The 461,373-nt window shown below is 46.8% G+C and carries 432 protein-coding genes, 3 tRNA genes, 8 pseudogenes, 1 riboswitch and 3 other annotated features (2 of these 447 running past the window's edge); of the genes and pseudogenes, 80 read left to right on the top strand and 363 right to left on the bottom strand.

The features are described 5' to 3' along the window. From ACQ4MX_RS26990 to ACQ4MX_RS26960, 7 genes are all read left to right on the top strand, one after another. On the top strand, nucleotides 1–566 hold the end of the coding sequence (locus tag ACQ4MX_RS26990; protein WP_431091422.1) for a pyridoxal phosphate-dependent aminotransferase. It extends 616 nt beyond the left edge of the window; only the last 566 of its 1,182 coding nucleotides appear in the window; its start codon lies off the left edge, out of view; it ends in the stop codon at nucleotides 564–566. Between the two features lie 342 nt (nucleotides 567–908). Further along, nucleotides 909–2,009, top strand: a complete 1,101-nt coding sequence (gene proB, locus ACQ4MX_RS26985) for a glutamate 5-kinase (protein ID WP_431088329.1) — start codon at nucleotides 909–911, stop codon at nucleotides 2,007–2,009. 18 nt (nucleotides 2,010–2,027) lie between these two features. Further along, nucleotides 2,028–3,320, top strand: a complete 1,293-nt coding sequence (locus ACQ4MX_RS26980; protein WP_431088327.1) for a glutamate-5-semialdehyde dehydrogenase — start codon at nucleotides 2,028–2,030, stop codon at nucleotides 3,318–3,320. 39 nt (nucleotides 3,321–3,359) lie between these two features. Then, on the top strand, nucleotides 3,360–4,226 hold the full coding sequence (proC, locus tag ACQ4MX_RS26975) for a pyrroline-5-carboxylate reductase (protein ID WP_044647541.1): 867 nt from the start codon (nucleotides 3,360–3,362) through the stop codon (nucleotides 4,224–4,226). After that, the gene (locus ACQ4MX_RS26970; RefSeq protein WP_431088325.1) at nucleotides 4,223–5,434 is read left to right on the top strand and encodes a 2,3-diketo-5-methylthiopentyl-1-phosphate enolase; all 1,212 of its coding nucleotides are present in this window, start codon (nucleotides 4,223–4,225) and stop codon (nucleotides 5,432–5,434) included. The genes proC and ACQ4MX_RS26970 overlap by 4 nt, the downstream gene beginning before the upstream one ends. After that, on the top strand, nucleotides 5,431–6,108 hold the full coding sequence (locus tag ACQ4MX_RS26965; RefSeq protein ID WP_431088323.1) for a 2-hydroxy-3-keto-5-methylthiopentenyl-1-phosphate phosphatase: 678 nt from the start codon (nucleotides 5,431–5,433) through the stop codon (nucleotides 6,106–6,108). The genes ACQ4MX_RS26970 and ACQ4MX_RS26965 overlap by 4 nt, the downstream gene beginning before the upstream one ends. Further along, entirely contained in the window at nucleotides 6,109–6,759 is a 651-nt protein-coding gene (locus tag ACQ4MX_RS26960) for a methylthioribulose 1-phosphate dehydratase (RefSeq protein ID WP_431088321.1), read from the top strand. 359 nt (nucleotides 6,760–7,118) lie between these two features. Here ACQ4MX_RS26960 and thiE read toward each other — a convergent pair whose 3' ends face one another. From thiE to ACQ4MX_RS26805, 31 genes are all read right to left on the bottom strand, one after another. Beyond that, entirely contained in the window at nucleotides 7,119–7,781 is a 663-nt protein-coding gene (gene thiE / locus ACQ4MX_RS26955; protein WP_431088320.1) for a thiamine phosphate synthase, read from the bottom strand. After that, entirely contained in the window at nucleotides 7,768–8,637 is an 870-nt protein-coding gene (gene thiD / locus ACQ4MX_RS26950) for a bifunctional hydroxymethylpyrimidine kinase/phosphomethylpyrimidine kinase (protein ID WP_431088319.1), read from the bottom strand. Before thiD ends, thiE begins: the two co-directional genes overlap by 14 nt. Nucleotides 8,638–9,000: 363 nt before the next feature. Then, nucleotides 9,001–9,612 (bottom strand): flavin reductase family protein, encoded by a 612-nt coding sequence (locus ACQ4MX_RS26945; protein WP_431091421.1) that lies wholly within the window; start codon nucleotides 9,610–9,612, stop codon nucleotides 9,001–9,003. Nucleotides 9,613–9,793: 181 nt separating this feature from the next. Beyond that, entirely contained in the window at nucleotides 9,794–10,576 is a 783-nt protein-coding gene (locus ACQ4MX_RS26940; protein ID WP_431088318.1) for a hypothetical protein, read from the bottom strand. 1 nt (nucleotide 10,577) lies between these two features. Continuing rightward, the gene (locus tag ACQ4MX_RS26935) at nucleotides 10,578–11,843 is read right to left on the bottom strand and encodes a multi-tm2 domain protein (protein ID WP_431088317.1); all 1,266 of its coding nucleotides are present in this window, start codon (nucleotides 11,841–11,843) and stop codon (nucleotides 10,578–10,580) included. A gap of 90 nt (nucleotides 11,844–11,933) precedes the next feature. Then, complete coding sequence (locus tag ACQ4MX_RS26930; protein WP_431088315.1) at nucleotides 11,934–12,404, bottom strand: hypothetical protein; 471 nt, start codon at nucleotides 12,402–12,404, stop codon at nucleotides 11,934–11,936. Continuing rightward, nucleotides 12,401–12,889, bottom strand: coding sequence for an RNA polymerase sigma factor (locus tag ACQ4MX_RS26925; RefSeq protein ID WP_431088314.1), 489 nt, complete (start codon nucleotides 12,887–12,889; stop codon nucleotides 12,401–12,403). The genes ACQ4MX_RS26930 and ACQ4MX_RS26925 overlap by 4 nt, the downstream gene beginning before the upstream one ends. 229 nt (nucleotides 12,890–13,118) lie before the next feature. Continuing rightward, nucleotides 13,119–13,847 (bottom strand): DnaD domain protein, encoded by a 729-nt coding sequence (locus ACQ4MX_RS26920; protein ID WP_431088312.1) that lies wholly within the window; start codon nucleotides 13,845–13,847, stop codon nucleotides 13,119–13,121. Between the two features lie 3 nt (nucleotides 13,848–13,850). After that, the gene (gene asnS / locus ACQ4MX_RS26915) at nucleotides 13,851–15,146 is read right to left on the bottom strand and encodes an asparagine--tRNA ligase (protein ID WP_431088310.1); all 1,296 of its coding nucleotides are present in this window, start codon (nucleotides 15,144–15,146) and stop codon (nucleotides 13,851–13,853) included. A 135-nt stretch (nucleotides 15,147–15,281) separates the two neighbouring features. Then, nucleotides 15,282–16,478, bottom strand: coding sequence for an acetate/propionate family kinase (locus ACQ4MX_RS26910; protein WP_431088308.1), 1,197 nt, complete (start codon nucleotides 16,476–16,478; stop codon nucleotides 15,282–15,284). Then, nucleotides 16,475–17,347, bottom strand: coding sequence for a 3-hydroxyacyl-CoA dehydrogenase family protein (locus ACQ4MX_RS26905; protein ID WP_431088307.1), 873 nt, complete (start codon nucleotides 17,345–17,347; stop codon nucleotides 16,475–16,477). The genes ACQ4MX_RS26910 and ACQ4MX_RS26905 overlap by 4 nt, the downstream gene beginning before the upstream one ends. Before the next feature lie 136 nt (nucleotides 17,348–17,483). Continuing rightward, nucleotides 17,484–18,986, bottom strand: a complete 1,503-nt coding sequence (locus ACQ4MX_RS26900; RefSeq protein WP_431088305.1) for an AAA family ATPase — start codon at nucleotides 18,984–18,986, stop codon at nucleotides 17,484–17,486. After that, nucleotides 18,979–19,512 carry a hypothetical protein gene (locus ACQ4MX_RS26895; protein WP_431088304.1) on the bottom strand — a complete coding sequence of 178 codons (534 nt, stop codon included), beginning with the start codon at nucleotides 19,510–19,512 and terminating at the stop codon, nucleotides 18,979–18,981. The genes ACQ4MX_RS26900 and ACQ4MX_RS26895 overlap by 8 nt, the downstream gene beginning before the upstream one ends. Nucleotides 19,513–20,168: 656 nt before the next feature. After that, nucleotides 20,169–20,951 carry a (S)-acetoin forming diacetyl reductase gene (locus ACQ4MX_RS26890; RefSeq protein ID WP_431088303.1) on the bottom strand — a complete coding sequence of 261 codons (783 nt, stop codon included), beginning with the start codon at nucleotides 20,949–20,951 and terminating at the stop codon, nucleotides 20,169–20,171. 496 nt (nucleotides 20,952–21,447) lie between these two features. Continuing rightward, nucleotides 21,448–21,717, bottom strand: a complete 270-nt coding sequence (locus tag ACQ4MX_RS26885; protein WP_431088302.1) for a hypothetical protein — start codon at nucleotides 21,715–21,717, stop codon at nucleotides 21,448–21,450. Between the two features lie 34 nt (nucleotides 21,718–21,751). Beyond that, on the bottom strand, nucleotides 21,752–22,276 hold the full coding sequence (locus ACQ4MX_RS26880) for a DUF5590 domain-containing protein (RefSeq protein ID WP_431088300.1): 525 nt from the start codon (nucleotides 22,274–22,276) through the stop codon (nucleotides 21,752–21,754). Between the two features lie 37 nt (nucleotides 22,277–22,313). Continuing rightward, nucleotides 22,314–23,615: an amidohydrolase gene (locus ACQ4MX_RS26875; RefSeq protein ID WP_431088299.1), complete on the bottom strand. Its 1,302-nt coding sequence runs from the start codon at nucleotides 23,613–23,615 to the stop codon at nucleotides 22,314–22,316. Further along, entirely contained in the window at nucleotides 23,602–24,255 is a 654-nt protein-coding gene (locus ACQ4MX_RS26870) for a redox-sensing transcriptional repressor Rex (protein WP_134913927.1), read from the bottom strand. The genes ACQ4MX_RS26875 and ACQ4MX_RS26870 overlap by 14 nt, the downstream gene beginning before the upstream one ends. Nucleotides 24,256–24,300: 45 nt before the next feature. After that, nucleotides 24,301–27,168: an ATP-dependent DNA helicase DinG gene (gene dinG / locus ACQ4MX_RS26865; protein ID WP_431088296.1), complete on the bottom strand. Its 2,868-nt coding sequence runs from the start codon at nucleotides 27,166–27,168 to the stop codon at nucleotides 24,301–24,303. Nucleotides 27,169–27,325: 157 nt separating this feature from the next. Then, nucleotides 27,326–27,958: a tetratricopeptide repeat protein gene (locus ACQ4MX_RS26860; protein ID WP_431088294.1), complete on the bottom strand. Its 633-nt coding sequence runs from the start codon at nucleotides 27,956–27,958 to the stop codon at nucleotides 27,326–27,328. A gap of 82 nt (nucleotides 27,959–28,040) precedes the next feature. Continuing rightward, complete coding sequence (panD, locus tag ACQ4MX_RS26855; RefSeq protein WP_134913923.1) at nucleotides 28,041–28,424, bottom strand: aspartate 1-decarboxylase; 384 nt, start codon at nucleotides 28,422–28,424, stop codon at nucleotides 28,041–28,043. Beyond that, on the bottom strand, nucleotides 28,417–29,355 hold the full coding sequence (gene panC, locus ACQ4MX_RS26850; protein WP_431088293.1) for a pantoate--beta-alanine ligase: 939 nt from the start codon (nucleotides 29,353–29,355) through the stop codon (nucleotides 28,417–28,419). Before panC ends, panD begins: the two co-directional genes overlap by 8 nt. Then, a complete protein-coding gene (panB, locus tag ACQ4MX_RS26845; protein ID WP_431088292.1) occupies nucleotides 29,352–30,299 on the bottom strand; it encodes a 3-methyl-2-oxobutanoate hydroxymethyltransferase in 948 nt (315 codons plus the stop codon). The genes panC and panB overlap by 4 nt, the downstream gene beginning before the upstream one ends. Before the next feature lie 338 nt (nucleotides 30,300–30,637). Continuing rightward, nucleotides 30,638–31,618, bottom strand: coding sequence for a biotin--[acetyl-CoA-carboxylase] ligase (locus ACQ4MX_RS26840; RefSeq protein WP_431088291.1), 981 nt, complete (start codon nucleotides 31,616–31,618; stop codon nucleotides 30,638–30,640). Then, entirely contained in the window at nucleotides 31,611–32,933 is a 1,323-nt protein-coding gene (locus tag ACQ4MX_RS26835; protein WP_431088290.1) for a CCA tRNA nucleotidyltransferase, read from the bottom strand. Before ACQ4MX_RS26835 ends, ACQ4MX_RS26840 begins: the two co-directional genes overlap by 8 nt. Before the next feature lie 87 nt (nucleotides 32,934–33,020). Beyond that, the gene (gene bshA / locus ACQ4MX_RS26830) at nucleotides 33,021–34,184 is read right to left on the bottom strand and encodes an N-acetyl-alpha-D-glucosaminyl L-malate synthase BshA (RefSeq protein WP_431088289.1); all 1,164 of its coding nucleotides are present in this window, start codon (nucleotides 34,182–34,184) and stop codon (nucleotides 33,021–33,023) included. Nucleotides 34,185–34,314: 130 nt separating this feature from the next. Continuing rightward, nucleotides 34,315–35,007 (bottom strand): bacillithiol biosynthesis deacetylase BshB1, encoded by a 693-nt coding sequence (gene bshB1 / locus ACQ4MX_RS26825; RefSeq protein ID WP_431088288.1) that lies wholly within the window; start codon nucleotides 35,005–35,007, stop codon nucleotides 34,315–34,317. Next, the gene (mgsA, locus tag ACQ4MX_RS26820) at nucleotides 35,004–35,441 is read right to left on the bottom strand and encodes a methylglyoxal synthase (protein ID WP_134913910.1); all 438 of its coding nucleotides are present in this window, start codon (nucleotides 35,439–35,441) and stop codon (nucleotides 35,004–35,006) included. The genes bshB1 and mgsA overlap by 4 nt, the downstream gene beginning before the upstream one ends. Nucleotides 35,442–35,499: 58 nt before the next feature. After that, on the bottom strand, nucleotides 35,500–36,303 hold the full coding sequence (gene dapB, locus ACQ4MX_RS26815) for a 4-hydroxy-tetrahydrodipicolinate reductase (RefSeq protein WP_431088287.1): 804 nt from the start codon (nucleotides 36,301–36,303) through the stop codon (nucleotides 35,500–35,502). Nucleotides 36,304–36,333: 30 nt separating this feature from the next. Then, nucleotides 36,334–36,852 (bottom strand): tetratricopeptide repeat protein, encoded by a 519-nt coding sequence (locus ACQ4MX_RS26810; protein ID WP_025685879.1) that lies wholly within the window; start codon nucleotides 36,850–36,852, stop codon nucleotides 36,334–36,336. 50 nt (nucleotides 36,853–36,902) lie between these two features. Next, nucleotides 36,903–37,232: a nucleotide pyrophosphohydrolase gene (locus ACQ4MX_RS26805; RefSeq protein WP_431088285.1), complete on the bottom strand. Its 330-nt coding sequence runs from the start codon at nucleotides 37,230–37,232 to the stop codon at nucleotides 36,903–36,905. A 214-nt stretch (nucleotides 37,233–37,446) separates the two neighbouring features. Here ACQ4MX_RS26805 and ACQ4MX_RS26800 point away from each other — a divergent pair, with 214 nt between their 5' ends. Continuing rightward, nucleotides 37,447–38,316 (top strand): YitT family protein, encoded by an 870-nt coding sequence (locus tag ACQ4MX_RS26800; RefSeq protein ID WP_431088283.1) that lies wholly within the window; start codon nucleotides 37,447–37,449, stop codon nucleotides 38,314–38,316. Between the two features lie 77 nt (nucleotides 38,317–38,393). Here the strand turns inward: ACQ4MX_RS26800 and ACQ4MX_RS26795 are convergent, their stop codons facing one another. The 29 genes from ACQ4MX_RS26795 to mtrB form a co-directional block, all read right to left on the bottom strand. Then, nucleotides 38,394–39,239, bottom strand: coding sequence for a sporulation protein YpjB (locus ACQ4MX_RS26795; RefSeq protein WP_431088281.1), 846 nt, complete (start codon nucleotides 39,237–39,239; stop codon nucleotides 38,394–38,396). 56 nt (nucleotides 39,240–39,295) lie between these two features. After that, on the bottom strand, nucleotides 39,296–39,955 hold the full coding sequence (locus ACQ4MX_RS26790) for a DUF1405 domain-containing protein (RefSeq protein WP_431088279.1): 660 nt from the start codon (nucleotides 39,953–39,955) through the stop codon (nucleotides 39,296–39,298). A 171-nt stretch (nucleotides 39,956–40,126) separates the two neighbouring features. Beyond that, nucleotides 40,127–40,306, bottom strand: a complete 180-nt coding sequence (locus ACQ4MX_RS26785; RefSeq protein ID WP_025682222.1) for an IDEAL domain-containing protein — start codon at nucleotides 40,304–40,306, stop codon at nucleotides 40,127–40,129. 22 nt (nucleotides 40,307–40,328) lie between these two features. Continuing rightward, on the bottom strand, nucleotides 40,329–40,835 hold the full coding sequence (locus tag ACQ4MX_RS26780; protein ID WP_431088277.1) for a gamma carbonic anhydrase family protein: 507 nt from the start codon (nucleotides 40,833–40,835) through the stop codon (nucleotides 40,329–40,331). Nucleotides 40,836–40,886: 51 nt separating this feature from the next. After that, nucleotides 40,887–41,996, bottom strand: a complete 1,110-nt coding sequence (locus tag ACQ4MX_RS26775; RefSeq protein ID WP_431088276.1) for a hypothetical protein — start codon at nucleotides 41,994–41,996, stop codon at nucleotides 40,887–40,889. Between the two features lie 165 nt (nucleotides 41,997–42,161). Continuing rightward, the gene (locus tag ACQ4MX_RS26770; protein ID WP_431088275.1) at nucleotides 42,162–42,764 is read right to left on the bottom strand and encodes a histidine phosphatase family protein; all 603 of its coding nucleotides are present in this window, start codon (nucleotides 42,762–42,764) and stop codon (nucleotides 42,162–42,164) included. A gap of 70 nt (nucleotides 42,765–42,834) precedes the next feature. Next, entirely contained in the window at nucleotides 42,835–43,461 is a 627-nt protein-coding gene (locus ACQ4MX_RS26765; protein WP_431088274.1) for an anti-sigma factor, read from the bottom strand. Beyond that, nucleotides 43,458–44,054, bottom strand: a complete 597-nt coding sequence (locus ACQ4MX_RS26760; protein WP_014282079.1) for an RNA polymerase sigma factor — start codon at nucleotides 44,052–44,054, stop codon at nucleotides 43,458–43,460. The genes ACQ4MX_RS26765 and ACQ4MX_RS26760 overlap by 4 nt, the downstream gene beginning before the upstream one ends. Before the next feature lie 936 nt (nucleotides 44,055–44,990). Then, a complete protein-coding gene (locus tag ACQ4MX_RS26755) occupies nucleotides 44,991–46,079 on the bottom strand; it encodes a prephenate dehydrogenase (protein WP_431088272.1) in 1,089 nt (362 codons plus the stop codon). A 26-nt stretch (nucleotides 46,080–46,105) separates the two neighbouring features. Next, complete coding sequence (hisC, locus tag ACQ4MX_RS26750; RefSeq protein ID WP_431088271.1) at nucleotides 46,106–47,209, bottom strand: histidinol-phosphate transaminase; 1,104 nt, start codon at nucleotides 47,207–47,209, stop codon at nucleotides 46,106–46,108. Between the two features lie 60 nt (nucleotides 47,210–47,269). Then, a complete protein-coding gene (gene trpA, locus ACQ4MX_RS26745) occupies nucleotides 47,270–48,076 on the bottom strand; it encodes a tryptophan synthase subunit alpha (RefSeq protein WP_431088270.1) in 807 nt (268 codons plus the stop codon). Beyond that, nucleotides 48,073–49,269 (bottom strand): tryptophan synthase subunit beta, encoded by a 1,197-nt coding sequence (gene trpB, locus ACQ4MX_RS26740; protein ID WP_431088269.1) that lies wholly within the window; start codon nucleotides 49,267–49,269, stop codon nucleotides 48,073–48,075. Before trpB ends, trpA begins: the two co-directional genes overlap by 4 nt. Beyond that, nucleotides 49,266–49,952, bottom strand: coding sequence for a phosphoribosylanthranilate isomerase (locus tag ACQ4MX_RS26735; protein ID WP_431088268.1), 687 nt, complete (start codon nucleotides 49,950–49,952; stop codon nucleotides 49,266–49,268). The genes trpB and ACQ4MX_RS26735 overlap by 4 nt, the downstream gene beginning before the upstream one ends. Continuing rightward, on the bottom strand, nucleotides 49,949–50,743 hold the full coding sequence (gene trpC / locus ACQ4MX_RS26730; protein WP_431088267.1) for an indole-3-glycerol phosphate synthase TrpC: 795 nt from the start codon (nucleotides 50,741–50,743) through the stop codon (nucleotides 49,949–49,951). Before trpC ends, ACQ4MX_RS26735 begins: the two co-directional genes overlap by 4 nt. Continuing rightward, complete coding sequence (gene trpD, locus ACQ4MX_RS26725; RefSeq protein WP_431088266.1) at nucleotides 50,733–51,779, bottom strand: anthranilate phosphoribosyltransferase; 1,047 nt, start codon at nucleotides 51,777–51,779, stop codon at nucleotides 50,733–50,735. The genes trpC and trpD overlap by 11 nt, the downstream gene beginning before the upstream one ends. 34 nt (nucleotides 51,780–51,813) lie before the next feature. After that, a complete protein-coding gene (gene trpE, locus ACQ4MX_RS26720) occupies nucleotides 51,814–53,364 on the bottom strand; it encodes an anthranilate synthase component I (RefSeq protein WP_431088265.1) in 1,551 nt (516 codons plus the stop codon). 373 nt (nucleotides 53,365–53,737) lie between these two features. Next, the gene (gene aroH, locus ACQ4MX_RS26715; protein ID WP_431088264.1) at nucleotides 53,738–54,112 is read right to left on the bottom strand and encodes a chorismate mutase; all 375 of its coding nucleotides are present in this window, start codon (nucleotides 54,110–54,112) and stop codon (nucleotides 53,738–53,740) included. A gap of 2 nt (nucleotides 54,113–54,114) precedes the next feature. Next, nucleotides 54,115–55,209 carry a 3-dehydroquinate synthase gene (aroB, locus tag ACQ4MX_RS26710; RefSeq protein ID WP_431088263.1) on the bottom strand — a complete coding sequence of 365 codons (1,095 nt, stop codon included), beginning with the start codon at nucleotides 55,207–55,209 and terminating at the stop codon, nucleotides 54,115–54,117. A 1-nt stretch (nucleotide 55,210) separates the two neighbouring features. Further along, nucleotides 55,211–56,380 (bottom strand): chorismate synthase, encoded by a 1,170-nt coding sequence (gene aroC / locus ACQ4MX_RS26705; RefSeq protein WP_431088262.1) that lies wholly within the window; start codon nucleotides 56,378–56,380, stop codon nucleotides 55,211–55,213. Between the two features lie 229 nt (nucleotides 56,381–56,609). After that, entirely contained in the window at nucleotides 56,610–57,410 is an 801-nt protein-coding gene (locus tag ACQ4MX_RS26700; RefSeq protein WP_014282091.1) for a CheR family methyltransferase, read from the bottom strand. A gap of 30 nt (nucleotides 57,411–57,440) precedes the next feature. Then, nucleotides 57,441–57,884, bottom strand: coding sequence for a nucleoside-diphosphate kinase (ndk, locus tag ACQ4MX_RS26695; RefSeq protein WP_025682239.1), 444 nt, complete (start codon nucleotides 57,882–57,884; stop codon nucleotides 57,441–57,443). Nucleotides 57,885–57,994: 110 nt separating this feature from the next. Next, complete coding sequence (locus ACQ4MX_RS26690) at nucleotides 57,995–58,969, bottom strand: polyprenyl synthetase family protein (RefSeq protein ID WP_431088261.1); 975 nt, start codon at nucleotides 58,967–58,969, stop codon at nucleotides 57,995–57,997. Next, a complete protein-coding gene (locus tag ACQ4MX_RS26685; RefSeq protein ID WP_431088260.1) occupies nucleotides 58,966–59,832 on the bottom strand; it encodes a menaquinone biosynthetic enzyme MqnA/MqnD family protein in 867 nt (288 codons plus the stop codon). Before ACQ4MX_RS26685 ends, ACQ4MX_RS26690 begins: the two co-directional genes overlap by 4 nt. Further along, nucleotides 59,789–60,451 carry a UbiX family flavin prenyltransferase gene (locus tag ACQ4MX_RS26680; RefSeq protein ID WP_431088259.1) on the bottom strand — a complete coding sequence of 221 codons (663 nt, stop codon included), beginning with the start codon at nucleotides 60,449–60,451 and terminating at the stop codon, nucleotides 59,789–59,791. The genes ACQ4MX_RS26685 and ACQ4MX_RS26680 overlap by 44 nt, the downstream gene beginning before the upstream one ends. Continuing rightward, nucleotides 60,448–61,323, bottom strand: a complete 876-nt coding sequence (locus ACQ4MX_RS26675; RefSeq protein ID WP_431088258.1) for a UbiA-like polyprenyltransferase — start codon at nucleotides 61,321–61,323, stop codon at nucleotides 60,448–60,450. Before ACQ4MX_RS26675 ends, ACQ4MX_RS26680 begins: the two co-directional genes overlap by 4 nt. Continuing rightward, nucleotides 61,316–62,044 (bottom strand): demethylmenaquinone methyltransferase, encoded by a 729-nt coding sequence (locus tag ACQ4MX_RS26670; RefSeq protein ID WP_431091420.1) that lies wholly within the window; start codon nucleotides 62,042–62,044, stop codon nucleotides 61,316–61,318. Before ACQ4MX_RS26670 ends, ACQ4MX_RS26675 begins: the two co-directional genes overlap by 8 nt. Nucleotides 62,045–62,053: 9 nt before the next feature. Next, nucleotides 62,054–62,923 carry a heptaprenyl diphosphate synthase component 1 gene (locus tag ACQ4MX_RS26665; protein ID WP_431088257.1) on the bottom strand — a complete coding sequence of 290 codons (870 nt, stop codon included), beginning with the start codon at nucleotides 62,921–62,923 and terminating at the stop codon, nucleotides 62,054–62,056. Between the two features lie 116 nt (nucleotides 62,924–63,039). Beyond that, nucleotides 63,040–63,591: a hypothetical protein gene (locus tag ACQ4MX_RS26660; protein WP_431088255.1), complete on the bottom strand. Its 552-nt coding sequence runs from the start codon at nucleotides 63,589–63,591 to the stop codon at nucleotides 63,040–63,042. 95 nt (nucleotides 63,592–63,686) lie between these two features. Then, nucleotides 63,687–63,917 (bottom strand): trp RNA-binding attenuation protein MtrB, encoded by a 231-nt coding sequence (gene mtrB / locus ACQ4MX_RS26655; protein ID WP_134913849.1) that lies wholly within the window; start codon nucleotides 63,915–63,917, stop codon nucleotides 63,687–63,689. Between the two features lie 157 nt (nucleotides 63,918–64,074). Between mtrB and ACQ4MX_RS26650 the strand changes: the two genes are divergently transcribed. After that, nucleotides 64,075–64,248, top strand: a complete 174-nt coding sequence (locus ACQ4MX_RS26650) for a hypothetical protein (RefSeq protein WP_431088254.1) — start codon at nucleotides 64,075–64,077, stop codon at nucleotides 64,246–64,248. A 70-nt stretch (nucleotides 64,249–64,318) separates the two neighbouring features. On the opposite strand, the gene ACQ4MX_RS26645 is transcribed toward ACQ4MX_RS26650, so the two are convergent. The 5 genes from ACQ4MX_RS26645 to ACQ4MX_RS26625 form a co-directional block, all read right to left on the bottom strand. Next, nucleotides 64,319–64,591, bottom strand: a complete 273-nt coding sequence (locus ACQ4MX_RS26645; protein ID WP_014282101.1) for an HU family DNA-binding protein — start codon at nucleotides 64,589–64,591, stop codon at nucleotides 64,319–64,321. A gap of 257 nt (nucleotides 64,592–64,848) precedes the next feature. Next, complete coding sequence (locus tag ACQ4MX_RS26640) at nucleotides 64,849–65,835, bottom strand: ABC transporter permease (RefSeq protein WP_149093591.1); 987 nt, start codon at nucleotides 65,833–65,835, stop codon at nucleotides 64,849–64,851. Continuing rightward, nucleotides 65,832–67,349, bottom strand: a complete 1,518-nt coding sequence (locus tag ACQ4MX_RS26635; protein ID WP_431088252.1) for a sugar ABC transporter ATP-binding protein — start codon at nucleotides 67,347–67,349, stop codon at nucleotides 65,832–65,834. The genes ACQ4MX_RS26640 and ACQ4MX_RS26635 overlap by 4 nt, the downstream gene beginning before the upstream one ends. A 67-nt stretch (nucleotides 67,350–67,416) precedes the next feature. Continuing rightward, the gene (locus tag ACQ4MX_RS26630; protein ID WP_431088251.1) at nucleotides 67,417–68,520 is read right to left on the bottom strand and encodes a sugar ABC transporter substrate-binding protein; all 1,104 of its coding nucleotides are present in this window, start codon (nucleotides 68,518–68,520) and stop codon (nucleotides 67,417–67,419) included. 394 nt (nucleotides 68,521–68,914) lie between these two features. Further along, the gene (locus ACQ4MX_RS26625; protein WP_431088250.1) at nucleotides 68,915–69,847 is read right to left on the bottom strand and encodes a zinc-binding dehydrogenase; all 933 of its coding nucleotides are present in this window, start codon (nucleotides 69,845–69,847) and stop codon (nucleotides 68,915–68,917) included. A 135-nt stretch (nucleotides 69,848–69,982) separates the two neighbouring features. On the opposite strand from ACQ4MX_RS26625, the gene ACQ4MX_RS26620 reads away from it, so the two are divergent. Next, nucleotides 69,983–70,894: a hypothetical protein gene (locus ACQ4MX_RS26620; RefSeq protein WP_431088249.1), complete on the top strand. Its 912-nt coding sequence runs from the start codon at nucleotides 69,983–69,985 to the stop codon at nucleotides 70,892–70,894. 327 nt (nucleotides 70,895–71,221) lie between these two features. On the opposite strand, the gene spoIVA is transcribed toward ACQ4MX_RS26620, so the two are convergent. The 16 genes from spoIVA to ACQ4MX_RS26540 form a co-directional block, all read right to left on the bottom strand. Then, nucleotides 71,222–72,700 (bottom strand): stage IV sporulation protein A, encoded by a 1,479-nt coding sequence (gene spoIVA / locus ACQ4MX_RS26615; protein ID WP_431088248.1) that lies wholly within the window; start codon nucleotides 72,698–72,700, stop codon nucleotides 71,222–71,224. A gap of 13 nt (nucleotides 72,701–72,713) precedes the next feature. Further along, on the bottom strand, nucleotides 72,714–72,992 hold the full coding sequence (locus ACQ4MX_RS26610) for a hypothetical protein (protein WP_025682251.1): 279 nt from the start codon (nucleotides 72,990–72,992) through the stop codon (nucleotides 72,714–72,716). Between the two features lie 207 nt (nucleotides 72,993–73,199). Further along, the gene (locus ACQ4MX_RS26605; protein WP_431088247.1) at nucleotides 73,200–73,550 is read right to left on the bottom strand and encodes a 2Fe-2S iron-sulfur cluster-binding protein; all 351 of its coding nucleotides are present in this window, start codon (nucleotides 73,548–73,550) and stop codon (nucleotides 73,200–73,202) included. A gap of 53 nt (nucleotides 73,551–73,603) precedes the next feature. Next, nucleotides 73,604–74,233: a hypothetical protein gene (locus tag ACQ4MX_RS26600; RefSeq protein WP_431088246.1), complete on the bottom strand. Its 630-nt coding sequence runs from the start codon at nucleotides 74,231–74,233 to the stop codon at nucleotides 73,604–73,606. Between the two features lie 183 nt (nucleotides 74,234–74,416). After that, complete coding sequence (locus tag ACQ4MX_RS26595; RefSeq protein ID WP_431088245.1) at nucleotides 74,417–74,692, bottom strand: stage VI sporulation protein F; 276 nt, start codon at nucleotides 74,690–74,692, stop codon at nucleotides 74,417–74,419. Between the two features lie 171 nt (nucleotides 74,693–74,863). Further along, nucleotides 74,864–75,904, bottom strand: a complete 1,041-nt coding sequence (locus ACQ4MX_RS26590) for an NAD(P)H-dependent glycerol-3-phosphate dehydrogenase (protein ID WP_149093585.1) — start codon at nucleotides 75,902–75,904, stop codon at nucleotides 74,864–74,866. Next, nucleotides 75,897–76,505: a glycerol-3-phosphate 1-O-acyltransferase PlsY gene (plsY, locus tag ACQ4MX_RS26585; protein ID WP_431088243.1), complete on the bottom strand. Its 609-nt coding sequence runs from the start codon at nucleotides 76,503–76,505 to the stop codon at nucleotides 75,897–75,899. The genes ACQ4MX_RS26590 and plsY overlap by 8 nt, the downstream gene beginning before the upstream one ends. A gap of 11 nt (nucleotides 76,506–76,516) precedes the next feature. Further along, nucleotides 76,517–77,839 carry a ribosome biogenesis GTPase Der gene (gene der, locus ACQ4MX_RS26580; protein ID WP_025682256.1) on the bottom strand — a complete coding sequence of 441 codons (1,323 nt, stop codon included), beginning with the start codon at nucleotides 77,837–77,839 and terminating at the stop codon, nucleotides 76,517–76,519. A 144-nt stretch (nucleotides 77,840–77,983) separates the two neighbouring features. Beyond that, nucleotides 77,984–79,210 (bottom strand): 30S ribosomal protein S1, encoded by a 1,227-nt coding sequence (rpsA, locus tag ACQ4MX_RS26575; protein ID WP_431088242.1) that lies wholly within the window; start codon nucleotides 79,208–79,210, stop codon nucleotides 77,984–77,986. Nucleotides 79,211–79,330: 120 nt separating this feature from the next. Then, nucleotides 79,331–79,924, bottom strand: a complete 594-nt coding sequence (locus tag ACQ4MX_RS26570; RefSeq protein WP_431088241.1) for a lysophospholipid acyltransferase family protein — start codon at nucleotides 79,922–79,924, stop codon at nucleotides 79,331–79,333. Beyond that, on the bottom strand, nucleotides 79,921–80,628 hold the full coding sequence (cmk, locus tag ACQ4MX_RS26565; protein ID WP_431088240.1) for a (d)CMP kinase: 708 nt from the start codon (nucleotides 80,626–80,628) through the stop codon (nucleotides 79,921–79,923). Before cmk ends, ACQ4MX_RS26570 begins: the two co-directional genes overlap by 4 nt. Nucleotides 80,629–80,760: 132 nt before the next feature. Then, on the bottom strand, nucleotides 80,761–81,417 hold the full coding sequence (locus tag ACQ4MX_RS26560) for a flagellar brake protein (RefSeq protein ID WP_431088238.1): 657 nt from the start codon (nucleotides 81,415–81,417) through the stop codon (nucleotides 80,761–80,763). A 176-nt stretch (nucleotides 81,418–81,593) separates the two neighbouring features. Continuing rightward, entirely contained in the window at nucleotides 81,594–82,976 is a 1,383-nt protein-coding gene (ypeB, locus tag ACQ4MX_RS26555) for a germination protein YpeB (RefSeq protein ID WP_431088237.1), read from the bottom strand. Between the two features lie 264 nt (nucleotides 82,977–83,240). Next, nucleotides 83,241–83,936: a glutamic-type intramembrane protease PrsW gene (gene prsW, locus ACQ4MX_RS26550; RefSeq protein WP_431088236.1), complete on the bottom strand. Its 696-nt coding sequence runs from the start codon at nucleotides 83,934–83,936 to the stop codon at nucleotides 83,241–83,243. A gap of 87 nt (nucleotides 83,937–84,023) precedes the next feature. Beyond that, nucleotides 84,024–84,638: a genetic competence negative regulator gene (locus ACQ4MX_RS26545; protein ID WP_014282120.1), complete on the bottom strand. Its 615-nt coding sequence runs from the start codon at nucleotides 84,636–84,638 to the stop codon at nucleotides 84,024–84,026. Nucleotides 84,639–84,834: 196 nt separating this feature from the next. Beyond that, nucleotides 84,835–85,212 (bottom strand): hypothetical protein, encoded by a 378-nt coding sequence (locus tag ACQ4MX_RS26540; RefSeq protein WP_134913827.1) that lies wholly within the window; start codon nucleotides 85,210–85,212, stop codon nucleotides 84,835–84,837. A gap of 93 nt (nucleotides 85,213–85,305) precedes the next feature. Between ACQ4MX_RS26540 and ACQ4MX_RS26535 the strand changes: the two genes are divergently transcribed. After that, a complete protein-coding gene (locus tag ACQ4MX_RS26535) occupies nucleotides 85,306–86,238 on the top strand; it encodes a polysaccharide deacetylase family protein (protein WP_431088235.1) in 933 nt (310 codons plus the stop codon). Between the two features lie 128 nt (nucleotides 86,239–86,366). Here the strand turns inward: ACQ4MX_RS26535 and ACQ4MX_RS26530 are convergent, their stop codons facing one another. Next, nucleotides 86,367–86,702, bottom strand: coding sequence for a hypothetical protein (locus ACQ4MX_RS26530; RefSeq protein ID WP_134913823.1), 336 nt, complete (start codon nucleotides 86,700–86,702; stop codon nucleotides 86,367–86,369). Further along, nucleotides 86,699–87,286, bottom strand: coding sequence for a CPBP family glutamic-type intramembrane protease (locus ACQ4MX_RS26525; protein WP_431088233.1), 588 nt, complete (start codon nucleotides 87,284–87,286; stop codon nucleotides 86,699–86,701). The genes ACQ4MX_RS26530 and ACQ4MX_RS26525 overlap by 4 nt, the downstream gene beginning before the upstream one ends. 185 nt (nucleotides 87,287–87,471) lie before the next feature. Beyond that, nucleotides 87,472–87,723, top strand: a binding site (T-box leader). 259 nt (nucleotides 87,724–87,982) lie between these two features. Between ACQ4MX_RS26525 and serA the strand changes: the two genes are divergently transcribed. Next, a complete protein-coding gene (serA, locus tag ACQ4MX_RS26520; protein WP_134913819.1) occupies nucleotides 87,983–89,575 on the top strand; it encodes a phosphoglycerate dehydrogenase in 1,593 nt (530 codons plus the stop codon). A 228-nt stretch (nucleotides 89,576–89,803) separates the two neighbouring features. Here the strand turns inward: serA and ACQ4MX_RS26515 are convergent, their stop codons facing one another. The 6 genes from ACQ4MX_RS26515 to ACQ4MX_RS26490 form a co-directional block, all read right to left on the bottom strand. Then, complete coding sequence (locus ACQ4MX_RS26515; RefSeq protein WP_431088232.1) at nucleotides 89,804–91,258, bottom strand: ATP-binding protein; 1,455 nt, start codon at nucleotides 91,256–91,258, stop codon at nucleotides 89,804–89,806. Between the two features lies 1 nt (nucleotide 91,259). Further along, nucleotides 91,260–91,976 (bottom strand): response regulator transcription factor, encoded by a 717-nt coding sequence (locus tag ACQ4MX_RS26510; protein ID WP_025685818.1) that lies wholly within the window; start codon nucleotides 91,974–91,976, stop codon nucleotides 91,260–91,262. A 110-nt stretch (nucleotides 91,977–92,086) separates the two neighbouring features. Beyond that, nucleotides 92,087–92,845: a pseudouridine synthase gene (locus ACQ4MX_RS26505; protein WP_025685819.1), complete on the bottom strand. Its 759-nt coding sequence runs from the start codon at nucleotides 92,843–92,845 to the stop codon at nucleotides 92,087–92,089. 78 nt (nucleotides 92,846–92,923) lie between these two features. Then, nucleotides 92,924–93,454 carry a spore maturation protein gene (locus tag ACQ4MX_RS26500; protein WP_025685820.1) on the bottom strand — a complete coding sequence of 177 codons (531 nt, stop codon included), beginning with the start codon at nucleotides 93,452–93,454 and terminating at the stop codon, nucleotides 92,924–92,926. Nucleotides 93,455–93,461: 7 nt separating this feature from the next. Then, complete coding sequence (locus tag ACQ4MX_RS26495; RefSeq protein WP_431088231.1) at nucleotides 93,462–94,214, bottom strand: nucleoside recognition domain-containing protein; 753 nt, start codon at nucleotides 94,212–94,214, stop codon at nucleotides 93,462–93,464. Nucleotides 94,215–94,254: 40 nt separating this feature from the next. Then, nucleotides 94,255–95,517 carry a D-alanyl-D-alanine carboxypeptidase family protein gene (locus ACQ4MX_RS26490; protein ID WP_431088229.1) on the bottom strand — a complete coding sequence of 421 codons (1,263 nt, stop codon included), beginning with the start codon at nucleotides 95,515–95,517 and terminating at the stop codon, nucleotides 94,255–94,257. A 208-nt stretch (nucleotides 95,518–95,725) separates the two neighbouring features. On the opposite strand from ACQ4MX_RS26490, the gene ACQ4MX_RS26485 reads away from it, so the two are divergent. Further along, nucleotides 95,726–96,442, top strand: coding sequence for a protein-glutamine gamma-glutamyltransferase (locus tag ACQ4MX_RS26485; protein ID WP_431088228.1), 717 nt, complete (start codon nucleotides 95,726–95,728; stop codon nucleotides 96,440–96,442). A gap of 98 nt (nucleotides 96,443–96,540) precedes the next feature. Here ACQ4MX_RS26485 and ytfJ read toward each other — a convergent pair whose 3' ends face one another. From ytfJ to ACQ4MX_RS26345, 28 genes and pseudogenes are all read right to left on the bottom strand, one after another. Continuing rightward, nucleotides 96,541–97,032 carry a GerW family sporulation protein gene (ytfJ, locus tag ACQ4MX_RS26480; RefSeq protein WP_431088227.1) on the bottom strand — a complete coding sequence of 164 codons (492 nt, stop codon included), beginning with the start codon at nucleotides 97,030–97,032 and terminating at the stop codon, nucleotides 96,541–96,543. 106 nt (nucleotides 97,033–97,138) lie between these two features. After that, complete coding sequence (locus ACQ4MX_RS26475; protein ID WP_431088226.1) at nucleotides 97,139–98,332, bottom strand: amidohydrolase; 1,194 nt, start codon at nucleotides 98,330–98,332, stop codon at nucleotides 97,139–97,141. Nucleotides 98,333–98,435: 103 nt separating this feature from the next. Next, nucleotides 98,436–99,257 (bottom strand): ABC transporter permease, encoded by an 822-nt coding sequence (locus ACQ4MX_RS26470; protein ID WP_431091419.1) that lies wholly within the window; start codon nucleotides 99,255–99,257, stop codon nucleotides 98,436–98,438. 37 nt (nucleotides 99,258–99,294) lie between these two features. Further along, on the bottom strand, nucleotides 99,295–100,173 hold the full coding sequence (locus ACQ4MX_RS26465) for an ABC transporter permease (protein ID WP_431088224.1): 879 nt from the start codon (nucleotides 100,171–100,173) through the stop codon (nucleotides 99,295–99,297). Nucleotides 100,174–100,175: 2 nt separating this feature from the next. Continuing rightward, on the bottom strand, nucleotides 100,176–101,282 hold the full coding sequence (locus ACQ4MX_RS26460) for an ABC transporter ATP-binding protein (protein WP_431088223.1): 1,107 nt from the start codon (nucleotides 101,280–101,282) through the stop codon (nucleotides 100,176–100,178). After that, on the bottom strand, nucleotides 101,279–102,397 hold the full coding sequence (locus ACQ4MX_RS26455) for an ABC transporter substrate-binding protein (protein ID WP_431088222.1): 1,119 nt from the start codon (nucleotides 102,395–102,397) through the stop codon (nucleotides 101,279–101,281). Before ACQ4MX_RS26455 ends, ACQ4MX_RS26460 begins: the two co-directional genes overlap by 4 nt. A 36-nt stretch (nucleotides 102,398–102,433) precedes the next feature. Further along, nucleotides 102,434–104,401: a hydantoinase B/oxoprolinase family protein gene (locus ACQ4MX_RS26450; protein ID WP_431088221.1), complete on the bottom strand. Its 1,968-nt coding sequence runs from the start codon at nucleotides 104,399–104,401 to the stop codon at nucleotides 102,434–102,436. Then, entirely contained in the window at nucleotides 104,398–106,452 is a 2,055-nt protein-coding gene (locus tag ACQ4MX_RS26445; RefSeq protein ID WP_431088220.1) for a hydantoinase/oxoprolinase family protein, read from the bottom strand. Before ACQ4MX_RS26445 ends, ACQ4MX_RS26450 begins: the two co-directional genes overlap by 4 nt. Nucleotides 106,453–106,615: 163 nt before the next feature. After that, nucleotides 106,616–107,329, bottom strand: a complete 714-nt coding sequence (locus ACQ4MX_RS26440) for a DUF2953 domain-containing protein (protein WP_431088218.1) — start codon at nucleotides 107,327–107,329, stop codon at nucleotides 106,616–106,618. Nucleotides 107,330–107,515: 186 nt separating this feature from the next. Then, nucleotides 107,516–108,118, bottom strand: coding sequence for an SMC-Scp complex subunit ScpB (scpB, locus tag ACQ4MX_RS26435; protein WP_431088217.1), 603 nt, complete (start codon nucleotides 108,116–108,118; stop codon nucleotides 107,516–107,518). Continuing rightward, nucleotides 108,087–108,881 carry a segregation and condensation protein A gene (locus tag ACQ4MX_RS26430; RefSeq protein WP_025685827.1) on the bottom strand — a complete coding sequence of 265 codons (795 nt, stop codon included), beginning with the start codon at nucleotides 108,879–108,881 and terminating at the stop codon, nucleotides 108,087–108,089. Before ACQ4MX_RS26430 ends, scpB begins: the two co-directional genes overlap by 32 nt. A gap of 173 nt (nucleotides 108,882–109,054) precedes the next feature. After that, nucleotides 109,055–109,519 (bottom strand): 6,7-dimethyl-8-ribityllumazine synthase, encoded by a 465-nt coding sequence (gene ribH / locus ACQ4MX_RS26425; protein ID WP_431088215.1) that lies wholly within the window; start codon nucleotides 109,517–109,519, stop codon nucleotides 109,055–109,057. A 28-nt stretch (nucleotides 109,520–109,547) separates the two neighbouring features. Further along, a complete protein-coding gene (ribB, locus tag ACQ4MX_RS26420; protein ID WP_431088214.1) occupies nucleotides 109,548–110,240 on the bottom strand; it encodes a 3,4-dihydroxy-2-butanone-4-phosphate synthase in 693 nt (230 codons plus the stop codon). A gap of 28 nt (nucleotides 110,241–110,268) precedes the next feature. Beyond that, nucleotides 110,269–110,934 carry a riboflavin synthase gene (gene ribE / locus ACQ4MX_RS26415; protein WP_431088213.1) on the bottom strand — a complete coding sequence of 222 codons (666 nt, stop codon included), beginning with the start codon at nucleotides 110,932–110,934 and terminating at the stop codon, nucleotides 110,269–110,271. A 334-nt stretch (nucleotides 110,935–111,268) separates the two neighbouring features. Further along, a riboswitch (FMN riboswitch) is annotated at nucleotides 111,269–111,442 on the bottom strand. Between the two features lie 67 nt (nucleotides 111,443–111,509). Next, nucleotides 111,510–111,977, bottom strand: coding sequence for an IDEAL domain-containing protein (locus ACQ4MX_RS26410; RefSeq protein WP_134913797.1), 468 nt, complete (start codon nucleotides 111,975–111,977; stop codon nucleotides 111,510–111,512). Nucleotides 111,978–112,197: 220 nt separating this feature from the next. Beyond that, nucleotides 112,198–114,486, bottom strand: coding sequence for a thiamine pyrophosphate-dependent enzyme (locus ACQ4MX_RS26405; protein ID WP_431088212.1), 2,289 nt, complete (start codon nucleotides 114,484–114,486; stop codon nucleotides 112,198–112,200). Next, nucleotides 114,486–115,499 carry a 2-oxoacid:acceptor oxidoreductase family protein gene (locus ACQ4MX_RS26400; RefSeq protein WP_431088211.1) on the bottom strand — a complete coding sequence of 338 codons (1,014 nt, stop codon included), beginning with the start codon at nucleotides 115,497–115,499 and terminating at the stop codon, nucleotides 114,486–114,488. The genes ACQ4MX_RS26405 and ACQ4MX_RS26400 overlap by 1 nt, the downstream gene beginning before the upstream one ends. A 251-nt stretch (nucleotides 115,500–115,750) precedes the next feature. Next, complete coding sequence (locus ACQ4MX_RS26395; protein ID WP_431088210.1) at nucleotides 115,751–116,185, bottom strand: peptidylprolyl isomerase; 435 nt, start codon at nucleotides 116,183–116,185, stop codon at nucleotides 115,751–115,753. A gap of 161 nt (nucleotides 116,186–116,346) precedes the next feature. After that, nucleotides 116,347–117,714, bottom strand: a complete 1,368-nt coding sequence (lysA, locus tag ACQ4MX_RS26390) for a diaminopimelate decarboxylase (RefSeq protein ID WP_431088209.1) — start codon at nucleotides 117,712–117,714, stop codon at nucleotides 116,347–116,349. 110 nt (nucleotides 117,715–117,824) lie between these two features. Next, nucleotides 117,825–119,510, bottom strand: coding sequence for a spore germination protein (locus ACQ4MX_RS26385; protein ID WP_431088208.1), 1,686 nt, complete (start codon nucleotides 119,508–119,510; stop codon nucleotides 117,825–117,827). A 26-nt stretch (nucleotides 119,511–119,536) separates the two neighbouring features. Further along, nucleotides 119,537–119,959, bottom strand: a complete 423-nt coding sequence (locus ACQ4MX_RS26380; RefSeq protein WP_431091418.1) for a stage V sporulation protein AB — start codon at nucleotides 119,957–119,959, stop codon at nucleotides 119,537–119,539. Next, nucleotides 119,959–120,612: a stage V sporulation protein AA gene (locus ACQ4MX_RS26375; RefSeq protein WP_431088206.1), complete on the bottom strand. Its 654-nt coding sequence runs from the start codon at nucleotides 120,610–120,612 to the stop codon at nucleotides 119,959–119,961. The genes ACQ4MX_RS26380 and ACQ4MX_RS26375 overlap by 1 nt, the downstream gene beginning before the upstream one ends. Before the next feature lie 175 nt (nucleotides 120,613–120,787). Continuing rightward, nucleotides 120,788–121,543 (bottom strand): RNA polymerase sporulation sigma factor SigF, encoded by a 756-nt coding sequence (gene sigF / locus ACQ4MX_RS26370; RefSeq protein ID WP_134913785.1) that lies wholly within the window; start codon nucleotides 121,541–121,543, stop codon nucleotides 120,788–120,790. Nucleotides 121,544–121,554: 11 nt separating this feature from the next. Then, the gene (gene spoIIAB, locus ACQ4MX_RS26365) at nucleotides 121,555–122,010 is read right to left on the bottom strand and encodes an anti-sigma F factor (protein WP_014282156.1); all 456 of its coding nucleotides are present in this window, start codon (nucleotides 122,008–122,010) and stop codon (nucleotides 121,555–121,557) included. Next, a complete protein-coding gene (spoIIAA, locus tag ACQ4MX_RS26360) occupies nucleotides 122,007–122,360 on the bottom strand; it encodes an anti-sigma F factor antagonist (protein ID WP_014282157.1) in 354 nt (117 codons plus the stop codon). The genes spoIIAB and spoIIAA overlap by 4 nt, the downstream gene beginning before the upstream one ends. Nucleotides 122,361–122,456: 96 nt before the next feature. Further along, a complete protein-coding gene (locus ACQ4MX_RS26355; RefSeq protein WP_025685838.1) occupies nucleotides 122,457–123,650 on the bottom strand; it encodes a D-alanyl-D-alanine carboxypeptidase family protein in 1,194 nt (397 codons plus the stop codon). 256 nt (nucleotides 123,651–123,906) lie between these two features. Then, nucleotides 123,907–124,182: pseudogene (locus ACQ4MX_RS26350) on the bottom strand (SDR family oxidoreductase); the annotation flags it as partial. Nucleotides 124,183–124,475: 293 nt separating this feature from the next. Continuing rightward, on the bottom strand, nucleotides 124,476–125,861 hold the full coding sequence (locus ACQ4MX_RS26345) for an MFS transporter (RefSeq protein WP_431088203.1): 1,386 nt from the start codon (nucleotides 125,859–125,861) through the stop codon (nucleotides 124,476–124,478). Nucleotides 125,862–125,972: 111 nt separating this feature from the next. Between ACQ4MX_RS26345 and ACQ4MX_RS26340 the strand changes: the two genes are divergently transcribed. Continuing rightward, on the top strand, nucleotides 125,973–126,863 hold the full coding sequence (locus ACQ4MX_RS26340; protein ID WP_431088202.1) for a LysR family transcriptional regulator: 891 nt from the start codon (nucleotides 125,973–125,975) through the stop codon (nucleotides 126,861–126,863). Nucleotides 126,864–126,932: 69 nt separating this feature from the next. On the opposite strand, the pseudogene ACQ4MX_RS26335 reads toward ACQ4MX_RS26340, so the two are convergent. Together ACQ4MX_RS26335 and ACQ4MX_RS26330 are read right to left on the bottom strand one after the other, a co-directional pair. Beyond that, nucleotides 126,933–127,154, bottom strand: a pseudogene (locus ACQ4MX_RS26335) (DUF1801 domain-containing protein); the annotation flags it as partial. 128 nt (nucleotides 127,155–127,282) lie between these two features. After that, entirely contained in the window at nucleotides 127,283–128,971 is a 1,689-nt protein-coding gene (locus ACQ4MX_RS26330) for a glycosyl hydrolase family 28-related protein (RefSeq protein WP_431088200.1), read from the bottom strand. A gap of 141 nt (nucleotides 128,972–129,112) precedes the next feature. On the opposite strand from ACQ4MX_RS26330, the gene ACQ4MX_RS26325 reads away from it, so the two are divergent. Continuing rightward, nucleotides 129,113–130,324: an O-antigen ligase family protein gene (locus ACQ4MX_RS26325; RefSeq protein ID WP_431088198.1), complete on the top strand. Its 1,212-nt coding sequence runs from the start codon at nucleotides 129,113–129,115 to the stop codon at nucleotides 130,322–130,324. 92 nt (nucleotides 130,325–130,416) lie between these two features. On the opposite strand, the gene ACQ4MX_RS26320 is transcribed toward ACQ4MX_RS26325, so the two are convergent. The 7 genes from ACQ4MX_RS26320 to ACQ4MX_RS26290 all read right to left on the bottom strand — a co-directional run bounded on the left by ACQ4MX_RS26320 (nucleotide 130,417) and on the right by ACQ4MX_RS26290 (nucleotide 136,045). Then, nucleotides 130,417–131,241, bottom strand: a complete 825-nt coding sequence (locus tag ACQ4MX_RS26320) for a purine-nucleoside phosphorylase (RefSeq protein WP_431088197.1) — start codon at nucleotides 131,239–131,241, stop codon at nucleotides 130,417–130,419. A 109-nt stretch (nucleotides 131,242–131,350) separates the two neighbouring features. Further along, on the bottom strand, nucleotides 131,351–132,295 hold the full coding sequence (gene xerD / locus ACQ4MX_RS26315; RefSeq protein WP_431088195.1) for a site-specific tyrosine recombinase XerD: 945 nt from the start codon (nucleotides 132,293–132,295) through the stop codon (nucleotides 131,351–131,353). 67 nt (nucleotides 132,296–132,362) lie between these two features. Next, entirely contained in the window at nucleotides 132,363–132,605 is a 243-nt protein-coding gene (locus ACQ4MX_RS26310; protein WP_134913777.1) for a YqzK family protein, read from the bottom strand. 182 nt (nucleotides 132,606–132,787) lie between these two features. Continuing rightward, nucleotides 132,788–133,288 carry a Fur family transcriptional regulator gene (locus tag ACQ4MX_RS26305; protein WP_134913775.1) on the bottom strand — a complete coding sequence of 167 codons (501 nt, stop codon included), beginning with the start codon at nucleotides 133,286–133,288 and terminating at the stop codon, nucleotides 132,788–132,790. A gap of 102 nt (nucleotides 133,289–133,390) precedes the next feature. Then, a complete protein-coding gene (gene spoIIM / locus ACQ4MX_RS26300) occupies nucleotides 133,391–134,044 on the bottom strand; it encodes a stage II sporulation protein M (protein ID WP_134913773.1) in 654 nt (217 codons plus the stop codon). Nucleotides 134,045–134,231: 187 nt separating this feature from the next. After that, the gene (locus ACQ4MX_RS26295; protein WP_431088194.1) at nucleotides 134,232–135,428 is read right to left on the bottom strand and encodes an endonuclease Q family protein; all 1,197 of its coding nucleotides are present in this window, start codon (nucleotides 135,426–135,428) and stop codon (nucleotides 134,232–134,234) included. Between the two features lie 5 nt (nucleotides 135,429–135,433). Beyond that, on the bottom strand, nucleotides 135,434–136,045 hold the full coding sequence (locus ACQ4MX_RS26290; RefSeq protein WP_431088193.1) for an NUDIX domain-containing protein: 612 nt from the start codon (nucleotides 136,043–136,045) through the stop codon (nucleotides 135,434–135,436). Between the two features lie 122 nt (nucleotides 136,046–136,167). Between ACQ4MX_RS26290 and mciZ the strand changes: the two genes are divergently transcribed. Beyond that, on the top strand, nucleotides 136,168–136,311 hold the full coding sequence (mciZ, locus tag ACQ4MX_RS26285; protein ID WP_014282169.1) for a Z-ring formation inhibitor MciZ: 144 nt from the start codon (nucleotides 136,168–136,170) through the stop codon (nucleotides 136,309–136,311). Nucleotides 136,312–136,368: 57 nt separating this feature from the next. Here mciZ and ACQ4MX_RS26280 read toward each other — a convergent pair whose 3' ends face one another. Beyond that, nucleotides 136,369–137,502 (bottom strand): tripeptidase T, encoded by a 1,134-nt coding sequence (locus tag ACQ4MX_RS26280; protein ID WP_431088191.1) that lies wholly within the window; start codon nucleotides 137,500–137,502, stop codon nucleotides 136,369–136,371. 85 nt (nucleotides 137,503–137,587) lie between these two features. Between ACQ4MX_RS26280 and prli42 the strand changes: the two genes are divergently transcribed. Further along, nucleotides 137,588–137,692, top strand: a complete 105-nt coding sequence (gene prli42, locus ACQ4MX_RS26275; RefSeq protein ID WP_014282171.1) for a stressosome-associated protein Prli42 — start codon at nucleotides 137,588–137,590, stop codon at nucleotides 137,690–137,692. 121 nt (nucleotides 137,693–137,813) lie between these two features. Here prli42 and lipB read toward each other — a convergent pair whose 3' ends face one another. The 6 genes from lipB to ACQ4MX_RS26245 all read right to left on the bottom strand — a co-directional run bounded on the left by lipB (nucleotide 137,814) and on the right by ACQ4MX_RS26245 (nucleotide 143,957). Further along, nucleotides 137,814–138,512: a lipoyl(octanoyl) transferase LipB gene (lipB, locus tag ACQ4MX_RS26270; RefSeq protein WP_431088190.1), complete on the bottom strand. Its 699-nt coding sequence runs from the start codon at nucleotides 138,510–138,512 to the stop codon at nucleotides 137,814–137,816. A 45-nt stretch (nucleotides 138,513–138,557) separates the two neighbouring features. Then, complete coding sequence (locus tag ACQ4MX_RS26265) at nucleotides 138,558–139,949, bottom strand: dihydrolipoamide acetyltransferase family protein (RefSeq protein ID WP_431088188.1); 1,392 nt, start codon at nucleotides 139,947–139,949, stop codon at nucleotides 138,558–138,560. Nucleotides 139,950–140,037: 88 nt separating this feature from the next. Beyond that, nucleotides 140,038–141,024: an alpha-ketoacid dehydrogenase subunit beta gene (locus ACQ4MX_RS26260; RefSeq protein WP_134913761.1), complete on the bottom strand. Its 987-nt coding sequence runs from the start codon at nucleotides 141,022–141,024 to the stop codon at nucleotides 140,038–140,040. A gap of 2 nt (nucleotides 141,025–141,026) precedes the next feature. Next, nucleotides 141,027–142,055: a thiamine pyrophosphate-dependent dehydrogenase E1 component subunit alpha gene (locus ACQ4MX_RS26255; RefSeq protein WP_431088187.1), complete on the bottom strand. Its 1,029-nt coding sequence runs from the start codon at nucleotides 142,053–142,055 to the stop codon at nucleotides 141,027–141,029. A 140-nt stretch (nucleotides 142,056–142,195) separates the two neighbouring features. Then, nucleotides 142,196–143,617, bottom strand: coding sequence for a dihydrolipoyl dehydrogenase (gene lpdA / locus ACQ4MX_RS26250; protein WP_431088186.1), 1,422 nt, complete (start codon nucleotides 143,615–143,617; stop codon nucleotides 142,196–142,198). A gap of 127 nt (nucleotides 143,618–143,744) precedes the next feature. Beyond that, nucleotides 143,745–143,957, bottom strand: coding sequence for a hypothetical protein (locus tag ACQ4MX_RS26245; RefSeq protein WP_192510866.1), 213 nt, complete (start codon nucleotides 143,955–143,957; stop codon nucleotides 143,745–143,747). Nucleotides 143,958–144,187: 230 nt separating this feature from the next. Between ACQ4MX_RS26245 and ACQ4MX_RS26240 the strand changes: the two genes are divergently transcribed. Together ACQ4MX_RS26240 and ACQ4MX_RS26235 are read left to right on the top strand one after the other, a co-directional pair. Further along, complete coding sequence (locus ACQ4MX_RS26240) at nucleotides 144,188–144,784, top strand: thymidine kinase (protein ID WP_134913757.1); 597 nt, start codon at nucleotides 144,188–144,190, stop codon at nucleotides 144,782–144,784. A gap of 171 nt (nucleotides 144,785–144,955) precedes the next feature. Continuing rightward, the gene (locus ACQ4MX_RS26235; RefSeq protein WP_431088185.1) at nucleotides 144,956–145,732 is read left to right on the top strand and encodes a sporulation protein; all 777 of its coding nucleotides are present in this window, start codon (nucleotides 144,956–144,958) and stop codon (nucleotides 145,730–145,732) included. A 99-nt stretch (nucleotides 145,733–145,831) separates the two neighbouring features. Here ACQ4MX_RS26235 and ACQ4MX_RS26230 read toward each other — a convergent pair whose 3' ends face one another. The 4 genes from ACQ4MX_RS26230 to ACQ4MX_RS26215 all read right to left on the bottom strand — a co-directional run bounded on the left by ACQ4MX_RS26230 (nucleotide 145,832) and on the right by ACQ4MX_RS26215 (nucleotide 147,280). Then, nucleotides 145,832–146,236, bottom strand: coding sequence for a hypothetical protein (locus tag ACQ4MX_RS26230; RefSeq protein WP_431088184.1), 405 nt, complete (start codon nucleotides 146,234–146,236; stop codon nucleotides 145,832–145,834). A gap of 66 nt (nucleotides 146,237–146,302) precedes the next feature. Continuing rightward, nucleotides 146,303–146,479 carry a signal peptidase I gene (gene lepB, locus ACQ4MX_RS26225; RefSeq protein ID WP_431088182.1) on the bottom strand — a complete coding sequence of 59 codons (177 nt, stop codon included), beginning with the start codon at nucleotides 146,477–146,479 and terminating at the stop codon, nucleotides 146,303–146,305. A 1-nt stretch (nucleotide 146,480) separates the two neighbouring features. Next, nucleotides 146,481–146,705: a S26 family signal peptidase gene (locus ACQ4MX_RS26220; protein ID WP_431088181.1), complete on the bottom strand. Its 225-nt coding sequence runs from the start codon at nucleotides 146,703–146,705 to the stop codon at nucleotides 146,481–146,483. A 365-nt stretch (nucleotides 146,706–147,070) separates the two neighbouring features. Further along, complete coding sequence (locus tag ACQ4MX_RS26215) at nucleotides 147,071–147,280, bottom strand: XRE family transcriptional regulator (RefSeq protein WP_149093542.1); 210 nt, start codon at nucleotides 147,278–147,280, stop codon at nucleotides 147,071–147,073. A 240-nt stretch (nucleotides 147,281–147,520) separates the two neighbouring features. On the opposite strand from ACQ4MX_RS26215, the gene ACQ4MX_RS26210 reads away from it, so the two are divergent. Next, nucleotides 147,521–148,921 (top strand): helix-turn-helix domain-containing protein, encoded by a 1,401-nt coding sequence (locus tag ACQ4MX_RS26210; protein WP_431088178.1) that lies wholly within the window; start codon nucleotides 147,521–147,523, stop codon nucleotides 148,919–148,921. Nucleotides 148,922–149,229: 308 nt separating this feature from the next. On the opposite strand, the gene ACQ4MX_RS26205 is transcribed toward ACQ4MX_RS26210, so the two are convergent. The 15 genes and pseudogenes from ACQ4MX_RS26205 to ACQ4MX_RS26135 form a co-directional block, all read right to left on the bottom strand. Then, nucleotides 149,230–149,397 (bottom strand): hypothetical protein, encoded by a 168-nt coding sequence (locus ACQ4MX_RS26205; protein WP_431088177.1) that lies wholly within the window; start codon nucleotides 149,395–149,397, stop codon nucleotides 149,230–149,232. A gap of 105 nt (nucleotides 149,398–149,502) precedes the next feature. Continuing rightward, nucleotides 149,503–151,203, bottom strand: a complete 1,701-nt coding sequence (locus tag ACQ4MX_RS26200) for a methyl-accepting chemotaxis protein (RefSeq protein WP_431088175.1) — start codon at nucleotides 151,201–151,203, stop codon at nucleotides 149,503–149,505. A 600-nt stretch (nucleotides 151,204–151,803) separates the two neighbouring features. After that, a pseudogene (locus tag ACQ4MX_RS26195) lies at nucleotides 151,804–151,929 on the bottom strand (sporulation initiation factor Spo0A C-terminal domain-containing protein); the annotation flags it as partial. A 243-nt stretch (nucleotides 151,930–152,172) separates the two neighbouring features. After that, nucleotides 152,173–152,655: a hypothetical protein gene (locus ACQ4MX_RS26190; protein WP_431088173.1), complete on the bottom strand. Its 483-nt coding sequence runs from the start codon at nucleotides 152,653–152,655 to the stop codon at nucleotides 152,173–152,175. A 1,233-nt stretch (nucleotides 152,656–153,888) separates the two neighbouring features. Then, nucleotides 153,889–154,422, bottom strand: a complete 534-nt coding sequence (locus tag ACQ4MX_RS26185; protein ID WP_431088172.1) for a hypothetical protein — start codon at nucleotides 154,420–154,422, stop codon at nucleotides 153,889–153,891. 189 nt (nucleotides 154,423–154,611) lie between these two features. Then, nucleotides 154,612–155,253, bottom strand: coding sequence for a hypothetical protein (locus tag ACQ4MX_RS26180; protein ID WP_431088170.1), 642 nt, complete (start codon nucleotides 155,251–155,253; stop codon nucleotides 154,612–154,614). Nucleotides 155,254–155,785: 532 nt separating this feature from the next. Next, entirely contained in the window at nucleotides 155,786–155,908 is a 123-nt protein-coding gene (locus ACQ4MX_RS26175; RefSeq protein ID WP_431088169.1) for a hypothetical protein, read from the bottom strand. 56 nt (nucleotides 155,909–155,964) lie between these two features. After that, complete coding sequence (locus tag ACQ4MX_RS26170; RefSeq protein WP_431088167.1) at nucleotides 155,965–156,297, bottom strand: hypothetical protein; 333 nt, start codon at nucleotides 156,295–156,297, stop codon at nucleotides 155,965–155,967. Nucleotides 156,298–156,573: 276 nt separating this feature from the next. Continuing rightward, on the bottom strand, nucleotides 156,574–158,481 hold the full coding sequence (locus ACQ4MX_RS26165; protein WP_431088166.1) for a CHC2 zinc finger domain-containing protein: 1,908 nt from the start codon (nucleotides 158,479–158,481) through the stop codon (nucleotides 156,574–156,576). A gap of 783 nt (nucleotides 158,482–159,264) precedes the next feature. After that, entirely contained in the window at nucleotides 159,265–159,753 is a 489-nt protein-coding gene (locus ACQ4MX_RS26160; RefSeq protein ID WP_431088164.1) for a hypothetical protein, read from the bottom strand. Next, the gene (locus ACQ4MX_RS26155) at nucleotides 159,753–161,102 is read right to left on the bottom strand and encodes a WXG100 family type VII secretion target (RefSeq protein WP_431088163.1); all 1,350 of its coding nucleotides are present in this window, start codon (nucleotides 161,100–161,102) and stop codon (nucleotides 159,753–159,755) included. Before ACQ4MX_RS26155 ends, ACQ4MX_RS26160 begins: the two co-directional genes overlap by 1 nt. Nucleotides 161,103–161,676: 574 nt before the next feature. Further along, nucleotides 161,677–163,095: a helix-turn-helix domain-containing protein gene (locus ACQ4MX_RS26150; protein WP_431088162.1), complete on the bottom strand. Its 1,419-nt coding sequence runs from the start codon at nucleotides 163,093–163,095 to the stop codon at nucleotides 161,677–161,679. Nucleotides 163,096–163,848: 753 nt separating this feature from the next. Continuing rightward, nucleotides 163,849–164,703, bottom strand: coding sequence for a tyrosine-type recombinase/integrase (locus ACQ4MX_RS26145; RefSeq protein WP_431088161.1), 855 nt, complete (start codon nucleotides 164,701–164,703; stop codon nucleotides 163,849–163,851). A gap of 791 nt (nucleotides 164,704–165,494) precedes the next feature. Then, on the bottom strand, nucleotides 165,495–165,857 hold the full coding sequence (locus tag ACQ4MX_RS26140) for a DUF3102 domain-containing protein (RefSeq protein WP_431091417.1): 363 nt from the start codon (nucleotides 165,855–165,857) through the stop codon (nucleotides 165,495–165,497). A 535-nt stretch (nucleotides 165,858–166,392) separates the two neighbouring features. Next, on the bottom strand, nucleotides 166,393–166,866 hold the full coding sequence (locus ACQ4MX_RS26135) for a hypothetical protein (RefSeq protein ID WP_431088159.1): 474 nt from the start codon (nucleotides 166,864–166,866) through the stop codon (nucleotides 166,393–166,395). 303 nt (nucleotides 166,867–167,169) lie between these two features. On the opposite strand from ACQ4MX_RS26135, the gene ACQ4MX_RS26130 reads away from it, so the two are divergent. Continuing rightward, the gene (locus ACQ4MX_RS26130; protein ID WP_431088158.1) at nucleotides 167,170–167,907 is read left to right on the top strand and encodes a hypothetical protein; all 738 of its coding nucleotides are present in this window, start codon (nucleotides 167,170–167,172) and stop codon (nucleotides 167,905–167,907) included. A 76-nt stretch (nucleotides 167,908–167,983) separates the two neighbouring features. Here the strand turns inward: ACQ4MX_RS26130 and ACQ4MX_RS26125 are convergent, their stop codons facing one another. The 3 genes from ACQ4MX_RS26125 to ACQ4MX_RS26115 all read right to left on the bottom strand — a co-directional run bounded on the left by ACQ4MX_RS26125 (nucleotide 167,984) and on the right by ACQ4MX_RS26115 (nucleotide 169,969). Further along, the gene (locus tag ACQ4MX_RS26125; RefSeq protein WP_431088156.1) at nucleotides 167,984–168,208 is read right to left on the bottom strand and encodes a hypothetical protein; all 225 of its coding nucleotides are present in this window, start codon (nucleotides 168,206–168,208) and stop codon (nucleotides 167,984–167,986) included. 624 nt (nucleotides 168,209–168,832) lie between these two features. After that, nucleotides 168,833–169,279: a hypothetical protein gene (locus ACQ4MX_RS26120; protein WP_431088154.1), complete on the bottom strand. Its 447-nt coding sequence runs from the start codon at nucleotides 169,277–169,279 to the stop codon at nucleotides 168,833–168,835. 42 nt (nucleotides 169,280–169,321) lie between these two features. Continuing rightward, nucleotides 169,322–169,969 carry a hypothetical protein gene (locus ACQ4MX_RS26115; protein ID WP_431088153.1) on the bottom strand — a complete coding sequence of 216 codons (648 nt, stop codon included), beginning with the start codon at nucleotides 169,967–169,969 and terminating at the stop codon, nucleotides 169,322–169,324. Nucleotides 169,970–170,178: 209 nt separating this feature from the next. Here ACQ4MX_RS26115 and ACQ4MX_RS26110 point away from each other — a divergent pair, with 209 nt between their 5' ends. Next, the gene (locus ACQ4MX_RS26110; protein WP_431088151.1) at nucleotides 170,179–170,610 is read left to right on the top strand and encodes a helix-turn-helix domain-containing protein; all 432 of its coding nucleotides are present in this window, start codon (nucleotides 170,179–170,181) and stop codon (nucleotides 170,608–170,610) included. A 258-nt stretch (nucleotides 170,611–170,868) separates the two neighbouring features. Here the strand turns inward: ACQ4MX_RS26110 and ACQ4MX_RS26105 are convergent, their stop codons facing one another. The 33 genes and pseudogenes from ACQ4MX_RS26105 to ACQ4MX_RS25945 all read right to left on the bottom strand — a co-directional run bounded on the left by ACQ4MX_RS26105 (nucleotide 170,869) and on the right by ACQ4MX_RS25945 (nucleotide 200,499). Next, complete coding sequence (locus tag ACQ4MX_RS26105) at nucleotides 170,869–171,423, bottom strand: class I SAM-dependent methyltransferase (RefSeq protein ID WP_431088149.1); 555 nt, start codon at nucleotides 171,421–171,423, stop codon at nucleotides 170,869–170,871. Between the two features lie 475 nt (nucleotides 171,424–171,898). Continuing rightward, nucleotides 171,899–172,960: a PIN domain-containing protein gene (locus ACQ4MX_RS26100; RefSeq protein WP_431088148.1), complete on the bottom strand. Its 1,062-nt coding sequence runs from the start codon at nucleotides 172,958–172,960 to the stop codon at nucleotides 171,899–171,901. A gap of 690 nt (nucleotides 172,961–173,650) precedes the next feature. After that, nucleotides 173,651–173,850, bottom strand: a pseudogene (locus ACQ4MX_RS26095) (magnesium chelatase domain-containing protein); the annotation flags it as partial. Between the two features lie 137 nt (nucleotides 173,851–173,987). Then, a complete protein-coding gene (locus tag ACQ4MX_RS26090; protein WP_431088146.1) occupies nucleotides 173,988–174,965 on the bottom strand; it encodes a tyrosine-type recombinase/integrase in 978 nt (325 codons plus the stop codon). A 161-nt stretch (nucleotides 174,966–175,126) separates the two neighbouring features. Beyond that, a complete protein-coding gene (spo0A, locus tag ACQ4MX_RS26085) occupies nucleotides 175,127–175,930 on the bottom strand; it encodes a sporulation transcription factor Spo0A (protein ID WP_431088145.1) in 804 nt (267 codons plus the stop codon). Between the two features lie 216 nt (nucleotides 175,931–176,146). Then, the gene (gene spoIVB / locus ACQ4MX_RS26080; RefSeq protein ID WP_431088144.1) at nucleotides 176,147–177,307 is read right to left on the bottom strand and encodes a SpoIVB peptidase; all 1,161 of its coding nucleotides are present in this window, start codon (nucleotides 177,305–177,307) and stop codon (nucleotides 176,147–176,149) included. A 123-nt stretch (nucleotides 177,308–177,430) separates the two neighbouring features. Further along, entirely contained in the window at nucleotides 177,431–179,149 is a 1,719-nt protein-coding gene (gene recN / locus ACQ4MX_RS26075) for a DNA repair protein RecN (protein WP_431088142.1), read from the bottom strand. A 59-nt stretch (nucleotides 179,150–179,208) separates the two neighbouring features. Beyond that, a complete protein-coding gene (gene ahrC / locus ACQ4MX_RS26070) occupies nucleotides 179,209–179,658 on the bottom strand; it encodes a transcriptional regulator AhrC/ArgR (RefSeq protein WP_014282217.1) in 450 nt (149 codons plus the stop codon). A gap of 16 nt (nucleotides 179,659–179,674) precedes the next feature. After that, the gene (locus ACQ4MX_RS26065; RefSeq protein WP_431088140.1) at nucleotides 179,675–180,151 is read right to left on the bottom strand and encodes a hypothetical protein; all 477 of its coding nucleotides are present in this window, start codon (nucleotides 180,149–180,151) and stop codon (nucleotides 179,675–179,677) included. Nucleotides 180,152–180,305: 154 nt separating this feature from the next. Beyond that, a complete protein-coding gene (locus tag ACQ4MX_RS26060; RefSeq protein WP_431088138.1) occupies nucleotides 180,306–181,157 on the bottom strand; it encodes a TlyA family RNA methyltransferase in 852 nt (283 codons plus the stop codon). Between the two features lie 77 nt (nucleotides 181,158–181,234). Continuing rightward, a complete protein-coding gene (dxs, locus tag ACQ4MX_RS26055) occupies nucleotides 181,235–183,133 on the bottom strand; it encodes a 1-deoxy-D-xylulose-5-phosphate synthase (protein ID WP_431088137.1) in 1,899 nt (632 codons plus the stop codon). 107 nt (nucleotides 183,134–183,240) lie between these two features. After that, nucleotides 183,241–184,164: a polyprenyl synthetase family protein gene (locus ACQ4MX_RS26050; RefSeq protein WP_431088136.1), complete on the bottom strand. Its 924-nt coding sequence runs from the start codon at nucleotides 184,162–184,164 to the stop codon at nucleotides 183,241–183,243. Continuing rightward, on the bottom strand, nucleotides 184,136–184,396 hold the full coding sequence (gene xseB, locus ACQ4MX_RS26045) for an exodeoxyribonuclease VII small subunit (RefSeq protein ID WP_007430920.1): 261 nt from the start codon (nucleotides 184,394–184,396) through the stop codon (nucleotides 184,136–184,138). The genes ACQ4MX_RS26050 and xseB overlap by 29 nt, the downstream gene beginning before the upstream one ends. Further along, nucleotides 184,386–185,750: an exodeoxyribonuclease VII large subunit gene (gene xseA / locus ACQ4MX_RS26040; RefSeq protein ID WP_431088133.1), complete on the bottom strand. Its 1,365-nt coding sequence runs from the start codon at nucleotides 185,748–185,750 to the stop codon at nucleotides 184,386–184,388. Before xseA ends, xseB begins: the two co-directional genes overlap by 11 nt. Before the next feature lie 12 nt (nucleotides 185,751–185,762). After that, a complete protein-coding gene (gene folD, locus ACQ4MX_RS26035; protein ID WP_431088131.1) occupies nucleotides 185,763–186,620 on the bottom strand; it encodes a bifunctional methylenetetrahydrofolate dehydrogenase/methenyltetrahydrofolate cyclohydrolase FolD in 858 nt (285 codons plus the stop codon). A gap of 38 nt (nucleotides 186,621–186,658) precedes the next feature. Further along, nucleotides 186,659–187,108: a transcription antitermination factor NusB gene (gene nusB, locus ACQ4MX_RS26030; protein ID WP_025683328.1), complete on the bottom strand. Its 450-nt coding sequence runs from the start codon at nucleotides 187,106–187,108 to the stop codon at nucleotides 186,659–186,661. Nucleotides 187,109–187,243: 135 nt separating this feature from the next. Further along, entirely contained in the window at nucleotides 187,244–187,477 is a 234-nt protein-coding gene (locus tag ACQ4MX_RS26025) for a DUF2273 domain-containing protein (protein WP_431088130.1), read from the bottom strand. Nucleotides 187,478–187,492: 15 nt separating this feature from the next. After that, nucleotides 187,493–188,032, bottom strand: a complete 540-nt coding sequence (gene amaP, locus ACQ4MX_RS26020) for an alkaline shock response membrane anchor protein AmaP (protein WP_431088128.1) — start codon at nucleotides 188,030–188,032, stop codon at nucleotides 187,493–187,495. Nucleotides 188,033–188,105: 73 nt separating this feature from the next. Next, nucleotides 188,106–188,519, bottom strand: a complete 414-nt coding sequence (locus ACQ4MX_RS26015) for an Asp23/Gls24 family envelope stress response protein (protein WP_134913729.1) — start codon at nucleotides 188,517–188,519, stop codon at nucleotides 188,106–188,108. Between the two features lie 124 nt (nucleotides 188,520–188,643). Continuing rightward, nucleotides 188,644–189,987 (bottom strand): acetyl-CoA carboxylase biotin carboxylase subunit, encoded by a 1,344-nt coding sequence (accC, locus tag ACQ4MX_RS26010; protein ID WP_431088127.1) that lies wholly within the window; start codon nucleotides 189,985–189,987, stop codon nucleotides 188,644–188,646. Nucleotides 189,988–190,048: 61 nt separating this feature from the next. Next, nucleotides 190,049–190,540, bottom strand: a complete 492-nt coding sequence (gene accB, locus ACQ4MX_RS26005) for an acetyl-CoA carboxylase biotin carboxyl carrier protein (RefSeq protein WP_431088124.1) — start codon at nucleotides 190,538–190,540, stop codon at nucleotides 190,049–190,051. Between the two features lie 138 nt (nucleotides 190,541–190,678). Further along, nucleotides 190,679–191,506 carry a SpoIIIAH-like family protein gene (locus tag ACQ4MX_RS26000; protein WP_431088122.1) on the bottom strand — a complete coding sequence of 276 codons (828 nt, stop codon included), beginning with the start codon at nucleotides 191,504–191,506 and terminating at the stop codon, nucleotides 190,679–190,681. A 59-nt stretch (nucleotides 191,507–191,565) separates the two neighbouring features. Further along, nucleotides 191,566–192,207: a stage III sporulation protein AG gene (spoIIIAG, locus tag ACQ4MX_RS25995; RefSeq protein WP_431088121.1), complete on the bottom strand. Its 642-nt coding sequence runs from the start codon at nucleotides 192,205–192,207 to the stop codon at nucleotides 191,566–191,568. 16 nt (nucleotides 192,208–192,223) lie between these two features. After that, nucleotides 192,224–192,994 carry a stage III sporulation protein AF gene (spoIIIAF, locus tag ACQ4MX_RS25990; protein WP_431088120.1) on the bottom strand — a complete coding sequence of 257 codons (771 nt, stop codon included), beginning with the start codon at nucleotides 192,992–192,994 and terminating at the stop codon, nucleotides 192,224–192,226. A 38-nt stretch (nucleotides 192,995–193,032) separates the two neighbouring features. Continuing rightward, complete coding sequence (gene spoIIIAE / locus ACQ4MX_RS25985; protein ID WP_431088119.1) at nucleotides 193,033–194,223, bottom strand: stage III sporulation protein AE; 1,191 nt, start codon at nucleotides 194,221–194,223, stop codon at nucleotides 193,033–193,035. 12 nt (nucleotides 194,224–194,235) lie between these two features. Then, nucleotides 194,236–194,625, bottom strand: a complete 390-nt coding sequence (gene spoIIIAD, locus ACQ4MX_RS25980) for a stage III sporulation protein AD (protein WP_025683336.1) — start codon at nucleotides 194,623–194,625, stop codon at nucleotides 194,236–194,238. Between the two features lie 8 nt (nucleotides 194,626–194,633). Beyond that, nucleotides 194,634–194,837, bottom strand: a complete 204-nt coding sequence (gene spoIIIAC, locus ACQ4MX_RS25975; RefSeq protein WP_010345636.1) for a stage III sporulation protein AC — start codon at nucleotides 194,835–194,837, stop codon at nucleotides 194,634–194,636. 12 nt (nucleotides 194,838–194,849) lie between these two features. Beyond that, nucleotides 194,850–195,368 carry a stage III sporulation protein SpoIIIAB gene (gene spoIIIAB, locus ACQ4MX_RS25970; RefSeq protein ID WP_149093527.1) on the bottom strand — a complete coding sequence of 173 codons (519 nt, stop codon included), beginning with the start codon at nucleotides 195,366–195,368 and terminating at the stop codon, nucleotides 194,850–194,852. Continuing rightward, nucleotides 195,361–196,356: a stage III sporulation protein AA gene (gene spoIIIAA, locus ACQ4MX_RS25965; RefSeq protein WP_134913717.1), complete on the bottom strand. Its 996-nt coding sequence runs from the start codon at nucleotides 196,354–196,356 to the stop codon at nucleotides 195,361–195,363. Before spoIIIAA ends, spoIIIAB begins: the two co-directional genes overlap by 8 nt. 354 nt (nucleotides 196,357–196,710) lie before the next feature. Continuing rightward, nucleotides 196,711–197,964, bottom strand: coding sequence for an aspartate kinase (locus tag ACQ4MX_RS25960; RefSeq protein ID WP_431088118.1), 1,254 nt, complete (start codon nucleotides 197,962–197,964; stop codon nucleotides 196,711–196,713). A gap of 201 nt (nucleotides 197,965–198,165) precedes the next feature. After that, nucleotides 198,166–198,723 carry an elongation factor P gene (efp, locus tag ACQ4MX_RS25955; protein WP_044647663.1) on the bottom strand — a complete coding sequence of 186 codons (558 nt, stop codon included), beginning with the start codon at nucleotides 198,721–198,723 and terminating at the stop codon, nucleotides 198,166–198,168. Nucleotides 198,724–198,756: 33 nt separating this feature from the next. Further along, nucleotides 198,757–199,830 carry a M24 family metallopeptidase gene (locus ACQ4MX_RS25950; RefSeq protein ID WP_431088116.1) on the bottom strand — a complete coding sequence of 358 codons (1,074 nt, stop codon included), beginning with the start codon at nucleotides 199,828–199,830 and terminating at the stop codon, nucleotides 198,757–198,759. Nucleotides 199,831–199,911: 81 nt separating this feature from the next. After that, nucleotides 199,912–200,499: a YqhR family membrane protein gene (locus ACQ4MX_RS25945; protein ID WP_431088114.1), complete on the bottom strand. Its 588-nt coding sequence runs from the start codon at nucleotides 200,497–200,499 to the stop codon at nucleotides 199,912–199,914. A gap of 857 nt (nucleotides 200,500–201,356) precedes the next feature. Here ACQ4MX_RS25945 and ACQ4MX_RS25940 point away from each other — a divergent pair. Together ACQ4MX_RS25940 and ACQ4MX_RS25935 are read left to right on the top strand one after the other, a co-directional pair. Then, the gene (locus ACQ4MX_RS25940; protein ID WP_431088112.1) at nucleotides 201,357–202,349 is read left to right on the top strand and encodes a DUF1385 domain-containing protein; all 993 of its coding nucleotides are present in this window, start codon (nucleotides 201,357–201,359) and stop codon (nucleotides 202,347–202,349) included. A gap of 7 nt (nucleotides 202,350–202,356) precedes the next feature. Next, a complete protein-coding gene (locus ACQ4MX_RS25935; RefSeq protein ID WP_431088109.1) occupies nucleotides 202,357–202,677 on the top strand; it encodes a hypothetical protein in 321 nt (106 codons plus the stop codon). Between the two features lie 111 nt (nucleotides 202,678–202,788). On the opposite strand, the gene ACQ4MX_RS25930 is transcribed toward ACQ4MX_RS25935, so the two are convergent. The 3 genes from ACQ4MX_RS25930 to mntR form a co-directional block, all read right to left on the bottom strand. After that, nucleotides 202,789–203,778 carry a patatin-like phospholipase family protein gene (locus ACQ4MX_RS25930; protein WP_134913709.1) on the bottom strand — a complete coding sequence of 330 codons (990 nt, stop codon included), beginning with the start codon at nucleotides 203,776–203,778 and terminating at the stop codon, nucleotides 202,789–202,791. A 98-nt stretch (nucleotides 203,779–203,876) separates the two neighbouring features. Continuing rightward, nucleotides 203,877–205,613, bottom strand: coding sequence for a family 10 glycosylhydrolase (locus tag ACQ4MX_RS25925; RefSeq protein WP_431088107.1), 1,737 nt, complete (start codon nucleotides 205,611–205,613; stop codon nucleotides 203,877–203,879). Between the two features lie 138 nt (nucleotides 205,614–205,751). Next, complete coding sequence (gene mntR / locus ACQ4MX_RS25920) at nucleotides 205,752–206,177, bottom strand: transcriptional regulator MntR (RefSeq protein WP_007430946.1); 426 nt, start codon at nucleotides 206,175–206,177, stop codon at nucleotides 205,752–205,754. Between the two features lie 250 nt (nucleotides 206,178–206,427). Between mntR and splB the strand changes: the two genes are divergently transcribed. Further along, nucleotides 206,428–207,492, top strand: coding sequence for a spore photoproduct lyase (gene splB / locus ACQ4MX_RS25915; protein WP_431088104.1), 1,065 nt, complete (start codon nucleotides 206,428–206,430; stop codon nucleotides 207,490–207,492). On the opposite strand, the gene ACQ4MX_RS25910 is transcribed toward splB, so the two are convergent. The 8 genes from ACQ4MX_RS25910 to adhE form a co-directional block, all read right to left on the bottom strand. Then, entirely contained in the window at nucleotides 207,485–208,201 is a 717-nt protein-coding gene (locus tag ACQ4MX_RS25910) for a cytochrome c biogenesis CcdA family protein (RefSeq protein WP_431091416.1), read from the bottom strand. The genes splB and ACQ4MX_RS25910 overlap by 8 nt on opposite strands. A gap of 150 nt (nucleotides 208,202–208,351) precedes the next feature. Continuing rightward, nucleotides 208,352–210,370, bottom strand: coding sequence for a methionine--tRNA ligase (gene metG / locus ACQ4MX_RS25905; RefSeq protein ID WP_431088102.1), 2,019 nt, complete (start codon nucleotides 210,368–210,370; stop codon nucleotides 208,352–208,354). A gap of 419 nt (nucleotides 210,371–210,789) precedes the next feature. Continuing rightward, entirely contained in the window at nucleotides 210,790–211,071 is a 282-nt protein-coding gene (gene yidD / locus ACQ4MX_RS25900; RefSeq protein WP_431088100.1) for a membrane protein insertion efficiency factor YidD, read from the bottom strand. Nucleotide 211,072: 1 nt separating this feature from the next. Further along, complete coding sequence (locus ACQ4MX_RS25895) at nucleotides 211,073–211,564, bottom strand: Fur family transcriptional regulator (RefSeq protein ID WP_431088098.1); 492 nt, start codon at nucleotides 211,562–211,564, stop codon at nucleotides 211,073–211,075. Nucleotides 211,565–211,815: 251 nt separating this feature from the next. After that, nucleotides 211,816–214,035, bottom strand: a complete 2,220-nt coding sequence (locus ACQ4MX_RS25890) for a stalk domain-containing protein (protein WP_431088096.1) — start codon at nucleotides 214,033–214,035, stop codon at nucleotides 211,816–211,818. Between the two features lie 220 nt (nucleotides 214,036–214,255). Beyond that, complete coding sequence (gene pflA, locus ACQ4MX_RS25885; protein ID WP_431088095.1) at nucleotides 214,256–215,014, bottom strand: pyruvate formate-lyase-activating protein; 759 nt, start codon at nucleotides 215,012–215,014, stop codon at nucleotides 214,256–214,258. 65 nt (nucleotides 215,015–215,079) lie between these two features. Beyond that, entirely contained in the window at nucleotides 215,080–217,341 is a 2,262-nt protein-coding gene (gene pflB, locus ACQ4MX_RS25880; RefSeq protein ID WP_431088093.1) for a formate C-acetyltransferase, read from the bottom strand. A 330-nt stretch (nucleotides 217,342–217,671) separates the two neighbouring features. After that, nucleotides 217,672–220,284, bottom strand: a complete 2,613-nt coding sequence (gene adhE / locus ACQ4MX_RS25875) for a bifunctional acetaldehyde-CoA/alcohol dehydrogenase (RefSeq protein ID WP_431088091.1) — start codon at nucleotides 220,282–220,284, stop codon at nucleotides 217,672–217,674. Between the two features lie 258 nt (nucleotides 220,285–220,542). Here adhE and ACQ4MX_RS25870 point away from each other — a divergent pair, with 258 nt between their 5' ends. Continuing rightward, nucleotides 220,543–221,259: a Crp/Fnr family transcriptional regulator gene (locus ACQ4MX_RS25870; protein ID WP_134913695.1), complete on the top strand. Its 717-nt coding sequence runs from the start codon at nucleotides 220,543–220,545 to the stop codon at nucleotides 221,257–221,259. Nucleotides 221,260–221,531: 272 nt separating this feature from the next. Here ACQ4MX_RS25870 and ACQ4MX_RS25865 read toward each other — a convergent pair whose 3' ends face one another. After that, on the bottom strand, nucleotides 221,532–222,299 hold the full coding sequence (locus tag ACQ4MX_RS25865; RefSeq protein ID WP_431088089.1) for a DODA-type extradiol aromatic ring-opening family dioxygenase: 768 nt from the start codon (nucleotides 222,297–222,299) through the stop codon (nucleotides 221,532–221,534). A gap of 341 nt (nucleotides 222,300–222,640) precedes the next feature. On the opposite strand from ACQ4MX_RS25865, the gene ACQ4MX_RS25860 reads away from it, so the two are divergent. Further along, nucleotides 222,641–222,919 (top strand): hypothetical protein, encoded by a 279-nt coding sequence (locus tag ACQ4MX_RS25860; protein WP_431088088.1) that lies wholly within the window; start codon nucleotides 222,641–222,643, stop codon nucleotides 222,917–222,919. A gap of 78 nt (nucleotides 222,920–222,997) precedes the next feature. On the opposite strand, the gene ACQ4MX_RS25855 is transcribed toward ACQ4MX_RS25860, so the two are convergent. The 6 genes from ACQ4MX_RS25855 to ACQ4MX_RS25830 all read right to left on the bottom strand — a co-directional run bounded on the left by ACQ4MX_RS25855 (nucleotide 222,998) and on the right by ACQ4MX_RS25830 (nucleotide 228,360). Further along, nucleotides 222,998–223,321, bottom strand: coding sequence for a winged helix-turn-helix transcriptional regulator (locus tag ACQ4MX_RS25855; protein WP_134913689.1), 324 nt, complete (start codon nucleotides 223,319–223,321; stop codon nucleotides 222,998–223,000). Between the two features lie 268 nt (nucleotides 223,322–223,589). Next, nucleotides 223,590–224,321: a ThuA domain-containing protein gene (locus ACQ4MX_RS25850; protein ID WP_431088085.1), complete on the bottom strand. Its 732-nt coding sequence runs from the start codon at nucleotides 224,319–224,321 to the stop codon at nucleotides 223,590–223,592. Nucleotides 224,322–224,341: 20 nt separating this feature from the next. Then, nucleotides 224,342–225,310, bottom strand: a complete 969-nt coding sequence (locus ACQ4MX_RS25845) for a sugar phosphate isomerase/epimerase family protein (protein WP_431088084.1) — start codon at nucleotides 225,308–225,310, stop codon at nucleotides 224,342–224,344. An 82-nt stretch (nucleotides 225,311–225,392) separates the two neighbouring features. Further along, nucleotides 225,393–226,475: a Gfo/Idh/MocA family protein gene (locus ACQ4MX_RS25840; RefSeq protein WP_431088082.1), complete on the bottom strand. Its 1,083-nt coding sequence runs from the start codon at nucleotides 226,473–226,475 to the stop codon at nucleotides 225,393–225,395. Then, a complete protein-coding gene (locus ACQ4MX_RS25835) occupies nucleotides 226,468–227,235 on the bottom strand; it encodes a sugar phosphate isomerase/epimerase family protein (RefSeq protein WP_431088080.1) in 768 nt (255 codons plus the stop codon). The genes ACQ4MX_RS25840 and ACQ4MX_RS25835 overlap by 8 nt, the downstream gene beginning before the upstream one ends. Nucleotides 227,236–227,253: 18 nt before the next feature. After that, entirely contained in the window at nucleotides 227,254–228,360 is a 1,107-nt protein-coding gene (locus tag ACQ4MX_RS25830; protein WP_431088078.1) for a Gfo/Idh/MocA family protein, read from the bottom strand. Nucleotides 228,361–228,523: 163 nt separating this feature from the next. Here ACQ4MX_RS25830 and ACQ4MX_RS25825 point away from each other — a divergent pair, with 163 nt between their 5' ends. Then, complete coding sequence (locus ACQ4MX_RS25825; protein WP_431088076.1) at nucleotides 228,524–229,342, top strand: AraC family transcriptional regulator; 819 nt, start codon at nucleotides 228,524–228,526, stop codon at nucleotides 229,340–229,342. Nucleotides 229,343–229,445: 103 nt separating this feature from the next. On the opposite strand, the pseudogene ACQ4MX_RS25820 reads toward ACQ4MX_RS25825, so the two are convergent. The 5 genes and pseudogenes from ACQ4MX_RS25820 to ACQ4MX_RS25800 all read right to left on the bottom strand — a co-directional run bounded on the left by ACQ4MX_RS25820 (nucleotide 229,446) and on the right by ACQ4MX_RS25800 (nucleotide 233,866). After that, nucleotides 229,446–230,930: pseudogene (locus tag ACQ4MX_RS25820) on the bottom strand (alpha-N-arabinofuranosidase). Between the two features lie 410 nt (nucleotides 230,931–231,340). After that, nucleotides 231,341–231,625, bottom strand: a complete 285-nt coding sequence (locus ACQ4MX_RS25815) for a DUF6171 family protein (protein ID WP_431091415.1) — start codon at nucleotides 231,623–231,625, stop codon at nucleotides 231,341–231,343. Between the two features lie 55 nt (nucleotides 231,626–231,680). Continuing rightward, on the bottom strand, nucleotides 231,681–232,001 hold the full coding sequence (locus ACQ4MX_RS25810; RefSeq protein ID WP_431088074.1) for a hypothetical protein: 321 nt from the start codon (nucleotides 231,999–232,001) through the stop codon (nucleotides 231,681–231,683). 68 nt (nucleotides 232,002–232,069) lie between these two features. Further along, on the bottom strand, nucleotides 232,070–233,014 hold the full coding sequence (locus tag ACQ4MX_RS25805) for a Gfo/Idh/MocA family protein (RefSeq protein ID WP_431088072.1): 945 nt from the start codon (nucleotides 233,012–233,014) through the stop codon (nucleotides 232,070–232,072). A gap of 162 nt (nucleotides 233,015–233,176) precedes the next feature. After that, nucleotides 233,177–233,866, bottom strand: coding sequence for a TerC family protein (locus ACQ4MX_RS25800; protein ID WP_431088071.1), 690 nt, complete (start codon nucleotides 233,864–233,866; stop codon nucleotides 233,177–233,179). A 352-nt stretch (nucleotides 233,867–234,218) separates the two neighbouring features. Here ACQ4MX_RS25800 and ACQ4MX_RS25795 point away from each other — a divergent pair, with 352 nt between their 5' ends. Together ACQ4MX_RS25795 and msrA are read left to right on the top strand one after the other, a co-directional pair. Then, nucleotides 234,219–234,836, top strand: a complete 618-nt coding sequence (locus tag ACQ4MX_RS25795; RefSeq protein ID WP_431088069.1) for a TVP38/TMEM64 family protein — start codon at nucleotides 234,219–234,221, stop codon at nucleotides 234,834–234,836. A gap of 185 nt (nucleotides 234,837–235,021) precedes the next feature. Then, nucleotides 235,022–235,993: a peptide-methionine (S)-S-oxide reductase MsrA gene (gene msrA / locus ACQ4MX_RS25790; protein ID WP_431088067.1), complete on the top strand. Its 972-nt coding sequence runs from the start codon at nucleotides 235,022–235,024 to the stop codon at nucleotides 235,991–235,993. Nucleotides 235,994–236,089: 96 nt separating this feature from the next. Here the strand turns inward: msrA and ACQ4MX_RS25785 are convergent. Next, nucleotides 236,090–236,894, bottom strand: a pseudogene (locus tag ACQ4MX_RS25785) (lipid II flippase Amj family protein). Between the two features lie 149 nt (nucleotides 236,895–237,043). Here ACQ4MX_RS25785 and ACQ4MX_RS25780 point away from each other — a divergent pair. After that, a complete protein-coding gene (locus tag ACQ4MX_RS25780) occupies nucleotides 237,044–237,496 on the top strand; it encodes a DUF2188 domain-containing protein (RefSeq protein ID WP_431088064.1) in 453 nt (150 codons plus the stop codon). A gap of 63 nt (nucleotides 237,497–237,559) precedes the next feature. Here the strand turns inward: ACQ4MX_RS25780 and ACQ4MX_RS25775 are convergent, their stop codons facing one another. Both ACQ4MX_RS25775 and ACQ4MX_RS25770 read right to left on the bottom strand, forming a co-directional pair. Further along, on the bottom strand, nucleotides 237,560–238,264 hold the full coding sequence (locus tag ACQ4MX_RS25775) for a YitT family protein (RefSeq protein ID WP_014282274.1): 705 nt from the start codon (nucleotides 238,262–238,264) through the stop codon (nucleotides 237,560–237,562). Between the two features lie 461 nt (nucleotides 238,265–238,725). Next, a complete protein-coding gene (locus ACQ4MX_RS25770; RefSeq protein WP_149093503.1) occupies nucleotides 238,726–239,616 on the bottom strand; it encodes a DMT family transporter in 891 nt (296 codons plus the stop codon). Nucleotides 239,617–239,749: 133 nt separating this feature from the next. Here ACQ4MX_RS25770 and ACQ4MX_RS25765 point away from each other — a divergent pair, with 133 nt between their 5' ends. Then, on the top strand, nucleotides 239,750–240,157 hold the full coding sequence (locus tag ACQ4MX_RS25765; protein WP_431088063.1) for a hypothetical protein: 408 nt from the start codon (nucleotides 239,750–239,752) through the stop codon (nucleotides 240,155–240,157). Here ACQ4MX_RS25765 and ACQ4MX_RS25760 read toward each other — a convergent pair. After that, entirely contained in the window at nucleotides 240,066–241,052 is a 987-nt protein-coding gene (locus tag ACQ4MX_RS25760; protein WP_431091414.1) for a MerR family transcriptional regulator, read from the bottom strand. The two genes, ACQ4MX_RS25765 and ACQ4MX_RS25760, sit on opposite strands and share 92 nt — an antisense overlap. 134 nt (nucleotides 241,053–241,186) lie before the next feature. On the opposite strand from ACQ4MX_RS25760, the gene ACQ4MX_RS25755 reads away from it, so the two are divergent. Genes ACQ4MX_RS25755 through ACQ4MX_RS25745 form a run of 3 tightly spaced genes read left to right on the top strand, consistent with a single transcriptional unit; the run spans nucleotide 241,187 to nucleotide 244,879 of the window. Then, nucleotides 241,187–242,677 carry a spore germination protein gene (locus ACQ4MX_RS25755; protein WP_431091413.1) on the top strand — a complete coding sequence of 497 codons (1,491 nt, stop codon included), beginning with the start codon at nucleotides 241,187–241,189 and terminating at the stop codon, nucleotides 242,675–242,677. Continuing rightward, nucleotides 242,670–243,761 carry a GerAB/ArcD/ProY family transporter gene (locus ACQ4MX_RS25750; RefSeq protein WP_431088061.1) on the top strand — a complete coding sequence of 364 codons (1,092 nt, stop codon included), beginning with the start codon at nucleotides 242,670–242,672 and terminating at the stop codon, nucleotides 243,759–243,761. The genes ACQ4MX_RS25755 and ACQ4MX_RS25750 overlap by 8 nt, the downstream gene beginning before the upstream one ends. Then, a complete protein-coding gene (locus ACQ4MX_RS25745; RefSeq protein ID WP_431088059.1) occupies nucleotides 243,758–244,879 on the top strand; it encodes a Ger(x)C family spore germination protein in 1,122 nt (373 codons plus the stop codon). The genes ACQ4MX_RS25750 and ACQ4MX_RS25745 overlap by 4 nt, the downstream gene beginning before the upstream one ends. Nucleotides 244,880–244,894: 15 nt before the next feature. Here the strand turns inward: ACQ4MX_RS25745 and ACQ4MX_RS25740 are convergent, their stop codons facing one another. Then, nucleotides 244,895–247,411 carry a transglycosylase domain-containing protein gene (locus ACQ4MX_RS25740; protein ID WP_431088057.1) on the bottom strand — a complete coding sequence of 839 codons (2,517 nt, stop codon included), beginning with the start codon at nucleotides 247,409–247,411 and terminating at the stop codon, nucleotides 244,895–244,897. 216 nt (nucleotides 247,412–247,627) lie between these two features. Between ACQ4MX_RS25740 and ACQ4MX_RS25735 the strand changes: the two genes are divergently transcribed. Continuing rightward, a complete protein-coding gene (locus tag ACQ4MX_RS25735) occupies nucleotides 247,628–248,896 on the top strand; it encodes a DNA polymerase IV (RefSeq protein WP_431088055.1) in 1,269 nt (422 codons plus the stop codon). Nucleotides 248,897–249,097: 201 nt separating this feature from the next. Here the strand turns inward: ACQ4MX_RS25735 and ACQ4MX_RS25730 are convergent, their stop codons facing one another. The 4 genes from ACQ4MX_RS25730 to ACQ4MX_RS25715 form a co-directional block, all read right to left on the bottom strand. Continuing rightward, nucleotides 249,098–249,385, bottom strand: coding sequence for a stage VI sporulation protein F (locus ACQ4MX_RS25730; protein ID WP_014282284.1), 288 nt, complete (start codon nucleotides 249,383–249,385; stop codon nucleotides 249,098–249,100). A 111-nt stretch (nucleotides 249,386–249,496) separates the two neighbouring features. Further along, nucleotides 249,497–251,545 carry an ATP-dependent DNA helicase RecG gene (gene recG / locus ACQ4MX_RS25725; protein ID WP_431088053.1) on the bottom strand — a complete coding sequence of 683 codons (2,049 nt, stop codon included), beginning with the start codon at nucleotides 251,543–251,545 and terminating at the stop codon, nucleotides 249,497–249,499. Nucleotide 251,546: 1 nt separating this feature from the next. After that, nucleotides 251,547–252,416: a DegV family protein gene (locus ACQ4MX_RS25720; protein WP_431088052.1), complete on the bottom strand. Its 870-nt coding sequence runs from the start codon at nucleotides 252,414–252,416 to the stop codon at nucleotides 251,547–251,549. A 49-nt stretch (nucleotides 252,417–252,465) separates the two neighbouring features. After that, entirely contained in the window at nucleotides 252,466–254,250 is a 1,785-nt protein-coding gene (locus tag ACQ4MX_RS25715) for a DAK2 domain-containing protein (RefSeq protein WP_431088049.1), read from the bottom strand. 511 nt (nucleotides 254,251–254,761) lie between these two features. Here ACQ4MX_RS25715 and rpmB point away from each other — a divergent pair. Continuing rightward, the gene (gene rpmB, locus ACQ4MX_RS25710) at nucleotides 254,762–254,950 is read left to right on the top strand and encodes a 50S ribosomal protein L28 (protein ID WP_014282288.1); all 189 of its coding nucleotides are present in this window, start codon (nucleotides 254,762–254,764) and stop codon (nucleotides 254,948–254,950) included. 226 nt (nucleotides 254,951–255,176) lie between these two features. Here the strand turns inward: rpmB and spoVM are convergent, their stop codons facing one another. From spoVM to ACQ4MX_RS25615, 19 genes are all read right to left on the bottom strand, one after another. Further along, on the bottom strand, nucleotides 255,177–255,257 hold the full coding sequence (gene spoVM, locus ACQ4MX_RS25705) for a stage V sporulation protein SpoVM (RefSeq protein WP_014282289.1): 81 nt from the start codon (nucleotides 255,255–255,257) through the stop codon (nucleotides 255,177–255,179). Nucleotides 255,258–255,647: 390 nt separating this feature from the next. Further along, nucleotides 255,648–256,316 carry a ribulose-phosphate 3-epimerase gene (gene rpe / locus ACQ4MX_RS25700; protein WP_431088046.1) on the bottom strand — a complete coding sequence of 223 codons (669 nt, stop codon included), beginning with the start codon at nucleotides 256,314–256,316 and terminating at the stop codon, nucleotides 255,648–255,650. 4 nt (nucleotides 256,317–256,320) lie between these two features. Continuing rightward, nucleotides 256,321–257,238, bottom strand: coding sequence for a ribosome small subunit-dependent GTPase A (gene rsgA / locus ACQ4MX_RS25695; RefSeq protein WP_431088043.1), 918 nt, complete (start codon nucleotides 257,236–257,238; stop codon nucleotides 256,321–256,323). Between the two features lie 75 nt (nucleotides 257,239–257,313). Beyond that, entirely contained in the window at nucleotides 257,314–259,596 is a 2,283-nt protein-coding gene (gene pknB / locus ACQ4MX_RS25690; protein WP_431088041.1) for a Stk1 family PASTA domain-containing Ser/Thr kinase, read from the bottom strand. Further along, nucleotides 259,593–260,369, bottom strand: coding sequence for a Stp1/IreP family PP2C-type Ser/Thr phosphatase (locus ACQ4MX_RS25685; protein WP_431088039.1), 777 nt, complete (start codon nucleotides 260,367–260,369; stop codon nucleotides 259,593–259,595). The genes pknB and ACQ4MX_RS25685 overlap by 4 nt, the downstream gene beginning before the upstream one ends. 6 nt (nucleotides 260,370–260,375) lie before the next feature. Further along, complete coding sequence (rlmN, locus tag ACQ4MX_RS25680) at nucleotides 260,376–261,416, bottom strand: 23S rRNA (adenine(2503)-C(2))-methyltransferase RlmN (protein ID WP_025684218.1); 1,041 nt, start codon at nucleotides 261,414–261,416, stop codon at nucleotides 260,376–260,378. A 189-nt stretch (nucleotides 261,417–261,605) separates the two neighbouring features. Next, complete coding sequence (rsmB, locus tag ACQ4MX_RS25675) at nucleotides 261,606–263,021, bottom strand: 16S rRNA (cytosine(967)-C(5))-methyltransferase RsmB (protein ID WP_431091412.1); 1,416 nt, start codon at nucleotides 263,019–263,021, stop codon at nucleotides 261,606–261,608. Then, nucleotides 263,018–263,977, bottom strand: a complete 960-nt coding sequence (fmt, locus tag ACQ4MX_RS25670) for a methionyl-tRNA formyltransferase (RefSeq protein WP_431088036.1) — start codon at nucleotides 263,975–263,977, stop codon at nucleotides 263,018–263,020. The genes rsmB and fmt overlap by 4 nt, the downstream gene beginning before the upstream one ends. Nucleotides 263,978–263,983: 6 nt before the next feature. Continuing rightward, a complete protein-coding gene (gene def / locus ACQ4MX_RS25665) occupies nucleotides 263,984–264,481 on the bottom strand; it encodes a peptide deformylase (RefSeq protein ID WP_134913636.1) in 498 nt (165 codons plus the stop codon). Between the two features lie 130 nt (nucleotides 264,482–264,611). Next, complete coding sequence (priA, locus tag ACQ4MX_RS25660) at nucleotides 264,612–267,233, bottom strand: primosomal protein N' (protein ID WP_431088034.1); 2,622 nt, start codon at nucleotides 267,231–267,233, stop codon at nucleotides 264,612–264,614. Beyond that, nucleotides 267,233–268,546: a bifunctional phosphopantothenoylcysteine decarboxylase/phosphopantothenate--cysteine ligase CoaBC gene (gene coaBC, locus ACQ4MX_RS25655; RefSeq protein WP_431088032.1), complete on the bottom strand. Its 1,314-nt coding sequence runs from the start codon at nucleotides 268,544–268,546 to the stop codon at nucleotides 267,233–267,235. Before coaBC ends, priA begins: the two co-directional genes overlap by 1 nt. Before the next feature lie 90 nt (nucleotides 268,547–268,636). Then, entirely contained in the window at nucleotides 268,637–268,840 is a 204-nt protein-coding gene (rpoZ, locus tag ACQ4MX_RS25650) for a DNA-directed RNA polymerase subunit omega (RefSeq protein ID WP_013310893.1), read from the bottom strand. A gap of 121 nt (nucleotides 268,841–268,961) precedes the next feature. Further along, nucleotides 268,962–269,534 carry a guanylate kinase gene (gene gmk / locus ACQ4MX_RS25645; RefSeq protein ID WP_044649102.1) on the bottom strand — a complete coding sequence of 191 codons (573 nt, stop codon included), beginning with the start codon at nucleotides 269,532–269,534 and terminating at the stop codon, nucleotides 268,962–268,964. Between the two features lie 14 nt (nucleotides 269,535–269,548). Then, nucleotides 269,549–269,809, bottom strand: a complete 261-nt coding sequence (gene remA, locus ACQ4MX_RS25640) for an extracellular matrix/biofilm regulator RemA (RefSeq protein ID WP_005548256.1) — start codon at nucleotides 269,807–269,809, stop codon at nucleotides 269,549–269,551. 56 nt (nucleotides 269,810–269,865) lie between these two features. Further along, nucleotides 269,866–270,753: a YicC/YloC family endoribonuclease gene (locus tag ACQ4MX_RS25635; protein WP_431088029.1), complete on the bottom strand. Its 888-nt coding sequence runs from the start codon at nucleotides 270,751–270,753 to the stop codon at nucleotides 269,866–269,868. Nucleotides 270,754–270,788: 35 nt separating this feature from the next. Continuing rightward, on the bottom strand, nucleotides 270,789–272,681 hold the full coding sequence (locus ACQ4MX_RS25630; protein WP_431088027.1) for a bifunctional homocysteine S-methyltransferase/methylenetetrahydrofolate reductase: 1,893 nt from the start codon (nucleotides 272,679–272,681) through the stop codon (nucleotides 270,789–270,791). Nucleotides 272,682–272,834: 153 nt separating this feature from the next. Beyond that, nucleotides 272,835–273,863 carry a hypothetical protein gene (locus ACQ4MX_RS25625; protein WP_431091411.1) on the bottom strand — a complete coding sequence of 343 codons (1,029 nt, stop codon included), beginning with the start codon at nucleotides 273,861–273,863 and terminating at the stop codon, nucleotides 272,835–272,837. A gap of 158 nt (nucleotides 273,864–274,021) precedes the next feature. Next, a complete protein-coding gene (gene dapF / locus ACQ4MX_RS25620) occupies nucleotides 274,022–274,855 on the bottom strand; it encodes a diaminopimelate epimerase (protein WP_431088025.1) in 834 nt (277 codons plus the stop codon). A gap of 123 nt (nucleotides 274,856–274,978) precedes the next feature. Continuing rightward, nucleotides 274,979–277,777, bottom strand: coding sequence for a calcium-translocating P-type ATPase, SERCA-type (locus tag ACQ4MX_RS25615; RefSeq protein WP_431088023.1), 2,799 nt, complete (start codon nucleotides 277,775–277,777; stop codon nucleotides 274,979–274,981). Between the two features lie 228 nt (nucleotides 277,778–278,005). Here ACQ4MX_RS25615 and ACQ4MX_RS25610 point away from each other — a divergent pair, with 228 nt between their 5' ends. After that, nucleotides 278,006–279,751 carry an Rqc2 family fibronectin-binding protein gene (locus ACQ4MX_RS25610; RefSeq protein WP_431088021.1) on the top strand — a complete coding sequence of 582 codons (1,746 nt, stop codon included), beginning with the start codon at nucleotides 278,006–278,008 and terminating at the stop codon, nucleotides 279,749–279,751. A 173-nt stretch (nucleotides 279,752–279,924) separates the two neighbouring features. On the opposite strand, the gene ACQ4MX_RS25605 is transcribed toward ACQ4MX_RS25610, so the two are convergent. The 9 genes from ACQ4MX_RS25605 to ACQ4MX_RS25565 form a co-directional block, all read right to left on the bottom strand. Next, nucleotides 279,925–280,794 carry a PHP domain-containing protein gene (locus ACQ4MX_RS25605; protein ID WP_431088018.1) on the bottom strand — a complete coding sequence of 290 codons (870 nt, stop codon included), beginning with the start codon at nucleotides 280,792–280,794 and terminating at the stop codon, nucleotides 279,925–279,927. Continuing rightward, a complete protein-coding gene (locus tag ACQ4MX_RS25600) occupies nucleotides 280,794–281,750 on the bottom strand; it encodes a selenium metabolism-associated LysR family transcriptional regulator (RefSeq protein WP_431088017.1) in 957 nt (318 codons plus the stop codon). Before ACQ4MX_RS25600 ends, ACQ4MX_RS25605 begins: the two co-directional genes overlap by 1 nt. A 193-nt stretch (nucleotides 281,751–281,943) precedes the next feature. Beyond that, a complete protein-coding gene (locus ACQ4MX_RS25595) occupies nucleotides 281,944–282,381 on the bottom strand; it encodes a hypothetical protein (RefSeq protein ID WP_431088016.1) in 438 nt (145 codons plus the stop codon). A 230-nt stretch (nucleotides 282,382–282,611) separates the two neighbouring features. Then, entirely contained in the window at nucleotides 282,612–282,872 is a 261-nt protein-coding gene (locus tag ACQ4MX_RS25590) for a YlbG family protein (RefSeq protein WP_014282311.1), read from the bottom strand. 39 nt (nucleotides 282,873–282,911) lie between these two features. After that, the gene (locus ACQ4MX_RS25585; RefSeq protein WP_044648891.1) at nucleotides 282,912–283,352 is read right to left on the bottom strand and encodes a YlbF family regulator; all 441 of its coding nucleotides are present in this window, start codon (nucleotides 283,350–283,352) and stop codon (nucleotides 282,912–282,914) included. Between the two features lie 106 nt (nucleotides 283,353–283,458). Beyond that, complete coding sequence (locus ACQ4MX_RS25580; RefSeq protein WP_431088013.1) at nucleotides 283,459–285,537, bottom strand: helicase-associated domain-containing protein; 2,079 nt, start codon at nucleotides 285,535–285,537, stop codon at nucleotides 283,459–283,461. Between the two features lie 7 nt (nucleotides 285,538–285,544). Further along, nucleotides 285,545–287,368 carry a DNA repair helicase XPB gene (locus ACQ4MX_RS25575; protein WP_431088011.1) on the bottom strand — a complete coding sequence of 608 codons (1,824 nt, stop codon included), beginning with the start codon at nucleotides 287,366–287,368 and terminating at the stop codon, nucleotides 285,545–285,547. A gap of 151 nt (nucleotides 287,369–287,519) precedes the next feature. Further along, nucleotides 287,520–287,948: a CBS domain-containing protein gene (locus ACQ4MX_RS25570; RefSeq protein WP_025684238.1), complete on the bottom strand. Its 429-nt coding sequence runs from the start codon at nucleotides 287,946–287,948 to the stop codon at nucleotides 287,520–287,522. Nucleotides 287,949–288,038: 90 nt separating this feature from the next. Then, nucleotides 288,039–289,244 carry a M20 metallopeptidase family protein gene (locus tag ACQ4MX_RS25565; protein ID WP_431088008.1) on the bottom strand — a complete coding sequence of 402 codons (1,206 nt, stop codon included), beginning with the start codon at nucleotides 289,242–289,244 and terminating at the stop codon, nucleotides 288,039–288,041. Nucleotides 289,245–289,497: 253 nt separating this feature from the next. Here ACQ4MX_RS25565 and ftsW point away from each other — a divergent pair, with 253 nt between their 5' ends. Beyond that, nucleotides 289,498–290,757 (top strand): putative lipid II flippase FtsW, encoded by a 1,260-nt coding sequence (gene ftsW, locus ACQ4MX_RS25560; protein ID WP_431088007.1) that lies wholly within the window; start codon nucleotides 289,498–289,500, stop codon nucleotides 290,755–290,757. Between the two features lie 221 nt (nucleotides 290,758–290,978). Here the strand turns inward: ftsW and ACQ4MX_RS25555 are convergent, their stop codons facing one another. Beyond that, nucleotides 290,979–291,344 carry an Asp23/Gls24 family envelope stress response protein gene (locus ACQ4MX_RS25555; RefSeq protein WP_013310912.1) on the bottom strand — a complete coding sequence of 122 codons (366 nt, stop codon included), beginning with the start codon at nucleotides 291,342–291,344 and terminating at the stop codon, nucleotides 290,979–290,981. 192 nt (nucleotides 291,345–291,536) lie between these two features. On the opposite strand from ACQ4MX_RS25555, the gene cax reads away from it, so the two are divergent. Continuing rightward, on the top strand, nucleotides 291,537–292,607 hold the full coding sequence (cax, locus tag ACQ4MX_RS25550; RefSeq protein WP_044649320.1) for a calcium/proton exchanger: 1,071 nt from the start codon (nucleotides 291,537–291,539) through the stop codon (nucleotides 292,605–292,607). Between the two features lie 101 nt (nucleotides 292,608–292,708). Here cax and ACQ4MX_RS25545 read toward each other — a convergent pair whose 3' ends face one another. The 5 genes from ACQ4MX_RS25545 to ACQ4MX_RS25525 all read right to left on the bottom strand — a co-directional run bounded on the left by ACQ4MX_RS25545 (nucleotide 292,709) and on the right by ACQ4MX_RS25525 (nucleotide 297,658). Further along, nucleotides 292,709–292,999, bottom strand: coding sequence for a YlaN family protein (locus ACQ4MX_RS25545; RefSeq protein ID WP_134913606.1), 291 nt, complete (start codon nucleotides 292,997–292,999; stop codon nucleotides 292,709–292,711). Nucleotides 293,000–293,140: 141 nt separating this feature from the next. Beyond that, complete coding sequence (locus ACQ4MX_RS25540) at nucleotides 293,141–293,383, bottom strand: HPr family phosphocarrier protein (RefSeq protein ID WP_134913604.1); 243 nt, start codon at nucleotides 293,381–293,383, stop codon at nucleotides 293,141–293,143. Between the two features lie 89 nt (nucleotides 293,384–293,472). Then, nucleotides 293,473–294,588: an aminopeptidase gene (locus ACQ4MX_RS25535; protein ID WP_431088004.1), complete on the bottom strand. Its 1,116-nt coding sequence runs from the start codon at nucleotides 294,586–294,588 to the stop codon at nucleotides 293,473–293,475. Nucleotides 294,589–294,664: 76 nt separating this feature from the next. After that, nucleotides 294,665–295,516: a hypothetical protein gene (locus tag ACQ4MX_RS25530; protein WP_431088003.1), complete on the bottom strand. Its 852-nt coding sequence runs from the start codon at nucleotides 295,514–295,516 to the stop codon at nucleotides 294,665–294,667. A 156-nt stretch (nucleotides 295,517–295,672) separates the two neighbouring features. Then, nucleotides 295,673–297,658, bottom strand: a complete 1,986-nt coding sequence (locus tag ACQ4MX_RS25525) for a sensor domain-containing diguanylate cyclase (protein WP_431088001.1) — start codon at nucleotides 297,656–297,658, stop codon at nucleotides 295,673–295,675. Nucleotides 297,659–298,094: 436 nt separating this feature from the next. On the opposite strand from ACQ4MX_RS25525, the gene rpsD reads away from it, so the two are divergent. Next, on the top strand, nucleotides 298,095–298,694 hold the full coding sequence (rpsD, locus tag ACQ4MX_RS25520; protein ID WP_431087999.1) for a 30S ribosomal protein S4: 600 nt from the start codon (nucleotides 298,095–298,097) through the stop codon (nucleotides 298,692–298,694). Nucleotides 298,695–298,775: 81 nt separating this feature from the next. Here the strand turns inward: rpsD and ACQ4MX_RS25515 are convergent, their stop codons facing one another. Together ACQ4MX_RS25515 and tyrS are read right to left on the bottom strand one after the other, a co-directional pair. Then, nucleotides 298,776–299,642, bottom strand: coding sequence for an AraC family transcriptional regulator (locus ACQ4MX_RS25515; RefSeq protein ID WP_134913594.1), 867 nt, complete (start codon nucleotides 299,640–299,642; stop codon nucleotides 298,776–298,778). Between the two features lie 312 nt (nucleotides 299,643–299,954). Then, a complete protein-coding gene (gene tyrS, locus ACQ4MX_RS25510) occupies nucleotides 299,955–301,208 on the bottom strand; it encodes a tyrosine--tRNA ligase (RefSeq protein ID WP_431087996.1) in 1,254 nt (417 codons plus the stop codon). A 65-nt stretch (nucleotides 301,209–301,273) separates the two neighbouring features. Beyond that, nucleotides 301,274–301,542 (bottom strand) — a binding site (T-box leader). A 135-nt stretch (nucleotides 301,543–301,677) separates the two neighbouring features. Between tyrS and ACQ4MX_RS25505 the strand changes: the two genes are divergently transcribed. Then, complete coding sequence (locus tag ACQ4MX_RS25505; RefSeq protein ID WP_431087995.1) at nucleotides 301,678–304,701, top strand: transglycosylase domain-containing protein; 3,024 nt, start codon at nucleotides 301,678–301,680, stop codon at nucleotides 304,699–304,701. 127 nt (nucleotides 304,702–304,828) lie between these two features. Here ACQ4MX_RS25505 and acsA read toward each other — a convergent pair whose 3' ends face one another. Further along, nucleotides 304,829–306,544: an acetate--CoA ligase gene (acsA, locus tag ACQ4MX_RS25500; protein WP_431087993.1), complete on the bottom strand. Its 1,716-nt coding sequence runs from the start codon at nucleotides 306,542–306,544 to the stop codon at nucleotides 304,829–304,831. Between the two features lie 242 nt (nucleotides 306,545–306,786). On the opposite strand from acsA, the gene ACQ4MX_RS25495 reads away from it, so the two are divergent. After that, nucleotides 306,787–307,419: a GNAT family N-acetyltransferase gene (locus ACQ4MX_RS25495; protein WP_431087992.1), complete on the top strand. Its 633-nt coding sequence runs from the start codon at nucleotides 306,787–306,789 to the stop codon at nucleotides 307,417–307,419. Between the two features lie 20 nt (nucleotides 307,420–307,439). Here ACQ4MX_RS25495 and ACQ4MX_RS25490 read toward each other — a convergent pair whose 3' ends face one another. From ACQ4MX_RS25490 to ACQ4MX_RS25475, 4 genes are all read right to left on the bottom strand, one after another. Next, entirely contained in the window at nucleotides 307,440–308,138 is a 699-nt protein-coding gene (locus tag ACQ4MX_RS25490; protein ID WP_431087990.1) for a 5'-methylthioadenosine/adenosylhomocysteine nucleosidase, read from the bottom strand. A gap of 111 nt (nucleotides 308,139–308,249) precedes the next feature. Beyond that, nucleotides 308,250–309,257: a catabolite control protein A gene (gene ccpA / locus ACQ4MX_RS25485; RefSeq protein WP_044648625.1), complete on the bottom strand. Its 1,008-nt coding sequence runs from the start codon at nucleotides 309,255–309,257 to the stop codon at nucleotides 308,250–308,252. A gap of 107 nt (nucleotides 309,258–309,364) precedes the next feature. Next, nucleotides 309,365–309,706 carry a bacillithiol system redox-active protein YtxJ gene (gene ytxJ / locus ACQ4MX_RS25480; RefSeq protein WP_431087988.1) on the bottom strand — a complete coding sequence of 114 codons (342 nt, stop codon included), beginning with the start codon at nucleotides 309,704–309,706 and terminating at the stop codon, nucleotides 309,365–309,367. Nucleotides 309,707–309,807: 101 nt separating this feature from the next. Beyond that, nucleotides 309,808–310,254, bottom strand: a complete 447-nt coding sequence (locus ACQ4MX_RS25475; RefSeq protein ID WP_431087987.1) for a hypothetical protein — start codon at nucleotides 310,252–310,254, stop codon at nucleotides 309,808–309,810. Between the two features lie 337 nt (nucleotides 310,255–310,591). Between ACQ4MX_RS25475 and ACQ4MX_RS25470 the strand changes: the two genes are divergently transcribed. Next, the gene (locus ACQ4MX_RS25470; RefSeq protein WP_025684257.1) at nucleotides 310,592–311,128 is read left to right on the top strand and encodes a type 1 glutamine amidotransferase domain-containing protein; all 537 of its coding nucleotides are present in this window, start codon (nucleotides 310,592–310,594) and stop codon (nucleotides 311,126–311,128) included. A gap of 103 nt (nucleotides 311,129–311,231) precedes the next feature. On the opposite strand, the gene ptsP is transcribed toward ACQ4MX_RS25470, so the two are convergent. The 4 genes from ptsP to aroA all read right to left on the bottom strand — a co-directional run bounded on the left by ptsP (nucleotide 311,232) and on the right by aroA (nucleotide 317,043). Further along, nucleotides 311,232–312,977, bottom strand: a complete 1,746-nt coding sequence (gene ptsP / locus ACQ4MX_RS25465) for a phosphoenolpyruvate--protein phosphotransferase (RefSeq protein ID WP_431087985.1) — start codon at nucleotides 312,975–312,977, stop codon at nucleotides 311,232–311,234. Next, entirely contained in the window at nucleotides 312,974–314,857 is a 1,884-nt protein-coding gene (locus ACQ4MX_RS25460) for a glucose PTS transporter subunit IIA (protein WP_431087982.1), read from the bottom strand. Before ACQ4MX_RS25460 ends, ptsP begins: the two co-directional genes overlap by 4 nt. Nucleotides 314,858–315,281: 424 nt before the next feature. After that, complete coding sequence (locus tag ACQ4MX_RS25455) at nucleotides 315,282–315,716, bottom strand: CoA-binding protein (RefSeq protein ID WP_431087981.1); 435 nt, start codon at nucleotides 315,714–315,716, stop codon at nucleotides 315,282–315,284. Between the two features lie 34 nt (nucleotides 315,717–315,750). After that, nucleotides 315,751–317,043: a 3-phosphoshikimate 1-carboxyvinyltransferase gene (gene aroA / locus ACQ4MX_RS25450; protein ID WP_431087980.1), complete on the bottom strand. Its 1,293-nt coding sequence runs from the start codon at nucleotides 317,041–317,043 to the stop codon at nucleotides 315,751–315,753. Nucleotides 317,044–317,315: 272 nt separating this feature from the next. Here aroA and ACQ4MX_RS25445 point away from each other — a divergent pair, with 272 nt between their 5' ends. Next, nucleotides 317,316–317,621, top strand: a complete 306-nt coding sequence (locus tag ACQ4MX_RS25445; protein ID WP_014282339.1) for a rhodanese-like domain-containing protein — start codon at nucleotides 317,316–317,318, stop codon at nucleotides 317,619–317,621. A gap of 217 nt (nucleotides 317,622–317,838) precedes the next feature. Here the strand turns inward: ACQ4MX_RS25445 and gndA are convergent, their stop codons facing one another. Continuing rightward, nucleotides 317,839–319,245, bottom strand: a complete 1,407-nt coding sequence (gndA, locus tag ACQ4MX_RS25440; RefSeq protein WP_431087978.1) for an NADP-dependent phosphogluconate dehydrogenase — start codon at nucleotides 319,243–319,245, stop codon at nucleotides 317,839–317,841. A gap of 285 nt (nucleotides 319,246–319,530) precedes the next feature. Then, entirely contained in the window at nucleotides 319,531–320,130 is a 600-nt protein-coding gene (locus ACQ4MX_RS25435; RefSeq protein ID WP_431087976.1) for a hypothetical protein, read from the bottom strand. A gap of 279 nt (nucleotides 320,131–320,409) precedes the next feature. On the opposite strand from ACQ4MX_RS25435, the gene ACQ4MX_RS25430 reads away from it, so the two are divergent. Next, nucleotides 320,410–321,042 (top strand): YktB family protein, encoded by a 633-nt coding sequence (locus tag ACQ4MX_RS25430; protein WP_431087974.1) that lies wholly within the window; start codon nucleotides 320,410–320,412, stop codon nucleotides 321,040–321,042. Nucleotides 321,043–321,068: 26 nt separating this feature from the next. Here the strand turns inward: ACQ4MX_RS25430 and ACQ4MX_RS25425 are convergent, their stop codons facing one another. After that, nucleotides 321,069–322,352, bottom strand: coding sequence for an MFS transporter (locus tag ACQ4MX_RS25425; protein ID WP_431087972.1), 1,284 nt, complete (start codon nucleotides 322,350–322,352; stop codon nucleotides 321,069–321,071). 186 nt (nucleotides 322,353–322,538) lie between these two features. On the opposite strand from ACQ4MX_RS25425, the gene ACQ4MX_RS25420 reads away from it, so the two are divergent. Continuing rightward, entirely contained in the window at nucleotides 322,539–324,014 is a 1,476-nt protein-coding gene (locus ACQ4MX_RS25420) for an aminotransferase class I/II-fold pyridoxal phosphate-dependent enzyme (protein WP_044648638.1), read from the top strand. A gap of 125 nt (nucleotides 324,015–324,139) precedes the next feature. Here ACQ4MX_RS25420 and ACQ4MX_RS25415 read toward each other — a convergent pair whose 3' ends face one another. Continuing rightward, nucleotides 324,140–324,445 (bottom strand): DUF1292 domain-containing protein, encoded by a 306-nt coding sequence (locus ACQ4MX_RS25415; RefSeq protein ID WP_025684269.1) that lies wholly within the window; start codon nucleotides 324,443–324,445, stop codon nucleotides 324,140–324,142. Nucleotides 324,446–324,524: 79 nt separating this feature from the next. Then, the gene (locus ACQ4MX_RS25410; RefSeq protein WP_044648639.1) at nucleotides 324,525–325,082 is read right to left on the bottom strand and encodes a hypothetical protein; all 558 of its coding nucleotides are present in this window, start codon (nucleotides 325,080–325,082) and stop codon (nucleotides 324,525–324,527) included. Between the two features lie 202 nt (nucleotides 325,083–325,284). Here ACQ4MX_RS25410 and ACQ4MX_RS25405 point away from each other — a divergent pair, with 202 nt between their 5' ends. Then, the gene (locus ACQ4MX_RS25405; RefSeq protein ID WP_431087969.1) at nucleotides 325,285–326,049 is read left to right on the top strand and encodes an MBL fold metallo-hydrolase; all 765 of its coding nucleotides are present in this window, start codon (nucleotides 325,285–325,287) and stop codon (nucleotides 326,047–326,049) included. A gap of 121 nt (nucleotides 326,050–326,170) precedes the next feature. Here the strand turns inward: ACQ4MX_RS25405 and ACQ4MX_RS25400 are convergent, their stop codons facing one another. Together ACQ4MX_RS25400 and ACQ4MX_RS25395 are read right to left on the bottom strand one after the other, a co-directional pair. Beyond that, on the bottom strand, nucleotides 326,171–326,407 hold the full coding sequence (locus tag ACQ4MX_RS25400; RefSeq protein ID WP_431087968.1) for a DUF3892 domain-containing protein: 237 nt from the start codon (nucleotides 326,405–326,407) through the stop codon (nucleotides 326,171–326,173). Between the two features lie 88 nt (nucleotides 326,408–326,495). Next, nucleotides 326,496–326,939 carry a GNAT family N-acetyltransferase gene (locus ACQ4MX_RS25395; RefSeq protein WP_431091410.1) on the bottom strand — a complete coding sequence of 148 codons (444 nt, stop codon included), beginning with the start codon at nucleotides 326,937–326,939 and terminating at the stop codon, nucleotides 326,496–326,498. Between the two features lie 141 nt (nucleotides 326,940–327,080). On the opposite strand from ACQ4MX_RS25395, the gene ACQ4MX_RS25390 reads away from it, so the two are divergent. Then, a tRNA-Val gene (locus ACQ4MX_RS25390) sits at nucleotides 327,081–327,152 on the top strand. Nucleotides 327,153–327,352: 200 nt separating this feature from the next. Here the strand turns inward: ACQ4MX_RS25390 and nirD are convergent. Both nirD and nirB (ACQ4MX_RS25380) read right to left on the bottom strand, forming a co-directional pair. Further along, the gene (gene nirD, locus ACQ4MX_RS25385; RefSeq protein ID WP_431087966.1) at nucleotides 327,353–327,682 is read right to left on the bottom strand and encodes a nitrite reductase small subunit NirD; all 330 of its coding nucleotides are present in this window, start codon (nucleotides 327,680–327,682) and stop codon (nucleotides 327,353–327,355) included. Between the two features lie 13 nt (nucleotides 327,683–327,695). Further along, nucleotides 327,696–330,128, bottom strand: a complete 2,433-nt coding sequence (nirB, locus tag ACQ4MX_RS25380) for a nitrite reductase large subunit NirB (RefSeq protein WP_431087963.1) — start codon at nucleotides 330,126–330,128, stop codon at nucleotides 327,696–327,698. A gap of 452 nt (nucleotides 330,129–330,580) precedes the next feature. On the opposite strand from nirB (ACQ4MX_RS25380), the gene ACQ4MX_RS25375 reads away from it, so the two are divergent. After that, the gene (locus ACQ4MX_RS25375; protein WP_134913564.1) at nucleotides 330,581–331,183 is read left to right on the top strand and encodes an ANTAR domain-containing response regulator; all 603 of its coding nucleotides are present in this window, start codon (nucleotides 330,581–330,583) and stop codon (nucleotides 331,181–331,183) included. 19 nt (nucleotides 331,184–331,202) lie between these two features. Next, nucleotides 331,203–332,276: an anthranilate phosphoribosyltransferase gene (locus ACQ4MX_RS25370; protein WP_431087961.1), complete on the top strand. Its 1,074-nt coding sequence runs from the start codon at nucleotides 331,203–331,205 to the stop codon at nucleotides 332,274–332,276. A 117-nt stretch (nucleotides 332,277–332,393) separates the two neighbouring features. On the opposite strand, the gene nasC is transcribed toward ACQ4MX_RS25370, so the two are convergent. Beyond that, nucleotides 332,394–334,568 carry an assimilatory nitrate reductase catalytic subunit NasC gene (gene nasC, locus ACQ4MX_RS25365; protein ID WP_431087959.1) on the bottom strand — a complete coding sequence of 725 codons (2,175 nt, stop codon included), beginning with the start codon at nucleotides 334,566–334,568 and terminating at the stop codon, nucleotides 332,394–332,396. Nucleotides 334,569–334,635: 67 nt separating this feature from the next. Next, entirely contained in the window at nucleotides 334,636–336,822 is a 2,187-nt protein-coding gene (gene nirB / locus ACQ4MX_RS25360; protein WP_431087957.1) for a nitrite reductase large subunit NirB, read from the bottom strand. A gap of 408 nt (nucleotides 336,823–337,230) precedes the next feature. On the opposite strand from nirB (ACQ4MX_RS25360), the gene ACQ4MX_RS25355 reads away from it, so the two are divergent. The 4 genes from ACQ4MX_RS25355 (at nucleotide 337,231) to ACQ4MX_RS25340 (ending at nucleotide 343,803) form a co-directional block, all read left to right on the top strand. Further along, nucleotides 337,231–338,472 (top strand): nitrate/nitrite transporter, encoded by a 1,242-nt coding sequence (locus tag ACQ4MX_RS25355; protein WP_431087956.1) that lies wholly within the window; start codon nucleotides 337,231–337,233, stop codon nucleotides 338,470–338,472. A 395-nt stretch (nucleotides 338,473–338,867) separates the two neighbouring features. Continuing rightward, nucleotides 338,868–340,586, top strand: a complete 1,719-nt coding sequence (locus ACQ4MX_RS25350; protein ID WP_431087955.1) for an NAD-dependent malic enzyme — start codon at nucleotides 338,868–338,870, stop codon at nucleotides 340,584–340,586. 104 nt (nucleotides 340,587–340,690) lie between these two features. Beyond that, a complete protein-coding gene (locus tag ACQ4MX_RS25345; protein WP_431087952.1) occupies nucleotides 340,691–341,647 on the top strand; it encodes an AEC family transporter in 957 nt (318 codons plus the stop codon). A gap of 392 nt (nucleotides 341,648–342,039) precedes the next feature. Next, nucleotides 342,040–343,803 carry a methyl-accepting chemotaxis protein gene (locus tag ACQ4MX_RS25340; protein ID WP_431087950.1) on the top strand — a complete coding sequence of 588 codons (1,764 nt, stop codon included), beginning with the start codon at nucleotides 342,040–342,042 and terminating at the stop codon, nucleotides 343,801–343,803. Nucleotides 343,804–343,893: 90 nt separating this feature from the next. Here ACQ4MX_RS25340 and ACQ4MX_RS25335 read toward each other — a convergent pair whose 3' ends face one another. The 7 genes from ACQ4MX_RS25335 to ACQ4MX_RS25305 all read right to left on the bottom strand — a co-directional run bounded on the left by ACQ4MX_RS25335 (nucleotide 343,894) and on the right by ACQ4MX_RS25305 (nucleotide 354,508). Next, nucleotides 343,894–344,946 (bottom strand): glycoside hydrolase family 53 protein, encoded by a 1,053-nt coding sequence (locus tag ACQ4MX_RS25335; RefSeq protein WP_431087947.1) that lies wholly within the window; start codon nucleotides 344,944–344,946, stop codon nucleotides 343,894–343,896. Nucleotides 344,947–345,035: 89 nt separating this feature from the next. Next, nucleotides 345,036–347,081, bottom strand: coding sequence for a beta-galactosidase (locus ACQ4MX_RS25330; RefSeq protein ID WP_431091409.1), 2,046 nt, complete (start codon nucleotides 347,079–347,081; stop codon nucleotides 345,036–345,038). An 84-nt stretch (nucleotides 347,082–347,165) separates the two neighbouring features. Further along, a complete protein-coding gene (locus tag ACQ4MX_RS25325; RefSeq protein WP_431087945.1) occupies nucleotides 347,166–348,044 on the bottom strand; it encodes a carbohydrate ABC transporter permease in 879 nt (292 codons plus the stop codon). A 27-nt stretch (nucleotides 348,045–348,071) separates the two neighbouring features. Continuing rightward, nucleotides 348,072–348,962 carry an ABC transporter permease gene (locus ACQ4MX_RS25320; protein ID WP_431087944.1) on the bottom strand — a complete coding sequence of 297 codons (891 nt, stop codon included), beginning with the start codon at nucleotides 348,960–348,962 and terminating at the stop codon, nucleotides 348,072–348,074. A 238-nt stretch (nucleotides 348,963–349,200) separates the two neighbouring features. Continuing rightward, the gene (locus tag ACQ4MX_RS25315) at nucleotides 349,201–350,883 is read right to left on the bottom strand and encodes a sugar ABC transporter (protein ID WP_431087941.1); all 1,683 of its coding nucleotides are present in this window, start codon (nucleotides 350,881–350,883) and stop codon (nucleotides 349,201–349,203) included. A gap of 132 nt (nucleotides 350,884–351,015) precedes the next feature. Continuing rightward, a complete protein-coding gene (locus ACQ4MX_RS25310) occupies nucleotides 351,016–352,713 on the bottom strand; it encodes a response regulator transcription factor (RefSeq protein WP_431087940.1) in 1,698 nt (565 codons plus the stop codon). After that, nucleotides 352,688–354,508, bottom strand: coding sequence for a sensor histidine kinase (locus tag ACQ4MX_RS25305; RefSeq protein ID WP_431087938.1), 1,821 nt, complete (start codon nucleotides 354,506–354,508; stop codon nucleotides 352,688–352,690). Before ACQ4MX_RS25305 ends, ACQ4MX_RS25310 begins: the two co-directional genes overlap by 26 nt. 114 nt (nucleotides 354,509–354,622) lie before the next feature. Here ACQ4MX_RS25305 and ACQ4MX_RS25300 point away from each other — a divergent pair, with 114 nt between their 5' ends. After that, on the top strand, nucleotides 354,623–354,823 hold the full coding sequence (locus ACQ4MX_RS25300) for a hypothetical protein (protein ID WP_431087937.1): 201 nt from the start codon (nucleotides 354,623–354,625) through the stop codon (nucleotides 354,821–354,823). A 20-nt stretch (nucleotides 354,824–354,843) separates the two neighbouring features. On the opposite strand, the gene ACQ4MX_RS25295 is transcribed toward ACQ4MX_RS25300, so the two are convergent. Beyond that, nucleotides 354,844–355,281, bottom strand: coding sequence for a NucA/NucB deoxyribonuclease domain-containing protein (locus ACQ4MX_RS25295; RefSeq protein ID WP_431087936.1), 438 nt, complete (start codon nucleotides 355,279–355,281; stop codon nucleotides 354,844–354,846). Between the two features lie 457 nt (nucleotides 355,282–355,738). Between ACQ4MX_RS25295 and ACQ4MX_RS25290 the strand changes: the two genes are divergently transcribed. Further along, nucleotides 355,739–356,041 (top strand): hypothetical protein, encoded by a 303-nt coding sequence (locus tag ACQ4MX_RS25290; RefSeq protein ID WP_025683436.1) that lies wholly within the window; start codon nucleotides 355,739–355,741, stop codon nucleotides 356,039–356,041. A gap of 70 nt (nucleotides 356,042–356,111) precedes the next feature. Here ACQ4MX_RS25290 and ACQ4MX_RS25285 read toward each other — a convergent pair whose 3' ends face one another. From ACQ4MX_RS25285 to ACQ4MX_RS25235, 11 genes are all read right to left on the bottom strand, one after another. After that, nucleotides 356,112–357,989 carry an Ig-like domain-containing protein gene (locus ACQ4MX_RS25285; RefSeq protein ID WP_431087934.1) on the bottom strand — a complete coding sequence of 626 codons (1,878 nt, stop codon included), beginning with the start codon at nucleotides 357,987–357,989 and terminating at the stop codon, nucleotides 356,112–356,114. Between the two features lie 119 nt (nucleotides 357,990–358,108). Beyond that, the gene (locus ACQ4MX_RS25280; protein WP_431087933.1) at nucleotides 358,109–358,531 is read right to left on the bottom strand and encodes a hypothetical protein; all 423 of its coding nucleotides are present in this window, start codon (nucleotides 358,529–358,531) and stop codon (nucleotides 358,109–358,111) included. Between the two features lie 16 nt (nucleotides 358,532–358,547). Beyond that, nucleotides 358,548–359,216, bottom strand: a complete 669-nt coding sequence (locus ACQ4MX_RS25275; protein ID WP_431087932.1) for a uracil-DNA glycosylase — start codon at nucleotides 359,214–359,216, stop codon at nucleotides 358,548–358,550. A gap of 275 nt (nucleotides 359,217–359,491) precedes the next feature. Beyond that, entirely contained in the window at nucleotides 359,492–360,151 is a 660-nt protein-coding gene (locus ACQ4MX_RS25270) for an S-layer homology domain-containing protein (protein WP_431087930.1), read from the bottom strand. A 119-nt stretch (nucleotides 360,152–360,270) separates the two neighbouring features. Then, nucleotides 360,271–361,557 (bottom strand): DUF4038 domain-containing protein, encoded by a 1,287-nt coding sequence (locus ACQ4MX_RS25265; protein ID WP_134913543.1) that lies wholly within the window; start codon nucleotides 361,555–361,557, stop codon nucleotides 360,271–360,273. 71 nt (nucleotides 361,558–361,628) lie between these two features. Beyond that, nucleotides 361,629–362,933 (bottom strand): PTS sugar transporter subunit IIC, encoded by a 1,305-nt coding sequence (locus ACQ4MX_RS25260; protein ID WP_431087929.1) that lies wholly within the window; start codon nucleotides 362,931–362,933, stop codon nucleotides 361,629–361,631. Nucleotides 362,934–362,978: 45 nt separating this feature from the next. Continuing rightward, nucleotides 362,979–364,388: a glycoside hydrolase family 1 protein gene (locus tag ACQ4MX_RS25255; RefSeq protein WP_431087927.1), complete on the bottom strand. Its 1,410-nt coding sequence runs from the start codon at nucleotides 364,386–364,388 to the stop codon at nucleotides 362,979–362,981. Between the two features lie 46 nt (nucleotides 364,389–364,434). Further along, complete coding sequence (locus ACQ4MX_RS25250) at nucleotides 364,435–364,734, bottom strand: PTS sugar transporter subunit IIB (RefSeq protein WP_023989371.1); 300 nt, start codon at nucleotides 364,732–364,734, stop codon at nucleotides 364,435–364,437. Next, nucleotides 364,731–365,090: a PTS lactose/cellobiose transporter subunit IIA gene (locus ACQ4MX_RS25245; RefSeq protein WP_134913540.1), complete on the bottom strand. Its 360-nt coding sequence runs from the start codon at nucleotides 365,088–365,090 to the stop codon at nucleotides 364,731–364,733. Before ACQ4MX_RS25245 ends, ACQ4MX_RS25250 begins: the two co-directional genes overlap by 4 nt. A 177-nt stretch (nucleotides 365,091–365,267) precedes the next feature. Continuing rightward, entirely contained in the window at nucleotides 365,268–367,217 is a 1,950-nt protein-coding gene (locus tag ACQ4MX_RS25240) for a BglG family transcription antiterminator (protein WP_431087925.1), read from the bottom strand. A 42-nt stretch (nucleotides 367,218–367,259) separates the two neighbouring features. After that, the gene (locus ACQ4MX_RS25235) at nucleotides 367,260–368,330 is read right to left on the bottom strand and encodes a LacI family DNA-binding transcriptional regulator (protein ID WP_044648221.1); all 1,071 of its coding nucleotides are present in this window, start codon (nucleotides 368,328–368,330) and stop codon (nucleotides 367,260–367,262) included. Between the two features lie 311 nt (nucleotides 368,331–368,641). Between ACQ4MX_RS25235 and ACQ4MX_RS25230 the strand changes: the two genes are divergently transcribed. Genes ACQ4MX_RS25230 through glpK form a run of 4 tightly spaced genes read left to right on the top strand, consistent with a single transcriptional unit; the run spans nucleotide 368,642 to nucleotide 373,473 of the window. After that, entirely contained in the window at nucleotides 368,642–370,105 is a 1,464-nt protein-coding gene (locus ACQ4MX_RS25230) for an L-fucose/L-arabinose isomerase family protein (protein WP_431087924.1), read from the top strand. Nucleotides 370,106–370,159: 54 nt separating this feature from the next. Beyond that, a complete protein-coding gene (locus ACQ4MX_RS25225; protein ID WP_023989376.1) occupies nucleotides 370,160–371,005 on the top strand; it encodes a transketolase in 846 nt (281 codons plus the stop codon). Nucleotides 371,006–371,007: 2 nt separating this feature from the next. After that, nucleotides 371,008–371,943, top strand: a complete 936-nt coding sequence (locus ACQ4MX_RS25220) for a transketolase family protein (protein WP_076264801.1) — start codon at nucleotides 371,008–371,010, stop codon at nucleotides 371,941–371,943. 12 nt (nucleotides 371,944–371,955) lie between these two features. After that, nucleotides 371,956–373,473 carry a glycerol kinase GlpK gene (glpK, locus tag ACQ4MX_RS25215; protein WP_431087922.1) on the top strand — a complete coding sequence of 506 codons (1,518 nt, stop codon included), beginning with the start codon at nucleotides 371,956–371,958 and terminating at the stop codon, nucleotides 373,471–373,473. A gap of 83 nt (nucleotides 373,474–373,556) precedes the next feature. Here glpK and ACQ4MX_RS25210 read toward each other — a convergent pair whose 3' ends face one another. Continuing rightward, nucleotides 373,557–374,435: a LysR family transcriptional regulator gene (locus tag ACQ4MX_RS25210; protein ID WP_431087921.1), complete on the bottom strand. Its 879-nt coding sequence runs from the start codon at nucleotides 374,433–374,435 to the stop codon at nucleotides 373,557–373,559. Between the two features lie 136 nt (nucleotides 374,436–374,571). Here ACQ4MX_RS25210 and ACQ4MX_RS25205 point away from each other — a divergent pair, with 136 nt between their 5' ends. Next, the gene (locus ACQ4MX_RS25205) at nucleotides 374,572–375,783 is read left to right on the top strand and encodes an MFS transporter (protein WP_431087920.1); all 1,212 of its coding nucleotides are present in this window, start codon (nucleotides 374,572–374,574) and stop codon (nucleotides 375,781–375,783) included. Between the two features lie 179 nt (nucleotides 375,784–375,962). On the opposite strand, the gene ACQ4MX_RS25200 is transcribed toward ACQ4MX_RS25205, so the two are convergent. Continuing rightward, the gene (locus ACQ4MX_RS25200) at nucleotides 375,963–378,023 is read right to left on the bottom strand and encodes a glycosyl hydrolase 115 family protein (protein ID WP_431087917.1); all 2,061 of its coding nucleotides are present in this window, start codon (nucleotides 378,021–378,023) and stop codon (nucleotides 375,963–375,965) included. A 256-nt stretch (nucleotides 378,024–378,279) separates the two neighbouring features. Between ACQ4MX_RS25200 and ACQ4MX_RS25195 the strand changes: the two genes are divergently transcribed. Next, a complete protein-coding gene (locus tag ACQ4MX_RS25195) occupies nucleotides 378,280–378,987 on the top strand; it encodes a GntR family transcriptional regulator (RefSeq protein ID WP_134913533.1) in 708 nt (235 codons plus the stop codon). Nucleotides 378,988–379,052: 65 nt separating this feature from the next. Here ACQ4MX_RS25195 and ACQ4MX_RS25190 read toward each other — a convergent pair whose 3' ends face one another. After that, the gene (locus ACQ4MX_RS25190) at nucleotides 379,053–380,252 is read right to left on the bottom strand and encodes an enolase C-terminal domain-like protein (RefSeq protein WP_431087915.1); all 1,200 of its coding nucleotides are present in this window, start codon (nucleotides 380,250–380,252) and stop codon (nucleotides 379,053–379,055) included. Between the two features lie 259 nt (nucleotides 380,253–380,511). Here ACQ4MX_RS25190 and ACQ4MX_RS25185 point away from each other — a divergent pair, with 259 nt between their 5' ends. Next, the gene (locus ACQ4MX_RS25185; protein ID WP_431087913.1) at nucleotides 380,512–381,897 is read left to right on the top strand and encodes a PTS transporter subunit EIIC; all 1,386 of its coding nucleotides are present in this window, start codon (nucleotides 380,512–380,514) and stop codon (nucleotides 381,895–381,897) included. Nucleotides 381,898–382,467: 570 nt separating this feature from the next. Here ACQ4MX_RS25185 and ACQ4MX_RS25180 read toward each other — a convergent pair. From ACQ4MX_RS25180 to ACQ4MX_RS25160, 5 genes are all read right to left on the bottom strand, one after another. Next, complete coding sequence (locus ACQ4MX_RS25180; protein ID WP_431087911.1) at nucleotides 382,468–385,578, bottom strand: efflux RND transporter permease subunit; 3,111 nt, start codon at nucleotides 385,576–385,578, stop codon at nucleotides 382,468–382,470. Next, nucleotides 385,575–386,999, bottom strand: a complete 1,425-nt coding sequence (locus tag ACQ4MX_RS25175; protein WP_431087909.1) for an efflux RND transporter periplasmic adaptor subunit — start codon at nucleotides 386,997–386,999, stop codon at nucleotides 385,575–385,577. The genes ACQ4MX_RS25180 and ACQ4MX_RS25175 overlap by 4 nt, the downstream gene beginning before the upstream one ends. Before the next feature lie 162 nt (nucleotides 387,000–387,161). Beyond that, nucleotides 387,162–387,812 (bottom strand): response regulator, encoded by a 651-nt coding sequence (locus tag ACQ4MX_RS25170; protein ID WP_431087907.1) that lies wholly within the window; start codon nucleotides 387,810–387,812, stop codon nucleotides 387,162–387,164. Beyond that, nucleotides 387,809–389,038, bottom strand: a complete 1,230-nt coding sequence (locus ACQ4MX_RS25165) for a sensor histidine kinase (protein ID WP_431087905.1) — start codon at nucleotides 389,036–389,038, stop codon at nucleotides 387,809–387,811. Before ACQ4MX_RS25165 ends, ACQ4MX_RS25170 begins: the two co-directional genes overlap by 4 nt. 272 nt (nucleotides 389,039–389,310) lie before the next feature. Next, complete coding sequence (locus tag ACQ4MX_RS25160; RefSeq protein WP_431087903.1) at nucleotides 389,311–389,589, bottom strand: hypothetical protein; 279 nt, start codon at nucleotides 389,587–389,589, stop codon at nucleotides 389,311–389,313. Between the two features lie 1,103 nt (nucleotides 389,590–390,692). Between ACQ4MX_RS25160 and cysK the strand changes: the two genes are divergently transcribed. Next, entirely contained in the window at nucleotides 390,693–391,631 is a 939-nt protein-coding gene (gene cysK / locus ACQ4MX_RS25155) for a cysteine synthase A (protein ID WP_431087901.1), read from the top strand. Nucleotides 391,632–392,222: 591 nt separating this feature from the next. On the opposite strand, the gene ACQ4MX_RS25150 is transcribed toward cysK, so the two are convergent. The 3 genes and pseudogenes from ACQ4MX_RS25150 to ACQ4MX_RS25140 form a co-directional block, all read right to left on the bottom strand. Beyond that, nucleotides 392,223–392,609, bottom strand: coding sequence for a hypothetical protein (locus ACQ4MX_RS25150; protein ID WP_431087899.1), 387 nt, complete (start codon nucleotides 392,607–392,609; stop codon nucleotides 392,223–392,225). A 14-nt stretch (nucleotides 392,610–392,623) separates the two neighbouring features. Beyond that, the gene (locus tag ACQ4MX_RS25145) at nucleotides 392,624–393,358 is read right to left on the bottom strand and encodes a hypothetical protein (protein WP_431087897.1); all 735 of its coding nucleotides are present in this window, start codon (nucleotides 393,356–393,358) and stop codon (nucleotides 392,624–392,626) included. Nucleotides 393,359–393,921: 563 nt separating this feature from the next. Then, nucleotides 393,922–394,256 (bottom strand): annotated as a pseudogene (locus tag ACQ4MX_RS25140) (YolD-like family protein). A gap of 816 nt (nucleotides 394,257–395,072) precedes the next feature. Here ACQ4MX_RS25140 and ACQ4MX_RS25135 point away from each other — a divergent pair. Then, the gene (locus tag ACQ4MX_RS25135; protein ID WP_431087895.1) at nucleotides 395,073–395,399 is read left to right on the top strand and encodes a hypothetical protein; all 327 of its coding nucleotides are present in this window, start codon (nucleotides 395,073–395,075) and stop codon (nucleotides 395,397–395,399) included. 57 nt (nucleotides 395,400–395,456) lie between these two features. On the opposite strand, the gene ACQ4MX_RS25130 is transcribed toward ACQ4MX_RS25135, so the two are convergent. The 4 genes from ACQ4MX_RS25130 to ACQ4MX_RS25115 form a co-directional block, all read right to left on the bottom strand. Beyond that, nucleotides 395,457–396,257 carry a discoidin domain-containing protein gene (locus ACQ4MX_RS25130; RefSeq protein WP_431087893.1) on the bottom strand — a complete coding sequence of 267 codons (801 nt, stop codon included), beginning with the start codon at nucleotides 396,255–396,257 and terminating at the stop codon, nucleotides 395,457–395,459. A gap of 157 nt (nucleotides 396,258–396,414) precedes the next feature. Further along, entirely contained in the window at nucleotides 396,415–396,549 is a 135-nt protein-coding gene (locus tag ACQ4MX_RS25125; RefSeq protein ID WP_431091408.1) for a hypothetical protein, read from the bottom strand. Nucleotides 396,550–396,671: 122 nt separating this feature from the next. Then, nucleotides 396,672–396,989, bottom strand: a complete 318-nt coding sequence (locus ACQ4MX_RS25120; RefSeq protein ID WP_431087892.1) for a group II intron reverse transcriptase/maturase — start codon at nucleotides 396,987–396,989, stop codon at nucleotides 396,672–396,674. A gap of 162 nt (nucleotides 396,990–397,151) precedes the next feature. Continuing rightward, nucleotides 397,152–397,237 (bottom strand) — tRNA-Leu (locus tag ACQ4MX_RS25115). Between the two features lie 247 nt (nucleotides 397,238–397,484). On the opposite strand from ACQ4MX_RS25115, the gene ACQ4MX_RS25110 reads away from it, so the two are divergent. Together ACQ4MX_RS25110 and ACQ4MX_RS25105 are read left to right on the top strand one after the other, a co-directional pair. Then, nucleotides 397,485–397,643, top strand: coding sequence for a hypothetical protein (locus tag ACQ4MX_RS25110; protein WP_013371953.1), 159 nt, complete (start codon nucleotides 397,485–397,487; stop codon nucleotides 397,641–397,643). Nucleotides 397,644–397,767: 124 nt separating this feature from the next. Beyond that, on the top strand, nucleotides 397,768–397,959 hold the full coding sequence (locus ACQ4MX_RS25105; RefSeq protein WP_134913529.1) for a hypothetical protein: 192 nt from the start codon (nucleotides 397,768–397,770) through the stop codon (nucleotides 397,957–397,959). 77 nt (nucleotides 397,960–398,036) lie between these two features. Here the strand turns inward: ACQ4MX_RS25105 and ACQ4MX_RS25100 are convergent, their stop codons facing one another. From ACQ4MX_RS25100 to ACQ4MX_RS25090, 3 genes are all read right to left on the bottom strand, one after another. Continuing rightward, nucleotides 398,037–398,189: a hypothetical protein gene (locus tag ACQ4MX_RS25100; RefSeq protein ID WP_431087889.1), complete on the bottom strand. Its 153-nt coding sequence runs from the start codon at nucleotides 398,187–398,189 to the stop codon at nucleotides 398,037–398,039. Between the two features lie 98 nt (nucleotides 398,190–398,287). Beyond that, nucleotides 398,288–398,614 carry a YnfA family protein gene (locus ACQ4MX_RS25095; RefSeq protein ID WP_431091407.1) on the bottom strand — a complete coding sequence of 109 codons (327 nt, stop codon included), beginning with the start codon at nucleotides 398,612–398,614 and terminating at the stop codon, nucleotides 398,288–398,290. Between the two features lie 56 nt (nucleotides 398,615–398,670). Further along, on the bottom strand, nucleotides 398,671–398,853 hold the full coding sequence (locus ACQ4MX_RS25090; protein WP_431087888.1) for a hypothetical protein: 183 nt from the start codon (nucleotides 398,851–398,853) through the stop codon (nucleotides 398,671–398,673). Between the two features lie 352 nt (nucleotides 398,854–399,205). On the opposite strand from ACQ4MX_RS25090, the gene ACQ4MX_RS25085 reads away from it, so the two are divergent. Together ACQ4MX_RS25085 and ACQ4MX_RS25080 are read left to right on the top strand one after the other, a co-directional pair. After that, nucleotides 399,206–399,484 carry a hypothetical protein gene (locus tag ACQ4MX_RS25085; RefSeq protein WP_431087887.1) on the top strand — a complete coding sequence of 93 codons (279 nt, stop codon included), beginning with the start codon at nucleotides 399,206–399,208 and terminating at the stop codon, nucleotides 399,482–399,484. Between the two features lie 32 nt (nucleotides 399,485–399,516). Then, nucleotides 399,517–400,548 (top strand): glycosyl hydrolase, encoded by a 1,032-nt coding sequence (locus ACQ4MX_RS25080; RefSeq protein WP_431087886.1) that lies wholly within the window; start codon nucleotides 399,517–399,519, stop codon nucleotides 400,546–400,548. Nucleotides 400,549–400,623: 75 nt separating this feature from the next. Here the strand turns inward: ACQ4MX_RS25080 and ACQ4MX_RS25075 are convergent, their stop codons facing one another. The 6 genes from ACQ4MX_RS25075 to ACQ4MX_RS25050 form a co-directional block, all read right to left on the bottom strand. Then, nucleotides 400,624–400,839 (bottom strand): hypothetical protein, encoded by a 216-nt coding sequence (locus ACQ4MX_RS25075; RefSeq protein WP_025685324.1) that lies wholly within the window; start codon nucleotides 400,837–400,839, stop codon nucleotides 400,624–400,626. 158 nt (nucleotides 400,840–400,997) lie between these two features. Next, nucleotides 400,998–402,101 (bottom strand): glycerol dehydrogenase, encoded by a 1,104-nt coding sequence (locus ACQ4MX_RS25070; protein ID WP_431087885.1) that lies wholly within the window; start codon nucleotides 402,099–402,101, stop codon nucleotides 400,998–401,000. 133 nt (nucleotides 402,102–402,234) lie between these two features. After that, a complete protein-coding gene (locus ACQ4MX_RS25065; RefSeq protein WP_431087884.1) occupies nucleotides 402,235–402,783 on the bottom strand; it encodes a GNAT family N-acetyltransferase in 549 nt (182 codons plus the stop codon). 233 nt (nucleotides 402,784–403,016) lie between these two features. Then, complete coding sequence (locus ACQ4MX_RS25060; protein WP_431087882.1) at nucleotides 403,017–404,003, bottom strand: ketoacyl-ACP synthase III; 987 nt, start codon at nucleotides 404,001–404,003, stop codon at nucleotides 403,017–403,019. A 53-nt stretch (nucleotides 404,004–404,056) separates the two neighbouring features. Next, complete coding sequence (locus ACQ4MX_RS25055; protein WP_134913523.1) at nucleotides 404,057–404,407, bottom strand: hypothetical protein; 351 nt, start codon at nucleotides 404,405–404,407, stop codon at nucleotides 404,057–404,059. Nucleotides 404,408–404,597: 190 nt separating this feature from the next. Continuing rightward, nucleotides 404,598–405,251, bottom strand: coding sequence for a cell wall hydrolase (locus ACQ4MX_RS25050; protein ID WP_025685330.1), 654 nt, complete (start codon nucleotides 405,249–405,251; stop codon nucleotides 404,598–404,600). A 348-nt stretch (nucleotides 405,252–405,599) separates the two neighbouring features. Between ACQ4MX_RS25050 and ACQ4MX_RS25045 the strand changes: the two genes are divergently transcribed. Both ACQ4MX_RS25045 and ACQ4MX_RS25040 read left to right on the top strand, forming a co-directional pair. After that, nucleotides 405,600–406,271: a cupin domain-containing protein gene (locus ACQ4MX_RS25045; protein ID WP_431087881.1), complete on the top strand. Its 672-nt coding sequence runs from the start codon at nucleotides 405,600–405,602 to the stop codon at nucleotides 406,269–406,271. Between the two features lie 106 nt (nucleotides 406,272–406,377). Further along, complete coding sequence (locus tag ACQ4MX_RS25040; RefSeq protein WP_431087880.1) at nucleotides 406,378–406,614, top strand: hypothetical protein; 237 nt, start codon at nucleotides 406,378–406,380, stop codon at nucleotides 406,612–406,614. 198 nt (nucleotides 406,615–406,812) lie between these two features. Here the strand turns inward: ACQ4MX_RS25040 and ACQ4MX_RS25035 are convergent, their stop codons facing one another. Then, a complete protein-coding gene (locus ACQ4MX_RS25035; RefSeq protein WP_014282395.1) occupies nucleotides 406,813–406,935 on the bottom strand; it encodes a hypothetical protein in 123 nt (40 codons plus the stop codon). Between the two features lie 170 nt (nucleotides 406,936–407,105). On the opposite strand from ACQ4MX_RS25035, the gene ACQ4MX_RS25030 reads away from it, so the two are divergent. After that, complete coding sequence (locus tag ACQ4MX_RS25030; RefSeq protein ID WP_014282396.1) at nucleotides 407,106–407,375, top strand: YuzF family protein; 270 nt, start codon at nucleotides 407,106–407,108, stop codon at nucleotides 407,373–407,375. 73 nt (nucleotides 407,376–407,448) lie between these two features. Here ACQ4MX_RS25030 and ACQ4MX_RS25025 read toward each other — a convergent pair whose 3' ends face one another. Continuing rightward, nucleotides 407,449–409,035 carry a GH25 family lysozyme gene (locus ACQ4MX_RS25025; protein ID WP_431087879.1) on the bottom strand — a complete coding sequence of 529 codons (1,587 nt, stop codon included), beginning with the start codon at nucleotides 409,033–409,035 and terminating at the stop codon, nucleotides 407,449–407,451. A 196-nt stretch (nucleotides 409,036–409,231) separates the two neighbouring features. Next, nucleotides 409,232–410,293, bottom strand: coding sequence for a YeiH family protein (locus ACQ4MX_RS25020; RefSeq protein ID WP_431087877.1), 1,062 nt, complete (start codon nucleotides 410,291–410,293; stop codon nucleotides 409,232–409,234). 118 nt (nucleotides 410,294–410,411) lie between these two features. Here ACQ4MX_RS25020 and ACQ4MX_RS25015 point away from each other — a divergent pair, with 118 nt between their 5' ends. Next, entirely contained in the window at nucleotides 410,412–411,299 is an 888-nt protein-coding gene (locus ACQ4MX_RS25015; RefSeq protein WP_431087876.1) for a LysR family transcriptional regulator, read from the top strand. Between the two features lie 195 nt (nucleotides 411,300–411,494). Here ACQ4MX_RS25015 and ACQ4MX_RS25010 read toward each other — a convergent pair whose 3' ends face one another. From ACQ4MX_RS25010 to ACQ4MX_RS24975, 8 genes are all read right to left on the bottom strand, one after another. Beyond that, complete coding sequence (locus ACQ4MX_RS25010; RefSeq protein WP_431087875.1) at nucleotides 411,495–411,842, bottom strand: HDIG domain-containing metalloprotein; 348 nt, start codon at nucleotides 411,840–411,842, stop codon at nucleotides 411,495–411,497. 340 nt (nucleotides 411,843–412,182) lie between these two features. Beyond that, entirely contained in the window at nucleotides 412,183–413,760 is a 1,578-nt protein-coding gene (locus ACQ4MX_RS25005; RefSeq protein ID WP_431087873.1) for a glycoside hydrolase family 43 protein, read from the bottom strand. Continuing rightward, the gene (locus ACQ4MX_RS25000) at nucleotides 413,726–414,730 is read right to left on the bottom strand and encodes a pectinesterase family protein (protein ID WP_431087872.1); all 1,005 of its coding nucleotides are present in this window, start codon (nucleotides 414,728–414,730) and stop codon (nucleotides 413,726–413,728) included. Before ACQ4MX_RS25000 ends, ACQ4MX_RS25005 begins: the two co-directional genes overlap by 35 nt. Before the next feature lie 25 nt (nucleotides 414,731–414,755). Next, nucleotides 414,756–415,640, bottom strand: a complete 885-nt coding sequence (locus tag ACQ4MX_RS24995; RefSeq protein WP_431087870.1) for a dienelactone hydrolase family protein — start codon at nucleotides 415,638–415,640, stop codon at nucleotides 414,756–414,758. A 49-nt stretch (nucleotides 415,641–415,689) separates the two neighbouring features. Beyond that, a complete protein-coding gene (locus tag ACQ4MX_RS24990; protein WP_431087869.1) occupies nucleotides 415,690–417,051 on the bottom strand; it encodes a glycoside hydrolase family 28 protein in 1,362 nt (453 codons plus the stop codon). Nucleotides 417,052–417,230: 179 nt separating this feature from the next. Then, nucleotides 417,231–418,751 (bottom strand): extracellular solute-binding protein, encoded by a 1,521-nt coding sequence (locus ACQ4MX_RS24985; RefSeq protein WP_431087867.1) that lies wholly within the window; start codon nucleotides 418,749–418,751, stop codon nucleotides 417,231–417,233. 28 nt (nucleotides 418,752–418,779) lie between these two features. After that, a complete protein-coding gene (locus ACQ4MX_RS24980) occupies nucleotides 418,780–419,403 on the bottom strand; it encodes a YesL family protein (RefSeq protein ID WP_431087866.1) in 624 nt (207 codons plus the stop codon). Nucleotides 419,404–419,424: 21 nt separating this feature from the next. Next, nucleotides 419,425–420,396 (bottom strand): ABC transporter permease, encoded by a 972-nt coding sequence (locus tag ACQ4MX_RS24975; RefSeq protein ID WP_134913510.1) that lies wholly within the window; start codon nucleotides 420,394–420,396, stop codon nucleotides 419,425–419,427. 268 nt (nucleotides 420,397–420,664) lie between these two features. Between ACQ4MX_RS24975 and ACQ4MX_RS24970 the strand changes: the two genes are divergently transcribed. Continuing rightward, nucleotides 420,665–421,549 (top strand): carbohydrate ABC transporter permease, encoded by an 885-nt coding sequence (locus ACQ4MX_RS24970; protein WP_025684616.1) that lies wholly within the window; start codon nucleotides 420,665–420,667, stop codon nucleotides 421,547–421,549. Between the two features lie 30 nt (nucleotides 421,550–421,579). On the opposite strand, the gene ACQ4MX_RS24965 is transcribed toward ACQ4MX_RS24970, so the two are convergent. Then, nucleotides 421,580–423,841: an AraC family transcriptional regulator gene (locus ACQ4MX_RS24965; protein WP_431087865.1), complete on the bottom strand. Its 2,262-nt coding sequence runs from the start codon at nucleotides 423,839–423,841 to the stop codon at nucleotides 421,580–421,582. A gap of 220 nt (nucleotides 423,842–424,061) precedes the next feature. Here ACQ4MX_RS24965 and ACQ4MX_RS24960 point away from each other — a divergent pair, with 220 nt between their 5' ends. Continuing rightward, nucleotides 424,062–425,558, top strand: a complete 1,497-nt coding sequence (locus ACQ4MX_RS24960) for a GDSL-type esterase/lipase family protein (RefSeq protein ID WP_431087864.1) — start codon at nucleotides 424,062–424,064, stop codon at nucleotides 425,556–425,558. Nucleotides 425,559–425,850: 292 nt separating this feature from the next. Continuing rightward, nucleotides 425,851–426,183, top strand: a complete 333-nt coding sequence (locus ACQ4MX_RS24955; protein WP_044648417.1) for a hypothetical protein — start codon at nucleotides 425,851–425,853, stop codon at nucleotides 426,181–426,183. 448 nt (nucleotides 426,184–426,631) lie between these two features. On the opposite strand, the pseudogene ACQ4MX_RS24950 reads toward ACQ4MX_RS24955, so the two are convergent. Then, a pseudogene (locus ACQ4MX_RS24950) lies at nucleotides 426,632–426,866 on the bottom strand (YolD-like family protein); the annotation flags it as partial. A 120-nt stretch (nucleotides 426,867–426,986) separates the two neighbouring features. Between ACQ4MX_RS24950 and ACQ4MX_RS24945 the strand changes: the two are divergent. Beyond that, on the top strand, nucleotides 426,987–427,544 hold the full coding sequence (locus ACQ4MX_RS24945) for a hypothetical protein (protein WP_431087863.1): 558 nt from the start codon (nucleotides 426,987–426,989) through the stop codon (nucleotides 427,542–427,544). Between the two features lie 259 nt (nucleotides 427,545–427,803). Then, nucleotides 427,804–428,415: a uridine kinase family protein gene (locus ACQ4MX_RS24940; protein ID WP_431087861.1), complete on the top strand. Its 612-nt coding sequence runs from the start codon at nucleotides 427,804–427,806 to the stop codon at nucleotides 428,413–428,415. 292 nt (nucleotides 428,416–428,707) lie between these two features. On the opposite strand, the gene ACQ4MX_RS24935 is transcribed toward ACQ4MX_RS24940, so the two are convergent. The 11 genes from ACQ4MX_RS24935 to lspA form a co-directional block, all read right to left on the bottom strand. Beyond that, nucleotides 428,708–428,781: transfer RNA gene (locus tag ACQ4MX_RS24935), tRNA-Ile, on the bottom strand. Nucleotides 428,782–428,907: 126 nt separating this feature from the next. Then, the gene (locus ACQ4MX_RS24930; protein ID WP_014282411.1) at nucleotides 428,908–429,072 is read right to left on the bottom strand and encodes a hypothetical protein; all 165 of its coding nucleotides are present in this window, start codon (nucleotides 429,070–429,072) and stop codon (nucleotides 428,908–428,910) included. A 149-nt stretch (nucleotides 429,073–429,221) separates the two neighbouring features. After that, complete coding sequence (gene pyrE, locus ACQ4MX_RS24925) at nucleotides 429,222–429,863, bottom strand: orotate phosphoribosyltransferase (RefSeq protein ID WP_431087859.1); 642 nt, start codon at nucleotides 429,861–429,863, stop codon at nucleotides 429,222–429,224. Beyond that, nucleotides 429,860–430,597 (bottom strand): orotidine-5'-phosphate decarboxylase, encoded by a 738-nt coding sequence (gene pyrF, locus ACQ4MX_RS24920; protein ID WP_431087857.1) that lies wholly within the window; start codon nucleotides 430,595–430,597, stop codon nucleotides 429,860–429,862. The genes pyrE and pyrF overlap by 4 nt, the downstream gene beginning before the upstream one ends. Before the next feature lie 123 nt (nucleotides 430,598–430,720). Then, on the bottom strand, nucleotides 430,721–433,939 hold the full coding sequence (gene carB / locus ACQ4MX_RS24915; RefSeq protein WP_431087855.1) for a carbamoyl-phosphate synthase large subunit: 3,219 nt from the start codon (nucleotides 433,937–433,939) through the stop codon (nucleotides 430,721–430,723). A 1-nt stretch (nucleotide 433,940) separates the two neighbouring features. Beyond that, entirely contained in the window at nucleotides 433,941–435,077 is a 1,137-nt protein-coding gene (locus tag ACQ4MX_RS24910) for a carbamoyl phosphate synthase small subunit (RefSeq protein ID WP_044648411.1), read from the bottom strand. Between the two features lie 61 nt (nucleotides 435,078–435,138). Next, a complete protein-coding gene (locus tag ACQ4MX_RS24905) occupies nucleotides 435,139–436,461 on the bottom strand; it encodes a dihydroorotase (protein ID WP_431087853.1) in 1,323 nt (440 codons plus the stop codon). A 103-nt stretch (nucleotides 436,462–436,564) separates the two neighbouring features. Continuing rightward, complete coding sequence (locus tag ACQ4MX_RS24900) at nucleotides 436,565–437,479, bottom strand: aspartate carbamoyltransferase catalytic subunit (RefSeq protein ID WP_025684627.1); 915 nt, start codon at nucleotides 437,477–437,479, stop codon at nucleotides 436,565–436,567. Continuing rightward, nucleotides 437,476–438,042 (bottom strand): bifunctional pyr operon transcriptional regulator/uracil phosphoribosyltransferase PyrR, encoded by a 567-nt coding sequence (pyrR, locus tag ACQ4MX_RS24895; RefSeq protein WP_431087851.1) that lies wholly within the window; start codon nucleotides 438,040–438,042, stop codon nucleotides 437,476–437,478. Before pyrR ends, ACQ4MX_RS24900 begins: the two co-directional genes overlap by 4 nt. A 503-nt stretch (nucleotides 438,043–438,545) precedes the next feature. After that, entirely contained in the window at nucleotides 438,546–439,517 is a 972-nt protein-coding gene (locus tag ACQ4MX_RS24890; RefSeq protein WP_431087849.1) for an RluA family pseudouridine synthase, read from the bottom strand. A gap of 1 nt (nucleotide 439,518) precedes the next feature. Next, nucleotides 439,519–440,010 (bottom strand): signal peptidase II, encoded by a 492-nt coding sequence (lspA, locus tag ACQ4MX_RS24885; protein ID WP_149093331.1) that lies wholly within the window; start codon nucleotides 440,008–440,010, stop codon nucleotides 439,519–439,521. Between the two features lie 237 nt (nucleotides 440,011–440,247). On the opposite strand from lspA, the gene ACQ4MX_RS24880 reads away from it, so the two are divergent. Beyond that, nucleotides 440,248–440,979: a TraR/DksA C4-type zinc finger protein gene (locus ACQ4MX_RS24880; protein ID WP_137063760.1), complete on the top strand. Its 732-nt coding sequence runs from the start codon at nucleotides 440,248–440,250 to the stop codon at nucleotides 440,977–440,979. A gap of 30 nt (nucleotides 440,980–441,009) precedes the next feature. On the opposite strand, the gene ACQ4MX_RS24875 is transcribed toward ACQ4MX_RS24880, so the two are convergent. From ACQ4MX_RS24875 to murD, 20 genes are all read right to left on the bottom strand, one after another. Beyond that, nucleotides 441,010–441,405, bottom strand: a complete 396-nt coding sequence (locus ACQ4MX_RS24875; protein WP_431087848.1) for a DUF5665 domain-containing protein — start codon at nucleotides 441,403–441,405, stop codon at nucleotides 441,010–441,012. A gap of 141 nt (nucleotides 441,406–441,546) precedes the next feature. Beyond that, nucleotides 441,547–444,636, bottom strand: a complete 3,090-nt coding sequence (gene ileS / locus ACQ4MX_RS24870) for an isoleucine--tRNA ligase (RefSeq protein ID WP_431087847.1) — start codon at nucleotides 444,634–444,636, stop codon at nucleotides 441,547–441,549. Nucleotides 444,637–444,714: 78 nt separating this feature from the next. After that, nucleotides 444,715–445,001, bottom strand: a binding site (T-box leader). 165 nt (nucleotides 445,002–445,166) lie between these two features. Continuing rightward, complete coding sequence (locus ACQ4MX_RS24865; protein ID WP_014282424.1) at nucleotides 445,167–445,676, bottom strand: DivIVA domain-containing protein; 510 nt, start codon at nucleotides 445,674–445,676, stop codon at nucleotides 445,167–445,169. Between the two features lie 171 nt (nucleotides 445,677–445,847). Then, a complete protein-coding gene (locus tag ACQ4MX_RS24860) occupies nucleotides 445,848–446,630 on the bottom strand; it encodes an RNA-binding protein (protein ID WP_431087846.1) in 783 nt (260 codons plus the stop codon). An 8-nt stretch (nucleotides 446,631–446,638) separates the two neighbouring features. After that, nucleotides 446,639–446,896 carry a YggT family protein gene (locus ACQ4MX_RS24855; RefSeq protein ID WP_014282426.1) on the bottom strand — a complete coding sequence of 86 codons (258 nt, stop codon included), beginning with the start codon at nucleotides 446,894–446,896 and terminating at the stop codon, nucleotides 446,639–446,641. 7 nt (nucleotides 446,897–446,903) lie between these two features. Then, on the bottom strand, nucleotides 446,904–447,356 hold the full coding sequence (locus ACQ4MX_RS24850; protein WP_431087845.1) for a cell division protein SepF: 453 nt from the start codon (nucleotides 447,354–447,356) through the stop codon (nucleotides 446,904–446,906). After that, a complete protein-coding gene (locus ACQ4MX_RS24845; RefSeq protein ID WP_431087844.1) occupies nucleotides 447,347–448,048 on the bottom strand; it encodes a YggS family pyridoxal phosphate-dependent enzyme in 702 nt (233 codons plus the stop codon). The genes ACQ4MX_RS24850 and ACQ4MX_RS24845 overlap by 10 nt, the downstream gene beginning before the upstream one ends. Before the next feature lie 8 nt (nucleotides 448,049–448,056). Further along, nucleotides 448,057–448,941 (bottom strand): peptidoglycan editing factor PgeF, encoded by an 885-nt coding sequence (gene pgeF, locus ACQ4MX_RS24840; RefSeq protein ID WP_431087843.1) that lies wholly within the window; start codon nucleotides 448,939–448,941, stop codon nucleotides 448,057–448,059. Nucleotides 448,942–449,038: 97 nt separating this feature from the next. Then, nucleotides 449,039–449,377, bottom strand: a complete 339-nt coding sequence (locus ACQ4MX_RS24835; protein WP_431087842.1) for a YlmC/YmxH family sporulation protein — start codon at nucleotides 449,375–449,377, stop codon at nucleotides 449,039–449,041. Between the two features lie 125 nt (nucleotides 449,378–449,502). Next, nucleotides 449,503–450,285: an RNA polymerase sporulation sigma factor SigG gene (gene sigG / locus ACQ4MX_RS24830; protein ID WP_025684639.1), complete on the bottom strand. Its 783-nt coding sequence runs from the start codon at nucleotides 450,283–450,285 to the stop codon at nucleotides 449,503–449,505. 96 nt (nucleotides 450,286–450,381) lie between these two features. After that, on the bottom strand, nucleotides 450,382–451,122 hold the full coding sequence (gene sigE, locus ACQ4MX_RS24825) for an RNA polymerase sporulation sigma factor SigE (protein WP_014282431.1): 741 nt from the start codon (nucleotides 451,120–451,122) through the stop codon (nucleotides 450,382–450,384). Between the two features lies 1 nt (nucleotide 451,123). After that, nucleotides 451,124–452,200, bottom strand: a complete 1,077-nt coding sequence (gene spoIIGA, locus ACQ4MX_RS24820) for a sigma-E processing peptidase SpoIIGA (protein ID WP_431087840.1) — start codon at nucleotides 452,198–452,200, stop codon at nucleotides 451,124–451,126. Between the two features lie 233 nt (nucleotides 452,201–452,433). Continuing rightward, on the bottom strand, nucleotides 452,434–453,558 hold the full coding sequence (ftsZ, locus tag ACQ4MX_RS24815) for a cell division protein FtsZ (RefSeq protein WP_044649277.1): 1,125 nt from the start codon (nucleotides 453,556–453,558) through the stop codon (nucleotides 452,434–452,436). Between the two features lie 67 nt (nucleotides 453,559–453,625). Next, nucleotides 453,626–454,897 (bottom strand): cell division protein FtsA, encoded by a 1,272-nt coding sequence (ftsA, locus tag ACQ4MX_RS24810; RefSeq protein WP_134913489.1) that lies wholly within the window; start codon nucleotides 454,895–454,897, stop codon nucleotides 453,626–453,628. A gap of 199 nt (nucleotides 454,898–455,096) precedes the next feature. Then, entirely contained in the window at nucleotides 455,097–455,861 is a 765-nt protein-coding gene (locus ACQ4MX_RS24805; protein ID WP_431087839.1) for a cell division protein FtsQ/DivIB, read from the bottom strand. 56 nt (nucleotides 455,862–455,917) lie between these two features. After that, the gene (murA, locus tag ACQ4MX_RS24800; protein WP_187644771.1) at nucleotides 455,918–457,228 is read right to left on the bottom strand and encodes a UDP-N-acetylglucosamine 1-carboxyvinyltransferase; all 1,311 of its coding nucleotides are present in this window, start codon (nucleotides 457,226–457,228) and stop codon (nucleotides 455,918–455,920) included. Beyond that, nucleotides 457,218–458,123 (bottom strand): UDP-N-acetylmuramate dehydrogenase, encoded by a 906-nt coding sequence (murB, locus tag ACQ4MX_RS24795; RefSeq protein WP_431087838.1) that lies wholly within the window; start codon nucleotides 458,121–458,123, stop codon nucleotides 457,218–457,220. Before murB ends, murA begins: the two co-directional genes overlap by 11 nt. Before the next feature lie 146 nt (nucleotides 458,124–458,269). After that, entirely contained in the window at nucleotides 458,270–459,379 is a 1,110-nt protein-coding gene (gene murG, locus ACQ4MX_RS24790) for an undecaprenyldiphospho-muramoylpentapeptide beta-N-acetylglucosaminyltransferase (protein ID WP_149093325.1), read from the bottom strand. 6 nt (nucleotides 459,380–459,385) lie between these two features. Beyond that, nucleotides 459,386–460,483 carry a stage V sporulation protein E gene (gene spoVE / locus ACQ4MX_RS24785; protein WP_431087836.1) on the bottom strand — a complete coding sequence of 366 codons (1,098 nt, stop codon included), beginning with the start codon at nucleotides 460,481–460,483 and terminating at the stop codon, nucleotides 459,386–459,388. Between the two features lie 49 nt (nucleotides 460,484–460,532). Then, on the bottom strand, nucleotides 460,533–461,373 hold the 3' portion of the coding sequence (gene murD / locus ACQ4MX_RS24780; protein WP_431087835.1) for a UDP-N-acetylmuramoyl-L-alanine--D-glutamate ligase. It continues 581 nt past the right edge of the window; 841 of the gene's 1,422 nt are visible here — the last part of the coding sequence; the start codon falls outside the window, past its right edge — the gene reads right to left on this strand; the stop codon is at nucleotides 460,533–460,535.

The raw sequence follows: 461,373 nt of genomic DNA, 5'->3' as shown, positions 1-461,373 counted from the left end.
TGGCCAGTGATTTTGCCTATGGCGCTATAGGTTTTGACGGCGAACGTCCGGTAAGCTTCCTTCAGGCCGAGGGGGCCAAGGACGTAGGGATTGAGTTTTATACCCTGTCCAAAACGTACAATATGGCGGGCTGGCGCGTCGGTTTCGCGCTCGGCAATGCCGAAATTATCTCGATGATTAATCTGCTACAGGATCATATTTATGTAAGCCTGTTTGGCGGCATTCAGGCAGCGGCAGCAACCGCTCTGACATCCTCGCAGGACTGCGTGGGCGAGCTGGTTGCACGCTATGAATCGCGCCGCAACGCTTTTTATGATGCACTTGGGCAAATAGGCTGGAAGGCGACGCGTCCGAGCGGTTCCTTTTTTAGCTGGTTGCCCGTGCCGCAGGGTTATACCTCAGCTTCCTTTGCCGATCTGCTGCTGCGGGAAGCCAAGGTGGCTGTTGCTCCAGGGATCGGCTTCGGTAACGGCGGCGAAGGATATGTGCGGGCGGGGTTGCTAAGCTCGGAAGCTCGACTGACCGAGGCGGTTGAACGAATTGGCAAGCTGAGCCTGTTTGGTTAAGCCGTATTTTCCAGCTACAACTTCTTTGCCAAACCCGGCCTTTTCATGGTATTCTGTTACCAATATCATTTAGCGTGTTGAAGGGACTATTAAGAGAGACCCGTCCTGTTCAGAGAGTAAATTCCGATAGGCTGCAAGAATTTACCTGGACCCTCTCCCAACTCCTATCCCCGAGCGTCCTGCGCAGTCAGGCGGTTCCTGCCGTTAACAGGTTTCAAGTGGGATGATCATGAATCATCAATGAAGGTGGTACCGCGGAAGCACAAACTTTCGTCCTTTGCATACAAAGGATGAAAGTTTTTTTGTATATTAAAAAGAGTACAAATTAAGGAAGTGGACGTCTTGTCAACACGAATCGTCATTAAAATCGGAAGCAGCTCCTTAACCGGAGTCGAGGGGGGCTTGAATCGGGAAGCCATTGCTTATTTTGCCCGCGAAATCGCCGGACTTCGTTCGAAGGGCCATGAAGTGCTGCTGGTTACATCAGGGGCAGTCGCCGCCGGGTTTCGGGAGATCGGGTACCCGTTTCGCCCCAAACTGCTGCATGAGAAACAAGCGGCGGCAGCCGTAGGTCAGGCGTTGCTTATGCAAGCCTATCAGCAGGCTTTTAGAGATTATGATCTGGTGAGCGCACAAATCCTGCTGACACGCAGTGACTTTTTGAGCCGAAAACGGATGAACAATGCTGGAATGACTGTGGAAGAACTGCTGCGCCAGCAAGTCATTCCGGTCTTTAACGAAAATGATACTGTATCGATTGACGAATTGAAATTCGGTGATAACGATATGCTGTCTGCGCTGGTCGCCAATCTGGTCAAGGCACAGCATTTGATCATTATCACAGATACCGATGGCGTATATACGGCAGATCCGCGCAAGCATCCGAACGCCGTACGTTTTGAACGCATCGACGAGATTACCGAGGAAATTTATGCATTGGCTGGAGGTTCCGGGTCAGCCGTAGGGACTGGCGGTATGCGATCCAAGATCGAAGCTGCCAAAGTCGCCACACGCGGCGGTGTACCTGTGTTTGTGGGACGCGTCAACGCAGACGGCGATCTGGATGCCGCCGTGGAGGGACACGGGCCGGGGACTTATTTTGACACCCACCTCTCTTCCCTCCCGATGAAAAAACAATGGCTTGGCTTCATGTCGACGCCGCTCGGTACGGTGCATGTAGACCAGGGAGCCGAGGAAGCACTGGTGAATGGCGGTCATAGCTTGCTTCCCGTTGGCGTACGGCGCGTGGAAGGCAGCTTTCATGCCGGAGATGTCGTTGAGGTGCTGGGGCCGGAAAATAAGGTATTGGGGCGCGGCATCGTCAATTATGACGATGGGCAGCTTCGAATCGTACAAGGATTACCAAGCGGCGAGGTTGTGGGCAAGATCGGCCCCATTCACCGGCTTGAGGTGATTCACAGGGATGAATGGATTACATTATAAATGCGGGGAGGCCGTAACATGAGTGAATTAACGACGAACACAGCCACAACAGATGAAAGCCAGTTCAGTGAAGTACGCGCCAAAGCGACTCTGGCCAAAAAAAGCGCCGGGGTCATGAACCGACTGACGACAGCACAAAAAAACGAAGCGCTGCTCGCCATGGCTGAAGCACTGGTACATCATACGGAAGAGCTGATTGCAGCGAACAAAAACGACTTAGAGCGTGGACGGGAACTAGGAACGTCGGAATCGCTGCTCGACCGCCTCAAGCTGACCGAGGACCGAATCGGGTCCATCGCCGAAGGCTTACGCCAAATTGTGGAGTTGCCTGATCCGGTTGGTGACACGCTGGAGCATATCGAACGTCCAAACGGCCTTCGTATTGAAAAAATACGCGTGCCGCTGGGTGTCATCGGCATCATCTATGAAGCGCGTCCGAATGTGACGGTGGATGCTGCAGGCCTATGTCTGAAAACAGGAAATCCGGTTGTGCTGCGCGGTGGCTCGGCTGCTCTATTTTCCAACCGCAAAATCATTGAAGTCCTTCAACAGGCATTGGATACAACTGCTGTACCGCGCGATGCGCTTCAGCTCATTGAAGATTCAGACCGCGCCTCTGTCAATGAAATGCTCACGCTGAACGGCTTGCTGGATGTGATCATTCCACGCGGCGGGCGCTCGCTTATTCAAAATGTTGTTCAGAATTCTACTGTGCCTGTCATTGAAACCGGAGCTGGTGTGTGCCACACCTATTTGGACGCTACGGCAGATACACAAATGGCTGAGGCGATTACGCTGAACGCCAAGGTGCAAAGACCGTCCGTATGTAACTCCATGGAAACCCTGCTCGTTCACTCGGATTATGCACAGGCACATCTGACGAGTTTGGCAGAAAGCTTCCGTGAGGCCGGGGTCGAGCTACGCGGCTGCGCACGGACACGGGAACTGGCTCCCTGGGCTGTTCCAGCCACGGAAGAGGATTATGGCACCGAGTATAATGATTACATTATGAACATCAAGGTCGTAGACCATTTGGACGAAGTGCTGGAGCATATTGCCCGGTACGGTACGATGCACTCGGAGTGTATTGTGACCGCAGATGAAGCCCATGCCGAACGTTTTCTGCAAGAAGTGGACGCAGCAGCCGTGTATCACAATGCCTCCACCCGCTTCACGGATGGCTTTGAGTTCGGATTTGGTGCCGAGATCGGGATCAGTACGCAAAAATTACATGCCCGCGGTCCAATGGGACTGCCTGCGCTGACTTCAACCAAATATCGTGTGTACGGTACTGGACAAATCAGGGAATAATATCATTTATCAATCCGTATCCTTGGAGGTTATGAAACCATGTGTGAATCACAAACAAAGGCTTTAATTCAAGAGCAAATTACGTTTTTCGGAGCAGGCTCGATGGCAGAGGCTATTATCCGCGGGATGATGGCCCGTTCCGTTGTCAAACGTGGCGGTATTACGGTCATCAACCGCAGCAATCAGGCACGCCTGGAGGAACTTCAACAGCAATATGGGGTGTTGTTCCAAACCGAGGATGCCGCCAAAATCGAGCTACTGCGCCGTTCTCCCGTGATTGTGCTTGCTATGAAGCCCAAGGATGCTGCACAAGCCCTTGGACAGCTCGGTCCGCTCCTGTCAGATGGGCAGTTGATCATTTCGGTGATCGCCGGACTATCCATTCGTACGATGCAGACGTTGCTTGGCCGCAAGCAGCCCATCGCCCGGACGATGCCGAACACATCCAGTTCGATTGGACTGGGAGCCACAGGCATCAGCTTTTCCAAGGAGATTAGTGAAGAACAGCGTAAAAACGTACTTACGATATTCGAATCTGTGGGTACGGTGACGGTTATAGAAGAAGAGAAAATGGATGTATTGACCGGAATTTCCGGAAGCGGCCCTGCCTATGTCTACTACTTGATGGAAGCCATGATTGCCGGGGGAATCCGTGGTGGCTTGACTCCTGAGCAAGCGCACGAACTGACAGTGCAAACGGCACTTGGAGCGGCACGCATGGTACAACAAACCGGGGAGGAGCCTTCTGCCCTGCGCCACAAAATCATGTCGCCCAACGGCTCGACGGTAGCCGCGTTGGAAAGGCTGGACAAAGGCGATTTCTACGAAACGGTCATTGCGGCGGTACAACGTTGTGCTGAACGATCCCGTGAAATGGGAGCTGTACTAAAGGAGGGAATTGAATGAGCTATTGCTTGGCGACCTACCGGGTATACGATGACAAAGCCGATTTTAACAAAAAGGCCCAATCCATTGCCATCGGTATGACTGTGGGCAGCTGGACTGAGCTGCCGCAAGCCAAGCGGGACGCGATGCAAAAGCATCTCGGCTCGGTTCAATCTGTGGATGTTCACGATGGAGGGCCCGGTGAACGATATGCCGACCTGACCATTGCTTACCCGGATGTGAATTTCAGCCGGGACATTCCCGCACTGCTGGTGACGGTCTTCGGCAAAATTTCGATGGACGGCCGTATCAAGCTGACGAAGCTGAGCTTCTCGGAAGCATTCCGTTCCGCTTTTCCGGGGCCGAAATTTGGCATCAGCGGCTTGCGTGAGCAGCTCGGCGTATATGACCGTCCACTGCTAATGAGCATTTTCAAGTCAGTGATTGGTCTTAATCTGGACGAGCTGAGCGAGCAGTTTACCCGACAAGCCCTGGGCGGCGTCGATCTGATCAAGGACGACGAGATTTTGTTTGAAAATGCGCTGACGCCGATTGAAAAACGCGTCGAAGCCTGCATCAAAGCCGCCGAAGCGGCTGAGCATGAAACCGGTAAAAAGCTGCTGTACGCCGCTAATTTAACTGGACCAACCTCACAGCTCAAAGCGCAAGCCCTCAAGGCCATCGACGCAGGCGCAAATGCCCTGCTGTTCAACGTGCTGGCCTATGGCTACGATGTGCTGCATGAACTAAGCAGCGATCCCGCTATCTCGGTGCCGATTGCAGCCCACCCTTCGTTGGCGGGTGCTTCTTATCCTTCGCCGCATTATGGTATTTCGGCATCGGTGCTGCTCGGTCAGCTCATGCGACTGGCAGGGGCCGATCTCGTCCTCTTCCCTTCTCCTTACGGCTCGGTTACGATGCCACGGGAGGAAAACATGGCGATCCGCGATGAGCTGATCACCCCTGAGCTGCCGCTGAAGGCCAGCATGCCTGTGCCATCTGCAGGGATTCACCCCGGCCTGGTGCCGTTAATTGTGCGTGATTTTGGCACAGATGTTGTCGTGAACGCCGGGGGCGGCATTCACGGCCATCCGCTCGGCACCGAAGCAGGCGGACGCGCCTTTGTGCAGGCGATTGAAGCTGTGCGTCAGGCTGTGCCGCTGGCGGAATACGCCCGCACGCACCCCGAGCTGCAATCCGCGCTCGACACGTGGGGAGGCGAACGATGAGTACAGCGAAGAAACCTGTCATTTTTTGCGATTTTGACGGGACGATTACGAACAGCGACAATATTGTCGCCATTATGAAGCATTTTCAGCCTGCGGGCTATGAGCCGATTATGCATAATATCGTAAACGGACAAACGTCCATTCGTGAAGGCGTGGGTGCGATGTTCGCTCTGATGTCCTCGACGCAAAAAGATGAAATCATCTCTTATGTACTTGGGCAAGCTGGTATACGCGAGGGCTTTGCCCGTTTTTTGGACTATGTACGTGAACAGGATATTGAATTTTTTGTCACCAGCGGCGGTATTGATTTCTTTATTGATCCTCTGCTGGAGCCTTTCGACATTCCACAGGATCACGTTTACTGCAATGGAGCCAATTTCTCGGGGAATCACATTGAGATTACGTGGCCGCATACATGTCAGGAACCGTGTACGAACGACTGCGGTATGTGCAAAACAACCGTGATTCGCCAATACCCTGCCGAACAGTACGAACGAATTTTGATCGGGGACAGCCTGACGGATTTTGAAGGAGCCAAAATTGCTGACCTCGTGTACTCCCGTTCGCACCTGACTTTAAAGTGTCAGGAGCTGGGCGTACCCCATGTGCCCTTTGAAACATTTGACGACATTATTAAGGATTTAAAGCAAAAACAGGAGCAAGGGGTGCTGTAAATGAGCTATAGCTTGGCAGACATTACGTTGGAAGAAAAACGCCGTGCACTGGAAGAACTCGCTGATGTCAAGGAGCTATTCGCATCTCGCAACTGGTTCCCCGGCACGAGCGGCAATTTATCGATACGGATCGGGGATTTCCATCCTGAACAATTTTATTTTGCAGTTACTGCCAGCGGCAAGGATAAAACCAAGCGGACACCGGAAGATTTTCTGTTTGTGGACCAGTTCGGAAAAGCGGCAGAAGCCACGAACCTCAAGCCGAGCGCTGAAACGCTGATTCATTGCGAAATTTACCGCCTGACAGGCTGCGGAGCCGTTTTCCATGTGCATACTGTTTTCAACAATCTCATTTCCGAATATTACGGGGAACGAGGCTCTGTACCTGTACAAGGCATTGAACTCATTAAGGCTTTTAACATTTGGGAGGAAAATGCTGCGATTGACATTCCCGTACTGCCGAATTACGCGGATATTGCTGCGATTGCCAAGATGGTGCCAGGTGTGCTGAATGATCAGGTGTCGGGAATTTTGCTGCGCAACCACGGCATTTATGCGTGGGGGCGTGATGTGTTTGAGGCTAAAAAGCATCTGGAGGCGTTTGAATTTTTATTTGAAACGACGTACCGCTCCCTGCTGCTGAGACCTTAATAATGAAGAACAACTTGCTACATGCGCGCCTGTTTTAATTAGAAAGTGCAAATTGAATCAGAGAACGTAGCCCAAGCGAAAGCGGGGGAGCGTTCTCTTTTTTTAATGCAAAGGCAGCCTTGGACGTGTATATAAAGTCCCGGACTGCCTTTGTATCATTATGGAATCAACCTGATTATATAAGCGGGATAGAGTCTCTAGTTATTTATTTAGTAACCATTGCTCACAAGTATCGGCCCGTAGCTGTAACTTATTAAAAAGCACGCCAGCATGGTAGCCGTCGCAAACAACCATATCCTATCACAATACCGGCATATTATTTTGCACTGCTATTAATAAACTCTGATCATTTCACGTCATTATAGCACGCTGCGAGAAAGGATGCTCTTCAGGCTTTGTACAGCCTCACGGGGGGCTTCTGCCCATGAAATGGCTGAAATGACCGCTATGCCGTCCGCGCCAGCCTGTAGGACGCTGGCTGCATTGTCCGCTGTAATGCCGCCAATGCCTACCAGCGGAAGGCTTGCACCACCTGCACGTAGCCTGCGGACCAGCTCCGGTCCCTGCACAGGATGTGCATCCGGCTTGGAACGAGTCGGGAACATTGGCCCTGTGCCCGCATAATCAGCGCCAGCGCGTACCGCCTGCTCCGCTTCTGTTAGACTGTGTACCGATACGCCGATGATTTTATCGCTCATTCGGGAGCGCACGTGGGCTGCAGGCTCGTCATCTTGTCCAAGATGGACGCCGTCTGCATCCACAGCCAAAGCAAGCTCGACATCATCATTGATGAGAAATGGAACGTCATACTGATGACACAGCCTCCGGGCGGCTTGGGCAAATTCGTGCAAGCGACTTCCCGTCAGACAGCCCGCACCCTTTTCACGCAATTGAAAAAGGGTCACACCTCCCTGCAACGCTTCCTCCAAAACCACCAGCGGATCACGGCCGCAATTCACACTCCCCATGACCAAATAAAGACGCAGATGTTCCCGCATACGCCCTATATCAACTCTTGGCATCGCTTTGTTCCTCCCTCATTGCCCTGCTCCATACAGACGCCCCTTCTCCTGTCCAGCGTGCATTCCATGCCCAATGGTTCGTCGGTCCATGCCCACTGCCGATACCCAAGCCCTGCTCAATCGCCGCCTGTATAAAAGCCTTGGCCGTCTGCGCCGCCACGGGTACACTTCGCCCTGCCGCCAATCCAGCCGCCAGCGCCGCCGAAAAGGTGCAGCCCGTTCCATGGGTATGCGGAGTATGAATTCGGGGGCCGTCCAGTTCGGTAAAGTTGCGCCCATCGAACAACAAATCCACTGACCGATCCGCTTCCGCGCTGTGCCCTCCCTTGATGATCACGTAGCCGCTCCCTAAATCAGCCAGCATTCGAGCCGCTTCCTTCGCATTCTCGCGACTAGAGAGAACTAGTCCAGTCAACGCCTCCACTTCCGGAACATTCGGGGTGACTACCTTTGCCAAAGGTAATAAATACGATTTTAGCGTTTCCACTGCCTCGTCATGAAGTAGAGAAGCTCCGCCTTTGGCGATCATTACCGGGTCTACGACAACATTAGGCCACCGAAACTGGCGAATTCGCGCGGCCACCTGACGAATGACCTCAGCCCCCACGAGCATACCCGTTTTAACGGCATCAGGTGGTAAATCCGTACCTATGGACTGTAATTGAGCTTCCACCATGGCAACAGGGACAGGATGAACAGCTTGTACACCGCGTGTATTTTGAGCAGTAACTCCCGTCAGGGCAGACATGCCGTACACGCCCAGCTCCTGAAAGGTTTTTAAATCAGCCTGTATGCCTGCACCCCCTCCGCTGTCCGAGCCTGCAATGGTCAATGCTTTGTACACCGTATGGGTCATAGTTGTGGCCCCCTGACAACGTCTTGCCGCTTCCAATTCTGCCGCTCATCCTGAATCTGATTTTTGGTATAAAGTAAAATGAATTTCAATATCAAGCGAACCCTGCTCCTTTGATGACAGGAGCCTGCGTTTCTTTCCAGCCAAGAGATATGGTTTTCTGCATGTACATGCTCAAGTGTATGAAATAGCAAAAAAACACTATGCAAAAGCAGAGTGTTCCTACACTAAGGTCCCTGCGCTGGCATTATCCAACAGGTTCATACGGTCTACGACAGAATAGTCGTACTCTCAGCTTGCTTCCGCAGGCTCCCGTGCTATTTTTTTTATAATCGTAACCCTTTGTGCTGTAAAAAGCAACGTCCCCTATTGGGGACGCTCCAGCTTAAATTGCTCTCCGAGCTTTGCATAATCATTGCCGGCCAAACGACTCACCGGACGCAGCTCCTTGGCGATTATGTATGTATTTTGATACGCTTCCTCGGACAAATGATACTGCACCACGCGCCCGATCAGCAGATCGCAGGCAGGTGCGCCCTCTGTGCCCCCCAGCGGTATCGCCTGCTCCAGGACACATTCCATGCGTATTTTCGCTTCAACCACGCCAGGAACCACAATTTTTGTACTTTTTATCGGCGTAAGTCCGGCTAGTGTGATTTCACTTTCCTCCGGCGACAGACGGGAAGCCGTCACATTCACCGCGCCCACATTGTCCTCATCCGTAATATGAACGACAAAGGCTTTTTGCTCCATCGCATTACGTGCTGTATCCTTGGACACCCCATCGACACGTTGCACGGACACAGACAGAAGCGGCGGCTCGGAAGCTACGATGGAAAAATAACTGAACGGCGCACCATTCAGCACCCCTTCATTGCTCAGTGTCGTCACAAAGGCGACCGGCCTTGGGATGACGCTTCCGCTTAACAGCTTATAATTTTCACGCCCGGTAAGCGTATCAGGATTTAATGCTATCATGGTTTCTCCCTCTTTCCTGGTCACATTCGCATTTACATTCAGATTCAGCATACCCATGTCCACCCACAGGTTCCCACTCACTAAATGAGCAGCTCACAAGCACTTTGGGTTTCTATTGAAGCTTCTCCTTCTAGTATCGCGTGAATGACGCAGGATGTAAAGCCGGAGCCGAAGAGTCTCTCTATTTTTCAATTATATTTCCCTGATTATCGCGCACGGTAACCGTAATCCCCTCGGGTACAGCAATCGTAACGTCGAGCTGATGCTGGGGTTGCATAAAACGTGTCGGAATTTGGCTCAGTAGCACATACAGCGTATCTCCGATATGCTTTGTCTGATACAGCTCCTGTCCTTTTAGTTCATCCTCGTTGCCTGTATAGACATAACTTCCGAACACATGCACCTCTGGTGAGGTGGTTGCGTCAATTTTGACCGCATAGGGATTTTCACCCTGCACGATCACCTTGGTCACTCCGACAGGCAGTTTTTCATGCCAATCAGGAAGGACCCTTGTTTCCTGAACCGAGCTCATCATATCCCTGACTTGCGAAGTAAGTCCCAGTGAACTGACCAAAGCAAATCCGATACAACAAAAAACCAGGACTGCTGTAATAAACATACTGAACAAATCATAACGGATGCGCTCACGTGTCCCTTTCCACGCCGTATACATTAAAATTTCGAGTCCCAGCAAAACAAAAACGACAGGCCACCACGTCAACGCCTGATCCAATATGCCCGCTCCCCAAAACTTGGAGGCAAACGTTACTCCTCCCAACAAGACCAGAAAAAGTCCCATCGACAGCCTTCCGACCTTCCAAACCCCTGCCGGGGCGTTTGGTGTTTTGGAGGAGCTGCTTTTGTTGGTTGATGTACCAAATATACCTGTAGAGCCTCCTGTATCGCTATGAGGATGATGGACTCCCTTAAAGGGAGCCTCACTCTTTGAAAACTCATTATCCATCCTATTGTTTCTCCTTTACCCGTTTAGATTTGGAATTACCGATCATCATCCAAATACCACCGCCAATCAACAATAAGGATACGATAATCGTCCGTAGATACATGTCAACCAAATTATAAATCTCTTCGTTCGGAAACAGACGATCCAGAGTAGGAACAAGTACGTTGATCAAGATGTAATAGGCACCCAGCAATAGCAACCCCAAACCTACCCAGCGGTGATATTGTGCAAACATCCCGATCACAGGCTTGTCAATCAACGGTTCCCGTCCATAACGGCTTACTTGCTGCAATGCATCAAAAAAGCTGTAAAACCAGACCACCGGGATCAGGAACAAAAAGAGGGACAAATACAGTACATCCAGCATGTAAATGCCGCCTAAGAACAGAAGCATCAGCTGAAGACCACGTTTTTGCAGACCGATGTACATATGTCCCGCCCCGGGAAATACCGATAGAATAGTAGCCAGCATTTTGCTACGCCGCCCCTCGACTCTTCCATGCTCCAGTTCTTCAAATAAAGTCCGATCCTGAAGGATTTCTCCCGCTTGTTTACGATGTACATGCTGCACCGCATCAAACATACAATACAGCCAAATGATTGGCAACACGCACGCAAACGCCATAAATCCCGATTCGTTTGTGATGCTGGAAATAAAAACGAGAATCGTTCCAAAACCAAAGAAGGACATCAGGAAAGACAAACCACGCTGCATCAGCCCCAAATGAAGGTGTCCCAATCCTGGGATGAACGACAGCAATATGGTGAAAAAACGTTCATTGTCCGAGCCTTTTTGAAAAGTAGGCGAACCTGCCAATCCGTAGTGTCCCTGCGCATAATGATGATAACCTGCATCAAAATCCGCTCCTGCTCCTGGTATATCCGTATCCGCGTTCCGCGCTCCCTCCGGAGCCTCGCCCGCCAAGCCTTCATCTCCATAAGGCGCACCTTGGGGGTAAAAACCATATGGATTCGGGCCCGCATGAGGGGGATATGGAGCAGCGACTGCACGAGGATCATAACGCAACAAGCTAATAATGATATGCAGCATACTCAGCCCCCAAAAAAGAGCGGCAACAAACATACTGGCCAATAAAGGCATTTCGTCGCTTGAAACCACCGAAAAAAATATTCCTCCCGCCAGACATCCGAAAAACAAAATGGTGTATACAAACGCATTGGCTTTTCTGATCCAGTAATAGTGTCCCACACCGGGAATGATGTTCAACAGAAATGCCAGAAGCTTGCTTCGTTCCGTATAAGGCACCGATACACTTCCTCTCTAATCTTGGGATTTTGATTAAATCCTCATCTGAAGGTTTGAATTAAACCTTTTTATCTGTCACTTTAATTTATTTTAGGGCTTTAATTTGTCCAGCCAGCTTGTCGTAGCCCGCATGACCTCTTCACTGTAAGAGACGCGTTCTTTCGGAGGAACGGGCTTACCACCGGTTTGCGGCATCATTTTGTCAAAAGCACCACTGGACAGCAGAATTAGCGTCAGGCTTGCTGCAATTACATAGTGAAACACAGGTTTTTCAAACCAGCGGCGTTTATTGAGGATAGCTTGACTTGCTTCTGCTTCCATATCGGGAAGAGCAGCCATTACCTGATCTGTGAAGCGCTCCGTATCTATCCAGGCAGAACAATCGTCCAATGTCGATTCTAACTGCTCCAGTGCGGCAAGATATAAAACCAGCATCTGTTCGTCTTCCAGCAGAAGCTTTTCCAGCCGTTCAGATTCCTCTGTCGTGCAAGCTCCTGTAATATAGGCGTGCCAGTCATTCATATGCCCTTCAGTCCACGGTTTATCATGTTGGTCAGTCATTGCCATTCCTCCTCCTTCCAGTGATTTCGAATCCACTGCCGTGCCCGGTAGAGTCTGGACTCCACCGTTTTTAAGGCTACCTGCATCTCTTCTGCAATTTGGTCATAGGTTTTGCCCTGCATATAATAGGCCTGGATAATATCCCGATGCTGCTGGGGCAGCTGGACAATTTTTTGCGATAGTTCCACATTTTGTTCCTCGCGGATCAGACGGACCAGCACATCCTCATCCCGGGAAGGGAGTTGAACGAGGGTTTCTGCCACATCTATCAGCTCTGCGGGCCGCCTGTCCTGTTTGCGCTTGATATCCAGCGCCTTGTGGAGCGCAATTCGGGTCAACCACGTTTTAAAACCTTCGTTCCGGTACTGGGGGAGAGACTTATACACCTGAACGAACGCTTCCTGCGCGGCATCTTCCGCTTCTTTGCTATCATGCAGTACCGAATAGGCCACATGATACACATGCTTGCTGTACAGCTCTACCATCTCACGGAACGCCTGCCGGTCGCCAGACCGTATTCGTTCAATGATTCTCTCTATATCAATGATGCTCTCCCCCTTCCCAATACTATAGACGCCGGAGAATTTCCCTCCCCCTGCATATTTCTAAAAAATATTTAAAAAAGGACACACCCTCCTGTTGGAGTGGTGTGTCCTTTTTCGCTAAAGCTGCTGTATGCTAAAATTTTACGCCTGAAAACCTCAGTCTATCGTTTTAGCTGCGTCCGCCGCCACGGAAACGCTGAGCGTATTCCTTTGCATCTTGTGCATTACGGACACGGTTGCGGCTCCACTCCAGCAAAATGCGGTCAATATACCGGAAATGTACCTTCCCTGCAAACACCGCTTCCTTCAAAGCGAGCAAAATCAGCTCCTCGGGATAACGATCCTGATCCACCCAACTGGTGATCGTCTCGTATTCCATCGGTGACAACGGTCGGCCGAATTCCTTCTCGAAAATCGTAAACAAATTCCGTTCCTCTGAAGGTGAAGATTCCGATATACCATTTAGCACATCCGGTTTCCCAGCAAACAAAATATCATCGTCATCGTACTGCTCCGTGCGCTCGGGTATCATACATTCCGCCAACTTACGGTACATCCCCGTTAGATTGTAGCGTTCGAATTGAACGGACGAGTTGCGGTCCTCCACAGTATCAATCCGCAGAAAACCTTCCTTCATCAGCTTGCTGAAATGGAGTGCAATTTCGTTCGCTGTACATCCGAGACGGGCCTGCAATTGTTCCCAGGTTGGAAATTCATTGCGTTCGGCTTGTTTAAAAGCAAGCAACTGCATAAGCAGAAGCATTTCGCCATCTGTCAGCCGAAGCGTCTGGTAATGCTTGAGCAGGGCATAGGGAATCTGGACCATTCCGGCTTCCATAGCAAAGGCTACTCCCTCCGCCCACTCTGCCGCTGATGTCTTGTCGAATGATCCGGTCATTGGTTACGGATACAGACGATACAGCATACGTGGGAACGGAATCGTTTCACGTACATGATCGAGTCCACAAATCCATGCTACCGTACGCTCCAGTCCCAGTCCAAAGCCGGAATGCGGAACGGTGCCGTAGGTGCGCAGATCCATATACCATTGGTAAGCTTCACGCGCCAGGTTATGCTCGTTAAAACGCTCTTCCATCAAGGCCGGATCATCAATCCGTTGGGAACCCCCGATAATTTCGCCATAGCCTTCAGGAGCGATCATATCGGCGCACAGTACAACCTCTGGACGAGTTGGATCAGGCTTCATATAAAATGCCTTAATGTGAGTCGGCCAATGTGTAATGAACACTGGCTTATTATATCTCTCAGCAATAGCCGTTTCATGCGGAGCGCCAAAGTCCTCGCCCCACGGGATATCGAATCCTTCACCTTGAAGGAAAGCAATCGCCTCATCATACGTAATGCGCGGGAATTCTCCCTGAATTTGCTCCAGCTTCGAAACATCGCGTCCGATCGTTTCAAGCTCTTTTGAACAATTTTTCAGCACTGATTGTACGATATGACTCACAAATTGCTCCTGTACGCGCAAAGATTCCTCATGATCTACAAAAGCCATCTCCGGCTCGATCATCCAGAACTCAATCAGGTGACGACGTGTTTTGGACTTTTCCGCACGGAACGTTGGACCAAACGAGTATACTTTGCCAAGCGCCATGGCAGCCGCTTCCATATACAACTGTCCGCTTTGTGTCAGATAAGCATCCTCGTCAAAATATTTGATATGGAACAGCTCAGTTGTACCTTCTGCGGAAGAAGGAGTCAAAATCGGCGGATCCACCTTTGTGAAGCCATTGCCGTTAAAAAATTCCTGTACCGCACGGATAATTTCCGCCCGTACGATCAGAACCGCGCGTTGCTTAGCAGAACGCAACCACAGGTGACGGTGATCCATCAGGAAATCTACACCGTGTTCTTTAGGCGTGATTGGGTAGTTTTCTGTCAAATGAATGATTTCAATGCCCGTTACCGTCAATTCAAAACCGGATTGGCTACGAGGTTCTTCGCGCACAACTCCGGTAACATACAAAGAGCTTTCTTGTGTCAAGGATTTGGCATCATTCCAAATGTCCTCGGACACCTCGCTTTTCACGATAACCCCTTGAATATATCCGGTACCATCGCGCAGTTGCAGGAACTGGATTTTACCACTAGATCGTTTATTATTTACCCAAGCGCCGATTGTAACCGTTTCCCCTACATGGCGGCCCACTAGGGCAATCGTACTTTTAGTCGTCATGACCGTCTCTCTCCTCTTAACCGAAAATCAAACAGCCCTTCCCCCTGGGTCAGGCTGTTTGCTCTCGCTGTTTGGTGCATACGGAACCTATTTAAGTGATAGCCCGTATGTATAAAGTTTAAACTTCGGGTCGAACTACTGAACCAGACGGTACGTGTCGCGGGCAATAACCAGCTCTTCGTTCGTCGGAACGATCAATACATCAACCTTCGAATTTGCTGTTGTAATCCGGCGAGGCTCGCCAGAACGAATAGCGTTCAACGATTCATCCAGCTCGATACCGAGGAATGTCAGTTGCTCCAACACTCTCTTACGCAGAACGACGGAGTTTTCGCCTACACCTGCCGTGAATACGATCACGTCTACCCCATTCATTGCCGCGGCATATGAACCAATGTATTTGCGCAGACGGTATTCATACATTTCAAATGCCAATGTAGAATTAGCTTCGCCTTTTTCCATACCTTCCGTGATTTCACGCATATCACTGCTGATACCGGAAATAGCCAAAAGTCCACTGTGCTTGTTCAGCATGGAGTTGACTTCATTGACGGTCAATTCTTGTTTGTTCATCACATAAGGCACGATTGCCGGGTCCAAATCACCACTACGTGTCCCCATCATAAGTCCTTCCAGTGGAGTCATACCCATGGAAGTATCTACGGACAAACCGCCTTGAACCGCTGTTACACTACCACCGTTACCGATATGACAAGTGATGATTTTCAACTCTTCCAAAGGACGACCGACGAATTTGGCAGCTTCCTTGCTTACATAATCATGGGAAGTACCGTGTGCGCCGTAGCGACGAACCTTATACTTATTGTACAACACTCTTGGAATGGCGTACATATAAGCTTTTTCAGGCATCGTTTGATGGAATGAGGTATCAAATACAACAACCTGCGGTACATCCGGCATATTCAATTCGGCCGCTTTAATACCCATCATGGAAGCCGGGTTATGCAATGGCGCAAGGTCGAACAAGCGGCGGATTTCACTCTTCGCTTCAGGCGTTACAACCGCTGACTGCTTGAAGATTTCGCCTCCATGAACAACGCGGTGTCCCACAGCCTGAATTTCGCTAGTGCTGGAGATTACACCATGTTCCGCATCTGTGAGTGCATTCAGCACTTTACGGATCGCTGTAGTATGCTCCAGAATTTCGCTAACCTCAGTGTATTCTTCTTTGTTGGTTGGCTTATGCGTCAGGATGGATGAATCCATACCAATGCGCTCGACCAATCCTTTTGCCAGAACGGACTCGTCCGTCATATCATACAGCTGGTATTTCAGGGAAGAACTCCCTGCATTAATTACGAGAATTTTCATACCCGGTCACCATCCTTGTCGTACTTAAAGAAGCCTTCGCCCGATTTCACGCCCAGATTACCTGCACGCACCATTTTCTTCAGGACGATGGACGGACGATATTTCAATTCACCGAATTCACGGAACATACGCTCCAGAGCAGCCAAAACGGAATCCAGACCAAAGCGGTCAGCCATTTCCAAAGGACCGTTTTGGAAGCTGTAGCCGATTCGCATAGCATCGTCGATATCTTCAGCGGAAGCTACACCCTCTTGAAGAACGTGAGCTGCTTCATTAATCAGCAGGCAAATGATACGGCTTGTTACAAAGCCCGGGGATTCATAAATCATAACCCCTTTTTTCTCCACTACTTCTTCAACAAACATTTTTGTGTTTTCAAACGTTTCGTCCGAAGTTTTCAAGCCACGAATAATTTCCACAAGATCAATGCGGGATACTGGATAGATAAAGTGCATACCAATAACACGCTCAGGATACTTGGTCGAGCTGGCAAGCTCGGTCAGGCTCAGCGTGGATGTATTACTTGCAAGAATAATGTTGTTTGGACACACATAGTCCAGTTCTTGGAAAACAGCTTTCTTCTCGTCCAGATTTTCTGTAATGGTTTCAATGACCATGTCACAGCTTCCAAGCTCAGCCAAATGGGAAACCTTCTGGATTCGGGATAAAATCAATTTTTTCTCCGCTTGTGTGATAGCCCATTTTTCCAGTTGCTTGTCCAGACTCGTTTCAATCATATTGTAGGCGTAGTCTAGTTTCTCTGGTGTCTGCTCTACCAACAGCACATCAATTCCTTTGGACGCGAGCATTTCAGAAATACCCTGTCCCATGGTGCCGCCGCCGATGACGCCGATTTTTTTAAATTGCATGGTTCTTTACTCCACCCTTTCCTGGTCACTCTCTTATATTGTATCCTTCTTTGTCGAAAAATACATGTTTATGTCCCAATAGCTAATAATATCTTAGCACGGACTAAAAGTAAAAAAAAATAACCAGCATAAAAAATTATGCTGGTAATAGAGCATTTTCACTAAATTGACATCTAAATTGATCCCCGGACAGGGTTTCTTCCTTCATAAGTATGTCAAGAGAGTTGTCGAACACTGGGCGATGCTTTTCGAGTAGCTCCAAAGTACGGTTATGGAGGTCGTCCATAATCTCACCATTTTCGCGCATGAGCTCTTCTTTCGTTACCATTTCCATGTTAATAATGCCGAGTGAAGTCAAACCGGAAGTCATCATCGTATGAACAATGTTCAACGCCTGCTCAAAATCGTTGCTAGAGCCTGTACTGCGACCGCCATAGTACATTTCTTCCGCCGTAGCCCCTGCGAGCGAGATCATGATCTGCTCCTCCAGGAACTGCTTGGTATACAAATAATGCTCTTGCTGTGGATTGTGCCGCACATAGCCGAGCGCTTTCCCACGCGGGCTGAGCGCTACCTGGCTGACACTGCCCGGACGAACGATTTCAGCCATAATAGCATGTCCCAGTTCATGAATCGCTACACGTTTTTTCTCTTCCAGCGTTGATTCACGATCCGTTTTCTCACCCATCATCACCTTGTCAATCGCCATCGACAGATGCTTTTGCGCAATCGTTTCCTGTTCCTGTCTCATCGCATAGATTGCCGCTTCGTTCATGACACTTTCCAGCTGTGCACCGGAAAACCCGTAGGATTCCTCAGCAATTTTGTCCAGATTCGCATCTTCCTGAATCGGTTTGTTTTTGGCATGGATTTTAAGAATATGAAGACGGCCCTTCTTATCAGGCAAATCCACTTGAATATGACGGTCAAAACGCCCCGGGCGCGTTAAGGCGCTGTCCAGCATTTCTTTACGGTTTGTAGCCGCAATGATCAAAATGCGCGGAGTATCTGCTGAATAGATGCCATCCATTTCAGTCAGCAACTGATTCAAGGTTTGGTCATATTCACGTTGCTGTCCACCCTCACGCTTGCCGCCAATCACGTCGATCTCGTCAATAAAAATAATAGCATTTTCCTTCTTTTCCTTGGCTGCACGAGTGCGGGCCTCCCGAAACAGCTCACGGACACGGCCTGCACCAACACCTACGTACATTTCAACAAACTCACTACCTGAAGCGGCAACAAATATAGAATTGGTATAGTGCGCAGCTGCCTTCGCCATCAGTGTTTTCCCGGTTCCCGGAGGGCCTGTAAGCAAAACACCTTTTAATGGACGAATGCCAAACTTGGAAATTTCATCATGCCGATTCAAAAAATCCAGCGCTTCGCGCAGCTCCTGCTTGGCGCTTTCTTGCCCACCGATTTCCTCAAAGGTCAGCTTGTCCGGGCCATTCTTTTTGCGTTTACGTTCTTGCCCGGCCCCTACAGCCAAGCCTCCACGTGCATGCATGAGCATTAACAAGCCGCTAAGCATCACGCCTGCAATCAGAAGGGGGATGATATTCACCCCGATAAAAACAAGAAATATAATGGTCACCGGCACAATGCCGATTAGTGCTTCCTTGATCCATCTAGGCATTAGGCCATACCCCCATTTGCTGAGATTGACGTGGCAAAACGATAAACTTGGTCGCTTTGCCTTCGCTGAGTCGGATATAGACGTTGTTTGAATCCATATCGGTATCGGCCTCGATACCGGCTTTTTTCTTTTTCATCTGCTCGACGGTAGATGAAATTTGGGTGTATTTTTTATTTTCCATCGCTTCCGCTACCGGAAACATGGCCTCAGACCACCACTGGTTCAACGCTGGATTGGAACGATCCGCAATTTCCAGCTTAACTGTACGGCTGCCAATGATGGACTGTCCTTTTTGCTTAACTACATTGACCAATCCGGCGACATCTGCCTGCGGTTTGAGATCCAGATTCAAAACAACCTGATCCGGTTTAATATCTATTTGAGCGCTTGTCACGCCGGGATATTGGGAAACCAGTTTTTCCAGAGGACTTTGCATTGTAACCTGACGGTAAATGAACCATCCTCCAAACAACAGCGATGCTGCCAGAACCGCCGCAACAACGATAGGAACTGCACGAAATTTCAAATAACATCCTCCTCTCAAAATGTGAAACCCAGAAGAAACGGGACGAATGTCAACAAACAACCAGACTGCATGATCTTACAATGATCCGCAAGTCTGTTTCTATCATTTTTGTCTATCACTTATAAAATATAGTATATCATAACGTATATCTAATATCGAAGGCAATGTGTGGGTGAGTTGTGAATGGGCAAAATCTTTGGTTATGGTGATGGGAGACGCTCCGTGAATGATTTGATCTTACGATCGCTGTTGCCGCCGGATTTTTTTCGATCAGATTCTTATGGGGAAAATCCGGCGGCAAGCATATGCTTCCGAAGCGAGCTTTCTTTCAGAAAGCTTTCAGGCGAACGCTATCGCTTCTTCAGATTCAAATCCTCCACTCCGCTACTGCACAGCCATAAAGATGAATTTGCCTTAGGAGGGAAGTTGGGTAGGTAAAGATGCTTAGCTGGCTTTCAGCCAAGCTTCGCAGAGTGGCAGTGAAAAAAGACGTAAATACGAAATTTGTCGTATTTACGTCTTTTTTTGATTTGTTATTTAGTTTTTTTAGGCGTAAACAAAGATTTGCGTATAGCAATTAGATCTCATACTGTAAGCTAACCTTACACTGTATATAGAGGATTGATTTTTACCTCATAGTACAACCTTTAAATCTTTTAAAGGAACATCATGCCGCCGTCGATCAGAGGGGATTGTCCTGTCATGTAATCGGAATCGGGGCCTGCCAGGAAGGATACGAAGGCGGATACGTCTTCTGGTGTAGACAGACGGCCAAGGGCAATTTTGCTGCCGAATTCCTTGGTTGCATCCCCTGTAGCTTCGCCTTTGGATGCCGTGATTTCTTTATCGATACCGCTCCACATCGGCGTTTGTACAATGCCGGGACAGTATGCGTTTGCTGTAATACCATATTGGGCATATTCCTGAGCAGCGGTTTGTGTCAGAGCACGAACCGCAAATTTGGTCGCGGAGTAAATACCGAGATTGGCATTACCAACATGGCCTGCCTGAGAAGAGGCATTGATGATTTTACCACCATGGCCCAGTTCCTTGAACTTGGCGGCTGCCGCCTGAATGCCCCAAAGTACACTGGTCACATTGATATGAAACAGCTTGTCAAAATCAGCCAGCGTAACATCCTCCAATAGCTTGGCGGGAGCAATCCCTGCATTATTTACAATGACATCAAAGCCACCGAGCTTCTCAGATGCTTCCTTTACAGCCGCAAAAACCTGATCCCGGTCGGAAACATCGACTTTAAGGGCAAGCGAGCGCCCTTCTGCCTTTGTAATCTTACCAGCAACACTTTGCGCCGTTTCTTCATTTAAATCTACAACCGCCACTGCGAATCCGTCTTGGCTCAGGCGTAAAGCAATAGCACGTCCAATCCCTTGACCTCCACCCGTTACTAATGCAACTTTCCCATCCACTTTTCCCATGTCCATGAATCTCCTTTTTGTACAAGTAGTCATGATAACATAGCCACAAAATTATGGGTTACGTTAGTCTGCACCTATAATTAAACCATTATAAGGAAAAAAATATTATGATCTTTGTAATAGACTTCATATTTAACCTGTTTAAGGGAAATTAAAGTGATAGTTGAGCTTGAAAGATATATGCGGAGCCACTGCGCAGGCGGATGGTGCTCCCCATCGCTGTTGCCCCCGGATTTCTTGAATGAGCACACATGGGGAGAAATCCGGGGAGGTGATGCTTTTTCGAGTTCGGCTTATATAACATTTTTTAAGTTAAACACAATCAGTCATTCCATGATAAACACTTACCCAACAAAAAAAGCTAAAAAAGACGCAAATACGAATAAATCGCATTTACGTCTTTTTTTTAGCTTTCAACCATTCTAACTAGCCATTCTTTTTATAAGACAATGTCTTCTAAATTAACATATATTTTTCCAATTCGTACAGAATTGGTTTAGTATAAAACCCAAAACGGAGACAAGCACAGCGGCGTCCGTGCCCCTACCCCCAACTCCCCTCCCATAAATAGAGTGGTGTTTGGAGTGACTCCCTGGCGGTCAGCCAGCGGAGTGGGCCAGCGGAGTGGGCCATTTGAATCTGAAGAAGCGAAGCGTTCGCCTTTGGCGCTGGATTTTCCCCATAAGAATCTAATCGAAAAAAATCCGGCGGCAACAGCGATCGTAAGATCAAATGGACTACGCAGCGCTCCTAGCGTCCCTAACACTCCCAAACCACCATCAGCCAGTCCTCACATCACTCTAGTAATTGGGCAAAGTATACTTCACCCCCACCGATCCCCCATCCGAGAAGCGATAAAAGGTATAGTAATGATGACTGCCGTCATCATAAAACAGCTGCCACACATATTGACCGTTAAACACACTCGGCTCAAGCCTTACAATATCTATACCCGGAAGCTGCTGCTGGATCATGGCTGTCATTTTTTGCTCGTCGACTCCGTTTTTCAGTAGCTCGGTATGAACACCACTATTATCTGTGACAGGTACATTCGGTTGGCCCTCCACTTTTTGAAAAGGAACCCACACCATAATATTTTCGTTCTGAGCATTTTTCCCTTGAACTACCCAATATACCTGATCCCACACCGACTTCCACGTCTGCGTCGTGCTGACCAGACCACCCGATTGCTTGGCCTTTACGATAGCGGCATTTCTCTCGGTCACCTGGTCTTGAGTAACGTAGGAATAATACCAGAAAATGCTGACCAGGACCAGTATGACGGCCAGAATGGCGACCGCTATCCATTTTTTCTTATTTTTCAAACCTGTGCTTCCTCTCTAAGGGGATGTGACACCTGAACTAGCGCGACAGCAGCCCTTCAAAGGCGGCTTGGGCCTCATGCTTGATACGTTCCTCATCCATAGTCAGGCACTCACCGTTTTTTACAACCTGACGACCGTCTACCCATACATGAGCCACGTCTTTGGCGCTTGCAGAGTATACGGCATGGGAAATGAGATCCGTACGCGGCAGGAAATGCGCCTGATTCAGATCGAGCGCGATAAAGTCTGCCTTGTTGCCTGCTGCCAGCGCTCCTACCTCTTTCAAGCCAATCGACTTCGCTCCGTACTCCGTTGCCAGACGCAACGCCTCACCCGCAGGAACTGCAGTTGGGTCGCCAGATACTCCCTTGTGAATGAGTGCAGCCAGACGCATTTCCTCAAACATATCCAGGTTATTGTTACTCGCGGGACCATCTGTTCCGAGAGAGACAGTAACGCCTGCACGCAGCAGGTCAGGCACTCTTGCCACACCACTTGCGAGCTTCAAGTTGCTGCCCGGATTATGCGAAACCGCTACACCACGTTCAGCCAGCAAAGCTATTTCTTCGTCATTCAAATGAACGCCATGGGCAACGAGCGATGGACGGGAGAAAAAGCCCAGCTTATCCAGATGTGCAACCGGACGCAAGCCATAATCGCGTACGTTTTGCTCTACTTCGGCAATCGTTTCGGACATATGCGTATGCAACGGCAAGTCCAGATCATGCGCTGCCTGTACGAATTTTTCGATAAACGCAGGTGGGCACGTATACGGCGCATGCGGAGACATCATGGTCGTAATGCGACCGTCTGCTTTTCCATGCCAATTACGCGCAAAGGTCACAGCCTCAGCCAGCTTGATCCGCTGCTCTTCCTCCGAACATAGTCCAATCGCTCCACGCATCAGACTGGCACGGATGCCGGACTCTTCAGCTACACGAGCCACCTCATCCATATGATCGTACATATCCAAAAAGGTTGTTGTACCACCTTTCAGCATTTCCAGCACGGACAAGGACGTACCCCAGTACACATCCGTAGACGTAAACTTGGCTTCCATCGGCCACATTTTTTCCTGTAGCCATACTTGGAGAGCCAGATCGTCCCCATACCCACGTAGCAAAGACATCGCAGCATGACCATGTGTATTCATCAGGCCAGGTAAAAACAGCAGCCCGTTACCGTCAATCGCGTCCGTCTCTTCCTCACCCGCTGGCAAAGTCTCACCAATGTAGGTGATGCGGCTATCCTCCACGATCATATAGCCGTGGATTACCCCGGCTTCCGGTCTGTTCACGGCAAAGGAGCCGTTTTTAATCATCCATTTATTCGCTGTCATGTTGCGTATCTTCCTTTCCGTCCTCCAAATAATAAGCAAGGCTTAACAAATCCGTTGTAAAATCTGTGGCATGTACCCGAATGTTTGCCGGTGTCTTGAGAGTAGTGGGTGCAAAGTTCAAAATTGCTCCAATCCCACTCTCAATGAGCCTGTCAGCGACGTGCTGTGCTTCAAAATCCGGTACGGTAATAATCCCGATCCGAATGTTTTGTTCCTTCACGGTCGCTTCCAGTTCATCCATCGGCTGTACGACCAGCGTATTGATCCTGGTTCCAACTTTATCTGGAACAGCATCAAATACCGCTACAATTTTCATATTGTCTTTTAAATAAGCATTATAATTCGAAAGGGCTTGCCCCAGATTACCTGCTCCGACCAATACCACGTTAATTTGCTGGTCGATTTTCAGGATATGGCGTATTTTCTCGATAAGATAAGTAACATCATAGCCGATACCCTTACGGCCAAAATCTCCAAAATACGCGAGATCCTTTCGAATTTGAGCCGGATTCAGATCCAGTCTTTGTCCCAGCTCCTGGGAAGAGACCGTAGACACCTCCCGTTTGTGCAGTGCATTCAGATAACGTAAATATACGGGTAACCTCCGTACGACAGCCTCTGAAATTTTATCTGATTTCATACTTGCTCCCCCTAATTGTAACGGACACGTTTAGATGTCCGTCCGTTATGCCTCTGTCTCCGGGGCGGATTGGAGCCATTCGGCGATGCGGGGCACCATTTGCTCCGTCGGCATATGCTCCATTTTTGGTCCCGGTAATGAGTACAAAAAATGCTTCCCGTAATAGGATTCGATTACACGCGTATCGTAAACGATAACGACCCCGTGGTCGCTCGCCGTACGTACCAAACGTCCAAATCCCTGTTTGAAGCGAATGACAGCCTGTGGAACAGACAGCTTCATAAAAGGATTTTTCTTCTGCTGCTGGAGCAGCTCACTTTTAGCCTCTAGCAGCGGGTGATTGGGCGGTTGGAACGGCAAGCGCACGATGGCCAGACACGTCAGCGCCTTGCCCGGAATATCGACGCCTTCCCAGAAGCTGCTGGTTCCCAGCAACACAGAAGCTTTGGCTTCCTGAAAACGTCGGGTCAGCTTGCTGCGGCTTCCACTGTCCACGCCCTGCCCCAGCACGGTGATATCGCTGGAAGACAACGCCTCCTTAAGCGGCTCATACACCTGCCGGAGCATACGGTAGGAGGTAAAGAGAACGAGCATTCTCCCCCGCGTCGCTTGAGCAGTCGCGCCTAGCGAGCTGACGAGCATATCTACAAAATGCTCATCTCCTACACTGCCCTTCACGCTCGGGAAATCCCTTGGAATGACTAGCAGCACCTGATCCCTGTAGTTAAAGGGTGACGGGAGCTGCGTAGTCATCAGCCGTCCTTGATCTGCGGCCTCCTGCAAGCCGAGCTGATCGGTCATGTACTGAAACGACTTATCCACCGATAAGGTAGCAGATGTCAGAATAATGCTTCTTTTTTTGTCAAAAAACATTTCTTTCAGCTGGCGGCTCACATCGACGGGCACCGCATAAAATTGCAGCGACTTACTGCGGAATTGCCCGCTCGCTTCAAGCCAGTATACGGTCGTTTCATCATCCAGCCGCATGAAAAAGCGCAAGCTTTCCCTAATGCCTGCCAAATCCTTGAGCAGCCCCGTAATATCCGTAATGAGGCTGTCAGCCGCATAATCGTCATGTTCTTCCTTCACATCGAGCATCAGCTTGTCGCCCTTGCGCAAAATTTCGCTCATCGTTACATAAAGCTGATTTTCCAGCGCAGCCGCCTGATCCCACTTGGCAGGCTTGGCCGATGGCTTGAGACGGGAAGAAAACTGCCCTGTTTCGCCCGGTGTCGCATCACTTCGCTCCGGCAGCATGCCAAACAGCTTGTCGCTCAGCAAATCCCAAGTCTCCTTGACCTCCAGCACGAGCGGATACAACTGGTCGATGGTAGAGGCCCAATCCGTCGACTTCTCATGCCCCGACTTTGCCAACTGCTGACGCAGCGAAGGCAATTGTCCGTTCTTGCTGTCCTTAAACAACCGGGTCAGCGTATGCACGAGTGTGAAATATTTCATATGCATGCCCAGATGCTTACCAGCAACTTCCTCCAGGTGATGGGCTTCATCAATCACCAGATGCTCATAGCTCGGCAATAGCTGATGACTTGCTTTTACGTCCGTGAACAGCTTGGAGTGATTCGTAATAACCACATCCGATATTCCCGCCTCATGGCGCGCACGATGATAAAAGCATTTGCGGAACCACGGACATGAACGACCAAGACAGGACTCGGAATCACTGGCCACCGTTTCCCAAAAATCTCCGCCACGATTACTCAGATTCAGTTCTTCATCATCGCCGGTTTCCGTCAACGTCAGCCAGACGATCATCTGGGCGGCTGTAATTAAATCTTCCTTCGGCGTTGCGAAGTCTCTTCTGTTTATTTTATGTTCAAACTTACGCAGACACAAATAATGTCCCCGGCCCTTAAAAATGGCAGCCCGGAACGGGAACGGGATCACCTTGGTCAGCATCGGAATATCACGCTCGCGTAATTGCTCCTGCAGGTTGATCGTATGCGTACTTACCATGACTCGCTGTCCATTTTTCACACTGTGATACAGCGAAGGGAGCAAATAACCAAGGGACTTGCCTGTCCCCGTACCTGCCTCGATCAACAGGTGCTTGTCTTCACTCAGCGCCTGATTCACACCCTCAATCATTTGCGTCTGCGCTTCGCGCTCCTCATATTGACTCAAGGATGAACGTAAATTGTCCCGCACATCATCCATGTATTCCTCAAAGGAAATACCTGCCAGCGGATTGGGGTCGTCCTCTCTGCGAGGGGCATTTAGCTCCGTCCAATCTTCCACCTTCAGTGCAAGCTGACGAAAAAACTGATGACCCTCCAAATCCTGAATAGGATCATGCTCTTTGTCTTCACGCACCCCGTCCAAAAACCATCCGAGGTCACTGTCTTCCTCTGCGAACAAATCACTGAGCCGCTGTATCGTAATCAAAGGCAGCGCGTGAAGCTCATCCAGACATTTTAAAAACACCTCAGCCGTAGCCAACGCGTCGCTGTCTGCTTGATGAGGTCGGTCATGCGCCAGCCCAAACTCAGAAGAAACAAAACCCAGCTGATAGGAAGATAGCGATGGAAACATGATTTTCAGAAAATCCATCGTATCCAAAATCCTGCCGGTAAACGGCAAGTATCCGCACCGATCCAAAGCGTTTTGCAAAAAATTAAAATCAAACGCCACATTATGACCGACCAGCACGACATCGTCCAGCATAGGCACAAGCTCCATCATCATCTCTTCGAGCGCAGGAGCATCCTTGACGTCATCGTCTGTAATCCCGGTCAACCCGGTAATAAAAGGCGGAATGGATCTGCCAGGGTTCACATAAGAACCATAAACACGGGAAATGCTGTTATCATGATCTATAATTGCAAGTCCGACTTGAATGATGTCATCCGCGGACTGGGTGCCTGTCGTTTCAAAATCCAATACCGCAAATTTCATTCGGGCTTAATCCTTTCCTTTGACACATACAAAAATAATAACTCTGTATAACAGCATAGCAGAAGATCGCCTGTTTGGAAATTAAGACAGCCAAAAAAGACGATGCACACGCCGCCTGGGGAGGTGGGTATGCATCGTCTCGCTCGGTGTCTGACAACTATAGCCAGGTCATCATGGAGCTGTCGTACCGAAGCATTCCGGCACCGGACAAACAGGCTTCCATATTGTGCAACGGCTCGGGCAAAGCAGGATCGAACTGATGCGCGAGAGCAAAACATTTTTGCGCCTCCTCTACATCAGCCTGCTTCGCCATAAGACAGCCCAGCGCATTATAAATGACCGCTTTCAGCCCGGGCTGGTCTGTCAGGTGCAGCACCTTCTGAAAATGGCGTACAGCCTCCGCTGTGTCCTCCAGTTGGAAATACGCCATCCCCATATACATCTGGCTTTGCCAACTGTTCGGAAAATGATGTAGCACCTGTTCAAATTGGCGGATGGCCTCAGGATACATGAGCAGTCGGTAATACCCTTGACCCCGAGTAAAAGCTGGCAGCTCCTTTTCAGGCAGCTCAGCGTCAGACATACCAGACTCTGCGGAAAAACCTGCAGCACGCAGGCGAACCATTTTTTCCTCAAAGGCCAGCCATTCATCCATAATTCCGTCACTCATTCTCCGCAGCAAACTCCAGTGCTGTAGCAACTCCTGCCTGCGGGAGCCCTGGGCTGATGGGTAATGCTTCACGATATCATCTAACATGCTGTTCATTTCTGCGAATACATGCTGGAACATGTGCATCCCGCCCTTACGAAAGATGGATTAATACACTCACATTTTTCGCTTAAAGGACGGGTTTCATCCGCACTCCCATTCATTACATGATCGTGGCGTGTACTTCCTTGTTCGCCTTTTGGGCAGGTTTATTATGTTCATCGACGAATACAACGGTCGGTTTGTATGTTTTGGCCTCTTCATTCGACATGGAAGCGTAGGAAATAATAATGACCGTATCACCAGGCTGCACCAAACGCGCTGCTGCGCCGTTGAGACAAATCACACCGCTACCACGCGGTCCGGGGATAACGTAAGTTTCCAGCCGGGCTCCATTGTTATTGTTCACAATTTGAACCTTTTCATTCTCCAGCAGATCGGAAGTCTCCATCAGATCCTCATCAATAGTAATACTGCCCACATAGTTAAGGTTGGCTTCGGTAACCGTTGCCCGGTGAATTTTGGATTTCATCATCGTTCTAAACATGGGAAAGCACCTCCGCCTTCTGTATTCTCATATTATCAATCAGTCGAGTGTTCCCAAACTTTACAGCCAGCGCTACAATGATGTCTTCTTCGACATCACTTAGTCGCTGCTTGGGAAGAAGGGGCTCCAGACTTGGAAAGGTTAAGATTTCAATGTAGTCAATGTCAGCCAATGGTGAGGAGGTAATCGTAGTCTCCACCATTTGGTATAACTGACGGATCGTAAACGTATTCTGCACATCATCTTCGCTCACTTCACGCACCTTGCGCAGTGACTGTGACAGCACCAACGCCTGCTCCCGCTGTTCCGCGCTCAAATACACATTACGCGAGCTAAGGGCCAAACCGTCGGCCTCTCTGACGATAGGACAAGGCACGATGGTCACGTTCATATTGAGGTCGTTCACCATCTGCTGGAGCACCGCTACCTGCTGCGCATCCTTCATGCCGAAGAAGGCCAGATCAGGACCTATCATGTTAAAAAGCTTGGCAACTACGGTCGTCACACCATCAAAATGTCCCGGACGGGAAGCGCCACATAACCGATCCGTCAAAGCGGCTACGCTTATTTTCGTACGGGTTGGCTGTGGATACATTTCTGCTACAGTTGGTAAAAATACGATATCCACGCCTTCACGCCGCGCCACCTCTAAATCACGCGCTTCATCGCGAGGGTAGCTATCGAGATCCTCGTTAGGTCCGAATTGAATCGGGTTTACAAAAATGCTAAGTACCACCGTATCTGCCATTTCACGCGCCTTGTGCATCAAGCTCGCATGGCCTTCATGTAAATACCCCATCGTCGGCACAAAGCCGACTATATGTGGCCGTATAGCAGCGGAACCTTGTTCCGCTTTTGCTCCGTCTGCGCCGAGCTGTCGGCGTTCAGCAATGGCCTGCCGCAGCTGAGCCACTTCTCTTACGATAATCATGACCGGGATTCCACCTTTTCCTTAGCTTGTTCCTCTTGTTCCTCTTGTTCCTCTTGTTCTTCTTGTTCCTGCACTTGCGCCTTTTCCTGACCTTTCTTATGGCCGTAGAGAGCCTCTACAACACTGTCGTCGGCGCTGAACACATGCTCTTCAGCCGGGAAGGCTCGCCCCTTCACATCGCTCACATACTGCTCAATGCTACTACGGATCAAGCCGCCGACATCGGCATAGGTTTTGACAAAACGTTTGCTGTAATAAGGCGATGCATATTGAATCAGGTCGTGATAAACAAGCACCTGACCGTCACATCCGCGTCCTGCGCCAATTCCGATGGTCGGAATGGACAGTTCTTTGGAAATAGCCGCTGCCACTTCCTCTGTCACCAGCTCCAGCACGATGCCAAAGGCCCCCGCCTGCTCCAGCGCCTTGGCGTCTGCCATCAGCCGCCGTGCGTCCGCTTCGTCCTTGCCTTGAATGCGGTAGCCGCCAAGCTGATTGACCGACTGCGGTGTAAGACCGATATGACCCAGTACGGGTACGCCTGCCTGAACAGTCGCTTTTACGACGTCGGCAATCTCTGCACCGCCCTCCAATTTGACAGCATGCGCGTGTCCTTCCTGCATCAGACGGCGGATGCCCTGAAGGCTTTCCGATACGCTGCCGTGATATGTCATAAACGGCATGTCCGCTACAATAAACGTATGCTCCGCGCCTCTAGCTACCGCTCTAGAATGATACACGATATCATCCAGTGTTACGGGAATGGTCGAATCATAGCCGAGAACGACGTTGCCCAGCGAGTCACCCACGAGAATCATATCAATTTCCGCCTCCTCGGCTATTTTAGCCGATGGATAATCGTAGGCGGTCAGCATACTGAGCGGAATGCCCTCCTGCTTCATTTTTTTCATTTTCACAATGTTCAGTGCGTGCTTTCCTGCCATGGTACATGGCTCCCTTCCATCTTTTTTTGGCACAAAAAATAACCTTTTATGAACGCCTGTACATTTGCGTCATCAAAAGGTCCGAACAGCCAAAAAAGACACTCATTTTGAGATCGTCCCTTCTGTCTCGGTCCTGTTCGGCTCAGAGCAGAATCCAACGTAACCTTCAAATGAAGTTATGATGGTCAAACTTGCTTGCAGTGGTGGAGCATATGCCCCGGAGTGCAGCTCAGACCGTCCGATGCCACCTCCTGCACAGTATAACAAAAAACATCAGCTTTTTCACGTGAAGTTTTGCATAGAAAAAGAACAATTGTAGTCGCTATGCTCAGCTAAGGCTACACCTGCAATTGTATATCACCGGAAACGACCTGTATTCGCTCTCCTTGCTTCGTTTCAACCACTAGCGCACCGGAAGGGTCCAAGCCGACGGCTGTACCTTCCACCACACTCCCTTGTCCCGTATGTGCCCGCACGAAGCGATTCATCGTCACGGATAGCGCCTCCCACAGCATAGCTATAGGCTTAAAACCCTGATCCGCATATAACGCACATAGCTGCTCCATCTCTTCCAGCACGGCAGCAATCAGTGCAGTACGATCGATTTCGCGACCAGCCTCTATTTTCAGGGATGTCCCCAACCGTGACAGCTCTTCCGGGTAATCCTCTGTATTTAAATTAACATCAATGCCGATACCTGCAATACAGTAGCGGACCCGTTGATCCTCTGTTGCAGATTCCAGCAGAATACCGCACACTTTGCGATCATGAACAAGCAGATCATTCGGCCACTTGATGCCAGCTTCCACACCCGTCAACCGACGAATGGCTCTGCATACCGCTACGCCTGTAAGCAGCGTTAACTGTGGAGTGAAGGCCAAGGGCTGGCTTGGTTGCAACACAATGCTCATCCAGATTCCTTTGCCCCGAGGTGAAAACCACTTTCGGCCCAAACGTCCCCGGCCCGCCGTCTGTTCCTCCGCCAGAACTACCGTCCCCTGCTGTGCCCCCTCTTCTGCCAGACGCATCGCATCCTGCTGGGTAGAGACCGTCGAGTCCAGCACAACGATACGCTGTCCGAACGATTGGGTATTTAGCATATATGCCAGTTTAGAGACTTCCAGTCGATCGGGTCGGGAAACAATCCGATAACCCCGACGCGAGGAAGCTTCAATGTTGTAGCCCAGCTCACGCAGCTTGTTGATCTGCTTCCATATGGCCGTACGGCTAACCGAGAGGCGACGGCTGATTTCCTCCCCGGATACGTAATCGGATGAATCTTCCTCCAGTATGCCTAATAGTCTTTCATGATTATTCACTACTCATCACCCGTTTCGCTTCTTGAAGCAATGCTTCTAATTCATTTGGAATATCTCCGCAGGCGGCAGCCAGCAAAAGTCGTTCCATCGTCTGACCCAGCCAAGGACCACCCGGTCGATTCATCGCCTGAACCAGTTCATTTCCAGTAATATTTAAATCTTTGATACGAACAACTGCGGCATCCTTAGTCCACGCCTCTGCCAGCTCAGCCATTCTCGCTACATGCTTTTCTGCCCGTGGGGGTAATCCACGAAACGAAGCAGGCAATGACTTATAAAGCTGTAGCCAGTCAGACGAGATATCCCGTCCCCATTTAATTAACAGTCGAATCCAGCTACGGCGTAACGCCTCATCGTTGATTCCTTCACCTTCCACCGAAGTGGAACTGTCTGCTATCGAAATAGCACTGTCCGTTAACACGCGCTCCCATTCCAACAGATGCACCAACCGTAAGCGTACACCGTTGGAGAAAGTCCATGCTCTTAACAACTCATCCGCTGCCTCTGAGGTAAGTCTGCAAGACAGCAACAGTAACCCCCACCGCAGTTCTTCCAGCAGTTGTACCATTCCACTGAGCGCCCGAGCTTCGCATTGTTCCCAGGGAACCGGAACCTTCGTACACGAGAGCAAGCCGCTTCGACCCAGCATTTCCAGTCCACGCAAAGGGTCCGGCCCGGCCAGCATCTTTTCCAGCTCAACACGCACACGTTCCATCGCAATGTAACGAAGTCCCTCTTTACGACGGATCATGCCTTTCCATGTGTTATAGGCTATACGGAACCGGAATACGGATGCAAAACGAATGCAGCGTAGCATTCGCAGCCCATCCTCCTCAAATCGTTCCTCAGCTCGTCCCACACAACGAACAATAGCGGCTCGCAAATCGACTTCCCCTCCGAACGGGTCCACCGTTTCCCCATGTTCATCCATGGCAATCGCGTTCATCGTGAAATCCCGCCGCATCAGGTCTTCGCGGATATCCTTCACGAAAGCGACTTCTGTCGGACGGCGATGGTCAGCATAACCGCTTTCTGTCCGAAAAGTAGTCACCTCGAACGGATGCCCTCCCTGCATCACCGTAACCGTCCCATGCTGAATCCCAGTCGGAATGACATGGGGGAACAGTGCTATGACCTGTTCAGGTTCAGCCGATGTGGTCATATCCATATCATGAATAGCTCGGCCTAATAGTTCATCCCGTACACAACCGCCGACCCAGTAAGCCTCGTAGCCGGCTGTGGTTAGTATATGTATGACTTCCTTGCCATGAAGAGCCATCTCTGGGTCAGCATATTGCCAAGTGTTTATTTTCACAGGGTTTCCCCCTTTGCTTATAAAGTTTTCAAAAAGACTTATTATACAAATGACTTATCATAAAAAAACGGACACGAGTCCGCCTCCTTAAACGCTGATCGGTTTAAGATCCGGCACCTCGCGTCCCAACACACGGTAATATATTTCTTCATATTGACGAGTAATCAGCTTATCACAGAATACGGTACGAGCCCGCACCAGACAGGCTTCACGAAAACGCTCTGTCATCGCTTCATCCGATAATAGCTGCACCGCATACTCCGCCATCCTCTCGGTATTGCCGATTTCAGCAAGATAACCTGTACTCCCGTGAACAACCAGCTCAGGCACTCCTCCTGCCTCGGAACCAATTGTTGGTACTCCACAAGCCATCGCTTCCAGCGCAACCAGTCCAAAGCTTTCCTTTTCCGATGGAAGCAGCAGCACATCCGCCATAGAAATCACTTCAGCGATCTGATCCTGCTTGCCCAAAAAGAAAACCTTATCCTGCAAGCCCAAGCTTTCGATTTTGCAGCGAATTTTTGGAAGGTCGGGTCCTTCTCCAACCAGCAGCAGCTTTGCAGGTATTTTGCGTTGCACTCTTTCAAATATATCTAGCACGTCTCCCACTCTTTTGACAGGACGGAAGTTTGAAATGTGCATCATAATTTTTTCATTAGGCAGGGCAAAATCTCTCCGTAACGCAGCTGCATCCCGCGGATAATACACTCGTTTATCCACAAAATTGTAGGTCAAATCAATAGGGCGTGTAATCTCCAGCGCATCTATCGTCTCGCGAATCAAATCCTTGGAAACCGCTGTTACAGCGTCACTTTTGTTGATTGCCAGCCGGATTAGATCCTTCAACGATTCATCCTGCGCCAACACCGTAATGTCTGTGCCGTGAAGCGTTGTTACCACTTTGAGATGGTCGCCCACCATTTCCTTTGCCAAATAAGCACATACCGCATGCGGTACAGCATAGTGAACATGGAGTACATCCAAATTTTTCATTTGTGCGACCTGAGCCATTTTGGTCGCCAGCGACAGATCATAAGGCGGATATCTGAACACGTAATAGTCGTTAACCTCAACCTCATGATAAAAAATATTTTTCTGGAATTCCCCGCCTAATCTGAACGGAATGCTGTTGGCAATAAAATGGACCTCATGCCCTTTTTCGGCAAGCAGCTTGCCCAGCTCTGTAGCCACTACGCCGGAACCGCCCAACGACGGATAGCAGGTAATTCCGATTTTCAATTTGTCATTCAAGTTAAGCTGCCTCCTTCCGACCACCGGTGATGACTTTTCAATGTTGGTGCCACACCAATCAGTGCGCATATATAACCGCTACACGAACGGATTCTATTTATTGTTTATGTGTCTGGATTTTTATAATCCCTTATGTGAATAGCTTAACCAGATAAGGCGTTTTGGACGCAAAGCCCTCTGCATACAAAATCAGCTTACGCTGACCCAACAGCGAATCCCGGGCTTTTACACGCTCAACATACCCCTGGTTTAATGGCGTGGATACCGTGTCTTTACCCGGTGCAGCCTGAAATTGGGAAGCATAGCTTAGTAATGCCTGCTCCTTGGCTTCAACATGCTCCGTAATGTCCACAATCAGATCCGTTCTGCCGATATCGTTAATGAAATAAAAATATAACTGCTCCACCAGCACCGCAGGCTGTTCCGGCATAAATCGACGTAGCTTGGCGTTAAACACCGCTTCCTCCACCAGCTTGCTGCACATGACATGATCAGGGTGCCGATCCTCCCAGTAGGGAGCAAATACGACTTTCGGCGCATGACGCCGAATTTCCGCGGTCACTGCGGCTACATTCTCCGGTGTAGCATACAAACCCCGATCAGGCAGTCCCAAATTCGTCCGTGCAGCAAGGCCCAGCACTTTTGAAGCATCTTCGGCTTCTGCCATACGGGTATCTACATCGCCATTGGATGACATTTCAGCACGCGTCAAATCACATACGCCCACCTTTAAACCAGCGGCTGTATGCTTAGCAATCGTGCCTCCCATACCAATCTCAGCATCATCGGCATGAGCTCCAAAAATCAATATGTCCAGTGTCATTTTATATCATCCTGCTGATCAATGCCTGGTTTATATTTATGTACCAGCTCACGCCAAGCAAAATCGCCCCGATCCAGAGCCTTGACCAATATTTCAGCAGTCGCAACATTGGTCGCCAAAGGAATACCCTGCACGTCACACAGACGCAGCAGTGCACTAATATCCGGCTCATGCGGCTGTGCCATTAGCGGATCACGCAGGAAGATAATCAGATCCATATCATTTTGCGCGACCATGGCCCCGATCTGCTGGTCACCTCCGAGCGGCCCTGACATAAAGCGGTGAATTTGAAGCTTCGTTTGCTCCATAATGCGCAGACCCGTTGTACCTGTTGAATACAATTGATGTCCTGTAAAAACATGCTCATACGCGGTTATAAAGTTAACCATTTCATCTTTTTTGCGGTCATGCGCTATAAATGCAATCTTGAACATTCCAAATTCCCCCTGCCTCATTCTATAATTCCGTTCGTCAATTCATTCGCGTTATTTCTTAATCAATGTAATGCTCAAAACCGTATACAAGTCCGGGTTGCTCCATTACCTTTTGAATGCCGATTTTGACGCCGGGCATGTAGCCTGCCCGTTCGTAGGAGTCCTGACGAATTTTGAGGGATTGTCCAAATCCTCCGAAAATAACTTCCTGCTGTGCGAATACACCGGGAAGACGGACACTGTGGATACGGAACCCTTGGTAGTAGCCGCCGCGTGATCCTTCGAGCGCTTCTTCCTCCTCCGGGTTCCCTTGACGCAACTCCTGTCGCTGCTCAGCGATGAGTTCTGCGGTCTTAATTGCCGTTCCCGATGGCGCGTCCAATTTCTGGTCGCCATGATATTCGATAATCTCCAGATGAGGGAAGTATTTAGCAGCCTGAGCCGCAAACCGCATCATCAAAATAACTCCTATTGAAAAGTTGGGCGCAATCAGACCGCCAATTTGCTGTTCCCGGCACTGCTTGTCCAGTTCGTCAATCTGTTCCGGTGTAAATCCTGTTGTCCCAATAACTGGACGAACGCCATGTTTGATCGCAAGCGCTGTATGTGCGTACGCAAAACGAGGACCTGTAAAATCGACCATCACATCCGGACGACTATCCAGCAAAGCCTGCTCTACATCCTCCACAATAGCAACGCCTGCTTCTGGAAGTCCGACGAGAAGGCCGGCATCACTGCCGGCGTTCGTTCTGTTTACTGCGGCTACCAGCCGAAGTTCTTCATCCTGGAGAACCAATTTGACAACCTCACGGCCCATACGCCCGGCTGCTCCAACGACAACCACTTTTATTGGCTCTGGCATATCTTACAACTCCTTACGCATCAATTCGTGCTAGATCTGTTCATTCATTTGTTGGCATAACTTCTTCATGAGATTGGCAAGCTGTTCATTGTGAGGAAACAAAGCGGCCGCCTCACGAGCAGCCTGCACAGCCAGCTTATATTCATTCATTTCAGCATAAACCAATGCAAGCAGCATAAAAGCGTCACCACATAGCGGATCAAGGGCAATTGCCCGTTCCAGCAGCAGGATTGCATCTCTGCGCACCTGTGGCGTAGCTTTATCGACATCCAGCATCTTTCTGGCTTTCTCCGTCTGCTGTCTGGCCTCCAACGTATGCAAATGCAGCACATATTCATCCTGCTGCGGGGCCAGACGAACCGCATCGCCCGCATAAGCAAGCGCCTGCTCTATCCGCCCGCTGCGGGCATAGGTGACCGAACAGCGGAAATAATGCTCCGCATGATCAGGCTGAGCGGAAATTGCTTTTTCGAACCATTCCACGGCCTGCTCAAAATCGTTCTGTAAAATACACTGATAAGCTTTCTGAACGTATTCCTCCGCCTTCATGACACCGCACCTCCGGGTAACCGGTTTGGTACAGCATATGTACAAAACGCCTAATCGGTGTCCTTTTTGGTCCAGCGATTCGCATCACGTGTGTTAAATTTATGCATGACCTTATTATGAGCATCAGTCAAATTAATACCCAGCGAGTTTGCAAAGCAGACCGTGATAAACAAAATGTCTCCCAGCTCCAGCTCAATCGAATTGTCGGCCTCATCCGTTTTTTTCGGTTTCTCGCCAAAGGAATGATTGACTTCTCTGGCCAGCTCCCCGACTTCCTCGGACATCCGGGCCAGCATTGCCAGCGGGCTGAAATATCCTTCTTTGAATTGGGAAATATATTGGTCTACCTCACGTTGAATTTCATCAAGCGATTTTTCCATGAAACACAATCCCCTCTAATGTGCAGGTTTATTCATATGTTATCTTAAAGCACATTTGAAAACAAATATTTTTTTAATGTGAAATTACTCACATCTTGTAATGGTCTGTCTTTTAAAGCTACCATAAAAAGGTATACTAAACATAAGGATCTACGATCTGCTCCAAAATCAAATATCAAATCGTTCATCCCAATTTGCCATTGTGAGGGATTATATGAAAACATCTAGGTCTATTGAACAGCTTAAAATCATTTTACCCATTGTGCTCGGCACTGCTATTTATGCATTCGGCCTGCTTTATTTCATTATACCCAGCAAGCTGATGGAAGGCGGCATCACAGGTATCACCCTGCTGCTGAACTATGCTTTCTCGATTTCCCCATCCCTTTCCACATTACTCCTGAACATTCCTCTATTTTTAATCGGATGGAAAATGCTTGGGAGCAAGCAAATTATTTATACCGGGGTTGGCATCGGGGCGCTCACTTTTTTTCTGTGGTTGTTTGAAAAAATGATTCACCTCGGGTGGATGGGCACGTTTCAGACCGAGCACGATTTTATACTTTCTTCATTATATGCCGGGGTTACGCTCGGGGCCGGGCTAGGTATCGTATTCCGGTTTGGCGGTACCACCGGCGGGTCGGATATTATCGCTCGTATTTTGAACCGGAAGTTTGGCTGGAGTATGGGAAGGATTTTGCTGGTGATCGATATCGTCATCATCGGTGCATCGCTGCTGTACATACCTAAGGAAAAAATCCTGTATACGCTGGTCGCTGTGTTTATCGCATCGAAGATCATTGATTTTATACAGGAAGGGGCCTACTCCGCCAGAGCCTTTATGATTATCAGTGACCATACGATGGATATTGCGGATATCATTACACAGGATATGGATCGCGGTGTTACTATTATTCCGGCTATGGGTGCATTTTCCAAGCAGACCAAGCATGTTGCTTACTGTGTCGTATCCCGTCAGGAAATACGACGTTTGCATCAAATTGTGAAATCGGTTGATCCACGAGCGTTCATCATCATTCAGGATGTGCATGATGTACACGGGGAGGGCTTCAAAGAGGAATAGCCCGGAAATCCGGGCAAGTAGTCAGGGCATATATTCATTTTATCCATGACAGCGAAGTCGGTGGCAGCATTTCAGCCTTAACTAGAGAAACCGGATCGATACTTACGGTAACCCACATAAGCCAGGGTCAGCAGGATCGTCAAACCGATTGCTAGTTCTGCCCGGCGCTCGCTTTCATGCGGAATGAATGGAGCCAGTGCGGTAGCATCTTTTTCACGTCCAAACAAGGCATTGAATGTCGGGTTTCCCTGCTCCAGTGCCCCTCTAATCGCTGAAGCATCCGCATTTTGCTGGTTCCCCAATCCCTTAACGTAAGAAATCCATGAATCCGTTCGAACAACCTCGGTTGTTTTGCCGCTGATCAACGCCGCCGTTCGGATCGTCTCGTAATGATCCTCCAGCACTGCTGCTCCGGCGGCGAAACCCTTCATATTGCCTTTAGCAAACTGGCTATTTAAGCCGCTGACATCTTCTTTTAAAATTTTATAATACTGCTGCCATAATGGCTGGCGCGGATGCGCTATCGCATCTGCCGCAAGCCGCAAATTGGCAGCGGCCTTTACCCATTCATCCGGCGATGCTTGCACGGATTGTGTAGCTTGCTGTACCTCAAGGATACTGCCGGACAAAGCATGAATGGCCTCCACAGACAGCGCAGCCTGTACCTGACCCGTGCTGAACCATCGGCTTACCTCCGCTACATCGGCGCGTGCTTTTTCAATATTCCCATCCATTACATCCCGGTACAACATCGCAGCCGTACGATCCAGTTCCTCTATTTCCTTTGCATTACTCGTGGACTTGGGCTGATCCCGCGCTTCCACAATGCCCGGAGGGAAACATACGGAAAGCGACAAGACCATAGATAACACAACTCCCGAAACAACACGCAGCACACCACGAAACGCCTGACTACAAACCATGGGACATCCCTCCTCACCTTACTGTATGGCAAGGTTACAGGGACTAGAACTTGGCTTTAGCGCTCAGCCGCATCTTGGGCAATAGGAAAGGCCATTCGATTGCGCACATACATGGCAAGCCATGAAGCTGCGATACTGAAAAGGGTCAGCATATAGGTAAAAGTACGCACTTGTGGTACATCATCCGTTAGCAACCTCGGAAGATACGGATATATGCCAAATGTATAATCGACCGTATCATTTAACAGTGTCCACAAAGCTGCTACGCACAGAGCCGCCCATTTGCAGGTGAAAAAACGAACGAACAGCAAGGCTTCGACTGCCATTGCCGTATGAGATGCTACCAGCATCCAATCCTGCCATATCATATGCCCTCCCTGCGCGACACCCCAAAAAATAATAGCTGAAGCCCAGATGCCGTATTTTACACTCGTAACCACAGCTAACGCCTCCATCAGCTGGCGAATGACCTTCAACCCCTTCAGGCGCGGAGGATAAAGCAGGAATAATACAGAAATCGTAAAAAACAGGCTGGCCGTCGGACTATCAGGCACAAATACAATCTGCCATATCGGGTGGTAGTTTAGCGTGTATTCCAATTGCCCTCCATACCATATGTACCCATACACGGTTCCAACCAGGTTACACCAGAACAACAGCCACAAAAAGGGCCGGCTCGTCAAGAACGACCGGCTCCACAAATAAGACAACGACACGTCCTCATCCTCCGTTCATACGATAGATGCCCCGTAAAGGCTCCATCTACAAAGACTATATCATATAAAAGCGTATCAAAAAAACCTGGCCGCTGCTACGGTCAGGCTTGATGATTATAGTCTTGTACTGCCAATGGGTCTGTTACCCAAGATCAGATCTCCTGAAACGGCTCAATTGATCGCTTTCAGTTCATCCGTAAGATGACGAAAAGCTACTTCATCTCCGGAGGCCAGCGCCTCATCAATATCCTTGTAGAGCTTTTCACTCCGGTGTTTACGTAATGCCTCGTCCAAAACCATTTCAGCAGACAGGCCCAACATTACTTCATAAGTAACCTTCATTTTATCCATAGGATGCACCTCCAACATGAGTTTAAGAGATCCTATATTCTTTTCCTTTCGCCACATAGCTGAGTGCCGTCCGTGACATCCGCTGCAAATCTGCGTCTGTCAATTCTCGCACCACTTTGGCAGGTGTACCGAGAGAAAGAGTATAGGGTGGTATTTTGGTATTTTCCGTAACGACCGACCCTGCTCCTATTAAAGCATATTCACCAAGCTCAGCTCCGTTGAGTACAATGGCCCCCATACCGATTAAAGTGCCTTTGCCTACCGTACAGCCATGGATAATTGCAGCATGTCCCACCGAAATATCATCTGCCAGCACCAGGGGCTGGTCCGTGTTCACATGTCCCACGACACCGTCCTGGATATTGCAGCGTTCACCGATGATGACAGGCGCCATATCCCCGCGCAGTACGGCATTGAACCAAACTGAGGAATCTTGGCCGACCGTTACCTTTCCGACAACTTTTGCTCCTTCTGCCACATAGACAGATGAATGGAGCTGTGGCATGTTCCCGTTATAGTGAATCAGCATCAACTTCACCCTCTCATTTTGGGTGAATTCTATCAACATGTATGCTGCTTGTCAATGGAGCCGCATACCCCGGTCATTCCGCCCAATGCGGCACTCCCCTGCCAGCTTCAGCCCCCAGGCGGTCATCTGTACAGATGGCCCCGTCGAATGCTCACCCAGACGAAGCATACCCAAGTGGAGCATCATTCGTATAATTCTCTGATCAAAAACCGAACGGGGCGTATCATAGTAGAACGGTCTGATCAGGGGGCCGATATGTACAAAAAGTGACTCTGAGGACGTCCAGGGCCTGGCACATTCTCCTATCCAGTAGACCAAAGAAAGTAGATTGGGAACGGCTCCTTTATACAATCTTAACCAAAACCTGAATAGCTGTATCATCTCATCCTCGATCATGTACTCCCTGCGTGCCTCCCCCTTTGCCGTCAGCACAACTCGATCCCCCTTCTCCTCAATAAACCTGGAGTGACGTGCATAATCATATAGCAGTGCCATTCGGTCGGGATAAAACTTAAAGGAGGAACCATATCCGAAACGCCAGCCTCCTTTACCCAGAAGTGGCTCCGCAATGTGCAAATGCTCCATTAATTGCTGCTGATTGCGACGATACCAAGCCCCCTCGGGGTTAAGCGGAACTTCATGCTGCTCCATGTACTGAAGGAAAAGTCGTAAATCCTCCGCCAAAAGATGTCCTTCATCCCGGTACGACGTTGGCTCACTTACCCGGATCATTCCGTTTTGCAAGTCTTGTACCATGACACGACGGAAACGCTCTTTCATGTCCAACGGAATTTGATACAAATACCTCGTATTGTGCGTCGAACCGTTGAATAACCAGCCACTGTTGCGTAAACGGGCCACGATGTCCCGCGGTCGCTCACCGGAATCCCCATCCTCCTCGGCAGATTGTTTGGCAACCGCAATCAATTCCTCCATACTGAAATAAGGTCGGTCATCGAATAGCAGTGTGTTCAAAAACCTTACCTCTGACAGCTTTAGCTCCCTGACTTGCATCTCAAAAAAACTGCTGCTGCCGAGCTTTGTCAAAATGCCCTGGATCAGCTCATGTTTGGAATTGGGCTTACAGTCACATTCGTAATACACCGCGATTCTGTTCAAATGCACAATATCCGCAAATGTCAGCATATCCGCCAGATTCATCGTTCCATCGCCTCGTCACTGGACTGTCATCCGGAATTGATTCTTACCTGTTGTACCCACAGCTTTGACGGAATGTTCAGACTCTAAACCTCTTTTTTTCAAAGCTATAATTAAAAAATAAAAAGACCACGGCTTCTACGCTGAGTAGAAATTCGTGGTCTTTCGTCAACCTTTTGAGTTACAATCGCTTTTTTCCTGTAAATGTCTGGTGCAATTATACAACAGCGGCGTCCAATCCGTATCCTTACGCTGGAGAACACTCAGTGACAGATTACCAATTCGTTCCGTAAACTTTTCCTGATACAAAGCCTTATACAAATTAGCCAAAAAACCGCCATGAGAAACGACCAGCAGGTTCTTGTCCCGATTTTCCGACCAAATGGCCTCCATAAAAGCCAACCCTCGAAGTTGAAGAGCTTCATCGCTCTCCTGTCCCAGATCCAGCAGATGCCAGTCGCTCCCCCACTTCTTCTCACGCTCGACCTGCGTCATGCCCTCGACTTGACCATAAGCACGTTCTCTCAGCCGATCATCCGGCTCCAGTATAGGAAGGTGAAGAACAGAAGCAATAATCTCCCCCGTCTCCTTCGCTCTGGAAAGGCTGCTTGTAATAAGACCATCCCAATGATAGGACTCATCCTTTAATCGTTCTGCCAGCAAGCGTGCCTGCCGGCGCCCTTCCTCATTCAACGGAATATCACTGTGGCCCTGGATTTTACCTACCGCATTCCAATCCGTTAATCCATGTCTGATCAAGCCAATAAGCATCGTGTTGTTTCCTCCGCTATTTAGTTATTCAGGCATTGTTATGAATCCGTATTGGAGCCCAGCCGTGCTGCTAATTTCTAACCCGTCTTGCACGATGAATCCAGCCCAAAGAAAATAAGGCAAGCGCAAGTGCCAACACAGACAACAACATCCAATATTGCGGGTAAGTAGGAACAATGCTTGCAACCAGCGGGTCCATAATGCCACTATTCACATTTTTAATGTGGTATTGATATTGTGAAGATGTACTTGTAGTTTCCAGCAAGCCTGTCGGTAAAATACCCGTATCCATGACAGGTGCCGCCTGAGGAGGATTTTCTTGAGAGGAGCTTCCATTCCAGTTCAAAAACAAAAAGCTACACAAAAATACCGCCAAAAAGCCGGCGATCCATACGGACATATACTTACGGGCTGCCGGGTTCACACGCGCACGCCGATGCTCGCCGGGAACAAGCCACGGTGACTCTTCATAAATTCGATCCATGACCCTGCGATTCATAGATTCCGCCTGCTCATCTGTTATCTCAAAGGAAATATCACGAATAGAGGATCGACTTTCTTTTGACAAATTCCACTCATTTTCTTCCGAACCATGCTCCCATCCGGCAGACGAGCTTTTGGCCCGTCTGCGCTCCGAGTCTTGTTTCGATACATTTTTGCCTGTAGCGAACAAATCCTCAGCGTCCCTGGATTTCATTGGCTGCTCATCCCTTCGTTTTCCTCATAGAGAGGCTCAAAAAAATAAGGCTCCAACTGCGTCTTCACACTGGTTCTGGCCCGGAAAAGCAACGATTTCACCGCACTGACCGTCTGCCCCAAAATCGTAGCAATCTCCTGATAATCCAATTGCTCGTATTCGCGCAAAATCAGCGCAGACCGCTGCTTCTCTGGCAATCTGTTGATCGCTTCACGAACCATCTCTACCTTCTCGCCGCGAAGGACGGCCTGCTCTGGAATCACATCCAATGGAGCAACCGGCACATAACCGCTCTCCTCCAATGGAACCTGACCGCTACGATGCTTGCGAAGCTCGCTCAGCACCGTATTACGTGCAATCGTATATAACCATGTGGAGAACGATGCATCTACCTCGCGAAAAGAGTGCAGGCTCCGGTACGCTTTATAAAACGTCTCCGAGCATAAGTCCTCAGCGATCATTTCCAGGTTCGAACTTTTCAGCATATGATAAACAAAAGCTAAAATTTTACGTTGGTGCCGCCTCATTAATTCTGAATATACCTCAACATTACCTTGTTTGATTTCCTGAATCATCTGGGAATCTGTCATCATCCGAGTGAGACCCTCCTCGCCCATACATGTGCTGTTCTCCCATTCGATTCTGTCTATATATACCGAACAGGCCAAAAAAAGTTGCGCACTCTGCGCAAATGGATGAAACAGCATCATGGAACATTTATTTTTTTCTTACCCTATGTAGTGCCAACAATAACGGTGCTATCCCCAACATTTCTCAACATCCAAAATGGACTTACCCATTGTACCACAAAATAGTCGTCAGTAAAAAAGTCCAAAATCCCCATGATTTCCATCATAGGCTACGTAACGCTAGCAGCTGTTTCCGATATACGGCATTTCCGACCTATTTTAAGTTTTTTCAAGATAAAGTGACATAACCTTGAGTCCATCCCTTTTGAATACGCTGGTAAGAATAATTATCCAAAAGAAAACGCTTTAAAAAAACATTGACAAAATGAAAACGTATACATATAATAAAAGTACAGTATGGTTTCTCTCCACTCCTATCCTACTCAGCTACTCCATAAGAGCAGCTACCACCCGGGGCTTTACCCGGGTGGTCTTTTTTTGTTGATCAGGAAAATAAAAGCCTCAGCTCACTTATTTCCTCCAGAAGCCCGCCCAATTTTTCGGTTAACAACCAGACCACCTTTCTTTTACTTCATTCATCTTAATAAAATCAGCCTACTGCCGTTCGGCAAAACAAAAACGGGCGAAAGAAATCCCCGCCCGCCTGCTGTTAGTTTTATTTCTTACTACTACTTCACTCCCAGAAAGTGCGGTGATTTTAAGGCGGTCCGTAGCGCAGCGGTCCATTTGAATCTGAAGAAGCGTAGCGTTCGCCTTTGCCTCCGGATTTTCCCCTTTGAACATATAATCAGAAAAATCCGGAGGCAACAGCGATCGTAAGATCAAATGGAACGCGAAGCGGCTCGACCTCCCTTAACCAAACACACACACTTTCCTTTTCTATACCACCACTTTATAACTCATTGAATCCAGCAGTGCCTTGGCGCGCTCCCAGTCCCGTTCTTGGCGGAAGGAAAGCCGCATAATACCGGGAACATCCTCCCGGCTTTCGATGATTTGCATATTGCTCAGGTTAATGCTGTTGTCCCCCAGCTCTGTTGCAATTCGGCCGATAATCCCCGGGGTATCCGGTACATCAATATACAGATCAAACGTTGAGACGATGACACCTTTGCGGCGTTCCGGCAGCTCACTGCGGAAATGCCCCGCCATCAAAAACTCGTCAGCAATTCCCTCTCCGTCTTGTATTCTCAGTAAATGGGTAAAACGCTCAATCTGCCCGTTCCACTCTTCCAGCAGACCTAGCAAAACATCACGATTGCTCAGCAAAATGTCCCGCCATACAATCGGATCACTGGAAGCAATTCGCGTAATATCGCGGAAGCCGCCGGCAGCCAGCGTACGGTACAACGGATTTTCGTCATTGTGCTTGCGCACCTGATTCACCAGCGCTGCTGCAATAATATGCGGAAGATGGCTGATCGCCCCGACAATGTCATCGTGCATATCAGGCTGGACACGCACAACCTGGGCTCCTGTGTATTTCAACAGACGCTCCAGCGAACTGTATGCTTCCTCAGGCACACCCTCTGCCGGGGAAAGTACATAGTAGGCATTCTCAAACAACAATGCGGAAGCAGCCTTCACACCGGAACGCTCCGAGCCGGCCATCGGATGGCCACCGATAAAATAAGCATTACGTAAAGAGATTTCTGACGCTTTTTTGGCAATTGACGATTTTGTACTGCCTACATCAGTAATAATGCAACCCTCTTTAAGCGGCAGCCTGCTTAACAACTCCAAGTAATGCTCCAGTAAGCCGACAGGTACGCATAAAAAAATAAAATCGGCGTCCTCTGCCGCCTCTTCAACCGAAAGAGTCACGGTGTCCACGACACCACGGCTCAACATCGGCTCCATCAGTTTGGGAAGATGAGCATGACCGACAACGGTAATGCCCGGCTTCCCTTTAAAACAAAGCGCAAGGGACCCACCAATCAGTCCCACGCCGAAAATGGCAATCTTCATCAATTATCAAATCCCATCTGCGGAAATTATAGACGCGCTTTCGCCGCTTCCGCCCCCAGGACCTGTTCCAGCGCACGGATAAACCACTCATTTTGCGGCTGTGATCCAACCGACACCCTAATGTATGTCGGATACTTGTAATGACCAGCGCGAATAATTACGCCTTTTTGAAGCAACTCCTGAAATACCTCACCCGACGGGCGACGTACATTCAGCATAATAAAGTTTCCATGTGCCGGAAAAGATTCCAGTCCAAGGCGCTTCAACTCATTTTGCAAATAGGCTCTGCCCTCTGCGTTGCGGTCACGGCATTCCTGCACAAAATCCTGATCTTCCAACGCCGCAATCGCTGCAGCCTGTGCTACCCGTGAAGTATTGAACGGCTCACGAACCTGATTAATCATACGGATCGTTGCCGCAGTCCCCATTCCGTATCCGATGCGAAGCGATGCTAGGCCATAGATTTTGGAGAAGGTGCGTAATACAAGCAGATTTTCATAGGCCGGTAACAAACGAATACCGTCTGGATACGTGCTGTCTGTCACAAACTCGAAATACGCCTCATCCAGCACGACCAAAACATGCTTTGGTACTCGATCCAAAAATGCGATCAGCTCTGCTTCAGGTACAATCGTGCCTGTCGGGTTGTTCGGATTACAGATCCAGATCATTTTCGTACGGTCGTTAATCTGAAACAACATGGCTTCCAGATCATGTACCCCGTCACGCAAAGGCACCTCAACAGCAACCGCTCCCTCAATCTCCACATTGCTCTTGTACACAGAGAAGGTCTGATCGGCCATTATGCTTTCTTCCCCAGGAAGAAGAAAAGCACGCGTAATCAACGCAATAATCTCGTCAGAGCCACAGCCATAAATAAACTGATCCTCTTTCAAGCCCGTATGTTTAGCCAGCGCCTGTGTTAAAGCTACCGCGCTGCCGTCAGGATATACACTAATGTTCGCAAATTCCTCCTGAATGGCTTGTAATACTTTGGGAGAACTGCCGTACGGATTTTCATTCGAGGCGAGCTTAATCACTTCATCAAGTCCCAGCTCGCGCTTCACATCTTCAATCGGTTTACCAGGCTGATATACCGGCAAATGTACAATATGCGGTTTAGGTCGCATGCCCCTACCTCCTCTAATCCATTCAAAACTAAATTTGCTGCTTTCTATATTAACGCCAGTTTACTGCTTTAATTGTGCCACAAAATTGCGAATTTGGAAAAGCCCTTCTTCTCTGCGCGCAGAATCGTCCAGCAACGGGATGGCTTCCTCCACCTGACGCACAATGGCACTTCCGACGACAACTCCATCGCAAATGTCCGAAAAACGAATTACCTGCTCCCGGGTGGAGATACCGAACCCAACCGCTACCGGAATATCCGTATGCCGCTTGACCTGCGCGATGAAGCCCTCTATACCCTCAAAAAAGGAAGCTCTTTCCCCGGTCACCCCAAGGGAGGATACACAGTATACAAATCCGCGTGCTTGACGAACAATTCGTTCAATCCGCTGTTCAGAAGTTGGAGCCACCAACGGAATCAGATGTACACCAACCTCTGCCGCCCGTCCTCCCAGCTCTTCTGCTTCCTCAAGTGGAAGATCGGGAATAATCAGGCCGCTGATGCCATGCTTTTGCAAGCCTGCAAAGAAAGCATCCATGCCCATCTGCAACACAGGATTATAATACGTGAACAAAATAAAAGGCAGGCTTGATCCCGCCGCCCGGGCCAAAGAAGCCGTCTCCATACACGTGCGGATCGAGATTTGCCGTTTCAACGCACGCTCAGACGCACGCTGAATGACAGGTCCGTCAGCCAGCGGGTCCGAATATGGCACGCCCAGCTCCAATATATCGGCTCCGGCCGACTCCAGTTGCCGAATGATTTCTACCGTCGTGTCGACATCCGGATCGCCTACCGTCAAGAAAGGAATTAATGCCGTTTTACCTTCATTTCTGAGGCGTCCAAACACCTGATCAATTAAATTCATGACGGATTTCCTCCCAAATGCTTAATAATGGAGTCCACATCTTTGTCACCGCGACCCGATAAACAGATAACAATAATATCATCCGCCGTCAAGGTAGGTGCCAGTTTAACGACCTGCGCGACTGCATGTGCCGACTCCAATGCCGGAAGAATACCTTCCGTGCGGCATAACAATTGGAGAGCATCCAGCGCTTCCTGATCGGTAATCGGAACATACTTGGCCCGCTCGGTATCCTTCAAATACGAATGCTCCGGTCCAACCCCCGGATAGTCCAATCCCGCCGAGATGGAATGCGCAGGCTGTACCTGTCCATATTCATCCTGAAGCAGATAGCTCATTGAGCCTTGGAAGACACCTTGCGTTCCCTTGCTCATCGTTGCTGCATGAAATTCCGTTTCCACGCCTTTTCCAGCCGCCTCGACCCCAAGCAAAGCAACCTCGTGATCCTCGATAAATGGATAGAACATACCGATGGCATTACTTCCACCACCAATCGCCGCTACCACGACATCTGGAAGTCTGCCTTCTTTTTCGAGAATTTGACGGCGGGTTTCGTCGCCAATGACACGCTGGAAGTTGCGCACCATCATTGGATACGGATGTGGTCCGACCGCCGAGCCCAAAATATAGAACGTATCATGGACATGGCTCACCCAATACCGCAGAGATTCATTCCCGGCATCCTTGAGTGTACGTGTGCCCGATGTAACCGGAATGACCTCTGCACCCAACAGTTGCATACGGAATACATTTAGCTGCTGACGTACGGTATCCTCTTCTCCCATAAACACCTTACACTCCAGTCCGAGCAATGCCGCGACGGTCGCCGTTGCAACACCATGCTGACCTGCGCCTGTTTCTGCAATGACCTTCTGCTTACCCATACGCTTCGCCAGCAGTCCCTGCGCCAGCGCATTATTAATTTTGTGGGCTCCGGTATGGTTCAGGTCTTCACGTTTCAAGTAAATTTTAGCCTTGCCCAAATGCTGACTCAGACGCTCTGCATAATAGAGAGGCGTTTCCCGGCCCGAATAATCCTTTAGCAGTCCGTTCAGCTCAGCGTTAAAATCAGGATCATCCGCATACTTCCGGTAGGATTTCTCCAATTCAATCAGCGCGTTCATCAACGTTTCCGGTACAAAACGTCCGCCAAATGTTCCAAAACGTCCGTTGTTATCAGGTAATTGTGTCATGTCTGCTTCACCCTTTCTACGAATGCTGTGATTTTTGCAATGTCCTTGACTCCATCCGTCTCTACACCGCTGGACACATCCAGCCCTTCGGGATGATACTCGGTAACCAGCTTTTCCGCATTATCGGCAGTCAGCCCGCCGGCTACAAACAAAGGAATTCCATGTTGTTGGGTCCAGGTCTGATAGGCAGGAATCCGATCCCACGCAAACGTTTTGCCGGAACCGCCACCATACAGGGGATCATATGTATCCAGCAATAAAGCGTCAATCGTCCCGACATAGGCATCCAATTCGTCTGTCGGGCATTCTGTCTCACCCTTCACCGTCTGCCCTTTACTGTCCACAGACCATGCCTTGAATACCTGTAAGCCAAAACGCTCCCTGATCTCCCGGCAGCGCTGCGGACTCTCCTGCCCGTGCAACTGAATGACATCCAGTGGTGCTTTCTCCATGACATCATTTAACAGTGCATCATCGGGGTTCACAAATACGCCCACGCTGCGCGGTCTGCTGCCTGGGGTCCATTCATCCAATACGCGAAGCAGCTCTCCAGCCTGCGCGCCGTCAATCCGGCGCTTGCTGTCGGCAAACACAAAACCTATATAATCGACCGGTAAGTTTACCATAGATTTTAGCACTTCAACGCTTTGAAGTCCACAAATTTTTACGCCCGTTTTATTCATGCTCTAACCCCGTCCATCAAATCGGCTACAGCCTGTCCTACATCATCCTTGCGCATCAGATGCTCCCCTACCAGGATGCCGTGTGCACCTACCGAATGTAAATACTTTACATCTTCGGGTCCGGCAATGCCGCTTTCGCTAATAAACGTAACTCCTTTAGGAATCAGTGAGATCAGCTCCTCTGTCGTCTGGAGGCGGGTTTCAAATGTCCGCAAATTTCGGTTGTTCACGCCAATCAAGGTAGCTGTCCCCAGATCCAGCACAGCTTTAAGCTCCTCACTGTCATGCACCTCTACCAATGCGTCCAGCCCCAGGTTCTTGGCAATCTGTAAAAATGACCCCAAAACACGTGGCTCCAGTATAGCCGCAATCAACAGCACCGCATCCGCTCCCAGCAGACGAGCTTCATAAATTTGCCGTTCATCAATGATAAAATCCTTGCGCAGCAGCGGAATCTTTACCTGTTCACGAATTTGGTGCAAATATTCAGGACTCCCCTGAAAGTACGTCACATCCGTCAAGACAGAAATACAATCGGCTCCTGCTTCCTCATATGCCCGTGCAATGTCCACCGGATGAAAATCCGGTCGGATCAACCCTTTGGAGGGGGAAGCCTTCTTCACTTCGGCAATCAGTCCGAGCGGACGGTTGCGCCGCAGAGCTATAGCATCCTCGAACCCTCTCGTCGCGGGTAAATCGGCAACCAATCGTTCGGCTTCACTGATTTGAAAATACTCCTTAAGCTGCTCCACTTCTTGTCGCTTCGTCACTACAATTCGATCAAGATACATATTGATATTCCCCCGTTGCCTGTATTAATTGATCCAGCTTGGACAGGGCCAGCCCCGAGTCAATAGCTTCAGCCGCCCGTGCTACTCCGTCCGTTAAGGTAGCTGCTGCGCCCGATACATAGATGCACGCGCCGGCATTCGCTAACACGACGTCCCGATAAGCTCCCCGCTCCCCGTTCAAAATCCGACCTATAATGTCGGCGTTAACCTGGGCGTCCCCACCCAGCACTTCATCGAGACGGTACGTCTGTAAACCCAGATCCGACGGGTTAAGTTCAAACGTATGAACCTGACCATCCTTCAGCTCAGATACCCGTGTCGGTGCCGAAATGCTGATTTCATCCAATCCGTCCAGACTGCTGACGACCATGGCCCGCTTGGAGCCGAGTCGATTCAGCACCTCAGCGATCACTTCCGTTTTTCCCGCGTCATAAATGCCCAGCAACTGGCGATCCGCACCTGCCGGATTCGTCAAGGGACCGAGCATGTTAAACACCGTTCGTACTCCAAGCTCCCTGCGTGGAGCGGCAGCATACTTCATAGACGGATGGTACAACTGCGCAAATAAAAAGCAGATGCCGATACGATCCAGACATGACCGCGCCTGATCACTCGTCAAATGGATATTGACCCCTAGGGCCTCCAGCACATCGGCGCTCCCAGCACGTCCGCTTGCAGAGCGATTGCCATGCTTCGCTACGCGTACAGATACCGAAGCCGCAATAATAGCGGATATCGTGGAAATATTAAACTTGTGAATACCCGAACCTCCGGTTCCACATGTGTCCAGCAAATGGGTATCACCTTCTCCGATTTGCACCGGACTGGCATAGCTGCGCATAGCTTCGGCAAATCCGGTGATTTCATCTACCGTCTCCCCCTTGATGCGCAGAGCCGTCAGCAGCCCACCAATTTGCGCCTGCGTGGCACTCCCACTCATAATCTGTTCCATCACGCCGCGGGCCTCCGTACGTGAAAGATGCTGTCCCTCAATGACCCGGCTTAACCCCACTTGCATCATGTCATGTCGTTCCATCGTCGTCTCCTCCTCAAAATCAGATTTTTGTATGTTACGGAGTGTACAAATAATCCTGGTTGATGACGCTGTTGTAGGGCTGTACCGTCGCCGGGAACATCGCTTCAGCCGTGCGGATCGCTTTCAGCATCGCCTTGGCCTTGTTCACCGTCTCCTGATATTCGCTTTCCGGAACCGAGTCCCACACAATCCCTGCACCCGCCTGAACATAGGCCCGGTTCTTTTTAAACACAATCGTACGAATCGTAATGCAAGTATCCATATTGCCCGAGAAGCCCAAATATCCGATGGCTCCTGCATACGGACCGCGCGCTTCCCGCTCCAGCTCGGCAATAATCTCCATCGCCCGCAGCTTCGGAGCCCCCGATACCGTGCCCGCTGGCAGGCAAGACAGGAACGCATCGAAGAAATCTTTATCCTCGCGCAGCTTACCCGATACATTGGATACAATGTGCATCACGTGGGAATAGCGTTCAATTTCCATAAACGTATCGCATTTGACCGTACCGAACTGAGATACACGTCCCAGATCATTTCTTCCCAAATCGACCAGCATCAGATGCTCGGCACGTTCTTTTTCATCCTTCAGCAGCTCTTCAACGAGCGCTATATCTTCTGTTTCCGTCACGCCACGCGGCCTCGTTCCGGCAATAGGACGGGTTTCCACCCGGCCGTTTTCCACTTTGACGAGCGCCTCCGGCGAAGTGCCCACGATGATCTCGTCATCCATTTTCAAATAATACATATAAGGAGACGGGTTCATCGTGCGCAGCACGCGGTATACCTGTAAAGGAGAGGCATCTGTATCGATGTGAAAGCGCTGGGATAGCACGACTTGAAAAATATCGCCTGAGCGGATATATTCCTTTGCCTGCTCCACGTTTGAAATAAACTGCTCCTTCGTCACATTCGATTGAATCTCACCCAGTTCCACATCATCAGGAATCGAGGCTGCTCCCAATGTCTCTGGCGGTGTCTGCTTACGCAGGTACTGCGCCGTTGCTTCCAGCTTGCGTTCCACCTCGGCATAAGCAGCGCGGATGTCCTCATCACTGTAGCCTTCGCCTACATGAACATTGCCGACCAGCAAAATTTGCTGTTTCACGTGGTCAAAAACGATAACTTGATCACAGAACATAAAACGAATATCATCCATATTCAAATCATCTACTGCATGTTCTGGCAGTTTTTCATAGTATTGCAGCAAATCATATCCAAAAAATCCGATGGCTCCGCCTGTAAATGGAGGCATCTCTTTCAGCTTCGGGCTACGGTACTTGCGAAGCAACGCCTTGAGCGCTTCAAGCGGCTTGTCGTTTAATATTTGTCGCTTACCATGCTGCTCCAGGATTAAACGGCCTTTTTTGCCGGAAACCATCAGGAACGGGTCCGTCCCGATGAATGAATGTCGCGCCCACTGCTCGCCTCCTTCTACACTCTCCAGCAGAAAGGCCCGGTCCCGCTCAGCGTACCGACGGAAAATCCGGATCGGCGTCTCCATATCGGCCAGCACTTTTTTGTACACAGGAATCAGGTTAAATTCATTCGCCATCGTTATCACTTGCTCCACATGCGGCGTTAACATGAGATCACTTCCTTTCCAATTTGGCGCAGAACTCAAAGGAGAGAACATAAAAAAGCCTCTACCCGGAAGGTAGAGGCTGTCAGTTATTGAAATTATAAGAATGCTACCATATGCAAAATGACTACAGCAAATATACAAAGTATACACTCATCCCTTTGCATAACCTGGGTTACTTCAAATAAGCCTCTCCGTCTAGGAAGGTTCTCCATGGACAAAAGCTTACCCGCTACCGCTGGTCTCTGTAATCTTCATATGGAATTGGCTCAACTGCACTCTTCTCATCTCAACTCTGGCTAACTCTACTCAACTCTGCTACACACACTATATCTCATACGATGTTACTTTGGCAACCATCAACTTTAAAAACAGGCGATTACTTCCCTTGGGAAGCCAAATCCGGTCTTAGCGCCTGCGCTCCGTTCAAATAAACATGTTTGATTTCCCGCTGTGTTTTAACGGTATTCACCTGTACCATCAAACGGATGCATTTTGGCAAGCTGCCCTCGACGGGAATTTCCAACGAACACATAAGCGGAACCATATCCCAACCGTCTAGCTGGCGGATCGCCTTCGCCGGGAAAGTAGCATTCAGATCGTGGGTCACCGTAATCCATACGTTGCTAATATCCTCCGGCTGCACTTCATTGTAGGACACAATTTCCTCCAACAGAAGACATGTGGCTTCCAAAATTTCGTTTTCATCATTGTTCGCTACGGTCGTCGCCCCACGAATTCCACGATTGTACATCGTTACGCCTCCTCTTTTAGCTGTTCAATTACTTGTCGGATGTAAGAGACGGAAATATCCTTCACTACCTCCACGCGCCCGATGTTGCGTGGGACGACAAAAGTAATACTGCCTTCCTTAAACTTTTTGTCATGCATCATAGCTTCCAGCAGACGATCCGTTTCGAGATGAGCGGGAAGAGAAGTCGGTAGACGAAGCGAAGCCAGCATATCCCTTGTTTCTGTTACCAATGAAGGATCTGCCCCCAGCTTCACACCCAGAAGTGCAGAACCGACCATACCAATAGAAATCGCTTCCCCGTGTAAAAACTCACCATACCCCGCAATCGCCTCTATTGCATGACCAATAGTGTGACCAAGGTTTAGAATAGCACGTAAATCGTTTTCACGTTCATCGCGCGACACCACTTCGGCTTTCACGGAGCATCCCTTTTCCAGACCGTACTCCAGAGCTGCCGCATCCAAAGCCAGCAAGTCAGCCGCATAATCGCGGCACCAGTGGGCAAAATCAGCATCCCAGATCAAGCCATGCTTGATCATTTCAGCAAGCCCGGCGGATACCTCTCGCGGAGGTAATGTAGACAACGTATCCACGTCATACAATACCAATTCCGGCTGATGGAAGGCTCCTATCATATTCTTCGCCAAAGGATGATTGATGCCTACCTTGCCGCCCACGCTACTGTCATGCGCAAGGATTGTAGTTGGAATCTGTACGAACTTGACGCCTCTCATAAAAGAAGCCGCCACAAATCCTGCCAGATCGCCCACTACACCACCACCAAGTGCAATAACGGCTGAATTGCGGTCCAAACCGCCCTCGATAGCTGCTGTAATCACCTGCTCATACACAGCAAGCGATTTGGACTTTTCGCCCGGCTTGACGACGATGGAAACCGTCTTGTATCCTGCTGCCTGAAGGTTGCTCTCCAGTGTTGCCAAATAAAAAGCTGCTACATTTTCATCAGAGACAATCAACAATGGACTTTTTTGCGCAATTCCTCGTCCGCTCAACAACGCTCCTGCCCGATGTAACAGTCCACGTTCGATATGAATGGGATAGGAACGTTCTCCAAGTTGTACCGTCAGCGTACTCATCTTAGTACCGTCCCAGTTGTTCTTCGTAGGATGCAATGTTCGCACGGATCTCTTCAATCGAATCCCCGCCGAATTTTTCAAGCAAAGCCTTCGCAATCTCCCAAGCTACGACATGCTCCATGACTACGCTTGCCGCTGGTACAGCACACGCATCCGAACGCTCAACCTGAGCGGTGAACGCTTCCTTCGTATCAATATCGACGCTTTGCAGCGGCTTGTACAGCGTCGGGATCGGCTTCATCACGCCACGAACCACGACAGGCATTCCGTTGGTCATGCCACCCTCAAAACCGCCCAAACGATTGGTACGGCGGTGATATCCACGTTCCTCATCATGCAGGATCTCATCATGCACCTGCGAACCGCGCAGCTCTCCAGCTTCAAAGCCGATACCGATTTCCACGCCTTTGAACGCATTAATGGACATAACTCCTTGGGCAATGCGTGCATCCAGCTTCCGATCATACTGTACATGACTGCCCAGACCGATTGGAACACCTTCCACGATACATTCCACTACGCCACCAACCGAATCGCCTTCTTGCTTGATAAGGTCAATGTAGGCTTCCATTTTCTTTTCGGTTTCCGGATCGGTTACTCTCACTGAAGAAGCTTCTGTCACGGCAATCAGCTCGTCAATCGGCAATTCGCGGTGAGGTGCCTCGATTTCTCCAATGCGGATAACCTGACCAGCCACCTTGATTCCAAACTCTGCCAGCAATTGACGGGCCAAACCGCCGCAGGCAACACGAATTGCCGTCTCACGGGCACTGGAACGTTCCAGCACGTTGCGCAGATCCTTCAGATTGTATTTCATTCCGCCGTTCAAATCTGCATGACCCGGACGCGGACGGTGAACCCGGCGCTTTTCCTCGTCACTGCCTTCAATAGGCTCAATATTCATAATGTTCTGCCAATGCTTCCAATCGTTGTTTTCCACAATCAGAGCAATCGGCGCACCTGTAGTATACCCGTGACGAACGCCTCCGGCAATGTTGGCCGTATCCATTTCAATCTGCATACGCCGACCCCGTCCATACCCCTTCTGACGACGGTGTAGCTGAAAATTCAATTCTTCAAAATCCAATTTTAAATTGCTCGGCATGCCCTCTACAATCGCAGTAAGCTGGGGACCATGCGTTTCCCCCGCGGTTAAGTAACGTAAACTCATGACGCGTTCCCCCTTTAAACTGTTAAACTGTGCATCGCTAAAATCTTTAACTGTGCTTCATTATAGTATACGCACCTTTCTTTGACAAGAAAAGCCACGAGAGTGCAGATAAACAAAAAAACACGCCCTTTGGTCAAAGCCAAAGGACGTGCGCTCCTGATAAGCCAATAGCCAACGTATCCATTGTTAGAACTCAACGAGCTACGAACAATGGGCTGTGTGTGCGGGCTTATGCTTTTTTACGATAAAAAAAGGTTTCCGTCGATTCCAGACCATATTGGTTTGGAGAAAAAATTTGCTCTGTACTGCCGACAAACAGCACGCCGCCGGGACGAAGACTGGCTGCAAACTTCTGGTACAGCTTATGTTTGGCCTCTTCCGTAAAATAAATCATGACATTACGGCAGATAATGAGATCGTAGCCGTCCTCAAACCGATCCAGCAGCAAATTTTGCTTTTGAAATTTCACAGCCTGCTTCAAACGATCATCAATTCGATACATCGCACCATCCGGCTTGAAATACTTACTAGCTACCTGTTCAGGCACATCCTTGAGCGAACGCTCCAAATATCTGCCTTCCTTGGCCTTAGCCAATGCGCCGTCATCAATGTCAGAGGCCGTAATGGAGCAATTTCCCAAAATTCCCTTGCCGTCCAGTACCATAGCCAAGCTGTACGGCTCCTCGCCAGTCGAGCAGGCAGCACTCCACAGCTTGAGCTTCTGCTTACCTGCAAGCAGCTGTGGCAAAATCGTATCCCGCAGCACTTCCCACCGATTGGGATTACGCCAAAACTCTGAAACATTGATCGTCATCCGATCCAGAAATTCATAGAACAGGGGCTTTTCTTTCATCATGGCATCATAAAAAGAAACAAAACTGGGAAACCCGTTTTTGTTGCGAAGCGTAGTTAACCGCCTTTTCATCTGTGCTTCCTTGTATTGTGCAAGATCAATACCTGTGCTGTCCTTGATTTTGCGGATAAACGCTGTGTAATCGGGGTCCGTCTGACCCAGTTCCATATCCGTCATGCTACCATCCTTCTTCATACGAGATTATACTTACACCCAGGTCGCCACACTTTTTTCGTACCGAACCGATTCCTCCGGCGTGAAAAAATTCGCAATCTCGCGCTCCGCGCTCTCCGGTGAATCTGAACCGTGAATGAGGTTAAACGGTGTATGTGCAGCAAAGTCTCCCCGGATCGTGCCCGGAAGAGCCTCTGTCACTTGTGTTTTACCAATCAACAGGCGAGACAGGGTAACGATGTTATCCCCTTCCCAAACCATGGCGAATACAGGGCCAGAAGTGATAAAGCCTACAAGCTCTTCAAAAAAAGGCTTGCCCACATGCTCCGCATAATGCCGTTCCGCCTGTTCTCTAGATACCTGCACAAGTTTGCCAGCCGTCATTTTGAAGCCTTTGTCCTCCAAACGACTAATAATACGTCCAATTAGTCCACGTTGTACTCCATCCGGTTTAACCATCAAAAACGTACGATCCATCGGCTCACTCCCAATCCAATCTAATGTATTTATACAGTACTAATCTGTATTATAACAGAAAGCTTGGAAACGGTTAAAGTATTTTGTCATAGCAAACCCAAAACACAACTTTAGTAGGAGCGGCGGGTCACAAAATGAGCAATATCGCGCAGCGTCTTTTTCGTTTTGACATCTGGTAGTAAGTCCAGCGCGTGTAGCGCTTTTTTAATATATCGGTCGGCGAGAATTTCCGCTTTAGCGATTCCTTCACTTTTTTTAATTATATCTACCGCTTTGCGTGCATCTCCCTGCCCGTCCCCGGCCTGAATACGACCGATTTCAGCCAATAGATCGTCGCGCAGCTCAGGCTGTCCAAGCGCATAAATGACCGGAAGCGTAATGTTTCCCTGTCTCATATCACTGCCCGGCGGTTTGCCAATCTTTTTTTCCGTGCCACACAGATCAAGCAAATCATCCTGAATTTGAAAAGCCATCCCCACATTGTAGCCATAAGTATACAAAAGGGAATTTACTCTTTCCCTCGCACCCGCAGCCATAGCTCCCAATTGGCAGCTGACCGCAATCAACAATGCCGTTTTACGACGTATGCGAAGCAAATAATTACGTACACTCTGATCGACATTAAAAAAATCGCGGATTTGTTCCATTTCACCGATGGACATTTGCACCAGCGCCTTGGACAATACCCGGTGAATGTCCGGATTCGGCAGTCCTGCGGCTATCGAAAGCGCACGTGCATATATGTAGTCTCCGGTGTACATGGCCACCCGATTGTCCCATTTGGACTTCACGGTTGGCTGGCCGCGCCTCATCTCCGCATCGTCAATCACATCGTCGTGAACGAGGGAAGCAGAATGAATCAGTTCCAGCGGTACTGCTATGCGTTTGAGCTTGTCCAGATCGTATTCCCCAAACTTGCCTCCCAGCAGCACAAAGACCGGCCGCAAACGCTTGCCTCCCGCCTTGAGCAAATGAAGCGACGTATCATTAATCAACGGCTCCGTGCTGTCGATGCTGCGGTATAGCTCTTCTTCTATGAAGTTCATATCCTTCTTTAATAAACCGAACAAATCCAATCGTTTCATTCTTTCACCCGTGTCAGCGTATTGTCACTCCAGAGAAGCGGCTTCACTCGTCGGTCAAGCAGCCCCAGTTCATGTGCATACTGAAAATAAAGCTCTAAGCCCTTTTGTTCCTTCTCTCCAAAATCATAACACAGATTAGTAAAGTAGCGCTCCCAATAATCCCGCAGGCCCCCAATTTCCTTGCAGGCTTCAGAAATAACAGACGTCAGATCAGACAGACTGCGCTGCTTGCTTGTACGAAATGCATTCGCTACTTCAGTCACCGCATCAGGATTCTGTGTAGCAAAAACACGGCGTACTGCCCATACGGCAAAGGTCATACTGTACCCCGTCCAGCGTTTCCACTCTTCTCCGAGGTCCGTAACGTACAGACCATCACGCCGCCAGGATGCCTTGATCGCGTGATCTCCAATCAACAGCCCCGCATCCGCCTGCTCCAGCATCAGATCCAAATCCGGCTCGCAGTCGAAATAGGAAGGTTGGCCTTCCCACGCCTTCTGCATCAAAATTTTCAATAAATTCACGGATGTAGCAGACGTATTCGTCAACGCAATTGTTCCGTTTTTAATTTCATCCAGCGGCTGGCGTGAGAACAGCAAAATGGATTGCACAGGACCGTCTGCGCTGACAGACAGATCTGGCAACAGCAGCATATCCTCGGCACCGGATGCATAGGCAAAGGAAGACATCGCGCTGATATCCAGATTTCCTTTCAGCATACTGCGGTTCAATTCAGCCGGGACTCTAGAAACCAGCTCCGCCCGATGGAGGAGCTGTGAAGGATTAAAATAATGAAAAATGGGCCAAGCATTGGTATATTTAATTTTTCCGATTGTGATTGTCTTGGTGTCCGGTGTCGGCATCGGAATCCCCCCATCTCGTAAACAGTTGATGTTCGATACGCAAGCTGTCCAATACTTTGCCTACGAGGAACATTACGATATCATCCAGCGTTTTCGGATGAAAGTAAAAAGCCGGCATAGCAGGAATCATTTTGACCCCGAGCCTTGCAAGCTTAAGCATATTTTCCAAATGGATGGCATGCAGCGGCGTCTCACGCGGCACTAGAATTAGCGGACGGCCTTCCTTCAACATCACGTCTGCTGCACGCGCCATGAGATTATCGGACGAGCCATGCGCCACTGCGGACAATGTTCCCATCGAGCAGGGCATGATAACCATCGCGTCCACCAGGTAAGAGCCACTCGCAATCGAAGCGCCAATATCCGTGAACGGATGGTATACAAGAGAACCGGGACGGCCCCCGAATTTGTCATTCAGAGCCCCCTCCCGGTCAGTTACGTTCCAGCCTAATTCCTCTTTCAGTACCCGCCAGCCGGCGTTGGAAACAATCAGGTGAACTGTGTACTGCAAATCCAGCAGTGTTTCTACCAGCCGTACTCCATAAATGCTTCCGCTCGCGCCTGTAATGCCAATAACGATTCGTTTGCCTTGATGGTTGCTCACCTGATTATGATTCATAAGTATTGACGCACCACCAAATCAATCAGTGTAAAAGCAAATACGACCATACTTAGTACACCGTTCATCGTAAAGAACGCCGTCTGCAAACGACTCAGGTCCTTCGGAGATACGATATAGTGCTCATAGAATAAGATAATGTACGAAATAATCATGCCCGCCAGATACCACCAGCTTAAATCTGTAATAAAGAACAGCACAATAAATCCGATCGCCGTAATGACATGGAACGCCCGAGCGATATTAAGGGCACCCGACACACCAAAGCGGGCAGGAATGGAATAAACGCCCTCGTTCTGATCAAAGTCAATATCCTGACAAGCATATATAATGTCAAAGCCAGCCGTCCAAAATGCAATCGTGAGATATAATACGATAGCGATTAAATCGATTTGTCCCGTCACGGCAACCCACGCGCCCAACGGCGCCAATCCGATTGTCAGACCGAGTACGATATGACAAAGCCAAGTAAAACGCTTGGTATAAGAGTAAAAAACAAGCATAAAAAAGGCCAGCGGGAACAGCTTGAACGCCAGCGGACTTAACTTGAACGATGCCCAGAACAACAGTACCAAACTGACGATGATGAAAATCACAACTTCGCTCGACTTGAGCAGCCCCGCCGGAATGGCACGCCCTGCCGTACGCGGATTTTTCCCGTCAATTACACGGTCAATCATGCGATTGAAGCCAAAAGCAGCGCTACGTGCGCCGACCATAGCCAGCAAGATCCATCCGATCTGTGACCATGAAGGAAGCGTGCCTGTCACGACAACTGACCCTAATACAGCCCCCATAAATGCAAATGGGAGCGCAAATAACGTATGTTCAATTTTAATCATTTCCAAAAAAATAGCAATTTTCTTAAACATGCTGACTCTCCTTGATTCCAATATGCAATGCCGCAATGCCTCCAGTGAGAGAATGAGCCTGTACATCCTTTAGTCCGACTTCACGGAAGATGCCAGCCAGCTCATCCCTTCCCGGAAAAAGCGCCAACGAATCAGGGAGCCATTTGTATTGCTCATAACGTTTGGCGAACAATTTGCCGAGCATGGGCAAGATGTGTTTAAAGTATGAATAGTAAATCCCCTTGAACGGCTGCCATGTAGGCTTGGACAATTCCAGACATACGACCTGCCCGCCCGGTTTGACGACACGCTGCATTTCCTCTAAAACGCGGCGCAGATCAGGCACATTACGCAGACCAAAGCCAATCGTTGCGTAGTCAAAAAAATTGTCTTCAAAAGGGAGTTCCATCGCGTTACCCTGAACAAGCGTGATTTGCTTTTCACGGGCTTCCGATGCAATCTTGCGTTCGCCTACATTCAGCATGTTCTGGCTAAAATCCAGTCCTACGATGTGACCACTTTCACTTGCACGCGCCATCGCGAGCGTCCAGTCACATGTACCACAGCATAGGTCGATTGCCGTATCCCCATGGTGCATATTCATTTTTTTCATCGTAAATTTACGCCAAGCCTTATGTCTGCGAAAGCTCAGTATATCGTTCATCAAGTCGTATTTACCTGCGATGCTTTCAAACACGCCGTGAACGAATTGCTCTTTCGGCTTGGTGTCGCTTGATCCCATAACGTTCACCTAACCTTCCCTCACAACCGGGTGTGGACTATTCAGCAGCTTCAGGAAAGGCTCCAGCATGCGTTCGAATTCCTCGATCCCCGTATTTTGATCATCTGACAGGATCTGCCGGATGTGTGTAGCAGCCGTTCGGAGCTTGTCCAGTACAGCGTCCTCGGCCTTGTACTTCAGAACAAGCTTGCGCCATGCATCCACGTCTGGACTATTCTCTGAGAGCAGCTCCCGTTCGTTCTGGTCACCTTTACCGTAAACATGCCAGAACATATATCCGAAACGGGATTTGTCCGGTTCTGCACGCTTGTCCCATTCCTCTGCCAACGTATCACAGAGGGCAAATTCGTTGAGAAGCTGCTCCCAAACTTCCCGATCCTGTTCTGCCACAAGTGAAGTAAAGGATAGAAAAAGCTCCTTTTTAAAACGAACCATATGAGTTAAATACTGTGCCGCATTCAGACGAAAATGCTTCATTTCCCAATACAGGCTCATTTTACCTGCATTCACTTCACACACCGCATCACTCAGCTTCGAAATGGCTGTAATGCGACCTGCCAATGCGAGCAACTGATAAAAACGGCTGCTAAAATAGTCTCCGGCCAACACTTTAAGCTGTCTGGAACGCATTTCCTCCGGACTCCGTATGCCGGATAAAGTATCAATCATATCATGCGTATCCAGCCCCATCTGCACGAGTGAGGTGACCAGTGCGTATAGTTCATCCTCGCTTGTATGTAGCTCCTGCGCATTCCGGTTCAAAAACATAAACAACAGGCGGGTACGGCTGTCAGGAAAAGCCGGCATTTCCGTATGTTGTTGAATCATGTCGTATTCCACATATTTCCTTGCTAATTGGGGTACGCGATACGGTTTCATCCTAAGCCTCCGAGCCATGACTTTCTGGTGTACTCAAATAATTGCAATGCCTTATATTATATCACAATTTAAAATGATTCGCGACTAAAGTAGTGTAGGTCCAATGACAGAAACACCTAATCTGTATATACACCGTTAAACCTGCTTTGCCACATTGGAGTTACCGTAATACGGAAGCGGACTTTCAGTTCCTCCGGCAAGTCCGCACCTTCTCGGCTTCTCAACTGATCCAGCGCTTCACTCGTCCACTCGTTCCGGCGTATATCAGATGCCAGCAGCAGATGACGTTCTCCTGACCATTCGTCCTGCGTCACTACCCGAAGCAGTAATTGCCTTACATTCGTCGTTCCATAAAAACTAAAGGTGGCAATCTCTGCCATATTTTGATAGATTTCAAGCGGGGCGGTTTCTTCCTTGGACAGCTTTACATCCAGAGTCAGGACTGTATGTTCCCAGCTTACGCTGGAAATCGGTGTCGTCAAAGGAAGCTCATTCAGCGTATCCACCAGATTGTCATCGGTCAGCAGCACCCGCTGCTGCGACGATACCGTCGCCTGTGTCTCACGAACAGCAGCGGTTCCAGAATCCAGCGCCTGTAAGGATGGCAGCAGTATAGCAGCAGCAGTGGTTATGAGAATTGAGCCGCTTAGCACAATCCAAGGTTTCATTCAGAGCCTCCCCTGACCCCTACCCTGTTATGGGTTATTCGGTAAAGGTCCTCACTCTCATTGTACAACAAAAAAAAGCAGGCTATGCCTGCATTTTAATCCTCCGTATCCACAACTCCGTGTTTGGTCATCACAACGGCCTTGCCGCGAATTTTAATAGCAGAGGTATGATCTGTAAATTGAACGATCAACACCTCACCCTTGTCCAATTTTTCTGAATGATGCAGGCGTGTATCCTGGCCTCTTGTCAGACCAAAAACCTGGCATCCGTTGCTTTTTGCTTTAATCACAACGTAATCACTGTTACCCGTCACATTATCTTCCATATCCATTTCCCCCCTGAGAGCCGAAGCTATACTTTTTATGATGGAGATTCAAGCTTGTTTTGTCAACCACATGCTTTCTGCGCTAACTGCAACAATTGCCACGTCCTGAGCCATACTATCTATGCAGCCCCATCTCCTAACGAAAGGAGCGAATTGGATGAAAAACTATCGTCCCGCTAATCTGAGCCCTGCCCAAGTAGAGCGGCTTCAGCAGCTGGAGCATGAATTTGCCGAGCTGACGGGTGAACCGTTGGTGCTGATCGCATTTGTCTCACGGGATGACAGAACCGCTTCCCCTTCTTCGTCCCGCATGTCATCTGCTACGGAATAACAGGACAAAAAGAAAAGGCCGTGAATCAAATTCACGGTCTTTCCAGCGCAATGGGAATATGTAAGAAATCTTATTTAATTCCGTCCTTGAGCGCTTTACCCGGTTTAAATGCCGGAATTTTGCTCGCAGGGATTTCGATTTCTTCTCCTGTTTGCGGGTTACGTCCTTTACGTGCAGAACGTTCACGAACCTCAAAGTTCCCGAAACCTACCAGTTGCACCTTGTCTCCGTTTTGCAGCGCACCGGAGATTGCTTCGAATACAGCGTCAACGGCTTTAGTTACGTCTTTTTTGGACAATTCAGTGCTTTCGGAAACCTGATTGATCAAATCCGTTTTATTCATAATATTCACCTCCCAATTCAAGTGTAGTCCAGCATTAAGGTTATCGGTGTTGTAGAACCGATATGAAGTCGCCTGTATAAAATAACCCGGGCGGCATATGCCTTCCATAATGTTATCATCTGTTTCCGTTTCGCCGTTAAATATACATAGAATATACCTAACCTCCGCAATATAGAGACAATATCGCCGAAACTGGCGTTTTATGGCACCCTTCTTGCGTGGAACAAGGTTTATAGTAATACAGTCCACAGACAATTTCAAGTACGGCGACGGTTTAGCACATAAAAAGTGACGGCCAGCGCGAGCACCAGCACAATTCCCTTGACGATATCATGAGCAAAATACTGCACATTCATCATAGTCAGACCGTTCACCAATACCCCGATCAAAACCGCACCGATAAATGTACCGATGACATTCGGTTTCCCCGCTCCAAAAACCGAAAAGCCGACAAAAACTGCCGCCACCGCCTCCATCAGCAAGGGAGAACCTGCATCAATTTGACCCGATCCTACTCGCGAAGCATACAAAATACCGGCAATGGCTGCAAATACGCCTGAAGCGACGTAGGCCAGTGTACGAACTTTTTTTACCCGTATGCCTGACAAACGAGCAGCTTCCTCATTCCCTCCGGTCACATACATTTGACGCCCATGCTTTGTGTAGGTTAAGAAAATATGCACCGCCGCTACCGCCAGTAGAAGCAATATAACCGAAATCGGGATCCCCAACCATTTGCCTTGTCCCAAAATAAGAAAAGCAGGAGATATTTCCCCTGGCGCCTTGCTGCCATCAGGAAACTGCATATGATTATAAATGGTGTAGCCTTGAGCGTACGTTTTATGAATCCCGCTTACAATATACATCATCGCAAGGGTTGCCAGCAAATCGGGAATACGAAGCTTTACGATCAGTAATGAGTTCAGTAGTCCCACGACTGCACCGACAACCAGAGATACAATAATGACCACCGCAACGGGCTGCTCATACCAGACCATCAGCGAAGCTGAAACAATGGTGGTCAGAGATACCGTAGCACCGACAGAAAGATCAAAACCGTCCACGATGAGAGACAATGTCACACCAATTGCGACAAAAGTCACAATCGCAATAGAGCCAAGAATGTCCATCAAATTGTCGTACGTCCAGAAATAGGGCAATGTGGCTGAAAAAAACGCCAACACACCCATAATTACGACTACAGCCCCATAACGAAATGAGACGTTTAACCATTTTTCCTTCATGAATGCACCTCTTCACCGCCGCTGGCATACAACAGAAGCTGTTCCTGCTCCACTTCGCCCCGCGCAAATTCCTTTATTATTTTTCCGTCATACATCACTGCAATTCGATCACCAATGCCGATACCCTCAGCAAATTCACAGGTTAAATAGATGACCGCTTTTCCCTGAGCAGCCAATTCACCAATGATACGGAAAATATCACTTTTCGCCCCGATATCCACACCCTTGGTCGGCTCGTCAAAAACAAACACATCTGCCCCGGAATGCAACCATTTACCTATCGCAACCTTTTGCTGATTCCCGCCACTCAAATATTTAACATTCTGACGCAGAGATGGCGTCTTAATGCCAAGGGAAGCAACGACTTCGCTACCGTTCGTACGTTCTTTGCGACGACTGATAAAACCAAGTACACTCAACTTGCCTAATAGCGGAAGACTAAGGTTTCGTTCTACCGTCTCTTCGATAAATACACCTTGCTTGCGCCGTTCCTCAGGTATGGACACAATCCCCTGAACTATCGCGTCCGCAGGCTCTCTCAGACGAATGGAACGGCCTTTGAAGACCAGTTTCCCCTTATCGGGCTTATCCGCGCCTGTAAGAAGCCGGGACAGCTCCGTTTTGCCCGCACCGACCAAACCTACGATAGACAAGATTTCCCCGCGTCTGACCTCCAAATCGACACCGTGAACACGTAATCCCTTGTGAAGCCCTTTGGCTTCCAGCACCGTTTCACCGATAGGAGCATCTGTTTTCGGAAATTCTTCCTCAAATGTTTTACCAAGCATATGGGTAACGATGTCGCCTACATTCAAATCGGAGGATGCACCGGTGAACACTCGCTCTCCATCACGCATCACCGTAACGCGGTCGCTGTGTTCAATGACCTCTGGCAATCGGTGGGTGATAAGAATACATGCAACGCCCTCTGCCTTGAGCGTATGAATAGTGCGGAACAAACGCCTCGTTTCTTCTTCACTGAGTGGCGCTGTAGGCTCATCGAAGATGATCGTATTCGCTTGCTGAGTCAAAATACGTGCAATAAGCACAAGCTGCTTTTCTGCCAACGTCAACTCAGATACGTATTGCCTTACGTCAATATCTGCCTCCAGCCGTTCCAACGCCTCGCGCGCACGTTTGCGCATGGAACCCGGCGCAGCCCACCAGCGTCCTTCAGGTGCAGACAAATCATCCAGGACAATATTCTCCGCAACGCTCAGTTGCGGCACAAGCGCTGAATCAATTTCCTGATAGACACAGTGAATTCCCGCTCTCTTCGCCTCCCACGGCGAACCAATGCTCAGTTCCTTGCCTCCTGCAACAATGCTCCCCTGATCGGAACGATACGCGCCGGATAAAATTTTCATCAGTGTACTTTTACCTGCTCCGTTTGCGCCCAGCAGAGCGTGAATTTCGCCGCCATGCACCGTAAAATCCACGGACCGTAGCGCATCCACACCAGCAAACTGTTTGCTGATTTTCTTCATTTCCAGTGTATACACTTGTGAACTCATGGTACCTCCCTCACGCCTGCTTATGATAAAAGCGCGCCGAAGCGCGCCTTATGCTTTATCCTAAAGTTTATTTGGCCGTTTCATATTCTTTCATCCAATCCTTGTAGCCTTGCTCGCTTTGGCCCCATCCCTTTACATATTGAGACAGCTCGGATGTGGAAATTTGCTTATCCGGCAATGCTTCGCGCTGCACATAGACCGCCTTCAGCACCACTTGCTCCTCTGGGTTGTCCCCGTGCAGCTTCTGATATGCAAAGCGCACTTGTACACGTCCGATATCTGTCGGATCTACAGCCGCCGAAGCTACCCAAGGATTTTTCGGGTCCTGAATCATTTGCAGATCCTCATCACTCATATCAATGCCGTAGACTTTAATTTCCGTACGTCCAGCTTGCTGGATGGCGCGTGCTGCACCTTTGGCAAATTCATCCCAGGCAGCCCAGACCGCTGTAATTTCACCCTTAGGATATTGTTTCAACACAGCCTCCATTTTGGATTGGGTGTCCAGAGCTGGATTTTGAGCTGAGCCAAAAGTTGCAATTTCTTTAATATCCGGATTAGCTTTGGAAAACTTGTCATAAGCAACCTGACGACGCTCCATCGGTGCAAACCCGGCAACCCACACTTTTACGATGTTACCTTTGCCGCCGATATCCTTTTTCATTTGCTCCAGCGTCAGCTCAGCCATGCTTTGGTCATCCTGTGAAAGTACGACAGCCCCCGGAACGTTGACCGCAGCATCGAATACGATAACCGGGATATTGCGGGAAATCGCTTTTTTCAATCCTGTTTCCAGCAACGCATCACCATGATCCGTCAAAATGACATCAAACTGCTGGTTAATCGCGCTATCGAGCAAGGAGGCCATTTTTGCTTTATCGTTGTCTGCCACAAACTTTGTCAGCGTACCGCCAAATTTCTTAACTTCCCCTTCCACGCCCTGAACATACTGCTGTGAGAACGTGCCTGTGTTAAACTCCATAATTAATGCGACTCGTTTTCCTTTTAAGTTTAAACTGTCTGTTTTTGCATCCGTTGTGTTCGATCCTGTACTGCTTGTCCCTTGAGCACCGCTCTCTGTTTTCGGCGCGCCACATGCAGTGACCAGCAAAACCAGCACCAACAGCATCATAGCCCCTAGTCCTAGCTTTTTGTTTTTTTGGATATACATGTTTCGTTTCCCCCTCGTTCATTCAACAAAATGATTCAAATTTGATACTTAATATATCGCGTTAAACCAAGTATGTAAATAGGTTTTGTGAATATAAAAATTTTTTACGATCATATATGACAAAATACGGCAATTTCATAGGAATATAGCATAGATGTTGGTGTGAGATTATATTTCGTTTTACATCTAAATAGATTTCAGAAAAAATTAAACAACCGTTCCCCGATTGAATATCAGGAAACGGTTGCTGCATAAAGGCGTCTTTTTAGTTCTTTACTTGACAGGGGGATGACCACTGGATCGATTTTTCCTTATGCTTAAATGTGAACATCACGAGCGAAGCTAGCCCGGAGATACGATCTCCTTGTCATTTTCAATATGGTGAAGCTCACATCTAATTTATTAGGAGCACTGCTTTACCGGAGAACTTCCGTTCTATCAGTTGTTGGGCGATAGTTCCAATCTCCTTCCACGATGCCTCCACTTCAATCCTAGGCACTAACTGGCCTTTTGAAACAAGCTCGCCTAGTAATTTTAGATCTTCCGCCGGCGAATAGCGATTTATCTCCTCTCCTAGAAAGAAGCTGTACAAGGTTCTACCACCTAAGCCCCTGATATTAATCGTTGCGTAAGGTGAGGACGAATGCCCCATGGATACACATATCCCCTCAGGTGCAAGCTGAGGCAGTAAGGCAGCTAGCGTATCGCCACCTACTGAATCGATAATTAAATGATAAGGTCCAAATGTATCGACCGATGAAATCGCCGTACCTCCAACGATAACCTCATTAGCACCAGCTTCTTGAACAAGTAAGGCTTTTTCCTTTGTTCTGGCTATCCCTACTGTAAAAGCTCCAGATTGCGCTGCTAGCTGATGTGCGAAAATCCCAACTCCGCCAGTCGAGCCAGTTATCAATATTCGCTTACCGAGCAGCATTCCTCCTTTTCTAAGCGTATAGAGTGCTGACAGACCAGCTACCGGTAAAGTAGCGGCCTGGGCTAATGTAATATCATCAGGAATTTCAGCCAGTAATGAAGTAGGGGCAGCAACTTGTTCGGCCCATGCTCCCATCGGGAGAAGGCCAACGACACGGCTTCCTTGTTTCGGACCAGTTCCGTTTTTGGCCTGCTCGATGACGATTCCGGCAAAATCCCAGCCCGGCCTGATCTGCTCTCCATTATCCCTTGCATCTACCACTTCACCTCGATTAAGGGAGAAGGCTTGTACTTGAACGATCGCTTCCCAAGGCTGGGTTTGTGGGGCAGCAACTTCCTTTATAGCGAAATATCCTGAAGCTAACGGATCTGTTACAATTGCACGAACCATATGATCTCCTCCATGATTGTAATTGAGAACACATTGTATATAGCTCCCCTTTTTCACAATGTAGTATACTGTAGGAGATCATTTGCACCAAGTGTAGAACTACACCTCATTAATATAAAAAGGGATGAGAAAAGGATGACCGTGCATAAGGAAGAGGACTTTCAATATAAAACGTTAAAAATTGTATTGGGAGAGATTGAAGCACTTCGCATGAAACGTCAACGGGAATATGCTGATCAATCTCACCCGCTGTTGAAACGGTTTACTCAGCAGGAGCTCAACGATGAGGCATGTCCTACGTATAAAAATCTACTGGTTGGACGTTCGCATCGAGTGCCTAACCGCCAAACCATTATCCATATTGCTGAATATCTGGAGTGCACTTCCGATGAGCGCAACGATCTGCTCCTGGCCGCCGATTATATTCCGATCTATCACGAATTGGAAGGACGGTCTCTGGAACTGGCGCTGGAGCAAGCGCAACAGATCATGAGTAATTTGCCGTTTCCGGCAATGATCGTCACCCATACCTTAGATATTAAGGGGTTAAATGAGCCATTTCGCCATTTATTCGACATCCCCTTCGATTCTTTTATTAATGACAAACTGAATATAGCTGATTTTCATTTTAACTCCGATATTCCCATTCGTCCCCGTTCTACCTTCGATGCGGCGTCGTTCGAGCAGTGGGAGTCACATGCCATTTACGGTATACAAGCTTTCAAAAGAAATAACATGTATTCCCGCTACGACCACTGGTATAAAAAGTTAATTGAAAGATTTCAGAAATACGACGATATTAATAAGTATTGGAATACGCAGGCAAAGGGCTTGGCCAACGAAGTTGAGCCATCGAAAATCATTTTGGCCAGAATGGAAACCTCGGGCGAGTTCATCCCCATTCGCTACAAGCAGATTCATCTTTCTGTAAGCAGCCATATGTATCCTGGAATTGAAGTTTTCTTGCCGGTTGACGATTCTGCACGCAAAGTATTTGAATACTTGGGGTGTCCTGCCGAGTGTCAGAACTACGGTGTCAATCCATAGTCAGTCAAATTGCTACAGGATTGATCTAGAAGAAGAATCGTTTATTACAAATTTCCGCGGTGCTACGTATGAAGAGGCAAAGTATGAGAATTACCACCGGGGTTTTTGAGTGATGAAACTCTTTTCAACATATCGTTGCAATAAAAACTACATTCCGCTAACGAGAAACATTAGTTCAAAAAAACAGCGGCAGCCACGGACTTTATTTCTCGTCCGTGGCTGCCGCTGTCTCGTTTTGGGGGTCAATCTAATACTTTATTTTCTGCGAACCGCAAAGAGAGTCTGCTCTCTACGATATTTTTCTTGCACCTTTTCATTTGATTACGCCTAAAGAATAATAGCAATGAGACCACCGGAGCCTTCATTAATAATACGACCTAGCGTTTCCTGAAGCTTATAGCGTGCATTGTCCGGCATCATGGCAATCTTGCCCTGAATGCCTTCACGGACAATGGCATGCAGCGAGCGACCGAATATGTCCGACTCCCAAATTTTGATCGGGTCATTTTCAAAATCCTGCATCAGATAGCGCACAAGATCCTCACTTTGCTTCTCTGTCCCGATAATCGGGGCAAACTCCGATTCCACATCGACACGAATCATGTGAATAGAAGGAGCTGTGGCCTTGAGGCGCACACCAAACCTCGTACCTTGGCGAATCAGTTGAGGTTCATCCAAGGCCATCTCTGCCAGCGACGGAGCAGCAATGCCGTATCCGGTCGTCTTGACCATTTCCAACGCCTCGGCGAAACGGTCATATTCCCGCTTGGCATGGGCAAAATCCTGCATCATTTGCAGCAGATGATCCTTGCCGCGAATCTCTATCCCAACCACCTCGACCAAAATCTGATCGTACAGCTCATCCGGTGCGAACAGATCAATTTCCGCCACACCCTGGCCCATATTCATCCCGCTCAGACCAGCCCTGTCGATGAATTCATAGTCCATAAACTGGCCGACCACCCGGTCTACATCACGCAGGCGTCGAATGTCTTTTACCGTATCGCGGACGGAATTTTCATAATTGCTGCGCAGCCAGTGATCTTCATTCAGCACCATAACCCAGCTCGGCAGGTTTACATTCACCTCATGCACTGGGAATTCATATAATACTTCACGAAGCACGCCTGTAACATCATCTTCTGTCATCGTAGCCGCACTGAGCGTCATAACAGGAATATCATACTTGGCCGCCAACTCACTGCGAAGTTGAAGTGTTTCATCGCTGCGCGGATGCGTGGAATTGATGACCAGCACAAACGGCTTGCCTACCTCTTTCAACTCCTCAATGACTCGCTCTTCCGACTCTACATAAGAGCTACGGGGGATTTCCGCAATCGTGCCGTCTGTCGTAACGACAACACCGAGCGTCGAATGCTCCTGAATGACCTTGCGCGTGCCAATCTCCGCCGCTTCCTGAAACGGAATCGGTTCTTCAAACCATGGCGTGGAGATCATCCGTGGGCCATTTTCATCCTCGTACCCCTTCGCACCCTCTACTGCGTATCCTACACAGTCGACCAGACGGACATTCACATCCAGTCCTTCCGTTACTTTGATCTGGACAGCATTATTCGGTACGAATTTAGGCTCCGTCGTCATGATTGTTTTCCCTGCCGCACTTTGTGGCAGCTCATCTACGGCGCGGGCACGGTCCGCCTCACTTGTGATGTTCGGCAGAACAATTGTCTCCATAAACCGCTTGATAAAAGTTGATTTACCTGTTCGGACTGCGCCGACGACCCCTAGATAAATATCTCCTCCGGTGCGTTCGGCAATATCTTTAAAAATGTCCACTTTCTCCAATGAAATCCCCTCCTCAAAAGTCTCCGAAGGAAAAATGCTTAAAGAGCATCCGCTTCGTGTTCAACCAACTGCTTGATCCCAGATGCGGCAGAACAGCCTTTAAAATGCCCGGAAGTCGTCCGCCGCCGAGATTCAGGAGACTGATGGAATCGGCGAAACGGCGTAAACTCGTACATGCATTTGGACTGATACCATCATATGTATCCCCTCCGTAAAATATGTTCAGGTTTTTGAAAAAAATAGAGTTCGTCACAGCGATTACTGCAAAACGATATTTTACGTTTGGGTCCACTCACCTAATATATGCGTAGCAGGGTTTCCCCATGACTTCGACGCTAGATTTATAATAAAAAAAGGATGTTTTCCTGACTCTCTATGCAACTCATACCCATTTTGAGAACACTTTTTTGAGCGTTCACTTAGGGGTATAAGCATCAAAGTCGTCGGATAACATCCTTTGTTTCTTATTCTTTTGAGTTTAGGCTTTAGGATGTAAGCTTCACCATAGTTCGTCTTCCTGCGCCTGACGCTCAAGCTGTCGCCGAACAGCCGCCTTGAGCCTATCCTCCGGTATCATCACCTCAACATCACTCTGGGCGCGAGCCTGACAGGACAAGCGGATGCCTTCATCCAGCAAAGGTCCCAGCTTGCGACGCTCTGCATCACTTGGCTGGCCTGCGTGTACAGCCCATTCCTGTGAAATATGCACCTTGCACATGAGACAGGCCGCTTTTCCATCACAACGGGTTGGAATATACACGTTCGCTTTACGTGCGGCCTGGAGCAATGTCGTGTCTTGACCGACCTGTACGCGCCTGCCTGACGGCTTAAACGTAATATGCACATCCATGAACGGTCCTCCATTCTTGTAGCAACCACGAAATCTGCCAATTACAGCCTTATTCAGCTTCTGGAATGCAGCTCTGGCCAAGGCAAAAGCTCTTGCAGCTTACCCAGTTGGTCATCTGTCCAAATGTTGCTGAGCAGCAGTTGATTCAGCACCGCTATATGTCGCTGCGGATCACGCTTCATGGCGTCCGCTATCGCCTCATATCGGTCGGAGCGATTTCGTAATAGATTAAATAACAACTCATGACTGAGTGGCATCAGACGCAGTGAAGAGTGCCCCAGATCAAGCCGGATTCCAGCCGACCACAGCAACCGTTCGACCTCCAATCGATATAAAGCTCCATCACACAGCACCTCGAAACCGCCCACAAGCTCAACTGGAAATCCCTCCAGCTCATAATGGCTCAGCAATGAAACGTACGAACCACTACGATCCACCTGCTGTCGGTCGATCATCACACCCGGTGGTTTCGCATGGAGCTGCTTCGCTGCGTGAATATCTGCGTAAATATCAATATCTCGGGGCAGTCGATCCAGCTCAACCTCCTGCACAAGCAGCGAACAGCTTCCTCCCAGCATCCACGGAACAGCAATAGACGCCCAGCCGTCCGCCAAGCTGCTCAGCGCAGCTGTCAGCTCGTGAGGCAGCTTGTTCAATCGCAGCGAAGATATAGCCTCCTTCACATTGTTTCCTCCCTTTCAGTCCATCATCCCGTTTCCTGTTGGGCACCATTATAACATGTTACGTATGGCAGTTCGACATTTTATGATAAGAGAACAGCCGAGAATCTGCTGAAATAATAAAAAAAAGCCGTGAACCTGTCCGGTTCACGGAGAATACAACCAGCCGGTAAACGACTGTAATTTTTATTTTTTTATCATCATTTTCATCAACGCTTCCATATTGGAAGGACTCATTCCGCTCTTTTTGACGGCACCGACAATATCCCTTACTGTATCTTCCGACACCGGAATATTGGCCATCGCAGATACCTGCTTTATCAGCTGACGCAACTGCGCTTCACTTTGAAGCGTGTCCGCCTTCACGGTGCCTGCCAGCTTCTTCACCGCATTTTCAGATATGTTTTTGCCACCTTTTTTGTTAATGGCCTTCAACGCATCTTTCGGAAAGTTTTTATTCACATTATCCCCTCCTCCGCCATTACTCAACTCAGTTTATGAATGATGGAGGTCAAAGGTGATTAAGCTTACAAAAGACATGCCTTATGCCTAACTGAAAAAAGCTGTCTCAACCGCAGATAAAATCTACTTTCGAGACAGCCTTTTGTAAGTTTTATATGTGCAGCTAGGCCCTTACGAATGCCATTGTTCCCATGTTTGCAAGGGCATGACTTCCATTTCGGTTTTCGGATCGCGACCCATGAGCGCCTCAACGGCCTTACGGACATCTCGCCCTTCAAACAGTACCCCGTACAGCACTTCCGTAATAGGCATCTGAACGCCCAGCTTTTGCGAGATCGCATAGGCTGCCTTTGTCGTCCGAATGCCTTCTACCACCATGCCCATAGATTCTAGCACATCATCAAGCTTTCGCCCTTGCCCAAGCAGCGAGCCTGCACGCCAGTTACGACTGTGACGACTTGTTGCGGTAACAACCAAATCGCCGATGCCTGCAAGCCCGGCAAAGGTCAAAGGATTGGCTCCCATTTCTACTCCGGCACGGGTAATCTCTGCCAACCCACGGGTCAGCAAAGCCGCTTTTGCATTATCTCCGAAGCCTAGTCCGTCCGACATACCCGCACCCAAAGCAATAATGTTCTTCAACGCCCCGGACAGCTCCACACCCAACAAATCCCGGTTCGTATATACGCGGAAATAGGAGTTCATGAACAGCTCCTGTGCAGCCTGTGCTGCCTTCTCATTAGACGAGGCTACTACAACCGTCGTGGGGCATTTCCGCACCACTTCTTCCGCATGGCTCGGACCGGACAATACGGCAATATCACCCTCCACGACCTCCAACTCTTCTGAAATCACCGTGGACATACGCTTAAGTGTTTCCGTTTCAAAGCCTTTTATGGCATGGACAATCAGCATATCCTTGGTAAAGAATGCTTTCAGACTACGCGCCACCTGACGCGCAGCAGCGGAAGGAGCTACGATTATGACCGCTTTGGCACCAGACACCGCAGCTTCCATATCAGTTGTAGCCGTAATCCGTTCAGATAGGACAGAACCAGGTAAATAATGCTCATTTGTATGCTTCTCATTGATTTCAGCAGCTTGCTGTTCGTTTCTCGTCCAGACAGAGACATCGTTGTTATTGGCCGCAAGGACGGAAGCCAGAGCTGTTCCCCAACTGCCCGCGACCAGCACAGCTATTTTCTCAGACAAGACGATCTCCTCCTTTGGAGCCAAGCTTGTTTTCTTTCCCCCGTACCAGCTTGGCAATGTTGGTGCGGTGTCTCCACACAGCAAACACACAAATGACCAGAGCCGTCCAGAAGAGCGGCCATGCATAACCAAGTACCAGTAAAATCCAAGGTGTCAAAATGACAAAAATCAGCGAGCCAAGGGATACATAGCGCGTAATTACGATTGCAAGAATCGCAATAATTCCGGCATACAATGCGGGAAATAAGGCAATCGAGACCAATACACCGATAGCGGTAGCAATACCTTTTCCTCCGCGAAAGTGGAAATATACCGGCCAGTTATGGCCTGCAATCGCCGCAATGCCACACAAACCCGGTAACCAGGATGAATTTCCGCCAAGCCAATGCCCTATAAGCACCGCAACAATCCCTTTAAGTACATCCAGCAGCAATACCAGAATGGCAGGGCCTTTTCCTAGCACACGCAGCGTATTCGTCGCGCCGGCATTGCCACTTCCATGCTGGCGAATGTCGATTCCTTTTAATTTTCCATACAGCAGACTGAAGCTGACAGAGCCAAGCAAGTAACTGAGTACGATGGCAATGATCTGTAAAATCAACCTATTCGCTCCTAACTTTCGTCAGACTTGCGCCGTGTAAAGATACGAATTGGAGTTCCCTCAAAGTTGAAGGCGGCGCGAATTTTGTTCTCCAGATAACGCTCGTAAGAGAAGTGCATCATTTCCGGATCATTGACGAATACAACCATCGTAGGCGGCTTAACAGCAACCTGGGTCACATAGTTAATACGCAGACGGCGTCCTTTGTCAGTTGGCGGAGGATTAATCGCAACCGCATCGGAAATAACATCGTTCAGCAAATGCGTCTGAATACGCAAGACATGCTGCTGCGCCACATGCTGGACAACAGGGAGCAGCTTTTGCAAGCGCTGCTTTGTTTTCGCAGACAAGAACACAATCGGAGCATAGGTCATGAACAGAAAGTGATCGCGAATTTTAGTTTCAAACTGGCGCATCGTTTTGTCGTCCTTGTCCACGACATCCCATTTGTTCACAACAAACAGCGAAGCTTTACCCGCTTCATAAGCGTAACCGGCAATGTGCTTATCCTGCTCAATAATGCCTTCCTCGCCGTTAATAACGACCAGCACGACATCTGCACGCTCAATAGCACGCATTGCACGCATCACACTATATTTTTCTGTCGTCTCATATACTTTACCACGTTTGCGCATACCCGCCGTATCGATCAGTACATACTTCTGACCGTCTTTTTCAAAAGGCGTATCAATTGCATCACGCGTTGTACCAGCAATGTCACTAACAATAACCCGTTCCTCTCCCAGGATGGCGTTAACGAGCGAGGATTTACCTACGTTCGGGCGGCCGATCAAGGCAACACGGATAACATCTTCATCATAAATGTCCTCTTCCAGCTCAGGCAAATTGGACGTGATCGCATCCAACAGGTCACCAATACCTATACCGTGGCTACCGGAAATGGCAATGGGGTCGCCGAATCCATAGGAATAAAACTCATAAATCAGATCCGCACGTTCCAGATTGTCCACCTTGTTTACAGCCACAATAACAGGTTTGCCCGAACGATACAGCATTTGGGCTACCTCTTCATCAGATTGCGTAATCCCTGCCTTCGCATCGCTCATAAATACGATCACATCTGCTTCTTCTATAGCCAGTTCAGCTTGCATCCGGATGGATTTCAAGATTTCATCTTCTCCATCAATCTCAATGCCGCCAGTATCAATAATACTGAAGGATTTACCGTTCCACTCCGATATACCGTAAATACGGTCACGGGTGATTCCAGGCTTATCTTCCACTATGGATAAACGATCCCCGATAATCCGATTAAAAATAGTGGATTTACCCACATTCGGACGACCGACAATAGCCACAACGGGTCTTGCCATAAATTCACTCCTCCTGTCAATTCTTCCGCTATCATCATAGCAAAAAACATGCCTGTTAGCGATATTGTCACGTAACAACAATCGGCGAACCCTCTGGGTCCGCCGATGGTGTACGTTATGCTTATAAAGTGTATTGATTCAAACTCATTTAAATTTGTTCAGTTTATCGCCAAAACGTTCGCCAAGCGTAATGCTCAGACCGGAATTGTTCAAAGAAACGTTCGGATTGTTCAGTTCCTCACGAGGCGCGCGGGATGCACGTGGCGCTCTTTCTGCTCTTGGAGCAGCTTCTGGAGCTTCCTCAGTTTCTTTAATGCTCAGGCTAACACGTTTTTCAGTAGGACTCATTTCAAGAATTTTAACCTTAACTTCTTGTCCTTCTTCCAGAACTTCTTGTGGAGTTCCGATGTGTTTGTGGGAAATTTGGGAGATATGAACCAAACCTTCCACGCCAGGAGCGATTTCAACAAATGCACCGAAGTTAACCAGACGTTTAACAACGCCTGTTACAACGTCACCATTGTTAAATTGTCCAGCAGCAGATTCCCAAGGACCAGGCTGTGCAGCTTTCATGCTCAGGCTGATTTTTCCTTTTTCAGGGTCCACTTTCAAGACTTTCACTTTTACTTGTTCTCCTTCAGAAACCGCATCGGAAGGTTTGTCAACATGAGTCCAAGCAATTTCAGATACGTGAACCAAACCATCCACGCCGCCTACGTCAACGAAAGCACCGAATTGAGTGAGACGTTGAACCGTACCCACGATTTCTTGTCCTTCTTTCAGCTCAGCCATTACTTTAAGCTTGTTGGCTTCGAATTCTGCTTCCAGAACGTCTTTTTGAGAAAGGATCACTTTGTTGTTCTCACGATCCAGCTCTTTTACGACAACACGCAATGTGCGGCCTTTATAATCGCTGAAATCTTCAACGAAATGGCGTTCTACCATGGATGCAGGGATAAATCCGCGCAGACCCACGTCTACAACGATGCCGCCTTTAACGACATCATTAACAACCACTTCAAATACTTCTTTGCTTTCAAACAGTTGCTCCAGCTTTTCCCAAGCATTTTCACTGTCGATTGCACGTTTGGACAGGACAAGTTTTTCTTTGCCATCGTCGATGCTAATAATTCTAGCTTCAACCTCTTGGCCTACTTGTACTGCTTCTTCTGCGTTGTCCAAACCAGAAGACAACTCGCGAATTGGAATAATTCCATCGTATTTATATCCAATGCTTACTACCGCTTGGTTATCTTCCAATTTCACGATTGTACCTTTAACGGTGTCACCTTTTTTCAGGGAGACGATTTGATCGAGCTCGTCTTGATTTGCCGCTTCAGCAGCTTCTTGATTTTTAATTTCTTCCGACATGTCAATACCCTCCTCAATTCAAAAAAAACCATTTATTTAAACCTGCGCATGGCAGAGTTCAAAACATTGTTAAACTTCTGTTCTAGTTTTCCGAGATTAGCCACAATTCATGCAAGCCTTTCAGTTATTCGTAGGCTCGCCGGTTTCTCGCATTGTACGAATACGAGACATAATCTCTTCTGTTGCCAACTCAAGCGGATCTCCTTCGATAACGGCACCCTTTTGGTAAACATCCAAATTAACAGGTTTGCCGTATATCACTTTCGTTTTACGGAAAAGCTTGTAATCACCAACAATGGCGACCGGAACGGCAGCCGCTCCACTACGCAGCGCAAAGCTGGCAGCACCCTTTTTACCGATTCCCCCGGCTCCTCTGGAGCCTTCGGGAAAGATCCCCATAACCTTGCCGTCACGCAAAATGGTCAAAGCCAGCTTAATGGATTCCTTGCTCACACCACCGCGTTTGACCGGAAAAGCTCCCAGCTTGTCGATTAACGGACCAAGTACAGGAGTATTAAATAGCTCGGCTTTCGCCATAAAGTGAACCTTTCGATCCAGCAAAATGCCAACTGTAGGAGGGTCCAGATTACTAATATGATTAGAACACAACAGTACTCCACCCTCAGCAGGAACATTTTCCCTGCCTACCGCCTCAAGTCTGAACAGAAAGCGGTATATGAGACGCAAAATACGGACGCATACAGCATATATCATTGTCTGATCTCTCCATCCTTCGCCGTGGTGCAGTAAGATACAATGGTATCGACGACATCCTGAATGCCCATATGGGTCGTATCCAGCACGATAGCGTCTTCACTGCAACGAAGCGGGGATACCTCCCTCTCCTCATCAAGCTTGTCACGCGCCGCAATGTCACGTTCGAGCTGCTCCAGAGTGATATCATCAGCTCCGCTCAGTTCTTTAAACCGGCGAGAGGCACGTTCCTGAACACTTGCGGTCATAAACACCTTGACTTCAGCATCAGGAAGCACAGTAGTTCCAATATCGCGACCATCCATAACGACACCTTTACGTGCGGCCATTTCACGCTGGTTTTCAGTCAAACGTGAACGTAACCCCGCAATACTCGAATACTGTGACACCTTGCCTGTCACTTCCATCGAACGAATCACTGTCGTTACATCTTCCCCGTTACAATAAACCTTTTGGCCTGTAGGGTCCGGTACTAATTCAATCACCAACTCAGGCACATATTGAAGCACTTTTTCTACATTTTCCGCCGGAATTTCCTTGCGCATCATGTACCACGTTGCTGCCCGGTACATCGCTCCGGTATCTACATAAACATAAGAAAGTGCTTTCGCTACCAAGCGGGCCACCGTACTTTTCCCTGCACCAGCAGGTCCATCAATGGCTACATTTATTTTATTACTTGAAGATCCATGCTGCCTTGCCAACGGGTAATTCCTCCTAACCTAACCTCAAGAAAAAAGCAGGCATTGCCTGCGACGTGAAAATTATACCACACATTCAGAGTTGATGCAAAATGAACGGCAGGTTAACAAAAAAAGAATAAACCGGGATGATTGCTATCTCCCCCTGAATTCCAACTGACGCTCAAAGCAATATTTAATCAGTTTTTGACGCTCCTGGTCAGCAATTTTCTCATATTTCAGCATGATCAGCCTGCGACCGTTTTCCATTTGCTGAATACGTACAATTTCGGATTGGAACGGGACATGCTCCTGAGTTCCATTTTTATAAGGGACCAGAATCCAGCAGGACAATGATTCACCTTCTTCCAGATGATGCGAGCCTTGAGTCTGAAAAGAAACGCCTCCACCGCCGACATCATGCGTCTCAGCAACAAACCTTGATTCGTTTGATCCATACTTCACCGCTATTTCCAGGTTGGCCTGGACCCGTAGAAAATTTCGACGCTGAATTTTACTGATACTGTCTGGGGCAGGCTTGTGAATGCGGACCATCCGGAGCACATCCTCTTTAAAGCCGGTAACGTGGGTATTGAAATAGTTTTTTATCCCGCCCTCGCTCATAAAAAATATAGACAGTTCTTCTCCCAAAAACAGTTTTTTCAGATGGCCGCTCGTTTGAGACATAGGTACTTCTATCAGAAAGTTCTGGGACTCCTCTTCCGCAATACGCGACTTAAATTCAAAATGTTCGTCCGTATGATCGGTACCAGCCACTTGTATGTATAGCACATCATTAATTTTAGGAAACAAACCGCCCACCATCCTTGTCCATTTAAAAGCTGTAATAAGGTATATAATACCACGACTTTGTACCCATTTTAAACATTATATTTGTTATACCTATGTCAAAAACACAAAAAACCTCCTTCATAAAGGAGGTTTAGCGTGACTAATGGTTCATTTTTACGTATTTATCCTATTTGCAATTAAACATGACTTGCTGAAGCCGGTTCGTCCGAATCTTTAACTTGTTCAATCGTTTCTTCCATCCCCGTATCAGCGTTAATGTAAATACGGTAAATGGAACCGTTGATTTTTCCACCAAATTCGTAGCACAGAACCTCTTTAGACAGTTCATTTTCAATCAGTGCTTTCCGGTGATAAGTTTCACGAAACTCAGGGTTCAGCTTCGCACGTGCTGCCTTCACATCCAGCTTAGCCTTCGGAATACGGCGGAGATGACTGTGCTCGTACACGTAGTCACTCGATTGAAAACCGATCACTTGCCCGTTATCGAGACCGGATCTAACTGTGATTTTTTCTGGATAGATGATCACATCCCCTTTTTGAGTGGCAAATGTGATGTTGGCTAAATTTCCACTTTCATCATAAGAAACAGGCTTCATCCCTGGATATCCCTTACGTTGGAGATACTCACTCGCATAGCGAACCGCCTCATTGCGAGTTGATTTCTTCGGCCCAACCGTTCTCATATCATGGTAAGAAATAAGCTTGCCGCCTTTTTTGGTAAAATCCATGGTGGCTACGGGTTTCTGTTTGTTATACAGAGTAGCTGTATAAGATGCCCATTCCGTTCCTTTACCATTTTCATGGACACGGATTTGGCTTTCCGGTTTCCCTGTAAATTCTGCCGCATTCCGCTTAATTTGCTCCGCGCTCACAGCAGGAAGACTCAGCTTCTTCACAGAGCGCTTATCATAGATGCTTGCCACGGATGGTCCCCAATCCAGCTCCTTGTAGCTCTCCACCTTTTTGTCCACAGTTTGGAAGCCATCAATAATGGTGTTATCCTTTGGACCCGTTTGTGAGCCTGGCGCCATGTCTACATCCGTCCAGCGCAAGTTTTTGCTAATAACTTTTTGCCGAACTTCGTGCATATTTTTCGAAATTTCTTTGGAATTGTTATATAACGCTTTTAGATTTGATATTTCTTTCTCATTCAAAGGCTCGTGGTCCAGATCACGTACGGCAGTCTGATACGAAAATGCAGATACATGCGACAGCAAATCCTTAGCATGATTAAATGGCATTACATTGAGAGGCAACTGATTAACATCATTTTGGGCCTCACTTGTAATCCTCCACACGTTCATCAAACATTTGCGATGCATCGCGTGTGAAGTATTATGGACAGCAACCGCGTTACCAAGTTGGGAGTGCAGCTGGTCCATACGAAACGACAAATCATGAAACGCACGCTGATATTGATTTTCCGCTTTAATCGACATGCTATTCGCCTGAAGAGACACCTCTTTTCTCATCTGGCTTTCCCGATAACCCCACACAAATGCTCCTATCATAATCAGGGTAACAATCGGAAACATTACAGTACTAAGTCGTCTATACATATTGGGAGTCTCCTTTCTTCAAGTACACTACCGATAGTGTGACAAGAAGAATGCTCTCTTATGCATGGTTTTCCATAACTTCGACAATAAACTCACAGTGATCGCAGATACAGCGCTTAAAGCCGGTCTGAACACTCCCTTGCTCCATCCGTCCTCTCAGCACGAAACGTTCACCACACCTTTTACAATGTATTCTCACTTTAATACGCAAAAAAAGACACCTCTTTCTCTAACAGGTTTGTCAGATCAGTGTGCCCCAAATCGTTACATATTAACCTTTTCTTCCCGTTTGAATAGTCGAAATGGAGATCGGTTGTTGGCCCGACTGATTTTCGCCATCCCTCCATACCAGAGAAATGCCATCAGAGGAATGACAAACCAGATCCAGTCATGCGAAATTGTCGTCAGAACCAGGTCGTATATTCCATGCCAGAACCATGGAAGTACCAATGACAGAAGCAACATATATTTGCTTTTCCAGTCCTGTGAAAACTTGGCCTTCCCCATGTAATAGCCCATCATGACTCCAAACATTGCATGACCAGATACCGGAAGCAATGATCTCATCAGCATCATACTAACAGAAGCGTGGCCCGCCCATGCGTACAGCAGATTTTCAACGGTTGCAAATCCAAGTGAGATTGCGGCGGCATACAAAATACCGTCATAAGGTTCATCGAACTCGGTGTGATTATATATAATGTGGTACAGCAAAAACCATTTGAAAAACTCTTCTACTCCGGCCGAAATGCCGAACACCTGGATCAACGTGTGATCCCCCAGCCAAAGCAGCAGCCCGCGTTGAAAAATCATGACAGGCAGTACCACCAAAAAACCGAGCAAAAACACTTTGATGACTATGTGCAGCGGCTCGGATTCATATCTGTCCTTCAAGTAAAAATACATTAATAAGGCGAGACCCGGCGCAGTTGCTGCCGCTAAAACAGAAAACAGAAGCACCGATCATCCCTCCATAAAAATGAGTCGGCCCTGCATTCACCGCAGAGCCGACAAAGTCACTTCGATATTACTTTTCTCTAAGCTCCATTAAGAGCGGCTGTCAAAATGAGTGCAGATAACGTCAATCGCCTGTTCAGGAATAACCAGCTTGCCATACTCCTCCAGCATTGCCGGTGTTACGGATGAGCCTTCCCCAAATTCAGCAAGAACCGCGATCAAGGCCGCAAGCTTGGGCTCTTCCACTTCTTCCGGTTCCAAATGCAGAATCCATTTTCCTCTATAATGATACAGCTTACCTGCATCCGTGGTGTTGCTACGGAGCATGTGAGCCGCTTCTATGAGTACTTCGAAATCGCTAAACGCGTAGACGATGGAATCGCTGTGCTCCAGCGTAACTTCCATTTCGTAGACTTCCTCCGGAAGCTCATCATCGGGACCCGAGCCATATTGCTGGTGGTCGTATTTCCCCCGAGTGACGATAACTACCATGCCCTGAGCAGGAAGCGCAAATACTTCGACAGCTAAAGGTCCCGTGGCGTCGAAGCCCAGCTCACTATATGCCTGATCCATCATTTCGGTGAACAGCTCATGGACTCTTGGAATCTCTTGCCACATGTCGTCTTTTTGAATACCGCGTTCGCTCAAATCATCAAAGGTAAGGAAAATCCGTATCTTGTCCTGGCTTAATCTTTCTATTTTCATACTGGACCCTCCTCCTGGCAGCCGAGTGTTATTAACAGATTATGATGCATTTATGGTGCTTGTGAAGAAAATGGTTCTATGTAATCATGTTATCATTTTATAATCGTAAATGCACGCAATAAAATGATAAAAAAAAGAATCATTTGAACGGCTTTTACAAAAAAGCCGCAAAATGATTCGAGATAGAGGTTCCGGGTTACAAACCCGGTACGGCTGTATGAGTTTCTTTCAGGATTTGCTCGACCTCACGCTTAACATCGGGACTGGTGCTGATAAAATCTTTAATCAGCTTCATATTTTCTTCTTTAGTTTGGGCTGTATGGGCGCTATGAGCTGTTTTATCTGTTGTGGAACGGTGATCGTGATCCTTATGGGTGTCTTGCTTGTTAAGCGTAATATCACCCATTCCGGGGAACGCCGCGTCCATCATTTTGGTACGGGCTTTTTGAACCAGATTACCGCCTTTTTTCCCATCCATGTCCATAGATAAGCCTAACATACTGCGGTTACGGGAGATCATAGTGCTCGCCACTGCGCCCAAAACGATTCCCAGGAAAAATGAAGATGTTTTCACAATTAGAACCTCCCTTTGTGGTAGAATCAAGCATAGTGTTCGTCAGCAGAGACAAACTCATACGGTATAAATACAGGAAGGTGAGATGAATTAATGGGTACAAAAACAGCAGCCATTTTGTTGACCGCATGTCTGCTGCTAAGTGCTTGCACTGCGGCCAAGCCAGAATCGGCAGCCACAAGCAATAACCAGACCCAGGCAACGTCTGAAACCAGTGACAACACAGACAAAGGGGAGGGCGCAGCTTCTTCCCCAACCAACAGCAGTGCGCAAGCAGGCAGTAATCATGGTAACAACTCAACGGCCCAAACATCGCCGCAAACTGGCAAGACCGTCGCCGACAGCAACGAGGCTACAAATTCAACGGCTACGGCTAACGTTAACAAAACGTACCATTTGGACAAGGCTTACAACGTGATCCCCAACCAGCAAGGGGCTGAGAAAAAGGTTGTTTTGCTGACCTTTGACGACGGTCCCAAGGAAGCGGTCATGATCAACAAAATCATTGACATACTGGACAAGCACAAGGCGAAAGCCATTTTCTTCGTAAACGGTTACCGCGTGAAGGAGCACCCTGAGTTGCTCAAGCTCATTCATGACCGTGGGCAGCCCATCGGCAACCATAGCTGGGATCACATCGTGCTAAAGAACAAATCCGAGGCCGAAGTGAAGAAACAAATTGAATCGGTGCAAAAAATTGTTAAGGATACAACGGGTCAAACGCCGGTGTTCTTCCGTCCTCCTCATGGCGCAGGTGGGGATGTCGGCCGCAAAGTTGCCAAAGAAAACGGACTTTTGTACATGACATGGTCCGTCGGTTCGCTTGATTGGACGATGAAAAAGAGTCAGCCGAATAAAACCGATGCACTTCTCAAAAATGTGACAGAACAATTACATCCAGGCAGCAATATTTTGATGCATGAGCTACCTTGGACCGTAGAAGCGCTGAATAGTCTGTTGACTCGTCTGGAGCAAAAGGGTTACCAATTTGTCGATCCCCAAAGCATTGAGGTCCCTGCCAGCTAACAGGCCCTTGTGTTCGTACTTCTCTTTTCGATCCTGAACGATTGCAAAAGAGCCTCCATTTCCCGCAAGGCACAAGCGGGTAAGGAGGCTCTTTTGGCGTAAGTACAAGCGATGACACAGGCTTATCATTACCAGAACATTTCACTAATGGAAGGTGCCCCTTTGATGCCCCACCACAGCAATGCTGCTGTAATGAGCACAAAAAGTGTACTCAAAAAATTCAAAAACCACTTGCTCACCCGGATACGGCGGGACGGAAACATTTCTGCCCGTGTCCGGTACTCGCTGACAGGAGCATCATCCTCCACGGTCACAGCAACTTCCGGTGCAGCAGCAACTTGAACTAATTCCGGTGCGGGCCGTGAAGCACGGGAGCGAACCGGTTTTGGACTGTTTTCTTCCTTGCTCTTGCGTCCATTTCGGCGGCTGCCGTAAGTCTGCACTCTGCTAAGTTCCTGATTCATGCTTCATACCTCCGAAAACGTAGCGCCAAACCGGATATGAGGTCGATCACAAAATGACAAATGATCGGCGCCCACAGGCTACCTGTCTGCACGTATATGTAGCCCAAACCGAAACTACTCAGAAAAACCCAGCCTGTCGGAATCCAATGCCGTAAATACCGGATATGAATGACCGCAAACAAGATACTTGTCCAGTAAGGTCCAAAGCTGTACTGAATCGCCCCTCTGAACAATAGTTCTTCACAGATTGAAACGATGGCTGCTATACATACAATATGCCAGATCGGGCGGTTTTGAAACAGCATCTGGTTAATGCCCCCGTCATCCATAGCATCCTCGGGCATCACCCGCGACAGGAGCAGGTCCACCAGTAGCATAGCCGCTGCCAGTCCCAGTCCCCACCATAAAACATGCAGGCTGTTTGGCCACACAAATAGCTCAAGCACATTTCTTTTCTGAAAAATAATCCAGATGGCGCCGACCAACAGGGTCAGCCCCTGGGTTAGATACAAATTGTAAAGCAGCAAGCGGTCATTCAATTCATGAATTTGCGCTCTTTTCCATTTCACTTTAAGCTTTTTCATAGTTAGTTAGTCCTCCGCATAGTCTTCTTAAGCATCATAGCCAAAAAGTCGGACGGATTCAAGAAGGCTTAAATCTTATTATTCCGCATTCTATAGCTATGTATCTAGCCCGGTGTCCACACATGTCACATGTCCTATTGACATGTCCATGTAAGCCATGATACATTATGAAAAAATTATTAGCGACAACAACAATGATGGAGAAAAGGTATTGATTTCGTTCTCAGAGAGCCGGTGCTTGGGTGGAAGCCGGTGGCGAAGTAACTACTTTCAGCGCTCCTGAGTTATTGCACCGAAGCCTTGGGATGATATCCCGGCATTAGATGCAATCGGCAGAAAACCGTTATCCTTTCGGTCATATTTATGACCGCTGAAGGCAGTCCGTTGCGAAACGGCTGCGAATTAGGGTGGTACCACGATAAACTCTCGTCCCTTACTATGGAGATAGTATGTGATTCGGGAGTTTTTTTGATGCCCGGAAACCGCTAAGCGGTTCTGCATATGACCTTTTTAACCGTCAGTTTGGTGCATAATGCTATTTCATCCCTTTTCTGCGTCAATGCGTTATCACGTTAGTGCTGTCCGCGATCTTCTGTTTTTTTCAGAAGCATTTCAAGTTTTTTCACGTTCTTTATGGAATGTATTTCAAAGTACATCCTGTCCATAAAAGAAGTTAACTTTGAGGAGGAAACCAAAATGTTTAAAGTGTTAGTATCCGATCCGATCAGTGACCTGGGCATCCAGCAACTGATGGATGCAGACGATGTCACGGTGGACAAGAACACAGGTCTCAGCGAGGACGAATTGGTTCAAATTATTGGTGACTATGACGCACTGCTCGTTCGTAGCCAAACCCGGGTAACCGAACGTATCATGACAGCAGGTAAAAACCTCAAGGTTGTCGGACGTGCCGGTGTCGGAGTGGATAACATCGACCTGGAAGCAGCAACACAACGCGGAATTATCGTCATTAACGCCCCTGACGGCAACACGATTACGACATGTGAGCATACTTTTGCCATGATGATGGCTCTGGCGCGTCATATTCCACAGGCGTATGCTAAAACCATCGGCGGTACATGGGATCGTAAAACGTTTCTCGGTGTTGAGCTGCGTAACAAGACGCTTGGCGTACTCGGTATGGGACGCATCGGCAGCGAGGTGGCCAAACGTGCCAAAGCCTTCGGCATGAGCATTCTCGGCTATGATCCGTTTCTGACGGAAGAGCGCGCTGAGAAGCTGGGCATCAAGCTGGCAAGTGTGGACGAAATTATCCGCAACGCGGATTTCATGACAGTACACACACCGTTAACACCGGAAACGAAGCATATGATTGCCCGTCCGCAGTTTGAAGTGATGAAAAAAGGGATGCGTATCATCAACTGTGCCCGCGGCGGCGTTGTCGATGAAATGGCTCTCGTTGAAGCCATTGATGAAGGTATCGTTGCCGGCGCAGCCTTTGACGTATTCGAATCGGAGCCGCCAGCACAGGATCACCCTTTCCTGAGCCATCCGAAAATTATCGTTACACCGCATCTGGGTGCATCCACAGTAGAGGCTCAGGAAAATGTAGCGATCGACGTATCCGAGCAGGTGCTGCACATTTTGCGTGATGAGCCGTTCAAAAATGCGGTCAACATGCCTCCGGTGCCATCCAACGTGATGACGCAATTGCAGCCGTATTTCTCGCTTGGCGAGAAGCTGGGCAGCTTTGCCGCTCAAGTGACAAATCAGGCTGTACGTGAAATCCAGGTGGATTACGCAGGTGATCTGTCTTCTGTAGATACACAGCCGCTGACACGTTATATTTTGAAAGGTGTGCTCAGTCGCCATCTGGGTAGCGATGTTAACATTGTAAACTCGGTCCACCTTGCCAAAACACGTGACATCCATCTTGTCGTGTCTCAGGCTCCGGCTACCAAGGGCTTTACCAACCTGATTACCGTCACGCTCAAAACGCAAAGCGGCGAGGAGCAACGTGTAGCGGGTACCCTGCTCGCAGGCTATGGCGAACGTATCGTCCGGTTGAACCAGTTCCCGGTGGACGTGGCACCAGAAGCGCATTTCCTGCTTATCTCCCACAATGACAAACCCGGCATTATTGGCCGTGTCGGCACTCTGCTCGGGGAGAACGGCGTGAATATCGCCTCCATGCAGGTAGGACGTAAAATTGTCGGTGGTGAAGCCATCATGATTCTGACTGTTGATAAAGCCGTTCCTAAAGACGTGCTGATCCAACTGGTTGGCTTGCCGGAACTGAATACCGCTCAAGAAGTGGTACTCGATTAAGCTATCAGCAGTGCTGAATAATGTTAATATGCTTTGCCTAATCAGAGAGGCGCCCGGCAAACCGGGCGTCTTTTTTATATATCCACGACCCATATCCGTGACCAGCATTAGGCCTACCTGTTCTGAGAAGCTGAATGTTCCACGTTGAACAAGATAAATGTTGATTTTTCAACAAAAAGCACCCTCTTCCGAGGATGCCTGCGAACCGGGGTATATTCTGCTGTTGGCTTATAAGCCCTGTTGCAGAGCTCGACTTTGTTTTTTGGAGATCGGCAGCAAAATAGTGAACTCCGTCCCTTCTCCCAACACGCTGGCAGCAGTAACAGAGCCTCCGTGAGCCTCCACAATATTTTTGACAATCGCAAGCCCCAGACCGGTTCCTTTGTCCACTCCCCGCACTCTGGCCTTGTCCGCCTTATAAAAGCGGTCAAAAATATAAGCCAGATCCTCGCTGGCAATGCCCACACCTTCATCCTTAATCCGAATGCGGATCAGCTCATGCCGTTCCCCCAAAATCCGATCGGCACTAATGGTAACACTTTTTCCACCGGGCGTATGCCTGAACGCATTATCCAGCAAATTGGTCAGTACCTGTTCCAATCGGTCTTCATCTGCTTCGGGCAGCAGTAAATGCTGGCCTTGCTCATGATAATCGAGCGTCAGCCCCTGTTCCTTTGAGCGCACCGTAAATTTACGATGAACACGCTCGATCAGTTCATTCACATCCACTTCCTGACGATGCATGTCTGTATGACCTGCCTCCATTCGGGCCAGATCAAGCAGATCCTTGACCAGCCTTCCCATACGCAACGATTCATCATGGATGACGCGTACCAGTTCCTCGGATTCTTCCGGTGAGCCAGCCATTCCATCGAGCAAGGCCTCGCTGTAGCCCTGCATCATGGAAAGCGGTGTACGGATTTCATGGGATACATTGGCCACAAAATCGCTCCGCATTTTCTCCAGCTTGACTTCCTCCGTGATGTCTCTGAGCACAGCCACAGCGCCACGAATTACATTATCTGTGTACAACGGTGCCATTTGCACCGACCAGGAGCCCTGTTTTACATGAATATAGTCGCCACCGTCCTCTCCCCTGTCCATAACGGTATGGAACAACGGCAGCAGTGGCCCGGGTACAGACACTCCGAATTCCTCCTGGTCGTGCTCTTGCCACTCCAGGTTTTTCCATCTATCCAACAGACTTTGCGCAGGCGGATTCGTCAAAATGATTTGCCCGCTTCTGTCGAAGGTCATAACAGCATCAGACATGCTTCTCAGCACGCTGGACAGATGATTCTTCTCCTCATTCAGACTGCGGATCGTCGCCTCCAGCTCCGTAGACATATGATTGAAAGTTTTCGCCAGTTCGCCAATCTCGTCACTCGTTACCAGCGAAAGCCGCGTATCATACCTTCCCTCACGGATCGCATTCGCCGCCTGAATCAACAGCTGCATGGGCTGCGTGATTTTAGTAAAAAGAAACAAAGCAAAAAAAGTCGTCAGTAAAAAGCCGACAATGCATGTATAGGTGAACAAATGCTTGATTTCCGTCGATTCATATGCGGCAAAATTCCTGTTGATGTAAGGCAACAAAAAAAGTCCCAGAAAAATAAGCACACAGCCTACCAGACAAATGATGGTAATCCACAGCTTGCCTACCAGCGATCTCCAGAAGCTCACGTTATTTTGGAACCTCCAGCTTGTAGCCGACACCCCAAACCGTTGTAATCATAGCCGCTGCCTCTGGCGATACTTTGTTTAGCTTTTCACGAAGCCGTTTGACATGCGTATCCACCGTTCGTAGATCACCAAAAAATTCATAATTCCATACGTCTTTCAGCAGTTCTTCGCGCGAAAACACCTTGTCCGGCGACACAGCCAAATAATGCAGCAGCTCGTACTCTTTAGGTGTGAGACTGATTTCAATCCCGCCTGCACTTACGCGGTGCGCATCATGCTCAATAATAAGATTCGGAAAAACAATGCTGTTGCTCGGCACCGTCTCCTTGGTCAAAAAAGCAGTTTCCGACGAACGGCGCAAAATCGCCTTCACCCGATAAATCACCTCACGCGGGCTAAAGGGCTTAACCACATAATCATCGGCTCCGACTTCAAAGCCCTGTACGCGGTTTACTTCCTCGCCTTTGGCGGTCAGCATGATTACAGGTGTAGCTTTGGTCTGACGCAGACGTGTGCAAACTTCAATTCCATCCATGCCCGGTAACATCACATCGAGCAGAATAATGCTGTAATCGCTTGCAGTCGCTTTCTGGAGCGCAATTTCGCCATCCTCAGCTTCATCAATTTCGTATCCTTCTTTTTCCAGGTACATCCGCAGAAGGCGGCGAATGCGTTCTTCATCATCTACAATTAATATGCGGTTGCTATGTTCTGACATATTCCCAGCCCCTTCGCTAAAAAAAGCATTCTCTCTATTTTACTATTTTCCCGTGTCCGGTCAAACCTTACTCTGTTCATTCAGCTCTCTTTACACCAAAAAGGCCGGGGTTATGACCCCCGTCCTGTCCGTTTCTTTTTCGTGTTGTCTGACTGTGCAAGTTGAATGAGACGGTTGATTTCGTCCTTAGTAAGGGGTCTCGTCAGACCACGCTTCAGGTTTTGCAGCAGAAGATCGCCAAAAGCAATCCGTTTAAGCTTGATAACCGGATGGGAAATGGCCTCAAACATCCGTCTGACCTGACGATTTCTGCCTTCATAAATGGTAATCTGGATCACAGACTCCTTGCCGTTCGGGTCCACATCCTTGTATTCCACCTCAGCAGGCGCGGTAATACCGTCCTCTAGCACGATTCCTTTTTTCAGCTTGTCCAACTCGGTTCCGTGTGGAACGCCTTTGACTGTCGCCACGTACGTCTTGGGCACATGATGCTTCGGATGGGTGAGCAGATTGGCGAACTCGCCGTCATTGGTGAGCAACAACAGCCCTTCAGTATCGTAATCAAGACGACCTACCGGATAGACGCGTTCCTTAACGCCTTTCAGATAGTCGGACACGATTTTACGGCCTTCCGGATCGGAAGCGCTCGTAATTACGCCTTTAGGCTTGTTCATCATTAAGTAGATTTTTTTCTCGGTTTTGATCGGTCTGCCCTTTACTGTAATTATATCCTGATCAGGGTCTGCCTTTGTTCCCAGCTCTGTTACGGTAACCCCGTTCACTTCCACGCTGCCCGCCTGAATAAGCTCCTCACATTTACGTCGGGAAGCTACGCCAGCCTGAGCCAATATTTTCTGCAATCTTTCCATGTTCGCTAATTCACCTCATGCTAATGATACCCATCCATGAACAAAATCACAAGCCCCGTTCACAAATCAATGCAGGAATCAAAATACAAGCAGGCAAATCGCAATCGCTGCCACAAAACCGACTACGTCTGAAAACAGTCCCACCTTCAAGGCGTACCGTCCATTTCGGATACCTACCGCGCCAAAATATACAGTCAGCACATAGAGTGTCGTGTCCGTGCTGCCCTGAATCGTGGAGGCAATACGACCGATCATGGAATCCGGGCCATACGTGCGGATCAGATCCGTTGTAAACGCAAGCGAGCCGGTGCCCGTCAACGGGCGCAACAGTCCTAATGGCAGTACCTCACCGGGTACGCCCCAGCTTTTGATCCAGGGCGTTACCCAGGATATCAAGTAATCCAGAGCGCCGGACGCCCGAAAAATGCTGATAGCCACCATCATGCCTACGAGATGAGGAATGATGCTGATGGCCGTGGAGAAGCCGTCTTTGGCTCCATCCACAAAGGAATCGTAGACTGGCACCTTTTTGGCATATGCATATAAAGGAATAAAGGCAAGAATAACCGGAATGGCCCAAGTCGATACGAGATTAATGAAATAAAGCATGCCTCCCTCACCCTTTCCAAGTGGTGTTTCTGCCCTTGGCAGCCGTCATTCCTGATCCCTGAACGGCAGGTGAAGAAACGGGCGGCGTAGCCGGAGAGGACGCAGATGCTGGCGTAGCTTGTGGTGCCTGTGTTTTCTGCGACGGCAATGATGATGTGGACGGTGGACTGGCTGGAGGGCGACGCAACTCCCGGCTACGGTACCAGCGATCCGCCGCAATCGCGGCAAAGGTGGCTATCGCAGTCGCCACCAGCGTCGTCCCGACGATTTCGGTCGGATTGGCGGAATGATAATTGAGACGAATCGCAATCAGTGTGGTCGGAATAAGCGTAATGCTGGCCGTGTTCAACGCGAGCAGCGTACACATAGCGGGCGTAGCGGTCTTCTTGTCGGGATTGAGCGATTGCAGCTCTTGCATCGCCTTGATGCCCATCGGGGTCGCTGCATTTCCCAAGCCGAGCAGATTAGCGCTCATATTGGACAAGATATACCCCATAGCCGGATGATTACGCGGGACATCAGGAAACAGAAAAGCAACTAGCGGGGCGAGCAGTTTGGATATTTTCTGCAAAAGCCCCCCATCTTCCGCCAGCTTCATCATGCCCATCCAGAACACAAGCACACTAATCAGTCCAAAGCATACCGTGACACCCGTAGCCGCCCCGTCAAATGCCGCCTTGGTCACCACTTCAATATTTCCCTGTGCGGCGGCAAACACAAAACCAATACAAATCAGGGCCACCCATATGAGATGAATCAAGACCGATCCCTCCCTTTCACCGATGAATGTGACGCAATCCCTATGCTCTGAACAGATTTCTTAAAATATCGCTCCATCCGCTCGCCCAGGTGCGCTCTTGGTTGCCGCCAGTTGCAGAAGCTTGTGCAGCCGGAATTTCCTGTTGTGGCTGTACTGTGCTCCGGGCGGGCAGCCTGCTGCCTTTTTCATACACAGGAACGGAGCCAATAAGCTTACCCTCCAGCAGGAACTCGACACGTCCCCGCAAACCGAAGGATACGTTAGCTCTGTTAGACTTGGACTTTTTATACAGGACCAGTCTTTTGTGCAGCTGCACCTTCTCCCCATCATGCAAAGGATAGGCAAAGCTTGCGCCTGTAAGCAGCGGGTAACCATCAATCGGCTGTTGATTGTCCGTAATCGGAATGAGCGGATAGTATCGGAAACCGTAGTCGAGCATGCGGGTATGGTCATTCCAATCGTCTCCGTCATTCAAGGTTACAGCGGCAAGCTGGCGACCGTCCCGTGTGGCTGAGCTGACCAGACAGCGAAACGCTTTTTTCGTAAAACCCGTTTTCACACCATCGGCTCCCTCATAGAGCCTCAGCATCTTGTTCTTGTTATGCCATGAATAATCCCAAGATTCATTCGGATTGGGTGCTTTTTTCAACTCCGTTTTCACAATGCGAGCAAAGGTTGGATTATGCAGTGCATAAGCGGTAAGGCGGGCCATATCATTGGCAGAGGAATAGTGTCCCTCGGCATCCAGTCCGTGCGGATTAGCAAAGTGAGAATGGCTTAGTCCAAGCTGAACCGCCTTCTCATTCATCAAATGAACAAATCCTTCTTCCGTCCCTCCCACATGCTCCGCAATGGCGGAAGCCGCATCGTTACCGGAACGAAGCATTAAGCCGTACAACATATTTTCCAGTGTCATTTGTTCACCCTTTTGGAGAAAAAGCGAGGAACCCTCTTTGGCATAAGCCGTCGGACTCACCTTTACCCGATCCTGCAAGCGTCCATGTTCAATGGCTACGATCGCGGTCATGATTTTGGTTAGACTGGCGATGCGTAGCTCCCGGTCACCCTCGGCGGAATATATGATTCTTCCTGATGTGACATCAATAAGAGAGGAAGCCTGAGCATGTGTTGTCAAAGCTGGTGGAACTTCCTCCTTCTTCACTGCTCCCCGAGCAGGCTGAGGATTCAGCAATGTGAGCGGCAATGTCAGGACGAGCAGCAGTGCCAGCGGCAACACAAATGTGTGTGTCTTTGAAAAAAATCGGATCCTACCCGCGTGGATTTTTGGCATTCCTTTAAACATTTGGATTCCTCCGGTTTTGAACAAGTCTTGTACCATTCTATGTCCAAGCTGTTCAAAGTATGTCCACCTTTATAGCAGAAAATCCCTCTAGGGATATGGTGTATCGTCCCTCTCTTCCGCATACTTTTTGAAGCAAACTAGGCAACTTGCACTCCTGCTTACATATATATAATAGTTACTAAACATGATGAATGAATGGAGGTACTACATGCAGCGGCAACAGTTTGAAACGATCTTAAGAAGTCGAATTGTCGAGGCAGCGGAAGCCTTGAATCGAAGCGGTGTATCCTTTGCCACCTTTGATACCGCACGCAGCAACGCGCAATTTTGGGAGTTGACCGAAAAAGGTGGATTTCAGATTAAAGCAGGTGTTACACCAGCGCAGGGGATCAGGGATATTTTTGTAAATGGGCATAAATATGCCTTTGAGTGTGCGACAGCTATGGTCATTGTGCTCTACAAAGGAGTGCTGGATTCCATTCTGGAAAGTGAATTCAACCGGATTTTTGCCGATATGCTGCTGTATGATTGGCACTATGACAGTGATCTCAGACTCATACAGGAGCAGGGGATTCACAAGGCCGTTCCTGGTGATATCCTGTATTTTAACAATCCCGATGTATCACCCAAAACGCCGGAGTGGAAAGGGGAAAACGTTGTCAAGCTAAAGGAAAACTTGTTTTATGGTCACGGGATTGGCATCCACACAGCGGAAGGCATCATCGACTCCCTCAATCATCATCGGCGACCTGGGTCCACCACTTCTGCTTATTTGACAAATGAAGTGATCTACCCCGATTTTGTCTATCTATCACAGTTTGCCCCTGAGGGAAACCGGGAAGAAGAACTTGAGCCGAGCCCTTCACACGTGCACACTCCTCGTATAGATGCGAGTATCGGTGGAAGACTGTATATTCGTGCATAAAATTATGATGGCTGGGTACATGTAAAAAAGAGGGTGTTCCTTAGCCAATAGCTGACTTTGGAATACCCTCCTGTGCAAATAATCCTATTCAATAACTGTTACAAATAAGCCGGGCCAGAGTGACTGTGATCAGTAGTGACATCTACAGGTACCTGTGGGGGTGGAGTATGCAAGTCGCCGCCTACATTCCGGAAGATAGACTGAACCTTATCAATCAGGTATGGTGTGGAGTCGATGAGTTTCTCAATCAGATGCGTTTGATTGTCCAATGGAACGATTTGTGCCCCCTGTTTGCCGACAACCAGAAAAGCAATCGGGTGAATAGATACACCACCACCGCTACCCCCACCAAAAGGATGTCCTTCCTTCCCGCTATGATTACCCGACGCCGAGGAAGTATGAAGCGCCTCTTCATCTACGTTAAAATCACTTCCCCCGGCTGCGAAACCAAATCCTACCTTACTGATTGGCAAAATAACGGAACCATCGGGTGTTTCCACCGCGTCTCCCACAATCGTATTCACATCCACCATGGCTTTGATGTTCTCCATCGCGGTTTGCATGAGCCCTTGAATCGGGTGATCTGACATAATTATTCCTCCTCTGCTTTGTTCAAGCGTAGACTGCCTTTTCTTTCGCTAGTGTGCGCAGGGGTTCAAGGAAATATGTACGTCATGTCATTCGATTCGTAATCCCTTAGTCAAGAAGATTCTGTGTGTTCTGCCACCGATCAACCAACAACAGGAGCATCTTTAATCCCGTTTCCATAGCGTCTTCATCCACAGTAAATCGCGGATGGTGATGCGGGAAGTCACTTTCTTTTGCCCCATTGCGTGACCCGATGTAAATAAAGGCTCCTGGTGCCTTCCGCAAATAGGCAGAAAAATCCTCGGCTCCCAGTGTAGGTTGTATTTGTTCCAGCACATCAGCACCAAAGTAATCGACAGCCGCTTCACGCGCGAATTCCACCAGTTTCGTGTCATTATACAGTGGCCGATACCCCGGCTGGTAATCCAGCTCACAGGTTGCTCCATGGGCAGTTGCTACCCCATCTATAATCTGATGAATCAATCCCGGCATACGGTTCCGTTCTGACTGATCGAAGGAGCGGAACGTCCCCCCAAGCTTCACCTGCTCGGGAAATGAGTTGTAGCCGGAACCCCCATGAATTTGTGTGAGCGACAAAACCGCAGGGCGCAGCGGATCAATATGGCGGGCCACCACATGCTGAAGATTGACAATGACCTGTGCTGCTACCGAAATCGCATCAACTGCCTGATGAGGATAAGCCGCATGTCCCCCCGAGCCCGTAATCGTTATATCAAAGGCATCGTTACCCGCCATGACCGGGCCTGCCAGCAGCCCGATTTTTCCCGTATCCAGCCAGGAAATCAGATGCAGGGCAAATATGGCATCTACATTGTCCATGACACCTGCTTCTACCAACTGCTCTGCCCCACCTGGTACTTGTTCTTCCGCATGCTGGAATATAAAGCGCACCTCCCCACGGATAGACCGTTTTTCCCCTGAAAGAATTTTCGCCACGCCCAGCAAAATGGACGCATGACTATCATGTCCGCAGGCATGCATCACATTGTCGGTCTGAGAGGCGAATTCGAATTGATTCTCCTCATGAATGGGCAATGCATCAATATCAGCGCGCAGTGCCAGTACTCTGCCAGGCTGTTCACCCTTAAGTCGAGCCATGACGCTTGTTGGAGTCGGACGTGAAATTTGCAGGTTTCCAAAGCCTCTCAATTGTTCTTCAATGTATGCAGACGTTTGAACCTCTTGAAAAGAAAGCTCCGGTTGACGATGAAAATGTCTGCGCCACTCCACAACCTGTTCTTTTATGGCTTCTGCTTGTGCAATCCATGTTTCATGCTCCATGTTAGTTTCTCCACTCCTTCAACTGTTCATTTCTCATTTCTACATAGCAAGAGGACAAGCTCAAGGGCTTTACGCCCTTCGCCTGCCCTCCTTTTCTTCATGCTTACATCACTTTCGTTAATCCGACTGTCTTCTCCATAATAATAATAGCCAGCACGGCAACTCCTATGAACAAAACGGAGATGGCGTTGACGGATGGATCAAATGTCTGATCAATATAGTTAAAAATCCGCACAGGCACGGTTATATTTCCAGGTGAGGATACAAATAAACTGATCGACACTTCCCCAAAAGACTCCACGATGGAGAACACCGTACCTGCGATAATCCCCGGCTTGATCAGCGGAATCGTGATTCTTACAAAAGTTTCCAGCCTTCCCGCTCCCAAGCTCATCGAAGCCGATTCCAGTTTGGGATCAAGCCCGGATACACTGACACTCACCGTGCGGACTACGTATGGAAAGGCAACAACCATATGCCCAATGACCAGCCCGGTTAAAGAGTTAATAAGCCCCAGGGATGTAAACTCATACAGCAACGCAATCCCCAGCACAACCTGCGGAATCATAAGCGGTGACAGCATAAGAGACTGAATGGCTTCCCGACCTCGAAACTTTAATCGACCCAGAGCATAAGCAGCAGCCGTTCCCAAAATGACGGTTAACGGTGTTACGATAAGTAGCAGCAAACCGCTCACCTGTAATGCCGATGCCCAGTCGCTGTTTGTAAACAACGAGTGAAACCATCTTACTGAAAAAGAGGCCGGCGGAAATTGCGGATACTCCGTCGGACTAAAGGCAGACAGGAAAATAACCAGAATGGGTGAAATCAGAAACAGATACACCAGAATACCAGCCGCCCAAATTAGAGTTGTCAGCACCGATATTTTGCGTTTTCGCTGCGACGGTCGATCGGCCTTGTTCATGTTGTTGACGACAGGAGCTGAGGCCTTACTTGAAGAATCAGTCATGCAGCCTGGCCTCCCATCTCTTCGATATCCAGCCGATCAGGGCAACCACAATACCGACCAGCAGCAACAGCGTTACAGACAGGGCGGCAGCGAATGGCATATTGAATACCTGCACGGCCTGCTGATAAATCGCCAGCGGCAGGAGGGGCTGTAGACGACCGCCTACGAGCAATGGCGTGATATAGCTACCCGCTGCAAGCGAGAAAACAATAGCCGCACCAGACAACATTCCCGGCAACGTAAGCGGAAGCGTCACCCGGAAAAAGGTTCGAATCCGCCCAGCTCCCAGACTCATGGATGCCTGCCGCAGCTTGGGCTGAATATCTCCCATGGACGTTGCAATAGGCAGTACTGCGAATGGCAGCATAACCTGCACATAAGCGATAATGACAGCCTTCATACTCCATAAAAGCGATAACGGCTGATCAATCAGGTGCAGCTTGAGCAGCACCGCATTCAGCAGACCATTTTGAGCCAGAATGACAATCCATGCGAACGTACGAATCACCACACTGGTCAACAAGGGCGAAATCAGCAGAATATAAAAGAATGTGCGTATGCCCGGTTTCTCGGTTCGTACCAGCAGATATGCCGCCGGATAAGCCAGGACAATACAAATGACTGTCGTCAGCAACGCAACACCCAATGTCGACCGGATGGTTGTCATATATGCGCCTGTCGTAAACACCTGGATATACTGATTCAACGTATACGTGGGAAGCACATTTAATAAACTATCTACTTCCCGAAAACTGAGTGCAATCAGCATAATGAACGGAGCAACCAGAAAAGCTGTCAGAAAGAGCAGCGCCGGGGTAAGCAAAAGCCAATAAAATGAGTTCGTACGTCGAACAGCAGTTGTACGTGCCATGGTTACCCTCCTTCCGTCGGAAGAGGAATGACATCCTCAGCAGCCCAGTATAATTCACACGGGTCTCCCTGTACCGGAAGAGTCGGGAATACAGGATCAGGAGCAACGACTAGCAGCTCCCCCTTACCGGGAAGAGCTATTTTTAACCTTACCTGATCTCCCGCATAGCTGACATGCTGAATGATTCCCGGTGTGCGATTGAGCTGGCCTTCACTTCCGGGTATGAAGGAAATCCGTATCCTCTCTGGACGCAGCATATACGTAGCTGCCTCCACAGAATCCGGCACAGCCGTTTCCAGAATTAACGGAGAACCATTGGCCAGCTCATAATGTTCGACCTGAAGGCGTATATTGCCTCCCGAAGCTGCATCCCCCATTGAACGGGTATGAAACAGATTCACCTGTCCGATAAAATCTGCTACGAACCGATTAGCTGGCTGTCGATATATTTCAAGTGGAGAACCAACCTGTTGAAGACGTCCATGCCCCAAAATACCGATACGGTCGGACAAGCTGAGCGCCTCTTCCTGATCATGTGTGACCAAGATAGTAGTGATTCCGGTCCGGCGTTGAATCGTCCGCAGCTCTGTCTGCATATCCTTGCGCAGCTTTGCGTCCAGATTGCTTAACGGCTCATCCAGCAGCAATACAGAGGGTTCAATAGCCAAGGCTCTCGCAATCGCCACCCGTTGCCGCTGTCCTCCGCTTAACTGATGAGATCTGCGGTCTGCCATGGATGAGAGCTGGACAAGTGCCAATGTCTCGTCGACACGGCGCTTTATTTCTTTTTTAGGCAGCTTGCGTATTTGCAGGCCGTAGGCCACGTTATCAAACACCGAAAGATGGGGAAATAACGCATAATCCTGAAATACGATACCCAAACCCCGTCGATAAGGAGGCAGTCCAGTCACATCCTGTTCTCCAATAAGAATTCGTCCCGTGGAGGGGTCCAGAAAACCCGCAATCATATTCAGCAGCGTCGTTTTACCACAACCGCTAGGTCCGAGAAGGGAGAAGAACTCCCCTTCCCGAACCTGTAGCTGGACCTCTTCCAGAGCCGTGAAATCACCAAATTGGCGGCTCACATCATCAATGTGAATCCCACTCACTTGCTGCCCCCCAATGCCTGTGTCCAGCGATTGGTCCAATCTGCCAAGTTAGGGGTAGCTGTCGTATAATCAACCCATTTCAGCTTTTTGTAGGCTTCTTCGCCGACTTGTACTTTGTTTTTCAAGTCATCACTATACTTTACGTTTTTATTGGTCATACCGTACAGAGACAGTTCAGAGAATGATTTCTGTGCATCAGGACCGGACAAATAGTCAACCAGCTTATAGGCATTTGCCAGGTTCTGGCTTCCTTTCGGAATAACCCAGCTCGCCACAGCAGCAACCGGTCCATCCTTCGGATACGTGAAGCCAACATTCAAGCCAGCTTTTTGCATAGCAAACGCGCGACCGTCCCAAAACGGTACAACCCACGCATCCCCACGCTCCAGCAAAGTTTGAATGGAACCGGAGTTATCCGGGAACGCGGTAGCATTCTGTTTTAGCTCTGCAAGTTTGGCAAAGGTTTTATCGACGTCAGCAGGGTTGCTCTCCTTGCCACCCAAGGCATTAACAAGACCGGAGAAGAACTGCAAACCAGCAGAATAAGTCGGCGAGGATATTGCAACATGGCCTTTATATTCTGGGTTCCACAAATCCAGCCAACTGGTCGGCGGGGTTTTAACTAAATCTTTACGATAAATAAGTCCTAATTGCCCCATACTAAAGCCTGCCGCGTATACATTGCCGTCTTTCGTGAACCGTTCCTCAACAGAAGGGTATAAATCAGCCAGATTAGGAACATTTTTAGTGTCCAAAGGCTGCAACAAATTGGAATCTGCTGCCCGTTGAATGGTGTCCGGTTGCAGAACAAGCACGTCATAAGCTGCATTTTTACCATTGCCCGCTTTCAGCTTTGGATACCATTCGGCATCCGTACCCGTGACAACCTCCACTTCAATCCCGGTATCCTTTTGAAATTGATCCAATGCTGCTTTACGGATATTTTTTTCCCAATCTCCACCGGACACACCAATGACCACTTTGTTCGTTTTCGGCAGCTCGCCGCTGGCTTGATTATCGGTTCCCGCTCCGCTCTGTTGATTGCCGCAAGCAGAAATGAGGACCGCCAAGCTAAGGAATAAGGAAGCAAATGTAAATTTTCTCTTGTTTTTCATGGACATTACCACCTTTTATGAATAATAAAATACCTTCTACATTAAATCCTGCCACAGCTGCTCAATACACGCGGCCGACAACTTCTGTTGCGGATAAATCTGTTTGGCACGTTCATGAACCAGTTGCTTGCGAATAGCACGTTGAGTCGGTGGAAGTTGTTGGAGCAGTTGCGCCAAGCTGTCGCTTGCTTCTGATGTCCAGATGGCCTCATAGGCTTCTCTTGCGCTCCCGAAATCCCACAAGTCCTCGACTTCCCAAGTATTTCCATCCCGGTGTTGGCACGTCAATTCCTCGTCCACCACCCACACACCATCTTGTACTTGAACGGCAACGCCGTATAAGTTCTCAGCCTGCTGCACCCCCAGAAGGCCAGCTCGCACTTCCTCCAGTACATCTTGGGGATTGCGCTTGAACGGGCTACCCCAGCCGCCCCCACCAGGAGACTGAATGCTGACCACATCACCTAGCTCCGGATGGAGTACGCTGATTTTGGGTAGTTTTCGTTCATTCGATCGGCCGGGGTTCAATGTGACCTGTCCCAAGGCACCGGCTTGCCCTCCTGCCAGTCCCCAAGGATGAAAGCGGAGCCGCTCCATACCTCTAGCCGTTACTATGGAACCTTCCTCCCGAATCTCAAAATCAAGACGGATGGCGTGACCCCCGCGATGCAGTCCTGCACCTGCTGTGTTTTCCAGCAATTCATAGCGGTGAACCAGCACTTCAATGTGCTGCTCCAAACTTTCAATCGGGGTATTTCGAAGGAAACCGGAAGCATGGTCGATTCCGTCCGCTCCATCCATATCACTGTGCCCTCCACCCCCGCCGCCCATCGGCTGGACTACAGCCATATTGCGCGAACCACTCAAAACGTCGGGGGTGGACAGCACCACAATCGCAGATTGCCCAGCACCCGCGGCCGGAATTCCATTCGGAATAGCTTTCGCAAGCGCTCCAAGCACAGCGTTATACAACCGCATCGTAATCGTATGCCTCACGCCCACCGCAGCCGGATATACCGGATTAACCAGCGTACCCGCTGGTGCTACGATCGAAATGGGCCGTGTAATCCCTCCGTTAACCGGAATGAACGGATCAGAACTAATAATGTAGTTGATTAATCCCTGGAATAGAAACGAATGCTTTTTCCCGTTCGTCACGAGATTAAATGCCGTTCTCACCTGTGGATCACAGTTGGAAAAATCAAGCGTAATGCTTCCATCCTTGACCACAACCGACACGGCCAGACGCACAGGAGTATCCGAAACCATATCATCGTCCAAATAATCAGCAAAGCTGTAGGTGCCGTCAGGAATTTGTTCGATGACCTTGCGGGCACGAAGCTCACCCTGATCCATAAGGTCCTGCATACTGTCTTTCACGGCTTGAACACCAAACTTGTTCACTAGCGTATGCATCCGTTGTTCCGCTGTATTGACAGCAGCCACCATCGCATTAAAATCACCCAGATTGAGCTGTGGCGCCCGGCTGTTCGCATTCAGAAACATATGCACGTCCGCATTCGCTTGACCACGCTTATAAAGCTTCACTGGAGGTATACGTAAACCTTCCTGGTGAATATCCGTGGCCTCGGGCGAAATACTAGAGGGTACCAGTCCGCCTACATCGCTGCAATGGACAAATGCCCAGGCGTAAGATATCAGCTCACCGTCCACAAAAATAGGTTTGAATACATGGACATCTGGTAAGTGTGTCGCCAATCCGTCGGTGGAATACGGCTCATTGGTGATGATAATGTCGCCCGGCTCCAGCGGCTCACACGCCTCAGCTGCACGCTGTAAGCTTAAACCCAAAAATATAGTCACCCCGACGGTTTTCGGGTAAACAAAAAACTCTCCTGATGGTGTCGCCAATGCGGTGGCAAAATCCGCAGACTCCTTCACAAATGTCGTGAACGATGTTCGTTCAATAATATGGCCCATGCCCGCCGCAATTGCATTATAATAGCTTCGCATGATTTCCAGTGTTGCCGGATCTGTCTTCATCCGCGCACCTCTTTTCGTTTCAAAATCAGGTTGCCGGACCGATCCGTAACACCATACCAGCCGTTCAGCACAAGAACGGTTGTGTCATCCTGTTCGACGATAGCTGGTCCTTCAAGCCGATGGCCTGCACGCAGCTCGATGCGAGCGTATATATCAGCGGTATACTCCGTTCCGCCATAAACAATACGTCGTGTTCCTGAAGGCTGAATTTGATCCGTCGCCTCCAGAATGGAGGCAATCTGAGGTTTAATCGTATGGCCTGCCAACCGTACCCGCAGGTTAATCAGCTCTAATACGGCAGAAGGATCACTGTGCCCGTATTGACGATGATGCAGTTCGTGAAAAGCGGTGACAATCCGTTCACCGTTTCCGTCTTCCAGCATGAAGCAATCCAGCGGAAGCTCAATTTCAAAGGCTTGTCCGCTGTAACGTGCATCCATCGAGTAATGAAGTGCGATCCCTTCCAGCCCCTCCACCTGTTGCTTATCAAGCCACTGCCGCGCCTGTTCTGCCAAAACATCAAATTCACGCGCGAGCGAATCGGAAGGATACTCATCAAACCGCTGCTGTAAAGATAATACTGCATCATAGGCAAAATCAGCCGACAGTGCTCCTAGCGCACACAACGTACCCGGATTCGGTGGAACCAGAACACTCTGTGCCTGAATTTCCTCTGCCAAAAAATTAGCCGTTACCGGTCCCCCGCCGCCAAAGGCAAGCAGACTGAATTCCCGTGGATCAAAGCCGTGCTGCTCCATCACCGCGCTTAGCTCTGCATACATATTCGCCACAGCTACCTGAATCATTCGGTCGGCGGCCATTTGTTCATCTGTTCCCAAGTGCTCGGCAATGGGACGAATTGCTTGCGCAGAACGTTCAGGGAAAAGCTGTACATGCCCTGCGGCGAACCTATCCGGATTCAAATATCCGCACAAAAGAAACGCATCCGTCAAAGCAGCTCTTTCCCCCGTGCCGTAACAGGCAGGCCCCGGCGACGAACCGACTGACTCCGGTCCTACCTTAAGCAGCCCTCCATTGTCAATCCAGGCAAAGGAACCGCCGCCTGCCCCTACCGAATACATCGAAACGGAAGGTAGCATAATCGGCATCCCTGCCAACTGATTGGTTTGTGTGAATGTAGGCTTACCGCCTTCAATAATGGAAATATCAGCACTCGTGCCCCCCATATCAAAAGTGATGACATTGGCAATATCTGCAGATTTTGCGGCTTGTACTGCACCGATTACCCCTGCGGCGGGTCCGGAAAACAAAGTTCGTACTGGCGCCTGTGCAGCTGTGCCAATATCCATAATACCGCCATTCGATTGCGTAATAAAAGGCTGCGTCTGGACTCCTTCTTCATTCAAACGTTCACGAAGCGTTTCAAAGTAACGCTGGACGTTTGGCTGAATATACAAGTTAACGGACGTCATAGCCGCCCGCTCGTATTCCCTCATTTGAGGCCACAAGGCGGAAGACGCATTCACACCCAACTGGGGAGCGATCTTACGTATCCGCTGAACAGCCAATTGCTCATGCTGCGGGTTTTTATAGCTATGCAGGAAGCAAACCACTACCCCGCTCACTCCGGAATCCAGCGCCCCGCGAATCGCTTGATCCAGACTATCAGAATCTAATGAGGTATGTACCGTACCGTCATGCAGCATGCGCTCTTTTACCGTAAAGACCCGTTCTCTCGGCACAAGCGGCTCAGGCAGTCTGGAACGAAAATCATATGGTATCGGCAGCCGTAAACGCTGGAGAGCCAGCAAATCCCGGAATCCCTCGGTTACGATGAGTGCAATCGCCTCACCGCGACGCTGTAGTAACGTATTTAGACCTATTGTAGTGCCGTGCACGAAGTAATGTATGTCCTCCGGCTTGATGCCACGCTCTTTCAACAAGGCTAATCCATTTGCAATCCCCTGTGCAGGGTCCAACGGAATGGTTGGAGTTTTCACTCCCCATAGCTTGCCGTTCTGATTGTCCAATATGGTTAAATCCGTAAATGTTCCCCCAATATCAATCCCTAATCTCCATGAATCGCCCAACCTTTACTGCCTCCTCTTGTTACGCACGATCTCTCTGCTATAATTACGACTAATTCTATCGACATTATATAAATAAATCAAGATATTCGATAAAATTCGACAATATTATCAAGAGTATTTTTGTGCTACCCTAAGTTCAGAGAAGGATGGATTCCATCGCTCTTTACTCTTCACTGCTGACCTGACGATTCTCAGGTTTCTTGGAGAATACGCGCTTCCACGCCTCTGGGCCGCCCGGTACGCGCCATATGCGGTAAGCCAACATGAGCATCGAATAAACGACATAACCTAGTGAAATACTTGCCTCACAGGTCAAAGTGGTAGTAAAACGCAGGCGATCTACCCAATAGGGCACAACAAACAGCTTGGGCGTGCAGTTCATGCGCACAAAGCTGGAGGCAAAACCGATCAGTGACGTTTTCAGTCCCCAGAGAATACCGGTAGAGGTAGCCGTATAAGCAGCGTCAGCAAGACTGATATTGGTGGACCATTCCATTTTCGACATTTTCACATGGGATAGCGTATGACGTATCCATCGGTGAAAGGAGCGTGTTCCTTTCAGCAGAATCCGAATATCGTGTATAAATCGCTTGATTTTCTCTTTATCGATGGTGCCGCTGTCAATAGAAGCATCGGTTTTATGTATGTTTTTGTTGCGATCGAGTCGATAGAGTAGCCCTTTCTGCAAACTTGCCAGCAGAATAGCCGGAATGTCATAGTTTATTTTAATCCACCCGTACAGAAATCTGATCTCCAGATGCGCCCGGTCATCATTATCATGCTTGGCAATATCCAGCTTCAATCGGATACGGGAGAGCAGAACAGCCAGCACAAGTAACAAGACGACGATGATGGCGATACCGATCCATTTCCACACTGGCGAGTCCTCCCTTCCTTTTTTCTACATAGATATACCATGGCAAAAATAGTATGACCCTTCACCCGGAAAACATGCATCCTGAAACGCTAAACAGCCAGCCCCATTACGCAAGGACTGGCTGTTTTCTAAATTTCGAATCTTTAACAATGAAGAGAAACCTGTAAAACAAGCTCCTGTCAGGCATCAAGATTCCGTATCGTTCATATCCGGGTGATTACTCTCCAAACGTTCGAACAACAATTGTGTCTCTTCCTCCAAATTATCCGAGTCCTCAAACTGCTCAGGCTGCGGCAAATCCGCCAAAGAGCCCAGACCAAAATAATCCAGAAATGACTTCGTCGTACCGTACAAAATCGGCCGTCCGATAGCCTCAGCCCGACCTTTTTCCTCAATAAGCTCCTTGTTGACCAGAGTATGTATGGCCCGCTCAGATTTGACACCGCGAATATCTTCGATTTCAACTCTTGTAATGGTCTGGCGGTAGGCCACAATGGCAAGTGTCTCCAAGGCCGCTTGCGACAGCGAGGCACGTGCCGGAGAGTAGGCGAGCTTTTCAAAATAAGGTGCATGTTCGGATAAGGTTGCAAGCTGATAGTGCCCGGCGATACGGACAATTTGCAGACCTCTTCCTCCCTGCTCCATGTCCTGCTTCATATCCTCCAGACCCTTTTCAACCAGCTCTTGCTGCTGCTCTACAATGTCGGCGATCTGCTTGGCGGACAACCCTTCCTCTCCCGCGAGAAACAGCAGTCCCTCAATAATTGATTTCAGCTTCAGATAATCCATTAACCCGTAAATCCCCTCTCCACTCCATTACAATATCATCGAAAAGCTTCTCCTGATAGCAGAAAATCTGCTTCATTTTCATCAATTCGAGGATAGCCAAAAAGGTGACTACCACTTCATGCCGATACATATCCTCATGCATCAGCTTGGAGAACAGAAGCCGTCCCCCCGTTCCTACCATCTCTAACGCCCCGATGACCTGCCGAATACGGTCCTTGACCGAAATCTCATCCCGGTGAATACGGGTTACCGTCGTACGTCGTTCTGCTTTGCGCAGCGCACGCTGAAAAGCCGCGACCAAATCGCTTGCATGCAGCCCATGCACCGGATTGGCGGGTTCGGTGGGCAGGTATGCGCTCAAATCCTCCGGCTCCTTGCCATAGATCAGACTTCGTTCCCATTCACGCTCACTCAGATGGCGGGCAATCCCTTTATATTTACGATACTCCACCAGCTTGCGAACCAGTTCATCCCGCGGATCATAATCTTCTTCTTCATAAAAATCCAAATCATCATATTCCATTACAGGTGGCTTGGGAAGCAGCAATTTACTCTTAATGGATAAGAGCGTCGCCGCCATCACCAGAAACTCGCTCGTAATGTCCAGCTCCAGCTCCTGCATACTGTGCAAAAAAGCCATATACTGATCGGTAATATCACTAATCGGGATATCCTGAATATCGATCTCGGCCTTATCAATCAGATGCAACAGCAGGTCCAGCGGACCCTCGAATGTTTCCAGCTTGTAATTTACGACTGTCAATGTGCTTCCCCCTGCCTTACTCCAATCATCATTCAACAATACCTTTCCCCGTTAGCACTTATGCTCGACTTTATCAATCCCTCTTTCTGTAGTATATACGTCATCGCCTTGCTTAACAATCCAATCCCTTTTTCCTGCTATAGTTATGTCGTTCTATTCAGGTATTCGCAAAATTAAAACTGCTTGCCCAGATTCGCCATCTCAATCGCAGCCAGTGCGGAATCCCAGCCTTTATTACCAGCCTTCGTACCTGCACGCTCAATAGCCTGCTCAATGTTTTCCGTCGTTACTACACCGAAAATAACAGGCACGCCTGTTTTCAGACTGCTTGCCGCCACACCCTTGGCCACTTCATTGCAGACGATATCATAATGCGAGGTAGAACCACGGATCACCGTACCCAGCGTAATAACGGCATCGTATTTACCGCTTGCAGCCATTTTTTGAGCAATCAATGAAATTTCAAAAGCACCTGGCACCCAGGCTACATCAATCTCCTCTTCCTTCGCTCCATGCCGTTGAAGCGCATCGATTGCACCGCTTAACAGCTTACTTGTAATAAACTCATTAAACCGGCCTACCACAATACCATACTTCAAACCATCCGATACGAGATTACCTTCCAGAAAACGTGCCATATGAATCAACCTCTCTTTTTTAAATTATTTACAATGACATACGACGACGATAGTCAATCAAATCCTGAATACTGATCAGCTTCAAATGATGACGGTTGGCGATCACTACCAAATCGGGTACTCGGGCCATGGACCCATCTTCCTTTATAATTTCGCAAATGACCCCGGCGGGTTTGGAGCCGCAGAGTCGGGCCAGATCGACAGCCGCCTCAGTATGACCCGCACGCTGCAAAACACCCCCATCGCGGGCGATCAGCGGAAACATGTGACCAGGCTTGCGAAAATCGCTCCCTGTGGCTGTCTCGTCGGTCAGCGCACGCACGGTCAAAGAACGCTCGGTTGCTGAAATCCCCGTTGTGGTCTCTCTATGATCTACCGACACCGTAAAGGCTGTGCCGTGGAAATCTGTATTTTGCTCCACCATCGGCTGCAATTCCAGTGCCTCGGCTCTTTGCCCTGTAATCGGTACGCAGACCAACCCGCGGCCTTCGGTAATCATGAAATTAATGACCTCGGGGGACGCTTTTTCTGCCAGAGCGATAAAATCGCCTTCGTTTTCCCGTTGCTCATCATCCACCACGATCACGACTTTACCGTTTTTTAGATCCTCCAGCGCTTCTTCTATGGAATCCAGACGAATTTCCACTTCCTGCTCCAACACACCATATTCCACTACGTCAGCCACTATATTTGAATGGCTCTCACTGCTTCCGCTTTCCATTACGCTTTCCTCCTTATTTCTTATGGCATCAGGCAAAGCCGTGTTTCGCCAAATAATCCAGACTCATAGGAGCTTTCTCCATTTCCTCCGTCGCCGCTGATCTTCCGTAATTCAAAAGCTGCTCCACATATTTACCTAAAATGTCGCATTCAATATTGACGGTGTCTCCCTCACGTTTGGCCTGCAAGGCCGTCTCAGATAAGGTATGGGGGATGATAGATACGGCAAAGGTATCTCCTGTGCGCTGGGCAACCGTCAAGCTGATGCCGTCGAGTGTAATCGAGCCTTTGAGAAGAATATATTTGAATATTGCCTGATCTGTAGGTGCAACTTCGTACACAACCGCATTCTGGTCTGATGTCACCCGACGAATCGTGCCCGTTCCATCCACATGTCCTTGCACGATATGCCCTCCGAACCTGCCATTCGCCGCCATAGCCCGTTCCAGATTGACCCGGCTACCGGATTTCAACTCATTCAGATTGCTGCTGCGGAAGGTTTCAGGCATCACATCAACCTTAAAATCCTTAGTACCCACCTGTGTTGCGGTCAGACAAACACCATTCACGGAAACACTGTCTCCTATTTTCAAATCGTCCAATACCACAGAACCCGCAATGCCCAGCACCATCGCTTCTCCGCTTCTGGAAATCTGCTGAATGCGTCCCACTTCCTCGACCAATCCGGTAAACATGCCTTCACTCCTTTCCATCTAAAGTTCAGTTTATCCCTGATTCATCTGGCGTAAGCGCAAAAAACCCCCAGTCCGGATAATATCCGTCACGGGGGTGATGAGAGTCGAATTTGCAGTATACAAGCGCAGTCCATATACATCCTGAGACCACATGAATGATAAGTTTGCCAATAGAAAGCATGACTGGCCATACAACTAAATACGCTCAGAGCGCGTGCGAAAACGAAAGCTTGTAGAACAAGCAATCTTCCGTTTGCTACCTGCAACGAAATAAGCCGTACGTACCATTACGTATGCTAAAAATCGGCACATGTCATGTCATGCACATGCGCTTCGTATCCTTCTCCCATCCAGACTATACTGTCGGTCCCGGAATTGCACCAGGTCCACCTTCTGCTGATCGCTCAGCATCCGGGTCACGGACTAAGCCGCGCTGTTCATCGCAGAAGCGATTTACAGACACGTCATCACCGCCGGTGGGGAATTGCGCCCCGCCCCGAAGGATCTTGCTTTATTCAATTGAATTAGCATTAAACTTGTTACGTATATTAGCACCGACTTCTAAAAAAAGCAAGTTATCTGATAGACGCTTCTGCTTTTGTTTTGACATATTGGCTGGAAAGCTCTTCAAACCAGGCTCTATCATTCATGTGAAGCGCTAGATCAATCAGATCGGCCAGTTCTTCGATCCCGAGCTGCGTAGCATGATCGAACGTAATGACCGCTGAAGCGGTTGGTCCGCGGCCACCCTCCGTGCATATATCGTAATCCAGCCGTACATCAACATGCCCGTCGATAAACTCGCATTTCAGAAAATAAATAATCTCGCACATTAAAATGGGACGCACCTGCGTTTCCAGCACACAATCCATCACCTTGGCGGAATAATGCTGGTTCGTCAGCGTAAATTTGTGATCTGTCGCTGCCAGGGAAGTCCGTCCAAAGTCATCCGTAAATTTCAATTCCACTGGCGTGATATTCATGACCTTGGGTATTTGCTTCTTTATAATTTCGATTATCTCAACTGTATTCAGCTTAATCATACCTGCACCTCATTGCATCTTAAAATTCAGAGAAAGCACTAATTCAACATGTTTCACGTAGGCCTCCACTCCTATATCGGAAATCATTACCTGATTTTTTATGCTTCATCCCATAAACGACAAAAAAGATTCTTCGCGCAACAAGCGCAAAGAATCTTGATCGAACCGGTACCGCAACATCTTATAACAATGTTCAAAGTGTATTATGCAAAAAACTGGATTATAGCTCCGAAATTTCATGTTTCTTTTTCAGAATATTCCAGCGGCGTTCAATCTCCTGCTCAAAGGTAGCCAGCGTGGCTTCCTCCTTAAGAAGATGTTTTGTTTTGCCCATTAATTTGAGCCATTCTGCGGCTGGAATCCGTTTTCCCTTGTCCTCCGGATTGTACGTAATCGTCGTACTGCCTTGCTCAATCTCGTACAGCGGGAAGAAGCAAGACTCCACAGCAGCCCCCACAATGCTGGTACCCAGTCTATCCTCGGATTTCCAGTTCAGCGGGCAGGCGCACAGGATTTTACCATAGGCGGTCCCCACGTTATTTGCATACCATTGTGCTTTGGCCGCTTTACGCAGCATATCCTGCGGATGGCTTTCGGCTGCCGTGAAGGCATATGGAATGTTACAAGCAGCCATGATTTGCACGGTATCCTTGTGATGCCCTTGCTTTCCTTTTTGCATTTTGCCTACACCCGACGTACTGGTCATGTGACCGAGCGGAGTGGAGTACGATTGCTGTGAACCTGTATTCATATACCCCTCGTTATCATATTCCAGCATGATCAGCTTATGATTACGCAGAGCCGCACCAATCGCAGAACCCATACCAATATCCATCCCACCATCACCGCTGATCATGATAAAGGTCGGATCGTCCGACATTTCAATTTCATTACGGCGCTTCATTTCCATGTAAGCTTCCAGCGCTCCCGAAAGTGTAGCGGCCCCGTTTTGAAAAAGATTGTGGATCATCGGTTGTTTGTGTGATGTATATGGATACCCTGTCGTCGTCACATATACGCAGCCTGTCTGGAACAGCACGACAATATCCCCTTCAATACCTTTGAAAAACAGTTCCAGCGCAGACAATGCCCCACATCCTGGGCAAGCCCCGTGACCTGGTGTAAGACGGCGTGGTTTGGTTGTCAACGACCGCAGGGGTGGTACCTTGACTTTGAGCTTCCCGGTCGCCTCGTCCGGCGTAACCTGAATCAGGCCCGTACGGTATGCATTGCCACGTGGCGGCTGCATAACTTGCGGCATCACCTTGTCCGGTGAACCCGGATTAATTCCGTAATAATCAAAGGGCTTCTCCGCTCGTCCGGCCTCTGCCGCCTCAATCGCAAGCTGGAAGAACGCCTCTGCATCTTCCGCATAAAAATCCTTGCCCCCCAAGCCAAAGATACGGCTCAACACGAGTGTCCGATTCAGCGGGTCCTCCTGCAAGGCCGCCTTAATTTCATGCGTTAAATTACCGCCGTCTGCCCCATACGAGTCTGCACGTTCACCTACCAGCAGCGCCTTGACATGGCGCAATGCCTCGCGAAGCTGCTCGGCAGGAAACGGTCGAATGATATTCGGACGAATTACACCGGCCTTAATGCCGCGCGCGCGGAGCTGATCGGCCACATCCTTGGCCGATTCAGCCGCCGAATTCAACAGGAATACCGCGACCTCAGCATCCTCCATATGATACAGATCCAAAATCGGGTATTCCCGACCGGATAAAGCAGCATATTCTGCTGCTACCTGCTCATATACTCCTTCTGACAACTTCAGTGCTTCGGACAGCTGAACATGATTATTCGTCAGGTCATCGCCGTTCATATGCGCGCCCACGGTAACAGGATGATCAAAATCCGTAATATTCGGATAATTTAAGTTCGGGTTAGGACCTACAAAACCGCGCACGGTCTCAGCATCGGCAAAATATTGCACTTTACGTTTTTGATGGGACGTATAAAAACCGTCATATGCAACCATTACAGGCAGCCGAACATCGCTATGCTCTGCGATTTTTAGTGCCATGATGTTCATATCATACACAGCCTGTGGTGTACTTGCCGTCAAAATAACCCAGCCCGTATTCAAACCATAGTACAGGTCCGAATGATCCCCGCGAATATCCAGGGGACCACTGACAGCTCGTGTCACCAGATTCATAACCATTGGAAAACGAGTACCTGACTGAACAGGTAACTGCTCCAGCATGTACAGGAAACCTTGCGAACTAGTGGCGTTCACAACCCTCGCTCCCGCTGCGGCAGCTCCATAACAAATCCCTGCCGATCCGTGTTCTCCGTCTGCTGCAACCAGCTTAATATTATGCTGACCTCTCGTTCTCATCTGATCCAGATACTGCGCTACCTCGGTAGATGGAGTAATCGGGAAATATCCCATCATATGATAATTGATCTGCGCAGCCGCCGTAGCTGCCATTTCATTACCGGATTCGAACGTTGTCACTTGCGCGGCGCCTGTCTGTTTGAGTTCTTCCTCCAGTTTTGCCATTACGCACGCCCTCCTTCATATACCGGAAATTGGTGGGCAACTCGATTCTGTTCCGCCCATCCCCATTGCTCGCGACGCGAGCTTAATGCCCCCGATGGGCAAATATCTACACATTTCAGACATCCTTTGCAATACTGGTAATCAATCCCTTGCAAAAATGGAATCATTCTTCCGCGTTTGTCTGCTTGCTCTTCCCATACAAAACAGTAATCCGGGCAAATCGAATCACACTTGGCACAATGGGTACATTTATCAGCTTCATATTCAGGCACATACCCCTGACGTGAACCACTAACATCTCTCGTTATGCTGTTTCCCTGAGTTGCAATAACGCCCCCCAGTAGTTGCGTTTCGTATCCCAGCAATGGCTGCGGACGTTCAAAAACCCGATCCTCTGCGTCATCAGTAACCGGATATACGTGCAGTTCCATTTCATCATAACCACGGTTAAACGTACGCAGATTAGGTTCTACTAACAGTGGATTTTTCTTTTCAAAGGTACTGCGTATAACCGATCTCATTGCTTCCGGGTCCAGGAAATCACAGACACGGAACAAGGCACCGAGCATGGACGTATTTAGTTTGGTTCGCTCTTCCAGTGCGATGCCCATCGCATCCACCACCGCTAATGTACCGGATACCAGTCCCAAATCAGCCCGTATTTCTTCTGCTGGACGTGTAGAATTAACCACTACAATCCCATCCGCTGGCAGTCCGCTGATTACATTTACCGTTTTGTATAACGTTTCATGGAAAATGCCTACCACATGCGGTTGCTCAATCGGACTGTGATCCCGAATATCGACTTCTTGCTCACAGAAACGGACGAAACTTTTAACCGGAGTTCCCTTTTTTTCCGAACCATAGGACGAAAAATTTGAAGCATTCAGCCCCAGACCAAGCACCCCGGTTTCGGCCAACATTTTGCCAGCCAGATTAGCGCCGAGTCCACCAATGGATTCCAGCCGGATTTCAAAAAATCCGAGTCGATTTGTGCTCGTTAAAATAGACAATGTGATAAGCCCCCTTCTTTTCCAATCCTTACTAAGTTTGAATACTCATATAAAAAAAATGGAAAATGCATTCTTATGAAAAGGCTATCACAACACTTACTTTTCGAATGTGATCTTACGCACTGTAATGACTATGGGATTGCAAAAATCAATAAACCGTCAAACAAAAGACAACAAAAGCCGCCCTGTCCAAAGACAGAACGGCTTAGGTGCAACGCTATTTAAAAAAGATCATGTAATTAACGGTAAAATTACACGTCAAATACTTTAACCTCTTTCATTTTGTCGCCTTGTTTTACAGCATCAATAAATTCCATACCTTTGGTCACTTGACCAAATACAGTATGTACTCCATCCAAATGCGGCTGTGGAGCGTAGCAGATGAAGAATTGGCTTCCGCCTGTGTTACGGCCTGCATGCGCCATGGATAGAACGCCTTTGGCATGCTTCGTTGTGTTCGTAGCTGTTTCGCAGTCGATCGTGTAGCCAGGGCCGCCTGTGCCTGTTCCATTAGGACAACCACCTTGGGCAACAAAGCCTGGAATAACGCGGTGGAAGCTCAAGCCGTTGTAGTAACCGCTGTTTGCCAGCTTTTCAAAGTTAGCAACCGTGTTTGGCGCTTCTTCTGGAAAAAAATCAATTTCGACGATACCGCCGTTTTCTAGATCTATTCTACCTTTTTTCATTGTTTGTAGCTCCTTTTCAACCTGTTTTGAAAGCTAAATAGCATCAAGTTCCAGTTTACTATGAATTGCCGCGCTTAGCAAAGCCTTGTCCAAAAAAAGAGACCATTGTCCCCGGTATATCACTCCGGATGAATGGCCTGTTTCGTCACACGTATTCAAAATCAGGAAGAAACCGTAATCTTGGCGTTGGGATGAACCGATGAACTGGCTTGGTCACGAACCAAACGCTGTGGCACGACATCATTCCGAACGATATCCTCATAGCTTTCCCGGCGTACCACCAGTTCGGCCTCACCATTGTTTACAAATACAACCGCTGGTCGACGTATCCGGTTATAATTACTCGCCATGGAATAATTGTAGGCTCCGGTTGAAGCAACAGCGAGCAAATCCCCGCTGGTCGGACGCGGCAGCTCCACATCCCAAATGAGCATATCGCCGCTTTCACAGCATTTGCCCGCAATGGATACCGTCTCCTCGTTCGCATCGTGCGCCCGGTTAGCCAGCATGGCTTCATACTTCGCCTGATATAGCGCTGGACGCGGATTATCCGTCATTCCGCCGTCAACCGAGACATACTTGCGCACCTGTGGGATATCCTTGACGCTGCCCACGGTATACAAGGTGGTGCCGGAGTCGCCTACAATGCTCCGTCCCGGTTCAATCCAGATTTCAGGAAGCTCGTCATACAGCCCGGAAAAATGAGTTTTTACCGCTTCGCCGATAGCCTGTACATAGGTGGAAATTTTCAGTGGTGTGTCCTCTTCTGTGTAACGAATGCCAAATCCCCCACCCAGATTAATAACCTTGAAAGAAAACTGAAGCTGTTCCTTGATTTCTCTGGAAAAAGCGGCAACCCGTTCGGCAGCCATTTGGAAGCCGTTCACTTCAAAAATTTGCGATCCTATATGGGAATGTACCCCCAGCAGGTTCAGATGATCTAGCCTGATAGCCTGCTCCACCGCATGGCTTGCTGTACCGTTCGCAATGTCAAAACCGAACTTTGAATCCTCTTGGCCTGTGGCCATATATTCGTGCGTATGTGCTTCAACCCCCGGTGTAACCCGCAATAAAATATTTACCTGCTGTTTCCGCTCGGAGGCAAGGACCTGAAGCAAATGCAACTCCATCTCGCTGTCGACCACGAAGCAACCAATTTGCGCATCTAACGCCATTTCAATTTCTTCCGGTGTTTTGTTGTTGCCGTGAAAATGGATTCGCTCTGCCGGAAATCCAGCTTGCAGCGCGGTGAACAGCTCTCCACTGGAAACGACGTCGAGCGACATCCCTTCTTCTGCAGCCAAAGCACACATCGCCATTACGCAAAATGCTTTGCTTGCATAAGCGACTTGAAACTTCAACCCGGTTTCATGAAAAGCTTCTATAAACTCCCGGCAACGCTGGCGTACTAACTGTTCATCTACAATATACAGCGGTGTTCCAAAACGCTCCTTCAGAAGGGTCGTGTCGCATCCGCCAATCTCCAAATGTCCAGTGCTGTTAATTTTACTGCTTCCATGCAAATACATGTTCTGGCGCCTCTCTTTCTGGAACAAGCAAGTCATATTCCATCGAATGTTTACACCAGTATAGCAAAAAAAACATTAAGAAGAATGGATTTTTATACAGATCATTTATATTAATGTTCCTGCCCGTTGCCAGAGTTCGAATCGGTGTTTGCATCCGTACCCGGCATGCGTGTATTGTCCCGCGTTTTGTTAGATGACGGACGGTTAGGCGCACTCAGTACAGGCATACGGAACAAGATGGAGGCCATCGCCTTGGAATTAAATGGAATGAACGGCCACAGGTAGGAAGAATTGTATGACCGGTGCAGCGTCAGCATCAAAATGATCAGTGTCGTGCCTACGATAAAGCCCGGAACGTGGAAGATAGCCACAGCTATCAGCAAAACCAGCCGGATTAAACGATTCGCCAATCCCAATTCATAGCTCGGCGTTGCGAACATCCCGATAGCAGCCACAGCCATATACAGCACAACTTCATTGACGAAAAGTCCCGTTTTGACCGCAATATCCCCGACCAAAATGGCGGCGATCAAGCCCATCGCCGAAGCCAGCGGTGTCGGTGTATGGACAGCCGCCATGCGCATGAGATCGACCCCCAACTCGACAATGATAAACTGGGCGATCAGCGGTAGATGAGCTTCCTTTTGAGGACCGATAAAATCGAGAAACGCCGGTTTTAGCTCGGGGTTGATGACCATAAGCAGCCACATCGGAAGCAAAAACATCGAGGCAAAAATCCCTATAAAGCGAACCCAGCGCAAATAGCTCCCCATAAAAGCCGTTTGCCGATTCTCTTCCGCATGCTGACACAGGTCAAAAAAGGTGGTGGGCAAGATCATCACGCTGGGTGAGGTATCGACGAAAATAACGAGTCGGCCTTCCATAATATGCGAAGCCACAACATCTGGTCGCTCCGAATACCGCACTAATGGATATGGATTCCAGCCTTTATTAATAATCGTCTCCTCTAATTGCTTATCCGCCAGCGGGATGCCGTCCAGATTGACGTTTTTAATTTTATCGCGTACCGTGTCCACCATCACTTTATCCACGATATCATCAATATAGCCCAAGCATACGTCTGTCCGGGTGCGGCGGCCAACCTGCATCGCCTCAAATTTAAGCCCAGGGTCCCGCAAGCGGCGACGAACCAATCCCACATTTGTCAGCATCGTCTCTGTAAAGCCGTCACGGGCACCACGTACGACGCGCTCCAGTGACGGTTCCTCGGGATTACGTACCGGATAATTACGGGTGTCCAAAATGATCGAAAAGCGCTCACCTTCCATAAAGAAGGCACTATAGCCTGTCAGCACCTTGTTGATGACAACCGACATTTTGTCTGTCTTTTCCACCTGAATATGCGGAATATAATTTTCAAAATACGATTGCAGTCCGTCTGTAGACAAATCATCCGGTGTCAGATAGGTGAGCCGCTTCAGCACTTCAATCATGACCAGGTCCTTGGCAAAGGTATTCAGAAACAGATAGCCGATATGTCGCCCGCCTAGTGTCATCTCCCTGAATACGACATCAAAGGTCTCTCCCAGACCGATTACTGTTTTAAGTGTTTCCTGATTTTCCTTTATTCTTGGCGATATATCATCCTTACCCTGCCAGTAAAGAACGGATTCCTCTACGTTATCAGAACGCTCACTCTCTTTTTTGTGCTTAAAACGTTCTGACTCCTGTGCCAGCCTTTTTTTCCATGGGCTCATCTCTTCCTTGCCAGCAGTATGACCTTCATTCCCGATGGCTCCATCCTCCTGATGTTCTTGATCCGGTCTATGCTCCATATCTCTTGCCCCCTTCACTTTCCTTGTTATCGGTTGTATACGAACCAGTCAAAAAACGAACCAGTCACCTTACCCAACACCATCGCCATCAGCAGGCCAAACATATACACGGTCATATGGAGCCGTTTGGCGAGTATAGGCAATAGATTTAGTACCTCCGTCAGTGCTGCGGCGAGTAAACCGATAAACACTCCGCAAAATAACCCCGGTATCCACGTAAGTACGCCCGGCAACGGCAAGCATATATTCCAAAAATCGGCTACCGTTCCCACCACTGAACCCAAAATCATAGATTTTTCGTATGCTCGTGATTTGTTATAGGTACGGGTAAGCTGTGCAAGCCGAGGAATCATATCCAGCACAATAAAAAGTGCGATCACGCCACCACCCACAGCAACGCCTCCGGCGATGCCTAAAATGATCTGAAGTGCACCCTGTACATACATCATCATCGGCGCTTATCCTTCGTAAGCATACGGGCCATCTTTTCATATTCCTCCGCCACAACATACTGATCCACATTTTCCTGATACAGATACATTTCAACTTCCAGCGGCGTCGGCTCCTCGTTCCATTTTTTTTTGAATAAATGATTAAAGAACACAATCATGCCGAAGCCAATACCGATCGAATACGCAATCTGAAACAGATATGGATGCTCATCCTTGTGTCCGGTAATCATCTCAACAATCCGAACCTGCACCTCCATCATGCTGACGTCAGCGTGAAAATTCATAATCGTGAGCGCAGAGCCAAAGAACAGAAGCACCCACACCAGAACAAATAATATTCTGGATGGCTTACGCGGTTTCTCCACGATTTCCACAAGCACATGCGGCTTGCCGAGAGATTCCACGACAACACCCGGAATGCGTTCTCTAATTTTCGATATGATTTGCAGCATGTCCACCAGTATCAGATTGCCGTCCTGTTGCTGCGGCCGCTTAAGAACAAGCTCCAGCAGCTCGTTTTCCCATTCGGGATCTGCCAGCAGATGGGCTACATCCCCCAAATGCAAGTCATGCCCCTTTAACATGCGTACACGACTGCGGAGGCGTAAATAGACTATGGGAGCCACTGTAGGAGCCGGACTATGGGTCATCCGATCCCCTCCTTATCCTCGTAATTACTGGTTAGTATGAGGCGAAGCCAGGAAACATATTCTGTGCACTTTCTGTTTCTCCACGCAAAAAGGGTACCCCTGACCATTAACATGGCTTGGGAATACCCTTTGTAATTACGTATACATGAGAATTTAGCAAAAATCCTCACCGATATTATTGAGCAATCTGATCGCGAATCGACTGCAAAATCTTTTTTTCCAGCCGCGATACCTGCACCTGGGAAATACCAAGTCGGCTTGCGACCTCCGATTGAGTCTGATCGCGATAATAACGCAGATATACAATGAGCCGTTCCCGCTCAGTCAGCCCCCCGATAGCCTCATTCAACGCCAGCTTGTCGAACCACCGCTCCTGCGATTCATCTGCAATCTGATCCATAAGCGTAATCGGATCGCCGTCATTTTCGAACACCGTTTCGTGAATCGAGGTTGGCGGCTTGTTAGCCTCTTGGGCAAAAACAACATCTTCTGGTGTAACTCCCAGTTCATCTGCGACTTCCTTGATCGTAGGTAAACGGTTCAGCCGTTTGGACAGCTCGTCCTTCATTTTGCGGACCTTATTGGCCGTCTCCTTGAGGGAGCGGCTAACCTTAAGCGTGCCGTCATCGCGCAGAAAACGTTGAATTTCCCCAATAATCATCGGAACCGCATACGTTGAAAATTTGACTTCATAGCTTAGATCGAATTTGTCCACCGATTTTAACAAACCGATGCAGCCGATCTGAAAAAGATCGTCAGGTTCATATCCCCGGTTCATAAAGCGCTGCACGACAGACCATACGAGCCGGATATTACTATTGACCAGCGTCTCACGGGCATCATTATCACCGGATTGACTCCGTGCAATGAGCCGTTTGACTTCCGCATCCTCCAAATAGCTGTTCGAAGTTTTTTTTCCTCCTGCTTCCATAGGATCAACCCCTAATTATATAAAGCTTTCTTGGATTCAATCCTTTTCTTCATCCGGACCGACGTGCCTCCGCCCGGCTCACTGACTGCTTCAAACTCATCCATGAAATTTTCCATAATGGTAAAACCCATGCCGGACCGTTCCAATTCAGGCTTCGACGTATACAGTGGCTGCTTCGCCAGCTCCAAATCCTCAATCCCTCTTCCTGCATCTTCAATCACCAATGTAACCACGTCCGTTTCAATCCCAACCTTGATCGTCACGACTCCGGACGGATCACTGTCATAGCCGTGAATAATGCTGTTCGTTACCGCCTCGGACACCACGGTTTTCAGATCGCTCAGCTCGTCCATCGTCGGATCAAGCCGGGAAATAAAGGCAGCGACAGCGACGCGGGCAAACGCTTCATTCTCGGATTTGGCGGCAAATTGCAAGCTCATGAAATTGTTTCCCGTACTTTCTCTCATGACACCACCTCCAGTTCCGTGAGCGCATTTCCCTCGTTTTCATATACAGGCATGATTTTAAACAAGCCTGACATATCCAGCAGTCGGTGTACCGGCGGATTGACATCACAGACAGCCATCTTGCCGCCCTTTTGTTTAATCAGCTTGTAGCGTCCCAAGATAACGCCAAGGCCGGAGCTGTCCATAAACTGGAGATTTTTCAGGCTGAGCACGATATGCTCGCATTGGCGGCGCTGAATCGCTTCATCCATTTGCATACGGACCATGTCCGACGTATGGTGATCAAGCTCACCGGACAGTCTTACAATCAACACCCCCCGGTGATGCTCCATTTCAATTTGCAGGTTCATGCTTACTCACTCTCCTCCCGGTCTTGGACAAGGATTTCTACGCAGCCGCAGACGATTCCTGCCCTCCGACAAAACTAGAAGAAAACCCCTTAAAATCTACAAAGAAAACAGGTTCGACATGGTACGTTTAAACAATTTCCACCATCCAGCCTTCTCCACCGCCACGGGTGAGGTTATGTTAAACTCCTTGAGCCGTTTACCATCCTGATAGACAACCAGCTTGCCAACCGGATCACCTGCACGGACAGGAGCTTTCAGACTTGGAGCGAGTTGCAGCTCATGACGCAGCGTATCTTTCGTTCCACCCTTTTTCACCAGCACGCTGTAGGAACGATCTGCCTGAATTTTCAGCTCCGGCAGTACTCCCTTCTCGACTTTTACGCTTCCCAGCAGGTCACCCGGCTTGTACACTGATTTCATCGTGTATTGGGAAAATGCATAATCGAACATGGAGGATACTTCATTGTTACGTGTTTTAGTATTCGGTTCGCCAAGTACGACAGCGACTACACGCATACCATCACGCTTGGCAGTAGCGGAAAGGCAAAATTTCGCTTCCCCTGTATAGCCTGTTTTCAGCCCGTCCGCTCCTGTATAGAAACGAACCAGCTTATTCGTATTCACCAACCAAAACGGCTTGGCCGAGGATTTGCGTAAATAGTCCTGATACGCTCCTGTATATTTTGTAATTTGAGGATATTTCAGCAGTTCACGGCTCATGACTGCAATATCATGCGCAGAAGAATAGTGATTTTTTACCGGCAAACCGTTGCAATTGGCAAAATGGGTATCCTTTAAACCAAGCTGCTGCGCCTTGGCATTCATCAATTCGACAAAAGCCTGCTCAGAGCCCGCAATTTTCTCAGCCATCGCCACGGAAGCATCATTACCGGAAGCCATTGCGACTCCTTTAAGCATCTCATCGACCGTCATTTCTTCTCCCGGCTCCAGAAAAATTTGCGATCCGCCCATCGAAGCCGCATATTCGCTTGCCCGTACTTTGTCGGTCAGCTTGAGTTTGCCATCTTGAATAGCCTCCATCGTCAGCAGCATGGTCATAATTTTAGTAATACTCGCCGGAGGAAGCTTTTCACGGCTATTTTTTTCATAGATGACTGTACCCGTATCCGCATCCATCAGGATCGCCGAGAGAGCCTCGGGAGCAAGCTCAGCCGCAGAACCCTCCTTGGGCTTGCTTTCAGGTTTGCTTTCCTCGGCCCAACCGCCGACGGGGACAGCAGTCAAGGCCACCAGACAAGCCAGGATGAACGCTACCACTTTTTTCTTCACAATCGGTTCCCTCCTCAACATATTGGCGTAAAGCACCGGAGCCCGTTATGTAGTCCTCCAGCCTATTCGCGTGCTGCTAACCATTGTCGTCAGAATGGAAGAAAAATATTCCATACGCCTGAAAACATCAAATAGCACCAAGCTGAGTCAGCATAGTGCGGATTTTCCAAAATTAAACTGTACCCTTTTATTTCAAAAAGATTTTTTATCCGTTTATACAAATTCTCATCTCTAAGCAGACAGTATTCTTTTTAGATTACCGCTCTTGACTTGTAGGGCGAATGATCATTTCATTAATAGCTACATCCGAGGGTTGTTCAATCGCAAATGCAATGGAACGAGCAATATTTTCTGCATCAATTGCGCCTTCATACATTTTTTCAACGACAGGTTTGAAATTCACATCTGTGATTGATTCTGTTATTTCAGTAGTAGTAACCATTCCTGGCGATATAATTGTTTTACGAATATTGTTGGCATACTCCTCTTTACGCAGACCCTCAGAAATCGCACGCACAGCAAACTTGGTACCAACCCGCTCAAGTAAACGCAGTGCTGTATCGCGCACTTCCCGTTCATTTAATATCCCGAGTTCTCTGGGTGCAAACATGATATTTTTTAGTCCGACTTTACACTGTATTAATGCGTATCTTAAATTTCGTTTAAAAAAAGTGGCTGTTTGTATTAAACAGGCATCATAAGTGAAAAGTGACTACCTTACACACCTAAGGGTTGGACGAATATCCGATGTTTTAAATAGCTCAAAACAAAAAAACCGCCATTGCGGCGGTTCTAATTCGACGTTGAATCCTGATTATGTCCGAACTATAACGCTTGCGTGCCCGAGGATCGCTGAGGACGTAAGTTCATGATGATCAAAGATGTGGCAAATACCGTAAGGATGACCCCTAGCAAGTGGATTCCCATTACACTGAACGTATCTCCCATGATGATTCCGATTAACAATGACGACAAAATGGTACCGAGGTATCGCGAAGTATTAAAAATACCCGAGGAGACACCAATCATTTCTTTTGGTGTGCTCTTGAACAGGGCAGCCTGCATGCCGACGCTATTCAATCCGTTACTTATACCAAATACAGCCAAGGCGAGGATTACACTGAACATCGGCGAAGCTTCATTCAAGGTGATGATTAATACGGACCCGAATGTCATTAACACTGCAGAAAGGATTAAAGCCAGCCGCGTTCCAGATTTGTCGATCCAACGTCCTGCGAGAGGAGAACTGATAAGTGAACATAAACCGAGGGTTAGCATAATTATTCCTGTATGAATTTCGTTGAGATGACGTACCTGCTGCAAATAAGACGGTATTCCAAAAAACAGAGCGTAAAAAAGAGTGTTAACCAGCATAAATTGTACATTCACCCAGGTCATTTCGGGATATGTAGCAAATGCCCGCAGAGGAATAAAGGGGGATGGTGTTTTCAATTCATGTCGTATAAAAGTTGCTAATGCAATCAAACCGATCCCCCCTACCATAAGGTGCCATGTTGAAAGATGTCCGGTTGATTTGACTGAAAGCAAGCTAATTAGCAGAGTCACCAAAGCGACTGTGAACAAGAGTATGCCCGGCGCATCAATCAGCAGGAGCCATTTCCTGATGGACATGTCACCAGAGGTGGATTTGAATGACTCCTCTTTGGGAATGGTTTTCCAGGCGAAGATAAAACTTACGATTACAAATGGAATATTAACAAGGAATATGCTGGGCCAGTCCCACCAATGAATCAATACACCACCAATAAAAGGGCCTACCGCTGCTGCTCCGGATAGGAACATCGCAAGGACAGACAAGGCGGCTGCCTGTTTCTCAGTAACATGGATTCTTACAATCGCCATTCCGACGGCTACCATCATGCTTGTACCGACAGATTGAACGATCCGGAATACGATGAGCCAAGAAAAGCCGGGAGATAACGGAGCTAACATGGAGGAAACGAAGACAACAACCAGACCGATAAGGAATATCTTTCTGCGGCCGAACAGATCACTGCACTTGCCCATGACCGGTTGAGCTACAGCACTCGCAATGTAAAAGGAAAAAATAATCCACGAAACGGTCGTAACATCAAGTTGATACACGTGTTGCAATCTTGCAATGGCTATAGATATCATGGAGGAATTTAACGGATTCAGCATGATTCCCAAGCCGACAGATATCATTAGCCATATATTTCGAGCGTTCATTTTGTATATACCCCCTTCTTCTGTGATCATCTTAATGGAATCCTGTTATTTATTCCAACGCATTTTATGTTATGATTTGATGAACTAAAAGGAATAAGAGAGTGGTGCGAAATGGAGCTTCTTCAGCTACGCTATTTTCTGACGTTAGCCCGGTGTGAACATGTTACGGAAGCTGCGGGTAAGTTGCATGTCACTCAATCCTCACTGAGCAAAACGATACAGCGATTGGAGGATGACTTGGGTTCACCGTTATTTGATCGATTGGGCAGAAAGCTGCGGCTAAACGAATTCGGAAGAACATTCCTTCGCCGGACCGAAAAAGCCCTATTCGAATTGGAACAGGGAAAGCAGGAAATTGCTGACCTCTCCAACCCGGATCACGGTACACTCCAATTGGCGGTCACCACAGCAAGCACATTGCCAGGTATCTTGAGGGAATTCCGGAAAAATAAGCCGAACACCCAGTTTCATGTACAAATGGTAAATTTGGAAGACATGTCTAGACTTCTTCATCGAGGGGAGATCGATTTTTGCCTGTCCTCTCCTCCGATCCAAGGTGATGATATCGACTGTCAGATCCTATTCGAGGACCCCATCGTAGTAGCGGTGCCTCTTGGTCATCGATATGCGGATCGAAGCAGCATCACATTAGCAGAGCTTAAGGATGAGTGGTTTGTGGGTGTGAAAAAAGGATACGGCATTCGTGATCTGGTGGACTCCAAATGCCAATCAGTCGGGTTTGTACCGAAGTATGTATATGAAGGAGATGAGCCTGCAAGATTAATCGCACTAGTGGAAGCGGAGATTGGGCTTGCCTTTATACCAAGTACAGCAAGAAACCCACAGCAACGCATTGCATATCTTCCGATAGAAGATCAGAGACTTGTGCGGGAGATTGCTTTATTGTCGCAAAAAAACAGATATATCTCGAAAGCAGCTATCGCGTTTCGCAGCGTTGTTATAGACTATTTCGGTGCAATGTCCAAACCAATTGATGAATGACCATCCCAAAGACCCCGCTCTCCATTGTATGTGAGAGCGGGGTCTTTTCTTTTAGGGTATCCGCTATGCCTATTTCCGCCAAAAAGTTGAACAGTTTGCCTTCTCCGTAATATTGAATTCAATCATTCTCTCCAGTAATGAGAAATCAACCGGGCCATCCCACCGGATACGCACCAACTCCTTGGTGTGATCATAGCTAGCCTTCACAATTTCATCGAAAAATGATTAATTCCTGCCTTTTCAGGCGCCAGCCAAATGATGTTTGGCTACGCTAAATTCAATAATAAATGTGCTATCTACGATCATTATGCAAAGCAGATGAAATCCTTGTATCATGAGCGCATTAAACATCTAAAGGAAGTTTCACAGCAATTACTATCCAAAAATGAAAGAACATCTATCGTCTACTTGAAAGCGACTTACAATCGGCTGATCGTGAGGTACGTAAGACCTCCACCCGGTAAAATATCCGTTTTATTTTGGCTGAACACCCGTATATCAATAAAAGAATCGGCCTCAAGCTTCAGTTCAATCGTTCCACTCAAAGCACTGTAGTTCGGCCCGCCAATCACCCGATCATCGAGATAGGCATACGCCGACCCTCCAGTAACCTGTTCATCATTCACATGGAGCGCCAGCCGTGTACGGTTGCCATCCATTTGAGAATCGGTCGAAATATAGGCTTGTATTCTGTACTTCCCTGCTTGTTTGGCCTGCCAACGGTTGCCCGCCGCCTCAAACTCGGTCAGTTCATCATAGCTGATCTGGTTGAAATTTACCTTCTGCCAACTGCCTGCGGGAATATTTTGTCTTGCTCCCAGATAGGCCTTGACAAAGGTTTCATCCAAGTGCTCGATTCCGTTGTTTGAATATTTCTCCACTAGCAGCAAAGCCTGCCCTGTCCCGTTGTTTTTATAATAACGGTTATCCATGTAATTGAAATCCAAATGCGAACGAAGCGTCACCTGCTGCGTGGATGAGCTGCCGGAGAAGGAAACCAGATGCCTCAAATTGCGTGGATATCCACCCACCTCATCTACTAAAATTTTTTTACCAATGACCACATCTACAAAATAATCACATACTGACCAGTAGTTGTCGTCGTTTTTGTCCCTGAATTTGTCCGCGATGGCTAAGATGGAGTCGCGAAGAGCAACATTTTTCGTCTCCTTCGTGGCACCAATTTGAATAAAAGACGGAACCGTCACCCTATGTTCTAAGCTTAGCCCCTCAAACCAGCAGCCTATAAATTCGGCATTCATAAAATCATCAATTCGAATGGGAATATCACTTGAGCTTCCGTCCTTTATGTGCTGGCTGGCAAAAAATCTGGCCCCGTTGGAGCTATTCAGATCGAGCGCTGCATCATTGCCCATGGTTAATAGCCCCAGGCTCGTAAACTGTGAGCTTCGGTTTTCCAGATGAATTCCTCTTTTATTATAGTTAATTTCCGCGTTCTTCAAAAAATCCACATCACTTTCATAACCCCAAAAACCAGTCTCGAAATGCTCGATCAAGACATTATCCAGTACAACTCCCCCGCCCTTCCAGTCCTGAATCCCCAAAGTACCTTTGCCATAATAGCCACGCTTCGCCGCCTGTGAAAACGGATTATTTAATGCGGTTCTTACGGCACCCTCGTACCGGATCGACAAATCGTGGAATTGTACATTTTGAAAGCCACTGAATGTAGGGAGGCTCTCATCCCCAATTTGAAAACATGGACCCGTGCCATAGTATTCAATGGAAGTAACCCCCTTACCCTGTCGATATCTGCCCTTATGCGTACCAAAAAAGCGGATACCCTGTTTGCGGATATGCAAGGTAGACGTTATTTTATAGCGACCACTGGGAATGCGAAGCATGGAGTAGTCAGGCGTGCTATCGATCATTTGCTGCAAAGCGGCCGTGTCGTCCTGAACACCGTCACCTGCGGCTCCAAACCAACTGGCATTCACACTACGTTGATTGAATTCTTTATCAACCTTTTTAAAATTTTCTTCCAGTTGCCGTTGGTTCAAGCTTACACCACCCAAACTACTCAAGTTCAATTTCAAATGATCTGTATACTGATCCGCCACCCCAACACCTCCACTTTTTGAAAACAACGAAAATTTCTCCTTTCAGACAGGGCTGAAGGATTCTATTCTCTGAATATGGATTGAGTATATGCAAATATATTTTTATTATTGTACAAAATGATACGTTTTGTATAAAATAGATACATATCGTATCTAGGTGGTGAATGTGTGAAGACTGTCCTTACAGTGACCGGTTTACTGGCTTTTTCGATTCCTTATGCCTGTCAGGGCTTGTCTCCCAGAGTGATCACAATTTCTCTGCTCATCCTGCTGTTTAGCTATCTGATGCTGCTGCCCTCGCTAAAGCCGCTAATTGCAACCTTGGCTGATAATCCGTTGCTGACCTTGCTCATTATGTACATAACTGCCTCCTGTTTATGGGCTGAACAGGAACAGACCTCATCCATGCTGATGGTGCTTAAATTCGTTGCTTTTTCCACCTTTGGACTTTATCTGGTTACCCATTATACGACGCAAGGCTGCATCCGCCTGTTGGTCATTACGTTAAGTATATTGAGCATACTCAATCTACTGGCGGTATTGCTCATTCCCTCCTTTGCCATTCATGGGGGCGTCGAACATACCGGGCTGTGGAAAGGCATTTCCGGTCATAAAAACACACTGGGAACGCTCTCTCTGCTATGTTTTGTTTCACATGTCATTTATTTTTTCAGGGGAACACGCAAAGCTTTGCATGTTGGCTTTATTTTGCTGAATGCCTTACTGCTCATCAAATGCCAATCCACTACTTCGTTGCTGCTGACTTCTTCCCTGTTCATGTTCATCCTTTTTATATTGCTATTCAAAAGAATCCGAAGCGTTGCGCTGCGTGGTTTCTTCATTAGCAGTTCCTGCCTGCTTGTGCTTTTGGGTCTCGTGTTCGCCTTGAGTTACGGGGATGCGATTGCATCGGAATTCGGCAAGACAACAACCTTGACCGGAAGAACAGAAATCTGGCAAGGGATTGCAGGCGCCATTGATAGTCACTACTGGTTTGGTTATGGCTACGGCTCCTTCTGGGCAAACCGGCCCAGCATCTATGCCAATGGAATCCGATTCGATCTGACAAGCAGCCACAGCGGGTTTCGGGATCTGTGGATCGATATCGGCCTTACGGGACTGTTGGCAACCATTACACTCGTCATAACCACTTTATTTAAATTCAGAATCGGTAAAACCGATATGTATACATGGCTGACAGCAGCCGTATTCTTCTTATTCATCGTGTTAAACAACATTACGGACAGCCGCTTCCTAAATTCTTTGGCCATCTACTGGATCATATTCATCGTTATTGTGATTAAGGTACAGGAACGGCATAGACTATTAATAGTAGAAAAGGCGAACACGACAGTATGCGGCACACCCCCGCCACATTAGGGGCTACCAAATGATTAGTACGCAAAAAAAGAACCCCGTTTTCCTACGGCCTTAGATGGCGTTCGGAAACGGGGTTCTTGGGATATAACAATCTACATTTGTGGAATGATCGCCAAAACGAGATTTAAAAATTTCTCACGTACCTTCTCTGCTGTATCCATTACTTCATCATGTGACAGGGGCTGATCCAAGATGCCTGCCGCCATATTCGTGATGCAGGAGAAGCCCAGCACCTCAATGCCTGCATGACGGGCTACGATAACCTCGGACACTGTAGACATTCCCACTGCGTCTGCGCCCAGTGTGCGCAGCATAACGATTTCAGCAGGCGTTTCATAGTTTGGACCCAGCAATCCGGCATATACGCCTTCCTGCAAGCTGAAGCCCTGCTGAGCAGCGGTTTGCTTGGCAATCTCGCGCAAGCGACGGCTGTATGCCTCCGACATGTCAGGGAAGCGAACGCCCAGAGCTGCATCGTTCGGTCCAATCAGCGGATTTTGTCCGGTCAGATTGAGATGATCCGAGATAACCATCAGATCGCCTGCCTCATAAGACGTATTGACACCGCCTGCCGCATTTGTCACCAGCAGACTTTGAATACCCAATTGCTTCATGACCCGAACCGGGAAAGCCGTAAGCTGCGGGCCATAGCCCTCATACATATGGAAGCGGCCCTTCATCATAACTACAGCGCGACCTTCAATGGTACCTAGCAGCAATTCTCCTTCATGACCTTCTACCGTCGATACGGGAAAATGGGGAATATCCTGATAAGGAATACTAATTCCATCCTGAATCAAATCGGCCAGAATGCCGAGACCCGAACCCAAAATAAGGCCGATTTCCGGACGGATTCCGCTCTTGGCATGGATATAATCTGCTGCTTCCTGAATGGTTGCTTGGTTGGCTGTTGACATCAACATCTCTCCTGTCTTGTACAATCGTTAGTTATAGTTGCCGTTATCATTATTACTGTGATCATTGCTATAATAATGACTATAATCATCACCATTAGTAAATGTCTCGTCACATGTGATCCTTGCTGTCGCTGGACGGACGATTGCCGCCGTGCGGATGGTGATTTTCGTAGACTTCCTTCATACTTCGCTTGGCTGTCTGCGCATAAACCTGCGTCGTGGACAGATCGGCATGGCCCAGCATCTCCTGTACGGAGCGCAAATCCGCTCCGCCCTCCAGCATATGTACTGCAAAAGAATGCCGCAGGGTATGCGGTGTAATATCCCCACTTATGCCTGCTTCCTGACCGTACTTCTTGATCATTTTCCAGAAACCCTGTCTGCTGAGACGTTGACCGGATACATTGAGGAACAAGGCTTCCTGTTTTACCCGAGATTCCTCATCCTGCCCGGATCGCAGCAACAACGCACGCTGCTCGTCCATATACGCTTGTGCCCACTGCGATGCCTCACGGCTGATTGGCACAACACGCTCCTTGCCCGCCTCGCCTCCACAGTGGACGAAACGCAGATCGGTGCGTACATCACGTATGTTCAGGGCGATCAGCTCGGATACTCGAATTCCTGTCGCATACAGCAGTTCCAGCATCGCCTTGTCTCGTCCCCCTTGCGGGGTGGAAACATTCGGCGTTGCCAGCAGACGCTCTATCTCATCCTGCGTGAGCACTGAAGGCTTCTTTTTGTTGGCCTTAGGCAGCTCCAGCAAGACAGACGGGTCATGACCCGTTATCCCCTCCCGAATGAGAAAATGGAAAAAGGAGCGGATAGAGGCTACGCTGCGAGAAATTGTCGCCGCGGCTTTTCCCTGTTCCTTCAAGCGTCCCAAATAAAGCACCAGATGAGAGCGTTGAACATGGTTCGGCTGCTCGATGTCGCAGCTTTCAGCGAACTCGACAAACTGCTGTACGTCCCGATGATACGCTTCCAATGTGCTGGGCGACAAGCCCTTTTCCTCTTCCATATATCGAACAAAAGGTTGAATATACATTTTCATGAGTTCCAGAAGTCTCCTTGTCCTGCATACAACGGTTCAGTCGGATCAGTCTCAGCGTCTACATGGACTATTCTCCATACCAGTAAAAGAAACGTAGACGCTCCGACACTGCCGTCTTATGCTCGGGTACGTCGGATAATTCCTGCCCGCCGAATACCTTGACTGCATGTCCTTCCGGTATCCGGTAATGATCCACAGGTGTAATCCAATCCCTAAACAACCCGAGGCTATAGTAGAACATACATGCCAAAACCCCGAACAGTATGAACAGACGCAGCCATTTTAGTCCTCTCCGCAACGATAGTACCATGTGAATCAGCCGCCTTTTTTCCAGATTATAGGCCTTGTTAGGGCTCTCTATGGAAGGGTATGACAAGCTGTTCCTTTTTATACCGCTCAATGTCGTATAGCAGATCCCGAACCAAAAAAGCTCCCCAACTAAAAAAGCTCCCCCCGAACGCGTCTTCGCCGGTGAGAGCTTGGGTTATCAGCTTATTGATCCTGAGATTTGTTTTTCTTGGTTTTACCCAGAAATTTCTGGGCGGTCGTATCATTCTTCGTCTTGCAACGATAACAAATGCCGTGAAAGTCCAAACGGTGGTCCACTACGGTAAAGTTATATTCCCGTTCCAGACGCTCTTCCAGCGGTCCAAGCCAATCCTCCAGTATTTCATCCACACTGCCGCACTGCACACATATCAAATGGTGGTGGTGATGCTTGGTCGTATCGCCGCGCAGGTCATAACGCGCAACGCCATCACCAAAATTGATTTTCTCCACGACGTGCAGTTCACTTAGCAGTTCTAGGGTACGGTATACGGTTGCCAGACCGATTTCGGGAGCTTTCTCTTTAACGAGCATAAATACATCTTCCGCACTCAGATGATCATCTTCGTTCTCAAGTAAAACTCTGACGGTGGCTTCCCGCTGAGGCGTTAGTTTGTAGCCCTGGGATTGCAGCTGCTGCTTAATTTTTTCGATCCGTGCTTCCATGTGTCTCCCTCCCCCTGCAAAAGCTACTGCCCACTGCACTTTTTTTCACTCCTATTATTATAGGGGGTCTATACAAATAAAGTCAAACATTTTGAAACGGGGTCAAGGAGACACGGAGGCAGTCAGCATGGGAGTAACCCACTGCATCATGACTGGGGTGACCCAAGTTTCAAAAGACGCGCTACCAACGAGGAGCAACATCATTGCAGCTGTCAGCCCTGCGTAGGACAGCAACGGACGAAGCATGCCTACAGATGGCCGTGTAGCGAGTATTTTAGTTTTGATCATATGAATGGAAAAGGTCATCGCAGCCACACTGCACACGAGCAGCACCGGAATGACGATTAAATTGTGAGGAGCCACGGAGACGAGGGAAAATAACAGCCCTTTCCACGAATATTGCCCTACCAGATAGCCTACGGAAAATCCGATCAACACACCTTTGAGGAAATTCAGTACGAGAATGCCAGGAAGACCGATGACCGAAAGACCGCATACCCAGATTAAACCGACCCATTTTAGATGTAGAGACACACTATCCCAAAAGGTTGAGGTTGCTTGCAAACCAGCAAAACCCTGCTCATTTTGATTGACCGTCACAAAAAAATCCTTCAGGTAACGCGACAAATCCTGTAGCTGCTCCAGCGAGAGCGCGTTCACCATCAGTGCACCAAAAACGACTCCCACCAGAAACAGCACGGCCAAAAAAACATAATAAGGCGTCTGATCCTTTAACGTATGACGAAACCATTGCATCGACGTCCTGCCCCTTTCATCTGCTTGTTTGTCCAAAAAACAACCGTAATCCGACGGCTGATGGCTAGGGTTCGGGGCAGCTTGCGCTGCAAAAGAAGATTCACGAGTGAGTGCCAAGCCAACGGCATAGATATTTAATGGTTATGAACAAGCAGACGCCGATATGACTCTAATAGGATATGACTTACTATGGCCTAGCTATTTTGCCATATGTTCCGCCACCACCAGATACGAGGGAAAGTCGTCCCTCCCGGGAAAGGACAATTTGCTCTGCCAACGCGTCTCCGACAACCGCCGCCAGTTCCTCCTGTGCGACTTCATGTAAAATATTCATTTCTGTTCCGAACGCATTCAGCAGGTGGTTCAGCTTGGCTTTGCCCAGACCAGGGATAAATTCCAGCGGAATCTGGTAAATGTATGGCGGCCGATGTGATGGAATCACGGGCTGCTCACGATCGGCAATACTCCATATCCGATCCAGTACGCCCCGCACCAGCTTGGTTTGACCACAGGCAGGACAGCGTTCATCCGCCATCTGCTGCTCGTCCATAATCGTACCGCAGCTTTGACAGTAGGAACGATGGTACTTGCCCAGCTTTGGATTTAATCCGTAGTTGGCAGACACCCGTCGTCCTTCCTGACGCTCCAAAGCCATTCGGAATTCATCAAAGCACGGCCTTGCCATGGATAATTTGTTGTACTCCCGTCCAATTTTGCCGAGCGAATGGGCATCGGAATTGGTCAGGAAGCTGAAACGATCCAGCTCCGAGATCAATCCGGCCATAGACGAATCCGCACTTAACCCCAGCTCCACTCCGCTAATGAGCTGCAAATCCAGCAGTTCCTCCATACGGGCCGCAGAACTTCCGTATATGCCCTTATGAGGGGTGAACACATGCGCTGGCACCATAATGCCTCCACGGCCGTAAATTTGCTGCTGTAGCTCGCGTGGCGGGGCATAGATACGCTGCGAGCTGAGATTGACATTTTTCATGTGCCGAGCTATCCATTGCGTAAAATCCTCCATCGCCGCCAAATGAGGAAAATAGGCCAGAATGTGCGCCTCGGGACGACCCTCCGCCCGAATTTCCAGCTCCGTTCCCAGCAGCACAACCGTATCCCGGTACGCGATACCACCACCGCTGATTTCCGTCATTTCACCCGTATGCAAATAAGCGTGGATATCCTCTTGCACGTTCGGTGCGTGACAGTCAATGATCCCGATCAGTCCAATGCCCTTGCGACCGGATGATTCCTTGGCAATGTTGGCAAAGGTCAGGTCGCGACTGCCACTGATTTTGACCGGAGCTCCCTTTTCCGTTCTGCCGATATGAATATGGAGATCAGCATAGTAATCTGTAAGTTCAACCGTATTTTCGTTCATACCGCTTAAAAGCTCCCTGTATGTTGGTAAAGCTGCCACGCATAGACAGCCAGAATCGTTTTGGCATCACTAATCCGGCCTTCACGAATGAGCGCCTGTGCTTCCTCCAGCGTCACCTCGAACAGCTCCAGAAATTCATCCTCATCCGGTTCCATTTCTCCCAACTCCAGCTCTTCAGCCACATACAGATGAATGATTTCATCCGCAAATCCGGGGGAAGTATAAAAGGAGTGTAGCAGCTTCAGTGACTTGGCAGTATAGCCTGTCTCTTCTCTCAGCTCGCGTCCCGCTGCTTCCATCGGGTCCTCGCCCCGCTCAAGCTTGCCTGCCGGGATTTCCACCTCACAGCGGCCCATTGCCTGTCTGTACTGATCCACAACCAGCATTTTCCCCTCATTCAGCGCCAACACGGCCACCGCCCCCGGATGCTTCACGATTTCACGCTTACCCGTGGAGCCGTCTGGAAGCTCTACCGTGTCCACCTGCAACGTAATCACTTTTCCTTCAAAAATGGGCTGCGTGGATACCGTTTTTTCCTCCAACGCAGGATTGGAATAAGGCTTGCGGTCTGGGCTGTTCACTTGATCGTTCACTGGATCATTCTTTTGGTTGTTCATCAGTATGTTTCCTCCTTCGTCATCTATCTTTTCATTAACTATCGCCAACTTTAGTCTAACTTGTCCATTTCGGACATATGGTGGTATTATAACAAATTTCCCTGTTCAAAGGAGATTCGCCAATGAAAAGCTACCGTACCGAAACCACTCTCCATATTGTCGGCAAAGCCTGGCAGATTCAAGCCCTCCTGCGGCAATGGCAAAAAGAACACGGCTCCGCTGCCACTATCGCCTCGCTCATGGTTCCAAAAAAGGTTCAGGTCTAAAGACAAGGGAACGCTGTTCCTGTCTTTAGCCTGAACCTTATGTGTATCATCCGAGTCTTACTTCGTCGCCTGTTGAATAAGAGCTACGACCACCTCGGCAACCTTCACCAGATCATCTGCCTTGATTTTTTCCTGTGTTGTGTGAATGTTCTGGTAGCCAACAGCCAGATTCACCGTGGGAACCCCCAGCCCGTTGAATACATTGGCATCCGAGCCACCACCCGAATGGAAGGTCGGCGTTGCCAGCCCCAGCCCTTGTATAGCACGCTGCGCCACCTGTACAATTTCATCATGCTCCGTAAAGCTGAATGCCGGATAAATGACTTCGCTGCGGAACTCGCCCTGTGCACCAAATTCGCGCGCGGTAGTTTCCAGAGCTTCACGCATATGCTGAATTTGCTGGTCCACCTTCTCCTGCACAATACTGCGTGCTTCCGCCCGTATCAGCACAAAATCGCATACCACATTCGTTGCTCCGCCACCTTCGAAGCTACCGATGTTAGCAGTTGTTTCCTTATCAATCCGTCCCAGCTTCATTTTGGAAATGGCCTTGGAGGCTACTTGAATGGCACTGATGCCATCTTCGGGATTTACACCTGCATGAGCGGACTTTCCTGTAATTTTCATTTCAATACGAGCCTGCGTTGGCGCGGCCACACAAATGGAGCCTACTTCACCATTGGAATCCAATGCATACCCAAAGTCTGCATCCAGCAATTCCGGTTTCATTGCCCGCGCGCCGAACAGACCGGACTCCTCACCTGCCGTAATCACAAACTGAATTTGTCCATGGGGAATTTTCTGCTCACGCACGACACGAATCGCCTCGAACAAAGCGGCAATCCCTGCCTTATCGTCTGCCCCCAAAATTGTTGAACCGTCACTGCGAATCCATCCATCCTCACCTAGCTGCGGCTTAATGCCTTTGCCTGGTGTAACGGTATCCATGTGGCAGGTAAAAAACAATTTAGGTGCTTGCTCCGCGCCTTCCGCTTTCCAGGTTACGATCAGATTACCCGAACCATGTCCGGTTCTTTCGCGGGAATCATCTTCTGTTACCTCCAGCCCGAGTGTATTGAATTTTTCTTTCAGAACACGCGATATTTCCTGCTCGTGCTTGGTTTCGCTATCCACCTGTACGAGTTCCATAAATTCTTGTACGATTCGTTCTTTCACTACTTTTGCTGTCATTGAACTTCCCTCTCTTTCCCGTTTACGCTACAATACGGATAGATAGTCTTATATCTGACTTAAACCTATCCTAAAGGAGTTACACATGCCGAACAAAAAATGGGTTCGTTTTTTCGTCTACATTATGCTCGCCGCGATGATTGGCTCTACGCTGTTCATGGTGATTGAGCCGTTGATTATGCCTCTATAATGGATTGCGCCACTCAAGATATTCTGCCGTCCCCATGCTCTATGGAGGCTGTAGGCGGACAAGCTGTAGCGCAAGAAAACAGGCGGGCTTCCGTGTACATCACAGATAGCCCGCCTTTGCTTTATTGGAGCGAATGACTTTGCCATTCCGCCGCAAATGAAAATTGCTCCTCAAAGCAAGGTACAATCTCCTTCGCAATCTGCTCCACTGAAAAAGTCTGCTGTGTGCAGTCCTCCAATGAAGTCACTCCGTATTCCTGAATTCCGCATGGAACGATACCTTGAAAGCCCTCATGCTGTATCCCTGATTTGATATTGAAGGCAAAACCATGACTGGTCACAAAGCCCCGGCGGTGCTTACATTTGTTAAATTTGACGCCTATGGCCGCAATTTTAAGATTCCCGACCCATACCCCTGTGTATTCAGGCTTGCGACTTCCTTCAATACCATGGGACGCCAGCAACCGAATGATCACCTCTTCCAGACTCCGGAGGTATCCGTGCAGGTCAAGCGCCTCACGGTTGCCGAGCATAATCAGGGGATATCCGACCAGTTGCCCCGGTCCATGATATGTAATATCTCCCCCACGGTCAATCTGAAAGACGCTGATTCCCTGAGCTTTCAATTGCTCCGGTGTGAGAAGCAGATGCTCAGGATGCCGCTGAGAGCCAATCGTGTAGGTCGGCGGGTGCTGGAGAAGCATAAGCGTTTCCCTCGCCTCCCCGGCATCCAGCTTCCCCACAATATCCTTCTGGACATCCCATGCATGGGCGTACTCCATCCTATTCGTATAGGTTACCTCAAGCGGTCGTCTGTTCACGGCCTGTCACTTCCTCTCCGTCCATTTACCCAACTGTTCGGATGATTAGTACAGCTTCGTATCCAAGGTGTAGCCTTCCAGGTTTTCTTTGATCCGTTGCAGGAATCGTCCGCAGATTACACCATCCAAAATGCGATGATCCAGCGACAGACACAGGTTAGCCATCGAGCGAACCGCGATCATATCATCAATGACAACCGGTCTTTTGACGATGGATTCAAAGGTAAGAATCGCAGCCTGCGGATAGTTAATCACCGGATAAGACAGAATTGAACCAAAGGAGCCTGTGTTGTTCACGGTAAACGTCCCGCCCTGCATATCATCCAGCTTGAGCGTACCTTCCCGTGTTTTACGTGCCAAATCGTCAATTTCACGCGCCAGTCCGGCAATGTTTTTCTGATCCGCTTTTTTAATAACTGGCGTAAGAACTGCATCCTCTGTACCCACGGCCAGCGAGATGTTGATATCTCTTTTGACGATAATTTTGTCCACAGCCCACACCGAATTCATGATCGGATATTCCTTGATGGCATTCACGACCGCTTTCATGAGGAAAGCCAGATACGTAATATTGATGCCTTCTTTTTGCTTGAACTCGTTTTTGATCTTGTTGCGGAGCATCACCAGGTTGGTCACATCCACCTCAATCGTCGTCCAGGCATGTGGAATTTCCGAGACACTTTGCCGCATATTGCGGGCGATCGCACTGCGAATCGGTGTAACATCAATAAAATACTCGGATCTGTTGTTGTTGCCACCCTCAACTTCAATCACAGGAGCTTTTGGAGCCTCCGTCAAATGAATGCCACTGTTACGAACCGGAATAGCAGGGTCCATATTTTGAATCGGTATATTATGCTGCGCGGCAGACTGCTGTCTTCCGGCAAAAGGAGAGCCTTGTCCTGATGTCGCCTCAGCCGGCTGCTCAGACACTCCAGCCTGAGTAGAACCCCCCTGTTGAACATAATTCAGCACATCTTTACGGGTAATTCGTCCGCCCATGCCCGAGCCTGTCACCTGATTCAAGTCTATACTATGCTGAGCAGCCAGTGTTTGCACCGCCGGGGAAAACCGTCCTCGCATGGATTGATCCGAAGCAGCACCCTGTTGGGATTGTGCTTGTGCGTTGCCCTGAGGTACCGGCGCAGCGGATGTCGCTCCAGTTGATGCCGCAGGTGCGGCTGACTTCGTCTGAATACGGCAAATCAATTCTCCAACGGCTACCGTCTGACCTTCCTCTGCTAACAGATCACCCATAATACCATCCAATGTCGATGGAATTTCCGCGTTCACTTTATCTGTAATGACCTCGCAAATCGGCTCGAATTGCTCCACCGTTTCGCCAGGTTGTTTCAGCCATTTTGCAATTGTCGCCGATACAAGCGACTCTGCCAATTGGGGCATGGTCACGTCGGTCCATTGTGTTTGGTCTGACATTTTTTCAACTCCTTAACATCATAGGAGGGCGGGTTTTACCGCTACCCCCGCTACACTTTTGGAATGCTTTCGTCCAATCCACTCCATATTAATACATTGCAAGACGGCGCATCGCTTCCTTAACCTTATCCTTGTTTAACATATAAAACTTCTCCATCGGCGGGCTGATCGGCATTGCAGGCACGTCTGGAGCGCACAGACGCTCAATCGGCGCATCCAGCTCGAACAGACATTCCTCATTAATAATTGCGGAAACCTCGGCACCGATGCCACCCGTTTTGTTGTCTTCATGCACGATGAGTACCTTGCCTGTATGTCTTGCAGCTTCAATGATGGCCTGACGGTCCAGCGGCTGGAGTGTACGCAAATCCACAACGTGTGCGGTAATGCCCTCTTCCTTCTCCAGCTCCTCAGCAGCCTGCATGACAAAATGCAGCGGCTGGCTGTATCCGATGACTGTAATATCGTCACCTTCACGCAACAAATTGGCTTTGCCAATTGGAACAATGTAATCGTCCTCAGGTACTTCACCCTTGATCAGCTTGTAGCACTTTTTGTTCTCAAAATACAGCACCGGATCAGGGTCGCGGATCGCTGCTTTCAGCAGTCCCTTGGCATCATACGCGGTAAAAGGAGCTACAATTTTCAGACCCGGTGTACCAAAAAAGATAGATTCCGGACACTGTGAATGATACAAGCCGCCAAAAATACCGCCACCGATAGGCGCACGTATCACAACAGGACAGCTCCAGTCGTTATTAGAGCGATAGCGAATTTTAGCTGCTTCACTAATAATCTGATTGGTTGCCGGGAGCATGAAGTCAGAATATTGCATTTCGGCAATCGGCTTCATTCCGTACATGGCTGCACCAATGGCAACACCAGCTATAGCCGACTCTGCCAATGGCGTATCCAGGACACGCTGCTCACCGAATTGATCCATAAGACCCTTGGTGGTCGTAAAGACACCACCCTTAACACCAACATCCTCGCCTAACACAAAAACCGTTTCATCCTGCTCCATCTCTTCCTTCATGGCAAGACGAATCGCATCAATATATTCCATAACCGCCATAATTACCGGCCCTCCCCATCGCTGTCAGCATAGACATGCAGTAGCGTATCTTCGGGCTTCGGAAAAGGCGCATTATCCGCATATTCAATCGCTTCCTTGATCTCGAGCAGCAGCTCAGCAGACAAATCCGCATCCTTGGCCTCATCCCAAATGCCGCATTCCAGCAAATAATTTTTCATACGGGCTACGCCGTCCTTGGCCCAGTTCTCATCCACTTCTTCTTTGGTCCGGTAAGCCAGATCGTTATCCGAGGTGGAGTGAGGAGACAGGCGGTACATCATCGCTTCAATAAGCGTTGGCCCCTCGCCACGAATAGCACGTTCACGCGCTTCCTTGACGGCTGCATACACTGCCAGTGCATCGTTACCATCGACCCGAATCCCAGGGAATCCGTATCCCAAAGCACGGTCGCTCACCTTGCCTGCCATTTGCTTATGAACCGGAACTGATATCGCATATTGATTGTTTTCACACATAATGATAACTGGCAGCTTCTGCACACCTGCAAAGTTACAGCCTTCGTGAAAATCCCCCTGGTTGCTGGAGCCTTCACCAAATGTAACGAACGATACAAAATCCTTCTTCTGCATCTTGGCAGCCAGCGCTACACCCACTGCGTGTGGAACCTGCGTCGTCACCGGGCTGGAGCCTGTCACAATACGCAGCCGTTTACTGCCGAAATGACCGGGCATCTGCCGGCCACCGCTGTTGGGATCATCCGCCTTGGCAAATTGCGACAGCATCAGTTCGCGTGCCGTCATACCAACCGCAAGTACGAATCCGTAATCCCGGTAATAGGGAAGAAAATAGTCCTTCTCCCGGTCCAGTGCAAAAGCCGCACCTACTTGTGCCGCCTCCTGCCCAATGCCGGAAACGTGAAAATTAATTTTCCCTGCCCGTTGCAGGAGCATGTTGCGCTCGTCAAATCTTCTTGCGAGCAGCATATATCTGTACATGTCAATAACTTGTCCGTGAGTCAGTCCCAGCTGTTCATGTCTGAAGCTAGCGTCTACAGCGCCTTTTGAACTCATTGAGGCACCTCCTTAAGTGTCAAACATCCTACTACCAGCACCTAGTACCATCTTGTCTTAAAACCTGGTACTAAACTCTGGCTAACCCCATTATAATCCTTTTCTCCCCAAAAAGAAAAGCACCGATTTATTAAGATTAATTATATCCCTATCGCCTGTCCATCAACCGCCAGCATCGCTTCTCCCAAAATCTCCGACAATGTTGGATGCGGATGAGCCAGCTGTCCGACTTCCCACGGCGTAGCATCCAACAGCTGCGCAAGAGCCGCCTCGCTGATGAGATCCGTTACATGCGTACCGATCATATGTACACCGAGAATATCATTCGTTTCCTCGTCCGCAACCACTTTGACGAAGCCATCCCGACTGCCATACACCAGCGATTTTCCGATAGCCTGAAAAGGGAACTTCCCTGTCTTCACCTGATGTCCACGCTCACGGGCTTCTTGCTCAGTTAAGCCCACACTAGCTGCCTCAGGACGCGTATAAATACAACGAGGGATAAGATGATTCGGTACACTGTGAACCACTTCGCCCGCCTGATGATGTACCGCATGCAGCCCTTCATGGCTCGCTGCATGCGCCAGTTGTAATCCTCCGATGCAATCACCGATCGCATAAATATGTGATTCATTCGTCTGCAAATGCTCATTAACCGAGATAAAGCCACGCTCTACGCGGATATCCGTATTTTCCAATCCGATATTCTCCACATTCGCCTGACGACCTACTGAAATGAGCAGCTTGGAAGCGCTGAGTGTTTCGGTTTCGTCCCCTTTTTGCACGTCAATTTGTACGCCTTCCTCATCCTTGCCGTACGTTTCAGCCAGCACTTGCAAGCCTGTCAGCACCTTGACACCGCGCTTGGTTAGCAGGCGCTGCATTTCACGCGAAATATCCTCGTCCTCGGTTGGAATAAGCCGATTCGCCGCCTCGACCACCGTAACCTCCACGCCAAAATCGTTCAGCATGGAAGCCCATTCCACGCCAATAACGCCACCACCTACGATAATCAGGGAGGCCGGTAATTCTTCCATCGTCAACGCTTCGTCACTACTCAAAATAAATTCGCCATCCGGCTCCAATCCGGGTAGCACACGCGGTCGTGATCCCGTTGCAATAATGAGATGGGTAGGAACAATCGTCTCCATCTCGCCATCTTCCAGCTCCACGGCAACTGCGCCGCTTTTTGGAGAAAAAATCGATGGCCCAATCACGCGCCCTTTGCCGCTCAGCACCGTGATTTTATTTTTACGCATCAAAAATTGCACGCCCTGATGTAACTGCTCTACAACGGCTTCCTTGCGCTCTTGTACCTTGGGAAAAACAAGCTGCGCTCCCGAGGTCTCTATGCCGTATTGCGCACTTTCCTTAATCGTCGCATACACTTCCGCACTGCGCAGCAAAGCCTTGCTTGGGATACATCCACGGTGCAGACAGGTTCCACCTAGCTTGTCCTTTTCGATAATAACGACTTCCTTGCCGAGCTGGGCAGCGCGAATCGCTGCAACATACCCTCCGGTTCCTCCGCCCAAAATAGCGACATCACAATGTATAGTCATGCTTCTCCTCCATTTAACATTGATTATATATAGCTTATTGTACTCTCTTTATTTCTCTGTACAAAATATAGTGTTTATACATAGACTATAGGCCGTCTAACAACCTGTTCCCGGCATCTGCTGTATATTACTCGTACAAGGCGTCCCGTAACTTGGTAGACATTCTTGGAGTTTGGGCTGTTTTGGCCCGTAGCGCTTTGCGAAAGGATTCATTCTGCTTGCGCAGAAGATCCAGCTCTGTCTCCAGCTCCGTGATCAACTCCTGTGCCTGTGGGCTTACCAGCCCTTGCTCCAGTAATGCTTCTATTTTGGCACTATAATCCGTATCATTTTGGTTCATGCCTGTCCCCTCTTCCCTCTATTCCACTATACTTCACCATATCATGCTCACGGCAACAGGGCAATGACGTCCACACTTACGTTCAAAGAATAGATATACAATAACATGTCGAAAAACAATATATTTTCTCTAGTCTGTTTGCTGCACATTATGGTAATCTATAATGGCCTTTTCTTTCGGGAATGATGATTCACAGCGTTATGCGCATGTTACAGAAAGGGGAATTCGCGTTGCCTACAGGACGAATTACGATTATTACAGGCCCCATGTTTAGCGAAAAATCTGGCGAACTGATTCGCCGCTGTCAAAAATTAATTCAATACGGGCACCGTAAGGTGGTCGCTTACAAACCGGCTGAAGATAACCGCTACGCCAAGGATGAAATTGTAAGCCGCATCGGATATCGGCTGCCCGCCATCTCCATTCCGAAGAAGCTCACTGATGAGCTCGTTCAGCGGATTTTGGAAGAAACGAAGGATGCTGATGTGGTCGCCTTTGACGAAGTACAGTTTTTCAGCCGTCATATTATGATGTTAGTGGAGGAGTTAGCCTACTGTGGCAAGCACGTCATTGCAGATGGACTCAATCTGGACTACCGGGGTAAGGAATTCGGATATGTTGGCGGTTTACTCGCCATGGCAGATGACATCGAAAAACTAGCTTCCTTTTGCGCCGTATGTGGAAGTTCGGAAGCTGTATATACCCAGCGTATGGTGAACGGAAAGCCTTCCACTGTAGGGCCCATTGTAATGATTGGCGACTCTGAGGCGTATGAGCCACGTTGCCGTAATTGCTTTATACCACCCCATAAAGTGAACTGCGATTAGCACGGAGAATTTGCCGTCAGACTGCGATAAAGGCACGACAACCAGCAGATTTTTTTCTTGTATTTTTTTGGAACGATTCGAGCAATTGCCCCGTATATCCGGTTAAGCTGTACAAGTTTTCTTAGTTTTCGTTTGAACACTATGACCATGATATTATCGGGGGGCTTACTTATGAGTTTTTTCAACAAGATCTTGGCAAGCGCAGGAATCGGCTCAGCTAAAGTCGATACATTGGTGGACCAGGCCGTGTATGTCCCTGGCGAAGAACTTAGTGGCATCATGCGTATCAAAGGCGGTAAAATTGATCAGGAAATCGGCAAAATTGACATCGAACTCAAAACAGAATATATCGAAGAGCACGATGACAAGAAAACCACCTCCACCTGCTGCATCGCTCGGGTCAAGGTATCCGACGGCTTTCATTTAAAGCAAGGACAGGAGCTTGAAATCCCTTTTTCTTTTCGGTTGCCATTGGAAACACCTGTCACTCATGCCAAACAGCCCGTATGGCTGGATACAGCATTAGATATCGGTATGGCCTTGGACCCGACCGACCGTGACTCGCTCAAAATCGAGCCGCATCCCTATATGAGTACGGTGTTTGAGGCCGTTCACCTGTTGGGCTTCCGATTCCGTTCCTCCACCTGCGAACTTCATCCCAAGCTGGGACGCGGTGTTCCGTACGTGCAGGAATTTGAATTTACGTCCGGATCGGAATATGCACGCGATATCGAGGAGCTGGAGCTGATTATGCAGTTGGAGCCCGAAGGCGTGCATGTGCTTGTCGAAGTGGATCGCAGAGGCAGAGGGTTATCCGGCTGGCTGGAGACTGCCTTTGATATGGACGAGCGTCATGCCTGGTTGAGCTTAAGCAGACAAGAGCTGTCTTATGGACCAGATCATATCGCAGATGCGCTGGAGGAACTGATCGACAGACAGATTCGGTAAATATGTAGATATAACAAAAAATCCCCGCCGTTTAACTCACGGTTGGGGATTTTTAATGATCTTCAAAACACTCTACCGATTCCGTATCGTCTGCATAGGCTAAAGTGGCAGCATATCCTGCCGTTCCGCCTTGTGCTTGCAATCCTTGCATACCCCGTACAGCGAACCATTGTCATCTGCGTAAAAGGTTAATTTGTCTTCTTTTTTACAAAAGGAGCATTTCTGCTTGCCCGTGCCCTGGATAGAGTCAGATAGTCCAAACCCAGATTGGTCTTTAACACCTGTTGCGTCTGTGTTCGCACGGGAACCGGAAGATACCTTAGACTTGGATACGTTTCCGATGCGGGATTGTCGAACAGGATTACGAGGACGAAATTCAACGACATTACTGCCCCGCTGTTCATTCACTTGTTTGTTGCTGCTGCGACCACGCCATGCCATAACAATCCAACCCAACGCCACCAACAACACGCCGACGATCACCCAAGTTAGACTATTCCACATGCCTTCATCCCCACCTTTGCTTTAAAATCGTTTGGTTTGCTTCCACTTCCTCGTACAGTACAGGCTTTATTCTGTTTCGTCTAACGGAATCCCGTTCAATGCAATAACCTTGCCTATGACCTTATTCATTGAAATATATCCGAGAAAACGACTGTCTGTGCTGTTCATCCGATTGTCTCCCAACACAAAAATCATACCTTCCGGTACAACATTCGACTCACCTCTTAACGGGAAATTAAGCATGTTAGGTAAGTCGCCTTTCTACAAATTGTACATCATCCTTCTGAAAAATGATAATATCCCCTCTACGGAAATCTTTCTCCTTATAATAATGCTTATCCACTGTCATATGATCCCCTGCCATCATAGTAGGCTGCATCGAAGGCCCATTCACTGAGTATGACTTTACATCATCACTTACATTGATAATACCTAGTGCTATTACAGCAGCAAACATCCAATTCATCATTCTGTCTCCCAATCCTTGTTTAAGTTTTGCAAAATACAAACAAAAACAGTCACCCCCGAGAGGATGACCTATTCATAAAGTATTCATCATTTACCATAATTATCAATATATTAACACATCTGCGGTTATTGGGCTATCTTTTTCAATCCTTCTCAATTTTCTTTGGAGTTTCCACTACAGGAGGTTTTTTAGTGACTTTCAGATAACATTGGGCACAAATCACAATTCCTCTATAAAGAATGATCGACTCTTTACTGTTACAGAATATGCAATAGTGGGAATGGGGACGTACTTTAAGCTTATGTAATTTCCCTGTCATTCAGCATTCCTCCTTTTCATATATAATATGAATCATCTTTAAACGCCTATTTCGTAAATGTATCATCAATACCAAGCAATTCAGCTACTAATCGCCTATATCGCTTAGCTTTGCGAGTTCCATGGATTAGATTCGATAAGCGGGACGTCGGAATTTGATAAGTCTCGCAAAAGGTTTGTTGATCCATATGCCTTTCAACCAACTTCTGCTTAATCGCCCATCCAAAATCAGTTACAGGATGTTTATTGTTATTCAAAAGACTCACCTTTTTCTGTTTATGTATTGTTGTTACTTATACTTATAATGCTTAATATAGCTTTACACTATCATGCTTAGATTGGAATTTGGAATGATAGGATATTGGTTAACACTCTTCAATTTTTGGGCATAATTGACATTCGTTCAATTCGGCATATATAATCACTTTGCACATGTGAAAATCAGGAGGATATTGCTTCAGTTGCATTTTGAAGTTGGAAGAAGGGAGTCTCTATCTATGGAAGGAGCTATCGCGATTCGCTCGGAAATACGCACCTGCCTGCAACAAAAAGGATATACACTGAGAAGCTTTGCAGATCTGTCTGGAGTAACGGTAAGTTATCTCAGTACGTTACTCAATGTCGAGAAAATCAAACCTATATCGGTAAGATATATAGATGTCATGGCAAGCACATTAGGACAGCCAGAAGGCTGGCTATATGAGTTGTATGTGGAAGAATGCTTTGTTACGGGAAGCCCACATCGCAGTCAAATTAAACCCTTTTTATTGCGTTGCGTAGAGATCGGCCGTAAGGACTGCATAGCCGTCGTTCTATCCCGTATGCTGGAAGATTTAAACCAGCTTGAGTTGGTATTTGAAATCGCGGAGGAAATACATAATGCAGATAAACCGAAGGAAGCTATTCCCTTCTATGAATGCATAGTGGAAAATGAAAAATATCAGCATTCAGAGCGTTTAGCCATAAGCCACTATAGGCTTTTTCGTGCTGCGCTTGGACAGAACTTGGAGCAGAACCGTGAAGCAGCGATACGGTTTGCACCTTTTCGCAACCGTTTACCAGTAAACTATCAATTAGATGGTTATTATAAACTGACAGGTACATCGTTTAATCAGCATAAATGGGATGAAGTCGAGGTATACGCTGATGAATTCCAAATCGTTGTAAAAGCTGCATACAATGATAAAATACGTAGACTAGAAAGCAAGAAGAAGGCAGAACCACTTGTAACGGATCATCCTTTTGTTTTTTATTACGGATATAGTTATCTCTCGAAGTCTACAGCCCTTCAAAAGAAGGGAGAATATGAGGAAGCAAAAAAATACATTTCAGCCTACGCTGATCTGAGTTGGATGCAAGGTTTACATGCAGATGATCGAAAACAAATAGAACAATTTAAATTATGGGCGGTAGGTAACAGATACACACTCGACTTACTTTCAGGCAACATGGCGGTAATCCCCGGTTACATAAAATATTTAAAAGAGCATCCTGATGAAATATTAGCGGGGCTACTTACTATTTTAGAATCAGCGAATAAATATGGATTTCTTGTGGACGAAACATTAGAAGAATTCCGAGAACACACTTTAGGATTTGACCAGCGTAACGATATGACACACAGAACTTATTATTCCTCTTTTCTCCAAGAGCTTGCGATCTATAATTTCAAAATTCAGAGGATGCATGAGGGCCTCAATTGCGCCTTTCATTCCCTAATATTATCCATTATTATGAATAACGACAGTGATTTCAAGCAAAGTGTTACAATGTTTGAATTTTACAAAGAGTCTGCTTCCCCTGAGCAAAAAAAAGAGTACGAAAAAATTGTTAAGGAGGAATGGAACCGTGAAAAAGTCTCTAATTATTCATCTCATTCTGGCTTTTGGACTACTTAGTTTAATTCAACCGATATGGCAAACCTCAACTAATGCCAAAGATAGTATCACAATAAATAATCATGGAATGAGTTAAAATACTGCACTTCGCTTATAGCAGAGTACATCTATTTCTAAAATGAAACCTCGTTATAAAGACACTTCATTGGAATACATTCTAATTTACTACCAAAAAAGCTAAGCTCATCCCACTTTCAAAATTCGGGATGAGCTTTTAGCATTGTATTTCATTAATTCTAATGTATGACTTGGATAATAAGCATTAATTCCTAGCTAAACTTTTTTCAAAGTTAGATTCATTCTCTAATTTATAAACTTTGCACTGCTGGCACTTCTCCATCTTCGAATCGCTTAAAAAACGGCGCCGCAAATGTGTCGATGTCTTCAACAATCTCTTGGATCACCCGTTCCCTTTCTGTTTCCGTGGACACATGGTAATCCCTGTTTTCCGTATATTTCTTGGTCAGAGCAATCAACTCAATGTGCCCCCTGTACCACCCCTCACAAAATAAAAAGAGACAGCGGGCTATTACACCCACACTGTCTCTGCTGAATCCCAGCTTGATCTACTTTGATACGTATTATACTTTGAATTTGCCGATTTGCCCTTGCAGGTCCTCTGCCATGGTAGACAGGTTTCTTGCAGCTGAAGCAATTTCCTCCATGGATGCCAGTTGCTCTTGTGTTGCAGCAGACACGTGCTGTGTTCCGGCTGCGGCTTCCTCGGCAATCGCTGAAATTTGTCTGACAAAACCGACGACTTCATCCGTACTTGCGGACATTTGCTCCGATCCAGCAGATACCTCTTCAATCTCACTCGCTACTTTATTAACGGTTTCCTGAATCAGTTCAAAGGATGCACCTGCATTCTGCACGACTTCCCGACCTGTCATGACATCTTTTCCATTGGACGCTACAGCCTCGATCGCATGGGCAGTATCCTTTTGAATCAACCCAACAAGCTCCGTAATTTGTTGAGCAGAATAAGCCGATTGTTCTGCCAACTTGCGCACTTCACCCGCAACTACAGCAAATCCGCGACCGTGTTCTCCCGCTCGGGCCGCTTCAATTGCAGCATTCAGGGCAAGTAGATTTGTCTGACTTGAAATATTGGTGATCACATCAATAATCTTGCCAATTTCGTCGGAACGCTCTCCCAATCCAGCCATAAGATCAGCCAGACCATTCATCGAATGATTTACGGCGTTCATCTGTGTAACAGCCTGCTGAATCAATTGGTTACCTTCAGCTGATTTGTGGGCCGCATCCTGAGCAGATGCAAATACATTTTGCGCACGAATGGCAATTTGTTCAACACCGATAGACATTTCCTCAATAGCTTGGGATGACTTCGTAACCATATCCACCTGTTGAGCCGTGCCTGTAGCTACTTCTTGCACCGTCTCGGTTATTTGTGCGGAAGCTTGGCTATTTTGTTCTGCGCTGGCTGTCAATTCCTCTGAGGAAGTAGTTACCAACTCTGACGTTTTACTAACCGATTGAATCAGTTGGCGCAGGTTCTGGACCATTGCATTAAAAGAATGCGACAAGGCATGAATCTCGTCCTTGCTCTTCACTGTTATTTCCTCGCCCGTCAGGTCACCTGCTGCTATTCTTTCAGCAGCGCGACTGATTCGCAAGATTGGTTTGGATATGGATTGCGCTATGAGGATAGAAATCACCAGCGCCAAGACGACTGCTGCAACGCTTAAAACGGTGACCATTTGTCTACCTGAAATATAGTTGTCAACTGCTTCTTCCGTAGTCAGTTTTGATCCATCTGCATTCAATTTAATGAGCTTACTAATCATATCGTTTGCGTTATACCATAGCGCATAAGACTCTTTGTGAAGAATGCTTGATTGAGCATAATCGTTAGCTTTGCCCGCTGCAATTACTTCTGGCAATTTATCCAGGTACTCTGAATATTTTTTGGAGAAATCATCATACATTTCACGTTCTTGAGGAGTAGCAATTAATTTCTCGTATGTTTTTCGGCCGTTCTCGACCTTTTTCAAAACCTGATTGTATTCAGTTTCAACCTTTTTCACTTCCTCAGGGTCACGTTCTACAACTATATTCAATGAGAGCCGCTCTACATCGGAAACATCACCGTTAAGAGTTCCCAAAATAGTCACACTCGGCATCCAATGACTATCAATTTCCATCGATGTGTCACCTAAGTTTTTCATTTTTGAGATGGATACTGTACTTATGAGAATCAATAAAACAATAACCGTAAGAAAACCTAATAACAATTTTGTTCGGATGTTGAATTTCATATATTCGCTCCTCAATCTCTTTATAGTAAGTATTATATCGACAATAATCGACACATTGTTTATATCAAATTAAAGAGATTTTTCAGAACTGTTTCCAAAAGGAAAATTTTACTTTGTGATGATTAGTGAAGCTGATTCAGTTTTGTTTTATAAACAGCGTAGAACGTGTTATGTTGATCTCGAGGAATAGTTCCGCCATATAGCGAGGGGAGTGCTTAAAAACCTCATTTACTCATTCTATGATCATCCCTAAAATAGCGTAGGCGTAGTAACTTGGTATAGTTGCAAGAAAATCTTTCTTCTGGTCGCGGACTAGCCGTTGCCGAAATTACACTTAGTGTGATTCCTTTAGTTGTTCTAATCATTTTTGGCATATTAACTGCGTAAGGCTTATATAGCATTTATTCTCTTTTAACCTTTATACAGATGAGCCATTTACCCGGTTCTTATTTTGATGAAACATTTGCCTACCCCAGTATCAAAAATACCGTTATTTATTGGATTTTTCACAATCCCAATAAATAACGGTATCAATTGATATGCTACATATAAGTTTATCAGTTCAACATAGCTAATCTCGGATCAATCATCCCGACCCTTTCAGGACACCTTGTTCTCAATCCGCAGCTTATCTGCCACCATCGCTATGAATTCGCTATTCGTTGGCTTGGATTTAGAAATATTAATCGTATATCCAAATAAGTGGGAGATACTGTCGATATTGCCGAAGCCTTACGCATCAAGGTTTTTGAGGTGATTTAAAATAATATATTCATAAGTTATATGCAATCAATTTTTATCAATTGGTTGGTTTATGGTCAAGTAATTTAGTGGCTAATTTGTTTTACAGTCTTAACCATATCATAGCAATTATAAAAAATCAATTTATGAATGTAGCATACCCCCATAAAAAAACTGCCCGAAGGCAGTAAAATAAACAAATACTATGATCTAAAATTAAAAATTTTATCATTTATCATGCACCAAAATTATCTTATAATTATCAAAGACGTCTTCCTCAACAAAAAAACTTACCTTTTTATAAATTGATTGTCCCAGCCCGTTTGTCGCGTTAACATCATAAAGCAATTCAATTTTGTAATGCTTATCTGTTGCTGATTTCATTACCATATCCTGTTCACTCTCTGAAACTACAGTCAAATTAGTAAATTGACGTTTCAGGCTCTCTTTCCATTCCCTAAAAGATTTAAATTCCTTTTCTTGATACATTTTGTACATATCTTCATCTACAATTAACCCATTAGGTTCTTCCCACTTATCCACCACACGCAAAAATTTGTAATCCAAAACATTTATAAAATCATCAACATTAGGTTTTTTATAATCCACAATTTGAATATCTTCACCATATGTATCTTGCCAACTTTCAATCTCTTTTTCACTCAAAATTCTTGGTCTGCCTCTACCTGTATTTTGTCTTGATTCGTTCAAATTTATAGCCTCCATGTAAAATGTTGATTTTATAAGCTATCCATTGAAAACTAACCAAAGGAATCCATACATTAAAGCGATTAGTCCTATAATACCGAACAAGCAAAAAAGTAAAAGCATAAGAACAAATTTTTTACCTTCCATAATAACCACCTCATTAAAGAATATAAAACAGGTAGAAGAAATCGGCTACTTCATTTCATCTAATTCTACAAACCGCCTCTATGGTAAGTCTATGCTGCTTGCATGGGAAACGTAAAGATGAGTCCCCAAATTAATTTTAGCACTATAATCCCTATACTATTATCTATGCATAAGAGTTATTGTTCTTCCCCATACAAATACCCTATCCAAGGCGAATCATCGCGATTCCCTATGGATTATTCATTAAATGGATGCACTAAAGACAGATCAACAAAAATTTCATTTTGACCAAGAAACAGCACTCTCCCTATTTTCAATCTGCCAACTAAATGCGCTTGTAAAAATACCTCATAGTGGTACTCTCTTTAGTCTACTGATATGAGGTGATTAGAGATGATCATTTAGTTGATACTTTAAATTAATTCTGATGCTTATGTTCTTATTCTATCATCTAAAAAGTATCTCCCCAATACACCCACCTGCCAAGATACAGAATCTAAATGTCTATAGATTTATGTACACCGAAATAGAGAAACTCAATTCAGATTCCACATATTACAGTAATACCTAGTGTGTGGCGTTTACTCTCTTTTTCTCATTCCATTACTTGATGTTCCTATTTATCTGTTCTTTATAAACCCTCAAAAAGCCATCTTCTTGTTGAAGCCTATCTAACAAACGAGGCTCGAAATACTTCCCGTTCTTATCATTGCTTCTGTAGCTGGAATATAGCACATAAGCTCTGTTCATTTCTCAAACTAATATATGTAAGTAATCCTTATCATAACTTGAAAATAATTCCATCTTTTCGGATCTCATGTAAGACATTCTATCTGCCCCTGTACCGTTCTCTCATTTTCCATCAAACTATACACTGGATAGTAATTATATAATTTAATCCTCTGAATTAACTGTGTTTTCTTCACAAAAAGTGCACCCCTTACAGTAAAGATCAAACAACCCAAGGGTTTTATCTAATATCTATTCTAAGAGGTGCACTGCAACCCCATTGTACAATTTTAACATTTCAATCAAATTCAGAAACATGCCTCATATGCTAAGGCAAGGTTTTTTTATTTTAATTTTATATTAATATCTAATTTTTTTCTGCCGATTAACAAATGATATCAACAATAAAGATGTAGCGTAGGCAATAACAGGTGTAATAAGAGCAGCTTCTAAATAAGTAAAAATACCGAATAATGGACTTACAAAACCGCTTATCGTAATAAAAACCATTAAAATCCTTATATATATATTTTTAAGAATATTCTTCACAATATAAAATTGAAAGGCTAGCAAGAAGCAAAAGATAGAAATGACTATACACGACAACACATCACGTATGTTAATTCCTGAAGAAACAATAAAAATCAACAAAGGTATTATATAAAACAAGTAGTGTATACATGCATCAAACAAATTACATATAATAGATTTTTTGGTTTTGTAATTAAAATAAAGTTGAATTCCTGATAACAAACCAGGAGAAACAACCATAAGAGATAAATTGGAGATTGAAATTGATCCAAATTGTGTAAAGTCGATAAATAGCACTAATCCTACTAGTAAAGATAATGCTAAATGCAACATGGACAATTTTAAGTTTAATCGATATGCCATGTAAGCACTCCTTAAAATTGATGGATGTAAAATGAAATACATTTCATAGATTAACAATTTTGTAATGAAATAATCGGAGATCCAAAATGTAAAAATTTGAACAATCCTTCTAAGTTGAAATTCAAATATGTATATACGACGAAGAACTGTTCAAATTTTTTTTATTGATTGCAACTATTCTTTTATTTCTTATTGAGCTAAAACTGCGAATATTGGTAAATCTGGGTTCTGCCAATTGTTATTTTGCACAATAATAATCCCTCTTCCACCTTGGGCAGCTGCGTTTATTGCTCTTTCATAAGTTGATAGGCCGAAACTCACGTATGGTAAAGCAGCATCTATTCCAGGTATTCCAGCTAACCAACTCGCATTAGATAAATCATTTTGTAACCTTGCTGTGTCATTGGCGTTTAAATATAGTTCCCATCCATACCAATGGTTAACCATCTTAGTTACTCCTCCTGATGCAGTAATTGAATTTGACGAGGTGCCTACTGTATTAATATTTAAATTTTTATCAGTTGTATATCTACCTTCTAAAACACCTTCATTAATATCTTTTAGATGAGATATAATACCTTTGATAGCGTTTTCGTTATAGCCAGCTTTCACAACAGTTTCAGCATTTAAATATAATGTTCCATCATCTTGTCTCTCGATGTAACGGTCAAGCCCAACGACTTCTGCTGGTATTGAAATCCGTGTCTGTGAGATGGCTTGATTGGCATTCTCATAGTTCGCTACATCGCTTGCAGCAAATGTAGGTACTGCTGGAATTAGTAGTGTTAAACCAAGTAATGCAGACGCTGTTTTTTTGATTACTGTGTTCATGAATTCATTCCCCATTTCTTCATTTTTTTTAAAACACTAAAAAATTAAATCAACTAAGAAAATTATATATTTAATTCACTAATGGATAAATATACAATCCCCAATAAGATACATTAATGATTTTTTTTGTTATAAAATATAACATTTATCACATATTGATCATCGAATAACCAAGCATCTTTTTCTCAAACAACTACTTCAATCTATTTGATAATTGACACTTTCTAAAATTCTCTTGATCCTATTAAGCTAAGTTTTTATCGGTTTCTATTGTCATTTATGGTAGGATCACACATCATGTTCTTCTTAGACTCATAGTCATTTTTTTATTGTCTCGTTATTCCATCTAAATTATCACTAATATATGTACAGATACTTTTGGCTTGACTCAAAACTTGCCTTAACATTGTTTCATACTCATCAATCTTATTGACCATGTTATTCAAATAAATTATAGCGCTGGTTGTCTTTGATTTTGGTATTTTAAAAGACGCATCAGTAATCAATTCCACCGCTTCCTTGGACTTTCTAATCAGACCAAACTGAGACACTGTGAACATACGATCTTCTTTAAATCCTCGAAAGCACTAATCATCTGCATCATACAGTCATCAAGCTCGTTGAGCATTTGTTTAATCTCAAAGTTTTTGTTCATTTCATTTCTCCTCGTATATGTATTAATTACTTGCTAGTACTTCCTAGATTATCGAATTATTTTCTACAAAATTTATTCATTAAATCTAAGTAATCATCTATGAGCTTTTCTTGTTGATCAATATATTTATCAAAAGCTCCTGTAAAACTCTCCAAATCGCTTAGAGTTGAATTTAAATCAATTGATCCTTTAATCATCTTCTTTAATTGAACTGTCATGCTTTCTGCCACTTGTTTCCTTTTGTTGCGTAGCATTTGCAATTCCTCATTAATAGAAAAGTCTACCTTTTGCATAACGTCTTCTGTTCTTTCAATAATTTTCAAGAATCTTTCATACATTACACCTGCATCGACCTGCATTTTTACAGGGATATTTATTTTACTATTCATTTAATCGCTGCTCTTTCTTATATGTATTATTTTATATAATCCTGGCTTACTTCATGTGACAATCCAACACTAGCTCAATCCACATCACCCCTTTCATATCCATTCTGACGCTCATAACCCTATATATTTATCTATAAATAACAGGTGTTGTCCTTACGCATACAAATACCTTGTCTATGAAAAAATATCTTAATTTCATAATAGAATATTCAGAGAAAAGGATGCACTAAAGAAAGGCTCTGAGAAGGATTTTTTATTTTACCTTCTCAGCCCATACTAATCCGCTTTATAGATAATCTGAGGATAACAAGGATTCCCTTTACCATTCGTCGGAACGTCAATACCTAGTCTCTCGGATAACTCTTTATTCAGCTTTTTCTTGACCAATCCGTAAGACTCCAGAAACTCAGCCCGAATGGTTTTCATCATCCCAGCTTTGTATATAGACTGTCCTTTCCAATGTAAATGTAAATTCTCTTGGATTTCTTTTTCTGTCGTCCAGCCCTTTTGTTCAATAAGCGATAAGCCAATCTTAACTAATTCATCTGCTACAGCAATATTAGTAGCTGAAAATTTTTCACCCTTCATCTGAGGATAAACTTTATCTGCTACTTCTTCTCCATGACCTCTGTAAATCATCTCTCGCGTTAATTCTTTTTTAGTGTATCCCTTCTCTTTCCATTCCACAGCTCTCTGCTCAGCAGATCTCCGCACACTGATAGTATAAGAAGGGAATGAATAAAAGTTTTTCTGATACTTATAATGATTCTTTAACTGGAATTCAACTGCTTTCTTCCTCAAACTCCTAGGTAGCTCTTTTGGATTGATCTTATTCAACATTCCTAAATATGTATAAAAATTGATGTCCTTAGTCACTTTATCAACAGAACTTTTACCTAAAGCTGCCGTGATACTTTTTAAATCCTTAAAGAAAAAAACGTTTCCTTTATTATCTGTGTAGTTTTCACTTGTAATATTCTGTATTGCTACATTATGTAGTGCCACCAGATTGGGGACATTCCTCACAATCAGTTTATGTAGATTTGGTTCCAGTTCCTCTAATTCTCGACTTAACAACAGTGCTATATTGGATTCGAGTTCTCGTTTTTGCTGCTCTCCCCATACAGAAAGCTGATCATCAATTATATAGATTTCTTTAAGTAGTTCTACAACCTGCCCACGCCTGATCTCTATTTGCCTATCTTCAAACATTTTTTCGATACATGTAATGATATTGCCTGAGAACCCACATCCAAAACAATGATACATATAATCCCCAGTGTCTTCTTTAACCTTAATTAAGGCTGAAGGATTGTTGTCATTATGGTACATACAGCAGTGTTTATGGTTGACTCCTAGTAAAGTTGAAAAGTCTATTTTATAGAGATACTCATATAAATCATTCTGTGATAATGAAATTGCAACAGGTTTAATGACTGATTGTAAGTAGCTAATGTCACGATTGATTATGTATTCAATATTATTAGTTGTAGTCTGTGTTGTTGATTTACCTTGGATACTTGGTAGGCAGAAGGGGGGAATATTATTACTACTAGATAAGAGATAATCTAACCCCTTCTTACCCTCATCTTGTTGAAGAAATTCATCCACATTAAGTCGATTATCGAAATCAAATCTATATGCATCCGTTCCACCGTAAAATAACCGACTTTCTTCTAAACACTTACTATCTATGTATGGATACAACTGTTTAAATCTCGTGAATATATTCCTAATTATATCTCTGTTGTAGACTACCCTGTCCAACGCAATAACAACTCTGAATTTAGGATGATCGTCTGTGCAACTAAACGACTTATATAAGAATAAAGCAATATCCTTAAAATGCTCAATCGCTTCATCATACGTCATATGAATATCTTTTATCTTCTTTTTATTGTTCGGTTTCTCCGGTAAAGGATCAAATACTTCGCTTTCATTGTCAAAATCCAAGAAAACCAGTTGTTGGCTACTCCAACACTCTTTAGACTTTCTAATCTTTCCGTTATATGCCTGTCCTAAAAAAGCTGGTAGTACCGTCCTACCTTGTTCTATCGCTAGGATTAGCTCCTCGATAGTAAGATCTGTCGGATTCTTCACTATACGATTAACAATTTCACCAGCATCCGTTGGTTTACATGTGTATGTATGCTCATCTAGCATTATTTTAAATTTATCTTTCAAAAGTACATACTTCTCCCTTCATTTTTATGTTATTATCCATCCACTCAACTATTTTTCAAGCAAAAAAAGCCACAGCAAAAATATCTTCATTTGAAGATAAAGAGATAGTTTGCGCGAATGAATGACAGTTGTCCCATTAAAAATATAGACCATTCCCGTTGTTTTTATCTATTCCTCAAAAAAGCATACAACAAATAACCATTCAATCTTGATTAGACAAATCAGCTTGACATTATGCTCCACATCATAAAATCAATTTCATTCGCCTAAATAGACTTATAGTTCTGTCATAATTTCGAGCAAATTAAATAACACTCACGCAACCGAGCGTGAACGTCGACAACGATAAAATTATCCTAAACAAAAGATAACTCCACCTATGCAAGTATTATAATTTGGATTGTCAAAGATCGAATAAATTCAAGAAACAGACTTGACCCTAGGAAGTTGTGTCTTCGTAACACTCCCTCCTCTTTTTTCTTTTTTAGATTAAATTTTATTTAACTAGCTTACTTGGCATTACATTTAATTCAACTTCTACTTTTTGTCACAAGGTAAAACTTATATGTATAATTCGTCAGCATCTATAAAACGCTCTCTTCACCTTTCATTTATTATTTATAATACTCATTAAATATATCATCACTCTAAACCATTGTCAATACTTTCATTATATTTAATTATTTGAGATAGGATTTATTCTGATTGGACCACTATAAAAAAGCTCACTCCTATTTTTATTGTTAAAGGAGCAAGCTTATGGATGTTTATCAATCGTTATGATTATATTGATTTAGGATTTTTATAGCACCAGTTTGGATCATAGGGCAGAGATCTGAATCTCCGCATATCTTCCCAACTGTAGACCCAATCGTAATCAGGAATCCAAAAATAGTCAGTAGGATTTAGCTTGAGATATTCATATATAAATCGAAAAATCAGCTCTTCAACACCATAGACATCTTCAATACATCCTACTTGGTACAAGGACAAGCTTGAATCTAATCCACTAATATCCTCATCATGCTCATAATTAATTTCGTAATTATCAATTCCGTCAATATAGAATATAAACTGCTGGTTATTTTCAGCACCCAGTGGGTTATAAGATATATTTAGAGTTGTTGAAAAAAACTGTTCGTTCTTATATTTTTTATCATTGTCAAAATATAATCCAGCATCTGCATGAAAGGCAGCTACGATTGCATCTCCCAGTAATTTCTCAGGTGTATATTTTTCTCGTTCTATTAAAATAAAAGCCGAACTCCCCATCACTTAACCACCTTTCTTAATTCCTCCAAGGAATTTACAACAGTTACTCCTAGCTTCTTGATATTATCTAATTTTTCTATATTACTTTGAGATAGATTGCCCAAAGGCTTATCAATATAAAGTATAACTTTCTTCTGTTCTGGATTAAAATAAAGCTTATCAGTCGTAATTGTCATTTTCTCAAGTTGTCCTTCTTTAACTGCTTTGATTGAAGCCTTAACCTCAATTAATTCATTTTTTGTAACTACATCTAAATCACCTGCAAATTGACCATCTTTCTTTAATATTTTTTGCCCAAAACCAGTGACTTCACGTTCTTCTTTTAAAAAGCCAGCTACTTTTGCTTCAGTTGCCTTTCCTACATCTGAGCTATTCATAAAGTTTTCAATATCACGGTTAATATTTTTGGGATGTTGATCAACCCATGTCAGTTCATTGCCAGCAGGATTTGTATATTTCGTCTTATTTCCTTCCTTAATTATACTACCCATATTGTTATTGTGGGTTCCCTCGACGACATGCGGTGCCTTTTCTGCCTTAGCTCCCGAAGATGGAGTAGATTTAGCTGAGCCTCCACCTCCACCTTCCCCTTTCGCCATTTGCCACAATTCCGCTGAGCTTTTCCCTATTCCGCTTGCTCCTTTAACTGCGGTTGTACCTCCATGTGCCGCTAAAGCTGCTGATCCAATCAATCCCGGTATTCCGATTATACTTCCAACTCCCGTAGATGAAACAGCAACTGATAATCCTTCTCCACCTGTTCCAACTATTACCTCACCAGCCCCCTGCAATGTCGTAGCTACGTGACCGAGAATTTCACCTACTTTAGCTGCCATAGGATGATCATAGTCCCGTTCTTTATCAGGTAACATCCCCAAGGTTAAATCTTCCTGAATGGCTCCTTTTGCTCCCTGAGCCGTATCCCATAAAATTTCACCTTGAAGCTTGCTAGCTTCCATCTGGGCCTCAGCCTTGGTTATCTCAGCTTGTCCGATCTGTTCAAAGATTTTATGTAACCAACCTTCACCGCTGGATGCCGTTTTAATAGGTACACCATTTCCCGGCACATCCAGTACGACTTTCTCACCATCTATCTGTGTGAAACTTTTTGAGATAAAAATGAGTTCCTGTGCTACTGTCGATAGTCGTTCAAGCGTCACACTCATGGATTGTTGTGCTCTTTGGAAGTCTTGGAAGAATCGCTGACTTGTCAATCCATCCCATCCACCTTGGACGAACATCATTTGCCGATTCAGTTGATCACACATATGTCCCATTTGCTGTTTGCCTTGCAAGAACTGGTCAGCCACTTGCATTAGCTTGTCAGGTGAAACCAATATTCTGCCCATTTGATCACGCCCACTTTAATTTAGATGGAAGTAATCTTATCAGAAGGAGATGTTTAGGGATATCCATCTATTATCCTGAAATTCCCTTTTATATTATGTGACAAATGAACTGATATAAAAAGATTTACTATGTCTAAAGTATTGTATAACTCCCGTTAAATGATGTATAAGTTAGGATGTAGTAGTCGTCACTTTCAAATCTTGTTCTTTAACCATATCCTGTAATTCAGGGATGAGTGTCAGAAGTTTTTTTATAGTTTTGTAGCTGCTGTTTCGTGATGCCAAGTTCTTGAGCGATATCGGTTTGCGTTTTTTGGTGAGTAAAATTATTTGACTCACCAATTCCATGTGTGTGTTGATTACTTATATATAAAAATACACTCCTTAGAATTTTATCGGCTAAACCTGTGTTGGGTTCCTCCAATATCCGTTTTAGGGAGTGTATTTTTGTTAAGATGGGCTTTTATCTTTCCTCATTCGTTTGAAATGTTAAGCGCCTCCATGTTGATCGTAAAGCACGATATTCTGGTGTTGGCTATGAGTCTGAACAGGTACAGTCACGATAAACAAAAAACTAGTTGCGACGATCAATAGCACCATTTTTCTTAACATCATCTATCCACACCCTTTCAATAAATTTTAAATATGTTGCCTTAGTTTCGGGTACTACATAGACTCGATAACGTTCAAACAGCACCATACATTTTATAAAATAAGTCTCATTATTTAGTATATGATATTTCTCCATTGAATACATCAAATGTTTAAAGCCATCACTGTACATCCCCCAATACAAATAATAATAAGCCAATTCGTATCCCAGACGTGCAAACTGTTCTGGAATCACTTGTTGAGTATACACATCATTAGATTGAGGCAATTGCAAAAGTGAGTTAATATCCGTTTCAAAACGCTGAAGTATATCATTTACGTCTATCTGGTATCGGTTTGCCATCATCATAATGTTTAACAGTTGGGTGACCATATCTTGGTCAGTTGTATCTGACGATGCACCAATATATTCTACATAATCATATAAGGCCTTTATATCTCCAGATAAAACCTTGTTCACGATAACGTTAGCTTGCGCCCAATGTTTAAACAAGCTAATCCAATATTTAGCATCTTCGTCCGTCTCTTTGACCCAACTTAAATCAGCATAGGCGTATGTATATTGTAGAGCCTGTTCATAATCTTCCCGTGATTCACATACACCTGCACATAATAAATCTGCATAGCTAATGTACACAAACATGGGACGACTCAGCTTCTTTTCAGACTCATTATTCTCTCGTTTCTTCTGCTGATGTTTCATCGAATATTGGATTTCCGCTTTTCCTCTCATTTTCCTTGCCATTTCGTCAACCTTGTCCCATTCACGCAAAGAACGGTACACATTCCCCAAATCTTTCAGAGCATCGAGTTGTACTACTTCGTCCAACCGTTCGACAAAAGATTCAAAACGTGTAGCTGCCTTGAGATTACGATTCTGATCGTCTCCAACCTGAATCGTGAACAAGCGATAATGACAGATTGCCAAACGATCAGAATGTTGGTACTTCTCACCCTCAGCGATGTTCTCGTATAAGTAAGCCGCTGCTTCATTATAACCTTCTTCATAACAATCCTCGGCTAATTCAAAGAGATAATGGAGATAGCTCGGTTTATCCAGCAGAACACTTACAACTCGCTGTAAGCAATCCAGTCGATTAAACTGTACACAGCGATACAAGAACGGGCTAATTCTTTTCCAGTTCAGCGGTTCTTCCATAATGCACTCTTCAATGTAACGTTCATAAAAATGGTCTGCGGGTAAATCCATTCCTAACGTGATTCTATCTAATTGGTGCACCGAAATGGTACGATTGCCTGTTACAATGCCGCTTACTGTGCCCGGATTCATGCCAGCGATGTGTCCAAACTTGGTCATACTCAATCCTTTCCGTATCAGATAGGTTTGAACTTCTGCTCTAATCGTGGGTGTGATTTTCATGGATAAGCCACCCTTTCAGCATAAAATCGTTATATGATGCATAGTTAAATAAATTATGTAATTGAGAAACAAGTAGTAAAATAGATTTGTTTTTATCGCTCATGATTATACCATCTTTTGGCACAAAATCATATACCTCTCATATATTTACTTAAGATACCTTTTTTGATAGTTTGCAAAGATTTCTTGATTAAGGGTATCGTCATGTAGCCAAGCGATTGTTCTATACTTGATAATCTATAGTAGAAAATAGCGGTACTACTCAAGCCATACAAAGTTACCTGATTGAACATTGATACTCATTTTCCTTTGTGTATTATCTATAGAATCACCTTAAAATTGATGTATGTAACAGTCGAACAACGTCCACAATTTGCGTATGGTATCGAGTCGAAAAATAGGCTAAGTCGCGGAGTGGAAGTGCTAGGGGCATATTTGTAGAAGAAGAGTGGTAATTTGATTTTAACCACCCCCCGGTATCTACAACATTGGATAAATTTTGAATATATTATAATTCGCTACTTAAATTCCCCGGCATCGGAGAAATTTGTTCATAAGCTTAATCACCGTAAGCAAAATAGCTTCAGTGTGTAGCTGGATGTGATAGGGGCAATTCTGGAAATTAAATAGGCGTTTTAGGTGTAAATTATCCCCCCCCTCATTCAAATAACACACCAATATATGGTTATTAAAAAAGAGCCTAGCTTGCTTACACTAGGCTTGTAACTGTGTACGTAGTGTACACACATAAATTTAAAGTCTGTTCATTTTCTCAATCATCTTTTGCTTTGTAGGATTAGCATATAAGAGTGTGGTATGAATATTGCTATGCCCTGCTTGATTCGCTACTTCATGGACTGACATATCATTTTCTAGGGCATAAGAGCAAAAGAAATGTCTCAAATCGTGTGGAGTTATTTCCTTTTCTACAATCGCTGAGTATTTATTGAAGAGCTTATTGATTACGGTTCTGTCTAACTTACCTCCTCTGTTACTTGGAAACAGATAATCACTTGCAATACCTTTGTCTGAGCGATCTTTAATCCAACTCTGTATAGCTGTCCTCGCCTTATCTCCCATAAACACAGTTCTAGTCTTCTTTCCTTTGCCTTCGGATACAATTAACTCTCTTGATGTCAAATTGAAATCAGTTATACGAATATTTAGAGCTTCACTAATCCGTAGTCCACAGTAGGCCAGTAATGACACGATAGCATAGTTCCGTTTTGACTCATGTTCCAGCACCAATTGTCTGAACTTCTCAACGTCAGCAAGTCCAACAGTAGCCAGTGAAGCATATTGACGTTGAATCTTTAACATATCCTTTTTATTAATCGCAACTTCTGACTGCACTCCTGATTCAATCAGGTAGTCGTTAAACTTGATAAGTGCGCTGATTTTAGCATTGATAGAAACAGGAGCAAGCTTCTTCACAGTTTTGAGATAACTAATGTAATCCTTCACATTCTCTCTATGCAGCTTATTGAACTCCATTCCTTTGCTTTCATCAAACCATTTCATAAATCCACTTACATTAAGTATGTAACTTTTAATTGTATTCAAACTTTTTTCATCCTGCCGTAAGTATTCCTCAAAAGCTTGGATCATCTTCAACACTCCCATACAATTATGTTGCATTCAATTTAAGTAGATTCCATATAAATTATGTTGCATTATATAGTCTAATTATACTGTTATCCTATTCACTTTGCAACATAATTGTTGTTATGTTGTATTACTAGAATTGATGAAAATTATTGAATATACAACGTTCTGCCCGAACAATGGTCGGTCAAAATAACCATATTGAAATTCAAAACGGTATTAACCAAGTTGGTCAGCACTCATATGAATAGTTGGACATAGCGTCCAATTCAATGGTCAACTTAGAAAATTTCGAAGACGATATGTTATTAGGCTGACGCTGTGTCAACCATTATGGGTATGCTCAACTTTGAGCGTACTATAACCCGTATCGACACCCTTATCGAAGCTCAATCGTCAAAATTGATAATATAATGATAAAACACTTACTCCATATGGCTTTTGGGCGTGTTCAAACCAAAATTAGTATCAATTAAACTTTGTATCGTGTCTTATCGAGAAAACAGCTAAAACATAGACGGAATAAGGATTTTTGGTAAATATGATCAACATCGTGACTTCAATCGTAGGTATCGAGAAATAATGTGCAAAAAAGCTTGATGCATCAAGGGATATTTAAGTTTTTATAAATTAAATTCCATAAAACTTAAATTTGTAAAACACTTTATTTATCTATGTTTTTAAACACAGCAAACACGTATCGTAATCGTAACAGGAATAGCGGAGTGGAAAACTTATAATTGTCATTTTGAATGTATCAATAAGAATTAATCCAGACACTCTATCACGCTTACTCAACTCATATGTAATAGCTGAAGCCTAAGACAAATTGTCTCAGCGTTGAATCGCCCACGCAGCTCACGAACAGTCATCTCTTCTACCGTCTTCTGTTCACCAGTTGAAGGGATAGTATGTTCCTGTTCAACAAATTCCAGACGATCAACGGATTCAGGTAAAGAGAGCATTTCAAACAATTTACTAACTGGCAGTTGCGACGTCGCATCTCCAAATTGCTCGAAAGCTTGAATCATACGTGTTGCTGTTCTAGGGGTTATATCAACAGTCTTCAACCACTCATACCACTCACCATGCACCAGATCATTCTCTTTTACGTGCTTCAGACGTTTACCTATTTCAAACACTGACTGACCAGCAATTTGTTTGTAACTCGGTTTAACCTAGTTTTGTTCATCATATATTGGTCTGATAATTTCCCATACCACATTGGTACTCAAAGCCATTTTACCTGTAGAGCCTCCTAAGTTTAACTTAGGAGCTTAATACTGAAATGATGTCAGTATTAAAGTGGAAGCAATCAGTACGATAAGAGGATACAAAATAATTTCCTATCCAATGACAAAGAGGCAGACCAAAATAATTTTGGTTTGGCACTAAGTTAAACTTAGGACTCGGCTTCCATTTAAACCATGCAGGGAGAACGAAATTTCGTTCCCGTCAATCATGTCACCAAGTGTCACCAAAGTTGGACGTTGTTCCAAAAGTTTTACGCTCCGTACAACGATTTAACGTAGTGTTAAACCCAGTCGTACCAAGGAATTTGACAGTTTGTCACAAGCCTGTAGCCGATTTCTTATGTATCATTGCCTGTAATAAGGGTTTCTTCAATTTGAGGAAAGCCGAATCTTTTTAATCTATTGCATAATAGAGGTTTATTTCAAATTGAAAGAAGCCTCAGCCTCTCTCCACGAAATACCTATTAGTCATATACCACGCTTTACCCTTCTCTGTATCAACCATACCCTTCTTATTATCCATAAATACAATCTCACCGCATTCTTTACATCCCCATTTATTCCTCTTATACGGCGACTCTTCTATATAGGAAGCTCCACATTTACATTCTACTTGAATCAATACCTTGCGCTGACTGTATGCGTCTGCTAATTGTTCATTGGCCTTACTTGCTGCTGTAGGCTTTATCACTGCTACATGTTCCCTCTGCTCTGAAAATTCATTATGTACCTTAAAATCTGCTACAAGCTCAGGATTTAATCCAAAATGTTCTTTGCCTACGGTGGTTACATATTTACTGCCTACACGATATGATTCTATCCAGTCCTGTATTTGTTTGCTGGATAGATTTACAGTTCCTTTAATACCGCTGTTTAGTGTGTAGGTCATTGTGTAATGTTGAATTGGTTTCATATATAATGCTGCTCCTCCTTAGCTGCTCTAGCTCTTTTTCATACTTGCTTATAATACAACAAATAGGGACAATTCCCCATATATTTTAGAAAGATAATACAATGACTTCATAGATAATTTTCACTTACTACTTCTGATTTCATTACAAGCAATAAAAAACATTAAATCTCCGCTTTATACCAAATATTCCCTAGTTCTTTTGTATCAAAAACATAGTATAAATGGACTCCATTTCCTTTTTTGTGTTGACTATAGATATAAACAATAAATATACTATCTATATATTGAAAAAGGAGGAAAAAAATGAAGAAATTAGCCGCAAGATTCTCAAGCTTACTTTTAGTTGGATTAATGTTACTTCCTACAGGTGTACACGCCTCATCTAGTAATGATTCTGTTTCAGCAAAACCAGCAGTTGAAGGTGAAATTGTACAGGCTTATCGTGTAACTAACAAAGGGTTAGTAGAACTCAGTCAAGAAGAGCTACAAGCTTATAAAGCTCAGGAAGAAGAGGCGAACAGAAGCGCACAATTAGAATTAGACAAAGATTCTAGCCAAAAAAATTCACAAAATAACGGCGCTATTACACCAAATGCAATTAACGAATACTATTGGCGATATGAACAATCCACATTCAAATCTGCTGTACCTATGGATTCTCTAAGAAAACGTGTTTCCCCATATGTATATAACCGTACTCAAGATAATGCTACAAGAGCACTTGCCTCTTCTACAAGTCAAACATGGCAAGCAAATGCTAACCTTTCGTACAAACACCAAGAAGCTGTGACAGCAACACTAGGAGGTGGATGGTCTAAAACCACTACTTTTAATGATACAACAACCACTACTATAAGACCTAATTATATGAGTTGGGCTGAATTTACGCCTATTATGGATAAATCTTTCGGTTATTTGAAAGAATATTATTCATTGAATGGTTCAGTAAGAACAAATAATTACACTGAGATATATATTGCCAGAAAAGTTAATGATCAAACAGATGGTATCTTAACTGTTAAAACTGCCCCTATTAATTAACCTAAAGGAGGTAGCCCACAGAGGGATGCCTCCTTTTCTTATTGTTTCCTTATATAGCTCATAATAATTATAGCGGTTATTTTTCCTTATCAATTTCACCTTTAATAATGTATATAACTCCAATTATTAAAGATACTATACTTAATATAAGTAAAATATCATAATCCCCCAATCGAACCAATGCCCTTTTAAGAGGTACATCTGCATAGGTTACTACACCACTTGTTACAATAAAATACCTAGATACATAGAGTATAGTTGCTATAAAACAAAATGAAACTCCAGCCGCTCTCCTATTCATTAATTCAGCTCCTTTTATAGTATTGTAAAAATATCTATTTATGTTTAATTATACATCATCATCTTTTTATCAGCAACGACCTATAATATTGGCAATAAAAAAACGCCTATTACTAGGCGCTTAGTTACATATCAAGGGGGGCTAAATTTGACGCTCCCTGACTCCTATATACACATTTTTTCTTGTTTCAGCTTCTTTTTCATACGCCTAATCAAACTCAGATGCTTCCTACTCTAACCTTCCCCTGCTGCCTCTTTCACCAATTGTCTACATATCCTCTAAATTCATGTTACATAGCCTTCCTATTAGCCTGAGCTAATGTTTTGAGACTAATTAATTGACCATCCCAAGTCTGTAGAAAAAGCTTCCCTTTAATAAGTCGTCCGCATCTATACATGGTTATCGCTCCTTGGTTGATTTGATAGAATGTATTGTCAACGTAACATTATTGATTATGATGATAAAATGACTCTTTTACATTTTGATTTTGAGTATCGTTCATAGGTACAAAAAGCCCTGAAAAGGTTACAGAAGCTCATCTGATGTTATTATCATGTTGTTATGCGATACAACAAGACAGGTAATTGCGTATGACGTTGTGTAACCTGTCCTGTTGTATTAGTGTTAGGCAAATAAAGCAACTTCAGTCATATGCGAATATTTTCCTTGCTTGACATAGCAATCATAAATACGTTCTGGATCATCTGTTCGATATTTTTCCATTTTCCAGTTGGATGCTTCCTCCTGAAATAGTTTCTCGAACGCTAGTTTCTTATTGCGATAATAATCATAAACAAAGTCAGATTTCTCAGTGTAACCGTAAGCGTCAATATACTCTTTACGCATTTTAGTGAGCAGGGACAAAGGATGCCTAGCAAAAGTGGAGCGATTCAGAAACTCGTTTAACCGTTCGACACTGGTTAACATGAACTTCATTGATGTAATTAGAATTTCAGCTTTAGGTGAGATTTCGAGGAAGTAGCAAAGCTTTTCAATTGTTAGGTCAGAGTGATACGGAATTTCCGTAGCGGTCAAATTGACTACCTCTTGGTTGCTCAGTGCGATTGTCATATATGTATCTCCTTTTGGAAAATAGTTGTGTCACGTGACACATTAGAAGCCTGAAACAATCCCTCTCGCTTCATCCTCAGCACGTTCGATAGCCTGAATAAATGGTAATAAAGGTTCCTCACGTTTGTACTCTATAGCCTTCTCAGCAGTACCGTTAGCGTTAGTCCATTCCCAATACGTGATGATATCAATAGGCTGTAAGAAATACATGGACAGAGCTTCAACAGGATTTACAGCGTACAATTGCATAAACTGATCATCTGTAAGTTGGCTATGCTGTAAATATTCATCCTTCATTTGGTGAAGCAGAAGAAATCTACTTTCACGATTAACATTGACAATACGATTTACATACTCATTACGGCGTTCAACTGTGTTCAATATGATTTGCATGTCATTTCGGATACGCCAAGCTTCAGGGCTTATATTGAGCATATTGATTAGGTCATTGGTGGACAGGTCAGGATTGTACGGGGCTGGTTCGATAATACGAGTCCAATTGTCGTCATTGCCATGCTCAAACACTTGGATAGCGTCTGACACGTTGAGGCCAATCGTTTGCCATTTGCGATTTAGAGCATCGGTTACGTGGTAATAGTGTAACTCTTTTTCAGTGTCTTCTTCTGATTCCCAAACTGGCTTCATTCGTATAATGTCGATGATAGCTTGCTTGTTAGCTTTTTTGGTCATTTCGTTTTCGCTCCTTTAAAGTATAATTCATTAATTAAAGTATTTCTTACGAAAAATATAAACTATACCTATCAACATGTCAAGATATACTTTAAATAGATTAGTTTTAGTTAAAACATAAAGTATACTTATTATCAAAAAAGCTATATACTGATAATATATTTGTGGAATTTAAGTTACCTACTTCATACAAAGCGAGGATAAAAAGTATGCACGATTCATTGGGAGAAAGAATTAAGGAAATGAGACTTAAGCGCGGTATGAAAATAAACGAACTAGCTGAAAAAATTAGAATACCTCTATATGATGAAGACGGACAGGTGATTAGTTATAAAAACTACACTGGAACTTCGATTTCATACATAGAAAACAATAAACAACGCCCCTCTATAGATGTTGTCATGGCGATAAGCGATTGTTTAAGGGTGTCAATTGATTGGCTGGCAAGAGGAGAAGAATACACAGGAGAAGAAATTAAAAACACCAGTCAGGAACAATTGCATTTATCATATGAAGTAGCGACTCCTCAACAAGTGATTTTGCTTACAAAAAAGATTAATGACTTGGGAGAACGAGTACAAAAAAATGAGGATAGATTGAGCATTGTTGAATCAAAACTTGAAGATACTGCAACTGACTAAAATTGAATATTCACGTAGATGCAACGATAAGGTTTGAAATCACATCGTTTATACACATAGCAAAGAGCCTAGACATGTTTAGTCATCTAGGCTTATTTGTGTACCCTGATTGAACGCAATTTTAAGATGAATAAATCAAGTGTCCGAAGAGAATAAAGTCCTAAACTACTGCTGTTTTATTAAACTAACGTTTCCCGTTAGCATAATAGAGAATGCCATTTTACGATAAGATAAAATCACCTTTATTGTTATTATTATTTATTTCTGAGCGAGGATAATATAGACAGACTGGTTAGCAATTTTGGTTGATGGGTAGATTTTATCAACAATGGAAAAGCCAGCCTCAAGGATTTCAACTTCCATATCTTTAGAAGAAACTCTTGGACCAGTAGAAGTCTCCGTCTTTTCTAATTCTATGCATAAGAACAAGCCTCTGTCTTTCAAAATTCTGTTGATCTCTTTTAAAGCTGTTGTAAGTGGTTGAACTTCGTGTAAAGCAATTGAGGCAATAGCTATATCAATAAACTGGTTATCTAACGGAATATCTTTAAAGTTTCCTACAACAGATTTAATGTTTGCAATGTCTCTTTCCTTTGCTAGTGTTTCAAGGTATTTAAGGATATCTTTGTCATAATCGAATGCATATACGGTTTTAACTCGTTCAGCAATAGAAAGTGAAATGTAACCGGCACCCGCTCCAAGATCCAATACATTGTCGTTTTTCTTGACAGGTAAGAACTCAAATAATTCATCTGCTGGAAATCTCTCATTATTTTCTAAGTTGCTAATTTTCTTTTGTAATTTTGGATTCATATCGATTACTCCTTTAATAAAAGATATAATAACTCTTTGATAACTATATTAAATATTTATCTTATTGTAAACAGTAACTTTTTACAATTAACGTAATGTACTCGATTTCAGACCTCGTAATTTTGACGACTTGTAGCAAAGGGAACGATGTCATACCCAACTGCTCAAATGCGTCGATGTCGTCGTATTTGGATACAAAAAAATCCAGTCACCGTCAATATGGGGGCAACTGGATGGTAAAATTGGTGTTTTACTGTGAATCTATAAACTGTATAAAATCTGACTGCTCAAGCGACTGATAAAGACTGTTTTCATTTGAACTTGTATCTCTGACATATATATCAATCTTGGAGATATCTTGTCCAAGGTATTTAATTACTCTCATCATTTTTTCAGTTACCTCGTCGCCTGTATAAGTGTTCACCTTAACACAATTACCCTCCTCATAGTAAAGGACGATATACATGAAAAATTATCAATCATAGTATTCTGAAAATAAAGCAATCTCAAAACTTTTGTCATTGTTTAATATGATGTGTGATATGGTTAGATAGTCATTTTCATCAAACTCTATGTTAAATTTTACTTCAAATGATTCATCGAAATCTACTTGAGTACTTCCACTAACTTCAAAAAGATAAGTTCCTTCCTCTTTATCGAAAAGGGATAAATATTCATCAATATATGACACGTCCAATATTGCATTCATTTCAACTGTTGTTGTTATCGTCGCTGCGTTGCCTTCAGTTGATTGAATATAAAATGGATCGATAAAATTAAGGTCGTTAACAGTTACGCTATCAACTTCTCCAGTAGCGTCAACAATATAAAAAGTATACAAATCGTCTGCAAAAAATTTCTTTATTTCTTCTCCAATAAACTCTTTGCTGTTTTCTAGTGCATTCGTAGCTCTGGCATGAGTGAACTCATCAATTGTTAAATCTAAAAGATGATCAATTTTTTCTAAATGGATTAAATTTGGATAATCTTCTAATGAATTCTTAAAATCAGTGTCTGCACTAATTACATACATTTCTTCATTGTTCGACAAACACCAGTCATTTAATGCAGCCACAACAAACGCATCTGGAAATTCACTTTTCTTTTTCCCTGTGCCAAATGGAGGCATACCATCAAAGTACTTATTAAATACCCTCTCAATATTTACATTATTGATTTCAATAGTAGTAAATTTACAAGATTTAACGTACTCCTTGAATTTTTTTATCAGTTCGACTTCTGTCTTAATTAATAAGCCATCATTATTTATTTCTCGTAAATAATCATTACTTTTTAAGATAGAATGCTTGTTTATAAGAGTCTTGAACGAAGTTTTGGCCTCTGTGAAAAAGTCTACTATTTTTTTCTCTATTTCTCTCTTTGTTATATGTGTGATGTAAAGATTAATGATATCGTTTTCAACTAACTTTTGCAGTTGATTGAATCTTGCACCACCAAAAAAGAAGTTGTCTGCCACAAATGGATTGGTATCTAAGAAAACATTTTTTGTTTTAAGTTTACTTGCGATTTCATTCATAAGGCTTTCCTCACATTTATTAAATTAATATAAGCAGCATATTCATAGTATCTTTTTTCCAGAATAATTACAATGTGTATTGGTATTCGTTAATATCAGCAGTTCGTATCATATATAATATATCGCAATTTCAGCAAGTAACAGTCTCATTATCATAAGTGTTATAAGAAACATACTTTCCATTGATTTTGACGATTCCCATCTGCTATCACCTCTTATTTAAAATAAACCTTTAACAATAGGAACAATATACCATATATCAGCACACGTTCGAGTATAAATTTTTTTGGTTCCTTACACTTTACAATGACATACTCCTTAGACGCTCTCACGTTCGTTCTAAGGTTGTTATTCACGTTATGAATAGAGAAGTCTCAAAAACCCCGTAACTCTCACCTGTGTTGGATTAACGTTCTCCTTTGAGATTATCTCACTTACTATTCTCTCCTGCTGATATTCGTAATCTTTTAAGCTAATTTCATAATTCATAGTTGCAGTTTTTTCTCTAGAATAAACTTTCCAAACCCATTGTTACGAAGAATGCTGTAGCGTACAATCATTTTGTCCATGTGTGTATAACTCCTTTAATTAGATTTGTTATGAAACAGTTTTACAAACGTGATAACGTATCCCATAAGAAGGATATTATGCAACATTATCACGTATGTAAAACAACTCTCACAACTACGTGATAATGTATATCATAAGAATTTTGATCTGACGTGCCTCCCCCGCATTTTCCTCAGGGAGCAGCACCGAATGGAACCCTTCCCGTTTTGCAGATCCACCATGGACAGCACCCCGTTCACAGGACGAATGCTACCATCCAACGCCAGCTCGCCAATAAACAACGTCCTTTCCCCCACTGGTAAAGCGACCTGTCCACTGGTTACAGCATCCTGTATGCAGTGTCCTATCATGTCCTCACATACTTTTGCTTGTTTGAGTAGTTGTTCCTCTATTAAGACAAGTTCCTCGTATTTGGCGGCGATATTGTTAAAATTCACTTCCTACTTCCCCACTCTTGTTAAATTTTAAGTGTATTCAGTGGACTATGCAGTTGAGCTTTTCCTCTCACCTCATCATCGGTGAAGTCGAGGTATGCTTTTTGCGTAGTCTCAACAGAAGCATGACCTAAGATACGACTCAAAGTAAACCAATCACCACCTGCCAAAATATAGTACTTCGCATAATTATTCCTTAACTGATGAGGATGTACATTTAACCCGATAGCCTTACCAGCTTGTCTTAGCGCATATTCATAGTTTCGTACATCCAACTGCGTACCCTTGGTTGTGGGAAATAACCATTGCGACTCTTTATAGCGATCACGATGTTTCAGCCAACTTTTCAGCTCCACACTCAATTTTGATGAAAAGTAAACGAATCTTTGCTGCTTATTTTTGGGTTTGACTATAAGGATTGCTCGTTTATTAAAGTCAATGTGTTTCGGTTCCAGATTTACACATTCATTAATTCGCATTCCAGTATCGAGTAGCAGACGGAAGATCATCCAATTGCGATAACCATGGAACTTTGTAGTATCGAATTGTCGTAAAATTAAAACAATCTCCGATTCACTTAATGTGTGCTTTTGCTTTCTCTCAACTTTTGGAAGTGCTATTTGTCCAACTGGATTTTTTTGTATCTCCCTCTCAATAGTATGAAACCAATTAAAAAACACTTTGATATTCCGAACGTAATTTGCTATTGTCGTTGCTGATACAGGCTTATTATAATCACCTCTTAACTCAGGATGATTTGAGTTTCTTGATTCCTCTCTCGAAACAACCGAGTATTTCCCCCTATCTTGCACATACTTTACATACATTCGGATATGTCCGCTTCCCACCTCTTTAAAATCTGTAGTCTGATGTTCTCGTTCCAGATACACTGCAAATAATTTTAGTGTTTGCTCGTAGCTGGCTAATGTTCTTTTTGCAAGATTGCGGCTTGTACAATACAGCATAAAATTCTCAATTTGGAATGTAATCTCCGAAAACATAAAAAATCCACCTCCTGATTTGCCAAATTACTTGACCAATCAATTGATGGATTCATACATATACTCGTAAATATATTATTGGTTTTCACTGCCAAACCTTCACAGCAAAATGAAGAATTGGTTGGTTTCACCTTCAGGCTCAAGCCTTACCACGCCTACGTTCAGGACACCTTGTTCTCAATCCGCAGCTTATCTGCCACCATCGCTATGAATTCGCTATTCGTTGGCTTGGATTTAGAAATATTAATCGTATATCCAAATAAGTGGGAGATACTGTCGATATTGCCACGTGTCCATGCTACCTCGATGGCATGACGAATGGCGCGTTCCACGCGGGATGCCGTCGTTTTGAATTTTTCGGCGATTGCCGGATACAATGTTTTAGTGATGGCACCCAAAATTTCGATATTATTGTACACCATGGTAATGGCTTCGCGTAAATATTGGTAGCCCTTAATGTGAGCTGGCACACCGATTTCATGGATAATGGCCGTAATACTGGCATCCAGATTTTTCGTTTTACCCATTGGCACCACATTAGACCGCATGGAAGAAATGGTCACCGGACTGCTGCTGACTAACTGTGGTCCCACCAATTGGCGAACGCGGTTCGCAAGCACTTCCATATCAAACGGCTTCAAAATATAATAAGATGCCCCGAGCTGTACGGCCCTTTGCGTAATATTTTCTTGACCAAATGCAGTCAGCATGATGATTTTCGGCTGTGGAGACAGGTTCATTTCTCTCAAGCGCTCCAGTACGCCAAGACCATCCAGCTGGGGCATAATAATATCTAAAATAAGTACATCAGGTACGTTGCGGGATTCTGCGATGTGTTGGAGCACTTCTTCACCATTATAGGCGATTCCTGTAACTTCCATATCCTCCTGATCGGAAATATATTCGGCAAGCAGATTCGTAAATTCCCGGTTGTCATCAGCCAACAATACCTCAATTTTTTGCAATGTACTTCCTCCTTATTGAGTGTTATTCAGTTGGGATATCAGTTTACAGCAAATAAATATTTCTTGTCGGAGTATATGATTTCGACATCGAATTATGAATTCCTTCTGTCGAAAATTATTTTTATTTATTTATTTTATTGTTTCCATTATAATTAATTCTTTAACTTGCTATTACGAGCTATTTCTTGGCCATTCGACAAAAAAATCTTAAGGCCACTAGCTCGCCTTAAGATTAGAGGATGAATTCAAGCTTACGTTATTCTGCATGATTCCTGCATCGCGCAGCATCCATTCAATAAAGCAACCGTAGCCTGATTTCGGATCGTTAACAAATACATGCGTTACAGCCCCGATGAGCTTGCCGTTTTGAATAATTGGGCTTCCGCTCATCCCTTGTACAATTCCCCCGGTCTTGTCCAGCAGCTTTGGATCTACGATACGGATAACAAGTCCTTTGGTTGCCGGTTTATCCTGTTGAGAAATGTGTACGACCTCTGCCTGAAACCGCTGAATCTGCTGACCTTCCAGTACAGTCAAAATTTCTGCGGGTCCTTCCTTGACTTCATTCGCAAGTGCTACAGGAATCGGCTTGGAATACAAACCATATTGCGGCTCATCTGACATTTTCCCAAAAATCCCGAAGTTCGTGTTTCGTTCAATATTACCTAACACCCGATGATCCTTGAGAAAATGTGCGCGTTTTTCCCCAGGTTCACCACTTTGACTTTTCGCAATTGACGTTACATTGGATTGCACTATTTCCCCGCTCCCCACAACAATCGGGGTCTGGGTATTCATGTCGGTGATTACGTGCCCCAAGGCCCCATATACCCCCTGATCCGGTGCATAAAAGGTCAAGGTGCCTACACCCGCTGCCGAGTCCCTGATATACAGCCCAAGCCGCCATGCTTTGTCATCACGATCATAAGCTGGTGTCAGCTTGGTTGAAATCGTCTGCTCCCCTCGGCAAAGCGTGATGTCGAGCGGCTTTTTGTTCTTGCCTGCTTCCTCTACAGCCTCCGCTACCCTTGTCAGGCTATCCAGCGGTTTTCCATTCATATGGGTGATCCGGTCACCGAGACGAATCCCGGCTGTCTCTCCAGGTGACACCTTGCGGTCCATACTTTCCTGAATGACATGATGACCAACAACAAGCACCCCTGAAGATTTTACTTTGACCCCAATCGTCTGACCCCCTGGATACACCTTCAAGTCGGGAATCACGCTATCTTGAGTCGTTTTCGCTGCATGGGAACCGAATAATTCCAGAGAAGCTTGTGGAGGCAGCGCTGCATGCACAGGCTTGGCGTTACCGATACAACAAATAAGAAAAACAAGCAAAAGACCGAGCAATTTGATCCTGGAGTAAAAATTCAATGGCTGTCACGCTCCCTTTGCTTCTTTCGCTTGACGAGTAAAGGTGGTCGCCAATTGCGTACCTATAAGGTAACCTTGCCCCCAGGCTTTTATAACTGTTAATCATTACGCCAGCCGCTCTTTTCAGGCTTTCTTTCCTTCCGCCAGATTCAGCATTTCCTGTGCGTGATGCAAAGTTTTTTCGGTAATTTCCACACCGCCCAGCATACGCGCCAATTCCTTCACCCGTCCGTCCTCGTTTAACGCCTCAATTTGCGTCATTGTACGTTCGTCATGAACATTTTTTTCAATGAGATACTGATGATCCGCCATACATGCCACCTGCGGCAAATGAGTAATGGAGAAAACCTGACAGACGGAAGACAAACGATACAGTTTTTCCGCAATGGATTGAGCCGCACGGCCACTGACTCCAGTATCCACCTCGTCAAAAATGAGTACCGGAATTTGATCATGACGGGCAAAAATACTTTTCATCGCCAACATGATACGGGACAGCTCACCACCAGAGGCAATCTTGCCCAGTGGACGAAGCGGCTCCCCCGGATTCGGTGAAATCAGAAATTCCGCATTATCAATGCCCTGCTTGGTTGGCCGTACCCGCCGACCTTTATATTCGTATCCGCGCGGATCTTCAATCGGATCAATACGCACCTTGAGTGACGTTCTTTCCATTTGCAGATCCTTTAGCTCCTGCTCTACCTGCTCAGCCAGCTCTTCTGCACAAATTTCACGCGCTTCTGTAAGCTCTTCTGCAATCTGGAGCAAATCCGAAAGCAATTCATCCCGCTTGGCAATTAACTGCTCCAGCCGTTCATCCTTATTCTCCAGCATATCGGTTTCCTGCTCAATACGGCTATAGTATTCCAAAATCTGCTCAATACTATCACCATATTTTCGCTGTAATCCGGTAATTTGGTTTAGCCGTTGCTCCACTTCATACAGCTTGCCTGGATTAAATTCAATATCCTCACGGTATGAGCGTAATTGGAACGCAGCATCCTCTAACTGGTAAAAAGCAGATTGAATCTGCTCCGCAATGGGCTGGAGGCTTTTGCTGTCGTAACCTTGGACATCATTCAAGCTGGACAACACGTTATTAATCATGTCCAGTCCGCCTCTGCCGCTTAGCAGCTCATAGGCTCCTGATATCCCATCCATCATTTTCTCACTATGGGATAGCTTGACCCGTTCTTCTGCCAATAATTCATCCTCTCCCAATTTAAGCTCGGCAGCAGCAATTTCCTCCAATTGAAACCGATACATGTCCAATAGCTGGTAGGCTTTTTGACTGGAGCTTTGCAGCTCCCGCACTTCTTTTTCCGCTTTGACAAAAGCATTATAACGCTCTTTGTAGAGCGTTTTGACCGGACCGATGACCGAATCACCGAACGTATCCAGCAGCGTCAGATGGCGGTCTGCGCGTAGCAAACTTTGATGCTCATGCTGACCGTGAATATTGACAAGCTGCTCTCCTACCTCTCGCAGCATCGTTAAATTAACCATTTGACCGTTAATCCGCGAAGAACTTTTTCCTTGTACGGTCAATTCCCGCCGAATCAATAGATGTTCTTCCGCATTCGCCTTGATTCCTTGTTCTTCTAACGTTGCCCAGACCGGATGCTTCACAGGAAGCTCAAACAGCGCCTCCATTTCTGCCTTTTCGCATCCATAACGGACCAGATCGGCGGAACCTCTGCCTCCAGCAATCAGACCGAGAGCATCAATAATGATCGATTTACCCGCGCCTGTTTCCCCAGTCAATACGTGGAACCCTTTATAAAAATGAACATCGACAGCCTCTACGACTGCCAAATTTCGTATAGATAAAGTGACCAGCATCGTTCTTTCACCTCTATGATGTACGAATTCAAACGTCTAATAAACCTGAGAAATGTTGTTCAGGAAATGTAGCCCATAAGACGATTCACAATAGCCTCGCTGTTCTCTTCCGAACGGCAAATAATCAAAATGGTGTCATCGCCACTAATGGTGCCCATAATTTCAGGCCATTCAATGTTGTCCAGTAATGCTGCAATCGAATTTGCCGTCCCCGGCAAGCACTTCATCACGATCAGATTGGTCGTATAGTCAATATGCAAAAAGTTATCCACCAATGTACGTTTCAGCTTCTGCGCCGGGTTATATCGCTGATCTGAGGGCATCGAATACTTATATCTGCCATCATCCATCGGAACCTTAATAAGCAGCAGTTCCTTGATATCCCGAGATACGGTAGCTTGAGTGACCTGAAAACCAGCCTTGCGTAAAGCTTCCACCAGATCGTCCTGCGTTTCAATTTCCCGTTGTGAAATAATTTCCCTGATTTTAATATGTCGTTGACCCTTCATAAAATCCTCCTATGGATTAATCTTCATATTCCTCTTCTTCGATGTCTTCCACCAATGTAATAAGGCGGATACTCCGATCGTCCGTATCAACGTACAATACGCCCGCACAGCCCGGATAAAGCAGTAGATAAGGCATAAGCCTGTCCCGCAAATCAGGACCATTCCACTCCATCGGTCTCTTGCGACGTGACGTTTTGACCATATATGTCGAACCTTTTTGCACAGCCACATAGTCTATAAACAAACGGCTATACACGGTATGTCCATTCACTTTAAAAGCAAGTGGTATTTTCATCTTTCCGCCCACCAGTTCATAACCCGCGTCTTCCAGCAAGTCCACAGCAGGCCCTTCGTCCATTTCCTCGTTAATCGGTATAATCTTTAACACAAGCGGTCCCGGCTCCTTTAACCAGGTACGCAGACCGTAAAATGCCCATACCGCTAATATTATGCCGATCACAACAATGATAACCGTATCATATCGCGTATCCATGAATCGATCACCTCATGGACATATTCTAGGACAGAAGGTAAAATCCCTTTTCTCCTGTATATCTCATTATAGGCGAACGTGAGTTCGTTAATCAATCCCTCACACCAAAAAGAGGTTCCCTTAAGTTCACAGAACTCTTGAGAACCCCTGAATGTTACTTACGCGACGGACCATTATTGAAGGTCTGACCTGCTTCCTGAACAGTAAGGTCAATTAACGGACGGAAATCAACATTTTCGTTTTGCGGGTCTACACTAGCCGACTTATCCAAACGCCAATGCGCCAAAAATTCTATATTGCCTTCCCCACCCGTAATAGGGGAATAAGCCAATCCTTGCAGCGAAAGTCCTAGCTCATGCGAGAACGTCAGGATGGTTTGCAACACTTCTTTATGCGTTGCGGAATCGCGGACGACGCCGGATTTCCCCACCTTTTCACGTCCGGCTTCAAATTGCGGCTTAATCAGAGCCACAATGTCAGCAGGCTGATGCAGCAACACAAGCAATGGCGGCAAAATAATACGCAGCGAAATAAAAGAAACATCAATACTTGCGAAATTCGGTACAGGACCGTTCAAATCCGCAGGTGTCATATACCTGAAATTCGTTTTCTCCATTACGCATACCCGTTCGTCATTACGAAGCGACCAGTCCAGTTGATTATATCCTACGTCAATGGCATATACATACTCCGCTCCATGCTGGAGGGCACAATCTGTAAAACCTCCGGTGGATGAGCCGATATCCAGCATCGTCCTGCCCTTCATGTCCAGCTCGAATTGACGGATAGCCTTTTCCAGCTTCAAACCTCCACGGCCTACATACGGATGCACTGCACCCTTTACTTTAAGCTCGCTATCGCGAGGCACCTTCATACCCGCCTTTTCGATCCTTTCACTGTCGGCCAGTACCAGACCTGCCATAATGGCAGCTTTGGCTTTTTCGCGGCTTTCAAAAAAGCCTTGTTCTACAAGTAATACATCAATGCGTTCCTTCGGAACAGACATGTTAATCTCCCTTTAAGGCAGCTACGCTGCTTTCGTCATACTTTTTCATAAATAACATCGTTTTCGCTTCAATTCCCCTATACCGATTGTCCCATGCCATACGCTGGCTCGGAAGCCCATTTGCGAAGCTTCAGGCAAACGGCTTCAACGGTAAGACCCACTTCGGCGCGTTGCTCCTTGATCGAACCATGTTCCACGAACATATCGGGAATCCCCATCAAGCGCACCTGTGCATCCTGTATTTCTTCTTTGGCGTAAAATTCCAGCACGGCGCTACCCAAGCTTCCCGCTTCGGAAGCTTCTTCCAATACGATCAGCTTTGTATGCTGACGAGCCAGCTCACGCAGCATATCTTCATCCAACGGCTTGAGGAAACGGGCATTCACAACTCCCACCTGCAAACCTTCTCGTTTCATCGCGTCCGCAGCCTCTGTTGCCACCTGGAGCATTGGCCCCGAAGCGATTACAGCGAAGCCCTCACCCTTGCGTAAAGGCTCCCAACTGCCAATAGGTATAGCTTCCAATTCTTTGTCCATCGGCACACCAACCACATTTACACGCGGATAGCGGTAGGCAATCGGGCCATCGTCATAATTGAGCGCTGTCTTCATCATATGTCGCAGCTCGTTTTCATCCTTGGGCATCATAAGCACGAGATTCGGGATATGACGCAAGAACGCTACATCAAACACGCCATGGTGGGTTTCCCCATCCGCCCCGACAAAACCGGCACGGTCTATCGCAAACATCACGTTCGCATTGTGACGGCAGATGTCATGTACAATTTGGTCATAAGCACGCTGCATAAAAGTGGAGTATACCGCAAATACCGGCTTCATCCCTTCCATTGCCAAAGCGGCACACATGGTAGCTGCGTGCTGCTCGGCAATGCCGACGTCAATCATACGTGCAGGAAATTCCTTACTGAACGGCACCAGCCCTGATCCACCAGGCATAGCAGGTGTAACCGCAATGATACGCTCATCCTGCTCAGCCAGCTCAATCAGCGTTTGCCCGAAAATTTCCGTATACATCGGATTGCCCACGGCTTTGAGTACCTGACCGGATTCAATTTTGTATGGGCTGATTCCGTGCCATTTATGTGAATCTACCTCCGCAGGCTTATAACCTTTACCCTTGGTAGTTACAACATGCACCAACACGGGGCCAGTGACGTTATCCGCCTGCTGGAAGGTTTCAATCAACTTGGGCAGATCATGTCCGTCTACCGGACCAAGATACGTCAGCCCCAGTTCCTCAAATAACACGCCCGGAACCATCATATATTTAAGACTGTCCTTGACACGGCCAGCCGATTTGGCAAGTTTACCACCGATAGCAGGAATCTTTTTCAGCAAAACTTCCAGCTCATCCTTCGCCCGTAAATAATGACGGTCCGAGCGGATTTTGCTCAAATAATTATGCATTGCCCCTACGTTCGGCGCTATGGACATTTCATTGTCATTCAGAATGACCATCAAATTTTTACGTTCATGTCCGATATGGTTTAGCGCTTCGAAGGCCATGCCTCCAGTCAGCGCTCCATCTCCGATCATAGCAATGACTTTATTGTCCTCGCCCTTCAAATCACGAGCCAATGCCATCCCCATCGCGGCCGATAGAGAAGTGCTACTATGTCCAGCTTCCCAAACATCATGCTCGCTCTCGCTTCTTTTTACAAAACCGCAAAGTCCATCACGCTGGCGGAGGGTATCAAAACGATCCATCCGCCCTGTCAATATTTTGTGCACGTAGGCCTGATGCCCAACGTCATAAATCATTTTGTCCTTCGGACTGTTATAGCAGTAATGCAGGGCGATTGTGAGCTCAACCACTCCCAGATTCGATGCCAGGTGCCCCCCAGTCACGGACAGCTTCTCAATCAAAAAGCTCCTGATTTCCTCGGCTAGAGAATCCAACTCCTCAACCGACAGTGATTTCAGATCGCCTGGTTGCTTTATGTGTGGAAGCAGCACGCATATCTCCCCGCTTTCCTTCAAGTTTGTGTGTAAAGTTAACAAATATTATATCACACTTTTTCGTCATGCTTAAACACAGACAAGTCAAAACAGACCTATCCGTGCTAATGATCTCGCTTCATCAGGTAATCGGCAATCTCCAGCAAACGCGAAGAATCAGGTATACCGCCTTCAATTAGCGCATTTTTAGCCGAAGCTGTGAGTTCCTTCACCTGCTGCAAAGAAGCCTCCATACCGATAAAATACGGATACGTAACCTTCTCCTGTTCAACATCGCTTTGCGTTTTTTTACCCAGCTTGCTCTCATCGCCCACCAAATCCAGGATATCATCCTGAATTTGAAATGCCAGTCCCAGATCGCGTCCAAAACGGCGAAGCGCCTCTAATTGACCCTTATCCGCTCCCCCGATTCGTCCACCAGCCAGCAATGAGAAAATAATCAAATCAGCGGTTTTGTGGAGATGTATATACTCCAGTTCCTCAATTCCCGTCATTCCTTGTTGGCCGGACATATCCGCGACCTGACCGCCCACCATGCCCCGCGCTCCGCTCATTTCGGATAATTCCTCCACGATGGACAGCAGCGCATCGGATGAAATTCCGTGACGACGACCCGCCTGTACGACACTGTAAAAAGCGTGGGTCAGCAATGCATCCCCTGCAAGTACAGCAACCGCCTCACCGTATACCTTATGATTCGTCAGTTTGCCCCGGCGATAATCATCATCATCCATGGCTGGTAAGTCGTCGTGAATCAGGGAGTACGTATGTACCATTTCTACCGCACATGCTATTGGTAAGGCTGCCTCCCGGCTTCCGCCGAATGCTTCGGCAGCTGCGATCACAAGTAGAGGCCGCAGGCGTTTTCCACCTGCGGTGAGTGAATAATTCATGGATTCACGAAGAACGGCGGGAATGCTCCAATGAGCTGGGAATTGCTTGGTCAATTCAGACGAAACCTCATCCACGGTCCCGGTCAAATATTCCTTAAACGACGGTTTATTCAACGCCTTCACCACCGTTTTCATCCAATCCGCCGCCGAAAGGCTTCTTGCGCAAATCTCCGTCCTCTTCCACAATCATTTCAATTTTACGTTCAACTTGCTCCAGCTTCTGACTGCAAAGCTGAGACAGCTTCATACCACGCTGGAACAAATCAATGGCTTGCTCCAGAGGAACGTCTCCATGCTCCAGTTGTCCGACAATTTCTTCAAGAGCAGCCATAGCCGCTTCAAAATTCAATTCCGTTTCATTCGCCACCGTGCTTCGCGTCCTCCTTCATTCCCCATACTTGGCAGTCCAACTGCCCGTCACTCACTTTAATCTTGATGGAATCCCCCGGCTGTACGTCTTTTAGCGACTTGATTAGCCGTTTCTCCTGCTCATCATACACAAGGCTGTAGCCTCGCGACATGACCTTGAGCGGGCTAAGCGCATCCAACTGACGAATACCCGCGTGCAGTTGCTGCCGTCCCGTCTTGGTAATAGCACGCATTGCAGACTCCAACTGACGCTGTGCCGCATCTGTCTGCTTGCGGGCCGACCGGATTTGTTCGCGCGGGTTAAACCGCTCCAGCACCTGACGCATACGCGCGTTCTTCTCCGCGTTCAAACGTGAACGGTTGCTTGCTGCCCGAATGAGCCGCTGATGCAACATATCCATCCGCTCCGCATGCTGTAGCATATAGCGGCGCGGATGCAGCAGCACAGGTGAACGCCGGAGCCGGGTCAAACGTTCACGACTGGTTTCCAGCCGCTGACGGAGCGCGTTGCGTAATCGCTGTTCCCGCTGGAGTAGCTGATCCCGCAACTCTTGCTGATGAGGCACAGCCAGCTCGGCGGCAGCGGTCGGCGTAGCCGCACGCAAATCGGCCACAAAATCGGCAATCGTAAAATCCGTTTCATGCCCGACGGCCGAAATAACCGGAATCGCCGATGCATAGATGGCACGCGCAACCGCTTCTTCATTAAACGCCCATAACTCCTCCAGCGAGCCACCTCCCCGCCCGACGATCATCACCTGAACCTCCTGCATACGGTTCATGGCTTCAATCGCCTTAACGATAGAGGGCGCAGCACCTTTCCCCTGCACAAGCACAGGATAGAGCACAATTCCGGCTTGCGGATATCTGCGTTGAAGTGTCGTGATAATATCACGCACGGCAGCTCCGGTTGGCGAAGTAATGACACCGATTGTCGCCGGATGTGCAGGCAGAATGCGCTTGCGGTCGCTGTCAAATAACCCCTCAATATCCAGCTTTTGTTTGAGTTGTTCATATGCAAGGTAGAGACTCCCGACACCATCAGGCTGCATCTGGGTCGCATAAAATTGATATTGTCCATCCCGTTCGTACACGGATACGTTTCCCCGGGCAATAACACGCGTACCTTCCTTCGGTACGAAGGGAAGCCGTTGATTATGGGTCGCAAACATAATCGAACGGATACGGCTGCCCTCATCCTTGAGCGTAAAGTACATGTGACCACTCGAATGATGCGTAAAGTTAGAAATTTCCCCGCGTATCCATACGTCGGACAGTACCTGATCCGATTCCAGTTTCATCCGGATATAGCGATTCAGGTCCTTAATAGAGTAAATACGCTGTTCAGCCACAGGCAACCGCCCTTATGCCAAACCGTGCGACCGCTTGGCCGCTACGAGCGTATTTTGCATGAGCATAGTAATCGTCATCGGACCTACACCGCCGGGAACAGGCGTAATCGGACCGGAAACTTGCTTCACGTTCTCAAAATCAACGTCACCCGCCAGTTTTCCGCTCTCCAGACGATTCATGCCTACATCAATAACCACCGCTCCGGGTTTCACGAACGAAGCATCAATAAAGTTGGCTTTGCCGATGGCAACAACTAAAATATCCGCTTGCCGACTCAGCTCGGCTATATTCGCTGTACGAGAGTGACACATGGTCACCGTAGCATTTTCGCGCTGCAATAACAGCGATACCGGCTTGCCCACGATATTACTACGACCAATGACCACCGCATGCTTGCCTGCAATTTCTACCCCGGCACGCTTAATCAGCTCAATGACCCCAGCAGGAGTACAAGGCAGAAGGCTATCATCACCTATAACCAGATTCCCCACGTTTACCGGATGGAATCCATCCACATCCTTCTCAACTGAAATAGCATCAATGACTGCTTTTTCATGAATGTGTTTGGGCAACGGAAGCTGTACCAGAATCCCGTGAATATTACTTTGGTGATTCAGCTTGTCCACCAGCTCCAGCAACGCTTCCTGCGAAGTATCCGCTGCCAACCGATGTACCTCGGAATAATAACCGAGATCATGACATGCCTTTTCCTTGTTTCTAACATACACCTGAGAAGCAGGATCTTCACCTACCAGTACGACAGCCAGTCCAGGCTGAAAGTTGTGCTCCTTCAGACGGACGACCTCCTGCTGAATGCTTGCGCGAATATCCTTAGAGATTTGTTTGCCATCAATGATCGGTGCTGACATGTTCAACCACTCCCCAACCTGAGTAAAATTATCTCAACTTAAAACCGTGCTTTCAGCTGCTCCAGCTCTTGTATAATCCGTCCCAGAACACCGTTGACAAATTTACCCGACTCCTCAGTGCCAAAATGCTTGGACAATTCAATCGCTTCATTGACTGCAACTTTAGCCGGCACATCCTCACGGAAAATCATTTCATATGCCGCCAGTCTCAAAATTTGGCGATCCACGCGTGAAAGTCTGCTGATCTGCCAGCCTTTAAGATAATCCACCAAAAGTTTGTCAATCGCTTCCTTGTGTTCCCAGGTACCCCGCACATGCTCCAATACGTAAGCCCTTAACACTGCTGCATTTTTGATGACTACTTCGGCTTCGTTATCCTCTGCCGCTTCTTGGAGCAACATATCTACTGCCGCTGCTGCATCCACTTCATTCATTTCCATATGGTACATGCTTTGTACCGCTATTTCCCTCGCCAGACGTCTTTTCATGCCCTGCCTCCTACGCTTGCCTGTATCTATTTTTTCATTTTAACCAATTCCACAAAAAAACCTGTGAACGCATCCTCCAAAACGTTGGGCGCAAAGAAGCTACAGCTCTATTTTGGAGAAAGCGTATCACAGGGTTCATTTAAAAGGACGCCAACGTTGCGACAGCCAGTCGCTCCAATCCTTCCAAGGGAGGAGGGAACCTAGCGCTGAGTCACTACGTCTTCCTAGCGTATATCCGATGAACACCATCAATGCAAAGAACAACATATTCCAAAAGCCTGCCCACAAATAAATAAACCCGAAAAAAATACCGGCCGTAATCCCCGTGATCCGGCCCTTGTAACTTCCCCATATTTCTTTCCAGGGCATCTGGGAAAATCACCTCTATTCCACACGACTCTTAAAGCTTGGTGACTGAGAAACATTGGCGATGTACACAGACACATTGGACACAGGAATTCCCGTAATTTCTTCCACATGGTCGTGTACCCCCTTTTGTACCTCGGAGGTTAACACCGGAATGGAGCCTTCCCCATCCACAACCGCCCGAATCGTAATATCAAGTCCCGATTCCAGCACGCGAATACGTGCTTTCAAGTCCTGTACTCCACGAAATCTGGATGCTGCTTTGAGACACAGATTTTCGATGGTATCCACTGAAATCTGAATGTCACCGTACTCTGTTCGTTGATCAATAGAGTGCTGTACCGTTTGATTCCGGCGAATGGAGATATAGAAAATCCGGAGACTCAACAACAACAGTACTCCTGCAATAATCAAGCTGGTAAACCACACTACCCGCTCATCCTGAATGCTTAATGCATACGGAATGGCCCCGCTCAGGAGGAGGATGGCGAGAATGGAAATAATTCCGATACTTAAGCTGTACAAGAACAGCAGAAGTCTGTCCATAACTTTAGCCACGAAACGCACAGCCTCCTTAAATTAGAGTAAACCCTCGACCCTTAAGGGTCGGGGGTTTGTACAAAGTATCGCTCTATTTAACCCGTCCGGCGCCCAGAACTTCTGGCTCTTCTACTTTTTCGGCATTTTTGAATTGAACATCGTGAATTTGCACGTTCACTTCAACAACGTTAAGGCCAGTCATGGTTTCAATGGAGCGCTTAACATTGTGCTGAATAGCAGCAGCCACCTCAGGCAGACGGTTACCGTACTCAATAATGACGGAGACGTCTACAGCAGCTTCACGCTGTCCGACTTCCACTTTTACACCTTTGGATAAATTTTTGCGGCCCAGCAGTTCGGCAAATCCGCCTGCAAATCCACCACTCATTCCCGCTACGCCTGGCACCTCAACGGTTGCTAGTCCGGCAATGACTTCAATAACCTCCGGGGCAATCTGAATCTCCCCAATTTCTGTACGCTCGAATTCGGTTGGCACTGTGCTCATACCTTCAACACCTTTCGGTAAAATAAGTTTCACTTCAGCTTTGGATTTCAAAGCAGACATGCTCACTTATTATCCATACTATATCATTTGGCGTTCATTATGACAAACTGAGGAAATATACCGATTAAACTTCGTTTTCCTCCAAAAATTTAATATCAAAATCGCCTTTGATGAAGGTCGGATGCTCCAACAATCGTTGATGAAAAGAAATCGTTGTTGGTATGCCTTCAATGGCAAACTCGGACAGAGCCCGCTTCATTTTGGCAATCGCTTCCTGACGTGTAGGCGCCCACACAATCAATTTGGCAATCATAGAGTCATAATAAGGAGGAATGCTGTAACCCGGATAGGCTGCGCTGTCTACGCGTACCCCAGGGCCGCCTGGAGGCAGATAAAATCCGATTTTACCCGGTGCAGGCATAAAATTGCGATCAGGATCCTCGGCGTTAATACGGCACTCCATCGCCCATCCATTGATGGTGACTTCTTCCTGAGTAAAGGAAAGCGGATGCCCTTCAGCGACCAAAATCATTTCTTTAATCAAATCCACACCGGTAATCATCTCCGTTACGGGATGTTCGACCTGAATACGTGTGTTCATTTCCATAAAATAAAATTGATTATCCGGTCCGAGCAAAAATTCCAGTGTTCCCGCACCGGAGTATTGTACAGCCAAAGCCGCACGAACAGCTGCCTGACCCATTTCTTCACGCACATCCTGCGAAAGTACAGGACACGGAGCTTCCTCCAGCAGCTTCTGACGACGGCGCTGCACAGAGCAGTCCCTTTCGCCCAGATGCGCAACATTGCCGTGCTTGTCCGCTATGATCTGAATCTCCACGTGCTTCATACCGGTCAAATATTTTTCCAGATATACACCCGCGTTGCCAAACGCTTTTTGCGCTTCCTGCTGGGCGGTAGTGATTTGTTGAATAAGATTATCTTCATCCTCGGCGATACGGATACCTTTACCGCCGCCACCTGCTGTGGCCTTGATGATCACGGGATAGCCAATATCGCGAGCAATGGTAATGGCATCCTGCAAATCCTCCACCAACCCGTCCGAACCCGGAATGACCGGAACCCCGGCATCCTTCATCGTCTGCTTGGCGACAGCCTTGTCTCCCATTTTGTTAATCGCTTCAGGAGAAGGACCAATAAACGTAATATTGCAAGATTCGCAAATTTCAGCGAAGTCGGCGTTTTCAGCCAAAAATCCGTAACCTGGATGAATCGCATCACATTCAGTCAATGTCGCAACGCTCATCAGGTTCGTAAAATTCAGGTAGCTGTCCTTGGACAGCGTCGGTCCGATACAGTAAGCCTCATCTGCGAGACGCACATGTAACGAATCCTTGTCGGCTTCCGAATATACGGCAACCGTCGAAATATTCATTTCGCGGCAAGCGCGAATGATACGAACCGCAATTTCTCCACGATTCGCAATCAGTACTTTTTGAAATGTCATGACTTTATCCTCCCTGGGAGCAGTCTGGCTGAACCCTCAAAAAAGGGTACAAGCAAGCGTCTTACTCCGGTTTCACAAGGAACAATGGCTGGCCATACTCGACCAACTGTCCGTTTTCGGCCAAAATTTCCACAATTTCGCCCTTCACTTCAGCTTCCAGCTCGTTCATTAGCTTCATCGCTTCAATAATACACACCGTTGTTTTCTCGCCTACTTTACTGCCGATACTCACATACGGAGCCGTATCCGGGGATGAAGAACTATAGAAAGTCCCTACCATCGGAGATACGATTTTATGTAGACTGCTTGCATATTCCTTGGTTTCCCCAACAGATGCATGTCCTGCATCGGATTGTGCTTGTGGATTCGGAATAGCAGCTTGTGGTGCCGCTGTATAAACAGGTGCTGCCACAGGGGCCTGTACAGTAACGATCTCGCTTTTGCCCGGTTTACGGATCAACAGCCGAGTTCCTTCGTTTTCAATTTCAAGCTCATGTACAGACGTTTCATCCACCAGCTTGATCAATTCCTTAATCTCGCTTAATTTGAACATCTCTATTAATCACTCCTTCAGCATTTTGCCGGTTGCTGATAACATTGTTGAAACAGCTTTATGTATTATATCACAATCATTAAAAATAGAAAGAGCCCGGAAATGTGCAGAAATCCGGGCTTTTTCTCGATTTTTGTCTTATTGTGTAACATACTGGACACTGATCTTATCCTGTGTTACGTTCAATTCTTTCATGACTTTATCGACGATCGTTACCGCTTGTTTGGCATCCAGTTTTTCACTCAGAACTACTACCTTGTATTTATCAGCATCTTCTTCGCGAACCACCGCATTGGCGAACTGCTGCTGAAGCTCTTCCTCAATTCCGGTGATTTTCGCCTGTTTGTCTTCCAGTACATGTAGTTCTTTTTGTGCTTCGGCGGCTTTTTTGGCAGTGCTATCGTTCATTGCAGTCGTCAACTCGTCATTTTTCTTTTGATTTGCCACATCCCGCTCCAGCAAGTAGTTGTCGATAACAGCAGCGGCCGTAGGCTTCGCGGCTTGTTCCGTTGCGACCTGATCGAGTACCTGCTGGTCTGTTTTCGCGGTGGACGCTGTTTTGTCCTCACTTTTTGCCGTCGTATCTGGCGTGGCAGCAGTAGTGTTTTGATCCGATTTAGCAGACTCGGTAGCCGGGGCAGCGGCAGTATCTTTATTTTCGCCTGTAGTAGATTGAGTAGCAGGATCGGTTGCGGCAGCCGTGTCCGTCTTTGCGGAAGAGGCAGTCCCTTCTCCGGTAACTTCACCATTGGTCACCACTTCATTCACTTTCAGCTCGTTCATTTGCTCTTCTGCCTTGCCTGCCGCTTCCTGGGCGGTATCCTGCTTGGCCTTGCTCACTTGTTCACTGTCCGCCACAGGTGGATTAGCCGGGCTAGAGTCCTCCGTAAACAAATAATACGCAGACAGTACGACCATTAAACTCAGCATCGACACCAGCCAAACGGTTTGTCTTTTGTTATTCATGTTCCGTCCTCCAATATGATTAAATTAGGATTTTCATTTATCCCTGCTTATGCTTTAATCTATCCCTGCTTACGCGGGACAACTGAAATTTTATAGGAAGGGACATTAAGCCCTTTCTGTACGGCATCCACAATCAACTGCTTCACGGTAGGGTTTTCTGCTCCCATCGCCACAACCAGAACTCCCCTCACCTGCGGTTTTACTTTTTTGGTAACAATCGGGGTGTGCTGGCCTCCTGACGATTCATAGGTGACAATCTCTCCATCACGTGTGTATTGAGTGGTATGTCGCTGACCGCCATTGGCATCCGTCTCATTATTTTCTTCCTGCATATCCTTCACATTGCGCTGAACGATGACTTCCTCAGTGGAGTCAACCGTAACCATAACATCGACCGTCCCTACACCAACAATCTGCTCCAGCATCTGCTTCATATTATCTTCGAACACCTTCTCAATTCCGGCAAAGGTACTTTCCTCACCCCCCGTTGTCTGAAGTGAAGGTTCATTTTTCATCACGCCAGGCGGCTCCCGCCCCACGTTTTCAGGATCCACCTTTTTCACATTCACGAACGAATTAAAAAGCATGATCGCGACCCCGATAAGACCGAGAATAAGCAGCCAGCGAAATGAATTAAACCTTTTGGGCCCGTCTGCCCCCCCGCCCATCCATTGCTCCAGCTTTTTCATCCATTTGCCCATTTCTGCTCACCTCCTGTTACCATTCATGTGTACCGTCCTGCGAAGAAAGCACCTGAACATTTTTGCTGTCGATTCCCCATCTTTCGTGCAGCAGCCCCGTAATTAGACCGAAAGTTTGCGTGTCCGCTATCTTTTCACCATCAAAGGTTTCCGCACTACTATTGGCCCTCTCCGGCGCTCCCTTCTCTTGATCCGATGTTTTTGCAGGGATTGGCTCTACGTGGATATTTACTGTTTTTTCAGCTACAGGCTCTACCATAATCGGCTTGGAGTCCGCACCTGGCGGAAGATTCGTGCTTTTCTCCTCACGTCCAGCCTGCTGCTCCACCAGCTTAACCACTACAGATTGAATTCCCGCTCCAGCCTCCAGATTCGACGATTCCTGCTTCATCTGAGTAAGCGTAACTTGAACCGATTGAATCGCTAACCCGGTATTCTGCTCCAACTGTCCCTTGATTTCCTTGGCAACCTCTTGACCAGCCCACTGCATGGAACTTTGCTCCTGCTGCTGCTTCAACTTGCTGCCTTTTGCCAAAATTTCCTCCAATGTCGGTTCGCTCTTACCTGTCTCTGCTTGGCGCTGAAGATCAAACGCGCGTCCCAGAAGCTCGGAAGGACTGGTACTCAGCAAACGCACGACCGGAGAGAGTAGCGTCAGTAGAATAAGCAGGCTGAGTACGAGCTTGACATACCTTTCCATGGAACGGCTTGGCAAGATCATATCGATAAAAGAAGCCAGCAGCACAATCAACACCAGTTCCTTAAGCCAGCCTCCCAGCCAGGTCACGTCACTCCCCTCCCCCCGTTTGATTGTCGATCGTTCACTCACCTCATCATGACCGTCATATTGCCTGCCGCGAGCATGACCGTAATCGCAAGGAAGGACATTAAACCCACTGCCGCCAGCGCTGCGAATACATAAATCATGCTTTTACCGATTGCGTCCAAGCATTCCACAATAGGGGTATCTCCCAAAGGCTGCATAATCGCTGCTGTGACTTTATAGATCAGGGCCAGTGTTAGAATCTTGAGGGCAGGAAAAGCGCAGAGGAACAGAATAATGATGACTCCCACCAGCCCAATGGCATTTTTCACAAGCAACGAAGCCGAAATAACCGTATCTGTCGCATCTGCCAGCGCCTTGCCCACCACTGGAACAAAACTGCCTGTAATATACTTGGCCGTGCGGATCGTTAATCCGTCAGTAACAGACGACGTTAATCCCTGAACCGAAATGACACCCAGAAAAATGGTCAGCAGCACCCCCAGTACCCCCACTCCGGCGTTACGCAGCAGATCGGCTAGCTGGGTCAGCTTGTATTTGCCTGTCAATGAGTTGACCAGATACAACACCGCCGAGAAGAACAGCAACGGGAACACCAGCGTATGAATGACCGTCCCGACCGTGTTGATCATAAATACAATTAGCGGGTGGGTGACCGAAACCGTTACGACGTTGCCCATCGAGGCCAACATGGTAAACAGCAGAGGCAACATCGCCATCATGAAGTGAATCATGTTGTCAATGGCTTCTTTTGCATAACCAATCGCTACACTAAAGCTGTTAATCGCCAAAATGATAATGACCATATATACAATCGCGTAGGCGACTTTGCTGACCTGATTACTTTCAAAAGCACTTTGTAGAGTTTCCAGCACCATACTCATAATGCTGAGCATAACAATGGTGACGAGCAGCTTGGCGTTGACCCGAATTTCGTGGATGAAAAAGTCAGCTATGGCGCTCAATACACCCTTAATACTGAATCCTTCACCGCCCGGAAGCAGCATGTCCATGAAGGAAGGCGTTTTCTGATCAGGGAAAAATCCGCCATATTGCTGCATCAGCCCGTCCCAATAATGCTCTACCTCATCTTTGGGCATCTGCTCCGCCTGTTGTCTGATCCATTCATTCGTAGGTGTATCTGCAAAGATAACCGCAGCCGAGGCACACCAGAGGCATAGTAGCAAAATGACCACCACTTTGAGATTCGGCATGCCCTCCAGCCTTTTCATGGCATCACCCCCTCAGGCGGGCATCAGCTTCAGAATCGTGTCAATAATTATGCTGATAATCGGGATTGCCAGCACCATGATGAGCACCTTTCCTGTAAGCTCAATTTTGGAGGCAATCCCGTCTTGTCCCGCATCCCGAACCACCTGCGCTCCAAATTCGGCAATATAAGCGATACCGATAATTTTCAGAACGGTTTTAAAATAAATCATATCCATGCCCGATGACCTTGCCAGACGCTCCAGCACAGCAACCACGGATCCAATCTTGCCAATCAACAGTAAAAAAATGACGATTCCCGCGGCTGTCGCAATCAGAAAAGCAAACATCGGCTTCTGTTCCTTAATGACCAAAATAAGAACTGTGGCAATCAGGGCGAAGCCGACCACCTGAATGATTTCCATGTGTCCACCTACTGAAAAAGAAAGATAGATTTAATCTCTTGCAGAAGGTTATCCAGCATTCGTACCACCATGAACAGCACTACAACAAAGCCGATAACCGTTACCCAGTGGGCCATGTCTTCTTTGCCCATTTGCTTGAGTACGGTATGAATCATGGCGATAATAATGCCAATTCCGGCAATCTGAAAAATAGCGTTCACTTCTAAATTCATTCGAGCACCCCGCTAATAGATCAAAATGACGATCAATGCTCCGATCAGCAGTCCCAGGCTTCTGCTCATGCGCTCGTATCTCACCTGATCCGCCTGCGCCTGTGCTTCCTCATGAGTTAGCTGCTGGATGGTTAGCGCAATGTGCTTGATCTGGTCTTCACGGTCGCTGGTTCCGAGACTGTAAGCAAGCTGCCGCATCGCTTCCTTCTCGGCCTGCTGCATGCTGGAGCGGCTCCACGAGGCCTCAATCGCTTTATGCAGGCTTTCTCTGGCGGTCAGCCCAAAGGAGGGGTGCATCCAGTGTGAGGCTTGCTGGAATAAGGTTCGCAGCGGCTCCCGCAACGGCTCTCCCGTCTTGGCAAAAGCATCCGGCAGCGGGGACACCCCATAGGAAACCTCAGTGGTCAGCCTTTGCAGCGCGAGAATCAGTTCTCTGATCTGCCGCGGCCTCAGTGCAAACTGCCTTGCCCGCTGCCAGCCAGCCAGTGTAGCGGCGAGTATAACCAAAGCGGCTCCCAGCAGCTTAAGCATAGGAAATACCTCCGTTCTGCCCTTCTCCGGACAGCGTCAGCCTACGCTGCTTGGCATCTGCCAGCCGGAAGGAGACGCCCCGGCTCGTCCGCTCCAGCATGACGTAAAGCTGAAACAGCTCCTGCCCTGTCGTCAATCCGGCAAAAGCAGGCCGGGTCGCCATTTCAGCTACATCGCGCCCATGTGCGGAAGCAATGACTGCGATCCCCGCATGGAGCGCTTCACGCACCGCCTCGGCATCCTCTGGTCGTCCGATTTCATCGACGATCAGCACATCTGGCGACATGGAACGAATCATCATCATCATGCCTTCTGCTTTCGGACATCCATCCAATACGTCGGTTCGAGGTCCAACATCAAAACCGGGGATGCCCTTGTGACTGCCGGCAATTTCCGAGCGTTCGTCTATAATGCCTACCTTGAGCCCGCTTCGACGCCCCCCATTGCTTTCCAGCCCTCCGTAGCTTAGTTGCCGGGCCAAGTCCCTAAGCAGTGTTGTTTTACCATGCTGAGGCGGGGACAAGATGAGGGTGTGAAGGATTTTACCGGACTTCCGATCCGCTACATAGGGCAATATGCGATCCGCTATACCGGGAATTGCCCGGGCAATTCTTACATTAAAGCTGCTAATATCCCTCAAATGCTCCACTCGCCCCCTGCTAAGGACAGTTCTTCCTGCCAACCCGATCCGGTGCCCCCCGGGAATGGTAATAAACCCTTTGCGAAGTTCCTCCTCCATGGTGTACAGGGAATGATTGCTGATAAAATCCAGCAAACGGTGGGCATCCTCCCGGTCCGGCTTATAGGCTTCCATATGGTTCAAAGTCAGCCGACCGGCGGACGTTACAAAATGATGTTCACCATTCGTATTAATTTCCAGCGGCCTTCCTTCCCGGACCCTAATTTCTTCCAGTTGCTTGAATACCGTTTCCGGAAGCTTTCCGAGTATACCGTGCAACGGTTCGGGAAATAACTCCAGCCATTCCATACCGATGCCGCCCCCTCAAAGTTGTCCTTTTTCTTTAAGACAAGTCTATGGCCGACTCTCGCTTTTTATGCCGAAAATATATCGAAAACCTAGTCGTTGATTTCAAAGCTCCTATCAGACCTCAACAAACATATTCCCCGCCACCTAAAGCGCCTTCGTGGAATCTGCAAAAATCAAAAAAGGCACCCCGAAGCCTTGACGGCTAAGGGATACCCTGGAACAAAAAACAATAGATTCACAATAAAAGAGGCTGCCCTTCAGCCCGTCACTCGCTGAAAAAACAACCTCTTAACCTACTGCTATATTCTATGATTATAAAACTATGAATTTAGGAGGCGTAATATTCCCATTCAATTACCGGCGGTCCTGCGGTCCACCCACAAATGCTTGCTCCTCAGTATCCAGATTGTACGCTGTATGCAGCGCCTGAATAACCCCATGGAGTTTGCCAGCCTCGATCACACACGATACCTTGATTTCAGATGTGCTTACCATTTTAATGCTCACGCCTTGTTCTGCCAATACAGCAAACATTTGCGCTGCAACGCCTGGATGACTAACCATGCCCGCTCCTACAATGGATACCTTGACGAGGTTTTCTTCAGACGTCACTTCACGGTATGGAAGCTCTGTGCGAATGCCTTCCAACGTCTTCAAGGCTGCTTCGCGATCCGTTAGAGCCACTGTAAAGGAAAAGTCTGCTTTGCCAGCCTCAACACCGCTTTGCACAATAATGTCTACATCAATTTTGGCTCCCGCCAGCGTTCCGAATACTTTCGCCAATACACCAGGAGTATCGACTACGCCCAAAATACTGATTCTTGCTACATTTTTATCATATGCAATCCCACTGACTACCACGCCCTGCTCCATTACTGCATCCTCCTTTACGACCGTTCCTTCATTATGGTTAAAACTGGACCGCACAATCAGCGGTACCCGGTTATGTTTCGCATATTCTACCGCACGTGGATGCAATACTGCCGCACCCAGATTGGCTAGTTCCAGCATTTCATCATAGGAAATTTCTTTTAGCTTACGGGCAACCTTTACGATTCGTGGATCTGTAGAATATATGCCATCCACATCTGTGTAAATTTCGCAAGCATCCGCCTGAATCGCCGCCGCCAGTGCAACCGCCGTCGTATCAGAGCCACCACGTCCCAGCGTCGTAATATCTCCTTCAACAGACATCCCCTGGAAACCCGCAACCACGACAATCTTATTGCTGCTTAGTGCATCCAGTACCCGCTGAGGTTGGATGTCCGTAATTCTCGCCCGACCATGCTCGGATTCCGTACGGAAACCAGCCTGCCATCCTGTAAACGATACCGCCTCATGTCCCAACTGTTGAATAGCCATCGACAACAATGCAATCGAAATTTGCTCGCCAGTCGTCATCAGCATATCCAACTCACGTGCAGGCAACTGCTCATTCAGCAATTTGGCCTGGTCGATCAGTTCGTCAGTTGTGTCTCCCATCGCGGAAACAACAACTACACATTGATGCCCTTCACTCTGTTTCTCAACAACGCGTTTTGCCACGCGTTTCATGCGCTCCGTATCACCGACGGAACTGCCTCCGAATTTCATGACATACAAAGACAACGATATTCACTCCCTCAGACTCAACAGTATGTAACCTTGAGATGGCACAACTGACTTTGAACGTGACATCCTACGGTATAACTTTAGTACAGTATAATACGAAAGTGCTGTGTGGAGCCAATGTTTTTTAATAACAGTTGCTCATAACAAATAATCCCCTGTCCTTGACAAGGACAGAGGATATAAAGAAGCTAGATCATTCTATGCGCGGGAAATGTATTTACCATCGCGTGTATCAATCAGCAGTACATCATCCTGATTGATAAACAAAGGAACCTGAACATTTAGTCCTGTTTCAACTTTAGCATTTTTGGTAGCACCTGTAGCGGTGTTGCCTTTAATGCCCGGCTCCGTGTCAATAACCTTCAGTTCTACGCTGTTAGGCAGGTTAATCCCGAGAATTTCACCATTATAGCTAATAATGTTTACATTCATGTTTTCTTGCAGGAAGTTAAGTTCCCATTTCAGTTGATCACTGGAAAGGTTGAATTGATCGTATGTTTCGTTGTCCATGAATGTATGCTCGTCTGCGCTCGCATAGAGGTAGGACACACCACGGTTTTCAATTTGCGCGCGGCCAATCGTTTCACCCGCACGGAATGTACGTTCAACCGTGTTGCCGTTACGCAGGTTTTTCAGCTTGGAGCGCACGAATGCCGCACCTTTACCTGGTTTTACGTGTTGGAAGTCCAGCACTGTAAAAATATCTCCGTCTACCTCGACGGTCAAGCCTGTTTTGAAATCATTAACGTTAATCACTAAAATACCCCTCCTACAGGACTGTTATCGTTATTAAACGACTGTAAATTCTTTGCTTGAATGTGTTAATACCTTGATGCCGCTATCTGTAATAACGATATCATCCTCGATCCGCACGCCGCCTAATCCAGGTACATAAATACCTGGTTCGACTGTTACAACCATGCCGGGCTCCAGAATATCATCGCTTGCCTTCGACAGACGCGTCGATTCATGGACTTCCAGACCTAGACCATGACCTGTGCTGTGTCCGAAATTGTCTCCATAGCCATGGCTTGCAATAATATCCCGAGTCAGCGCATCCGCTTCACGACCCGTCATGCCCGGCTTAATATGTTCTAGCGCGTGAAGCTGCGCCTTGAGAACAATATCGTAGATCTCACGTAGCTGCGGTGACAAATCCCCTTGCGTGGCTACTGTACGTGTCAAATCGGAGCAATAGCCATCCAGCAACGCACCGAAATCAAAAGTAATCAGTTCGCCCGCTTGTACCAGCTTGGAGCTGGCTACACCATGAGGCAGTGCCGAACGAACCCCGGATGCCACAATCGTGTCAAATGAGGAAGACGTAGCTCCCTGCTTGCGCATGAAGAATTCCATTTCCAGATCCAGCTCACGCTCGCTGACCCCCGGTTTGATATAAGGCAAAATGTATGCAAATGTAGCATCTGCCAAATCCGCCGCCCGCTGCATCACTTCCAGCTCTTCCGCATCCTTGTACACCCGCAGCTTTTCAACAATTCCCGATACCGGAATTAATGTAACAGGTGACAAATCTTCGCTGTAAGCTTTATGCGTCGCAACAGATACATGGTCCTGCTCGAAGCCTGTTTCACCGATCTGATGGGATGACAGCAACTCTTTCACCGTTTCCATGACCTGCGCAGCATGTTGTACCACCGTGAAGCCTTCCGCTTGTTCGGCAGCCTGCGTCATATAACGAAAGTCGGTCAGCAGATAGCTGTGAGATTCCGTAATCAGCACATAACCCGCCGAACCGGTGAAGCCTGTCAAATATCGGCGGTTGACAGGGCTTGTGATCAGTATAGCCCGCAGATCATGCTCGCCCAGCGCCTGCCGCAGCTTTAACACCCGGTCATTCTTCATCTTTCATCCCGCTCCCCTCTGTCAAATAACCAAATGCTATTTTAACACAGGCGATAGCCGCTTGAGAAGTTTTTGTTGCGCTCAGTCCCCAGCTTTCTCAGGCTCGCGCTTTCTCTCGTCCGTATACTCAACAGCAACGGTGTAACCGATAAACAGTCCCCACAGTATAAACACACAAATTTCCGTATATATGGAATCCCAGGTCAAACGATGAAGCGGATTCATCATCCCGAGCTTGGGACCTGTCAACACGAATAAAATAACCCACCAGACCAGACCGTAAACGATGCCAGGCAAAGGCCCCTTATATCTACGAAACATCAATGTGTACACCAGCGACGCTACAACTGATAATGCGATAAAAAACAGCAAACCCACGAGATGCCCCGCCGTCGTTTTCATGAACGAATGCTTGAAAAAGGGCTCTGCCAAAAATCCCGGTGCAACTACCGTAAAATGCAGTGTATAAAACAACCAGCGCAGTAATCCCCAGAGCAAGCCTGCAAAAAAGCCCAATTCGAGTGCAAAAGGAATAAGCGGCGTATGTATTTTGCCCGACTGCTGTCTTCCTCGACTGCTATTATTGTTATTATGGTCGCGTTGATCCTGAGATTCGCCAGACCGATCCTGATCATGGCCTACCTTAGGTATGGAATAGGTGTCACTCATGTTATTTGATCCCCTTTCAAGATGCAAAACTTTTTCCATGCTAAAAAGGATGACTTTTATTGGCGCATGAAGAAGGCTGCATTTCGATGGATTCGTGCATATCCATTTTGCTAGGTAGTATGCTCTGATGGGGATGAGTTTAACACTGAACTTGGTGAGTTGTTGTTACATGATGAGGGGGTTGTGCGGCGAAGACTGCTTATGACTTCTACTACGTGTGTATGTGGCCGCTACGCGAACGGATCATTCTTCCGATAAGCTGTTGCCTCCAAATTTCTGATTTATACCCCCAAGGGTAGAATTCCGGAGGCAAAGGCGAACGCTATCGCTTCTTCAGAACGATTCCGTTCTCTCCGCTGCTTTATGTGGTTAAGCCAACTTTTTTGCTTTTCAACACCACAACGAGCATTAGAAAAGAAACATATTTACATTTATTGTTCAACCACTCAAAAGCTCTGAGTCTAAAAATTCACATCACTTGTTGCGTTAAACAGGTTAATTACGCAGACCAAGCATTGATACCATATTTAAATACATCACTTGTTAAGGTTAAAGCCAGTAAAATCGGACTTTTAGCATTTGAAGTCCAACTTACTCTCCCCAACCAAGGCAAATCGAGAGGTGGGCAGCAGCGGAAAGCTCGGAATCGTCCTGAAGAAGCGGTAGCGTTCGCCTTTATCCCTGGATTTTTACCATTACATCTTTTACAAAATCAAAAAATCTGGGGATAACAGCGATCGGAAGGATGATCCGAGCTTGGAGCGCCTAAATACAGCCTCTCATTTTCCCACAACTAGATATTCCCTTCCAAATTCGATACAATATACAAAAAGCACGTGTAAAGAGAGGTGAGACGGTTGTCACAAGCATCCAAGCCTGTAAGCTACGGTGGTCAGGCAGTCATTGAAGGTGTCATGTTCGGCGGCAAGCGTGTCAATGTCACGGCAGTTCGCCGCAAGACTGGCGAAATCACATATTTGGAAGTACCGCGCAAGGAGCAATCCTGGGTGTCCAAATTTCGCAGAATCCCGTTGTTACGGGGGATTGTAAGCATCATCGACTCCAGCGCCAAGGGTACGAAGCATTTGAACTATTCAGCCGATGCGTATGCCGATGATGAAGTGGACCCGGAAGAACGCGCTGAACAAAAGAAAAAAGAAGAATCTCGCTGGAGCCTGAGTATGATGATCGGCGTGGCGGCGGTCGGCATTTTATCCTTCCTGTTTGGCAAAATTGTGTTGACCCTCGTTCCGGTTATGGTGGAAGATTTCCTGTTCGGAAATTTATTTCACAACCAGATTCTGCATAACCTCGCGGAAGGGGCGATTAAGCTGATTCTGCTATTGGGTTATTTATGGGGCATTTCCCAAACTCCGTTGATCAAACGACTGTTCCAATATCACGGAGCGGAACATAAGGTGATTACCGCATATGAAGCGGGTGAAGAACTAACTCCTGCTAATGTGCAAAAATACAGTCGTCTGCATTACCGTTGCGGTAGCAGCTTTATCATGCTCACGGTGATCATCGGGGTACTCGTATATTCCCTGTTTACGTATGATAATCTGTGGGAGCGTATGGGACAGCGGCTTTTGCTGCTTCCAATCGTGCTGGGGCTTTCCTTTGAATTTCTCAAGCTGACCAATGCCCTGCGGGAGATTCCGGTACTCCGTTATTTGGGATACCCCGGCCTGTGGCTGCAACTACTTACCACCAAAGAACCGACCGATGATCAAGTAGAGGTATCCATTGCTTCATTCAAGCGTATGCTGGAATTGGATGCCGAGTTGGAAAATGTACCTGTAAAGGAGACCTTCAACAGCTCGGTCCTTGATCCTGTGAAAGGATGAGTGAAAGATGAACAGACATGCGGTTATTTTCTGGCTTACCCTTGCCTTGGGCGCATATGGGATTGTGGATATGGTATGGAGAGGAAGCTGGGGCTTTCTTATGAGTTTATTGATTCCTGTCCTTGTTTTTGCAGTTATATTTCTGCTGTACAAATACTTGCCAGGACGACGCCCCCGTACTCCCAAGATTAAACCCTCTGCACGCACTATGGCCAAAACAGCCAACACACGCAAGCAGCAGACTACAGGCAAGCGTAAAGCGTATCCTTTTCATGTTATTGAAGGTTCTAAGGGCAAAAACGAAGAAGAACAACCTAAATATCATTAGTCGATCACACTCTAACATGATACACAAAGGAGCCATCACCCGCGTAATGAAAAATGACCGGGAAATGGCTCCTTTTTTAACCTCTTGATTCCAGCTCCAACTAGCAAGTAATTATTTCATGGCATACATCGTATCCTTCATTAATTGATACTTGTTATACTGCTGTTGGTAAGAAGCGATGCTCCATTTGTGGAAAAAAGCGTCTCCTGCCTGCACACCAGAATCATACAGCAAATTGCTCTGCTCAAGAGAAATATTGAACTGTGCTGTGCGAATACCTAGTGTCGGGATTTTAATGGTCCGATATCGGTTCTCCTGCTCAATATAACGCTCATCATGCGCTGATAGCATCGTATCAAAAATAGCTTGCAGCATCGTCAACGGTCCCCGTATATAAGAAACCTTCGTTTCGGCTCCCGTTTTGCCCACCATCTGAAAACCTACTGTTGGAATAGTTTTAGCCTTTTGCTCGTTTACAGGCTCATCAAAAAGCCATAAAGGCAGATTACTTAACAATGCCCCATCGACTACAAACACAAATTGCTGTGAGAATTTTTTCCCTCTCGTGTGCAAAGGATCAAGTCTTAGCATAACGGGGTCGAAAAAATATGGGATGCTTGTGCTCATCCGAATGGCTTTGGCCACCTCCAGTGAAGAGGTATTCATACCGAAACGTTTGATATCCTCAGGAAGCACCAGTATGCGTCCGTTCGTTATGTCTGAAGCAATAATGCGTAGCTTGCCTGGAGGCAGATCCGCGAACGTACGCACTCCCTTGGCAAGCAATAGCTCCCGCACCCAATGCTCCAATGCTTCTCCGGAGTACAGTCCTTTTTTAAGAAAAATACGAGCTGCCGGTCCAACCCATTTGATGTTAAACACCGGAGAACGCCGTAACAAGCTGACCAAGGGGGTTTTCTCGATCACGGCTTTCATTTCATCTGCCGAATATCCTGCCGCCAACAAAGCAGCTACAATAGCACCTGATGATGTACCCGCTACGCGGTTGAATACAATTCCATGCTCCTCCGCAGCCTTGACTGCACCCGCCAGCGATATACCCTTAACCCCTCCACCCTGGAACACAGCATTGATCAGCATAGATCAAAAAACCTCCGTTCTCTTGGGAGTAAGCAGTTCTACTGCTTATGTATGAGAACGAAGGTTTATTTAGAACCTATATGATCCAGTTTACATAATTATTGATAATAATTTTGAAGTAGCTGAATGAGTCCGTACGGATTTTTCCGTAAATGCTGTGCGCTAAAATAAATATCCCCTTTAACCTGATTATAATTCTCGTTCAGCTTGAGTTGCTTAATCAACTCTTCGGCGGATTGCCAACCCTTTTCAGGAGTGCCGATTTTATAGGGGGAATGTCCGATGTACAGCTTAACATCTGAATTTTTGACCTCATTGGACCACCATGCCACAAGCTTGTCATAGCCAGCAGCCGGGAAACCGATACTCCAATAAATCTGTGGAGCTACATAATCAATCCAGCCTTTGTTAATCCAGGTACGTACATCCGCAAACGTCGTATCATACGCTGTAACTCCAGCCTTGGTGTCTGATCCGGTCAAGTCTTGAGACTTGTTGCGCCACACACCAAAAGGACTAATCCCGTACTGCACCTTGGACTTGCTTGCATGAATGCTTTTGCCCAGATCACGGACAAAGCTGTTCACATTATCTCGCCGCCAGTCGCCTTTGTCAGAGATTTTGTTAGCGTTATACGCTTTAAAGGTCGCATTATCATCAAAAGTGCCGCTGTATGGATAAAAATAGTCGTCTAGATGAACACCGTCAATATCGTATCCATCCACAACTTCCATAATCGCATCAATGACATGCTGGCGAGCAGCAGGAATTCCCGGATTGATGTAGAGTTGACTGCCATTCTTAACGATCCAATCCGGATGCTGGTTAGCCACATGGTTTGCAGCTAAACCACTGGTCGTTCCTGTAGAATTGGCGCGGAAAGGGTTAAACCAGGCATGAAACTCCATCCCCCGCTTGTGAGATTCGCTAATCATAAATTTCAAAGGATCATAGCCCGGATTTTTCCCCTGGGTGTTCGTCAGGTACTTGCTCCATGGCACAAGATTAGACGGATACAGCGCATCACCGCTGGCCCGGACCTGAACAAAAACCGCATTAATACCCATCCCTTGCAAATCATCAAGCATTTTGGTAAATTCCTGCTTTTGCTTCTCGGTGCTGCTTCGTGCGGCAGAAGAAGGCCAATCCCCGTTAATCGTAGAAATCCAAGCCCCGCGCATGGAAGTCGAAGCTTTCACTTGCACGACATTTCCCTGCGAAGAATTGGAGCTGCCCTCATTGGTTGAAGTAGACGGAGAAATGACGCTCGCCTGCTCATCATCATCGATTCCCTGATTCATACCTACACTTCCCTGATTGTCAGGTGTGGACGTATTGGAGCTGGAGCCGCCACCGGAAGATGTTGTTCCGCCTGTGGAGACACCTTCTTTACCACTACTTAACGTAATGACTCGCTCTGTAGCCTGCCAGTCCACTTTTAATCCCAACTCTTCCCCAACAAAACGCAGCGGCACCATGACTCTTCCGCTGGTCATACGCGCAGATGCGTCCAATCGAACTGACTTGCCATTCACCGTAGCACTCTGTCCGCCGTTCTCCATAGAGATGTTTTTATCCTGCGCTGTGATGGTTACCGTACCGGACGATGCTGACCAGTTGACTTGAGCGCCTAATCCCTCACTAATCACTCGCAAAGGCACCATCGTTACGTTGGCCCCTTGTACAATATACGGTGACGCATCACTTTGCAGCGTTTGCCCGTGCAATATAATTTCAATCTCTCCGTTTGGAGCTGCTTGCGCTCCAGGCACGACTGCCGTCTGCACCGCTAACAGTAAACCAGCAGCCAGTGCCCATGTTTTCTTCCAATTCATATGATTACTATCCTCCGCTAACCCCGTTAATTTTTAACCCCTGTCTTGTCCTGCTATATAATGGATAGACGCTAATAACCGGGTATTTGTTGCGGTAGAGACAAATAAAAAAGCATCTGTCCTTGCGGACGATGCCTGTCAGGAATCACCGCTCAATTCCTTGTGTATATCGTGAAGCTGGCGCAGACGATCTTCATCCCGGCGGAAATATTCGACCAATGTCTCAATGCGGGTGATGGAATCCCAGCTTAAATGGTGCTCAATACCTTCCACATCTTTATAGATCAGGTCCTTATCGACCCCAATCATATCCAGAAATTGCTCTAGTAACTGGTGGCGGTCAACCAGCCGTTTGCCGACCTTTTTCCCTTTGGGTGTCAAAATTAATCCCCGATATTTCTCATATACGAGATAATCGTCCTTATCCAGCTTCTGGATCATCTTGGTAACGGACGAAGGATGGACCTCCAGACCTTCTGCGATATCCGAGACACGGGCGTATCCCTTCTCATCAATCAGTTGGTAAATGCGCTCCAAATAATCTTCCATGCTTGGCGTTGGCACTTGTTTCCCTCTTTTCTGTTATTGAACGGGCGCTACCGCCTTCATTTCCTGCGTTGAACCTACTATGTAATGATACATGTTATCATTGCCTATTGGCAAGTCTCATCCCCCCGCTCACAGCTATTGCCACGATTTGTTCAATTTAAGCAGGGCACACTAATAGCGTCCCTGTATCGTTTACCTACGGCATGAGTAAAGTTGGACAACTGAGCTACTACTGGGGATTTTATTCCTGAAAGGAGCGTTACCCATGTCCACGCTTGAGCGTACTCCTGTCAAAACCAAAGGAACCAAACCGTTCGTGCCTGATCTGGTATTCTTCGAGCCGGACGCACTGAATTATCCCAAGGGTCAGCGTATTATGGATTGGGTAAAAGTCAAAGACATTCCGTATCGTATGACCACATCCCATAACCGAATTACCAATTTACCGGGCGAAACCGAAGTTGAAAAGTATCGAATGGCGAAAAAGACGTTGGTCGTCGGTATTCGCAAAACGCTAACTTTCGACCAGTCCAAGCCCTCTGCTGAATACGCCATTCCCATTTCGACCGGATGTATGGGACACTGCCACTATTGTTATCTGCAAACGACATTAGGGGCAAAGCCGTATATACGCGTCTATGTCAATACCGATGATATCTTATCGGCAGCTAAAGGCTATATCGAGGAACGTGCGCCTGAAATTACTCGTTTTGAAGCAGCCTGTACCTCCGATCCGGTCGGTTTGGAGCATATCACCGGATCGCTCGGAGAATTGATTCGTTTTATGGCAGATGAAGAATTTGGTCGCCTGCGTTTTGTTACCAAATATCATCATGTCGATCCGCTACTGGATATTCAGCATAATGGTCATACCCGCATCCGGTTTAGCATTAATTCCGATTATGTTATTAAACAGTTTGAACCTGCGACTTCGCGCTTCGAGGAACGCATTGAAGCGGCAGGTAAAATCGCCCGAGCCGGTTATCCGCTAGGTTTTATTATTGCGCCGATCATCTGGTATGACGGCTGGGAAGAAGGATATGGCGAACTGCTGCGCAAATTGAGTGAAACCTTGCCTCAGGATGCCACAAATGATCTGACGTTCGAATTGATCCAGCACCGTTTTACCAAAACGTCCAAGGCTGTGATCGAGAAGCGTTATCCAAAAACCAAGCTGGAAATGGACATGGAGAAACGTAAGAAAAAATGGGGCCGTTGGGGACAGAACAAATACGTTTATCCCGATGAACAGCAAAACGCACTGCGAGAATTTATCACAGAGCGCATTTTTGAACATTTTCCATTAAGTCGTATTGAATATTTCACATAACCAGCATCCAATTCGGCGCTATCCGCTGTAAATACAGCGTTACATCCGTCATATGATCTGTTACTAGTAAAATTCCGGTGATGATCAGCAGTATACCGCCTATTTTTACAATAATTGACGTGTAACGTGAGGATAGACGAACAGAGCCGGCCAGTAAAGCCAATGCAAAAAATGGAATCGCAAAACCAAGCGCGTAGCCTGTGACCAGCTTGAACCAGGTATGATGCTCTACTGCCGCCAAAGCAATAATAGCTGTCAGCATGGGACCGATACAGGGAGACCAGCCTGCCGCAAACCCGATTCCGATCACAAAGGAACCGGCGTAACCGGCAGGCTTCCATGTCCAGCGAAACTTATGCTCCCTCATCAAAATCAAAGGCTGCACTACGCCAAGTGATACCAGCCCCATCACCAAGATCAATAGCCCCGCAACTACCCTTAGCGTATCCTTATAATTGCCAAACCATTCTCCAAGCAACCCTACACTTGCACCCAAGGAATAGAATACTACGGAAAAGCCCAGCACAAAAGCTAGGGTATGTCCCATCGTACGATAACGTACCTCAGCCTTATGCCGCCCTTCGGCCAGTTCACGTGCCGACATTCCCGTCATATAAGATAAATAAGAGGGGTATAGTGGTAAGCAGCAAGGTGAGAAAAAAGAAACCAGTCCCGCTATGATCGCCAGCCCGGCGTTAACATCCGTCATCATGACGTCCTCCCGTCTGTCTTAAGTAAACACGAGCATACAAGCCCTATTACTAAAACATACGTGAGGAAGCATCCAAATATGTTGCAACCCAAAAAGCGTATGCCCCGGCATACAAGCCGAAAGACATACGCTCATGACGAGCTTTATTTATTTTACAATCGCGCCGTTAGGCATGCTTTCCGGTACTGTAGCTAGCGTAAGCTGATCTCCGTGCGATGCTGCCAAAATCATTCCTTGAGAAAGTTCCCCGCGCAGCTTCACAGGCTTGAGATTGGTCACACAAATCACCTTGCGTCCAACCATGTCCTCCGGCGTATAGAACTTGGCAATGCCCGATACCACCTGACGTTGTTCATAACCAAGATCAAGCTGAAGCTTCAACAACTTATCGGCCTTCTTCACAGGCTCACAGGCGATAACCTGAGCGACGCGCAGTTCTACCTTGGCAAAGTCCTCAATACCAATCTCTTCCTTCGCCTCTGGCGCTTCTTGGCCCGTCTTCGCCGCATTCTGCGGTTGAACCTGCGCAGTAGCTTCCTCCGCCTTCTTGCCGCCCGTCATCGCTTCCACGATGAAAGCAACCTCCTGCTCTGAATCCAGACGCGGGAAGATGGGATTGCCTTTGACCAGTTGCGTTCCTTCCGGCATGCGACCAAACTGCTTGCCGCTGTCCCATGCAGTCAGTTCGCCTTCCTTGATGCCCAGTTGCTCCCAAATTTTATGCGGAGCACGGGTCAAGAACGGTTGGAGCAAAATAGACGCAATGCGCAGGCTTTCTACCAGATGCACCATAACGGATGCCAGCTCACGGCGCTTGTTCTCATCCTTGGCCAGGTTCCATGGTTGTGTTTCGTCAATATACTTGTTGCTGCGGCTAATAAATTGACTAATCGCCGTCAACGCCACGGAAAACTCCATGTTTTCCATCGCTTCTTCCACTTTACTGTAAGTCGCTGTTGCCATTTCTTCCAAAGCCCCGTCGAATGCTGTTACTTTCGCTTCATAAGCCGGAACCTTGCCTTCAAAATATTTGTCTACCATCGCTACGGTACGATTCAACAAATTACCCAGATCATTCGCCAAATCAGAATTGACCCGATCCACAAAACTTTCCGGTGTAAAAGTTCCATCCGCACCAAAAGGCACCTCACGCAGCAAGTAGTAACGAAGTTGATCCAGACCATAACGGTCAATCAGCGTTACAGGGTCTACGACGTTACCTTTGGACTTGGACATTTTACCGTCCTTCATAAGTAACCAGCCGTGTGCAAATACTTTTTTAGGCAACGGGAGATCCAGCGCCATCAGCATGATTGGCCAGTAAATCGTATGAAATCGTACAATTTCCTTCCCTACGATATGCACATTGGCAGGCCAAAATTTATCGTACAGCTCGGTATTGGAGGAACCATAGCCCAGAGCTGTAATGTAGTTGGAGAGCGCATCAATCCACACGTATACGACATGCTTCGGATCACCCTTCACCTTAACGCCCCAGTCAAAGGTTGTACGGGATACAGCCAAATCCTCCAGCCCCGGCTTGATGAAGTTGTTAATCATCTCTTTTTTACGGGATTCCGGCTGGATAAACTGCGGGTTCTCCTCATAAAAATGCAGCAAACGATCAGCATACTTACTCATACGGAAAAAGTAACACTCTTCCTTGACCAGTTCTACAGGGTGTCCGCTGTCCGGGCTTTTACCTCCAGCTACATTGCCTTCCGCATCCTTCACCACGTCAACCAGTTGAGTTTCTGTGTAGTAAGTCTCGTCAGGAATGCTATACCAGCCTTCATATTCGCCTTTGTAAATGTCCCCTTGCTTGAGCAAACGATCAAAAATTTCCTGTACTACACTCTTGTGACGCTCTTCCGTTGTGCGGATAAAATCGTCATTGGAAATGTCGAGCTTCCGCCATAAATCCTGAATCCCTGCCACAATATCGTCAACAAAACGCTGTGGTGTTTTGCCAGCCGCACTCGCCTTTTGCTCAATCTTCTGACCATGCTCATCCGTTCCCGTCAAATAGCGCACCTCGTAGCCGCGCAGCCGTTTGTAGCGGGCCATTGCATCTCCGGCTACCGTAGTGTACGCATGACCGATATGTAGCTTGTCGCTTGGATAATAAATCGGTGTCGTGATGTAAAATGTTTTCTCATTGGACATGTGTATTGCCTCCTGTTTTGTTCACGGCAGCGAAATAAGACATGCTCCCTTGAATTTGGTACTCCAATTCATGCTTTTCACACTAATTGGGCACAAAAAAGACCCTCGCCCCTATGGGACGAGAGTCACCTCACGCGTTACCACCCAAATTTCCCGTATCCTCGCAGACTACAGGCTTCACCGGTCACTCTGACCGCCCATTAACGCTGGATCACGCCTCTCCCTTACGGTCGTTCGCCCTATAACCATTGAACTGGTGGCAAACACGCTCGAAAAAGGTTCCTCCAGGACCATATTCAGGCTTCGTTCCAGACCGGTTTGCAGCTAACCCCGGCTCTCTGTACTGGACGGTTGACCCTACTCATCCCTTCGCAGGAAAACATTATTATCCAAAATATAACCAAACGCGCATAGCAATGTCAAGTCAAGCCCTTCCCGGCACGATCAGCAAAACGATCTTCGTCAGATCTCTTTTTAGCAGGAGGCACCAGGTCTACACCGCCTGGATGAAAGGGATGACACTTCGCTATACGTTTGGCGGCCAGCCAGGAGCCTTTGAGTGCTCCATGCACCTCCACCGCCTCCAGCGCGTACTGTGAGCACGTCGGATAGAAGCGGCAGGTCGGTGGCTTTAATGGTGAAATATAGGATCGGTATAACTTAATCGGAGCTTGAACCACTCTTCGTATGGTAATCTTCATTTCAGTAGCCTCCGTGGCTGTGAGTGTGACCGCTCGCCTGTTTATATCCCCCTTTAGAATTGGCTTCTACGTGCCCGTTCTTTTCCTGGCATTCCTTGCAATAGCCGAAAATTTCAAACTTGTGCTCGACGATTTGGAACTGATCTGTCGTATCTGTCATCTGCATCGGGCAGAAAGAGATCGGTAATGTTTTCTGACAACTCAAGCAAATCATATGGTGGTGGTGATGATGCTCATTGCAGCTCACCTTGAACTTCATTCCATCCTCAAAAGATACCTGCTCCAGCACACCCAATTCCTGCATCACACGCAAATTACGGTAAACGGTGTCAAAGCTGAGTCCACTGTATTTTTTACCCATATATTCATAAACGTCTTTGGGGGACAGATACCCTTCATTCTCGGAAAATAACGTGGCCAGCGTCTTGCGCTGATCCGTAATACGCAGCCCCTGAGTGGACATTGTTGCGATAATCTCATCCTTTGTCAGCATGCGTTTCACCCTCCCCTGCCTGTAGTTTCAGGTTATCTGATGCAGGCTTAGGCTTGCATCTACTTATTATACCACGATTAAAGTCAAAGTTATAAGAGATATTCGCGCTCTTGATAAAGAAAAAACGTTCTCCTGTACTGGAACCGAATCCGCAGCAGGAGAACGCCTTTATTCTGTAAGTGATCTGACTTTAAACGGTGAATGATGAGACCCTTTCGGTCTAAGCCGATAAACAAAACCGGATATTCATATTAATTTTTAATAGCTGGTAATGGCATAACTACCACGGAAACTGGCAAGTTACTACCCGCCGCAGCAGTGAAATACATCTCTACACTTTCCTCGATATGACCTGTACGATACAGTACACTCATCTCATTCGGAGCCCACACGGAGCCGTTCGTCGGGATACCCACGACCTGATTATTCACCATAGCATAGCCAGAGTATTCACCACCACGCGGATTAAATGTAATCAGGGAATACGGCGCTACGCGATCCAGTTTAACCTTATACACAACACCAAAATTACCCGCATTGGAGGAAGAAGAACCGTCCAGACCGTCTGAACCAAGCAGGTTCGGGTCTACTTTATTGTCGCCAAGAACGATGCGCTGAGCTGTTTTACCAACCTCTTCTGTATATTCAAGCGAGATATCGGAATTAGCGTATGTTCCGCGGTTATGAATTCCATCCTTCGGCAGTTTTGCCAAGGTAGGCATTACAGTCAGTGGATCTACATTTGCATCTAGCACAATAACTGTGTATTGGATCGGTTGATCTGTATACAGGTCAGACAAGAGAGAAATAACCTGTTTTTGCTTAATTTTTTGCGCGCTCAAATCCTGTAAAATAACGCGGCTTTCGCCCGGATTCAGGACTGTGCTAGAGCGTTTGCTTCCATCCTGCATAGATTGAAAGTACCGTTGGATCGAAATTTTACCCGCAGCGGTTGCAAACTCAGATGGTCCGGCAAAACCGGAATTTTCGACGTTCATATTAGCAGCTGTAATATTATTGTTTGTCGCGATTACGTACATTTTCACATCTCGGCCCGTTTCATTCACATGATGGACGAGTACACGCGTGCTGCCTGATCCCATTTCCTGATACACAATACCATCCTGGAATACACGTTCCGGGCTGTTAGCACGGATCAGAAGACGTGGTGAAGATGTACTGGTCAAAGGTATAGTAGCCATGGTAGGCACCTGACTGCCGTCCACACTGTATTTATCACCATAAGGCGTGAAGATTTTGTTAAAATCATCTTCGTTGTACAGCAATTCATTCGTAATTTTAATCGTTTCGCTTACAGTACCTGTTGCACCATGCTTATCAGTCACAGTCAGCGTAATGGTCACATCACCCGGTTCGAAAAATGCCAGTTTCTTATTCACCCAATCACGTTTGGTGATCGCATTTTCATCATCCGTACTCAGATCCGTAATCGTGATTTTTTCACCCATTTTGTATTCTTTTTTATCTGTTGTAAACAGAGCCACTGGCGGCTGATTCGGCGGTCTTACCGTAATCGTAACTGAGTATGGATCACTCCAGTTCCCTGCGGAGTCAAGAACGGAATAGGTAACTACATATGTACCTGGCTCCTGAAATACGTCCTGCTTGCCTTCCCAACGTTGATTCACAATTGGAAGACCTGTAGGAGAAGATTCCTTCGTCAAATACGTAACCTGAGTTTCGCCCGCATAGATATCTTTTTGCTGAACCGTGAAGGAAGCTTTAGGCTTTTGATTCAAATCCATAATAACCTGTTTTGTCGTATTATTTACAGTATAAGGAATATTTAAGGCCTGTGTAATAGACGTCAATGGCACCATAAATACGTTCTTTTGCTGGAATGCCGGCCCCTTCATTTGTCTAGCTTCACCGTTAACCGTGTAAACCTTGCTGTCAGTCTTGAAGCGCAGCACGTTTGTACCTTGGGTGATAACAGTTTCCTTGGTAGCAGTGTCATAACTAAACTGTAATCCGACGCGGCTGACCAGCGAACGGATAGCTACATAAGAAACGCCGTCCTTGACTGTCATCGGCTGAGTCGCCGTGTACACCTGTCCGTTTTGTTCCATTTTTGCGCTGTTCAAATACAAAATCAGTTGATTTGCACTCATGGATGTTGGAGAACCACCAGGGTTGGTGATCGTTCCGTCTCCACCGTATACATCATTGGATACGTTCGATCCGTTGGTTGTATCCGTCGGCAAGCCGGACAACGGATCATTGGATACGCCTGTGTTATCAGGTGTCACCGTGTCATTTGGTGTTCCAGTGCTATCTTGTCCCCCGATGCTATTCTGAACGCCGGAATCTGTGACATTGGCCTGAGCCTGCTGTCCGCTAACCGAATCGGTGGATTGAACAGTGGATATTGCTTCTGCTCCTACAGGGGCTACTGCGGCCACCTGGGCTACCGCAAGCGCGGTGAGCATGGTCCATTTCTTGAAATTCATTCTCTGTCTCCTTCTATTACCAAATTATTATCATTCCCGTAAAAAGTCATACTATTAGACGCGGCTGCTACCCAAAAGTTGCTGGGAATTTTGCTGAACATGAAAAAAAGGGAACTTTCTCCTGTGGCTGCAAGAAATTCTACAACAAAAAACCGCCGCCCATCTGACCTGATGGGACGGCGGCTTCATAACCAGAAAATATTTTAAAGGCCATTCAATATTATGACGGACGGCCGACGGCATTTGTCCCTGCGGTCTCCAGACGGCCCTCTTCAATGAGACGGTAAGCCCGTTGAACCTCTTCATCTGTAGGGGACGGAACCCCTTCCAGCGGATACGCCTTGCCGAGCATTTCCCACTTGTATACCCCCATTTGGTGGTAAGGTAAAATTTCGAACTTTTCGACTCCGTTCAACGTTCCTATAAACCGACCCAAATTCAGCAGATCCTGCTCGTCATCATGAATACCCGGTACAAATACGTGTCTAATCCACATCTTGCGCCCTTGTTCAGACAACCAGCGTGCCGTACTTAGCATACGATCGTTGGACTTGCCTGTAAGCTTAATATGCTTGTCGTTGTCAATATGCTTAATATCCAGCAACACCAAGTCCGTTACGTCCAGCAGTTCTTGGATACGGCCTGCGTCATTAAAACCGTTACTGTCCAGCGTCGTGTGCAAATTCCAGCGTTGCTTCACTTCTTTGAACAGCTCTGCTACAAAATGAGCTTGCAATGTCGGTTCTCCACCGGATACGGTCAATCCGCCTCCAGAAGAACGGTAGTAGGCTAAATATGGCTCAATTTCAGCCAATACCTCCTTCAGTGTCATTGGATTGCCTTCATTTAAAGCCCAAGTGTCCGGGTTGTGGCAATATTGACATTTTAACAAGCATCCTTGCATAAAAAGCACGAAGCGGATGCCGGGACCATCTACGGTCCCGAAGGTTTCCAATGAGTGTATGTGACCTTTCAGCATGTTGCATCTTCCTTCCCGCATCCGCTATGCGTGCGTCGTTGTAATATATGATACGTAAGGCTTTGTTACATTGTACCGTGGAAAGTACGGTTAATAACATCCAGCTGTTGTTCACGAGTCAGCTTGATAAAGTTAACGGCATAACCCGATACACGAATTGTAAGCTGTGGATAGTTTTCTGGGTGATCCATCGCATCCAGCAATTGTTCACGAGCAAACACGTTGACGTTCAGATGATGCGCATGGCTTCCAAAGTAGCCATCCATCATGGAAACGAGATTCGTTTTGCGTGTTTCTTCTTCTTTACCCAGGGCTTTAGGCACGATGGAGAAGGTATTCGAGATACCATCCAGACTGTGCTCGTAAGGCAACTTAGCTACGGAGCTAAGGGAAGCCAAAGCACCTTTTTTGTCGCGTCCGTGCATTGGGTTCGCACCTGGTGCAAACGGTTCGCCAGCTTTACGTCCATCCGGTGTTGTACCTGTTTTCTTACCGTACACCACGTTGGAAGTAATGGTCAGCACAGATTGAGTAGGAATCGCATTCCGGTAAGCTTTGTGCTTGCGGATCATACCCATGAAGGACTCTACCAGTTCTACTGCGATGTTATCTACACGATCATCGTTATTACCGTAGCAAGGGTATTCCCCTTCAATTTCAAAGTCAATGGCGATGCCTTTTTCGTTACGGATCGGTTTAACCTTCGCATGTTTAATGGCGCTCAGGGAATCGGCAGCAACGGACAGACCAGCAATACCACAAGCCATCGTACGGACAATATCACGGTCATGCAATGCCATTTCAATCCGTTCGTAGCTGTACTTGTCATGCATGTAGTGAATAACGTTCAAAGTGTTCATGTACAGTTTTGCCAACCATTCCATCATTGGCTTGAAGCGGCTCAGCACTTCCTCGTAATCCAACACTTCACCTGTAATTGCAGGATATTCAGGACCCACTTGAGCACCTGATTTTTCATCCACACCACCGTTGATGGCATACAACAAAGCTTTAGCCAAGTTGGCACGGGCACCAAAGAATTGCATTTGTTTACCGATTTTCATTGCCGATACACAACAAGCAATACCATAGTCATCGCCATAAATCGGACGCATCAGATCATCATTTTCATACTGAATGGAGCTAGTTTCAATAGAAACTTTGGCACAATATTTTTTGAAACCTTCAGGCAATTTTTCTGACCACAGTACAGTTAGGTTTGGCTCTGGTGCAGGTCCCAAATTGTACAGGGTGTGCAAGAAACGGAAGCTGTTTTTAGTAACCCGAGTTTCTCCAGTAATGGACATACCGCCAATGGATTCAGTTACCCATGTTGGGTCTCCGCTGAACAGTTCATTATAGTCAGGTGTGCGCAGGAATTTAACAATACGCAGTTTCATAACAAAATGATCGACCAATTCTTGTGCTTGCTCTTCTGTCATTGCGCCTTCTTCCATATCCCGTTGAGTATAAATATCAAGGAAGGAAGATACACGTCCCAAGGACATTGCTGCACCATTTTGTTCTTTGATCGCTGCAAGATAGCCAAAATACACCCATTGGAAAGCTTCTTTCGCGTTGTTAGCAGGCTTTGAGATGTCGAAACCATGCTCAGCAGCCATTTGTTTCAGCTCGTTCAAAGCGCGAATTTGCTCGGAAATTTCTTCACGCAGACGAATTACGTCTTCTTCCATTGAATCCACTTCAAGACTTTTCAGTTGAGTCTTTTTGTCTTTTATCAGGAAGTTTGCACCGTACAATGCTACACGACGGTAGTCACCGATAATGCGTCCACGACCATATGCATCCGGCAAACCAGTGATAATACCCGCTTTACGAGCTGCTCTCATATCATCAGTATAAGCGTCGAATACACCCTGATTATGCGTTTTACGAATATGAGTGAAGATATCAACAATGCTTTGCGGTACTTCAAAGCCATAGGCTTTGCAAGCGTCGATCATCATCCGGATTCCACCAAACGGCTGCAAGGAGCGTTTGAATGGAGCGTCTGTTTGTACACCGACAACTTGTTCTTTATCCCGGTCTAGATAGCCCGGCTTATGTGAAATAATGGTGGATGGCGTATTCACGTCTACATCAAGCACGCCGCCGTTTGCCAGCTCTTTTTTGGTAAGATCGGATACAATATCCCACAGTGCAGTTGTGTTGGCAGTAGGACCAACCAGAAATTCTTCGTTGCCGACATAAGGTAAGATATTGGTTTCAATAAAATCGTTGACGTTGACTTCTTTAGTCCATTTACCTTTTTTGAAACCTCTCCAGCCAGATTGTTGCTCTTGTAATTCTCTCTCAATCACCGACATGTAAATCCCTCCAAATTGTTTGGTCTTCCGGACTTGTGATTTTTTTCACATTAAAATAGTGTCTCGAGCCCGGCCTTTTCACCGATGCCTTACGCTCAGTGTCGGGACCTTTCTTACACCCTTATTGTAGAATAATGATAGAGTGTAGTATGTGACAAAAATCACAATATGGGTGACATTTATCACTTTATTTTCCCTAGCGATTACGCCCGTACCTGTATCCTTGCCGTTCACCTCCCTTCCCAAACCAACGCAGGCCCTCTATATAGAGAGCCTGCGTTGGTATTGAACGGGAAAATGCTTAGTCACAAGCCTCTTCGTACCTATATATTATTGGTCAAAACGTCCGTAGAAGGCGTCGCGGTATACATCAGCCAATTCGGTAACCAGCGGCAGCTTCGGATTCGCAGTTGTACATTGATCCTCAAAAGCGCGGTCAGCCAGATAATCTACACGCGATTCAAAATCCTTCGCATCGAAGCCGATTTGCTGGAACGATTCCTCGATACCGAGTGTTTTGTTCAGCTTGCGGATCGCTTCAATCAGGCTATTAACCCCTTCTTCAGTCGTACGGGCAGGCAGTCCCAGTATGCGTGCAATTTCTGCATAACGCTCATCCGCAACAAAGTGCGAATATTTAGGGAACGAAACGAATTTTGTCGGTTTTTTCGCATTATAGCGAATGACGTGTGGTAACAAAATGGCATTTGTGCGACCGTGCGCTGTGTGGTATTGTCCACCCCATTTGTGCGCAAGACTGTGGTTAATACCCAGGAATGCATTGGCAAACGCCATCCCTGCCAGTGTGGAAGCATTATGCATTTTTTCACGAGCCAACTTGTCGCCAGTCAGAGCCGATTGCTCCAGGTATTGGAATACCAGTTGAATGGCTTTAATCGCCAGACCGTCTGTGTAGTCACTAGCCATTACAGACACGTAAGCCTCAATGGCATGTGTCAGAACGTCCATACCTGTATCCGCTACAGCCGTTTTAGGAAGCGAATATACAAATTCAGGGTCAATAATTGCCACATCAGGAGTCAGCTCATAGTCAGCCAGCGGATACTTCGTGTTGCCCTGATTTTTGTCTGTAATAACTGCGAACGACGTAACTTCCGAACCTGTACCCGAGGTTGTAGGAATGGCTACAAATTGCGCTTTTTGACCCAGACGTGGGTACTTGTAAATCCGTTTGCGGATATCCATAAATTTTTGTTTTAAGTTGTTGAAATCAGTATCTGGGTATTCATAGAACATCCACATGCCTTTAGCCGCATCCATCGGCGAACCGCCGCCCAATGCAATAATGCAATCCGGTTGGAAACGTCTCATCATTTCAGTACCACGTTCTACCGTAACTGTCGATGGATCTGGCTCTACTTCCGAGAACACTTCGATAGCTACTGGTGTTTGGCGCTGGTGTAAATAATGGATGACACGATCCACATATCCGAGTTTCACCATCATAGGGTCTGTGATAATGGCTACACGTGTGATATCAGGCATTTTAGCAAGATACTGAGTCGAATTTTTTTCAAAATAAATTTTGGAAGGTACTTTGAACCATTGCATATTCACCGTACGTTTCGCCACCCTTTTCACATTAATCAAGTTGACTGCCGATACGTTCGACGAAGTCGAGTTACGTCCGTACGAACCACAACCGAGTGTCAGCGATGGAAGGTTGGTGTTGTAGATGTCACCGATCGCACCATGTGTGGAAGGTGCATTTACAATAATACGGCCTGTTTGCAAACGGTTTGCGAACCGGGCGATAACGTCCTCATCGTTCGAATGAATAGCGGACGAGTGGCCCATGCCCCCGAATTCCACGACTTCAGCAGCGCGTTGAATACCTTGTTCAGCATTTTTTACTTTATAGCAAGCCAATACAGGACTCAATTTTTCCGCAGACAATGGGAATTTTGTTCCTACTCCTTCAATCTCAGCGACCAAAATTTTAGTTCCTGCTGGTACTGTGATACCACTCATTTCAGCAATTTTCACAGCAGACTGTCCGACGATAGCTGGGTTCACTGCACATTTCTCGACATTCATAGCTCCTTGAGTGAGCTTAGCTGCTTCTTCTTTATTTACAAAGTAGCAACCGTTAGCGATCATCAATTTTTTCACTTGTTCGAAGATTGGCTCTTCGATAATAACCGCTTGCTCGGAAGCACAGATCATACCGTTATCAAAAGATTTGGAGAGGATGAGGTCATTCACGGCCTGCTTGATGTCTGCTGTTTTTTCAATAAAGCAAGGCACGTTACCTGGGCCTACACCCAGAGCCGGTTTACCGCAGCTATACGCCGCCTTAACCATGCCTGATCCACCAGTTGCCAGAATCAGCGCCACATCCGGGTGATTCATAAGTGAATTTGTCTTATCCATCGATGGAGCTTCAATCCATTGAATACAATCGGCCGGAGCACCATGTTTGACGGCTGCTTCAAGCAAGACGCGAGCTGCTTCCGCACTACACGATTGAGCGGATGGATGGAAACCGAAAATGATCGGGTTACGTGTTTTAATAGCAATCAACGCTTTGAACATTGTAGTTGAAGTCGGATTAGTCACTGGAGTGATCCCCATAATGATGCCGACGGGTTCTGCTATTTTTTGAAAACTGTCAAAGTCATTATCTTCAATGACACCGACGGTTTTTTCATTTTTGATACTATGATAGACATATTCTGTCGCAAACATGTTTTTGGTGATTTTGTCCTCGTACACGCCGCGTCCTGTTTCTTCAACAGCCAGCTTTGCCAGATGCATGTGCTTATCCATCCCTGCGAGTGCCATAGCTTGTACGATTTCGTCAATCTGCTCCTGATTCATACTCATGAAAGCCTGCTGTGCCCGGTTCCCCCGGTCAATCAGCGTTTGAATATACTGCTCAGCGCTTTGCTCTTTTTGGATAACCTCGTTTTTAACAGCCATTTCCCTCATCCTCCTGTTATCTCGTGTACTATCTCTTGTTCACGCACTGATCGTAACACAGCTTTTCAAGATATATTGTGATTTTTTTCACAATATATTTAAAATTTTATTTTATGAAGTGAATTAAATCACAAAGTTTGGAATTCTGCCACTTTTACCCCCTCTTCTTGCCCCAAAAACTCATAGCACAGGTATATAATGAATTTGAATTGATCAAGTTGCAGATAAAAAACAAAGGAAACAAAGGGGAAATGGACGATGAGAAACCCTGCAAACGTAATGGAAGCCCGCGGCAACACCTGTTGCTTCTCGGAGGCCAGCTTCAACCGGCTGCAAGTGATGATGAAAGATCGGGTCATGCCAGAAAGCTCGCATCTATTCTGGGAAGGAGATACAGCGGATAAGCTGTTTTATATCAAGCGCGGACGCGTAAAAGTAACAAAAACAACGGATGAGGGTAAGGAACTTATACTATATATGTACCAAAGCGGCGATCTGATTGGTCAAGCTGATCCATTTTTCGGTACCAAGCACTCCTTTTCTGCCGAAGTTCTGGAGGACAGTGATATCGGTGTTGTCGATCACACGGATTTGGAGCTGCTCATTTGCCAGCACTGTGATTTTGCCATTGACTTTATGAAATGGATGGGGTCCCACCACCGTATTACCCAGACCAAGTTTCGCGATTTGATGATGTACGGCAAGCCCGGTGCTCTGTGCTCCACACTGATCCGTCTGTGCAACACCTACGGAGAGCCTCACGGCGAGCATATTCTTATTCATAAAAAAATTACTCATACCGACCTGTCCAATATGATCGGTGCCACCCGTGAAAGTGTAAACCGGATGCTGAGTGATTTGCGTAAAAAAAATGCAGTCGAATATGATAATGGCATGATCGTTGTCAAGGATTTGGAAATGCTGCAAGGCATATGTCATTGTGAACTGTGCCCGCGTGAGATTTGCCGAATTTAAATTATTTGTTTTATTTTATGTAAAAGAGAGTGTTCTGTAAACTGTATGGCTTACAGAACACTCTCTTAATTTTATACTCCCACTCCACCTAAATGGCGGGCAGCAGCGGATCAATCCATTTGAATCTGAAGAAGCGAAGCGTTCGCCTTTGCAGCGGGATTCTCACCTCTAAATGCCTTATACAACCCAAAAGAATCCCGCGGCAACAGCGATCGTAAGATCAAATGGATCGTGAAGCGCCTAACATCCCGCCAACATTCTTTTCCACACTTTTAGAACTGGAAGCACAGATAACTTAAATTCCCCATCTCATAGCTTCTGTGGACAACCTTGGCTCTATTCGCCGGATCTCCACTCCCCATGGCAATAAACAACGGTACAAAATGTTCAGCCCTCGGTACCGCCTGACGAGCATACGGGGCTTCACTTTCATAGCGGTCCAAGGCCTGCACATCTCCATTCTGTACCTTTTCAATAATCCAGTCATCAAAATCAAGAGCCCAAGGCTCTGTTTTCGTTTCTCCCCATTTGACGATGCGCAGATTATGGACAGTTACACCACTCCCAATGACCAAAATATCCTGTTCACCTAGCCCGCGCAACACTTCTCCGATAGCATATTGTGCTTTCGGCGATAGAAACGGATTCACAGAAATCTGAACTACCGGGATATCCGCCTCAGGATACATACGATGCAGAAGTGTCCAGGACCCATGATCCAGCCCTCGCGCCCCATCTGTTTGTACATCAATGCCCTTTTGCTCATATAATTCTTTCAACTTGGCCGCCAGCTCCACCGAACCATGAGCCGGATATTTCACTGCATACAGCTCCGGTGGGAAACCGCCAAAATCATAAATCGTATCGTAAATGCCGTCTATCGAACTAATTGTCAATGTCTGCGTCTCCCAATGGGCAGTGAAGATAACAATAGCTTTCGGGCGAATACTCTTTCCAAGCTGCTCCAGAAAAGCAGTATATTCTGTCTGTTCAATAGCAAGCATAGGTGATCCGTGGGCTAAAAACAAAGATGGCATCATGTGAAAATCCCCTTATCTTTTTTTAAATTTATTTTTCTCAACAAGTAACTTTATGTAAGTAATAATACATAAGTAACAAGGTTATGTCAATTCAGACTTTAACATATACCTATAAAACGTCTCTTCCTTAAATAAAGATTGATATAGGTATAAAGTCATAGTAATATATAACTAATAAATTTTAAATATTCACTATAAATCGATATAAAGGACTGGTTTCTATGGAGATACATACTGCTAATTGCCCAAAGTGTGGTTCCGTTTTCCGGCAAAATCTTAGAAACCTGTGCAATACCTGTATCCAAGAAGAAAATTTATTTTATGATCGCTGTTCCAACTATTTGTGGAAACATCCCGCTACTCATACTCGCCAGCTTAGTGAAGCAACCGGCACACCTATGGATTTGCTCACAGACTGGGTAAGAGCAGGCAAGTTTCCCTCCACCTATAGCCAGCTTGATTATCCTTGCGAGTCTTGCCATTCCCCGATTTATGCGGGAAGACTTTGCCATTCCTGCCTCGGTACGTTCCGTACGGCAGCGCTTGATATTCAAACCCGTGTCCCCCGTCGTACTGCAACCGGATTATTTTCAATCGCAGGCCGCGCCAAAGGCTATTAAGAATTACAAAATAAAAAAACAGCCTTTTTCCTAGGAAAAGGCTGTTTTACTATGAAAAACGTTTATTCGGCTTGATACTCATCTAATCCATTCCTCAGCCCAATATTGAATCTGTTCCATGACCGGCTGAAGTGCACGGCCTTTGGTCGTCAGCTCATATTCAATGCGGACAGGAGTTTCCGGGTATACATGACGTGTAAGAATCCCTTCATTCTCCAGATCCTTCATCCGCTCAGACAGCATTTTATCGCTCATTGTGGGAATCAGATTGGAAATATCCTTAAAACGCTTGGGACCGCTCATCATAGATTGAATAATCAGTCCGTTCCAGCGCTTACCCAGACATGAAAAGGCACTTTCAAAACGCGGACACATTTTCGCAAGTTGCGGTTGACCCTCCATATTTTTCACCTTCTTTAGCATTTCGGTTTGATAAAGCTTTCCTTTTGTTAGTATATATCATTTTAGCATACTTTATCCCGAAAGAAAACACTTTCTTCTTAATTTAATACCCAGTCCGATAAAGTTGCCATGACCAAAGCTGATTATACAATAAACCGGCATAAGAGGTATATGGCAAATACGTTAAATCAAAAACAGGCGGAATCTCAAGAGATTTCCGCCTGTCAGTCTGTTCAATATCAAGTTTATTTTAACCAATAAATGGAAATTATACCAATACACCACCGAGAGGTCTGACAGGTTGGCTTTTACCAAAAACTGGTTGAACAATGCTTGTAGGATAAGCCCAACGAATACTGTTAGCAATAACCTTCAGAATATCGGGCTGGTAATAGGTTGGATACGTTTCATGACCCGGTCGGAAATAAAATATTTTACCACTGCCACGACGGAAAGTACAACCGGTTCTGAACACCTCTCCACCTTCAAAATTACTAACAAAAACCAATTCATCCGGCGCCGGGATATCAAAAAACTCACCGTACATCTCTTCGTGCTCCAACAGAATTTTAGCGTCAATGCCCTCCGCAATAGGGTGGGACGGATTGACGGACCAAATAATTTCCTGTTCGCCTGCCACTCTCCATTTCAGATCACAGCTTGTGCCCATCAGGGCTTTGAACGGCTTGGAAAAATGTCCAGAGTGGAGCACGATCAAGCCCATGCCTTCCTGTACCCGCTTTACAACACGGGCTGTAATTTCATCACTCACCTGATCATGTGCTTTATGCCCCCACCACAGCAGCACATCTGTGGAATTCAGGATTTCTTCTCCTAAACCATGCTGGGCATCATCACGCAACGTAGCCGTTCGAATGGCGAACCCTTCGCCTGACAGCCCATCAGCCAATGCCTTGTGTATCCCATCAGGATATACCTGTTTGGCTTCATCATTCAGCTTCTCGTTCAAAAATTCATTCCAAATGGTGACGTTAATCATCAATACTTCCCCCTATTAGGTTAGACCCACCACATCTCGCTCAGCGGTTCTTCAATAAGGACCTGGCGAAGATTGTGAACGGCTTTAGTAAAGCCTTCCTCGACGGACATCAGACCATCCTCGTGCTCAATACTCACTACATAATCGTAACCCACCAGGCGAAGAGCACTAATTATATCCGCCCATGTTTTGATATCATGTCCATAGCCGACAGTACGGAACTGCCAAGCACGATCCAGCATATTCGAGTAATCCTGCATATCGGTCAAACCGTATTTATTCACATTAATCGGGTCAATCGTCGTATCCTTGGCATGGAAATGATGAATGGCTCTCTCCCGGCCCAAAATTTGAACCGCCTGTACCGGATCAATCCCCTGCCACCACATGTGACTTGGATCAAGATTGGCACCAATGACTTCTCCCACAGCTTCACGCAGACGAAGCAAGGTTGCTGGCGTATGAACGGAGAAGCCACCGTGCAACTCCAGCCCGATTTTGACATGATGATCCGCTGCAAATTTTCCAGCTTCGGTCCAGTAAGGGATAATTTTATTTTCCCATTGCCATTTCAGCACTTCCTGAAAATCATTCGGCCACGGCGCAACAGGCCAGTTCGGGTACTTCGCATCCTCATGATCACCCGGACAGCCGGAAAAGGTGTTCACAACGGGAACTTCCAGCTTTTCTGCCAAACGAACCGTTTTAAGAAACGCCTCGTGATCGGCCTGTGCCAAATGCTTTTGCGGATGGAGCGGGTTGCCATGACAACTGAGTGCACTAATGGTCAGTCCACGGGACTCTACTGCTTTTTTGAAGTTTTTGAGCGCTGTTTCGTTGTCCAGCAGTTCATCCGGCTTGCAGTGCTTATCGCCCGGGTTACCGCCTGTGCCGATTTCTACTGCATCCAGTCCTTGGGATGCTACATAGTCCAGAGCCTCTTCCAATGAACGTCCGCCGAACAATACCATAAATACTCCAAGTTTCAAACGTAATCCCTCCCTGTATCATATGTGAAAGAAGCTGCTTATCTTATAATGATGGCCTATTCGGATGTTTACGGGCTTAATCTTAATCGAAATAGACAGCTTTTCCTGTACGAGCCGATTCATAGATAGCTTCCAAAATTTCAGTAACCACCAACGCCTGTTCGGGCTTCACAAGCGGCTCTTTATCGTCCAGAATGGCTTCGATCCACAGACGGGCTTCGCGATCCGCTTCGTTTTCCGTTTCTCCAGAGTAAAAGGCTACACCGCCCGCGTCCAGATCAATTTTCGTATCAAACAAGCGACTATTCTTCTCCCCGTTAATACGCAGACCATCCTGCATATCGGCTCCGCCCTCAGTTCCGCATAACAGCGTCTTCGCTTCGCCAAATTCTACAACGTTCAGTGCCCAACTGGATTCCAGCACAATAGTGGCTCCATTTTGCATGGTAATAAATCCGAAAGCAGAATCCTCCACCTTAAATTCCTCAGGGTTCCACGGACCAAAGGCATTTGCCGCGTTTTTACGATCTCCAAGTTTATTGAAGGTAGAGCCCAGCACGCTTTTAGGCTTGTAATTATCCATCAGCCAGAGGGTCAGGTCGAGCGCATGCGTCCCGATATCAATCAGCGGACCGCCGCCCTGCTTCTCTTCATCCAAAAACACTCCCCACGTCGGAACCGCGCGGCGACGCAGAGCAATGGCTTTGCCCAGGTAAATCTCGCCAAGCTCTCCCTGCTCGACCAATTGCTTCAGATACAGGCTGTCGTTACGATAACGGTTTTGATACGCAATGGACAGCTTTTTACCTGTACGCTTTGCGGCATCCAGCATTTCCCTAGCCTGCTCGGCGGTTTTGGCCATCGGCTTTTCGCACAGCACATGCTTACCTGCCTCAAGCGCAGCTACCGTAATTTCCGAGTGCGAGTCGTTGGGTGTACATACATGTACGACTTCAATATCTTTATTTTCAAGCAGCTTCCGATAATCGCTATAAACTTGTGAACCTTCAACACCAAATTTTTCTGCCGCTTCCTCAGCCCGTTCTTGAATAATGTCACAGAAAGCGACGATCTCTGCACGTTTTTGCTTGGCAAGACTAGGCAAATGCTTTCCGTTGGCAATCCCCCCACAACCAATAATTCCGATTTTGAGTGTTTTAGACATGAATATTTCCTCCCTGAGCTGCGTATTGTTGGAGCCACTTAAAGCTGGTTTCAATGCTTTCGATTGGAGGATTTGAGCTGAAATCCTGTTCCACAACAACCCAATCCACGCCTGCCTCAATAGCGGCGTCTGTAATGGCCTGAAGCTGCACTTCTCCTTTGCCAAGCTCTACGGTAACTGCTTTATGGTGCTCGTCACGTGCCATATCCTTTAAGTGAATGATAGGCAGGCGTCCACGATAACGTCCGATGTATTCCACAGGATCATAGCCTCCGTAGTATACCCAACAAGTATCCATTTCGACCTGCAACAAATCAGCCGAAACCGCATCATATAACGCATCAAAAACCGGACGATCACCGATTTTTTCCGTCAGTTCAAAATCATGATTATGGTAAGCCAATACCAAGCCCTGTTCCTTAACTTTTTCACCAATTCGGTTCAGGTCGGCAAAAAGCTCATCCCACTGGCGCTGCTCCTCGGTTAAGTAAGGAACGATCAGGTACTTATTCCCTAATTCTTTGTGATAAGCGATCTCCTCATCCAAATGGTCCAACAGACGGGTATATTGAACATGGGTTCCGACAACTTCCAAACCTAGCTCATCCAAAAGTGCTTTTACATCCTTGGCACTGCGCCCGAAAAAGGCATGAAATTCAACCCCTTTATAGCCCAGCTCAGCTACCTTGCGCAACGTACCTTCAAAATCCTGTTCAAGGTCTTGCCTTACTGTGTACAATTGCAATCCTACTTTAGCCATTACCCTTCACCTCTTCATTTAGGATGGATGAACCATTATGTCTGTTCCATGATACAAATTTTCATCTGGCTCAAATGTACTTTCCAACGTAATATGCTTACCTTCCAATGAGGAGCGCTGAAAAGCATGCATAGCCTCTAATACATGATAGGCCAGTTCCACGTTAGCACGGTGGTTCTTTTCACTTCGAATGGCTCTCACCATCTCACCCGCACCTATTCCGCGTTCGTTCTTCCCACACTCAAATAAAGGTTCCACGAGCTCTTCGGTTTCCTCTCCAGATCGGCGAAGCTTGACATCTCCGTTAAAAAAGTTCGGATCAGGCAGGCTTAAGGTTCCTTCCGTACCATAAATTTCAATACGTGGCAGATCTAACGCCCCCTGAATGTCAAAGCTGGTAATGAGTGTTACAATGGGTCCGTTATGGAAATCCATCGTTCCGGCCAAATGCGTTGGTGTCTGCACCCGCAGCGGTGTGCCGCTTTTGGGACCAGAATGTATGTGACGATCAGGAATCTGAATGCCCACTGAACTGCTGATTCGCCGGATCGGACCCAGCACATGGATCAGCGACGTCAAATAGTAAGGTCCCATGTCAAACATCGGACCGCCTCCAGCGGCATAGAAAAATTCCGGATCAGCATGCCACCACTCGGGGCCTCTACCCATAAAAAAGGCAGTAGCGGCTACGGGCTGCCCAATCATTCCGTTTTGTATGGCATGGCGTGCAGTCTGAATACCCGCCCCAAGAAATGTATCCGGGGCACAGCCGACACGCAGGTTTTTTGCCTTGGCTAGATCCAGAACACGTTTGCCATCCTCCAAGGAAACCGCCAAAGGCTTTTCACTGTACACATGTTTGCCTGCCTCCAGTATCGTCATATCCGTCAGTGCATGGCTGCCAGGCACGGTCAGATTAAATACAAGCTCAATCTCAGGCTGGCGAAGCAATTCATCTACCTTGTATGCGTTTTCAATGTTAAATTCATTGGCCCTCGCTTTGGCCCTGTCCTCCAATAAATCAGCCACGGCCACCACTTCGATAAGCGGACTGTTTTGGAGATTTTCAAGATATACCGCGCTAATGTTACCGCAACCGATAATCCCGGCCTTCATTCGTTCCACGTCGTCACACCCCCCTGGCCTCCAACATGTTCTGTATTCTGCTATAAGCCTTACAGACACAATAGTATTCTATTTCCGTTTCGTTTAAAATGAATAATATGATTAAAACATGAACAATCTGGTCAATATTTGAAGCAGCCATATGCCCAAAGGAGTCATCATCATGTCTATCGTCGAGCCTTGTCAGGTTCTTACCGCAGGCTATTCCTTCCATCGTAAGCCCTTTTATTCGAACCAACCTGAAGGGATCAAAAATTATTTGTTTCGTCTACAAACAGACGGACGCTGCCAGGCCCGCATTAACGGGGAAATGACACGGATTGAGGCGGGTGACCTGCTGCTGTTCAATCCTACCGAGCCTTATGAGCTGGACATTCACAGTGAGTTAAATCCCATGGGGGAACAGGTCGTGGAGAGCGGAGATTACCACATTTTTTTTGGAGGCTCCTGGATAGATGAGTGGTGGCACCATCACAAACGACCCAACCGCATCAAGGTCCAGCTTACCGAAGCACTGCTTGGCCTATTTCGGCAGCTTGTGATGGAGCAGCGGCGTATTTCTAATCCTTATCCGGAAATATCGAGCTATTACATGCGCATTCTTTGCCTGGAGTTTGACCGTATGTTGTCCGAGCATCCGGCTTCCACCCACCATAATTATCTCGCTTATCAAATTAAAAATTATATTGAAGAAAATGCTTCTTCCAATTTTAAGCTAGATGACGTGTCCTCACACATCGGCATCAGCGTATCCAGAGCTGTGCATCTGTTCAAGGAAACATTTAATACGAGTATTATGCAGTACACACTGGATATCAGGCTCAACATGGCGAGGGAGCGCATTATTTTCAGCCCCATGTCTTTGGAACAGGCAGCCGAATCGTCCGGTTTTGCAAACTATACGTATTTTCACCGCGTATTTCGCTCCCGCTTCGGCATGTCGCCCAAGGAATTCAGAGTGATCCACCGCGAGCAATTGTAATATCGGGTAAAACTAAAACCTTGAGAGAGCCTTCCTTAGCTCCATCAAGGTTTTGTTTTGTTCCGATTTTCAAAATCATACTTCTTCTGAGTTCACAAAATATTTACGGTGCAATCGTCAGCATCACTACCGACATCGGTGGCAGTGTAACATCCAAACTCTGACCTTTCTGCTGGAAGGACGTGAAGTTTTCCGTTTTTACACGCTCCGGCTGGTCAAAGGTATTGTGTGCCTGCATATCGTCGCTGGCGAGCACAACGCCGCTAATTTGCTTGACGTTATCCAGTCCTCTCAGCTCCAGGTTCAAGGAAGCCGTCTCACCCGGATGGACGTTGCACAAACTCACATGAATATATCCGTCCTTCGCCTTGGAGGCGGACACACTCACCTGTGGAATGGAATGCCCATCATATTCATAATTGCCTACAGTTACATGGGCTGCCAGCGCTTGTGCATCCTGATGCACCTTGAACATTTCAAATACATGATAGGTCGGCGTCAGTAGCATAGCGGGGCCTTCGGTCAGAACCATAGCCTGCAAAACATTGACCATCTGGGCAATATTCGTCATCTGTACTCGGTCATGGTGATCTTGGAAAATGTGCAGATGCAGTCCGGCCACTAGCGCATCGCGCATCGTATTTTACTGATATAGGAAGCCTGGATTTGTACCTGGCTCGGTCAGGAACCAGGTTCCCCATTCATCCACAATCATTCCTACCCGTTTGTCAGGATCATATCGGTCCATAATGGCCGAATGACGAGTGATTAATTCATCCATATGCAACGATTTTTTCATCGTTTCGAACCATTCTGCTTCGTCAAAACCAAGCGCTTGCCGTTTCTCTTCCCAGCTACCCGGAACCGTGTAGCTGTGCAAGCTCAATCCGTCCATAAATTGCCCGGCTTCGCGCATCAACACCTCGGTCCAGCGGTAATCATCCACATTCGCCCCGCCTGCAATCCGGTAGATACGGTTATCACCATAATTTCGGACATACGTCTGATAACGACGATACAGATCGGCATAATATTCCGGACGCATATTGCCGCCACAGCCCCAGTTTTCGTTACCCACGCCAAAATATTTGAGCTTCCATGGTTGCTCACGCCTGTTTTCCTGCCGCCATGTGGCCATAGGGGATTCCCCGTCAAATGTCATGTACTCTACCCACTCCGACATTTCCTGCACCGTACCACTGCCAACATTCCCGCAAATATAAGGCTCTGCGTCTAACAGCTCACACAACTGGAAAAACTCATGGGTGCCAAAATGATTATTTTCCACCACACCGCCCCAGTGCGTATTGACCATTCTTTTACGATTTTCCTTAGGTCCGATGCCATCCTTCCAATGATATTCATCCGCAAAACAGCCTCCCGGCCAACGCAGCACAGGAATGTTTAGCTTTTTGAGCGCTTCTACCACATCATTGCGAATCCCGTCCGTATTTGGAATCGGGGAATCCTGTCCAACCCACAAACCTTCATAAATACATCGTCCAAGATGCTCGGCAAATTGTCCGTAAATATTTTTATTAATAACGCCTTGCTCCCAATCCGTGTGGACAACAATAGAACCCTTCATGACAAGCCCTCCTCAAAAATAGTAAAGCGTATGGGGACCATACACTTCAATGATTACGCTTTCATAAAATTAAAAAAATATGGCGTAGACCTGATCTCTTTTTCATCTAAACGTTTACAATCATCCAATGTAACAGCTTGATAATTAATATAAATATTAATAATTAAACAAAACATTTTACATGTTTAATATATTTTATTGCCTTCTATTTGTCAATCGTTAAGCCATTGCTCCACCCAAACCAAAAAGTCTGCCCTCAAGGCAGACCATGGTATGACCACTTTAACTCGTGATCGCGGGCTTTAGATGAACAGCGAAAGCTTCAAATGAAATTTTAAATAATGAAGTAAGTAGCCGGATTAGTCTTAATCACAGAAACAGCCGCATGTTCAGTGGAGTCTGAACCTATTTCATTTCAATGATGTCCCATGCCAGCGAGAGCCGCTATAGCCGGGACAATTTTGATTGACTGCCAGAGCACGTACACGGACGATACTTCCGCTGATCCTGCACGTATGCCCACCCATTAACTCATCGCATTGCGAGCAGGCTAACAGTCTGGTCTCGTACACATCATCGGTCACACATTCCATTCTGGGCCTCATGTTGTTTATAATTCTGGTCATTTGCTCTTCCGAAATAGCGATATCCCTTTCACACCCTTTACAGGTGTTTGGTGCGGTTATACCTTCCATCATCGGCTTACCCTCTCTTTCAAACAACGTTCTGAGTACATGCGGCTGGAGGACCTTATTTCCGTTCCGGTGGGAGCTGGGTAGCCGCTTCAGATACGACCATCGCCAAGTCCTCATTTCCGAACATGGACAGCACTCCTAATACTGTGTCCAGCGGGATATCTCCCGCTTCTTCACGCGATACGGTCAGCTTACGTACTCGGAGCAGACGCTCATTGCTATCCTGCTGCGGATAAGCTGCATGGTACAGTTCCTCTGGCTCCAGCCCGTGATTGATGCACCATTGCGCAAACACAAGGATCATCATATCCTCTTCCTGCTTATAATTTTCGATGATAGCCTCTTCTAACTGTTTACCGCGGTTGTGCTCTTCCATTCGTTCATTTCTCCTTCAATCTATTTCTCGATGTCTGGACTGCCTTGATGGCTGTCGTTCCTTCTGTGTTAGTCATTCAAACGGCTAATGAGTTCGTCCGCCAACATATGACTTTCCAGCACCCTGCCAGCACGCACACTGCACTCCTCTGGACGACGAATATGCTCCAGAAAATGATTTACTACTCCAGTGAATCCCCGTCTTTCCAGAATTGTGTCCCAGCTTCCAAAAGATTGTGACAATGACGGCTTATTTTTTTGCATAAAAATAGCCTGTTCCATGTTGGTCACCTCGACGGAACGACCTGCCCCATGCAGCTCCAGCCTCTCAATGTCAGCCCCTGCCTGTCTGTTCATACTGTAGCTACCAGTAGCATTTCCCAAACGTACCGACCCGAATGCAGCGTTCATATATCCTTCACTCGTCGTGTCCAGACTGCTATGCAGCAGCTCATAATCATCGCCACCCAGCCACAATAGCAGATCGAGCATATGAATCAAATCATCATAAACCGTCTGTGCCGCAGGTCTCGGATCATATCCAGTCCGATGCTTGATCGCTGCGCATTGGCTGAAACCTCCTGCTTCCTCCAGCCACGCTTTAGCAGCTACATAATGCGGGGCAAAACGTCGGTTAAAGCCGACCGCCAGCAGCACAGCCTGTGCCTCCGCAAACGCGGTCATTTCCAGATTTTTACGCACATCATAGGACAGCGGTTTATCCACATACACCGCAACACCTTTTTCAATACACGCCATAACCAGATCAAAATGGGCTTCGGTCGCAGCATGTATGAATACAGCCTCCGGCTCCCATGCCAGCATTTCCTTCACATCTGTCGTTCCTCTCGGCAGCCTGTACTGCTCCATAATGGAACTAACCGGCTCCTGCGAACGGTTCAAGACACCTACAATATCTACACCTTCGTGTGCAGTCAGCAGCGGCAAATACACTTTGCGGGCAATACCGCCCAGACCTGCAATAGCTACTCTTGTTTTCGTTTGCTTATTCATATCATACCCACCTCTGATGACTCATTTCTTCTGTTGTCTAGTTTACATGGAAGTCCACTGACAAGCAAAGAAAGAGGCTGCCCCCGATCCAGTTGGACCTGACGGAACAGCCTCTATGCATGAGCGTCCAGTTTCAGTTACGATGATTTCAGTGTGCTTAGCTTAGGCGTGCAGCGCTTGTTTTCTTGTTTTTTCACTTTTTATTTTTTTAACACGCATTCCAATAGCTACGACCAGAACAACGACCAGAGCTTCAAATCCGTATTTGACAACCCCATTCGTGAACCAATGTGCAATCAGCGGCTCAGCCACTACCATTTTGGCAGCAGTATAGGCTAGCACAGCAGCCCCAATTGTAATGACCATCGGGAAACGTTCGGTCAGCTTCAAGATAACGGTACTGCCCCATACCATAATCGGAACGGAAATCGCCAGTCCCAAAATAACAAGCAACATATTTCCATGAGCTGCTCCTGCAACAGCAAGTACATTATCGAGCCCCATCATGGTGTCGGCAATAATAATCGTACGAATCGCGGCCCACATTTGATTGGTTGCAGAGATTTCATGTTTTTTCTCCTCAACCAGCAGCTTGTAAGCAATGTAGATGAGCGCAAGCCCCCCGATTAAACGTAAGCCGTAAATTTCCAGTAAGTACGTGACCAGCAAAGTAGCGATAACACGAATGACAACCGCGCCGACCGTCCCCCAAATAATGACCTTTTTTTGATTGGCCTTCTCGACATTACGGGCTGCCAGACCAATTACAATCGCATTGTCACCAGCCAGCACCAAATCAATGATAATGATTGATAATAGCGCGGTTAAAAACTCGATTGACAAAAAATCCATACGTTTCTCCCACCTTCTTTATTTATTTGTTATACTGTACATAGTTCTGCGCTTTATACTAAAAAAGCGCCATTTCACGGAATCCGGAAACGGCGCTTGACCCAAATTTAGCATCAAAAAAAGACCATTTACCCGGATTCCAAAAATCCTGGCAAAGGTCTCGCTTACAACATTACGTTGCCAATAAAGCCGGGGATTTTAAAATCCCGTAATGACGACTTTACTCGTTGAGCTACTCCCCTTTGGGAACTATTCTATTAGTGGCAGTATAGCACACATTATTGGGAATGTGAACCCTATTTTTTTCTGTATAAGCGACAAGCCGAACAGGGATATTGAAAGAGGTATGTAAATGAAAAAATGGCTACTCGCTACGGCTTATGTTTCGCTGCTCTGCATCGCGTTTATCTACAAAGATGATTGGCTCGCCTGGGCGAACAAGCAAACCTCTTTTCCGGCTCTGCTGCTACTCGCGTTTCTGTTCGCGTTAATTCCATTTGTGCCTTACAAGCTGATTATCGCTTCCATTGCTTATGCAGCAGGTGCCTGGCAAGGCGCTCTGATCTGCTGGCTTGGCACTACATTCGCTGCGCTGGTCGTTTACGGCGCGGTCCGTATTCTCTTCCGTGACAAAGGACGGGCTTATCTGGAGCGAATTCAAGCGTTGGAGCGCTTGAACCGGGTCATGGAGCGAGAACCTTTTGCTGCTGTGCTGTTGGCCCGCCTAATTCCGATCATCCCGCAGGCAGCGGTGAATGTATATGCCGGGGTCGCAGGCTTTCCGTTCTGGAGCTTTATGCTGGGTACGGCGATTGGCAAGCTTCCTGCAATTGCGGTATACGCTTATGCAGGCGGGACTATTGCCGAACGTCCGGTCACTGGCTTGCTCATTTTGCTGCTGTATACAGCACTGGTGGGCGGTGGCTTTGTGCTTTACCGCAGGAGGCTTCAACGTGCCCATAAATCATAGCTCTGTGAGCCTGCCTCCAGGACTGTAAGGATGTAGATTGGCCTTGGCTTTTTAATCCAGAGTGATTTGCAAAGCTGGTTTGTTTCTGTCGTTCCATTGGTTTTTGCGGACATGTCGTATATAATTTAATTGTAAGCTATTTAAATAACAACTAATTGAAACTTTCTCAGAATGGAGTGACAAATATGAGCACCAACAATCCAAACACCGTGGAGAAGGCAACTTTTGCAGGCGGCTGCTTCTGGTGCATGGTTTCCCCCTTCGAGGAACTGCCCGGCATTTTAAAGGTAAGATCCGGTTACACAGGGGGACATACGGAAAACCCGACCTATGAAGAGGTATGCTCCGAAACAACGGGACATGTAGAAGCCGTACAGATTACATTTGATCCGCAAGTCTTCCCATATGAAAAATTGTTAGAGCTGTTCTGGCAACAGATTGATCCGACGGATGAAGGTGGACAATTCCACGATAGAGGCTCGTCCTACCAAACAGCTATTTTCTATCATAACGAAGAACAAAGAATCAAGGCAGAAGCTTCCAAAAAAACGCTGGGTGAAAGCGGCCGTTTTGACAAGCCCATCGCTACACCGATTCTGCCTGCGGCAACCTTTTATGAAGCGGAAGAATATCATCAGGATTATCATAAGAAGAACCCCGCGCATTACAAGCGCTACCGCAAAGGCTCTGGACGTGAAGATTTTATTGAGCAAAATTGGTCAGGTAAAATCGATAAATCTGATTTGAAAGATAGGCTGACACCTATCCAATATGAAGTAACACAAAAGAACGCGACCGAGCGCCCTTTCCAAAATGAGTTTTGGGACCATGAGGGTGAAGGCATTTATGTGGACATCGTATCGGGAGAGCCTTTGTTCAGCTCGCTTGATAAATATGATGCAGGGTGTGGTTGGCCCAGCTTCACTCGTCCGTTACGCAGCTATAATGTCAAAGAAAAAACAGACCTCAGCCACTTTATGATTCGTACCGAGGTCCGCAGTCGCGAAGCCGACTCCCATTTGGGACACGTATTTGATGATGGCCCGGGTCCAGATGGCCTGCGCTATTGTATTAATTCCGCCGCTCTCCGTTTTGTACCTCAGGAAGACTTGGAACGTGAAGGCTATGGAGCCTATAAGTCACTATTTGAAAAGTAAATAGACTTCAAAAATATTTTAGGCTGGCCCGGAAATCATCTTTCGCAGATGACCCCGGGTTAGCCTTTTGAATTAAATCAGTATATGTACCTCCCGTCAGCCCATAATCCACCCAAGCCAGAATGCGAGCGGCACCAACAGCAACTGTGCAAGCAACGTGCCTCCCAAACGCGAGATGATCATCCAGCCGTACATGCTGTTCATACGGTTCAAGGGCAGCTCCCCACGCAGCGTTTTTTCAGACAATACTGCCAATCTGGGATCAATTAGCAGGGTCAGCAGCACCGTTGCCATACCATTGATTAGACCTGATGACATCGACATTGCCGTCCCTTGAGCGGGCCACAGGAAAGATGCGTATAAAGCTGACACCACTCCAGTCGTATATATCGCGGTCACAGTCATATTCAGGGTAATCAGGCGCTTGGGGATCGCTCCCCTGAACAGCGAGGTGAGCATGGACCCGGTTGGACGCTTCATGTAGTAGCCTGCATGCTTCCAGCGGTTGTGCACCATTAAATGACGCACCAGTGCAGGAATAGAGCCGGTATGCTCCAGATGCACAATCCATCTGGCCGACATGCGTACCACGGTCGGATACAAGATAATAGCGATCATGGTCCCGACGTGTTGCTGCCAGTAGAACCCCGTGCATGTACAGCTCCAGCCTAACATTAGCCCCACCCGCTCGTATGGCAGCCTTCGCCTGATCGACCATACCTCCCAGTAAAGGTCCCTGCGCCATATTGGAGGTGCGCGAAACCAACAGCAGCATGCCCGCTACGGTTAAAGCCAATCCAATTCGACGTGCTCGCAAACCGCCAAGACGGAGGGCATAGGTCAAGCTGTCTGTAGTATGTATAATGATGGTTAGCATAAAGACGAAACTCCAGGCAAGCAATTGCTCCACTCCTTTTCAGGTATTCTGCACACCATTATACGCTTTTTCTCCAAATACATTTTACAATATATTCATTTCTTTGATTTCCGTTTGTTTAAGCGGACAGCGGGTAATACATACTACATCATCTGTTATAAGGAGTGTTGGGTATGCCTTGGACCAAACATGATTACCCCCCATCTATGAAAAATCTGGAGCCGCGTGTGCGGGAAAAAGCCGTTGATATTGCTAACGCACTACTTCGTGACGGCTACGAAGAAGGACGTTCCATTGCGATTGCAACCTCTCAAGCCGAGGAATGGGACGATAATCATCCAACTGAACGAGACGGGAAACAGAAAAAACATGAGCAACAACATTCAAGTAGAAACGGGAAAAACAAGCTTTCTGCCTCTTCGGAGCCTCAGGAGCCTATTCATGTCGTGCCACATGAGTATGGCTGGGCTATTAAGGAAGAAGGGCATGATAAACCTGCTTCCACTTTCCGGCACAAAAATGAAGCGGTGAACGAGGCTCAAAAATTAGTAAACCGCCAGCAGATTTCAGCGATTATTCATGACCAAAACGGACGCATTCATTCTACTTTAGAGCCTTCCTGCTGAAGCCTGGATACAGCGAAAGGGTGTCACGCAGGAAGATTTCTCTTCTAACGTAACACCCTTTCCTTATTGACGAAGGCTGTGGACGACCGGTACTGTTTTGGCAACTACCTTTTGGGCTGGAATAGCCGCAGGCAGTACCTTTTTCACAGGACGGTGTAGTTGGAACGTTGTCGTCCATGTAATTATTTTTCCGGCGAGCCACACAGCCAGTATGGTAAACATTGTTTCCTTCACAGGCAGATACAACAGCGATAATCCTAGTACGATGATGTCACTAACGATAAACACGTTACCGATTTTCCATCCACGCCACTCGCTGATCAGCAGGGATAAAATATCATCGCCCCCGGTTGCTCCACCAAATCGCAGTACGATCCCGGCTCCCAAGCCTGTAAGCACTCCGCAAAGCAGAGCCGCTACTAGCAAGTTGCCATGCAGATCTATAACCAGCGTCGAATACTTTTCAAATCCTGCATAAAACAGGGAAAATGCGACCGCCCCGATTAATGCCAGCAGCATGAATCTTCTGCCCTTCAGTACCCAAGCCAATAATATGACGGGGATATCAAGCAGCAGCATACTCCAAGCTGGAGACACGCCAAATGCGTAATGTCCCAGCAGAGCTAGGCCTGCAAATCCGCCTTCTGACAAATGATTTTGAGCATTGATGTGATAATACGTAAAAGCTAAAATGCATGTTCCGAGCAGCATGACAGCAATCTGCCTTAATGCTCCATTGTTCACGATAGATTCGTAAGTTTTCCTCATACAGGCTCCCTCGGTTTCTCGTAAGTTTGATGTGGATGAACCCACTCTTACGGAAGCTACCGGGTAAGATGTGCCTGGAGGACTTGGTCCTTCGCATGTACAATCCCCTCTTCCGCAGAGTTGGCTTTCGCAACTTGACGTTACTCCGCGGAAAAGCTAAGTATAAGACAGATCAAATCGTTTCCAAATCGTCCTTTGGGGAAGTATCCTTCGGGGACACATGGTATCCTGATCCTTTCTTTTGTGGAATAAAACTCCGACATTTCTGTGGTACATGTAATTCTATTATTTATTATACCACACCTTACCACCTGCTAAACAGCTTGCTTTTTATGCCGCACCATATTTTTATTTTATGCGTGAGCATACTTTATTGTATGTGCGAATAACCGCATTATACCGAAGGTTTGGCGGATGCACATAGAATGTGTTTATAGCTTGGTTATGCAGATTTTCAGTGGTTACCCAGCCAATTTGGCTGTTCTGCGCTGGTTGGCCATAAACACCCCTCCGAGTATGAGGACCAGCCCGGTCAGAACATTCCAGCCGATGTGTTCATTCAGAAGCAAAAAGCCCCATACGATAGCGCTCACCGGTACAAAATAAGTCACCGAGGAGGCAAATTCCGGACTTCCCCGCAAAATCATATAATTGAACAAAATATAAGCTACTCCCGATCCCAAGACCCCCAGCCCTATAAGAGAACCCAATACACCAGGGATGACGACGACCGACAGATCAGGTTGATCTACCATTGCCGTCATGATGCCGCCCGCTGCCGTTGCACCTAATAATGTCGCAAAGGTTGCCTGATACATCGACAGATTAGATAAAAACCGTTTGGACAGTTGCGTTCCAAAGCCATAGCAGAGAGTCGCAAGCAGCATACATCCAAAGCCGACGGGGTCGACAGAAATAATGGATACAGGATTAATACCCAGTAAAATAACGATTCCTACAAAAGCGAGTCCCATTCCAAACCACTGCATTCGATGAAAGATAGCTCCGAACAAGACAAGTCCGACCAACATGGTCCAGATTGGCGTGGTGGCATTCAACACAGAAGCCATGCTGCTAGCAATTCTGGTCTCGCTAAAACTAATCAAGGCCCATGGCAAAACCATATTCACCAGAGCTACGAGAATAACCGATTTCCATGGAATACTTCTGAATTCAAATGGCTTGCGCATGAGCAGCATCAACAAAACAATAAAAATGAGGCCAAAGCTGGAACGAAGAAATACAATAGTCCAAGGCCCTACGTGATGAAGCAATAATACCTTGATAAACAAAAACGATCCGCCCCAAATGAGGCTTAGCAGCAAAAGCGCCGCATATAACGAGCGTGACAATATGTATACCTTCTTTCCAATAATTGATGATTGCTTTGGCAAAGGAATAATTTCTATGATGAAGTATAAAAAGAACATTTGTTCTGTATGCTGATTATAATTGTATTCCTGCTATGAGTAAAGGAGATTTCTTATGAAAAAGATACTGGACAACAAGAATAAGACCCCATTGCCTTCCGAGGAAGACGCAGGGCTGATCAAAACTTGTGTACTTCTGACCCTCGTGCTGGATGTGCTGGAGCGGGACATTCGCATTCTGAATGCCTCTGCCTTAAAAATGCCCGATCTGTACGTTCGCAGCCTGACCGGGGTGCAACAGCGTGTAGCTGTTCGATTGGCAGAGACAAAGACGCGAATGAAAAGGCAGGGAGTTAAAATATACAACGAAACCCGGAATCACGAAGGCGTGGAGGTCCTGTATGTATGCCGTGGCTACCAAAAGCGGTTTTTCATGCTTTCCTCCTTTGCACGCAGCGAGGTTCGACGGGAACTGGGACATTATTTGGGAATTGATGTGACCCAAAGCCACTCGACTGTGTAGTCTCGTTTACAATCCTTGTACGATGCGTTTTCCGCGTACCGTTGCTTGTGCGAGCATCTCTTTCTCGTCTCTTGTTAGCAACTGTCTTCCGCGCATGAGCACACGCCCATTCACAATTGTCGTATTGACATCCGCGCCGCTTGCGCTGTAAGCAAGCAGTGACTCTATCTGGTGTATTGGCTGTAAATGCGGCTTTTGCATATCTATCAGAATGATATCCGCCTTTCCCCACCTCAAGTGTGCCGGTTTTGTGCTCAAAGTTTAAAGCTTGGCTACATTGACTGTAGCCATTTGCAGGGCCTACGCAGCAGTAAGAGCAACTGGATTGCCAGTGCTTAGCTTTTGCAGCTATGCCGCTGCCTTGATGCAGTCGCCCTGTAATATGCCAGGAAGCCGCAAAATACCCATGTCTATCGAACCAATCCAGCATGCGGGAGCGTTCTGCACAATATACTGGCAGCTCGGATTCCTCCTTTCCTGGCGTGGACACCTTTTCCCCCGCTTCCAGCAGCTCCGCTACATCCACCATCAGATCCACGATGCAAATACGTCCATGAGGTTTAAGCGTGCGTTGCATTTCCGACAGAGCGAGTATTTTCTGTTCACCTATCAGATGATGCAGGGCATAACTGCTGACCACAAAGTCAAATCCACGCCGTGAACATACAGAACGTTGCAACTCCAGCGCATAAAGTACCTCATTCCTTCTCCCTTGATCCAATCGGTCCAGTACGGATTTGACTTCCTCTACTGACATACCGAATTCACGTAGCGTCATAATCATCCTCAGGCGAATGGCTTCACGCTCTGTAAAATAACGATATCCATTATCCGGATGCTTAACAGGAGCAATCATCCCTTTTTCCTCATAGAATCGTATCGTGCGTGCAGATATATGTAATTGAGTCTCTCGTTTTCAGCCTATTCTATTATAAAACATTCACGTTACGTGAGGTGAAACATGATACGGGATATGGATAGGTCGCCATATCATGGATAAATCCAATCCATTTGGCACACATTATGCTTATCTCATCCAAAAAGAAGGTGTTTTTCTTGACTGGACATAACCCAGCTTCCTTTGAAATGAACAAGAATATTTCCTTTATCGAGCAAGCTCTTTTTTATACGGATGATTTAAAAAAACAGGCTATTTCCGTTGACGGGAAAGATGGCATTCTTCTCTATATAGACTCACTCGTGGATCAGGAGATCATTCAGACGCATATTCTGGCCACATTGTATAAGAAAACCGATTCTGGCTCTCATCAAATGTTTACCACCCTGAACAGCCAAAAGGACACCGACCTCCGAAATGCCGCTGATTCGCTTATTGAGGGATACTCCATTTTAATGGTGGATGGCGCAGAAGAATTTTATATCCTTTCCTCCGAAAAAACATACGCCCGTAGTACGGATGAGCCGGAGAACGAGGGAATTATCCGCGGGCCGCACAATGGATTTATTGAACAACTGTCCGTCAATCTGAATCTTATTCGCAAACAAATCATCAGCACATCGCTGATTGTGCGCTACTTTTATGTCGGATCTAAAACCCGGACCAAAGTCGCTATCATGTATATGCAAGACTTGGCCAATCCTGAGCTAGTGGAGGAAGTGGAAAAAAGAATAAAGGCCATCTCCTCCGATCTGGTGCTGCCTCCCGGTTTTATTCAGGAATTCATGGAGGACAATCCCTTTTCCCTGTTCCCTCAGCAACTCAGCACAGAACGTCCGGATCGGGTAGCCGCTAATTTAATGGAAGGACGAGTAACTATTTTGGCCGAAGGCAGCCCTACTGCTTTAATCGCTCCCGTCTCCTTTTTTGCATTTTACCAAAGCCCGGATGATTATAACGGTCGCTGGATTATTAGTTCCTTTCTGAGAATGATCCGAATGATGAGCTTTTTGATCGCTTTTACGCTGCCCGCCATTTATATTGCAACGATTGCCTTTCACTCAGCCATTCTACCGCTGGAGCTAGCACATACGATCAAAAAATCGTTGGAAAATGTTCCATTTCCCGCCATTGTGGAGGCGATGTTGCTTGAAGTGATCTTTGAGGTGCTACGGGAAGCCGGGATTCGTCTACCCAGCCGAGTGGGCCAAACAATAGGCATCGTTGGCGGTCTGGTTATCGGGGATGCTATCGTTCGGGCAGGTCTCGTGTCATACACGATGATTATTGTCGTTTCGTTAACAGCTATCTCTTCTTTTTTGGTACCTTCCCATGAAATGAGCTCAGCTGTCCGCATTCTCCGTTTTCCAATGATGATTGCTGCAGCCTTGTTCGGATATATTGGCATTGCCTTCGGGATGCTTATTCTCCTTATTCACCTTTGCAAGCTGGAAACATTTGGTTCGCCTTATTTTGCTCCTCTGGCACCTTTCCGGCTTGGCGATATGAAGGATGTTTTTATTCGCTTTCCCATTTGGACACTCCAACAGCGGCCGCATGATTCCCGACCCCAAAAAATGAAGCAACAGAACTACTCTAGGAGCTGGAAACGTCGTGAATAAAGAAAGTACAATTACACAGGGTCAATTGTTTTTTTTGATTATCAAGTTTGAGATTGGCGTGGATATTCTATCACTTCCTTATCAGATGCATCTGCTATCCAAGGGAGGGGGCTGGATATCCGTCATTATTGGAGGCATTCTGATCCAGCTTATCATTTTAATATGCTGGCTCCTGTTAAGGCGTTTTCCCTCCTCCTCCATTTACCAAATCCTCACTCGGATTACTGGCTCCTGGATGGGTAAAATTTTGACGGTGGCTTACATTATGTATTACTTGTTTATGGGAACTTCGGTTCTTGTGGGCGCCTATGACGTCATTAATCGCTGGATGCTGCAAAAAACCCCACGTTGGGCTATATTGGCTCTGATTCTATTCAGCAGCATCTATCTGGTTCGCGAAAATTTGAGGACAATTGCCCGAGTGCTTGTTTTAATCTCATTCCTGATCTTGCCAATGATGCTGCTAATCAGCTATGGCATAAAGCAGTCCAACCCGCTCTACCTACTACCTCTGACTGAGGCGGGATGGCTGCATATTATTGGTGGTTCAAGAGAAACACTCATGGCGATGTTCGGCTTTGAATTCATCCTCGTAGTCTTTCCCATGGTCAAGGGCAAAAGTAAGGGGAAGCTCAAGTCGCTCCTGCTAGCTAACGGGGTCGTGGTTCTGTTGTATGGTTTTACCATATTAACCTGTACAAGTGTATTTAGCCCCCAGCAGCTTGATTTGATGCCGGAGCCTGTCATTTACCTGCTCAGATCTATTCCGCTGGGAACGATGGACCGGGTTGATTTTATTTTCCTGCCCATCTGGTTAATTTCAATCTTTGGCTCCATAAGCGGTTATTATTATGCAGCGTCCTATGGACTAGGCTATTTGTTCAAGCAGAAAAACCACAAACAAGCCGTTCCTTTCGTAGTGTTCGTCTCATGCATTATTGCCTGTATCCCTCAAAAAAGAGAGGATTTTGAACTCGTCGGTACAATTGCCAACAATTCGGCTTATTTTTTCCTGATTGCACTACCTCTGCTGTTGCTGATTCTATCGCATATATTCAACAAAAAGGAGGAGCCCGGAACATGAAAAAAAAGAGGAGAGCACTTGGTATGCTGGCTCTACTCATTTTTATGACTGGCTGCTGGGACCAGGACAACTTGAAGGATGCCCGGTTGGCAAATGCTTCGGCCTACGATCTTACTCCAGAAGGCATGTTGCTGCAAACACTCGAAATTGTAGACGACTCTGGAAATAACCAAGGGAAAAGCACCAATGAAATTCATTCAGGCACCGGAATTTCCATCCGGCAAAGTACAGATAGAATCCGAGCCAAAGTAACAGGAGATATCCGTTTCTTTAAATATGGGGTTACTTTGTATGGCACAAGCTTGGCCCAAAAAGATTTGTATCCATATCTGGATGTCCTGTATCGGGAGCCGGATCATCCAACCTCACATGTAAAGGTAGCTATAGTAGAAGGATCAGCTGGAGAATTAATGAACAAGAAAAGTGTAGGCAGCCTCTTAGTCGGCGAATTTATAACGAAAAAGATCCGAAGCCTGGAGGAAATGTGCGTATTTCCCGAAGTGACGCTAGAAACACTGCTTCCCCCTATGCTTGATCCAGGACAGGACTTTGTTCTCCCCTATCTTTCCAAAGATGGAGAAGACATCGTAGCACGAGGGATTGCCTTGTTTCACGGGCAAAGATTTACAGGAACCCTTAACGACGAGCAAGGGGTCCTTTATGTCCTGATGACCGGGAAATGGAAGGACACAGCACGCTTTGTAAAAAGGGTTCACTCGGGACCTGCCAGTGATTTGCAAAACTTTATTACCTATCAGGCCCATATTCGGAACATCAAACGCCAGCTTATAGTGAAAGTTGGACGCGATGGTCAAATTGACGTATATCTCAACCTGAAGCTCCCTGTCGATGTTGTTGAATACGCGCGAAATCATCTTCAGGATAAGGATAATGTCATGCGCCTGAACCGTCAGCTTTCCGAAATTATGACCCAGGATGCGGAGGAAATTATCCGTACGCTTCAAAAAAGCGGTTGTGATGCCTTTGGCATCGGCAGACAATTGATTGCCCATCACCCGACCTTGTGGAAAAGTCTGGAGTGGAATAAAGAGTACCCTAATGTTCGCTTTCACCCACAGATCACCGTCAATATTGTCGGGAACGGCATTTTGAATTAGGCCGCTCCCTTTGGTTCAGTTTTTCGGCTGATCGGGTGTTTCGGTATGAATAGTTTCGCTTGGTTTATTTTCTGGAGCTTCCTTCTGGGTTTCTGGCTCAGAAGGAGGCTCCTGCTTATTTTCAACAGATGGTTGCGAACCATCTGCTGGTGGCACATCATTAATCTCACCATTCGTATCTATTTCTGTCTCCGGATCAGAAGGTACTGTTTCTTCTGGTAGAATCTCCTTCTGATCCGTTGCAGGTTCTTGTTTCTCTGGAGCTGCTTTATCCTTCGCATCCGGTTTGGACGGCACGACAGGTGTGGACGAACGTGTTCGTTGCTCCCTCCCAACTTCCGTTGGCACGTATTTTTGGTTAAACCAGTCTGTCACGAGTTGACCGGATTGACGGGAATAACTTCCCGGCAGCTTACCTGTAAGGCTGGAGACCGTAACTTTTACAACACCTTCCGGCTGTGTAAAATGCTTATTTTTGAAAAGCTGGGGCTGATCCTTGACCGCCTCGTTCATGATAAGTGCCCACACCGATTGTGCTCTGGAGTGCCCTTCTTGAGATAGGGTGTTAACCTGTTGACGGTAACCTGCCCAGACGCCGAGTGTAACATCCGGAGTATAGCCCATGAACCACACATCGCCAAAGTTTTGTGTCGTACCGGTCTTACCGGCAATATCAATGGTACCGTAGCTTTTAAAAGCATTTTGTATACGTTTGCCTGTACCCCTCGGGTCCGATATAACCGTTTTGAGCATATCTGTCATTAAAAACGCGGTTTGCTGGGAATACACACGCTTCGTCTGCGGTTTAAATTCATAAACGATCTTGCCATCGGCATCCGTAATTTTACTGATCAAATGGGGTTCATTGTATACGCCCATATTAGGAATCGTGCCGTATGCCGCTGTCAGTTCCTTGACAGATACCCCCTTGCTGAGCCCACCCAGAACGCCTGTCTGAGCATGTTCATCCTGCGGCTGAATCGTCGTAATCCCAAGGGAACGTACAAAGTTCCAGGCGTTTGGTATTTTAACTTCATACAAAAACAGTCTCAGCGCAGGAATGTTGATCGACCGATTGAGTGCTTCACGGGCTGTCATCAACCCTTCGTACCGTCTGTTATAATTTTTAGGGATATGATAGCCTTTACGTCCGTCTTTTAATATAATTTGCGAATCATCAATAAGCCCAGCAGGCTGAGTATAGCCTTTTTCCAAAGCAGGCAAATAAGCTGCAATAGGCTTCATAGCTGAACCCGGCTGACGCGTCATCTGGGTTGCATAGTTCATTTGCTCAGTATTAAAGTCCCTGCCCTCGATCATACCGAGTATAGCCCCCGTTTTATGATCAATCATGATGGCAGCAATCTGCTCCAGTCCTTTCTGCTTACTGTATGGAGAAAAGTTTTGCGGATTGGCAGCAATCTGCCGCATATCGTTATAAACTTTCTTATTTATCGTTGTATAAATCCGATAACCGGACCGTTGCAGTTCTTCTCGTATATTTTGAAGGAGTTCCGCATGCTCGGGCTTGGAAATCTCGGCTGTCGTAAGATCCGGATTTTGCTGGAGCGCCAACAACCGGGCGGCCTCCCGCTCTGTCTCCAGCATCAAATAAGGGAATGTATTGTAGCTTTTCTCCCGATGTGGTGCAAGAGTAGCTTTAATATCAAATTGAAGTGCCTCGTTATATTCTGTTAATGTGATTTTACCTGTTGCCAGCATCCTTCCCAGCACGACACGCTGGCGCTCCAAAGCTTTGTTGAAGCCTTCTTCATCAAATTTCCCTTTACCGTCAAAAGCCGAATAAACAGATGGCAATTGTGGAAGACCAGCCAAATAAGCCGCCTGAGCAATATGAAGCTTATGTAGATCACTTACATTAAAAATCCCTAACGAAGCCGACTTGATCCCGTACAAATTGTAGCCTGCGGAGCCATTGCCAAACGGCATTTTGTTTAGGTATGCCGTTAATATTTTGTCCTTGCCCATAAAGCGTTCCATACGCAGTGCCAGCAGCATTTCCTTTACCTTACGGCTGTCCGTCTTATCCAGACTGAGGAAAACTCGCCGGGCTACCTGCTGTGTCAGTGTACTTCCGCCTGTTTGGCGATTTTCGTTCAGAAGCTTTTGTTTGACGGCGCGAGCCGTCCCTTTTAGATCAACCCCCTGATGCTCATAAAATTGGCTGTCTTCCGTTGAAATGAGAGCATCTACAATGGATTGGGGAACATCCTTCTGATCCACGAGCTGCCGATCCTCCTCCATACGCATTCGTCCAACCGGGGTTACCTGGTCATTAAAAAATACAAAGCTGGTCAGAGCGTTCTCATTTACCTTTTCATATATCAACTGACGTGATCGTACAGGTTCATCATGAACCAGCGCTGCCACATAACCGGATATAAGACCTCCGGCAAATAAGACCCCAAGTACGCCCGCAAGCGAGAACCACTTGATATTAATCAGCAAAACTCTGCCAAAAATACGCCACCTGCTGCGTTTTTGAGATGATGGTCGACGTTTTGGGTTCATAAAAATGGTTTTCTCCCCTCAATATGCATTCATTTCCACATGTTTTCGTTCAAGATAATATGATACGCCATGTTAGGTTTTACGTAAACAATAACGTTCCAGAAAATACAATTGGATTAAGAACACTTGTTCTGTATATAATACTACTATATGAATTTACATTCAAGAATATTTTGGAAAGACGATCAGCAGACATCTGGAAAGGAGATTGCAACATTGAACGAACGCGGAAAAAAAACTATATTTTTAGCAGATTGCCAAAGCTTTTATACCAGCATTGAGAAGGCCGACAATCCCGAATATCAACACAAACCGCTAGTCGTTGCTGGTAACCCTTCGCTGCGTTCAGGCATTATCCTGGCTGCGTGTCCGCTGGCTAAAAAATACGGTATATCTACAGCAGAGCGTCTGGGAGAAGCGATAAGAAAATGTCCTGACCTTACCATTGTACGCCCGCGCATGCAGCATTATATCGAAGTCTCATTAAAAATAACAGAAATTTATAACGAGTATACGGATTTGGTTGAGGTTTTCAGTATTGATGAGCAGTTTCTGGACGTAACCGGAAGCCTCTCCCTGTTCGGAGATCCGGTGAGCATCGCAAGTGAAATTCAACAAAAAGTAATGTCACAAACAGGGGTATGGATTCGTATCGGTATCAGTTCCAATAAAATGCTCGCTAAAATGGCGACAGATATATGGGCCAAGAAGAACGAAAGCGGCATTTTTGTCCTTCCTTCATCCGACATTGCAGCGTTGCTATGGTCTCAGCCGGTTCGCAGTATGTTCGGTATTGGCTCGCGCATGGAACGGCATTTGGAGAGGCTTGGATTGCATACCATTGGAGACATCGCACGTACTCCCTTACCCCGGCTTCAGGACAAATTCCGGTCTCATTTCGGCAAGCAGTCAGATATTCAGGCAGAAGTTTTATGGCGAACTGCTAACGGTCTGGATCACAGTCCGGTCAAGCCGGAAACATTGGATACGCCCCCAAAATCCATCGGTCATATGATGACCCTGCCCCGAGATTATGTCCAGCCTGCAGAGGTGGAGACTATCCTGCTTGAGTTGACAGAAGAGGTATGCCGGGACTCCCGCCGCAAAGGATATATCGGCTCAGTTGTGACCGTCCATTGCATATGCAGCCCTTACGAGGCACCGACTGGTTTTTCCCGCCAGATGAAGCTTCCTTATCCTACAAACCGCACCGAAAAGATATATGAAACCGTGAAAAAAATATTTTATACCTTTTGGAACCATATGCCCGTGAAGCGTGCGGGTGTCACTTTAAGCGGCTTGATGGATGATCAGCTGTACCAGTTGGACTTTTTTGAAGATCAGGAGCGATCCCGAGCTTTGGAAAAAGTAACAGACACTTTAAAGGATCGATATGGTCAGGCGATCATCATGCGTGCATCGTCGTTAACAAACGCGGGGCAGGCTCTGGAGCGATCCGTCAAAATTGGCGGTCATTACAAATAAAATCTCTCTATTAACACCCATTCTATTACCCGGGGAATTAAATACGAGCGAAGGCTACGGAATATACTATACTGAACAGAAAACAATCGGGAAATAGAGGAACAAGCAAAAAAGGACCGCCTGACATCAGGCAATCCTTTTCCAGCTTGGATGAGCATCGAGCATTCAGAGAGAGTTTAGAGACATCCAACCTATGTCCGGTTAACGAAACATCCCCCACAGCTTGATCAGATGAAACGTGTTCGACGGGTCGATTTTTTGCGCCAGCACGAAGGCCGTCAATTGTTCCTCCTGTGCAGCCGTCAGCCGCTCGTTCAAAATAGCGGAAGTGGACTTCACAAGTTGACGTACCTTGGCTTTGTTTTGCAGGTCCGCCTTGGTCACGCCTTCGATCTGCTGCTTAACCCGCTCCTTAAGCGCACGATTTTTCATTTTCAACTTAATCCGCTCCACCAGTTGCGGACTGATTCCATATTGCTGATAGCTCAATGTTATCGCACCTCCCATATCATTCGGTCATTCCCAAATATATGACGGCCAGCCTGTCCATTGTGCCTATCTGTTTAAAACTATAAAAACAACCTTATGATTCAAGGTGTATTAGTCGATAAGATCACCCTGGAAAATCTGCTCTTTTTGCAAATAGCCACGCAATGCTTCATACTGCGGAGATGTCCAAAAGGACGAGTCCGCGATCAGAGCAGTCGCATCCTCACGGGCCTTTTCCAGCACCTCAAAATCCGCTACCATATCTGCTAACCGAAACTCGGGCAGCCCACTTTGCTTGGTACCGAAAAAGTCACCCGGCCCCCTCAAATCCAAGTCACGTCTAGCCACCTCAAAACCATCGTCCGTATCGGTCATAACCTTCATCCGCTCCTGGCCCACCTCAGACTTGGGATCAGCGACCAGCACACAGTATGAGGCATGTGCGCCCCGTCCAACACGTCCACGTAGCTGATGCAACTGGGACAAGCCAAAGCGGTCCGCATCCATAATGATCATTAACGTCGCATTCGGCACGTCTACGCCCACCTCTACAACTGTCGTTGAAATGAGTAACTGGATTTCATTCGCATAGAAAGAACGCATAACCTCTTCCTTTTCTGGGGGAGTCATTCGCCCATGCAGCAGACCGACGCGGTAACGTGGAAAAGCCTGTTGCATTTGAATATGCAGATCGATGGCATTCTGTACATCCAGCTTCTCAGACTCCTCAATCAACGGGCAGATCAGATAAGCCTGCCGTCCCTGATCCACCTCACGGGAAATAAATCCGAGCACACGATCCATCAGATCATGCTTTACCCAATACGTAGAAATCGGAATACGCCCCTTTGGCCGCTCTGACAACGTAGAGACATCCATATCGCCAAAAGCGGTGATCGCCAGCGTACGCGGAATCGGCGTTGCCGTCATCGTAAGAACGTCGGGATTATAGCCCTTGCGACGCAATATACTACGCTGATTGACACCAAATCTGTGCTGCTCATCCGTTACAACAAGCCCAAGCTGGCGAAAATACACATCTTCCTGAATAAGGGCATGCGTGCCCACCACAATATCCAGCAGACCCATCTGGAGCGAAGCCAGCAGCTCCTTACGCTTCTTCCCGGTCGTACTGCCCGTCAACAACCCCACACTAATCCCAAACGGTTCAAATAACTTGTGAAGCGACCGCATATGCTGTTCAGCCAAAATTTCCGTTGGCACCATTAGCGCCCCCTGAAAACCGGAACGCACCGTAGCAAACAAACCGATGGCAGCAACAACGGTTTTACCTGACCCAACATCCCCTTGAAGCAGACGGTTCATACAATAAGGCGAACGCAGGTCATGCAGTATTTCAAGCTCCACTTTCTTCTGAGCATCCGTCAGCTCAAACGGCAAGGTCCTCACAAATTCGCGAACCGTGGCATTATCCACCGTATGTACAACCCCATCTGCCCGGCCGCGGTTCAACGCACGGAATGCCTGCATTTTCAACTGAAATAAAAACAGCTCTTCATACACCATCCGGCGGCGGGCCTCTTGTCCCTCTCGATTGTCCTGAGGCTGGTGTATACCTGCAATAGCCTGCTTACGCGGCATTATACTGTATTTACGTACAAGCGACTCCGGTAAAATTTCGGGAATCATTTCACCAAACTGCTGGAGTGTCTGGTTCATCGTCTTGCGCATCCAGGTCTGCGTAATCTTGCCGCCTACGGAATACACAGGCTGAAGCGTCCCCGAACGAGCGACTCCTTTATCGGGAAACTCGGAATCCGAAACAGTCATCTGCATCCGCTTCAGATCCCATTTGCCAGTCACGACAATTTCACGGCCTGACGTTAGCTGCTCCTTCAAAAAATGACGATTGAACCATGTCGCTGTAAACATCCAATCCTCAGCCATCAATTTACAAGTCAATCTGGATTTGCGCCCATAACGCTGAAGCACCGGAATGCCCATAATTTTAGCCTGCACCGTAATTTTATCTCCGTCCTTCACTTCGCTTAGCGAACGCAGACGGTAATCCTCATACCGGAACGGATAGTATTCCAGCATGTCCTGCACGTTAGAAATGCCAAAAGCGTGAAGCTCTCCTTCTTTGAGAGCACTCACGCCATGTATTTGTTTTAAAGGTATTTGATCCAATTGCAGCATATTACCTCTCATCTCCGGCCGGCCATACAAAAATGCCAATCGTTCCTGGTCCTACATGGGTCCCAATAACAGCGCCAAGTTCAGTATATATTCGATCTCCCAGCTCAAAGTGTTCTGCCAACTGTGCCTCGAACGCTTCTGCTGCCGAACGATCTGCCGTATGGCCTACAGCAATATTAATTTTTTGGCCCTTTAAATCCCGCTCCAGCAATTCAATGATTCTTGCTGTCGCTTTTTTATGTCCTCTTGCCTTGTCTGCCGAATAAATGATACCTTCCTTGTCCATCGAGAGAATCGGCTTAATATTGAGCAGGGTGCCAACCATTGCCGCTGCCTTGCCAATACGTCCGCCTTTTTGCAAGTATTCCAGGGTATCCACCAGGAAATACAAGCAAAGACGTTCCTGACGATGCTCTAAAGCTTGAACGATATCAGCCGGGGAATGCCCGGAAGCCGCCAGCTCTGCCGCATAGACCACAAGCATACCATATCCGTACGAGGCCAATTTGGAATCTAGCACGGTTATTCTGTCTTCATGCTTCTCCAGCATGGATTTACCCAGCAGAGCGGACTGATACGTTCCACTCACGCCGGAAGACAAATGGATGGAAACGATCTGGCTCTCGGGATGTTGCTCCAACAGCGTCGTAAATGTCTCCAAAAAGCGGGCTGGTGAAGGCTGTGACGTCGTAGGTAGCTCATCAGCCCGTGCCAGTTCGCTGTAAAATTGCGCGGCAGACATCTCAATGCCGTCAAGGTAAGTCGTGTTTCCGAACATCACCGTCAGCGGCACAATGACTATCCCGAGACGGTCTACCAGTTCCTGTGGAATATCAGCCGTGCTATCGGTCACAATGATGGTGTTGCTCATCGGTCAGACCTCCTTTTGTGGTGAGCTTCTATGGACGCTCTACATCCCATCAAGTTTCCACCGAAAACAGGTAAGGATAAATCGGCTGACCGCCTTCATGAACTTCCACTTCAGCATCCGAATAATTTTCTTCAAGCCATGCAACGAGTTGCTCTGTATCTTCTTGCTTCGCATCCGAACCTGTGAGAATCGTAACAATCTCATCGCCATTCACCAACATTTTGATCAGCAAAAGACGAGCCGTTGCGATTAAATGTTCTTCAGTCGCTACAATTTTGGAATCCTGAATACCGATATAATGGCCGGCCGTAATGTGCAGGTCATCAAGCGTCGTATCCCGTACTGCATAGGTTACCTGCCCTGATTTCACGCGGCTGACCGCGTCCCGCATGCTGTCCTGATTGGCCTCAAAGGCTTCTTCCTCCTGAAAAGCGAATGCTGCAGCAATACCCTGAGGAATCGTTTTGCTCGGAATAACCGACACCAGGCGCTCCATCTCCAGCAGTTCACGGGCCTGCTCTGCCGCCAGAATAATATTGGAATTATTCGGCAGGATAAAAATGTGCTGCGCCGCAATCGACCGAGCCGCATTAACAAAGTCTTCCGTACTCGGATTCATCGTCTGACCACCGGAAAGGACAACATCCACACCTAAGCTTCTGAAAATATCAGCAATCCCTTCGCCTGAAGCCACTGCTATGAAACCATAGGGTGCCAGCTCATGAGCCGGTGGCTCAGAAGGCTCCTCCTCACGTGCAGGCTCTGCCGGTATTTCAGCAAACCACTTAGGCTCAGGAGCGCCATCCATACCCGCAGACAACAAATCACGATGCTGCTCGCGCATATTCAGAATACGGATCTGTGTAATTTCCCCGTAACGTAGCGCCAGATTCAACACTTCGCCCGGAGCCTTGGAATGAACATGAACCTTAATAACATCATCGTCAGAAATAACAATAATAGAGTCTCCATCCACAGATAACGCTAACCGGAAGGCTTCCTCATCAAAGTCCGTACCTTGGGCTTCTCCCAATTGCCGATTAATAAAAAATTCCATATCATATAAAAATTCAATATTCTCCGTTTCAAGCTTCGCCTGCGCCGAAATCGGTGCATCCGGTGAAGGAGCAATCGCTTGCGCCGTCGGTCTCTCGGATACATGAGGAGCATAAGCAGTGCGTACATTCTCCCCTTTTACAATTGGAGCTGTCACCAAACCGCTTCCAAGATGCTGCATGAACCCTTCATAAATATACACAAGTCCTTGTCCACCCGAGTCCACAACCCCTACTTGCTTCAGTACTGGAAGCATGTCCTGCGTCATGGCAAGCGTTTCCTTCGCTTTGGCAAGCACTTCTTCCATCAGTTCAGTAATGTCATTTGTCCGGCGTGAGAAAAACACAGCATGCTTGGCCGCTTCCTTCGCCACGGTAAGAATTGTACCCTCCACCGGCTTAACCACCGCCTTGTAGGCCGCATCCACCCCGCTCTGCAATGCCGATGCGAACTGAAGGGTATTCAATTCCTCGTATGGGGCAGCGTAACGGCTGAAGCCACGGAACAACTGAGACAGGATAACCCCTGAATTGCCGCGGGCTCCCATCAGCAAACCTTTGGATAATATGCCGGACATGACACCGATGGAGGAAGAATCCCCCCTCTTTAATTCTGTTACGCCCGCGCTCATCGTCAAATTCATGTTAGTTCCTGTGTCACCGTCCGGCACCGGAAATACATTAAGTGAATTGACGTGTTCCGCATGCTGCTGTAATTGTTCCGCCCCGGCTAAAACCATTGCGGTAAAATCTGTTCCATTCAAAGAACGATTACTCAAGAGAATTCCCCTTCCTAGCTTAATACACTTGTTTTGCCATCAACCTTCCGCATCGTCATGTTCATCTGTGCGGACAGGTTCAATTGAATTATACTAAAGCCAGACGACGAATACGAATGTCACACTTTCGTAAGCTTATCGTACCCACGGCTTGGTCGGCCTTCCACAGGTCTATATATGAAAAACCAGTCAACCACCCGACACTGAAACATCGGCTGGAATGATAAATATGGTTCCGCCTCTGATCTGTCCGGCATGACTGGAATAAGAATTCACATTCCAACTATTACAAGAATATTCACAGCAATAGCTATCCCATATTGTACTATAATGCGTAAGAGAAATAAATAAAGTTTTTGAATCGGTTGACGGAGCTTTTTTGACTATGATATTATATATAAGTATTGTTTTGTTCAGGTTAGTGACTTACAAAGTCCGACTGACCCAGTCGGCCTGAAGAGCGACCCGTTCCATACGGAACTTGGTTATTTTCAGAATAGGAGGTGGAATCATGTCTCGTAAATGTTCTGTAACAGGCAAAAAGCCTGGCACCGGTAACCACGTATCTCACGCTAACAACCGTAATCGCCGTACTTGGGGCGTCAACGTACAGAAAGTTCGTATTCTCGTTAACGGTAAACCGAAACGCGTTTATGTCAGCACTCGTGCATTGAAGGCCGGTAAAGTAACTCGCGTGTAGTCGCAAAAAAATAACGTTATAAACAAAAGGCACCTCGTTTTAAACGGGTGCTTTTTTGGTTATTCAAAATGTTACATCCATTGGGTCCATGATGTCAAAATGTCAGGCATCTTCCCGCGCGTTCCTGCCGTTTGCTGTCGAGCAACCTGTCTGTCGCTGTGCCCGGGAAGCATGCCCTGTGTACCTTGCTCTTCATTTTGCATCCTGTGTGTACGCTACGTGCAATTCAGCTTTTCTGGAATGTATTCAGAATGGCTTTGACGAATCCACCCAGAAATCTTGGTAGCTTGATTGTATAAAACTTCATGCTTCACCCTCCCCATCATCCTCGTGCATCCGTTCTCTGTAGTTTATGCAACCTGTCAAGGGTTGTTGCCATACAAAAAAAGGCTACATGAGAATCCCGCTCATGTAACCATATTTATGCACATCTATCCCATGCTATACCATTAGACAAGTCCACGAGCATACAGATATGCTGAGAGTATGAAAATAAATAGGATATAATAAAGCACGCTGCTTATTACAAAGCCGATACGCAAACCGCGCCGTTCATTTTTACGAAAATAAAACAGCACAATCAGAACGGCAACGAGTGAAAGAAGAGCGTTCCAAGGAGATTTCACCAGCGAGAAGCAACTTAGGATCACACCTGTCACCATACTCGCTACCGTCATCCACAGCGCTTCGGTCAGCTTCACTTGGACGAATGAGCTGCACTGTCCCGAATAGCCGCAATAGCCGCTCCACGGTCCGCTCTGCCGAATACCGCACTACCAGCCACCAGAACATCAGCCCCTGCTTCAAATACGGCTGGTGCCGTCTCCTCTGCAATGCCTCCGTCTACCTCAATATGTACATCCGGACGGCCGATTTCATTCAACCATGTGCGAATCTGTCTGATTTTATCCAACGTCTCCGGAATAAAAGACTGACCCCCAAATCCAGGGTTAACTGTCATAACCAGAATCATGTCTACATTGGGCAGCACTTCCTTGATCACATATGGAGAAGTGCCCGGATTGAGGGCCACACCCGCAAGAGCACCTTGCTGCTTGATCAAATGGATGACCCCGTGCAGATGAACACAAGCCTCGGCATGAACGGTGACGATATTAGCTCCCGCCTTCACAAAATCGCCAATGTAACGTTCAGGATGCTCAATCATCAGATGAACATCCAGAGGAAGACTCGTATGCGGACGAATAGCCTGAACGATAGGAGGCCCTAATGTAATGTTGGATACAAAATGACCATCCATAACATCCACATGAATCCAGTCTGCTCCCCCTGCTTCAGCTTCCGCAACTTCACTGCCCAAACGGGCAAAATCAGCGGATAAAATCGACGGTGCTATTTTTAACATATGCTCAGTACCTCCGCTTTTTTTCTTTTAACTCCTGATAAAACTGCAAATAGTTATCATATCGGCCCTGCGAAATATGTCCTTCTGCCAAGGCCTCTCTCACTTTACAGCCAGGTTCGTGAATATGGGTACAGCCCCGGAACTTGCATCCTTCTGCATACGACTGGAATTCACGGAAACATGGAGATAACTCATCCACACCCAGCTCCAGGAAATCCAGTTGGCTGAAACCCGGTGTATCTGCTACAAAACCGCCATTGTCGAGTGGAATTAATTCCACATGACGAGTCGTATGCCGTCCCCGCCCCAGCTTATTGCTAATGGCGCTCGTCTCCAGCGTTAAGCCTGGTTCCAGCGCATTAAGCATGGAAGACTTCCCAACACCTGACTGCCCGGAAAACACGCTGATTTGACCAGCCAACAGCTTCTTAAGCTCAGCCGTACCTTCCCCGGTACGGGCACTGGTCACCAGCACCTCATAACCAATCTTCCGGTATATTTTCTGAACAGCCAAAACCGTCTCATCCTCCGAAGGGCTGCCCTCATACAAATCGCGCTTTGTCAGACAGATAATCGTATCCAGCCCGGCGTGCTCAATGTGCACCAAAAATTTGTCCAGCAACGGCAGATTTAAATCCGGCTCACGTAGGGAAAACAACAGTACAGCAAGCGTAGTGTTAGCCACTGGCGGGCGAATGAGCTCCGTCGTGCGCTTCCGAATCTCATTAACCATACCTTCCCCGTTTTCAGTCAGTTCATAAACGACCCGGTCGCCGACAAGCGGCGTAATCTCTTTTTTCTTAAAAATTCCGCGTGCTCTGCATTGCACCGTAGCTTCGCCGGATACCGGCCGCCCATTCTGATCCAGACTGGAGACATAATAATATCCGCTGAGCGCCTTGACGATCAGACCTTCAGGCATGTGTAAGCCGTCCTCCTTTAAGTGTTTAGGAATAATGAAAACGAATAACGGGTATTGCACTGACCTCCGGCATGATTATTGATGCTTTACAGCCTCAATGACTTCACCCTTTTTTTTGTGGAGGTCCTTTCCCTTACCTGGATGGTTTGTGTGTTTAACAGCAAACTCACCACTTGTTACGCTTGTAGAACCCGTTTGGGGGGCAAGAGCGGACGGTTCACCATTACTATTGGTGCCATCCTGATTGCTTGAGTCGCCCCCGGTATTACCATCATTTGAAATATCCCCGCTATTCCCTTGTTCGCCACTTCCATTGCCATTATGTGAAGAAGTACCATCTGGCGTATCTGTCGGCGTAGTTCCAGCAGGCGGAGCGATTTGAGGCATCGTCACCGTGCCATTCTTCGCGTCAATATAAGAAACGGGATACGTATCAACAAACTGTCCATCTCTGTATACAGAGACAACACTGTCCTTGTTCGGAGCCAGCAACAGATTAATAGTGAACACTTGTGTCGTGTTGATTGTACGGCTTCCCCATTCCTGGTTTTCTCCGCGTGCATCCGTATAAGTAATACGAATCTTGCTGTTTTTACCCTCTTCCTTCGGCGCAACTGGCACATTAAATGGCAGAGTAATCGCTTCTGGCGGATAACCGGTGCTGACATAAAACGTAATTTCTGTATTTGGAGGCAAGTCACTGCCGGCCTCTGACGGCCATTGCTTGGTTACTTTGCCTTTTTCCTGCTCATAGCTGAATTCCTCTTTGACCGAGCCAACCTTCAGCCCCACCTTTTTAACCTCATTTTCTGCTTCCTTCTGCGTATGCCCGACCAAATTTGGCATTTTCACCGTAGCAGCGCCCTTACTGACCGTCAGCACCACCTGTACCGTATCCTTATCAAATGGCTCATTTGCCGCCGGTGTCTGACTTAGGACGGTTCCCACCGCCTGATCACTGAACTGCTCATTCTGCTGAATCTGTGTCTCCTTAATTTGCTGGGAGGTCAGCAGCTTAACAGCAGCATCATAGCTCTGTCCTTTGACATCCGGCATCGGAGTCAGCGGCTTGGCGATCCCGACTTTCAGTTCAATTTCCGTTCCCTTCTTAACCACAGATTTCTCTGGATAGCTCTGATAGAAAACAACTCCGGGTGCAACCCCGTCCTTATATTCATGCTTAATTGGGTCCTTAATGACCAACCCGGACTGACTGATCAGCAATTTGGCCTGATCCTCAGTCTTGGTCACCACATTCGGCACTACAACGTCAGGGACGACGAGCAAATTTTGCACATAGTACACTACGCCACCCATGCAAAGAAGCAACACGAGCACCAGCGTTATCCACAAGATCGGCTTCTTTTTACTTTTTTTAGCCGTTTGCTTGCTCTGAAGCTGTTCAGAATCGCCGGATTGGGCAGGCTCGTCGTCTCCACTGGAGGACATTCCCATTTGCTGAGGCTTAATAGCCGGAATAACCCGCGTTTGATCCTCGTCATCCAAATGTGTAAATTCCAGTTTGGATTCATTACGGCGTCCCGGCAACAGGCATGTCTCCAAGTCTTTTAGCATTTCATCCGCAGATTGATAACGTTCCTCCGGATTTTTGCGCATGGATTTTAAAATGACGTTTTCCACACTTTGCGGAATCAGTGGATTAATTTTGCGCGGTTCCTCAAATTCCTCTTGCAGATGCTTGAGCGCTACACTGATCGGACTTTCTCCCAGAAAAGGAAGCTGCGCCGTCAGCATTTGGTATAAGACAATCCCTAGAGAATATAAGTCCGATTTCTCGCCGGTGACGACTCCCTTCGCATGCTCGGGTGAAAAGTAATGGACAGAGCCCACCACAGAGCCTGTCTGGGTAATCGTCGTTGACGTGACAGCTCTGGCAATCCCAAAATCGGTTACCTTGACCCGTCCATTGCGCCCGATCAATATATTATGCGGTTTAATGTCCCGGTGAATAATCTGATTTTGGTGAGCGTGCTCCAGTGCATCACAAATTTGAGAAGCAATCCGTACCGCTTCATCCACTTGCAGCGGGGCACGTTCCTTAATAATTTCGTTCAGATTTTTTCCTTCCACGCACTCCATTACAATATAATGGATTTCATCCTCTTGGCCAACATCATAAATACTGACCACATTCGGATGGGAAAGCGAGGCTGCAGACTGTGCCTCACGCCGAAACCGGCGAATAAATTCATCATCATGGACAAATTGCTGACGCAGCACCTTGACCGCCACATTACGATTCAGCAAAATGTCTTGAGCCTTGTATACCAGCGCCATACCGCCGCCGCCGATGCGCTCAATAATTTCGTATCTTCCCCCAAGCAGGTGCCCGATCATGCGTCACACCCCTTTTCACTCAATGAAACTGTGTCATCGGGCAATTCAAACAAAGCTACTGTGATGTTGTCGTCGCCTCCGGCAAGCAGCGCCAGATGCAGCAGACGATCCGCTCGTTCCTCCAAAGGATTCTCGGCGGCACCTACTACTTTACTAATTTGCTCCTCCGTCACCAGATTACTCAGCCCGTCGCTGCACAGTAACAGCACATCGCCTTTTTCCAGAGAAATGGAGTCAATATCCACTTGCACCTCGGAATCAGTGCCCAGCGCCCGTGTTAACACATTGCGACGGGGATGGTTCTCCCGCTCTTCCTTGCTGATCTGACCGTTTTTGAATAACTCATTGACCAGTGTGTGATCTTCCGTAATTTGACGTACCACTCCGTTAGAAACCACATAGGCACGGCTGTCCCCGATATGTCCGATAATCCCGGAGGCATCGTTTAGCAAAACGGCTACAACCGTTGTCCCCATATTATGATACTTGTCATCATGGGCAGCCGTTTGGAAGATGACTTCATTAGCATGCAAAATAGCGTCGCTAAGCGCCGCTGTCAAAGAGTGCGCGGATAATCCGCTTTCCAGCGTCGCCAAATCAGCGGCAAGTGTTTCTACCGCGAGGCGGCTGGCCGTATCACCGGCCAAATGCCCGCCCATGCCATCGGCAACAATTCCCAGAATATATCCCTGCTCCAAGTGCCTGATCCAGGCAGAATCCTCATTCACCGAACGTACACGTCCGACGTGGCTGACATGAACTGTTTTGATCAAATGGTCTCACCCCAACTCCATATGCTTTGCACGCAACTGGCCGCACGCAGCGGCGATATCATGACCCTGTTCGCGCCGGATCGTCACATTGACGCCTTTCTCGGCAAGAATGCGCTGGAAATTGAAAATATCGCTGCGCGATGTGCGCACATACTTGCGCTCAGGCACATGGTTAACCGGAATCAGGTTGACGTGGCACAGCATGTCCTTCAGCACGTCCGCCAGTTCTTCGGCATGTTCCGCCTGATCATTCACTCCGCCAATCAAGGCATATTCAAACGAAATTCTCCGGCCTGTTTTAGCAAGATAGTAACGAAGCGATTCCATAACATCCTGAAAAGGATAACGCCGGTTTACAGGCATCAGCTTCGAACGAAGCGCATCATTAGGCGCATGAATGGATATTGCCAGATTAATCTGGGTATCCTCGTCCGCGAATTTGTAAATATTCGGCACGATGCCACTGGTCGATACCGTGATGTGACGCTGACCAATATTCAGGCCCTTTTCATGAATCATCGTACGTAAAAATGTCATGGTCGCTTCATAATTTTCAAAAGGTTCACCCGAGCCCATAATCACGATGCTGCTCACACGCTCATTCGTCTTATCCAAAATTTTCTGTGCCTGAACGACCTGCGCGGTAATTTCACCGGCGGTCAGGTTACGTTTGAGTCCCCCAAGCGTCGAAGCGCAGAATGTACAACCGATTCGGCAGCCCACTTGAGTCGTTACACAAATACTGTTTCCGTAATTGTGTCTCATAATAACTGTCTCGATAGCATGATCATCATGCAGACCAAACAGAAACTTTACCGTACCGTCCTTCGACTCCAGCTTTGTAATTTCATGAAGCGTCACAAAGCTGAACTGGTCCTCAAGCTTCTCTCTCAGCGACTTGGACAAATTCGTCATCTCACTGAAATCATTGACCCGCTTCACATACAGCCAATCAAAAATTTGTCCTCCGCGAAAAGCAGGCTCGCCATTGCGCTTGGCCCAGTCCTGCAACTCCTCCAGAGTTAAATCATATATAAAAGGTTTCATCAATGTTTGCACCCGTTCCTTCTTCATTAAGTTCTGTTTAATTCTCACAGACAGTGTTTTTCATTCTTCCTATTTTAGCACAAATCCCTGAGAGGGTAAAAATTTTTCGTCCCAATGCAAAAACCGCCGGATGATATCCGGCGGAATGTGGAAATGTTGGTGGTTGGCTGCCTGCGGGATTCTTACGAACTACTTCACCCGACGCAGACGCGCGATATAAAATCCGTCGCTGTGAAAATGCTGCGGCAACAGCTGTACCGAGCCTGGCTGGGCATGGTCCATGCCGTCAGCTACGTCTGGGAAGGAATGTCCTTCTGCCAGCTCATACTCGGGATGTTCACTTAAAAAGCGAGTGATTTGTCCCTCATTTTCATCCGGTTCAATTGTGCATGTACTGTACACCAGAATACCGCCCGGCTTCAAAAGCTCAGCTACGCTGTCCAGTAGCTCATGCTGGAGCTGCGTGATGTCACGAACATCCTGGAGAGTTTTACTCCAGCGCAAGTCAGGCTTGCGGCGGATCACTCCAAAACCGGAGCATGGCGCGTCCAGCAAGACGCGGTCAAATGATGCCGGAGCATAACGATTTTTCAACTCAAGTGCGTCCCCGGTGACCGTTTCCACGGCATCCAGCCCTAGCCGATCTGCCTGTTCCTGGATTAGCCGATGTTTGTGAGCATGCAGATCGTTGGCGATAATCCGGCCCTGATCCTTCATTAACTCAGCCATATGAGCTGTTTTGCCGCCCGGAGCAGCGCAGCAATCCAGTACCAGCATATCCGGCTCAGGCGCAACCGCCTCGGCGACGAGCATGGAGCTTTCGTCCTGCACGGACAGCAAGCCGTCTGTATACCAGGAAGTGAGCGCCATATTTCCGCCGCTGCGAACGACAATTCCGTAAGGGCTAACCGCCGATGGAACAGCATCCACTCCTTTCGCAAGCATCTCGTTCAAGAGTTGATCACGACTGGTCATAGTCGTGTTCACCCGCACGCTGACCGCAGGTGGCTCATTATTAGCACGGCAGATGGCTTCCGCAATATCCACACCGTATTGCTTGATCCAGCGCTTAACCAGCCACTGTGGATGGGAATGCTCCAATGCAATCCGTTCCTCGGCTGACAGCCCGTCAGGAATACGAAGCTTGTCCGGCTCACGCAGCATGCTGCGCAGCACGCCGTTGACCATACCCGAAATCCCTTGGTGTCCACGCCGCTTGGCAATGGTAACTGCTTCACTAACGACTGCATGATCCGGGATACGATCCAGATATACGATCTGGTACACACTCATTCGCAGCAACGAACGTACCCAAGCCTGAAGCTTGGCCGTTCCTTTCTGAACAAACTTGTTCAAAAAATAATCCAGCGTATTCTGGCGTGCAACTGTACCGTATACAAGTTCCGTCGCCAAGCCAGCGTCACTCGCGGACAAACCTGCCTGTTGAAGTCGGCGGTTCAGCTCAAGGTTACTGTATGCACCCTCCTGCTCAACCCCTGTCAGTACGTCCAGTGCAACTTCCCTAGCCGTCTGGTTACGAGTCTTGCCTGCTCTGGCACCAGCCTCCCTGCCTTGGCCTCCCTGACGGGAGTGACCGCCGCTCACCCGAGCACCGTGCCCGGCTTCATCTGGCCGCCACGCGCAAAGTTCCCGGCTTCCATAACCTTCTTGCCTGCCGGCTGCACCTGTGTCAGCCATATGGTACCATTGCCCGTCTGTACTTCAATGCCACGGGCAGTCAATTGCAGAACTGTCCCGGATGCCGGAGCATTTGCACCATCTGCATCACTATGGATGGAAGGATGCTCAGCCGCCCATATTTTAAAAACATTTTCTTCCCACAGCGTAAATGCACCGGAAAACGGGACCAGCCCGCGAATCCGGTTGTATATTTGCTGCGCACTATCATTCCAAGGAATACACTCATCGTCGCGGTTCAGGTTCGGGGCATAAGTTGCCTCATCATCGTTTTGCGGTGTACGACCCGATTTCCCTGCCAGCAGCTTGGGCAGCTCATCCTGTAAAAGCTTCGATCCAGCTATGCTCAGCTTCTCAAAAATCGTACCGGATGTATCCTCCGGTTCAATAGCAACCTCAACCCGCGATATCATATCGCCGGTATCCAGTCCTTCCGCCATATACATCAGTGTCACACCCGTAACGGTTTCGCCGTTAATAATGGCACGCTGAATTGGCGCCCCTCCCCGATAACGGGGAAGCAGCGAACCATGCACATTCAGGCAACCGAAACGGGGCAAGTCCAATACGGATTTAGGCAAAATCTGCCCATAAGCCGCTGTTACGATCAGATCCGGACGCAGCTCCGCCACCTGAGCCACCGCTTCCGGCTGGCGTAAGCGGATCGGTTGAAGCACGGGCAACCCGCGCTTTTCCGCTGCTTCCTTGACTGGCGTAGGCGTCAATATTTTTTTTCGTCCCTGCGGCTTATTCGGCTGCGTAATGACACCGACTACGTTGTAGCCATTGTCCAGCAGCATGTTCAACGAAGGCACAGCGAAATCCGGCGTGCCCATAAAGACGATACGAATGTCTTGACTCATCGAACCTCACTCTCCTGTCTGATGGTTCGGTCCTGGCTGTTCCGGAGCAACCTCATATACTTTTTCCGCAATATCCGTGAACAAAACTCCGTTCAAATGGTCAATTTCATGTTGAAAAGCACGGGAAAGCAATCCGGTCGCTGTCACTGTAATCGCCTTACCATCGCGGTCCAGCCCTTTGACAGTAACCTTCTCGGCACGACGTACATCACCATTTAAGCCAGGAATGCTCAAACAGCCCTCCGCACCAAATTGCTCACCTTCTTCGGACACAATTTCAGGATTAATCATTTTAATTAAACCGTGCTCATCTCCAGCATCCACAACGATTAGTCGCTTCAAAATACCTACCTGCGGAGCAGCAAGACCCACTCCCTCCGCTTCATACATGGTATCTGCCATATCGTCGAGTAGCTTTTGCACGTTAGGTGTAATTTTAGTAACTTCCTTTGCTACTTTGTGCAACACATCATCCGGTTCCAACACTATAATTCTAATTGACATGACAATAGAACACCTTCCTCTTTATCCTTCATTTAAGCTTCGTCGTATTCACAACAAGCGCGACTGCTACATTATCCTATGTACGGACGGCTTGTCCGCATTAACTGTGTCGAAAACTTTTGCGCATACGCTACATAAGCATTTGCGGATCGACATCCAGACTGATCAGCAGCTTTTGGGCCTGTGCGGATTCCGCCATTTCATCAGCCACCTGCTGAGCCAGACCAATCGCATCTATATTTCCACGCCATTTTATCATACATTGAAATCGGTATCTATTCTTGATTCTCGAAATCGGTGAAGCTACAGGCCCCAGAATGTCAAGCACATCGGATGTAAGCCGATCCATATTGCCCAACCAGCCCCTTTGTCTTGCCCTCCCCTGTAGAGTGGCTGAATAGTTCTCAGCCAATCGAACCAGTACCGGGAGCTGTTCATGAGAAAAAGTCACCAAAATGAGACGGCAATACGGTGGATAATGCAGATTACGGCGGTGTTTTAACTCTTCCCTGACAAAAGAACTGTAGTCGTGCCGACTCGCGTGAATAACCGAATAATGCTCCGGCGTATAGGTTTGAACGAACACTTCCCCAGGCAATTGATGCCTCCCGGCGCGTCCGGCTACTTGTGTTAATAACTGAAATGTCTTTTCCGCAGCCCGAAAATCCGGTAAATTAAGCGCCGAATCCGCAGTAATGACACCTACCAGCGTCACATCGGGAAAATCCAGTCCTTTAGCAACCATTTGGGTGCCGAGCAGTACATCCGCTTTTTTATCACGAAATTGCTTGAGCAGCTTTTCATGGGCATTTTTCTCCGTCGTTGTATCGACGTCCATCCGCACGACACGTATACCGGGAAACAGCTTTGCCAGTTCCTCTTCCACTCGCTGAGTACCTGTGCCAAAGTAGCGAATATGCTCACTACCGCATTCCGGGCAGACCTGAGGCACGGGCTCGGAATAACCGCAGTAATGGCAACGTAAATTATTCGAACGCTGATGATATGTGAGCGAAATATCGCAATGCGGGCAACCCGCCACATAGCCGCAGCTACGGCACATGACGAACGTGGAATGTCCGCGCCGATTCAGCAGCAATACGGTCTGTTCCTTACGCTCCAGCCGCTCTGCGATTCCGTTATGCAATGCGCGACTGAACATGGAACGGTTGCCAGCGCGCAGTTCCTCGCGCATATCCATGATATGCACCTCGGGTAATGAGTTCCCTAGTGCGCGAGTAGGCATCTCAAGCAACAGCGGCGCAAACTCGTCATTGCTTTGCGAGCGGGCTGCATAATAGCTTTCCAGCGACGGCGTAGCCGAGCCAAGAATAACCACAGCCCCATGCTGATGGGCTCTGCGTACGGCCACGTCACGCGCGTGGTATTTGGGTGTCTCTTCCTGCTTATAGGAGGTTTCATGTTCCTCATCCATAATAATAAGACCCAGTTCACGAAAAGGCGCAAATACAGCCGAGCGAGCACCAATCGCCACCTTCACACGACCCTCGCGTATTTTGCGCCACTCGTCGTAACGTTCGCCCCCGGACAGTCTGCTGTGCATCACCGCCACCTGATCGCCAAAGCGACCTTTAAAGCGCTCTACCATTTGTGGTGTTAACGATATTTCCGGAACCAGTACAATCGCCTGACGATTCTGCTCGATACAGCGCTGAATCGTCTGTAAATAAATTTCCGTCTTACCACTGCCCGTAACTCCATGGAGCAAATAAGCTCCTTGCTCACGCGTATCCAACTGCCGAATGATCCGTTCATACACGTATTGCTGCTCTTCGGTGAGCGGCAATGGCTGCGTAGGTTTGAAGTTTCTACCCCGATAAGGATCGCGGAACACCTCTACATCCTCAAGCACCACATAGCCCTTATCCTCCAGCGCCTTGACCGTTGCGGCTGATACACTAAGCGAGGTCATGACTTCCTTCAGCGGCAGAGGCAGAAACTCGCTACGTTCCAGCAAAAAAGCAAGTACCTCCCGCTGACGCTGCGCTTTGGCCGAAAACTGTTCCAGCGCCGCTGATGCCTCTTCTATGCTGATAGCCAAATCCACGGCTTTCATGGTCTTTTTGCCAAGCTTGTCTTTAATAACCTGACTCTCCTGAAGCACACCCCTGCGCAACAGCGATTTAATAACCTCCGCTTCTTCGGGGAAACGGCGGCTTAGCTGCTGAAGCGGGACTTGCTCCTTCTCCTGAATAAAGCTGACAATCTGGCGTTCAGCCGGGTCGCTCATGCCATCATCGGTAAGGAGAGCCCATTCGGGTTCTCCCCCCATATCCGGCCGCATGGTTCGATGTGTATCCGCTTCTGAACCATAATTCATAACGTCAGCAGCAGGAGAATGATCTGTGAACTCATGCTGCTCAGCGATAGAAATATAACGTTCGGCCTTGCCCTTTAACGCTGTAGGAATCATCACTTGCAGCGCCATAATCTGATTGCAGGCATAGCGTTCGCTCATCCATTTCCCCAGTTCTACCAGATCCGGAGACAAGGGCGGTACCAAATCCAGCAGCTCCTGTATCGCCCTCATCCGATATTTCGGCGGCTCCTCAGCAGGTACTACCGAGATGACAAAAGCCTGCACTGTCCGTTTGCCGAACGGCACTGCAACCCGGCTACCCGGCTCAATCCATGGCCGCATCGACTCCGGGATCAGATAATCGAAAGTACGATCCGTATCCTTGGCGGGCACATCTACAATAACCTTGGCAACTAAATTGCCCATTTCCATTAATGCAACACCCCGCCCATACGTCCAGCCGCTATCGTAAGCAGCTTACGCGCTACTTCTTCCTTCGACTGCACAGGAATACGTTCTACCATCCCGCCGCGGTCGTAAATTTGTACAGCATTCGTATCGACGCCAAAGCCTGCCCCATCAGCAGTTACATCGTTAGCTGCGAGAAGGTCACAATTTTTCCGTTCCAGCTTATCCATGGCATACGTCTCCAGATTCCCGGTTTCCGCAGCAAAGCCGATTAAAAATTGATGTTTCTTGCTCCGTCCGAGTGATTCCAGAATATCGACATTCTTCACTAACTCCAGCGTAAATGTACTATCTTTCTTTTTGATCTTGGTCTGTGCCGCCTCACGCGGTCGATAGTCTGCAACCGCAGCAGCCATCACGACCAAATCGCTATCTTCCCACTGTCTGAGCACAGCGCTATACATGTCGTCAGCGGACTGAACTTTTTCAATCGAAATGCCCACAGGAGGCTCCGCGCTTGTATTTGCAGCAATCAAATGCACATCGGCACCCAACTCCTGAGCCACTTTTGCGATGGCAAAGCCCATTTTACCGGAAGAATCATTCGTTATATAACGTACCGGATCAATCCTCTCGATCGTGCCCCCAGCAGTTACAATCACTTTTTTGCCTGACAGCAGCCGTTCATCGCCATTCAGCAGCGAGCCTTGCGATTGTCCACCCGAATCCACAGCTTCTCCGCCAAACCAACGTGGCTCCGGCTTGTTGGTGACGCCCTTACTTTCCTGCTCTTGCTGTTCAAAATATCGTTCTACCGTTTGTACGATGGTTTCAGGCTCTTCCAGCCGCCCTTTGCCAACATAACCACAAGCCAGCAATCCTTCACCCGGCTCAATCATCATGACACCGCGGGATACGAGCGTCTCCATGTTTTGCATTACTGCGGGATGAGTGTACATATGCACGTTCATAGCAGGTGCTACCATAATAGGTGCTGTCGTAGCCAGTAGCGTTGTGGACAGCATATCATCGGCAAGCCCATGCGCCATTTTACCGATGATATTCGCGGTTGCAGGAGCAACCAACACCAGATCCGCTTTGTCCGCCAAATGAATATGGGATACGACGGACGGTTCTCTTTCATCAAACGTGTCACTGTATACCGGATTACGAGAGAGCGACTGAAGCGTAAGCTCAGTAATAAACTCCTTCGCGGATGCCGTCATAATCACATGAACCTCGGCTCCCTTTTGCGTTAGCTTACTACACAGCGCAGCCCCTTTATAAGCGGCAATACCGCCGGTAATACCAAGAATAATGACTTTCCCCTTCAACATCGTTAACTCCCCCTGACCGAAAAAAATAACAACCTTGCGGTTGTCAAAGGAATTGGCATTGCGCCCGGTTATAATAATTGTCTATAATTCTTATTCGTCTTCGCCGCTTTCAAGACGCAGATGATCCGCGTAAATCTCTTCCAATGCCACTCCAACTTGCTTGTGGGATTTAGGATTCTTGAGAGTCGTCTTTTCACCCTCGCGCAACTGTCTGGCACGGCGTGAAGCCGCTACAACCAACGAATACTTACTATCTGCCTTTTTCATCATTTCATCAATAGAAGGATACAGCACGAATAGACACCTCTTCATGTAGTTTTGGGACTATACAAGCTGAACTCCAGTGTACATTTCCGAGTTCAGCTTGTATAGTAATTTTCTCTTTAAATACGCTTGGCATATGTAAAGTCCTCGTTTATGGATGGACCTTACAATGTTCGGCGATAATAATGGATTCTATTCGTTTACATGCGAAATCAATCTCATCATTGACAACCGCATAATCATAGTGACGCAACAGATTCATTTCATCCACAGCTACCGACATGCGGTGATCAATGGTTGCCTGAGTTTCTGTACCCCGTCCCCGAATCCGGTCCTTCAATTCATCCAGCGAAGGCGGAAGCAAGAAAATGAAAATGCCATCAGGAAATTTCTCCTTCACTTTAAGCGCTCCCTGAACCTCAATCTCCAGAAAAATATCTTTTCCCTGCGCAAGCGTCTGATCTACAAAATCACGCGGAGTGCCGTAATAGTTACCGACGTACTCTGCATGCTCCAGCAGCTCATCCCGTTCAATCATGCCCAAAAACTGTTCACGCGACTTAAAAAAGTAGTTAACTCCGTCCTGTTCACCCATGCGAGGCGAGCGGGTTGTCGCGGAAACGGAGTATGTCAATTCCGGCAGTTTTTCACGCAGTGCGTTGCCTACCGTTCCTTTGCCGACACCCGAAGGTCCGGATAATACAAATAATAATCCCTTAGCCATAGTACACTCCATTTTTATTCGTCATTGTCATCATCTTTAGTGGATAGTCGATGAGCGACCGTTTCCGGCTGCACCGCAGACAAGATCACATGATCACTGTCCGTTATAATAACAGCCCGTGTCCGGCGGCCATAGGTAGCGTCAATCAACATATGACGGTCCCTAGCTTCTTGTATAATCCGCTTGATCGGAGCAGACTCCGGACTGACGATGGAGATAATTCGGTTGGCCGACACGATATTGCCGAAGCCAATATTGATCAATTTGATTGCCATATTCAGGTCTTTCCCCCTATACATGTGACTATTGCAGCCGTGCCGCTACCAGGTAGCTACTCGATGTTTGCAGCCTGCTCACGAATTTTTTCCAGCTCCGCCTTCATCTCCACGACTAAATTAACTAGCGCAAGATGGTTGGCCTTGGAGCCGATCGTGTTGACTTCCCTGTTCATTTCCTGGATTAAAAAATCTAATTTGCGGCCGGCTGGCTCGTCCGACAGCAGCAATCCCCTGCATTGCCCAAAGTGACTTTGAAGCCGGGTAAGCTCCTCATCAATACTGCTGCGATCCGCGAATAAAGCAATCTCCATTCCGAATTTATGCTCATCAAGCGTAAATGAACCGTCCTGAAGCTCAGTAAGTCTGTGTTTTAGCCTATTACGGTAGTCGCTCACAACGTGAGGAGCCAGCACCGTCATTTCATGATGCAGGGATTCCAGACGCGAAATGCGGGATTCCACATCCTGCGCCAAATGCCCGCCTTCTCGCCTTCTCATGTCCAGCAGTCCTTGCAATGCTTCATTCAAAGCTTGCTGAAGCTGCTCTTCCCAGCCCTCTTCCTCTCCATCGCAAGCCTCACCGGGCTCACCCAGAACGTCAGGCAACGCAAGAATATCGCTTATACCCAACGTTCCCTTCACACCGTACCGATCCGCCAGCTGCTCCGCTGCATGCAAGTAAGCCTGCACTACGGTGTCATTCAACCGTGCGGCGGGTATCTGTCCTTCATCACGTTCCCTGTGAATGAAGACGTCGACACGGCCGCGCTTGATCTGCTGTTGAACCGTTCTTCTCAAGCCATCTTCATAACGAGTCCATTCGCGTGGAATCCTCATCATCACTTCGCAATAGCGGTGATTCACCGATTTCAGCTCCAAGCGCACTTTATAGCCTTCATAATGAAGGATGGCTTGACCGTATCCGGTCATACTCAATGACATCGGCATCACATCCATTATACTATTGTAATTGATTATTATAGTCGAAACAAGGGGGCCTGCACACGGCCGGATTTTTGCCATACATAAGAAGTCAGCTCCGCCGTCATTTCATAGAACATAAATGGAGTCATTAAATAGATACCGTTAAAATGCTCCAGCGCCGTATCAAGCAGCTCCTTGGCAATGGTTACGCCCATTGCGCGGCCTTCTGCACCCTCCAGACCAGACATACGCGCACGGACCTCGTCGGACAACTGAATGCCGGGTACCTCGTTGTGCAAATACTCCGCATTGCGCCCGCTGGCCAGCGGCATAATACCGATAAAAATCGGCACCTCCAAATGACGAGTCTGTTCCGCCATGGATATAATCAGTTCGCGGTCGTAAACGGGCTGGGTCATAATGTAATCCGCACCGGAAGCAATTTTCTTCTCCAGCCGCTGCACAGCTTTACCCAAATGCTTGACATTGGGATTAAAGGCGGCACCCACCACAAAATTAGCTTTTTGCTTGAGTGGCTTGCCAGAAAAAGCGATACCGTCATTCAACTGTTTGATCATACGTATAATTTCAAAAGAAGTCATATCATACACCGAGCTGGCACCCGGCAAATCACCGAACCGCGCCGGATCTCCCGTAACGGCCAATACATGATCAATGCCCAGCGCATCAAAGCCCATCATATGGGACTGGGTACCAATCAGGTTGCGGTCACGGCAGGCAATATGAATTAACGGGCGCAAGCCCGTTTCGAGGCTCACCAGATGTCCAAGCGCCATGTTACTCATGCGAGTAACTGCAAGTGAATTATCTGCCAGCGTAAGCGCATCGGCCCCTGACGCTTTCAACGCCTGTGCCCCTTGCATGAACCGCGTAATGTCCAGATCGCGCGGAGGATCGAGCTCTACAATGACCGTATGCCGCTCCTTGACCAATTCCACAATGTTAGGTTCACTGGCGTTCCTACCGTTGCCTCTTTCCCCTTCACGTGCAATCTGTTCCGGCTCAGCCACAATGACTGGCGCATCCGAGAGTAAGTCTCTTGGAGCCAGCGGAGGAGGCTGCAAACCATTCAAAGCTTTAGAAATCGCTGCGATATGCTCTGGTGTGGTTCCACAGCAGCCACCGATGATTCTCGTACCCAGCTCTACGAAGGAAGCCGCACATTCCCCAAAATATTCAGGCGATGCACCATACACATAGTGACCATCCACATAATCCGCCAGACCCGCATTAGGATATACCGACAGCGGTACTGATAGTGGACCATCCAGTTGCTCCATCACGCTCATAATCCCCTGCGGACCGGAATGGCAGTTAAATCCGAGGATATCCGCCCCCTCATTACGCAACACCGTAAAAGCCTCTGCCACCGAAAAACCGTCCTGTGTACGACCAACCTGATCGACCGCGAACTGACAAATCACCGGAATATTACTATATTTACGTACACCACGAAGGGCAATGCGCACTTCATCCAGCGAATAGAAAGTTTCGCACAAAATGCCATCTATCCCTTCGGAGAGAAGTGCATCAATCTGCTGATCATAGTTACGTGCCAGCTCTACCTTGGATATATTAAGCCTTTTACCACCGCATATGGAGCCTACCGCACCCACCACATAATGCTCCGGGCCAGCCGCTGCTCTGGCAATTCTCACCCCGGCACGGTTAATTTCTTCCACCTTGGATTCCAGCCCGAAGCGGGCCAGCTTATAATCGTTTGCAGAAAACGTATTGGTCTCCAGCAACCGTGCTCCCGCTTGTACATATTGACGATGCACGTCTGATATGACGTCAGGCGATGTGATATTCAGCTCTTCGTAAGACGTATTTACCGGAAATCCAAGCTGATATAAAAAGGTTCCCATTGCGCCGTCTCCGACAATAATTTCACGATCCAGCACAGTACGCAAATCCGGTTTCATGTCCTCTTCTCCACCCCGCTCTTTATTTTCATACTAATGTAACATAAAGAGACTGCAAACATAAGCCAAAAACAAAAAAAGCCGCCCCACTCCCCATTATTATGCGATCAGGAGCGAAGCAACTTGACTCATCATTGCTATTTTCTACTACATTTATTGCAATTTCCCATCCGAAGAATGAAGAGAGAAAGCGTAAAAAGTTCCTTTTTTATTCATTTTACCCACAATAGAGGGCGTCCCCTTTTGCTTTTTGGAAAACGTATATGCATTTCCTTGGATTCCCACATTATAATCGGATAAATTGATGCTAAATAACAGTTGAACCTTGGGCTTGGCCAGCTTTAAAGCTTCAGAGGACGTATATTTCGGGCTGGCAAACGATTTTTTAAAATCCGCGTCATCGTTCCAATCCACCCCTGAGGTGGACACAGCCAGCACTTTGCCGGTCACTGCGCCAATTTTGACCTCACTCGCCTCGTTTGCATCCTCAAACGACCAATAAGAAAGCCCCTTTGCCTCGTCCTTGTAACGCGAAGCATGCTGCACCGTGATACGCTGTCCGCTAACGCGCTTGAAGCTGTTCGCTGCACGGTTTAGCAACACAGGGTCCACCTGCTTCAGCGGGTAGTCGGCATTGATGGTGATGCTATTGCCGCGATCCACGTCAACGTACAGCGAGGAAGCCTTTTCCCCTGCACCCCAGAATACCCAATAATTCGAAGGCTTGTTAGACTGGTAAGGGGATTTGACCCGCCAGAATGCCTCAAATTGCATAGGACGCTTGCTGTCAAACGCTTTGGCGCTGTTCAGCACTTTAGTTTTGAGTGGCGCATCCATCGCCTTTGCCAAGCTACTTATTTTATATCGAACGGTTGTAGAATCCACTCTGTTTTTTTCCTTATTATATTCCGTCTGAAACGTAGCTGTCCCATCCTCCAGCCCGCCCTCGACAATCCAGGTTTTACCCATATCCGTCACATCGTCAAATTGAAATTCCGTCTTCGTACCGATGAGTTCTTGTACTGCCTTTTCCAAACGGTTCACGACAGTAGGGGTTAACGAGCCGACCTGCTTATCAGTCGTTTTTTCCATAGTAGCAGGAACGGTCGCGGCCTGAGCCGGAAGCGCGGCGACTACAAATATAAGGGCTGCGAACGCTGAAATCCAACGAAATTTCCGCACCATGAACGGCCTCCTTATCGTTTTCTCATTTTCTATATTATACATGGTTCAGACGTCAAAAAAAGACAGAATGTTGCTCAGGCAAAAAAAGAAGACCTGCTTAGGTCTTCATCACACTTACCTATAACATTCTATATCACATGCTGTATTCGCTTATTTCAGGACAAACGTCCATCGTACACAACCTCAGCCGGACCTGTCATATATACATGATTGTCATTCTCGTTCCATTCGATATCCAGATCGCCGCCCTTCAGGCTGACAATCGCGCGGCGGTCGCTGTATCCGTTCAATACAGAGGCCACAAGCGTAGCACAGGCTCCGGTTCCACATGCCAACGTAGGCCCGGCTCCCCGCTCCCATACTCTCATGTCAATTTGGTCCCGGCTTCGTACCGTAGCGAACTCGACATTTGTTTTTTTAGGGAACAGCGGGTGACATTCCAGCTTAGGCCCCCAGGCTTCCAGATCAAAGCCAGGTGCATCCTCAACATAAATCACACAGTGCGGATTGCCCATGGATACAGCTGTAAAACGAAAGCCACTGCCTCCAGTTTCGATGGACAGGTTGATGACACTAGCCAGATCCAGCGTGGTTGGAATTTTCAAGCCATCCAGAATCGGTTCTCCCATATCGACCTTCACTTGACGTACAAGTCCGTCCACTACGGTCAATTCGACCTGCTGCACACCTGCACCCAGCGTTTCAATCGTGATCTGCTCACGGCTGATATGCTTGCGGTCATACACATATTTGGCTGCACAACGGATGGCATTTCCACATTGCTCAGCCTCCGAGCCGTCCGAATTGATAATGCGCATGCAGAAATCCGCTTTTTCAGATGGCAGTATATATACCAGACCATCAGCGCCGACACCAAAATGTCGGTCACACAGCCGAACAGCCAATTCCGAAGCGTCAGGCGGCAATTCCTGATGCCCAAACCAAACGATAAAATCATTACCCAATCCGTGCATTTTTGTGAATTCCATAGCTTCCCCCCGCCGTTGCTGCTAATCTCATGCTCCTTATGAAGCTTTTGGTTCCATGATAGCATACAGGGCAAAAAGGGAAAAGTGATGCATATAGGTCTGTTCCCGGATTGAGCCGGGAGCTTACGCCGAAAACTTCGTGCGTCCCGAAGCGAAGCGGGTATGTCCCCCGTGACGATGGTTGCGTCTGCCGCCCCATACGCTTCCCGCCCCCATCAGGAAGGTCGGAATGCCGGCAGCGACAATGGAGAGCGCCCATTCGCGGGAGCCAAGCGGTACCGTTTTGAAAATAGGTTGCAGCACAGGTACGTACATAACCACCAGCATCAATATTACTGAAGACAGCACGGCAAGTACGAGATAACTATTTTGAAATGGATTGCGGTGGAAAATAGAACGGGAACTGCGGCAATCGAACACATGAATGAGCTGTGCCAGTACCAATGTGGCGAAGGCAACCGACTGTGCCTTGACCAGTTGTGCTGCGTTATCAGGAGCGATACGCAACGTCAGCCAGAACGCAGCAAGCGTACATAAGCCGATCAGCAGGCCGCGACTAATGATTTTCCAGCCGAGACGACGGGCAAAAATATTTTCCTTTGCACCGCGTGGCTTGTGCTCCATGAGATCCTTTTCCGGCTGATCCACACCCAGAGCCATCGCCGGAAGTCCGTCGGTCACCAGGTTCACCCATAAAATCTGAATCGGAAGTAGCGGCAATGGCAGACCGGCCATCATCGCGAAAAACATCGTTAAAATTTCACCGACATTGGAGGCAAGCAGATAACGGATAAATTTACGAATATTTTCATAAATGTTCCGTCCTTCTTCAATCGCCGCTACAATCGTCGAGAAATTATCATCGCTGAGCACGAGCGCAGCCGCTTCCTTGGTCACATCCGTTCCCGTAATGCCCATCGCGATACCAATGTCCGATGCCTTGATCGCTGGCGCGTCATTCACGCCGTCTCCAGTCATGGCTACGACATGCCCGCGTCTTTGCAACGATTTGACAATCCGCAGCTTATGCTCCGGGGACACCCGCGCATACACGGAGACAATGTCAACTGCTTTATCAAGCGCCGCATCATCCATCATAGACAACTGCTGTCCGGTCAGCACATGCGAGCCGCGCTGAAAAATGCCTAGCTGCTGCGCAATAGCCTCGGCTGTGGTACCGTGATCGCCCGTAATCATCACCGTACGGATGCCAGCACGACGGCACTTGCCAATGGCTTCCCTTGCCTCGCGGCGCGGCGGATCAATCATGCCCGTAAGGCCGATGAAGATGAGCTGGGTCTCGGCCTCTTCCACCGAGACGACGCGCTCATGCGAGCGGATATCCCGGTAGGCGACACTGAGTACACGCAGCGCCTCCGAGGCCATTCCTTCGTTGGCTGCCAGCACCTTTTGGCGCAGCGTACCCGTCAGTGGAACGACATTTCCTTCCCATAAAATGTAGGAGCATTGGCCTAACAACACATCCGGCGCGCCTTTGGCAAAGACGATATGCCCTCCCTGATGCCGTACAAGTACAGACATCCGTTTTCGCTCCGAGTCAAAAGGAAATTCGCGTTCTCGTGTATACAGCTCATGCAGTCCTTGACGCGTAACCCCGCCCTTGGCGGCTAAAGTGACAAGCGCCCCCTCCGTCGGGTCGCCTTTCAGCTCCCAAACAGCGGTCGGCGTCGCCTCCTTGGCTTTCTTTTTCGAACGCAGCTCATCCATGTCGGCTTGAACAATTTCCGCGTTGTTGCACAGCACGCTGGCTTGCAGCAGTCTGCGAAGTGATTGTCCGTTTTTGAGATCCGCAGGAGTATCCCTATCCATAATATGTCCGTGCGGGTCATAGCCCTCTCCCGTCACTCCCCAGAAGCGACCATCCACCCATAGCTTGGTAACCGTCATTTTGTTCTGGGTCAGCGTACCAGTTTTGTCGGAGCATATGACAGACGCACATCCGAGCGTTTCAACGGAAGGCAGCTTACGCACAATCGCCTTGCGTTTGATCATACGCTGCACGCCCAAGGCGAGCGCAATCGTCACAATGGCAGGCAATCCTTCCGGTATAGCCGCTACAGCCAAGCTCACCCCGGCCAGAAACATACTCATCGCTGGCTGTCCATGCAGGATGCCTGCTACGACGACGAGCACGGTTAACCCTAACGCAACGATGATCAGAATTTTGCCCAGTTGCTCCAGTCGGCGCTGTAACGGGGTTTCCTGAGACTCCGTATTTTGGATCAAGTCTGCGATTTTGCCCATTTCTGTGTTCATGCCTGTTCGAATAACAACTCCCTGAGCTGTACCTCTGGTCATCATGGTGCCCATAAAGCCGATGTTCTTTTGATCTCCCAGCGGTACCTCGGCGGCATGAATAGGGCGGCTATGCTTGCTCACTGGGACCGATTCGCCAGTCAGGGCGGATTCCTCCACGTCGCAGCCGTTTGTGCTCAGCCATCTTATATCTGCGGGAATACGGTCGCCGCTTTCCAATAGCACGATATCACCCGGTACCAGCTCTCTGGCCTGAACCTGAATCCGTTTGCCTCCCCGCAGCACTTTAGCAGTTGGAGCAGACAACTGCTTCAAAGCCCGAAGTGAACGTTCCGCTCTAAACTCCTGCACAAAACCAAGAATTCCATTCAGCACAACAATAGCAATAATGGTGATCGCATCGAGATATTCGCCGAGCAGGCCGGATATCAGTGTGGCTCCCATCAGTACGAGCATCATAAAATCCTTGAACTGATTCAGCAGCAGCAGGATCGGCGAGACACGCTTCCCCTCGCTCAGCTCATTCCATCCTGACCTTTCTCTTCTTTCCGCAAGCTGTTCCTCCGAAAGACCCTGCTTCGGGTCGACTTCCAGGCTTGTTGAAAGCTGTTCATTGCTTAATTGGTGCCAGTGTGCTTGTTCCATTCTCCCCAATTCCCTCCCGGTCAGATAGTCCGTTTCCGTCGGTAGTGCGTAGGATGGCTGCCCGTTATTGCGTTTTTGTGCCACGAATGCTGATAAGCTGGACAGACTTTCTAGATTCAATCTATTCGGACAGGACCTGAAATATCACAATACTGCTTAAGTTTTGTCCCAAAGTTATGTATCATAGAAGGAAGGCAAAAATATTTGCTTCAAAGGAGAACAGACATTATGGCATTGGACGGAATCGTAACCCACGCTATCGTACACGAGCTGCAAAGCATTCGAGGCGGGCGCATCAATAAAATACATCAGCCGAACGATCACGATATCTTACTAAATCTGCGGGCTCAAGGCGGAAGCGTTAAGCTGTTGCTGTCGGCCAACCCGACATTCCCGCGTGTACATTTTACAGAACAAAGCTTTCTCAACCCGACGGAGGCCCCTATGTTCTGCATGCTGCTTCGCAAGCACTGCGAAGGTGGTATTATCGAGAAAATTACCCAGGTGGGCATGGAACGTATTATTCACATGGATGTGCGTCAGCGTGATGAACTGGGGGATATTTCACTCAAGCGGATTATCATTGAGCTGATGGGCAGACACAGCAATATTATTTTGCTTGACCCAGAAACAGGCGTTATGCTGGATGGTATCCATCATGTCACACCGTCCATCAGCAGCTATCGGGTCATCATGCCCGGCTTTCAATACACGGAGCCTCCTGAACAAAATAAGCTGAATCCGCTGGAAACGGAAGAAATAGCTTTTGCATCCTCATATCAGACAGCTATCGAAGCCGAAGAAGCTCCCAAACGCTGGATCGTGAACACCTTTACTGGACTGAGTCCCCTTATTGCCGAGGAGATGCTGACCCGAGTTTCCAATGAATCACCTGCTGACGATTATCGTCCGCTGTGGAATACATTCAGCCACATCATGGATGACGTGCGGAATCATCGTTTTCAGCCGGTATCTGGTCTGAACGCACAGGAAAAAGTGATGTTTTCAGCCATTCCGCTCACGTTGATTGAAGGAGAGCGCAAGGAATACACTACGATCAGTGAGTGTATGGAGGACTTTTTCGGTGAAAAAGCAGAACGGGATACAGTCAAGCAAAAGGTAAGCGACCTGCTGCGTTTCCTGCAAAACGAACGGAGCAAAAATGTAAAAAAACTCGACCATCTGCATCAGGATTTAGCTGAGGCAGAGGATGCCGATCAATTTCGCATTTATGGAGAGCTGCTGTTCGCTTCGCTGCATGAAGTGAAGAAGGGCGACAAGGAAGTGACGCTCACCAACTTTTATGATGAAGAACAGCGTCCGATGACCATCCCGATGGACCCGTTGCTGGGCCCATCGGATAATGCTCAACGTTACTTCAAAAAGTACAATAAATATAAAAACAGCCTGGCTGTCATTGATGAACAACTGGAGAAAACACACGAAGAAATTCGGTATATGGACAATCTTCTACAGCAACTGGCTCATGCCTCCATGAACGATATCGAGGAAATACGTGAAGAACTGGTTCAGCAAGGCTATCTCCGAGACCGGGCCAAAAAAGGGAAGAAAAAGAAGAAAACTGACCGACCCACCTTACACGTATATACGTCATCCGAAGGCATCGAGCTGCTGGTCGGCAAAAACAACTTGCAGAACGAATATGTGACGAACCGACTGGCCGGGCCTAATGACACGTGGCTGCATACAAAGGATATTCCGGGGTCACACGTCGTTATTCGCGCCGAGCAATTCGGAGATGCAACGCTGGAGGAAGCTGCTCAGCTCGCTGCCTATTTCAGCCAGGCCAAACAGTCCAGCAGCGTACCCGTAGACGCCACCTTGATCCGGTATGTGCGCAAGCCTAGCGGAGCCAAGCCCGGCTTTGTCATCTATGATCATCAGCGTACGCTCTTTATCACACCCGATGAGGATCTGGTCAAAAAGCTGCCGAACCGCATCAAAAACGGCTAAGCCTCACCAGCATAATCTTATAAACAAGCATTCATTCAAGAACGCCCACCGCGAAACACAAGCATAGCGGACAAGGCCCTTGAATCGACCGAAAGCCCCTTATCTTGTGCAAACCACACTTCATGTGTGCAGGCACAAAACAAGGGGCTATTTGTGTTAGCCAATATGTGTACTTACTTTTGTCCAGCAGCAGCCTTTCTCAATTCCTCCACAACCTGACTCTCCACACTGCGGCTGCCTAGATCACCGTGAAAAATGACGCCTTGGCGCGCACCATGAAAATCCGAGCCACCAGTCGGGATCAGCCCGTAATGTGCCGCCATTGCGGCGTATCGACTCTCAGCCGCATCATTATGGTCTGAATGTCGCACCTCCAGGCCCGCAGGCTTGGCCTCCTCTACAATGGAGCGAACCAGCTCATCATTGCCATACAATCCAGGGTGAGCCACCACAGGTACTCCTCCTGCTTCCCGAATCCAGCTTATGGCCTCCGCAGGCTCCACTCGGGGCACAGACACATAACCGGGCGCTCCCTCTGCCAAATAACGATCAAACGCATCCCTCATATCCTTCGCATAGCCTTTTTGTACCAGCGTATCCGCCATATGCGGACGTCCAATGCTTTCATCCGGCGCCAGCGGTCTGCCCATCGTAGCTACCACCTCATCGAGTGTGATTTCCACACCCATGCTACGCAGCCGACTCAAAATCAGATCATTGCGGGCATCCCTCGCCTGACGTAGCTTTTCCAACCGTTCCAAAAAAACTTCATTACGGTAATCCATAAAATAACCGAGTATATGAATATCCTTACCGCCTGCCCGTGTGCTAATTTCCACCCCCGGCACCACTGTAATGCCCAATCGCTGTCCTTCCTCAAGAGCTTCCTCCAGCCCAGCTACCGTATCGTGATCCGTAATTGCAACCCCTGCCAGTCCTTTTTCCTTGGCCCAACGCACATTGTCCGCTGGTGGCTGCATTCCATCAGATGCCTGAGTGTGAGTGTGCAAATCGTATCGTCCCGAATTCGTATGCTCCTCCATTACGCATTCTCCTCCTCTTTCATCTCTGCAAGCTCGTTCACCGTATCCCCGGACACATCCGTTCCCTGATCATGACGACGCAAGAATGACAGAAAGGTTACCACCGGAATCGGCAGCAGTGCTGATTTCAGATGGATGGCATAGAACTCGCGTTTGAAGGTGATATCGGAAATATTTACAATTTTAAGCAATCCGAGTGCAACCTCATGCTTCACCGAAGAAGGCGATAGCATCGTAATGCCTAATCCAGCCTCGACTGCCGATTTGACCGCTCCAGTGCTGCCCATCTCCATAACGATGGTAAGCCGAGACGCATCAACACCGCGGCTTTTCAGCTCGTCCTCTATCACTTGCCTTGTACCTGACCCCTTTTCTCTTGCTACAAAAGGATGCTTAAACACATCCTCCAGAACTACCTTTTTGGCCTTCGCCAGTGCATGTCCCGAAGGAACAATCAGCTTCAGTTCATCCTGCATCACAGGCTCCACCACGATATCCGGGTGCTGAATCGGCGCCTCAATTAGCCCCAAATTCAACTGATGCTTTAAAATATCATCCATAATTTGAGTCGTATTCATTACATTCATCGCCATGCGTATATGAGGGTACTCCTGACCAAACGGCCCCAGCATTCTCGGCACAATATACTCGCCAATCGTAAGACTTGCCCCAATATGTAATCTTCCCTCCAGCATGTGAGTAAAAGCAGACATCGCCTCATCAGCTTCGCGGATAAGCTGCATGCTTTTTTTCGCAAAAGGTAGCAGTGTCGCTCCTGCCTCCGACAGCTCGATTTTTTTGGTGGACCGATGCAGCAGCTTCGTACCAAAATAATCTTCCAAAGACTGAATTTGCATCGTCACGGCAGGTTGCGTCATATGCAGCGCTTGCGCCGCTGCTGAGAAGCTCCCCCGCTCCGCTACCGTATAAAAAATATGTAGCTGATGAAAGTTCATACTGACAGTCCTCTCCCCTCTGATGTTCTTATTTTAACATAAGAAAAACGTCTGTCGAAGAATTTCCAAGAAAACATACTGAATTAGGGGCTTTTTATTATAGATGCTATACAATAAAAAAAGTATGCAGTTGATTCCTGCATACTTCTGCTAGATAAAATACTTGACGATATGACTTCCGCCAAATCAACGTCTATTTCCGTTTGCGGGTGCTTTTCATCAGTGTCATACGCCGCGAATGGCGCAACCAGGAATAGTATGACTTCAAATCCCGCAGTTCAATGGTCTCTGACATCCGTCCCAAAAAGGTGATTACAATCATTTTGTGGAGCGGGTTACCTGCAATATCCATTTCGCCAGGCAACTCACCAAACTCGGCCACGACGACCAGGTCACCATCAATTAAATATACATCCTCTTCGTTGTGATAATAGGACTCCATCCTGTTTTGCTTCAGGCATTCCCAAAGCCAGGCGGCGATATGATTCGTTTCGGACTGTTTCTGTTCTATACGGTCTAAGTAGCGTATTTTCGCATGATTTGTAATCACAATATCGGCGACCTTCTTGTCGCCCATCTCTACGTAGAACGGCTCGTATGTACTCCATCGCTGCATTGCCTTGTCACGCACGGGATCACTCTCCCCACCAGATAGGTCTTTATATCTACCAATATATTCATATGTTACCTCAACAGACCCGGGACTACAAGTTACAAAATTGAAGTTTATCACTAATTTTTAAAGATAATTTTAGGTCTATCAGCATTAAGACTATTATGCAAAAGTCCTGACTTTATAAAAAAAAGCCAGCCCAAGGGCCGACTTTTTTAAGAAAACTTGAAATTCACACCATTTAAAGATTATATTTCATACTCTTTTAATTTTTCCTTATCGTCGTTATACTCCGTCCTGATCTCATTTCGGAAGGAGCGTTCGACCTTGCGCACATAGGAAAGCCTGCGAATATTTTTAACGGTATCCTCTGCCCGATCTGCATTCATGTAAATGACAACATAATGCATACGCCTCGAAATATAGTGGACATTTCCGTATTTCTCCAAATTGCGGGCAGCCTTGATATCGCTCACCCAAATGATGTACCCTGTCCGCTCGGCAAACATTCGCTTCATCTCCCCTCCATTCGATATCATCCCTATGGCCTATCCGCAGGAGCACTTGCCTCCGCTACCGCAGCCACCCTTTTTCACATTCGGATCATTGCTCGGCACCTTAATAGTGTCGGACACAGAATAAGCAATCGTTTCGGACATAGCATGGAGCATATCATCCAACGCCCTTTCTGCCCGTTTGAACTCTTGAACCTCCTGAAATTGTTCAAGCTCCAGTTCGACGGCCTGCACTGCATCCTTCGCTTCATGAAAGTTTGGGTGAAAATGCCCAAAACGTTCCGTTTCCGCGAACAGCTCCTTTTTGGCATCCAGCTTGCGTACACACGCCAGAATCGACGGATTCAATTCCACACGCTGTTTCCAATATAAATAATCCGATACCTCAAAGGACCGGTTGACCATATCGCCCAATTCATAGGCGTTAATAAGCACTTCTGCCATATTGACCGTATTCAATTCGGCTACGCTCATGAATGTTCATCTCACTTTATATAAAGTTCTACTGGTAAAGTAGACTCATTTATCATACCACATCCTTCTTTTGAGAAGAAGGAGTTTCATGCACATCCTGGCTCTTCTATGTAAAAGGAACCAGCAGGCGCATATCCGACCATTCCCCCGGCTGTAAAGTCGTGCGGGGCAACGTTTCACCGTCCATACCGGTAGCATACCAGCCAGTCACACTCCACGGTTCACCGGCAACCACCGCTTCCGGTATCCATTTGACTTCTTTTTCACCGATTCGCAGTCCTACCGCCGCTTGCCAGCGAATTGCCTGTTCCATAAGCTGCCGGGCAGTGGATGCATGGTAGCTTCTCCATTCCTTCGTCCATGACGCAGGTACTGCCGATTTCTCTGGAAAATAATCGGCTGGGTCGGGTAGCGTATGCTCCCGTTCATAAAAATGTAACGTTCGGCCCGTGTAAACCAAGCCAGCCCTTCCCTCTTGTGAAAACATCGGCCATTCCTGATTCGAGTCCGCCACCATTGCGCCAGCCGTTTCGCCATTCGTCGTTTCTGTATCTTCCGCCCTGAATGTACTGTCGGAGCTATCCGGACAAATCCCCTCCGTTCCCGCAACCAGCGGATAACGGTGAACCAGCTCGTCTATCCCCTCCGGCTCCTGTCGTGGACTTAGCCCAATCGTAGCAAGCGTCTTGCGGATTTTGGCAGCCAAACGTGCCGGAATGATAAAGTCCTTTTCGCCGATCTGTTCAAGCAAACCAGCTAGCCCGGGGTGACGTGCAACAGTGTCTGCGTCTTCTCGGATACCGCAGCGCAGAAGTGTTACCGTCGCAAACGCTGTCCGTCCCACATCCCCTGCCCACTGCTCCATCGCCACGCGTACATGATCAGGCACGCCTGTCCGGCTATACTTGTCCAGAAGTGCAGGAATGGCTTCGGCCTCCATCCCCATCTCGATGGCCTCTGTAACACTTTCCCGGGTGATCCGATATATTACCATACGGTCCCCCGTCACACGTTCACAGAAGCATTCCAGCTTCCAGCGCACATCATAAGCTACATCCGGCGGTACCAATATTTCAAAATCCGGCTGTACATAAAAGGTACCTTGCTCCTGAACCGCACCCTTCTCATCATTGGAACGAAGCATATCCAGCGCTGGCACGTTCCAGCGAAAACACAGTTCTCCCGACGCGGTCAGACCCCAATCACCCATTCCAAAGGCAGTCAGCGCTGTCACCCAGCCCCTAACCATATCCATGTATTGTCCGTTAAGGTTGAAATTAGATACCGTGTTGTCCTCAATCCTCACAGGGCTTGCATGTATAACAGAAAATTCCAGATAATCACCACTTTTCCGGTCCTCTCCACTCTGACTCTCTTGCGAAATCAGTCCCGTTTGAGTCATCCATTGGAGTAACGGCCCGAAATGAATCCAGCCTTCTGGTTCCGCATGAGTGGAGGCCACACACAGCATATAACGAAAATGCTGCATAGACGCTTCGGCCTTGCCGTACCTTTCCATGAGCGTGACAAGAATATGCTTGCGCATTTGCCAAGCGGACAAGCGAACCCACGCTGCCAGCCCGGCTTCCTGAACATGAAAAGAAGCAGCTTCTTTCACCAGCAGACCCAAGCTGAGCAGCAAGTCCATCATCACCACCGTTTGCACCGGATACAGCTCGGCGTGCGCATATTGTAGCCCAAGTCCAGTCAAATCTTCCGGATGAAAGGGAGTCAGCTCATTTAGCTTTTGCAGCGACCGTTTATGAATGGTCCCTTTCGCTGTCAAAGGAACTCCTTGCACTGCAATACGTGATAACGCATGCAACAACTCCGCTTCCAGTCCAGTCATCGCTTCATGCACCGTCACCAGTTGATCCGAATCCATTGCTTTCATCGTACTTTGACTTTGCTCCAACAGCATCTCGTACAGATCCGGCAACCGATGAACCGGAATATATAACATTCGTTCGCCCCACGATTTGGTAACCGCCTCCAGCCAGCCCCGATCGCGCAGTCCGTGCAGTGCCAGCTTCGTTTCGGCTCCGCTCAGCGCTCCCCTTGTAAGCCGTAATGGCTCTTCTTCCTTCATGGGCTGTCCCGCGTGCCGGATAAAACATCGACGTAGCACTAACAGCTCATCCGATGCAAGCTCCTTCCAGCCGCCTTCCGTGTTCGTTACGCCCATTTTTTGATCACGCCTCCTTTTTCTTTCCGCCAGCATCAGCCTCATTAACCAGGTTCCCGATAACCTCCCCCGAGCTAAATCTGCAAATCGCATATTCATAGCCCTGCTCAATCAAAAACAGTTGACGGCGGGCTGCAAAATCCGTCTCCTTGCTGTTCTCCGTCACCAGCGCATAAAAATAAGCCTTATTTTCACCAGTCTTGGGTCGCAAAATGCGGCCAAGCCGCTGTGCCTCCTCCTGACGGGAACCGAAGCTGCCTGATACCTCAATAGCCACGGCCGCATCCGGCAAATCCACAGCAAAGTTCGCCACCTTGGACACCAGCAGGGTCCGAATCGTACCATTGCGGAATGCATCGAACCACCGCACTCGTTCTGTCTGGCTCATTGACCCGGTTATCAACGGCACGTTCAGCTCCTGGGCCAATGTGCGCAACTGATCCAAATATTGCCCGATAATAAGCGTGGGCAAGCCCTTGTGCTGCTGCATCAGGCTGCGAACCGCTTCCAGCTTGGTCGGATTTTCGGCGGCGATCCGGTACTGCTGCCTGCCTTCAGCACGCATACTGCGCTCCAGAAGCGCAGCCGACATGGGGAGCCGCAGCTCCACACAATCGACCTGAGCGATCCAGCCCTGTCGCTCCAGCTCTTTCCATGGCATGTCGTACCGCTTCGGTCCGATCAAGGAGAACACATCCCGCTCACACCCGTCCTCCCGAACCAGCGTCGCGGTTAAGCCCAAACGGCGGGTAGCCTGAATATCCGCCGTTGCTCGAAATACCGGCGCGGGCAGCAAATGCACCTCATCATATACTATCAGCCCCCATTTGCGCTCGCTCAGCAGCTTCATATGCTCAAATTCCCCATCTTTGGTACGGCGGTGCGTCAAAATCTGATAGGTCGCCGCCGTAATCGGACGCACTTCCTTTTTCTGACCACTGTATTCCCCAATGGAATCGGCAGGAATATCCGTCTTTAGCTTCAATTCCTCAATCCATTGTCGAACAGATGTGGTATTGGAGGTTAAAATAAGCACCTCGCACTGAAGCCGTTCCATCACCGCCATACCGATCACGGTTTTTCCTGCTCCGCATGGAAGCACCAGTACACCGCTGCCGCCCAGACCGTCTGCCCCCTCAAACGCTTCAGCCGCCTCCATTTGATAATCACGAAGCTTCAGCTCTGTTTGTCCCTGACCCAGAGAAAAACGAAGCTGATTCCCCTCAAGATAGCCTGCTGTATCAATGACCGGAAAACCAAGACGGGTCAGTTCCTGTTTGAGCAATCCCCGATTTTCTGGCGGAACCGACACGGTCACTTCACTGTCACGAAGCAAACCAAGCTGCTCCAGATCCTGTTTGAGCAGCAGTTCATCCAGTAAAGCCGGACTGTCCGCCGTTAGTATGAAGCGGTCGACCGCTGCACCCCTGTGAGTTGTATCCGTCTCCATGTCTATAGTTACATCTTTCTCTATACTGTTCAGATCAGCAGTATCCGTGCTGTAACGCCCCTCTTTTTCTGCTCTCGCCCGTGACAGCGTCAACGTCCCGTAACGGGAGACGAGCTGTTCAATATCCTTTAACAAATCACGGGGAATATCCCAACGGGACATGGAATGTAGACTATTTTGAACATCCGCGGCACTCCACCCAAGGGCAGCCGCATTCCACAGAGACAATGGAGTGATGTGATATGTATGAAAAGCGGACGGGCTTTTAACCAGCTCCGCATAGACCTGCAACTGTGAACGTGCATGCTCCGAAGCGGGCAGTCCGATTTCCAGCAAAACGGTAAAATCGCGTTGTACAATACAAGGGTGATCCGGATTCATAATTACCTCCCGTCAATCTATAACGCATCAACTTAAAATCTATATAATAAACAGTTTATCCGTTTATTCGCAGATCAATCGGAATAGCAAGAAGTCCAACCCGTATACGGGTTGAACTCCTTTTTATCCAGGTCTATCCTTGCTTTTTTACCTAGTGAACCTGTTCAGAAATATGGCTAAGCGCCTCTCCAGCGTTGTCTGCAAAAATATTACGTACGGCCAGATCGCCAATCGAAACAATCCCGATCAAACGATCCCCTTCCGTTACGGGCAGACGACGGATTTGCTGCTCCGCCATCAGCTCGGCTGCTTGATCCACCGACATGTCGGCTTGAGCTGTACGGATACCTGTCGTCATCACTGCGTCGACCGAACTAGAGCCGGAATGCTTGCCCGCATAACCGCGAACGACAAGGTCACGGTCTGTTACCACACCAATAAGCTTGTCACTGCCTTCGCTCTCCACAACCGGGATAAAACCGGTGTCGTTATCCTTCATTTTGAGCGCAATTTCATAAATATTGTCTTGCGGGGTAACCGTTACACATTTTTCAGTCATAACTTCCTGAACCTTTTTCATGGGTACTCCCTCCTTTTCAAGAGTAGGGTACCCCATTTCGTTCTGCTCATACGCCGAATCAGCTCATCCAGATTCAGCTCACGTTAGCTGTTAGCGGCTGGAATTTTCTGTTTTTCGCTCCGCAGCATATCCGGTAGACATCGCAATAAACAAACGAACCGCCTTAATCATCGCGTCCTCGTCAAAATCAAACTTAGGATGGTGATGCGGATAAACGGCTCCTTTAGCAGGATTACCCGCTCCCACGAACATAAAGCAGCCCGGCACACGTTCCATATAATAAGCAAAATCTTCGGCAGGCATCAGCTTCGACGCTTCCTGAACTTTTCCCTCTCCAAAAACAGGTCCTGCTTCCTTAAAGAAACGCAAAGCTTCTTGCGCATCATTTACAACAGGCGGGTATCCCATAATATAGCGGATATTGGCTGTTGTTCCGTAAGTTGCCGCTGTAAGCTCCGTAACCGCATGCAACCGATCCTTCATCACCGTCCGGGTTTCCTCGTCAAACGTACGGATCGTCCCACTCAGGCGGCATGTTTCCGCAATGACATTTTGCGCAGCTCCCCCTTGAATTGTTCCCACCGTCAGCACAGCAGGCCGCAAAGGGTCCACTGAACGGCTCACGATGCTTTGCAGCTGCATAACAAGAGCTGAGCCCGCTACCACACTATCATGGGTGGACTGAGGCATACCGCCATGACCACCCTTGCCCGTAATTTCAATATAAAAATCGTCCGCCGCCGCCATCAACGGCCCTGCGCAACTCGCAGCCGTTCCGACCGGGAACGGTGTCCATAGATGGATGCCATAGATAACGTCCACACCTTCCATCACACCATCCTTCAGCACATTGACCGCGCCGCCAGGCAACAATTCCTCCGCAGGCTGGAACAACAACCGTATTTCTCCTTCCAGCTCATCCCGATGCAGACTAAAATAGTAAGCCGTTCCGAGCAAAACGGACGTATGCCCGTCATGTCCACATGCGTGCATGGCTCCGTCTACGCTGGAACGATATTCGCACTCTTTTTCATCCTGAATGGGGAGAGCATCCATATCAGCGCGTAGCATCACAACAGGGCCGGGCTTGGAACCACGAATGGTACCGACAACACCATGCCCTCCTACGTGACGGCGAACCTCAATCCCCCAGTTTTCCAACTTGTCCGCTACAAAGGCTGCGGTTTTGCTTTCCTGAAAAGAGATTTCGGGATTTTTATGTAAATATCTGCGCCACTCCACCATATGGTCCTGTAGCTGGTCAAACCAGCTCTTATCTGTCGCATGTTCTGTCATATTGCTCCACCTCTCTTTTAAAACACCGGGCAGCTTCCCGATAAATCTTGCAGATTCACAACGTATGTGCCACTGCTCTCAAACCTTATTTTGTATTCTATTGTAGCAGATATGGAATTATTGCGATATCCGTTGCTGTATAGAGGTTGCAGAAGCCCTCCAAACATACTATGATTAAATGGATAGACGATAAAATAATAATGATAAACGCCTGCGAGGCATACACTTGCGGCGAATACCGGGGGAAGCTGATATGAGAAATACGAAGCCGGAGACTCGAAGAAGAGGCACACCGGATTTCCAATTGCTGATCCTCACCTTGTTGCTGGTTGGATTCGGTGTAATCATGGTATTTAGCGCCAGCTCCAGCGTAGCTCTGCTGAATAAAGATTACAATTTTGACTCTTTATATTTTGTGAAGCGTCAAGCTGCGTTTGCTATACTAGGACTTTTCATCATGTTCGTAGCTATGAATATTAGGATGGAAAAATATAAAAAGCTCTTTGTGCCCTTGTTTTTTATCACCATTTTACTGCTAGTCATCGTTCTTTTTACAGGCTCTCTCAACGGCGCAAAAAGCTGGCTCAGATTTGGTAGTATTGGTTTCCAGCCAACCGAGCTTGCGAAAATATCCATTATCCTGTACTTATCCGCGCTGATTGTCAAAAAAGGGGATCGCTTTAGAGATTTACGAACCGGCTACATACCCGTGACCGTCATTGTAGGCTTTGTTGCAGGACTCATTATGCTTCAACCGGATTTTGGCTCTTGCTTCATTCTGGTAGCCACCAGTGGCCTGATTATTTATGCCGGGGGAGCCAGTGTCAAGCATATTACAGCTTCGATTGGTCTGCTCTTACTGGGCGCTGCCCTCGTTTTTGGTGTAGGCTCGTTGTTTGGAGGAAATTCTGGAACAACAGATGGACAAGCCACAGCCAATCAAGATTACAAAATCGGACGTTTTCAAGCCTTTCTAGATCCTATGGAATATAAACTGGGAACTGGATATAATCTGGTGCAATCCTTGCAAGCTATAGGAGAAGGCGGACTAAGTGGGTCAGGATTTGGTAAGGGCATTATCAAGCTTCACTATCTGCCTAACTCGTTTAATGACTTTATTTTTTCCGTAATTGGTGAAGAATTCGGATTCATTGGAACCGCGATATTCCTGATGCTGTACCTGTATTTCATTTGGCGAGGGATGATTATCGCCTTGCGTTGCCATGATCCGTTTGGGACGTTGGTGGGTACAGGTATTATGGGCCTGATCGCCATTCAGGCGTTCATTAATATCGGCGGTGTAACCCAGACTATTCCGATCACCGGGGTCACGCTTCCTTTTATCAGTTTTGGTGGATCGTCCCTTCTTGTTACGATGTTCTCCATGGGAATTATGCTTAGCATCTCCCGTGAAAACACCAAGCAGGCAGTACAGGAACGTACCACAGGAGTAGCAGTTCGGACCGAAGTCCCTAATCGTTTTCAAACCCGGAGAGCCAACCGTTCCCGTTAAAAAAAGAACTTCCCAGATCACCGATAATGGTGGTTTTGGAAGTTCTTTTGTATATGTATATACATGTGTTCAATCTGGCGGAATAGGCTGCAGCTTATCTGCAAACAAAAACTGGCGATCCTGAAACCGCCAGTTTTCGTGTTTTATTTGTATCTTCGCGGGGAAATTCCCTGCATGTATAAAACTGGCGGAAAACGTCGATGTACCCGCCTTGTCTTTTTTTACACTGCGTCGTCCTTGAAAGCGACTCCCTCTACTTTTACGTTCACTTCCACAACCCGCAGACCTGTCATGCTTTCGACAGCTTCCCGCACATTTTGTTGAAGAATTCGGGATACCTCATGAATCGGTGTTTCGTAGAGCACAATAATACGGAGATCAATGGCAGCTTCCAACTGTCCAACCTCCACTGATACGCCTTTTTGCACATTTTTACCACTCAGCCTTTTGGCCCAGCCTTCAGATAAGCCACCTGACATTGCAGCAATGCCGGGCGTCTCCAGTGCGGCCATCCCCGCAATTTTACCTACGACATCGTTGGAAATCTTGATGTTTCCTGCTTCCAGTTGTTGAATTTGCTCTGCCATGACCTATGTCCCCCTTCATCCATCCTCTATTTGTATTGTAAAGCCTCAGCCACTGCAATTGCAAACCTAACGCAGGAAAAATAACTTTCGTTTACAACCTATATCAATTTGGGTATATTAATTTAGAAAATCCATACAAGTGACAGCATTCACCAAACTTGTACATATCCTTTGATATCGAGGTGCACTACATTGAAAAAATGGTTATCTCCCAGCTTGCTGGTAGCGACCTTTGCCCTTAGCGCAGTCGCTCATTACGCACATTGGAACGCGATCGCTCAATTCGTCATTTGCGCAATCTCTGTCGTGTTCGTAGCCGGGTTTCTCGGCAAAGCCACCGAAAGCGTAGCACATTATGCAGGCCAACGTCTGGGCGGATTTTTGAATGCCACTTTCGGCAACGCAGCCGAACTGATCATTGCCTTCTTTCTCGTAAAAGAAGGTCTTTACGATATGGTGAAGGCGAGTCTGACCGGCTCGATCATCGGCAATTTGCTGCTAGTGCTTGGAGCAAGCCTGTTCGCCGGCGGATTGAAATACAAAGTACAAAATTTTAATGTATCACTGGCTGGTTTAAGCGGTTCTTTGATGATTGTGGCGGTCATTGCCCTGTTTGTTCCGGCTGTATTTCTAAATACACATGTCATTACGGATAGTGAATCGGATACGCTCAGTCTGATTGTCGCGGGCACACTGATTGTGGCTTATATTGCGTGGCTTATTTTTTCCATGATTACACACAAAGACTATTTATCTGACGTAACTGAACAACAGGACGAAGAACTGCCGCATGAGCACGCCCCTGTGTGGTCCAGAAACAAATCTATTACTTACCTGGTAATCGCTACCGTTATGGTCGCCTTTGTCAGCGAATGGCTTGTAGGAACACTGGAGGTATTCACGACCCAGTTCGGACTCAGCGAATTGTTCGTGGGTGCATTCCTCGTTGCCATTATCGGTAATGCGGCCGAGCACAGCGCGGCCATTTTGCTGGCGATGAAAAACAAAATCGGCGCATCTGTCGAAATCGCAGTCGGCAGTAGTCTGCAAATTGCGCTATTCGTTGCACCTGTGCTGATTTTTGTCAGCTACTTCATGGGAAATACGATGAATATCGTTTTCACCACGATTGAGCTGGTCGCCATTGCCGTCGCTGTATTTATCGCCAAATCCATTACTCAGGACGGCTCAACCAACTGGTATGAGGGATTGATGCTGCTGGTTGTGTATGTTCTGTTAGGTGTATCTTTCTTCCTCGTGTAAACACCTTTCAAGATAGGTCGACTCGTTCCCATTCATATGTAAAGGCATCAAAAAAAGCATGCTCTCGAACTCCGCATGCTCTCATCAATGAAACCGTCTTTCTAATTGGCCTTATTGTTCATGGCCTCATATAGAATAGCCAGATTGCGTTCCAGCTCACTGACCAGCTGTTTACCTACCATTTCCGGAAGAAGGCCGGCGCGAACCGCGAAATCCACTTCCTTGGAAAATCCGTACATCTGAGTATCCAGCACTTCCTCATAGAGAGGGCAATAACGGGTTGCCAGATTCTCCATCTGTACTTCAATAAGCTTCTTTATTTTATCTGCGTCATCTTGAAGCAGATTAATAGCCTTAATATTCAATTGTTCCTGCAAATCAGATGAAGTCATGGATTCTTCCCCCCTATCTCTCAATGTCGCACAAGACGTTCTAACCTTAATATTAGACCAAATTGCAGGCTAATACAAGAACCTGACAAAAAAAGCATCCCTACAGTTACAGGTAGGGATGCTTTTGATCCAAGAATATAGTCAGGAGGCTACCGATATGTGTAGCCCGTGCTTCTGGAACACTTCAGTGATCGCTTTCTTGGCTTCCTCCGCGTCAGGTCCATGAACGTGCAGCTCATAGCTGTGGCTGCTGACTAATGTCGTAAACAAGCCAAGTATACTTTTCACATCAATATACTTATTTTCGGAATGAAGGACGATGGAAGAAGTAAACTTGCTCGCTGTCTGTGCAATTTCAACAACCGCCGCGTTATTATTAGACATAGAGATCCCTCGCTTTACTGGATTATCATGTATCATTACTCATCCATTATAATACATTGAAATCGCTTTCTCAGCAAGGATAGAAATCGTTATTTCAAGTTCTCGGGATTTAACGGCTCCAGCTCAGGCAGTACAAAAATGCCATCCTTGCGGATCAGAACATCGTCAAAATAAATTTCACCACCACCGTATTCCGGACGCTGAATCAAGACCAAATCCCAATGGATCGAAGAACGGTTACCGTTATCTGCTGTTTCATAAGCTTGACCTGGCGTGAAATGCAAGCTGCCTGCGATTTTTTCGTCAAACAGAATATCCTTCATCGGATGCAAAATATACGGATTGAACCCAATTGCAAACTCGCCAATATAGCGTGCTCCCTCATCGGAATCCAAAATATCGTTTAACCGCTTCGTATCATTACTCGTTGCTTCTACAATTTTACCATTCTCAAAGCGGAATTTTACATTTTCAAAGGTGATACCGTTGTACAGCGTTTGTGCATTATAGCTAATAGTTCCATTAACGGAATCTCGAACAGGGGCGCTATATACTTCGCCATCTGGAATATTGCATTGACCGGAGCATTTGATGGCGCCAATTTGCTTAATAGAGAAATTCAGATCTGTGCCCGGTCCGCTAATCCGAACCTTATCTGTCCGGTTCATCAGGTCAGCCAGCGCATCCTGCGCCTTATCCATTTTCGCGTAATCCAGATTGCACACATTGAAATAAAAATCTTCGAACGCCTCTGTGCTCGTATTCGCCAATTGCGCCATGCTGTCATTCGGATAACGCAGCACTACCCATTTCGTATGCTTCACCCGCTGCTCACTATGTACCGCATGCTGATAAATCGAATTATACAATTTCATCTTGTCTTCCGGCACGTCTGACAGATCATTGACATTTTCACCAGCGCGAATCCCGATGTAGCAATGCATTTGTTTCATCCGGTTGAGGTCTATTTCAGCCCAGGTTTGCACCATTTCCTTTGTCGCATGACGAAGCATGGCGCTCTGTACCTTACGATCAGTAAGCTGAACGAAAACGTTGCCGCCTTTTTTGCCTACCTCATGAATAATAGCGGTAAGCAGGTCACGCTCTGTACCGATCATTTCAACCAGCACGTTCTCACCCGGCTGTACCTCAACAGAGTAACCTACCAGATTTTCTGCCAGTTTAAGTATTCTGGGATCTTTCATTTGTTGTCTCTCCTTCTTTGTTATATTCTTTTTGAACAACGGTTAATTCGAAGTCCATTGTATCATGCCCGTTGCGTTACTTGTAGCCCTCAAAAGCAACTCTGGTAATCAGAGCTTCCTCATGCCCCTCTCCATTTGCCTCCTGCCGCGCAATTTTGCATTCCGACGACAACTTCAGGGGCAAGCCTGTTTTGCGGTCTATCGTCAGATGATACACAGCATGCACATCAGAATGTTCTAATTGGCTACTCATATCCTCGCGACTCTGCGCCCATATTCGATTCAGTTTTTGCTGCATCTCTTGATTCTTCCCGTTCTGCTTCATGTTTGCTTGCAAGAGGTGAGGATTTATGGCATCCATTTCTTTCATTAAACGGTCTTTCAACCATCGCTTGGCTGAGGACGATTCTGGCTCAATCCTCACTACCCAGGTTCCCCGCGCGGCCCCGGCCTCTATACGAATGGTTTTATTCAGTGCATTCAGTTCCTCCAGCTCCTGAATCGGATTAAAACGATTTAACGTCCCTACTCCGTTCATAGCTATACGACTGGATGTAACGGCAATCCATTTTCCATCCAGACGAAGAAAACGCTCCTGTGTTACCCCATCCCCGGATGCGCCTTGTTTGAGTGCAGCATAGCTTGACCGCTTGTTAAAAGCCCCCGCAGAACTCCAATGCATGGTCAGTTCATCGTGGTTGCTCACCTTACCATGATATGCGAACTGTTTATCCACCGGCATACCATTTCTGGCTATGACACCAGCCTGACCTTTGAACGTTAACGTTTCTTTGCCAGCTATCCCTGCAACGGCTCTTTTAAAAATCTGATCCGGCGCATTTTGCTGTTCTGCAAGTGTACATCCACTTAACGAGCACATCGTGAGCAACATACAAACCAGCATACTCCATTCTCTTCTCCAATGCATCCAATCATCCGCCTATCATATCCTGATATAACCTTACCAATGGGCAAGGGCCGTACTTCAGGAAAACTACGTTATTTTTATAGCTACGATTAGGGTTTCCTGACTACAAAAGGTTATGCACAGCAAAAAAAGAGAACATTCCATTAGGAACATTCTCTAGGCGTCGCCCACATGATCAATAACAATCCTGTTGCGACCTTCATTTTTCGCCTCATACAATGCCATATCCGCCCTGTAAAATAAAGATTCAATGCTGATCTGCTCATCCAGCCAGTTCCATTCAGCAATCCCGCAGGAAACGGTCACCTGAGGCTGGGTTTCATGTTGAACGCGATAGCGGATTTTTTCCGCATACTCCAGCGCCTGCTGTACTCCAAGCTGCGGCAAATAAATTGCCAATTCCTCGCCGCCCCATCTGGCACATACATCCTCGCTACGGGTCGCCGAGCGAACAATATCACTGACGCTTTTCAATATTTGATCACCTGTCTGATGCCCGTATGTATCATTCACCTGTTTGAACTGATCAATGTCCACCAAAATGAGAGAACCGCAAAAATCTTTCTCCTGATGTCTCTGAATCACCTTGTCCACATAATGACGTACATACAGACCTGTTAGCATGTCCATATTGGCCAGACGCCGTACCTCAGCATGCAGCATGGCATTTGTTACCGCCAATCCGATATGGGGGGCTAGCATTTGCAACATTTTGTAATTATCGTACGAAAAAAAGTGAGGGAGCTTGCTGGACAATAAAATAGCCCCTCTCGGTGTACCGCTGGTTTTCATAGGTACCGCCATCAAAGAAAGGGAATCGGTCATATCCATAAAATCGGAGGATATCTTCCCTTCCTTTCTGTAATCTGATACGATAACAGGCTCTCCTGTTCTGCGTATCAGCCCTGCAAAACCATCCTCGCCATAGTAACTGTGCAGCCTTAAACTTTCTACGTTGCTTGACGTGACCTTAAAGCAATTTCCTTCCTGATCGAGTTGCACAATACAGCAAAAGTCAGCCAAGAACATTTTCAATAATTCCTGCACAGCAAACTCGAATATTTCGTTCAGCTTAAGGCTTTGATTCAAGCGCTGAACCAGTTCATTAATGAGACGCAACTCATGGATGAGCACATTGGATTGCTCCAGCAGCTTTGCATTTTCAAATGCGGTGCCTGCTGTGTCCGCCATCATGGCGATCAGCTCCACATCCACTTTCTTCATGCTTTCGGCACCTGATGGAAGAATCATATGAAACACACCATATACACCTTGCTTGCCACGTAAAGGAATGCCGATTTCAGTCATTTCTCCTTCTGTGCCTACAGGCTCATTTACAGCCATTTGGCCTTTCATAAATGCACGCACACATACATCCTCGTCCCGCTCGTGCAACAACAAAGGTTTGACTTGCGGATTACGACTGTGCCGATCCTGGCTCATATATAACGTGATATCCACATGCGGAAACAAGTAAGCTATACTGCCAAATACCTCGTCCAGCACGCCTTCAACATCAATCTTGTCATGCATTCGCTTTACAATCTGAAATAAAATAGAGCGTCGCCTGCCATCGCGGTCGCTCCGGTTCTGCATCCCGAGGATATCTTCCATAAATATATACTCAAATCTCGTATAAAAGCAGGATCTAAAATGCAAAGTTGCCGCTAATAATGCGTCCTGCTCAGGAACAGAATGTTGAGCAGACAGTGTAAAACGAAGAGCAGCAAAAGCCTCACCCTTATGATTACGGCAAAATACAGGAACCATGTACACAAATGCAAGGCTTCCGTCCCGAAGTTTGCGTTGACTTATTTCCATTTCTCTGGACAAGCAGCAACGTTCGACCAGCTCCAAATCCTCGTCATCATCCTCTTCCCTACCTGCAACCCGAACACCTGTAAAATTAAAAACGGCGGATTGTTCTTCATTAACCCACGATATACCATTGCTCTGCTGCAACCAGTTCCGATATCCTTGGACAAGAAGCTGATTAATATAGGGGAAATCAAATGGTGTCATATCCATGTTTTGGAGCCAGGCAAAAGACGTATATTCTTTATCATCAAACAGCGGAGCACCGCTAGCCTGGGCTGTTTTACCGTCAAGCGTTTGCTGATCCGTTGTTGAAAAGTCCGACATATTAAGGCGCTCCTTTACAGCAAAATTAGCTGTACCAAGACAGCGGCTACGCACCACTATAGCTTATAATATGATCTATTTTACTCTTAACTCCAGAAATTTGCATCCATTTTTCAGAAATTCGTCCCACTTTTTTAGTTCTAAAGCCCTATCGACAAATTTTGACGTTTTCATTCTTTTTCTCTTCTTGACATTGACCCACTATTACATATAGTATATATTAATGAAAAAGACTGTACGGCAGAACTATCTACTGTGCGGATCTTAAATTTTGGGCGTAACAGTTTGTGTCACCCTCATCTTATTTGTTGCTAACAGGACAGCGGCTGAACTTTCCTGTCAGTAGTGCGCATCACCTTGATTGGTAGCGCCGAACAAATTGGAGCGCAAAGAGAGCCCCAACTCAAATTTTAATTATGAAGGAGTTAACTCTATAATGGCACGTTACACTGGTCCTAAATTTAAATTGAGCCGTCGTCTGGGGATTTCCCTGAGCGGCACAGGTAAAGAATTGAAACGCCCTTTCCCTCCGGGACAACATGGTGCAAACCAACGGAGAAAAATCAGCAACTACGGTATGCAGCTTCAAGAAAAACAAAAGCTGCGTCACATGTACGGCTTGGGTGAAAAACAATTCCGCACTCTGTTCAACAAAGCTCAACACATGCACGGTATCGCTGGTGAGAACTTCATGTTCTTGCTGGAAAGCCGCCTGGACAACCTCGTGTTCCGTCTTGGCTTTTCTAACTCCCGTGCAGGCGCACGTCAATTGGTAGCACACGGTCACGTTACTGTGAACGGTAAAAAAGTTGACATTGCTTCTTACCAAGTAAGCCTGGGCGACGTGATCGGTCTTCGTGAAAGAAGTCGTTCCCTGTCTTCCATCAAAGAAGCTTTGGAAAACCGCAACCACTTGGCAGCTTACCTGGAGTACAATGACGCAGCTCTGGAAGGCAAATACATCCGTTTGCCTGAGCGTGGCGAATTGTCCCAAGATATCGACGAAAAACAAATCGTCGAATTCTACAACCGCTAATCCTTGTGATAGCACTGAAAAGCACCCGAACTTCGTTCGGGTGCTTTTTTCGTGTTACTGTTGCGTGAAGCTTGTAACATTTTATTCAATCGGTATATATATCTTAATATCCAAATCGGGAAAGGAAGAATTCATCACGTCGGTGATTTCAAAATCCGGTCCTTCCCTACGCTCAAAATTAGAGTTGGGAAGCCATGTGCCGTAGATATAGTTTCGTACATCCTGAACCTGGCCATTCGGACCTGAAGCGTTAAATTCGGCATACTTTCCTGCAGGAATCTCCATATAGATAAATCCCTCTGCCAAATCTTCCGCTTCTCCCTCAACTTCCTCGCCAATCACAAATGAAAATTCACCATTATCTTGAAAAGAGCAAGCAATACCGTACGACATCCCTGGTGCAATTTTATTCGGAATACGCATAAAATGCTCATTCGTTCCAAAGTGATCATAAAATCCTGGAATCTCATTATAATGCTGCTCATGATTCAGGTTTGTTTTGTACTCATGGCCTATGACCTTAATCGTATCGAATTGCAGCATTACCGGCTTATTCACATCCAAATCCCCTTTGGTGTTTTTTTGATAATCTAGAAAATTAATCTTGTGTTGCTGAGAAATATCTATATCACTGTTCCGGTATTTTCCCGGGGTGACACCAAAACTTTTTTCAAAAGCACGTGTAAACGCTTCTTGCGAACTGTACTGGTATTCAAGAGCAATATCTAATACCTTTTGATTAGACTGTTTCAGCCCTACAGCCGCCTCCGATAATCTTCTCTTCCTTATATACTGTTGAACCGTAAAACCCGAAATCGCCTGAAAAAGCCGTTGAAAATGAAAGGATGAAAAGCAAGATTGCGAAGCAATTTCCGTAATTTTCAACTCTTCTCGAAGATTCATTTCAATAAACTCAATCGCACACTGTATTCTTTTAAAGTAGTCCATACGATCCTTCCCCTTACTTGTTATAGTTTGACGATTTATCCACCAAGCGAATTTAGCAAGACTTCGTAATCCATTATGTACAATCCTGCACATACTTGTTTGATCATTTGTGCTAAGTTTACCACGGCCTTTTAACTTCAGTAGAAATAAAAACAACGCAGAGACACTATGCATGTCTCTGCGTTGTTAAAATAAAGGTGATTAACGGCGGGCAACAACGAAGCGGCCTGATTTAAATCTGGAGAAATCCAGCGATGTAGACTAAATCGAACGCAGGACTACCTCTCTCCCGCCATGTATCTCACATTTTTATCAGCCTAGCTTGATTTTGGCGAACTTCCGTTTACCAACCTGCACAATATCGCCTTCCTGCGGCGTGTATGCTTCGTTTACATCGGTCCATTTCTCTTCGTTAATTTTGACCGAGCCCTGCTGAATGCTACGTTTGGCTTCACCGTTAGAAGCCGCAAAGCCCAATTGAGTCAGCAATTGGATGACACGGATGCCGCCATCTTCCAAATGATCTGCCGTCAAGGTGAACTCTTCAATATCGTCAGGTAGCGCTCGTTGCTGGAATACAGTCACAAAATGCTGCTTCGCTGTTTCCTCCGCTCCCTTACCGTGGTACATGCGTACCAACGTTCCAGCCAGCTTCATTTTGGCGTCACGCGGATGCACTGAACCGTTCTTAATGCTTTCCGCCAGCTCAGCCAGTTCCTCATTGTTCAAATCTGTTGCCAGCTCAAAATATTTAAGCATCAGTTCATCAGGAACCGACATGGATTTTCCGTAGATTTCGTTCGGCTCCTCATCGACACCAATGTAGTTGCCCAGACTTTTGCTCATCTTCTGCACGCCATCCAGTCCTTCAAGCAGTGGCAACGTAATGGTGGCCTGTGGCTCCACTCCGTACTCCTTTTGCAGAGTTCTGCCCATCAGCAAATTGAACTTTTGATCTGTACCCCCCAGCTCGATGTCGCTTCGGAGTTCCACGGAATCCATCCCTTGCATCAACGGGTAGAAAAATTCATGGATGCTGATCGGCAAGCCGTTTTGGTATCTTTTCGTAAAGTCATCCCGTTCCAGCATACGTGCGACAGTTACTTTAGCGGCCAGCGTTACCACATCGGCAAAAGACATGGGAGCCAACCAATGGGAATTGTAGTATACCTTTGTTTTTTCGGGGTCCAGAATTTTGAATATCTGCTCCTTATACGTCTGGGCATTGCGCTGGACATCTTCCTCGGTCAGTTGCTTACGAGTTTCCGATTTGCCTGTCGGATCACCAATCTTGCCCGTAAAATCACCGATGATAAGCTGTACCTGATGACCAAGCTCCTGAAACTGGCGCAGCTTATGCATAACGACCGTATGCCCGATGTGAATATCCGGCGCCGATGGGTCAAGTCCTAATTTAATTTGGAGCGGCTCACCGCTAACGACCGATTTTATAACCTTACGCTTCAGCTCGTCCTCTGGTACAATTTCCGCCACACCACGTTGGATCACATTTAATTGGCGTTCTACCTCTGCCTGCTGCTCAGGCTTCATCTCTTCCCACTTCATCCTGTATACCTCCTGTTTTCATCCAAAATATTACATATTAAACAAACCAAAAAGCCCCTTTCATCCCAAGGGACGAGAAGGAGCTGCTCGCGTTACCACCCTAATTAAAGAAACGTATGCCAAAGGCAAGCGTTTCTTTCACTTCATTCCTATAACGGGCCTACACCCGGTACTGGATTACTATGGTCAGCTTCGCAAATCTGCAAAAGCTTTGCCATTCATCCAGACAGCTCCAGACGGTAATTCAAAGGAGGGTCGTTACCGATTCGCACCAACCATCGGCTCTCTGCACAACGTGATTCCACCTTCTACTGAAGTCTTTCTCTGCTTTTCACGATATTTACTTTGACCTATTTATAACACACCACTTTTATAGAGTCAACGACACCAAAAGACAGGCTTTTTAGCATATGGGTTCATTTTGTAATTTTATGCTATAATAATGGCTGTTATAAAGGAGGAAGACTTAATGGTTGAAGAAAAAAACAATGTGTCAGAGCCAAAGCCTTCCCGCTTACGGACAACCATGCGGAGGCTCGGCCGTGTCATAAAGTGGGTCGTCATCATCGGTTTTATGGGAGCGCTGTTCGCAGGAGGAGCCGCAGCCGGCTATGTAGCCTCTATTGTGAAAAGCGAGCCTGTACGCTCGAGATCCATGATTGAACAGGAAGTAGACAAAAATGCAATTACAGGCTTCGCTTATTTCAATGATGGCTCCCCTATCGGACAGCTCCGGACAGAAGAAGATCGTCGTCCTGTCACGTTTAAGGAGATTCCGCAACTCGTCATTAACGCAGTCATTGCTATTGAAGATAACCATTTTTACGAGCATAAAGGTGTCGATCTGTCGGGAACGCTGCGGGCTATAAAACAAAAAGCGCTGCATGAATCCGTACAAACCGGAGGAAGCACCCTGACCCAGCAGCTTGCCCGTCGTGTCTTTCTGAATCTGGATCGCACGGATGACCGCAAGGTCAAGGAAATTTTGCTCTCTCTGCGCCTTGAACGGTTCCTGAGCAAGCAGCAAATTATTACGGCCTATCTCAATAAAGTACCTTTTGGTAACGGATCAAGCGGTTATAACGTCTTTGGGATCAAAGCAGCGGCCAAAGGTATTTTTAATGAGAATGATCTGAGTAAGCTGAATGTGGCTCAAGCCGCCTATCTGGCAGGTCTGCCACAGCTTCCTTCCTCTTATTCCGCTTACAACGGTAAGGGCGAATTTAACGAGTCCGGCTTTAAAAGGGCGATCAACCGCCAGCACCTGGTACTCAGCCGAATGCTGGAGGAAAACAAAATCAATCAGGCACAGTATGATGAGGCGATGGCTTTTGATATCAAAAAGTCGCTTGCTCCACGCACCGTTAAAGCCTATAACACGTATCCGTATCTTATGATGGAGACGGAACGCCAAGCTGCGCAGGCACTCATGTCGGTCACAAATCCGGGTCAAGCGGCCAATGCCAGCGCAGATGCCAAAACCAAGGATGATAACGATTTGCTCAAAGAAGCTGAACAGCAGCTTCGAACAGGTGGTTATATGGTATACACCACTATTGATAAAAGCATCTACAAGTCGATGCGCAAAATTACAGAGAACAAGAATAATTTCTCTTCCACAAGTAAAACCAAGGGAGACGAGCAAGCGGCCGCGATTCTTATCCAGCATAAAACAGGCGCGATTCTCGGTATGATGGAAGGCCGGGATTTCCAAAAGGAACAGATGAATTATGCGACCCAGATGGTACGCCAGCCGGGATCGGCTATGAAGCCGATTGCCGCCTATCTCCCTGCATTGGACAGCGGTCTCGTGCAGCCTGGCAGCATCGTGGATGATGCACCTATTATTTTGAAGGATGGCAGCAATGGGTATCACATCCCGAAAAACGCCAATAACCGCTATCAGGGGCTGGTTACGGCCCGTTATGCGCTGAATCAGTCACTAAATACGGTAGCACTCAAGTTGTTTAACGAAAAAGTAGGTATCAGCAAAGCTTGGGATTTTGCCAAGAAGCTAGGCATTACCACCTTGGAACCAAGCGATAACAATGCCCAGACAGGTGTACTCGGCGGCTTGGCCCACGGGGTCACAGTCGAGGAACTGACAAATGCTTATGGTTCGATTCCAAATGGCGGTGTATTTAATGACGCCTACATGATTGAAAAGATTGTGGACTCGCAAGGCAATATTGTTTATAAGCATCAGCCTAATCCTGTACAAGCCTTTACACCACAAACCGCCTATCTGATGACGGATATGCTGCGTACAGCCGTGTCGGAAGGTACAGGCAGACTGGTGAAGCGTAATTTCGATCAAGCTGGCAAGATTCCGATTGCCGGTAAAACAGGCACTACACAATCCTATACCGATGTATGGTTCGAGGGCTTTACGCCTGACGTCACACTGGGTGTATGGGTTGGTTACAAGCAACCTGTCAATAAGCTCGAAACAAAAGCACAAAAAGAGCGGGCACGTCGCCTGTGGGCGCAAATTATGAATGAAGTGACCGCAAAGGATCCGGATCTGTTCCAAACCGACAGCTTCAAGCGACCAGACGGTATTGTAACAAGAACAGCGTCCGCATACGGTTCGGATATTTACAACAGTAAGTATCCACCCAAAAACAGTGAAAATGGTGTCACTCGTGCCAAATATATTACCTATCAAGGTGTCAATTACATTCCACGGGACGGCACACCGGATGACATGTTGAACGAGCGGACCGTTAGTAAACGGGAAAAACCGATTTCAGAGCTGATTAAAGAGCTCCAGCAAGCCTTTACGGTGATGAGACGACATAATTCGTTGTCCTACTATCTGCCTCAGGATGCAGATAAGGCGGCTCCTACCCAGATTGATCCGCGTAAAGACGATGGAGCCGATCCAAGTGCTCCGTCTAACGTTAGCGTAAGCTATAGTGATGGCAAAGCTATGATCAGCTTTAGCCCAAGCGGAAACAGCGATGTCGTAGGATACCGTCTATATCGTTCTACGGATGGTGGCAGTTTCCAACGGCTTGGCAAGGTCGTCATGGCTGACGGCTCTAAAGTGTTCTCTGACAGCCCGGGTGGCAGCAGCTCCAGTTACTACGTAACCGCCGTTGATGTAGGTGGACATGAGTCAGGGCCAAGCTCCCAAGCAAGTGCAGCACCTGTAGTGCCACCTGTTGATCCTGGGAATCCAGTTGTACCGGGTGAAGGAGATGGAACGGGTGCGCAGCCTACGGAGATTCCTACCGCTCCTGGGCAGCCTCAAGCGAAAGCAGCAGGCTCAGCCGTAGCGCTCCAATGGAGTGCAGGAAAGCCTGCGGATGCAATTACAGGCTATAAAGTGTATTACAGTGAAAGCGGTGCGGAGCCTTTTACAAACATCGGCTCCACCGCATCCACCAGCTTTCAATATAAAGCGGGCAGCAAACCGAAGGGTTGGTTCCGCATCACTTCCATGAATGCCTTGGGGGAATCAGCTCCTTCCGGAGCCGTTCGTCCATAACAGCTCACAACAGCAACAAATTCTAATATTTGGTAAAAATCCACTTTATCAGCACCAACAAAAGGAGAGTCCCTCAGCCATCACGGCTTTGGAGACTCCCTTTTTTGTATCTTTCTTAAAAAGCATTTCAATCCTCTATGGTAGACAAATCTCCTGTAGGAAGATTAAGCTCCCAGGCTTTGAGTACACGTCTCATAATTTTACCGGAACGGGTTTTGGGCAGCTTTTCCTTAAACTCAATTTCGCGTGGTGCAGCATGGGCAGACAGCCCTTCTTTGACAAAGCGATAAATATCCTGCTGCAAAGCTTCAGAGGGGGTGTAGCCTTCACGGAGTGCGACAAAAGCTTTAATGATCTCTCCCCGCACAGTATCCGGCTTTCCGATCACTCCAGCCTCCGCTACAGCGGGATGCTCCAGAAGCTTGCTCTCGACCTCAAATGGACCGATCCGCTCCCCTGAGGAATTAATGACATCATCAATACGCCCCTGAAACCAGAAGTATCCGTCCTCATCCATATAGGCAGAATCACCGGACACATACCAACCAGAAAAACGGAAATACTCCTGAAATTTGTTCGGGTTGTTCCATATACGGTTCATCATAGAGGGCCACGGTGTACGTATCGCCAAGTGTCCCATTCGATTAGGCGGCAGCACTTGCCCTCTGTCGTCCAGAATAGCCGCCTGAATACCAGGCAAGGGCTTTCCCATCGAGCCGGGCTTAATCGGCAGCTCAGGGTAATTACAGATCATTTGACCACCCGTTTCCGTCATCCACCAGGTATCATGAATACGCTGCTTATATACCTGCCAGCCCCAGCGTACCACCTCGGGATTTAACGGTTCCCCGACGGATAACACATGCCGCAGGCTTCCGAGATCATATTTGGCAACGATATCCTCCCCTGCGCTCATGAGCATCCGAAACGCGGTAGGAGCGCTATACCATACGGTCACCTCGTGCCGCTCAATCGTTCGGTACCAATCCTCGGGACTAAAACGACCGCCACGGATCACATTTGTTGCTCCATTCAGCCACGGGGCGAAAATGCCGTAGGACGTTCCTGTAACCCAGCCGGGATCGGCTGTACACCAATATACATCATCTTCACGCAGATCCAACACCATTTTACCGGTATAATAGTGCTGAATCATCGCGTTTTGCACATGATATACACCTTTAGGCTTGCCCGTTGAGCCTGACGTGTAATGAATAATCAACCCATCCTCACGACTCAGCCATTCCGGTTCAAGTTCCTCGGAGGACGTAAGCATTTCCGTTTCAAAATCAATAATCCCTTGCTCCCGTTCGTCCTCATCGCCAACCACAAAAATATGCCGCAGCTCCGGAAGTTCCTCACGCTTTACGCGTGAAAGAAGTGCAGGCGTTGTCACCAGCGCCACCGCCCCGCTATCTTCCAGCCGATCCTTAACCGCCGTTTCCATAAACGCCTCAAACAAAGGCCCGACGACTGCTCCTACCTTCAAAATGCCAAGCAGACTAATGACCAGCTCAGGTGAACGCGGCATGAATATAAATACCCGCTCCCCTTTGCCAATGCCGTATTTTCGCAGCACATTACCAAACCTGTTGGAGCTGGCACGCAACTGAGAAAAGGTGTAGGCTTCATGACGGTTCGCGTCACAATACAACAGCGCCGTTTTGTCACCTCTCCCTTCCTCTACATGCCGGTCAATCGCTTCGTGCGCCATGTTCACCTTGCCTGATTCATACCACGTAAAATGACGCTCTGCATCTTCCCACTGAAAGCGGTTGTAAGCTTGTTCATACGGGCCCATGTTGGATGTGGGAACTACAGCCTGGAGTTCTTCAATCTTCATGCGTTCAGCCTCCTCACGATATAATGAGAATAATACAGAACATGATAACGCTTACAAATTCAATACAAGCATGTCAATTCCTTTGTTTAACATCTGATAAAAGCGACTAATTGTGAACAATTTATGTCTAAAACAGTATATCATAGGTGAGGATGTGACGACCATCCTTTTCATTTATTTGTTTTTTTGCTATAAGTAGGGGATATGGGGAGCTAGGTCACGGTAAACAAGGAGGCGCATGTATGCAGCATTTAAAACTGCACCATTTGGACACGCTGAGTCATAACGGGCAAAGGATCTACGTAGAAGGCCCCGTATCCGCTGATCAACTGCATTCATTTCAAATGCATCCACAACTCGACGCCTTTCGCAAGCCGAAGGAGCAATTCGACGCGCTGGTGGATATTTCGGGACTGCCGGAAGGCAGGATTATCATCGCTCATGACGGGGAAACCATTCTCGGATACGTGACTTTTCACTATCCGGATGAGATGGAACGCTGGTCCGAAGCCAGAATGAAGGACCTGCTGGAGCTTGGAGCGATTGAGGTAGCCGACGAATATCGCGGACTGGGTCTGGGAAGCCAAATGATTCGGGTCGCCTTTGAGGACGGACAACTGGAATCCTATATTATTTTTACGACTGAGTACTATTGGCATTGGGATTTAAAAGGCAGCGGTCTCTCCGTATGGGAATACCGCCGCATGATGGAACGTCTGATGAAAACGGTGGATATGGTCTGGTACGCTACGGATGATCCTGAAATATGCTCCCACCCGGCGAATTGCCTAATGGTCCGAATGGGAGAGGATGTCCCCCTCACATCACGGGAACAATTTGACCGTATCCGGTTTGTGAGAAGGTTCATGTATTAAAATGTTACACCACTAGCCATTTAACCCAAATGCTTCAGCATATACTCCACAATTCGATGTGAACAATGGGAAGATGCTACTGTAAATTCGCCAAAATTAACGTGGGCAGATCCGTCTGCCTTATCAGACATAGAGCGGAGGACAACGTAAGGCACAGCGTTCATATGGGCTGTCTGCGCCACTGCTGCGCCCTCCATCTCGGTACAAGCACCGTCCATCTCCTGATGCAATGCAGCTACCAGCTCACGGCTGGCGACAAACTGGTCACCGGAAAGCACCTTGCCGACAATATAACGATCGCCGAAGGATTGACAGGCTTGCTCAGCCAGACGAACAAGATCAGGATCAGCCGCAAACTCCGAGGTATCCTGATAAGGAATGACCCCTCTGGCATAACCCAAAGGCGTTACATCCATATCATGCTGCATACATGTGGAGGAAATCACGATATCCCCAATATTTAAATCCGGATGCACCGCCCCTGCCACTCCTGTAAATATGATTTGTTCCGCTCCAAAGCTGTCGATAAGGATTTGTGTCGTTACCGCAGCATTGACCTTACCTACACCGGACTTGCATACGACAACCTGTTGACCGTGAATGACTCCCTTTGTATAGGTGATTCCAGCCTTGACCGACTTACTAGCTTCAGTCATTGCAGCAAGCAGCAGTTCAATTTCTTCATCCATGGCACCAATTAATCCATAAATTCGACTCATCTCAAATCCCTCTATTCTTTGTTTAATGATGTGCATTATGGACTATGTATTCACGAAAAAAGCTCCATTAAAGGAGCTTTCATCGAAGGTCTATCTTGTTAACAAATCTGTCTAGTCTAGATAATTAACCGACAACCGCAAAATCGTTTCATGCGGCAAAATGACGCGAGGATTTTCCACGTTTTCCTTCTTCATCAGCTTGGTCAGCAAACGCATCGCTACTGCACCCAAATCGTACATCGGTTGCGCCACTGTCGTAAGCTGCGGACGAACCATGGAAGCCATACGGATATTGTCCACACTGATGACAGAAAAATCGTCCGGTACTTTCAAGCCTTCATCCTGAATGCTATGAATCGCACCAATCGCCATTTCATCTGTAGCCGCAAAAATCGCGCTTGGCTTTTTCTTGAGGCCCAGGAAATACTTCATTGCCTCCACACCGGACTCATAACGATAGTTCCCGATTCGCACGAGATCTTCCTGATACTCCATTCCTGCTGCTTCCAGCGCTCTCTTGTAGCCTTGGAAACGTGCATAGCCGTTCGCAGGATCCTGAAGCGTACCACTGATCATCGCGATTTGACGGTGTCCGTGGCGGATCAATGTATTCACTGCATCAAAAGCAGCGGCTTCATGGTCAATATCAACCGAAGGATAGCTGCCTTTCTCATCACTCGTTGCGCACAGAACGATAGGAACCGCGGCCGTATGAAACGCCTGAATATGCTCGTCCGTTACTGTGCCGCCCATGAACAGAAGTCCATCAACCTGCTTTTCAAGCAGCGTATTGATGACACGAATCTCTTTTTCTTTCCGCTTATCGGCATTACACAAAATAATGTTGTAGTGATACATATTCGCAATATCCTCAATACCGCGCGCAATTTCTGCAAAAATTGAGTTCGATATATCCGGAATAACCACGCCAACGGTCGTTGTCTTCTTGCTGGCCAGACCTCTAGCCACCGCATTCGGGCGATATCCCAATTGTTCAATCGCTTCATACACCTTTTTGCGGGTCTGAGGTTTTACGTTAGGATTATTGTTAACTACGCGGGATACCGTGGCCATTGAGACACCGGCTTCGCGAGCTACATCATAGATCGTTACCGTCACATTCCTTCTCTCCATTGCCAATAAATTTTCAACCGAATCCTAGATCAACTAATTAGAACCATGATACGACAAAATACTACTTTATGCAACGACTGCGCTCATTCTGCCTATGTGAGATGATCGTGGAGCGCATGGGCTGTAATATTCGAATGGGATGTATGCCAGACAGCCTCTCCGTCCCTTATTAAGATGGCCTGCGGCGATTCATGCTTCACCTGGAGCCTGTCCGCAGCCTCATTGGACACCGGCCGGTCTTCTACTACATAAATGATACCGTATTCAATATTTTCGTCGGGAGTGCCTTGCAAGTAGGATTCCATCTCCTGATGTGCGCGGGAACTAATCGGACAGCGTGTGCTATGTTTAAAGAGAAGCAACGGCTTGTCTGATGACGCTTCCAGTGCCGAATTTAATTGTTGAACAGTAGTCATTTTCGTCATCGTCACCATTGGATATACATTCCTTTCTGTGTCTTGTCGTATGGCCTATTCACATCGTAACAAAAAGAACATGTAAAATCCAATGGTGACCATGAAAATTTTCATTTTTTTTAGTTTTTTATATTCATAAACACCGATTCACTGGTAAAACCGGATAATTGCACCAATCTTTTCTGTACATCGTTCATCCAATCCTCATCTCCCAGACTTCTCGCATAACGATAAAGGTCCAGCAGCAGGTTGATTCGAAGCTCCATTCGCTCCTCCAAAGAGAATTGCCAGTCTACATTGGGATTGTCCGCTTCCTCCAGCACCAGCTTGCGTATAATTTCAGCCAGCTCGTTGTTACGGGCAAAGGAAATACGCCGAGCATTAGGCTTGCTCCCCAAATTTTGTAACAGTTCCTTGATGTCCTTCGTCACATGCTGCAAAACCTCACTCGAGAAGCACGAAGGGCATGAAAATACGGGAACATGTAAAATTTCAACCTTGTCCGCATATATCACCTTTCTCAACTCCAGCCCCATCGGTTTACCGCATTGGCATTGCTTATGCATTTAACCACCTCATTACATAGGATCAAGCTATATGAGGATTTCATCAGAATCCAGATATATCTATCTACTAGTCTATAAAAGATTTGTTAACTCTATAAAATTTTTCACACCCTTTTTTATTTCGACTTTGGGACCTCAAATCCTTCCACAGTTTGCAGCTATGAACAAATTACCAAAGGTTTAGCGGGTTACAGAATGGTAATGCTTGCTTTGAAAGAGCTTGTCGATTACTGAGAACGTGCAGAGGAATAGACTTCCGGTGATCTTTTTCTTAAGATGTAGAGGTACAGATTATAAAACAGCGGTGTCATCAAGTGACGCACGAAAGGATGGTTAGATGTCGAGACTTGCTGGAAAAAAGGTTATCGCCCTGGTAGATGAGGAATTCGAGGATCTGGAGCTATGGTACCCTGTGTACCGTGTTCGTGAAGAAGGCGCAGAAGTGCATTTGGCCGGTGCTGAAAAGGGTAAAAAATATATTGGAAAATATGGCGTACCTGCTGAAGCGGAATATGCCTTTGAGGAACTGAACAGCCGCGATTATGACGGGATTCTTGTCCCTGGAGGCTGGGCGCCGGATAAACTACGCCGCTATCCCAAGGTGATTCAACTTGTACAGGAGTTTCACGCCGCCCAAAAGCCTATCGGGCAAATCTGCCATGCAGGCTGGGTGCTGATTTCCGCCAAAATTTTGGACGGTGTCACTGTAACATCCACACCGGGTATCCGTGATGATATGGAAAACGCAGGCGCCATATGGAAGGACGAGGCTGTCGTGACGGACGGACATATCGTATCTGCCCGCCGCCCACCTGACCTTCCGCCATATGGAAAAGCGTTTTGCGATCTGTTGGCAAACAACGCCCAGAAATAAGGCAGTCCAATAAAATAAGCAAAACACCTTCAAAATCACCACGTTATCCACGGTTTTGAAGGTGTTTTTTATTCCAAAACAAGCTACACAGCCAATTGCATAATTACTGCCGTCCAGGCCCAACTGAAATACAATTGACACTAACTGCGGTCAGCTTGTCTTCGATCGCCGCGCCTGTAGACATGCCGAAGCACGCCTGAGCAACCAGCGTTGCCTCAGCTGCGGACGTGTTCAGCACACGATGCTTAACTCGCAGCAAGGACTGGGGAGACATGCTAAGCTGATGTATTCCCAGCTCTAGCCACAGGGGAATGGAACGTTCATCTCCTGCCATTTCACCGCACACACTCACATCAATCCCTGCCTGATGAGCAGCCTGCGCCGTCATACGCAGCATCCGCAGCACCGCCGGATGGTATGGATGGTACATATGCGCAATCTGCTCGTTCATGCGGTCTACGGCCAGCACATACTGTACCAGATCATTCGTGCCTATACTGAAAAAATCCGTTTCAGCCGCCAGCAGATCGGCAATCATTGCTGCCGCTGGCACCTCGATCATAATCCCTTGCTGGATATGTGGGTTATAGGCAAGGCCTCTCGCATCCAAATCCGCCATAGCTTCCTTCAAGATCGCATCCGCCTGACGGATCTCCTCCACCGATGAAATCATAGGATACATAACCTTGATATTCCCTGCCGCACTAGCACGTAAAATAGCTGTCAATTGAGTCTTGAATAATTCCTTCCAATCGAGACTGATACGTATAGCGCGATAGCCTAAAAACGGATTTTCCTCCTCCGGCAGTTGAAGATAGTCCAACGGCTTATCCCCGCCGATATCCAATGTACGGATAACAACGGAGTGGTTTCCTGCCTTTTCTGCTACCAGCCGATACACTTCATACTGCTCATCTTCATCCGGTGCGGAGTTTCGATCCATATATAAAAATTCCGTGCGGAACAGTCCCACACCCTGCGCTCCATGCTTCAATGCCGCCTCCAGTTCCTTGACAGAGCTGATATTAGCTGCCAGCCTCAGTTCAGTTCCATCCTTGGTCACGGCTTCCACGGAAGCGAGCACCTGAAGCTGTTCTTTTCTGCGGCGCTGCTCATCACGTAATGCCGTATAATGATCAATAATGGATTTTTCCGGGTTCACATAAACCTTACCCAAGTCTCCGTCGACAACCATCATATCCCCCGTCTGGACAGGTAAATTGAGGTTGCTCTCCAGTCCCGAAACGAGCGGAATACCCATCGCACGGGCCATGATCGCAGAATGCGATGTTTTGCCCCCGTTCATAGTCACAATTCCTAATACATAGCTTGGATTCAAATGGGCTGATTGAGACGGAGAAAGCTCCTTGGCTACCAGAATGTAAGGCTGTGTGTCCTTCGGAAGAGTTACTTCCGGCGCACCCAGTAAATGCTTGAGCAGTCGGTTCCCCACATCCTTGATGTCGATTGCCCGCTCCTTCATATACTCATCATCCAGCAGATCAAACATCGTCACAAAATGATCAATTGCTTCCTTAACAGCTACCTCGGCTGCTTTGTATTGGCGCTCGATGATTCCACGAACCTCGTTCATGAATTCAGGGTCCTCCAATATAGCCAGATGCGCATCAAAAATGCTGGATTCCTCCGGTCCCACCATTTCCCGAAACTCATCCTTAATAAACTGGATTTCACTTTTGGATGTGCGGATCCCTTCATACAAACGCTCGAATTCCTTTGCGAGATCCACCGCATCCATTTTCTGCTCAGGTAAATCCCACTCCCAGCTCGGCAGGACAAAAGCCTTCCCGATTGCCACACCTGCTGCGGCGCCGATGCCTTCTATCATGTCTCTACCCCTCCAACATTCCTGTCATGCAGCACAACGGACATTACCGAGGCCTGACCTTTTTTCACTGTTTTAAACGGAGCAAAGCTCCATGACTTCACGCGATCCGGGTTCGTAATGACCATGGGGGTCACTAACGATGGAGCTTGTTCCCGCAGTGCCTGCAAATCAAATTTGATCAGCAATTGTCCCGGTTCCACCGTATCGCCTGCTTCTACCATAGCAGTAAAATTCCCTTTTAGCTGTGAAGTATCAATCCCTATATGAAGCAGAACCTCAATTCCCTCTCGTGTAGAGATGCCTAAAGCGTGCATGGTCGGATACAGATGCATAACCGTACCATACACCGGAGACACAAGTTCACCTCGTTCGGGAACAAAAGCAACTCCGTCCCCGACCAGCTTCGTTGCAAAAATTTTGTCCGGTACCTCGTGAATCGGCAGCATTTTTCCATGCACAGGGGCGTTGAACAACACTTGAGGAAGATCACGCTCCATAAGCTTTGCGATTTCCTCACGAATCAGCTCCGAATACGTCCCGAACACAACCTGCAAGTTGCCCCCTCCCAGGTTGATGAGTCCAGCCGAGCCCAAAGCTTTTATCGCTCCGGTATCAATCAGCCGGTCATTGTGGACGGTAAGGCGCAACCGTGTAATGCAGGCTTCCACCCGAACAATATTTTCCTTCCCTCCAAGCGCCTCCAAAATGAGCGGTGCGCTGTAGGGAATATTGCCTGCCCAATCCTCCAGAACCGAACCTTCCTCGCGGCCTGGAGTGGGAATACGGAACCTCCGAATCGCCCAGCGGAATAGCACATAATACACCAGCCCATACGCCACGCCTAACGGAATCAACAACCAGGCGTTATGTGACAGATGGAAATTGAGCACGTAATCTATAAAACCCGCTGAATATGAAAAACCGTGATGAATATCCAGCTCAAAAGTAAGCCACATGGCCAGACCTGACATCACTGCATGAACAAGGAACAAATAAGGAGCAGCAAACAAAAAGGCAAACTCAATTTGTTCTGATACACCAGTAAAAAAGCAGACGAGTGCAGCAGTCAAAAACGTCTTTTGCACCTTCGGTTTCAAATCTTCACGCGCTTCCTGAATAATCGCCAGCGCAATGGCTGGAATCGCAAACATCATAATCGGAAACAACCCTGACATAAAATAGCCCGCCGTTGGATCGCCAGCAAAAAATCGGGGTAAATCCCCCTGCACTATGTTTCCTGACGGTGTTTTATATGTACCTAGTTGAAACCAGAATATATTATTAAGCAGATGATGAAGGCCAAAAGCCGCCAGCACCCGATACAAAATACCGTAAATAAACAATCCGAAGCCGCCCAGACTCAATTCCAGACCTGCTATAAATTGCAATCCTCTCTGAATGAGTGGTGCCACTATCAGCATCAGTCCTGCGAACACGGCGGAGAACAAGCCAATTAGCAGTAAAACAAATCGAGTCCCTCCAAAAAATTGGAGTACCTCGGGCAGCTTGATGCTTTTGAAGCGGTTATACGCCACCCCTGAAATGACACCTAAAATGATGCCAATGAGCGTCGCCGGATGAATGAGTCCGTTTCCAAATCTCAATGTGACCTGATCATATATAGCCATACCAGCCAATGCCGCCAGTCCCGCCTGACCTGCCTGATTCGACATGCCGAGTGCTACACCAACCGCAAACAAGTACGGCAAAAAATAAAAAATCCCCCGCCCTGCTGCATTAGCCATTTCAGACACCATTGGAAATCCCCACGTGGACCAGGGAAGGCTGCCGAGACTTAGTAATATAGCAGCAGCCGGTAACACCATCGTCGGGAGCATGACAGCCCGACCAAGCTGTTGTAAGGATCCGAGCCAATTCATGGCATTCCTCTCCTTTCTATCCCTGATGGTAAGTCGAATAAATACTTTTGTCAAAGCGATTCTCTTGCTTGATAAAAAATACTTATATACGCTTTTCAGGTCTGAAATAGCTCTATTCAAACATCTTATTTAAGTTATATTTTGCGTGTTTATCAGTTTGGACCATGTTATTCTGAAACAAAGGGGGATGCAGCATGAGTGAAACACTTTTAAAAGAAATATGGATCAACGCTTTAACAGCATAGACACTCGTCTCGACAATATGGAGCAGCGGTCGATTAAGCTCATTCACCAAGATAATATCACAAAAATGGCATACATACATTATATGGATTCCTGTAAGCATAATATAGCCCAATTTCCACACACCAAAAACCTTCTCCCCGTATTTCATAGGGGCGAAGGTTTTTTCTTCATGTCCAGATTATCCTTTACGTACTGCTTGGGTTATGGAATCCTCTACCTTGATGCAACGATCCATAATAACCGTCATTCCATGTTCCTGCGCAATGTCAGCGGCTTCCTGGCTGATAATGCCCTGTTGAAGCCACAAAACCTTCGCACCTATAGCAGCCGCCTCACGAGCAACCTCCGCGCAGTACTCACTGCGACGGAATACATTGACCAGCTCGACAGGCTCGGGTACTTCTTCGAGACTTGCATAGCAAGTTTCTCCTAAAATCTTTTGCCCCGCTACCGCAGGATTAACCGGAATAATACGGTATCCCCGCTTTTGCATCGCATAAGACACCATATACGAGGTCCGGTCTGATTTATCAGACAAACCTACAACCGCAATGTTGCCTACTTGTTCCAAAATGCTTTTGATCTCTTCTCTTGACGGATTTTCAAAAGCCATCCTGTCCCCTCCTATTCACTTCTAAAGCCTACAATTATTTTACCCACTCTACAGAGGCGCCAAGCGTCGTCAGATGGTCAAAATATTGCGGATATGATTTGGCAACATGATGCGCATCCTTGATTACCAGCGGTTTCTGGGCCCGTAGACCGACTACCGTCAAAGCCATAATAACACGGTGATCAAAATGTGCGTTAATTTCAACGCCGCCTTCGACCCCCTCCGGTCGGCCATGTACGATAATTTCAGCCTGACGTTCCTCCACGCGAGCCCCGGCCTTGGTCAGTTCGTTCAAATAATCGGTAATGCGATCACATTCCTTGTACCGCAAATTTTCCACATTATAAAAACGGGACGTACCGTCAGCAAATACAGCGGCAGCCACCATCGCCAGCACAGCATCGGTTGCAGCATCGCCGTCAAACTCGATGGCCTTCAAACGTCCATTCCCGTTCACGACAACTGTGTCGTTCTCGTGCGTCAGCGGTACTTCCATCATACGAAGCACATCTACAATAGCACGTTCTCCCTGCTTGCTCTGCTCCTTTAACCGATGGATGGTGACATCCGAGTTCGTTACCGCAGCCGCTGCCAGCACTGCGGCACTGCCCGGGTAATCCCCCTGCACTGTATACGTGCGCGGCTGATAAGATTGTCGTCCCGGAACACGGAAAGACATGTAATCGTCACTTGCATGAATGATAATACCTGCCTCTTGGAGCACCTCCAGCGTCTGACCAATAACCACCTTGGATTTCAGATCATGCAGCACCTCAATTTCGCTATCTTCCTCCAATAATGGCGTGAGGAATAGCAAGGCGCTCAAATATTGCGAGCTAACCGAACCGGATACCTGAATTTTGCCGCCTTTGGGCTGACCGCCCTGAATGCGGATCGGAAGCTTGCCTTCACGATGATCTACCTGTACACCCAGTTGACCCAATGCGTCGATCAGATCATCATGTGGTCGTTTTCCCAGGGAATCGGGATATGTATTAACGAAAGTAACATCCGGGCACAGCGATGCGATCCCCATCAAAAAACGAAGCACTGCTCCGGCGTTACCTACATTGAGTTCCTTCACAGCACGAGGATGGCTGCCAAAGCCCGTAATGACTATTTTTTCATCATCCTCTTCCAGCACTGCCCCCAAATCAGCGATACAACGACGCATAGCATCACTGTCCTCACTGTGTGCCGGAAAATAAATGGTACTTTGTCCATCGGCAAGCGCTGCTGTCAGCAAATAGCGTGTAGTGTAGTTTTTGGAGGACAAGGCCCCAATCTCCCCTTGCAACGAAGGGGTAGGTCTAACGATAACATCCATAATGTACATGCTCCTTTTTGGATTTTAACCAACCCGTTTTACGTTAATTATACAAGCTGTGATGTTCATTTCACCACCAGAAAAAAACACTGAATATCAAGCAAAGCCTGCCCGAGTTTCATCCCGGCGATTCATTAATCTATACACGCCTTTAGGATTAGCCAGATTGACAGCTTAGAGATAGCTTCGCTATCATACATAGAGAGTGTGATGTTTTGCACACGTCAATAACACACGCAGCACCCATTTTACATTAGAAAAGAGGTCCAGCCATGACGCAAATCGCCCTGATTGAACCTTCTGAGCTTCGTGCACGCCTGCAAGCAGGCGAACAATTGCAACTGATCGACGTTCGCGAGGCAGAAGAAGTAGCGGAAGGCATGATTGACGGTGCCAAGCATATTCCGCTCGGACAGATTCCAAGTCGTCTTGAGGAAATTGAACGTACCGGCGAAATTATCTTTATTTGCCGGAGCGGTTATCGCAGCGAACGAGCCTGCGAATATTTACAACAGCTAGGTTATGAAGGCTGCACTAACATGACCGGCGGTATGCTGCAATGGTCACAAGAGCAATAAAATGTTGCCCACCAAATGAGACGGGATCTTCCCGTCTTTTTCGTCGTGACTCAAAGCTTAGACGCGGTGATGTGTTAAAATAACTATTCCTATCATACCACAGTGACGAAAGCTTAGACAATCCACTAAAGAAAAACGGAAGCTTCCTCCGCCACAGAGGGCAAAAGAAGCTTCCGTTGTATTACATTAATGCTATCCTTACATATCCATCAATTTATTAGAACCATTGGTGATGGAATACGCCTTCTTTGTCCACACGTTTGAACGTATGCGCACCGAAGTAGTCACGTTGTGCTTGCAGCAAGTTTGCTGGCAGACGCTCAGTACGGTAGCTGTCATAGTATGCAAGCGCACTGGAGAAGCCTGGCACTGGAATACCTTGAGATACAGCTACGGAAATCACCTGACGCCATGCGTTTTGGTAAGTTTCTACTACATTTTTGAAGTAGGAATCCAGCAACAGGTTTTTCAGAGCAGGATCGCGGTCATACGCATCCTTGATGTTTTGCAGGAATTGCGAACGGATAATGCAACCGCCGCGGAAGATCATAGCGATTTTTCCGTATTTCAAATCCCAATCGTATTCATCGGAAGCTGCACGCATTTGTGCAAAGCCTTGAGCATAAGACACAATTTTACTTGCGAACAATGCTTTACGTACGCTTTCGATAAATTCTTTTTTGTCCCCGATGAAGGATTCAGCATTAGGACCGCTCAGCACTTTGCTTGCCGCAATACGCTCGTCTTTCATAGCAGACAGGAAGCGAGAGAATACAGATTCGGTGATCATGGACAATGGAACGCCCAGATCCAGCGCGCTTTGGCTTGTCCATTTACCAGTACCTTTTTGACCTGCTGCATCCAGAATAACGTCTACCATTGGTTTGCCTGTTTCGGAATCATATTGGGAGAAGATGTCAGCCGTGATTTCGATCAGGTAGCTGTCCAGCTCGCCTTTATTCCATTCTGTGAAGATTTCATGAAGCTCTTCCGCATTCACATTCAGGACCGATTTCAAAAGGTGATAAGCCTCACCGATCAATTGCATGTCGCCGTACTCGATACCGTTATGCACCATTTTTACATAGTGACCAGCACCGTCGGGACCGATATATGTACAGCAAGGGTCGCCTTCTACTTTGGCAGAGATTGCCGTCAGAATCGGCTCTACCAGCTTGTAGGCACTTTCTTGTCCACCTGGCATAATTGCAGGACCGTTCAAGGCACCTTCTTCGCCACCGGATACGCCTGTACCAATAAAGCGGAATCCTTTTTCCTCCAGCTCCTTACTGCGGCGCTGTGTATCAGGGAAGTAGGCATTGCCTCCGTCTATAATAATGTCGCCCTTGTCCAGATGAGGCACAAGCTGCTCAATCGTGGCATCCGTTGCTTTACCAGCTTGAACCATGATCAGGATTTTACGGGGCGATTCCAGTGAGTTCACAAATTCTTCAATGGAGAAAGTACCCGTCAGTTTCTTACCTTCTGCTTCTTTGATAAGATCGTGCGTTTTTTCGGGAGAGCGGTTAAATACCGAGACGGTGAAGCCTCTGCTCTCAATATTAAGGGCCAAATTCTTACCCATTACCGCCAGGCCGATCACACCAATCTGCTGTTTTGCCATCTGGTTCCTCATCCTTTGCAACATATTTTTTATTCTATATCGCCGCTTTACCGCATTACACTTTATGTGAATCGGAACACGTGCTATTCTATTTTAACGTTTTTGGTGTCAGAAGTGAACCCCTGTCTATTCGCAGATCAAAACACCCCATTTTCATGAGGTGTTCAGTTATACCCAAATCTGCACAATATCTACGGATTTAAGCAAAAACGTTTGACTGGTCCTTAACACCACGCATTTTTTAACCTATAATGATTCGTTTTAAATTACGCTATTCTCTCATCATTATGCTTCCATCATTAGCAGTTGGCGGGATAGCGCTTGCAGGCGTTCATGGCAGTTCTCGGCTCTGGTCGTATCTCCCTCTGTCATTGCCGTGAAAAGCTTCTCCAATTCATCATCCACTTCCATTCTGAGCAGCAGCAGTCGGGTCTCTCCCTCATTGGAAATGTACATATCCTCCATCTCCTGCGCTGACAGCACTGGTCCTTTCTGATAAATAACGCGTTGCTTAAAGCCGGTAACCTCCACCAGACGAATGACCTCACCGAACAAAATATTTTCCACCAAAATATGATGGTCCTTGACTCTTTTGACAATGGCATGGCCTCGGGTGCTTCCAATCAGCTTTTCCAACCACTCAGCCAGCTTGGCGTCGCGGATCACATAATCTCCGGCCAACTTGTAGTGCCCTGTACGCAATTGTTGAAAACGAAGCTTCACCAGCTTGCGTCCGGTCCTTACCGACAGCACCAGGTACGACTCATCCTCGCTCCAGTACAGCGAATATCCTTCCGATATCAAATCCTTGATCAGATTATGGATATGCCGACGGCTAAACCGGAGCTCCAAATTACAATATTCTACCTCGCAGCCCTTGTTCACGGCATTCCCTCCTTTTTCAAGTCCGATTCAAGAAGTCCGGCTACAGCAAGCCTGCGGCTTTCCCGCTTGATCTTCCCTTGCTCTATTTTATACTTCATTTTATGTAAGGGTACTTGGTTATTTGACCTATTTTTATGAGTAACAACGCACAATCCTACTTTTGCCTTATGCGCTTGTCCCAAACCCGGCCTAAAGTCGGTCAAGCCTGCTGACGTTATGCTATAATCGGACATATTACGCCACACGAAATGGCTTAACCCAGTTACAGGAGGAAAAGGTATGACGTTCAGTGGATTTACAGCAAAGGACTTTGATGTTTTTGAAATACCGGGGCTGGAGCCTCGCATGGAGGTACTGATTGAACAGGTTCGACCCAAACTGGAAGCGATTGGTGCGGAGTTGGCTCCTTTCCTGACGGACTTGTGTGGCGAGCCTATGCACGTTCACGTTGCAAAGCATGCACGGCGCAAAGTAAATCCGCCCAAGGATTCCTGGGTAGCTTGGGCGGCAAACAAGCGTGGATACAAGGCGTTGCCACATTTTGAGGTAGGGATGTTTTCTTCTCATCTGTTCATCATTTTCGCAATTATTTATGAAAGCCCGAACAAAGCTACATTTGCACAGGCGCTCGAAGCCAACCTGAGTGATGTGTGTTCTAACCTACCGGATCATTTTTACTGGTCTATGGATCATATGGCTCCGGAAGGCACAGAACAACAGCACATGGATAATGAAGATTTTCAAAAGATCATCCACAAGCTGCAACAGGTTAAAAAAGCCGAGGTCATGTGTGGTATCCGTATTGACCGGGACGACCCGCTCGCCAGTGACGGACCTGCGCTGCTACAGACGGTGCGTTCTACTTTTGAGCGTTTGCTGCCGCTGTACCGAATGGCTTTTCCGAAAGAGTAACCGATATTGGCTAATCAAGCTACCAATCAGGCTTCAGCCGTCTTTCTGCGCGGATTACGTGCCAAAGCCAGATGACAGCCGAACATGAGTAGCATTACAACTCCGCTGATGATAAATGGAGCTGTGTGTCCTGCGCGGTCCCACAGCACTCCTGAAACGAGCGGACCGATGACCATACCTGAACCTTGGAGTGTCAGAAAAAAGCCCCATATCGTCGCTCGCTCGCTTTCTGGGATCAATTTGGCGAGGAACGTGTTCCATGCAGGCAAAATGAGCGCATAGCCCAAGCCGATAAGGGCTACGGATACAAACACAAGCGGAATGGATCGGACGGCGGAAAAGAAAAACAGCGTAATCCCGGTAAGTAAAAAACCGGCGTGCAGAAAGTATTCTGTTCCCAGCCGATCCACCAGCTTTCCGCAAGGAATAAGCGTCAGCACCGTTACCCCGCCGCCAGCAATTAGAAGTACACTGTACAAATTCGGCGAAATCCCGAGGTCCGTACGGGCGTACAGCGTCAATACCGGGCTGATTAGACCGATAACAAACGATTGCAAAAACAGCGCCGGGTAAATCAACGGGTTTACATTTAGTTTTGTTTTGAGTGTATTGATGGTCTCCTTGATTCCTCCCAGCAGCTTCAGCTTATGTTTTGCAAGACCGTCGGAGGACACCAAAGCGCTCCGTTGCAGCGCTCCTTTGTCGGCAGACTCTTTCCGTCCGGGCAGCATTAGGGAGACCAACAACAGCACAATACTGCATCCTGTCAAAATCATAAACACCATTCCGTAAGAATGACCATAATGTGCCATAGCGAAATTCATAACAAGCGGCCCCATTCCTGTTCCGCCCATGGACGCAATTTCCAATGTGCCCATCGCCGCACCATTGCTGTTATTAGGCCCGGACATTTCAGTCGTTCCAGTCATGACACAAGGCCAGAGAGGAGAAGTGCCCAGACCGAGCAACAGACAGGCAACTACGAGCCACACTGGCTCTGTCAGCACGCTTAGCATGATCACCGCAACAAGTGTAAACAGCAACGCGGTCGACATCGTTCCCCGGTAGCCGAGCCGTTCAGCTATCCAGCCCGCCGGTGCCCGGAACGCATTGTCGCCAAAATACTGGAGCGAAAAGGCCAGACCGATGATTCCGGCTGACAGTCCGAGCGTTTCTCCCATATATACCGGCAGGATAGCTACCAGAAGAGATCCCTTCATAAATTCAACCAGAAATACCAGTACCCATAATTCCGCAAAAAAGGGAGACCATAACCGCCGAGGATTTTTTTCTCTTCCGATTTGTTTCATCCGTCCCACATCCTCTACCTTCGTTTTTTCGTCATAAATTCCGGGTTGTCTCCATGCTCCTCTCATTTACAAATAAAAGCACCTTCAACCGCTTGCATTCCTACTTCAAACTGCTATACTCAATTTTGTTCTATTATCACTTGCCAGGATTGTCGAAATCCTGCACGAAAGGTTGTGACAACACTAATGAATCAAAGCAACACCCCGCTTTTTACTGCTTTGAAAAAGCACGCTCAGAGCAACCCGGTTCAATTTCACATCCCAGGTCATAAAAAGGGAGTGGGCGCAGATCCGGAATTTCGCGAATTTATGGGGGATAATGCCTTTTCGATAGATATGATCAACATCGCTCCATTGGACGATCTGCATCAACCTACGGGTGTCATCGAAGAAGCCCAAAAGCTTGCAGCAGAAGCCTATGGAGCAGATTATACTTACTACAGTGTACAGGGTACAAGTGGAGCTATCATTACTATGATTATGTCCATCTGCTTGCCAGGTGATAAAATTATTGTACCCCGAAATGTACACAAATCTATAATGTCTGCCATTATATTGTCTGGAGCAAAGCCTGTATTCGTATCTCCGGTCAGTGATGAAAATCTTGGTATTCACCACGGGATTACAACCAAGTCCGTACGCCGGGCACTGGAACGCCATCCTGACGCCAAGGGCGTCCTCGTCATCAACCCGACATATTACGGTGTGTGCGCCGATTTGAAAGAAATTGTTGATCTCGCTCACAGCTATAATGTGCCGGTCCTGGTCGATGAGGCCCACGGTGTACTCATTCATTTTCATCCTGATCTGCCGATGTCTGCCATGGAAGCGGGAGCAGATATGTCAGCTACAAGCGTCCATAAGCTAGGCGGTTCCTTGACACAAAGCTCGATTCTGAATGTGAATACCAAAAACGGATATGTCAATCCGCAGCGTGTGCAGACGATTTTCAGTATGCTGACAACGACTTCCACTTCCTATATCCTGCTGGCTTCTCTGGACACATCACGCCGCAATCTGGCTCTCAATGGCTATGAAATAGCGCAACGTGCGCTTGATTTGGCCGAATATTGCCGTGCAGAGGTCAACAAGATTGAAGGATTATATTGCTTTGGCAGTGAAATTCTCGGTACAGAGGCAACCTATAATTATGACGCGACCAAAATCACCATTCATATTCGTCATCTAGGCCTTACTGGGTACGACGTGGAAAATTGGCTGAGAGAAAACTACAATATCGAGGTTGAGCTTAGCGATATGTACAATATTCTCTGTCTGGTGACCCCCGGGGATACGAAAGAGGACATTGAGATTTTATTGAAGGCTCTGCGTGAGCTGGCTGCTATTCATTATTCTACAGGTCAGCAGCATGAACTGGATGTAAAAATACAGGAAATCCCGCAGCTCTCCCTGATTCCGAGAGACGCTTTTTACGGAGATACGGAAGTGGTACCATTCAAGGAATCTGCTGGACGCATTATTGCAGAATTCATTTATGTATATCCGCCAGGTATTCCGATCCTACTGCCGGGAGAAGTGATCTCACAGGACAATATTGATTATATTGTCGATCATGTGGAAGTAGGCCTGCCTGTAAAAGGACCGGAGGACCGTACCGTACATCAAGTGAAGGTTATTGTTGAAACGGACGCTATTTCCTAATCCTTCCTGAACCTTAACAAGCCTGGAAAGTCTTACAAGCATCCTAAAAAAGCTTAACAAAAAAAGCCCCCAAACGGGGGCTTTTTCATTACCTTACAAAGCTGTAAGAGCCGTTAGGTCCAATACTACTCGTATTGGGCAACCAGCTCGCTGTAAGCCTCTTCAACACGTTTCCATTCATCTTCATCCTCGATATTGTAAAGCACCATTTCTTCGTTTTCTTCTTCCATACGAAGAATAATGCCATCTGCTTCAGGATTGCCGCGCTCCAACAGGAGAGCGTAAACGTGATTTTCTACGTCAAAGGTCTCTACAAGCACCATTTCTACATCTTTGCCATTTTCATCAGTTAGCGTAAGAACCATTTCTTCATGTTCGTGGTCATGATCGTGGTTGCAGGCTTCACCGTGTTCATGTTTGTGATCACTCATGGAAATACCTACCTTCAAATTGTTTTATTTTCCCCCGTATCGTAACATGATCAAGGGTACAGGTCAATTTGTGGTATGCCTAATTTATCGCTGTAATGACTTTTTCGGACACCAGGGTATAGCTGCTGTCTTTGCTTTCTTTAATGTAGAAACCGACCCGGTAATTCCCTGCTGTTTTGAAATCATACGTAAAGTCGTTTGTACGGAACCAGAAGTTATCCTTTTGTGCTCCGCTGATATCCTGGGACTGAATATCCTTCACGTTACCCGCAGGATCGGTGATCGCTACCTTCACTCCGGAGATATCCGCTTTCAACGTATCAATCTGACTGAATACATTGAATTTCACTTTGTTACCTTTATTCACGTTGCCAAACACCGTATCGCCCTTGAACAAGAACATGTGTACATTCGGTTGGTCGAAAACAACCTTTCCACCGGACGGATCAAAACTGACAATCCCGTTAAAATCCCGAATGGGCACATACGTTTTGCCGTCAATGACAACCGCGCCATCCTTCGACACCTCACCGTTAATAATCAGCTTCACTTGGTCCTTGGCGGATTCCGCCGAAATAACGGTCCCTCCCATTATCGAAAAGGCCATCACTAGGGCCATAACTTTTCTCCACTTCATCGCTAGATATCCCTCCATCATCATCTGTTAAATAACTTCTGTCTTACATTTATACCTAGCTCAGTTCCACAAGTTGCGCTGTGCTTTACAAATTGTCCAAAGTTTTTGATATGGCGTGAAATCTTTAATTTCTATCATCATCGATGGTAAGATACGACTGTAGAGGATTTATACACATTTAAGCCTGGAGGGTGAAATACGGATGAACCTGACCATACAAATGCTAGGCACAGGCAGTGCCTTTGCCAAAAACTATTACAACAATAACGCACTGCTGGACAGCGGAGCAGGCAAGCTATTGATCGACTGCGGTACAACCGCTTCTCTGGCTCTGCATCGAATGGATGTCGAATTGTCCGAAATTGACGCCATTCTAATTACCCACATTCACGCCGATCATGTCGGAGGACTGGAAGAGTTTGGATTCCAAATGAACATCCTTTATGGGCGTAAACCCGTGCTTTATATCGCAAAACCGCTAATTCATCCATTATGGGAAAATACGCTCAAGGGCGGCATGTCACAGCAAGGCATGATTGACAGACTGGAGGATGTGTTTGAGGTAAACGTGCTGACGCCTAGGGGATCTACCAGCTTGGTATCCGGCATCGAAATTGAACTCATTCCTACCCATCATATCCCCGGTAAAGACAGCTACTCCCTGTTCATTAATGACCGTCTTTTTTATAGTGCGGATATGACCTTTGATCCCGGCCTGCTGAATCAACTGGTACACGAGCGGGGCTGTCGCAGCATTTTGCATGAGGTTCAATTACAAGGTGCCGGAGAAGTTCATACAACGTTGGACGAGCTACTCAGCTTGCCAATCCCACTTCAAAAGCGGATTCGTCTCATGCACTATAGTGACGACATGGAGCGATTCAGGGAAAAGGCTGGAGTCATGTCCTTTCTGGAGCAGCAGCGCGTATACAACATTGTTGAGCTGGAACGCACGGAGCAATTATAATACTGGATACAAAGTGAAATAACAAAAAGCCGCCGGGTTTCCAACTGGAAAAAGAGCCCGGCGGCTTTGGCATATACTTGCGTGTAGTTATGTGCTTAGCGATAGATGCTTGAAATGAACGTCAGAACAACGGCAACTGATCCAAATTATTCGTAGGATCTCCATCAGCATCTCCGCGAATCCGTTTGCTTCCATCCTTGGCTTTGAATACATTGACCCCGGCAATCGAGCCTGCTTCAATTTCATTCAGAGCCTGACTGTAATCCAAAACCCGTCCGGTAGACGTCTGAAATGACATCAGATCACCATCACCGTTTTTACGTACTGCCATAATTTGTTCCCGTTCTGCATTAGCCATGCTGCATCGCTCCTTATCCATAGTATAGTGGAGGAACTTTTACTAGCATGCACCCTCTGCAGAATTATATGCATCCTTGTACCACGAGCTACAGCTTTTTGCGCATGCGAACATGTGGAATCCCGGCATCGTCAAAAGGTTCTTTCGAAATCGTCTCGTAACCGAGCTTCTCGTAAAACTTTTCAGCTTGACATTGAGCATCCAGTAACGAATATCGCAGCCCCAGCTCACGTGCGCGTTCCTCCAGAGCCAGCAGTAATATACGTCCGTAACCCCCGGAGCGATGCTCCTTGAGAACCGAAATGCGTTGCATTTTAGCTGTTTCTTCCTCATAATAGGTCAAGCGTCCCGTTGCCACCATCTCACCATGATCAGAGATCAGCAAATGATGTGCAGTATCCCCCAGCTTGTCATAATGGTCAATTTCAATATCGATAGGAACTTTCTGCTCCTCGACAAACACCTTCGTACGGATCAATAGCGCTGCCTGTAGCTGTTCTTCTGTCGTTACACTAATAATCTCTGCGGCCATCATCCGCTCCCCCTTATCATTGCTTCCATTTGCAAACCCACTAAATTTGAATTATATATAAAAACGGTAATGAAGTACAATCTAATTTCTATTTTTCTACTTTACATTTATGGTTAATACATGATATTATCTAATAACCGAAGGACGGTAGCTCAGCGGGAGAGCATTATCTTGACAGGGTAAGGGTCATGGGTTCGATCCCCATCCGTCCTATACGTCAAAAGCCTTGATACTCAAGGCTTTTTTGTTTATTTAGAGATCAATTGGGTACTATAAGAAGAGCAAAACAGATTACCTATACATATTGAGTCAATTGTTTAGCGATTCTTCGTTAATCATACTTAGAAGATAAAAAGCCGACCGGAAAATAGGGTCGGCTTTCCTGTATGCTCAGCTTAATTTACACAGAACCCTTAGATTACGATATAAACAGCTCCGCTCTCATTGTCAATCTCCGTGGGGTAAGCGGTCACACATCCAGTATCCGGCTCTAGCACCCTTCCGGTGGATAGGTCGATTTTCCAGTCATGGAGCGGACAATGGACTGCTGACCCACATATCATTCCTTCGGATAACCGTCCCCCTTTGTGCGGGCAACGATTCTCAAGCGCACGCACGCTGCCGTCGCTCAGGCGGAATACGGCTATCTCTGTATTATGAATGCGAACTGTCCTTGCTCCACGTCGGTCAATTTCGTTCAGATCGGCTATCCTGATTCTGCTGGTTGTGATATTGGTCTCCATTGTAATCAGCCCCCTATTCCGTTACTGGCTTAAGCTCTGGCAGCCGCACAAAATTCTTGCGTAGCTCTTCGTTATGAATGATTTCGTGCCACGGATCAGTCGTCGTGCTTAGCGTTTCCTCAATTCTGCTCACCAGTTGCTGTCTCGTCTCCTCATTCGCAAGTGCCTGCTTGATGGATTCCAACCCGACTCGTTCCACCCAGTGGGCTGTACGCTCGTTCCAATTCGCCTGCTCACGATAATATTGCAAGTAAGCACCGGTCCATTCCATCACTTCATCCTCCGTTTTAACGGTACAAAGCAGTTCAGCCGCCCGTACCTTAATACCGCCGTTACCCCCGACGTAGATCCCCCAGCCACCGTCAATAGCGACGACGCCCAAATCCTTGATCGTCGCTTCGGCGCAGTTCCGCGGACAACCAGACACAGCCAGTTTAACTTTGGATGGCGCATTCAGACGTTCAAATGCCTTTTCCAACCGGATGCCCATGCCCATAGCGTCCTGAGTGCCGAAGCGGCAAAAGGTGTTACCGACGCATGTCTTAACCGTTCGCAGCGTCTTCCCGTAGGCATGCCCAGACGGCATATCCAACTCGGACCAGATACCCGGCAAATCCTCCTTTTTCACACCAAGCAGGTCAAGACGTTGTCCGCCCGTAAATTTCACCAGAGGCACATTGTATTTCTCCGCGACAGCAGCAATTTTCTTCAAGTCCGCAGGAGAAGTAACTCCTCCGTAAATACGGGGTACGACGGAATATGTGCCGTCTTTCTGGATATTGGCATGGTACCGTTCATTGGTGAATCTAGATTCCTTCTCATCCTCATAATCCAGTGGCCATAGCATACCTAGATAATAATTGAGGGCCGGCCGGCATTTAGTGCAACCTTCCGGTTCGTTCCATCCCAGCACATTCATCACTTCTTTGCCGCTCTTCAATCCCATTTCCCGAATGCCATCAATGATCGCTTCCCGGTCAAGCGTCGTACAACCACAAATCCCCTCTTTCATCGTTTCTCCGGTTTCTGCGCCTGCGTATAGCTGTAAGAGTCCCTCCACTAATGGCTTGCATCCGCCACATGATGCCGATGCCTTCGTGCATGCCTTAATCTCCCCGACACTCCGGCAGCCAGCCGCAACCGCCTCTCCAATGTCACCCTTGGATACACCATTACATCCGCATACAATTTCGTCATCAGGCATCTGCTCCAGCATCATGACGCCATTAGCTTCAGGTTGACCGGGATTGAAGCCAAGTAGTAACTCTTTCTCTCGGCCAACCACCGACTCGCCACTTTTGATCAAAGAAAACAGCATGGCTCCGTCAGACGTATCCCCAAACAGAACAGCTCCGATCAGTTTCTCTTCCTTGATTACGATTTTTTTGTAGACGCCACCAATATCATCCTGATACCGCAGGGAACGTGTTCCCGGTTCATCCTTGTAATCCCCTGCTGAAAACACATCGACACCCGATACCTTCAACCTTGTCGAGGTAACAGAACCACTGTAGCCGGGAGTCTCCATTCCCGCAAGTCGCTGAGCCAGTACACCACCTTGCTCATATAATGGAGCAACCAGCCCGTAAGTGATTCCCCGGTGTTCTGCGCATTCTCCAACGGCGTAGATGCCGGGGATATTCGTTTCCATGTGATCATTTACGATGATCCCGCGGTTTACAGGGATTCCCGCCAACACCGCCAGTTCAATGTCTGGTTTGATGCCTACCGCCATAACGATCAGATCCGCTTCCAGCTCACTGCCGTCGGCAAATTTCAATCCTTCCACGCGGCGACGGCCCGTAATAGCCGCCGTCCGCTTATTGACCAGAAAAGTCATTCCCTGCTCCTCCAGCTCGCGCCTTAGCATAAGGGAAGCCGCCTCATCCAGTTGCCGATCCATAATATGTTCGTGAATATGAATAACCGTAACGTCCATCCCCAAGTTGAGCAGTCCCCTGGCTGCCTCTAGCCCAAGCAATCCGCCGCCGATGACGGCTGCTTTTTTGTGCGTCTTCGCCGTCTCCATCATCGTTTCACAGTCACGGATATCCCTGAAGCCGATAACACCATCCTTGTCGGCTCCTGGAAGCGGCAGAATGAAGGCTTTGGAGCCTGTTGCCAACAACAGTAAATCATAAGAGACGCATACGCCGGAGCGTGACATCACCTGCCGCTTGTCCGTGTCGATAGCTGTGACAGGATCACCTGTATACAACCGGATATGATTGTCTTCATACCAACTCCAGTCGTTGATGACAATATCCTGCAAACCAGCCCCTCCAGCCAAAACGGAGGACAGCATGATCCGGTTATAGTTCGGATGAGGCTCGGCCCCGAATACCGTAATGTCATAGGCACCCGGAGCAATCTTCAGCAAATGTTCGAGGGTGCGTATCCCCGCCATTCCGTTGCCGACCAGCACTAACTTTTTGATGTGGTTCATCAGGTCACTCCCCTTCCATTCATATCCTCAAAACATAAAAAGCCTGCTTCACATAGGGGAATTCAAAACATCCCTCCACATGCGAAAACAGGCTCCATTGCCGTTTCATCGAATACGCCGTTGTATCCATCAGAGTATGGAATTAAAAAGTACTGTAGCCAATATATAATGATTCAAGTTAGATGTCAATATTCCTTACGCGTTATCTTATGGAAAATTATATTTTATCATCATGTAACATATTTATGACGTGTGAAATATCACTTTTTTATAAAGTTTGGATTGATTTTCAGACGAAAACACGCCAAAATGGATTAAAAGTCCGTTCTCACTTGATAATGATCAAAAAATACGTAGACAGACAAAAACCTATGTCATGTTTGTTATCAGGAAATACCATCTGACTTCCCCCATCGCTAACTACCTTTATGTTACAGAAAGGAGGAGCCCGCTTGCGTTCCTTGTTGGTAATTCACTCACATTCAGAGCATGTATCCGGGCAGGCGCACGCCGTTTCCTCACGGCAGGCAGGGCCTGAGCACCTTTTGGAGTCCAACGGATATGTGACGCTACCCTGCCGTGATGCATCTGAAATTAAACAGCTAATTCATGATGCGGATGCGGCTGTACTGAATATACCTGTCGGTGCCATCAGCACATGGTCCGGCAGGCTGGAGCAAGCCAAAGCAATCCCACTGCTCTGGTGGTGCAGCCCGGAATCTGCTCTGTCATCGACGGAATCCTGTGAAGCCAATGTTCCCGTCGACGGCATTTTAATCCCTGCTATGGCAGCACATGAGCTGAATTGGGCTCTTCACTTTAGCGCCAAGCGCTTTTTCGAACGCCAGCACTGGCTAAGTGAACGTAAACAACTGACCGCTCGGCTGGAAGAGCGCAAATGGATTGACATGGCCAAAGGAATACTTGGCGAAGTAAACGGCATTCCGGAAGCGGAAGCATACGATCTGCTGCGAAAAAAAGCAATGAATGAGCGTAAGCGGATCGTTGATGTGGCCATCTCCATCGTCAAAGCACAGCAAATGCTAAAGGCATAGATTTGAAAGGGGCCTTAATATGAACATTATTGAAATATTAAAAGAGGTTGGACGCGGCAAAAGAGGCGCCCGGGATTTGAATTACATCGAAGCCGAAGCCGCTGCCGAGCTTATTATGACCCGGTCGGCAACACCTGCACAAATCGGGGCCTTCTTTGCCGCGGAACGCATCAAAATGGAGAGCATCGCCGAGTTGGAAGCATTCGTCAACGTCTGTCGCAAATACGCCCATCGCTTCCCGATGCAGGAGGGTATAGATTTCGCAGGTCCCTACGATGGCAGAAAATCATCATTTATCGCCACCTTTGCCACCGCTTTTCTAGTTGCCGCGCACGGGGTCCCAGTGACAATGCACGGAAGTGCGCCCCTTCCTCCCAAATGGGGTATTACACTCCCCCTTTTGCTGCAGGAAATAGGGATAACATCTGAAAACATGACACACGAAACCGCCATTCACGCCGCAAAGCTGACAGGCGTATTATTCGCAGCCTCCGAGCAGTGGTGCACACCTCTGAGAGAGCTGCGTACTATTCGCGAAGAGCTAGGGCTGCGCACGGTGCTGAACACAACCGAGAAACTGGTTGATTACGGTGCTTCTCCGTATATCGTATTCGGCGTTTTCCACAATACCGTGTTCGATAAGACGGCGAAACTTATGCAAAATCTGAATTATCGCAGGGCTCTGATCGTCCAGGGGAGCGAAGGATCGGAGGACCTGTTCATCGATCGGCCGACCCGGACTTACCTGCTTGCTAACGGCGAAGTGTCACTGCAGGTTATTGATCCGGAAATGTACGGGCTGGATTCGGTGGTACCAGAGCATAACTGGACGCCAGCCGAACAGCTACGCATAACGGAGGAAGTGCTACAAGGCACAGCTCCTATAGCTTTTTCGAATCAAGTGCTACTCAACGGCGCGGTCCGGCTGTTCGTTGCAGGGCGAGTCGACTCCATAGAGGAGGGTTTGTACACCTGCAAACCGCTGCTGGAAAACGGGGCCGCCTGGGATTTGTATTGTCGCTGGCGTGAAGCTATGCTCAGAAAAGAAATAAAAACGGGAGCCAGCATATCCGAAACCCGATTGCATTTATAGTACGAGCATCACGCAGTCTAGCGATTGTGGATCATAAACTGAACAGGTCAAAAGGCCAGCTCCTGCACTCATATCAGGGGCTGGCCTTTTATGCAAAGAAAAAGGAATGCTGTAGAACTAAAACCATTCACCACTATCTGCACTGATCGATTCTACAGCCAGGTGGAGAGGACGGATGCGTACAGCAGCCGTTTTAAAGCCGGGCATTCGGCAGAACGGATCAAGGTCTGCTCGGGTCGCCCGGTTTACATTTTGCGCCCCGCCCCAATGCATGGGTACGAAGAGCGTGTCTTCACGGATATGTGGCCTGATTCGGCTGCGCACCGTGAAGCTTCCGCGCTGTGAGGTGATTTCTACCCACTCCCCGTCCCTGATATGCCAGCGCCGCGCTGTACGTGGATGAATTTCCACAAAGTTTTCAATCTCGCGCGCAGTCAGCGACGGACTTCTGCGCGTTTGTACGCCTGTCAAATAGTGAGCCAGCACGCGTCCGTTCGTCAAAATAAGCGGGTATTCCTCTGACGTATCCTCTCCTGCTTCACGGCTTTCAACCACCGTAAAAACAGCCTTTTGATCGGAATGGGCAAAGCTTTCCCGAAACATCGTATCCATACCCGCTTCGTCCGGAGAGGGACATGGCCAATATACCCCTTCCTCACGACGCAACCTGCTGTACGTGATCCCGTAATAATCGGCAGGACCGCCCCGGCTGGCAAATCGCAGTTCTTCAAAGATATGCTCGGCATCTTTGTACGAGAAGTAGCTCCCCTTGTCCAGCCTCGCAGCCATTTGACATAAAATACTCCAGTCATCTCTAGCCTCGCCCGGTGCGGGCCGCGCCGCTTCCCGCAACAGAACACGGCCCTCCAGATTGGTCATCGTCCCCGTATTCTCCAGATAAGATGTTACAGGCAAGACAATGTCGGCCATCTGCGCTGTTTCAGTAAGGAACATATCCGCCACAACCAACAGATTCAGCTTTTTCAGTCCTTCCTCCACCAGTCGGACATTCGGATTAGATACGACAGGATTGGATCCCATCACGAACAGAGCTTGAATTTCTCTCTGATGAACAAGCTCCATCATTTCATAGGCCGACACTCCTTTTCCCGGCAAACTACCTGGTTCAACTCCCCACACGGATGCCACATAGACTCGATCTTCTTCATTCTCAATCGATCTGTAGCCAGGGAGCTGGTCAGCCTTTTGGCCATGCTCTCGTCCCCCTTGCCCGTTACCCTGGCCCGTGATGGCCCCGTAACCGCATCCTTCCCTTCCAATTTTGCCGGTGGCCAGCACCAGATTAAGAAATGCACGCACCGCCATATGTCCATCTGTCTGCTGCTCGACGCCCCTGGCCGTAAAAACGATGCCGGTGCCTACACTGCCAAAGGCGCGTGCAGCCTTTTGGATCATATCCAGATCAATTCCGCACAGCGCAGCCGATTCGTTCAGATCCACATCATTCAAATGAGTCAACAGCTGATCGAACCCGTTAGTCCGCTTGCGGATAAACTCTTCATTCGCAAATCCTTCATCCACGATGACCTTTAGCATGGCATTGGCCAGCACAGCATCCGTACCTGGCTTGATTTGCAGGTGCAGATCGGCAGCAGCCGCCGTTGGTGTCGCGCGCGGGTCAATTACGATGACAAACGCGCCGTTTTCCTTCGCCTGGTGAAAATAAGGCATTAACGTCGGCTGGCATTCAGCGATATTCGTACCTGCGAGCACAATACAACGAGCTAACGGAATATCAGCCAGCCTGCAGGTCAGTCCGCGGTCAACGCCAAACACCTTGCTGCCAGCGGATGCCGCAGCCGACATGCAGAAGCGCCCGTTATAATCGATATAGCGCGTACCTACAGCCACTCTGGCAAATTTACCGAGTAAATAAGCCGTTTCATTCGATAGCGAACCTCCGCCGTAAATGCCGATTGCATCGGGACCCTGCGTAGACAGTAGCGAAGAGAAACTGCTAGCTACAGTATCCATCGCCTCTTCCCACGTGACTGGCACAAGTATGCCCGCTTTGCGCATGAGGGGCTGTACCAGCCTTTCCGCATGAGTCGCATGCTGATGCGCATTCATTCCCTTAATGCACAGCCTACCCTGCGAGGCTGCATTAGGTTTCCCTTCCGCCTTATACACTGTACGGATGATACCCGCGAGTGTCTCCGTACACGTACTAACGGTCATCTTACATTGCACGCTACAAAACGGGCACTGTGTATCCATAACTGCCGGTGCGTGTAGCCCAGCTTCCGGTTTGCCTTCTCCTGACTGACACATAAAGTCTCCCCTCTCCATTCTTCATAACTTTATTGTCTGCACACGCACGAATCGCTACAATTCCTGCTTAACCAGTTACCCTGTCCGCATTGTAGTCGCGCAGGCTGCCCGCCAGTCCACTTCGAAGAGCTGCGTCGAGTACGCCTTCCCGCAGCACCAAAACGTCAGTCCGTTCAATCCACTCCCACATTTTTTCCCCATATCGTGCGTTATGCCAATATATTTGCAAGCAAGCAGTAGCCATTAAGACCGCTTCTTCCGGGTCCTCCTCCACTCCAAGCAGCCGTCCCTGGCGAACCGGATGCTCCGCATGACCACCAGCATAAACCTCCCAGCCTGCTGGCGATCGGGATAGCCCCATGTCGTGGACAAGCACACCTCCGGGATACTCCGGTCCCGGGCAAACTGCAACTGCAATCGGCGACGGCAACGCGCGGCTTCCCCAGACAGCCGACAACCGTTCTCTCATCCAGGCTACTTCTACCAAAGCCTCGCCGCGCATCAGGATTGGCTCAGAAAGTGTCTGATTCTCGGCATTCAGGCCCATAAAACGCAGACCCGCAGAGGGCGCTTCTCCTCCACACTGCGGTGTAACCTGAACCGCAACGCCAGCCCCTAATAGATTTGTTGCAGATCTGTCGCGCAAACCGAGAGATTCCAAGTAATAAAGTACAGCCGGACGGCATAATTCACACCCCTGCTGTCTGGTCCAGCCGAGACGGGACACGACTTCCGCCGGAGTCCGACAGGCTGCGTCCACCATAGCTGTTTTAAGCGAATCATGATCGTAATGCGTACATCCGCACACAGGAACAACTTCTTGGGCGGTCGGAGTAACTAAAGCTCCGGAAACTGCCGATCGGGACAAAGCATTTTTGACCAGTGCAGCCACCAGCGGTCGACAGCCCCCACAGGAACCGGATGCTTTTGTCCGGCTCCTCACCTCTTCCACCGTCTTTAGCTTATCTGTAGTGATCGCTCGCAAAATAGTCCCCTTGCTCACGCTGTTGCACGCACATACCGTCTCCTCTTCCGGCAGAGCGGCGGCCGCTTCCTCCGCTCTGCTCACACCTCTATCTTGTGAAGTAAGCTCTGCAGTCGGTGCGCCGCGCCGCACCATTCCAAGCAGCGAGGTACTTTCCGCCGTATTTCCGAACAAAATAGCGCCGGTGACTGCGCCATTACGCATCATCACTTTTTTGTAAATCCCCCGCATACCGTCATATTCCATCACCGCTGTCTCGTTTCCCTCTTCGCGAATGTCTCCTGCTGAAAACACATGGATCCCCGCAACCTTAAGCTGCGCATACGGAACCGACCCTTCATAGGGAGCCGTTTCACGGCCACAAATGACTTTTGCCAACACTTTACCCTGCTCATATAGCGGCGCCACCAGCCCATATGAAATCCCCCGATGCTCAGCGCATTCGCCGACTGCGTAAATACCGGGAATACTTGTGCGCATATAATCATCCACGACAATGGCACGGTTGACTGTCAGACCGCTGTCCTGCACTAATTCGGTATTCGGCCGGATGCCAACCGCCAGCACAATCAAATCCGTTTGTAGTCTCTTTCCGTCCGCAAACATCAGTCCCTGCGCCCTGTTCCGACCCATAATGTTGACTGTTTCCTTTGCCAAATGAAACCGCATTCCCTGTTGCTCCAGCTTCCGTTGCAAAAGCACAGCCGCCGTCCGGTCAAGCTGACGGTTCATAAGATACTGGGCATTATGGACAACTTCGGCTTCCATTCCGAGATTCAGCAGGCCTTGAGCGGCTTCAAGACCCAACAGCCCCCCTCCAATGACTGTGGCCTTCCCGTACGTTTTGGCATATTCAGCCATTGTTTCACAGTCCCCCACATCACGAAAAGCGATGACTCCCTGTTTCCGAGCTCCGGGAATGGGAGGTATGAAAGGCAATGAACCAGTTGCCAGTATGAGAATGTCGTACGGTTCTTTAATGCCCGATTCCGTTTCCACCATACTGGCTGCAATATCAATGCGACAGACACGTTCGCCAGCGCACAGCCTTACTCCGTTCTCTTCATACCAATCCCAGTTATGGGTAATAATATGTTTGAATGAATTTTCACCCTGTAGCATTTTGGACAGGAGCACTCGGTTGTACCCCGGATGTGGCTCTGCACCAAATATCGTGATTTGGAACCGCTCTGGCTCCAGATTGAGTATTTCCTCCACACATTTGATACCTGCCATACCGTTGCCGACGACGACCAGTCTTTTCATCATATTAAACCAGCCCCATTCTCCGAATAAAATAAGACAGAAAAAGCCCTTCTCCATTCATAGGAAAAGGGCACCGTTGCCGCAAATGTCGGCACACCGTTGTGCCGATATGTACCTAAGATTAATGAATTGTGAATGTCATGTCAATATTCAATACATAAAATCTGCATTATTGTCTTTTTTTTATTTTTTATGTTATGTATATTGACATTTGTCGCATCGTTTTTTATAATCTGGATTAAAATCACTCGAACGTGATCGTATCAAGTTGACGCACAATGTGGTGTGTCAGTTACGGCAATGAAGCCGCAAATCGTCCCCAGACACCAGGCAGGGGAGATTCGCGGCTTTTTCACGTTCAAATTACATTTTGCGGACAAAGAACAAAAATAGGAACAGGAGAGATGGAGAATGAACAAAAAAAGTTTCTGGCAAAGCGGACACAAGCCCACCCTATTTGGCTCCTTTCTGTATTTTGATATCAGCTTTATGATATGGGGAATGATCGGACCATTGGCCGTTGTAATTGCTAATGACTATCCAATGGACCCTGTACAAAAAGCCAACCTTGTCGCTCTGCCGGTACTCGGCGGTTCCCTGCTGCGACTCGTACTCGGCTTCATGTCGGATTATATCGGTCCAAAGCTCACCGGGCAGATCGGTATGCTTGTAACAATAATCCCTCTCCTGCTCGGCTGGCTGTGGGTTGATTCGCTGGAGCAGTTGTACCTTGTCGCCCTCCTGCTGGGGGTAGCCGGAGCCTCATTTGCAGCTGCGCTGCCGTTGGCTGGTCAATGGTATCCGAAAGAGCATCAAGGCTTGGCTATGGGAATTGCCGGTGCTGGCAATAGCGGTACCGTTCTCGCCACCTTGTTTGCCAACCGCATCGCCCAATATTTCGGTAGTTGGGAGGCCGTTTTCGGATTGGCCATCATTCCGATCCTCATCGTCTTCATTCTATTCAGTCTTTTTGCCCGCAACAGCCCTCACCGCCCAGCACCAAAAAGTCTGTCGCAATATGCTTCGGTGCTCAAACAAGGGGATGCCTGGGTGTTCTGTGCCTTTTACTGCGTGACGTTCGGCGGATTCGTTGGGCTTTCTAATTATTTGACCATTTTCTTCAATACCCAATATGGCCTCTCCGCGGTACATGCTGCCGATTTTGCGACCGTTTGTGTGATTGCCGGGAGCTTCTTTCGTCCTGTGGGTGGCTTTTTGTCTGATCGGATCGGTGGTTCACGCATGTTAATGTACTTGTATGCCGGAGCCGGGATTATGCTCGCCGGCATTGCGTTTTTACCGCCACTTGCCGTGGTAGTCGTGCTGCTGTTCTTAGGCATGATGTGTCTTGGCGCAGGCAACGGCTCCGTATTCCAACTCGTGCCGCAGCGGTTCGGCAACGAAATCGGGCTCATGACCGGCATTGTCGGCGCTGCTGGTGGCATAGGCGGATACTTTCTTCCCCTTATCCTCGGACATCTGTACAAATCAACGGATTCCTATATGCCGGGCTTCATCTGTCTGAGCCTGATCACTTTCTGCGCCTTTATCCTCGTCATCATAATGCAATTGAAATGGCGTAACAGCTGGATGCGACGCTCTGCTACAGGTACTGATGAAGCCGTCAATCGCATCGGAGAATTAAATACCTGATGTTCATTAAACATAAAGCTGCGAAGCATTGAATTTTGATCCTCAACCATCCCCATAGCCAAAAAAATAGCTTAACTTCGTTTATATAATTCGTTTATATAAAATGAAGTTTAAGCTATTTTTCATGCACACTTAATCGAACCACACCTCAAAAAACTATGATAATCATCATATTTAATCAAGATTTTCCGAAAATATCATGAAAATTAAATGAAATTTTCATTCGAAAAACATTAAAAATCGCTTTCATTTTCATAATTTTTCTTATGTAAACACTTATATAACCATTTTTCACACAACATACTTGTTCACTTGGTTTAAAATAAGGCGTATACTTGTTCACGAATTGTTCAAGGATTAACTAAATGTAATTTTCTAGAAAGAAGGAATTGGAAATGCGTGCTTTTCATTTTACGGAAGACGGATCTATCGAAACCAAATTAACCGGAAAAGATCTACTTGCCAACCCACTGCTGAATAAAGGAGTGGCTTTTACCCTGGAAGAACGGAAACAGCTTGGACTTGACGGTCTCCTTCCTCCTACGATATTAACTATTGAGGAGCAGGTTCAACGGGTTTACGAGCAATTTCAGAGCCAACCGGATAATTTACGTAAAAACGTTGCGTTAAATGATCTTTTTAATCGGAATACCGTCCTTTATTATCGTTTGCTCTCTGAGCACCTAAGCGAAATGCTCCCGATTGTTTATACACCAACAGTCGGCCAGGCTATACAGGAATATAGTCATGAATATCACAAGCCCGGTGGTATGTATTTATCTATTGATAATCTTGCGGGTATTGAAGAGGCTTTTAAGAATTTGAACCTAGACCCTGATGATATCGACCTGATCGTAGCCACAGATTCCGAGAGTATTTTAGGAATTGGGGACTGGGGAGTCGGAGGTATTAATATCTCTATTGGTAAGCTTGCTGTGTATACAGCTGCTGCTGGTATAGATCCTAGCCGGGTGCTGGCAGTTGTTCTTGATGCAGGTACAAACAACGAGAAGCTATTGGAAGATCCTTTATATATGGGGAATCGTCATAAACGTGTACGTGGAGAACAATATGACCAATTTATTGACACTTATGTTCAAGCTGCACTTTCCTTTTTCCCGAATGCCCTGCTGCACTGGGAAGATCTGGGCAATGTCAACGCACGGAACATTATCAATAAATACGGAAATAGTATTTTGACATTTAATGACGATATTCAAGGTACTGGAGCGGTTACGCTCGCAGGTGTGATGTCTGGTGTTCAATTGTCCGGAATCCCACTGAGCAAGCATCGGGTTCTAGTCTTTGGTCCAGGTGCTGCTGGAATCGGCAATGCAGACCAAATTAGCGCCGCCATGATGCTGGAAGGACTGTCAGAAGCAGAAGCAAGACGTAACTTCTGGGCTTATGATTACCGTGGACTGCTTACCAACGAAACAGAAGGACTTTTTCCATTCCAGGTCCCTTATGTTCGTGATGTTGCAGAATGCCGTGACTGGGAACATGCTGAGGATGGCAAAATCCCTTTGCTTGAAGTCATTTGCCGCGTGAAACCGACGATTATGATCGGTACTTCCGGTGTTACTGGGGCATTTAGTGAGGAAATCGTTAAAGAAATGGCCAAGCATACAGAACGTCCTATTATTATGCCTATGTCCAACCCGACTCCACTGGCAGAAGCAACTCCGCAAGATTTGATCCACTGGACCGAAGGAAAAGCCCTCATTGCAACAGGAAGTCCTTTTGAGCCGGTGATCTATAACAATATTAAGTTTGAAATTGGGCAATCCAACAATGCTTTCGTGTTCCCGGGTCTTGGTCTTGGCGCAATCGTGGTAAAATCCAAAATTATAACAGATAGCATGTTTGCAGCAGCTGCCCATGCAGTAGCTCAAATGGTTGATTTGTCGCAGCCTGGTGCTTCCCTGCTGCCAAAAATCAGCGAGCTGCGTGAAGTGTCTGAAGCTGTAGCTGTAGCAGTTGCAGAGGCTGCGGTTCAGGACGGCGTAGCACGTCACCAGCCCGATGATATCCGCCAAGCGGTTCGGGATGCAATGTGGGACTGCAAGTATAGACCGATCAAACAGAATGGCAAAGAAACTGTCCTGGTTTAAGATTAGCGAACAACGTCAGGTTGTATTTGCATACAAGCAAAGTAATTATTGATTACCCGATGTCCGCCAGCCATTTGGCGGACATCTTCATTGGAGGCGACATTATGGCTACGGGTCATATTTTTATCATTTTAATTCCTATTTTCTTTGTCATTTTAATTGGTTATTTTGCAGGTTTGTTCAAAGCATTTAATCCTGCTTCTTCCAAAGGACTGAATACACTGGTAACCAAATTTGCGTTACCTGCACACTTATTTATTGGTATTACGACGACACCAAGGGAAACATTGATTCAAAAATGGCCTTTTCTGGTCGCCCTGCTTCTTGGGGTTATCGGCTTTTATATCGTATTGCTCGTAGGATATCGCTTAATCGCCAAAAAAGCTCTGACCGAATCCTCCATGTTCGCTTTGAATTCAACTCAGCCTTCTTTTGCGTTTATGGGAATCCCGGTTCTGGGCAGCTTGTTCGGGAGCGCGGCTGTCGCCATCCCGATTGCGATCACTGGCATCGTCGTTAATGCGATTCTTGATCCACTTGCAAGTATTTTAGGAACGGTCGGTCAGCGCAAAACAACAGAAGCGGATGCTAAAGGCAACTTGTTTAAAGTCACCATGAAATCAGTCCTTCACGGACTAAGCGAGCCACTTGCCTGCGTACCGCTGATCGGTGTCGTGCTTACTCTATGCGGATTCCAAGCTCCGAAGCTGCTACAATCCATGTTTGATCAACTCGGCAATATCACTTCCGGCACAGCCCTGTTTGCCATCGGGGTAACGATCGGTATTAAAAAGATAACGTTCAGTCCTAAAGCACTTAGCATTGCTGTACTGAAAGCCATCGTTATGCCTATCGTCATGCTAGGTATCGCTGTACTCGTAGGACTATCCCATGAAGATGTAACCAAAGCCGTACTGCTTGTCGCTTTTCCCGGTTCGGCGGTTGCCGCTATGATTGCTTCCCGTTTTGAAACGCTGGAAACGGAAGCCGCATCTGCTTTTGTCATTAGCTCAGTATTGTCGCTTATTTCACTCCCCCTGCTCATTTCACTTCTTATATAAGTAACAGGAATTTTAGAATCCTCGATGTGATGCAGACCTATACATGATCTTAGGGTGCTTGTTTGTTCCCTAATATCTTATTTTTTAAATATTGTCCAAACAATAAAATAATATAGTCATGCCGACAAGCGGTGGTTTCACAACGTTATTTCGTTGTGAAACCACCGCTTGTTATTCTGTAACTTTTCATCTTCTTTTCTCCTCTAAGTCCTATTTTTACCATATGAAAGTGACAAGATTCTTTGTCGGTTTTTGTCACTATATCTCACCAATATGCAACCGATATTCTCCAAATTTAATAAATACCTAACATTTAGAAAGCAAATTGACGAAATATATAAGGGATAGGTTGTATATTAAAAATATATTTTAACTTAAAGGAGAAGAAGCACGTGAAAAACTTGAAGTGGAGCACTATGTCCTTTTTTGGTAAAAATTTATTGATTTCATTCATTAACATCGTATTGATCGGTGCGATTCTCATCACATCCAGCTACATACTTCAAAAGAATATTCTCACCACACAGCTGCAAGACCAGGTTAAGGTGTTAACCAAAAAATGGGCAAATGATGTCGATAAAACGAAAGTAGAGCAAGCCTTGACCGAAAAAGATTATAATGGCACTGTTCAGCAAGATTTACGCAAATTTCTCGACTCCATTCACACGTTTTATCCTAACGTTGCCCAAGCTTACATATTTGGTACAGAGTTAAAAGAAGGAGACCAAACCTCCATTATTGGCGTTCCCACAAATCTAGTTCAACCATTCCAAGATTCCAAAATGAACATAGGGGATATGTATGCTCTTCCTACCGCAAACGTAAAGGCCGTAAATGAAATGCTAAAATCGAAAGAATCGGCGTTGAGCAGCTTTTACACCGACGATTATGGCACATGGACTACCATTGTTTATCCCATTACAGATGCAAGCGGTAAAATTACGAGCTCCATCTACTTTGACGTAGACGCAAGCTCGGTACCTGCCGGACTTCAAAAACTGCTTTTATACGGTGTATCCCTGCTCATTCTGTTCCTTGCTATTTTCTTAACCATTCAATATTTGCTTGTAAAACGTACCCTTTCCCCGATTCGCAGCTTGATGAAGGGCATCGAGGAAGTAAGCGAGGGCAATCTGAATGTTAGCATCAAAACAGGTCAGGATGACCTTGGCATTATCAACCAAAAGTTTAATACCATGATCAAACGTATTAACGATACGATGGTAAAAGTACAAGATACGACGCAAGAAGTTACGGAATCGGCTCAGGAACTGCTAAGCATTAGCGAACAGAATAGTAACAATACGAATGTTATTAACAGCAATATTCAGGAAATAACCCAGGGACTTGAAGCTCAGGATCACGCAGCACTTGAAAGCTCCAGAGCTATGAATGAAATGTCTACGGTTATCCAAACCATTGCTGAAAGTTCCTCCTCCGTAGCAGATCAAGCTTATTCCATGGAAAAACGTTCGGTTGAAGGCAATCAGGTAGCCCAAAAGCTATCAACTCAAATGGATTCTATCTCCACTACAATAGAAAGTACAGTTGATTCCGTTAATGCGCTACAAAACCGATCTAACGAAATCAGTAATATCGTAAGCATCATTACAGGCATTGCCAGCCAAACTAACCTGCTTGCACTGAACGCTTCTATTGAAGCTGCCAGAGTCGGTGAAGAAGGCAAGGGTTTTGCAGTAGTAGCGGGAGAAGTGCGTAATTTGGCTGAGCAATCTCAAGAGTCCGCCAAACAAATTGCAGAGCTTATTGAAGAAATTCAAAAGGAAATTGAACAAACCGTTAAAGGCATGAGTCTAGGTACAAAAGAAGTTCACATCGGACTGGAAGTTACGAAGCAGACAGGCGAAATGTTCTCTGAAATTTTACATGCGGCTAATAAAGTATCGTCACAAATTCAGGAGGTATCCAGTGCGACGGAGCAGATTTCAGCCAGTACGCAGGAAATGTCAGCAACCTCTGACGAGCTGTCATCCACGGTAAGCAAAACGGCAGACAGCAGCAAACAGATTGAGCATACCATTGGAGAACAGGCTGAGTCGATGGCTTCTATCGTCAAAGCTTCCGACAAGCTTACATTGATGTCCGGGGAGTTGGAAGAGCTTATTTCATTCTTCAAGGTAAACCGGAAATCCTAACAATCTACCTTAAATAAGCCAACGAAAACAAAGAACCTCTATTCTGCACATTGTGCGGATTAGAGGTTCTTTGGCATACTCGTACGTACTCTAGTTTATAAAGCCTTCCAGCGCTGAGGTCGGCTTACCGTCAGCCTGCCAAGCACCTTTGTTATAACCCTGATTATAACCTGGGGTTGCAGCCGGTTCCCAATAAAATACCCCCAAGCCTTTGCCGCCCGCGATACTACGAACCTTCGTTTTGATATCGGCAATAAATGCCTTGGAAGTTGCAGGTTCATTATATTCCATTCCGATTTCACTGATGACAATGCCTTTACCGTATTTTGCAATAAGGTTATTGGCATTGGTAATCGTCTGATCCACCTTGCCCTGCCAGTCAGAAGGAGACGGATATAGAGACAGCCCAATGAGGTCGAACTGAGCTCCATTTTCAATCAGTCCACCAATATTCCAGTTTAAAACGGAACTGTTATCCCCGTTAGCTAAATGTACGATTGTCTTGGTACTACTGCTTACCGATTTTACAGCGTTATTTCCCGTATTGACGAGCCACGCATAGTTTTTCATATTCACCGAGGCTTTGCCGTCATCCCAGAGCATTCCGTTGTTCGTCTCATTGCCGATTTGCACCCAGTCCGGTGTCACACCCTTGCTTTTCATTGTATTCATAACATAGACTGTATGGGACCAAACCGCATCCATGAGCTGTGTAAATGTAAAATTGCGCCATGCATAAGGCTTATTCTGCTGTCCGGGATCTGCCCAGGAATCGCTATAATGCAGGGTTAACATAACGCTCATGCCCAATTTTTTAGCTCGTTGCGCCAGTTCTGCTGCCTTTTCGGCATTCATGTATCCGCTTGCATAATCCTTCATGTCAGGATTCACCCAAACCCGGATACGCACCGAGTTGATCTGATAATCATCCCGCAAAATTTGCAGTACATCCCGACGGACACCCTTTTTATCCTTCCAGTTCATACCTTGCGCTTCCATTCCTGCTACCCAGCTTATATCTGCTCCTTTGGCAAAAGCAGGGGCGGCCGAAGCCGCACCACCTCCCACAGAGCCAAATGGATACAAAAAGCTGGATAACAAGATCAACATCGCAAATACCATAGTCCGTTTACTTGTTTTCATAAGTCATCCCCCATCTGAATTGTGTACTCCTCATTGCCTCTGACAAATCTACCAGATCCCTCATTCGGGAAAACGTCAGCCATCACACTCTATACTCTTTCCGATTTACCCCGTTCTGTCTTTAGTACCTTAACAGCATAGGCATCCAATCGAACCTTGCCGTCTTCCACCACATGATTTTCGAGCATATCCGCATAAATTCGTCCATCTAGCCTAATCTCTTGCGGCTCATGAGTGAAATTCAGTATGAAAATATAATCATGAACTCCATCGGTACGAATCGCCGTATTCACTCCATGCGGCAATTGAACATCGAGTGCTTTACTAATTCCTGCGCCATCAATCAAACTTCTGTAAAAATGACTGTTGAACGATCCCGTGTTGCGTGAAGCGATGTAATAAGCTTTTCCCTGTCCCAAGCGGTTCACCGTCAAGGCTGGGCGTCCTGCATAAAAGTCTGAACCGTATACAGCCAGTACCTCTGCACCTTCCGTATGAATGAGATCGCACAATTCCACAGCCTCATACTCACCGTGCAGATCCAACTCATTGCCTTCAACTGGCAAAATATGATTACGGTCGTGATCATGCAGCCCGTCAATCTCTTCCGACCAGATCCCAAGCGTCTTACGAAGCGGCCCAGGAAAGCCTCCAAGAAAGCACAAATCATGTTCATCCACGATACCTGACCAATAGGTTGCTACAAAAATGCCACCGCTTTCAACAAACTTCTGTATACGCTCCCCCACACCACTGCGGACCATATACAACATCGGGGCTACCAAAAGTTTATACTTGGAGAAATCTGCATCCATATGAATGACATCTACAGGCACGCCCTGCTCCCATAGTGCCAAATAATGTGCCTGGGCCGTCTCCTCATATTTTAAACCTTTATTGCGTGGCCCTTGTGAGTCGTTGACCGCCCAGCGATTCTCCCAGTCAAAAATAACTGCCGCCTCTGCTGGTACAGATGTGCCGATAACCTCCTCCAGTTTTTCTAGCGCGTTGCCCACATTTGTCACATCCCCGAACACCCGAGTATGCTCATGCCCCACATGATCGACGACTGCACCATGCAATTTTTCACTCGAACCGCGGCTTTTCCGCCACTGGAAATACTGCACTGTATCTGACCCATGTGCCACAGCCTGTAAAGACGATAGCAGATGCATTCCCGGCCGCTTCAGCTTGCTAACCTCTTGCCAGTTCGTCAAGCTTGGCGTACTCTCCATCAGCATCCAAGGCTTCCCGCCCTTGATTGAACGGATAATATCATGCATCATGGCGACTTTGGCTGCCTGACGGCTATCATCTCCCCCACGGTCATGCCACGTTGGATAGCTGTCCCAGGATACAACATCGAGCAGATCAGCAAACTTCCAGTAATTCAATCCTTCAAAAAACTCCATCAGATTTGTGGTGACTGGAAGCGCCGGGTTTGCAGCCTTGAGCGGTATAATCTCATGTTTGATAAAATCTGCGGTCTGATCAGTCACAAAGCGTCTCCAGTCCAAATTCATAGCATGGACCTGCGTTTCACCGTGAGGGGCCGGAGATTCGATTTGGCTCCAATCCGTAACCGTATGACTCCAAAAGGTCGTCCACCATGCGTGATTAAGCTTATCCAGCGTGCCGTATTTATCCTTCACCCAGGTACGAAATGCCTCCTGACAATAATCACAGTGGCAATCTCCACCAAATTCATTGGAAATATGCCAACCAATGACAGCCGGATGATTCGCATAGCGCTCGGCCAGCTTTGTATTCATGATGCCTACTTTTTCTCGGTATACAGGCGACGTAGAACAGTGGTTATGGCGGACCCCGTGCAGGTTGCGAACACGGTTAGCCTCCACACGTAGCACCTCTGTATATTTTTGTGACATCCAGGCAGGTCTAGCTCCACTAGGAGTAGCTAAAAACGCATATATTCCGTTCTCGGCAAACGAATCCAGGATACGGTCCAGCCATTCAAACGTAAATACACCTTCCTCAGGCTCCAATGAAACCCATGAGAATATGCCGACAGACATCATGTTACATTTAGCCAGTTTCATTAACCGGATATCCTCTTTTAGCACCTCGGGATAATGCTGCCATTGCTCCGGGTTATAATCCGCTCCATGCAGCATACGTGGAACTCGCTCACTGATTGGTGGGTATTTGATTATGTTTTGATGTGACACTGTAAATCATCTCCTTTAAATCAATATGGTTTACTCTTTGACAGAGCCGAGCGTCATACCTTTAACAAAAAACTTTTGTAAAAATGGATACACAATAAGAATAGGCGCTGCACCAATAAAAATTTGTGCTGCATTCACTGTCGTTTGTGAAAGTAATTCCATCTCTTTGGGACTCATACTCATGGAGCTCATGTCCTTCTGAATGATTACCGTTTGCAGGAATGTCGCCAATGGATAATCCTTAGCATTGCTCAGATAGAGCAGGCCATCAAACCATGAGTTCCAGTGAAATACCATACTAAACAACGCAATCGTCGCAATAGATGGCATGGATATCGGCAAAAATATACTAAACAAAGTCCGAAAATGGCCTGCCCCGTCAATCAGCGCGGCCTCCTCCATCTCTTTGGGTATTCCTCTAAAAAAGTTCAACATGAGGATTACCAAAAATGTATTGACCGCTCCCGGCAAAACAAGTACCCAAAAGCTGTCCATGAGATGAATCTTTTGAATAACCATATAGAATGGAACCAAACCGCCGTTAAAAATCATACTGAATACGAACAGCCATGAATAGACGTTTCGGCTTCTGAATACAGATGTCTCTTTTGAAAGTGGATAAGCAGCCAAGAAGGTAATCAGCAGCGTTAAGCCAGTTCCCAGCACGGTCCGAAGAACAGAAATCCAGATAGAGTGCAGAAAAATAGGATTATTCATCGTCTTTTTGTAGGCTTCTAATGAAAATTGCACCGGCCACAGTCCAACCAGATTGGCGTCTGCTGCTGATTTGGCGCTAAATGATACCGCCAATACATGAATTAGCGGAACGATACACATGATGGATAAAAATACAAGCAAGCAAATATTAAACACATTAAAGATGCGGTATCCAGTTGTTTTATGATACATGACTCTCCCTCTTTCAGCCTTGTGGAATCAAAATATGCGGTAGCCTGCCCATTTGTATGCAAGTCGATAGGAAATCAGAATGAGAATCATACTGATAACAGATTTAAACAATCCGATAGCGGTAGCAAAGCCCATCTCTCCGTTAATTAGCGCTGTCCGATAAACGAACGTATCAATAATATCGCCTTTTTGGTATACAAGTGGGTTGTAAAGGTTGAAAATCTGATCGAAGCCGGCATTCAGAACATTGCCGAGTGCAAGTGTACCCACAACCACCACCATCGGAATCAGTGATGGTACAGTAATGTGCAGCGTCTGTCTCCAGCGGCTTGCCCCGTCCATCTCTGCTGCTTCATACAACGAAGGATTGATCCCAGCCAGTGCGGCGAGAAACACGATCGTGTTGTAGCCAAACTCCTTCCATATATCTGATGCAATAACCGTAAAGCGAAACCAGTTATTGTCTCCCAAAAAAAAGATGGGCTGGATCCCAAAATTCCCAAGAATGCGGTTCATAAAACCATCTGTAGCCAACAGGTCAACCAGAATTCCGCCCAAGATTACCCACGACAGAAAGTGTGGCAGGTAAACCAGCGTCTGAATGGAGCGCTGAAGTGCGACCTTGCGAATTTCATTCAGCAGAATAGCGAAAACAAACGGAATCAGCAGATTGAAAAACATCTTTAGTACCGCGATAATTAGCGTATTCCAGACGACTTGAAGACTGTCCTCCCGTTGGAACAAGAAGCGGAAATTATCCAGTCCAACCCACTCGGAGCCGGTTATACCCAACCAAGGTTTGTAGTTTTGAAAGGCCATCACGATGCCGCCCATTGGAATGTAGCTGAATACAATTAAAAAAATGATGGCTGGCAGCAGCATGATATGAAATGGCCACGTACGTTGCAGACTTCTCATTGCAGTTCCTCCTGTAACTCTCATGGTATACTTCAATTATAGAAGCGTTCCTACGATCCCAACAGTTCAAAAAACCAATATACATGGCACAAAAGCAATCATTTTTCAATCTCGCCATGCGAATGAAAGTCTATCTCGCAAACACAATAATAGAACATTTATTTCCAATCGAATCTGATGGTTTGTATTAAAAAGGCTGCCCGTTCGGGACAGCCTGTCTATCAGTTTTTAACTGTTTTTACTTTTCAACGCTCTTATACCATTCGTTAACTTCTTTTGTAATTTGTTCGCCTCCGGCATTCTTCCACGTCTGTACGAAGGTATCAAAGGCCGAAATTGGCTGTTTTCCATAAATAATTTCATTGAAGGTTTGGTTTTCAATCTTGTCTAGATAGTCCTTTTTGGCCTTCATAGTTGGCGTAGTAGGGCCCGTGAACTGATCCTTCATGGAGATGTCCTTCTGTTCCATCAGCACCTTGGCAGCCGCAGGAGTACCTTTTCCGTAGTTAATCAATACATCCTTCTCCAGACGGGTTTCCGCTTCTTTGCCGTTAGCCAAGCTTAACAAAGCCTTCATTTGGGCATCAGGTACACGTGCACCATCACGAACCAGCAAATAACGAATAGAGTTCACATAACCACCTGGTATTTTGTCGTTAGGCAACAGCTTTCCGTTCGCATCCAAATCATAGTCGTAGCCCTTAAACAGCCCATTCGACAAATCCCCATCTGGTTGAGAATTTGCATAGTGATCAAACAAGTAATTTTGATAAGTGAAAAAAGCTTCAGGATGCTGCATTTGCTTATTGATCAGTACGACACCATTGGTGTATTGAGTCCCATGGCGCATGGTTTTGTTATCAGGCCCCACTGGAATCTTGATCGGCTTCCATACGGCGCTTGGCGCGTTTTTGACTGTATCATAGAGAGGCCATCCGCCCATCCAGTATGGACCTGGTATGAGACCTGCTGTTCCTGCAACTGCAGGCTCTGACGTTTTATTTTCATCCCACAATGCTGCTTCCTTGGGGATATATCCCTTTTTGAGCCACTCACTCAGCTTTTGCAGACCCGGCTTCATACCAGGCTGTACAGAGCCATATTCCAGACTGCCGTTCGTGCCTTTGTTCCACTGTTGCGGGAGTGTACCGTATGCCCCGAAAATCCAGGACGGGTCACCCATCCAAGTATTCATAGACGTTTTGAAACCGATGCTGAGCGGAATAACTTTGTCTGGAGACAGTCCGTCTGGATTTTTATTTTTAAAGGCATCCATCACTTTTTCCAGCTCGTCCATCGTCTGAGGGGCCTTCATGCCCAGCTTGTCCAGCCAATCTTGTCGCACCCACAATATATAATCGTGGTTATAAGCGAAATCAAGTACAGGAATACCCATTTTTTTGCCATCCCGGCTATACTGATTCCATACGTTCACATCCTGATTCATCGCTTGCTTCCAGGAATCCGAAGCATACTTATCGAACAACGGACCCACTTCCGCAAACATGCCCGAATCGATCATATCCTGTGCCAGCTGTTCACTCTCTGTCCCCAGTACAACGACGTCTGGCATCTCCTGGCCGGAGGACATAGCCAAACGCAGCTTCGTAGCAAATGCACCATTCGTATCCGTGACAGACCAGAGTGATTTTATATTAATACCGAATTTCTCCTTAGCCCATTTTGTCGCAACGTTATTTTCGATAGATTCGCCATTTTTAAATTTTAAGGCGGGATCTACGCCCCATACCGTGGAAATTGTGACTTCCGGATTGTATTTTTCTTTGTATACGTTTTCAGTTTTAGCCGTGCTATTGGCATCTCCACCACTCCCCGTACCAGAGCAGCCCACAAGGCCAACTCCTAATACCATAGTTGCGGCGAGCAACGACAACAGCTTTTTTTTCGAATGAACTCGCATATTGTTCCCCCTCAAAAAATCATTTTCTACTCTTTTATTATAAGAGGGCTTTACTACGCAGCCTATGTCACAAAATAAATATTTCTGCACCTTTCCCAACTGATCTTTACTATTCTCTTCTTGGTCTCATCTTTACTGGTCCCGAAATTCATGCGGAGTCATTCCGTAATGCTTTTTGAACATCTTACTGAAATATTGGGGATTCTGATAGCCCAGTTCGGTTGTAATCTCGTAGATTTTTTTGTTGGAATACTTGAGTAAATAAAGAGCCCGCTCCATTCTCATCCGGATCATATAATCTCCCAGACCTTCTCCGGTTTCAGCTTTATATATTTTCGACAAATAGACAGGATGTAGATAAACCTGATCGGCAATCGTCTTAACAGACAGCTCCTGACCTTTATCCTGGGAGATGAGCTCCTGAACTTGTTTGACCACGTAGCTTTTGGCACTTTGCTCACTTGCAGACCATTCCGATTTAAGCTTGTTCATCATGGAAAATATCCATTCCTTAAGGTTGGAGAACGATTGAACCATTTTCTGCGCATGCAACGGGTCGAAGCCCGTTTGGTCCATCTGCGTAATGAAGCGCCCTTGCTTGTGTGCCGTGTACATAAAGGCGCTCGTAACCGAGATAAACAGCTCATATAAATGTTCGCGGGTATATCCCGCTTCTTCTATCTTCCCAAATACACGGTTTATTTTCGTTTCGGCCTCCTCCCATTGTCTGGACTCCAGAAGATGGGTCAGCGTTGGGTGTACATATAGTCCCTCCAGCAACTTGGCTGAACTGTGCGGCTGTTCTGGCTGCTCATCTACAAATAGCAACGTATCCGTCTCCTTTTGTTGGTTCCAGTATAAGGATCTTATCGCTGTCTGGTATGCCTTAGGCAGCTCCTCCGGGAACATAAACCAACCAGTTACCGTGACGTAAATTTCCCCTTTCAAGTAATTGCTCACATTTTTTCGAAAGGTTTCGATAGTCGCCCGCAAAATACTACTATGCTCGTTCATACTAATTTCTGTTATTCGCTTCATATCATGCTGTTCTGGGGCATAATCTGATTCTTCTTCATGATGCATACTATACTTTTCCCGATTGTTATTCGAATTTGCTTCTATTAATACAATTAAGCAATCATGTGGCGCTTTACAGTGCCACACGTGAAAATCGGGTGCGAACACTTCTTCAGCAATATTTCCAATCGCATACTCGATTAAGGATACAGAATGATAATCCATATCAGAAAAATGCTTGCCCAGCTGAATAAGTAGCATACCAGCAGGATGTCCCGTGCGTAACATGATTTCGTACTGGGATAACTTGTCCTCTATCATCTGTACAGACAAATCACGTCCAAGTACCAAGTCGTGCATTAAGTGGGTGCGCAGCACACCGAAATCCGTCCTGCGATTATACTGTAATTGATGAATCTTGTTAAAAGCTTCCCATTCTTCCTTTAGCGAATCGATGGCAGCGGATACACATTTCATAAACTCCTCATCATCCACCGGTTTTAAAATATAATCAAAAGCCTTAAGCTGGAGCGCTTTTTTAGCATATTCAAAATCGGCATAGCCTGTTAGTAGCAAGCATCGGATATGGGGCCATCGCTCGTTTACCTCAACAATCAACTCCAGTCCCGACATGCCGGGCATACGAATATCCGTAACCAGAATATCAATATCGCACGCTTCCAGCACATCCACTGCTGCTAGTGCAGAAGCAGCTTGATGAACCCTCTCGATGCCCAGCGTCTCCCACGGAATGGTAGCCTCCATGCTTTCTGTAACATAGCTCTCATCATCTACTAATAATATCTGAACCATCAGAATCCTCCAATTTAACAATATCCGAATTTGACGAAGACTCAATCAAGCCATTTTCCTGCTCTTCTGCTGTTGACAGCGGCCATTTTAAAACCGCGCGCAATCCTCCCATTGGAGACAACGAGAAGTCCAGTCCTGCGTCTTCCCCAAAATGTAATCGCATTCGTTGATGCACATTCCATAAGCCGTAGCCACTTTTCTCTTCTACAGGCTTGTCAAGTGCTAATGTCAGGGATGTTATAGCCTCCTCGCTCAAACCAAGTCCGTTATCATCCACAATCAAGCACATATATGAGCCGACACGCTCAGTCATAATACGGATTATACCAACCTCCGCTTGAGGTTCTATCCCGTGCAGCACCGCATTTTCCACCAGTGGTTGCACCACAAGCGGCGGAATCAGCAAACTGCTGGCTTGCGAGGACATAACAATTGAAAACGTTAACCGTGGCATACGCATCTGCTGAATTTTTAAATAATAATGAACAAACTCGACTTCATCCGATAAAGGAACCAAATCCCGTTCCTGTCTTGTCGTATATCGATAATATTTGGACAAATTATGAGCCATGGCCACGACCGCCTCATGATTGCGCAACTTTGCCATGCTCGTAATAAAGGAAAAACAATTATAAAAAAAATGTGGATTGATTTGTGACTGGAGCTGCTTTAGACGCGCTTCCTTCACATGCAGTTTCTCAACATAAACCTTCTCAAACAGCTCCTGAATCTGTTCAACCATCAGATTGAATTGACGAGACAAGAAAGCAAACTCGTGGCTTCCCCTAGGGCTCAATCGAACAGCATAGTCTCCATCCTTTAATCTCCGAAATGCCCGCACAAGCTGGAGAATCGGCACTTGTACCTGTGAATAAAGAAGATAAGCACCAATGAAGCCTACCAGTAGCGAGCCAGCAACAGTTATATAAAATAGTCGATTAGAGGAGTAAATCGGAGACATCATATCGGACAAAGGCATGTAGTCAATCAAATACCAACCCGTCGTTTGCGAAAGAACGGCGTGAACAAGATAGCTCTCTTCTCCAATTTTCACGGTCAGATTATCAACTTCATGCAGTCCCAATTTCTCCAGTTTCGTAATCAGCTTGTCTGACAGCTCTTCATTTGCAGTGCGATTATAAATCACTCCTACGTCTTTTTTATAATAAAAAGGTTCCTTTCGTCCATCTCCTTTGAAGCGGTCAAGCATGTCCTGAATATTGCTGCTGTCAAATTCAACCTTAATAATCGTGTTAGCGGTTTCCGGATTAACAAGTGAAGAAAACGGGGATAGTGTATACATTGAAAATATAAATTGATCCTTCCCGTACATTCTTTTTTTGGATACCTGCCAGCCGTTTTTAATCGATTGGTTTAATTCTTTCTGATTATAAAAAATGGCTTCATTCTCTGATACAACACGTCCGAGCGAAGGTGAATAAATACTCAGACCGGTTCTCCAATTCGATGAGCTTTCCTGAAGTCCGAGCTTGGTTTGGATCCGTTTGACAAGGTTAATGCCATCCAGATTGAGAACCTTGTCCTTTAAAAAAATCGCTTGAAAACTGGCTACATCAGGGTCATGAATCAGCAGATGCGGCCAGGAGGAAATCATTTCAATATTCGTATTCACCTGATTTTGAAAAAAAGTCAACTGGTTATAATTAGACTGATTTAGTTCCTCACGTAACACGCCTGTCGTTGTCTGATTAGAATAGACATACAGGATTAGCACAGGTATAAGCAATACGATAATGATCGAGAGAATTTTAGTATAAAAATTAAATTTAAACATGAGTTCTACACATCCTCTGCACAAAAAACAGGCATACTTAAATGGTATGCCAGAGCCCTGACCTTCGTTGCCGTCAGTACATACTATACATTATTAATGGTTGGCGGTGATAAAATGTTTGATGCTAAGCAAATGGAATGGTTCAATCAACTATCCGCTGAAGACCTGGCTATTTTAGGTGCCGGCTTCACTACACTAGGTGATTTTTTTGCTTTTTTGGCATTGGTTAGAGCCAAACAGGAGCCTGCTAAGGGAAATAATTTTGTGGCTCTGGTTAGGGCCAAACAGGAGCCTACTAAGGGGAAAAAAAAGTAACGATACGATCTCATAACATATTATTTGACGACAAATTTTACGCGAGTTCCATCCTCAAACTCATCCAATTGGTGACTGACCCATGATCCTGCCCCACGATTATCCTTAGGAGCTATGTATTTGACATTTGCACCTTTGCCACCTTCTGAGCACATCGCCATCGGCCATTCGTCACGATCGTATCCTTTACGAGTGGGAACTCCTGCAAGCGAATGCTTGCGATTTTGCTCGGCTCCTTCGCGGTCAATTGTGCATATGGATGATTTCCCCGCCTGAATGGCTTCCTTGATATGCTGCGCCGTTTCAGGATAACGACCTGACGGAAATTGCAGCGTAACCTGAGCCGATGAAGGCGGGTTCTCTCCTGTCGTTTTCGTAAGAAGATTGCCACCTTCAAACCAATACACGCCAGCAGCTAGCAGCACTAGAGTTATAAAACTTAACAGCTTTTTCTTCAATTCCCCTCTTCCCTTCAAGCTATTCCAGTGGATAACCTTCAATCAAGGAAATCCCCGAACTTTATTTTTCTATAACATAACCCGACTCAATGAGATATCCAGCGGACAAACCCGAAGAAGGCACACCACAGGAGAAGACTGATCAATATTCCCCAAAATAAACCTTTAAAAAGCTTCATACCGCACTGACAACCTTTCCGACTGGGCTTTGCTCTAGTATAACATGCCAGAAAGACTGTTGTCGCAACATGCCCCGCATATAGCTTAATCATAAATATTTTAATTTTAAAACATAATAATCTGAGGATAAATTGGAATTATTCCGGAAATCAGCCCCATCTCCATTTGAAATGACAATTATGATATAAAAAAAATCACATTTTAATCAAGATTTAATGAAACTTTTCCGAAAATGATGTATAATTATTGACATAATAAAACGTACGAGGTGATCATCATGGCATTATTAAACAGAGTACAGGAGTTAAAATTGCAACTGCCTAGCGAGCATCACAGCATTTCACAATACGTGGAGCATGCGCTGCATTCAATTGACAGTTTTGTTGAGCAACATCGTCAATTTATAGCCGCTCAGGCTTTGTATGGTGAAAAAATTAACGGCACAGAAGAAAGACTGTTTCGAGATACCATTTCCGAGATTAAAGCTCAACTGGTGGCCACGCTGGAAAAGACGGTTGAAGATTTCTCTCACAAAGGCGACAAGCACTGGAAGAACCATTATCAGGACGGCGTAGAATAAGCTGAAAAATAACCCTCGGTCATAGACCGGGGGTTATTTTTGCATAAGTGATATATGCAATATATGAAGATTATTTTAACACTCTGACAGAGGTAGCCACTGTCTTACCACCATAGACTACTTTGATACTGGAACTTCCGGTATCAATCGCCTTCACCTGACCACCAGTAACCTGTACAATCGACGGTTTGGAGGATGTCCATACCGCTGAGCTTGTCACATTGGTAGTTGCGCCTGAATCATAAATTGCATTCACACTAAGCACTTGAGAGGAGCCTTTAGGCAGCTTCAGGTTTTTATTGCTCAATACCAGTTTGAGCAACTTAGGTGTGACCTTGATCTCAACGTTAAACGACTTATCTTGATAAGTGCCCGTAATAGTTGCTGTTCCAATTCCAACGGCTTTAATGGAAGAGCCTTTTACGACCACTACGGAAGCATTCGAGGTTGTCCATTTCACTTTACTGCTCAGCGTTGCTTTTTTACCATCTGTATATATGCCGGTGACTTTGATGGACTTACTTCCTTTCAAATTCATTTCAGCATTCGAAAAGCTTGGTGTCAATGTAGAAATAGCTCCTTCCACAATGACAGGCACTTTCACGTATTTATTCATATACATAGCCTTGATTCCAGAGTTACCGCCACTCACCGCTTTTACTTTACCATTTCCTACTGTAACTGCGGCTGTTGTACCTACCCAGCTTACCTGATTGGTAACATCAAGGATTCCGCCACCAGCCATGTGTGCTTTTACTGTCGGAATACTTGTTTCTTGGCCTGCAACCAATACGTATTTTTTCTCTGAAGCGGTCAGTTTAAGTACTTTGTATTGCACGGTCACTGGAATATCCAGTTTGAGCGCACCTACCGTCGCTGTCAATGTTGCACTGCCTGGGTTCACTGCAACCAGCTTACCGTTTGCTATTTTAACTGCACTTTCACTGCTTAAGCTCCATTTTACATCGGATTGAACTGCTTTTTTAGCCCCATTGACCAAATAAGCAGATATACTCGGAAGAGAAGTTTTGCCTCCTGTTTCGAGAGTCAGACTGGCTTTGCTTGAAACCAGTTTTTCAACCGTCGGAAGTACATTAATCTTCAGAGTCTTGCTCAAACCGTGATAGGACGCTGTAATCGTCGAATTGCCTGCATCCATCGGTGTGATTTTACCTTGCTCGACTGTGGCAACCAGCGGATTGGAGGAAGTCCATTCTGCCGTGTTGGTCACATCAGTTTTACCACCAGTCAGGTTCACATCAGTCGCATTGGCCTGAATTGGTGAACTACCCAGGAAGGCCGATTGGGAATCGGATGGACTCAATATTAATGCTTGGGAAGCGGAACGTACATACACGATCGTTTGTGCTTTGAGTTCATCTTTGCTTGCTTTAATGTAAGTCATGCCCTTGGCAAGAGGACGAACCAGACCATCTTCCACTGTAGCCACGGACGGATTCGTGGATGTCCATTCCACACCAGATACTTTTTCTGTACCGCCCGCCGTAAGCGTACCTTGGACAGTCAATTGCTTCGAATCTCCGCTCACCACCAGATTGATGGGACCGGATGGATCTATTTGCAGCTTGCTGTAAGGCGATTTTACTGTAATCGTTGTACTTACCGTTTGCTGTTCATATGTGGCAACAATCTTAATCTGCCCTTTTGACACAGGAGTAATGAGTCCCTTATCTACCTTTAAAATGCTTGAATCCCCAGAGATCCATTCTGCCTTTTGTGTAACATCTTCTTTGCCCTTTTCTGTCAATGACCACACTTTTAATTGAGCGGGGTTTCCACCCAGATTGACTGTAGTCGGATTTTGACTATCCCACTCTACCGTGGAGGTCGTGCTCCCCTCCGCCTGGATCAAACCCGCTGGCAATGCTGCAAATAAAAACATCAGCACAGCAAGTAAGAAGGTACTCCGTTTGCTCATACGTTTCATTCGTTTCTCTCCCTTAGTTTCAGTTCTATAAATAGGATATAATTAACAATCCTATTACTTTATCGGTAAACAGCTACTTGATTTGAACCCTTAGGAAGAAAAAAGGTGGATTATAACAGTTAAAGTTCTCCGCGTAGCGACCTGACCACGAACAGATGACCTTCCTTGGACAAGATTTGTCCATCATCCAAAACGACATCGTAATCCGTGTGACTGGTCAATTTTGCGTTGTAGGCAATCAACTGGTCTTCTTTCCAAACGGTCACCGCCGATTGAAAAAGAATGGCATTATCAAACTGCACTGGAACGCTCATCACATAACCTACAGTATTTAGCTTCGCCGGATGACGGCTTCTGCGCTCACGCCCGGGAGGGAGCATCGAAATATACGTAATATTTTCAAAAGGAATAGACAACATCTTCGGGCCTAAAATAACGCACTTGTGCGTGTCATCCCATTTTTCAATCGTGCCGCGCACCTTTTGGGTATGACCGTTGTTGCCGTGATATAAAATGACCTGACGTCCCTTCCATTGACGCATGTCCTCACCTCCAGTGCTAGCGGTTAGGAATCTCCCACCGAATCGGTTCCATTCCATGCTCCAGCAAAAATGCATTGGTTTGCGAAAAAGGCTTGCTGCCGAAAAAGCCCCTATGAGCCGCCAAAGGACTCGGATGGACGGATTTCAAAACCAAATGCTTGCTCGTATTCACGAAGCTTGCTTTTTTCTGGGCATGGCTTCCCCACAAAATAAACACTACCGGCTGCTCACGTTCATTAATCGCCTCAATAACGGCATCCGTGAAACGTTCCCAGCCTATTCCCTGATGAGATTGCGGTTGTCCTTCACGCACGGTCAGCACATTGTTCAGCAGCAGCACTCCCTGCTCTGCCCAAGGAACAAGGTAGCCCTGATTGGGAATGGGGGTGCCGAGATCATCACGCAACTCTTTATATATATTTTGCAGAGACGGTGGTGTACGCACACCTGGTCTTACGGAAAAGCTCAAGCCGTGGGCTTGTCCCTCTCCATGATAGGGATCCTGCCCCAATATAACCGCTTTGGTAAGATGATATGGTGTTAATTTAAGTGCGGAAAACAAATCTTCCTTTGGAGGGTAGACTTTATGTATCTTGTATTCACGTGCTAATGTATACCTCAATTCATTGAAATAAGGCTGTTCTACCTCTTCCCGTAAAACTTCATCCCAATCATTACCAAACATAGCTCCCGTCTCCTCTCGATATATGGGTCCCGAAATGTTTAGGCGTTTTATTTACAAAAAAATAAGCTGGTCTCCCTCATCCGGAGCCAGCTTATTTATTCGTTACCTGTGTTACATGCCGAAGGACCAGGATAGAAACCATACGATAATCAGCTACCGTTGGATCTAAATTCGATTTCCTTATTATAGCATTAACGATAATCGTGTCAAGTAACTGTAAGCCCAAATCCGCACGGTACCTCGTAACAATCAAGGGGTTGGCTCAGAACATTGGATTAAGCCTTATGAGCGTTCAGATACTCTAGCGCGTTATACAACATAATGGCTGCTTCCGCACGTGTAATCTCGCTTTTTGGATTAAACCTTCCGCTGGCATCCAAGTTATTGACCTTATATACAAGCGAACGCTGAATGCTGCCTTGATAGGAAGGCTCCAACTTGCTATCATCGGCAATCGTTGCAGGTGCAATTTTGATCATCGGCAGGCTGCCTGCTTTTTCCATGCCCTGAATCAGCATATGGGTGAACTCTTCCTTGGTCAGAGTTTTTGAAGGATCGATATCTTTGGGAATCTCCACGCCATTATAATGCGCGTTGATAAAGGCTTCGGCATACCATGCTGTATCCTTAACATGGGAGAACAGTCCGCTGGCCTGTGGCGCCTTATTAAAATCAATAGCAGCCAAACTGAGCTGAAATCCGCCGGAGATCAACTGAATGCCTTGAGCAGCAGTCACTCTAGAGGCGGGGAGAAACTGCGTATCAGAGACCCCTTTGAGCAAACCCTGATTTTGAAGGGAAATGATTTTGTCTTTGCCGCTTATGCTGTCCAAATCCTTGAACGGATTGCCCGCCGCAAACATTTGACCTCCAAAAGAGAAGGAAAGAAGCAATACTGTGGTCATGGCTGCGAATGCGCTTTTTCTCATATTCATGTAAGTTCCACCTTGTAGTTGAATTAGGCCGCCTGGCCATTAACAACCTCTTTGACGTAGTTCAGAATGGAAAGGTTGCAAGCGATCTAACAGAGATTCGGATGAAGATTGCGGAACGCTCAATTCTTATCTTTCACGCCAATCACGATGACATCCCCCTCAAAATTATGCATATCAATAACCGTTACATTGTCCTGAAACGCTACCGATGCTGCTGCAAATCGGCGGTATTCCAGGTCGATAATCGTAAAGTCATATTCTCTGAGATCGGCGTCTAGCTTCAGGACCGTGTTCACCGGCACATAAATAGCAATTTTTTCGAAGCCTCTGGTTGAGGCAACTCGAATCTCTTCCGTGTTCTTAAGTACTATGTTCCAAGGCTGCAAATCTACCAGTCCGTACATCTGGAACAGCCACTTCGCGAATCCATAATCCCACGCTCCCTCAAATTTAAGGGCAGCCTGCCATTCATAGGGGCTATCAAAACCTTCCCCGGTAACTCCAAAGCGCTTCCCTTTTTTGTGCCAGCTCCATATTCCATGTGCTCCGTAGGTTACGCCGGCTCCCGCACCGGACAAAAGACTTTGCCATGCAGCTTTACGCACGTCGGCACGGCCGAAACGACCGTATTCTCTCCGGCTGTATCCCATCATCTCGTAGCAAGGTTCCGAGTTTAGCACAGGCCGTGTTACCCGCTTGTTGTAGAAGTCCAACGCCAAGGTGTAGGCCTTGGACTGAAACTGCGAATTGTGACCTGATTGGTACATGTAAAAGTCCAAATTAGGATCGTTAATGAACTCATCCGGCAGATCTGCTAGTCTCCCCTGAATGTGAAGAGTAGTCAAACACTCCGGACTATGTGTCTTCACAACGTGAAGAGTGGTGCGGTAATACTCGTTTGCTCGCTCTGACGGGAAGTCGGTATCCCCGCTCACGATATAGATAGGGTGATACTTTGAGAATCGGTCTGCCGCGTAACGCACATACGGTTCTACCGCCTCCAGAGGCATTTTTTTCTCATCACGAAGCTTGGCCGCCCATGTATCCGGGATATAATTGCACCAAAGCAAAACAAGCGCGGGTACAAATCCCTTGCTCACCGCCATCTCGACCATTGTCTCCGCCCTGTCAAAATAGTCTGGATTCAGCGAATAAAAATCGTAGCTCCCGTCCTCAATCCGTTCGAACGGTTCGTAATCCAAATCACTGCCGCTGGCATCCCACTGACGCAGCAAATTGATTTGCAGAACATTAAACCCCTGGCTACTTCTGTAGTCAAGATAATCAGCCCATTCCTCCAGTGAGATGTTGGTAAATGCGCTCCAGACGGTATCCGCCAGATAAAAAAATGGAACTCCTTCATTGACAAAGTAACGTTTGTTCTCCGCTATGCCAAGCTTTATCATATGGCATCCCCCTTATTGCTGTAATGACAGAAAACGGCGAACAGTTCGCCGCTTTCCCTTTTATTGCTCATTTATGAAGTAACGATACTAGCTTGGGCTCCAGCCGTTCCCTCCTGCTCTGACTTCTCCTGTGCTTCGCGTTCCCTGTTCAACGCTTGTTTATCAAGCGTTCTAAAGAACGGATAGTAAATCAACATACAAACGGGAATGAGCAAAAGCTGTGCAGCTGCAAGTCTCCAGCTCCCCTCAATAAAGCCCAGAGCAAAAATCGGAGTGCCAAATGCCGGGTAAATTCCGATGGGTGCAGGCAGCAAGCCCGCAGTTGTCGCAAAATAACCGAGGATCGCGCAGACGATAGGAGCAACGATAAACGGAATAGCCAGGAGCGGATTCAAAACAACTGGAATTCCGAAAATGAGTGGCTCGTGAATCGAGAAAAAAGTCCCCGGAAGACCGAGCTTGCCAATTGTGCGTAATTGCTTACTCTTGGCCAAGAAGACCAGCAGGAGAGCGAAGCCTAGCATCGGCGCATAGTTTGAGAAAATATACCAGAAAGCCAGCCCGATAATGTTTGGAAGCGGAGCTCCCGCCTGAAAAGCGTCGAGATTGGCAAGATCCAGGCTCATCCAGATCGGTTTGACGATGGCAAGCGTTACGATTGCGCCGTGGATTCCGAACATCCAGAGCACCTGCATAATGATGAGGGCGACAATCATAGCCCCCAGCGATCCACCCAGTCCTTCCAGTGGCACTTGCAGATAGGTATAAATAAACTCATGGACCGTATCGAATGACGTATGCATGAACAGACCGGAAACAATAACGAATACCATAGCTACGAGTATCGCCGGAATTAATCCTGAGAATGTTTTGACAACGGTAGGCGGTACTCCTTCGGGCATTTTAATGGTCCAGTTGCGATCGACAATCCAGATATACAATCGGGAAGCGAGCAAGCCAACCAACATGGCGACAAACAAACCCTGCGCACCGAGCCACTGAAGTGGAAGCGCCCGAACTTTATCGAATGTTTGAATCGGCGTCAAAATAAGAAACGAGAGCAGTGCCGTTGCTGCGGGAACCAGCGGGTCCTTATCAAAAGCTTGCGCCAGTCTGTAGGCGATGAAGAAGACTGCATAGAGGGCGATGATGCCAGTTGTCATCGTCGATCCTAATCCGATAATACCCTTGATGGGTGCGATGAGGTTCTGGTAAGGCTCCCAGGCAAGTGCGGAGAAAAGCGTCGAAAATGCTCCAATAATCAAAAAAGGAAGGGTGGACATCAGTCCATTTGATATAGCGCTCATATAGCGATTTTGCTGAATTTTCCCAGCGTATCTTTGCAATTTATGCGATAGTTTTTTTTCGTTAGCCATATTCCTTCAACTCCTGCTTTAGAGTTTCATCTGTTGTACTATAATCTAGAGAACGCTTCCATTTGAAGAAATCACATTTTTGTACCAATGGAAGCTGTTCTTGCGAATCCGCCGCAATTGTCTCAGGTTGAACTCATCCCGGTCAACATAGACGAATCCGTAACGTTTGCTTACTCCCTGGTGGGTGCTGACCAGATCAATTGCGGACCAAGGACAATAACCAAACAGCTCCACCCCGTCCGCAATAGCCAGCTGGCATTGCTCGATATGTTTGCGCAAATAATCGATGCGGTAATCATCTCTTACGACATCGCCCTCTTCCAAGGAATCAAAAGCCCCCAGTCCATTCTCGGTAATGATCAGCGGTAGCTGGTAGCGGTCATAGATCTTCCTAAGAGTAACACGCAAGCCTGCCGGATCAATTCCCCAGCCGAACTCCGTTCGTTCCAGGTACTCATTTCCACTCCCGGCAAAAACACCCACTTCTCCCACTGAGATTTGCTGATCCCCCATCCCGCCTTTTTCTGCCGAATTCTGGGTACAGGCTTTGACCGTTGCAGAGCTGTAATAATTAAAAGCGATAAAGTCTGGCTTCGCGGCGGACAGAATACTCATATCGCCTTCTTGAATCTCAGGCGTATAGCCTTTTTCCTCGAAGTAGCTCCAGACCAGCGTATTGTAACGGCCAAATACCGCCATATCAAGGTATAACCAATTGCGGATTGCGTTGAAGTTATCAGCCGCCAGCACATCTTCCGGACGCGAAGACGCTGGATATACGCACGAGATGTTAGGGGCCGGTGCCACTTTAGCTTCAGGTAACATTTCTTTGCACAGAATCATCGCCCTGGCTTGAGCCAGAAGCATATGATGATTTTGCTGATACAATTCCTTTTTCGGATTCTTCAGGTTCGGGTCCAACGTTCCCAAAGCGGAACCGTGCAAAATCATCATGTTTTGTTCGTTAATAGTTAACCAATATTTCACCCGGTCCCCAAAGTGTTCGAACAATGTCTTCGCATACGTTTCAAATGCGTTGATTGTACTACGGTTCGACCATCCGCCTTCTTTTTCCAAAGCTGCAGGAAGATCAAAATGATACATGGTCACGATCGGTTCGATCCCGTATTTTAATAACTCATCAATTAAATGGTTGTAAAACTGTATGCCTTTCGGATTCAATTCCCCTGTTCCCTGCGGATAAATGCGGGTCCAGGCCACCGAGAAGCGATAAGCCTTGAAGCCCATTTCCGCCAGTAAGGCAATGTCTTCCTTATAGTGATGGTAATGATCGCTTGCCACCTTATAATCAGTGATCCCTTCCCGGGGCGGACGGGTGTCAATAACAGACGGCCCTTTTCCGTCCTCGTTCCATGCTCCTTCAAACTGATAGGCCGAGGTCGATCCACCCCATAGAAAATTGGAGTCAAACGCTTTCAATTTATGATATTTCATTTTGACCACCTTCAATGAAAAAGTGTTGATCTATTTGTACAGACGATTATAGATTTAAGGCTTCGGCAAGTACCTTTTCACCATTCATCATGCCATAATCCATTCTGTCGATTACGCTTACCTTGATGCCTTTAGGCTCGTATTTGGTTTTAAAATCATCTTCCAAGTAGCCGACCTGCGGTCCTATCAGCAGTACGTCCGTTTTGTCCGCATACTCTTTAAAAGAGCTTTCGGAAGTAGCTCTGATTTCAACCTCAACATTTTGAGCCTGTGCAGCCTTCTGCATTTTCTGTACCAGCATACTTGTAGACATTCCTGCTGCACATACAAGCGTAATTTGTTTCATTGGTTATTCCTCCCCGATAATGGTGTGATGGATACTGATGCTTCGTAACGGTTCAATCTGCTGTAAAGTTCCACGATATGTCTCGCCAGATCCTTGGTCGTAATGGCAGACATGAGATGGTCTTGTGCATGCACCATTAGCAGTGTCACTTCATGAGCTGTCCCACCCGCTTCCTGCTGGATCAGTCGCGTCTGCGATTTATGCGCTTGAACCAGCTCGTTCTTGCATTCTTCAAGACATTCTGCTGCCTGCTCCGCATTACCCTTCTCGGCAAAGCTGATGGCTTCCATAGCTTTACTCTTCGCAATACCCGAATTTGTTATAAGTCCCATTATGATTTCCTGATACTCATCCATTGAATTCACCCCATGCATTTCATCTCTTTAGCTTACAGATTCAGTGTATACGATTCTTGCCGACTTCTAAACGCAACCCTTTTCCACTAGAAGCGGAAATGCTTACAATGGAAAAAATAGCAAAACTCCGCACGATGCTTGTTCAAAATCCAAGCAGAGGTCGTGCAGAGCTTTATTTTAATACAGTTTATGTTTGATAATAATTTGAGCAAAATCCCCGTAGGTTTTGCATTCCAGCATTTGCTGGATAATATCGGAGTCATCGACCAGTCCCATCAGATGCTTATACATTTTCGCCGGAGGCTCGTCGCCGTTTTTGTTAATACTGAGCAGGCAGACGAACTGCACGGGCTTACCGGACCAATCTATGGGAGATTTCAGTGTACAGACCGCCCATACCGTCCGGTTGCTTTGCGGAATAATGGGATGAGGAATGGCTACCAGATTTCCGTAAGCCGTAGGAGCAGCATTTTCCCTTTCCAGCACCAATCCGATGAATCCCTCGGAAGAGCGGATCAATCCGGAAGCATGCATTCTTTCTCCCAAAAAAGTAATAATCTCTTCTTTTGTAGTGAAGTTCTGTCTCAGAAATACAAGCTCTTCCATAATGTAGCGGAAAGTAAATTCGCCTTCATCCGTCAGCAGCTCTTCAATCTTATCGATGTCACCGCCGCCAAGCAGAGTCTGAACTACCACGACCGGAATGGATAATGTCTGCGGAATTGGAACTGTGCTTACCACAAAATCAATGCCATGCAAAGGAACCTGCTGCAACTTGTAATACTCGGTCGTACCAGCAACCTCAAGCCTTTCACCGAACTTGCTACGTAACTTGTAATACAGCAAGCGGGCACTTCCAACACCCGAAGTGCATACGACAAGGCAGCGTTTAGGCCTGTTGTTCATCTGCTGCCTTTCCATGGCGGCCCCGATATGAATCGCCAAATAACCCATTTCCGTCTCTGGTATAGCCAAATTCAGTTTGCTCTCGATCAACTTGGCACCTATGACCCCCGCCTGAAAAGCCAAAGGATAATTATTCTTCACATGATCCAGCATCGGATTACGGATATTCATCCCATATTTTACGCGGTTTAGCGCCGATTTCAGATGAAGACATATGCCCATTAACAGTTCTTGATCCCGGCTGATATTCAGGTTAAAGTTCCTGTCAATTTCAGCCAGCATTTCTCTGCCAAGCTCATAAATTCCCCGATCCAAGAGCTTCTGAGGCCCCGCCTCTTCTGTCTGTTGCTCCGTAACTCCCTCAAACCACTTGTTCCCGGCCAGATGCATGGCGATATAAGCAACCTCATCCTCCGGAAAGGTCAAATCCATTTGCTTTTCAATGTGGCTAACAATATGTTCAGCGGCTCGAAATTCCTCGGTAGCCCGAAAATCTTCCCTTTCATCGGAAAGCATCGCGACCCGGTTCCCATCGCGAATACGCTTGCAAGCTATAGCGATATGAATGGACAGGTTGTTGAAGGCAACATCCGACAAAGTGACCCCGTGGTTCTGGGTTTGCTCCAGAATAATACCGCGAATGAGTGTCATTTCCCAAGGGGTAACCATTCTCGATGCGGCCTCCACGCCCCCAGTCCTTTCTTCTTCAGAACGGTTGACGATGAATTCAGACATGCAGAAACGTAAGCGAACCTCGTCGCCCCTCAGCTTGACACCGTAATTCGGGCGCTTATCAATGCCGATTCCGTAAGCCTGTAGCATATGCTTAACCTCTTTGAAATCATTTTGTACGGTGGATTTGCTAATGTATAACTCATCCGCCAACTCTTCCAGCTTCAAATAATTTTCTGTAAGCAGGAGGCGCGAGATTAAATAACGCTGTCGGTATTCAGGAGAATTGGGATCATCCGGTTCGTTATACAGGAACAACTGCTGTAGGAGCGTACGAAAGCTGCGGTCGTCCGTGATTTTCAGTTCATACCCCCTTGAACGAACAGGCTGAATCGATGCTCCATGCTTGGCCAGAAATTCATCCAGTTCTCTGATATCGCTACGTACGGTACGTGAAGTAACCTGGATCAATTTTGCCAGATGCTCGCTCTTGACAGGAGTGTCCGCAGCCAGCAAATGCTGTAGAATCGAAACCATTCGCGTATTCATTCAAGGTGACCCCCCGTTCTTTTGTCCAAATCTATCCTTTACTCAGGCCTGCTCGGTTAGCTCGCCTTTAGGTACGAAAGTGGCAGGAGCAGCACAGGAATTGCGCTCTACAAATTTCGTATCCACTGTGATTTTTGCTGTAACCTGCGTTCCCTGCTCAATAGTATCGGTCAGGAGATCGACAGCCAGAACGGCCATTCTTTCTTTTTCTACATGAATGGTCGTTAGCTCCGGCGTAACAATGACCGATTCCGTAATGTTGTCAAAGCCGATAATTGAAGTATCCTGCGGCACCCGGATGCCAAGCTCGCTCATGGTCTTCATAGCGCTGATTGCAATATAGTCGCATTCGCAGAACCAGGCCGTCGGCAATGTTTTCCCGCTCTCCAGATAAACGGTTAACTGCCGATTCAGATCCTCTTGCGAAGTAAGAATGGTTGGCGCTACAGCCAGCATTTGTGCCTCCGGAATCTTCAGCCCCCGTTCCATGAGTGCCGCCAAAAATCCGCGTTTACGTTCCTCAAAATTATGAATTCGTACATTTGAAGCAATATAACCGATTGAGGTATGACCCATATCGCATAAATAAGCTCCTGCCTGATAAGCACCCATAACATTATTAATCTGGATAAATTGTACGGGAAGCGTATCAAAGCAGGTATCCAGCACAATCAGATTCGGCAGCTTAGCATGAATATCACTGATCTGCTCACGGGTCAGATTGGTTCCCAGAACAATGGTGCCTGCACTGCGTTTCTCCTCTGCAACCATCTGGATATCCCTCTGGAAAAATTCTACGTCGACCGTCGAGAAGATCAACGAATACCCTTTTTGTCGGCAACGTTCCTCAATAAACTGGATTAATTCTTTAAAAAATGGCTGCTGATAGTATTCCTCAAGGACAATGCCCGAATTTGTACAAACGAGAAAAAGCAAGGACTTATCACTTCTTGAAGCCGTTATCGTCTTGCTTTTGGGACTGTATCCTGCCTCGTGGGCTACTTGGAGAATACGTTCACGCGTATCCGGGCCAATACCCGGCTTACCACTGAAGGCCAGTGAAACAGCTGATTTGGATACGTTGGCCAGCTTAGCGATGTCTTCCATTTTCATGCCCTAATTCTCCATTCTAAATAAGATGAACACAGCAGTGAAGTGAATAAGTGAAGTTTACACCGAATTGAGATGCGATGCAATAATTAGCTGAATTAATTTATATTTGTTTAGTTATTTTTTTAGTATTTATAACTAAATATCACTGAATAATTCATTGACACCGTTTTAATTCGATGTTACTATGGCCTCGACATAGAAATATTCATTGAATTTAGTTTTTACAACTAAACTAATTTAATTTTGTTTAGTTTATTTATTCTATTTTGTTCAGCAAATGTTGTTTATTCAAGTACAGAGGAGACATGATCATGAAGAAATTAAAGCTGGGTTATGCTCCGACGCGCCGATTTACGTTCAGCGCCGACGATGCCTTTAAGTACAAAGTGGAAATTCGCAAGAAAATTGAGAGCTTTGGCATGGATATCGACATTGTAGACCTGGAGGGCCTTAATGAGGAAGGCTTGCTGTATGACGACCATATAAACGCGGATTTAATTGCAAAGCGATTCAAAGAGGAAGAAGTCGACGCTGTTTTTTTTCCACATTGCAACTTTGGTACAGAAGATACTGTAGCTCGTGTAGGCAAGGCGCTCGGCAAGCCTGTCCTGCTGTGGGGACCGCGGGATGAAGCGCCGCTTGCGGACGGCATGCGTCTTCGCGACACCCAATGCGGTATTTTTGCCACAGGTAAAGTGCTGCGAAGATTCAACGTTCCCTTCACCTATGTAACGAACAGTTGGGTGAATGATCCGGTTTTCGAAAGAGGCTTTACCAACTTTGTGGCTGCCGCCAACGTCGTGCGCCAATTCAAGAGCTTACGCATTCTCCAGATTGGCCCCCGCCCTGCTTCGTTCTGGACGATGATGTGCAATGAAGGCGAACTGCTGGAACGCTTCGGCATTGAGATTCATCCCATTACCATTGTCGACATTCAGCTTAGAACCAAAAAAATCGCCTCCAGCAATAGCTCCGAGCTTCTGGAAACGATGGATTACATTAAAGAAAAACTCGATTACAGTGAAGTGACCGAAGATGATATAAGACGGATAGCTGCTTTAAAGGTCGCCATGAAATCCTTCGCCCGTGAGACGGGAAGCAGCGCTATCGCAATTCAGTGCTGGTCCTCTTTGCAGGATGCCATATCTATTATGCCGTGTCTGGCCAATGCAATCCTGACTGACGAACAAATTCCGGTTACTTGTGAAACAGATATCCATGGAGCCATTACTTCCATTATGGTGCAGGCTGCCTCCATGAACACATTGCCAACCTTCTTCGCAGATATTACTGTTCGACATCCTGAGAATGATAACGGCGAACTTCTCTTCCACTGTGGCAATTTCCCGGTCTCGCTCTCCGTAGAGAACAAACCGAAGTTACGCAAACATTTTCTCTTCGACGACCATTCTCCCGGAACGCATGAAGGCGAAATCCGCGGTGGCGGTATGACCATTGCCCGATTTGACGGCGACCACGGTGAGTACTCCATGTTCCTCGGGCGTGCCCGGGGTATTGAAGGTCCTTATACCCGCGGCTCCTACGTATGGGTGGAAGTAAACGATTGGCCGCTGTGGGAGGAAAAACTCGTAAAAGGGCCTTACGTCCATCATTCCGTAGGTATCCACGCCAATGTGATCCCGGCCATTTATGAGGCCTGCAATTATATACCCGGCCTGACGCCTGATCCGGTCGATCCCACGGAACAGGAAATTCAAAGCTGGCTTAGAGGATCCGATCTCGCCCGTAATAAGCGCTCGAACATTCACGTTTGAGACGTCTAAAGCGACAAAGCCCATCCCTATAATATCTATCTTGAGGAGGACATTATGGAAATCCAGGAACTGAAAGTCAAAGCCGCACAAATCCGCATGGACCTGCTAACCATCATTCACCGCGCCAAAACGGGACATACAGGGGGATCGCTGAGCAATACAGACATTTTAACGGCTTTATATTATGAAATTATGAACGTTGACCCTGCTAATCCAAAATGGGATGACCGTGATCGCTTTATCGCCAGCAAAGGGCATTCCGTAGAATCTCTATGGTGTATTCTGGCCGACCGGGGCTTTTTCCCAAAAGAAGAGCTGGAGACCTATAGCCAGTTCGGTACCCGACTCATTGGCCACCCGAACAACAAGGTTCCAGGGATTGAAATGAACACCGGGGCCCTCGGCCACGGCCTGCCCATTTCCGTAGGCATGGCACTAGCTGCCAAGCGGGATGACCGTCCTTACCGTGTATTTTGTTTAATGGGAGACGGCGAACAGGCCGAAGGCTCCAACTGGGAAGCCGCTATGGCAGGCTCTCATTATAAGCTAGATAACCTGATCGGCATTATCGACCGCAACCGACTCCAGATCAGCGGTGCTACCGAAGAAGTCATGGGACTGGAGCCGCTGGAAGAGAAGTGGACTGCCTTCGGCTGGAACGTCGTCTCTATCAACGGCAACAATATGGAAGAATTGCTTAAGGCATTCAGGTCCGCCCCTGAAGTAGCTGGAAAGCCAACGTTAATTATGGCCAATACCACCAAAGGCAAAGGCGTATCGTTCGCCGAAAATGTCCCGGCATGGCATCACCATGTGCCTAATGATAAAGAGTTGGAGCTGGCTCTCACAGAGCTAAAGGCAACGATCGAAGAATTGACGCAGAAAGGGCAGGTGCATTAAGCATGAATAAAATTCCTAATCGCCAAGTAATCTGTGACACACTGCTGGAGTTGGCCAAAGACGACCGTGATATCATGGTACTGGCCAGCGATTCGCGCGGTTCTGCTGCAATGGCTCCCTTTGCCAATACGTTCCCGGAGCAGTTCGTTGAGGTCGGCATTGCCGAACAGAATATCGTAGGCATGTCTGCAGGCCTGGCCCACAGCGGCAAAAAACCGTTTGTGACTTCACCAGCCTGCTTCCTCAGTATGCGCAGTATTGAACAAGTCAAAGTTGACGTTGCTTATTCGCGGACAAATGTGAAGCTCATCGGCATTAGCGGAGGCGTCAGCTACGGGGCGCTTGGCATGTCACACCACTCCGTGCAAGATATCGCAGTAGCCCGTGCAATTCCGGGACTGGCGATTGTCCTGCCTGCTGATCGTCACGAAACGAAGAAACTGACCGAAGCGCTTGTAAAATATGACGGCGGCGTATACGTGCGAATCGGGCGTAATCCCGTTGAGGACGTTTACGAAACCGATGATTACCCATTCGAAATAGGCAAAGCTATAACTGTGAGAGAAGGCAACGACGTTACAATTATTGGTGTCGGTGAAACCGTGCGAATCGCACTCGATGCCGCCAAGGCACTCAACGACGAAGGCATATCCGCCCGGGTAATCAACATGCATACAATCAAGCCGCTGGATGAAGAGGCGATCATTACCGCTGCACGTGAAACTGGACGCATCATTACCGTTGAGGAACATAGCATTTACGGCGGTCTCGGCGCAGCCGTGGCAGAAGTTGTTGTGCAGAATCACCCGGTTCCTATGAGAGTGCTCGGCATCCCGGATGAGCCGGCGATTGCCGGTAAATCGGCGGAAGTTTTCCACCACTACGGCATTACGGGTGACAATATCAAACAAATTGCATTCGAATTGATTAATAAGTAGAGGGCGAAGCATATGGAGCACAATCAACAATATATATTGGCCATCGACCAGAGTACTTCAGGCACCAAAGCACTCCTTGTAGACCATCAGGGCACAGTAATCGCCCGCAGCGGGATGGAGCATAAGCAATATTACCCCCATCCCGGCTGGGTAGAGCATGATCCGCTCGAAATTTATGAAAATGTCAAAATAACGGCCCGCAGCGTATTGGAGCAAGCCTGCGTCCACCCGTCCGCGCTAGCTGCGCTGACAATCACCAATCAACGCGAAACGGCACTGGTGTGGGATAAGGCGACTGGTCAGCCAATATATAATGCTGTTGTCTGGCAATGCCAGCGTACGGCGGACCTGTGCGCCGAACTAAAGCAAGCTGGCCACGAAAGCACCATCCACGCCAAAACAGGGCTTATGCTTGACCCTTATTTCTCCGCTGCCAAGTTCAAATGGATCATTGAACATGCGGAAGGAGCTGCCAACCTGCTGGCTGAAGGGAGGCTACTTGCAGGGAACATGGACAGTTGGCTAGTCTGGAAGCTTACCGGCGGCAAAAACCATGCAACCGACTATACAAATGCCAGCCGTACATCGCTGTTCAATATCCACACGCTGGAGTGGGATGAAGAGCTTACTCAGTTGTTCTCCGTTCCTTCTTCCCTGCTGCCCGAGGTTAAACCATCCGACGCTATTTTCGGATATACGGCAGATTGCGACCTTTTCAATGAGAAAATACCGATTTCGGGCGTCATTGGGGATTCACAAGGGGCATTGTATGGGCATCTGTGTTTCAAGCCCGGAACAGCCAAAGCAACCTTTGGCACGGGCACCTCTGTATTAATGAACGTAGGGAATCATCCGGTGGATGGCGGTGACGGACTTGTAACCGCTATCGCCTGGGGGGTCGGCGGAACTGTTACGTATGCACTTGAAGCCATCATCCGGACAACAGGTGACAGCATCAAATGGACGCAGGACAACTTAGGACTGTTCTCTACCTTTGAGGAAATGCAGCGCTTAGTCGAAAGCGTTCCTGCAAACGATGGCGTCTATCTTGTGCCTGCCTTTGTCGGAATGGGCGCTCCCTATTGGAATCCCTACGCCCGGGCGGCAATTATCGGTATGAACCGTGGAACTGGCAAAGGACACATTGTCCGGGCTGCGCTGGAGAGCATCGCTTACCAAGTACGGGACGCTATAGAGTTTATTCAGGAACAGTCCGGGATTGAGTTGGTCGGCCTGCGCACGGACGGCGGGGCTTCCTCCAACACTTGGCTGATGCAATTTCAGGCCGATATTCTGGGCAACCTTGTGACCCGATCCACATGTGCCGAGCTGTCGGCCATGGGTTCAGTCTATCTCGGTGGGCTCGGCACAGGCTTTTGGTCCGATCCAGATCAAATCGCTTCCAATCTTAAAATGTATGAAGCATATGAACCAAAGATGGATGACGCTACCAGAGAGAAATATTATACTGGCTGGCAGCGGGCTGTTCAGTCTGTAATGCAACAACAGCATGAATCTCCCATTTTATAAATAAACTCTATACTTCATTCCTCATATCTCCCAAAACATTCCATATAAAAGGGCCCTTGCTTTGCAAAGGCCCTTTTATTAAATTACTCACTCGAACGATATAACTGACTCAACACTTTTACAAATTCACGGGCTGCCGGGGTCGCTTCATCAAAGGAATGCGCGATAATTCCGATATCCCGCGTAATCCGGGGAATAATCTCTTTAACGATTAGTGAATGGGACACCGAGGAAAGCGTAAACTTCGATATAATGCCGATGCCCAGCTTTTTTTGGACCATATGGACTAACGTTTCGGCCGTTTGGACCGTGAGACTCTCCTGGAAAGGAATTTGCTGCTCATGCAAGGTGTTTAATACAGCAGATTCATGTCCTCCTTTACAGAAGATAAGGTCGTTCCTGTTCTGTTCCAGAGAAACCTCGTGTTCTGCTTGCAATGGATGATTCTCCGGTATGATGGCAACCATGGAGTCGTGTTCAAGAATGCGGATGTCATAATGATCAAATGGAGAAGCTACTATTCCAATTTCAACAGTACGCTCCTCCACCCATTGTTTAATTTGATTCGAGTTTCCTTCCATCAGCTCAATGGTGACTTCCGGATATTGGGAGCGGAATAAGCAGATCGCTTCCGGAAGCAAGTTCGTAGAGGCCGCCGGGAAGGAGCCTATTTTCACTTTACCGCGCAAAAGCTTATTCTCCTGACACGCAAGCTGAACCATTTTATGTTCGATCTCCTTCATTTGCCTGGCCAGACTCAGCATTTCTTTTCCCACTTCGGTCAGTAAGAGTCCATTCTGCTTGTCGCGAATAAACAATTTTACCTGCAAAGTATTTTCAAATTGGATCAAAGCCTTGCTAACCGCAGGCTGGGAAATAAACAGCGCTTTAGCAGCCTCCGTCATATTCATTTTCTCCGCAACCTTCATAAACACTTCAAGATGATTCATATTCACAGACATACACCCTTTATAACCATACGGTTATTCCCTATATGAAATAATAGTATTTCAGTTATATCAAAACATACCTTATGATAAAAAACAACTCCTGCTCCTTATGAGCAGATGTAATGCTTGATTAGAAGGGGATTGGAATATGAATTCAAATCTGAATTTTACCGAACGCACTACCAGAGATACAGCTTCATCTAAAGGACTTCCATGGGGCGGGTTACTGGCGCTTGCTATGACCGGATTTATTTGTATTCTCACCGAAACGCTTCCCGCTGGTCTATTGCCACAAATCAGCAAAGGACTGGGAATATCGGAAGCTTTGGCTGGCCAATTGGTCACGTTGTATGCTCTCGGTTCACTCGCTGCCGCAATCCCGTTGACTGCCGCAACACGGGGCTGGCGACGACGGCCTTTATTATTGCTCTGTATCATTGGCTTTCTCATATTTAACACCATTACGGCACTGTCTTCTTACTATATCTTGACGCTGGCTGCCCGTTTCCTTGCAGGCGTAGCCGCTGGTGTGTTATGGGGAATGCTTGCTGGCTATGCCCGGCGAATGGTTCCGGATTCACTAAAAGGACGCGCCATGGCTGTCGCCATGTCAGGAACCCCGCTGGCTCTTGCCCTCGGCGTTCCGTTAGGAACGTTCCTCGGTGCGCTTGTTGGCTGGAGAACGGTTTTTGGTACCATGTCCTTTCTCGCGGTAGTCTTAGTCGTCTGGGTGCTCTGGAAACTTCCGGATTTTCCCGGACAGGCTTCCCAACAGCAACTCCCGCTGAGTAAGGTTTTCACGATTGCCGGTGTACGTCCCATTTTACTTGTCGTTTTGGTTTGGGTACTGGCGCATAATATTCTGTACACCTATATCGCTCCTTATTTGAGTCAGGCTGGACTGGCCTCCCGAACGGATGTGGTGCTGCTTATTTTCGGGATAACTTCGGTTGCCGGAATTGGATTGATCGGTGCATTGATCGACCGCTGGTTGCGTCTATTGGTACTCATGAGTACCCTTGGCTTTGCTGTAACTGCTGTGGCACTAGGAATCGGAAGTCACCAACCTGCCATCGTGTATTTAAGTGTTGCCCTGTGGGGACTGACCTTCGGCGGTGCCGCTACCTTATTACAGACCGCATTGGCCGAAGCGGCAGGCGAGAGTGCAGATGTAGCTCAGTCTATGCTTGTAACCGCTTGGAATCTGGCCATTGGCGGGGGCGGCTTGCTTGGCGGAATTCTTTTAGAGACGCTTGGGGTTCACTCTTTTCCGTGGACGTTGCTTATCCTTATGCTTCTTGCCTTCGTCATTTCGTGGATTGCCAAGGAACACGGCTTTTCTGCAAGAAGATATGAGTAGACCTGAAACTAGAAACGGTATGGATGGAAGAAAAAATTGTTTAGAGGTCTGCAGATGATGGTAACTTGAAAGTTGCATCATGAGATATGCAGAAGCTAAACAAAACATGGGTTAAGTTACAAAGAACCTTCCAATCCATCTTGATGGATCGGAAGGTTCTTTTACTGGGACCGAGTCCTCTAATATAGCACCTTCTCCAAGCAGCGTGCCAATTCATCATCGGGTAACGGCTTGCGATGCGTATTTTCCAGGTAGATATGTTTCTCTGTTTCGGGCATTACATATTGTTTGTACCACAGGAACATATCGGGACTATCTCCCTGAATTCGAAGAAATCTCCGCACCGTGTCCGCATGAGAAATGGTGTTATCGAGATTGGTCAACCAATCCGCCCGGTAGAAATGCTCCCATCTTCCAGTTCCTGCGAGCAAGAGCGCTTCTTTACCCATCTGGTAGCTCCAAACTGCATGCGAAGCTTGTATAAATGCTCGTGGATAATCTTCTTCAAGAAATAACCCGTAAGCGATGCAGATGTTAGCCAGCCCACGGGAGCCGCTCAGATGCAATTCAATCTGCACAAGAAGCTGATTATAAAGCCTGCGACATTCGTCTTTAGGCAATTGTTTCATAATTCGCAGACACCGCTCTCGCAGTTCAACCCAGCCGGGGATTGCCGACTCGGCTTTTTCCTTGAACCAGCGTACCTGCTCAGGAAAAGGTCCTTCTCCAGCAGCCCAGCACAGCCGTTCATCACTGCCTTCTTTACCTTGCAGCCAAAAGCCCATCATTTGCCGCGCTGGATGGTGATAGAATTCCTCCCCCGCCCGATCATCCTTATGCGGGCCATAAACAATAGTACAATGGAAATAATCCCGGTATAATTGGAAAATCTCTTGATGCTGACGACTGTACAACCGCCCGATAAAGTCAGTAAGCTGCTGTTCAGCATCCACGTTACCATACGTCCATAAATTCGCTGCCAAATCCAGAGTATATAAATGTGGCAAAATATTACCTGAATTGACCAACAGATACTCGTCTGCTCCTGCGGCAAATGCTGCCGTTAATTCGTCCACAATCAGCTCGGCTGAGGAGGGAAATTGCGTAAGATGGTTTGACGCCTGCAAGTCGTGGAAGGTCACATGATAATATACACCGTTCTTGCCTTCATCCCCCACCTCGGGCAATGCGGGTACACGATGGTTGAGATTCCCATGGCGCCGGGATACCATTTTACCGTAACCATTGTCCGCCCATATTTTAATCACTCCTTCGGGGACTTCAATGTGACCCTGCTTGTATAACTCGGCAATCTCGCCATACATCGCCATACTGCAAACGGGCTGCTCCACAAATTCGCAGATCATACTGTACTGCTTGCGAACCACATAAGATATTAATTGTCCACGTTTCTCCGGCGTATTAAAGGAAGGATCATTTTCCCAAAAAGGCTTGTCTCCCTGCCCACGAAAAGACAATACCCATACAATTTTCTCTCCCTTTTGCCGTTCAATCGCTTCCTGCCATAGCTGTTCAAACAGTTCGGGATGCTCTTTGTAGCTGGCCTGTTTACCCGGAAAAACACGCAAAAACATCTCCGCACCCAGCGGCTCGGTATGATGGTGAGTAATCCATAATCCCATTTCTACTGCAAGCTTATGATGGATACCTGTACGCGGTAAATCCGTCCCCGGAATTACCATGTTGCCACCGCAGCGTAGTAATGCTTCAAAAACGGGCTCCCACACCTGTTCCGTCGGCGGATAATCATGCTTCCAGCCAATCAAGCAGACCTCATCATTGACGAACCAGCCCCGATAGCGAACCTTGGACGGTGCACTATCATAATCCTGGCTCGGCAGAACTATAGCATCCCGTCTAGTCGGAGAGAGTTCCGCCCAGAACCAGAATGGCTCCACACCCAAAACGAAGCGACTGTAATGAAGCAACCCATAAATGATCCCCAGCTCATCACGGCCTATGATATGTAGTACCGTTCCCTTCTCACCAGCAACAAAACGCAGACAATAGCCCTCTGGCCACTGTGGGCAATCATCCTCTTCCTGCGCATAACGGATAATGATTGCGGCCTCTTCTTCTTTTTGTAGCGGCTCTCTGCCAAACACTTGCTTATGATCTCGCGCAATCATTCTCCAAGCGTGGGCAACCGGCACACTTCCGACAGCTTGAAGATTGTATCCGCTTTCATGCGAAATGATCAGAGGTTCACAGGGTTTCATGTATTATCATCTCCTATTCAACGATGAAAACTCTTCTTACTTTTATTTTATAGGTCGGTGGCATACTTAGCCCAAAGGGACATGAAGATTTGCTAGGGATAACATGTCCAAGAAAGACAAATCTGTATTTTTTTCTTGCGTCCAAACATCAGAAATTCCTCCTACCTCTATCTCATAATTAATATGATCACTTGATAATAGTTGCTATAACAGTATGATAAAAATATCGATGAACCAACGACTAGGGGGCTTATTAGTGAACAAAAAGGAATTTGTAATTCACGATTTATTGAGCAAAATCTATCAAAATCATTATCCTGACTGGAAACTGCCGACAGAAAGAGAACTCGCGAAGCAATATAATGTTTCACGATACACCATCCATGAATCAATCAAAAAATTAAAATACATGGGCTTGGTTAAAGTCGTTCAAGGATCAGGCATCTTCATAGGAAAGAATATTCAGACCAGTCCACTCATCTATAACTCTTTAACTGAGAACCCATACTCCAACATAAAATCCAAAGTAATCGAGTTGCAAAAGCAACCCGCTACTCCCGAGGACCAACAGATTTTTGGAATAACAAGCAGCGATGAGGTATGGGTATATCAACGTCTAAGAATCGTTAACTATCAAACGATGCAGTTAGAGTTGTCCCGATTACCTGTTATTTTATTTCCAATCCTTACGCACACGGATGCCGAACACTCCATTCAATCCTATGTGAAAAAACATAAATATACGATTTCGCATTACCTAAATACCTATGAGGCAATCGCACTTAATAAAGAACAGGCTATGCTCTTGCAACAAAAGAGAAAGAGCCCAGCGATGAAAATATCAAGCCGCGGCATACTTAATAATGGGATTATCTTTGAGATAAGCGAAATCGTAGCCATTGACTATAAATGTACGTATTTGACAGCCTTCAATAACGAGCATCACAAAAGAAGAAATTTATAAAAGCATTCACCTAAACAGGCAGCTTCTCCAGCATAAGGGTTCCTATATGCTGGAGTATTTTTGTTTTAAGGGGTCATAAGTGTTCCATCTGGCAATCTCGCCTGCGTCCATTCGTGCATCCTGTATTCCACCGGATAATTTTTCGCCTTTTCTTCATTGAATTCCACGCCGATGCCCGGAAGTTCAAGAGGGTAAATGTATCCGTCTTTAGCGTCTATGATGGGCGTAAAGATGCTGCGTGTGTTCTCCTTAATCGGAATATTCTCTTGGATCGCGGCACTGTGTAGGTGAATATTAAGATGAGTGTTAACGGCGATTCCAATAGGAGTAATGTCTGACGGTGTATGCCAAGCAATTCTAACTCCGAATGCCTCACATAAGGCTCCGAGCTTAAGAGCAGGCGTGATCCCTCCAATTTGAGATACATGGCAGCGAATAAAATCAATCTGCCTGTTGACAATAAGGCTTCTCCATTCTAAAGGATTATTGAACAGTTCCCCGGTGGCTATTGCAGTTGAAGTTTGGGAACGTATCTGACTTAACCATTCATTTTGATCCGGCGGTAAAATGTCCTCAACAAAGTACGGTTTATAGCATTCGAGGTCTTTTGCAAACTGTACGGCTTGATTGGGGAAAAGTCGTTCATGCACGTCATGCAGGATATGAAACTGTTCATTATATTTTGACCTTAATAGAGCAAACATCTTGATGGTGGTTTGCATATACTCGTCTTGGTCATAATAGGACCCCTTGGTAGGGTAATCCGGAGCATGCAAGTTCGAAGGATTCCCTCCATAGAAGCCAAGTTGGCACCGGATATGTTTATATCCTTGCTCAAGAATACCATCAATCTCTCGGTACAAATCCTCGATGTTGTCCGCAACCGCATGAGTATATGCAGGTATCGCATCCCTCGATTTGCCTCCAAACAGCTGGTACAAGGGCATGCCTGCAATTTTACCCTTAATGTCCCACAAAGCCATATCTACTCCAGAAATCGCGTTATTTAGTACGGGACCATTACGCCAATAAGAGTTGACCATCATCATATGCCATAAGTCCTCTATATTATTGGCATCTCTTCCAATCAATATAGGTTTGAGATACTCCTCGACGATGAGCTGAACGGCTTTCGGACGCTGCTGAAAAGTGGCGCAGCCATACCCCGTAATTTGATTCTCTGTAGTTACTTTGACAACCACCAGATTATGTCGATCAGGTTTAAGCACAAAACATTCCACATTAGTGATGATGGAAGGGTTCATATTTCTCCTCATTTCTAAGAATTTCTAGGTTTATTGAAACATGTTTGAAAAGCAGAATCAATTTGGCTGGGTAAATTGTCTGATTATTAAAAAAAACCAGACCAATTTATCAGAAAAAGTTCAATAAATCCTTATATATAAAGGTTTTTTCATGAAACGAGGCTTATTTTGGACTGCTTTTATTCGACATACCTTTGTGATACCATTCAGAATGTAAACGGAACCAATACTTCATATTCCAAGGACAGGAGAATTTTTAATGAACAAAATGAAAGCGGTACACGACATGATTTATGGGGTCGGAGGAGAAAGCAATATTCAAAACGCTTGGCATTGCATGACCAGACTCAGGTTTGATCTAAAAGATAAAAACAAAGTGGACATAGAGAAAATTAAGGAATTGGACCCGGTTTTAGGCGCGCAGTTTAATAATGACCAATTCCAAATCATTCTTGGTCCTAAAGTCGCGGAATATTATAATATTTTGGCCAGTGAATTAAAGCTAACGGATGTTCAAAAGGAAGATGAGGCAAGCGCTGAGAAAAAGAAGGGGTTTGTTACACTCTTCATGAATATTGTATCCGGCGTGTTTGGGCCTATCGTTCCAGCTATTGCCGGGGCAGGATTGATCAAGGGACTTATCGCAGGGTTGACCGCCCTCCATATCATCTCGGATCAAAGCGAAACCATTCAGATCATTAACATGATGGCGAGCGGAGTATTTACGTTTTTACCGTTTTTCTTGGCAGCCTCGGCGGCTAAAATTTTCAAAACCAACGAATATTTAGCGATAGCAATCGCTGCTACCATTATGTTTCCAACGATGGTGGATGCGGCCAAGGCCGGGGAACTTTCCTCGTTTCAGTTTTTAGGCTTTATACCTATCCCAGTGTTTAACTACACCGGTACAGTAATCCCGATTATCTTTGCCGTATGGGCGATGAGCCATATTCATAAAATCGTTAACAGGTTTATGCCAGAAGTATTAAAAACCGTAGTTACGCCAACGTTAACCTTGTTTATTTCGGGCTTCCTGGCATTATCCGTTATCGGTCCCATTGGCATTCACCTAGGCAATGGCTTGGCTTGGCTTGTTCAAGGCTTATTCAGTATCTCTCCCATCCTTGCTGGCGTTGTTGTTGGTGCGATTCGACCTTTGGCTGTCTTTACTGGCATGCATCATGCAATGACTCCGATTGCTTTGCAGAATTTCGCAACACAAGGTTACGATATGTTAATGCCTATGATGTGTATGGCTAACTTTTCAATCGTAGGCGCAACATTTGCAGTGTATTACAAGGTAAACACACCTAAAGAAAAATCTATCATTGTTTCAGCCGCCGTCTCCGGTCTTTTGGGAATTACTGAACCTGCTTTATTCGGTGTACTGGCTAAGTACAAAAAAGCTTTTCTAGCCGCCATCATCGCAAGTTCAGTTGCTTCGGCTTTTATCAGCTTTTTCGGTGTCCGATTGTATGGGTATGTGTTATCCAGTATATTTAGCATTCCCGCTTACTTTGGGCCTTACTTTATCTATGCCATCTCCGGAATGATCATTGCTGTCGCGCTCTCCTTTACAATTTGTTATCTGTTTCTAAGCAAAGTAGATGTTGCGAGAGCAAATGAACCTACGCAGCTCAAATAATCGTTTGTCACGGCTTCCAAGCTTTTTTAAGCTCAATGAATCGTTTAAAAGTATCTAAGATAATGAGTGGAGCCTGACTACTGTATAAGTGTTGTCAGGCCCTTCAGTTAGCGATTATTGGGGGGATCCGTGCTAATCAAAAGAAGGAGGGGCATGGTTACTTTCTTTGTTGCCCGTATTCGGTTTTTTGCGCCCTCCAATGGACGTGTGCCAGTATCCAGCGTCACGAGCATGGGCGTTTAGTTGCGAAGATCAACAAACGTTTTTTCGTTAGGTGCATTCTAAATCACTATAATCAACTGCTTACGAAATGCTCTTTTCCATCTGGTGAATTGTTTTTGGAACGTTCATCTGATATTAGAATGTGACCGTTCGGCTCATTTCCAGTCATATAATTCTCTCCTTTGGTACCATTTAAAATCTGTTTAGACCGCTTTTGATGAGTAATACACGCATACTATTTCATTGTATTGCGCCAGCAAAAGAAAAAATCGTACATTAGGGCAAACAGCCTAATGTACGATCGGGTAATATTCGAGCACACCATAATCTATCTATCTTTTATAAAAGCTACAAAGACAATGAACTATCGTTATTTGTATGCATTTCCTTCTTATGCTTCCGTTTCAGCTTCAGTTGAGCTACGACCATATAAAGAGTCGGAACTACAAACAACGTTAAAATGGTTGAAAAAATCAGTCCGAATATAATAGTCGCTGCCAATGGCTTGAATAGAATTTCTCCCATCGTAGCAATCGGTATCATTCCGACGATCGCAGTTAGCGAGGTGAGCAAGATCGGACGGAAACGGGCAGAGCATGCCATTAAGATGGCTTCTGTTAATTCGGCGCCTTCACGCCGTGCATCTTCAATAAACTCGATCAATACAATACCATTACGCACGACGATACCGGCAAGGGAAATGATACCCATGATACTCATAAAGCCGATTGGCATACCTGTAATAAAGCTACCCAGCACTCCTCCTGCTGCTGCCAGGTACACAGTCGTCATAATAATGAGCGGTGTGGAAACCGAGTAAAACTGCATGGTGATCAAGAGCAGAATGAGAAAAACAACGATAACGGCTAATTTGCCTAAATCCTTAAACAAATCGGACTGCGTAGATGTTTCCCCGTCCATTTCCCAAGTGTACCCCGAATCGAAATGTGTACTTGTAAGCTTGCTGCGAATATCCTGGGTGAGCTCCGTAGCCGTACGCCCTTTTGCATTGGCTGAGATCGTTACCGTCCGTTCCAAATCATAGCGGTGGATTTGCTGAATGGAAAAGTCCGGTTTCATCGTGGCTAACTGGGATAACGGGATCTGCTCTCCTCCTGCATTAGTGACACTTAGCTGTTGGAATAACACCTCAGGATCATGGTTAGGTTTATCCATGTACATATTGATATCCAGCAGTTCCTTACCCGTATCAAAATCCGTAACCTTCACTCCGTCACCCATTAGCAACAAAGTGCGGGTTAAGTTGGAATAGTTGACCTGATATTTATCCAAGGCCTGCTGGTTGACTTGAAAATTCAAATTATAGCTTTGCATCCCCATATTATCGGTCACATCTACAGCTCCAGAAGTCCCCGCAACAATTTCTTTTATTTTTGTGGTCATCGTTTGCAACTTTCCAAGGTCTTCTCCTTTAATACGGACAGACACTGCACTACCGACTGGGATGCCTAATTGAGGAACACGTATACTTATTAATGCTGCTGGATATTTGGCTTGCAGCGTACTTGTCCAGCTGTCCACTGTTTTTTTGATATCAAAGACTCCCTCTTTACCAACAACAGCAAGTTGTCCGTGTACCGCTCCCACGGAGCCACTACCAGCTACTATATCGCTGTACATTTGAGGTGCTCCACCCCCTGCCGTTGCTGCCAAATGTTCGGTTTCTGGCTGCTTTTTAACCCAATTCTCAATCTCGGTTGTAACCTGATTGGTTGCCTGCAACGACGTTCCTTCTGGCATAGTTACGTTGATTGTGGCATCCGGTTGGTCCGATTCAGGAAATAATTGAATGGGCACAATAGCAAGCAGTCCATAAGCTGCCGTACCAATCATAAGACCAATAAGCGCAGTGAAAAGTGGTCGACGCAGTATTCTCGGCATCCAGTTTTTAGCGTATATATTAGAGAGGGACTGAATTTGATTGCCCAGAAGCCCTGGAGGCTTGGTCGGTTTGCTACGTTCTTTACCTTTATGACGGTTATCGTACCATTGACGGAAAATAGGAATGATCGTAAGCGACATAATCATGGAGGCCAGCATCGTTAACGAAATAACGGTAGGGATTGGTTTAATAAAGTCTCCCATATTGCCCGGCAGAAATAAAAGCGGGGCAAATGCTGCAACTGTAGCCAGCGTGGCTGTAATGATCGATAAGGATACTTCCTTCGTTCCTTTAATTGCCGCCTCCGTAGCATCTTCCCCAAATTCAGAGCGTCGGCGTTCAATGTTGTCGTTTACTACAACGGCATCATCAACCAGTATCCCCAGTACGATGATTAATCCGATGACTGAAATTTGATTCAGCGTCGTTCCTGTCATCGGCAAGACAATAAAACCGATGGCAATAGAAACAGGGATAGCCAAGGCCACAAATGCAGAGGTCAGCAAGTTTAATCCTAATGTACAAATCACAATAACCGATGCAATAGCAATCATCATCTCTTTGGACAGATTACCAAATATTTCACTTACACGGTCATTTTGAGCAAACAGCAGCTCAAAATGTACATCCTTTGGCAAGCTACTCGCAAGTTCGTTGATTTTGGCTGTTGCTGCTTTGGATACCGTTGGTACGTCTGTGCCTTTATCTCCACTCAAACTGATTGAAATAGCTGGCTTGGTATTCACATACGTATAACTCTCCGTTTTTTTAAAAACAAGCGAGGCTGCACCTATATCCTTCAAGGATATAGGGAACCCTTCTTCGTTGCTTGAAATCTGAACGTTATTTAAAACATTGGGATCAGTTGAAGCATCTACCGTCAACTGATACGTACGCTGATTGAAATCCAGACTTCCTGTAGGTACTCTATCGTTTTCATTTTTAATGGCTTGAACGACCTGTTCCCAGGAGATGTCATATTGCTGCATTTTTTGAGTGTTCAGGCTTATCCGTACTTCTTGTTCTGGAATTCCTTGAATATTAACTTTTGAAATACCTGAAACCGTTTTTAATTGATCTTTCCAGGTGTTCATCAACTCATTTAACGCATACAAATTTTCAACTTTATCAGAAGTGATTGCGTATGATCCGATGAAGGAGCCTGCCATGCTATCATTGATAATGGGCTGCATCGCATCGTCCGGAAGCTCAGACTGTGCATCCTGTACTTTGGTACGAAGATCAGCCCACACTTTTGTCGGGTCCGCCTCATTCAAAGCTTCTATACTTATACTGGATTGGCCTTTTGACGAAGTGGAAGAAATCGTTTTGACACCTTGCACTTCTTTAATTTTCTGTTCCAATATCTTCGTAATGGTTTGTTCGATTCTTTCAGGTGAGGCCCCTGGATACACAGTTGTAACACTGGCTGACATAGGAATAACGTCAGGCATCTCCTGTTTAGGTAACGATGCAAAGTTGTAAATCCCTAGCAAAATGCACATGCCAAAGAAAATAAGTGTGATTTTCTGTTTTTTAACGATATATTTAATCATTCAGACGACTCCTCCGATTTCCCAAGTACATCATTCCCGAGTAAATCGCCATTAAATAAGGTTCCTGCTCCTTGCGTAACGATTTGATCGCCTGCCTGTAGCCCAGAGACAACTTCGAGCTGATTATTAGTCACTTTTCCCAGTTTAATGGATGTTTTAACGGCCTTACCATTTACAGCTTTAAAGACATAAGGGTCATTTCCCGTACTAATTACGGCCTCTACGGGCACTAAAAGCGCTTCGTTTTGATTCATGCTTTTAGATGCACTAATGACTTGACCAGGCTTCCAATTGAGTTCGGGGTTGGGAATGCTCACTTCCACATTGATGCTTCCCGTTTTGGAATTCGTCGATGGATAGATCTGGGTAACGGTTCCTGTCCTTATTTCATTATAGAGGGATATATTTACTTTTTGATCTTTCTTCCAGGATAAGATTTCACTATCCTGTACGGGCAGGAGCACTTTTAAAGTGCTGATATTTCCAACAATAAACGCTTCACTTCCGCTGGAGCCCAACTGCCCATCAGACACCTTTTTCTCAATCACAACACCAGCTATGGGGGAGGTTAAAGTGGTTTTCTTAAGTGCCAACGCCGATTGCTCATAAGCAGCTACCGCATCCTCGTAGGAAGCCTGAGCCTGAGCTTTACTGGCTAACCCTTGTTGCTGAGTAGCTCTAGCCGATTCCAACCCTGCCCTGGCCTGATCTACACCATCCGAAGCTTGTGCACGCTGTTCCTGGGAAGCTCCTGCAAGCAAAAGGGACAATTGCTCTTGCGCATCACTCAAACTTTTTTGTGCATTTGTTACTTCCAGCTGCGCATTTTCATTTTCCGTTAATGATACGGCCCCTGCCTGAAATAGACTTTGGGTCCGGGCGGCATCTGCCTTTTTCTTGTTGTACATATTGGTTGCCGCAGTAACCGCATTTTTCGCCTGTACAATTTCTTGTTTTTTGGCTCCATTGTTCAATTCCTGCAATTTGGATTGGGCTGAATTAATCTGGGATTGTGCATTACGAATGCCCGCCTGTGCCGATTGAACGGAAGCGTCCGCTTGGCTAACACCGGCTTTCGCCTGCTCCATAGCTGCCTTGGCCCGCGCAAGCTGCAGCTGATAAGTAGATGTGTCCAATTTCGCGAGGACTGCCCCTTTATGTACTTGATCCCCCACTTCAACCGTTGTATTTAAAATACGTCCATCCGCTTCAAAGGAAACTGCAGTTTGATTGCTTGCCTGCAATGTTCCCGCCAAATTAAATTCATTAGCCAAAGGCTGCATCTTTACTTTTTGAATTTGTACTGGCTGACCAGATTTTGCAGTGGTATCCTCCGAAGCGCTTGAGCAACCGGAAACCACCATGGCGAGGGTTATTCCCGTGACTAGCATTTTGATTCGTGTCCTATTCAACAATTTCATCCTCCTCGACTTCCTCTAAGCAGTTTGAGCAATCCATAATATTAAACTGCATACCTTTTTTTTCATAGTACAGCAGTTTATAAAAAAAAAAATCGTACATAAGGGCAAGCTCCTTATGTACGAAAGGGCAAATTCGAACTGAATATGTTTTTATTTACCATTTTAACGATGCAGAATACCTCGTTCCAGAGACACGGCTACCGCTTCGGATCGGGAATCGACACCGAGTTTATTGTAAATGTTCGTTAAATGTGCTTTCACGGTCCGCTCCGAAGTCCCCATGTCGAACGCAATTTCCTTGCTCCTAAGCCCCCGTGCAACGGACTGTAATATAATTCTTTCTTTCTCGGTCAGAATTGAAGTATCTTCACGCTGCTCACTCTTGACCTCTCTCTCACTTGTTTTAGCAAAAACCCTTGCTGTAATTTCTGGCTGAAGAAGTGTCTCTCCCCTTAATGCGGATTCAATAGTCCGAAATAGATTCTCACGGCTGGTATCTTTTAATAAATATCCTTTTGCCCCCAAAGACAGTCCTTGGATCATTAAATCATCTTCGTTATAGGTAGTCAGGATAATAACTGGTGTGTCATTTTGTCTTTCTTTTAAAGCTTTCATTGTCTCCAACCCGCTCATTTGAGGCATATATAAATCCATTAGTATGACATCCGGCTGAAGTTCCTCAATCAGGGGAATAGCTGTTGCCCCATCTTCGGCTTCACCGACAACCTCGTAGCTGTCATTTGTCTCTAGAACAAGTTTTAGCCCTTCTCTAACCACCCAATGATCATCTACGATTAGTATTTTAAATTTCATGCTATGTCTCCTTTGGTAAGAGGTGCCTCTACTTTAATAGACGTACCTTCTTGAGCTGTGCTGTTGATCTGTATTGTTCCACCCAGTAGACGCGCACGCTCGTGAATGCCTATGAGTCCGTAATGTCCTGATCGTCTGGCGACGATATCTGGATTAAATCCTTTTCCATCGTCACGGATCTCTATATAGATTTTACCTTGATTATCCAAAATATTGATCCCTACGTTCTTGGCATGCGAATGCTTGGCTACGTTCGTTAGACATTCACTTATGATGTGTAGCCCATGCTCAATCAACAACCTGGATACCGAGGATTTAATCTTGATGTCCAGTGCTGTTCGAATGCCGGTAGCCATCGTAAAACGCTGCGCTTCTTCCCGGACTGCATCCGCAAAGTCCACTTCCGAAGCCGATTTTGAACGCAGGTTATCTATAGCACGTCGTGAGTCAGCCAAAGCCTTGCGTGCCTGGGACATGGACTGCTGAACGATTTCATGGGCTCTCTGTGAGCTGCCTTGTGTCAGATGAGCATCTACGGCTTCCAACTGCATAATCAGGCCAGCAAGACCTTGAGCCAGTGTGTCATGCAGGTCCCGCGCCATGCGTTGCCGCTCGTTGGCTAACGTAAGCTCCTCCACTTTTTGATGTGCAAGCTCCAGCTCATTGAGAAAGTTTTGGGTACGAATCCGCGCATTGACTTGTTTGTAGAAAAGAATAGAATATGCAGCTACGATAATAACGATAAGAATGAGCAACCCAATAAACAGCACGGAGTTCTCACCATCGTGATGCCATATCATAGCAAGGCAAAAAAGAAGGTAGAAACCAAAAAACACCAACACAACTTTTTTGGTTTGATAATATATACCTATGCTTTGACCGATTAAAATTGGAATTAATCCAATCAGCACAATTGGGAAACTGACAGGAAGAAGGAAAGCGCTTAAAAAGATGATTCCTGCTTGAATAATAAAATAGATCCATGAACCGTAATATAGCACTTTACGAACATGCCAGTACAAAAGTACGTGCAGAATTATTGCCAGAGAGAACAATAGACTTCGAAGCGGTAATGGTGTGGATATATTTTGAATAATAATTCCCTCGATATAGATGAAAACGATCCATAATATAATCGGAACTCTGGATATGTTAAGCCGATCACTTTCGCTATTGTTTATCTTTAAGTCTACATCGTGGTCTTGATCATTGCATTCTTTACCCATAGTTCACCTCTTTATTTCTTTGTTCCAACTCAAAATTCTGGAAATGAATAGCCATACAACTAACTTAGTTGCATACAAAAGACCTTATATTTATATTTTATCATTTTGTAACATAGTTAAAAGTAAGTAAAACTGTATCTCAAGACATTTTACAAAATTATGGAGTTAAAAAAAACGTACGTATGGGCGAGGACGTGTGTACGTTTGGGCAAAATGGATGTATGTATGCTAAATATTCAATATCAATTATAAATTTTCCCGTATTTGCTGGGTCAAAAGAATAACGATAAGTGAGCAGATTTCCACAGATGGTGACTGGATGAAGCCAATAATAACAAAGGGAACAATGTGATGGTTACATTGGAAACAAGACTAAATAATCCGGTTACATAATTCGTAATTAAAAAGAAACCTTTGTTCAAGTATCCGTTCAGATGTGTCAGTGGATTAACGTCGCCCAGAAAAATGGCAGAAAGTGTCCCATTCAGTTCTAATTCATGAACCTTTTTACTCAATGCACTAAATAGACTGGGATCATTCTCAACGATCATATATAAGGCCCATTGCTAATGCACATGGGTGCGCTTTGATCAACTTGCCTGTGCTCATGGACATAAGTAATCCCCTCTTTTTCTCCCAGCGTCACCTTAAAGGAGAACGTCGTAAATACATATTAGAGCTCGAATGGACCCCTTAATTGCAAGAGATTTCATGGATTTCCTTCCTTTCGGTCATGCGTTTTAGGATTACCGGAAATAGGAAAAGATACTTTACTCCTAAGCTCAAATCACTTGTTCATTTAGCTAACAAGTTTGAAAAGAGAGCACTGCTTAATGATCTTTATGAAACTTGCAAAAAGACAATCATCGTTAAATCCATTCCCTTTAGCCAAAACAAAAACGCCTCCTCCGCATATTAACGGTGAGGCGCTTCGTCGATCCTGTGTACCTAAAACGGAATACTCCGCAGGTACGCAGGACCTCTCGTTATTTTCGTCCTTTAACGCTGATGTGATCGTGATAAATCAAGGATGCCGAGGACCGGGATCGAACCGGTACGGTAGTCACCTACCGCAGGATTTTAAGACATGAGTTTTTAATATACTGTACTGGCATACAGTTCCAAAATCCAGTATTCTCAAGGCTTTTATATGCTCGTATATGTTCTCATTTGGACTGTATTCTACACAAAATACTACAGCCTGTCCCCAATTTGTCCCCAATAAAAAGAGCAGGAGGGTTATTTCTCACTGCTCTTTTTGCCCTCTACCTTAAATGCGAAATCATCATCCGCCGATCACTAGGTTAGCAGATGGTATCTTTTACCGTATGTGTTGTCCTACCTCATGCCACTATCGTTTATTGTACACTGTAATCTAATTTCTATCCTCCAACGCATCTTAGGAAAAAAATCCAGTTTATTATGAACCGTGATAATTATCTCGAAATTTAAAAATGATTATACATTCTTAATGACTCTCTTGGTTCTGAATAAGCTTGAACTATTTTTTATGAGTAGTAACTTTAGGCTTAGACTGTCTCCATCCGTTCCCACTCCGCACTATGAATTAACAGGACATGGTTATGAAGAAAAATTCGTGATAATATCTATGTCATAGTAAGTAGATATGAATTAATTGTTTGGAGGGATAATTTTGACTAAAATTCACCAAAAGTTGACAGAATTAATTGGAAATACTCCTTTATTAGCACTGTTGAACTACAGCCAAATCCAAAATATTGAGGCAAACGTGGTAGTAAAGTTGGAATATTTTAATCCGGCTGGTAGCATTAAGGACCGCATTGGATATGCTATGATTAAAGATGCTGAGGAGAAAGGCTTAATCAATAAAGGCTCTGTTATTATCGAGCCGACAAGTGGCAATACTGGAATCGGACTTGCATTTGCAGCTGCGGCTCTTGGATATAAACTTATAATTACACTTCCTGAAACGTTTAGTATCGAACGTCGTAAGCTTTTGACTGCGTTCGGTGCTGAGCTTGTGTTAACACCGGGATCCGAGGGGATGAGAGGCGCTATCAAGCGTGCTGAGCTCTTGGCTGCCGAAACACCAAACTCTTTCATACCACAGCAGTTCAGCAATCCTGCCAATCCAGAAATTCATCGCAAAACTACAGCTGTGGAAATCTGGCATGATACGGACGGCGGTGTAGATATTTTTATCGCGGGCGTAGGTACAGGTGGAACTATTTCGGGCGTTGGCCAAGTATTGAAGGAACGAAAACCTTCTGTAAAAGTGATAGCCGTCGAACCGTTCGATTCACCAGTGCTGTCTGGCGGTACTCCAGGTTCACATCAACTACAAGGACTCGGTGCTGGTTTCATTCCAAATAACTTTAATGAAGAATATGTGGATGAGGTTTTCAAAGTTAAAAACGAAGATGCGTTTGAAACTGCACGCCTGCTTGCCAAAACAGAAGGGCTGCTTGTTGGTATTTCTTCTGGGGCTGCGGTTTATGCAGCAACACAAATTGCGAAGCTTCCAGAAAACAAAGGCAAGACGATCGTGGTCATATTACCTGATACAGGTGAGCGTTATTTATCCACTCCGCTTTTCTCAGACGTAGAATAATAACAAGCAAGAGCCCATGGAATTGTTTTATTAACCTGAATTGATTTCTTTCTTTGCAGCGGTCCATTTTTTACACAACAAATGGACCGTTAGCGAAGAAAAAGTTACCTCGGCCCAGCGGTATGTCGTTGTAGCTCATCAGGCTTTTTCTGTAAAAGTGGGCTTCTCCGTAGTAGTCTTGTACCAATCCGTAAGCCTCTTTCTTTAACTTGATGCGGGTGTAGCGCATCGTCTTCAGGAAGTCTTCGATTGCGATATGAGGATTGATCTGCTTTTTTAATTACTCAGCTAAAACGCTAGCATCAAATGCTCCTCGAAAGATTTCGGCTGAATTGTCGTAGGTAAGGCGGTTGAGAACATTTCTTGTTTATTGGATAACGTCAGTAGAATATTACTATCCTTAGATTTTTGCTAGATGCTTGCAGAAATGATATCTTCCAACTTATTCCATCTAAAATCATCCCTGGTGGTTGACCAATCTTTATAAATTTTGAATACTTACATAACAAATACTCAACTAAAGCGCATGTTAACTTAACCTTTGTGAACAAATTAAAGCTCCATTGCTACCACATTTGCTTATGATAACTTCTATTTTTCCATTAATTTATTGAATATCTCTCTATCTTTGGAAGTGAAGTCGGAAATCCGTTTCTTTTGTTCGTATGTGTTGGTACTTGAATCCAATTTAATGAAGCTATTTTCACCAGCCACATATACGATATTTTTTTCTATTTTATAAGACAGGACGTTATCAATCACTGAATATGGGGCTTCAATTTGATGAGTGTATAGTATTGGAGGCTCATCCGATCCTCCTCCCCTGTAAATCTGAAAAGTCCCATCTCCAAAAAACTCTAACGTATCTTTGCCATATGGGTACTTCCTTATCGTATTGTCTCCAGAATTTGCCAGAAAAATTAGAGTAGTAGTTATAACTAGTAGAAAGATCAAGATAAAGATGTATCTGCGTTTCATCTGCAATTCACACCTCACTTCCAAGCTTTTTTTGTATCAGTTACTGTAACATAAGATGTATACTCATTGAGTGTTCCCCATGATTCCATTAAATTTGTTAGGTTGGCCGCAGCCCAACCGAGTTTGTTGTCGCCAGTAAACATTTGTTTAAAATTGTATTCAAAATTATATACATCATAATATATTGTAGTAATTTTCCATTGTCCTTTTACATATGTTCCATCTATTTTGTACTTCATTTTGTGAAAAGCGTTATACAAATCTCTGTCACTTTCAATTGCAATAGACCCATCACTTGAAAAACTTTTAACTTTTTTGTCGTTAGCTTTTTGTACTGCTTTATCAATTACATACATATTATGTTCTTTAGATTTTTTAATTTGCTGCGCCTCATACGACCACTCGTTAAAGTGTAAATGTCCTGGTTTGTAATCAAGTGAATGTTTAAGTAAATTGGCTGTGATGTCTCCGTACTTCTTTCGAGCTATAGGAACAGCTACTAATGTAAATGCTTTACGATCAGGATAATGTATTACAGTGTCTGTCGAATCTTTTACCTGCTCTACGCCTCGCACCCAAGTCTTTTCTAGTTCTACCAGAGGATTTTCAAACGGAAAAGTATTATTTCCTGCATACACTAACATATTCTTACTATATGCGCCTTCCAGTACTTTTTGCGAGACATCAGACTGATGCTTTTTTCTTGTTTCCTTAGGTTCTAACTGAGGACTGTATTGAATTTTTCCCAATTGATCTTCTTTTTGTTTTAAAACAAGTTCAAACTCAAGGATCTCTTTGCTGGTATCAATCTGTTCTTGATACTTATCTACATAAGCGTGTGTAAACGTAATATCTCGGATCGTGTTTCATTTCTCACGACTTGGATATTACATTTTCGATAGTAGTACTCACTATCAGGTTTATATTCTGTGTTTGCCCATGTGTACAGCATGTTGGAATTATCCGCATTGTCTATAACTGAAGGAAGCGAATGAAGCGGAATTTTGCTTCGAATATGTAGCGAATGAGCCAAGTTTGTAGACTTAGCTAAAAGGTTATGGAACTATTATTCTTATAAGTAAAGCCAGTGATCTCACCTTTTACAAACTCGATTGGTTCAGCACCGGATTTGCGTTCTATTCTTAATGAAATGCTCATTGAGATAATTTCCTCTATTAATTCAATCTAGTTTTGTAGGAAAAATTTATGAAAACTAATTTCCAAATATTAATATATACGAAAAATATTAAATAGTAAACAAATTTTTAGCTTGGTAAAGGACGTAAAAAAGCCCCGGTTACCTGGGGGCCTTTTATGTACTTGCAGAAATAATATCCTCCAACTTAATCCAGCTAAAATCATCCTCACCGCGTGACAACTTTACTTCCCTTCTTCCCGTGTTTATAGAAGTAACCACACCTGTCAGTTCCTCATCATTAAACGGGCTGAACACGAGCAGCGTGACAGCCGTACGTGAGTTGTAGAAATCTATTAGCGCTTGCTCGATTAGCTGTGCCCTTCCTGATCATCCAACTCTGGCTTGCCGCGCCGTTGACGGTCTTTCATGAGCTTTAGATACGCTTCCTTATGTTCCGGTATGATGCGGCTGCTTTCCCATAATCCACTACCTTCGAGTCTTTTTGACATGTATGTAGCCTCCTGATGTGTTATGCACAAATTATATTCCGAGTACAAAAAATAAACTCCAGATCATTGGAGGTTTAATACCGTATAATGCCTATTTCCAGACGAGGAAATGTAATGATCTTTTGGTCACCATCCCAGCCCTCTATGATTACAATATAGAGCATATACCGCTCTTGTTGTCCCCTTCTTCCCAAAGCCAGCAAACGCGCGCCTTTATGTCCACTACACTGCTACCTGTCTTTATCTCCAGTTCCTTCATGTTGGGCACCCGTCTTCGCTCAGCAGAATAATTGTAGAGTATTGGTAGTAGCGTTCGATATCAGGTAACAAAGCGTTCAACTTCTTTGTTACCCGGCGTTTCCGTATACTATACAGATCAGAACAATGAACGACGAAAGCGGACACAACTATTATGCAACAATAGCGGAATAGACGGTTGCCAAAGTGACACTAAACTTTTGCAGAAGTTTACGCTGGCGCACGTGAAGCCATGGAAAGAATATGGGGGCGATATTCCTGAGCCAGTAGGGATAAGACAAGAACAGCAGTAAATTTAATGTGTGTATTCCTAAAAGCCTACGTCGTCCATTGTCAAAAGGGGCTGCTGCCGAAAATTCTCCCTTGAACTAGCATTGCCTTTACAAATTGAGCAAATGAGGGATTTACAATAAAGTTTGGACCTCCCCGCATTGGTGCCAAGATGCCAAAGGCTGAGGATAGCTGCGAGTTCCCAAAAAACAGTTTTCAATAAAGCGTACAATCTCAGCACGTACATTTAAACTAATCAGGAAATTATCTAAGTAGGAGGAAATAACCATGGCATTTGAAGGTTATAGAGAAGACAAGCGAGGACATTGGTTTGACTGGCCATTCCCCTTGTCGGTATCAATACTGTATGTGGATGCGGATGTAGATCTAGATGAAACAGAAACGAAATGGTACCTCATTGACGAACAAGAAAAACACTTGATCCGAATTAGGGATGAAAAGCAAATTGAACTGCTTCATCACTGCATGTATGGAGTCTTGTTAAATGACGAGAAGATCAACTGGATTATTGATAAAAATGGCAGTAGATTTACCTATCACGATAGTGTGCAAGATTTTATCAAATTCCAGAAAGAATACCTTGATACATTATAAGAGGCGTGAACAGTTAAAAGCTCTGCCGACCAATTAAGGTTAGCAGAGCTTTTTGAATTATTTAGAGTATTCACTTACTTCAAATGTTAGGATACGGTCAAACAGCATGTAGTCCTTGCGGCTGCTGAATGGACCTTTATTGTTGTCATGCTTGTTAATGGCGTACGAAGCCGAACCAGATCCAGCCTGCTTGCCCTCATACCAGGAAATAAAGTCATTGGCCTCTTTCATGCTTAGGTCGAATTCTTTTTCCAGTCCTGTTGTCATGGTGACTACTAGAATAGCATGGTCTCCGTTTGGAGATGGTTCTTCTGTTCCTGGATTAGGAGTGGAACTCGATACTTTAGACATCATCTCTAATTCGCTAAGAGCTAGATACTTACTTCCATTGTTGCCTGTAATATTAATTCTATAATTCTTATATGAATTAGAATTAGAAAAAGAGAATTTTTTGGGAGTGCTATTTACCCATCCAGTGATATTTGACTGAGTGTCTAGAACGTTCCAAGTAACCCCATCATTTGAGCCTTCGAAAGTCCAATCTTTAGGGGCTCGGTCAGTTGCTTTCGTCTGTGGATATATAACATATTGCTCAATAACTACAGAATTGAAAAAGTCATATCTTAGCCAAGCAGCAGTTGTACTTGATGTCCACGCACTAGCAATAGTGGCAAATTCCTTGTTAAATGCCTCATATGCGTAAGAATATTCATTGCTTGCACTTGCCACTCCAGATGGCAAAGTGTTAGATGTCATTTTTGGAATTAAATTTTCTGAGTACTCTGCTTCGGCTGCAAAAACATTCGATAAGGGAAGAGATAAAAGAACTAGGAATATAATTGTTATAAATGCTTTCATGATCCAGCTCCCCGGTTATCACTATCTTATATCTGCACCTGAGCCACCCTCAGCGTAGGATAAGCGCCCAGCGCCTTTCTGTATTACTACAGTAGGTTTCCAAACGCTCTCCTCCGAACCGTACGTACACCTCTCAATGTATACGGCTCTCCACTCATCAATCTAATTTCCCACTATGTAGAGCAGAGTGACACTCTCTGCATAGTGCTATGGTTTTCCTTCTTCTTGCTATCATGAAGTATTCCCATTTCTTTTTTCCTTTTAAGTCCTTGAGCTTTTTCACATGATGCATTTCCATTTCATTTGGGCTTTTTGAACAAAACTCACATTGGGCAGCCTTAAGTCTGTCCATCAAGCTTGTTGTTCCCCCAAATTTCAGTGTATTAGGCAGTGTGTCTGCGTCATAGATATTTGTTAGTTCCTCACTCTTTTGAATCCATCTTGGTAGAAGTACATTATTTTTTGACCTTTTTTTGTTTCGTATTTAACGCCTATTTCACCATTAACTTTATATTTTGCAATCATCTTAGCTACTGACATATTGTACTTGGAGCCTAATGTCTTGGCAAAGCTGAATTTCATGAAATGGTAGAATTTATGGAGGTTAGACACGTTGTTTGCGATTTTGTAATAGTTATACAGACCTCGGATTTCAGAGTTAAATGTATTTATAATTTCAATATCGTATTTGTAACAAGTGTTTTCTCCTGTGACAAAGAAGCTCAGTCGCAAAACGACAGCTCACCTTGACGTCTTCGATCCAAAAGTTCGTCCCCAATCCGTCCCCAAAAGCGAAAAAGGCGCTCGTCCCCTGTGATATGGGTGTCATGATTTCAATCCCTAAAAAATAAAAAAATCCCTTGATTATCAAGGGATTCAAGAGATAAACTATAGTGCCGAGGACCGGGATCGAACCGGTACAGTAGTCACCTACCGCAGGATTTTAAGTCCTGTGCGTCTGCCAATTCCGCCACCCCGGCATAAATTTAGGAACGCTATTTTCATACTTACTTATCTTACAAGTAACAGAGAAACATCCAGCTTATGTACAAAATGGTTCTCGTTATGTAAATACCGTTTTAATGGGCACCAACATATAATACAACAATTTCATCAAGTTGTAAAGTATTTTATTCTAAAATAATAAAATTTCTTTTCTGCATAACTTGGGCGTATTTGAATTACACTAATAAACGTCTTTCCAAACTACCAGAAGGGGTGTTACGAATGCGTGAAGGTATGATTCCAACTGTTCTTGGAACGGTAGTATCGGCTTCAGGCGCTGTGTTGCTGAGCAGTAAGTACAAGCTTGCGGCTACAGGCATTCTCGGTTTCGGACTGGCTCATGTTGTTCTGGGAGCGATTGATCTGATTGAGCATCGCTAGTCGTTTGGGAAGTGCCGGGTGGGAGCTATTTCCTCCCCGGCTTTATTATTATAGCCGCTTTAGCCGCCTTGAGCGTAACGTTTATATAAAATGCTTCCACTCATAAAGGAGCGTGTGATGTATTATGAAAGAACATATTAGGGAAGACAAGGATGGTACTATCGATCAGGTCGAACATGAACAGTCGTTAGATCAGCGCGAGCCAGGTTTTAATCGTATCCCTGACCTCGATGCCGATACTCCTGCTGCTACAGATATAATTGAAGAAGCTGTGGGCCGTGGCCTGAACAAGTTGCGTAACGATTTTACAGATTAAAGCATGGGTCATAAGGCATGGGTTACTAAAACAACAACATTGAACCAAGCAACGTTATAAACAGTGATTTCTAGTGATCACTTGAAAATAAGCATAAACCAGCCAATAATCGAAACCCAAAGCACAATACTAATCAGGATTCCCCACACGATGCCCATTGAGAAATTCCCTTCACTTTTCGGTACAGCATGGCCAAATTTCAATCTAAGCTTCATTTGATTCCAGTTCATAGAACCCCCTCCTTAAGTTCTATTTCGGAATATGAAGCTCATTTATGTAGATCAATAGTCATGTTTTCCAAAAAAATAAAAAAGGGCTTTTTGTCCTATCATCCAGTCCGGGGAAAAAGTATTACTGCTATTCCGACCAAACAAATCAATCCACCCACGATATCGTACAAATCAGGTGTCTTTTTATCAATCCACCATCCCCATGCAATGGAAAGGACAATAAAGACACCTCCGTATGCTGCATACACACGCCCAAAAGACGAGAAAACCTGAAAAGTTGCAATGACTCCGTAGACAGCCAAAATCACCCCGCCGCAAAGTCCGATATACCATGTCTTCCCTTCACGCAGCCACTGCCAGATCAGATATCCTCCCCCAATTTCAGCTATGCCAGCCAAAATAAAAAGTAACGCTGCCTTTAACACCATCTCACATCCCTATTCTGATAATCTTATCGGCTTTATTTCTTAGGTGCCCATCCTTAGAGCACTCGACCTAAAATAATAATCAACGCAATCACGCCAACCAGAATAAGCAGATTGCTGACCTGACGCCATAAACCAAAGGCTCCCTCAGAGTGAAGCTTCCGCTGGTTCACATCAAAATTCGCTTTGGCTCCTTCAGCATCTACAGGGCTAGAAAACGGTCGATTATCTTCATTCATGTAAATGACCTCCTTATCAATACCTCCTTAATGATACCAAACTTTTCCGCTGATTTCGCGTTGATTTTATACTCATGCTTACTGTATATTTCCTACTACACCTGCATATTTATGAAGTGTACAACTATGTGTCAATATTTCACTGAATATAGCGTATGATGGTGAATCAAGACAGAGTAGGTATTTTGACACCTTTTATTGCAGGACGGTAGTTATGGTATAATTTAGTCAACTTAATCACGATCGTATCGAGAGTACAACTACTTGTCCATCTGTATTGAATTCACATCCATGAATCCGCATCCCGGTTACAACCTGCATAATCTGATTGTAATTTAGGAGGAGGATAGCGATGTCCCCAATCTTTCTAGCTACTTTAATGTTAATGAGCATGTTTTTACTTCAGGCAGCCATTGTTCTGGGCATCATACACTGGATTTCCAAACGTAGCCGCCGTCCAGCGCAAACCAAAATGGTTCTTATCATGGGTTTACTTGCGTTGATTTCCGGCTTCCTTCTGGCAAAAGACTGGATATATTCACAGGAACCGAACTGGTTGGTCTACTTCTGTTTGCTAATAATCCTCATTAGCGCATGTATCCAACTGAGAAAACGCAAAGAAAAAATGTAATTTCATCATGTTGTCATCAAAGGAGGAGCGCCATGAAATCTCACTCAATACGCTTTTGGTTGCAAAGGGTGCTACTGCTACTACTTGTTTTACTATTCAGTGTCTCTCAGCAATCGTTCATTATAGCTGATGCCGCTCCGCCTGTTAATCCCCAGGCCTCTGCCAAAGCCAGGCAACTACTCACCTACCTTTCCAATGTGCCGGAGGGTACGCTAATTTCCGGGCAGCATGATTATTTGGAAGCACCGGATGAACAAAACAACAAGTTACAACAAATCAGCGGACAATATGCAGGACTCCATGGCTATGAGTTTGGAGGATTAGCCAATCAGTCCCACGCAGCCTTACAAGAGCAACGTCAGCGTGTTGTGGACAGTGCTATTCAGTGGAGCCAGTCCGGCGGAATTGTAGCTATTACCTTTCATCAAGCGTTACCAGGTAAACCCAAAACGTGGAAAAACGTGCAAACCAAGCTTAGTCAGGCTGAATTTAATCACTACATCACGCCGAGTACCCCGCAATATCGACAGCTGATTGCAGATATTGATGAGGTCGCACTTTCCCTCAAAACGTTGCGGGACGCAGATGTGCCTGTTCTGTGGAGACCCTATCATGAAATGAACGGCAACTGGTTCTGGTGGGGAAACAAACAAAATTACGCCCAGCTCTGGAATGTGATGTATGACCGATTCGTTAATGTCCACCATCTGAATAATCTGTTATATGTATGGAGTCCGAATGCACCGAACGCATACAGCACATCGTACAGTCGAACTTTTCCGGGTATAAACAGAGTGGATATTCTCGCAGCTGATATTTACAACAATGATTACAAAGCCTCATATTACACCGGACTGCTTAAGCTTGCACAAGGCAAGCCAATCGGAATTGGGGAAAGTAATATTTTTCCGAGCGCCAATGTGCTAAAAAATCAACCCGCCTGGGCTTATGCCATGACATGGGGAAAGGAACTATCCACAACCAATTCGCAATCAACGATCAGAACATTTATGAATCAAAATAATATTATCACACGGGACCTTCTCAACAAGGCCCTGCGCTGAAATAACAAAAAAAGCTTCAACTTCGCTCTATGAGTGAAATTGAAGCTTTTTTTGAGTCTAACCAAGCCAAGCGCTTTAACTATTTCTAATCACTTCTTCCAGATCAATATCGGCATACGCCTCTTCACCGAGATGCACAGATACAATGGTATAGATCCGCTTGGTCAGTCTCGACATCAGTCGATCTCCCGGTGCTACTGAGTATTCTTCCCGATAATCACCAATTTTGTGAAAACCGCTGGACATATGGATGTACAAGCTGCCTCTTCGTGTTTTACCATGTACCAACATCAAATCTCCTCCTGCTGTGACCATTCCTAATTACATCTGTTACATGTATATCGGTCAGAATAAGATATGATATAAGTCCGCGCTGAAACCAAACGGGCCTGCCCGTAATAGGACAGACCCGTTTGGTAAAAGATATTTTCGTTCTTAAGAGAAAAAAACTATCCCTGATAGGATTCTGCAATCGCATTCGCCGCAATGATGGCGTTGTACACGTCAGCAGGACTGACCGGAAACGGCATATTGACCATCGTATCATTCGATGCACAGGCAGCTTCCGCCACTTGACGCCATTCAGCCTCGACAAATTCCTCAACACCCAGATCACGAAGCGTCAAAGGAAGACCTACGTCCTTAACCAGTTTGATGACAGTATCCAGTTCTTCTTTCGGCGCATTTTCCAGTACAAGCTGAGTTAGCAAGCCGAATGTGACCTTCTCGCCATGCTGTGCTTTATGCAGTGAAGGTACAGCCGTCATGCCATTATGAATCGCATGCGCTGCTGCCAACCCACCTGATTCAGCACCAACACCACTCAGATAAATTGTCGCTTCAATGGTATCCTCCACCGCGCGAGTATATACTTTACAATCCACCGCAAGCTTGGCCTTCACGGCATTTTCCAGCAACGTATCATAACAGAGACGGGCCAGTCCCAGCCCTGTGGTGGAAGGCTTGTTCAGTACCAGGTTGTCCCCGTTGGACTGATAACAAGCCCGCGCTTCAAAATAAGTAGCCAGCGCATCGCCGATCCCGGCTGCAAAGAAACGTGCAGGCGCCGCTGCCAAAATGCCCGTATCCGCCAGTACAACGTCGGGATTGGTTGGTAGGAACAAATATTCATCAAAGGAGCCGTCTTTCTTGTAGATAACCGCAAGGGCAGTACAAGGGGCATCCGTAGAAGCAATCGTCGGGAAAATAACGACAGGCAGCTTTTCATAATAAGCCGTTGCCTTAGCGGTATCCAGCGTTTTACCGCCGCCGATCCCTATAATGATGTTAGCGCCATGCTTGCGCACCAATTCCCGGTTACGCTCAATTTCTTCTTTAGTACATTCATATTGGAATTTCTCGAAAATGGCCTGATTGCCAGCCGCTTCAATAGAAGCGCCAGCCTCCTTTTGCGCCTTTTCGAGTATAAACTCATCACAAATAATAAAGGCTTTATCGCCATAATCCTTAATGTAGTCATTTAACGACGAGAGCAGATTCTGGCCAGAAATAAATTTCTTGGGTGAAGTAACGGACCTTACAACGTTTGTCATGTAAATTCCTCCTCAGCTTTGACTCATACCGAAAACACGATGTATTTCAGTACGTGACAATTTAACTATAAACCTCTTTTGAATCTGTTAAAAGACTGTTTATGGAATATTTTATGAACAAATTGTGTATCCATCAAGCTTTAACGCTTTCATTCCATTCGGAATATAATATCCCCATCATAATACGGTCGTAGCTGTTACCATCACGAAGAACAGCGGAACGAACCCTGCCCTCATGCTGGAAACCCGCCTTTTCATAGGTTCGAATGGCCTGTTTATTATACTCAATGACATCCAGACCTACCCGATTCAAATTTAATTCGTAAAAGGCATAACGAAGAATGAGGCGCACCGCTTCGGACCCGTAGCCCTTCCCACGATAGTCCGTATTGCCTATGCCAACCGCCAACTGACCGATCCGATTATTCCACTCAATCCCGTGAATGGCAACAAATCCAATCAGGACATCATCTGCCAACGTTCTCAACCGGAAATAGACCTCGTGCGAACTAGGCGAGCCTTCCGATTCCATTTGCTTCAGCGTATAAGGGAGTGCCAAATCCGTATCCACATTTCGCAGATACTCCGCATCCTCTCCCCATTTGAACATCGTTTCCGCATCTTCTTCCCTGACAGCGGCCAGTTTAATCCGATCCCCGTAAAATAAATTTTCGATTTTCATGACCCTTCATCTCCTGTTTTGTGTTGTCCCATTTTGTACTCCAGCGATCATGCTATTAAACGTCCGCAATACAAGCCCTCCTCAGGATTTCAATGTATAAACTTTACAAAACAATTGGACAAAACACAAACAAATAACCTTAAACTCTCTCTTCGAAAAATAATCTTTCATTACATTTGACTTGGCATCATGCGCAAAAAGACCCTGCGGCCGCAAGGTTTTTTTCATATTCCTTAATATTTAAACAGCATAGCAACCAGCTGATACCCAGCTCCAATCGTCCAGAACAGCACATAATCACCGCGCCGAATGCGGCTGGATTCAATACCTTCATACAAGGCAATGAACGGGCTACTGGTGCCCGTATAACCGTAACGATCACCCACATAGATCATTTGGACGTCCTCCAGCTCCAAATGATCCTGTATTTTCAGCACATTCGCCAGTGAAAACTGCGACAGGCAATAAGCCCGTACATCCTGAGGTGCCAGTCCGTTCTTCTTCAAAATTCGCTCAAGCAGATCAAATGTGGGGAGCAAGGCCATGTTGGCGTCGAACGGAAGCCATTGAATATATTTTCCGGGGGCATCTGCTCTGAGTGTTGTCGCTAATCCCTGAGCCGGGTACAAAATTTTATCTATATTGACCGGGTCCGTAAAATACATAGAATCAATAAAGCCAGTATCCTCTTCCGTACGCTCCAAAATAACTGCACAAGCGGCATCCCCATAGTTCGCATAAGTAATTTCATCCTCGGGACCAGAAACAAGTGAATTATAGTCTGAACCGATGATAAGTGCTGTGCGCACATCAGGATTAGACAGCATAGAGCGGCTGGCTTGATCGACTGCCACCGTCATGCCTGCACAGTTCGCGTTAGAATCCATGACAACCACGTCATGCCTGGCCTCGATGGCTTGATGAACAAACAGGGCATTCATAGGGAACAACGACTCCGGAACTTGGGTGGAAAACACGATCATGTCCACATCACGGCCTGTCATTTGGGCTTGATCCAGCGCTTTCTTCGCAGCCGCGATCCCCATCGTCAAACCGTTCTCGTCCGGGCTATCAATAATGTAACGCTTTTTCCTGCCCATATGCTCCATGAATCTCCGAATATCTTTGCCCTGTTCGTCAAAATGACGGATATAATATTCGTTATCTACCGAACGGGGCGGATGATATACACCCAATGCTTTAATTTTAATATGGCTCATCAGCAGGTTCCCCCTTACACATCCATCTCGCTGTTTGTCACCGCATCAGAACGTTAGTGTACGACGATATCTACGTTGTTTAATCCCGCTTCACGTGCTACACGACCGAGTTGCATTTTAATAATCGTTTGTTGCAAGCTGATAACAAAAATCACTTTGGCAAACCCGGTTTCTTTATACCGTACAAAAGAACCTTTCATTTTTTCTACTTCTCCCGGACCCAGCAGTGCCATTTGGGTGCAGTCTACTTTGAGCGTAAAGCTGGATGCCTGAATGGAGGATGTCTTGGATACATATTCCTTGACAAAGCTATCATATTCAGCCTGGCTGAACACACCATTCACCGCCATATGTACTGTTTTAATGGTTTGATCCACTTCGATGCTGTAAGGATTTTGACTCATTTCAGTAAGACTCCTTTGATTTCATATTTTTGTCTATTAAGATTATCGGAAAAATATGTAGAAATCTTAATATACAATCAATAAATCGGCCCTAATATATTACAAATTTGTGTATATGCAAAAAAGGCCGCCACTCCTCCTGACTACAGGAAGCAACTGGCGGCTGACAAGTTACGTGTTCTTATGCCGATTAATTTGTAAACGTGTGGCGGCCAAGAGAAATGACAGCCGGGCGACTCTTGCTCCACTTGGCTGTGGCAATGGCCGGATTGTAATAAAACAGGGACCCGTTCGTCGGATCAACACCATTAAGAGCCTGTCTTGCCGCACGATACGCGGTCTTGTTCGGTTTCAGGCGGTATTGACCATCCTGTACAGCGGTGAACTGGCCTGGCTGTAAAATAACGTCTGGAATTGAGCTCGGAAATTCATTGGACTGCACACGGTTTAATACGACCGCGCCCACGGCTACCTGCCCTTGAAAAGATTCCCCGCGTGCCTCGGCATAAATAATCCGGGCTAATTGCTCCAAAGCTGTTAAACGCACCTTCCCGAAGGAATCCAGCTTGGCTTGCGTTGCTGCTCCGGCTACACCGTCGGGTGTAAGGCCATAGTCCCGTTGGAAACGGGCAACCGCTTTACTGGTCAGAGAGCCGTAATATCCGGTAAAACCGGCTTTGAAATAGCCGAGCGAATGAAGCTGCTGTTGAAGCTTCAGCACCTGCTCACTCTGAGCCCCTTTTGTCAACGCTGACGATTGCGCTTGTACTTGTCCTGGCGTAACCGACAACACAGCGCCCAGCATACATGCGCAGGACAGTACCAACATAGATAATTTTTTCATATTCCAGACAACCTCCTCTTTCTTGTTTTGTCCGGTACAACCATTCCGGCCTGTACAACTCAGGGGCGTTTATCCGATGATGTTTCTTCTGCTATAGCTTATGCCTAGCTGCGGAAATGACGCGTTGCTACTGCGGAATCGGACAAAGATGCTCTCACACGTCCGTTGCAGTATACCACAAGCCGCATTTACGTATCATCCGGCTCTGGTCCTATGACTGCGCATACAAATAACACTAGCCTTAGTGGACTGACGAGTGCCCCTATCCTTGCACACAACATTGGGCGGATGCATAGGGTAGCTGTACGATCATCAAATTTTTGAATAGCAGAAAGGCAGGAACGACGCGTGGATTCATATATGGATTACACCTCTCCCTCCGCTCAATTTACTTATGATTTAAAAGACAATGTTTTGTTTCAAAAGGATGCTCAAAACTCCATCAATGAGCTTTCGGTCCAGCAATTGAATACATTAGTAAATACATCGCTACTGGATATTCGCCTGAGCACCGCCAACGTCATAGAGCCTCACTACCACCAAAATGCCACAGAGCTGGTATACTGCATCTCTGGGGCGGTGACCGTGTCATTAATTAACCCGTTCACACGCGAGTTACGGCATTTTCCGATCACGCCTGGTCAAGTGGTTAATGTTCCCCAGGGATGGTGGCACTACGAGGTCGCCACAATGGATGATACTCATTTGTTAGCGATTTTTAATGCCCCCGTCCCCGAATTCATTCTCGGCTCCGATATTTTGCGGTTAACGCCAGGCAACATTCTGGCTCATACCTACTGCCTGAATGAGAATAAGATTCAGGAAGCACTCGCTCCTATCAAAAAGCCTGTGATGATCGGTCCGCCCAATGACTGCAAGCACCAGCAGGCCAAAAAACCGGGGATACATGTGAGACTCGCCGATACTCCCCAGTACCAGCAGGCCGCCTCGAAAAGAACCTATGCCCACACAGACGGATATCCCGGCTTCGCCTTTAACCCTTATCACGAATGGGCCTAACCCGATAAGATCATAATTCGGTGGGAATGCCTTCTCCCTGTATATTAGCCGTTACCGTTACATCATTCCTCTCATAAAATGCGAATGTACAAGAGGGGGTGATTGAATGGACGCTTATTACAACTGCTTGGGCTGTATGAACAGAAGGGTACGTGTTTTGACAAGGGACGGGCAACAGCACGAAGGCACCATCGTTAAGGTGGATCGCAATAACGTGTACTTAAAAACAGAATCAAACGGGCGTGTTCAAACATCTGCTTTCTATCCTGGTTATGGATATGGATATGGTAATCAACTCTTAACCTTGAGCCTGTTCACCCTGTTGGCAATTGCTTTAATTTAAGTCCACTGCACCGTCAATCCCTGTCTACCAAACTAGGACACCTTTTATGACAGCTGCAACCCCTGACACTCATTCGTCAGGAGTTGGCAGCTGCTATTTGAGGTGTTTTACTATACAAGCAAGTCACATGAATCCCTTAAAACGCTAAATCCCCCACCAGTTATGCACCGGTGAGGGATTTAATACACTCATTTTAATTTAGATCCATAACGACTTGGTGATGATGACCAGCAGAATGAACAGTACCAGGATAGCCCCTGTCGATGTCCAACCTCCGTAGCCTCCAACTTGACCGCCACAACCTCTTTCGCATTCACCCATGGATAAGTTCCTCCTTCATTTCAAGGTACATCATAGCTTATGTATAGAGGTTTCCTATGGACCGGGCTTATCGGCAATGAAATGATTCTCTCCGTCGACTGGGCATCCGCCTACACCCTTTCTGGGCAGGAGCATAAGATATCACAATTAACCCTGAAGGAGTGAAGCAATTGAATCCGAATCAAGCGCTCAATTACAGTACGAATCAACCTTTTCCCCATCACCACCATACCCCGCATCATATCATGGTAAGCCCTGTAGACCCGTATGTGGTAGAAACATTAAAATCGGTCATTGGCAAATATGTTGTACTGGAGACCACACGCGGCAGAATTGACGGATGTGTAGTGGACTGTAAACCTGATCATGTCATTTTGGATGTATACGGAAAGAAATTCTTTGTCCGGATCTGCGAAATCGTATGGATTATGCCCAGCTAGACGATTAGACGCCAAAAATCCTCGCCGATCCTATACCGGATTCGCGAGGATTTACGATCGTCACAAGCTTCTGCTATTCAATATCTCCTGCCAGCGAAGAACGAAGTTCATCTATCGTTCCATTGAATTCATTCAAATCCACATTACCACGGATACCCGGAACACTGCCTGTGCTACTGTACTGCCAGGCCCACCAGTTGTTCCAGGCTGGAACTGCAGTCGGCTTTTGAGTCGTGCTGTATCTGGCTACCCACAGTTTATACATAGAAAATGTAGGATCAAACTTGGAAGCAAAAACATTTCCCGTATACACGATCGGCAGACGTCCGGTAAGCTTCTCCGTTTCATCCAAAAACGCATGAGCCACTTCACTAATTTGCGCAGGAGTAAGACCTTTGGGATTATTTTCATAATCCAACACTGGCGGCAGATCCAACCTGCCTCCTGCTGATTCTAAAGCCCTGGCAAAATTAGCTGCTTCCTGACGAGCACCATCCGTAGTTGTCGCGTTCAAAAAGTGATAAGCGCCGACCAGTATGCTGGCATCCCTCGCTCCCTGAACATTGGCTAAAAATTGATTGTCTTGATATGTTGTCCCCTCTGTAGCCTTGATGAAAGCAAATGTCTTGCCTGCGGCCGCAACCTGTTGCCAATCTATAGTTCCATTATAGTGGGAGACATCGATTCCTTGAGCATGTCCGTCGGAAGAGATGACAGGCTCAGGTACGATCGTATCGGGGGCTATAGTAGATGTAACAGGCGCAGTAGAAGTTAGTCCCGCTGTTTCATCTGATTTCCGATCCAGCGCTATGACAATCTTGCCGTCACCCGCGTTTAGCACATGGAAAGGTTGATTACTATTCAGATCAACCACAATACGTACCGCAGCGGGACTTGTGCTAAATAAAGAGTATCTTACTTGTGAAACATCCGGATCATCTGTTACAGGGAAAGCCCCTTGTGTCGTATTGTCCAAAGGTAGAGAGGCTTGGAACTCATCGGAGAACCTAGAACTAGGTATGTCTACAACGATGCGGTCTGCATGGGTCAACGTAGTGACTTTAGGACTTACTTTTCCATTCACCGTAATTGCCAATTGATGATTCATGAAGCTGATTTGGTCTATCGTGGCACGTGTACTCTCTTCTGCATCAGTTACAGTATTAGTTATAGCCTGAGTACCAGAATCGGAGCTTCCATGGGAAGACTCGCTACTTCCGCTTGAGTCAGGCGGGGAAGTCAGAAACACCGTTTTTAGCTTGCTGTTCCATGTCACATTAAGCCCAGTCTGTTCAGATACAAAACGAAGCGGAACATAAGTTGTTCCGTCTGTAAGTAGTGGAGCTACCGTCAACCCCATTTGATGACCATCGACAGAGGCTATAGTTTTATTTACCTGAAGACTGAGGTGATGATCTCGATCCTGTATAGTTACGGTGCCCGTCTTGGCCTTCCAATCCACACTATAACCTAATTCCTCCACAATGAGACGAAGAGGAACTAATATGTTTCCTTTGACTTCCTGGGTCTGAATTCCCTTCCCAGCACTTAAATCTTTACCATTCAGCTCAATATGTGAACTTGAAGACGTAGCGTGAGTTTCCCCTGGAAATCCCCATAAAAACAGAAATAAAAAAGCCAAAAAACAAATTTTCTTCATTATGTACCCTACCATTCTATAAATTTTCACTTATGAAAATCTTGCAGCCTAGTATCTCAGAACCCGCCATTTTGATAGACGCAAATTATATGTAAAAGTTACGGATAAGTCATCACATATCTTAATCTTATCATTAGCAGCACTAAAAAGTCTCTGCCGACTACATAGCGAGCAGAGACTTCTTTTGTATCTTCATTCACACTGTTAAAAATGTTAAACCAGCAAGAATGACCGAGGTGATGGACAGCACCAGTAAAGGAAGCACCGCTTTTTCCCGCAAGGCCTTAAAGCTCACATTCAGCCCCATGCCTACCATTGCCATCGTTAGCATAAATGTGGTGATATGAGAAAGTCCATTCATCAGGCCCACTGGAACTACGATATATTTTCCAAAAATATAGCTGCCAATCAAACTTGTGATGACAAATCCAATGAGAAACCAGGGGAACTCCATTTTCGCATCCGAGTGGATCTTCCCGGTTCGCTTCATCCAGTACATGATCGTAAAGCTAAGCGGTATTAGCAAAAAGACACGGCCCAATTTGGCTAGCAATCCAATCGCGAGGGCATCCTGTCCGGCAGGCTCGGCAGCTAAAGCCACATGTGCAATTTCATGCAAACTGATGCCTGACCATATTCCATATTGCATATCCGTCAAAGGAAGCCAAGGCCGAAACACAGTAAACAAAATGGCAAATACGGTTCCGACCAAAGCAATGAGCCCTACTCCAATAGCCGTATCCTCATCCTTGGATTTTAACAGGGGAGAAACTGCCGCAATTGCTGCCGCACCGCAGACACCTGTTCCGATACCGAGAAGAAGCGAGAGCGAAGCATCTGCTTTAAAGCGCTTGGCCAGCCACATCGTAAACAGGATGGAAAATACCACGGTGCCCACATCACGCAGGAGCAAGCCCATACCATGATGAATGACAACATCCATATTGAGCTTTAGCCCGTACAATACGATAGCCCCTCGCAGCAATTTTTTAGCCGAAAACTCAACCCCTGAGCGTAAAGCTTCGGGATATCCCCACAACTGTCGGTATAAGATAGCGAGAAACATGGCGCAAGCCAAAGGACCTACATAATGAAAGCCAGGTATTTCGTTCAGACCATACCCTATGAATGCAAATATCATGGTCAGTCCAATGCCTAAGATACGCTGGATAAAGCGATTTCGGTTAGAGTGTGGGGAATGCTTTTGTGGTAAACCGGAACCTAATGATAATTTCAAGTGCTTTATGTGACTGCTCATGGTGAATACCTCCAATTCTATCTTCATAAAGCTTAATATGTATTTTGTCATAAGGAAAATAAATCATTATAATGGTATCTATAAGTAGATAGGTATGATAAAAATGGAGGAGTTGGCTTTGGATCAGTCTTTAATCGTATTTGTTATGGTCGCGGAGAAACAAAACTTCACACGATCTGCCGAAGAGTTACACATGACCCAGCCTGCCGTAAGTCAATACATTCAAACGCTGGAGCGTACGATGGGAGCCCGGCTTTTGGAGCGAAGTAATAAATATGTGCGTTTAACCAAAGCCGGTGAAATTGTATATCACCATGCCCAGGAAATCATCCGTCTTCAAACTCGAATGCAGTATTTGGTGGACGAGCTGATGAATACGGCAAAAGGCAATCTATCCATTGGCGCAAGCTACACATACGGAGAGTATGTACTACCGCATGTGATTGCGCAAATGAGAAGTCAATATCCGCTCATTCAGCCCTCCATTAGCATCGGCAACACTCAGGAAATTGAAAGATTGGTGATCCACAATCAACTGGATGTCGGGATTATTGAAGGAGAATTTCAGCATGACCATTTGTATATTGAACCGTTTGCAGAAGATGAAATGTATATCGTCGTTCCACATCATCACCGTCTGGCTGGTAAATCTCAAGTGAGTTTAACTGAGCTGCAAGAGGATATATGGATTCTGCGCGAAGAAGGCTCTGGAACCCGGGAAGCGGCGGAAAAGATGTTTGCACGATTTCAGTTTGTCCCTGCTCATATTATGAATTTTGGCAGCACCCAGATTATTAAAGAGTCTGTAGAAGCAGGCTTAGGCATTTCTTTGCTGTCACAGTGGACGATTCAAAAGGAACTCACCTTGGACACTTTAAAAGTGTTGGATATAAGCGGCTTCCCGATCGTTCGGAAGTTCTCTTTTCTGACTCCTTCTGAGGTATTCGAAACGAAAGCGGCCTCTGTTTTTTTAGAGGTTTTGCGAGGTTATAACGTGAACAGATGAAGCTCAAAAGCCATGAAAAAAAGCACCCTGAAGGCGCTTGAACTTACTCGAATAAATCGGTGACGGCTCCTTCGGGCTCTTTTAATAAAGATTGTCTGGCTGCTAATAACCAGGGATGCACAACCTTTATCTTCTCTTTATTGCTCCACACATGGTTAAAATAAATCATAATCGCTTCATCCAACAAATGATTGTTTACACTCGTCCAAAAATCTGGATAGCCATCTCTCTGGACAGCTTTTGGTGCAGGATATACGGAAATGCTAATTCTTCTTCTAAAATGGGGATATGTAATGCCTGTGCTACAGCTACTTTATCTTCATTGGGGATAATAGTACCTATATCGTGCAGCCACCCCGCTCGTTCAGCTATGACCGGATCAGCATGAAATTGTAGAGCCAGTGCTTTGGCTTCATGGGCTACCTTCGCACAATGCACCCACGTAGCTTCAGCGTTATGTTTGTTAAAGAGCTTCTCTACGTCCAAAAAAAGATCCCCGGAAAATTCAAGTCCTGCAATGTAATGATGTAACACGGGATTCATGGATTATTCCCCCTCTTCGCTTATTCCGATGATTTCACTATAAAATGTACATAACGCTCCACTGCGCAGGCAGATGGTCTTCCCATCGCTGTTGCTCCTTGTGGAGCACTATTCAGCCTACTCCGTTTTTCATGTATATCTTCGTTCAGCTCATATCATGAAAAAAAATCCAAAAGCCCCTTGCTTGAAAGCAAGGAGCCCGCTCCTTCGATTCCATCAGATGACTGCGGTTGCTTAAACAACATGTGTTGCACTGATATGTTATAGCGGCGGCCCGCCTGCTGCAATCATCAAAAAGTACAAAATGTTGGATAGACAACACAATCGTTATATTGTCATTTCAAGTGGATAGATGGTCTTGCCCATGATACAGAAAGTGGCTAAAATCGGCGTAGCTCCCTTGAAATTGTTGCATGTCGTGGGCGGCAATCCCTACAAAATTTCCTGTAAATCCACCTGATAAAAAGCTGATATTTTGCTTTTCAAAAAGCGGAGTCCAGGCGGGTTCATTCCCGAGATGGTAATAAAGCTGTCCTTGGGTTGCATGGACTTCTACAGCCAAATGTACAGGAAAACCCTCCTGAAGCGTAATCACATGGGGAACTAACGTGAATGTATCTGCCTCACATCGCATCATGCGCAGCACTTTCCCTTGTCCCTCTTCATAACTGACATAGGCATACAAATAATTTTCATCATTTAGATACAGCAGGAGCCCCGCCATTTGCAAATAGCTTACGGGTTGATATTCTAGTGCCGTTTCCACCCGAAAATGATGATCAGTTTGCCGAATGGCGAGCACGTGATGCTGAAACAGGCTTTGAATGGATTCTCCAGCCAGAATACGAAGATAGCCCGGACGCTGGCTCAGTGAGCACCAACGGTCATCCGCCAGTATACGCAATGTGTTCCACGTTTTATCTAAAACGGGTCCCTCGAAAAAGTCTTCGAATACAAAACTGTGCTTCTGCCCTGCCGAGAAAGTGGTTCCGATCGGTGCAGGCACTTCTAATTGCGGCGTATGGCCCCCTGCCGTTAATCGCAACCAGCCTTCATCATTCCAGTACACGTGCTGCAAGGCCGTTTCTCGCCCTAAGATGGCATACTTCCCTTCCAATGGACGAGTACATAAATGAGCCATATACCAATCGCCATCTGGCGTCTGCACAAGACTGCCATGTCCTGCACATTGTAACGGGAAATCAAGTTGATCACGTGACGTAAGCATCGGATTATGTGGGTCCACTTCATACGGCCCGGATAGCTGCTTCGAGCGTGCTACAGTAACTGCATGTCCCGTACCCGTTCCACCTTCCGCAGTAATAAGGTAATAATATCCGTTTTGCTTGTAGATATGGGGGGCTTCTGTCTTTTTCAAAGGCGTGCAATCAAAAATTTTCACAGGCTCACCAATAAGTCGTTGCTGCCTGCTATCGTATTCCTGCATGACAATACCTGAAGATTTATTGCTGTCCAACATGCGGTAATCCCACAATGCATTCAATAGCCATTTACGTCCGTCCTCGTCATGAAATAGAGACGGATCGAATCCACTGCTGTTAAGATAAACCGGGTCCGACCACGGTCCATGGATCGCAGGCGCCGTCATCACAAAATTATGAACATCCTTGAACGGACGTCTGGTGCTTTTCACATCCGTATAGAGCAGATAAAAAAGGTTATCCGCATAGCTCAGCTGTGGCGCCCAAATGCTGCAATTTTTCGGATTCCCTTTTAAATCAACCTGATCCGTTAAAAGATCCGTACAATGCTCCCAATGGGCCAAATCTTTGGACTGATACACCCGTACTCCCGGCAACCACTCAAACGATGACACGACAATATAGTAAGTATCCTCGACTCGTACAATACACGGATCGGGATTAAACCCTTTTAATATGGGATTTTGGATCATCATGAGAAATTGCTCCTCCTTGCTTCCAAAAAGTATCTCCACCGAAAACCTGCTCCTTGCTCCACGCTTCTACTCCTGCTTCAAAACAACCCGCCCACGGAACACGCTCCCTACGCAACGAGGCAACATCGGATACACCATACTCCTGATAGCAAACCGTTTTCTCATTTGCAGAATCGTCCCAATTGTCCCAACCCCGTGGATCAATATGTTCGCCCATTTTGCAATCCACAAATACGGTCTTGGCATACTCACGCCACGGCCGCCCCAAAAATACCGGAGTAATATCAGGCTCTGCGGTTAAGTAACATTGGTTGAACACATAACCATACGCTTGTCCCTGGGGAGTAGAGGCGGCTGTGACATAGCTCGTTTGGTTCTCATGATGGCGCAAACTGCGAATTTCGCAATGTTCAAAATAAGCTGTCGCCCCGCCAAAAATAAAATCGACCGTGCCCTCGATATAGCAATGCTGATAGAGCTGGCGATAGTGCGCATGATGCTCTTTCAAAAGGATGCCGCCAAACTTCAGCCGTTCTTTCGGTGCCGGGGGCAGGGGGCCTGTAAATAACGTATCCTGATGCCCGCGAAAGGTACAGTTTCTAAAAACCGTTTCATCACAATGAGCATAAACCGCAACAGCCTGCCCAATGGCTTCTCCCTGTCCAGCCGTGTTGGAAATGATGAGATTTTCCAGGATCAAATGATTGCCGCCTAAAAATAAAGTAGGAGTCGCAAAGGTTCCTATTTCCTCGCCTGCCTCATCCAGCTCCCTGGCATACCGATGCATTCGAATGTCTACCTGTCCGATGCCTATGATATGAAGATACGAACGGTAGATCCGCACCTCTTCCTCGTAGGTACCCGATAAAATATACAGCGTTTCCATTTCATTGGAAGGCGACTGCTCCAATACAGCAATCGCCTCCTGAATCGTATGAAAATCACAAAAGGATTCTTTCCCTACCAGCATGGTTGCCCCAATCCTTTCATTGGAATTACAGATGTTCTGCTAAAAATGACTGCCACGCCGTTCGCATTTCCAAGGTCTCCATATGCCCGCCACCTGCGATCACAGGCTGCCAATGCTCAGGGTGACCTGCTTCCTGGTAAGCTTCCAGCAGTCCTTGCGCCAGATGCTCGACTCCTTCAATAGGACACATTCGATCATTTTGACCTGTTATGCTCATTCGTGGACGAGGAACAATCCGCTTTTGAATATCCAGCGTAGTAAAATGCTTAAGCAAGCCGGGGACATAGGAATAGAAGCCATGGTGATCCAGTCCCCTTTTGGCGATCAGCGTATGGGCATCTACCTGTCCGCAAATATCAATCGTGACCTGTATCCGCTCATCTAGCGCTGCCAGCCACCACGCCATCAGGCCCCCCATCGACATGCCAATCGTTGCAATGCGAGAAGCATCAATGTCCTCACGCTCACACATATAATCCACCAGACGACGGTTATCGTACAGCATCATGCCCCACAGCACTTGGCCCTGCCAGAGCATTTCCTTTACCAGCTCGCTTTCGGTTTTACCCCCGCGTTCATTAAAGCCCCACATGTCAATACAACAAGCGCAATAGCCCATGTCTGTCAGGGTTTTAGCAAACGAGGGCTGCTGCAAGTAAGAGCTGCTATGGATAAATTCCTTGCGTCCATTGGTATAATTGCCTCCATGCGAATGGTTGAAAATGACCAATGGAAACGGACCGTTTCCTTGTAATGGTGTGGCTATATAAGCTGGCACAGGCTCGATTCCGTTGATGTCCAGCAGGAGAGATTCCAATTGGTATCCCTCTTGCTCCTCTTGCTTTAGCAGGGTGGCCGTAACGGGTCGATCTGCCGGAAGGTCACCCAATAATGCTTGCAGCTTATCCACGTTTTTCCTCCTTCCATGTCCCTCCTAAATCAGGATTTTTGCAAAATCCTCAATTAAAAATATTTTGTTCAGAAGGTTGTATCGTCACTTGTTCAATCAGCTTTTCAGGCTGGTTTGTATTCTTCGAATGACAACGGTTGACTTCAACGCCTTCCCCGTTTTCAATATAAAAAGCAGGACCTTCATGATTCTCAATGGTCACCTGTTGAAAACGGATATCTCTCACATTGCCTAAATAAAAACCACGGTTGTTCATATCCTCGATCCCTGTCATCATGGCAGGACGGCCGGGAATTGCATTTTTCGCCATGGAAATATCAATATTGGAAAATGTAATTTCAGCAATATATTGTTCTGCAAGTCCGTATAAGAACCCCGCTGCCGCATGAACCTGACGTGCCGTGATATCGGAAAAATGAATCCGTCTAAAGCACGGCGTTTCATCGGTAATTGGATAGGGATTTTTGTCCCAGACATATTTGTCTTTGCCCCGGGGTCCGCAGAAATAATAGAGGTTCAGAATAAATGGACAAATCACATCTTCCATCACAATATTGCTAACGCGAATATCCTCGACGATTCCGCCGCGTCCCCGTCTTGATTTCAGGCGGATGCCCCGATCCGTTTGCTTGAACACACAATTGCTGATCGTGACATTACGGATATCTCCACTCATCTCGCTGCCCAGTACAACACCGCCATGTCCATGCACCATCGTGCAGTTGGTAATCGTAATATTTTCGCAGGGAATCCGTTCCTGTGTATCCTCGGTTCCCGCTTTGATCGCAATACAATCATCGCCCACATCAATATTGCAGTTGCTAATACGAACATTGGAACAGGATTCGGGATTAATGCCATCCGTATTGGGGGAATCCGCCGGGTTAAGAATGGACACATTGTCAATCGTGACGTTGTAGCAAGCGATGGGATTTACAGTCCAACTTGGGGAATTTTTTAACATGACATCTTTAATGGTGACCCGCTGACAACGATCAAAGCTGATTAATTTCGGTCTGGGGTACTGCAACTGCTCCGGATGATTCCGATGCTTTTCCCACCACGGCTGACCATTTCCATCCAGAGTACCGCTGCCTGTAATTGAAATATTTTCGAGGTTCTGCCCGTAAATGCACGAAGCACGTACTTCTCGCTGAACGCCTTCCCATCTGGACTCCACCACAGGATAATCCTCCGAGTCGGAACTAAAGGAAAGTACTGCACCGGGGCTTACATGCAGTTCAATGTTACTTTTTAAAAAGATAGCCCCTGTCAGATACGTACCCGAGGGAACAAATACCGTTCCTCCCCCGGCATTGCTGGCCGCTTCAATCGCAGCCGCAATCGCCCCTGTTGCCAACGTCGTACCATCCTGAGGTGCTCCATAATCTACAATGTTATACACTTGCATCTCGTTCTCTCCTGTCTTCATTTTTTGTGAATACGAAAATGATTTATAGGCTGAACTTAAAAATACACTGGAAAACGGAGTAGGCGGAATGGTGCTGAACAAGCGTCAGCGATGGTAAGCACCATCCGCCTACGTAGTTGCACTTCATGTACACTGATGTTCAACCTATATCTATATCCTTATTTTTTCGATTTCTTGTACGCTTCCTCATACTCAGAGATGATCTGTGATCCACCAGAATTTTTCCAGTTCTCTACGGCTGCTTTGAATCCGGCTTCATCGGTCTCACCCATAATAAATTTGAACGTAGCATCGGTAATAATTTTTTCGAGTTCAGTTCCTTTTTCATTGGCAGTTACAGAATCCAGAGGAACGGTTGGGTCCAAAACGGCAAATTTGTTATTTTCCTTGATTAATTGATTGGCTAGTTCCTTTTCAGGGTTGGCATCTTTTAACGTGTAAGTTACTTCACTCGGTCTGGAGCTTGCAAACGGCTGTACATCTGCTTGCCACAAATCGGTGTTAATAATTCTGAAAGCTCCTTCATTATCAATGTCATAATGAGTTCCCTTGATACCACCTGTCATGTCCATAAATACTTCTTCATCAATCAAATCATTGACGAATTGAAGTAATCTCTTCAATTGAGCTTCCGTCTTCACCTCGGATTTAGGAAATGCCAGCAAACCGCCAACTCCGCTGCCCTCGGACCAAATGTGATATTTACCGTCTCCATTGGAGATTTTGTTTACAGGCACCAATTCAAGCCCCTTTTGCAAGCCTTGTGACAGATTCCTCAAGTTTGTGATATCCACCATTCCCGTATAAATTCCGGTTTTCCCTTGAGCAAATTGCTGCTGCTGATCGGTTTTAGCGGTTACGGCGAAATCCTTCGATACATACCCGTTCTTATATAATTTATTGGAATACTTTAACGTCTCCAAATATTGAGGTGTATCAAATTCCGGCGTAAACTTGCCTTTCTCATCTACTTTCCAGCCATTAGGTGTGCCAAAATAAGAGCTTAAAGTTTTAAAGCTGCTGTAGCGCAGATCAGATCTGTCGCCAAAGCCTGTCGTATCCTTTTTGCCATTACCGTCCGGATCATCTTCTGTAAACGCTCTCGCAACTTCGTATAGCTCATCCAAGGTCGTAGGTACTTTAAGTCCTAAACGATCCAGCCAATCTTTGCGAATAACCAAGCCTGCTCGTGCCAAATTTTTCTGGAATGGAACTCCATACAGAACTCCCTCGATGGAAGCTGCATTTCTAACTTCGGGAGGTATCTTTTTTAAATTGTCATAATCGTCCAAATAGCTCCCTACATCCCAGAATAGACCTGATTTCAATGAACTTCGAACTGAAGAATTTGTCATCATCGTAAGAGTCACGATATCCGCCAATTCACCAGACGCCAGCGCTGTAGTGATTCTCTCTTCTTTCGATGCATCAGGAACCCAGTTGAACGTAATCTTGGAATTCGTGTATTTTTCAATTTTGTCCTTAATCGTGTCTGTAGGTGGAGAGGCTGTATGCAATACATTTAACCAGGTTAATTCCAGCTTTGAATTCGGATCATAGGTTTGGCTGCCTTGATCCTCTGCCCCCTTGTCACCGCAAGCAGCTAAAAAAACACTCATGACCATAAGTATGGCAAGAAGGCCCGATACTCCCTTTTTCATCGTGATTCCTTTTTTCATTGTGTTTGCTCCTTTTCTGATCGTATATTCATGCCATATCTTCCTCTTTCACCAGAACCTCTCGCTCTATTTTGCTAAACACCTGATGCGTCATCCACATCACGAGATAACCGATGATACTGGCTCCGGCAAAAGTCAGAATTCCAGGGTACAAGCCTAGAATCAATGTAAAAAGCGCGACAATCGCAACAAAAAGAACAAGTGTATATTGCAAATACGAAAACCCAATTACCACGGACATTCTGATTTTCAGCTTGATCCCTTTCCAATCATAATGAGCCAGTAACGGGAAAATGTACGCCAACGAGATGAGATACAAAAAGGCTCCAATAAGCGTCACTACGCGAACATACCAGGACGAGACATTGACGATATCCACGTAGAGTACGTAGCCCACGAGGCTGTAAATTGCTCCAATGATCGCGGCTTCTTTAAAGCTTTCTCTAAAGTAACGTACAAACGTGGAGAAAATGGCGACCTCCTCATTACCTCGAATCCATTGCCTTAAAATGCTGAGCATAGCGACAGTTGCAGGTCCCACTCCTATAAATCCCAAGCCCAGGATCGTCGCAACCGTCCACAGCAAATTAAGGTAAACCAGCCGGAGCAGGCGTATGCACCATTTGTTCATGTTTTCTACAAACCGTACCATTCCGCATCCTTCCCGTCGTCATTAGTAAACGCCGTCTTCACCAAATTTCTTGGCCAGTCGATTGGAGCCCATGATCAGAATTAATCCCACCACGCCTTTAAAAAGTCCTACCGTCGTACTAAAACTCAATTGTCCATTCTTTAAGCCCGCTGTATAAATGTAGGTATCAAAGATTTCCGCAACCTCGCGGTTTAGTGAGTTCAATAGCAGATACATATGCTCAAAGCCCAAATCCAGCGTGCTACCAATTTTCAAAATTAACAACGTAATAATGACTGGGCGAATTGCAGGCAAGGTAACATGCCATGTTTTTCGGAGACGTCCGGCACCGTCCATTTCTGCTGCCTCATACAGTTGCGTATCCACGACCGTAATCGCCGACAGATAAATGATGGTAGACCATCCAAGTTCCTTCCAGATCACTTGCCCCATATAAACGGTACGCAACCATTCCGGGGAAGTTAAGAAGCTGATCTTCTCACCGCCTAGCGCAGCAATCATTTCATTCAGTACCCCGCCGTCTACGGTTAAAAATACATAAGAAATCGAAACAATGATGACCCATGACATAAAGTGCGGGATGTAGATAATCGTTTGGATGATATTTTTAAACACACGCTTCCTGACCTCATTCAGCATCAATGCCAAAATGATCGGTAATGGAAAGAAAATCACAATGTTGAGCGCAAACAAAACCAGGGTGTTACGTAATAGCATGAAAAATGTGGGCTCGGTAAATAAACGAATGAAATGCTTCATTCCTACCCACGGGCTGCCCGTGATTCCCAGAAAGGCTTGATAATCCTGAAACGCAATGACCAAGCCGCCCATAGGGAAATACTTAAAAATAATGAAGTACACCAGCCCGGGTAAAACCATCAGATACAGCAACTTATGTTTTTGCATACGTAAAAGATTTTCCGTCGTTCTGTTGTTCTTTTTCTTTTTCATATTCGGTTTCATGTTCGGTGCGGGGACACTTGAAACTTTCATTAGCTCGACCTCCTTCAAACGTTCCTGTATACGTTTTCAAGAGTACGTGATTTTTTGCGTTACGCATATAATCATCAAATGATAGCGTTTACAAAACCTTATATACCGCCTATTTCCCGGCTTTTCACCTTACCTAATGATTACTACACAACCTAATGATTACCCTCTTTTTTCCATGCTTAGGAGAACACCTCAAGATTTGATTATATACGGAATTCCGCCCTCTTGATACAGTCTACATGTAAACGATTACGAGGAGGTCAAACACTTGGCGCAAAAATCGCTAAAAAAAGAATCGCTGGGCAGTCGTATTTTTACCATCGTAAACAGTACATTATTAATTCTCATTGCCCTCACTTGTCTCTTGCCTTTCCTGAATATCATCGCCAGCTCTTTTGCCTCAACCCAAGAAGTGGTAGCTAAAAAATTCATTTTGTTCCCTGTCACTTTTTCCCTGGATGCATATCGGTATATCCTGTCGACCCCAACGATATTCAGAGGACTAGGGGTTTCGGTCGGAGTGACTGTCGTCGGTACCGTGGTGAGTATGATCTTTACTGCTTTTATGGCGTACGGATTATCCCGCAGATATCTGCTTGGCCGAAATACGATTAACTTCATCGTCGTGTTTTCCATGTTGTTTAGCGGGGGGATGATTCCAACTTTCCTGGTTGTAAAAAGCATGGGGCTTATCAATTCGTATTGGTCTTTGATCCTTCCCGTGGCCATTAATGCATTTAACCTGATTATTATGCGTAACTTTTTTCAGGCGCTACCGGATGATCTGGAGGAATCGGCCAAGATGGATGGGTGCAACGATTTTGGCATTTTCTTTAAAATTATGCTTCCGTTAGCGATGCCTTCAATTGCAACCATTTCACTTTTCTACGCGGTAGCCTACTGGAATACGTATATGCATGCCATTCTCTATATTAATGACTCCGCCAAATGGCCTATTCAGGTCTTGCTTCGCCAAATTGTAATCGTTTCCAGTGGTATGCAGGCAGAAGGAACCTCTGTGGATGTCATCCCACCTGCGCAGACGATTAAGATGGCGGTCATTGTGGTTGCAACCGTTCCTATGCTAATCGTGTATCCATTTGTGCAAAAACACTTTGTCAAAGGAGCATTATTAGGGGCGGTAAAAGGATAAACTGCCCCTTGATTGCTAGTGAAGTTCATTTTAATTCGCTTGCTTCATCTTACGGTATGCTCCGGGCGTGACCTGCTCCTTCTTCCGAAACGAGCGGATAAAGTTCTGCGGATTATGATATTGCAATCGCTCGGCGATTTCTTTAATCGTCATATCCGTCTCAATGAGCCACTTTTTGCCCATTTGCAGCCGGTAGCCCATTAGATATTCGCTGAACGTCGTACCGTATTCTTTTTTGAAAATACTGCTTAAATAATTGGGATTGTAATGAAGACGGTCCCCAATAAGCTCCAGTGACAATTCCTGGTCATATTCAGCCCGGATAATGGCGGCAATTTTCTCGGAGAGACAGCGGAATTGCTGGTTCGTCTTCTCCTTCATACTTTTTACCATAGGGGAAATGACTTGCTCCACCAGCATACGCTCGATCTCTTCCGGATTACGAATGTCCAGCAGACGATGGTACAACGCATGGTTGTTCTGCGTCAGCAACACTTCGATCCCTAACAGTTGCTCCAATTGAATGAGGTTATTCACAAACCGCACCAACAGCACCTCAAAGTTCATGGAATGATTGTTCTTTGTCATTATTTCAGTCAATAAGGAATGTACGGTAAGTCGTACTTGCTCTTCATCTCCTATTCGAATGGCGTCAAACAGCTGCGATTCCATTTCCGTCGGATAATGAAGCAGCACCGGGCCTGAAATGACTGTGGAGATGTCTTCATAAAATATAATGGATTCTTTGCCTAAATTTAAACGGTGGTGCAAGGCTTGCTTACTCATCTCACAGGCTTCCTTGCTTTCTAACAAATTGTCATACGATTTACTAATGCCGATACTGATGGATACATTCAAATACTCTTTTACAGTTCGAATCAAAAGGGTGGCATCATCCAGCACTTGCTTGTTTATTTCCTGTTCATTCTTTCCTGTAAACACTAAAATGGTCGCCTGGATGTCATCGTTCAAAATGATGGGAAGCATTCGCTGCTGCTCTGGAATGGTTTCTTCTACGATTTTGTTAATAGCCAGCAGTAAAACGTCCTTATCCGAGGGCTCCCGATCTCCCAGATTATCCAGTTGAATCAACAGGGTAATATACATTTGGTTCTCCAGTTGCGGATAGCCCAAACGTGGCATTTTTCGTGCCAATTCCTCTGTTGAAATACGCCTGCGAAACAGGTTAAGGATCAATTGGGTTTCAAGCTGTGGCATTTCGGACTGAATGAGGCTTTCCAGGCTTTCCTTTTCCGTTACAATGCTGTCAATGGAATCAATAATCCAATCAATTTCATTTTTGGAAGGCTCATTTTTGAACGAAAAATTAGGATTTTTAGGCAGGCTGCGTTTAATTTGCTGGAATGGCTTTGTAAAATAGACGGCTATGATATACGCCACCACCACAATCAAGAGTGTGAGTACAAGTACCATCGTGATGATCCCGAATTTGGTCGTTTGGAATGCATTCGAAATCTCCTTTTTATCTAATATCGTTAGATACGTCCAGTTGTTATAAGCAGACTTGGCATAAATGACCTGCTGAGCAGGCTGATGCTTCGTTTTTTCCAGTGTCAACATGCCGGAATTGTCGGGTGTAGCCGTAGCCTCTGAAATGTGCTGAAGCTGCCGGGTGGTCAATAATTGGTCGACAGGCTCTGTTTCGTACATTAAATCGCCATTTTTATTCAGAATAAAAATGGCCATGTGATCCTCTGCTTGAATTGTACGTTTTAACGTTTGCAACGAAATATCCGACAGCGCAATGGCTTGCTTCTTTTTGGAGAATACAGGCAAAGTATTTACAAAGCGGATTCCCTTGTCTGTTTTTATCCAGAATAGCCCCTTATCCTGATGGTCGATATAGGTTTTAAATAGATTCTCCCGTTCTGTTTTCGTCAAATAGGACAAGCTTCCATTGGATATTTTCCAATTCTGATCCAGGCTAATCAGTGAGTATTCCGTTCCTTCTAATCCCATCGTAGCAATATAATTGAGTTGCGAATTCACATTCCGATACGCTACAAAATCTTTTTCTGTAATGGGATGTTTTACGACTTCGTCAAATGAACTGGTCGTACTATACGTATTAAAAGCATATTCAATCGTTTGGATTTTTTGCTCCAGACTGTTTTTGATCTGCGTCATGTAGCTTTGTTTGCTGTTGGAAACTCTTTCCACAACTGAGCTAATTGTTGTAAAATAGATGTAGCTGCCGAAGCTGGCCACCAACCCTATTCCCAAAACCAGAATCGTAATAAAAATGGTGTAGAACATCCTGCCTTTTTTCATTGCGCTCCCCCTTTGGTTCTTTGCATCACACCAAAATTATAGCGCTTTCATAACAAGGTTTAAATCTTTTTTTCACGTGTGCATTTATTTAAAATACAAACCCGGGACTTCAGCCCACTTTTCAAGCAGAAATGTTAAATACCAATACGTCCGTCCCATCCCGTTTTATGTACATCTGGATTAGCTTGCAGAATTCAAAAAAGGAATTTGGAGGTCACTTATGTTACACGTTATTAGTTATAAAGAACAGATTGTAAAAGAAGAATTTCCAGTAGACACTTCCTTTCTCTCCCTCTATCCAGCAGCGGCCCACGAAGCTCGCCCTTTTATATTGGTACTGCCTGGCGGTGGCTACGAGCACCTGGCACAACATGAAGGAGAACCAATCGCCCGGTGGTTGAATGATCTAGGCATTCATGCAGGGGTGCTACATTATCAAGTTGGGGATTTTGAGGTCGATTCCTTGTTGGAGGATGTAGAATTCGCCTTAAAGTGGATTCGTCAAACACCCAAAGACTGGCAAGTAATTCCGGAGCAAGTCGGTCTGATTGGATTTTCAGCAGGCGGGCACTTGGCCTCCATCGTCGCCACCAAAGGAGCAGAAAAACCCGATCTTCTGCTATTGGGATACCCCGTGATTACGTTTCATGATGCTTATACACATATCGGAAGCCGCACTCATTTTTTAGGTGAACAGCCGACACAGGACCAGCTTCACGCCTTTTCATCCGATCGACAAGTTACTTCACAGACCCCTCCAACTTTTATTTGGACAACGGCCAATGACGCCACTGTTCCGGTCGAAAACAGCTTGTTGCTGGCTTCTGCATTATCCAGAGAAGGCATTTCATTTGAGCTGCATGTATTTGAGGAAGGGCGACACGGCTTGGGACTGGCTGAGGATAATCGCGAGTGCCAGCAATGGCTCGCTCTTGCGGAAAAGTGGCTCCAAAAGCATAGCTATGTTACGGAAGGACAGCGGATAACATCCAGGCTGTTTATCGCTGGCGACTCCACCGCAGCCCAAAAAGGAGCTACCGAAAAACCGATGACAGGCTGGGGCGAACACTTGCAGAGTTATTTTGACTCGTCTGTTCAAGTGGACAATCGTGCGGTTAATGGACGAAGCACCAAATCTTTTATAGGGGAAGGTCGATTGGCTCATATTGAAAAGGATTTTCGAGCCGGCGATTATCTGTTTATTCAATTTGGACACAACGATGAGAAGAAGGAAGATCCCACCCGCTATACCGATCCTGACGGGGACTATCGCCAAAACCTAATTCAATGTATCGAGTCTGCTCGGGAGCGTGGTGGAATTCCAGTGCTGTTGACCTCTGTAAGCCGCCGCCGCTTTACTACAGATGGAGAACCTGATCCGCTTGCTGTGGGAGCCTATCCCGCAGCCATGAGACGAGTAGCAGAGGAAACCCGGGCACCGCTGCTCGATATTTTTGAAGCTTCTCAGCAGCTTTATCGGGCCATGGGAGAAGAAGGGTCCAAGCTGCTATTTATGCATTTGCCTGAAAAAGCACATCCGAATTACCCCGCTGGCGTAACAGATAATACTCATTTTTCTGATGAAGGAGCGCGTCAGATCGCCAAGTTGGTCGCTGAGGCAATTAGCAAATGTACGGAACTGTCTGCATTAAAACAACGTATGGTAGTAAGGAATCTAGACAGCGGTGAGAGACTTGCACACCAACTTATCAACTGATATCAAGAACTAAAAAGATACAAACACGAAAAACGGACTTGGGGCTAATCACTCTGACGTCCGTTTTTTATTCCGTGTGGGTCAAAGACTATACAGCTATGGAGATAGTTCAAAAGTATGGTAATTTAAAAAGTAAATGCTTAAATTATTATATTTAAATTCTTTTGTATTTTATAGGACTTTAGAATCGTTTTATTGTATTATTTTGACAACATTTGTCGAATGAAGTGAAATCAATAATTTTACATGGTATATTTTAGGAGATCACATCATACATCAGGAGGGATTTTTTATGAATACTAAGAAAATATTATTATCAACGGTCATGTCTTTGGGGCTCATTGGTAGTATCATCGTCCCTAGTGCGTCCGCAGCAGTAGGTCCTTCACCGATAATTACGCCTACTGTAGAAGTTAACGGAGTATACTACAGAACTGCTACGTTACCGCGAAATTATTCCTATGCGCTGTCAAATTACCCGGGGGATACTTATAAAGTGGCAAGTGGAAATGTGACAGTCTCCGCTTCTGGCGTGGTAACAACCACCACTGCAACAACTGCAAGAGTTGAGATTTACGGCGGTAACGGTAAATTGAGAATGGTATATACTGTTAAGGTGCTCTAAGATTGGAGTAAGGGTTCCTGGGAATGTGGAGTCAACGATCATTATCAAAATGGTGATTTGGTAGCGAGTTTTTTAGGCACTTTGTTAAGCGATTTCGAGAATATCAAAAGAAGCACTGTCCGTTTATTAGGGCAGTGCTTCTTTATGGGGCGAAAAGAACTCATATTGCTTTTTTATCAGTGGAACCCTTTATTAGTTTTCATTGAACTCACAGACTCATGAGAAGTTTTATTTAAATACTCCTCAAATTGAGTGCCAAATACTCGAACGTCCTCTTTTCTAAACTTTCGTGAAATCAATAAAGATACCCCTAAGAGATTATTGAGAAATTCAATTTAACTTGATAAAAAGGCATTGATCTTCACAATCGCTACTTTTTATATGTAAAAGGTAAGAACATATTTATGATAAAAAACCCGGGAATGTCCCAGGGCTCCAACAATATTTATTATGTACGGACAGATATAATTTCTTCTAGCTTTACCCAACTGAAATCATCTTCTCCGCAAGAACTTCACTTCTCTGCGAGCACTATTTATAGATATAACCACACCTGTTAACTCCGCATTGTCGAATGGGCTAAATACTACCAGTGAGACAGCCGTACGTGAATTGTAGGAGTTGATCAGCGCCTGCTCTATAAGTTGCACTTCCTGATCATCCAGCTCCGGCTTACCTCGCCGTTGTAAAAATTATATTACGAACTTACATTCTAAACAAGATGAATCAATCTAGAAAAATATTCCTAGTTCTGATAGACTAATTTTGTGTTTTGAAAGTTAAATGGATAAGGAGTCATAAAAATGAAGAAATTTATATTAGTATTCTTCTCAGTAATCATTGTTTCTGTATTCCTCCAATTTCCAACATTTGCTGCGGAAATCAATGCCAAAGAGATCCTAAAGAAAAAATATCCTCGTGAAATTGTAACACTGAGCAAATCTGCAGATTTAAACGGAGATGGTAAAAAGGAATACTTCCTACTTACTGAAGCGGGTAATTTTTTTCTTGTTAATTCTAAAGGGGCTGTTGTATTAATTAACACAAATATAATAAGTGATGAATTTTTTGAACAGCCAACTATCCAGATTTATCAAGTATCTAAAAAAGAAAAGCACGTAGCAATAACGTTTGAATATGGACCATCAAACACACAGTTTTATGCTTATCAATATAGAAATGGTACATTATTTAATAAACTTTCCATTATGGGTGATCAGGGTGTACAAGTTGATATAAAGGGAACCGTTAAACAATATTGGAAAAAGTACAGACCTGAGGGTGGATGGGATTTAGCTATAGCGACGTATTCATGGAGGACTTCAAAGAATAAGTACCTCGGAGCAGATCTACTGTCTTAATTAATCATCTCCAATGAAATGCTCACGTTTAAAGTCATCTAAAGAAGTACACTGGGACTCACACCAGCATTCAGCCAGTGAAGTCCTCTTTTAGATCTAAGTGTAAACTCACTGTGGGTTGATGAGATACATACCGTTAAGCTGTCCGTTCTCAGCGGAAGCGACCTATGATAAACTTAGCTTATCATAATTTACCAAATAATAGATATTGGATATTTCATTAAAGGGCAGGATTGTTGAATGGAAAGGGTGATCACTTATGAGCGATTTTAAAATAATAGAGGGGCATTTCAACTCTTTTCAAAACTTCATAAATGCTATAAACGAAAAATCTAAAAAGCAATCTACTTTGCTGATTGGGATAGATGGTTGTGGTGGTTCTGGTAAAAGTACATTCGCTTACAAGTTAAAAGAAGAACTATCTAATTCAACTATTGTTCACAAGGATGATTTTTATCTCCCCTCCTCTAACATTATAAATACACACCCTTCAAAAAAGCCTATTGGTGCTGATTTTGATTGGAAACGTCTTTTAAATCAGGTACTGGAGCCAATAAGACAAGAAAGGGATGGGCGTTATCAACGGTATGATTGGGAGACGGATAAGTTAGCGGAATGGCATACTGTTCCTGCTGGCGGCATTGTTATAATCGAAGGAGTATATTCCATCCGAAAGGAACTGGAGGATAAATATGACTTCAAAATTTGGGTTGATTGTCCACGAGAAATTAGGCTTTCAAGAGGTCTTGAAAGAGACGGAGACTGTGCTCGTGGGATGTGGGAATATAATTGGATGATTTCAGAAGACATTTATGTAGAAGCTCATAAGCCATTTAAAAAAGCAGATCTCGTTATTAGTGGAACTTTATAAATTTCTTATTTAACTGCATTTTGGGCAACATGGATATCTGGTGAAATTCAATTAGTAGACCATGATCAATTACGTTGGGTCAGCAAAGAAACAATACTCCAATATGATTTCTTACCTGCGGATTTACCATTTGTCACACAACTTAGTAAAGGTGATAAACTACGAAAAAAATTCACGTTAGCAAATACGTTCGCAAATTATAATCAGCCCCTTTCAAATGCTACTTTCCTCCATTTTCTCAACCTTTATAAACAACAAAAAAACCCTTGCTAGGCAAGGGTTTTTGAGGAAATGGGCCCTGAGGGACTCGAACCCCCGACCAATCGGTTATGAGCCGACCGCTCTAACCAACTGAGCTAAGGGCCCTCAAAAAAATATGTATATTCACGCTACATTTACATAAAACAGCGGCGTTAATTAATATACAACATTTTCTTGTGTTTCGTCAATAGTTTTCCGAAAATTTTTCTTTTTTAATTTGTTTTTATGAATTTAAGGAATAAACCGGACGCCATAACGTCCCTTGCGCGAGCGGTACACCTCCACTGCGCGGGGATCGTTGTAGCCGTACATCCAGCCGTCGTGCTCCAGCCTTTTTGCCAGGCATCCTGCCTGAAATTTGGTCGTGTACAGTCTGCCGTAGTAAATCCAATACATCCAAACTCCCTCTTTTCACTTGATGGTAGGAGTTAGTGTAACCGGATCGAATTCGATTTACACAGCCTGAGTTATAACAATCTACAACGGTTAGCAACGAGTATGAGTCGCTTTAATAAACGGCGCCGTTGCACTCAATATGCTGAGCCTTATTTGCCAAAGGAGGACGGGTCCTGACGCCAGGAACGCAGCAGTTCCATCTCTTCTTCCTGAATCGTCCCTTCACGCAAGGCAACGTCCATCAGGGCCGTGTAGTTGGACAAGCTTTGCAGCTTCACCCCTGCTTCTGCAAAGGCTTGAGTCGCTTTATCCAGCTGGTAGCTGAAAATAGCGAGTACAGCTAACGGCTGGGCGCCTGCTTGCTCTACGGCCTGCGCTGCTTTGATGGAGCTGCCGCCAGTCGAGATGAGATCCTCGATAACAATAACTTTTTGTCCCTCACTAATCCGACCTTCGATTTGGTTCTCTTTGCCGTGTCCTTTGGCTTTGTCTCTTACATATGCCATCGGCAGATTAAGCTTTTGCGCCACCCAGGCAGCATGAGGAATCCCCGCTGTAGCTGTGCCTGCAATGACTTCGGTTTCAGGGTATTGCTCACGGATCACAGCAGCGAACGAATCAGCAATCAGCTCGCGCACCTCCGGGTAGGACATGGTCAGGCGATTGTCACAGTAGATAGGCGATTTAATGCCGGATGTCCATGTAAAAGGCTGCTGCGGACGCAGCGCTACCGCCTGAATACGTAACAGATGTGATGCAATTTGCTCGGGTATATTATTTAATGTAGTCATACTTGGTTCATCTCCTCAATAATGTGTTCCGCTGCGGCACGTGGGTCTGATGCAGCCGTAATGGGCCGTCCAACGACGATGTAGCTACTGCCTTGGGCGATGGCTTGTCCGGGTGTCACTACACGTGACTGGTCGCCTATAGCGCTGCCTGCCGGACGTATACCGGGGGTAATCGTTTTGAAGTCAGGTCCGCATACAGCACGGATCGCAGGCACTTCCAATGGGGATGCCACTACTCCGTCCAGTCCCGCCTCACGAGTCAGTTGTGCGTATCGAACGACCACATCCTGTACTGGACCGGGAATGCCTATCTCCTTATTCATGGTTGTCTGGTTCGTACTGGTCAACTGTGTAACTGCTATAATGAGTGGCATGGCAAGTGAACTGTCCGCCAAGATAGCGGCTTCGGCCCCAGCCTTGGCGGCTGTCATCATATTTCGCCCTCCGGCAGCATGTACGTTGAACATATCCACACCCAGACGGGTAATGCTCTCCGCGCCTCCCCGTACGGTGTTGGGAATATCATGCATTTTCAAATCCAGAAATACGGAGTATCCTCTAGCCTTTAGTTGCTCTACAAAAGCTGGCCCTGCGCTATAAAACAACTGCATGCCTACTTTTATATAACAGGGAATACCCTCCAGCTGTTGAATGAGCCGCTCCGCCTGCTGCGCATCCGGATAATCTAACGCGACCATCAACCGTCCTGCCATCTGCTGAAATGCTTCGTTCACCGTCCTGCATCCCCTTTTCACGTCAATTCGAGTAATTTTCCCGTGATAAAGGACATCCGTCAGCCGAAGCTGATGAATGTCCTTTCCTGTACTACTTATTTTTCATCCTCTATTCGTATCGCGTTAGTGGCTCAGAACCGGCATGGATTCGGATGTAAAGTTAATCGTCTCCAGCATTCTCAGCAAAGCGCGTACGGTATCCAACGAGGTCATGCAGACGATGCCGTTCTCAACCGCTTCACGGCGGATGCGGAATCCGTCACGCTCTGGCGTTTTCCCCTTGGTCAGCGTATTGAAGACGAAGTTGGCTTCACCCGTGCGGATCATATCCAAGATGTTCGGGGTTCCCTCGCTCAGCTTGTTGATCGTCTTCACTGGAATGTTAGCCTGCTCCAGCGCAGCCGCCGTTCCACCTGTTGCAATAATTTTGTAGCCCAGTCTGTAAAAGCCCTGCATCAACTCAACTGCTTCTTCTTTGTCCTTATCCGCCACCGTGATGATGATCGCTCCGGTAGATGGGATTTTCATACCAGCACCCACGAGTCCTTTGTACAGCGCTTTGGCGTACTGAATGTCGCGTCCCATCACTTCACCCGTCGATTTCATTTCCGGCCCCAGGGTCGGCTCTACACGGCGCAGCTTGGCAAAAGAGAATACCGGAACCTTGACCGAGACATAATTACTTTCAGGCCATAGCCCTTCTGCATAGCCCGCATCCTTGAGCTTGCCGCCCAAAATGGCCTGTGTGGCCAGATTCGCCATCGGGATATTCGTAACTTTGCTCAGGAAAGGAACCGTCCGCGAGGAACGCGGGTTGACCTCGATCACATACACCTCATCTTGATGAATGACGAACTGGATGTTAACCAGACCAATCGTTTTCAATTCCTTGGCGATGTTGATCGTGATTTCCACGATTTTTTGCTTCAGCTCGTCGGACAAGTGCTGCGGCGGGTACACCGCGATAGAGTCACCTGAGTGAACCCCAGCTCGTTCCACATGCTCCATAATGCCCGGCACCAGTACCGTATCGCCGTCACAGATGGCGTCAACCTCAACTTCTTTGCCCAGCATGTAACGGTCGATCAGCACCGGGTGTTCAGGGTTGATTTTAACGGCTTCTTCCATGTAGCGCAGCAATTCCGCATCGGAGTATACAATCTCCATCGCCCGTCCGCCGAGGACGTAGGATGGACGCACCAGCACCGGGTAGCCCAGTGCCTGCGCAGTTCCTACCGCTTCATCTACCGAGATGACCGTGTTGCCTTTAGGCTGTGCAATAGCCAGTCGTGACAGCAACCGCTCAAACTTTTTCCGATCTTCCGCTTCGTCGATACTTTCCAGACTCGTACCCAAAATGTTCACGCCTGCCGCACTAAGCGGAGCTGCGAGATTAATGGCCGTTTGACCGCCGAACTGGACGATAACGCCAATCGGTTTTTCCTGCTCGATGACATTCATAACATCCTCGAAGAAAAGCGGCTCAAAGTAGAGACGGTCGGATGTGTTAAAGTCCGTAGATACCGTTTCTGGGTTGTTATTGATAATTACTGCTTCGTAGCCTGCTTTTTGAATGGCCCATACCGCATGCACGGTGGAGTAATCAAATTCAATCCCTTGCCCGATCCGAATCGGCCCGGAGCCGAGTACGATGACTTTCTCTTTATTGGATGGAATCACTTCGTTCTCCACCTCATAAGAGGAGTAATAGTACGGCGTAGTTGCTTCAAACTCGGCTGCGCATGTATCTACCATTTTATAGACAGGACGCAGGTTGTGACTCAGACGGAACTCACGTACCTCGCGCTCGGTTGTCATGCTGCCACCCGGTTGGCCCAGACTGCGAACCTCGGCGATGGAGCGGTCCGTAAAGCCATTACGTTTGGCCTGATAGAGTGTTTCGTAGGTCAGTTCAGACTCTTCACCCATTTTAGCTTCGAACTTGACGATGCCCTCTACCTTGTCAAGGAACCACCAGTCAATTTTCGTTAAATCCTGAATTTCCTGCTGCTCCCAGCCACGACGGAATGCCTCAGCTACCAGGAACAAGCGCTCATCATCTGCTTTAATCAGGCGCTCCGTGAGTACCTCATCCGACAGTTGATCGGCCCCCTTAAGATGCAGACGATGTACACCGATTTCTAGCGACCGTACCGCTTTGTGGATGGACTCTTCGAACGTGCGTCCGATAGCCATCACTTCGCCAGTTGCTTTCATTTGCGTGCCCAGCTTACGGTTGGCAGAAATGAATTTATCGAACGGCCAGCGCGGTATTTTGCTCACGATGTAATCCAGAGTAGGCTCAAAGCAAGCATACGTTTGTCCCGTTACCGGGTTCACGATTTCATCCAGCGTGTAGCCCAGCGCGATTTTGGCAGCCATTTTGGCAATCGGATATCCAGTCGCCTTGGAAGCCAGCGCTGAGGAACGACTCACCCGCGGATTTACTTCAATGACATAGTATTGATAGCTGTATGGATCAAGTGCAAACTGCACATTACATCCGCCTTCAATGTTGAGAGCGCGGATAATTTTCAGGGAAGCGGAGCGCAGCATCTGGTACTCGCGATCTGACAGCGTCTGACTCGGCGCTACAACGATACTGTCGCCAGTATGTACGCCGACCGGATCGAAGTTTTCCATATTGCAGACAACGATACAGTTATCATTGCCGTCACGCATGACCTCATACTCGACTTCCTTCATGCCTGCGATGCTTTTTTCCACCAGACATTGTCCAATTGGACTGTAACGCAAGCCAGAGCTTACCGTCTCACGCAGTTCTTCTTCAGTCGTACAGATCCCGCCGCCTGTTCCACCCAGCGTATAAGCCGGACGGACGATAATCGGATAACCGATTTCGTTAGCAAAATCCAGTGATTCCTCCAACGTTGTGACAATGACGCTCTCAGGTACAGGCTGTTCCAGCTCACGCATCAAATCGCGGAACAAGTCACGGTCTTCTGCCTTTTCTATCGAAGTCAGTTGTGTTCCCAGCAGTTTGACGTTTTCACGCTCCAGCACTCCGGCACGAGCCAGCTCCACCGCCATATTCAATCCTGTTTGTCCTCCCAGTGTAGGAAGCAGACCATCCGGACGCTCTTGTCGGATAATTTGTGTTACAAAATCAAGTGTAATCGGCTCGATGTATACTTTGTCCGCCATGTTCGTGTCCGTCATGATGGTTGCCGGGTTACTGTTGATCAGCACTACCTCGACGCCTTCTTCTTTGAGCGCTTGACAAGCTTGTGTACCAGCGTAGTCGAATTCAGCAGCCTGACCAATCACGATAGGGCCGGAACCAATTACGAGTATTTTTTTAAGTTCTGTATTTTTCGGCATATTAGCGCTCTCCTCTCACTGCGGCGGCGATAGCAGCCTGACGCGGTTGCTTTGGATGATTTCTTTTGTGCTCACGGATCATATCCAGAAAGCGGTCAAACAAGTAGCCGTTATCGTAAGGTCCGGGCGCAGCCTCCGGATGATATTGCACCGAAAACGCGGGATACTTGGTATGCTTAAGGCCTTCAATCGTTTTATCGTTGTTATTAATATGCGTCACTTCAAGCTCGGTTCCTTCGATCGAACCCTCATTCACCGTGTAGCCGTGATTTTGTGAAGTAATGAAGCAGCGTCCACTCTCCAGTTCCTTCACCGGATGGTTACCGCCGCGATGACCGAATTTCAGTTTCTCCGTATCCGCTCCCGAAGCTAAGGCAAACAGCTGGTGTCCCAGGCAAATTCCGAAGATCGGATATTCCCCTAGCAGTTCAGCCACCGTGCGTACGGCATGCGGTACGTCTTTGGGATCTCCAGGGCCATTGGACAACTGAATTCCGTCCGGGTCCAAGCGGCGAATTTCCTCTGCCGTTGTATCATGTGGAACAACAACCACATCACAATCCCGTTTATTCAGCTCGCGCAAGATACCGCTCTTAGCACCATAGTCAATCAGTACGATCCGCTCCCCGTTGCCAGGGCTGCTATACGGATGAGGTGTAGAGGTCAATGGAACCTGATTACGCAGTTCTTCAATCGTCAGGTCAGCCATCATTTCTTTCAGTTCTTCCACAGGCTGAGTGCCTGTCGTCAAAATGCCCTTCATCGTGCCGTGATGGCGAATAATCCGGGTAAGCATGCGGGTGTCGATGTCGCTAATGCCAATGATGCCATATTCCTTCAGCAAATCGTCCACGCTGTATTGGGCACGCCAGTTGCTTGGCACCGGCTCGTAACGTCGAACAGCAAAGCCATGCACATAAGGCCGTACCGACTCGAAGTCATCCCGAGTAATTCCGTAATTGCCAATCAGCGGGTAAGTCATCGTTACGATTTGTCCGCAATAAGAGGGATCGGTCAGTACCTCCTGGTAGCCTGTAATCCCTGTGTTGAAAACGACCTCGCCTGTTTTTTCACCGTCCGCACCAAACGCTGTGCCTGTAAACAGCGTGCCGTCCTGAAGCAACAATCTTGCCTGCATCCCGTCTCACTCCTCTGTATGATTTCCTGCTATAAGGTTCTATTATTTTAGTGCTTTGTATTTATTTCACTTCGTCAGCAGACCATACCAGTCTGCCGTCTACCCAAGTTTTCACTGGCCAGCCTTTAAGTTTCCAGCCTGTAAAAGGAGTGTTCCGTCCTTTGCTGGCAAATGTTTGCGGATCAACGGCCTGCTCCTGCTCCAGATCAATCATGGTCAGGTCGGCGGGGGCTCCTTCTTCCAAGCGCCCTGTGTCGAGGCGGAAGACACGCGCCGGGTCAGTCGTCATGCGCCGTACCAGAAAGTCCAGCGTCCATTGTCCGGTAGCTACAAATTTCGTGTACAGCAGCGGAAAAGCTGTTTCAAAGCCAACGATACCGAAAGGTGCCAGTTCCAAGCCTTTTGCCTTCTCTTCTTCGCTGTGTGCCGCATGGTCGGTTACGATGATGTCGATCGTACCGTCCTCCAGTCCCTCGATGCAGGCCTGCACATCACGCGGGGAGCGCAGCGGAGGATTCATTTTCCAATTCGCATCCAGCCCCGGAATGTCCTCATCCGACAATACCAGATGGTGTGGACATACCTCAGCCGTTACCTTGATGCCAAAAGATTTCGCGTGGCGGATCAACCGCACAGACTGCTCCGTGCTGACATGGCATACATGATAGTGTGCCCCGGTTGCCTCGGATAGTAAAATGTCCCGTCCGACGTGAATCGCTTCAGATTCGTTCGGAATGCCTTTAAGTCCGTGACGCTTGGCAAATTCGCCGTCTGTCACCGCCGCTCCTTCAACAAGCGTGTTATCTTCGCAGTGAGCAATAACCGGCATATCCAGCGCTTTGGCCCGCGCCATGGCGTCCTTCATCATTTGGGCGCTTTGCACTCCGACACCGTCGTCAGTAAAACCAATTGCACCTGCTGCTTTGAGCGCTTCAAAGTCCGTCAGCTCCCGGCCCAGCTCGTTTTTCGTAATGGCTGCGTAAGGAAGTACCTTGGCAAGCCCGGCGTCCTGCCCCTTTTTCAGTACCAGTTGAACCGTATCCGCATTGTCTGTCACCGGGCGTGTGTTCGGCATGCAGGCAATCGTCGTAAATCCACCTTTCACCGCCGCGCGGCTGCCCGTTTCAATCGTTTCTTTATATTCAAAGCCAGGTTCTCTCAGATGCACATGCATGTCGATTAAACCGGGAATCACCAGCTTGCCTTGGGCGTCGATTTTTTCGACTTGGCTCTCCTGCTCGGATGTCCCTTCTTCCACGAGTAGACTAACTCCAGCGTCCGCATTTACGATTGCCAGGATTTTTCCGTCCGCGATCAGAATAGATTTCAGTTCAGCCTCGCCTTGCTCATTCAATACGCTTGCATTCATAATTAATTGGTTCATGTAAAAGGTTCCTCCGCTCAGGTTTTCTGCAACTTTAGCCGCTGCTTGTTATGCTTTGCTTTAACCGTTACCAATGCTAATTCCGCGATCCTGCTGACAGCTTCTACAGCTTCATTGCCCGTTCCATAACCGCCATGCGGATTGGAACCCCGTTTGCCATCTGCGGGAAAATCCGTGATTGTTCGCTTTCCACAACTGCACTGTCGATTTCCACATTCCGGTTTACTGGAGCCGGATGCATAATGATCGTTCCGGGTTTAAGATTGGCTGCTCTTTGCTCTGTCAAGCCGTACTGCTCGCGGTACTCATCCGCTGAGCGCAGCATTCCTTCGGCGTGCCGTTCCAACTGTACCCGAAGCATCATAACTACGTCTGCCTGCAATGCCTCTTGCATCGGTACATAAGGCGCGTGCGCCGCAAGATCAGATGCCTGCATATTGTCCGGCGCGCAGAAGCTAACCTGGGCTCCAAATTTTTGCAAGGCCCACAGATTCGATCGAGCAACACGGCTGTGCAGAATGTCTCCAATGATGGATACTCGCAAGCCTTTTAGCTCGCCGAAAGTCTTGCGCATCGTGTACAGATCCAGCAACGCCTGCGTTGGATGCTCGTTGTTGCCATCACCAGCATTTACCAGTGGGACACTGACCTTCTCAGCAAGCTCTTGCAGCACTCCGGCTGGCTTCAGCCGAATGACTCCTGCATCGATGCCCATCGATTCAAGCGTGCGTACCGTGTCGTAGATAGATTCCCCTTTTTCTACACTGGAGGCCGCAGCGGAAAAGTTCAAAACCTGAGCGCCTAAGCGTTTTTCCGCCATTTCAAAAGAAAAGCGGGTGCGGGTGCTATTTTCAAAAAACATGTTAGCCGCAAAGCGTGATTGTAGCACTGGAACCAGCTTTTCCGGCTGTGATTCCCAATAATGAGCGCGATCCAGAATGGACTCGATTTCATTTCGGCTAAGTTCTTTTAATCCGAGCAGGCTGCGTTCTCTAAGTTGACTGGTTGTTGTAATCATGCCTGTTCCCCCCGGTTCTGATTGATCGTCACTTCGTCCTTACCGTCCGTCTCCTGAAGCGCAACTACGATTTCCTCGGATTTGGAGGTCGGGATGTTCTTGCCGATGTAATCCGGACGAATCGGAAGCTCACGGTGTCCGCGATCTGCCAGCACCGCCAGCTGGATCATTTGCGGTCGTCCGCAGTGCATCAATGCGTCCATCGCCGCGCGAATGGTACGGCCTGTGTACAGCACATCGTCGAAGAGAATGACTTTCTTATCATGAACCGATACGTCAGTGGGATTCATCAAAAGCTCTTTTCCATTTCCCTTGGCTTCGGCATTGTTCCCCCGGTCATCGCGGTAAGCTGTGACATCCAGCTCCCCCCATGGAATCGGAGCGCCCTCAATTTCAGCGATTTTTGCAGCGAGACGCTGCGCCAGATGAACCCCTCGCGTTCGAATGCCTACCAGCACACAATTGTCAATGCCTTTGTTTTTTTCCAAAATTTCATGTGCAATCCGTGTCAAAGCCCGGCGAATCGCAATTTCATCCATCAGTACATGTGTTTCATTATTCATGCTTCCAGCCTCCTCAGGTTATGTTCCCTTCAGACCTGGTCCCGTGTTCGGATACAAAAAAGACTCCTTGCCCAAGTTTGGCAAGGAGTCTCGTATGAACAGTCTTCCACCGTTCTCCGATCTCTCAGATACACTGAAGACATACCGCCGCAGCGGATGCACTGATCAGTGATCCATTCACGTTACCTTGCCAGCCTCACGGGACTGATTTAAAGGTGCTATTCAGGATTTCCTTTATCCAGCTTCTCATAGTGCAAGATGGCAAGCCATCTTTTGGACAAAGTTCATCGCAACTACAAGAAGTATGACAGATTGAAAATCACGTGTCAACACCTGTTCAACCGGAGCCACCGGAAGCACTTAAATAATTATACATCTTTACTGTATAATTATCCATAGTTGTTTTTACATACACCTTGCCCAATAACAAAAAATAACCGCCCATAGGCGGTTATGCTTAATCATTATTCAGGTTTGTGAATACGAATGCAATTTGTGATGGTTTACCGACTGCGTAAGGATGCCAATACATCTTCCATATCGGGAGGAATCGGTCTACTGAACTCCATGTACTCTCCAGTGGTGGGATGCTTAAAGCCCAATACTGCGGCATGTAGAGCCTGACCGTCCATATGGATCCCTTTGCTACGTCCATACATCGGATCACCGACCAACGGGTGCCCAATAAATTTCATGTGCACACGGATTTGATGCGTACGCCCTGTTTCCAGTTGAAGTTCCAGCAAGGTGTAATCTCCCAAACGCCCAATCACGAGAAAATGAGTAACTGCATGCTTGCTGTTGCGCTCTGTCACAGTGAACAATTTGCGGTCCCCCGAATCACGCCCGATGGGAGCATCTACTGTTCCCTGATCATGACTTAGATGGCCGTGAACCAGCGCTATATATTTGCGAGTGACACTGTGGTCCTTGAGCTGCGCTGCGAGCGAGGCGTGAGCCTGATCATTTTTGGCCGCCATCAGCAGTCCTGATGTATCCTTATCAATACGATGGACGATACCAGGACGCAATTCTCCGTTAATGCCGGAAAGATCATGACAGTGGTACATGAGCGCGTTGACCAGTGTTCCCGAAGAGTGTCCTGGTGCAGGATGTACAACCAGACCACGTTGCTTGTTAATGACAATGACGTCCGAATCCTCATAAACAACATCCAGCGGAATATTTTCCGGTACAATATCTACACTCTCCGGCTCAGGTACGGACAATGATATTCGATCACCTTCAGCCAGCTTGTAATTCGCCTTGATCGCTGTGCCGTTCACCAGCACCCGACCGTTCCCGATCCACAGTTGAATCTGGGAACGGGACACATCCTTCATTTCTTCGGCGATATATTTGTCTATACGCGTTTTGGCATCCCCGGATTCCGCTGTCCATTCCAGAGATTCACCCTCAAGTTCGTCCTCATAAGACAGACCTGTGGCTTCGCCGTTTTCGTTTACTTCTTTCATGCTATGACTTCCCTTCAATGCTATCACTGCCATTATCTTTGTTCCGACGCGATTCCAGCAATGTATCCAAAATAATCAGTGCTACACCGATGACAATCGCCGAGTCTGCCACATTAAAAATCGGAAACGTATAGCTTCCAAAATTGAATTGAGCAAAATCAACCACTTCCCCTGAAATAGCCCGATCCAAAAAGTTACCGACCGCGCCTCCAAGTACCAAACTTAATGCAACTGGAAGCAATTTCTGCCCGGCCTTAACCGTCTTCCGCAAATACCATATGATACCGATCACCACCACAATCGTAATCACGATAAACAGCCAACGCTGGCCTTCCAAAATCCCAAAAGCGGCTCCCCGGTTACGATGGGACGTGATTAGAAAGAAATTGCCGATGACGGGTATTTGCTCGTACAATTCCATGCGCGTAGCCACCAAATATTTGACTCCCTGATCAATCAAAAAAATAATTAGCGCAATACCAAAATAAATCACAGTCCTTCGTCACTCCGATCTGCTTATATCCGTTGTCGAACCCATTTATTGTAGCATAAGCCTTCTCAGATCGTCCACGAATCCCGCGAGCTATCAGTCTTGGATTACGAATGAAATCAACTCCAGCGCATTTGATCAGAATTTCCTATGTAAAAGAGGTCTTCCCGGTGCAAACTACAAGGAGCATAACCGACATAGCGCACGCGCAGGTTAAACCTAGAATAAGGAGAGGATTCCATGTCCCCATTAACGGAGCAACAATTGCAGGGATTGCGTAACGAACTGCTGGAACGTAAAAAGGAGATTGAGCATCGTTTGCAGGACAACGATCATTATGGACTTGGTGATTCCCAACGCGATCAGACCGGCGAGCTTTCCCCTATTGATAATCATCCAGGTGATTTGGCTACCGAGACGTATGAGCGAGCCAAGGACATTTCCCTATTGGAGCACGACGAATTTCAATTAGAACGTATCGAATCAGCCTTAATGGCAATGGATAAGGGAACCTATGGCATTTGTGCAGCTAGCGGCAAACCGATTCCTTACGAGCGTCTGCTGGCTGTTCCTTATACCATTTACTGTAAAGAATACAGCCCTGAAACAGAAGTCTCCAACCGACGCCCAGTGGAAGAGGAATTCCTTGCTCCCGCATTCGGCAGAACAAGTCTGGATGAGCGTGAAGATCAAAACGGCTTTGACGGCGAGGACGCCTGGCAAATCGTTGAAAGCTGGGGTACATCGAATACACCAGCCATGGCCGAAAGTGGAGAAATCCATAGCTACGACGATATGGAAATTGAGGCCAATGATGATAATATGGGCTTCGTAGAGCCCTACGAAAGCTTTGTAGCTACAGACATTTATGGAAAAAATGTATCGGTTGTTCGCAGCTCCATTTATCAGCGTTATCTGGATGATGGCGAGGGCGAAGGTTTGCTGGAGCCAGATACGCACGAAGACGAATAGTTAAATCAAACCCTAACAGGCAACGAGTACCTAGTAGGTGTTTAGCTCCAATTGCCGCTGCACAATCCGTACAATATCAGCAATATAATCACCGATGATCGGCAAATTCAGCGCTCCCAATACTTGCAGCACATAAATAATGGTCGCCGCGAAAAAAGTAAAACCAAGCGCGATGCCAAGTCCCCGGGACAGACCTGATATTAAGTTTAGCCAGAGCAGTCGCCAAGGCTTGTTAAGCAACAGGGCATAGTCAGCAATGCGCGTGCGTTCCAACTGCTGCGCCACAGAACGCACCAGCTTTTCTACACGGCTTAGCTGGTCAGCCTGATCACCTGCTGTACCTAGATCTGTGACTACAGCCCCTGTACTTCCTCCGTTCATGCCTTGGCGGCTTCTGCCCTGTCTGCGCCTTGATCGTGCGGTCATGCACAATCCCCCTTTTCCCGTGCTGCCCTAAAAGCAGCAAACGAGCCGAAGCAAGTAACGGAGATCATCCATCCGTTTCCAATGCTTAGGCTCGTTTTTATATGCTGCCTGTTATTGTATTATGGGACAGGGGTCTTGTAATTATTCCCCAATATGCACGCCGACGGTTTTACCGTTCACTTCAACGCGTTCCACAGGCTCGGCTTGACCAAATGTCACCGTGGTTACCAGTACGTTCTCACGCAACACCGAATCGAAGTTTTCGATCGCCTGACGCAGCTCACTATCTACATCCAGCGTCAGTGCGACATGCTTTTCAATTGGCAGATCCAGCTTCTTACGGTAATCCTGCACCGCACGAACAACCTCACGTACCCAGCCCTCTTGCTCCAGCTCAGGTGTAATGTCCGTGTTCAACGCTACTGTTAAACCATAGCCGGAAGCCGAAGCAAAGCCTTCCTTCGCTTTTTTCTCCACCAGCAATTCCTCCGCTGTAACCTGCAACTCTTCCCCTTCTGGAGAAGCCACGTTTAGCACTCCTTTTTCCACAACCGAACGGGTGTCTTCAGCAGACATTCCTTTGAAAAAGTTTTGCAGGAAGCCGACATTTTTGCCGTATTTCTTGCCCGCTACCTTCAAATTGAGCTTCAGCGTGAAGTCTACAAAACCACTGTCGTCCGTTTCAACATGAATATGTTTCACATTGATCTCATCCTTGATGATTTCCTCATAACCACTCAGCTCAAAATCCTGATCCATGGACAAAATCAATTCAGACAACGGCTGACGCGTTTTCAGTCCCGTTTCGTTACGGACGTTGCGCGCCAGTTCTACTACGCGGCGAGCCGTCTCCATGTCACGTTCCAGTTCCAGATCAATCAGGTCTTCATTGGCAGTCGGATAATCATCCAGATGAACGCTTTCCCCGTTGCTCAGGTTTAGGTAAATATCCTCAGCCAGCATCGGTGTGAACGGCGCAAGCAGCTTCGCTGTCGTCAATAACACTTCAGTCAGTGTGCGGTACGCATCCAATTTATCTTCTGTAAGGCCATTGCCCCAGAATCGGTCGCGCGAACGGCGGATATACCAGTTGCTCAGTTCATCCACGAACGACTCAATCGCTTTGGACGAATTCAGGAAGTCGTTCACTGCCAGCGCTTTGTCCACCACCAGAACCAAGCTGTTGAGGCGGGACAAAATCCAGCGATCCAGCTTGTGTGCTGATGGCTTGAACGGATGCTGTGCCGGATCAAACCCGTCGATATCCGCATACAAGGTCAGGAAAGCATGTGTATTTACGAGCGTATCTACCAGCTTCGATTTGGCTTCGCCTACAATGCCTTTGGAAAAACGTTTGCTATTCCACGGTGCACTATCGGACAACAAAGCCCAACGGAAAGCATCTGTACCGTACTCGTCAATCACTTCCCACGGATCAATAACATTTCCCTTGGATTTAGACATTTTCTGTCCCTGCTCATCCAGTACGTGGCCTGTCGCCATAACTGCTTTATAAGGGGCTTTGCCTGTCAGCATGGTGGAAACAGCAAGCAAGCTGTAGAACCAGCCACGGGTCTGGTCAATACCTTCACAGATCATGTCTGCCGGGAATTGCTGCTCGAATGTTTCATTATTTTCAAACGGATAATGATGTTGGGCAAAAGGCATGGAGCCGCTGTCGAACCATACGTCGATCACTTCCGGTGTACGGGTCATTTCGTATTTACCGCATGTACTGCGAACCTTGATTTCATCTACATATGGCTTGTGCAGCTCAATGTCGGCTGGTACGTCACCAATCGCACGTTCCCGTAGTTCAGCAATACTATGCGGAGCGAACTGCTCTCCGGTTTCTTCACAAACCCAGATATTCAGCGGTGTGCCCCAATAGCGATCACGGCTGATGTTCCAGTCCACCAATTCCTCCAAAAACTTGCCGAAGCGTCCTTCGCGTATATGACCCGGATACCATTCAACTTCGTTATTGTTGGCAATCAGTTGATCCTTGATGGCAGTTGTTTTGATAAACCAGCTATCCATGGCATAGTACAATAGCGGAGTATCACAGCGCCAGCAGAACGGATAGCTATGCTCGTATTTTTCCTTGCTGTACAGCAAGCCTTTTTCCGACAGCATTTTAACAATATCCACATCACAGTCCTTTACAAAACGGCCTGCAAAATCAGTGATTTCCTCTACATAGTTACCTTGGAGATCCACCACATTGATGAATCCAACGCCGTTTTCACGACATACCCGGTAATCATCTTCACCATGCGCAGGAGCCATATGAACGATACCTGTACCGCTGGAGTCCGTTACGAACTTCGCACCCAGAATCTGATTGCCCTTCTCGACTTGGAAATAAGTAAATGGCGGTGTATACGTTTGACCTACCAGTTCCGAACCCGGTAGCGTGCCAATCACTTCATGATCGCCTTTAATCACATCTTCGACGAGATTTTTGGCAACGATGTATACACCGTCTTCCTGTTTTACACGAGCGTATTCCAGATCAGGATTGACGGCAAGTGCCACGTGACTCGGCAAGGTCCAAGGTGTTGTCGTCCAGGCCAGCACATATTCACCACTGCTATGGAGCTTGAATTTGGCCGTGGCACTCAGGTCTTTTACGTCTTTGTAGCCCTGTGCCACTTCATGGGAACTTAACGTTGTTTGACAATCTGGACAATACGGACTTACGCGATGACCGCGATACAGCAGATCCTTTTCGTGAATCGTCGCCAGAATGTTCCACACACTCTCGATATAGTTATTATCCAGCGTAATGTATGGATTATCGAGGTCTGTCCAGTAGCCAATAGCTTCGGTCAGATCACGCCATTGCTGCTCATACTCAAACACGCTGGCTTTACATTTTTTGATAAACTTTTCAACGCCGTATTCCTCAATTTCAGGCTTATGGGAAATGCCCAGTTGCTTCTGTACACCCAATTCTACCGGCAATCCATGGGTATCCCAACCCGCCTTACGTACGACACGATACCCCTTCATCGTCTGGTAACGGCCGACAAAATCCTTAATTACACGGCCCAGCATGTGACCGATATGCGGTTTACCATTAGCTGTTGGCGGACCTTCATAAAATACAAAGTTTGGCTTACCCTCACGATGCGTGATCGTTTTGCGGAACGTGTCCTCCTGCTTCCATTTGCTCAGGATGCGCAGGTCGCGGGACCGTGCCTTTTCTTTGACATCTACTCTGTTCATAATGTCATACTCCCTCTCTGATCATCATTGGTTGGTGTAGCATTCTCTGAAAAAAAGCAACAAAAAAGCCCCGTCCCTGTAAGGGACGAGACTGTGCTCGCGTTACCACCCTGATTCCGTAAACAGACCATCTCAAAAAGACTGGTCCCGTTACGGCTCTCCGAGCCCTACTCAACTACAGCAGGGCGCCATTATAACGTATGGCGAACGGTGAATGCTTACACACACCGGATAAAATCCAAGCGCTTCAGCTCACTTCTCAGGGAGGATCTTCTGTCATGTTCTGAACGTTGGCTTGCACCGAAAAAAGGCCAACTCTCTGAGGAACAAAATCATGACGTACTCGTTCCCATCAACGAATTCCAAATGTTAAATTCATCGGGATATTAAATCAGCAGCTCGCTGCCCTGAATAACAACACAATGTCCTCAATGGGTAATGTGATATTCAGTATAGTATTTACAGTTATAGCCTCTTTGGAGATAAAAGTCAACCCTGACAAGGCCCAGAAATCGCGTTCGGGATGACGATTAATAAATCTCTTTCATTTCACGCTCGCGCTCCAGCACTTCGCGTTCACGATTTTCAAGCGCTTCCCATCCGTCCTGACTTAACAAGTCAAGCTGCGCCTCCACCAATGTACGAAAACGTGCCCGGTAAATCGAAGCCTGCTTCTTCAGTTCCTCGACCTCCAACGCAATTTTGCGGGATTTGGACAACGCTTCATTCACAATACGGTCCGCATTTTTTTCCGCTTCCTTCACGATGAGCTGCGATTCTTTCTTGGCGTTGTTACGGACTTCATCAGCCGCTTCTTGCGCCACGATAATCGTCTTGCTCAGCGTATCCTCTATGGTCGAAAAATGATCGAGCTTTTCCTGAACATTCAACAGCTGTGTACTCAGTTCTTTATTTTCACGGATAACGCCCTCGTAATCCTTGATCACCTGATCCAAAAATTCATTGACCTGATCTTCGTCATAACCGCGAAGCCGGCGGGCAAATTCCTTGTTATGTATATCCAATGGCGTTAATGGCATGCCGTCCACCTCCTATAAGATTGACAAAAAAACATTTTCCGCGTCACGACGCTCACTATCATCTATCGGTCATCATACCCCGTTTTGTGAATACTGTACAGAGCAAAATCGTTCCAGTTCTTCGCTATAGCTTAATTCTTTCGACAGAAAGCTCGTGATTCCTGCCTTCAGCTATATAAACTTGCCAATTTTGACACGGAATCTTCCCTTTTTTGTCATTCCATCTGTTTCCAGCACTTTGAAACGCCCAAATCCCTGCATGGAAATAACGTCCCCTGCCTTGAGTAAAGTGGATGGATTCTCCTCCACCTTCCAATTCACCCGGCAACGTCCGGCGCGGATCGGAGTTAAAATCTTGCTCCGGCTGAGCTTGTACACATCACCGGCAATGCCATCCAGACGCAAAGAAGCCACCGTCAGGTCCAGCGGCTCCAATGTAACGTCCTTCGTCCGCAGATTTTCTGGAGGCAACAGTTCGGTCCACACATGAACACGATGAACCTGCTGTAAATGCATCGTAATAAAATCGCTGATCTCAGAAGCCACCAATACATGGCACCCGTCGTCCAGCACATGAATATCCCCTATTTTTCCACGCTTGATTCCAAGTCCTAATATTGCACCCAGATAATCCCCGTGCTCCAACGTGTTAATTTTATGATCATCGGACGTGACGGAAAGAACCTGAATTCCCATATTCTCTCCGTCCACATACGAATAATCGGGCGCTATTAGCGCCCGCTTTCGTTCCGATACCTCATAACCGCCATCTACCCTAATCGTGACCTTGTTTTCCTTCGAAGCAAGCGTCTCCAATATGTACAGTTGACGCGGGTCCAAAAAATCAGTCAGCTTCTGCTCATGGTAAGCCCCCGCATGACTGATCCATTCGGAAGCGCGATCTACATAATCCCGTTCATCCGGGTGAAAATGCTCATAAATCTCAGTTCGCATAAGTCCTCCTAGACGAAATTGCTAATTAAAGACATCAAACCATACGACGCAAAACGCAGAGCAATCAGCGCAACGATGGGTGAAATATCAATCATCCCGAAGATTGGCGGTATAAATCTGCGAAAAGGAGACAAATACGGCTCCACAAACTTGGCAAGTAAATCACCGATCACACTCTCTCTTGCATTAGGAAGCCATGACATCAGGACATATGCAATGATCATGTAAGAATAAATCTGAAATAGCCAACCGATTACCTCGATCAAGAAAAGCTCACCTCATTCTGTTAAGTTCTTGTTCAGTGTCAGCTAGTATTTCCGTAATGGAGCCTTGAATTTCAACCGTATCCGGTGTACACAGGAAAATATTGTTGCCTACCTTGGAAATACCCCCGCCCAATGCATATACAGTACCACTTAAAAAATCAATGATGCGCAGCGCCTGATCCTTGCGGATTCGTTGCAGATTGACCACGACGGTACGATGGGAACGAATGTGGTCGGCAATTTCCTGTGCTTCATCATAAGAACGCGGCTCATACAGGACAACTTTCACATTTTTCTGTGAATGGATGCTGACAATATTATTGCCCTTCTGGTTCTTACGTTTATCAAAGCTTGGGGTTTCAATTTCTTGATCTTCCGGCGTATTCATAACCTCTCGCTCTACAACTTCCTCTTCTTCCTGAAGTCCCAGGAAGTTCATGAACTTATTCATTACGCCCAATGGAAATCCTCCTCTCGTCCGACCAGTACAGAACCAAGCCGTAACCAGGTCGCTCCTTCTTCAACCGCCACCTCAAAATCATTAGACATGCCCATCGACAGGTGAACAATAGGTTCTCTCGTTAAAGCTTGTCCATTTAACGCATCACGTAATTCACGTAGCCTCCGAAATACAGGCCGGGTATTCTCCGGGTCTTCCTCATGGGGAGCCATCGTCATCAAGCCGATCACGTCTACATGCTCCAGATCGCGAATTTGTTTCAGAAAAGGTACCACCGCCTCGGAAGAAAGACCATATTTCGAAGTTTCCCCTGAAATGTTAACTTGCACAAAGGCTTTGATCCTTAGTCCAAGAGTAGCCGCCTTCTTGTCCAATTCCTGAGCCAGCGACAACCGGTCAAGCGAATGTATAAATCCAAATTTTCCAATAACATCTTTAACCTTATTGGTTTGCAGATGACCGATAAAATGCCATGTTCCCCTGTCACCCAGCTTGCTCCATTTATCCGCAGCATCCTGCCAGCGATTTTCGCCAACATGCTCCAAGCCACTGTCCAATACAGATGCCATCGCCGCTGCCGAAACATATTTCGTGACAGCAATCACATTTATTTCTTCACGCGAACGTCCGCTGCGGGCACATGCCGCTTCCACACGAGCGTTCACTTCTTTAATTCGTTCCTCCAAAGACACGGGAGGACTCACCTCTCTTCCAGACCAATCCAGCTCGCCATTCTCCCTGTGACGCCGCCTTCCTTGCGATACGAAAAAAACAAATCGCTGCGGCTACTCGTGCATAAGGTAGTACATTCGATATGGCTCGGCAATATTCCTGCTTTCATCATAATGTGTCGATTGCATTGTTTCAAGTCAAGCAGCGTTTTTCCGCCACCTAACGGGAAATAGACAGTGCCTTCCCATTTATCATTACCCGGGCAATCATGCTCCAAAACCCGAATTTGGCTCATCACATGCTCATCCACCTCGTATGACTCAGAACCAATGGAAGGACCAATGGCTGCAAGCAAATCGAACGGCTGCGATCCATATTCGGTCTGCATCATTTGCACCATTTTCAGCGCGATCTCGGCAACTGTTCCTTTCCAGCCCGCATGCGCCAGCCCAATCACACGCCGTACCGGATCACAAAAATATAACGGCACGCAATCCGCATAAAAGGATGTCAGCAAAATGCCCGGTACATCGGTTAACAGTCCGTCTGTATCCTGAAAAGCAGATGCACGATCCACAAAGCCGCGCCCGCGGTCAGCAGCCTTTACAACAGCAACGTGATTACCGTGTACCTGCTCTCCACAGGTCCAGGCTTCAGGCACAAATCCGAGCTGCTCTGCAATAAGCTGCCGATTGCGAATAACTTTCTCCGGGTCATCCCCTACATGAAACGCACAATTCAGACTTTCGTAAGGCACTTCACTGACACCGCCATGGCGTCCGGTAAAACCTGCTGTCAATCCGCGAACCTGTTTCTCCCAGGATTGAATATATAACAACTCCGGCAAAGGATGCGTGCCATCTGTCGTTGACGCGACACCCGTTGCCCCGGTATTTACTACAAACGGTTCCATTCGTTCTCACCTCTACTGCCCAGTGTACCAAAAAGCCGCCGCCGTGTCTTCACATAGTCTCTCAAATGCACATATCCCTACTGCTCGAAATCACCGCTCAAAATCCCCGTCGATCATTTCGTTCCTGACGTTCGATATATAATTTTTCCTCACCATCACCCTGCGGCTCATGCAGTCCCTCCAATCGTACAAGCACCACATCCGAGCCAATTTTCACAATGTCGCGCCAGGGAATGACCAGTTCGCTTCCCCCTCCAAACCAGCCCATAAAACGGCTGCTGCCAGGGACAACAATGGCCTCGATTTTGCCCTGTCGTACATCAATCTCCAAATCACTGATTTGTCCCAATCGTCGCCCATCTACAATGTTAATGACATCCTTTGTTTGAAACTCGGAAATTTTCATGGCCCTTACCGACGTTTCCGGTGCACTCACACGTATCACATCCTTTATTTCACTATATGAGAGGGAGAACCCAAAAAATGTCCTGTAAACGCAAAAACGATCCACGCAGGATCGTTTTTATCGGTATGCCTTCCAAGCTTCTCTTCCCTTAAGAACTACGACTTCACATGCTTTTGCATTTGCTGTATGGCCGACTTCTCTAATCTTGAAACCTGGGCTTGAGAGATACCGATTTCGTCGGCAACCTCCATCTGCGTCTTTCCTTCATAAAAACGCATGGACAATATCATCTTTTCACGCTGGCCCAGGCGATGCATCGCTTCCCGCAGAGCGATTTCCTCAATCCATGAGACGTCCTTATTTCTGTCATCACTGATCTGATCCATCACATAGATTGGGTCGCCCCCGTCGTGATATATCGGCTCGAACAGCGAAACCGGGTCCTGAATCGCATCTAATGCGAACACAACATCTTCCTTAGGCACGTTCAGCGCCTCAGAAATTTCAAAAATCGTCGGTTCCCGCGAATTCAGATTTGTCAAACTATCCCGCACCTGAAGCGCCTTATATGCAATATCTCGCAGCGAACGGGATACACGGATCGGATTGTTGTCCCGCAAATACCGGCGTATTTCACCGATAATCATCGGAACCGCATAAGTGGAAAACTTTACGTTTTGCGAAAGATCAAAATTATCAATCGCCTTCATCAGGCCGATGCATCCTACCTGAAACAAATCGTCAACAAACTCTCCCCGATTGTTAAAGCGCTGAATCACACTTAGGACGAGCCGTAGATTGCCGTTAACCAATTTTTCTCTGGCTGATCGTTCATTATTTTGCTGAAGTGATGTGAACAGCTCGCGCATTTCCACATTGGTTAGCACTGGCAGTTTGGCGGTATCCACACCGCAAATTTCCACTTTGTTTCGGGTCATCGTGTCTTACCTCCCAAGGAGCAACATTAATGTACATTATCTCCTGAGGGTGTTTTTTTATTCGCCGTTTCCATCGCTTCCGAATATCCCCAAACGTCATACCATTTTGTTGAATTCTTTCCGTAAGCGCTTTATAATACGTTTTTCCAGACGCGAAATATAGGATTGTGAGATACCCAACAGGTCAGCAACATCCTTCTGGGTCTTCTCTTCCCCGTCCTGTAAGCCAAAACGCAGCTCCATAATCAGTCGTTCCCGATCCGTCAGCTTATCCAGCGCCTTATGCAACAATTTGCGGTCAACTTGTTCCTCGATATTGCGGTAAATGGTATCATTTTCCGTTCCCATCACGTCGGAAAGCAGCAACTCGTTCCCGTCCCAATCAATATTCAAAGGCTCGTCAAAAGAAACTTCCGTTCTCGTTTTACTATTTCGGCGCAAATACATTAAAATTTCATTTTCAATGCATCGAGAAGCATAGGTAGCGAGCTTGATTTTTTTCTCGGGATCAAAGGTGTTAACTGCCTTGATAAGTCCGATCGCCCCTATGGATACGAGATCCTCAATGTTGATTCCTGTGTTCTCAAACTTACGCGCAATGTATACCACCAGCCGCAAATTCCGTTCAATCAACATGGACCGTACTGCTGCATCTCCGGAAGAGAGTTTTCCAAGCAAATACTCTTCCTCATCCCTCGTCAGCGGCGGGGGGAGCGCCTCGCTGCCGCCAATATAATAAATCTCTTCACTTTTCAACCCAAATAAAAATAAAATACGATAATATTGCAACTGTAAAGTCAACCTGATTTTCATCTTGAATTTCATCTGTTCCCGCATGTCATTCTCCCCCTTCTGAAAATGGTGCAAAATCTCGCTGCATCCCTTCATTCGTTACAGCCATAGCCTGATTGCCTTCAGACCTGATCGTGTGCCCACGACCATCGTCCTGCGTTTCAAAGCGTGCTTCCTGCTTCTGGTCCAGCTCAGCAGCCCCCTCCGCGTGTGCCGTCACGTCCGGATGAATAATCGCGCGGTATTTTCCCTCTGCTGACAACGTACCCCCATCCAAGCCGATCAGCACCCGATAATGCACATAGCGAGCTCCATTCATCACCACCTCTACGCGATCCGGTTTGAGTGCGAGCATAAAGGAGTGGTTACGGTTAATGCCACGATAGGGTACGAGGCGAACTCGATCCTGCCAGTTGAACGATTCGTCTCCCAACTCCATCACCAGCTGATCCGCATTTCCCTCAGATAGCTTTTGGAGCCAGGAAGAGGGTAAATATGCCTCCCACAAGGCAGCCTCCATGACCATCACGGGTGTCCGTGTCAAAGGATCATGAAGCTGGTTCCCCGTATCCAACAAGCCTGTACACTCAATATGATCCTGCCCGATCCATACCTGCACCTCACCCAGAAATCCGCTCATCCTTTCCGTACGCTGCTTTGAAGATTGCACAATACGAAAGAAAAGCATCACTCCGCCAAACGTGCATAAAATAAACCAGAATGCAATTTTCAGCTCAAAGGACATTCCACCTGAAGCCGTGTACCAGATGCCATTAAATAATTCCCCCGTACTCTGGAGTAAATAATGTATCCCCAGAATTCCTCCCGCTGCTACAAAATTGATCATATAAAAAGCACCCATTGTACGAAGGTACTTTTGCATGCTGCCAAATCCAAAAGCCACCAACAGCATAATGACCGATAATGCCAGCTTAATCAGGAACGTAAATAAAAAGGACAGTTCCGGCACAAACATCATGACCACGTACATCGCACCGATGACAGCCGAAGCAAGCAGCCGCCACCACACCAGACGAATTTTTCTCATCCAGGCGGTAGCCATCAGCAGTACAGCATCAATGAACAAATTGGCCAAAAAAATTAAGTCGATATAAACAACCAAAGATTCACCCGCCCAGCGTTTGCAGGATAGGCTTAAGTATAGTAGTCATGCTGTTCAAAGTCTGTCTAACGATGGGGACGGTGACCGACTAATTTTGTCGGAAAGGGGAGAAGCACGGGAAATGGTAAAAATGGAGTTCTTACATTTGAATCGGCTAACGAATCGAACACAAGATGCAGAAAACAGAAAGAAGCCCGTATCTCCAAGGAGAATACGGGCTATCTGATTTCAATCTAGTTATCGTTGTTATTATTGCGTGAACGGTTACGTAAAAATGTCGGAATATCGAGTTGATCACTGCTCTGAGTGTTGCCGAACGGACGCAAATTAGGAGAACCCTTTTCCGCCGATTCAGGAGCCGCCGGGTTGGCTGCCGGTTTACGCCCCGGTGCCGGTTGGCTTGGTTTACCTTCAAAGCCAGTGGCAATGACGGTAACCTTGATCTCTTCTTTCAATTCTTCGTCAATGATAGCACCGAAAATCATGTTGACCTCCGGATCGGAAGCCGACGTTACAATTTCAGCCGCTTCATTCACTTCGTACAAAGACAGATTGTTACCGCCAGTGATGTTCATAATCACACCCCGTGCGCCTTCAATCGATGTTTCCAACAACGGACTCATGATAGCCTTGCGTGCTGCTTCAGCCGCCCGATTCTCGCCAGTTGCTTCGCCAATTCCCATCAAGGCTGAGCCACGCTCCGTCATGATCGTTTTTACGTCAGCAAAGTCAAGGTTGATCAGACCCGGTACAGCGATCAAATCAGAAATACCTTGTACCGCCTGACGAAGAACATTGTCAGCTTCGCGGAATGCTTCCAGCATTGGGGTCTTTTTGTCCACAATTTCAAGCAGTCGATCATTCGGGATTACGATCAAGGTGTCTACCTTTTCTTTTAATCCCTCAATGCCCAGCTCGGCTTGATTGGAGCGCTTACGCCCTTCAAATGTGAATGGTCGTGTTACAACGCCTACAGTCAGCGCGCCGCATTCCTTGGCAATTTCAGCAATGACAGGAGCTGCTCCAGTACCTGTACCGCCACCCATTCCCGCCGTCACGAATACCATATCCGCACCTTTGAGTGTGTTCATAATGAGTTCACGCGACTCCTCAGCCGCTTTTTTACCCACATCGGGATTAGCTCCGGCACCCAAACCACGAGTCAGCTTATCACCAATTTGAAGCTTATGCTCAGACTTCGCTAAATGAAGCGCCTGAGCATCTGTGTTGACGGTGATAAACTCCACACCCTGAACACCATTTTCGATCATTCGGTTAACCGCATTGCTGCCGCCGCCTCCGACGCCGATCACTTTAATTTGAGCCAAGCTCTCCATTTCAAAATCAAATTCCAACATACTATTCCATCTCCCCCTCAATGTGCATGGATGGCCCGTCCATGATTGGCATAATTAGCAATGAACGTTATATAAACTCACTGAACATGTTTTTTAAGCGTTCAATCAACCCCTGCTTTTGCTCGCCTTCCGCAGCGGGACTACTCTTGGTTCGGTTGGTCGGCTTCTTGGAACTTCCACCGCTACTGCTGCTAACGCTGGTCGATCTTCCGCGATAGTAGCGAATGGCATTATGCAAGATGCCGACTCCGCTTGTGTAGCCCGGATCCCTTACACCGATAAAGTCCGGTACGGCGATCCTTACAGAAGCGGCCAGTTCGCTTTGTGCCACCTGAAGTACACCAGGCATGGAGACGGTGCCTCCGGTAAGTATATAACCCCCCGGAAGCTCTGTGTAACCCAAGCGCTTAACTTCCGCCTGAATGAGTTGAAAAATTTCCTGCACCCTCGGCTCAATAATGGCAGCCAAGTCCTGCTGATTGAATTCCTTATCGACATTACTGCCGATACGGGTCACTTTAAAGACCACATCGGCTGCCGCATCATCATACCATGCGCAGCCGTATTTAAGCTTTACTTTTTCGGCTTGATCGGTAAGGGTTCTCAGTCCGTAGGCAATGTCATTGGTTACAAATTCTCCACCGATGGGAAGTGTAGATGTAGCAACAATCGTTCCTTCCTGGAAAATAGCAACATTTGTAGAGCCTGCACCAATATCCACCAGCACCGAACCCATCACCTTCTCATCCTTCGAAAGTGACAATTGTCCGGCACCCAGAGGCAGCAGCACTAAATCTTTGATCCTCAAGCCGCCTTTCTCAACGCAGCGCAACAGATTATGTATCGGCGTCTTGCCTCCCGTAACAATCGTAGCTTCTACTTCCAAACGAACTCCGATCATACCTCGAGGGTCTTGAATACCTTCAAGGCCATCCACGACATACTGCTTGGCTACCACGTCAATAATTTCTCTCTCTGGTGGTACTGCAATAACTTCAGCTGCCTTGAGCACACGCTCAATGTCCTCCTCACCGATTTCACGGTCCTCGTTGGACACGGCTACTACACCATGACTATTTTGCAGGCCAATATGGTTACCTGAAATTCCCACGTACACTTCCGTTATTTGAATACCAACCATGCGCTCTGCGTGATCCACGGCGTTACGGATTGATTGCACGGTTTGATCGATGTCTACAATTGCACCTTTGCGAATCCCTTCCGAGTCGGCAGATCCAACTCCAATAATATTAAAGGTTCCATTGTTCATTTCCCCAATAATAGCCCGAACTTTGGATGTACCGATGTCCAAACTAACAATGATGTCATTGTTGCTCAAGTCTGTGGCACCTCCTGACTCCAAAATGAATTTCGTTCTTTGAACACACTCTGTACATATTCAACATACTCCATGCTTTCCCTCTTTTTTCTACAAATTTTTTAGAAGCCAATTTATGGTTGCAGTCACATAAAAATTCGAAGAAAAAAGAAGGAGGCAAGTCTATTACCCATAAAATCAATTCTAGCATTTTTTCACATCACTGAGTAGTATCTTTTTCTTGGGGCTCTTCGCTCGTATCCTGTTTGAACGGAACGTAGGAATCTGCCTCCAACATTGTGATCAAACCAGGCTCTTCTGTTTCCAGCACCTGATTCAAATAACTGATTTTAGAGCTCAGAAGAGAAACCGTCGTAATAACCTCAAATTGAGAGCGCGTATACATTTTTATGCGGTCTGGAAAAGAAGGGATCGGCGCAGGAATGATTTCCGAAATATCGGCTGTCCATTCCCCCGGAATCCGAGATAACGCATCACACAGCTTTGCTTTGTAGGAATCATCCGATTTCCATTTAGTCAAAATGGGCTTCTCAACTGCAATTCCGCTGCTGCCCACGCCAACGCTTGTCCCGTTTGCAAGAATGGCGCGAAGGCTTCCATCACTCTGCAACTCGTAAGCAACCGTAGCATACTCTTTAATATGAACAGCAATAACTCCTGGAAACTGCTTGTCCACTGTTACTTGTTGAATCGACTGAATCTCTCGCAGCTTATTGGAAATGCCTGAAGAACTGACTCCGAAATACTGATCCCCGATAGCCAGACCACTTCGATTAAGCAACTGTTCCCGAGTCGAAAATACATTACCATCAAAACGGATTTCAGAAACCCGGCTTAACGAGGAACGGAAAAAGAGAACAGCAAGCAGTACGATAAACAACAAAATGAGCAGGATGGCAATCTTCCGACTTGTTCTTTTTTTCATTCTGTTCTGTTTAAGAACAGGTATTTGAGCGTTTGGCATAGCTTCTCTCCACAAAAGCCTTTGGTCCCTCCGCTAACGGAGGGACATTACAGGCATTAATTTACGAAATCCAGTTGCTCCGGCACCGGAGACTGACGGCTCATTCGTGCACCCAGTCCCTGGAAAAGACGCTCAATCCGGTCATACCCTCTGTCAATATGGTGTACCTGCTCGACAATGGTAAGGCCTTGAGCTGCCAGGCCCGCTATAACCAGCGCAGCCCCCGCGCGTAGATCGGTAGCCTCTACCGTGGCCCCGTACAGACGGGGAACTCCCCGTATAAAGGCGGCATTCGCATCAACCGTAATATCGGCACCCATCACATTCAATTCATCCACATGTTTGAATCGACTTTCGAAGACCGTCTCTTTCATCACACTAAAGCCATCTGCCAGAGAAAGCAGAACCATGACTTGTGACTGCAAGTCCGTCGGAAAAGACGGGTAAGGGGAGGTAACAATCCTTTCCACCGCTTTGGGGCGGCTCATGCAGCTTACGGTCATTATATCATTCAAGATGCCGATTTGAACACCAGCCCGCCTGAGGACGTGAATCAGAGCGGACAAATGGGAGGGATTACAGTGCGTCAACGACACACTGCCACGCGTGGCCGCAGCCGCGATCATAACGGTCCCGGCCACAATACGGTCGGGAATAACCTCATACGTACACGGATTCAAGGAGTTGACTCCCGTAATCGTAATCGTATCCGTCCCCGCTCCGATAATACGAGCTCCCATCGCATTCAGGAAGTTTTGAAGATCCTGAATCTCAGGTTCCCTCGCTGCGTTGGTAATCGTTGTCTGGCCTTCGGCCAACGCAGCGGCCATCATAATGTTTTCTGTAGCCCCCACGCTCGGGAAATCCAGATGGATATCCGTTCCAGTCAGCTTGCGGGCCCGAAATGTAATTTGTTCTTCTTTTTCCACGATCTCCGCTCCAAGGGCCTTAAGGCCCTCCAGGTGAAGATCAATTTTGCGCTCGCCTATGGCGCAGCCTCCCGGTTGGTAAATGGAAACTTCTCCATATCTGGCGAGCAGCGGTCCCATGAGAAAGATAGACGAGCGCATTTGCTTCATCAAATCTTCCGGAATCTGGAACGTTCGGACGGACGACGTATCCACGTATACCGTTTCCTCTTCATGTCGGCATGTACAGCCAAGTCTCTCAAGGATGTGCAGCATGACCTTAATGTCTAATAAATGGGGCACATTCCGAATTTCTACCTTACCTTGTGCAAGCAAGCTTGCCGCAAGAATAGGCAGTGCCGCATTTTTTGCCCCATGGATACGTATGGTGCCTGACAAGGGACGGCCTCCCTCAATCACCAATTTGTCCAATGTATCACCTCCGAGTTTACCGCTCACCCACTACGAAAACCTCCGGAACTAGCTTGATGCCGGTTTGAGATGATATTGTACTTTGAATATGCTTCATTAGGGTAAGCACGTCCTCTGCTGTCGCTTGACCGGTATTTACAATGAAATTGGCATGCTGTACGGAAACTTCAGCGCCTCCAGCCTTTAAGCCCTTGAGACCTGCATCTTCAATAAGACGGGCCGCATAGTCTCCTGGCGGATTGCGAAATACGCTTCCCGCACAGGCCAGCTGTAACGGCTGAGTCTGCCTGCGACGATCTTTGAAGGCCGCAAGCGCCGCCGAAATTTCCTCTCGGTCGCCCTGTTTCATCCGAAACACCGCTTCTGTCACCATTCCACGCTGCTCGTGCAGCACGGAGTGGCGATAGCTGAAATGCATTTGTTCGGCATCATACACAGCCAATTCCCCTGTATCCAGCACAATCTCAGCGGACTGGAATATTTGTGACACATCAGACCCATGGGCACCGGCATTCATGTAGACAGCCCCGCCAACCGATCCCGGGATACCTCCCGCAAATTCGAGGCCGGATAGCCCCTGCTTGCTGGCCATGACACACAGTTTGACTAGTGACACGCCTCCACCGGCGACGATCCGTTCATCTTCAAAACGGACATAATCAAATCCCGGTCCCAGCTTGATCACGAGACCCCGGATTCCTTTATCGGAAACGAGCATGTTCGAGCCCCGTCCCAACTGCATCCACGGGATTCCATGCTCGCCAGCCAGCCGCAGTAAAGTTGCTAGCTGCTCCTTGGTATTCGGGATGACAAGTGCATCCGCCGGACCCCCAATCTTCCACGTCGTATATTTGGAAAGCGGCTCATGCTCCAGCACTTTTCCGATATCATGCTCCGCTAATAATGGCATCCATTGCTGCATTTGTACTGAAACCTCCTTGTTGCTTGCCCCGCATGGTTGTATGGCTCTCACCTGACAACCGGCAGCCTGAGTGATGGTCACAATGTATAGGGTATCTTATGTCAATACCATCCGGTGTGTGACAATCGCCCAGTCTGCGCTGCGGTCTAACTTTTACGGGCAAGACGCTCCATTTCTTTTACTAAAATATCAGCTGAATCAGGCTTGCCAAGCGCAGACGCTGATTCAGCCATTCGGCTGCGCAATGCCTCATCCTCCATGATCCCCGCAATGGATTGAAACAAGGACGAACCGTTCAGGTCCTTCTCCACAATCATGACCGAAGCCCCTGCTTTTTCAAGTGTACGGGCATTGGCCTCCTGATGGTTGTTCGTCACATTGGGAGATGGAATCAAAATGGATGGAATACCCAATGATGTGATTTCAGCCAAAAAGGATGCGCCGGCGCGATTAACGATTAAAGAGGTACAAGCCAGCACCTCCGGCATATTGTGAATATAGGGAAGCACATGCAGATGATTGGGTAGTGAGCCGATTTGATCCCGTATGCTGTCCAACGTCTGCTCATAGTAAGATTCACCAGTCACATATACAAAATGGACGTCTTTCAGTTGCGAAAGTTGCGGAGCCATTGCAATCATGGCATCATTGATGGCCTTTGCTCCCCTGCTGCCACCGACCACAAGCACGACCGAGCTGTTCATTGGAACCCCGATGGTAGCAAAGCCCCGGTCCCGGTTAGCCTGACGAACCGTTGTAGCGCGCGGATTCCCGGTGTACAGTACATTTTTGGCTTTGGGGAAAGCTCCTTCCGAGCCCTCAAAGCTGACAGCCACCGTATCCACGTAACGGCTCAGAAACGCATTGGTCAGGCCCGGAATTGCGTTTTGCTCATGAATAATGCTGGGTATCCCCAACTTGGAAGCTGCATAGACGACAGGGCCACATACATAACCCCCCGTGCCGATCACGATATCCGGCTTGAATTTTTTCAATAATGCTTTGGATCTGCGGACCCCTTTGAAGAAGCGCATAATCGTTTTTATATTTTCCACAGACAGGCTGCGACGGAATCCTGTAATATCAATAGCCTCGAATGGAATTTTTTCCTGAGGAACCAGCTTACTTTCCAGTCCCCGCTGACCGCCAATGTATAAAAATTCAGCGTCCGGATCAATCTCTTCGCACTGTCTGGCTACGGCGAGCGCCGGATAAATGTGTCCTCCGGTACCGCCGCCGCTCAACACGACGCGCATAAACGTTCACCTCGCATAACGTGATAAATTCAGTAAAATGCCCAGCGCTGTTAGCATCAACGTTAGAGAAGAGCCTCCGTAGCTGATTAAGGGCAGTGTTATTCCTGTCACCGGCATTAAGCCGATTACGACACCTATGTTAATGACCACCTGTATGGCAACCATTCCTACAATGCCCACAGCGAGCAAACTGCCGTAAGTATCCGGAATGGTAATAGCGACGCGCATTCCTCTCCACACGAGAACCAGAAAGAGCGCCAGCACCGTCATTCCACCGATAAAGCCAAGCTCCTCCGCCAAAATCGAAAAAATAAAGTCCGTCTGCGGCTCGGGAACATAGCTGTATTTCTGGCGGCTCATGCCAAGCCCCAAGCCTGCCAGCCCACCAGGTCCAATGGCGTACAGCGATTGAATAATCTGATAGCCTGCACCAAGCGGATCGGACCATGGGTCCAGAAACGCAGTGATCCGCTGGAGCCGATAAGGCGCAGCCGCAATCAGTGCCGCAAATCCGGCCGCTCCCGTTAATGCCAGCAGTCCCAAATGCTTCATACGTGCGCCTGCCGTAAATACGATCAGCATGGACGCCCCCATCATCACCGTGCCTGTACCCAAATCGGGCTGGAGCATAATCAGGCCAAAGGCCAGTCCCATGAGTCCAAGCGGGGGCAGCAGGCCGTTAATAAAGGAATTAATATCATAATCCGGGCGGCTGAGCCAGCGGGCGAGAAAAAGAATCATGCCCAGCTTCATAAACTCGGATGGCTGAATGCCAAAAGAACTGATACCGAGCCAGCTTCGTGCACCGCCTCTGACTACACCAATACCGGGAATGAGTACGGCAACCAGCAGAGCGAGACAGATCAGCAGTACGACCTTGGCATACTTCTGCCAGATCCGATAGTCCGTTCGGGCAGTAAAGTACATCGCTACAAGACCTAGCCCGGCGAACAGCAATTGCCGCTTCACAAAATAGTAGGAGTCCCCGTACTCGTGAAAAGCGAGGACGGCGCCCGCACTGTATACCATAACCATGCCGATGGCTAACAAGCTCAAAATACAGACGAAAAGCCATATATCCGGCGCTGGACGAGATTGCTTCATCAGGAGGCCACCCCTTGCATAAAAGTAGGGGCTTATCCAACCCCCCTACTTACAATTTATGCGCCGCCTCTTTAAAAATACGTCCACGCTCTTCATAGGACCGGAACATATCCCAACTTGCGCACGCGGGTGAGAGCAATACAACATCTCCCGGCTCAGCAAGTTTAGCAGCCTTGTTCACAGCCTCCACGAGCGTAGCGGCGGCGTCCTCCCCATTATCGACGACCTCGATACGCTCTATTCCAGCCTGACGTGCCCGGTCTGCCAGCTTATGCCGAGTCTCGCCCAGCAGCACAACAGCCTTTACACCCTCCTGCAAGGACGGTACGAGCTCTGCATAATCCGAACCCCGGTCCAATCCTCCGGCAATCAATACAATAGGTTGCTTGAAGGAAGACAGCGCCATCATCGTCGCTTTGGAATTGGTTGCTTTAGAATTGTTGTAATAAGCTGCCCCGGCATGTTCTCCAACATATTCGAGCCGATGCTCCACTCCACGAAAAGCGCTTAGCGGTTCCGCCAATTCAGACGGCTCCGCTCCTGCAGCAATAGCAATCGCGCAAGCAGCGAGGGCATTTTCCACATTAAAGCGGCCCGGAAGACCAATCTCGGCAACGCCTATAATCGGATGCACCACACCACTCGCATCGCGATATACGATGCTGCGTTCGATGTCATCCGTCACATCCGGTATGTATGGCGGGTCAGCGAACAACCCTTCCTGCAAACGTTCCGTCATTGAGAACGGGAGCAGCTTCGCTTTGATATAGGGCACAAGCTCCCGACAAATGGGATCATCCCAGTTCAATACCGCAGTATCAGCCGCCGTTTGATTGGCAAACAGACGCGCCTTGGACGCAACATAATCCTCCATGTCACCATGATAATCC

Source organism: Paenibacillus sp. 8b26 (assembly GCF_050626875.1).
Taxonomy (GTDB): Bacteria; Bacillota; Bacilli; order Paenibacillales; family Paenibacillaceae; genus Paenibacillus.
This window is presented reverse-complemented; position numbering and strand designations above follow the sequence as displayed.

Coding starts and splice junctions, on each gene's coding strand:
- ACQ4MX_RS26310 (WP_134913777.1), bottom strand. CDS start 132,605: ATGGTACTATCGTTGCGGAGAGGACTAAAATGGCTGCGTCTGTTCATA.
- ACQ4MX_RS25400 (WP_431087968.1), bottom strand. CDS start 326,407: ATGGCTAATGCAGAACGGGAACAAATTATGGCAGTACGTAAAAACGGT.
- spoIIIAG (WP_431088121.1), bottom strand. CDS start 192,207: ATGGGCAAATGGATGAAAAAGCTGGAGCAATGGATGGGCGGGGGGGCA.
- rpsA (WP_431088242.1), bottom strand. CDS start 79,210: ATGTCGGAAGAAATTAAAAATCAAGAAGCTGCTGAAGCGGCAAATCAA.
- spoIIIAB (WP_149093527.1), bottom strand. CDS start 195,368: ATGCTTAAGCTGCTGGGAGCCGCTTTGGTTATACTCGCCGCTACACTG.
- ACQ4MX_RS26505 (WP_025685819.1), bottom strand. CDS start 92,845: ATGGAAAGATTGCAGAAAATATTGGCTCAGGCTGGCGTAGCTTCCCGA.
- spoIIM (WP_134913773.1), bottom strand. CDS start 134,044: ATGCAATGGTTTCGTCATACGTTAAAGGATCAGACGCCTTATTATGTT.
- ACQ4MX_RS26135 (WP_431088159.1), bottom strand. CDS start 166,866: ATGAAACCAATTCAACATTACACAATGACCTACACACTAAACAGCGGT.
- ACQ4MX_RS26410 (WP_134913797.1), bottom strand. CDS start 111,977: ATGATTAAGCTGAATACAGTTGAGATAATCGAAATTATAAAGAAGCAA.
- ACQ4MX_RS26620 (WP_431088249.1), top strand. CDS start 69,983: ATGACCGTGCATAAGGAAGAGGACTTTCAATATAAAACGTTAAAAATT.
- ytxJ (WP_431087988.1), bottom strand. CDS start 309,706: ATGGTGACGATGACGAAAATGACTACTGTTCAACAATTAAATTCGGCA.
- splB (WP_431088104.1), top strand. CDS start 206,428: ATGTCCACGCTTGAGCGTACTCCTGTCAAAACCAAAGGAACCAAACCG.
- ACQ4MX_RS26175 (WP_431088169.1), bottom strand. CDS start 155,908: ATGAACAAAAACTTTGAGATTAAACAAATGCTCAACGAGCTTGATGAC.
- ACQ4MX_RS25495 (WP_431087992.1), top strand. CDS start 306,787: ATGCAGCATTTAAAACTGCACCATTTGGACACGCTGAGTCATAACGGG.
- gmk (WP_044649102.1), bottom strand. CDS start 269,534: ATGGCTAAGGGATTATTATTTGTATTATCCGGACCTTCGGGTGTCGGC.
- ACQ4MX_RS26785 (WP_025682222.1), bottom strand. CDS start 40,306: ATGGATAAAATGAAGGTTACTTATGAAGTAATGTTGGGCCTGTCTGCT.
- lepB (WP_431088182.1), bottom strand. CDS start 146,479: ATGCTTAATTTCCCGTTAAGAGGTGAGTCGAATGTTGTACCGGAAGGT.
- ACQ4MX_RS25810 (WP_431088074.1), bottom strand. CDS start 232,001: ATGGAAGAGCACAACCGCGGTAAACAGTTAGAAGAGGCTATCATCGAA.
- ACQ4MX_RS26535 (WP_431088235.1), top strand. CDS start 85,306: ATGGGTACAAAAACAGCAGCCATTTTGTTGACCGCATGTCTGCTGCTA.
- ACQ4MX_RS25255 (WP_431087927.1), bottom strand. CDS start 364,388: ATGAAATATCATAAATTGAAAGCGTTTGACTCCAATTTTCTATGGGGT.
- carB (WP_431087855.1), bottom strand. CDS start 433,939: ATGCCGAAAAATACAGAACTTAAAAAAATACTCGTAATTGGTTCCGGC.
- rsgA (WP_431088043.1), bottom strand. CDS start 257,238: ATGCCTGAAGGTCTGATCGTCAAGGCGCTCAGCGGATATTATTATGTC.
- ACQ4MX_RS25330 (WP_431091409.1), bottom strand. CDS start 347,081: ATGCTGCATGGAGCGGATTATAACCCGGAGCAATGGCAGCATTATCCC.
- lpdA (WP_431088186.1), bottom strand. CDS start 143,617: ATGACTATACATTGTGATGTCGCTATTTTGGGCGGAGGAACCGGAGGG.
- nasC (WP_431087959.1), bottom strand. CDS start 334,568: ATGTGTCAGTCAGGAGAAGGCAAACCGGAAGCTGGGCTACACGCACCG.
- ACQ4MX_RS25720 (WP_431088052.1), bottom strand. CDS start 252,416: ATGAGCAACACCATCATTGTGACCGATAGCACGGCTGATATTCCACAG.
- spoVM (WP_014282289.1), bottom strand. CDS start 255,257: ATGAAGTTTTATACAATCAAGCTACCAAGATTTCTGGGTGGATTCGTC.
- spoIIAB (WP_014282156.1), bottom strand. CDS start 122,010: ATGAGAGAAAGTACGGGAAACAATTTCATGAGCTTGCAATTTGCCGCC.
- pyrR (WP_431087851.1), bottom strand. CDS start 438,042: ATGAATAATGAAACACATGTACTGATGGATGAAATTGCGATTCGCCGG.
- ACQ4MX_RS26290 (WP_431088193.1), bottom strand. CDS start 136,045: ATGAACAACCAAAAGAATGATCCAGTGAACGATCAAGTGAACAGCCCA.
- ACQ4MX_RS25040 (WP_431087880.1), top strand. CDS start 406,378: ATGGACGCTTATTACAACTGCTTGGGCTGTATGAACAGAAGGGTACGT.
- ACQ4MX_RS25430 (WP_431087974.1), top strand. CDS start 320,410: ATGACGTTCAGTGGATTTACAGCAAAGGACTTTGATGTTTTTGAAATA.
- ACQ4MX_RS26860 (WP_431088294.1), bottom strand. CDS start 27,958: ATGTTCCAGCATGTATTCGCAGAAATGAACAGCATGTTAGATGATATC.
- ACQ4MX_RS24960 (WP_431087864.1), top strand. CDS start 424,062: ATGTTACACGTTATTAGTTATAAAGAACAGATTGTAAAAGAAGAATTT.
- ACQ4MX_RS26905 (WP_431088307.1), bottom strand. CDS start 17,347: ATGCAATTTAAAAAAATCGGCGTCATCGGCGGCGGCACCATGGGACAG.
- ACQ4MX_RS25245 (WP_134913540.1), bottom strand. CDS start 365,090: ATGGATGAGTATCAGGAAATCATAATGGGACTTATAACAAATTCGGGT.
- ACQ4MX_RS26000 (WP_431088122.1), bottom strand. CDS start 191,506: ATGAATAACAAAAGACAAACCGTTTGGCTGGTGTCGATGCTGAGTTTA.
- ACQ4MX_RS25930 (WP_134913709.1), bottom strand. CDS start 203,778: ATGCTGATCAATGCTGTGTTCCAGGGTGGAGGGGTTAAGGGTATATCG.
- ACQ4MX_RS25935 (WP_431088109.1), top strand. CDS start 202,357: ATGAACAGACATGCGGTTATTTTCTGGCTTACCCTTGCCTTGGGCGCA.
- gndA (WP_431087978.1), bottom strand. CDS start 319,245: ATGGCAAAACAGCAGATTGGTGTGATCGGCCTGGCGGTAATGGGTAAG.
- ACQ4MX_RS25890 (WP_431088096.1), bottom strand. CDS start 214,035: ATGAATTTCAAGAAATGGACCATGCTCACCGCGCTTGCGGTAGCCCAG.
- ACQ4MX_RS25085 (WP_431087887.1), top strand. CDS start 399,206: ATGTCCCCAATCTTTCTAGCTACTTTAATGTTAATGAGCATGTTTTTA.
- def (WP_134913636.1), bottom strand. CDS start 264,481: ATGTCAATTAGAATTATAGTGTTGGAACCGGATGATGTGTTGCACAAA.
- spoIIIAC (WP_010345636.1), bottom strand. CDS start 194,837: ATGAATTTAGAAGTGAACGCTATTTTTCAGATTGCCGGAATTGGCATT.
- ACQ4MX_RS25535 (WP_431088004.1), bottom strand. CDS start 294,588: ATGAAAGATCCCAGAATACTTAAACTGGCAGAAAATCTGGTAGGTTAC.
- ACQ4MX_RS25280 (WP_431087933.1), bottom strand. CDS start 358,531: ATGCGTCAATGGAAGGGACGTCAGGTCATTTTATATCACGGCAACAAC.
- ACQ4MX_RS26130 (WP_431088158.1), top strand. CDS start 167,170: ATGAAGAAATTAGCCGCAAGATTCTCAAGCTTACTTTTAGTTGGATTA.
- ACQ4MX_RS25555 (WP_013310912.1), bottom strand. CDS start 291,344: ATGGCAGAGCAAATTCAACAACTGGAAGCAGGAAACATCAAGATTTCC.
- ACQ4MX_RS26150 (WP_431088162.1), bottom strand. CDS start 163,095: ATGAAAATCACACCCACGATTAGAGCAGAAGTTCAAACCTATCTGATA.
- thiE (WP_431088320.1), bottom strand. CDS start 7,781: ATGCCAAGAGTTGATATAGGGCGTATGCGGGAACATCTGCGTCTTTAT.
- ACQ4MX_RS25100 (WP_431087889.1), bottom strand. CDS start 398,189: ATGAACTGGAATCAAATGAAGCTTAGATTGAAATTTGGCCATGCTGTA.
- ACQ4MX_RS26065 (WP_431088140.1), bottom strand. CDS start 180,151: ATGGATACGCGATATGATACGGTTATCATTGTTGTGATCGGCATAATA.
- ACQ4MX_RS25170 (WP_431087907.1), bottom strand. CDS start 387,812: ATGAAATTTAAAATACTAATCGTAGATGATCATTGGGTGGTTAGAGAA.
- ACQ4MX_RS25505 (WP_431087995.1), top strand. CDS start 301,678: ATGGTTGAAGAAAAAAACAATGTGTCAGAGCCAAAGCCTTCCCGCTTA.
- accB (WP_431088124.1), bottom strand. CDS start 190,540: ATGTTCAAATTAAGCGAGATTAAGGAATTGATCAAGCTGGTGGATGAA.
- ACQ4MX_RS25250 (WP_023989371.1), bottom strand. CDS start 364,734: ATGAAACAAATTACGCTTGTATGTGCAGCAGGAATGTCTACAAGTATG.
- ACQ4MX_RS26570 (WP_431088241.1), bottom strand. CDS start 79,924: ATGATATATGCTGTATGCGTCCGTATTTTGCGTCTCATATACCGCTTT.
- der (WP_025682256.1), bottom strand. CDS start 77,839: ATGGCAAGACCCGTTGTGGCTATTGTCGGTCGTCCGAATGTGGGTAAA.
- ACQ4MX_RS25740 (WP_431088057.1), bottom strand. CDS start 247,411: ATGAACCCAAAACGTCGACCATCATCTCAAAAACGCAGCAGGTGGCGT.
- ACQ4MX_RS25575 (WP_431088011.1), bottom strand. CDS start 287,368: ATGAATCCGGATCACCCTTGTATTGTACAACGCGATTTTACCGTTTTG.
- ACQ4MX_RS26320 (WP_431088197.1), bottom strand. CDS start 131,241: ATGTCAACAGCCAACCAAGCAACCATTCAGGAAGCAGCAGATTATATC.
- pgeF (WP_431087843.1), bottom strand. CDS start 448,941: ATGGAACCGTTTGTAGTAAATACCGGGGCAACGGGTGTCGCGTCAACG.
- ACQ4MX_RS26980 (WP_431088327.1), top strand. CDS start 2,028: ATGAGTGAATTAACGACGAACACAGCCACAACAGATGAAAGCCAGTTC.
- ACQ4MX_RS26235 (WP_431088185.1), top strand. CDS start 144,956: ATGAGTTTTTTCAACAAGATCTTGGCAAGCGCAGGAATCGGCTCAGCT.
- ACQ4MX_RS25160 (WP_431087903.1), bottom strand. CDS start 389,589: ATGATCGTTGAGAATGATCCCAGTCTATTTAGTGCATTGAGTAAAAAG.
- ACQ4MX_RS25870 (WP_134913695.1), top strand. CDS start 220,543: ATGAGAAACCCTGCAAACGTAATGGAAGCCCGCGGCAACACCTGTTGC.
- priA (WP_431088034.1), bottom strand. CDS start 267,233: ATGGAAATGGGCAATTTAGTTGCCAAGGTTATTGTAGATGTGCCCGCC.
- scpB (WP_431088217.1), bottom strand. CDS start 108,118: ATGGATTATCTGAAGCTGAAATCAATTATTGAGGGACTGCTGTTTCTC.
- ACQ4MX_RS25445 (WP_014282339.1), top strand. CDS start 317,316: ATGACGCAAATCGCCCTGATTGAACCTTCTGAGCTTCGTGCACGCCTG.
- ACQ4MX_RS25060 (WP_431087882.1), bottom strand. CDS start 404,003: ATGAGCCATATTAAAATTAAAGCATTGGGTGTATATCATCCGCCCCGT.
- spoIIIAE (WP_431088119.1), bottom strand. CDS start 194,223: ATGAAAAGGCTGGAGGGCATGCCGAATCTCAAAGTGGTGGTCATTTTG.
- ACQ4MX_RS25270 (WP_431087930.1), bottom strand. CDS start 360,151: ATGAATATGAGAAAAAGCGCATTCGCAGCCATGACCACAGTATTGCTT.
- trpD (WP_431088266.1), bottom strand. CDS start 51,779: ATGGAACGACATGACATGATGCAAGTGGGGTTAAGCCGGGTCATTGAG.
- ACQ4MX_RS25135 (WP_431087895.1), top strand. CDS start 395,073: ATGGCATTTGAAGGTTATAGAGAAGACAAGCGAGGACATTGGTTTGAC.
- ACQ4MX_RS24905 (WP_431087853.1), bottom strand. CDS start 436,461: ATGAACCAATTAATTATGAATGCAAGCGTATTGAATGAGCAAGGCGAG.
- ACQ4MX_RS26605 (WP_431088247.1), bottom strand. CDS start 73,550: ATGGATGTGCATATTACGTTTAAGCCGTCAGGCAGGCGCGTACAGGTC.
- ACQ4MX_RS25220 (WP_076264801.1), top strand. CDS start 371,008: ATGAATAAAATTCCTAATCGCCAAGTAATCTGTGACACACTGCTGGAG.
- recG (WP_431088053.1), bottom strand. CDS start 251,545: ATGCTGCAATTGGATCAAATACCTTTAAAACAAATACATGGCGTGAGT.
- adhE (WP_431088091.1), bottom strand. CDS start 220,284: ATGGCTGTTAAAAACGAGGTTATCCAAAAAGAGCAAAGCGCTGAGCAG.
- ACQ4MX_RS26255 (WP_431088187.1), bottom strand. CDS start 142,055: ATGAGTTCAAAAGGCGCTGTAGACGCTAGCTTCAGACATGAACAGCTG.
- ribB (WP_431088214.1), bottom strand. CDS start 110,240: ATGGAAAGCGGAAGCAGTGAGAGCCATTCAAATATAGTGGCTGACGTA.
- ACQ4MX_RS25410 (WP_044648639.1), bottom strand. CDS start 325,082: ATGAAGTGGAGAAAAGTTATGGCCCTAGTGATGGCCTTTTCGATAATG.
- ACQ4MX_RS25350 (WP_431087955.1), top strand. CDS start 338,868: ATGCGTGCTTTTCATTTTACGGAAGACGGATCTATCGAAACCAAATTA.
- ACQ4MX_RS25165 (WP_431087905.1), bottom strand. CDS start 389,038: ATGGGTAAAGAATGCAATGATCAAGACCACGATGTAGACTTAAAGATA.
- ACQ4MX_RS25460 (WP_431087982.1), bottom strand. CDS start 314,857: ATGAATTGGCTCGGATCCTTACAACAGCTTGGTCGGGCTGTCATGCTC.
- ACQ4MX_RS26525 (WP_431088233.1), bottom strand. CDS start 87,286: ATGAAAAAGCTTAAAGTGAAATGGAAAAGAGCGCAAATTCATGAATTG.
- ACQ4MX_RS25600 (WP_431088017.1), bottom strand. CDS start 281,750: ATGAACTTTCATCAGCTACATATTTTTTATACGGTAGCGGAGCGGGGG.
- ACQ4MX_RS26230 (WP_431088184.1), bottom strand. CDS start 146,236: ATGTGGAATAGTCTAACTTGGGTGATCGTCGGCGTGTTGTTGGTGGCG.
- spoIIIAA (WP_134913717.1), bottom strand. CDS start 196,356: ATGGAATGGCTGGAGTTATTTCCCGAACCGTTGCACGGTATACTCGGA.
- ACQ4MX_RS26770 (WP_431088275.1), bottom strand. CDS start 42,764: ATGCTTATTGGCTTGATCAGACATGGATTAACGGATTGGAATGCGGTA.
- ACQ4MX_RS24955 (WP_044648417.1), top strand. CDS start 425,851: ATGAATACTAAGAAAATATTATTATCAACGGTCATGTCTTTGGGGCTC.
- ACQ4MX_RS25425 (WP_431087972.1), bottom strand. CDS start 322,352: ATGAAACAAATCGGAAGAGAAAAAAATCCTCGGCGGTTATGGTCTCCC.
- ACQ4MX_RS26960 (WP_431088321.1), top strand. CDS start 6,109: ATGAGCTATAGCTTGGCAGACATTACGTTGGAAGAAAAACGCCGTGCA.
- ACQ4MX_RS26680 (WP_431088259.1), bottom strand. CDS start 60,451: ATGAATCATAATCAGGTGAGCAACCATCAAGGCAAACGAATCGTTATT.
- ACQ4MX_RS25415 (WP_025684269.1), bottom strand. CDS start 324,445: ATGAGTGATCACAAACATGAACACGGTGAAGCCTGCAACCACGATCAT.
- ACQ4MX_RS26305 (WP_134913775.1), bottom strand. CDS start 133,288: ATGGAAGCACGGATCGAAAAAATTAAGCAGCAGCTGCAATCCCAGGGC.
- ACQ4MX_RS25210 (WP_431087921.1), bottom strand. CDS start 374,435: ATGTCTGTGAATATGAATCATCTTGAAGTGTTTATGAAGGTTGCGGAG.
- ACQ4MX_RS26510 (WP_025685818.1), bottom strand. CDS start 91,976: ATGTCAGAACATAGCAACCGCATATTAATTGTAGATGATGAAGAACGC.
- ACQ4MX_RS26870 (WP_134913927.1), bottom strand. CDS start 24,255: ATGAAATCAGATAAAATTTCAGAGGCTGTCGTACGGAGGTTACCCGTA.
- ACQ4MX_RS25265 (WP_134913543.1), bottom strand. CDS start 361,557: ATGATAAAGCTTGGCATAGCGGAGAACAAACGTTACTTTGTCAATGAA.
- ACQ4MX_RS25825 (WP_431088076.1), top strand. CDS start 228,524: ATGTCTATCGTCGAGCCTTGTCAGGTTCTTACCGCAGGCTATTCCTTC.
- ACQ4MX_RS24990 (WP_431087869.1), bottom strand. CDS start 417,051: ATGCAAGTGTATAACATTGTAGATTATGGAGCACCTCAGGATGGTACG.
- ACQ4MX_RS26670 (WP_431091420.1), bottom strand. CDS start 62,044: ATGGGATCAAGCGACACCAAGCCGAAAGAGCAATTCGTTCACGGCGTG.
- ACQ4MX_RS26485 (WP_431088228.1), top strand. CDS start 95,726: ATGCAGCGGCAACAGTTTGAAACGATCTTAAGAAGTCGAATTGTCGAG.
- pknB (WP_431088041.1), bottom strand. CDS start 259,596: ATGATCGGGCACCTGCTTGGGGGAAGATACGAAATTATTGAGCGCATC.
- hisC (WP_431088271.1), bottom strand. CDS start 47,209: ATGCGACCTAAACCGCATATTGTACATTTGCCGGTATATCAGCCTGGT.
- ACQ4MX_RS26765 (WP_431088274.1), bottom strand. CDS start 43,461: ATGAAATCCAGGGACGCTGAGGATTTGTTCGCTACAGGCAAAAATGTA.
- ACQ4MX_RS24910 (WP_044648411.1), bottom strand. CDS start 435,077: ATGCAGGCAAGATTGTTGCTTCAGGACGGCACGCTGTTTACAGGCACA.
- thiD (WP_431088319.1), bottom strand. CDS start 8,637: ATGACCCATACGGTGTACAAAGCATTGACCATTGCAGGCTCGGACAGC.
- ACQ4MX_RS25855 (WP_134913689.1), bottom strand. CDS start 223,321: ATGGAGGGTCAACCGCAACTTGCGAAAATGTGTCCGCGTTTTGAAAGT.
- ACQ4MX_RS25570 (WP_025684238.1), bottom strand. CDS start 287,948: ATGAAAAAGGTTCAGGAAGTTATGACTGAAAAATGTGTAACGGTTACC.
- ACQ4MX_RS26210 (WP_431088178.1), top strand. CDS start 147,521: ATGGAAGGAGCTATCGCGATTCGCTCGGAAATACGCACCTGCCTGCAA.
- ACQ4MX_RS25105 (WP_134913529.1), top strand. CDS start 397,768: ATGAAAGAACATATTAGGGAAGACAAGGATGGTACTATCGATCAGGTC.
- ACQ4MX_RS26060 (WP_431088138.1), bottom strand. CDS start 181,157: ATGTCTGTTCCGAAGGAACGCATTGATGTATTACTTGTAGAACAAGGC.
- ACQ4MX_RS26675 (WP_431088258.1), bottom strand. CDS start 61,323: ATGTTTAAGAAAATTGCTATTTTTTTGGAAATGATTAAAATTGAACAT.
- ACQ4MX_RS26260 (WP_134913761.1), bottom strand. CDS start 141,024: ATGGCGGTTATGGAATATATTGATGCGATTCGTCTTGCCATGAAGGAA.
- ACQ4MX_RS26925 (WP_431088314.1), bottom strand. CDS start 12,889: ATGGTAGAGCTGTACAGCAAGCATGTGTATCATGTGGCCTATTCGGTA.
- ACQ4MX_RS26650 (WP_431088254.1), top strand. CDS start 64,075: ATGAAAAACTATCGTCCCGCTAATCTGAGCCCTGCCCAAGTAGAGCGG.
- aroC (WP_431088262.1), bottom strand. CDS start 56,380: ATGAGTTTACGTTACTTAACCGCGGGGGAAACGCATGGTCCCCAGCTT.
- panC (WP_431088293.1), bottom strand. CDS start 29,355: ATGATTATCGTAAGAGAAGTGGCTCAGCTGCGGCAGGCCATTGCTGAA.
- ACQ4MX_RS26920 (WP_431088312.1), bottom strand. CDS start 13,847: ATGACCGGATCATTCGACAAGACATCAGCGGCAGAGTGGGCGGAGGGA.
- ACQ4MX_RS25490 (WP_431087990.1), bottom strand. CDS start 308,138: ATGAGTCGAATTTATGGATTAATTGGTGCCATGGATGAAGAAATTGAA.
- remA (WP_005548256.1), bottom strand. CDS start 269,809: ATGGCAATCAAATTGATCAATATTGGCTTCGGCAATATCGTGTCGGCC.
- ACQ4MX_RS25335 (WP_431087947.1), bottom strand. CDS start 344,946: ATGAAAACAAGTAAACGGACTATGGTATTTGCGATGTTGATCTTGTTA.
- ACQ4MX_RS24965 (WP_431087865.1), bottom strand. CDS start 423,841: ATGAAAAAAGGCAGGATGTTCTACACCATTTTTATTACGATTCTGGTT.
- ACQ4MX_RS25025 (WP_431087879.1), bottom strand. CDS start 409,035: ATGAAGAAAATTTGTTTTTTGGCTTTTTTATTTCTGTTTTTATGGGGA.
- ACQ4MX_RS26690 (WP_431088261.1), bottom strand. CDS start 58,969: ATGAAACGATTGGATTTGTTCGGTTTATTAAAGAAGGATATGAACTTC.
- ACQ4MX_RS25325 (WP_431087945.1), bottom strand. CDS start 348,044: ATGTATCATAAAACAACTGGATACCGCATCTTTAATGTGTTTAATATT.
- msrA (WP_431088067.1), top strand. CDS start 235,022: ATGAGCACCAACAATCCAAACACCGTGGAGAAGGCAACTTTTGCAGGC.
- ACQ4MX_RS25525 (WP_431088001.1), bottom strand. CDS start 297,658: ATGTCGGACTTTTCAACAACGGATCAGCAAACGCTTGACGGTAAAACA.
- ACQ4MX_RS25420 (WP_044648638.1), top strand. CDS start 322,539: ATGAATCAAAGCAACACCCCGCTTTTTACTGCTTTGAAAAAGCACGCT.
- ACQ4MX_RS26530 (WP_134913823.1), bottom strand. CDS start 86,702: ATGAATCAGGAACTTAGCAGAGTGCAGACTTACGGCAGCCGCCGAAAT.
- ACQ4MX_RS24865 (WP_014282424.1), bottom strand. CDS start 445,676: ATGCCATTAACGCCATTGGATATACATAACAAGGAATTTGCCCGCCGG.
- ytfJ (WP_431088227.1), bottom strand. CDS start 97,032: ATGTCAGATCACCCGATTCAAGGGCTCATGCAAACCGCGATGGAGAAC.
- ACQ4MX_RS26405 (WP_431088212.1), bottom strand. CDS start 114,486: ATGGCAAAACTGGAGGAAGAACTCAAACAGACAGGCGCCGCGCAAGTG.
- asnS (WP_431088310.1), bottom strand. CDS start 15,146: ATGACGACTAAAAGTACGATTGCCCTAGTGGGCCGCCATGTAGGGGAA.
- ACQ4MX_RS26050 (WP_431088136.1), bottom strand. CDS start 184,164: ATGAAAACGGTGGTGAAGGCGTTGAATAAACCGTCGTTTAAGGAATAT.
- ACQ4MX_RS26775 (WP_431088276.1), bottom strand. CDS start 41,996: ATGAATCTGGCGGATATGCTGACATTTGCGGATATTGTGCATTTGAAC.
- ACQ4MX_RS25470 (WP_025684257.1), top strand. CDS start 310,592: ATGTCGAGACTTGCTGGAAAAAAGGTTATCGCCCTGGTAGATGAGGAA.
- ACQ4MX_RS25080 (WP_431087886.1), top strand. CDS start 399,517: ATGAAATCTCACTCAATACGCTTTTGGTTGCAAAGGGTGCTACTGCTA.
- ACQ4MX_RS26145 (WP_431088161.1), bottom strand. CDS start 164,703: ATGATCCAAGCTTTTGAGGAATACTTACGGCAGGATGAAAAAAGTTTG.
- ACQ4MX_RS24945 (WP_431087863.1), top strand. CDS start 426,987: ATGAAGAAATTTATATTAGTATTCTTCTCAGTAATCATTGTTTCTGTA.
- ACQ4MX_RS26700 (WP_014282091.1), bottom strand. CDS start 57,410: ATGACGGATATGGAACTGGGTCAGACGGACCCCGATTACACAGCGTTT.
- spoIIIAD (WP_025683336.1), bottom strand. CDS start 194,625: ATGGAAATCATTCAGGTGGTCGGCTTCGCCCTGATTGCCACAGTTCTT.
- pyrE (WP_431087859.1), bottom strand. CDS start 429,863: ATGACTACATTAAATAATATACCCGAGCAAATTGCATCACATCTGTTA.
- ACQ4MX_RS24860 (WP_431087846.1), bottom strand. CDS start 446,630: ATGCGAACTGAGATTTATGAGCATTTTCACCCGGATGAACGGGATTAT.
- coaBC (WP_431088032.1), bottom strand. CDS start 268,546: ATGTTGAAGGGGAAAGTCATTATTCTTGGTATTACCGGCGGTATTGCC.
- ACQ4MX_RS26545 (WP_014282120.1), bottom strand. CDS start 84,638: ATGAAAATAGAAAGATTAAGCCAGGACAAGATACGGATTTTCCTTACC.
- ACQ4MX_RS26265 (WP_431088188.1), bottom strand. CDS start 139,949: ATGTCAGACCAAACACAATGGACCGACGTGACCATGCCCCAATTGGCA.
- pflA (WP_431088095.1), bottom strand. CDS start 215,014: ATGCTGAAAGGTCACATACACTCATTGGAAACCTTCGGGACCGTAGAT.
- nirB (WP_431087957.1), bottom strand. CDS start 336,822: ATGATGAAAAGACTGGTCGTCGTCGGCAACGGTATGGCAGGTATCAAA.
- ACQ4MX_RS26345 (WP_431088203.1), bottom strand. CDS start 125,861: ATGAACGCTCGAAATATATGGCTAATGATATCTGTCGGCTTGGGAATC.
- ACQ4MX_RS26105 (WP_431088149.1), bottom strand. CDS start 171,423: ATGAATCCAAAATTACAAAAGAAAATTAGCAACTTAGAAAATAATGAG.
- ndk (WP_025682239.1), bottom strand. CDS start 57,884: ATGGATCGTACGTTTTTGATGGTTAAACCGGATGGAGTACAACGTGGA.
- nirB (WP_431087963.1), bottom strand. CDS start 330,128: ATGAACCACATCAAAAAGTTAGTGCTGGTCGGCAACGGAATGGCGGGG.
- trpE (WP_431088265.1), bottom strand. CDS start 53,364: ATGTTAACGCCGCATGTGGAGCAAGTGATAACGATGGCGAATGAATTT.
- metG (WP_431088102.1), bottom strand. CDS start 210,370: ATGTCCAATGAGAAAACATTTTACATCACGACACCGATTTATTATCCA.
- ACQ4MX_RS24940 (WP_431087861.1), top strand. CDS start 427,804: ATGAGCGATTTTAAAATAATAGAGGGGCATTTCAACTCTTTTCAAAAC.
- trpC (WP_431088267.1), bottom strand. CDS start 50,743: ATGTATCTTGATCGAATTGTAGTGACGAAGCGACAAGAAGTGGAGCAG.
- sigG (WP_025684639.1), bottom strand. CDS start 450,285: ATGACCCGAAACAAAGTGGAAATTTGCGGTGTGGATACCGCCAAACTG.
- sigE (WP_014282431.1), bottom strand. CDS start 451,122: ATGCGGGAACAGATGAAATTCAAGATGAAAATCAGGTTGACTTTACAG.
- spoIIAA (WP_014282157.1), bottom strand. CDS start 122,360: ATGAACCTGCAAATTGAAATGGAGCATCACCGGGGGGTGTTGATTGTA.
- ACQ4MX_RS26735 (WP_431088268.1), bottom strand. CDS start 49,952: ATGAATAAAACGGGCGTAAAAATTTGTGGACTTCAAAGCGTTGAAGTG.
- ACQ4MX_RS25850 (WP_431088085.1), bottom strand. CDS start 224,321: ATGATTAACGTCACCATTTGGAATGAATTTTTGAACGAGAAGCTGAAT.
- pflB (WP_431088093.1), bottom strand. CDS start 217,341: ATGTCGGTGATTGAGAGAGAATTACAAGAGCAACAATCTGGCTGGAGA.
- ACQ4MX_RS25050 (WP_025685330.1), bottom strand. CDS start 405,251: ATGAAAAAATTATCTATGTTGGTACTGTCCTGCGCATGTATGCTGGGC.
- murG (WP_149093325.1), bottom strand. CDS start 459,379: ATGCGCGTCGTGTTGAGCGGCGGCGGTACCGGAGGACACATTTATCCG.
- ACQ4MX_RS26930 (WP_431088315.1), bottom strand. CDS start 12,404: ATGACTGACCAACATGATAAACCGTGGACTGAAGGGCATATGAATGAC.
- ACQ4MX_RS26185 (WP_431088172.1), bottom strand. CDS start 154,422: ATGGCATATCGATTAAACTTAAAATTGTCCATGTTGCATTTAGCATTA.
- ACQ4MX_RS26380 (WP_431091418.1), bottom strand. CDS start 119,959: ATGATGTATGTACAGGGTGCACTTCAGATCATTTTAGGCATCGCCGGA.
- ACQ4MX_RS25405 (WP_431087969.1), top strand. CDS start 325,285: ATGAACCTGACCATACAAATGCTAGGCACAGGCAGTGCCTTTGCCAAA.
- ypeB (WP_431088237.1), bottom strand. CDS start 82,976: ATGTATAGACGACTTAGTACTGTAATGTTTCCGATTGTTACCCTGATT.
- ahrC (WP_014282217.1), bottom strand. CDS start 179,658: ATGAAGGGTCAACGACATATTAAAATCAGGGAAATTATTTCACAACGG.
- fmt (WP_431088036.1), bottom strand. CDS start 263,977: ATGAGTCAAGACATTCGTATCGTCTTTATGGGCACGCCGGATTTCGCT.
- ribH (WP_431088215.1), bottom strand. CDS start 109,519: ATGGCACGTTTTCTGGAAGGTAATCTCGTATCGGATGGTTTGAAGTAT.
- ACQ4MX_RS26640 (WP_149093591.1), bottom strand. CDS start 65,835: ATGAAGGAAAAATGGTTAAACGTCTCATTTCGTTATGGGGCTGTAGTC.
- ACQ4MX_RS25355 (WP_431087956.1), top strand. CDS start 337,231: ATGAACAAAAAAAGTTTCTGGCAAAGCGGACACAAGCCCACCCTATTT.
- ACQ4MX_RS25125 (WP_431091408.1), bottom strand. CDS start 396,549: ATGCATCATGTGAAAAAGCTCAAGGACTTAAAAGGAAAAAAGAAATGG.
- ACQ4MX_RS25455 (WP_431087981.1), bottom strand. CDS start 315,716: ATGGCTTTTGAAAATCCGTCAAGAGAAGAGATCAAAAGCATTTTGGAA.
- ACQ4MX_RS25315 (WP_431087941.1), bottom strand. CDS start 350,883: ATGCGAGTTCATTCGAAAAAAAAGCTGTTGTCGTTGCTCGCCGCAACT.
- ACQ4MX_RS25320 (WP_431087944.1), bottom strand. CDS start 348,962: ATGAGAAGTCTGCAACGTACGTGGCCATTTCATATCATGCTGCTGCCA.
- ACQ4MX_RS25185 (WP_431087913.1), top strand. CDS start 380,512: ATGAACAAAATGAAAGCGGTACACGACATGATTTATGGGGTCGGAGGA.
- ACQ4MX_RS25225 (WP_023989376.1), top strand. CDS start 370,160: ATGGAAATCCAGGAACTGAAAGTCAAAGCCGCACAAATCCGCATGGAC.
- rpmB (WP_014282288.1), top strand. CDS start 254,762: ATGTCTCGTAAATGTTCTGTAACAGGCAAAAAGCCTGGCACCGGTAAC.
- ACQ4MX_RS25605 (WP_431088018.1), bottom strand. CDS start 280,794: ATGGAGGAGCATACGAATTCGGGACGATACGATTTGCACACTCACACT.
- ACQ4MX_RS26810 (WP_025685879.1), bottom strand. CDS start 36,852: ATGAAGGCGGAGGAATACGTTCAGAAAGCTTATCAGTGTATTTTACAG.
- ftsZ (WP_044649277.1), bottom strand. CDS start 453,558: ATGTTGGAATTTGATTTTGAAATGGAGAGCTTGGCTCAAATTAAAGTG.
- ACQ4MX_RS25305 (WP_431087938.1), bottom strand. CDS start 354,508: ATGTTTAAATTTAATTTTTATACTAAAATTCTCTCGATCATTATCGTA.
- ACQ4MX_RS26395 (WP_431088210.1), bottom strand. CDS start 116,185: ATGAAAAAAGGTAGAATAGATCTAGAAAACGGCGGTATCGTCGAAATT.
- ACQ4MX_RS25075 (WP_025685324.1), bottom strand. CDS start 400,839: ATGTTGGTACATGGTAAAACACGAAGAGGCAGCTTGTACATCCATATG.
- ACQ4MX_RS25765 (WP_431088063.1), top strand. CDS start 239,750: ATGAAAAAGATACTGGACAACAAGAATAAGACCCCATTGCCTTCCGAG.
- ACQ4MX_RS24980 (WP_431087866.1), bottom strand. CDS start 419,403: ATGGTACGGTTTGTAGAAAACATGAACAAATGGTGCATACGCCTGCTC.
- ACQ4MX_RS25780 (WP_431088064.1), top strand. CDS start 237,044: ATGCCTTGGACCAAACATGATTACCCCCCATCTATGAAAAATCTGGAG.
- ribE (WP_431088213.1), bottom strand. CDS start 110,934: ATGTTTACCGGATTGGTCGAGGAAGTGGGACGCATTCAGCAGATTTCC.
- ACQ4MX_RS25805 (WP_431088072.1), bottom strand. CDS start 233,014: ATGAATAAGCAAACGAAAACAAGAGTAGCTATTGCAGGTCTGGGCGGT.
- ACQ4MX_RS24875 (WP_431087848.1), bottom strand. CDS start 441,405: ATGACCGCACGATCAAGGCGCAGACAGGGCAGAAGCCGCCAAGGCATG.
- rpsD (WP_431087999.1), top strand. CDS start 298,095: ATGGCACGTTACACTGGTCCTAAATTTAAATTGAGCCGTCGTCTGGGG.
- ACQ4MX_RS25300 (WP_431087937.1), top strand. CDS start 354,623: ATGTTTGATGCTAAGCAAATGGAATGGTTCAATCAACTATCCGCTGAA.
- ACQ4MX_RS26625 (WP_431088250.1), bottom strand. CDS start 69,847: ATGGTTCGTGCAATTGTAACAGATCCGTTAGCTTCAGGATATTTCGCT.
- ACQ4MX_RS26100 (WP_431088148.1), bottom strand. CDS start 172,960: ATGAATGAAATCGCAAGTAAACTTAAAACAAAAAATGTTTTCTTAGAT.
- spoVE (WP_431087836.1), bottom strand. CDS start 460,483: ATGAAGCAATCTCGTCCAGCGCCGGATATATGGCTTTTCGTCTGTATT.
- ACQ4MX_RS26645 (WP_014282101.1), bottom strand. CDS start 64,591: ATGAATAAAACGGATTTGATCAATCAGGTTTCCGAAAGCACTGAATTG.
- ACQ4MX_RS25070 (WP_431087885.1), bottom strand. CDS start 402,101: ATGACAAACGTTGTAAGGTCCGTTACTTCACCCAAGAAATTTATTTCT.
- ACQ4MX_RS25175 (WP_431087909.1), bottom strand. CDS start 386,999: ATGAAATTGTTGAATAGGACACGAATCAAAATGCTAGTCACGGGAATA.
- ileS (WP_431087847.1), bottom strand. CDS start 444,636: ATGAACAGAGTAGATGTCAAAGAAAAGGCACGGTCCCGCGACCTGCGC.
- ACQ4MX_RS25275 (WP_431087932.1), bottom strand. CDS start 359,216: ATGTTTGGTAATGATTGGGATGAAGTTTTACGGGAAGAGGTAGAACAG.
- ACQ4MX_RS26970 (WP_431088325.1), top strand. CDS start 4,223: ATGAGCTATTGCTTGGCGACCTACCGGGTATACGATGACAAAGCCGAT.
- ACQ4MX_RS26760 (WP_014282079.1), bottom strand. CDS start 44,054: ATGATGACAGATTCCCAGATGATTCAGGAAATCAAACAAGGTAATGTT.
- ACQ4MX_RS26800 (WP_431088283.1), top strand. CDS start 37,447: ATGAAAACATCTAGGTCTATTGAACAGCTTAAAATCATTTTACCCATT.
- ACQ4MX_RS26155 (WP_431088163.1), bottom strand. CDS start 161,102: ATGGGCAGAATATTGGTTTCACCTGACAAGCTAATGCAAGTGGCTGAC.
- ACQ4MX_RS25580 (WP_431088013.1), bottom strand. CDS start 285,537: ATGGGCGTAACGAACACGGAAGGCGGCTGGAAGGAGCTTGCATCGGAT.
- aroA (WP_431087980.1), bottom strand. CDS start 317,043: ATGGATGTTATCGTTAGACCTACCCCTTCGTTGCAAGGGGAGATTGGG.
- dinG (WP_431088296.1), bottom strand. CDS start 27,168: ATGAAATTTGCGGTATTGGATTTTGAAACGACAGGCACCCAGTCCGCG.
- ACQ4MX_RS25515 (WP_134913594.1), bottom strand. CDS start 299,642: ATGGACTACTTTAAAAGAATACAGTGTGCGATTGAGTTTATTGAAATG.
- ACQ4MX_RS26900 (WP_431088305.1), bottom strand. CDS start 18,986: ATGCCTAGATGGATCAAGGAAGCACTAATCGGCATTGTGCCGGTGACC.
- xerD (WP_431088195.1), bottom strand. CDS start 132,295: ATGAAAATGTATATTCAACCTTTTGTTCGATATATGGAAGAGGAAAAG.
- ACQ4MX_RS25235 (WP_044648221.1), bottom strand. CDS start 368,330: ATGAAAATGGAAGACATCGCTAAGCTGGCCAACGTATCCAAATCAGCT.
- lysA (WP_431088209.1), bottom strand. CDS start 117,714: ATGTATTTGCATGGAAGCAGTAAAATTAACAGCACTGGACATTTGGAG.
- ACQ4MX_RS26455 (WP_431088222.1), bottom strand. CDS start 102,397: ATGAAAAACAAGAGAAAATTTACATTTGCTTCCTTATTCCTTAGCTTG.
- ACQ4MX_RS25895 (WP_431088098.1), bottom strand. CDS start 211,564: ATGCTGACAAAGGATGAGATTATCGCAACAATGTCCACTCAGGGGCTG.
- ftsW (WP_431088007.1), top strand. CDS start 289,498: ATGAGAAATACGAAGCCGGAGACTCGAAGAAGAGGCACACCGGATTTC.
- ACQ4MX_RS25950 (WP_431088116.1), bottom strand. CDS start 199,830: ATGAAGAATGACCGGGTGTTAAAGCTGCGGCAGGCGCTGGGCGAGCAT.
- ACQ4MX_RS26385 (WP_431088208.1), bottom strand. CDS start 119,510: ATGGAGCATAGACCGGATCAAGAACATCAGGAGGATGGAGCCATCGGG.
- serA (WP_134913819.1), top strand. CDS start 87,983: ATGTTTAAAGTGTTAGTATCCGATCCGATCAGTGACCTGGGCATCCAG.
- ACQ4MX_RS25775 (WP_014282274.1), bottom strand. CDS start 238,264: ATGAGGAAAACTTACGAATCTATCGTGAACAATGGAGCATTAAGGCAG.
- ACQ4MX_RS26685 (WP_431088260.1), bottom strand. CDS start 59,832: ATGCCGACACCGGACACCAAGACAATCACAATCGGAAAAATTAAATAT.
- ACQ4MX_RS25190 (WP_431087915.1), bottom strand. CDS start 380,252: ATGAACCCTTCCATCATCACTAATGTGGAATGTTTTGTGCTTAAACCT.
- ACQ4MX_RS26910 (WP_431088308.1), bottom strand. CDS start 16,478: ATGAAAATTCTCGTAATTAATGCAGGGAGTTCTTCCCTGAAATACCAG.
- ACQ4MX_RS26170 (WP_431088167.1), bottom strand. CDS start 156,297: ATGAATAGTAAAATAAATATCCCTGTAAAAATGCAGGTCGATGCAGGT.
- ACQ4MX_RS26295 (WP_431088194.1), bottom strand. CDS start 135,428: ATGAACGAAAATACGGTTGAACTTACAGATTACTATGCTGATCTCCAT.
- ACQ4MX_RS25020 (WP_431087877.1), bottom strand. CDS start 410,293: ATGAGCAGTCACATAAAGCACTTGAAATTATCATTAGGTTCCGGTTTA.
- ACQ4MX_RS25540 (WP_134913604.1), bottom strand. CDS start 293,383: ATGTCTAATAATAACGCGGCGGTTGTTGAAATTGCACAGACAGCGAGC.
- ACQ4MX_RS26115 (WP_431088153.1), bottom strand. CDS start 169,969: ATGACCAAAAAAGCTAACAAGCAAGCTATCATCGACATTATACGAATG.
- ACQ4MX_RS26470 (WP_431091419.1), bottom strand. CDS start 99,257: ATGAACAAGGCCGATCGACCGTCGCAGCGAAAACGCAAAATATCGGTG.
- ACQ4MX_RS25925 (WP_431088107.1), bottom strand. CDS start 205,613: ATGAATTGGAAGAAAACATGGGCACTGGCTGCTGGTTTACTGTTAGCG.
- ACQ4MX_RS25865 (WP_431088089.1), bottom strand. CDS start 222,299: ATGATGCCATCTTTGTTTTTAGCCCACGGATCACCTATGCTTGCTATT.
- ACQ4MX_RS26780 (WP_431088277.1), bottom strand. CDS start 40,835: ATGCTGATTCACTATAACGGGAACATGCCACAGCTCCATTCATCTGTC.
- ACQ4MX_RS26890 (WP_431088303.1), bottom strand. CDS start 20,951: ATGGGAAAAGTGGATGGGAAAGTTGCATTAGTAACGGGTGGAGGTCAA.
- ACQ4MX_RS26090 (WP_431088146.1), bottom strand. CDS start 174,965: ATGTTTTCGGAGATTACATTCCAAATTGAGAATTTTATGCTGTATTGT.
- nirD (WP_431087966.1), bottom strand. CDS start 327,682: ATGGAGACCAATATCACAACCAGCAGAATCAGGATAGCCGATCTGAAC.
- ACQ4MX_RS25615 (WP_431088023.1), bottom strand. CDS start 277,777: ATGGAACAAGCACACTGGCACCAATTAAGCAATGAACAGCTTTCAACA.
- ACQ4MX_RS25945 (WP_431088114.1), bottom strand. CDS start 200,499: ATGAGTGACACCTATTCCATACCTAAGGTAGGCCATGATCAGGATCGG.
- folD (WP_431088131.1), bottom strand. CDS start 186,620: ATGTCAGCACCGATCATTGATGGCAAACAAATCTCTAAGGATATTCGC.
- murB (WP_431087838.1), bottom strand. CDS start 458,123: ATGCAGCAATGGATGCCATTATTAGCGGAGCATGATATCGGAAAAGTG.
- ACQ4MX_RS26965 (WP_431088323.1), top strand. CDS start 5,431: ATGAGTACAGCGAAGAAACCTGTCATTTTTTGCGATTTTGACGGGACG.
- prli42 (WP_014282171.1), top strand. CDS start 137,588: ATGCCGAACAAAAAATGGGTTCGTTTTTTCGTCTACATTATGCTCGCC.
- ACQ4MX_RS25010 (WP_431087875.1), bottom strand. CDS start 411,842: ATGAATCCCGTGTTACATCATTACATTGCAGGACTTGAATTTTCCGGG.
- ACQ4MX_RS26500 (WP_025685820.1), bottom strand. CDS start 93,454: ATGCTTTATTTCATTAATCTCGTATCGACTTGGGCCATTCCGGTTATT.
- ACQ4MX_RS25205 (WP_431087920.1), top strand. CDS start 374,572: ATGAATTCAAATCTGAATTTTACCGAACGCACTACCAGAGATACAGCT.
- ACQ4MX_RS25590 (WP_014282311.1), bottom strand. CDS start 282,872: ATGTTTGCCGAGCGGACAGGGTACATCATTTGGGTGAGCGATATCAAG.
- trpB (WP_431088269.1), bottom strand. CDS start 49,269: ATGACACAATTACCTGATAACAACGGACGTTTTGGAACATTTGGCGGA.
- ACQ4MX_RS26125 (WP_431088156.1), bottom strand. CDS start 168,208: ATGAATAGGAGAGCGGCTGGAGTTTCATTTTGTTTTATAGCAACTATA.
- ACQ4MX_RS25150 (WP_431087899.1), bottom strand. CDS start 392,609: ATGAAACGCAGATACATCTTTATCTTGATCTTTCTACTAGTTATAACT.
- recN (WP_431088142.1), bottom strand. CDS start 179,149: ATGCTGGTCACTTTATCTATACGAAATTTGGCAGTCGTAGAGGCTGTC.
- ACQ4MX_RS26200 (WP_431088175.1), bottom strand. CDS start 151,203: ATGAAATTCAACATCCGAACAAAATTGTTATTAGGTTTTCTTACGGTT.
- ACQ4MX_RS26025 (WP_431088130.1), bottom strand. CDS start 187,477: ATGCCCTGGAAAGAAATATGGGGAAGTTACAAGGGCCGGATCACGGGG.
- ACQ4MX_RS25310 (WP_431087940.1), bottom strand. CDS start 352,713: ATGGTTCAGATATTATTAGTAGATGATGAGAGCTATGTTACAGAAAGC.
- tyrS (WP_431087996.1), bottom strand. CDS start 301,208: ATGAAGTGGGAAGAGATGAAGCCTGAGCAGCAGGCAGAGGTAGAACGC.
- ACQ4MX_RS24985 (WP_431087867.1), bottom strand. CDS start 418,751: ATGAAAAAAGGAATCACGATGAAAAAGGGAGTATCGGGCCTTCTTGCC.
- ACQ4MX_RS25180 (WP_431087911.1), bottom strand. CDS start 385,578: ATGATTAAATATATCGTTAAAAAACAGAAAATCACACTTATTTTCTTT.
- accC (WP_431088127.1), bottom strand. CDS start 189,987: ATGACATTTCAAAAAGTACTGATTGCGAATCGTGGAGAAATTGCGGTT.
- ACQ4MX_RS25005 (WP_431087873.1), bottom strand. CDS start 413,760: ATGATGATCCAAAATCCCATATTAAAAGGGTTTAATCCCGATCCGTGT.
- aroH (WP_431088264.1), bottom strand. CDS start 54,112: ATGTACAATCGTGGAATTCGTGGGGCGACGACCGTAGCGAACAATGAT.
- mtrB (WP_134913849.1), bottom strand. CDS start 63,917: ATGGAAGATAATGTGACGGGTAACAGTGATTACGTTGTGATTAAAGCA.
- ACQ4MX_RS26795 (WP_431088281.1), bottom strand. CDS start 39,239: ATGGTTTGTAGTCAGGCGTTTCGTGGTGTGCTGCGTGTTGTTTCGGGA.
- mgsA (WP_134913910.1), bottom strand. CDS start 35,441: ATGTTCAAGATTGCATTTATAGCGCATGACCGCAAAAAAGATGAAATG.
- ACQ4MX_RS25630 (WP_431088027.1), bottom strand. CDS start 272,681: ATGAAACCGGATTTGCGTACTGTGCTGGATCGTGAAATTATTGTCGGA.
- ACQ4MX_RS25285 (WP_431087934.1), bottom strand. CDS start 357,989: ATGAAACGTATGAGCAAACGGAGTACCTTCTTACTTGCTGTGCTGATG.
- ACQ4MX_RS26465 (WP_431088224.1), bottom strand. CDS start 100,173: ATGGCACGTACAACTGCTGTTCGACGTACGAACTCATTTTATTGGCTT.
- ACQ4MX_RS25130 (WP_431087893.1), bottom strand. CDS start 396,257: ATGAAAGCATTTATAACAATTATATTCCTAGTTCTTTTATCTCTTCCC.
- yidD (WP_431088100.1), bottom strand. CDS start 211,071: ATGAAGATTACCATACGAAGAGTGGTTCAAGCTCCGATTAAGTTATAC.
- ACQ4MX_RS25035 (WP_014282395.1), bottom strand. CDS start 406,935: ATGGGTGAATGCGAAAGAGGTTGTGGCGGTCAAGTTGGAGGCTACGGA.
- ACQ4MX_RS25840 (WP_431088082.1), bottom strand. CDS start 226,475: ATGTCTAAAACACTCAAAATCGGAATTATTGGTTGTGGGGGGATTGCC.
- ACQ4MX_RS26660 (WP_431088255.1), bottom strand. CDS start 63,591: ATGAAACCTTGGATTGTGCTAAGCGGCTCAATTCTCATAACCACTGCT.
- ACQ4MX_RS25585 (WP_044648891.1), bottom strand. CDS start 283,352: ATGAGCGTAGCCGAATTGAATACGGTCAATATGGCAGAAGTGCTTATT.
- ACQ4MX_RS25395 (WP_431091410.1), bottom strand. CDS start 326,939: ATGGCCGCAGAGATTATTAGTGTAACGACAGAAGAACAGCTACAGGCA.
- ACQ4MX_RS25545 (WP_134913606.1), bottom strand. CDS start 292,999: ATGACTTCATCTGATTTGCAGGAACAATTGAATATTAAGGCTATTAAT.
- ACQ4MX_RS26490 (WP_431088229.1), bottom strand. CDS start 95,517: ATGTTTAAAGGAATGCCAAAAATCCACGCGGGTAGGATCCGATTTTTT.
- ACQ4MX_RS25000 (WP_431087872.1), bottom strand. CDS start 414,730: ATGCTGGTAGGGAAAGAATCCTTTTGTGATTTTCATACGATTCAGGAG.
- ACQ4MX_RS26120 (WP_431088154.1), bottom strand. CDS start 169,279: ATGACAATCGCACTGAGCAACCAAGAGGTAGTCAATTTGACCGCTACG.
- ACQ4MX_RS25835 (WP_431088080.1), bottom strand. CDS start 227,235: ATGGCTAAAGTAGGATTGCAATTGTACACAGTAAGGCAAGACCTTGAA.
- proC (WP_044647541.1), top strand. CDS start 3,360: ATGTGTGAATCACAAACAAAGGCTTTAATTCAAGAGCAAATTACGTTT.
- ACQ4MX_RS26875 (WP_431088299.1), bottom strand. CDS start 23,615: ATGACAGCGAATAAATGGATGATTAAAAACGGCTCCTTTGCCGTGAAC.
- ACQ4MX_RS25240 (WP_431087925.1), bottom strand. CDS start 367,217: ATGAATACGCGAATGGTTTCGATTCTACAGCATTTGCTGGCTGCGGAC.
- ACQ4MX_RS24805 (WP_431087839.1), bottom strand. CDS start 455,861: ATGCCAAACGCTCAAATACCTGTTCTTAAACAGAACAGAATGAAAAAA.
- ACQ4MX_RS25345 (WP_431087952.1), top strand. CDS start 340,691: ATGGCTACGGGTCATATTTTTATCATTTTAATTCCTATTTTCTTTGTC.
- ptsP (WP_431087985.1), bottom strand. CDS start 312,977: ATGATAGAAGGCATCGGCGCCGCAGCAGGTGTGGCAATCGGGAAGGCT.
- ACQ4MX_RS26220 (WP_431088181.1), bottom strand. CDS start 146,705: ATGATGAATTGGATGTTTGCTGCTGTAATAGCACTAGGTATTATCAAT.
- ACQ4MX_RS25110 (WP_013371953.1), top strand. CDS start 397,485: ATGCGTGAAGGTATGATTCCAACTGTTCTTGGAACGGTAGTATCGGCT.
- ACQ4MX_RS26280 (WP_431088191.1), bottom strand. CDS start 137,502: ATGACAGCAAAAGTAGTGAAAGAACGAATCGTACAAGAATTTATGGAA.
- glpK (WP_431087922.1), top strand. CDS start 371,956: ATGGAGCACAATCAACAATATATATTGGCCATCGACCAGAGTACTTCA.
- ACQ4MX_RS25475 (WP_431087987.1), bottom strand. CDS start 310,254: ATGCATAAGCAATGCCAATGCGGTAAACCGATGGGGCTGGAGTTGAGA.
- ACQ4MX_RS25800 (WP_431088071.1), bottom strand. CDS start 233,866: ATGGATTTTTTGTCAATCGAGTTTTTAACCGCGCTATTATCAATCATT.
- ACQ4MX_RS25815 (WP_431091415.1), bottom strand. CDS start 231,625: ATGGAAGGTATAACCGCACCAAACACCTGTAAAGGGTGTGAAAGGGAT.
- ACQ4MX_RS26180 (WP_431088170.1), bottom strand. CDS start 155,253: ATGAACACAGTAATCAAAAAAACAGCGTCTGCATTACTTGGTTTAACA.
- ACQ4MX_RS25530 (WP_431088003.1), bottom strand. CDS start 295,516: ATGCATTGGAGAAGAGAATGGAGTATGCTGGTTTGTATGTTGCTCACG.
- ACQ4MX_RS26110 (WP_431088151.1), top strand. CDS start 170,179: ATGCACGATTCATTGGGAGAAAGAATTAAGGAAATGAGACTTAAGCGC.
- ACQ4MX_RS25635 (WP_431088029.1), bottom strand. CDS start 270,753: ATGTCATTGAGTATGACCGGATACGGTCAAGCCATCCTTCATTATGAA.
- ACQ4MX_RS25370 (WP_431087961.1), top strand. CDS start 331,203: ATGAACATTATTGAAATATTAAAAGAGGTTGGACGCGGCAAAAGAGGC.
- ACQ4MX_RS26940 (WP_431088318.1), bottom strand. CDS start 10,576: ATGGATAATGAGTTTTCAAAGAGTGAGGCTCCCTTTAAGGGAGTCCAT.
- nusB (WP_025683328.1), bottom strand. CDS start 187,108: ATGAAAAGACGTCTGGCGAGGGAAATAGCGGTACAAAGCATGTACCAT.
- dapB (WP_431088287.1), bottom strand. CDS start 36,303: ATGCCAGAGCCAATAAAAGTGGTTGTCGTTGGAGCAGCCGGGCGTATG.
- ACQ4MX_RS25795 (WP_431088069.1), top strand. CDS start 234,219: ATGAAAAAATGGCTACTCGCTACGGCTTATGTTTCGCTGCTCTGCATC.
- trpA (WP_431088270.1), bottom strand. CDS start 48,076: ATGAATTTAATTGATCAGGTGTTTGGACGCCTCAGAAATGAAGGTAAA.
- ACQ4MX_RS25565 (WP_431088008.1), bottom strand. CDS start 289,244: ATGACAGAACATGCGACAGATAAGAGCTGGTTTGACCAGCTACAGGAC.
- acsA (WP_431087993.1), bottom strand. CDS start 306,544: ATGAAGATTGAAGAACTCCAGGCTGTAGTTCCCACATCCAACATGGGC.
- bshB1 (WP_431088288.1), bottom strand. CDS start 35,007: ATGACACTGGACATATTGATTTTTGGAGCTCATGCCGATGATGCTGAG.
- ACQ4MX_RS25230 (WP_431087924.1), top strand. CDS start 368,642: ATGAAGAAATTAAAGCTGGGTTATGCTCCGACGCGCCGATTTACGTTC.
- ACQ4MX_RS25090 (WP_431087888.1), bottom strand. CDS start 398,853: ATGAATGAAGATAATCGACCGTTTTCTAGCCCTGTAGATGCTGAAGGA.
- ACQ4MX_RS26450 (WP_431088221.1), bottom strand. CDS start 104,401: ATGAAGACAGATCCGGCAACACTGGAAATCATGCGAAGCTATTATAAT.
- ACQ4MX_RS24880 (WP_137063760.1), top strand. CDS start 440,248: ATGTCCCCATTAACGGAGCAACAATTGCAGGGATTGCGTAACGAACTG.
- ACQ4MX_RS26805 (WP_431088285.1), bottom strand. CDS start 37,232: ATGGAAAAATCGCTTGATGAAATTCAACGTGAGGTAGACCAATATATT.
- ACQ4MX_RS25260 (WP_431087929.1), bottom strand. CDS start 362,933: ATGGCTAACGAAAAAAAACTATCGCATAAATTGCAAAGATACGCTGGG.
- panB (WP_431088292.1), bottom strand. CDS start 30,299: ATGGCAGGAAAGCACGCACTGAACATTGTGAAAATGAAAAAAATGAAG.
- ACQ4MX_RS25065 (WP_431087884.1), bottom strand. CDS start 402,783: ATGAAAATCGAAAATTTATTTTACGGGGATCGGATTAAACTGGCCGCT.
- ACQ4MX_RS26665 (WP_431088257.1), bottom strand. CDS start 62,923: ATGAAACCGTATCGCGTACCCCAATTAGCAAGGAAATATGTGGAATAC.
- ACQ4MX_RS25745 (WP_431088059.1), top strand. CDS start 243,758: ATGAAAAAAAAGAGGAGAGCACTTGGTATGCTGGCTCTACTCATTTTT.
- ACQ4MX_RS26630 (WP_431088251.1), bottom strand. CDS start 68,520: ATGTATATCCAAAAAAACAAAAAGCTAGGACTAGGGGCTATGATGCTG.
- dapF (WP_431088025.1), bottom strand. CDS start 274,855: ATGGAATTCACAAAAATGCACGGATTGGGTAATGATTTTATCGTTTGG.
- ACQ4MX_RS25200 (WP_431087917.1), bottom strand. CDS start 378,023: ATGAAACCCTGTGAACCTCTGATCATTTCGCATGAAAGCGGATACAAT.
- ACQ4MX_RS24890 (WP_431087849.1), bottom strand. CDS start 439,517: ATGAAAGAAGTAAACGAAAACGGCGAAGCCACAGGTCTGTCTTATGAG.
- ACQ4MX_RS25290 (WP_025683436.1), top strand. CDS start 355,739: ATGGCATTATTAAACAGAGTACAGGAGTTAAAATTGCAACTGCCTAGC.
- ACQ4MX_RS24930 (WP_014282411.1), bottom strand. CDS start 429,072: ATGTATTGGATTTACTACGGCAGACTGTACACGACCAAATTTCAGGCA.
- ACQ4MX_RS26635 (WP_431088252.1), bottom strand. CDS start 67,349: ATGAGTTCACAAGTGTATACACTGGAAATGAAGAAAATCAGCAAACAG.
- ACQ4MX_RS24900 (WP_025684627.1), bottom strand. CDS start 437,479: ATGATTACAACAACCAGTCAACTTAGAGAACGCAGCCTGCTCGGATTA.
- rlmN (WP_025684218.1), bottom strand. CDS start 261,416: ATGAAACCTTTTATATATGATTTAACTCTGGAGGAGTTGCAGGACTGG.
- rpe (WP_431088046.1), bottom strand. CDS start 256,316: ATGTTAAAAATAGCACCGTCGATTTTATCCGCTGATTTTGCCCGTTTG.
- ACQ4MX_RS26160 (WP_431088164.1), bottom strand. CDS start 159,753: ATGGGGAGTTCGGCTTTTATTTTAATAGAACGAGAAAAATATACACCT.
- ACQ4MX_RS26375 (WP_431088206.1), bottom strand. CDS start 120,612: ATGACCCATAGTCCGGCTCCTACAGTGGCTCCCATAGTCTATTTACGC.
- aroB (WP_431088263.1), bottom strand. CDS start 55,209: ATGAGTACGCTGACGGTACAACTTGGAGAACGTTCCTATCCCATTCAT.
- ACQ4MX_RS24975 (WP_134913510.1), bottom strand. CDS start 420,396: ATGAAAGTTTCAAGTGTCCCCGCACCGAACATGAAACCGAATATGAAA.
- panD (WP_134913923.1), bottom strand. CDS start 28,424: ATGTTTAGAACGATGATGAAATCCAAAATTCACCGGGCAACGGTTACC.
- ACQ4MX_RS26755 (WP_431088272.1), bottom strand. CDS start 46,079: ATGAAGATTGCCATTTTCGGCGTGGGACTGATTGGTGGGTCCCTTGCG.
- sigF (WP_134913785.1), bottom strand. CDS start 121,543: ATGGAAGCAGGAGGAAAAAAAACTTCGAACAGCTATTTGGAGGATGCG.
- ACQ4MX_RS25055 (WP_134913523.1), bottom strand. CDS start 404,407: ATGAGTCAAAATCCTTACAGCATCGAAGTGGATCAAACCATTAAAACA.
- ACQ4MX_RS25610 (WP_431088021.1), top strand. CDS start 278,006: ATGGCATTGGACGGAATCGTAACCCACGCTATCGTACACGAGCTGCAA.
- mciZ (WP_014282169.1), top strand. CDS start 136,168: ATGAAAAGCTACCGTACCGAAACCACTCTCCATATTGTCGGCAAAGCC.
- ACQ4MX_RS26340 (WP_431088202.1), top strand. CDS start 125,973: ATGGAGCTTCTTCAGCTACGCTATTTTCTGACGTTAGCCCGGTGTGAA.
- ACQ4MX_RS26015 (WP_134913729.1), bottom strand. CDS start 188,519: ATGAGCACAGTGCCAACCGAATTCGAGCGTACAGAAATTGGGGAGATT.
- ACQ4MX_RS26245 (WP_192510866.1), bottom strand. CDS start 143,957: ATGAACCAAAATGATACGGATTATAGTGCCAAAATAGAAGCATTACTG.
- ACQ4MX_RS26475 (WP_431088226.1), bottom strand. CDS start 98,332: ATGGAGCATGAAACATGGATTGCACAAGCAGAAGCCATAAAAGAACAG.
- ACQ4MX_RS25910 (WP_431091416.1), bottom strand. CDS start 208,201: ATGACGGATGTTAACGCCGGGCTGGCGATCATAGCGGGACTGGTTTCT.
- ACQ4MX_RS26945 (WP_431091421.1), bottom strand. CDS start 9,612: ATGATAGCATTAAATCCTGATACGCTTACCGGGCGTGAAAATTATAAG.